The sequence below is a fragment of the Pseudomonas sp. ABC1 genome (assembly GCF_013395055.1).
GTDB lineage: Bacteria > Pseudomonadota > Gammaproteobacteria > Pseudomonadales > Pseudomonadaceae > Stutzerimonas.
The window spans coordinates 3,187,707-3,649,079 of record NZ_CP058349.1 but is presented as its reverse complement, the minus strand read 5'-3'; the positions used below and the strand labels follow the sequence as shown (position 1 = coordinate 3,649,079).

The 461,373-nt window shown below is 62.5% G+C and carries 418 protein-coding genes, 9 tRNA genes, 2 pseudogenes and 1 riboswitch (2 of these 430 running past the window's edge); of the genes and pseudogenes, 194 read left to right on the top strand and 235 right to left on the bottom strand.

Features of this window, described 5'->3' with window-relative positions; genetic code table 11:
- A protein-coding gene (locus tag HW090_RS16085; RefSeq protein WP_179114475.1) for a cupin domain-containing protein crosses the window boundary here: on the top strand, positions 1–54 show its 3' end. Its footprint begins 1,113 nt before the window's first position; 54 of the gene's 1,167 nt are visible here — the last part of the coding sequence; its start codon lies off the left edge, out of view; the stop codon is at positions 52–54.
- Positions 47–469, top strand: coding sequence for a GNAT family N-acetyltransferase (locus tag HW090_RS16080; RefSeq protein ID WP_179114474.1), 423 nt, complete (start codon positions 47–49; stop codon positions 467–469). Before HW090_RS16085 ends, HW090_RS16080 begins: the two co-directional genes overlap by 8 nt.
- A gap of 51 nt (positions 470–520) precedes the next feature.
- Here HW090_RS16080 and HW090_RS16075 read toward each other — a convergent pair whose 3' ends face one another.
- Complete coding sequence (locus HW090_RS16075; RefSeq protein ID WP_179114473.1) at positions 521–1,861, bottom strand: D-serine ammonia-lyase; 1,341 nt, start codon at positions 1,859–1,861, stop codon at positions 521–523.
- Positions 1,862–1,994: 133 nt separating this feature from the next.
- Between HW090_RS16075 and HW090_RS16070 the strand changes: the two genes are divergently transcribed.
- The 3 genes from HW090_RS16070 to HW090_RS16060 all read left to right on the top strand — a co-directional run bounded on the left by HW090_RS16070 (position 1,995) and on the right by HW090_RS16060 (position 6,158).
- Complete coding sequence (locus HW090_RS16070) at positions 1,995–2,795, top strand: secretin N-terminal domain-containing protein (RefSeq protein WP_179114472.1); 801 nt, start codon at positions 1,995–1,997, stop codon at positions 2,793–2,795.
- Positions 2,796–3,272: 477 nt separating this feature from the next.
- Positions 3,273–4,868, top strand: coding sequence for an isocitrate lyase (locus tag HW090_RS16065; protein ID WP_179114471.1), 1,596 nt, complete (start codon positions 3,273–3,275; stop codon positions 4,866–4,868).
- A gap of 237 nt (positions 4,869–5,105) precedes the next feature.
- Entirely contained in the window at positions 5,106–6,158 is a 1,053-nt protein-coding gene (locus HW090_RS16060; RefSeq protein ID WP_179114470.1) for an NAD(P)-dependent alcohol dehydrogenase, read from the top strand.
- A 78-nt stretch (positions 6,159–6,236) separates the two neighbouring features.
- On the opposite strand, the gene HW090_RS16055 is transcribed toward HW090_RS16060, so the two are convergent.
- The 22 genes from HW090_RS16055 to trmJ form a co-directional block, all read right to left on the bottom strand.
- Complete coding sequence (locus HW090_RS16055) at positions 6,237–7,031, bottom strand: amidohydrolase (protein ID WP_179114469.1); 795 nt, start codon at positions 7,029–7,031, stop codon at positions 6,237–6,239.
- A complete protein-coding gene (locus HW090_RS16050; RefSeq protein WP_179114468.1) occupies positions 7,019–8,167 on the bottom strand; it encodes a pyridoxal phosphate-dependent aminotransferase in 1,149 nt (382 codons plus the stop codon). Before HW090_RS16050 ends, HW090_RS16055 begins: the two co-directional genes overlap by 13 nt.
- Before the next feature lie 82 nt (positions 8,168–8,249).
- A complete protein-coding gene (locus HW090_RS16045; RefSeq protein ID WP_179114467.1) occupies positions 8,250–10,289 on the bottom strand; it encodes an AsmA family protein in 2,040 nt (679 codons plus the stop codon).
- Between the two features lie 214 nt (positions 10,290–10,503).
- Complete coding sequence (gene der, locus HW090_RS16040; protein WP_179114466.1) at positions 10,504–11,985, bottom strand: ribosome biogenesis GTPase Der; 1,482 nt, start codon at positions 11,983–11,985, stop codon at positions 10,504–10,506.
- 89 nt (positions 11,986–12,074) lie between these two features.
- Positions 12,075–13,223, bottom strand: a complete 1,149-nt coding sequence (gene bamB, locus HW090_RS16035) for an outer membrane protein assembly factor BamB (protein WP_179114465.1) — start codon at positions 13,221–13,223, stop codon at positions 12,075–12,077.
- Positions 13,224–13,227: 4 nt separating this feature from the next.
- Complete coding sequence (locus HW090_RS16030) at positions 13,228–13,869, bottom strand: YfgM family protein (protein ID WP_179114464.1); 642 nt, start codon at positions 13,867–13,869, stop codon at positions 13,228–13,230.
- Between the two features lie 28 nt (positions 13,870–13,897).
- Entirely contained in the window at positions 13,898–15,187 is a 1,290-nt protein-coding gene (hisS, locus tag HW090_RS16025) for a histidine--tRNA ligase (RefSeq protein ID WP_179114463.1), read from the bottom strand.
- A gap of 13 nt (positions 15,188–15,200) precedes the next feature.
- Entirely contained in the window at positions 15,201–16,313 is a 1,113-nt protein-coding gene (gene ispG, locus HW090_RS16020) for a flavodoxin-dependent (E)-4-hydroxy-3-methylbut-2-enyl-diphosphate synthase (RefSeq protein ID WP_179114462.1), read from the bottom strand.
- 2 nt (positions 16,314–16,315) lie between these two features.
- The gene (locus HW090_RS16015; RefSeq protein ID WP_179114461.1) at positions 16,316–17,263 is read right to left on the bottom strand and encodes a RodZ family helix-turn-helix domain-containing protein; all 948 of its coding nucleotides are present in this window, start codon (positions 17,261–17,263) and stop codon (positions 16,316–16,318) included.
- Positions 17,260–18,021 (bottom strand): type IV pilus biogenesis/stability protein PilW, encoded by a 762-nt coding sequence (pilW, locus tag HW090_RS16010; protein ID WP_179114460.1) that lies wholly within the window; start codon positions 18,019–18,021, stop codon positions 17,260–17,262. Before pilW ends, HW090_RS16015 begins: the two co-directional genes overlap by 4 nt.
- An 11-nt stretch (positions 18,022–18,032) precedes the next feature.
- A complete protein-coding gene (gene rlmN / locus HW090_RS16005) occupies positions 18,033–19,172 on the bottom strand; it encodes a 23S rRNA (adenine(2503)-C(2))-methyltransferase RlmN (protein WP_179114459.1) in 1,140 nt (379 codons plus the stop codon).
- A 19-nt stretch (positions 19,173–19,191) separates the two neighbouring features.
- Complete coding sequence (gene ndk, locus HW090_RS16000; RefSeq protein ID WP_131183853.1) at positions 19,192–19,623, bottom strand: nucleoside-diphosphate kinase; 432 nt, start codon at positions 19,621–19,623, stop codon at positions 19,192–19,194.
- Positions 19,624–19,720: 97 nt separating this feature from the next.
- A complete protein-coding gene (gene iscX / locus HW090_RS15995) occupies positions 19,721–19,921 on the bottom strand; it encodes a Fe-S cluster assembly protein IscX (RefSeq protein ID WP_179114458.1) in 201 nt (66 codons plus the stop codon).
- Between the two features lie 12 nt (positions 19,922–19,933).
- On the bottom strand, positions 19,934–20,272 hold the full coding sequence (fdx, locus tag HW090_RS15990) for an ISC system 2Fe-2S type ferredoxin (protein ID WP_179114457.1): 339 nt from the start codon (positions 20,270–20,272) through the stop codon (positions 19,934–19,936).
- Between the two features lie 5 nt (positions 20,273–20,277).
- Complete coding sequence (gene hscA, locus HW090_RS15985; RefSeq protein WP_179114456.1) at positions 20,278–22,140, bottom strand: Fe-S protein assembly chaperone HscA; 1,863 nt, start codon at positions 22,138–22,140, stop codon at positions 20,278–20,280.
- A 42-nt stretch (positions 22,141–22,182) separates the two neighbouring features.
- Positions 22,183–22,704 carry a co-chaperone HscB gene (gene hscB, locus HW090_RS15980; protein WP_179114938.1) on the bottom strand — a complete coding sequence of 174 codons (522 nt, stop codon included), beginning with the start codon at positions 22,702–22,704 and terminating at the stop codon, positions 22,183–22,185.
- 7 nt (positions 22,705–22,711) lie between these two features.
- Positions 22,712–23,035, bottom strand: a complete 324-nt coding sequence (iscA, locus tag HW090_RS15975) for an iron-sulfur cluster assembly protein IscA (protein ID WP_179114455.1) — start codon at positions 23,033–23,035, stop codon at positions 22,712–22,714.
- Between the two features lie 10 nt (positions 23,036–23,045).
- Entirely contained in the window at positions 23,046–23,432 is a 387-nt protein-coding gene (iscU, locus tag HW090_RS15970) for a Fe-S cluster assembly scaffold IscU (protein ID WP_179114454.1), read from the bottom strand.
- A 45-nt stretch (positions 23,433–23,477) separates the two neighbouring features.
- The gene (locus tag HW090_RS15965; RefSeq protein ID WP_179114453.1) at positions 23,478–24,692 is read right to left on the bottom strand and encodes an IscS subfamily cysteine desulfurase; all 1,215 of its coding nucleotides are present in this window, start codon (positions 24,690–24,692) and stop codon (positions 23,478–23,480) included.
- 30 nt (positions 24,693–24,722) lie between these two features.
- A complete protein-coding gene (gene iscR, locus HW090_RS15960) occupies positions 24,723–25,214 on the bottom strand; it encodes a Fe-S cluster assembly transcriptional regulator IscR (RefSeq protein ID WP_179114452.1) in 492 nt (163 codons plus the stop codon).
- Between the two features lie 293 nt (positions 25,215–25,507).
- A complete protein-coding gene (gene cysE, locus HW090_RS15955) occupies positions 25,508–26,290 on the bottom strand; it encodes a serine O-acetyltransferase (protein WP_179114451.1) in 783 nt (260 codons plus the stop codon).
- On the bottom strand, positions 26,290–27,072 hold the full coding sequence (gene trmJ / locus HW090_RS15950; RefSeq protein WP_179114937.1) for a tRNA (cytosine(32)/uridine(32)-2'-O)-methyltransferase TrmJ: 783 nt from the start codon (positions 27,070–27,072) through the stop codon (positions 26,290–26,292). The genes cysE and trmJ overlap by 1 nt, the downstream gene beginning before the upstream one ends.
- 310 nt (positions 27,073–27,382) lie before the next feature.
- Between trmJ and suhB the strand changes: the two genes are divergently transcribed.
- A complete protein-coding gene (gene suhB, locus HW090_RS15945) occupies positions 27,383–28,198 on the top strand; it encodes an inositol-phosphate phosphatase (protein ID WP_179114450.1) in 816 nt (271 codons plus the stop codon).
- Between the two features lie 60 nt (positions 28,199–28,258).
- Here the strand turns inward: suhB and HW090_RS15940 are convergent, their stop codons facing one another.
- Positions 28,259–28,516, bottom strand: coding sequence for a PepSY domain-containing protein (locus HW090_RS15940; protein WP_179114449.1), 258 nt, complete (start codon positions 28,514–28,516; stop codon positions 28,259–28,261).
- A gap of 148 nt (positions 28,517–28,664) precedes the next feature.
- Between HW090_RS15940 and HW090_RS15935 the strand changes: the two genes are divergently transcribed.
- From HW090_RS15935 to HW090_RS15845, 19 genes are all read left to right on the top strand, one after another.
- Complete coding sequence (locus tag HW090_RS15935; RefSeq protein ID WP_179114448.1) at positions 28,665–28,973, top strand: PepSY domain-containing protein; 309 nt, start codon at positions 28,665–28,667, stop codon at positions 28,971–28,973.
- 17 nt (positions 28,974–28,990) lie between these two features.
- Positions 28,991–29,296, top strand: coding sequence for a PepSY domain-containing protein (locus HW090_RS15930; RefSeq protein ID WP_179114447.1), 306 nt, complete (start codon positions 28,991–28,993; stop codon positions 29,294–29,296).
- Complete coding sequence (locus tag HW090_RS15925) at positions 29,296–29,961, top strand: response regulator transcription factor (RefSeq protein ID WP_179114446.1); 666 nt, start codon at positions 29,296–29,298, stop codon at positions 29,959–29,961. Before HW090_RS15930 ends, HW090_RS15925 begins: the two co-directional genes overlap by 1 nt.
- Positions 29,958–31,310, top strand: a complete 1,353-nt coding sequence (locus tag HW090_RS15920) for a sensor histidine kinase (protein ID WP_179114445.1) — start codon at positions 29,958–29,960, stop codon at positions 31,308–31,310. The genes HW090_RS15925 and HW090_RS15920 overlap by 4 nt, the downstream gene beginning before the upstream one ends.
- A gap of 123 nt (positions 31,311–31,433) precedes the next feature.
- On the top strand, positions 31,434–32,225 hold the full coding sequence (locus tag HW090_RS15915) for an outer membrane protein OmpK (RefSeq protein WP_179114444.1): 792 nt from the start codon (positions 31,434–31,436) through the stop codon (positions 32,223–32,225).
- Positions 32,226–32,491: 266 nt separating this feature from the next.
- A complete protein-coding gene (locus HW090_RS15910) occupies positions 32,492–32,902 on the top strand; it encodes an NADH-quinone oxidoreductase subunit A (RefSeq protein ID WP_179114443.1) in 411 nt (136 codons plus the stop codon).
- A 10-nt stretch (positions 32,903–32,912) separates the two neighbouring features.
- Positions 32,913–33,587, top strand: coding sequence for an NADH-quinone oxidoreductase subunit B family protein (locus HW090_RS15905; RefSeq protein ID WP_179114442.1), 675 nt, complete (start codon positions 32,913–32,915; stop codon positions 33,585–33,587).
- A 54-nt stretch (positions 33,588–33,641) separates the two neighbouring features.
- Positions 33,642–35,423, top strand: a complete 1,782-nt coding sequence (gene nuoC / locus HW090_RS15900) for an NADH-quinone oxidoreductase subunit C/D (RefSeq protein ID WP_179114441.1) — start codon at positions 33,642–33,644, stop codon at positions 35,421–35,423.
- Between the two features lie 2 nt (positions 35,424–35,425).
- A complete protein-coding gene (nuoE, locus tag HW090_RS15895; protein WP_179114440.1) occupies positions 35,426–35,926 on the top strand; it encodes an NADH-quinone oxidoreductase subunit NuoE in 501 nt (166 codons plus the stop codon).
- On the top strand, positions 35,923–37,272 hold the full coding sequence (gene nuoF / locus HW090_RS15890) for an NADH-quinone oxidoreductase subunit NuoF (protein WP_179114439.1): 1,350 nt from the start codon (positions 35,923–35,925) through the stop codon (positions 37,270–37,272). The genes nuoE and nuoF overlap by 4 nt, the downstream gene beginning before the upstream one ends.
- A 68-nt stretch (positions 37,273–37,340) precedes the next feature.
- On the top strand, positions 37,341–40,067 hold the full coding sequence (gene nuoG, locus HW090_RS15885) for an NADH-quinone oxidoreductase subunit NuoG (RefSeq protein ID WP_179114438.1): 2,727 nt from the start codon (positions 37,341–37,343) through the stop codon (positions 40,065–40,067).
- The gene (gene nuoH, locus HW090_RS15880) at positions 40,064–41,059 is read left to right on the top strand and encodes an NADH-quinone oxidoreductase subunit NuoH (protein WP_179114437.1); all 996 of its coding nucleotides are present in this window, start codon (positions 40,064–40,066) and stop codon (positions 41,057–41,059) included. Before nuoG ends, nuoH begins: the two co-directional genes overlap by 4 nt.
- Positions 41,060–41,071: 12 nt before the next feature.
- On the top strand, positions 41,072–41,620 hold the full coding sequence (gene nuoI / locus HW090_RS15875; protein WP_179114436.1) for an NADH-quinone oxidoreductase subunit NuoI: 549 nt from the start codon (positions 41,072–41,074) through the stop codon (positions 41,618–41,620).
- Between the two features lie 43 nt (positions 41,621–41,663).
- Positions 41,664–42,164, top strand: a complete 501-nt coding sequence (gene nuoJ / locus HW090_RS15870; protein WP_179114435.1) for an NADH-quinone oxidoreductase subunit J — start codon at positions 41,664–41,666, stop codon at positions 42,162–42,164.
- 4 nt (positions 42,165–42,168) lie between these two features.
- Positions 42,169–42,477 (top strand): NADH-quinone oxidoreductase subunit NuoK, encoded by a 309-nt coding sequence (nuoK, locus tag HW090_RS15865; protein ID WP_179114434.1) that lies wholly within the window; start codon positions 42,169–42,171, stop codon positions 42,475–42,477.
- The gene (gene nuoL / locus HW090_RS15860; RefSeq protein WP_179114433.1) at positions 42,474–44,318 is read left to right on the top strand and encodes an NADH-quinone oxidoreductase subunit L; all 1,845 of its coding nucleotides are present in this window, start codon (positions 42,474–42,476) and stop codon (positions 44,316–44,318) included. Before nuoK ends, nuoL begins: the two co-directional genes overlap by 4 nt.
- A gap of 18 nt (positions 44,319–44,336) precedes the next feature.
- Complete coding sequence (gene nuoM, locus HW090_RS15855; protein WP_179114432.1) at positions 44,337–45,866, top strand: NADH-quinone oxidoreductase subunit M; 1,530 nt, start codon at positions 44,337–44,339, stop codon at positions 45,864–45,866.
- Positions 45,867–45,873: 7 nt separating this feature from the next.
- Entirely contained in the window at positions 45,874–47,334 is a 1,461-nt protein-coding gene (gene nuoN / locus HW090_RS15850) for an NADH-quinone oxidoreductase subunit NuoN (protein ID WP_179114431.1), read from the top strand.
- Positions 47,335–47,505: 171 nt separating this feature from the next.
- On the top strand, positions 47,506–47,991 hold the full coding sequence (locus HW090_RS15845) for an anti-virulence regulator CigR family protein (RefSeq protein WP_179114430.1): 486 nt from the start codon (positions 47,506–47,508) through the stop codon (positions 47,989–47,991).
- Positions 47,992–48,040: 49 nt separating this feature from the next.
- Here HW090_RS15845 and HW090_RS15840 read toward each other — a convergent pair whose 3' ends face one another.
- The 12 genes from HW090_RS15840 to HW090_RS15785 form a co-directional block, all read right to left on the bottom strand.
- Positions 48,041–48,916, bottom strand: a complete 876-nt coding sequence (locus tag HW090_RS15840) for a Dyp-type peroxidase (RefSeq protein ID WP_179114429.1) — start codon at positions 48,914–48,916, stop codon at positions 48,041–48,043.
- Positions 48,917–49,015: 99 nt separating this feature from the next.
- Positions 49,016–49,453, bottom strand: coding sequence for a YkvA family protein (locus HW090_RS15835; RefSeq protein ID WP_179114428.1), 438 nt, complete (start codon positions 49,451–49,453; stop codon positions 49,016–49,018).
- A 399-nt stretch (positions 49,454–49,852) separates the two neighbouring features.
- The gene (locus HW090_RS15830) at positions 49,853–50,170 is read right to left on the bottom strand and encodes a helix-hairpin-helix domain-containing protein (protein ID WP_179114427.1); all 318 of its coding nucleotides are present in this window, start codon (positions 50,168–50,170) and stop codon (positions 49,853–49,855) included.
- A gap of 172 nt (positions 50,171–50,342) precedes the next feature.
- Positions 50,343–51,536: a flagellar assembly peptidoglycan hydrolase FlgJ gene (gene flgJ / locus HW090_RS15825; RefSeq protein ID WP_179114426.1), complete on the bottom strand. Its 1,194-nt coding sequence runs from the start codon at positions 51,534–51,536 to the stop codon at positions 50,343–50,345.
- Positions 51,537–51,547: 11 nt separating this feature from the next.
- Positions 51,548–52,651, bottom strand: coding sequence for a flagellar basal body P-ring protein FlgI (locus tag HW090_RS15820; protein ID WP_179114425.1), 1,104 nt, complete (start codon positions 52,649–52,651; stop codon positions 51,548–51,550).
- Positions 52,652–52,665: 14 nt separating this feature from the next.
- Entirely contained in the window at positions 52,666–53,352 is a 687-nt protein-coding gene (gene flgH / locus HW090_RS15815) for a flagellar basal body L-ring protein FlgH (protein WP_179114424.1), read from the bottom strand.
- Positions 53,353–53,367: 15 nt separating this feature from the next.
- Positions 53,368–54,153, bottom strand: coding sequence for a flagellar basal-body rod protein FlgG (gene flgG, locus HW090_RS15810; RefSeq protein ID WP_179114423.1), 786 nt, complete (start codon positions 54,151–54,153; stop codon positions 53,368–53,370).
- A gap of 42 nt (positions 54,154–54,195) precedes the next feature.
- Positions 54,196–54,939 carry a flagellar basal body rod protein FlgF gene (locus HW090_RS15805; RefSeq protein WP_179114422.1) on the bottom strand — a complete coding sequence of 248 codons (744 nt, stop codon included), beginning with the start codon at positions 54,937–54,939 and terminating at the stop codon, positions 54,196–54,198.
- Between the two features lie 233 nt (positions 54,940–55,172).
- Entirely contained in the window at positions 55,173–55,616 is a 444-nt protein-coding gene (gene flgC, locus HW090_RS15800; protein ID WP_179114421.1) for a flagellar basal body rod protein FlgC, read from the bottom strand.
- A gap of 30 nt (positions 55,617–55,646) precedes the next feature.
- Complete coding sequence (flgB, locus tag HW090_RS15795; protein WP_179114420.1) at positions 55,647–56,054, bottom strand: flagellar basal body rod protein FlgB; 408 nt, start codon at positions 56,052–56,054, stop codon at positions 55,647–55,649.
- Between the two features lie 188 nt (positions 56,055–56,242).
- Positions 56,243–57,064, bottom strand: a complete 822-nt coding sequence (locus HW090_RS15790) for a protein-glutamate O-methyltransferase CheR (RefSeq protein WP_179114419.1) — start codon at positions 57,062–57,064, stop codon at positions 56,243–56,245.
- Between the two features lie 39 nt (positions 57,065–57,103).
- Positions 57,104–58,036 carry a chemotaxis protein CheV gene (locus HW090_RS15785; RefSeq protein WP_179114418.1) on the bottom strand — a complete coding sequence of 311 codons (933 nt, stop codon included), beginning with the start codon at positions 58,034–58,036 and terminating at the stop codon, positions 57,104–57,106.
- Positions 58,037–58,116: 80 nt separating this feature from the next.
- On the opposite strand from HW090_RS15785, the gene flgA reads away from it, so the two are divergent.
- The 4 genes from flgA (at position 58,117) to HW090_RS15765 (ending at position 60,608) form a co-directional block, all read left to right on the top strand.
- Entirely contained in the window at positions 58,117–58,866 is a 750-nt protein-coding gene (flgA, locus tag HW090_RS15780; protein ID WP_179114417.1) for a flagellar basal body P-ring formation chaperone FlgA, read from the top strand.
- Between the two features lie 107 nt (positions 58,867–58,973).
- Positions 58,974–59,297 (top strand): flagellar biosynthesis anti-sigma factor FlgM, encoded by a 324-nt coding sequence (gene flgM / locus HW090_RS15775; RefSeq protein WP_179114416.1) that lies wholly within the window; start codon positions 58,974–58,976, stop codon positions 59,295–59,297.
- A gap of 40 nt (positions 59,298–59,337) precedes the next feature.
- Complete coding sequence (locus HW090_RS15770) at positions 59,338–59,814, top strand: flagella synthesis protein FlgN (protein ID WP_373416352.1); 477 nt, start codon at positions 59,338–59,340, stop codon at positions 59,812–59,814.
- A 56-nt stretch (positions 59,815–59,870) separates the two neighbouring features.
- On the top strand, positions 59,871–60,608 hold the full coding sequence (locus HW090_RS15765) for a flagellar brake protein (RefSeq protein WP_179114415.1): 738 nt from the start codon (positions 59,871–59,873) through the stop codon (positions 60,606–60,608).
- 149 nt (positions 60,609–60,757) lie between these two features.
- Here HW090_RS15765 and HW090_RS15760 read toward each other — a convergent pair.
- Both HW090_RS15760 and ltrA read right to left on the bottom strand, forming a co-directional pair.
- Positions 60,758–60,832: transfer RNA gene (locus HW090_RS15760), tRNA-Arg, on the bottom strand.
- A 124-nt stretch (positions 60,833–60,956) separates the two neighbouring features.
- Positions 60,957–62,654 carry a group II intron reverse transcriptase/maturase gene (gene ltrA, locus HW090_RS15755; protein ID WP_179114414.1) on the bottom strand — a complete coding sequence of 566 codons (1,698 nt, stop codon included), beginning with the start codon at positions 62,652–62,654 and terminating at the stop codon, positions 60,957–60,959.
- A gap of 1,329 nt (positions 62,655–63,983) precedes the next feature.
- Between ltrA and HW090_RS15750 the strand changes: the two genes are divergently transcribed.
- The 3 genes from HW090_RS15750 to HW090_RS15740 all read left to right on the top strand — a co-directional run bounded on the left by HW090_RS15750 (position 63,984) and on the right by HW090_RS15740 (position 66,008).
- The gene (locus HW090_RS15750) at positions 63,984–64,169 is read left to right on the top strand and encodes a PA3371 family protein (protein ID WP_179114413.1); all 186 of its coding nucleotides are present in this window, start codon (positions 63,984–63,986) and stop codon (positions 64,167–64,169) included.
- A 182-nt stretch (positions 64,170–64,351) separates the two neighbouring features.
- Entirely contained in the window at positions 64,352–65,785 is a 1,434-nt protein-coding gene (ccoN, locus tag HW090_RS15745) for a cytochrome-c oxidase, cbb3-type subunit I (protein WP_179114412.1), read from the top strand.
- Complete coding sequence (locus HW090_RS15740) at positions 65,775–66,008, top strand: cbb3-type cytochrome c oxidase subunit 3 (RefSeq protein ID WP_179114411.1); 234 nt, start codon at positions 65,775–65,777, stop codon at positions 66,006–66,008. Before ccoN ends, HW090_RS15740 begins: the two co-directional genes overlap by 11 nt.
- A gap of 172 nt (positions 66,009–66,180) precedes the next feature.
- On the opposite strand, the gene HW090_RS15735 is transcribed toward HW090_RS15740, so the two are convergent.
- Both HW090_RS15735 and HW090_RS15730 read right to left on the bottom strand, forming a co-directional pair.
- Positions 66,181–67,545: an ATP-binding protein gene (locus HW090_RS15735; protein WP_179114935.1), complete on the bottom strand. Its 1,365-nt coding sequence runs from the start codon at positions 67,543–67,545 to the stop codon at positions 66,181–66,183.
- Positions 67,542–68,207 (bottom strand): response regulator, encoded by a 666-nt coding sequence (locus HW090_RS15730; protein ID WP_179114410.1) that lies wholly within the window; start codon positions 68,205–68,207, stop codon positions 67,542–67,544. Before HW090_RS15730 ends, HW090_RS15735 begins: the two co-directional genes overlap by 4 nt.
- 147 nt (positions 68,208–68,354) lie before the next feature.
- Here HW090_RS15730 and HW090_RS15725 point away from each other — a divergent pair, with 147 nt between their 5' ends.
- Genes HW090_RS15725 through HW090_RS15715 form a run of 3 tightly spaced genes read left to right on the top strand, consistent with a single transcriptional unit; the run spans position 68,355 to position 70,850 of the window.
- Complete coding sequence (locus HW090_RS15725) at positions 68,355–68,621, top strand: PepSY domain-containing protein (protein WP_179114409.1); 267 nt, start codon at positions 68,355–68,357, stop codon at positions 68,619–68,621.
- Positions 68,622–68,626: 5 nt separating this feature from the next.
- Positions 68,627–69,160 carry a cytochrome b/b6 domain-containing protein gene (locus HW090_RS15720; protein ID WP_179114408.1) on the top strand — a complete coding sequence of 178 codons (534 nt, stop codon included), beginning with the start codon at positions 68,627–68,629 and terminating at the stop codon, positions 69,158–69,160.
- Between the two features lie 19 nt (positions 69,161–69,179).
- Positions 69,180–70,850, top strand: coding sequence for a phosphoethanolamine transferase (locus HW090_RS15715; protein ID WP_179114407.1), 1,671 nt, complete (start codon positions 69,180–69,182; stop codon positions 70,848–70,850).
- 212 nt (positions 70,851–71,062) lie between these two features.
- Here the strand turns inward: HW090_RS15715 and HW090_RS15710 are convergent.
- Positions 71,063–71,138: transfer RNA gene (locus HW090_RS15710), tRNA-Gly, on the bottom strand.
- 29 nt (positions 71,139–71,167) lie between these two features.
- Positions 71,168–71,243: transfer RNA gene (locus HW090_RS15705), tRNA-Glu, on the bottom strand.
- 215 nt (positions 71,244–71,458) lie between these two features.
- Here HW090_RS15705 and HW090_RS15700 point away from each other — a divergent pair.
- The gene (locus HW090_RS15700; RefSeq protein WP_179114406.1) at positions 71,459–72,223 is read left to right on the top strand and encodes a hypothetical protein; all 765 of its coding nucleotides are present in this window, start codon (positions 71,459–71,461) and stop codon (positions 72,221–72,223) included.
- Here HW090_RS15700 and HW090_RS15695 read toward each other — a convergent pair.
- Together HW090_RS15695 and msrB are read right to left on the bottom strand one after the other, a co-directional pair.
- Complete coding sequence (locus HW090_RS15695; protein ID WP_179114405.1) at positions 72,217–73,101, bottom strand: ATP-binding protein; 885 nt, start codon at positions 73,099–73,101, stop codon at positions 72,217–72,219. The two genes, HW090_RS15700 and HW090_RS15695, sit on opposite strands and share 7 nt — an antisense overlap.
- A gap of 86 nt (positions 73,102–73,187) precedes the next feature.
- Positions 73,188–73,580: a peptide-methionine (R)-S-oxide reductase MsrB gene (gene msrB / locus HW090_RS15690; protein WP_179114404.1), complete on the bottom strand. Its 393-nt coding sequence runs from the start codon at positions 73,578–73,580 to the stop codon at positions 73,188–73,190.
- A gap of 175 nt (positions 73,581–73,755) precedes the next feature.
- On the opposite strand from msrB, the gene HW090_RS15685 reads away from it, so the two are divergent.
- Positions 73,756–74,967 (top strand): pyridoxal phosphate-dependent aminotransferase, encoded by a 1,212-nt coding sequence (locus HW090_RS15685; protein WP_179114403.1) that lies wholly within the window; start codon positions 73,756–73,758, stop codon positions 74,965–74,967.
- Positions 74,968–75,189: 222 nt separating this feature from the next.
- Entirely contained in the window at positions 75,190–76,062 is an 873-nt protein-coding gene (gene htpX / locus HW090_RS15680) for a protease HtpX (protein WP_179114402.1), read from the top strand.
- A gap of 69 nt (positions 76,063–76,131) precedes the next feature.
- Here htpX and HW090_RS15675 read toward each other — a convergent pair whose 3' ends face one another.
- From HW090_RS15675 to ccmA, 14 genes are all read right to left on the bottom strand, one after another.
- Complete coding sequence (locus tag HW090_RS15675) at positions 76,132–77,487, bottom strand: sigma-54 dependent transcriptional regulator (RefSeq protein ID WP_179114401.1); 1,356 nt, start codon at positions 77,485–77,487, stop codon at positions 76,132–76,134.
- The gene (locus HW090_RS15670; RefSeq protein WP_179114400.1) at positions 77,484–78,674 is read right to left on the bottom strand and encodes a PAS domain-containing sensor histidine kinase; all 1,191 of its coding nucleotides are present in this window, start codon (positions 78,672–78,674) and stop codon (positions 77,484–77,486) included. The genes HW090_RS15675 and HW090_RS15670 overlap by 4 nt, the downstream gene beginning before the upstream one ends.
- A 115-nt stretch (positions 78,675–78,789) precedes the next feature.
- Positions 78,790–80,262, bottom strand: coding sequence for a sigma-54 dependent transcriptional regulator (locus HW090_RS15665; protein ID WP_179114399.1), 1,473 nt, complete (start codon positions 80,260–80,262; stop codon positions 78,790–78,792).
- Between the two features lie 244 nt (positions 80,263–80,506).
- Positions 80,507–80,803: a flagellar protein FliT gene (locus HW090_RS15660; protein WP_179114398.1), complete on the bottom strand. Its 297-nt coding sequence runs from the start codon at positions 80,801–80,803 to the stop codon at positions 80,507–80,509.
- 93 nt (positions 80,804–80,896) lie between these two features.
- A complete protein-coding gene (locus HW090_RS15655; protein ID WP_179114397.1) occupies positions 80,897–81,304 on the bottom strand; it encodes a hypothetical protein in 408 nt (135 codons plus the stop codon).
- Positions 81,305–81,458: 154 nt separating this feature from the next.
- Positions 81,459–82,658: a c-type cytochrome biogenesis protein CcmI gene (gene ccmI, locus HW090_RS15650; protein WP_179114396.1), complete on the bottom strand. Its 1,200-nt coding sequence runs from the start codon at positions 82,656–82,658 to the stop codon at positions 81,459–81,461.
- The gene (locus tag HW090_RS15645) at positions 82,655–83,128 is read right to left on the bottom strand and encodes a cytochrome c-type biogenesis protein (RefSeq protein ID WP_179114395.1); all 474 of its coding nucleotides are present in this window, start codon (positions 83,126–83,128) and stop codon (positions 82,655–82,657) included. The genes ccmI and HW090_RS15645 overlap by 4 nt, the downstream gene beginning before the upstream one ends.
- Positions 83,125–83,652 carry a DsbE family thiol:disulfide interchange protein gene (locus HW090_RS15640; protein ID WP_179114394.1) on the bottom strand — a complete coding sequence of 176 codons (528 nt, stop codon included), beginning with the start codon at positions 83,650–83,652 and terminating at the stop codon, positions 83,125–83,127. Before HW090_RS15640 ends, HW090_RS15645 begins: the two co-directional genes overlap by 4 nt.
- Position 83,653: 1 nt before the next feature.
- Positions 83,654–85,627: a heme lyase CcmF/NrfE family subunit gene (locus HW090_RS15635; protein WP_179114393.1), complete on the bottom strand. Its 1,974-nt coding sequence runs from the start codon at positions 85,625–85,627 to the stop codon at positions 83,654–83,656.
- Entirely contained in the window at positions 85,624–86,100 is a 477-nt protein-coding gene (gene ccmE / locus HW090_RS15630; RefSeq protein WP_179114392.1) for a cytochrome c maturation protein CcmE, read from the bottom strand. Before ccmE ends, HW090_RS15635 begins: the two co-directional genes overlap by 4 nt.
- Positions 86,097–86,273, bottom strand: a complete 177-nt coding sequence (ccmD, locus tag HW090_RS15625) for a heme exporter protein CcmD (RefSeq protein WP_179114391.1) — start codon at positions 86,271–86,273, stop codon at positions 86,097–86,099. Before ccmD ends, ccmE begins: the two co-directional genes overlap by 4 nt.
- Entirely contained in the window at positions 86,270–87,025 is a 756-nt protein-coding gene (locus tag HW090_RS15620) for a heme ABC transporter permease (RefSeq protein WP_179114390.1), read from the bottom strand. Before HW090_RS15620 ends, ccmD begins: the two co-directional genes overlap by 4 nt.
- Positions 87,026–87,112: 87 nt before the next feature.
- Entirely contained in the window at positions 87,113–87,784 is a 672-nt protein-coding gene (gene ccmB / locus HW090_RS15615) for a heme exporter protein CcmB (protein WP_179114934.1), read from the bottom strand.
- A gap of 5 nt (positions 87,785–87,789) precedes the next feature.
- Positions 87,790–88,434, bottom strand: coding sequence for a cytochrome c biogenesis heme-transporting ATPase CcmA (gene ccmA, locus HW090_RS15610; protein ID WP_179114389.1), 645 nt, complete (start codon positions 88,432–88,434; stop codon positions 87,790–87,792).
- A gap of 137 nt (positions 88,435–88,571) precedes the next feature.
- Between ccmA and HW090_RS15605 the strand changes: the two genes are divergently transcribed.
- A complete protein-coding gene (locus tag HW090_RS15605) occupies positions 88,572–90,110 on the top strand; it encodes a flagellar hook-length control protein FliK (RefSeq protein WP_179114388.1) in 1,539 nt (512 codons plus the stop codon).
- Positions 90,107–90,457, top strand: a complete 351-nt coding sequence (locus HW090_RS15600) for an EscU/YscU/HrcU family type III secretion system export apparatus switch protein (protein WP_179114387.1) — start codon at positions 90,107–90,109, stop codon at positions 90,455–90,457. The genes HW090_RS15605 and HW090_RS15600 overlap by 4 nt, the downstream gene beginning before the upstream one ends.
- A 101-nt stretch (positions 90,458–90,558) precedes the next feature.
- Here the strand turns inward: HW090_RS15600 and HW090_RS15595 are convergent, their stop codons facing one another.
- The 14 genes from HW090_RS15595 to flhA form a co-directional block, all read right to left on the bottom strand.
- On the bottom strand, positions 90,559–90,975 hold the full coding sequence (locus HW090_RS15595; RefSeq protein ID WP_179114386.1) for a DUF2802 domain-containing protein: 417 nt from the start codon (positions 90,973–90,975) through the stop codon (positions 90,559–90,561).
- A 3-nt stretch (positions 90,976–90,978) separates the two neighbouring features.
- Positions 90,979–91,458, bottom strand: coding sequence for a chemotaxis protein CheW (locus HW090_RS15590; RefSeq protein WP_179114385.1), 480 nt, complete (start codon positions 91,456–91,458; stop codon positions 90,979–90,981).
- A 173-nt stretch (positions 91,459–91,631) separates the two neighbouring features.
- Positions 91,632–92,399, bottom strand: coding sequence for a CheW domain-containing protein (locus HW090_RS15585; RefSeq protein ID WP_179114384.1), 768 nt, complete (start codon positions 92,397–92,399; stop codon positions 91,632–91,634).
- Between the two features lie 69 nt (positions 92,400–92,468).
- The gene (locus HW090_RS15580) at positions 92,469–93,257 is read right to left on the bottom strand and encodes a ParA family protein (RefSeq protein WP_179114383.1); all 789 of its coding nucleotides are present in this window, start codon (positions 93,255–93,257) and stop codon (positions 92,469–92,471) included.
- A gap of 73 nt (positions 93,258–93,330) precedes the next feature.
- Positions 93,331–94,155 (bottom strand): flagellar motor protein MotD, encoded by an 825-nt coding sequence (gene motD, locus HW090_RS15575; RefSeq protein WP_179114382.1) that lies wholly within the window; start codon positions 94,153–94,155, stop codon positions 93,331–93,333.
- Between the two features lie 6 nt (positions 94,156–94,161).
- Positions 94,162–94,902, bottom strand: a complete 741-nt coding sequence (locus HW090_RS15570) for a flagellar motor protein (protein ID WP_179114381.1) — start codon at positions 94,900–94,902, stop codon at positions 94,162–94,164.
- A 37-nt stretch (positions 94,903–94,939) separates the two neighbouring features.
- On the bottom strand, positions 94,940–96,052 hold the full coding sequence (locus HW090_RS15565; RefSeq protein WP_179114380.1) for a chemotaxis response regulator protein-glutamate methylesterase: 1,113 nt from the start codon (positions 96,050–96,052) through the stop codon (positions 94,940–94,942).
- A 39-nt stretch (positions 96,053–96,091) separates the two neighbouring features.
- Positions 96,092–98,290 (bottom strand): chemotaxis protein CheA, encoded by a 2,199-nt coding sequence (locus tag HW090_RS15560; protein WP_179114379.1) that lies wholly within the window; start codon positions 98,288–98,290, stop codon positions 96,092–96,094.
- 11 nt (positions 98,291–98,301) lie between these two features.
- Positions 98,302–99,093 carry a protein phosphatase CheZ gene (locus HW090_RS15555; RefSeq protein WP_179114378.1) on the bottom strand — a complete coding sequence of 264 codons (792 nt, stop codon included), beginning with the start codon at positions 99,091–99,093 and terminating at the stop codon, positions 98,302–98,304.
- A 19-nt stretch (positions 99,094–99,112) separates the two neighbouring features.
- Entirely contained in the window at positions 99,113–99,487 is a 375-nt protein-coding gene (locus HW090_RS15550) for a chemotaxis response regulator CheY (RefSeq protein ID WP_179114377.1), read from the bottom strand.
- 79 nt (positions 99,488–99,566) lie between these two features.
- Complete coding sequence (locus HW090_RS15545; RefSeq protein ID WP_256930687.1) at positions 99,567–100,310, bottom strand: RNA polymerase sigma factor FliA; 744 nt, start codon at positions 100,308–100,310, stop codon at positions 99,567–99,569.
- Positions 100,307–101,134, bottom strand: coding sequence for a flagellar synthesis regulator FleN (fleN, locus tag HW090_RS15540; RefSeq protein ID WP_179114375.1), 828 nt, complete (start codon positions 101,132–101,134; stop codon positions 100,307–100,309). The genes HW090_RS15545 and fleN overlap by 4 nt, the downstream gene beginning before the upstream one ends.
- Positions 101,135–101,239: 105 nt before the next feature.
- Complete coding sequence (flhF, locus tag HW090_RS15535) at positions 101,240–102,529, bottom strand: flagellar biosynthesis protein FlhF (protein WP_179114374.1); 1,290 nt, start codon at positions 102,527–102,529, stop codon at positions 101,240–101,242.
- A gap of 15 nt (positions 102,530–102,544) precedes the next feature.
- Complete coding sequence (flhA, locus tag HW090_RS15530; protein WP_179114373.1) at positions 102,545–104,665, bottom strand: flagellar biosynthesis protein FlhA; 2,121 nt, start codon at positions 104,663–104,665, stop codon at positions 102,545–102,547.
- 282 nt (positions 104,666–104,947) lie between these two features.
- Between flhA and HW090_RS15525 the strand changes: the two genes are divergently transcribed.
- Complete coding sequence (locus HW090_RS15525) at positions 104,948–106,123, top strand: IS4 family transposase (RefSeq protein WP_179114372.1); 1,176 nt, start codon at positions 104,948–104,950, stop codon at positions 106,121–106,123.
- A 284-nt stretch (positions 106,124–106,407) separates the two neighbouring features.
- Positions 106,408–106,929, top strand: a complete 522-nt coding sequence (gene sodC / locus HW090_RS15520) for a superoxide dismutase family protein (protein WP_179114371.1) — start codon at positions 106,408–106,410, stop codon at positions 106,927–106,929.
- Between the two features lie 88 nt (positions 106,930–107,017).
- Here sodC and nahK read toward each other — a convergent pair whose 3' ends face one another.
- From nahK to gltX, 3 genes are all read right to left on the bottom strand, one after another.
- Positions 107,018–109,645: a hybrid sensor histidine kinase/response regulator NahK/ErcS' gene (nahK, locus tag HW090_RS15515; RefSeq protein ID WP_179114370.1), complete on the bottom strand. Its 2,628-nt coding sequence runs from the start codon at positions 109,643–109,645 to the stop codon at positions 107,018–107,020.
- Positions 109,578–110,702, bottom strand: a complete 1,125-nt coding sequence (gene nosP, locus HW090_RS15510; RefSeq protein WP_373416402.1) for a nitric oxide-sensing protein NosP — start codon at positions 110,700–110,702, stop codon at positions 109,578–109,580. The genes nahK and nosP overlap by 68 nt, the downstream gene beginning before the upstream one ends.
- A 205-nt stretch (positions 110,703–110,907) precedes the next feature.
- Complete coding sequence (gene gltX / locus HW090_RS15505; protein WP_179114368.1) at positions 110,908–112,389, bottom strand: glutamate--tRNA ligase; 1,482 nt, start codon at positions 112,387–112,389, stop codon at positions 110,908–110,910.
- A gap of 286 nt (positions 112,390–112,675) precedes the next feature.
- On the opposite strand from gltX, the gene HW090_RS15500 reads away from it, so the two are divergent.
- The 6 genes from HW090_RS15500 to HW090_RS15475 are packed head-to-tail and all read left to right on the top strand — an operon-like array spanning position 112,676 to position 117,092.
- Positions 112,676–112,999, top strand: a complete 324-nt coding sequence (locus tag HW090_RS15500) for a hypothetical protein (protein WP_179114367.1) — start codon at positions 112,676–112,678, stop codon at positions 112,997–112,999.
- Positions 112,996–113,574 (top strand): DUF6162 family protein, encoded by a 579-nt coding sequence (locus tag HW090_RS15495; protein ID WP_179114366.1) that lies wholly within the window; start codon positions 112,996–112,998, stop codon positions 113,572–113,574. The genes HW090_RS15500 and HW090_RS15495 overlap by 4 nt, the downstream gene beginning before the upstream one ends.
- Before the next feature lie 29 nt (positions 113,575–113,603).
- A complete protein-coding gene (locus HW090_RS15490; protein ID WP_373416351.1) occupies positions 113,604–114,542 on the top strand; it encodes a metal ABC transporter substrate-binding protein in 939 nt (312 codons plus the stop codon).
- The gene (locus HW090_RS15485; RefSeq protein ID WP_179114364.1) at positions 114,539–115,285 is read left to right on the top strand and encodes a metal ABC transporter ATP-binding protein; all 747 of its coding nucleotides are present in this window, start codon (positions 114,539–114,541) and stop codon (positions 115,283–115,285) included. Before HW090_RS15490 ends, HW090_RS15485 begins: the two co-directional genes overlap by 4 nt.
- Positions 115,282–116,187, top strand: coding sequence for a metal ABC transporter permease (locus HW090_RS15480; RefSeq protein ID WP_179114363.1), 906 nt, complete (start codon positions 115,282–115,284; stop codon positions 116,185–116,187). The genes HW090_RS15485 and HW090_RS15480 overlap by 4 nt, the downstream gene beginning before the upstream one ends.
- Positions 116,184–117,092 (top strand): metal ABC transporter solute-binding protein, Zn/Mn family, encoded by a 909-nt coding sequence (locus HW090_RS15475; protein WP_179114362.1) that lies wholly within the window; start codon positions 116,184–116,186, stop codon positions 117,090–117,092. Before HW090_RS15480 ends, HW090_RS15475 begins: the two co-directional genes overlap by 4 nt.
- 43 nt (positions 117,093–117,135) lie before the next feature.
- On the opposite strand, the gene HW090_RS15470 is transcribed toward HW090_RS15475, so the two are convergent.
- Together HW090_RS15470 and ttcA are read right to left on the bottom strand one after the other, a co-directional pair.
- On the bottom strand, positions 117,136–117,807 hold the full coding sequence (locus HW090_RS15470) for a DNA-3-methyladenine glycosylase I (RefSeq protein WP_179114361.1): 672 nt from the start codon (positions 117,805–117,807) through the stop codon (positions 117,136–117,138).
- A gap of 49 nt (positions 117,808–117,856) precedes the next feature.
- On the bottom strand, positions 117,857–118,681 hold the full coding sequence (gene ttcA, locus HW090_RS15465) for a tRNA 2-thiocytidine(32) synthetase TtcA (protein ID WP_179114360.1): 825 nt from the start codon (positions 118,679–118,681) through the stop codon (positions 117,857–117,859).
- Between the two features lie 283 nt (positions 118,682–118,964).
- On the opposite strand from ttcA, the gene HW090_RS15460 reads away from it, so the two are divergent.
- A complete protein-coding gene (locus tag HW090_RS15460) occupies positions 118,965–119,564 on the top strand; it encodes a Yip1 family protein (protein WP_179114359.1) in 600 nt (199 codons plus the stop codon).
- A 292-nt stretch (positions 119,565–119,856) separates the two neighbouring features.
- Positions 119,857–120,351, top strand: coding sequence for a SprT family zinc-dependent metalloprotease (locus tag HW090_RS15455; RefSeq protein WP_179114358.1), 495 nt, complete (start codon positions 119,857–119,859; stop codon positions 120,349–120,351).
- A 4-nt stretch (positions 120,352–120,355) separates the two neighbouring features.
- Here the strand turns inward: HW090_RS15455 and HW090_RS15450 are convergent, their stop codons facing one another.
- Entirely contained in the window at positions 120,356–120,766 is a 411-nt protein-coding gene (locus tag HW090_RS15450; RefSeq protein WP_179114357.1) for a DUF6491 family protein, read from the bottom strand.
- Between the two features lie 210 nt (positions 120,767–120,976).
- Between HW090_RS15450 and cysP the strand changes: the two genes are divergently transcribed.
- From cysP to HW090_RS15430, 4 genes are all read left to right on the top strand, one after another.
- Positions 120,977–121,990, top strand: a complete 1,014-nt coding sequence (cysP, locus tag HW090_RS15445; protein WP_179114356.1) for a thiosulfate ABC transporter substrate-binding protein CysP — start codon at positions 120,977–120,979, stop codon at positions 121,988–121,990.
- Between the two features lie 327 nt (positions 121,991–122,317).
- The gene (cysT, locus tag HW090_RS15440; RefSeq protein ID WP_179114355.1) at positions 122,318–123,166 is read left to right on the top strand and encodes a sulfate ABC transporter permease subunit CysT; all 849 of its coding nucleotides are present in this window, start codon (positions 122,318–122,320) and stop codon (positions 123,164–123,166) included.
- The gene (cysW, locus tag HW090_RS15435) at positions 123,163–123,990 is read left to right on the top strand and encodes a sulfate ABC transporter permease subunit CysW (protein WP_179114354.1); all 828 of its coding nucleotides are present in this window, start codon (positions 123,163–123,165) and stop codon (positions 123,988–123,990) included. Before cysT ends, cysW begins: the two co-directional genes overlap by 4 nt.
- 38 nt (positions 123,991–124,028) lie before the next feature.
- Positions 124,029–125,480 (top strand): SulP family inorganic anion transporter, encoded by a 1,452-nt coding sequence (locus HW090_RS15430; protein ID WP_179114353.1) that lies wholly within the window; start codon positions 124,029–124,031, stop codon positions 125,478–125,480.
- A gap of 35 nt (positions 125,481–125,515) precedes the next feature.
- On the opposite strand, the gene HW090_RS15425 is transcribed toward HW090_RS15430, so the two are convergent.
- From HW090_RS15425 to lepA, 9 genes are all read right to left on the bottom strand, one after another.
- A complete protein-coding gene (locus HW090_RS15425) occupies positions 125,516–126,043 on the bottom strand; it encodes a DUF3087 domain-containing protein (RefSeq protein WP_179114352.1) in 528 nt (175 codons plus the stop codon).
- Positions 126,044–126,076: 33 nt separating this feature from the next.
- Positions 126,077–126,700, bottom strand: a complete 624-nt coding sequence (locus tag HW090_RS15420; RefSeq protein ID WP_179114351.1) for a DUF998 domain-containing protein — start codon at positions 126,698–126,700, stop codon at positions 126,077–126,079.
- Positions 126,701–126,746: 46 nt separating this feature from the next.
- Entirely contained in the window at positions 126,747–130,835 is a 4,089-nt protein-coding gene (gene hrpA / locus HW090_RS15415) for an ATP-dependent RNA helicase HrpA (RefSeq protein ID WP_179114350.1), read from the bottom strand.
- 111 nt (positions 130,836–130,946) lie between these two features.
- Positions 130,947–131,687, bottom strand: coding sequence for a pyridoxine 5'-phosphate synthase (gene pdxJ / locus HW090_RS15410; protein ID WP_179114349.1), 741 nt, complete (start codon positions 131,685–131,687; stop codon positions 130,947–130,949).
- Positions 131,680–132,378, bottom strand: coding sequence for a DNA repair protein RecO (recO, locus tag HW090_RS15405; protein ID WP_179114348.1), 699 nt, complete (start codon positions 132,376–132,378; stop codon positions 131,680–131,682). Before recO ends, pdxJ begins: the two co-directional genes overlap by 8 nt.
- A gap of 215 nt (positions 132,379–132,593) precedes the next feature.
- Positions 132,594–133,490 (bottom strand): GTPase Era, encoded by an 897-nt coding sequence (gene era, locus HW090_RS15400; RefSeq protein ID WP_179114347.1) that lies wholly within the window; start codon positions 133,488–133,490, stop codon positions 132,594–132,596.
- Positions 133,483–134,172, bottom strand: coding sequence for a ribonuclease III (gene rnc, locus HW090_RS15395; RefSeq protein WP_179114346.1), 690 nt, complete (start codon positions 134,170–134,172; stop codon positions 133,483–133,485). The genes era and rnc overlap by 8 nt, the downstream gene beginning before the upstream one ends.
- A 116-nt stretch (positions 134,173–134,288) precedes the next feature.
- Positions 134,289–135,230, bottom strand: coding sequence for a signal peptidase I (gene lepB / locus HW090_RS15390; protein ID WP_179114345.1), 942 nt, complete (start codon positions 135,228–135,230; stop codon positions 134,289–134,291).
- A gap of 1 nt (position 135,231) precedes the next feature.
- A complete protein-coding gene (lepA, locus tag HW090_RS15385; RefSeq protein WP_179114344.1) occupies positions 135,232–137,031 on the bottom strand; it encodes a translation elongation factor 4 in 1,800 nt (599 codons plus the stop codon).
- Between the two features lie 285 nt (positions 137,032–137,316).
- Between lepA and HW090_RS15380 the strand changes: the two genes are divergently transcribed.
- The gene (locus HW090_RS15380) at positions 137,317–138,705 is read left to right on the top strand and encodes a hypothetical protein (RefSeq protein ID WP_179114343.1); all 1,389 of its coding nucleotides are present in this window, start codon (positions 137,317–137,319) and stop codon (positions 138,703–138,705) included.
- A gap of 35 nt (positions 138,706–138,740) precedes the next feature.
- On the opposite strand, the gene HW090_RS15375 is transcribed toward HW090_RS15380, so the two are convergent.
- The 29 genes from HW090_RS15375 to HW090_RS15235 form a co-directional block, all read right to left on the bottom strand.
- Positions 138,741–140,738, bottom strand: a complete 1,998-nt coding sequence (locus HW090_RS15375) for a polysaccharide biosynthesis protein (RefSeq protein ID WP_373416401.1) — start codon at positions 140,736–140,738, stop codon at positions 138,741–138,743.
- Positions 140,739–140,874: 136 nt separating this feature from the next.
- Positions 140,875–141,324 (bottom strand): hypothetical protein, encoded by a 450-nt coding sequence (locus tag HW090_RS15370; RefSeq protein WP_179114341.1) that lies wholly within the window; start codon positions 141,322–141,324, stop codon positions 140,875–140,877.
- A gap of 68 nt (positions 141,325–141,392) precedes the next feature.
- Positions 141,393–141,941: a sugar transferase gene (locus HW090_RS15365; RefSeq protein WP_179114340.1), complete on the bottom strand. Its 549-nt coding sequence runs from the start codon at positions 141,939–141,941 to the stop codon at positions 141,393–141,395.
- A 3-nt stretch (positions 141,942–141,944) separates the two neighbouring features.
- Positions 141,945–142,892 (bottom strand): SDR family oxidoreductase, encoded by a 948-nt coding sequence (locus tag HW090_RS15360; protein ID WP_179114339.1) that lies wholly within the window; start codon positions 142,890–142,892, stop codon positions 141,945–141,947.
- Positions 142,893–142,942: 50 nt separating this feature from the next.
- The gene (locus tag HW090_RS15355; RefSeq protein ID WP_179114338.1) at positions 142,943–143,515 is read right to left on the bottom strand and encodes an acyltransferase; all 573 of its coding nucleotides are present in this window, start codon (positions 143,513–143,515) and stop codon (positions 142,943–142,945) included.
- Positions 143,516–143,588: 73 nt separating this feature from the next.
- A complete protein-coding gene (locus HW090_RS15350) occupies positions 143,589–144,632 on the bottom strand; it encodes a glycosyltransferase family 4 protein (RefSeq protein WP_179114337.1) in 1,044 nt (347 codons plus the stop codon).
- On the bottom strand, positions 144,610–145,821 hold the full coding sequence (locus tag HW090_RS15345; protein ID WP_179114336.1) for a glycosyltransferase: 1,212 nt from the start codon (positions 145,819–145,821) through the stop codon (positions 144,610–144,612). Before HW090_RS15345 ends, HW090_RS15350 begins: the two co-directional genes overlap by 23 nt.
- Before the next feature lie 183 nt (positions 145,822–146,004).
- Positions 146,005–147,348, bottom strand: coding sequence for an O-antigen polymerase (locus HW090_RS15340; protein ID WP_179114335.1), 1,344 nt, complete (start codon positions 147,346–147,348; stop codon positions 146,005–146,007).
- Between the two features lie 105 nt (positions 147,349–147,453).
- A complete protein-coding gene (locus tag HW090_RS15335) occupies positions 147,454–148,917 on the bottom strand; it encodes a lipopolysaccharide biosynthesis protein (RefSeq protein ID WP_179114334.1) in 1,464 nt (487 codons plus the stop codon).
- The gene (locus HW090_RS15330; RefSeq protein WP_179114333.1) at positions 148,901–149,878 is read right to left on the bottom strand and encodes an NAD-dependent epimerase; all 978 of its coding nucleotides are present in this window, start codon (positions 149,876–149,878) and stop codon (positions 148,901–148,903) included. The genes HW090_RS15335 and HW090_RS15330 overlap by 17 nt, the downstream gene beginning before the upstream one ends.
- On the bottom strand, positions 149,875–151,086 hold the full coding sequence (locus HW090_RS15325; RefSeq protein ID WP_179114332.1) for a nucleotide sugar dehydrogenase: 1,212 nt from the start codon (positions 151,084–151,086) through the stop codon (positions 149,875–149,877). The genes HW090_RS15330 and HW090_RS15325 overlap by 4 nt, the downstream gene beginning before the upstream one ends.
- Positions 151,087–151,088: 2 nt before the next feature.
- Positions 151,089–151,508: a hypothetical protein gene (locus tag HW090_RS15320; protein WP_179114331.1), complete on the bottom strand. Its 420-nt coding sequence runs from the start codon at positions 151,506–151,508 to the stop codon at positions 151,089–151,091.
- A 274-nt stretch (positions 151,509–151,782) separates the two neighbouring features.
- A complete protein-coding gene (locus HW090_RS15315) occupies positions 151,783–153,315 on the bottom strand; it encodes a hypothetical protein (protein WP_179114330.1) in 1,533 nt (510 codons plus the stop codon).
- Positions 153,316–153,835: 520 nt separating this feature from the next.
- Positions 153,836–154,390 carry a DUF2780 domain-containing protein gene (locus tag HW090_RS15310; RefSeq protein ID WP_179114329.1) on the bottom strand — a complete coding sequence of 185 codons (555 nt, stop codon included), beginning with the start codon at positions 154,388–154,390 and terminating at the stop codon, positions 153,836–153,838.
- A 185-nt stretch (positions 154,391–154,575) separates the two neighbouring features.
- Positions 154,576–156,939: an NAD-dependent DNA ligase LigA gene (ligA, locus tag HW090_RS15305; RefSeq protein WP_179114328.1), complete on the bottom strand. Its 2,364-nt coding sequence runs from the start codon at positions 156,937–156,939 to the stop codon at positions 154,576–154,578.
- A 204-nt stretch (positions 156,940–157,143) separates the two neighbouring features.
- Positions 157,144–157,218, bottom strand: a tRNA-Lys gene (locus tag HW090_RS15300).
- Between the two features lie 106 nt (positions 157,219–157,324).
- A complete protein-coding gene (gene ybgF, locus HW090_RS15295) occupies positions 157,325–158,119 on the bottom strand; it encodes a tol-pal system protein YbgF (RefSeq protein ID WP_179114327.1) in 795 nt (264 codons plus the stop codon).
- A 6-nt stretch (positions 158,120–158,125) separates the two neighbouring features.
- Entirely contained in the window at positions 158,126–158,626 is a 501-nt protein-coding gene (gene pal, locus HW090_RS15290) for a peptidoglycan-associated lipoprotein Pal (protein WP_179114326.1), read from the bottom strand.
- A 47-nt stretch (positions 158,627–158,673) separates the two neighbouring features.
- Positions 158,674–159,972 (bottom strand): Tol-Pal system beta propeller repeat protein TolB, encoded by a 1,299-nt coding sequence (gene tolB, locus HW090_RS15285; protein ID WP_179114325.1) that lies wholly within the window; start codon positions 159,970–159,972, stop codon positions 158,674–158,676.
- Positions 159,969–160,982 (bottom strand): cell envelope integrity protein TolA, encoded by a 1,014-nt coding sequence (gene tolA, locus HW090_RS15280; protein WP_179114324.1) that lies wholly within the window; start codon positions 160,980–160,982, stop codon positions 159,969–159,971. The genes tolB and tolA overlap by 4 nt, the downstream gene beginning before the upstream one ends.
- Positions 160,982–161,434: a protein TolR gene (gene tolR / locus HW090_RS15275; RefSeq protein WP_179114323.1), complete on the bottom strand. Its 453-nt coding sequence runs from the start codon at positions 161,432–161,434 to the stop codon at positions 160,982–160,984. The genes tolA and tolR overlap by 1 nt, the downstream gene beginning before the upstream one ends.
- An 11-nt stretch (positions 161,435–161,445) precedes the next feature.
- A complete protein-coding gene (gene tolQ / locus HW090_RS15270) occupies positions 161,446–162,138 on the bottom strand; it encodes a protein TolQ (protein WP_179114322.1) in 693 nt (230 codons plus the stop codon).
- A gap of 2 nt (positions 162,139–162,140) precedes the next feature.
- On the bottom strand, positions 162,141–162,581 hold the full coding sequence (gene ybgC, locus HW090_RS15265) for a tol-pal system-associated acyl-CoA thioesterase (protein ID WP_179114321.1): 441 nt from the start codon (positions 162,579–162,581) through the stop codon (positions 162,141–162,143).
- A gap of 51 nt (positions 162,582–162,632) precedes the next feature.
- On the bottom strand, positions 162,633–163,685 hold the full coding sequence (gene ruvB / locus HW090_RS15260) for a Holliday junction branch migration DNA helicase RuvB (protein WP_179114320.1): 1,053 nt from the start codon (positions 163,683–163,685) through the stop codon (positions 162,633–162,635).
- Between the two features lie 2 nt (positions 163,686–163,687).
- Positions 163,688–164,293: a Holliday junction branch migration protein RuvA gene (ruvA, locus tag HW090_RS15255; RefSeq protein ID WP_179114933.1), complete on the bottom strand. Its 606-nt coding sequence runs from the start codon at positions 164,291–164,293 to the stop codon at positions 163,688–163,690.
- A gap of 22 nt (positions 164,294–164,315) precedes the next feature.
- Entirely contained in the window at positions 164,316–164,840 is a 525-nt protein-coding gene (gene ruvC / locus HW090_RS15250) for a crossover junction endodeoxyribonuclease RuvC (protein WP_179114319.1), read from the bottom strand.
- A 183-nt stretch (positions 164,841–165,023) separates the two neighbouring features.
- A complete protein-coding gene (locus tag HW090_RS15245; RefSeq protein WP_179114318.1) occupies positions 165,024–165,770 on the bottom strand; it encodes a YebC/PmpR family DNA-binding transcriptional regulator in 747 nt (248 codons plus the stop codon).
- A 104-nt stretch (positions 165,771–165,874) separates the two neighbouring features.
- Positions 165,875–167,650 carry an aspartate--tRNA ligase gene (gene aspS / locus HW090_RS15240; RefSeq protein WP_179114317.1) on the bottom strand — a complete coding sequence of 592 codons (1,776 nt, stop codon included), beginning with the start codon at positions 167,648–167,650 and terminating at the stop codon, positions 165,875–165,877.
- Positions 167,651–167,867: 217 nt separating this feature from the next.
- Positions 167,868–168,368, bottom strand: coding sequence for a cytochrome b (locus tag HW090_RS15235; RefSeq protein ID WP_179114316.1), 501 nt, complete (start codon positions 168,366–168,368; stop codon positions 167,868–167,870).
- Between the two features lie 288 nt (positions 168,369–168,656).
- On the opposite strand from HW090_RS15235, the gene HW090_RS15230 reads away from it, so the two are divergent.
- A complete protein-coding gene (locus tag HW090_RS15230) occupies positions 168,657–169,139 on the top strand; it encodes an acyl-CoA thioesterase (protein WP_179114315.1) in 483 nt (160 codons plus the stop codon).
- A gap of 67 nt (positions 169,140–169,206) precedes the next feature.
- On the opposite strand, the gene HW090_RS15225 is transcribed toward HW090_RS15230, so the two are convergent.
- The 6 genes from HW090_RS15225 to HW090_RS15200 all read right to left on the bottom strand — a co-directional run bounded on the left by HW090_RS15225 (position 169,207) and on the right by HW090_RS15200 (position 174,936).
- Positions 169,207–170,094 (bottom strand): ZIP family metal transporter, encoded by an 888-nt coding sequence (locus tag HW090_RS15225; protein WP_179114314.1) that lies wholly within the window; start codon positions 170,092–170,094, stop codon positions 169,207–169,209.
- Between the two features lie 294 nt (positions 170,095–170,388).
- A complete protein-coding gene (locus tag HW090_RS15220) occupies positions 170,389–171,000 on the bottom strand; it encodes a superoxide dismutase (protein ID WP_179114313.1) in 612 nt (203 codons plus the stop codon).
- A 10-nt stretch (positions 171,001–171,010) separates the two neighbouring features.
- Positions 171,011–171,451, bottom strand: coding sequence for a hypothetical protein (locus HW090_RS15215; protein ID WP_179114312.1), 441 nt, complete (start codon positions 171,449–171,451; stop codon positions 171,011–171,013).
- 40 nt (positions 171,452–171,491) lie between these two features.
- Positions 171,492–172,868, bottom strand: coding sequence for a class II fumarate hydratase FumC (gene fumC / locus HW090_RS15210; protein ID WP_179114311.1), 1,377 nt, complete (start codon positions 172,866–172,868; stop codon positions 171,492–171,494).
- Positions 172,861–173,256: a FagA protein gene (locus HW090_RS15205; RefSeq protein WP_179114310.1), complete on the bottom strand. Its 396-nt coding sequence runs from the start codon at positions 173,254–173,256 to the stop codon at positions 172,861–172,863. The genes fumC and HW090_RS15205 overlap by 8 nt, the downstream gene beginning before the upstream one ends.
- Before the next feature lie 354 nt (positions 173,257–173,610).
- Positions 173,611–174,936 carry a DEAD/DEAH box helicase gene (locus HW090_RS15200; RefSeq protein ID WP_179114309.1) on the bottom strand — a complete coding sequence of 442 codons (1,326 nt, stop codon included), beginning with the start codon at positions 174,934–174,936 and terminating at the stop codon, positions 173,611–173,613.
- Positions 174,937–175,131: 195 nt separating this feature from the next.
- Between HW090_RS15200 and HW090_RS15195 the strand changes: the two genes are divergently transcribed.
- Genes HW090_RS15195 through HW090_RS15185 form a run of 3 tightly spaced genes read left to right on the top strand, consistent with a single transcriptional unit; the run spans position 175,132 to position 177,065 of the window.
- On the top strand, positions 175,132–176,034 hold the full coding sequence (locus tag HW090_RS15195) for a LysR family transcriptional regulator (RefSeq protein WP_179114308.1): 903 nt from the start codon (positions 175,132–175,134) through the stop codon (positions 176,032–176,034).
- A 27-nt stretch (positions 176,035–176,061) separates the two neighbouring features.
- A complete protein-coding gene (locus tag HW090_RS15190; protein ID WP_179114307.1) occupies positions 176,062–176,616 on the top strand; it encodes a peptidylprolyl isomerase in 555 nt (184 codons plus the stop codon).
- 38 nt (positions 176,617–176,654) lie between these two features.
- The gene (locus HW090_RS15185; protein ID WP_179114306.1) at positions 176,655–177,065 is read left to right on the top strand and encodes a DUF6306 domain-containing protein; all 411 of its coding nucleotides are present in this window, start codon (positions 176,655–176,657) and stop codon (positions 177,063–177,065) included.
- On the opposite strand, the gene HW090_RS15180 is transcribed toward HW090_RS15185, so the two are convergent.
- The 16 genes and pseudogenes from HW090_RS15180 to fliE form a co-directional block, all read right to left on the bottom strand.
- Positions 177,050–178,171, bottom strand: a complete 1,122-nt coding sequence (locus tag HW090_RS15180) for a GNAT family N-acetyltransferase (RefSeq protein WP_179114305.1) — start codon at positions 178,169–178,171, stop codon at positions 177,050–177,052. The two genes, HW090_RS15185 and HW090_RS15180, sit on opposite strands and share 16 nt — an antisense overlap.
- Positions 178,172–178,289: 118 nt before the next feature.
- Complete coding sequence (gene flhB, locus HW090_RS15175) at positions 178,290–179,420, bottom strand: flagellar biosynthesis protein FlhB (RefSeq protein WP_179114304.1); 1,131 nt, start codon at positions 179,418–179,420, stop codon at positions 178,290–178,292.
- A gap of 21 nt (positions 179,421–179,441) precedes the next feature.
- Positions 179,442–180,218 (bottom strand): flagellar biosynthetic protein FliR, encoded by a 777-nt coding sequence (gene fliR / locus HW090_RS15170; RefSeq protein WP_179114303.1) that lies wholly within the window; start codon positions 180,216–180,218, stop codon positions 179,442–179,444.
- Positions 180,219–180,222: 4 nt separating this feature from the next.
- A complete protein-coding gene (gene fliQ, locus HW090_RS15165; RefSeq protein ID WP_179114302.1) occupies positions 180,223–180,492 on the bottom strand; it encodes a flagellar biosynthesis protein FliQ in 270 nt (89 codons plus the stop codon).
- A gap of 10 nt (positions 180,493–180,502) precedes the next feature.
- Positions 180,503–181,261, bottom strand: coding sequence for a flagellar type III secretion system pore protein FliP (fliP, locus tag HW090_RS15160; protein ID WP_179114301.1), 759 nt, complete (start codon positions 181,259–181,261; stop codon positions 180,503–180,505).
- A complete protein-coding gene (fliO, locus tag HW090_RS15155; RefSeq protein WP_179114300.1) occupies positions 181,261–181,689 on the bottom strand; it encodes a flagellar biosynthetic protein FliO in 429 nt (142 codons plus the stop codon). Before fliO ends, fliP begins: the two co-directional genes overlap by 1 nt.
- A 2-nt stretch (positions 181,690–181,691) precedes the next feature.
- The gene (fliN, locus tag HW090_RS15150) at positions 181,692–182,162 is read right to left on the bottom strand and encodes a flagellar motor switch protein FliN (protein WP_179114299.1); all 471 of its coding nucleotides are present in this window, start codon (positions 182,160–182,162) and stop codon (positions 181,692–181,694) included.
- Positions 182,163–182,204: 42 nt separating this feature from the next.
- Complete coding sequence (gene fliM, locus HW090_RS15145; protein WP_179114298.1) at positions 182,205–183,176, bottom strand: flagellar motor switch protein FliM; 972 nt, start codon at positions 183,174–183,176, stop codon at positions 182,205–182,207.
- A gap of 23 nt (positions 183,177–183,199) precedes the next feature.
- A complete protein-coding gene (gene fliL, locus HW090_RS15140; protein ID WP_179114297.1) occupies positions 183,200–183,724 on the bottom strand; it encodes a flagellar basal body-associated protein FliL in 525 nt (174 codons plus the stop codon).
- A gap of 747 nt (positions 183,725–184,471) precedes the next feature.
- Positions 184,472–184,774, bottom strand: a pseudogene (locus HW090_RS18190) (flagellar hook-length control protein FliK); the annotation flags it as partial.
- Between the two features lie 831 nt (positions 184,775–185,605).
- A complete protein-coding gene (gene fliJ, locus HW090_RS15130; protein WP_179114295.1) occupies positions 185,606–186,058 on the bottom strand; it encodes a flagellar export protein FliJ in 453 nt (150 codons plus the stop codon).
- A gap of 3 nt (positions 186,059–186,061) precedes the next feature.
- Positions 186,062–187,423 (bottom strand): flagellar protein export ATPase FliI, encoded by a 1,362-nt coding sequence (fliI, locus tag HW090_RS15125; RefSeq protein ID WP_179114294.1) that lies wholly within the window; start codon positions 187,421–187,423, stop codon positions 186,062–186,064.
- Positions 187,413–188,204 (bottom strand): flagellar assembly protein FliH, encoded by a 792-nt coding sequence (gene fliH, locus HW090_RS15120; protein WP_179114293.1) that lies wholly within the window; start codon positions 188,202–188,204, stop codon positions 187,413–187,415. The genes fliI and fliH overlap by 11 nt, the downstream gene beginning before the upstream one ends.
- A 5-nt stretch (positions 188,205–188,209) precedes the next feature.
- Positions 188,210–189,226, bottom strand: coding sequence for a flagellar motor switch protein FliG (gene fliG, locus HW090_RS15115; protein ID WP_179114292.1), 1,017 nt, complete (start codon positions 189,224–189,226; stop codon positions 188,210–188,212).
- Entirely contained in the window at positions 189,219–191,000 is a 1,782-nt protein-coding gene (fliF, locus tag HW090_RS15110; protein WP_179114291.1) for a flagellar basal-body MS-ring/collar protein FliF, read from the bottom strand. Before fliF ends, fliG begins: the two co-directional genes overlap by 8 nt.
- A gap of 13 nt (positions 191,001–191,013) precedes the next feature.
- A complete protein-coding gene (gene fliE / locus HW090_RS15105; RefSeq protein WP_179114932.1) occupies positions 191,014–191,343 on the bottom strand; it encodes a flagellar hook-basal body complex protein FliE in 330 nt (109 codons plus the stop codon).
- A 205-nt stretch (positions 191,344–191,548) separates the two neighbouring features.
- Here fliE and HW090_RS15100 point away from each other — a divergent pair, with 205 nt between their 5' ends.
- Positions 191,549–192,718, top strand: coding sequence for a benzoate/H(+) symporter BenE family transporter (locus HW090_RS15100; RefSeq protein ID WP_179114290.1), 1,170 nt, complete (start codon positions 191,549–191,551; stop codon positions 192,716–192,718).
- Positions 192,719–192,787: 69 nt separating this feature from the next.
- On the opposite strand, the gene pyrF is transcribed toward HW090_RS15100, so the two are convergent.
- Positions 192,788–193,492, bottom strand: a complete 705-nt coding sequence (gene pyrF / locus HW090_RS15095; RefSeq protein ID WP_179114289.1) for an orotidine-5'-phosphate decarboxylase — start codon at positions 193,490–193,492, stop codon at positions 192,788–192,790.
- Between the two features lie 145 nt (positions 193,493–193,637).
- Here pyrF and HW090_RS15090 point away from each other — a divergent pair, with 145 nt between their 5' ends.
- From HW090_RS15090 to bfr, 3 genes are all read left to right on the top strand, one after another.
- The gene (locus HW090_RS15090; RefSeq protein WP_179114288.1) at positions 193,638–193,805 is read left to right on the top strand and encodes a DUF2897 family protein; all 168 of its coding nucleotides are present in this window, start codon (positions 193,638–193,640) and stop codon (positions 193,803–193,805) included.
- A gap of 141 nt (positions 193,806–193,946) precedes the next feature.
- Entirely contained in the window at positions 193,947–194,165 is a 219-nt protein-coding gene (locus HW090_RS15085; RefSeq protein WP_179114287.1) for a bacterioferritin-associated ferredoxin, read from the top strand.
- A gap of 194 nt (positions 194,166–194,359) precedes the next feature.
- Positions 194,360–194,830 carry a bacterioferritin gene (gene bfr / locus HW090_RS15080; protein WP_179114286.1) on the top strand — a complete coding sequence of 157 codons (471 nt, stop codon included), beginning with the start codon at positions 194,360–194,362 and terminating at the stop codon, positions 194,828–194,830.
- A gap of 101 nt (positions 194,831–194,931) precedes the next feature.
- Here the strand turns inward: bfr and grxD are convergent, their stop codons facing one another.
- Entirely contained in the window at positions 194,932–195,258 is a 327-nt protein-coding gene (gene grxD, locus HW090_RS15075; RefSeq protein WP_179114285.1) for a Grx4 family monothiol glutaredoxin, read from the bottom strand.
- A 261-nt stretch (positions 195,259–195,519) separates the two neighbouring features.
- On the opposite strand from grxD, the gene argF reads away from it, so the two are divergent.
- The gene (gene argF / locus HW090_RS15070; protein ID WP_179114284.1) at positions 195,520–196,437 is read left to right on the top strand and encodes an ornithine carbamoyltransferase; all 918 of its coding nucleotides are present in this window, start codon (positions 195,520–195,522) and stop codon (positions 196,435–196,437) included.
- Entirely contained in the window at positions 196,434–197,549 is a 1,116-nt protein-coding gene (locus HW090_RS15065; protein WP_179114283.1) for an ABC transporter ATP-binding protein, read from the top strand. Before argF ends, HW090_RS15065 begins: the two co-directional genes overlap by 4 nt.
- 60 nt (positions 197,550–197,609) lie before the next feature.
- On the opposite strand, the gene tadA is transcribed toward HW090_RS15065, so the two are convergent.
- On the bottom strand, positions 197,610–198,101 hold the full coding sequence (tadA, locus tag HW090_RS15060) for a tRNA adenosine(34) deaminase TadA (RefSeq protein ID WP_179114282.1): 492 nt from the start codon (positions 198,099–198,101) through the stop codon (positions 197,610–197,612).
- Between the two features lie 7 nt (positions 198,102–198,108).
- Complete coding sequence (locus HW090_RS15055) at positions 198,109–199,476, bottom strand: multicopper oxidase family protein (RefSeq protein WP_179114281.1); 1,368 nt, start codon at positions 199,474–199,476, stop codon at positions 198,109–198,111.
- Positions 199,477–199,884: 408 nt separating this feature from the next.
- On the opposite strand from HW090_RS15055, the gene HW090_RS15050 reads away from it, so the two are divergent.
- The 3 genes from HW090_RS15050 to HW090_RS15040 are packed head-to-tail and all read left to right on the top strand — an operon-like array spanning position 199,885 to position 201,622.
- A complete protein-coding gene (locus tag HW090_RS15050; protein WP_179114280.1) occupies positions 199,885–200,568 on the top strand; it encodes a CsgG/HfaB family protein in 684 nt (227 codons plus the stop codon).
- A gap of 26 nt (positions 200,569–200,594) precedes the next feature.
- Entirely contained in the window at positions 200,595–200,963 is a 369-nt protein-coding gene (locus tag HW090_RS15045; RefSeq protein ID WP_179114279.1) for a DUF4810 domain-containing protein, read from the top strand.
- Positions 200,960–201,622: a DUF799 domain-containing protein gene (locus HW090_RS15040; RefSeq protein WP_179114278.1), complete on the top strand. Its 663-nt coding sequence runs from the start codon at positions 200,960–200,962 to the stop codon at positions 201,620–201,622. The genes HW090_RS15045 and HW090_RS15040 overlap by 4 nt, the downstream gene beginning before the upstream one ends.
- Before the next feature lie 112 nt (positions 201,623–201,734).
- Here HW090_RS15040 and HW090_RS15035 read toward each other — a convergent pair whose 3' ends face one another.
- From HW090_RS15035 to HW090_RS15025, 3 genes are read right to left on the bottom strand one after another with little or no spacing between them, the layout of a single operon-like run.
- Positions 201,735–203,462: an aryl-sulfate sulfotransferase gene (locus HW090_RS15035; RefSeq protein ID WP_179114277.1), complete on the bottom strand. Its 1,728-nt coding sequence runs from the start codon at positions 203,460–203,462 to the stop codon at positions 201,735–201,737.
- 52 nt (positions 203,463–203,514) lie between these two features.
- The gene (locus HW090_RS15030) at positions 203,515–204,849 is read right to left on the bottom strand and encodes an aryl-sulfate sulfotransferase (RefSeq protein ID WP_179114276.1); all 1,335 of its coding nucleotides are present in this window, start codon (positions 204,847–204,849) and stop codon (positions 203,515–203,517) included.
- Between the two features lie 10 nt (positions 204,850–204,859).
- Positions 204,860–207,124, bottom strand: a complete 2,265-nt coding sequence (locus HW090_RS15025; RefSeq protein WP_373416400.1) for a TonB-dependent receptor — start codon at positions 207,122–207,124, stop codon at positions 204,860–204,862.
- 284 nt (positions 207,125–207,408) lie between these two features.
- Between HW090_RS15025 and HW090_RS15020 the strand changes: the two genes are divergently transcribed.
- Positions 207,409–208,362 (top strand): LysR family transcriptional regulator, encoded by a 954-nt coding sequence (locus tag HW090_RS15020; RefSeq protein ID WP_179114274.1) that lies wholly within the window; start codon positions 207,409–207,411, stop codon positions 208,360–208,362.
- Positions 208,363–208,491: 129 nt separating this feature from the next.
- Positions 208,492–209,550 (top strand): ABC transporter substrate-binding protein, encoded by a 1,059-nt coding sequence (locus HW090_RS15015; RefSeq protein ID WP_179114273.1) that lies wholly within the window; start codon positions 208,492–208,494, stop codon positions 209,548–209,550.
- A 6-nt stretch (positions 209,551–209,556) separates the two neighbouring features.
- On the opposite strand, the gene HW090_RS15010 is transcribed toward HW090_RS15015, so the two are convergent.
- Positions 209,557–210,180, bottom strand: a complete 624-nt coding sequence (locus tag HW090_RS15010) for a LysE family translocator (RefSeq protein WP_179114272.1) — start codon at positions 210,178–210,180, stop codon at positions 209,557–209,559.
- Between the two features lie 46 nt (positions 210,181–210,226).
- On the opposite strand from HW090_RS15010, the gene HW090_RS15005 reads away from it, so the two are divergent.
- The 3 genes from HW090_RS15005 (at position 210,227) to HW090_RS14995 (ending at position 213,094) form a co-directional block, all read left to right on the top strand.
- A complete protein-coding gene (locus HW090_RS15005; protein WP_179114271.1) occupies positions 210,227–211,189 on the top strand; it encodes a 2-hydroxyacid dehydrogenase in 963 nt (320 codons plus the stop codon).
- 75 nt (positions 211,190–211,264) lie between these two features.
- The gene (locus HW090_RS15000; protein WP_179114270.1) at positions 211,265–212,266 is read left to right on the top strand and encodes a class I SAM-dependent methyltransferase; all 1,002 of its coding nucleotides are present in this window, start codon (positions 211,265–211,267) and stop codon (positions 212,264–212,266) included.
- Positions 212,267–212,313: 47 nt separating this feature from the next.
- A riboswitch (yybP-ykoY riboswitch) is annotated at positions 212,314–212,435 on the top strand.
- 89 nt (positions 212,436–212,524) lie between these two features.
- Complete coding sequence (locus HW090_RS14995) at positions 212,525–213,094, top strand: TMEM165/GDT1 family protein (RefSeq protein WP_179114269.1); 570 nt, start codon at positions 212,525–212,527, stop codon at positions 213,092–213,094.
- 14 nt (positions 213,095–213,108) lie between these two features.
- Here the strand turns inward: HW090_RS14995 and HW090_RS14990 are convergent, their stop codons facing one another.
- Entirely contained in the window at positions 213,109–213,924 is an 816-nt protein-coding gene (locus HW090_RS14990; protein WP_179114268.1) for a M48 family metallopeptidase, read from the bottom strand.
- Positions 213,925–214,074: 150 nt separating this feature from the next.
- Positions 214,075–214,692, bottom strand: coding sequence for an SOS response-associated peptidase (locus tag HW090_RS14985; RefSeq protein ID WP_179114267.1), 618 nt, complete (start codon positions 214,690–214,692; stop codon positions 214,075–214,077).
- A gap of 287 nt (positions 214,693–214,979) precedes the next feature.
- Between HW090_RS14985 and ubiM the strand changes: the two genes are divergently transcribed.
- Positions 214,980–216,158 carry a 5-demethoxyubiquinol-8 5-hydroxylase UbiM gene (gene ubiM, locus HW090_RS14980; protein ID WP_179114266.1) on the top strand — a complete coding sequence of 393 codons (1,179 nt, stop codon included), beginning with the start codon at positions 214,980–214,982 and terminating at the stop codon, positions 216,156–216,158.
- Between the two features lie 94 nt (positions 216,159–216,252).
- A complete protein-coding gene (locus HW090_RS14975) occupies positions 216,253–216,732 on the top strand; it encodes a DUF2780 domain-containing protein (RefSeq protein ID WP_179114265.1) in 480 nt (159 codons plus the stop codon).
- A gap of 56 nt (positions 216,733–216,788) precedes the next feature.
- Here HW090_RS14975 and HW090_RS14970 read toward each other — a convergent pair whose 3' ends face one another.
- Positions 216,789–217,547, bottom strand: coding sequence for a FecR domain-containing protein (locus HW090_RS14970; RefSeq protein WP_179114264.1), 759 nt, complete (start codon positions 217,545–217,547; stop codon positions 216,789–216,791).
- 262 nt (positions 217,548–217,809) lie between these two features.
- Between HW090_RS14970 and dxs the strand changes: the two genes are divergently transcribed.
- Positions 217,810–219,708 carry a 1-deoxy-D-xylulose-5-phosphate synthase gene (dxs, locus tag HW090_RS14965; protein ID WP_179114263.1) on the top strand — a complete coding sequence of 633 codons (1,899 nt, stop codon included), beginning with the start codon at positions 217,810–217,812 and terminating at the stop codon, positions 219,706–219,708.
- Positions 219,709–219,914: 206 nt separating this feature from the next.
- Here the strand turns inward: dxs and scpB are convergent, their stop codons facing one another.
- The 4 genes from scpB to HW090_RS14945 all read right to left on the bottom strand — a co-directional run bounded on the left by scpB (position 219,915) and on the right by HW090_RS14945 (position 222,983).
- A complete protein-coding gene (scpB, locus tag HW090_RS14960) occupies positions 219,915–220,649 on the bottom strand; it encodes an SMC-Scp complex subunit ScpB (protein WP_179114262.1) in 735 nt (244 codons plus the stop codon).
- The gene (locus HW090_RS14955) at positions 220,646–221,368 is read right to left on the bottom strand and encodes a ScpA family protein (RefSeq protein ID WP_179114931.1); all 723 of its coding nucleotides are present in this window, start codon (positions 221,366–221,368) and stop codon (positions 220,646–220,648) included. The genes scpB and HW090_RS14955 overlap by 4 nt, the downstream gene beginning before the upstream one ends.
- Before the next feature lie 120 nt (positions 221,369–221,488).
- The gene (locus HW090_RS14950) at positions 221,489–222,112 is read right to left on the bottom strand and encodes an L-threonylcarbamoyladenylate synthase (protein WP_179114261.1); all 624 of its coding nucleotides are present in this window, start codon (positions 222,110–222,112) and stop codon (positions 221,489–221,491) included.
- 22 nt (positions 222,113–222,134) lie between these two features.
- Positions 222,135–222,983, bottom strand: coding sequence for a PHP domain-containing protein (locus HW090_RS14945; protein WP_179114260.1), 849 nt, complete (start codon positions 222,981–222,983; stop codon positions 222,135–222,137).
- A gap of 324 nt (positions 222,984–223,307) precedes the next feature.
- On the opposite strand from HW090_RS14945, the gene HW090_RS14940 reads away from it, so the two are divergent.
- From HW090_RS14940 to HW090_RS14930, 3 genes are read left to right on the top strand one after another with little or no spacing between them, the layout of a single operon-like run.
- Entirely contained in the window at positions 223,308–223,607 is a 300-nt protein-coding gene (locus tag HW090_RS14940; protein ID WP_179114259.1) for a YciI family protein, read from the top strand.
- Positions 223,608–223,642: 35 nt separating this feature from the next.
- Positions 223,643–223,996, top strand: a complete 354-nt coding sequence (locus HW090_RS14935) for a hypothetical protein (protein ID WP_179114258.1) — start codon at positions 223,643–223,645, stop codon at positions 223,994–223,996.
- Between the two features lie 4 nt (positions 223,997–224,000).
- Complete coding sequence (locus HW090_RS14930) at positions 224,001–224,681, top strand: response regulator transcription factor (protein ID WP_179114257.1); 681 nt, start codon at positions 224,001–224,003, stop codon at positions 224,679–224,681.
- Positions 224,682–224,763: 82 nt separating this feature from the next.
- Here the strand turns inward: HW090_RS14930 and zipA are convergent, their stop codons facing one another.
- Together zipA and smc are read right to left on the bottom strand one after the other, a co-directional pair.
- Entirely contained in the window at positions 224,764–225,597 is an 834-nt protein-coding gene (gene zipA / locus HW090_RS14925; protein WP_179114256.1) for a cell division protein ZipA, read from the bottom strand.
- A gap of 172 nt (positions 225,598–225,769) precedes the next feature.
- On the bottom strand, positions 225,770–229,258 hold the full coding sequence (gene smc, locus HW090_RS14920) for a chromosome segregation protein SMC (protein WP_179114255.1): 3,489 nt from the start codon (positions 229,256–229,258) through the stop codon (positions 225,770–225,772).
- A gap of 390 nt (positions 229,259–229,648) precedes the next feature.
- Between smc and mksB the strand changes: the two genes are divergently transcribed.
- The 19 genes from mksB to HW090_RS14825 all read left to right on the top strand — a co-directional run bounded on the left by mksB (position 229,649) and on the right by HW090_RS14825 (position 254,648).
- Positions 229,649–230,890, top strand: coding sequence for an Mks condensin complex protein MksB (gene mksB / locus HW090_RS14915; RefSeq protein WP_179114254.1), 1,242 nt, complete (start codon positions 229,649–229,651; stop codon positions 230,888–230,890).
- Positions 230,891–230,974: 84 nt separating this feature from the next.
- Complete coding sequence (gene mksE, locus HW090_RS14910) at positions 230,975–231,679, top strand: Mks condensin complex protein MksE (RefSeq protein ID WP_179114253.1); 705 nt, start codon at positions 230,975–230,977, stop codon at positions 231,677–231,679.
- A complete protein-coding gene (mksF, locus tag HW090_RS14905) occupies positions 231,676–234,486 on the top strand; it encodes an Mks condensin complex protein MksF (protein ID WP_179114252.1) in 2,811 nt (936 codons plus the stop codon). The genes mksE and mksF overlap by 4 nt, the downstream gene beginning before the upstream one ends.
- Before the next feature lie 203 nt (positions 234,487–234,689).
- A complete protein-coding gene (nhaA, locus tag HW090_RS14900) occupies positions 234,690–236,060 on the top strand; it encodes a Na+/H+ antiporter NhaA (protein ID WP_179114251.1) in 1,371 nt (456 codons plus the stop codon).
- 329 nt (positions 236,061–236,389) lie between these two features.
- Positions 236,390–236,650, top strand: coding sequence for a DUF4212 domain-containing protein (locus HW090_RS14895; RefSeq protein ID WP_179114250.1), 261 nt, complete (start codon positions 236,390–236,392; stop codon positions 236,648–236,650).
- A gap of 6 nt (positions 236,651–236,656) precedes the next feature.
- Positions 236,657–238,411, top strand: coding sequence for a sodium:solute symporter family protein (locus HW090_RS14890; protein WP_179114249.1), 1,755 nt, complete (start codon positions 236,657–236,659; stop codon positions 238,409–238,411).
- A gap of 79 nt (positions 238,412–238,490) precedes the next feature.
- Positions 238,491–238,994, top strand: a complete 504-nt coding sequence (locus HW090_RS14885) for a hypothetical protein (RefSeq protein ID WP_179114248.1) — start codon at positions 238,491–238,493, stop codon at positions 238,992–238,994.
- A 212-nt stretch (positions 238,995–239,206) separates the two neighbouring features.
- Positions 239,207–239,500 (top strand): c-type cytochrome, encoded by a 294-nt coding sequence (locus HW090_RS14880; protein ID WP_179114247.1) that lies wholly within the window; start codon positions 239,207–239,209, stop codon positions 239,498–239,500.
- 494 nt (positions 239,501–239,994) lie between these two features.
- Complete coding sequence (locus HW090_RS14875) at positions 239,995–240,171, top strand: hypothetical protein (RefSeq protein ID WP_179114246.1); 177 nt, start codon at positions 239,995–239,997, stop codon at positions 240,169–240,171.
- The gene (locus HW090_RS14870; RefSeq protein ID WP_179114245.1) at positions 240,155–243,103 is read left to right on the top strand and encodes a sensor histidine kinase; all 2,949 of its coding nucleotides are present in this window, start codon (positions 240,155–240,157) and stop codon (positions 243,101–243,103) included. Before HW090_RS14875 ends, HW090_RS14870 begins: the two co-directional genes overlap by 17 nt.
- A 21-nt stretch (positions 243,104–243,124) precedes the next feature.
- Entirely contained in the window at positions 243,125–244,540 is a 1,416-nt protein-coding gene (locus HW090_RS14865) for a sigma-54 dependent transcriptional regulator (RefSeq protein WP_179114244.1), read from the top strand.
- Positions 244,541–245,163: 623 nt separating this feature from the next.
- A complete protein-coding gene (locus HW090_RS14860) occupies positions 245,164–246,534 on the top strand; it encodes a polynucleotide adenylyltransferase PcnB (RefSeq protein ID WP_179114243.1) in 1,371 nt (456 codons plus the stop codon).
- Positions 246,534–247,034 carry a 2-amino-4-hydroxy-6-hydroxymethyldihydropteridine diphosphokinase gene (gene folK / locus HW090_RS14855; RefSeq protein WP_179114242.1) on the top strand — a complete coding sequence of 167 codons (501 nt, stop codon included), beginning with the start codon at positions 246,534–246,536 and terminating at the stop codon, positions 247,032–247,034. The genes HW090_RS14860 and folK overlap by 1 nt, the downstream gene beginning before the upstream one ends.
- Before the next feature lie 242 nt (positions 247,035–247,276).
- Positions 247,277–248,077: a 3-methyl-2-oxobutanoate hydroxymethyltransferase gene (panB, locus tag HW090_RS14850; RefSeq protein ID WP_179114241.1), complete on the top strand. Its 801-nt coding sequence runs from the start codon at positions 247,277–247,279 to the stop codon at positions 248,075–248,077.
- Positions 248,074–248,928, top strand: coding sequence for a pantoate--beta-alanine ligase (panC, locus tag HW090_RS14845; protein WP_179114240.1), 855 nt, complete (start codon positions 248,074–248,076; stop codon positions 248,926–248,928). Before panB ends, panC begins: the two co-directional genes overlap by 4 nt.
- Positions 248,929–249,018: 90 nt before the next feature.
- Complete coding sequence (gene panD / locus HW090_RS14840; protein ID WP_179114239.1) at positions 249,019–249,399, top strand: aspartate 1-decarboxylase; 381 nt, start codon at positions 249,019–249,021, stop codon at positions 249,397–249,399.
- A gap of 163 nt (positions 249,400–249,562) precedes the next feature.
- Positions 249,563–251,230, top strand: a complete 1,668-nt coding sequence (pgi, locus tag HW090_RS14835) for a glucose-6-phosphate isomerase (RefSeq protein ID WP_179114238.1) — start codon at positions 249,563–249,565, stop codon at positions 251,228–251,230.
- A gap of 126 nt (positions 251,231–251,356) precedes the next feature.
- On the top strand, positions 251,357–254,251 hold the full coding sequence (locus HW090_RS14830; protein ID WP_179114237.1) for a DUF748 domain-containing protein: 2,895 nt from the start codon (positions 251,357–251,359) through the stop codon (positions 254,249–254,251).
- Positions 254,252–254,294: 43 nt separating this feature from the next.
- Entirely contained in the window at positions 254,295–254,648 is a 354-nt protein-coding gene (locus HW090_RS14825; protein WP_179114236.1) for a DUF1304 domain-containing protein, read from the top strand.
- Between the two features lie 96 nt (positions 254,649–254,744).
- Here HW090_RS14825 and HW090_RS14820 read toward each other — a convergent pair whose 3' ends face one another.
- The 16 genes from HW090_RS14820 to rlmE form a co-directional block, all read right to left on the bottom strand.
- The gene (locus HW090_RS14820) at positions 254,745–255,119 is read right to left on the bottom strand and encodes a BON domain-containing protein (RefSeq protein ID WP_179114235.1); all 375 of its coding nucleotides are present in this window, start codon (positions 255,117–255,119) and stop codon (positions 254,745–254,747) included.
- A 310-nt stretch (positions 255,120–255,429) separates the two neighbouring features.
- Positions 255,430–257,538: a polyribonucleotide nucleotidyltransferase gene (gene pnp, locus HW090_RS14815; protein ID WP_179114234.1), complete on the bottom strand. Its 2,109-nt coding sequence runs from the start codon at positions 257,536–257,538 to the stop codon at positions 255,430–255,432.
- A 162-nt stretch (positions 257,539–257,700) separates the two neighbouring features.
- Positions 257,701–257,970: a 30S ribosomal protein S15 gene (gene rpsO, locus HW090_RS14810; RefSeq protein ID WP_179114233.1), complete on the bottom strand. Its 270-nt coding sequence runs from the start codon at positions 257,968–257,970 to the stop codon at positions 257,701–257,703.
- Positions 257,971–258,085: 115 nt separating this feature from the next.
- Positions 258,086–259,003, bottom strand: a complete 918-nt coding sequence (truB, locus tag HW090_RS14805; RefSeq protein ID WP_179114232.1) for a tRNA pseudouridine(55) synthase TruB — start codon at positions 259,001–259,003, stop codon at positions 258,086–258,088.
- 3 nt (positions 259,004–259,006) lie between these two features.
- Positions 259,007–259,405, bottom strand: coding sequence for a 30S ribosome-binding factor RbfA (rbfA, locus tag HW090_RS14800; protein ID WP_179114231.1), 399 nt, complete (start codon positions 259,403–259,405; stop codon positions 259,007–259,009).
- Positions 259,406–259,506: 101 nt separating this feature from the next.
- A complete protein-coding gene (gene infB / locus HW090_RS14795; protein WP_179114230.1) occupies positions 259,507–261,990 on the bottom strand; it encodes a translation initiation factor IF-2 in 2,484 nt (827 codons plus the stop codon).
- 28 nt (positions 261,991–262,018) lie between these two features.
- On the bottom strand, positions 262,019–263,500 hold the full coding sequence (gene nusA, locus HW090_RS14790; RefSeq protein ID WP_179114229.1) for a transcription termination factor NusA: 1,482 nt from the start codon (positions 263,498–263,500) through the stop codon (positions 262,019–262,021).
- Between the two features lie 46 nt (positions 263,501–263,546).
- Positions 263,547–264,005, bottom strand: coding sequence for a ribosome maturation factor RimP (gene rimP, locus HW090_RS14785; protein ID WP_179114228.1), 459 nt, complete (start codon positions 264,003–264,005; stop codon positions 263,547–263,549).
- A gap of 124 nt (positions 264,006–264,129) precedes the next feature.
- Positions 264,130–264,206: transfer RNA gene (locus HW090_RS14780), tRNA-Met, on the bottom strand.
- 90 nt (positions 264,207–264,296) lie between these two features.
- A tRNA-Leu gene (locus HW090_RS14775) sits at positions 264,297–264,382 on the bottom strand.
- A gap of 7 nt (positions 264,383–264,389) precedes the next feature.
- Positions 264,390–264,770, bottom strand: a complete 381-nt coding sequence (gene secG, locus HW090_RS14770) for a preprotein translocase subunit SecG (protein WP_179114227.1) — start codon at positions 264,768–264,770, stop codon at positions 264,390–264,392.
- 4 nt (positions 264,771–264,774) lie between these two features.
- Complete coding sequence (gene tpiA / locus HW090_RS14765) at positions 264,775–265,530, bottom strand: triose-phosphate isomerase (protein ID WP_179114226.1); 756 nt, start codon at positions 265,528–265,530, stop codon at positions 264,775–264,777.
- Positions 265,531–265,596: 66 nt separating this feature from the next.
- The gene (gene glmM, locus HW090_RS14760) at positions 265,597–266,934 is read right to left on the bottom strand and encodes a phosphoglucosamine mutase (protein WP_179114225.1); all 1,338 of its coding nucleotides are present in this window, start codon (positions 266,932–266,934) and stop codon (positions 265,597–265,599) included.
- 12 nt (positions 266,935–266,946) lie between these two features.
- Positions 266,947–267,798 carry a dihydropteroate synthase gene (gene folP / locus HW090_RS14755; RefSeq protein ID WP_179114224.1) on the bottom strand — a complete coding sequence of 284 codons (852 nt, stop codon included), beginning with the start codon at positions 267,796–267,798 and terminating at the stop codon, positions 266,947–266,949.
- 49 nt (positions 267,799–267,847) lie between these two features.
- Entirely contained in the window at positions 267,848–269,761 is a 1,914-nt protein-coding gene (gene ftsH / locus HW090_RS14750) for an ATP-dependent zinc metalloprotease FtsH (RefSeq protein ID WP_179114223.1), read from the bottom strand.
- 219 nt (positions 269,762–269,980) lie between these two features.
- Positions 269,981–270,604: a 23S rRNA (uridine(2552)-2'-O)-methyltransferase RlmE gene (rlmE, locus tag HW090_RS14745; RefSeq protein ID WP_179114222.1), complete on the bottom strand. Its 624-nt coding sequence runs from the start codon at positions 270,602–270,604 to the stop codon at positions 269,981–269,983.
- An 84-nt stretch (positions 270,605–270,688) separates the two neighbouring features.
- On the opposite strand from rlmE, the gene yhbY reads away from it, so the two are divergent.
- Complete coding sequence (gene yhbY, locus HW090_RS14740; protein WP_179114221.1) at positions 270,689–271,000, top strand: ribosome assembly RNA-binding protein YhbY; 312 nt, start codon at positions 270,689–270,691, stop codon at positions 270,998–271,000.
- Between the two features lie 53 nt (positions 271,001–271,053).
- On the opposite strand, the gene HW090_RS14735 is transcribed toward yhbY, so the two are convergent.
- Genes HW090_RS14735 through carA form a run of 4 tightly spaced genes read right to left on the bottom strand, consistent with a single transcriptional unit; the run spans position 271,054 to position 276,342 of the window.
- Positions 271,054–271,533 (bottom strand): DUF4149 domain-containing protein, encoded by a 480-nt coding sequence (locus HW090_RS14735; protein ID WP_256930683.1) that lies wholly within the window; start codon positions 271,531–271,533, stop codon positions 271,054–271,056.
- Positions 271,466–271,945, bottom strand: a complete 480-nt coding sequence (gene greA / locus HW090_RS14730) for a transcription elongation factor GreA (RefSeq protein WP_179114220.1) — start codon at positions 271,943–271,945, stop codon at positions 271,466–271,468. The genes HW090_RS14735 and greA overlap by 68 nt, the downstream gene beginning before the upstream one ends.
- Complete coding sequence (gene carB / locus HW090_RS14725) at positions 271,942–275,163, bottom strand: carbamoyl-phosphate synthase large subunit (RefSeq protein WP_179114219.1); 3,222 nt, start codon at positions 275,161–275,163, stop codon at positions 271,942–271,944. The genes greA and carB overlap by 4 nt, the downstream gene beginning before the upstream one ends.
- Positions 275,164–275,193: 30 nt before the next feature.
- On the bottom strand, positions 275,194–276,342 hold the full coding sequence (carA, locus tag HW090_RS14720; RefSeq protein ID WP_179114218.1) for a glutamine-hydrolyzing carbamoyl-phosphate synthase small subunit: 1,149 nt from the start codon (positions 276,340–276,342) through the stop codon (positions 275,194–275,196).
- A gap of 367 nt (positions 276,343–276,709) precedes the next feature.
- Between carA and HW090_RS14715 the strand changes: the two genes are divergently transcribed.
- From HW090_RS14715 to HW090_RS14675, 9 genes are all read left to right on the top strand, one after another.
- The gene (locus tag HW090_RS14715) at positions 276,710–278,125 is read left to right on the top strand and encodes a circularly permuted type 2 ATP-grasp protein (RefSeq protein WP_179114217.1); all 1,416 of its coding nucleotides are present in this window, start codon (positions 276,710–276,712) and stop codon (positions 278,123–278,125) included.
- Complete coding sequence (locus HW090_RS14710) at positions 278,119–279,069, top strand: alpha-E domain-containing protein (protein WP_179114216.1); 951 nt, start codon at positions 278,119–278,121, stop codon at positions 279,067–279,069. Before HW090_RS14715 ends, HW090_RS14710 begins: the two co-directional genes overlap by 7 nt.
- The gene (locus HW090_RS14705; protein ID WP_179114215.1) at positions 279,066–279,860 is read left to right on the top strand and encodes a transglutaminase family protein; all 795 of its coding nucleotides are present in this window, start codon (positions 279,066–279,068) and stop codon (positions 279,858–279,860) included. Before HW090_RS14710 ends, HW090_RS14705 begins: the two co-directional genes overlap by 4 nt.
- Before the next feature lie 95 nt (positions 279,861–279,955).
- Complete coding sequence (locus tag HW090_RS14700) at positions 279,956–280,693, top strand: proteasome-type protease (RefSeq protein WP_179114214.1); 738 nt, start codon at positions 279,956–279,958, stop codon at positions 280,691–280,693.
- A gap of 583 nt (positions 280,694–281,276) precedes the next feature.
- Positions 281,277–281,564 carry an Asp-tRNA(Asn)/Glu-tRNA(Gln) amidotransferase subunit GatC gene (gene gatC / locus HW090_RS14695; RefSeq protein ID WP_179114213.1) on the top strand — a complete coding sequence of 96 codons (288 nt, stop codon included), beginning with the start codon at positions 281,277–281,279 and terminating at the stop codon, positions 281,562–281,564.
- The gene (gene gatA / locus HW090_RS14690) at positions 281,561–283,021 is read left to right on the top strand and encodes an Asp-tRNA(Asn)/Glu-tRNA(Gln) amidotransferase subunit GatA (RefSeq protein ID WP_179114212.1); all 1,461 of its coding nucleotides are present in this window, start codon (positions 281,561–281,563) and stop codon (positions 283,019–283,021) included. The genes gatC and gatA overlap by 4 nt, the downstream gene beginning before the upstream one ends.
- A 69-nt stretch (positions 283,022–283,090) precedes the next feature.
- Entirely contained in the window at positions 283,091–284,539 is a 1,449-nt protein-coding gene (gatB, locus tag HW090_RS14685; protein WP_179114211.1) for an Asp-tRNA(Asn)/Glu-tRNA(Gln) amidotransferase subunit GatB, read from the top strand.
- Between the two features lie 71 nt (positions 284,540–284,610).
- The gene (locus tag HW090_RS14680; RefSeq protein WP_256930809.1) at positions 284,611–284,955 is read left to right on the top strand and encodes a septal ring lytic transglycosylase RlpA family protein; all 345 of its coding nucleotides are present in this window, start codon (positions 284,611–284,613) and stop codon (positions 284,953–284,955) included.
- Positions 284,956–284,966: 11 nt separating this feature from the next.
- The gene (locus HW090_RS14675; protein ID WP_179114209.1) at positions 284,967–286,031 is read left to right on the top strand and encodes a sodium:calcium antiporter; all 1,065 of its coding nucleotides are present in this window, start codon (positions 284,967–284,969) and stop codon (positions 286,029–286,031) included.
- 112 nt (positions 286,032–286,143) lie between these two features.
- Here HW090_RS14675 and HW090_RS14670 read toward each other — a convergent pair whose 3' ends face one another.
- From HW090_RS14670 to HW090_RS14660, 3 genes and pseudogenes are all read right to left on the bottom strand, one after another.
- Positions 286,144–287,085: an AEC family transporter gene (locus HW090_RS14670; protein WP_179114208.1), complete on the bottom strand. Its 942-nt coding sequence runs from the start codon at positions 287,083–287,085 to the stop codon at positions 286,144–286,146.
- A 140-nt stretch (positions 287,086–287,225) separates the two neighbouring features.
- Positions 287,226–287,758, bottom strand: a pseudogene (locus HW090_RS14665) (C40 family peptidase).
- A gap of 115 nt (positions 287,759–287,873) precedes the next feature.
- Positions 287,874–288,503, bottom strand: coding sequence for a C40 family peptidase (locus HW090_RS14660; protein ID WP_179114207.1), 630 nt, complete (start codon positions 288,501–288,503; stop codon positions 287,874–287,876).
- Positions 288,504–288,768: 265 nt separating this feature from the next.
- Between HW090_RS14660 and HW090_RS14655 the strand changes: the two genes are divergently transcribed.
- From HW090_RS14655 to HW090_RS14620, 8 genes are all read left to right on the top strand, one after another.
- Positions 288,769–289,206 carry a YbaN family protein gene (locus HW090_RS14655; RefSeq protein ID WP_179114206.1) on the top strand — a complete coding sequence of 146 codons (438 nt, stop codon included), beginning with the start codon at positions 288,769–288,771 and terminating at the stop codon, positions 289,204–289,206.
- 134 nt (positions 289,207–289,340) lie between these two features.
- Positions 289,341–291,107: a hypothetical protein gene (locus HW090_RS14650; RefSeq protein WP_218673545.1), complete on the top strand. Its 1,767-nt coding sequence runs from the start codon at positions 289,341–289,343 to the stop codon at positions 291,105–291,107.
- A gap of 56 nt (positions 291,108–291,163) precedes the next feature.
- Positions 291,164–300,682, top strand: coding sequence for a beta-propeller fold lactonase family protein (locus tag HW090_RS14645; protein WP_179114205.1), 9,519 nt, complete (start codon positions 291,164–291,166; stop codon positions 300,680–300,682).
- A 23-nt stretch (positions 300,683–300,705) separates the two neighbouring features.
- Positions 300,706–302,403 carry a TolC family protein gene (locus tag HW090_RS14640; RefSeq protein WP_179114204.1) on the top strand — a complete coding sequence of 566 codons (1,698 nt, stop codon included), beginning with the start codon at positions 300,706–300,708 and terminating at the stop codon, positions 302,401–302,403.
- Entirely contained in the window at positions 302,393–303,157 is a 765-nt protein-coding gene (locus HW090_RS14635) for an efflux RND transporter periplasmic adaptor subunit (RefSeq protein WP_218673544.1), read from the top strand. Before HW090_RS14640 ends, HW090_RS14635 begins: the two co-directional genes overlap by 11 nt.
- The gene (locus tag HW090_RS14630) at positions 303,154–304,515 is read left to right on the top strand and encodes an efflux RND transporter periplasmic adaptor subunit (protein ID WP_218673543.1); all 1,362 of its coding nucleotides are present in this window, start codon (positions 303,154–303,156) and stop codon (positions 304,513–304,515) included. Before HW090_RS14635 ends, HW090_RS14630 begins: the two co-directional genes overlap by 4 nt.
- A gap of 107 nt (positions 304,516–304,622) precedes the next feature.
- Positions 304,623–306,770 (top strand): HlyD family efflux transporter periplasmic adaptor subunit, encoded by a 2,148-nt coding sequence (locus tag HW090_RS14625; protein ID WP_179114203.1) that lies wholly within the window; start codon positions 304,623–304,625, stop codon positions 306,768–306,770.
- Between the two features lie 113 nt (positions 306,771–306,883).
- Positions 306,884–307,471 carry a biliverdin-producing heme oxygenase gene (locus tag HW090_RS14620; RefSeq protein WP_179114202.1) on the top strand — a complete coding sequence of 196 codons (588 nt, stop codon included), beginning with the start codon at positions 306,884–306,886 and terminating at the stop codon, positions 307,469–307,471.
- Positions 307,472–307,637: 166 nt separating this feature from the next.
- On the opposite strand, the gene mgtE is transcribed toward HW090_RS14620, so the two are convergent.
- From mgtE to rnd, 11 genes are all read right to left on the bottom strand, one after another.
- Complete coding sequence (gene mgtE, locus HW090_RS14615; RefSeq protein WP_179114201.1) at positions 307,638–309,080, bottom strand: magnesium transporter; 1,443 nt, start codon at positions 309,078–309,080, stop codon at positions 307,638–307,640.
- Between the two features lie 327 nt (positions 309,081–309,407).
- Positions 309,408–309,484 (bottom strand) — tRNA-Arg (locus HW090_RS14610).
- 70 nt (positions 309,485–309,554) lie between these two features.
- Positions 309,555–309,631 (bottom strand) — tRNA-Arg (locus HW090_RS14605).
- 95 nt (positions 309,632–309,726) lie between these two features.
- Positions 309,727–309,817: transfer RNA gene (locus tag HW090_RS14600), tRNA-Ser, on the bottom strand.
- Between the two features lie 62 nt (positions 309,818–309,879).
- Positions 309,880–310,065: a carbon storage regulator CsrA gene (gene csrA, locus HW090_RS14595; RefSeq protein WP_069899380.1), complete on the bottom strand. Its 186-nt coding sequence runs from the start codon at positions 310,063–310,065 to the stop codon at positions 309,880–309,882.
- A 175-nt stretch (positions 310,066–310,240) separates the two neighbouring features.
- Complete coding sequence (locus HW090_RS14590; RefSeq protein WP_179114200.1) at positions 310,241–311,476, bottom strand: aspartate kinase; 1,236 nt, start codon at positions 311,474–311,476, stop codon at positions 310,241–310,243.
- 94 nt (positions 311,477–311,570) lie between these two features.
- Complete coding sequence (gene alaS / locus HW090_RS14585) at positions 311,571–314,195, bottom strand: alanine--tRNA ligase (protein ID WP_179114199.1); 2,625 nt, start codon at positions 314,193–314,195, stop codon at positions 311,571–311,573.
- A 143-nt stretch (positions 314,196–314,338) separates the two neighbouring features.
- On the bottom strand, positions 314,339–315,565 hold the full coding sequence (locus HW090_RS14580) for a hypothetical protein (RefSeq protein WP_179114198.1): 1,227 nt from the start codon (positions 315,563–315,565) through the stop codon (positions 314,339–314,341).
- 24 nt (positions 315,566–315,589) lie between these two features.
- Positions 315,590–316,039 (bottom strand): YcgN family cysteine cluster protein, encoded by a 450-nt coding sequence (locus HW090_RS14575; RefSeq protein WP_179114197.1) that lies wholly within the window; start codon positions 316,037–316,039, stop codon positions 315,590–315,592.
- Positions 316,040–316,169: 130 nt separating this feature from the next.
- Positions 316,170–316,463 carry a YcgL domain-containing protein gene (locus HW090_RS14570; protein WP_179114196.1) on the bottom strand — a complete coding sequence of 98 codons (294 nt, stop codon included), beginning with the start codon at positions 316,461–316,463 and terminating at the stop codon, positions 316,170–316,172.
- Positions 316,460–317,584, bottom strand: coding sequence for a ribonuclease D (gene rnd / locus HW090_RS14565; protein WP_179114195.1), 1,125 nt, complete (start codon positions 317,582–317,584; stop codon positions 316,460–316,462). Before rnd ends, HW090_RS14570 begins: the two co-directional genes overlap by 4 nt.
- A 274-nt stretch (positions 317,585–317,858) precedes the next feature.
- Between rnd and HW090_RS14560 the strand changes: the two genes are divergently transcribed.
- A complete protein-coding gene (locus HW090_RS14560) occupies positions 317,859–319,151 on the top strand; it encodes an OmpP1/FadL family transporter (protein WP_179114194.1) in 1,293 nt (430 codons plus the stop codon).
- A gap of 120 nt (positions 319,152–319,271) precedes the next feature.
- On the opposite strand, the gene HW090_RS14555 is transcribed toward HW090_RS14560, so the two are convergent.
- From HW090_RS14555 to HW090_RS14540, 4 genes are all read right to left on the bottom strand, one after another.
- Complete coding sequence (locus tag HW090_RS14555) at positions 319,272–319,523, bottom strand: hypothetical protein (RefSeq protein ID WP_256930682.1); 252 nt, start codon at positions 319,521–319,523, stop codon at positions 319,272–319,274.
- 234 nt (positions 319,524–319,757) lie between these two features.
- Positions 319,758–320,342, bottom strand: a complete 585-nt coding sequence (locus tag HW090_RS14550; RefSeq protein ID WP_179114193.1) for a YajG family lipoprotein — start codon at positions 320,340–320,342, stop codon at positions 319,758–319,760.
- Positions 320,343–320,568: 226 nt separating this feature from the next.
- A complete protein-coding gene (gene mqo / locus HW090_RS14545; protein ID WP_256930681.1) occupies positions 320,569–322,056 on the bottom strand; it encodes a malate dehydrogenase (quinone) in 1,488 nt (495 codons plus the stop codon).
- A gap of 284 nt (positions 322,057–322,340) precedes the next feature.
- Positions 322,341–322,628, bottom strand: coding sequence for a PA4642 family protein (locus HW090_RS14540; RefSeq protein ID WP_179114191.1), 288 nt, complete (start codon positions 322,626–322,628; stop codon positions 322,341–322,343).
- A gap of 179 nt (positions 322,629–322,807) precedes the next feature.
- Between HW090_RS14540 and dauA the strand changes: the two genes are divergently transcribed.
- Positions 322,808–324,514, top strand: a complete 1,707-nt coding sequence (dauA, locus tag HW090_RS14535; protein ID WP_179114190.1) for a C4-dicarboxylic acid transporter DauA — start codon at positions 322,808–322,810, stop codon at positions 324,512–324,514.
- A gap of 39 nt (positions 324,515–324,553) precedes the next feature.
- Here dauA and HW090_RS14530 read toward each other — a convergent pair whose 3' ends face one another.
- Positions 324,554–325,207: an OmpA family protein gene (locus tag HW090_RS14530; protein WP_179114189.1), complete on the bottom strand. Its 654-nt coding sequence runs from the start codon at positions 325,205–325,207 to the stop codon at positions 324,554–324,556.
- 371 nt (positions 325,208–325,578) lie between these two features.
- Here HW090_RS14530 and HW090_RS14525 point away from each other — a divergent pair, with 371 nt between their 5' ends.
- The gene (locus tag HW090_RS14525; RefSeq protein WP_179114188.1) at positions 325,579–326,241 is read left to right on the top strand and encodes an alpha/beta hydrolase; all 663 of its coding nucleotides are present in this window, start codon (positions 325,579–325,581) and stop codon (positions 326,239–326,241) included.
- 99 nt (positions 326,242–326,340) lie between these two features.
- Positions 326,341–327,759, top strand: coding sequence for an ATP-dependent RNA helicase RhlB (gene rhlB, locus HW090_RS14520; protein ID WP_256930680.1), 1,419 nt, complete (start codon positions 326,341–326,343; stop codon positions 327,757–327,759).
- Between the two features lie 44 nt (positions 327,760–327,803).
- Here the strand turns inward: rhlB and HW090_RS14515 are convergent, their stop codons facing one another.
- The 3 genes from HW090_RS14515 to HW090_RS14505 are packed head-to-tail and all read right to left on the bottom strand — an operon-like array spanning position 327,804 to position 331,986.
- Positions 327,804–328,694 (bottom strand): TauD/TfdA family dioxygenase, encoded by an 891-nt coding sequence (locus tag HW090_RS14515; RefSeq protein WP_179114186.1) that lies wholly within the window; start codon positions 328,692–328,694, stop codon positions 327,804–327,806.
- Between the two features lie 15 nt (positions 328,695–328,709).
- Complete coding sequence (locus HW090_RS14510; protein WP_179114185.1) at positions 328,710–329,609, bottom strand: TauD/TfdA family dioxygenase; 900 nt, start codon at positions 329,607–329,609, stop codon at positions 328,710–328,712.
- A gap of 25 nt (positions 329,610–329,634) precedes the next feature.
- Positions 329,635–331,986, bottom strand: coding sequence for a TonB-dependent receptor (locus tag HW090_RS14505; RefSeq protein ID WP_179114184.1), 2,352 nt, complete (start codon positions 331,984–331,986; stop codon positions 329,635–329,637).
- Between the two features lie 200 nt (positions 331,987–332,186).
- Between HW090_RS14505 and HW090_RS14500 the strand changes: the two genes are divergently transcribed.
- A complete protein-coding gene (locus HW090_RS14500; protein WP_179114183.1) occupies positions 332,187–333,110 on the top strand; it encodes a LysR family transcriptional regulator in 924 nt (307 codons plus the stop codon).
- A gap of 119 nt (positions 333,111–333,229) precedes the next feature.
- Here the strand turns inward: HW090_RS14500 and HW090_RS14495 are convergent, their stop codons facing one another.
- Positions 333,230–334,318 carry an ABC transporter substrate-binding protein gene (locus HW090_RS14495; protein ID WP_179114182.1) on the bottom strand — a complete coding sequence of 363 codons (1,089 nt, stop codon included), beginning with the start codon at positions 334,316–334,318 and terminating at the stop codon, positions 333,230–333,232.
- 289 nt (positions 334,319–334,607) lie between these two features.
- Here HW090_RS14495 and HW090_RS14490 point away from each other — a divergent pair, with 289 nt between their 5' ends.
- Positions 334,608–336,185, top strand: a complete 1,578-nt coding sequence (locus tag HW090_RS14490; RefSeq protein WP_179114181.1) for an ABC transporter permease — start codon at positions 334,608–334,610, stop codon at positions 336,183–336,185.
- Positions 336,182–337,009, top strand: a complete 828-nt coding sequence (locus HW090_RS14485; RefSeq protein ID WP_179114180.1) for an ABC transporter ATP-binding protein — start codon at positions 336,182–336,184, stop codon at positions 337,007–337,009. Before HW090_RS14490 ends, HW090_RS14485 begins: the two co-directional genes overlap by 4 nt.
- On the opposite strand, the gene HW090_RS14480 is transcribed toward HW090_RS14485, so the two are convergent.
- The 6 genes from HW090_RS14480 to HW090_RS14455 all read right to left on the bottom strand — a co-directional run bounded on the left by HW090_RS14480 (position 337,003) and on the right by HW090_RS14455 (position 341,670).
- On the bottom strand, positions 337,003–337,389 hold the full coding sequence (locus tag HW090_RS14480; protein ID WP_179114179.1) for a DoxX-like family protein: 387 nt from the start codon (positions 337,387–337,389) through the stop codon (positions 337,003–337,005). The genes HW090_RS14485 and HW090_RS14480 overlap by 7 nt on opposite strands.
- A 25-nt stretch (positions 337,390–337,414) precedes the next feature.
- Positions 337,415–338,866 carry a PLP-dependent aminotransferase family protein gene (locus HW090_RS14475; protein ID WP_179114178.1) on the bottom strand — a complete coding sequence of 484 codons (1,452 nt, stop codon included), beginning with the start codon at positions 338,864–338,866 and terminating at the stop codon, positions 337,415–337,417.
- A gap of 152 nt (positions 338,867–339,018) precedes the next feature.
- The gene (locus tag HW090_RS14470; RefSeq protein ID WP_179114177.1) at positions 339,019–339,819 is read right to left on the bottom strand and encodes an OmpA family protein; all 801 of its coding nucleotides are present in this window, start codon (positions 339,817–339,819) and stop codon (positions 339,019–339,021) included.
- Positions 339,816–340,184: a DUF4398 domain-containing protein gene (locus HW090_RS14465; protein ID WP_179114176.1), complete on the bottom strand. Its 369-nt coding sequence runs from the start codon at positions 340,182–340,184 to the stop codon at positions 339,816–339,818. Before HW090_RS14465 ends, HW090_RS14470 begins: the two co-directional genes overlap by 4 nt.
- Before the next feature lie 111 nt (positions 340,185–340,295).
- Complete coding sequence (locus HW090_RS14460) at positions 340,296–341,084, bottom strand: ABC transporter substrate-binding protein (RefSeq protein ID WP_179114175.1); 789 nt, start codon at positions 341,082–341,084, stop codon at positions 340,296–340,298.
- A 118-nt stretch (positions 341,085–341,202) separates the two neighbouring features.
- Positions 341,203–341,670 (bottom strand): Lrp/AsnC family transcriptional regulator, encoded by a 468-nt coding sequence (locus HW090_RS14455; RefSeq protein ID WP_179114174.1) that lies wholly within the window; start codon positions 341,668–341,670, stop codon positions 341,203–341,205.
- Between the two features lie 213 nt (positions 341,671–341,883).
- Here HW090_RS14455 and HW090_RS14450 point away from each other — a divergent pair, with 213 nt between their 5' ends.
- The 3 genes from HW090_RS14450 to rep all read left to right on the top strand — a co-directional run bounded on the left by HW090_RS14450 (position 341,884) and on the right by rep (position 346,539).
- Complete coding sequence (locus HW090_RS14450; protein ID WP_179114173.1) at positions 341,884–343,023, top strand: cysteine desulfurase family protein; 1,140 nt, start codon at positions 341,884–341,886, stop codon at positions 343,021–343,023.
- 619 nt (positions 343,024–343,642) lie between these two features.
- A complete protein-coding gene (locus HW090_RS14445; RefSeq protein ID WP_179114172.1) occupies positions 343,643–344,401 on the top strand; it encodes a sulfite exporter TauE/SafE family protein in 759 nt (252 codons plus the stop codon).
- A 128-nt stretch (positions 344,402–344,529) separates the two neighbouring features.
- Complete coding sequence (rep, locus tag HW090_RS14440; protein ID WP_179114171.1) at positions 344,530–346,539, top strand: DNA helicase Rep; 2,010 nt, start codon at positions 344,530–344,532, stop codon at positions 346,537–346,539.
- Positions 346,540–346,608: 69 nt separating this feature from the next.
- On the opposite strand, the gene HW090_RS14435 is transcribed toward rep, so the two are convergent.
- A complete protein-coding gene (locus HW090_RS14435) occupies positions 346,609–347,622 on the bottom strand; it encodes a class 1 fructose-bisphosphatase (RefSeq protein ID WP_179114170.1) in 1,014 nt (337 codons plus the stop codon).
- Between the two features lie 296 nt (positions 347,623–347,918).
- On the opposite strand from HW090_RS14435, the gene HW090_RS14430 reads away from it, so the two are divergent.
- The 3 genes from HW090_RS14430 to HW090_RS14420 all read left to right on the top strand — a co-directional run bounded on the left by HW090_RS14430 (position 347,919) and on the right by HW090_RS14420 (position 354,286).
- Positions 347,919–348,371, top strand: a complete 453-nt coding sequence (locus HW090_RS14430; protein WP_179114169.1) for a thioesterase domain-containing protein — start codon at positions 347,919–347,921, stop codon at positions 348,369–348,371.
- A gap of 179 nt (positions 348,372–348,550) precedes the next feature.
- The gene (gene mfd / locus HW090_RS14425) at positions 348,551–351,994 is read left to right on the top strand and encodes a transcription-repair coupling factor (RefSeq protein ID WP_179114168.1); all 3,444 of its coding nucleotides are present in this window, start codon (positions 348,551–348,553) and stop codon (positions 351,992–351,994) included.
- A gap of 3 nt (positions 351,995–351,997) precedes the next feature.
- A complete protein-coding gene (locus tag HW090_RS14420) occupies positions 351,998–354,286 on the top strand; it encodes a DEAD/DEAH box helicase (protein WP_179114167.1) in 2,289 nt (762 codons plus the stop codon).
- A 115-nt stretch (positions 354,287–354,401) separates the two neighbouring features.
- Here the strand turns inward: HW090_RS14420 and HW090_RS14415 are convergent, their stop codons facing one another.
- From HW090_RS14415 to HW090_RS14395, 5 genes are all read right to left on the bottom strand, one after another.
- The gene (locus HW090_RS14415) at positions 354,402–356,351 is read right to left on the bottom strand and encodes an EAL domain-containing protein (protein WP_179114166.1); all 1,950 of its coding nucleotides are present in this window, start codon (positions 356,349–356,351) and stop codon (positions 354,402–354,404) included.
- 5 nt (positions 356,352–356,356) lie between these two features.
- The gene (gene lapG, locus HW090_RS14410) at positions 356,357–356,992 is read right to left on the bottom strand and encodes a cysteine protease LapG (RefSeq protein WP_373416399.1); all 636 of its coding nucleotides are present in this window, start codon (positions 356,990–356,992) and stop codon (positions 356,357–356,359) included.
- A 63-nt stretch (positions 356,993–357,055) separates the two neighbouring features.
- Positions 357,056–357,385, bottom strand: a complete 330-nt coding sequence (locus HW090_RS14405; protein WP_179114164.1) for a tryptophan synthase subunit beta — start codon at positions 357,383–357,385, stop codon at positions 357,056–357,058.
- 20 nt (positions 357,386–357,405) lie between these two features.
- Complete coding sequence (locus HW090_RS14400) at positions 357,406–357,747, bottom strand: tryptophan synthase subunit beta (protein ID WP_179114163.1); 342 nt, start codon at positions 357,745–357,747, stop codon at positions 357,406–357,408.
- 81 nt (positions 357,748–357,828) lie between these two features.
- Complete coding sequence (locus HW090_RS14395; protein ID WP_179114162.1) at positions 357,829–370,926, bottom strand: retention module-containing protein; 13,098 nt, start codon at positions 370,924–370,926, stop codon at positions 357,829–357,831.
- 524 nt (positions 370,927–371,450) lie between these two features.
- On the opposite strand from HW090_RS14395, the gene HW090_RS14390 reads away from it, so the two are divergent.
- From HW090_RS14390 to HW090_RS14345, 10 genes are all read left to right on the top strand, one after another.
- Entirely contained in the window at positions 371,451–372,803 is a 1,353-nt protein-coding gene (locus HW090_RS14390) for a TolC family outer membrane protein (protein ID WP_373416350.1), read from the top strand.
- Positions 372,804–372,895: 92 nt separating this feature from the next.
- Complete coding sequence (locus tag HW090_RS14385; protein WP_179114161.1) at positions 372,896–375,100, top strand: type I secretion system permease/ATPase; 2,205 nt, start codon at positions 372,896–372,898, stop codon at positions 375,098–375,100.
- The gene (locus HW090_RS14380) at positions 375,087–376,448 is read left to right on the top strand and encodes an HlyD family type I secretion periplasmic adaptor subunit (protein WP_179114160.1); all 1,362 of its coding nucleotides are present in this window, start codon (positions 375,087–375,089) and stop codon (positions 376,446–376,448) included. The genes HW090_RS14385 and HW090_RS14380 overlap by 14 nt, the downstream gene beginning before the upstream one ends.
- Before the next feature lie 259 nt (positions 376,449–376,707).
- Entirely contained in the window at positions 376,708–377,292 is a 585-nt protein-coding gene (locus HW090_RS14375) for an electron transport complex protein RnfA (RefSeq protein ID WP_179114159.1), read from the top strand.
- A 29-nt stretch (positions 377,293–377,321) separates the two neighbouring features.
- Positions 377,322–378,524 carry an electron transport complex subunit RsxB gene (gene rsxB / locus HW090_RS14370; RefSeq protein WP_256930679.1) on the top strand — a complete coding sequence of 401 codons (1,203 nt, stop codon included), beginning with the start codon at positions 377,322–377,324 and terminating at the stop codon, positions 378,522–378,524.
- A complete protein-coding gene (locus HW090_RS14365; RefSeq protein ID WP_179114157.1) occupies positions 378,521–379,495 on the top strand; it encodes an RnfABCDGE type electron transport complex subunit D in 975 nt (324 codons plus the stop codon). The genes rsxB and HW090_RS14365 overlap by 4 nt, the downstream gene beginning before the upstream one ends.
- On the top strand, positions 379,492–380,118 hold the full coding sequence (rsxG, locus tag HW090_RS14360) for an electron transport complex subunit RsxG (protein ID WP_179114156.1): 627 nt from the start codon (positions 379,492–379,494) through the stop codon (positions 380,116–380,118). Before HW090_RS14365 ends, rsxG begins: the two co-directional genes overlap by 4 nt.
- Positions 380,115–380,771: an Rnf-Nqr domain containing protein gene (locus HW090_RS14355; protein WP_179114155.1), complete on the top strand. Its 657-nt coding sequence runs from the start codon at positions 380,115–380,117 to the stop codon at positions 380,769–380,771. The genes rsxG and HW090_RS14355 overlap by 4 nt, the downstream gene beginning before the upstream one ends.
- Complete coding sequence (gene nth, locus HW090_RS14350) at positions 380,768–381,406, top strand: endonuclease III (protein ID WP_179114154.1); 639 nt, start codon at positions 380,768–380,770, stop codon at positions 381,404–381,406. Before HW090_RS14355 ends, nth begins: the two co-directional genes overlap by 4 nt.
- Positions 381,407–381,602: 196 nt before the next feature.
- Positions 381,603–381,740 (top strand): PA3496 family putative envelope integrity protein, encoded by a 138-nt coding sequence (locus tag HW090_RS14345; RefSeq protein WP_373416398.1) that lies wholly within the window; start codon positions 381,603–381,605, stop codon positions 381,738–381,740.
- Positions 381,741–381,785: 45 nt separating this feature from the next.
- Here HW090_RS14345 and gloA read toward each other — a convergent pair whose 3' ends face one another.
- The 3 genes from gloA to HW090_RS14330 form a co-directional block, all read right to left on the bottom strand.
- Positions 381,786–382,178, bottom strand: a complete 393-nt coding sequence (gloA, locus tag HW090_RS14340; RefSeq protein ID WP_179114152.1) for a lactoylglutathione lyase — start codon at positions 382,176–382,178, stop codon at positions 381,786–381,788.
- A gap of 279 nt (positions 382,179–382,457) precedes the next feature.
- The gene (locus HW090_RS14335) at positions 382,458–383,675 is read right to left on the bottom strand and encodes an argininosuccinate synthase (RefSeq protein ID WP_179114151.1); all 1,218 of its coding nucleotides are present in this window, start codon (positions 383,673–383,675) and stop codon (positions 382,458–382,460) included.
- A gap of 120 nt (positions 383,676–383,795) precedes the next feature.
- Positions 383,796–384,719: an OmpA family protein gene (locus tag HW090_RS14330; protein WP_179114150.1), complete on the bottom strand. Its 924-nt coding sequence runs from the start codon at positions 384,717–384,719 to the stop codon at positions 383,796–383,798.
- A gap of 302 nt (positions 384,720–385,021) precedes the next feature.
- Between HW090_RS14330 and pyrC the strand changes: the two genes are divergently transcribed.
- The 24 genes from pyrC (at position 385,022) to HW090_RS14210 (ending at position 405,983) form a co-directional block, all read left to right on the top strand.
- A complete protein-coding gene (gene pyrC, locus HW090_RS14325; RefSeq protein ID WP_179114149.1) occupies positions 385,022–386,065 on the top strand; it encodes a dihydroorotase in 1,044 nt (347 codons plus the stop codon).
- Complete coding sequence (gene rnt / locus HW090_RS14320) at positions 386,062–386,733, top strand: ribonuclease T (protein WP_179114148.1); 672 nt, start codon at positions 386,062–386,064, stop codon at positions 386,731–386,733. Before pyrC ends, rnt begins: the two co-directional genes overlap by 4 nt.
- A 195-nt stretch (positions 386,734–386,928) precedes the next feature.
- Entirely contained in the window at positions 386,929–387,651 is a 723-nt protein-coding gene (locus HW090_RS14315) for a beta-ketoacyl synthase chain length factor (RefSeq protein ID WP_179114147.1), read from the top strand.
- Positions 387,636–388,433 (top strand): 1-acyl-sn-glycerol-3-phosphate acyltransferase, encoded by a 798-nt coding sequence (locus HW090_RS14310; RefSeq protein WP_179114924.1) that lies wholly within the window; start codon positions 387,636–387,638, stop codon positions 388,431–388,433. The genes HW090_RS14315 and HW090_RS14310 overlap by 16 nt, the downstream gene beginning before the upstream one ends.
- Entirely contained in the window at positions 388,414–388,674 is a 261-nt protein-coding gene (locus HW090_RS14305) for a phosphopantetheine-binding protein (RefSeq protein WP_179114146.1), read from the top strand. The genes HW090_RS14310 and HW090_RS14305 overlap by 20 nt, the downstream gene beginning before the upstream one ends.
- A 10-nt stretch (positions 388,675–388,684) precedes the next feature.
- A complete protein-coding gene (locus tag HW090_RS14300; RefSeq protein ID WP_179114145.1) occupies positions 388,685–388,948 on the top strand; it encodes an acyl carrier protein in 264 nt (87 codons plus the stop codon).
- Between the two features lie 4 nt (positions 388,949–388,952).
- Positions 388,953–389,498 (top strand): hypothetical protein, encoded by a 546-nt coding sequence (locus HW090_RS14295; RefSeq protein WP_179114144.1) that lies wholly within the window; start codon positions 388,953–388,955, stop codon positions 389,496–389,498.
- Positions 389,495–391,162, top strand: a complete 1,668-nt coding sequence (locus HW090_RS14290) for an acyl-CoA synthetase family protein (RefSeq protein WP_179114143.1) — start codon at positions 389,495–389,497, stop codon at positions 391,160–391,162. The genes HW090_RS14295 and HW090_RS14290 overlap by 4 nt, the downstream gene beginning before the upstream one ends.
- Positions 391,155–391,907 (top strand): glycosyltransferase family 2 protein, encoded by a 753-nt coding sequence (locus HW090_RS14285; protein WP_179114142.1) that lies wholly within the window; start codon positions 391,155–391,157, stop codon positions 391,905–391,907. Before HW090_RS14290 ends, HW090_RS14285 begins: the two co-directional genes overlap by 8 nt.
- A gap of 53 nt (positions 391,908–391,960) precedes the next feature.
- Entirely contained in the window at positions 391,961–392,845 is an 885-nt protein-coding gene (locus tag HW090_RS14280; RefSeq protein ID WP_179114923.1) for a glycosyl transferase, read from the top strand.
- Positions 392,832–394,382 carry a histidine ammonia-lyase gene (hutH, locus tag HW090_RS14275; RefSeq protein WP_179114922.1) on the top strand — a complete coding sequence of 517 codons (1,551 nt, stop codon included), beginning with the start codon at positions 392,832–392,834 and terminating at the stop codon, positions 394,380–394,382. Before HW090_RS14280 ends, hutH begins: the two co-directional genes overlap by 14 nt.
- A gap of 83 nt (positions 394,383–394,465) precedes the next feature.
- Positions 394,466–394,891, top strand: a complete 426-nt coding sequence (locus tag HW090_RS14270) for a thioesterase family protein (protein ID WP_179114141.1) — start codon at positions 394,466–394,468, stop codon at positions 394,889–394,891.
- A complete protein-coding gene (locus HW090_RS14265) occupies positions 394,888–395,487 on the top strand; it encodes an outer membrane lipoprotein carrier protein LolA (RefSeq protein ID WP_256930678.1) in 600 nt (199 codons plus the stop codon). Before HW090_RS14270 ends, HW090_RS14265 begins: the two co-directional genes overlap by 4 nt.
- Positions 395,477–397,798, top strand: coding sequence for an MMPL family transporter (locus HW090_RS14260; RefSeq protein ID WP_179114140.1), 2,322 nt, complete (start codon positions 395,477–395,479; stop codon positions 397,796–397,798). Before HW090_RS14265 ends, HW090_RS14260 begins: the two co-directional genes overlap by 11 nt.
- Positions 397,795–398,940, top strand: a complete 1,146-nt coding sequence (locus tag HW090_RS14255) for a sodium:proton antiporter (RefSeq protein WP_179114139.1) — start codon at positions 397,795–397,797, stop codon at positions 398,938–398,940. Before HW090_RS14260 ends, HW090_RS14255 begins: the two co-directional genes overlap by 4 nt.
- A complete protein-coding gene (locus tag HW090_RS14250; RefSeq protein WP_179114138.1) occupies positions 398,927–400,171 on the top strand; it encodes an NAD(P)/FAD-dependent oxidoreductase in 1,245 nt (414 codons plus the stop codon). The genes HW090_RS14255 and HW090_RS14250 overlap by 14 nt, the downstream gene beginning before the upstream one ends.
- 28 nt (positions 400,172–400,199) lie before the next feature.
- Complete coding sequence (locus HW090_RS14245; RefSeq protein WP_179114137.1) at positions 400,200–400,925, top strand: class I SAM-dependent methyltransferase; 726 nt, start codon at positions 400,200–400,202, stop codon at positions 400,923–400,925.
- Positions 400,922–401,425 carry a DUF3261 domain-containing protein gene (locus HW090_RS14240; RefSeq protein ID WP_179114920.1) on the top strand — a complete coding sequence of 168 codons (504 nt, stop codon included), beginning with the start codon at positions 400,922–400,924 and terminating at the stop codon, positions 401,423–401,425. The genes HW090_RS14245 and HW090_RS14240 overlap by 4 nt, the downstream gene beginning before the upstream one ends.
- A complete protein-coding gene (locus HW090_RS14235; protein ID WP_179114136.1) occupies positions 401,425–402,609 on the top strand; it encodes a beta-ketoacyl-[acyl-carrier-protein] synthase family protein in 1,185 nt (394 codons plus the stop codon). The genes HW090_RS14240 and HW090_RS14235 overlap by 1 nt, the downstream gene beginning before the upstream one ends.
- Positions 402,606–403,115 carry a hotdog family protein gene (locus HW090_RS14230; RefSeq protein ID WP_179114135.1) on the top strand — a complete coding sequence of 170 codons (510 nt, stop codon included), beginning with the start codon at positions 402,606–402,608 and terminating at the stop codon, positions 403,113–403,115. The genes HW090_RS14235 and HW090_RS14230 overlap by 4 nt, the downstream gene beginning before the upstream one ends.
- Positions 403,108–403,836, top strand: coding sequence for a 3-oxoacyl-ACP reductase FabG (gene fabG / locus HW090_RS14225; protein ID WP_179114134.1), 729 nt, complete (start codon positions 403,108–403,110; stop codon positions 403,834–403,836). The genes HW090_RS14230 and fabG overlap by 8 nt, the downstream gene beginning before the upstream one ends.
- Positions 403,836–405,062, top strand: a complete 1,227-nt coding sequence (locus HW090_RS14220; RefSeq protein ID WP_179114133.1) for a beta-ketoacyl-ACP synthase — start codon at positions 403,836–403,838, stop codon at positions 405,060–405,062. The genes fabG and HW090_RS14220 overlap by 1 nt, the downstream gene beginning before the upstream one ends.
- Before the next feature lie 31 nt (positions 405,063–405,093).
- Entirely contained in the window at positions 405,094–405,513 is a 420-nt protein-coding gene (locus HW090_RS14215; protein ID WP_179114132.1) for a hypothetical protein, read from the top strand.
- Between the two features lie 32 nt (positions 405,514–405,545).
- Positions 405,546–405,983: an excinuclease gene (locus HW090_RS14210; protein WP_179114131.1), complete on the top strand. Its 438-nt coding sequence runs from the start codon at positions 405,546–405,548 to the stop codon at positions 405,981–405,983.
- A 58-nt stretch (positions 405,984–406,041) separates the two neighbouring features.
- Here the strand turns inward: HW090_RS14210 and HW090_RS14205 are convergent, their stop codons facing one another.
- Entirely contained in the window at positions 406,042–406,593 is a 552-nt protein-coding gene (locus HW090_RS14205; protein WP_179114130.1) for an isoprenylcysteine carboxylmethyltransferase family protein, read from the bottom strand.
- A 71-nt stretch (positions 406,594–406,664) separates the two neighbouring features.
- Between HW090_RS14205 and HW090_RS14200 the strand changes: the two genes are divergently transcribed.
- Genes HW090_RS14200 through HW090_RS14175 form a run of 6 tightly spaced genes read left to right on the top strand, consistent with a single transcriptional unit; the run spans position 406,665 to position 411,038 of the window.
- Positions 406,665–407,072: a beta-hydroxyacyl-ACP dehydratase gene (locus HW090_RS14200; protein WP_179114129.1), complete on the top strand. Its 408-nt coding sequence runs from the start codon at positions 406,665–406,667 to the stop codon at positions 407,070–407,072.
- Positions 407,065–407,949 (top strand): ATP-binding cassette domain-containing protein, encoded by an 885-nt coding sequence (locus tag HW090_RS14195; protein WP_179114128.1) that lies wholly within the window; start codon positions 407,065–407,067, stop codon positions 407,947–407,949. Before HW090_RS14200 ends, HW090_RS14195 begins: the two co-directional genes overlap by 8 nt.
- A complete protein-coding gene (locus HW090_RS14190; protein WP_179114127.1) occupies positions 407,946–409,136 on the top strand; it encodes an ABC transporter permease in 1,191 nt (396 codons plus the stop codon). Before HW090_RS14195 ends, HW090_RS14190 begins: the two co-directional genes overlap by 4 nt.
- Complete coding sequence (locus HW090_RS14185; protein ID WP_179114126.1) at positions 409,118–409,384, top strand: acyl carrier protein; 267 nt, start codon at positions 409,118–409,120, stop codon at positions 409,382–409,384. Before HW090_RS14190 ends, HW090_RS14185 begins: the two co-directional genes overlap by 19 nt.
- Positions 409,381–410,481 (top strand): beta-ketoacyl synthase N-terminal-like domain-containing protein, encoded by a 1,101-nt coding sequence (locus HW090_RS14180; RefSeq protein WP_179114125.1) that lies wholly within the window; start codon positions 409,381–409,383, stop codon positions 410,479–410,481. The genes HW090_RS14185 and HW090_RS14180 overlap by 4 nt, the downstream gene beginning before the upstream one ends.
- Entirely contained in the window at positions 410,478–411,038 is a 561-nt protein-coding gene (locus HW090_RS14175; RefSeq protein WP_179114124.1) for a hypothetical protein, read from the top strand. The genes HW090_RS14180 and HW090_RS14175 overlap by 4 nt, the downstream gene beginning before the upstream one ends.
- 73 nt (positions 411,039–411,111) lie before the next feature.
- Here HW090_RS14175 and HW090_RS14170 read toward each other — a convergent pair whose 3' ends face one another.
- The 4 genes from HW090_RS14170 to HW090_RS14155 are packed head-to-tail and all read right to left on the bottom strand — an operon-like array spanning position 411,112 to position 414,599.
- The gene (locus HW090_RS14170; protein ID WP_179114123.1) at positions 411,112–412,113 is read right to left on the bottom strand and encodes a BtrH N-terminal domain-containing protein; all 1,002 of its coding nucleotides are present in this window, start codon (positions 412,111–412,113) and stop codon (positions 411,112–411,114) included.
- Positions 412,110–412,517, bottom strand: coding sequence for a hypothetical protein (locus HW090_RS14165; RefSeq protein ID WP_179114122.1), 408 nt, complete (start codon positions 412,515–412,517; stop codon positions 412,110–412,112). The genes HW090_RS14170 and HW090_RS14165 overlap by 4 nt, the downstream gene beginning before the upstream one ends.
- Positions 412,507–413,664, bottom strand: a complete 1,158-nt coding sequence (locus HW090_RS14160) for a beta-ketoacyl-ACP synthase III (RefSeq protein ID WP_179114121.1) — start codon at positions 413,662–413,664, stop codon at positions 412,507–412,509. The genes HW090_RS14165 and HW090_RS14160 overlap by 11 nt, the downstream gene beginning before the upstream one ends.
- Positions 413,665–413,681: 17 nt before the next feature.
- Positions 413,682–414,599, bottom strand: coding sequence for a dialkylrecorsinol condensing enzyme (locus tag HW090_RS14155; RefSeq protein WP_179114120.1), 918 nt, complete (start codon positions 414,597–414,599; stop codon positions 413,682–413,684).
- Between the two features lie 33 nt (positions 414,600–414,632).
- On the opposite strand from HW090_RS14155, the gene HW090_RS14150 reads away from it, so the two are divergent.
- The 3 genes from HW090_RS14150 to ispA all read left to right on the top strand — a co-directional run bounded on the left by HW090_RS14150 (position 414,633) and on the right by ispA (position 416,942).
- Positions 414,633–415,058 carry a DUF2141 domain-containing protein gene (locus HW090_RS14150; RefSeq protein ID WP_179114119.1) on the top strand — a complete coding sequence of 142 codons (426 nt, stop codon included), beginning with the start codon at positions 414,633–414,635 and terminating at the stop codon, positions 415,056–415,058.
- A gap of 757 nt (positions 415,059–415,815) precedes the next feature.
- Positions 415,816–416,058 (top strand): exodeoxyribonuclease VII small subunit, encoded by a 243-nt coding sequence (locus HW090_RS14145; RefSeq protein WP_179114118.1) that lies wholly within the window; start codon positions 415,816–415,818, stop codon positions 416,056–416,058.
- The gene (gene ispA / locus HW090_RS14140) at positions 416,055–416,942 is read left to right on the top strand and encodes a (2E,6E)-farnesyl diphosphate synthase (protein WP_179114117.1); all 888 of its coding nucleotides are present in this window, start codon (positions 416,055–416,057) and stop codon (positions 416,940–416,942) included. Before HW090_RS14145 ends, ispA begins: the two co-directional genes overlap by 4 nt.
- Before the next feature lie 50 nt (positions 416,943–416,992).
- On the opposite strand, the gene waaA is transcribed toward ispA, so the two are convergent.
- Positions 416,993–418,264, bottom strand: a complete 1,272-nt coding sequence (gene waaA, locus HW090_RS14135; protein WP_179114116.1) for a lipid IV(A) 3-deoxy-D-manno-octulosonic acid transferase — start codon at positions 418,262–418,264, stop codon at positions 416,993–416,995.
- Between the two features lie 216 nt (positions 418,265–418,480).
- Between waaA and HW090_RS14130 the strand changes: the two genes are divergently transcribed.
- Positions 418,481–419,422, top strand: a complete 942-nt coding sequence (locus HW090_RS14130) for a hypothetical protein (protein ID WP_179114115.1) — start codon at positions 418,481–418,483, stop codon at positions 419,420–419,422.
- 74 nt (positions 419,423–419,496) lie between these two features.
- Here the strand turns inward: HW090_RS14130 and HW090_RS14125 are convergent, their stop codons facing one another.
- The gene (locus tag HW090_RS14125; protein ID WP_179114114.1) at positions 419,497–420,693 is read right to left on the bottom strand and encodes an MFS transporter; all 1,197 of its coding nucleotides are present in this window, start codon (positions 420,691–420,693) and stop codon (positions 419,497–419,499) included.
- A gap of 230 nt (positions 420,694–420,923) precedes the next feature.
- Here HW090_RS14125 and HW090_RS14120 point away from each other — a divergent pair, with 230 nt between their 5' ends.
- From HW090_RS14120 to HW090_RS14105, 4 genes are all read left to right on the top strand, one after another.
- Entirely contained in the window at positions 420,924–421,976 is a 1,053-nt protein-coding gene (locus HW090_RS14120; RefSeq protein ID WP_256930677.1) for an ABC transporter substrate-binding protein, read from the top strand.
- Positions 421,977–422,060: 84 nt separating this feature from the next.
- Complete coding sequence (locus HW090_RS14115) at positions 422,061–424,307, top strand: TonB-dependent receptor (RefSeq protein ID WP_179114113.1); 2,247 nt, start codon at positions 422,061–422,063, stop codon at positions 424,305–424,307.
- 93 nt (positions 424,308–424,400) lie between these two features.
- Positions 424,401–427,130 (top strand): Tat pathway signal sequence domain protein, encoded by a 2,730-nt coding sequence (locus tag HW090_RS14110; protein WP_179114112.1) that lies wholly within the window; start codon positions 424,401–424,403, stop codon positions 427,128–427,130.
- 11 nt (positions 427,131–427,141) lie between these two features.
- Positions 427,142–427,846 carry a DUF6250 domain-containing protein gene (locus HW090_RS14105; RefSeq protein ID WP_256930676.1) on the top strand — a complete coding sequence of 235 codons (705 nt, stop codon included), beginning with the start codon at positions 427,142–427,144 and terminating at the stop codon, positions 427,844–427,846.
- Here HW090_RS14105 and HW090_RS14100 read toward each other — a convergent pair.
- Positions 427,788–428,759, bottom strand: a complete 972-nt coding sequence (locus HW090_RS14100) for an alpha/beta hydrolase fold domain-containing protein (RefSeq protein WP_179114111.1) — start codon at positions 428,757–428,759, stop codon at positions 427,788–427,790. The two genes, HW090_RS14105 and HW090_RS14100, sit on opposite strands and share 59 nt — an antisense overlap.
- The gene (locus HW090_RS14095) at positions 428,752–429,690 is read right to left on the bottom strand and encodes a LysR family transcriptional regulator (RefSeq protein WP_179114110.1); all 939 of its coding nucleotides are present in this window, start codon (positions 429,688–429,690) and stop codon (positions 428,752–428,754) included. Before HW090_RS14095 ends, HW090_RS14100 begins: the two co-directional genes overlap by 8 nt.
- A 257-nt stretch (positions 429,691–429,947) precedes the next feature.
- Here HW090_RS14095 and HW090_RS14090 point away from each other — a divergent pair, with 257 nt between their 5' ends.
- The 17 genes from HW090_RS14090 (at position 429,948) to HW090_RS14010 (ending at position 449,821) form a co-directional block, all read left to right on the top strand.
- The gene (locus HW090_RS14090; RefSeq protein WP_179114109.1) at positions 429,948–431,450 is read left to right on the top strand and encodes a histidine kinase; all 1,503 of its coding nucleotides are present in this window, start codon (positions 429,948–429,950) and stop codon (positions 431,448–431,450) included.
- Positions 431,451–431,652: 202 nt separating this feature from the next.
- Positions 431,653–433,092 carry a TolC family outer membrane protein gene (locus tag HW090_RS14085; RefSeq protein ID WP_179114108.1) on the top strand — a complete coding sequence of 480 codons (1,440 nt, stop codon included), beginning with the start codon at positions 431,653–431,655 and terminating at the stop codon, positions 433,090–433,092.
- Positions 433,093–433,166: 74 nt separating this feature from the next.
- On the top strand, positions 433,167–433,958 hold the full coding sequence (locus tag HW090_RS14080; protein WP_179114107.1) for a bifunctional hydroxymethylpyrimidine kinase/phosphomethylpyrimidine kinase: 792 nt from the start codon (positions 433,167–433,169) through the stop codon (positions 433,956–433,958).
- A 27-nt stretch (positions 433,959–433,985) separates the two neighbouring features.
- Complete coding sequence (gene thiE / locus HW090_RS14075; protein ID WP_179114106.1) at positions 433,986–434,615, top strand: thiamine phosphate synthase; 630 nt, start codon at positions 433,986–433,988, stop codon at positions 434,613–434,615.
- Between the two features lie 56 nt (positions 434,616–434,671).
- Positions 434,672–435,955 (top strand): glutamate-1-semialdehyde 2,1-aminomutase, encoded by a 1,284-nt coding sequence (gene hemL / locus HW090_RS14070; protein ID WP_179114105.1) that lies wholly within the window; start codon positions 434,672–434,674, stop codon positions 435,953–435,955.
- A 138-nt stretch (positions 435,956–436,093) separates the two neighbouring features.
- Entirely contained in the window at positions 436,094–436,666 is a 573-nt protein-coding gene (locus HW090_RS14065; RefSeq protein WP_179114104.1) for a tetratricopeptide repeat protein, read from the top strand.
- Positions 436,667–437,502: 836 nt separating this feature from the next.
- On the top strand, positions 437,503–438,831 hold the full coding sequence (gene miaB / locus HW090_RS14060; protein WP_179114103.1) for a tRNA (N6-isopentenyl adenosine(37)-C2)-methylthiotransferase MiaB: 1,329 nt from the start codon (positions 437,503–437,505) through the stop codon (positions 438,829–438,831).
- Between the two features lie 129 nt (positions 438,832–438,960).
- A complete protein-coding gene (locus tag HW090_RS14055; RefSeq protein WP_179114102.1) occupies positions 438,961–439,956 on the top strand; it encodes a PhoH family protein in 996 nt (331 codons plus the stop codon).
- Positions 439,946–440,401 carry an rRNA maturation RNase YbeY gene (ybeY, locus tag HW090_RS14050; protein ID WP_179114101.1) on the top strand — a complete coding sequence of 152 codons (456 nt, stop codon included), beginning with the start codon at positions 439,946–439,948 and terminating at the stop codon, positions 440,399–440,401. Before HW090_RS14055 ends, ybeY begins: the two co-directional genes overlap by 11 nt.
- A 40-nt stretch (positions 440,402–440,441) precedes the next feature.
- Entirely contained in the window at positions 440,442–441,275 is an 834-nt protein-coding gene (locus HW090_RS14045; RefSeq protein WP_179114100.1) for an HlyC/CorC family transporter, read from the top strand.
- 295 nt (positions 441,276–441,570) lie between these two features.
- Positions 441,571–443,094, top strand: coding sequence for an apolipoprotein N-acyltransferase (gene lnt / locus HW090_RS14040; protein WP_179114099.1), 1,524 nt, complete (start codon positions 441,571–441,573; stop codon positions 443,092–443,094).
- Positions 443,095–443,408: 314 nt separating this feature from the next.
- Entirely contained in the window at positions 443,409–446,021 is a 2,613-nt protein-coding gene (leuS, locus tag HW090_RS14035; RefSeq protein WP_179114098.1) for a leucine--tRNA ligase, read from the top strand.
- Positions 446,022–446,063: 42 nt separating this feature from the next.
- On the top strand, positions 446,064–446,651 hold the full coding sequence (gene lptE, locus HW090_RS14030; RefSeq protein ID WP_179114097.1) for an LPS assembly lipoprotein LptE: 588 nt from the start codon (positions 446,064–446,066) through the stop codon (positions 446,649–446,651).
- A 39-nt stretch (positions 446,652–446,690) separates the two neighbouring features.
- Complete coding sequence (gene holA / locus HW090_RS14025; RefSeq protein ID WP_179114096.1) at positions 446,691–447,728, top strand: DNA polymerase III subunit delta; 1,038 nt, start codon at positions 446,691–446,693, stop codon at positions 447,726–447,728.
- An 87-nt stretch (positions 447,729–447,815) separates the two neighbouring features.
- A complete protein-coding gene (gene arfA, locus HW090_RS14020; protein ID WP_179114095.1) occupies positions 447,816–447,971 on the top strand; it encodes an alternative ribosome rescue factor ArfA in 156 nt (51 codons plus the stop codon).
- Between the two features lie 58 nt (positions 447,972–448,029).
- A complete protein-coding gene (locus HW090_RS14015; protein WP_179114094.1) occupies positions 448,030–449,298 on the top strand; it encodes a lytic murein transglycosylase in 1,269 nt (422 codons plus the stop codon).
- Positions 449,299–449,479: 181 nt separating this feature from the next.
- A complete protein-coding gene (locus tag HW090_RS14010) occupies positions 449,480–449,821 on the top strand; it encodes a hypothetical protein (RefSeq protein ID WP_179114093.1) in 342 nt (113 codons plus the stop codon).
- 59 nt (positions 449,822–449,880) lie between these two features.
- On the opposite strand, the gene gabD is transcribed toward HW090_RS14010, so the two are convergent.
- The 13 genes from gabD to HW090_RS13945 all read right to left on the bottom strand — a co-directional run.
- Positions 449,881–451,329 (bottom strand): NADP-dependent succinate-semialdehyde dehydrogenase, encoded by a 1,449-nt coding sequence (gene gabD / locus HW090_RS14005; protein ID WP_179114092.1) that lies wholly within the window; start codon positions 451,327–451,329, stop codon positions 449,881–449,883.
- A 263-nt stretch (positions 451,330–451,592) separates the two neighbouring features.
- Positions 451,593–452,570, bottom strand: a complete 978-nt coding sequence (gene lipA, locus HW090_RS14000; protein WP_179114091.1) for a lipoyl synthase — start codon at positions 452,568–452,570, stop codon at positions 451,593–451,595.
- Complete coding sequence (lipB, locus tag HW090_RS13995; RefSeq protein WP_179114090.1) at positions 452,567–453,223, bottom strand: lipoyl(octanoyl) transferase LipB; 657 nt, start codon at positions 453,221–453,223, stop codon at positions 452,567–452,569. The genes lipA and lipB overlap by 4 nt, the downstream gene beginning before the upstream one ends.
- Positions 453,223–453,516, bottom strand: coding sequence for a DUF493 domain-containing protein (locus tag HW090_RS13990; protein WP_179114089.1), 294 nt, complete (start codon positions 453,514–453,516; stop codon positions 453,223–453,225). Before HW090_RS13990 ends, lipB begins: the two co-directional genes overlap by 1 nt.
- Before the next feature lie 66 nt (positions 453,517–453,582).
- Complete coding sequence (locus HW090_RS13985; RefSeq protein WP_179114088.1) at positions 453,583–454,740, bottom strand: D-alanyl-D-alanine carboxypeptidase family protein; 1,158 nt, start codon at positions 454,738–454,740, stop codon at positions 453,583–453,585.
- Between the two features lie 44 nt (positions 454,741–454,784).
- The gene (locus HW090_RS13980; RefSeq protein WP_179114087.1) at positions 454,785–455,771 is read right to left on the bottom strand and encodes a septal ring lytic transglycosylase RlpA family protein; all 987 of its coding nucleotides are present in this window, start codon (positions 455,769–455,771) and stop codon (positions 454,785–454,787) included.
- On the bottom strand, positions 455,771–456,706 hold the full coding sequence (gene mltB, locus HW090_RS13975; RefSeq protein ID WP_179114086.1) for a lytic murein transglycosylase B: 936 nt from the start codon (positions 456,704–456,706) through the stop codon (positions 455,771–455,773). The genes HW090_RS13980 and mltB overlap by 1 nt, the downstream gene beginning before the upstream one ends.
- Before the next feature lie 77 nt (positions 456,707–456,783).
- Positions 456,784–457,887, bottom strand: a complete 1,104-nt coding sequence (gene rodA, locus HW090_RS13970) for a rod shape-determining protein RodA (protein WP_179114917.1) — start codon at positions 457,885–457,887, stop codon at positions 456,784–456,786.
- 38 nt (positions 457,888–457,925) lie between these two features.
- On the bottom strand, positions 457,926–459,824 hold the full coding sequence (mrdA, locus tag HW090_RS13965) for a penicillin-binding protein 2 (RefSeq protein WP_179114085.1): 1,899 nt from the start codon (positions 459,822–459,824) through the stop codon (positions 457,926–457,928).
- 20 nt (positions 459,825–459,844) lie between these two features.
- A complete protein-coding gene (gene rlmH / locus HW090_RS13960) occupies positions 459,845–460,312 on the bottom strand; it encodes a 23S rRNA (pseudouridine(1915)-N(3))-methyltransferase RlmH (RefSeq protein ID WP_179114084.1) in 468 nt (155 codons plus the stop codon).
- Positions 460,313–460,672, bottom strand: coding sequence for a ribosome silencing factor (gene rsfS, locus HW090_RS13955; RefSeq protein WP_179114083.1), 360 nt, complete (start codon positions 460,670–460,672; stop codon positions 460,313–460,315).
- A gap of 15 nt (positions 460,673–460,687) precedes the next feature.
- Complete coding sequence (gene nadD / locus HW090_RS13950) at positions 460,688–461,332, bottom strand: nicotinate-nucleotide adenylyltransferase (RefSeq protein ID WP_179114082.1); 645 nt, start codon at positions 461,330–461,332, stop codon at positions 460,688–460,690.
- Positions 461,332–461,373, bottom strand: the 3' end of a protein-coding gene (locus tag HW090_RS13945) for a glutamate-5-semialdehyde dehydrogenase (protein ID WP_179114081.1). The gene runs 1,224 nt beyond the window's last position; only the last 42 of its 1,266 coding nucleotides appear in the window; its start codon lies off the right edge, out of view; the stop codon is at positions 461,332–461,334. Before HW090_RS13945 ends, nadD begins: the two co-directional genes overlap by 1 nt.

Sequence of the window (461,373 nt, the reverse complement as noted above, 5' to 3'; positions counted from 1 at the left end):
AATCTCCTGCTGCAACTGGTCAAGCAGGGAAGTCTGGAGTTCGCAGATGAATGACTTGCAAATCCGTATCGCGGACTGGAACAGGGACAACGACGACCTGCGCCGCATCCGCGAAGCGGTGTTCGTAGCCGAACAGGCCGTGCCGCCGGAACTGGAGTGGGATGCCGAAGACGCCGAGGCTGTGCACTTCCTCGCCCTCGACGGCGATTATGCGATCGGCACCGCCCGCCTGCTGCGCGACGGCCATATCGGCCGGGTCGCCGTGCTGCGCGACTGGCGCGGCCTGAAGGTCGGCGAAGCGCTGATGCAGGCCGCTATCACCGAAGCCGAGCGCATGGGGCTCGACCGCCAGTTCCTGACGGCCCAGGTACATGCCACCCGGTTCTATGAGCGACTGGGCTTCAAGGTGGTCAGCGACGAATTCCTCGAAGCGGGCATTCCCCACGTGGACATGGTCCGCCAGGGTTGAACCCCTCCGCCTTTGCCTGAGCAGACGTCCCACCCAGGCAAAGGCGGACATTCAGAGCAGACTGCGGCCTTTTTCGAGGTAGCCCGCGAACACCGGCTCGGGCACCATGCTGCCGCCCGTTGCCCAGACCAGGTGCGTAGCCCGCTCCAGCCGCGCCTCACTGGCACCGATACGCGCCAGGTAGCCATCGTCACGCAGAACCCGCTGCATCCCCGGCACACCGGCCAGGGCCGAAGGCTCCAGCCGCACCCCCTCCAGCGCATTGGCTGTCGCCAGCAGGCGGAACAGCGTGTCATCGTCGACCGTGTAGTAGCCATCGATCAACCGCTGCATGGCCTTGCCAACGAACCCCGACGGCCTGCCCACTGCCAGCCCGTCAGCGGCCGTGACGTTATCGATACCCAGCTCCTGAACGCTGATACGGTCATGCAGCCCGGTGTATACGCCCAGCAACATGCACGGCGAATGGGTCGGCTCGGCGAAGAAGCAATGCACGGCATCACCAAACGCCAGCTTCAGCCCGAAGGCAACACCTCCAGGCCCACCGCCCACCCCGCACGGCAGATAGACGAAGAGCGGATGCTCGGCATCGACTCGCACGCCTTCCCGCTCGAATTGCCGGGCCAGCCGTTCCGCCGCGACGGCATAACCGAGGAACAGGTGCGGTGAGTTTTCATCGTCGACGAAATAACAGCGCGGATCGCTCTCGGCCTGCCGCCTCCCCTGCTCGACCGCCACGCTGTAGTCGGAATCGTATTCGACAACAGCGACACCACTGGCCCTGAGCTTGTCCTTCTTCCACTGTCGCGCATCGGACGACATATGCACCGTCGCCTGGAACCCCAGCTTCGCACTCATGATGCCGATGGAAAGCCCGAGGTTACCGGTGGAACCAACCGCAACCTTGTACTGGCCGAAGAAGCGCCGCGCCTCGTCACTGTCCAGCCGTGCATAGTCATCATCCAGAGTGATCAGCCCAGCCTGAAGGGCAAGCTCCTCGGCATGCTTGAGCACCTCGTGGATTCCTCCGCGCGCCTTGATCGAGCCAGAGATGGGCAACTCACCGTCCATCTTCAACCACATCGAACCGCCAGCCGACAGCCCGGCCTCCTGCAACAGGTGCCTGCGCAGTTCGTCTACAGGTTGCAATGGCGACTCGATGATGCCGCCTGCCTCGGCGGTCTGCGGAAAGACCTTGGCCAGATAAGGGGCGAAACGCCGTAGACGCGCACTGGCCTGTGCGACGTCTTCGGCATCCAGGCCAACATCCTCCAATGCGGTGGCAACCGGCACGCATGCGGGGTTGAACCAGTTGGTCTCCCTGAGCGCCAGCAACTCGGCCAGCAGCGGATGACTCGCCTGCCAGGCCTCGAGTGTCTTGCCGTGAATCATGTCGCTTCCTGCCCTATGTACTGAACGAGGACATCATTGTAGGCACACGCACTCGCTGGCGACATCGATGTGAATGCTGGAAAAAAGCACGAAAAACACTCAATCTCCCCACATGCATTCCGGAGCCTTTTCCATGGCCATTCTGCGCAGCATCCTCGCTGGCCTCGCCCTCATCGCCAGCCTGCCCCTCCAGGCCGCCACCGAGGTCATCACGCTGGACTTCCGCCTCGGTGAGCACTTGTTGCCGGTCGCACAGTCGGTCATCGGTAACCAGGGCACGGTCACCGCCCATGAGAACCAGTTGATCGTCAACGCCCCGCCAGAGGCCATTGCCGGGCTGCGTGATGTCTTGCGCCAACTGGACAAGGAACCCAGGCGCCTGCTGATCAGCGTCGACACCCAGGACCGCTCGGCCCGCACGCACAGCGACTATCGCACGCTGGACGATGCAACCACCGCCGACATGGGACAGGCGGACCAACCTCCCCCGACGCAGGGGCGGAGCATCCGCTACCAGACCCAGGGTAACGACGGCGGCATCCGCCGCATCCAGACCCTCGAAGGCCAGCCGGTGATGATCCAGACCGGGCAGGTCATTCCCCTGGAAAGCACCACCACGGACGCCTATGGCCGCCCTCAGCGCGAAACGCGCTATCAGCCGCTCGTGAACGGCTTCCAGGCAACCGCCCAGGTCATCGGCAATCGTGTGGAGGTCACGCTGGAAACACGTCGCGACAGCCTGGCCGGACAGCAGACCAACCGCATCGAGACCCGAGACAGCAGCACCCGGGTCAGCGGCAATCTCGGGGAGTGGATCAGCGTCGCCGAGGTCGATGAAGAGGCCGACTCAAGGCAAGTATCCGGCAGCCGCCGCTACAGCACCGAAGGCCCGCGAAACCTGAGCCTAAGACTAAAGGTGGATATACTCCAATAGGCTCTTTTGGCCTTTCCCCGCAAAATGTAGTGCACTACAAAAAACACTACAAAAAGCATTGACGAAGCATTTTGCCCGGAGCATGATGGCCTCGCTCCCGCTAACCAGGGGCCTGAAAAAGGCTCCCGGAGCGTGCTCAAGCCAACCAGCAGGGCCGCTCCGTGACTGTACTGCTCACAAGGCAGACTGACGAGGTTGCGACTGGAACGAGTCGTCCCGTGGGACGGGGAAGCGCCTGATGCATCGGTCCTGCCGGCCACCGCGACGTCGAACGATCAAGACGACGACAGAATGCTCCACACTCTGCGCGGTTCTGCCCCAAGCCCGATGAAACAGCCCCCGTCACCTTCGGATCAACGTTTCGCCCAGTCGATATTTCGACGCTCTGCCTGGTGCCGCACCGATCAATGCCAGCACGCAGGTTCTCGGCGGGAGCAGTCGGTACCCTAACCAACCCGTATCTTTGAAGGATTGACCATGTCCGCTTATCAAAACGACATCAAGGCAGTTGCCGCTCTCAAAGAAGCCGCTGGCAGCAGCTGGAGCGCTATCAACCCTGAATCCGTCGCCCGCATGCGCGCCCAGAACCGCTTCAAGACCGGCCTGGAAATCGCCCAGTACACCGCTGACATCATGCGCAAAGACATGGCCGAGTACGACGCCGACGCTTCCGTCTACACGCAGTCGCTGGGTTGCTGGCATGGCTTCATCGGACAGCAGAAGCTGATCTCGATCAAGAAGCACCTGAAGACCACCAACAAGCGCTACCTGTACCTGTCCGGCTGGATGGTTGCCGCGCTGCGTTCCGATTTCGGCCCGCTGCCCGACCAGTCCATGCACGAGAAAACCGCCGTTTCCGGCCTGATCGAAGAGCTCTACACCTTCCTGCGTCAGGCTGACTCCCGCGAACTGGACCTGCTGTTCACCGCCCTGGACGCCGCCCGCGAAGCCGGCGACAGCGCCAAGGCTGCCGACATCCAGTCGCAGATCGACAACTACGAGACCCACATCGTACCGATCATCGCCGACATCGACGCTGGTTTCGGTAACCCGGAAGCCACCTACCTGCTGGCCAAGCGCATGATCGAAGCCGGTGCCTGCTGCATCCAGATCGAGAACCAGGTTTCCGACGAGAAGCAGTGCGGCCACCAGGACGGTAAAGTGACCGTTCCTCACGCCGACTTCCTGGCCAAGATTGCCGCTGTTCGCTACGCCTTCCTCGAGCTGGGCATCGACAACGGTATCATCGTTGCGCGTACCGACTCCCTGGGTGCCGGCCTGACCAAGCAGATCGCCGTGACCAAAGAGCCAGGCGACCTGGGCGACCAGTACAACGCATTCCTGGATTGCGAAGAAGTCTCCGCTGCCGAGCTGGGCAATGGCGACGTCGTCATCAACCGCGAAGGCAAACTGCTGCGTCCGAAGCGCCTGCCGTCCAACTTGTTCCAGTTCCGTGCTGGCACTGGCGAAGCACGCTGCGTACTGGACTGCATCACCTCGCTGCAGAACGGCGCCGACCTGCTCTGGATCGAAACCGAGAAGCCGCACGTTGGCCAGATCGCTGCCATGGTTGACGAGATCCGCAAGGTGATCCCGAACGCCAAGCTGGTCTACAACAACAGCCCGTCCTTCAACTGGACCCTGAACTTCCGTCAGCAAGTGTTCGATGCATTCGTTGCCGAAGGCAAGGATGTTTCCGCCTACGACCGCGCCAAGCTGATGAGCGTCGAATACGATGCCACCGAATTGGCTCAGGTTGCCGACGAGAAGATCCGTACCTTCCAACGCGACGGTTCGGCCCACGCCGGTATCTTCCACCACCTGATCACCCTGCCGACCTACCACACCGCCGCGCTGTCCACCGACAACCTGGCCAAAGGGTACTTCGCCGACCAAGGCATGCTGGCCTACGTCAAGGGTGTACAGCGTGAAGAACTGCGCCAGGGCATCGCCTGCGTCAAGCACCAGAACATGGCTGGCTCCGACATCGGCGACAACCATAAAGAGTACTTCGCTGGTGAAGCGGCTCTGAAAGCGAGCGGTAAAGACAACACCATGAACCAGTTCCACTGATTCCGGTGTGCGGTACGCGCCCTCCAGCGCGTACCCCGTAACAAGCAAAGGCCCCGCAATGCGGGGCCTTTGCTTTTCCAGCTCCACAACCTTTCCCATCAGTGCCCCAATGGTCCCCATCGATCACTCGACCTGCATAGGCGCGAGCCTTGTTCCTGTCAGGTTCTTGGCCTGGGCCTACCATCTATGCCATGGTTTGCTCCCCTGGTACCCACGATAAGCGATGAGAAAACGACCATGATCGAAGCCAAAGGCTACGCCGCCCACACATCGGACTCGCCTCTGCAACCCTATGCCTTCCAGCGCCGCAGCCCGGGCGCCAGCGATGTACAGATTGAAATCCTCTACTGTGGCGTCTGCCACTCCGACCTGCATACCGCCCGCAACGAATGGCACAACACCCTCTATCCCTCCGTACCCGGCCACGAGATCGTTGGCCGTGTGGTTGCCGTCGGCGCCAACGTCAAGGGATTCAAGGTCGGTGAACTGGCAGGCGTCGGCTGCATGGTCGACAGTTGCCGTAGTTGCCCGTCCTGTGGCGAAGGCCTGGAGCAGTACTGCGAGAACGGCTTCACCGGCACCTACAACGGCCCGGTATTCGGCGGTGAGAACACACTGGGCGGTTATTCCGACAGCATCGTGGTGGATGAAAAGTTCGTCCTGCGCATCTCCCACAGCGACAACCTGGCCGCAGTGGCGCCGCTGCTGTGTGCTGGCATCACCACCTACTCGCCGCTGCGCCAGTGGAAAGTCGGGCCGGGCCAGAAGGTCGGCGTCGTCGGCCTTGGCGGGTTGGGCCATATGGCGGTGAAGATCGCCAAGGCCATGGGCGCCCATGTGGTGCTGTTCACTACCTCCCCCGGTAAACGCGAGGACGCCCTGCGCCTGGGCGCTGCCGAAGTGGTGGTGTCGAAGAACCCGGACGAGATGAATGCGCACCTGAACAGCTTCGACTTCATCCTCAACACGGTCGCGGCGCCACATGACCTGAACGCATTCCTCACGCTGCTCAAGCGTGACTGCACCATGACCCTGGTCGGCGCCCCGGACTCGCCCCATCCGTCGCCGGATGTCTTCGGCCTGATCTTCAAACGCCGCCGCCTGGCCGGCTCGCTGATCGGCGGTATCGCAGAAACCCAAGAAATGCTCGATTTCTGCGCCGAACACGGCATCGTCTCGGAGATCGAGATGATCGACATCCAGAACATCAACGAAGCCTACGAACGCATGCTCAAGAGCGACGTGAAGTACCGATTCGTGATCGACATGGCCTCGCTGAAAACGGCCTGATCAGAACGGGAAGCTCGACGTATAACCACCCTTACCGAGGCCTCTACGCGCTCCAATACGCGCTAGAGGCCTGGACACTCAGGACGAGAAGACGAAGGGGTCGGCATCCTGATAGGCAGGAAAACGCTCACGGAAGCGCGCCAGATCAGCGGCCTTGAGGGTGGTACGGAAGACACCGTCGGCCTCCCCCGCCGTCAGCAACGGATCACCCAGGAAATCCAGCACCTGGCTGTCGCCGCTGTAGGGATAACCCTTGCCATCGCTGCCGACGCGGTTGACAGCAGCGACATAGCACAGGTTCTCGATGGCCCGCGCCGGCAACAGGCGGTTCCAGGCATCGCGACGCGCAGCTGGCCAGTTGGCTGTGTAGAGCAGCAGATCGGTGCCATGGGGGTCTCGGCTCCATACCGGGAAGCGCAGGTCGTAGCAGATCAGCGGTCGCACCTGCCAGCCCTTGAGCTCGAACAGCGCCTGCTCCTCGCCCGCCGTGTAGTGCTTGTGCTCGCCAGCCATGCGGAACAGATGGCGCTTGTCATAATGCGACACCCGGCCATCGGGCCTTGCCCACAGCAAACGATTGCGGTAACTGCCATCGGCGGCCTGGGTGATCAGGCTACCAGTGATCACCGCACCGATACGCTGTGCCTGTTCGCGCAGCCAGACATGGCTCGGTCCCTGCTCGGGTTCGGCCAGGGCGGCGGAGTCCATCGAGAAAGCCGTGGTGAACATCTCCGGCAGCACCACCAGGTCGGCACCACGTGCCTGCTCCAGCAGCGGCTCGAAGCGACGGCGGTTGGCTTCGGCGTCCTGCCAGACCAGATCGGTCTGGATCAGCGCCAGTTCGAGGTCGGGTAATTGGCTCAGATCGCGCATAGTCGTTGCGCTGCCTGGCGCAGCGTCTCCTCCCGTTTGGCAAAGCAGAAACGCACCAGCCGCAGGTCGGACGGCGCCTCTTTATAGAATACGGAAACCGGAATGGTCGCCACGCCATGCTCGCGGGTCAGCCACTCGGCCATCTGCACATCGTTCAAATCGGGACGGATCGCCGAATAGTCGGCCACCTGGAAATAGGTACCCGGTGAGCGGGTGAAGGTGAAACGCGACCCGGCCAGCAAGTCGCAGAACAAGTCGCGCTTGGCCTGGTAGAAATCCGGCAACTCGGCGATGTGCTGCGGATAGGCTGCCATGAAGTCCGCCAGTGCCCACTGCAGCGGCGTTACCCCGCAGAAGCTGACGTACTGGTGCACCTTGCGCAGTTCGGCGGTCAGGGCCGGTGGCGCAATGGCATAGCCCGTCTTCCAGCCGGTGACGTGGTAGGTCTTGCCAAAGGAGCTGACCACCAGGGCGCGTTGGTACAGCTCTTCGTGGCGCAGCACGCTGGCATGCTCGCGTCCATCGAAGACCAGATGCTCGTACACCTCGTCACTCAGCAGGTAAATCTCGCGCTCACGGATCAGCCCAGCCAACTGGTCGAGGTCAGCCCGGGAAATCAACGCGCCACTGGGGTTGTGCGGGGTATTCAGAACGATCAGCCGCGTACGCTGGCCGATGGCCTCGGCCAGTGCCTGCCAGTCGATGGCGAAGTCGGGCCGCGTCAGTTGCAGATGGATGCAACGCCCTCCGGCCAACTCGACTGCCGGGGCGTAGCTGTCGTAGCTCGGATCGAACACGATCACCTCATCGCCCGGGCGCACCAGCGCCTGGATCGAGCAGAACAAGGCCTCGGTCGCACCGGGGGTGATGGTCACTTCCTGCTCGGCGCTCACTACACGCCCATAGAGCGCGGCGACCTTGGCCGCGACCTGCTCGCGCAAGGCCGGCAAGCCCGTCATCGGGGCGTACTGGTTATGCCCGGCCATCACATGCCGGGCCACCGCCTCGCGCAGTGCCTCCGGCCCATCGAAGTCGGGAAAGCCCTGGGAAAGGTTGATCGCCCCGGTCTGCGCCGCGAGCTGGGACATGGTGGTGAAGATGGTGGTGCCGACGCTGGGCAGCTTGCTCTGGATCATGGGAACGACCGAATGCATGGGGCATGAAAGATTGCATGCCTGCCGGGGCCCTGTCCATATGCGACAACCGAAGCAGACGCGCTCAACCACCGCCCTGTATCTGCCGCAGCAGTGGCTCGCACTGGCTCGGCTCATCGCCGGCACTGGGTGCCACCAGCGCCAGCAAACCTGCCGCTGGCGCCACGGCCACGCCAAGCGCCACCAGGCCGGCTCCGCGCAACGCCAAGGGTGTGACCTGCACACCCGCATCCGGCGTCTTGAACGTCCCGCGCACGTAGAGTGGCGAGCGCAGGGAGAAAATGCGCAGCCCCTTGGTCGCCGGCGTAATGGTGAAATCCAGCCGTTCGGTGGCGAAGTTGGCACTGCCGTCGACCTTGATCACTGCATTGTCGGTATCGATGACGAACAGGCGCGCACTCATCAGCCCCTGCTTGATGCCAAGGTCGGCGGCGGCGCAGTGAATCTTCACTTCATCGTCCCCGAACAGCCGCCCCACCAGGTAATTGCCCACGTTAAGCCCGGCGATTTCCATCAGGCCACGGCTGACCGCGCCATCGTTGATCAGCATCTTCAGCTCCCCGTCCGCGCCGCCCAGCAAGGCGGCCAAGGAGTTGCCACGACCTGCCAGGCTGGCATCACCGTTGAGCTCACCAAAACTCGTCTGCATGGGTGCGAAACCGGGAAACAGTTGCTTGAGCTTGAGATCCCGCGCACGCACGCGCATCCGCCCCTGCAACGGCGTGGATGCGCCGTCGAGGCGTATGTTCGCATCGAGCTGGCCACCCGCCAGGCCAAAGCGCAGTGGCTCCAGGGAGAGCCGGCCATCATTGAGCACCACATGGGTGTCCAGGCCGCTGAGGGGCAGTTGTTCACTGTGCACGATGCGCTTGCCAATGAAACGCACGTCGGCATCCATGGCGCGCCAGCGGTCAGTGCGAAACTCGGCAGCAGGCAGAACGCGATTCGTCGGCGGGCCTCCCGACGTGTTCTTCTCGGCAGTCGGGTTGGCGCCGATCAGCGGCGCCAGGTCGCTGAACAGCAACTGGTTGGACGTCAGTTGCCCGGACAGCTTGGGGCGGGGCTCACGGGCAACGAAGGTCAGGTCACCGTGGATATCGCTGTCGCCGATACGCCCATTGAAGCCGAGGTAGCGAAAGACGGCGCCATCGCTGTCACGCAAGTCCGCCTGCAGACGGCCATCGGTGCTGTAACGCGAGGTTTCCGGCAGGGTCACGCCAGTCAGTGGGTAGAGTTGGCCCAGGCTGCTACCGGACAGACTCAGGCGCAGATCCAGTGCACCGAGGTTCTGTGGGTCAGTCAGGCTACCTGCCAGGACGATATGGGTGGTGCCGATGCGCAGGTCCACCTGCAACGGGAAAGGCTGCGCGGCGTCGTGCAACGCCAGCAGCCCCCCGACCTTGCCGGTGCCAGTCACCGCCTGACCACGGAAACGGCCCTTGGCCTGCCAGGCAAAGGCGTAATCCTGTGCGCGGGCAGTCGTCTCGGCCAGGCGCTCGGCAACGCCCTTGCCAACGATCTCGGCGAAAGGAATGGGCTCGCCGAGCGGCTCTACCGAGGCCTCCAGGCGGGTGTCGCTGCTTTTGTCATCGAGCTTGACCTGGCCTTTGTCGAAACCGATGGTGCCAATGTCCAGCGTCCAGGGGCTGCTCGCCTCCGAGCGCTCGTTGCCCAGGTCGAACACCCAGTTGGCCCGCCCATCAGCCAGGCGCTGCAGATCGACAATCGGCCCCCCTAACTCAATACTCGGAATGCTCACGGTCTTCCACAGTAGCGGCAACGGCGACAGGCGCAAACGCACACTGTCGAGGCTGATGAAGGTATCGCCCTGCGCCCATTCGGGATTCCCCAGGCGCAGCCGCTCGGCGGAGATATGCGGCCAGGGTATCCAGGCACCCAACCGTTGCTGGCCAGCTTCGCGCTGCCAGACCACGCGCAAATCACCCTCGATGGCGAACGGTCGGTCGAGTGCTGCCGAGACCTGCTCGTTGATCAGCGGGCGCGCCCGATTCCAATCGAACAACGCCAGAAACACGATAAGCGCTGCAATCAGCAACAGGGAAACGGCGACCAGCCATACCAGCAGCTTGCGTACATAGCGCATCCATCGACCTCCTTTCGTCCTGGACCGAGCGCTACTCGCTCGCCCTGATGTCCATATGACTGAAAAGATCGACCAACGCTCCACACGCCTGACGGGAAAGGATAAATACCCGGCACCAAGAGTCCGGAGCGCGAGTCAGGCAATGCGCCTGATCGCGCCCCGGATCACGCCAGCTTTCGCTACACAGCGACCGGCCATGAGATGCCGCAGGGTGTTACTTCTTCTTGTCCCGACGCTTCTTCTCGGCCTTCTTGTGGTGCGACATAAGCCGGCGCTTCTTGTTCACCTGGCGATCGGTCAGGGTGTTCTTCTTGCCCTCGTAAGGGTTCTCGCCACCCTTGTACTCGATGCGGATCGGCGTCCCGACCAGCTTGAGCACGCGCCGGTAGGTATTTTCCAGGTAGCGCGAGTAGGACTTGGGCACCGCGTCGACCTGGTTGCCGTGGATCACGATCAGTGGCGGGTTGGCCCCCCCCAGGTGGGCATAGCGCAACTTGATACGGCGGCCGCTGACCATCGGCGGCTGGTGCTCGCGCACAGCGTCCTCGAGGATCTGCGTCAGGCGACTGGTCGGCCAGCGGGTGATGGCCGAGCGGAAGGCATTCTGTACCGACTTGTAGAGGTGCCCGACCCCCGTACCGTGCTTGGCGGAGATGAAGTGGATATCGGCGAAGTCCACGAAGAACAGCCGGCGCTCCAGCTCGGTCTTCACATAGTCACGCTCCGAGGGCTCCATGCCGTCCCACTTGTTCAGCGCGATGACCAGCGCCCGGCCGGTTTCCAGCACGAAGCCGAGCAGGTTGAGGTCATGCTCGACCACCCCTTCCCGCGCATCCATGACGAAGATCACCACGTTGGCGTCCTGGATCGCCTGCAGAGTCTTGACCACGGAGAACTTCTCCACGGCCTCGAAGATCTTGCCGCGACGACGCACACCAGCGGTGTCGATCAGGGTGTATTTCTCTTCATCGCGCTCGAACGGGATGTAGATACTGTCGCGGGTGGTACCGGCCTGGTCATAGACGATGACCCGCTCCTCGCCGAGCATGCGGTTGACCAGGGTCGACTTGCCGACGTTCGGGCGACCGATGATGGCGATCTTGATGCCGTCCTTCTCGCTCGGGCCGGGAATTCGAGCGAGTTCCTGCTCTTCGGAACCCGGTTCTCCAGCCTCATCCTCTTGCGCAACGACCTCCGGCTCTTCCTGCTTGAAGAGACCCAGTACGTCCTGCAGCAACTGGCTGATACCACGGCCATGGGCAGCGGCGATGGGCGAGGCATCACCCAGCCCCAGGGGGCTGAACTCGGCACGTGCCAGGTCCGGGTCGACCGTGTCGACCTTGTTGGCGACCAGGAAACTGCGCTTGTTCCGCTTGCGCAGATGCTCGGCGATCATCTGGTCGGCAGCGGTCAGGCCAGCGCGCGCATCCACCATGAACAGCACGGCATCGGCTTCTTCGATGGCTTGCAGGGACTGCTCGGCCATCTTCGCGTCGATACCTTCCTCGTCACCGGAGAGACCGCCGGTATCGATTACGATATAGGTCTGGCCTTGCCATTTGGCCTCGCCATACTGGCGGTCGCGGGTCAGCCCGGCGTATTCGGCCACGATGGCATCGCGGCTCTTGGTCAGTCGGTTGAACAGCGTGGACTTGCCCACGTTGGGGCGGCCCACCAGGGCGATTACGGGAACCATGCGGCTCTCCATTGTGATATTTCAGAAAACACGAAGGCCGCTGCATGGCAGCGGCCCAGCACTCACACGACAGCAGGCGTTATTGCGCCTCAGTCGTTCGACTCGATGGTCAAGGCAACCAGCTTGCCGTCGTTGCCATAGGCATACAACCAGTCACCCTCGACCACCGGGCGGCTGCGCAGTCCGGCGCTGTCGATACGGATACGCGATACGAAGCGGCCATCGATCTGGCTCAGCAGATGCAGATAACCTTCGAAATCACCCACGGCGACATAGCTGGAGAACACCGCTGGTCCCGACAGTTGGCGGCGCGTCAGCTCTTCGTTGCGCCACAGGGCGGTGGTCGAGCGCTCATCGATGGCCTCGACCGAACCGTCCGCCAGGCTCAGGTAGATGCTGCCGTAACCCTGGGCAATGCCGGAGTAGGTCGACGCATCGCGCTGCCACAGAATGCGTCCGCTCTGCAGTTCCAGTGCCGCGGCACGGCCCTGGTAGGACGCGACGTACAGGGTTCCGCCGGACAACAGCAGGCCACCGTCGATATCGACGATACGCTCCAGTTCGGAACGGCCCTGGGGAATGGCGACACGCTGTTCCCAGACAGGCAGGCCACGGCTGGTATCCAGCGCCACCACCTTGCCTGACGACAGCCCTGCAATGGCCAACTGGTTAGTCAGCAAAGGCGCGCCCGTGCCACGCAGCGTCAATACCGCTGGCGAGCTCTCGTAGCTCCAGCGTGCGCTGCCATCGTCGATGTTCAATGCGATCAGGCGGTCATCCTGGGTCTGCACCAGCACGATGTCGCCATTGATTGCAGGGGATGCCAGCACTTCGCTGCTGACCTTGCTGCGCCAGACCTGCTCGCCACTTTCGACGTCCAGGGCCAGCACTTCGCCGGTCAGGGTACCGACCACCACGATGCCGTAGCCGACACTGACGCCACCCGAAACGGGGACTTCCAGGTCTTTTTTCCACTGGACCTTGCCGGTCTCGCGGTCCATGGCAACCACCAGCCCTTCAACGTCGGCGGCATAGATATGCTCGCCGTAGAGGGCAGGCGTGAGCAGGTTGTAAGTCTTGCCCTGACCATCGCCAATGGAGCGGCTCCATTGCTTCTTCAACTTCACTTCAGCAGTGAACTTGGTCAGTTCGGCAGGCTGAGGTTCTTTCTTGTCGGTGCTGCTGCAACCCACGACCAGAACGGCCAGGGCCAGCAACGCGGTTGTCTTCCAGCGCATGGCTTCAACCCTCCTCTCGGGCCAGATCATCGAGCTTCAATTGCAGGCCACCGATGGCGGCGTCCTGGGACAGCGACTCCTTGGCCTTGCTGTAGGCCGCGAGGGCTTCGTCACCACGACCAAGTTGTACCAGCAGATCGCCACGCAGCTCTTCACGGCCAGCGGCGAACGCCTTGTCAGCCTCGCCATTCAACAGCGCAAGGGCATCCTCGGCCTTGTCCTGTGCGGCCAGCACACGGGCCAGACGCTGGCGAGCCAGCTCTTCCAGGGTGGCATCGGCAGGCTTGTCCAGCACTAGGCGCAATTCGCCGGCGGCATCGTCGAGACGCCCGGCTTCCAGGGCGACCTTGGCCACGAACAGGCTGCCGTACTGGGCATACTGGGTACCGGCAAAATCCTTCTTCAAGATGCCGCCCAGCCGCACGATCTCGGCAGGATCGACTTGCGGGGAATCGAGCGCGGCCGTCAGCAGTTGCTGATAGACGACTGATGCACCTTGCGCCTGCTTGACCTGATGGTTCTGCCAGAACTGCCAACCGAACACCAGTACCAGGGCCACCAGGCCACCGGTCACCAAGGGTTTCCCGTTGCGCTGCCACCAGTCCTTCAGTTGCTCGATTTGTTCGTCTTCGGTAGCCGTGCTCACACGTTCACTCCTTTCATTCGCGTTGATCTCAGGCCTGCTCGGCACAGGCTGCCAGATGCCCGGCCAGGGCATCCCAGGCAATATTCTGCTGTTCGTCATCGTCACGCAGCGGCTTGCAACCTACCACGCGCGCGGCCAGTTCGTCCTCGCCCAGAATCAGGGCGAAACGGGCGCCACTCTTGTCCGCTTTCTTGAACTGGCTCTTGAAACTGCCACCACCACTATTGACCAGCAAATGCAGGCCGGGGACGTTGTCCCGCAGGCGCTCGGCCAACTCCAGTGCCGCCAGCTCCGCGGCCTCGCCAAAGGCGCAGATATAGGCATGGGGCAACCGACTCAGCGCCTCAGGCACCAGTTCCAGGGTTTCCAGCAACAGCACCAGGCGCTCGACCCCCATGGCGAAGCCCACACCGGGCGTCGGCTTGCCGCCGAACTGGCTGACCAGCCCATCGTAGCGGCCACCGGCACAGACGGTTCCCTGGGTACCCAGTTTGTCGGTCACCCACTCGAACACCGTGCGACCGTAATAGTCCAGGCCACGCACCAGCTTCGGGTTGATCTGGTAGGCGATGCCGACCGCATCCAGGCGGGCCTTCAAGCCTTCGAAATGCTCGCGCGAGGCGTCGTCCAGATAATCGCTCAGGGTCGGCGCACCGATCAGCAACGCTTGGGTCTGGGCATTCTTGCTATCGAGAATGCGCAGCGGGTTGGTGGTCAGGCGGCGCTGACTGTCTTCGTCGAGCTGGTCGAAACGCTCGCGCAGGTAGGCCACCAGCGCATCACGGTACTCGGCACGTGCTTCGCTGGAACCGAGGCTGTTCAATTGCAGGGTCACGGCATCCGCCATACCCAGTTGCTTCCACAGGCGCGCGGTCAGCACGATCAGTTCGGCATCGATGTCCGGGCCCGGCTGGTTGAACACCTCAACCCCGATCTGGTGGAACTGGCGGTAGCGGCCTTTCTGCGGTTTCTCGTAGCGGAACATCGGCCCGGTGTACCAGAGCTTCTGTACCTGACCACCACCGCTCAGGCCATGCTCCAGCACTGCACGCACGCAACCGGCGGTACCTTCCGGGCGAAGGGTCAGGGACTCTTCGTTGCGGTCGAGGAAGGTGTACATCTCCTTGTCCACGACATCGGTGCCTTCGCCGATTCCTCGGGCGAACAGGTCGGTGAACTCGAGGATCGGCAGACGAATCTCGCTGTAACCGTAACTGTCGAGCAGTTGTGCGAAGGTCGTTTCCAAGTAACGCCAGGTCGGTGTCTGTCCGGGCAGGATATCGTTCATCCCACGGATGGCTTGCAGGGACTTGCTCAATGCTTTTCCTTAATCAACTGCGAATGATCAGCGCAGACTCGGCCTGGGCCTTTTCGGCGGCCTTTTCGCGGATCAGTTGTTCGAGTTCGTCGACCAGATTGTCGTTGGTCAGCTTCTGGGCCGGCTTGCCGTCGATGTAGATCAGGTTGTTCGGGCTGCCGCCGGTCAAGCCGATATGCGCCTCCTTGGCCTCCCCCGGTCCGTTCACCACGCAGCCAATCACCGCGACGTCCATCGGCACCAGCAGGTCGTCCAGGCGACCTTCCAGCTCGTTCATGGTCTTAACCACGTCGAAGTTCTGCCGCGAGCAGCTCGGGCAGGCGATGAAATTGATGCCACGTGAACGCAGGCGCAGGGATTTGAGGATATCGAAGCCGACCTTGATCTCCTCGACCGGATCAGCGGCGAGGGAAATGCGGATGGTGTCGCCAATCCCCTCGGCCAACAGCATGCCAAGGCCGACAGCGGACTTGACCGTACCCGAGCGCAAACCACCCGCTTCGGTGATCCCCAGGTGCAGCGGCTGTTCGATCTCTTTGGCGAGCAGCCGGTAAGCCGCCACGGCCATGAATACGTCGGAGGCTTTCACACTGACCTTGAAGTCATGGAAGTTCAGCCGGTCCAAGTGCTCGACATGGCGCATCGCCGACTCGAGCAGCGCTTCGGGCGTCGGCTCGCCGTACTTCTTCTGCAAATCCTTTTCCAGGGAGCCGGCATTGACGCCGATCCGGATAGGGATACCCCGGTCCCGCGCCGCCTCGACCACGGCCTTGACCCGGTCTTCGCGGCCGATGTTGCCCGGGTTGATACGCAGGCAGTCGACGCCCAGCTCCGCCACGCGCAATGCGATCTGGTAATCGAAATGGATATCGGCCACCAACGGAACCCGGACCTGCTTCTTGATCAGGCCGAACGCCTCGGCAGCTTCCATGGAAGGCACAGACACACGGACGATATCGGCGCCTGCATTTTCCAGGCGCTGGATCTGGGCGACCGTCGCAGCCACATCACAGGTTTCGCTGTTGGTCATGCTCTGCACTGCGATGGGTGCATCGCCGCCGACAGGCACATTACCGACCCAGATCTTGCGGGAAACCCGCCGCTTGATAGGAGACTCGCCGTGCATCATTACTGTCCAAGCTTGAAGCGTGCGATTTCGCCACGCATATGAGGCGCCAGATCGACCGGCTCACCGTTGTAGCGCACCTGTACAGCCGAAGCGCGGCCCAGGTGAATGGAAATGGGGGCCTTGCCCGTCAGCACCTGACTGCTGCCCGCCTTGGCCAGGGTACTGAGCAGTACTTTTCCATCAGCATCGGTCAGTTGGATCCAGCAATCACCGCTGAAGCTCAGCTCGATGCGCCCCTCACCCGCTGCCAGCGGCTGCTCCACCGGTGCCGGCGCAGTGGGGGCAGCCTGTGGCGCGGGCGCCGCATCGGTGGGCGTCGTGTCAGCCGCCGGAACAGAAGGCGCCGGTTCGACATTCTCTGATGGCGGAGTCTCATCCCCGGTGGTGGTCTGGGCGATCTCTACATCGGCGATGCCTGGCTCATCTGGCGTCGCGATTTCGCTCGGATCCAGGACATGGATCTCGGTAGTGCCGTCAACCGATTCCACCTCGATTCGCTCGAACGCGCTGCTGAGGTTGCCGATGGCATCGCCATCGGCCTGCTCCTGCCACCAGTAGAACGCCGTGACCAGCAAGACCAGCAGCAGACTGATGCTGAACAGGCGCAACACACTGCGCGCCACTCCGGAAGGCTCATCGATACGTTCCAGGCTATGCACCGTACTGCTGGCGGCACCGCTGCCTGTATGCACATCGAACTCATGCACGAGCCGGTTCTGGTCCAGCTCCAGGAACTTGGCGTAGGAGCGAACGTAACCCCGTGCGAAAGTCGCGCTCGGCAGCCGGGAGAAATCACCGCTCTCGATCTGCTGCAGGGTCTTTACGGGCAGGTTGAGCTGCAAGGCGACCGTCGCCAGCGACAGCCCTTTGCTCTCGCGCGCCAGGCGCAGGGTCTCGCCAGGGTTGGCGGAAACCGATGATGGGGATTCTGGGTACGATGCGCTCATCGTTGCTCCGACTGGTACTGCTTGTATTCAGGAGTGCCTGGGTATAGACGCTGCAGTTGCGACGCCAGGAGTGCGACCTGCTCATGCTGCTGGTGGATTTCCGCCAGGCGGATGCCCAGTAGCAAGCTGCGAGCATTCTGCCCGGACAGTTGGCCGAAGGCATCATAATAGTCTTTCGCGGGCACGTATTGTCCGGCGTCGAAAGATAACTGCGAAAGTTCGAGCAAAGCCATGGGTTGCCGGCTGTCCAGGCGCAATGCACGCTTGAAATGACCTTCGGCGCTGGCTGGCTGCCCAAGGCGCAGCGCGGTTATCCCGAGGTTCTCGAAAACCCTGGCGCGCTCGACATACAAAGTGTCTTCGGACGCTTGGCTGAAGCGTTCCATGGCTTCCTGGTAGCGCCCCTGCTCGAACAGGAAACCGCCATAGTTATTGAGGATGCGCGCATCGCCACCTGCGGCGAGCGCCGCCCGAAAGTGCTTATCCGCCATGGCAGTCTCCATCTCCCGCTGGAAAACCAGCGCAAGCGCCGCATGTGCATCGGCACTCTTCGGATCGAGTTCGAGTGCACTGGAGAGCGGAGCTTTGGCGCTTGCCGTCTCGCCCTGGGCCAGATAGCCAAGCCCCAACTGGATATAGGCATCCCGCGCCTGACTACGACCGGCCTCGCTCTTCAGCGGATCGGCGGTGCCAGAGCTCACACAGCCACCCAGCACGCCCATCATGAGGAAAAGCAGAAACGCGAGTCGCACATCCATGGGCGAGCCTCTCAGGAATGACCGGCGGCTACGGATGTATCACTCTGCAACTCACGGACAGCGATATAGCGCTCGCTCCGACGCGTCCGGTCCATCACCTGACCTACCAACTGACCGCAGGCGGCATCGATGTCCTCGCCGCGGGTGGTGCGCACCGTCACGTTGAAGCCGGCCTTGTGCAAGGCATCCTGAAAACGCCGGATGGCATTGTTGCTCGGGCGCTCGTAACCGGAGTGTGGAAACGGGTTGAACGGAATCAGATTGACCTTGCACTCGATGCCGGCCAACAGCTCGATCATTTGCCGAGCATGCTCGGGCTGATCGTTGACACCTTCCAGCAGCGTGTATTCGATAGTCAGGAAACGCTTCTCGCCGAGGTGCGAGATATAACGCTGGCAAGCCTCCAGCAGCATCTTCAGCGGATACTTGCGGTTGATCGGCACCAGCTTGTCGCGCAGTTCGTCATTGGGCGCATGCAGCGACAGCGCCAGGGACACATCGATGACCTTGGCCAACTCGTCGATCATCGGTACCACGCCCGAGGTGGAGAGCGTGACCTTGCGCTTGGAAATGCCGTAGCCCAGATCATCCATCATGATGTGCATGGCGGCGACGACATTGTCGAAATTCAGTAACGGCTCACCCATCCCCATCATCACCACGTTGGTGATGGCCCGATCGATCTTGGCCGGGACGGTTCCGAATGATTTGTTGGCGATCCACACCTGACCGATCACTTCGGCCGCGGTGAGGTTGCTATTGAAGCCCTGCTTACCGGTCGAGCAGAAGCTGCAGTCCAGTGCACAGCCGGCCTGAGACGATACACACAGCGTGCCCCGCCCCCCTTGAGGGATGTAGACGGTTTCCACGCAACTGCCCGAGGCGACACGCACCACCCACTTGCGGGTGCCATCGCTGGAAATGTCTTCGCTGACGATTTCCGGACCGCGTATCTCGGCAGAGGCCTTGAGCTTTTCACGCAAGGCCTTGCCGATGTTGCTCATGGCGTCGAAATCATCGACGCCAAAATGGTGGATCCACTTCATGACCTGACCGGCACGGAAACGCTTCTCCCCGATGGAATCGAAGAAACTCTCCAGTTGCGGCTGGGTCAGGCCCAGCAGGTTCACTTTACCGGTCGATACAGTCATGGGCTCCACCTGCGTCCGCTTAGCGGATGCGAGCGTTGATTTCGGTTTCAGCGAAGAAGTAGGCGATCTCGCGAGCGGCGGAAGCCTCGGAGTCGGAACCGTGAACGGCGTTCTCGTCGATGGAAACAGCGAAGTCAGCGCGGATGGTGCCGGCAGCGGCTTCTTTCGGGTTGGTGGCGCCCATCAGCTCACGGTTCTTGGCGATGGCGTTCTCGCCTTCCAGAACCTGGACAATGACCGGACCGGAGATCATGAAGGCAACCAGATCCTTGAAGAAACCGCGCTCGCTGTGCTCGGCGTAGAAACCGGCAGCCTGGCGCTCGGACAGTTGCAGTTGCTTGGAAGCGACGATGCGCAGGCCGGCCTTCTCGAAACGGCTGGTGATTTCACCGATGACGTTCTTGGCGACGGCGTCGGGCTTGATGATGGAGAAGGTGCGTTGCAGGGCCATTTGAGACTCCAGAATTTCAGGGTTGAAAGTAAACGAGTAAACCCGCGAATCATACGCGGGTTTGGGTAAAAGCATAAGGGGCAGGCGTGAGCCACCCCTACTCCATTTCTTCGATCCAGGCTGCCTGAATGGCTTCCAGGACTTTCTCACCACCACGCTGCGGATCGTCGGCAAACCCCGGCAGCTCCACCACCCAGCGGTGCAGTTCGACGAAATTCAGATAACGCGGATCGACGTCCGGCTTGCGTTCGGCCAGCTCGATGGCGATATCCAGCACATCAGCCCATTTCAGTTCCATATGTGCCTCGCCTCAATGCCCTTCGGAAACCTGGTTGATCGTGTATTTCGGAATTTCCACGACCAGGTCACGGTCAGCCACCACCGCCTGGCAGGAGAGCCGAGAATCAGGCTCCAGCCCCCAAGCCTTGTCCAGCATGTCGTCTTCCAGTTCGTCGGAGGGCTCGAGCGAAGCCTGCCCCTCGCGCACGACGATATGGCAGGTGGTGCAGGCACAGGATTTCTCACAGGCATGCTCAATGTCGATGCCATTGCGCAATGCGGCGTCCAGTATGGTTTCGCCGGCTTTCGCCTCGATCACCGCGCCTTCGGGGCAATGATCGGCATTGGGCAGGAAAGTAATTTGCGGCATCTCGCTCAATCCTCGATTTCATTAAGGCGTCGGCCAGCCAACGCGGCCTTGACGGTTGAATCCAGACGTCGCGCAGCGAAGGCGTCGGTCACCTGGCCAAGCTTTCTGATCTGTCGCTCCACAGCCACGCCGTCCGTGCTTTCGAGCAACTCGCGCATCCTGCTCACTTCTGCGTCGATTACCAGCCGCTCCTCGGGCTGCAACAGGCGCTCGCCATCGACCAGCAATGCGGCCTCCACTGCCTCCAGCAGACGCTGCGCCTCGACCAACTGCTCGCGCAGTGCGCGCGCCACTTTGTCTTCGCCAGCCTTGCTGAACGACTCCTCCAGCATGCGCGCGATTTCGCCATCGCTCAGCCCATAGGACGGCTTGACCTGGATGCTCGCCTCGACACCGGAGGTCAGTTCCTGCGCCGAAACGCTGAGCAACCCATCCGCATCCACCTGGAAAGCCACTCGCACCTTGGCCGCACCCGCAACCATAGGCGGAATACCACGCAGCTCGAAACGCGCCAGCGACCGGCAGCCTGAGATCAACTCGCGCTCACCCTGCAGGACATGGATCATCATGGCCGTCTGGCCGTCTTTATAGGTGGTGAACTCCTGTGCACGAGCCACCGGAATGGTGGTGTTGCGCACGATCACCTTCTCCATCAGGCCACCCATGGTTTCCAGCCCGAGGGACAGCGGGATCACATCCAGCAGCAGCAACTCGTCGCCACCACGATTGTTGCCCGCCAGGGTTTCGGCCTGAATGGCAGCGCCGATGGCAACCACTTCGTCCGGATCGATATCGGTCAGCGGTTCGCACTGAAACAGCTCGCCAACCCGCTCGCGTACCCGAGGCACCCGAGTCGACCCACCGACCATGACCACTGCGGATATTTCTTCCAGCTCGATGCCGGCATCACGCACGGCACGCCGGCAGGTCTTCAGGCTGCGCGCGATCAGCGGATCGACCAACTCGTGGAAGATCGCCCACGTCAGTTGTCCCGTCCAACCGGAATACGTCAGCTCGACGGTATCCTGCTGCGTCAGGCGTTCCTTGGCCGCACAGGCCAACTGCAGCAATGAGCGCTGCGCACCAGGCGCCAGGTCGCTGGACTGGCCGGCCTGCTCCAGGACCCAATTGGCAATGGCGAGATCGAAATCGTCGCCCCCCAGCGCCGTGTCACCCCCAGTGGCCAGAACCTCGAACACCCCCTGACTCAAGCGCAGGATGGAAATATCGAAGGTCCCGCCGCCCAGGTCATAGACCGCGATCACACCCTCAGCCTGACGGTCGAGGCCATAGGCGACAGCCGCCGCCGTAGGCTCGTTGAGCAGGCGCAACACATTGAGCCCGGCCAACCGCGCGGCATCCTTGGTCGCCTGGCGCTGGGCATCGTCGAAATAGGCCGGCACGGTGATCACCGCACCGACCAGTTCGCCACCCAGGCTCGCCTCGGCACGCTCGCGCAAGGCGCGCAGGATTTCCGAGGAAATCTGCACCGGGCTTCTCGGCCCCTGCACGGTCTCGATGAAAGGCATCTGCGAATCACCGGCAACGAAGCGGTAAGGCAATTGCCCGCCGAGGTATTTGACGTCTTCGAGCCCGCGCCCCATGAGACGCTTGACTGAAATAACCGTATTGAAGGGATCGACCACCGCGGCCTGCAAGGCTTCGCGCCCGACCACCACTCGATCGTCGAGATAGCGGACGGCGGACGGCAGAATGGCATGTCCTTCGGCATCGACCAACGGCGCGGTTACACCACTGCGCAGGGCGGCCACAAGGGAGTTGGTGGTTCCAAGATCGATGCCGACGGCCAAGCGCCGCTGGTGAGGCTGAGGGCTCTGCCCTGGCTCTGCAATCTGAAGTAAGGCCATATCTATCTGACATCAGGCACAGCGCCACGCGCTGCACGGAGGTTAATCGTCGAGGCGCTCTTCCAACTGGCGCACTTCCTGAGACAGCTTGTCGAGAAACTGCATGCGCCGCACCAACAACTCGGCATCACTGCGCCGCGCGGCGTCACGCCAACTGTCGGAGAAAAGACCCTGCAAATCCTGCTGGGCCTTGCGCAAGCGACGCTTGAAGGCATCAACGCCCTCGAGGTCTGCTTCGTCTTGCAGCTCTTCAAGCTCCTCTCGCCATTGCATCTGCTGCAACAGGAACTCCGGGTCCTGTACGGTCACCTCCAACGGCAACTCAGGACCATTCAAGGCAAGCAGATAGCGAGCGCGAGCCGAGGGGCTGCGCAGGACCTGATAGGCCTCATTGAGGTTGGCCGCCTGCTCCAGCGCCTTGCGCTGCTCGGACTCGCCCGAGTCGGCGAAACGGTCTGGATGGACCTGGCGTGCCAACTCGCGATAACGCGCCGCCAGGCCATCCAGGTCGATGTCGAATTCAGGCTGCAGGCCAAACAGTGCGTAGTGACAAGGAATACCCACGGCGGCCTCAGACATTGAAGCTTTCGCCGCAGCCACACTCGCCACGCACGTTGGGGTTATTGAACTTGAAGCCTTCGTTCAGCCCCTCGCGAGTGAAGTCGAGTTCGGTTCCATCGAGATAGACCAGGCTCTTCGGATCGATGATCACCTTGACCCCGTGATTCTCGAAGACCTTGTCTTCCGCTGCGACCTCATCGACGAACTCGAGCACATAGGCCAGCCCGGAACAACCCGTCGTACGCACGCCCAGGCGAACCCCCTCACCTTTGCCGCGCCCCGCCAGGGAGCGCCGCACATGATCGGCCGCAGCCGGCGTCATGGTGATGGCCATTGCAACCTCCTCAGAGCAGCCCGTTCTTCTCGCGGTAATCGCGCACGGCAGCCTTGATCGCATCTTCGGCCAAGACCGAGCAGTGGATCTTGACCGGCGGCAACGCCAGCTCTTCAGCCAGCTGGGTGTTCTTGATGGTCTCGGCCTCTTCCAGCGTCTTGCCCTTCATCCACTCGGTGGCGAGGGAGCTGGAAGCGATGGCGGAACCACAGCCATAGGTCTTGAACTTGGCATCTTCGATGACGCCCTGCTCATTCACCTTGATCTGCAGGCGCATGACATCGCCGCAAGCCGGGGCGCCGACCATGCCGGTGCCAATGGTGGAATCCTGCGCATCGAACTTGCCGACGTTGCGCGGGTTTTCGTAGTGGTCTATGACCTTTTCACTGTAAGCCATGGTGCAATCCTCATCTCAGTCAGGCCGGGCGGGCTCGAAAATGGATCAGTGGGCCTGCCACTCGACCTTGGAAATATCGACGCCGTCTTTGAACATGTCCCACAGGGGGGACAGTTCCCGCAGCTTGGTCACCGCCTCGCTAATCTTCTGTGCCGCATAATCCACTTCCTCCTCGGTGGTAAAACGTCCGAAGGTGAAGCGAATGGAACTGTGCGCCAACTCGTCGTTACGCCCCAATGCACGCAATACGTAGGAAGGCTCCAGGGATGCCGATGTACAGGCAGAACCGGACGACACCGCCAGGTCCTTGAGCGCCATGATCAGCGACTCACCCTCGACATAATTGAAGCTGAGGTTGAGGTTGTGCGGAACGCGCGCCGTCATGCTGCCATTGATATACAGCTCCTCCAGGCCATCGACGTGCTTGTAGAAGCGATCGCGCAAAGCCAGGATGCGAACGTTTTCGGCGGCCATTTCTTCCTTGGCGATGCGGAAAGCCTCGCCCATGCCGACGATCTGGTGCGTCGCCAGTGTGCCCGAGCGCATACCGCGCTCATGACCACCGCCGTGAGTCTGGGCTTCCAGGCGCACGCGCGGCTTGCGGCGAACGTAAAGCGCTCCGACACCTTTGGGACCGTAGGTCTTGTGCGCGGAGAAAGACATCAGGTCGACCTTCATCTTCTCCAGATCGATCTCGACCTTGCCGGTGGACTGGGCCGCGTCGACATGGAACAGGATGCCGCGGGAACGGGTCAGCTCACCGATCGCCGCGATGTCATTGATGGTCCCGATCTCGTTGTTCACATGCATGACCGAGACCAGGATGGTGTCGTCGCGCAGCGCTGCTTCGACCATCGGCACGGTGATCAGGCCATCTTCGCCGGGCTCGATGTAGGTCACTTCGAAGCCTTCGCGTTCGAGCTGCCGAGCCGTATCCAGCACCGCCTTGTGCTCGATCTTGGTGGTGACGATGTGCTTGCCCTTGGACGAATAGAAGTGCGCGACACCCTTGATCGCCAGGTTGTCGGACTCGGTCGCACCGGAGGTCCAGACGATTTCGCGCGGATCGGCCTTGACCAGATCGGCGACCTGGCGGCGCGCATTCTCCACCGCCTCTTCCGCACGCCAGCCAAATGCATGGGAACGGGAAGCCGGGTTACCGAAATTGCCCTCGACTGTCAGGCATTCGATCATCTTTTCCGCAACCCGAGGGTCTACAGGCGTCGTAGCGGAATAGTCGAGGTAGATTGGCAGTTTCATCAGTGTCTCCTAATCAGGCGGTCATCCGGCTCAGTCGATGGCGGACGCTTCGATCTTATCTTGGTGCGGCTCCTTGCTACCGGCCCGACGCATGTCCTGGCGCAGTGCCACATCCTGAACCTCCTGGCGAAGCACCAGATCGCCCAGGCTGATACCACTCAGAAATTCGTGAATACGGTCGCTCAGATCACACCAGAGGTGGTGAGTCAGGCAGATATCTCCCGAGTGGCATCCGCCAAGCCCCTGGCAGCGGGTAGCGTCGACAGATTCATTGACAGCGTCGATAACCTGAACCACTTGAATGCTGCCCATCTCACGGGAGAGGCGATAGCCTCCACCCGGACCGCGCACGCTGCTGACCAGCATATTGCGACGCAGCTTGGCGAACAGTTGCTCGAGATAGGAAAGCGAAATCCCCTGGCGCTCGGATATATCGGCGAGGGATACCGGCCCATGCTGCGCATGCAGCGCGAGATCGAGCATGGCGGTTACGGCATAGCGGCCTTTCGTGGTCAATCGCATCGACTTGCACTCGGTGTCACGTTTTGCCGCAATTATGCAATTCCCGAGTATTTAGGTCAACTATAAAACCGATCAATTCACTCAGGCATTCACGTGAAACGGCCCGTCTTGACGAGCAAGGAGTGATCAGACGATCCGGACGGGCGCGCATTCTAGCAGCAGAATGCCATCCACTTCAAAACCCGAAGGCATTCGGAAGACACACAGGAAAGGATCGAAAGCACTATTTTCAGGAATGGCGTTCGTATGGATGCCACAGGAAAATCCGACACCCCAAGAACGCCAGCAAGCCCTCACTTCCCAGTGCGCGCGCCTTCATCAGGCGGGCAAACATCCCCAAAGTCACCTTCCGACAGCGGCGGCAGCCCCGAGGAGCTGTAGCCCTTGTCGAGCGAGCCGAGCGCCCGATCCATTCGCTCCAGGCGCTCATCGACCGCCTGTACATGATCGAGCAGCTTTCCGATGGCACGCGAAACAGGGTCCGGCATATCGCCGCTCACACCGTAAGCATCGAAGCCCATCTTCTCGGCGATCTCGCGCTTTCGCGCCTCCTGCTCCGCACCATCCTTGATGATCACCCGCCCAGGAATACCCACCACCGTGGCCCCGGCCGGCACCTCCCGAGTGACCACCGCATTGGAACCGACCTTGGCCCCCGCCCCCACGGTGAAAGGCCCGAGAATCTTGGCGCCCGCACCGACGATAACGCCATCTTCCAGTGTCGGATGGCGCTTGCCTTTATTCCAACTGGTGCCGCCCAGCGTGACGCCATGGTAGAGCGTGACATCGTCACCTATCTCCGCCGTCCCTCCGATCACGACCCCCATGCCATGGTCGATGAAGAAACGTCGCCCGATCCTGGCCCCTGGATGGATCTCCACCCCAGTGAGCCAACGCCCCACATTCGAACTCATGCGCGCCAGCCATTCCAGCCCCCGACACCACAGCCAATGGGAGAAACGATGAATCCACACTGCATGCAACCCGGGGTAGCAGGTCAGCACCTCGAATGCATTTCTGGCAGCCGGATCTCGATGAAAAACGCCCTGGATATCTTCGCGCATGCGATCGAACATCAGTCTTTTCTCCGCTTGTGGGGCTCGCCGCGCACAACCTTCTGGGTTTCAGTGAGGATGCCGCGCAGGATGTTCATTTCCAATCGTTCAATACCGCAACGCCCATAGAGTCGTCGCAGCCGTGACATGAGGTGGCGCGGCCGCTGGGGATCGAGAAAACCGATATCCACCAGCGTTTCCTCCAGATGCCCGAAATAGCGCTCCAACTCATCGGATGTCACCCGCTCAGCATCGCCATCCCCCCCGACATCCCCCAGAGGCTTCTGCGACCCATCATTCGATTCCTCATGATGCAACCAGGCCATTCGTGCCTCGTAGCTCAGCACCTGGACCGCACTCGCCAGGTTCAGGGAGCTGAACCCGGGGTCCGAAGGAATGTGCACATGGAACTGACAGCGCTGCAATTCTTCGTTGGTCAAGCCTGCGTATTCACGCCCGAACACCAGCGCGACATCCCCGCCGCCCGCCACCTCCGCCAGCGCCGCCGAAGCGCACTCGCGCGGGTCGACCAGCGGCCAGGGAATGCGGCGCTCCCTGGCACTCGTACCGAACACCAGGCCGCATCCGACCAGCGCATCCTCCAGACAACCGACGACCTGGGCATTTTCAAGAATATCGGTCGCCCCCGACGCACGCGCATCGGCTTCAGGACTTGGAAAATCCTGGGGATCGACCAGCACCAGGCGCGAAAGCCCCATGTTCTTCATGGCGCGGGCCGCCCCACCGATATTGCCCGGATGACTGGTATTGACCAGAACCACACGAATATTGCGCAACGACACAATGCAACCCAGATCAGCCAGCCAAAAGAGGCCGAATACTACAGGATGCGACTTGCGCCAAGCTACGCGCCAAGCCTCCCCCGAGGAAGGCAAGGAAAAAACCGAAAGGAAACCTCTTCCCCTTTCAACCCAGGGCAATCGCGAGCTACCTGCGGGCAGCACCTTACAAACCGGATTGGCAAGTCAGTACGTGATTGCTAATCGAGCGCGACCGCCCCGTACTTCCGTACTTTGAACATGACATGCAGCCCGAGCGAACTCTTTCTGATATAATTCCCGGCTTTCTTTAAACGACCAGGTAGATCCATCGATGCAGCCCATGCTGAATATCGCGCTGCGCGCCGCCCGCAGCGCCGGCGAACTCATCATTCGTTCCACCGAGCGCCTGGATGTGGTCTCGATAAACGAAAAAGATGCCAGGGATTACGTCACTGACATCGATCGTGCCGCCGAGCAGACGATCGTCGCCGCCCTGCGCAAAGCCTTCCCCAACCACAGTATCCTGGGCGAAGAAGGCGGCCAGATAGAAGGCAAGGGTGATGGAGCGGACTATCAGTGGGTCATCGATCCACTGGATGGCACGACCAACTTCATCCACGGCGTACCCCACTACGCGGTCAGCATCGCCTGCAAATACCGCGGACGCCTGGAGCATGCCGTCGTACTGGACCCGGTTCGCCAGGAAGAATTCACCGCCAGCCGTGGACGCGGCGCAGCACTCAACGGTCGCCGCATACGCGTCGGCAGCCGCAAGAGCCTGGAAGGCGCACTGATCGGCACCGGCTTCCCTTTCCGTGACAGCCAGCTCGACGACCTCGACAACTACCTCAACATGTTCCGCAGCCTGGTCGGACAGACCGCCGGCCTGCGCCGCGCCGGCGCTGCCAGCCTGGACCTGGCCTATGTTGCGGCAGGCCGCTTCGATGCCTTCTGGGAGTTCGGTCTGTCGGAATGGGACATGGCTGCCGGCGCCTTGTTGATCCAGGAAGCGGGCGGACTGGTCAGCGACTTCTCGGGCGGCCACGAGTTTCTCGAGAAAGGCCAGGTCGTTGCCGGCAACGCCAAATGCTTCAAGGCCATCCTGACCACGATTCAGCCTCACCTCTCCACCGCGATGAAGCGCTGATCGACAGCAAAGACAGGCATTGCCTACACGGGCAATGCCTGGACACACCTCCCAGCTTTATCAATCCAGCTCTTCCTTGACCACGTCACCGCTACGAGCATCTATATGAAACTCGTACTTGCGACCGTCGGCCTTCAGCCCCTCGCCCTGCCACTTGCCATCATCCGCCTCCAGCGCATGCAACTGCGTATAGCCAGCCTGCTTCGCCTTGGCAGCAGCCTCCTCCAGCGTGATCCAGTCCGCGCCAGGAGTATCGGCAGCGAAAACAGCACCGCTCATCAGCAGCAGGCCAGCCAACATCAGGTTTCTTTTGTGCATAATCGACACCTCCATTATGGGCTCAGGGGGCTCCGGGCCCCGTATCTACGAGCAAAAGACCAATACAAGAGTTCAGCCCCGCCGTTCAGTTTCGGTTAATTGGCCATGGATAAAGTGGCAACCGTCGAAACCCACACGGAGATTCACCATGAAAACCATCACTACCCTGTTCACCGCTGCCACCCTGCTGCTGGGCACCAACCTGGCCATGGCCCGCGACCTTGGCCCGGACGAAGCACTGCGCCTGCGTGACGCTGGCACCATCCTCTCCTTCGAGAAACTGAACGAAGCGGCCCTGGCCAAACACCCCGGCGCCCGCGTCGAGGAAACAGAACTGGAAGACGAATACGGTCGCTACATCTATCAGGTCGAACTGCGCGACACCAACAACGTACAGTGGGACCTGGCACTGGATGCCAAGACCGGCGAAGTCCTGCGCAACCAGCAGGATGACTGACACACACCAGGTACCCCATGAACAAGAGCGCTCTGTTCCTGTTATCCCTGACCACTCTGCTCGTCGCCCTGCCGGCGCCGGGCAGGGACCTGGATCAGGATGAAGCCCTGAGACTGCGCGAGCGTGGATCGATCCTCCCGCTCGAGCAGTTATTGTTGCGCGCACTGGAACGCTACCCCGGCGCCCGCCTGCTCGAGGCAGAGCTGGAAGAGGAAGACGACGGCTACATCTACGAGATCGAACTGCTTACCGCAGAGGGTGTCGCCCGCGAACTGGAAATCGACGCCCGCGATGGCCGGGTCATCAAGGACGAGGAGGACTGATGCGCCTGCTACTGGTCGAAGACAACGTCTCACTGGCCGAGGAACTGCTGGCCAGCCTGGGTCGCCAGGGCTACGCCATCGACTGGCTGGCGGATGGTCGCGACGCGGACTACCAGGGCAGCAGCGAACCCTACGACCTGATCGTGCTGGACCTGGGCTTGCCGGGAAAGCCGGGGCTGGAAGTCCTGCAGAACTGGCGCAATCGCGGGGTCGCCACTCCGGTCCTGATCCTCACCGCGCGCGGCTCCTGGGCCGAACGCATTGAAGGCCTGAAAGCCGGCGCCGACGACTACCTGACCAAACCCTTTCACCCCGAAGAGTTGCTGCTGCGTATACAAGCCCTGCTACGGCGCGCCAAAGGCATGGCCAACCAGCCACTTCTGCAGTCCGGCGGACTGGAACTGGACGAAGCACGCCAGGTCTGCCGCAAGAATGACCAGGACATAGAACTCACCGCCGGCGAATTCCGCCTGCTGCGCTACTTCATGCTGCATCCAGGCCAGTTGCTGTCGAAGATGCAACTGGCCGAACACCTCTACGATGGCGAGACCGAACGCGATTCGAACGTCATCGAAGTGCTGGTCAACCGCTTGCGCGGCAAACTGGGGCGCGAACAGATCGAAACCCGTCGAGGGCAGGGCTACCGCTTCGGCGGCACGCAATGAAATCCATCCAGCGCAGCCTCGGCCTGGCACTGATTGCCGTGGTGGTCGGCGTCAGCCTGCTGCTGCTGCAAACCAGCCTGTGGCTGTTCGAGTCAGGCCTGCGCCGCAGCCTGGAAAACAACCTGCAGGAAGAGGCCGAGGGCCTGCTGACCGCCATCGTGCGCGGCCCGGACGGCATGCAACTGGACTTGCAGCGCCTCAACCCACGCTACCAGCGCGCCTTTTCCGGTCATTATTTCCGCATCACACTGCCGGACCACACCTGGCGCTCCCGCTCGCTCTGGGACGCCCTGCCTGACTGGCCAGACGAGACAGGCCTGGCCAGAGAACTGATCGAAGGCCCACAGCATCAGCAACTACTGGTCTACCGCGCCAACTATCGCCGAGCTGGCGAGACCATCAGCATCAGCGTCGCACAGGACTACACGCCGATCCTCGACAGCTTCAATCAGGTACGCCTGGGTGGCATCAGCCTGGTGCTCGTCGCCCTGCTGGTGATCCTCCTGCTGCAACGCTATGCAGTGAAGATCGCCCTGCGCCCACTCGAACAGGCACGTCGCCAGATCGTCCAGCTCCAGGAAGGACAACGCCAGCAACTGGACACCCAGGGCCCGCAGGAACTGCAACCGCTGGTGGAGCAGATCAACCACCTGCTGACCCACACCGAGTCGACCCTGCAACGCTCGCGCAACGCCCTCGGCAACCTGGGGCACGCACTGAAGACGCCGCTGGCCGTACTCACCAGCCTCAGCCGTCGCGACGAACTGTCAGCCCACCCTCACCTGCAAGCCGGCCTGCTGGAACAACTGGAACAGATGCAGCAGCGTGTCAGCCGCGAGCTGGGACGTGCACGCCTGGCCGGCGACGTATTGCCCGGCTCGCATTTCGATTGCGACCAGGAACTGCCGCCACTCTTCGACACCCTGGCGATGATCCACGACAGCCGCCTCGACCTGCGCTGGCAGGCACCGCCGGACTGCCGCCTGCCCTGGGACCGGGAGGACATGCTGGAACTGCTGGGCAACCTGCTGGACAACGCCTGCAAGTGGGCCAGCCAGCGCGTCGAACTACAGATCGAGCGCACACCCGACGGCTACCGCCTGATCATCGACGACGACGGTCCCGGCATCGCCGCGGAACAACGCGAACAGGTACTGGAGCGTGGCGCACGCCTCGACGAAGCGACCGCCGGCCACGGCCTCGGGCTGGGCATCGTGCGCGACATCATCGTCGCCTGGCACGGCGAATGGACACTGCAAGGCAGCCCCCGAGGCGGCTTGCGCGTCAATATCCTGCTGCCCCACCAGGACTCGACCAAGGCACTTCACCGCAGCCCTGCAAGCGCATAGAATCCGCCGCCGATTCTCTCCACGACACCCGCCCGACCCAGCCACCCAGCGCCCACCAGAACCGGGACGGCACCGCCTATCGGCAAGCACCCAACCTTATCCGGCACAACTCCTGGAGCCTCCATGCAGCGCCCCACAACCTCCCTGATGTTCGCAAGCTGCCTACTGGCGACCGGCCCGGTCGCGGCCGGCGATCTACTTCTGTGGCAGGACAACAGCCTGACCTACCTCAACGGCATCGACTTCAAGGTCGACCCGCCCAGGCAGCAGACCGTCACCTTCGAGCACGCCAGTGGCTGGAGCTTCGGCGACCTGTTCCTGTTCGTCGACGGCATCAAGTACAACACCGAAGCGACCAACGGCAACGGTGATGGCCATACTTTCTATGGCGAGATCACCCCGCGACTGTCATTCGGCAAGATCAGCGGCCAGGACCTGTCCCTCGGTCCGATCAAGGACGTCCTCATCTCGGCCACCTATGAATTCGGCGAAAAGGACGTGGACGCCTACCTGCTCGGCCCCGCCATCGATCTCGCCCTGCCCGGCTTCGACTATTTCCAGCTCAACACCTACCTGCGCCGCCCGGACGGAAGTCGCGATGGCCGCAACACCTGGCAGATCACACCAGTCTGGAGCTACACCCTCCCGGTCGGTCGCTCCAGCCTGGTGATCGACGGCTTCATCGACTGGGTGGTGGACAACGATGACGACTACCACGCCAACCTGCACATCAACCCGCAGATCAAGTACGACCTGGCCAAGGCCATGGGCTGGGGCGAAAAGTTCTACGTCGGCGTGGAATACGACTACTGGAAGCACAAGTACGGCATCGACAACGACAGCTACCTGGGCGACGAGATACTGGGCGGCACCCACCAGAGCGCCATCAGCCTGCTGCTCAAGGCACACTTCTAACCCCCAGAAGCACGCCAGCAATGACCGGGAGATACCCTCTCCCGGCCATTTAGAAACAAATGGATACCATTTCCAAAATACGCATGCCAGAGGCCATCAAGCTTCCTACTTTGGACGGATAGCCAGCCTTCCACAATCCTTGAAATACTTGATGGGCGCAGGTGTACTTGACTCGACAAAAGTCATACAATCGCCCGAATCAAATTTCGCGACGCTTTGCCGCAGTCGTGAGAGAAATTATAAGCCGTTCCTCCAAGGAGTCCGGCATGCCTGATGTAACCGTCCTGCCCCATCACCTGGGGTTCGCAGCCTTTCTCCTGGGTGTGGTCGCGCTCTGCGCTTTCATGCTCGGCGTTTCCAGCCTGCTCGGCAGCAAAGCCTTCGGTCGCAGCAAGAACGAACCCTTCGAGTCCGGCATCGTGCCGACCGGCGGTTCTCGCCTGCGCCTTTCAGCCAAGTTCTATCTGGTCGCGATGCTCTTCGTGATCTTCGACGTTGAAGCCCTTTATCTCTTTGCCTGGGCCGTCTCGGTGCGCGAAAGCGGCTGGGCGGGCCTCATTGAAGCTACCGTATTCATAGCAATTCTGTTGGCGGGTCTTGTTTATCTATGGCGGATTGGAGCGCTCGACTGGGCGCCCGCAAGCCGTCGCGAGCGACAGGCGAAGCTGAAACAATGAGGCTCTTCACATGCAATACAAACTCACCCGGATCGACCCGGAGGCGGCTAATGACCGCTATCCGATCGGTCAGCAGGAGACTGTCGCCGACCCGCTAGAAGGTCAGGTCAATCGCAACATCTACATGGGCAAGCTGGAAGACGTGCTGAATGGCGCGGTCAACTGGGGTCGCAAGAACTCCCTGTGGCCGTACAACTTCGGCCTGTCCTGCTGCTATGTAGAGATGACCACTGCCTTCACCGCCCCGCATGACGTCGCCCGTTTCGGCGCCGAAGTGATCCGGGCGTCGCCGCGTCAGGCGGACTTCATGGTCGTCGCAGGTACCTGCTTCATCAAGATGGCGCCTGTCATCCAGCGTCTGTACGAGCAGATGCTCGAACCCAAGTGGGTCATCTCCATGGGTTCATGCGCCAACTCCGGTGGCATGTACGACATCTACTCGGTCGTCCAGGGCGTGGACAAGTTCCTCCCTGTGGACGTTTACATCCCCGGCTGCCCGCCCCGCCCCGAAGCATTCCTGCAAGGCCTGATGCTGCTGCAGGAGTCCATCGGACAGGAGCGCCGTCCGCTTTCCTGGGTCGTTGGCGACCAAGGCATCTACCGTGCCGAAATGCCTTCGCAGAAGGAGCAGCGGCGCGCACAGCGCATACAGGTCACCAACCTGCGCAGCCCCGACGAAGTGTAAGCCGGTTCCACCCGAACCCTTGCGTTTTGACGTTGACCGAAAGCGATCGAGATCATGACTGCAGACAGCGCTCTGTACATACCGCCTTACCAGGCCGACGACCAGTCCATCGTCGGCGAACTGAACGCGCGCTTCGGCGCCGAGACCTTCACCCTGCAACCGACTCGCACCGGCATGCCGGTAGTCTGGGTGCCCCGCGAGGAACTCATCGAAGTGCTGGGTTTCCTGCGCCAGGTGAGCAAGCCCTACGTCATGCTGTACGACCTGCATGGCGTCGACGAGCGCCTGCGCACCCATCGCCAGGGACTGCCGGCCGCCGACTTCAGTGTTTTCTACCACCTGATGTCGCTGGAACGTAACAGCGACGTGATGATCAAGGTGGCGCTGCGCGAAGGCGACCTCAACCTGCCGACCGCCACCGGTATCTGGGCCAACGCCAACTGGTACGAGCGCGAAGTCTGGGACATGTACGGTATCCACTTCGCCGGCCACCCCTTCCTCACCCGCATGCTGATGCCGCCGACCTGGGAAGGCCACCCGCTGCGCAAGGACTACCCGGCCCGTGCCACCGAATTCGATCCCTACAGTCTGACCGCCGCCAAGCAGGACCTGGAGCAGGAGGCCCTGCGCTTCAAGCCCGAAGACTGGGGCATGAAGCGCCAGGGCGAGCACGAGGACTACATGTTCCTCAACCTCGGGCCCAACCACCCGTCCGCCCACGGTGCCTTCCGTATCGTGCTGCAACTGGACGGCGAGGAGATCGTCGACTGCGTTCCGGAGATCGGCTACCACCACCGTGGCGCCGAGAAGATGGCCGAGCGCCAGAGCTGGCACAGCTTCATCCCCTACACTGACCGCATCGACTACCTCGGCGGGGTGATGAACAACCTGCCCTACGTGCTGGCGGTGGAAAAACTCGCCGGCATCACCGTGCCGGACCGTGTCGACTTCATCCGCGTGATGATGGCCGAGTTCTTCCGCATCCAGAACCACCTGCTGTACCTGGGCACCTATATCCAGGACGTCGGCGCCATGACCCCGGTGTTCTTCACCTTCACCGACCGCCAGCGCGCCTACAAGGTGATCGAGGCCATCACCGGCTTCCGCATGCACCCGGCCTGGTACCGCATCGGCGGCGTCGCCCACGACCTGCCACGCGGCTGGGACCGTCTGGTACGTGAATTCCTCGACTGGATGCCCAAGCGTCTGGACGAGTACGAAAAGGCCGCACTGAAGAACAGCATCCTGCGCGGCCGTACCATCGGTGTCGCGCAGTACAACACCAAGGAAGCGCTGGAGTGGGGCGTCACCGGCGCCGGCCTGCGCGCCACCGGTCTGGACTTCGACCTGCGCAAGGCGCGCCCCTACTCCGGCTACCAGCATTTCGAGTTCGAAGTGCCCCTGGCCGCCAACGGCGACGCCTATGACCGCTGCATGGTGAAAATGGGCGAGATGCGCCAGAGCCTGCGCATCATCGAGCAGTGCCTGAAGAACATGCCGGAAGGCCCTTACAAGGCCGACCACCCGCTGACCACACCGCCGCCGAAAGAGCGCACGCTGCAGCACATCGAAACGCTGATCACGCACTTCCTGCAGGTGTCCTGGGGTCCTGTGATGCCCGCCAACGAGAGCTTCCAGATGATCGAGGCGACCAAGGGCATCAACAGCTACTACCTGACCAGCGACGGCAGCACCATGAGCTACCGCACGCGCATCCGCACCCCGAGCTTCCCGCACCTGCAACAGATTCCCTCAGTGATCAACGGCAGCATGGTGCCGGACCTGATCGCCTATCTGGGCAGTATCGACTTCGTTATGGCCGACGTGGACCGCTGATCATGAGTACAGACACTCTCATCAAGACCGACCGCTTCACCCTCAGCGACAGCGAGCGCTCGGCCATCGAACATGAAATGCACCACTACGAAGACTCGCGTGCGGCGAGCATCGAAGCGCTGAAGATCGTGCAGAAGGCCCGTGGCTGGGTGCCGGACGGCGCCGCCGATGCCATCGGCACGGTCCTCGGCATTCCCGCCAGCGACGTGGAGGGCGTGGCCACCTTCTACAGCCAGATCTTCCGCCAGCCGGTTGGCCGCCACGTGATCCGCGTGTGCGACAGCATGACCTGCTACATCGGCGGTCACGAGAGCATACTCGAAAGCATCCAGAAGCAGCTCGGCATCGCCCCCGGCCAGACCAGTGCCGACGGTCGTTTCACCCTGCTGCCCGTGTGCTGCCTGGGCAACTGCGACAAGGCTCCGGCGCTGATGATCGACGACGACACCTTCGGCGATGTGCGTGCCGATGGCGTCGCCGCCCTGCTGGAGGCCTACCCATGAGCCGCGCCCTGTCATCCATCGGCCCGATCAACCGCATCGCCCGCGCCGAAGAAAGCCACCCGCTGACCTGGCGCCTGCGCGACGACGGCCAGCCGATCTGGCTCGACGAATACCAGGCGAAGAACGGTTACGCCGCCGCGCGCAAGGCGCTGACCGAAATGGCCCAGGCCGAGATCGTCCAGCAGGTCAAGGACGCCGGCCTCAAGGGCCGTGGCGGCGCCGGCTTCCCCACGGGCGTGAAGTGGGGCCTGATGCCCCAGGACGAATCGCTGAACATCCGCTACCTGCTGTGCAACGCGGACGAAATGGAGCCGAACACCTGGAAGGACCGGCTGCTGATGGAGCAACTGCCGCACCTGCTGGTGGAAGGCATGCTGATCAGCGCCCGCGCGCTCAAGGCCTATCGCGGCTACATCTTCCTGCGTGGCGAATATGTCGACGCGGCGCGCAACCTCAACCGCGCCATCGATGAAGCCAAGGCCGCCGGCCTGCTGGGCAAGAACATCCTCGGCAGCGGCTTCGACTTCGAACTGTTCGTGCACACCGGCGCCGGCCGCTATATCTGCGGCGAAGAAACCGCGCTGATCAACTCGCTGGAAGGGCGCCGCGCCAACCCGCGCGCCAAGCCGCCCTTCCCCGCCGCCGTCGGCGTCTGGGGCAAGCCGACCTGCGTCAACAACGTCGAGACCCTGTGCAACGTGCCCGCCATCGTCGCCCACGGCGTCGACTGGTACAAATCCCTCGCCCGCGAAGGCAGCGACGACCACGGCACCAAGCTGATGGGCTTCTCCGGCAAGGTGAAGAACCCCGGCATCTGGGAGCTGCCCTTCGGTATCACCGCCCGCGAGCTGTTCGAGGACTACGCCGGCGGCATGCGCGACGGCTACCGGCTCAAGGCCTGGCAGCCCGGCGGTGCCGGCACCGGCTTCCTGCTGCCCGAACACCTGGAAGCGCAGATGTACGCCGGCGGTATCGGCAAGGTCGGCACGCGCATGGGCACCGGCCTGGCGCTGGCGGTGGACGACTCGATCAACATGGTGTCGCTGTTGCGCAACATGGAAGAGTTCTTCGCCCGCGAGTCCTGCGGCTGGTGCACGCCATGCCGCGACGGTCTGCCCTGGAGCGTGAAGATGCTGCGCGCCCTGGAGCGCAAGCAAGGCACCCGCGAGGACATCGACACCCTGCTCGGGCTGGTCAACTTCCTCGGCCCAGGCAAGACCTTCTGCGCCCACGCGCCCGGCGCGGTGGAGCCACTGGGCAGTGCGATCAAGTATTTCCGTGAAGAATTCGAGGCCGGTGTGGCAGCAGAGGCGAATACGCCCCGCACCCCGGCCATGGCGGGCTGAAGCCGCCCGTACGACAGGAATTCCCTTAGCCAAGTCCGCCTTCGGGCGGGCAAACGAAGACTGAAGAAATGGCCACTATCCATATAGACGGCAAACAATACGAAGTCGATGGGGCGGACAACCTGCTGCAAGCCTGCCTCTCCCTCGGCCTCGATGTGCCCTACTTCTGCTGGCACCCGGCGCTGGGCAGCGTCGGCGCCTGCCGCCAGTGCGCGGTCAAGCAGTACACGGACGAGAACGACACCCGCGGGCGCCTGGTCATGTCCTGCATGACCCCGGCCACCGACAAGAGCTGGATCTCCATCGAGGACGAGGAAGCCAAGGCGTTCCGCGCCAGCGTCGTCGAGTGGCTGATGACCAACCACCCGCACGACTGCCCGGTGTGCGAGGAAGGCGGCCACTGCCACCTGCAGGACATGACGGTGATGACCGGCCACAACCGCCGTCGCTACCGCTTCAGCAAGCGCACCCACCAGAACCAGGAACTCGGCCCGTTCATTTCCCACGAGATGAACCGCTGCATCGCCTGCTACCGCTGCGTGCGCTACTACAAGGACTACGCCGGCGGCACCGACCTGGGCGTCTACGGTGCCCATGACAACGTCTACTTCGGCCGCGTCGAGGATGGCGTGCTGGAGAGCGAGTTCTCCGGCAACCTGGTCGAGGTCTGCCCCACCGGGGTATTCACCGACAAGACCCACTCCGAGCGCTACAACCGCAAGTGGGACATGCAGTTCGCTCCGAGCATCTGCCATGGCTGCTCCAGCGGCTGCAACATCAGCCCCGGCGAGCGCTATGGCGAAATCCGCCGTATCGAGAACCGCTTCAACGGCTCGGTCAACCACTACTTCCTCTGCGACCGTGGCCGCTTCGGCTATGGCTACGTCAACCGCGAAGACCGTCCGCGCCAGCCGCTGCTGCAACCGAGCGGGGAAAAGATCGGCGTCGACGCCGCTCTCGACCGCGCCAACGAACTGTTCCAGGGCCGCCGCCTGATCGGCATCGGCTCGCCCCGCGCCAGCCTGGAAAGCAACTTCGCCCTGCGCGAACTGGTCGGTGCCGAGCACTTCTACTCGGGTATCGCCGCCAGCGAGCTGTCGGTGCTGAAACGCATCCGCGACGTATTGCGCGACGGCCCGCTGCCGACGCCGTCGATCCGCGAGATCGAAGCCCATGACGCGGTCTTCATCCTCGGTGAAGACCTGACCCAGACCGCCGCCCGCATCGCCCTGGCCGTGCGCCAGGCCGCCCGTGGCAAGGCCACCGAAATCGCTGCCGGGGCGAAGATCCAGGACTGGCACCAGGCCGCTGTGCAGAACGTAGCCCAAGGCGCACTCAACCCGGTATTCATTGCCAGCCTGGCCGCCACCCGCCTCGATGACATCGCCGAGCAGTCGGTACACGCTGCGCCGGACGACCTGGCCCGCCTCGGCTTCGCCGTGGCCCACGCCATCGACGCCGAAGCCCCGGCCGTGGCCGGGCTGGAAAGCGAAGCCGCCCAGCTCGCACAGCGCATCGCCGAAGCCCTGCTGGCTGGCCAGCGCCCGCTGATCGTCGCCGGTGCCTCCCTCGGCAGCCCGGCGCTGATCGAAGCGGCAAGCAACATCTCCAAGGCGCTGAAAAAACACGGCAAGCAAGGCTCCATCAGCCTGGTGGCACCGGAAGCCAACAGCCTGGGGCTGACCCTGCTGCTGGACGACGAACGCCGCGACCACTCCCTGGATGCCGCCCTCGACGCCCTCGCCAGTGCCCAGGCCGATGCCGTACTGGTGCTGGAGAACGACCTCTACCGCCGCGCGCCGCGCAGCCGGGTGGATGCCGCCCTGGACACCGCCAAGGCCGTGGTAGTCGCCGATCACCAGTACACCGAGACCAGCGCCAAGGCCGACCTGCTGCTGCCGGTGGCCAGCTTCGCCGAAGGCGACGGCACCCTGGTCAGCCAGGAAGGCCGTGCACAACGCTTCTTCCAAGTGTTCGAACCGTCCTATTACGACGGCGAAATCCTCATCCGCGAAGGCTGGCGCTGGCTGCATGCACTGCACGCCACCCGCCTCGGCCAACCGCTGGACTGGACCCTGCTCGACCAGGTCACCGAAGCCTGCGCCGCCAGCCAGCCGCTGCTGGCCGGTATCCGCGATGCCGCGCCCAAGGCCGGCTTCCGCATCAAGGGCTTGAAGCTGGCCCGCGAGCCGCACCGCTACAGCGGCCGCACCTCGATGCGCGCCAATATCAGCGTGCACGAGCCGCGCCAGCCACAGGATCAGGACTCGGCCTTCGCCTTCTCCATGGAGGGGTATGCGGGCTCGGTGGAAGACCGCCAGCAGATTCCGTTCGCCTGGTCGCCAGGCTGGAACTCGCCACAGGCCTGGAACAAGTTCCAGGACGAAGTCGGTGGACACCTGCGCGCCGGCGACCCCGGCGTGCGCCTGCTGGAAGCCGCCGACCGGCTGGACTGGTTCGCGGTGCCCGCCGCCGAGGCCAGCCTGCCCGGACAATGGCGCGCGGTGCCGCTGCACCACCTGTTCGGCAGCGAGGAAAACTCGTCGCGGGCAGCGCCGGTGCGCCAGCGTATCCCGCAGAGCTATGCCGCCCTGGGCCGCGAGGACGCCGAACGCCTGCATGTGGACGAAGGCAGCCTGCTGGAGCTGGAGATCGACGGCCAGGCGCTGCGCCTGCCGCTGCATATCCTTGATGACCTGGCACCCGGCCTGGTCGGCCTGCCCCAGGGCTTCGACGGCATTCCCGCCGCCTTCAACGGCGCGCGGGTCACACGCCTGCAGGAGGCAAGCGCATGAGCTGGCTGACACCCGAAGTGATCGACATCATCGTCGCCGTGCTCAAGGCCATCGTCATCATGCTGGTGGTGGTGGTCAGCGGCGCCCTGCTGAGCTTCGTCGAACGGCGCCTGCTGGGTCTCTGGCAGGATCGCTACGGCCCCAACCGGGTCGGCCCGTTCGGCATGTTCCAGCTCGGCGCGGACATGCTGAAGATGTTCTTCAAGGAAGACTGGACGCCGCCCTTCGCCGACAAGCTGATCTTCACCCTGGCGCCGGTGATCGCCATGAGCTCGCTGCTGATCGCCTTCGCCGTGGTGCCGATCACACCGACCTGGGGCGTCGCCGACCTGAACATCGGCCTGCTGTTCTTCTTCGCCATGGCCGGCCTGACGGTCTATGCGGTACTGTTCGCCGGCTGGGCGAGCAACAACAAGTTCGCCCTGCTCGGCAGCCTGCGCGCCTCGGCACAGACGGTGTCCTACGAAGTGTTCCTCGGACTGTCGCTGATGGGCATCGTCGCCCAGGTCGGTTCGTTCAACATGCGCGACATCGTCGAGTACCAGCAACAGAACCTGTGGTTCGTCATCCCGCAGTTCCTCGGCTTCTGCACCTTCCTGATCGCCGGCGTGGCGGTGACCCACCGTCACCCGTTCGACCAACCGGAAGCCGAGCAGGAAATCGCCGACGGCTACCACATCGAATACGCCGGGATGAAATGGGGCATGTTCTTCGTCGGTGAATACATCGGCATCGTGCTGGTGTCCTCGCTGCTGACCACGCTGTTCTTCGGCGGCTGGCACGGACCGTTCCTCGACACCCTGCCCTGGCTGTCGTTCTTCTGGTTCGCGTTGAAGACCGGCGCTTTCATCATGTTCTTCATCCTGCTGCGCGCCTCGCTGCCCAGGCCGCGCTACGACCAGGTGATGGCCTTCGGCTGGAAGTTCTGCCTGCCGCTGACCCTGCTCAACCTGCTGGTGACCGGCGCCCTGGTGCTGGCCGCGGCCCAGTAAGGAGATACGCACATGTTCAAGTACATCGGCGAGGTGCTGCACGGCACCTACACCCAAGTCCGCAGCCTGGCGATGGTGTTTAGCCACGCCTGGCGCAAGCGCGACACCCTGCAATACCCCGAGGAGCAGGTCTACCTGCCGCCGCGCTACCGTGGCCGCATCGTGCTGACCCGTGACCCCGACGGCGACGAGCGCTGCGTGGCCTGCAACCTCTGCGCGGTGGCCTGCCCGGTCGGCTGCATCAGCCTGCAGAAAGCCGAGCGCGAAGATGGCCGCTGGTACCCGGAGTTCTTCCGCATCAACTTCTCGCGCTGCATCTTCTGCGGCCTGTGCGAGGAGGCCTGCCCGACCACCGCGATCCAGCTCACGCCGGACTTCGAACTCGGCGACTACAAGCGCCAGGACCTGGTCTACGAGAAGCAGGACCTGCTGATCTCCGGCCCCGGCAAATACCCGGACTACAACTTCTACCGCGTCTCCGGCATGGCCATCGCCGGCAAGCCCAAGGGCGCCGCGCAGAACGAAGCCGAACCGATCAACGTCAAGGGACTGCTGCCATGAATGCCTTGCCTGTCCTGGCCTGCCCGGCCGCGAGGAGCTGAACATGGAATTCGCCTTCTACTTTTCCTCCGGGGTCGCCGTGGTGTCCACGCTGCGCGTGATCACTGGTACCAACCCGGTACACGCCCTGCTCTACCTGGTGATCTCGCTGCTGGCAGTGGCCATGTGCTTCTTCAGCCTCGGCGCGCCCTTTGCCGGCGCGCTGGAAGTGATCGTCTACGCCGGCGCCATCATGGTGCTGTTCGTGTTCGTGGTGATGATGCTCAACCTAGGCCCGCAGGTGGCCGAGCAGGAGCGCGCCTGGTTGGCACCCGGCGCCTGGACCGGCCCGTCGATCCTCGCCGCGACGCTGCTCGGGCAGTTGCTCTGGGCGCTGTTCGCCGAACCCACCCAGGCCCCGCTGGGGCTGGCCACGGTCGATGCCAAGGCGGTCGGCGTGTCCCTGTTCGGCCCCTACCTGCTGGCGGTGGAGCTGGCCTCGATGCTGCTGCTGGCGGCACTGGTCTCGGCCTACCACCTCGGCCGCCACGAAGCGAAGGACTGACGCCATGCACGCGATTCCAATGGAACACGGCCTCGCCGTCGCCGCCATCCTGTTCTGCCTCGGCCTGGTCGGCCTGATGGTACGGCGCAATATCCTGTTCATGCTGATGAGCCTGGAAATCATGATGAACGCCGCCGGCCTGGCGTTCGTCGTCGCCGGCAGCCGCTGGCAGCAGCCTGACGGCCAGGTGATGTTCATCCTGGTCATCACCCTGGCCGCCGCCGAGGCCGCCATCGGCCTGGCGATCCTGCTGCAACTGTATCGCCGCTTCCACACCCTCGACGTTGACGCCGCCAGCGAGATGAAAGGATGAACCTGTTATTCCTGACCCTGGTCTTTCCCCTGCTCGGCTGGGCGATCCTGGCCTTCTCGCGCGGGCGCCTGTCGGAGAACGCCAGCGCCGCGATCGGCTGTGGCAGCGTCGGCCTGAGCGCCCTGACCGCCGCCTGGGCGATCCACGCGTTCCTCGGCACGCCACCGGAGAACGGCGTGTTCTCCCAGGTGCTCTGGCAGTGGCTGGACGTCGCCGGCCTGCAAGCCACCTTCGGCCTGCACCTGGATGGCCTGTCGGTGACCATGCTCGGCGTGGTCACCGGCGTCGGCTTCCTGATCCACCTGTTCGCCAGTTGGTACATGCGCGGCGAAGCCGGTTACTCGCGCTTCTTCGCCTACACCAACCTGTTCATCTTCAGCATGTTGCTGCTGGTACTCGGCGATAACCTGCTGCTGCTGTACTTCGGCTGGGAAGGCGTGGGGCTGTGTTCCTACCTGCTGATCGGCTTCTACTTCTCCGAACGCAAGAACGGTAACGCGGCGCTCAAGGCCTTTATCGTCACCCGCGTCGGCGACGTGCTGATGGCCTTCGGCCTGTTCATCCTGTTCGTCCAGCTCGGCACCCTGAACATCCAGCAACTGCTGGCACTGGCACCGCAGAAATTCGCCAGCGGCGACCTGTGGATCACCCTGGCGGCCCTGGCGCTGCTCGGCGGCGCGGTCGGCAAGTCGGCGCAACTGCCCCTGCAGACCTGGCTGGCCGACGCCATGGCCGGCCCGACACCGGTCTCGGCACTGATTCACGCGGCGACCATGGTCACCGCCGGTGTCTACCTGATCGCCCGTACCCACGGTCTGTTCCTGCTGGCACCGGACGTGCTGGAGCTGGTTGGTATCGTCGGTGGCGTGACCCTGGTACTGGCCGGCTTCGCCGCGCTGGTACAGACCGACATCAAGCGCATCCTCGCCTACTCGACCATGAGCCAGATCGGCTACATGTTCCTCGCCCTTGGCGTCGGTGCCTGGGACGCGGCGATCTTCCACCTGATGACCCACGCCTTCTTCAAGGCGCTGCTGTTCCTCGCCTCCGGCGCGGTGATCAACGCCTGCCACCACGAGCAGAACATCTTCAAGATGGGCGGGCTGTGGAAGAAACTGCCACTGGCCTACGCCAGCTTCATCGTCGGTGGCTCGGCCCTGGCAGCACTGCCGCTGATCACCGCGGGCTTCTACTCCAAGGACGAGATTCTCTGGGAAGCCTTCGCCAGCGGCCACGCGGGCCTGCTCTACGCCGGCCTGGCGGGTGCCTTCCTGACCTCCATCTACACGTTCCGGCTGATCTTCATCGCCTTCCACGGCGAGCAGAAGACCGAGGCCCACGCCGGCCATGGCCTGGCGCACAACCTGCCGCTGGCCGTACTGATCGTGCTTTCGACCTTCATCGGCGCGTGGATCACCCCACCACTGGCCGACGTGCTGCCGCAGAGCGTTGGCCATGCCGGTGGCGAGGCCAAGCACAGCCTGGAAATCGCCTCCGGCGCCATCGCCCTGGCCGGCATCCTGCTTGCCGCGCTGCTGTTCCTCGGCAAGCGGCGCCTGGTCACGGCCATCGCGCAAAGCGCACCGGGACGCCTGCTCGGCGCCTGGTGGTTCGCCGCCTGGGGCTTCGACTGGCTCTACGACAAGCTGTTCGTACAACCCTACCTGCTGCTCTGCCGGCTGCTCGCGCGTGACCCGATCGACCGCACCATCGGACTGATCCCGCGCCTGGTGCGCGGCGGACACGAACTGAGCCGCAGCAGCGAAACCGGTCAGTTGCGCTGGTATGCCCTGTCCATCGTCGGCGGGGCGGTCTTGCTGCTCGCCATCGTCCTGATCTGACCCCGAGGAACCCAGACCGTGATTCTGCCCTGGTTAATCCTGATTCCTCTTATCGGCGGCCTGCTCTGCCTGCTCGCCGAGCGCTTCGACAACCTGCTGCCACGCTGGATCGCGCTGGCATCCATGGCCGCCCTGCTCGGCAGCAGCCTGTGGCTGTGGGCCACCGGCGACTACAGCCTGGCACCCAGCCCCGGCGATATCGCCTGGGTGGTGGAGTTCAAACGCCCCTGGATCGAACGCTTCGGCATCAACGTGCACCTGGCGCTGGACGGCCTGTCGCTACTGATGATCCTGCTCACCGGGCTGCTCGGACTGCTCTCGGTGCTCTGCTCGTGGAAGGAAATCCAGCGTCATGTGGGCTTCTTCCACCTCAACCTGATGTGGATCCTGGCCGGTGTGGTCGGTGTGTTCCTGGCGCTGGACCTGTTCCTGTTCTTCTTCTTCTGGGAAGTGATGCTGGTGCCGATGTACTTCCTCATCGCGCTCTGGGGCCACAGCTCGGACGACGGCAAGCGCACGCGCATCTACGCCGCCACCAAGTTCTTCATCTTCACCCAGGCCAGCGGCCTGATCATGCTGGTGGCCATCCTCGGCCTGGTGCTGGTCAACTACAACACCACCGGCGTGCTGACCTTCGACTACGAACTGCTGCTCAAGGCGCAGTTGCCGGCCGGTGTGGAATACCTGCTGATGCTCGGTTTCTTCATCGCCTTCGCCGTCAAGCTGCCAGTGGTGCCGGTGCACTCCTGGCTACCGGACGCCCACGCCCAGGCGCCCACCGCCGGCTCGGTGGACCTGGCCGGTATCCTGTTGAAGACCGCCGCCTACGGCCTGCTGCGCTTCGCCCTGCCGCTGTTCCCCGACGCCTCGGCTGAGTTCGCACCGATCGCCATGACGCTGGGCCTGATCGGCATCTTCTACGGCGCCATCCTGGCCTTCGCGCAGACCGACATCAAACGCCTGGTGGCCTACTCCAGCGTGTCGCACATGGGTTTCATCCTGATCGCCATCTACTCCGGCAGCGAACTGGCGCTGCAGGGCGCGGTGGTACAGATGGTCGCCCACGGCCTGTCGGCGGCAGCCCTGTTCATCCTCTGCGGCCAGCTCTACGAGCGCCTGCACACCCGCGACATGCGCGAGATGGGTGGACTCTGGTCACGCCTGCCCTGGCTGCCGGCCCTGAGCCTGTTCTTCGCCGCCGCCTCGCTGGGCCTGCCGGGCACCGGCAACTTCATCGGCGAGTTCCTGATCCTGTTCGGCACCTTCGCCAGCAACCCCTGGATCGTCGTCATCGCTACCTTCGGCCTGGTGTTCTCCTCGGTCTACTCGCTGATCATGGTGCACCGCGCCCACTTCGGCCCGGTCAAGGCCGAAGGCGCCCTGCCAGGGCTGGATGCGCGGGAGCTGAGCATGGTGCTGCTGCTGGCGGTGCTGCTGATCGGCTTGGGGCTGTACCCGCAGACCGTGCTCGACACCTCGCAGGCCGGCATGGCCGGCGTCCAGCAGTGGCTCGCCGCCGCTTTCTCCAACCTCGCCTCGGTTCGGTAGTCGCGTTATGGAATTCACTCTGCAACACTTCATCGCCCTGCTGCCCCTGCTGGTCATCTGTAGCAGCGTCGTCGTGGTCATGCTGGCCATCGCCTGGCGCCGCGACCATGACCGCACCTTCGTCCTCAGCGCCCTCGGCCTCAACCTGGCGCTACTGACCCTGCTGCCGGCGCTCGATGCGGCACCGCTGGAAGTCACGCAACTGCTGCTGATCGACCGCTTCGCGCTGTTCTACAGCGGCCTGCTGCTGGTCGCCACCCTGGCCTGCATGACCCTGGCCCACGCCTACCTAGGCGAAGGCAATGACCGCGCAGGTTTCGCCGGCAACCGCGACGAGCTCTACCTGCTCCTGCTGCTGTCCGCCGCGGGCGGTGTGGTGCTGGTTTCCAGCCAGCACCTGGCCGGGCTGTTCATCGGCCTGGAACTGCTGTCGGTACCGGTCTATGGCCTGGTCGGCTATGCCTTCTTCCACAAGCGCTCGCTGGAAGCCTCGATCAAGTACATGGTGCTGTCCGCCGCTGGCTCGGCCTTCCTGCTGTTCGGCATGGCACTGCTCTATGCCGAAGCCGGCAGCCTCGGTTTCAGCGCCATCGGCGCCAGCCTGGCTGAACGCGGCAGCAGCCCGCTGGTGCAGGCCGGTATCGGCCTGATGCTGATCGGCCTGGGCTTCAAGCTGTCGCTGGTGCCCTTCCACCTGTGGACACCGGACGTCTACGAAGGCGCCCCGGCACCGGTCGCGGCCTTCCTCGCCACCGCCAGCAAGGTCGCGGTATTCGCCGTGCTGCTGCGCCTCTACCAGATGTCGCCTGCAGTACAGGGCGGCTGGCTGAACGAAGGGCTGACGCTGATCGCCATCGCCTCGATCCTGCTCGGCAACCTGCTGGCATTGAACCAGAGCAACCTCAAGCGCCTGCTCGGCTACTCCTCCATCGCTCACCTCGGCTACCTGCTGGTGGCGCTGATCGTCGGCGACGGCCTGGCCGTGGAAACCGCCGGCGTCTATCTGGTCACCTACACCCTGACCAGCCTGGGTGCTTTCGGCGTCATCTCGCTGATGTCCAGCCCGTTCAAGGATCAGGATGCCGATGCGCTCTACACCTATCGCGGACTGTTCTGGCGTCGCCCCTACCTGACCGTGGTGCTGACGCTGATGATGCTGTCGCTGGCCGGCATCCCGCTGACCGCCGGCTTCATCGGCAAGTTCTACGTGATCGCAACCGGCGTCGAAGCCAAGCAGTGGTGGCTGCTTGGCGCACTGATCATCGGCAGCGGTATCGGCCTGTTCTACTACCTGCGGGTGATCGTGACGCTGTACCTGGTCGAACCCGGCCTGCGCCGCCACGACGCACCAATGGACTGGGGCCAGAAGGCCGGTGGCCTGATGCTGCTGGGCGTGGCCGCTCTGGTGCTGTTCATCGGCGTCTACCCGCAACCGCTGCTGTCGCTGGTGCAGGCCTCGGGGCTCTGAGCAGGTCCAGCACGACAGAAACCGAAAGGGCCGCTATGCGGCCCTTTTTCATGGTGGAGCGGATAAACCACCGAATGTATCGAGTGGGTAAAGTTGGCCCTGCCCCGCCTGCGTTTCGGTTAGGTTCTGGACACGGGTTATCCAATCCCTGTCTGCTCTGGAGAACGCACCATGCACCATCATCGAATTGCCATTGCCCTGGGACTGAGCCTGCTCAGCAGCAGCTTGCTGCTCCACGCCGCGCCACAACAGCAACAGCAACAGCAACAGCAAAAAGCCCAACATGGCCAAAACAGCCAGACACACCAACAGGGCAACAAGTCGACACAACAGCAATCAGGCGGCCACAAGCAACAGCAAGGCAAGCAGTCCCAGCAATCCAGCAGGCAAGCGCCGCCAAAGGACTTCAGCCAGGTACATCAGGCCTTCCACGAGCGGCGTACGCAAATAGGCAAAGGCCCGAGTGTCTCCAGCAACGTACAGATCCGCCAGGGCCATCCCATGCCGGCAGGCTACGGCAAGCGCCTGGACGCCAAGGCCCTGCATGGTCTGCCGCAATACGATGGATACGAATGGCGCCGTGTCGGCAGCGATGTCGTGCTGATCGCCATCACCACCGGTATCGTCTACACCATTCTGCAGGGCGTCCTGAACTGAGTGGAACCACGGGGGGCGGACGCCTTGTCAGCCCCCGTACAACGCCGTACTACCAGCCCAGCACCCGCAGGTCCAGCCGCCCATCGTGCATGGGCGGACACCAGAAATAGGCGCCAGTCAGCGGGCGAGTGAACTGGTAAAGCGCATCGACGATGCCATCTTCCTCACCGCTCATCCTGTGCAGTTGCGCCTCGAAGGCATCGAACGACTTGCCGAAGGCGACGAACATCAGGCCAGCCTGGCGTCCCTCCATCCAGGGCATCGAACGCCTCAGCACGAACGCCTCAGGCTCGAAATCCTCCTGGGCGGTACGCTTGACGTGGGCCGACTCCGGCGCATCGTCCAGCTCTTCGTTATCGCTCTTGCGCCGGCCGATGGCATTGTCCTGTTGCGCCGAAGGCATGGCATCGAACGTCGGGAAATCGTGCTGCCACTGCTGCACCGCGACGAAGCTGGAGCCATTCAGCCCTTCCCCTTCGTTCAGCACGAAGGCCGCAGCCAGCGCCGCGTCGCCTTCCGGGTTTTCCGTACCATCCTCATAACCCGTCAGGTCGTGACCATCCTTGTAGCGGAAAACATCCGTGGCGCGTGCCAGCGCCAATCCCGGGGCCAGGTCGCGCACCAGTGCCTGACTGCGTTCGAACAGATCGCCGTGATCCTCGCCACGCAACCATACCCAAAGATCACTGGGCGTCGAGGGCACACGAACCTGCCCGGCCTTGCCCTCGGGAAACACGCGCAAACCAGGCACCGTCTGCTCCAGGGCCACTGCAAGTCCCTGGCCTATGCCCAGAACAGCCTTTTCGCCATCGATATGGCTCCCCAGGCGGTCAAGTGCCTGTGCCAACGCTCCGACCTGGTCGATGCGGAAAAAAAGATGACGCCCCAACGATGGCAACGCGGCATGAATCCCTGCCTGGAACATAGCCTTAATCCCCCTATTGAAAACGGGTGAATGTTAGCGTCTATGGGATTTATCGGCCACTGGCCAAGGCCGTTGTGTGGCCCATGACGGGCATCACCTTCAGGGATCGCGCTTGTCAGGCAATGCCGCCAAATCGAGCAGAGCGGCCTGCCTGGCCTGGGATTGCACGTCGCGCCAGCGCTTGAAGGCTTCCAGCTCGCTGGCCCAGGACCGGGCGACCCACCCCAGCACAGCCAGGTCATCGAGCAGACCGACGCCTGGAATCCAGTCAGGGATGGCATCCAGTGGCGAGACGAAATACAGCAGGCCCGCCACGATGGAGATCAGCGCCTGGCTGCTGATGGCCCGGTAGTCTCCTCGCCACCAGGCGACACATAAAGCCTGCAACAACCCGAGCGTGTCCCTCACACCGGCCAGTCCTTGCCCAGGGGAAGACATCTTGCGCGAGACGGCAATCAGCAATGCCGGCAACCGCCCCGCCGCCAGAAGACGTTTGGCTCGTGGCAGGAAGCGAAGAAAATTCCAGGGTGCTTTCATCTCGAATGATCCGCAGGTCGCGTCAGCTTTGGGGTTCAAGGCTTATCCACAAAACCTGTGGATAACATTGTGAACAGATTATGGATGAGTGCCGCAATCGCCCGCCAGATGCGGCTTTCAGACAGATCGACGCCTTTTTAAACAGATCGATCATTCTCTTTTAAATCAATCACTTACGAAAAAATCAAATCCCTGACCCGTTTCATATTCCTTATACAGCCTCGGCCCTTCGTAAATGTGCATAACAACTACCTGTCAAGAGCCTGTGCAGACTTTTCGACTAGCTGCACGGAGGCATGGTTCATACCGTTCACCAGAAAGTGCCCGGTCTTGCCGGACCTGCCCATGGCGCCATGGGCAGGTCCTCTGGAGTCGTTCAAGACGCCTGTCGCCATGCCCTCACGGTGTCACGGTAAGGCGCTTCTCGTTGCGCTCGAGAATCGAGGCTCCGATGCCTTTCACCTCCAGCAACTCATCGACCGAAGTGAAAGGCCCATGGGCCTCGCGATAATCGACGATGGCCCTGGCCTTGTTCGCCCCGACACCGCTCAATTCACGCGCCAGTGTATCGGCGTCAGCACTGTTGAGGTCGATCATGCTGGCCTGTTCAGTGGCGATCACGCCGCCTGGGCTCGGAGCCGGCGGCTCAGCCTGTGCAGCCAGCGAAAAACAGAAGAGGAAAGTCAGCGCCGTAGCGCGAAGGAAGTATCCGGTCATGGTGAATCCCTGCTCATGGAAAGGTTGTGCGGTACATCCCTGCCCCGCCCCTGCCAATCTAATGAGCCTGGCTTGGCTGTCAAAAGCCTATGCCGGATTCTGTGACGTGATCGACACTATTTCACCGAAAATGGCGCCACATTTTCTATGGCAGCCACCTGAGCCAGCGTGACTAGCCTTTGGCCCGCAGGTTCTGGGAAACATCGGCAGCCGCTATCGTCTGATAGGACTGCACCTTGCGAGCGATCTGGTTGACCTTCTTCGCATAGTTGGGATCAGTCGCATAACCCGCTCGCTGCAATTCACGCATGAAGCTCTCCGAATCGCCGGTTCGGTCGGCCACGCCAACTGCATTGCTGTAGCGATCATTGTTCTGCAGCAGCGCCACGTAATCGTTGAAACTGTGCTCGAAGGAGCTGTAGGCACGGAAGCCGGCCTTTTCCTTCACCGGCGAGCCGTTGACGTACTCGGTGGTCGTCACCTGTGCAGACTCGCCCTTCCAGCCCGTTGACTTGATACCGAACAGGTTGTGGCTGTTGCTGCCATCCTTCTGGCGAATCATCGACTTGCCCCAACCGGTCTCCAGCGCGGCCTGGGCCACCAGATAGCGGGCATCCACGCCCAGTCGCTGGGCCGCCTGCTCAGCCATTGGCAGCATGGTGGCAATGAACTCTTCGGGCGAGTCGAAACGGGTCTTGCTCGGCCCGGTGACGAGCGGTGCTTCCTTGGGTGCCGCGAATGCCGTGGCACTCTCCCACTTCTCACCGGCCAGCGAAGCCTGGGCAGACTGTTGTGTCATGGCCGTGGCGTTCAGCGTACCGGAAACATTGGCGGCAATACGTTGGCTGAGCTTCCCGGGCAACGCCAGCCGACGACGATTGAGCAGATGGGAGTCATCACGGCGCTCCGTCGCAGCCGCACTGCCCGAAACGGAAGCGCTCGCCGACGGCGCCTGGACAGGCGCCGCCTTGTCCGACGCCTCGGAAACCTGTGCAGCCGAGGTCTGGGCAAATGGGTTGGTACGCTCAGCCTGGGTCTGCTTGTTCAACTGCCGTACCAGCACATCGGCGATACCGATACCGCCACCTTCCCGCGACAGGCTGACGGACAGTTGCTGGTCATACATTTCCTGATAGCGCTTGCCAGCCTGACTGTTGAGCGGGTTGTCTTCGGCGATGACATCGGTCGCGGCGCGCATCGACTTGAGCATCTCGTTGAGAAACAGCGACTCGAATTCCTGCGCGACCTTGCGAACGTTCTGCTCGCCATCGCGGTCCTGCCCCACCTTCATTTCGTTCAGGCGATTGAGGTCGGAATAGCTGCCACTGTCGATGCCACGCCCTGCGGAGCCGAATCGTGTATTCATGCTCATCTCCGTCAGATAACGATCAAGTCGGCCTGCAAGGCGCCGGCCTGCTTGAGCGCTTCGAGAATGGCCATCAGGTCGCCAGGCGCTGCGCCAACCTGATTGACCGCACGCACGATCTCATCCAGCGTGGTCCCCGGGCCGAACTTGAACATCGGCTTGGCTTCCTGGTCGGCGCTCACACGAGAATTCGGTACGACGGCCGTCTGCCCTCCGGAAAAGGCGTTTGGCTGGCTGACCTGAGGGTCTTCCGTAATGGTGACGGTCAGGCTGCCGTGGGTCACGGCGGCCGGTTGTACCCTGACGTTCTGCCCGATGACGATGGTACCCGTCCGCGAGTTGATGATGACCTTGGCCACCGCCTGGCCCACTTCGATCTCGAGGTTTTCCAGAATGGCCAGGTAGTCCACACGCTGATTGGGATCGAGCGGCGCGGATACGCTGATCGAGCCGCCGTCGAGCGCCTTGGCGACACCTGGGCCCAACAGCTCATTGATCTGATCGACAACGTTCTTGGCCGTGGTGAAATCCGGGCGATTGAGGTTCAGCGTCAGGCTGTTGCCCTGGTTGAACGCGCTCGGCACCGGCCGCTCGACCGTGGCACCGCCAGGAATACGGCCCGCCGAGGGCACGTTGACCGTGATCCGCGAGCCATCCGCCCCACCTGCATCGAACCCACCCACGACCAGGTTGCCCTGGGCCAGGGCATAGACGTTGCCATCCACCCCCTTGAGCTGGGTCATCAACAGGCTGCCGCCGCGCAGGCTCTTGGCGTTACCGATGGAGGACACCGTGATGTCGATACTCTGGCCGGGCTTGGCGAAGGCCGGCAAGTCGGCATGCACGGAAACGGCGGCGACGTTCTTCAACTGGATGTTGCCGGAGCCGGGCGGCACGATGATGCCGAACTGAGCCAGCATATTGTTGAAGGTCTGAACCGTGAACGGTGTCTGGGTGGTCTGGTCACCACTGCCATTCAAACCCACCACCAGGCCATAACCGACCAGTTGGTTGCTACGCACACCGCTGATGGTAGCGATATCCTTCAGCCGCTCGGCATGCACCGGAGCCGAAGCGAGCATCAGCGCTGCCAGCAAAAGGAAGAATCTCGGCATCTGCTTGCCCTCCATCAGAACGGCCAGAGCGGGCTGAGGAAGAAACGGTCCAGCCAGCCCGGCTGGCTCGCGTCGGCAAAGGCCCCAGTGCCCGAGTAGGTGATCCGTGCATCGGCGATGCGAGTCGAGGAAACGCTGTTGTCCGTCGCAATATCGTCAGCGCGTACAAGGCCTGCGATACGTACCAGCTCATCGCCGGTATTGAGGGTCATCCACTTTTCCCCACGCACAGCCAGGATGCCGTTGGGCAGGACCTCGGAGACAGTCACGGTGATCGAGCCGGACAGGCTGTTGCTCTGCCCCGCCTGACCGGAACCAGAGGTGTCTCGATTGGCCGAGTACTCGGCGCCGATACGGGAAGTCATCGAGTTGACTGCCGATACGTTCCCCCCGAACAGGGAGCCCAGACCTATGTTGGCACTGCTGTCCTTGGACAACTGGGAGTTGGCGTTCTTGCTGGCCTGGGTGCGCTCGTTGAGCGTGATGGTGATGATGTCTCCAACCCTGAAGGCCTTGCGATCGCCGAACAGGTTGCTTTCGAAGCCGGCCTGGTAGATGGCACCGTTGTTCTGCGCAGCCGGCAGCGGTGTACGCGGCAGCACGGGGGAATAATAGGGATCGTTGGGCCGAGGGGCCGGCGCCATGCAGCCCGCGAGCAGCACGACGGAAGACAACGATACGGCACTCAACAGACGACGCATGTTCACCTCGATCGATCAGAGCTGCTGTGTCACGAAGGACAGCATCTGGTCGGCAGTGGAGATCACCTTGGAGTTCATTTCGTAGGCGCGCTGGGTGGTGATCATGTTGACCATCTCCTCCACCACGCTGACGTTGGAGTTCTCCAGGGTGTTCTGCAGGACAGTGCCCAGGCCATTCAGGCCGGGCGTACTGATCTGCGGCGCCCCGCTGGCGGCAGTTTCGAGGAACAGGTTGTTCCCCATGGCCTGCAGGCCGGCAGGGTTGATGAAGTCGGCGGTCTGGAGATTGCCGATGATCTGCGGCTGGGCATTGCCGAGCGTCGTGACGGAAACCGTGCCGTCCTCACCGACCGTGAACGTCTGCGTCTCCGCCGGCACGACGATGGCCGGCTCCAGCGCATAGCCATTGGAGGTCACGACCTGCCCATCGGCATTCAGGTGGAAACTGCCATCGCGCGAGTAGGAAATAGTGCCGTCAGGCAGCAGGATCTGGAAGAAACCCCGGCCATTGACCGCCATGTCCAGCGGCTGCTCGGTGGTCTGCAGGCTGCCTGTGGTGAACTGCTTCTGCGTGCCCACGATACGGACACCGGTACCCAGTTGCAGGCCAGACGGCAATTCGCTGTCCTGGCTGGACTGCCCGCCGGGCTGACGACGGATCTGGTAGAGCAGGTCCTGGAATTCGGCACGGTCTTTCTTGAAGCCCGTGGTCGAGACGTTGGCCAGGTTGTTGGAGATCGTGGTCAGGTTCATGTCCTGAGCCGACAGACCGGTCTTGCTCACCCACAGTGCTGGAAGCATGGTTTCTCCTCGTACGCCGTAAAGCAGGCGCTACGCTGGTGATTAGCTGATTTGCAGGACACGCGCCATGGCGGCGGCATCGTCTTCGGCTGTGCGCATCATCTTCACGTGAAGCTCGAACTGACGCGCAAGCGCCAGCATGGATGTCATTTCGGCCACCGCATTGACGTTGCTCGTCTCAAGAAAGCCCGAGACCACCCGGACATTCGCGTCGGCCTCGACCGGCGGCAGTCCATCTTTCATGCGGATCATGCCGTCGGTGCCTTTTTCCATCTGCGCCAGTTCGGGATTGACCAGCTTCAGGCGGTCCACGACGACCACGACATTGGGATCTTCCCCAAGGGCACGCACGCTGATGGTGCCGTCCTGGCCGATCTCGACCTTCTGCTCGGGCGGAACCGCCACTGGCCCGGCATTCCCCATCACAGGCGAACCATCGGGAGTGCGCAGCATGCCAAGGGCATCGATCTTCAAGCTGCCGGTGCGCACGTAGGCTTCGCTTCCATCCGCGGCCTGAATGGCCAGCCAGCCCTCACCCTCGACGGCCACGTCCAGCTCACGACCGGTCTCTTGCAACGTGCCCGGGGTAAAGTCAGTGGCAGGCCGCTCACTCATCGCATAGACGCGCGCCGGAAAACTGTCACCGAAAACCTGCATGGAGCGGGCCTGCTCGAAATCCCGACGGAACCCCGTCGTGGAGATATTCGCCAAGTTGTTGGCATGCGCCTGCTGGGCCAGCGCATTCTGGCTAGCCCCCGTCATGGCTACATAAAGCAGTTTGTCCATCGAAACCTCCGGAACACGAGATTGACGCCAAGCGTTCGATGAGCATGACAAAGCAAGCGGCGTGCCAGCCTGATCAATTACTGAACACCGCCATAGCCCGCACATACAGCCCGGACATGACAAAGGCCCTTTCGGGCCTTCCGGTGAAACAGCGGCAACGCCTTGCCACCCATGGCAAACGATCGACCCCGGCACGGGCGCCTATGAAAGCCCCCGTGACAGACCGAGGGCAATCACTGCCCCAGCGTCAGCACCTTCTGCAACATGGTCTTGGCCGTGTTCATCAATTCGGCATTGGTCTGGAACGAGCGGCTCGCCGAAATCATGTCGGCCATTTCCTCGACCACATTGACATTCGGGTAGTAGACATAGCCATTCTCATCGGCTGCCGGATGACTCGGCTCATAACGGGCCTGGAGCTCGCCCTGATCCTCGATCACACCCAGCACCTGGACACCGACGCCCGCATCGTCCTGGTTGGCGAACAGGGACTGGTTCGGCTGCCCATTGGCCTGCTGGAACACCGTCGCGAACACCGGATGGCGCGCGCGGTAAGTCTGGTCGACGCTGGACGACACCGTCTCGGCGTTGGCGATATTGCTGGAGATGGTATTGAGGCGAGTGCTCTGGGCACTCATGCCGCTACCAGCGATATTGAAGACATTACTCAGTGACATGGATGCACTCCTTAATTCGCGCCACGCAGGTTATTCGCCACGCAGGGCGCTCATCAGCCCTTTGAACTTACTGTTCAGCAGCGTGAAGCTTGCCTGAAAGTCGATGGCGTTCTGGGCATAGTTGGACTGCTCGATCTGGACATCGACAGTGTTCTGGTCAAGAGAAGGCTGGTGAGGCGTGCGGAAACGCAGCGAAGGATCGGCGATCTCCAGCCCTTGTGCCTCGATATGGCGTTCGCTGGTGCGCGCAGCGTTGAACGCGCCCTGCCCAGCGGAAGCCTGCTGCGCCTCAAGGACACTGGAGAATTCGATATCCCGCGCCTTGTAGTTGGGCGTATCGGCGTTGGCGATATTGTTGCTCAGCACCTCTGCGCGCTGCGCGCGGAAGCCCAAAGCCTTTTCATGAAGCCCCAATGCCTTGTCGAAACTGATACTCATGACCTGCCTGCCGAATGCGAGCCTGTTTCCACAGGGCCAAGCAAAGGACATGCCACACAAGTAACAGATTGATTTTGAAAGGGTTTTATCCAGAACAGAACATAAGCAGCGTCAAGGCACCCACTTTCAACCCTGGTTCAGATGGCCAAAAACGCCCAAGGCGACAGTTTTCTGCCGCCTGCCGGGACTCAGCGCGCCTTGTAGATGATCCCCGGACTGCATTGCACCATCTGGTACAACTCCGGCAGGCCGTTGAGCGCCTCGGAAGCTCCCAGGAACAGGTAGCCGCCGGGCCTGAGCGTGGCATGAATGCGCTTGAGGATGTCCTTCTTCACATCCGCCGAGAAGTAGATCAGCACGTTCCGGCAGAACACGACATCGAACTTGCCCAGTGCGGCATAGCTGTCGAGCAGGTTCAGCACGCGGAATTCGACACGGCTGCGAACAGCCTGCTTGACCGCCCAGCGCCCCGGCGTCACCACATCGAAATAACGCTGCAAGCGCTCGGGCGAAAGCCCACGGGCGATGGCAAGGCTGTCGTACTCCGCCGCCTTGCAGGCGGCCAGCATGGTCGGCGACAGCTCCGTCGCGACGATCTGGGCCGCAACCTTCGGCTGACTGGGGTTGCTGCGTTCGTACTCATCGATGCTCATCGACAGCGAATACGGCTCCTGCCCCGACGAACAGGCCGCCGACCAGATACGCAGGCGCCCGCCCGACAGCTTGAGCATCTCCGGAAGCACCTTGCCCTTGAGCACCTCGAAGGGATAGGTATCGCGAAACCACAGGGTCTCGTTCGTGGTCATCGCATCCACGACCAGCTCGCGCAAACCACTGCGAGGCTGGCTCTGAATCGCCTTGAGCAATTCGCCCAGGCTCTTGAAACTGTGTTGCGCCATCAGCTTGTTCAGCCGACTGGACACCAGGTACTGCTTATTGCTTCCCAGGAGAATGCCGCACGACTTCTCCAGGAAAATGCGGAACTGTTCGAAATCCAGATCGCCCGACACTAATAAAGCCTCGCCAAATCAACTACCAGAGAGGTCACTTCAGTTTCCCTCAGCACCACGAATACGCTCTATGACACGCTCAGCCAGCCCATCGGGCTGGAACTTGGCAAGAAAATCATCCGCCCCCACACGCTTGACCATCGTCTGGTTGAACACACCGGAAAGCGAAGTATGCAGCAGAATATGCAGATCCTGCATACGTGGATCATGGCGGATCTCGGTCGTCAGCGTATAACCATCCATTTCCGGCATCTCGATGTCCGAGATCAGCATCAGGAACTCACTGGACGGCCTGCGCCCCTCCTCCACCATCGCCTTGAGGTAATCGAGCGCCTGGCGACCATCGTTGAGCGCCACCACTTCGAGCCCGATGTTCTGCAGGCAGCGGATGATCTGTTTGCGCGCCACCGAAGAGTCATCGACGATCAGAATGCGAAACTGCGCCGCTTTCTGCTGGTCGTCCGCCTTCACGATATCCGGCGACACCTCTTCGGACAGCGGTGCGACTTCGGCCAGGATCTTCTCCACATCGATGATCTCGACCAGTTGCCCATCGACATGGGTTACCGCCGTCAGGTAGTGATCACGCCCGGCTCCGCGCGGCGGCGGCAGGATATCCGCCCAGTTCAGATTGACGATGCGCTCGACCGAATGCACCAGGAATCCGAGCGTCTTGTTGTTGTATTCGGCGATGATGGCGAACCCCGTCTTCAGGTCCGCTTGCCTGCCACGCCCGGTGGCCAGGGAAAGATCGAGAATCGGCAGGGTATTGCCACGAATGCTCGCCACGCCGCGTACGACCGGACTGGACTTCGGCAGTATCGTCAGGTGCGGGCACTGCAGAACCTCACGCACCTTGAACACATTGATGCCATACAACTGCCCGGCATCCAGGCGAAACAGCAACAGTTCCAGGCGATTCTGCCCCACGAGCTGGGTACGCTGGTTAACCGAATCCAATACACCGGCCATGCCAGTCTTCCTCTTGAACGTGCACGATCACGAAAGGCGCCCAACCAACAGCCGGCACGCCCCTTGCTTGGCTGAGCGTCATGAACACTCTGATGACTTTTTTCCGACGCGCCACAAAAACAGTGCCTGGCGCCCTTCTTTTACCGGTTTCGCTGATGCTGAGCCAGCCTGTCGAAGCTGACTCGACGACGCGACCACAGCAGCTTATCGACGCGACCCAGGAATTTCTTGAGCAGTCCGTGACGGACTATCTGCAACAAAACCAGATCAGCGGCCGCCATGAAGTCGTCGTCAACCGACTAGACCCTCGATTGCGCCTGGCATTATGCGATATTCCGCTGAGCAGCAGACAGGAAAGTTCTCAGCCAATAGGCCGGGTCACCGTACGCGTCAGTTGTGAAGGCTCAAGCCCCTGGTCGGTCTTCGTGCCAGCACAGGTTCGCCTTTTTCGCGACGTAATCGTGACCCGCCGCCCTTTGCAGCGGGATACAATCCTCGCCGAAGCGGATGTCAGCCTGATAGAGCGGGATGTCGGCGTCCTGACCCAGGGCTACATGACCGACCTGGAGCAAGTGATCGGCACCCGACTGACACGCAACACACTGAACAACCAGGTGCTGACGCCAGCACAGATCAACCAGGTCGAGGTCATACGCAAGGGCGACCAGGTCGTGATCAACGCGAAAGGCTCGACACTCAACGTCAGGATGACGGGCGTAGCCCTCGCCGATGGCGCCCCCGGTACACAGATACGAGTAAAAAACTCGAACTCAGGCCGTACGATCAAGGCCAGAGTGACAGGACCGGGACAGGTAGAAGTGGATATGTAAGCAAGCGACATGATGAAGAGCACGTCGCTCCGGGAAATAAAAGTTAAAGTTTGCCGCAAAATTGCCGAGAAACTGGCAAGCGTCCAGATTTCATCGAGGTTTGCATCATGGTCATCGAATTCAATCGTCCAGGCGGAACACCAACGCCAGCGAGTTCCCGCAACAATAATGTCCAGGTTCAGGAGCGCACCAGCAGCGCTCAGCCCCAGGACGACAACAAGGTAGGCACGGTTGCACAGAGCAGCGGAGAAAGCGTACAACTCAGCGCTCAAGCACAACGCCTGCAACAAGCCAGCGAAAAGCTGAGCGAGCAGCCCAGCGTGGATGAGCAGCGCGTAGCCCAATTGAAGCAGGCAATCGCAGATGGCAGCTATCAGGTCGACAGCCAACGCGTAGCCAGCAAACTGATCGCATTCGAATCCCAGAGCTGATCGCAAGATTCAGCTCTGCCGGACGCCTGAGCCAGAGCCCATGATGCAAGACGCCGATCTTCTGCAACAACTTGTCGACGACACCAGCAGCGCCCAACGACTGCTTGAGTTGACGGAACGGGAATTCCTCGCCCTGTCCGAACGCGACCTGCAAACGCTCGAAAGCATACTGACCAGCAAACAACCACTGCTGGCACTGCTCACCCAACACGCCGAAGCGCGTCGCCTGCTACTGGCCAAGCACGGCCTGGAAGCCGATAAAAGCGGACTCCAGCACTTCGCCAGCAAACAGTCAGATGGCGAATCCATACTCGAGCAGGCAGCGACTCTGGAAGCCCTGCTGACCGACTGCAAGACCGCCAATCAACGCAACGGTCAACTGATCCAGGCCAATCGCTCAGCAGTCGGCGACATGCTGTCGATCCTGCGAGGCAGCAGCGCACCGACCAACCTCTATAATAGCCGTGGCGGAGCGACCCGATCCGCCGCCCAGCAGCGCCCACTCAGCCAAGCCTGACGACGCGCCCAGCAGACCAGAGGCTGGGCGCCTTTTGTGCCGGAGAGCAGTTCAACGTGTCCAACCCCTTTTTCGACGAGCAAGGCCCACAGCCACCCAAGGTTCTCAGCACCCCACTGGAAATCCATGCGCACCTTCGCTCGCTTCTGGAAAATCGCTCCCCGCTGCTGATCCGCTTCGCCAACCGCTCGACGCGCTACCAGAGTTACCTGATAGAAATAAACCGCGAGAAAGGCTGGATGGCCCTCGACGAGCTCATTCCGACAGACGCCCAGGCCCTGGTCGAAGCCGGAGAAAGCTTTCACGTCGAGAGCCTGCTGGACGGCGTGCGCACGACCTGGGAGAGCCATCCGCCGTTCTACAAGAGCGAAATGGACAACGCCCCCTGCTACTGGACCTCGATACCCAGCGAGATCAACCACCACCAGCGCCGCAATGCCTACCGGGCACAACTGATCGGCCCCTCGAACGCCAAGGCGGCACTGAGCGGCAAGCCGCTCAGCATCATCCTCGAAGGCTCACTGCTGGACATGTCCGCCACGGGCTGCAAGCTGAGTGTCAAAGGCGACATGCGCGAGCGCCTGCAGACTGGCCAGGTCTACGACCAACTGATCGCCCAGCTTCCTTTTGGCAGGGTTGAAACCGCAGTAGAACTGCGCCATGTGATATTCGACGAAAAGCTCGACACCACCTTCTGCGGACTGCGCTTCCACCAGATCAGTGGGCTGCTGCAACGCCAGATCGAACGCTTCGTCTATCAGCTGCAACGTGAATCTCGCAGAGAGAACGAATAGTCACAGCCTCCCCACGCTCAAGCCGGTATCCGGCCGGCCGCAGACGGGGCGGCCCGCCGGAGCGCTGCCACGACCAATCCACACGAAGCCACGGCGACTGAACACTGGTATCCCAGATAGCAGAACGGCTGATACGTCATAAGCGAAAGTGGCGTCCCCAACTGGATTCGAACCAGTATCTAGCCCTTAGGAGGGGCTTGTTCTATCCATTGAACTATGGAGACGCAAGGAGAAGTCCGTCACCTCGAACAGAGGCCTGGACAATGAGTCGGGTAGGAACCGGCCATTGCTGGCCGATTCCCCCCTAAGAACCGTACGTGCGTCTTTCAACGCATACGGCTCAAGCCTCTACAAAGCCCCCGAAGGGGCCGGCTTGTTCACTGTCAACCCACGAGCATGAAGCTGCTGGTGACAACCAGGGTGCAATAATACCCGGTTCTCCAAGGTGTCTCCACCGCCTTGTGAGCGATAGATGACGTGATGGTCGTGCCATCCCGTTTCCCTGGTGATCGGTTGCTTGCAAAGCAGACACAGCCCATTTTGACTACGGTACAGGCTCATGATCTGCGTCCGGTACTTCAGCTTTTTCAGCATCCGCGCCATTCGCAGGTTTTCGCCCATTTCCTCCATGGAGGGATCGAAGGGATTGTATTCCCCGCTCACCTTTCTGTGCCGCTCGATCGGCGTACTCGCCAGCGAGTACAACACGACCTCCCGTTTGCTCCCGCTTTCCCCTGCTACCGTGGTGGCAAACACCCAACTTCTTTCGCCAAGGGTCCGGAAATACTTCTTCCGGACCCATTGCAGCGATTTGTTCGGGTGCCGCCGTTTTGCCCAACGCCAGAGTTTTAGAAACACTCTGTTGTCCATACGGCTGTACGCCTGCTTGGCCACCACTGGCTGGTGATACAGCGCCCAGCCCCGCAGCATCGGGTTCAGCTTTCGGATCATGTCCTCTTGCTTGGCCGTCTTGCTGCTCTCGATGACTTCCTTGACCTTGCCATAGAACGCCTTGACGTTCTTCTTGCTCGGCTTGATCAGGAGCTTCCCTTGGTACTTGCGGAAGTTCCATCCCAGAAAGTCGAAGCCTTTGTCTATGTGGACGATCTGCGTTTTCTCGGGTGACAACCGCAGCCCGCGTGTCGCCAGGAACTGCTCTATCCAAGGCTTGACTTCATTCTCCAGCACCTCCGGGGAGGCACCCGTGATTACGAAGTCATCTGCATACCGCACCACATTGACTTTCAGCTTCTTGGCCTTGGTCACGCCCAAATACTGCTTGAGCTGCGCTTCCAGGCCATCGAGGACCATGTTTGCCAAGGTTGGCGAGATAATCCCGCCTTGTGGCGTACCAGCATCCGTTGCCTGTAGCTGACCTTTATGGATCACACCGGCTTTCAGCCATTTCCGAAGGATCACCTTGTCCGTCGGGACGTTGGCGATCAACCAGTCATGGTTGATGTGGTCGAAGCACCCTTGTATATCCGCCTCCAGCACCCATCGGGCCGAGGTCCTTTGAGACAGGCAGACGAATAACTGCGCCATCGCATCCGCCGTCGAGCGTTCGATCCTGAAGCCGTAGCTGTTCGGATCGCCCGTGGTTTCTGCGATGGGCGCCAGCGCCAGCAGGTAGAGCGCCTGCATGGCCCTGTCGGTCATGGTCGGGATACCCAGGGGGCGTTCCTTCCCATTCGACTTCGGAATGAACACACGCCGTAAAGGCCGTGGCTGGTATCTGCGCCGCTTCAAACCCTTTGCCGCTTTCCATTTGGCGTCAGGTGTATCCCAGAGCACGCGGTCGACTCCCGCCGTGCGCTTACCCTGGTTTTCAGTGACTCGTCGTACGGCTAGAAATCTGGCCGACTTCGAGCGGGTCAACATCCGTTGCAGAGCTTTCACCCTGCGCCATCTGCCTTCCCGACAAGCCTTCGCAATCCGCACCTGCATTCCCCGGACGTTCCGCTGCACTCGACACCAGTCGATGTCGTGCCACTGCTGCGGTACGCCGGAAAGCGCAGGCCCGGCCAGTTGGCTGAGCGCTATCATGCTGCTTTCCTCTCACGATGGTTGAGACCACCCCGAACGGAGGCACACGTACTCCCTGACGGGAACGTGTTCCCGCCAGAGTTGGTCAAGTTGAGGCTCACTGACGCCGAGCCTTTGGATTATTGAGTCAGGGTCAATCAGGGATCATGCGACGAAAGACCACGCAGAAGTCTGCCCGGTTTCCCGTGGGGTAATGTCCCAACCCCTATCCCGGCAATTACAGCCCGGCATTCGCTTTCTCTGCGATCCCATACCCGCACCGCCAACAGCTCGCCTTGCGGCTTGCCTGCCACATGGGCAGCGATACGGGCTTACCACGTTCCCTGCCTGTCACACGACTGGGTTAGGGCCTGCCTTTTCACCGGAGGTCCTCATGGCGACGTATTTCCAGTCCAAACGGAAATAGCCAACCTCATACCTTTTGGTTCAAGCCTGTCAGCAGTTTTGGCTTGTTAATGCTGACGGTGTTTATCAGCAGTTCACTTGCGTTACCCAATACCAGCCAGCCTAGCGCCTCGACCCGGTACTGCTCCGAGCGTCTACGGCCTGCCTCACGGCAGAACCGCACCCTGTTGGGGGCTACATTGTCGGGAAAGCTTCAAACCCCACCGTTACCAGTGACGCCTGTTTCCCTAGGCTACCGTTGGTCGCACAACGAGTCCGCTGCCACCCCATACTGGCGATGGTTGGACAATGACAGACAGAGCTTTCGCTCATGTCTCCGTTTGGAAGGAAAGACGAGGACCATTACCTGGGTACACGTCTTTATATTTGTGACCTCCTGTTTCAAAATGATGCAGGAGGCACCCCCAGCGGGGGAAGCGTCCCCGCGTGGGTGGATGTGAAGTGGGCTATCCAGAACAGTTACTGCTGGTTCTGCGGTCGCGCTTCCGATAGCTGAAACGACCTTGGGTCTGCCACCGCCGCTGCGGCAAGTCCTTGTAGGCATTGGACTTCTGGGTTGGTTTTGATTCTTGGGGATGGATACCCAAGCATTCGATTTCCTTGCGGAAATCCTCCAAGCTGACCTTACAGCTTGAAGTTTGGAGACACGCTACGCGTGTCGCACTTGGACGCGCATTCTAGCCACCCCACCAGACCTTGTCATGCCCCATCGGAAAAATTCGCCGGGGACGCATAATGCACGACCGGCAACAGCCAGATCGTGCAGAAGCCATGAAAATAAAAGCGGCCCCGCTATAAACCCTCGATTATTCAGGCCCTTCAGTCGAATCATCAACGGGCACGACACTTGCTATAACCCTTCCGGCACAAGCAAAAGCTACGAAAAGACTGACGCCCGAATACCTAACACGGGGGAGAGCAATGATGTCCAGACTCGCCATGACACTCCTGATCCTGACCGCAGGTTTTGCCCTGGCGGCAAGCTTCGCACCTGAAACATCGGGAGCCTGGAAAATCATCGGACAAATTGGCGCCGGCATAAGTGGCACAGGCTTTCTCATCGCCCTGCTCGCCGGCAGAAAAATCAAGTTCGATCCAGTTTTGCGCTGAACCATACCGGGTAAAACGCAACGCTCGACAGGGAGAGAATCCAACCTCATATAAACAGGGCAGCAGGGTCTTCTGATCCGTATCGACCGGCGCCCTCTGAGTATGTTTGTTTTTCTTCCCCCTCCCTACAGTGCAACCGTCATGCGACCCAAGTCGCCCCCATTGCCTGTAAGGTTACCTCGATGCAAAGCGCTGCTCCCCATCCAGCCTACAACTACAAGGTTGTGCGCCAGTTCATCCTGATGACGATCGTCTGGGGTGTACTGGGCATGTGTACCGGCGTTCTGATCGCCGCACAACTCGTATGGCCTGAGCTCAACTTCGATACTCCCTGGCTCAGTTTCGGTCGACTTAGACCGCTGCATACCAGCCTGGTGATATTCGGGTTTGCCGGCAGCGCCCAGTTCGCCGCCAGCTACTACGCGGTACAGCGTACCTGCCAGGCACGCCTGTTCTCTGACGGGTTGGCCGCCTTCACCTTCTGGGGCTGGCAGGCAACCATCGTGATCATGCTGGTGACCCTGCCCATGGGCCTGACCACCACCAAGGAATACGCCGAGATCGAATTCACTGGCGCCGTATGGATGGCCATCGTCTGGATAGCCTACGGTATCGTCTTCTTCACCACGGTGACACACCGGCAGACACCGCACATCTATGTCGGCAACTGGTTCTTTGGCGCCTTCATTCTGGTCATCGCCATGCTCCACGTGATCAACCACTTATCCATTCCGGTGAGCTGGTTCAAATCCTACTCGGTGTACTCCGGTGCGACCGACGCCATGGTCCAGTGGTGGTACGGCCACAATGCCGTGGGCTTCTTCCTGACCACCGGCTTCCTCGGCATGATGTATTACTTCGTGCCCAAGCAGGCTGACCGCCCGGTCTACTCCTACCGCCTCTCCATCGTGCATTTCTGGGCGCTGATCACCCTGTACATCTGGGCCGGCCCGCACCACCTGCACTACACCGCACTGCCTGACTGGGCACAGACCCTCGGCATGGTGATGTCGATCATCCTCCTGGCACCGAGCTGGGGCGGCATGATCAACGGCATGATGACCCTCTCGGGCGCCTGGCATAAGCTGCGCACCGACCCGATCCTGCGCTTCCTGGTGGTGTCCCTGGCCTTCTACGGCATGTCCACCTTCGAAGGCCCGATGATGGCGATCAAGACCGTCAACGCCCTCTCCCACTACACCGACTGGACCATCGGCCACGTGCACGCCGGCGCCCTCGGCTGGGTGGCGATGATCACCATCGGCGCCCTGTACCACCTGATTCCGAAAGTCTTCGCACGCGAGCAGATGCACAGCATCGGCCTGATCAACGCGCACTTCTGGCTGGCCACCATCGGTACCGTGCTCTACATCGCTTCGATGTGGGTCAACGGCATCACCCAGGGCCTGATGTGGCGCGCAGTCAACGACGACGGCACCCTGACCTACTCCTTTGTCGAAGCGCTGGAAGCCAGCCACCCCGGCCTGGTTGTACGCTTGATCGGAGGGCTGTGCTTTCTCGCAGGCATGCTGCTGATGGCCGTGAATACCTGGCAGACCCTGCGCAATCGCCAGGTGGATCAAACGCAACCCAGCAGCACCGCCCATGCCAGTTGATATCTGGTGGCTGGTTGCCGTTGCGATATTCTATCTCGGCGTCCAGCTTAGCCTGGGCCGCAGCAGCCAACGCGACCTCGATGAAGCCACCATGCTGCCGTTCGCAGACGACCCCGAAGTGGCTCACCGGGTAGAGCGGGAGACCGGGCGCAGCACCCGTGGCTGCCCTTGCCCAGGTCGCTGCAATAGGCAATGCCCTCACTGCAGCGACCTGGAAGCCTAGGCGAAACGAAACACTGGCGAGCAAACCGGCTCGACACGCGAACCACAACCTTGCGGTCAGTGCCCCCTCGGGTGGACAAGGTGACATCCACTCACCCGCCGCAAGAGATGGGGCACATCAATCATGTCAAGCGAGCAACCTCGACCCAACGTCAGTGATCGCATCAGGACGCTCAACTCGACGCGCTTGCAGGCAGGCTGAGCTCGACACAGAAGCCTCCCGACTCTCGGTTGCGAAAACGCATCAGGCCACCTAACTGCTGAACAATCATGCCCACTATCGCCAACCCCAAACCGGCACCTTGCGGGTTGCCTTCACTATGGAAGCGCGCACCCAGCCGGTGCAGCCGTGCCGCATCGACACCTGCCCCCTGATCCAATACTTGCAAGTGCACCTGATCGCCTGATTGGCGGATGCGCACGCTCACCTCATCGCCTGAGCGCGAAAACCTCAAGGCGTTACTGATCAGGTTTTGCATCAGGATAGTGATCAAGCCAGGCTCGCCATCCACCATGACCGACTCATCGGCATCGAGCACCAGCTCGATCTGCTGGTCCAGAGCCAGTGGTGCAAGATCCGCCAGTTCCTCGCGCACCGACACCGTCAGATCGAGGCAGTGCAAATTGCCAAAGCGCGCCTCCAGCCGTGCCATTGTCAGCAACTGGCTGGAAATACGGGTGGCACGCACAACACCCTGATGCAGAAACCCCAACGCCTCTTCACGCTCTTCGGGGTTCTTCGCCTGCTGCATGTTACGCACATGAATGTCGAGAATCGCCAGCGGAGTGCGCAGCTCATGAGCGGCATCAGCGATAAATCGGCGCTCGCGCTCAAGCAGCGCACTCAACTGGCTGAGCACATCATTGAGAGCATCCCGCATGGGCTGCAGCTCAGCCGGCAGCGGCCCAGGCGCCAAGGGTTCCAAAGCGTGTGCGGGTCGATTGCGCAGCTGCTGCGCCATGCGCTGGAGCGGTCGCAGCCCCCAGCCCAGCAGTAACCAAATGAACACGGCGAGCAACGGCAAGCAGACCAATGTGGGCAGCAAGGTGTGCTGGAGAATCTGTTGAATCAAATCCTGGCGCAAATCCTCACGTTCGCCGACCCAGATACGCAAGCCTTGCCTGCCGTCCTCGAGCAGCACACCACACCACTCCTGGCCATCGAGGAAAAATTCGTGGATACCAGGCGACGGCGGGCTATCCAAGGCAGGCGCCTGCTCGGAACGCATCAGTAAGTCACCGTCCCGGGACCAGACCTGAAACGCCAGGTTGATCTCGTAGGGATGAGAGAAAATCCCTTCTGCGGAGCGATCCATGGCGCCGTCTACCGCAGTGCGAATAAAGCGCCAGTCGATCTGCTCCAGCGGCTGCTGCTGCAGCAGTCCCTGTATAAGCCGCGCGGCCTGTACCAGTTGAGCGTCGTAGACAGCCTCGGTCTGTCGGTAACTGTCGCGCATGGCAAGCAGAACCAGAGCCAAGCTGCCAAACAGTACCAGCGCGATGGTTGGTGCAAGAATGCGTGCCCTGATCGAGTTCAACACGGCAATTCCACCCGATAACCGACTCCACGTATGGTGCGAATCTGTTCACTGCCGAGTTTCTTGCGCAGATTATGAATAAGCACTTCCAGCGTGTTACCCGAGCCGCTGTCCTGCCAGCCATATAGAGCATTGTTCAACCGCTCGCGGGTGACGACCATGCCGGGACGAATCATCAGTTGGTGAAGCAGTTGGTACTCCATGGGCGTCATGCTGACTGGTTGACCATGAAAGTGCACCTGTTGAGCCGCAGGATTCAGACTGATGCCGGCAAACTCCAGCAACGGCTGCGCCCTGCCCTGGCTACGCCGCAGCAACGCACGAATGCGCGCCTTCAGCTCATCCGGATCGAAGGGCTTGATCAGATAGTCATCGGCCCCCGCGTCCAGCCCCTGGACTCGGTCATCCATGGCATCACGGGCAGTCAGCACCAACACTGGCACCGCGTTTTCACTCTGGCTGCGTAACTCGCGCAGCAACGCCATACCGTCCAGTCGCGGCAGGCCGAGATCCAGCAGCACCAGATCGAACGACTCGCAACGCAACGCATGGGAGGCCTCAAGACCATCCTCCAACCAGTCCAGCGTATAGCCTTCGCCACGCAGGGCTACGCGAATCCCACGAGCCAAGGCTCGATCATCCTCAATCAGCAAGACACGCACGCGAAACACCTCTGCGGACTACGGCGAACACCATCATGCGCTGCCGCTGCGGCAACCAGAAACGCCAGATGTTACCGAGGTTTGCGCACTAAGACTTCCTTAAGCTTCGTGTCGCAACGTGGGCTTTCCCATCAAAGGAGATCTCTCATGCGCCGTTTCCTGTTACTCGCCTCATTACTCACCAGCCCCTATGCGCTGGCAGCCACCGAATGCACCACCGCTGACAAATCGACCTGGCAGGACCCCGAGCGTTTCCAGGCACAACTCAAGGAGCAGGGCTACCAGATCAACAAATTCAAGATAACAAAAGGTAATTGCTACGAGATCTATGGTTTCGACAAGGACAAACGCAAGGTCGAGATTTATCACGACCCCGTCAGCGGCAAAGCGGTCAAGACCAAGGTTCAGGACTGACCCAAATGGCGACGATAAAACTCTGGGACCCGTTGATCCGCCTGTTCCACCTCTCGGTTGCCGGGGTTTTCGTCGCCAACTATTTCTTTACCGAAGCGGGTGAAGACTGGCACACCTGGCTGGGCTACTACGCGGCAGCCTGGCTGAGCGTACGGCTGATATGGGGCTTTATCGGCCCACGCAGTGCGCGTTGGAGCGATTTCTGGCCAACACCAGCACGCCTACGTACGCACGCGTCCGCTCTATTGCACAAGCGCCCTTTTCACCGACCGGGTCACTCGCCACTGGGGGCTCTGGTGATGACACTGATGATGGTCTGCATGGCGATCCTTGCCCTGAGCGGTTTCCTGATGCAGGAAGTGGACGCGCTGTGGGGGGCGGACTGGCCGCTCTGGATTCATACGTGGACGTCTGAAGGCCTCATGGTCCTGGTGGCGATCCACGTCAGTGCAGCACTGCTCGAAAGCTGGCGCTTGAGTGAGAACCTGCCGCTATCGATGATCACTGGCAAACGCCGACAACACCCCGAACAACACTGATACCTCCCCAGGAAAAACCATGTTGCGCGATCTTGCATATCTCCCCGCAGAGTCGGCGTTCCGCCCCTGGCTGAACCTGTTGGTCCTGACCAGCCTCAGTTGTCTGTTGCTGCTGGTCGACGACTTTCTGCAGCAACTCTACACCTCGAACAACCGGGCCGAAGTCGAGCTGGGGTACGTCCTGGTCCTCTGGTTGTTCAGTGCAGCACTATGGCTTTGCAACCTGCGCTGGCTAAGCGCAACGGTTCTGCTCCTGTTCGCGGGCATGCAATTGATGCAACTGGCCAATATCAGCTTCTTCGGCGAGCCACTGACAGCCATCGACATCCAATCCCTGATCAACGATCAGGCCGAAGTACGCCTGGCCGTATTTGCCAGCTTTTCACAGCACTGGCAGAGCCTGCTTTGTGTCGCACTACCCTACACCCTGCTGCTGGCGTTGCACTTATATATGCCCAGGCATATCACGCTGCCGCAAAGCCGCTGGGCACTGCTGCTGATTGCCGTAGTGCTGCTCGCCAAACCCTATCGAGCGACCTATCGCAATATCGACTCATTCGCCGTCAGTCCCAGCCGAAGCGCCTTGCACAACAGCCTCAATGCTTTCTCTGCCTGGTCGGTGCGCCTCGCCTTCACGCCAGACATCGAACTGCCAGCATCGCCTTTCCAGCCTTACCAGCTCTCCAGCATTCCCAGTAATGCCAGGCATGTCTGGCTAGTGGTAGCCGATTCGCTGCGCAGCGACCGCATGGGCGTATTTGGCTACGAGCGTGATACCACACCACGTCTGGATCAGTATCTGGACGGGCACCCCAGCGCCTTCGCGCGCCCTGGAATTGCCGCTGGCGTAGCGACGGACGTCAGCCTGCCTTACCTGATCAATCCGATTCGCGAGCCCGGCATGGATCACCTATTACGGACCGGCCATATCAACCTGTTCCGCTTCGCCAAAGAAGCAGGCTTTCGCACACATTGGATTTCATCTCAGGAGTCCAAGTTGCTCGCTAACCTGGGCAGCCGCTACATGGACATATCCATTACGCGAGAAGATCATCCGGTGCGCTTTCTCAAGCGCCAGGATCGTGCAGTACTGGATATTCTCGACCAGCAACAATGGGCCGAACGCAACTTCGTAGTGCTGAATCTACGCACCGCACACCTGCCCTATGCCGACAACTACCGGCATGAGCCAAACATGGAACAATGGAATGCCAGTGGACCGAACGGCCAAAGCAACGCCTATGACAATTCAGTTCGCTACCTGGACAGTTTGCTGGAAGAGGTAGTCGCGGACTTCGATAAGCTGGAGGGTGAGCGCTACTTGATCATCACTGGCGACCACGGGCAGCGCCTTGGCGAAAATGGTCGCTGGGGGCACAACGACCTAGTGCCAGAAGTCAGTGACATTCCTTTTATCGTCATCGGCCGCGATGCCCGCGCCAGCACGCTGGAGGCCTTGTCTGCCGAACGCTGGATCAGCCATTACGAGGCTGGCAAATGGCTGGCGGCACGGCTAGGCACCCGGATCGAAAACCCCAACCTTAGACCCGACGAACACTTCTTTCACGGCAAACTACTCTTCACCGACAACTTCATCCAACGCATCTGCGAAACGCCAGTCGGGCTGGTACACCAGGCGCCACAGCAACTGAGCATATTGATGAAAGAGGCTGATACGCCTGCTTGTTGAGTACGCGGGCGTATGTTCATGTCACTCACGGATGAGGTCGGCTCAGCAACCAATGCGCACTGACGACCACCCGGATTTCGTGTACTGATTTATGTACTGATCCGGCGTGGTTGGCAGTGGATTTCAGCAGATTTCGCTGGATGCTCCACAAGGAGAAAACCCTGTGGAATCAAGGCACTGTAGACGTTGGTGGCTGTCTGCAGCTTAAGAATTGGAGCGGGAAACGAGACTCGAACTCGCGACCCCGACCTTGGCAAGGTCGTGCTCTACCAACTGAGCTATTCCCGCTTGACGACATGCTTTCCATAACTGGAAAGTGGCGTCCCCTAGGGGACTCGAACCCCTGTTACCGCCGTGAAAGGGCGGTGTCCTAGGCCACTAGACGAAGGGGACATTACCCTGGAAAACTTAATTTCCGCACTCTTCAGCTTGATCGCCTTAGGCTTCATGCTGCGAGTGGCGCGCATTCTAGGGGGGCATCGGAAGCTCGTCAAGCGCCAATGTGATTTTTTTATCAACCACCCTCAAGCGCACTCAGCGAGCTATCAGCTTGCAACTCAAGACACTACACTCCATCAGGATAAACACACTATCAACGGTACTCCGCAGTGTCCCCACTTCTCATTGCCGGCCTGGTGTTAGCAGCCCTGTTCCTCCTGATCCTGATTGGCTATGCCAGTCAACTCATGGAAAAGCGCAGCCTCGAGAAAGCAAGGCTCCGCGCCGATCTCAAGGAGCGGATGAAACGCTGCTCCGAACTGAATGCCAGCCTTCCAGGCCAACTCATGAGCCCGGCACTGAAGCGGCTTCTATACAAGATCGAGCTGAACGCTGGCGAACGCATGCAAGCGCTGGAGAAACCTCAACGCCAGCCGAGCGAACGCCTCCAGGCACTGCATGAAATACTTCGACAAGGTGAAGAGGTGCCGGTGGAAAACCCACCCGCTCACCTGGTGACCGAAGAGCAGACCAAGGCAGCCCGAGAAATGCTCGAGAGCGTGCACGCCCAGATCATCCATGCCACCAAGGAAAACACCATCACGCGCGATGAGGCACGGCACTGGACGAAAGAAATCAAGAAGATGCTGGTCATGCTCTATATCGACTACTTCAACGCCATGGGTGCGCAAGCACTTCAACAAAGGCAATTCCAGAAGGCACGCCTGGCCTTCGAACGTGGCGTGCAGTACATCCGCAAGCAACCTGACGCAGCCCAGTACAGCACCCAACTCCGGCAGCTACAGGAAAGGATCGCGCTGGCCGACAGCCAGGCACAAGGACAGCAGCCCACCGAACCCGAGGTCAGTGAGCTGAGCGAAGGAATGAAAAGCTTCAGTGATGACGATCTTTGGAAGAAAAAGAATATCTACTGAGGCAACAACCGCTGCCCAACCCATTGCCGGGCGTACTGGTAAGCGCAACGCCCGTTGCGATTGCCGCGCGCGGTTGCCCAGCGGATCGCATCCTTTTCCAGCTCTTCGTTCCAATCCCAGTCGAGCGCTGATTGCCGGGCGAGTATGCCGACCCAATGCCGCACGACATCCAGGTAATGCTCCTGGCTGAACGGGTAGAAGGAAAGCCAGAGACCAAAGCGATCCGACAACGCGATCTTGTCCTCCACTGCCTCGTTCGGGTGCAACTCGCCATCCACCATCTGCCAGTTGTCGTTGTCGCTCTGCTTTTCCGGCACGAGGTGTCGACGGTTGGAGGTGGCATACAGCAGCACATTGTCCGGCGCTCGCTCCAGTGAGCCATCCAGAACGCTTTTCAACACCCGGTAGTCGCCCTCTCCCGCTTCGAAGGAGAGATCGTCACAAAACACGACGAAACGGTACGGCAACGTGACCAGGTGCTCGACCATGCGCGGCAGGTCGGCCAGGTGATCCCTTTCGATCTCGATCAGGCGCAGCCCGCGGGGCGCATATTCACCGAGCAACGCACGAATCAGCGACGACTTGCCCGTTCCCCGTGCGCCCCACAGCAAGGCGTGGTTCGCCGGCAATCCATCGACGAATTGCCGCGTGTTGTGCCCCAGCAGCAGGCGCTGCCGATCGATACCCAGCAGATCATCCAGTTTCAGGTCCAACTGGACATCCAGTCCGAGCAGATAGCCACCCGAGGAATCCCGCAGCCAGCGCGCGGCCATGCTGCGCTCCCAATCCACCGGCTCACGCCGGACCGGCAGCAACGGCTCCAGACGCTCCAGCAGGACATCCACGCGTTTAATGAAAGCTTTCAGCTCGGCATCCATCGACTACCCCACAAGCGTACAAGTTCGTGACGAAACATTTCACAGGCCCGCCTTTGTACAGAGCGACCCGTGGCAATGCAATTCGATCAGGAGGGTTCGAGCACCAGCGCAACGGAATTGATGCAATAACGCAACCCTGTCGGCTCCGGGCCATCGGGGAACACATGTCCGAGGTGCGCATCGCAACCCGAGCACTTGATCTCGATGCGAAACATGCCATGGCTGAAGTCGTCCTTGCGCACCAGCGCGCTTTCGTCGACCGGCTGAAAATAACTCGGCCAGCCACAGCCGGAATCGAACTTGGCCTGGGAGGAGAACAGCGCCTGCCCACAGCAGACGCAATGGTAGACACCCTCGGTCTTGCAGCCATTGTAGCGACCGCTGAAGGCACGCTCGGTGGCCCCCAGTCGGCAGACCTGAAACTGTGCCTCGTCAAGCTCGTCACGCCACGCCTCGAGGCTCTTCTCTAACTTGTCCATGGATACACCCATCAAAGGAAAAAAGCCTTATCTGTACCTTTCCCGGCTACAAGGCCGGACGTATGATGCGTTCCTTCTTCGACGCCTAGTCTGGCAGCGGTTGCACGTCACTGCCAAGGCGCCTGGTTTGCCAGCGTTGCCAGCGCAACGCCTCCACGTCGGGACACTCAGGATCATGCAGGTCACCAAATCTAACAAACTCGCCAACGTCTGCTACGACATCCGCGGGCCAGTCCTCAAACATGCCAAGCGCCTGGAAGAGGAAGGACATCGCATCCTCAAGCTGAATATCGGCAACCCGGCGCCGTTCGGCTTCGAGGCACCCGAGGAAATCCTGCAGGACGTGATCCGCAACCTGCCGACGGCGCAAGGCTACAGCGACTCGAAAGGCCTGTTCAGCGCCCGCAAGGCGATCATGCAGTATTGCCAGCAGAAGCAGATCGAAGGCGTCGGCATCGAGGACATCTACCTCGGCAACGGCGTATCCGAGCTGATCGTCATGTCCATGCAGGCCCTGCTCAACAATGGCGATGAAGTACTGATCCCGGCGCCGGATTACCCCCTATGGACGGCCGCCGTCAGCCTTTCCGGTGGCAAGCCGGTGCATTACCTGTGCGACGAACAAGCCAACTGGTGGCCTGACCTGCAGGACATCAAGTCCAAGATCACGCCCAACACCAAGGCGCTGGTGCTGATCAACCCGAACAACCCCACCGGTGCGGTCTACCCGAAAGAAGTGCTGGAAGGCATCGTCGAACTGGCCCGCCAGCACAATCTGGTGCTGTTCTCCGACGAGATCTACGACAAGATCCTCTATGACGGCGCCACCCACATTTCCACCGCGTCGCTGGCGCCGGACGTGCTCTGCCTGACCTTCAACGGCCTGTCGAAGTCCTACCGGGTGGCCGGATTCCGCTCGGGCTGGTTGATCATCTCCGGTCCAAAACACAAGGCCCGCAGCTATATCGAAGGGCTGGATATCCTTTCCAACATGCGCCTGTGCGCCAACGTGCCGGCCCAGCATGCCATCCAGACCGCCCTCGGCGGCTACCAGAGCATCAACGACCTGGTACTGCCACCGGGCCGCCTGCTGGAGCAGCGCAACCGCACCTGGGAACTGCTGAACGACATCCCCGGTGTCAGTTGCGTCAAGCCAATGGGCGCGCTCTATGCGTTCCCACGGATCGACCCGAAAATCTGTCCGATCCACAACGACGAGAAATTCGTGCTCGACCTGCTGCTGTCGGAAAAACTGCTAATCGTCCAGGGCACCGCCTTCAACTGGCCGTGGCCGGATCACTTCCGCGTCGTCACCCTGCCCCGCGTGGATGATCTTGAACAGGCCATCAAGCGCATCGGCAGCTTCCTGAAAGGCTACCGCCAGTAAAACCGGCCAGGGCACCCGCATACCGGCCCTGCAAGCAGGGAAACGTCATTCGGCGTTTCCCTGCCGTCTCCGACACTCGCCCCGAAAGCGCTGCAGCCACCCTGTAGCCGAGCGTCCGGACACAAACGACATAGCTTGAAATAGTCGCCAGGTTGAAAGGCCCAAGGACGCACCTTATATAGCCTATCGTTGTTCACTCTTCCCTCTGGAGCCTGCCGCACCATGATGCGCATATTCTTGTTTCTGGCCACCAACCTTGCCGTCCTGGTCATTGCCAGCATCACCCTGAGACTGCTCGGAGTGGATCGCTACACAGGCACCAACTACGGCAGCCTGCTGGTCTTCTGTGCCGTGTTCGGCTTCGCAGGCTCGCTGGTCTCGCTGTTCATTTCCAAGTGGATGGCCAAGATGAGCACCCGCACGGAAGTGATCAGCCAGCCCCGCACACGCCATGAGCAATGGCTGCTGCAGACCGTCGAAGAGCTGTCCCGCGAGGCCGGCATCAAGATGCCCGAGGTCGGTATCTTCCCCGCCTACGAAGCCAACGCCTTCGCCACCGGCTGGAACCGCAACGACGCCCTGGTCGCCGTCAGCCAGGGCCTGCTCGAGCGCTTCTCACCGGATGAGGTGAAGGCCGTGCTGGCCCACGAGATCGGCCACGTGGCCAATGGCGACATGGTGACCCTGGCACTGATCCAGGGCGTGGTGAACACCTTCGTCATGTTCTTCGCGCGCATCTTCGGCAACTTCGTCGACAAGGCGATCCTCAAGAACGAAGACGGCCACGGTATCGGCTATTTCGTCGCGACCATTTTCGCCGAACTGGTCCTGGGCATCCTCGCGAGCATCATCGTCATGTGGTTCTCGCGCAAGCGCGAATTCAAGGCAGACGAGGCCGGCGCCCAACTGGCCGGCACCAGCGCCATGATCGGCGCCCTGCAGCGCCTGCGCAGCGAACAGGAAGTACCCGTGCAGATGCCCGACTCGCTGACCGCATTCGGCATCAACGGCGGCCTGAAGAACGGCCTGGCCGGACTGCTGATGAGCCACCCGCCGCTGGAAGAGCGTATCGAGGCCCTGCGCCGCAGAGGCTAAAGAAACGGCAGACGCAAAAAGGGCGACCCAGGTCGCCCTTTTTCATTTCAATCCGCCAGCAGCCAGGCCTCAGCTCGAAGCGTACACACTCGCCTCGATATCCATCCCGGCATCGCGCATCTGCGCCAGCTTGTAGCGCAGGGTCCTGGCACTGATACCCAGACGGTCAGCCGCCTCCTTGCGACGCCCGCGCTCGGCCCGCAGGGTATCGATGATCAACTGGAATTCTCGCTGCCGCAGGTCGTCCTCAAGCACTCCCGATACCACCTCCGCCACCGGTGCCTCCACGACAATCTGCGCAATGTTCATGTCCAGGCACAGGTCAGCCGGCTGGATGATGCCGTTCTGCTGAAGAATCAGCGCACGCTGGATCGAGTTATCCAGCTCTCGCACATTTCCCGGCCAGGCATGCGCACAAAGGCAGGCACGCGCCTCGGCGGACAACCTGGGTACGGGCTGGTGCATTCTCGCCGCATGGACGCTCAGCAGGCGCTCTGCCAGCGGCAGGATGTCAGCCGGACGCTCACGCAGGGACGGCCAGGCCAGGGGGAAGACCGACAGCCGATAGAACAGGTCCTCACGAAAACGCCCTTCCCGCACCTCGTCGATCAGGTTGCGGTTGGTCGTGGCCAGGATGCGGATGTCCAGCGGCGTGGGACGTCGGGCACCGACACGCTCCACCTCACGCTCCTGCAGGACACGCAGCAACTTGGCCTGGAGGCCGAGGGGCATCTCGGAGATCTCATCGAGCAGTAGCGTCCCACCGTCGGCCAGTTCGAACTTGCCAGGCTGCGAGGCGATGGCTCCGGTGAAAGCACCCTTCTCGTGACCGAACAGTGTGGCCTCGAGCATGTTGTCCGGAATCGCGGCGCAATTGATCGCAATGAAGGGTTTCTGCGCCCGGGCGGACTGCTCATGGATATAGCGCGCCAGCACCTCCTTGCCGGTGCCTGACTCCCCCGAGATCAAGACGGTGGAATCGCTTTTCGCTACCCGCGCGGCCAGCGCCAGCAACTGCCGACTGGAGGCTTCGCAAGCCACCGGGCCTTCCGTTTCATGCACGATGCCGCAGGCATGGCGTGCAATTAGTTCCAGCAGCGTCTTCGCCTCGAATGGCTTGACCAGATAATCGACCGCTCCCTGGCGCATCGCATCCACGGCCCGCTCGACCGCCGCATACGCTGTCATCAACAGCACCGGCAGGTGCGGGTAGCGCTGGCGGATCAATGACAGCAGCGCATGGCCATCCATGCCCGGCATATTCACGTCACTGATGACCAGGGCGAAGTGCTCTTCGGCCAGCAACGACAGCGCCTGCTCGGCGCTTCCCACCGCACGATAGGCATAGCCTGCCAGCTCCAGCGTATCCGCCAGCGCCTCGCGCAAGGCACGATCATCCTCTACCAGCAGAATCCTGACCGTCATTCGTCACTCCGTCCGGGTGGGTTGCCAGGCAGCAAGGGCAGGACCAGCGTCACGCAGGTACCACGCCCAGGCCGCGAAGCAATCGATAGTTGGCCGTGGTGCGCGCGCACTACGGTCTTGGCGACGGCAAGACCGAGCCCGGTCCCCGTCGTGCGTGTCGTAAAGAACGGCTCGCCCAGGCGCGCCAGATGCTCCCGGTCCAGGCCGGGACCGTTATCGCTGACGCTCAGGCGCAGATCATCTGCGCGCCGGTAGGCGTGCACCTTGATCAGTGCACCGCTCCCCGCCGCCTGGCGCGCATTCTCCAGCAGGTTCAGCAAGACACCAACCAGGGTGTCGCGGTTGCACAGCAACTCACCCTCGACAGCGTCGCATTGCCAACGCACCTGCACATCCTGCAACAGGCACTCGGATGCCTCGCGCATCGCATCGAACAGCCCCCTCACCGGAATGCGATCATTCAGCGGCAGGTCACCCCGAGCGAAGACCAGCATGTCCCGCACCTGCCGCTCCAGCTCGTGCAGACGTTCTTTGAGACGGCCGCTGAAACGCTGGCGCTGCTCCTCTGCAAGCCCACCGTCGTGCAGGTGGCTGGCATACAGCAGGGCCGAGGACAGGGGTGTACGAATCTGGTGCGCCAGGGAAGCGACCATCCGTCCCAGCGCAGAAAGCCGCTCGTTGTGCGCCAGACGCGCCTGCAAGCGACGAGTTTCGGTCAGGTCGGTCAGCAGCACCAACTGCCCCGGCTCGCCGCCCAGCGAACGAGTCGCGATGGACACTCGTCGGCCGTCGCGCAGGGAAATCTCATGGCCGTCGTCCTTGCGCGGCGCGAAGCTGCGGGCGATGACGTCACGCCAGAACAGCCCCTGCAAGGGCGCACCCAGCAGCTCGATGGCCACCGGATTGGCCTCGCGCACCCGCCCATGGCCGTCGATCACGATGACCCCACCGGGCAAAGCATCCAGCACGCACTGCAAGCGATTGGCCAGGCGCTCGGTTTCCGCCAGCTCACCGATACGCTGGGTATTGGCGTGCTCCAGTTGCCCCTGGAGTTCGGCGACACGCGCATCCAGCAACGCCTGGGAGACATTCAACTGGCTGGAAACCTCACGCACGCGCTCAATCGACACCCCTGGGGTGTTCTCGCTCGTTTCTGGAAGATGAACACTGCTCACACGATGGCCCATATCCGTCAAAAAGATGGTCGTCGAGTCAGAGGGAGCAATGTTCGTGCCCGCTTGTCAGCGGGCACGGTACGTAGGGAATGGGGAGGAAATACTGAAGCGGCGGGAAACCGAGGAATCAGCCTTCGCCGCCCTCGTCGTCACGGCGATTCATGCCGTACTTGCGCATTTTCTCGACCAGCGTGGTACGCCGGATACGCAAGCGTTCAGCCGCACGCGCAACCACGCCACCGGCATCGTCGAGGGCCTGGTTGATCAAGCCCTGCTCCAGATTGCCCAGGTATTCCTTGAGGTCCAACCCCTCCACCGGCAGCATCGCGGGAGCCGTCGTGGCCACCAACGGCGCGGTGATCGCTGCACGCTCTTCCATCTCGTCATGCAGGCTGGAGGCGTACTGCTCATCGTCATCGTCGACATGGCGAAACTTCTTCGGCAGCTCCATGACACCGATCACGCCATAGGGATGCATGATGGCCATGCGCTCGACCAGATTGGCCAGTTCGCGGACGTTGCCCGGCCAGTCATGCCGGCAGAGCGACATGATGGCTGCCGAGTTGAAACGAATGGAGCCACGCTTTTCGTTTTCCATCCGCGAGATCAGTTCGTTGATCAGCAGCGGAATGTCTTCGACGCGCTCGCGCAACGGCGCCATCTCGATGGGGAATACGTTGAGCCGGTAGTAGAGGTCTTCGCGGAAGGTCCCTTCCTCGATCATCTTCTCGAGGTTCTTGTGGGTCGCCGCGATGATGCGGACATCGGCGTTCTGCGTGCGATTGCTGCCGACACGCTCGAAGGTGCGCTCCTGGAGTACGCGCAGCAACTTGACCTGCATGGGCAGTGGCATGTCGCCGATTTCGTCGAGGAACAGCGTGCCACCCTCGGCCAGTTCGAAACGCCCGGCACGCGCAGTGATGGCACCAGTGAAAGCGCCTTTCTCATGACCGAAGAGTTCGCTTTCCAACAGTTCTGCGGGAATGGCGCCACAGTTGACCGGAACGAAGGGCGCCTGACGACGCTTGGAGTGGTAATGCAAGTTGCGAGCAACCACTTCCTTGCCCGTTCCCGACTCACCCAGGATCAGCACGCTCGCCTCGGTATCGGCGACCTGCTGCATCATCTGCCGAACATGGTGTACGGCGCGGCTGGTGCCCACCAGGCTGCGGAAGAGATTCGGTTCGCGCTGGCGACCACGCGCACGCGCCTGATCGGACATCTCGCGGTAGACCTGGGCGCGATGCAGGGAATCGAGCAGCTTGTTGTAGCTAGGGGGCATTTCCAGGCTGGTGAGGATGCGACGGCGCAGGTCTTCCGGCCAGTCGGCCGGTATGGGCTCGTCGATCAGCATCAACGGCACATGCTCATCCCATTTGCCCAAGTCCTTCAGCAGCCCCAGCACCCCTCCGGCACACGCAACGGAGCCGAGCAGAACGCTATTCACGCTGCGCTCGTTTTCCAGGGCGGAAACCTGCTCTCGCCAGTCCCGGCTGCTACAGGAGAGGTGATCTTCACTGAGAAAACTCAGGATGACAGCCAGATCGCGACGACGCTCAGCATCGTCATCTATCAACAAAATCTTGGTTTCACGCCACATCTTGTTTATAGGGCTCTATTCAGGCTGGAGAAATGACCCGCGCGTTTCCAGGAATGAACACGCCCTGTCCCGGCAGATGGCCATTAGTTAATTAAAAAAAACAGGCCTAGTCAAATTTATGGCGTGATTTAAAGACAAAAAATCAAAATAAAGCTGCTTCCAAATATTTTCCCCATGAACAGAAAAAAACATGAGGAATCAACACCCTCCGGAAGCAGCAAAAGGTGCGCTGGATCAATAAAAATCAGCCAAACATCTGGTAGACCTTTACACCCTGCTTCGACTGGTTCACTTGCGTCAGTTCCGCCGCCAGGCGCTGGCGCTCGGATTGGCAGCGACTGACCAGTTCACGATAAAGCGCCTGGAGCTGCTGCAGATATTCGCGCGTGAGTGGGTCGTCACGTTGCGGCTCGCGCATGGCTTCCTCGACGACCTGCCGGCACTGCAAGTCGAGCGTGCCGATGGCTTCCCAGTCCTCATGTTCCAGCGCATGTCGCAATGCACTGTTGGTTTGCTCCAGACGTTTCACGGCGGCATTCATGACATTACTCCAGAGAAGAACTTCGATTGTCGCGCCCGACAATGACATTATGACTGCCATTATATCGGCGTTCGACAAACGGACTTTACAAACTCAGTGACGGTCTCGCAGGCCAGTTGGAACGCTGGGCATATCGACGGACTCCCATGGCCCGTCGAGCCGGCCGGAACAATACCAGCCATCGCTCCAGCGATAATAGAGGCGTTCGCGATAGTACACCTCCCCTTCCAGCACGTAGACACCCAGGTTGTTATCCCAGTGCGCCCGCCCCTGCGGAGGTGGTGCATAACGCGGATGGGCTTTCTGCACCGAGGGCACACGTGGAACTGACGGGACCGTATCAGGCCGCGACTCGGACGGGCGCGGCCTGGCCGGCGCGTCGGGCTCCACCGGCGGTGGCGGTGTGTAAGGGTTGCTGCCACAGGCCGCCAGCACCGGCAGAACCAGTACCAGCAGGGTACTCCTGAACGTGCGCAGACCTGTCATCGTCAAAAACCTCATGGAACGCTACCTTTCAGGGGCTCTGCCTGGACACTTTTTAGTAACCGGGCTGGGCACATGCGCTCGATGGGTATCGCTGCGCTCAACCCATCCTACGTATTCGCCCGGAGCTTGAGCGAGCACGTGTTCCATCAGCTCAAGTGACAAGAAACCGCTACTTGGTATCCGGTTGATCGATCAGCAGCTTGAATATCTTGCCATCCGCATCGGCCGTCTTTAACGGCTCGCCCTGGCCGACCCACTCGCCCTGCATCGCATTGCCGTCCCTGGAAATACGGGCAACCAGCTGCACTTCATCGAAGTTCGACAGCTTCAGCTGCGGCATCATGGCATCTTCATCGCCCAGCGTCAGGCTCGCCGGCAGGTCCGCTGCGGTCAGGCGCTTGGCGGCCAGAGGAATGGCCGGCCCCTGGGCTGCCCGGGCAAAGACGAACAGGCTATCGCCCGGCTGTACGTTTGCACGCAGCGACTCGGACAGGCTGACCTCGATCCGAAGGCTCAGCGTCACCGCAGGCGCTTGCGCCTCGACCGGCTCGCCCATTTCCTGACGTGCGCGGGCGATACCGCCCTCGATGGCAAGGCGGGATGGATCGTCGGCAGGCAATACCGCGACCAGGCGCTGCCAGAAACCGACGGCATCGGCATAGCGCTTCTCTTCATAGGCCGCGATACCCAGCAGGCCCAGCGTCGTCACTTCGTTCGCATCGCCCTGCAGGGCCTCATCCGCCAACGCCTGCAACCCGGGTGTCCAGGTTCGCTCGCTGGCAAAGTATTGCGCCTGCGCCCACTGGCCAAGCAGTTGCGGATCACGTCCTGCCAGCTCAACGGCCTTGCCGAAAGCCGGCACCGCATCCACCGCACGCTCCTGGCTCATATAGGTACGCCCGAGGAAGTACCAGGCTTCGGCGGAATCCGGCTGCACCTTCACGGCGGCTTCCAGGCGCTCCAGCATCTCCGCGGCAGTGCGTGGCGGCTCGGCGAACTGTCGAGTCAGTTGCAGTCGGTCGCTAGCACCCCAGTGCAGGTAGAGCCCCAGGCCCAGCAGCGGTACCAGCAAGGCCGCGAGCAGCGGCGCCGCCTTGCCCAACGTGGCGGAGCGCGGGCCGCTCGTCTGTTCGGTGTCACCCAGCAACTCGCGGGCGGCATCGGCACGTCCGGCTTCCGATTGCGCATCGCTCAGGGTTCCGGCCGAACGCTGGGCCTCCAGCTCAGCCAGACGCTCCTGATACAAGGCGACATTCAGGGCAGTGCGGTCTTCCTCCGTCTGGGCACGGCGCCCGCGCAGGATAGGCAGCAGCAGAAAAGCCAGGGCCAGTAGCAGCAGCAGACCCGCGAATATCCAGAAATCGATCATGGTTCTTTCTTGTCCAGCAGCGAGGCGAGGCGTTCACGCTCGGCCTCGGAAAGCGTATGGGCCGCCACATCCGTGGCGGCACGGCGACGGCGCACGAGGATCACCGCCAGCACTGCGAACCCGCCCAGCAGGAGAATGCCCGGGCCGTACCAGAGCAGCAGGGTCTTGTCGTTGAGCGGCGGACGGTAGAGCACGAAGTCGCCGTAGCGCGCGACCAGGAAGTCGACGATCTCCTCGTTGCTCTTGCCTTCTTCCAGCATGCGGAAGATCTCCTGGCGCAAGTCCATGGCAATCGGCGCATTGGAGTCGGCGATGTTCTGGTTCTGGCATTTCGGGCAGCGCAGCTCCTCGACCAGAATGCGGTAACGCGCGCGCTCGGCCTCGTCACGGAACTCATAGGCATCGATGGCGGCCTGGGCCGCGCTTGCCATGGAAAGCCCCAGCAGCAGGGAAGTGATGAACTTTTTCATTCGTCTACCAGCTCCTGATAGAGCGGCGCCAGTTGCTCGCGCCAGACGCGGTCGTCGATGACACCAACGAACTTGTGCCGAATGATGCCCTGACGGTCGATCAGGAAGGTTTCCGGCGCCCCATAGACACCCAGGTCGACGCCCAGACCGCCACTCTCGTCGCGCACATTGAGCTGATAGGGGTCATGGAATTCGCGCAGCCACTTGATCGCGTCAGCGTTGATGTCTTTGTAGTTGACGCCGTAGATGGTCACGCCCTGCTCTGCCAGGCGATTGAGTACCGGGTGCTCGACCTTGCAGGCCACGCACCAGGTGGCCCAGACATTCACCAGCGCCGGCCCCTTGAGGTCGGTGCGAGTGATGACACGCTGCTCGTCCTCGACGGACGGCAGGGAGAACTCCGGCAGCGGCTTGCCGATCAGCGCCGAAGGCAAAGCCGACGGGTCGAGGAACAGGCCGCGATAGAGGAATACCGCCACGACCAGGAACAGCACCAGCGGCAACAGCAATAGCAGGCGTCTCATGTCAGGCTCCCTGAGCGGCGAGGCCCAGCGCCTCGCGTACACGCGTCTTCACCTTGACCCGGTAACGGCGGTCGCTGGCGGCCAAGGCACCACCCAGCGCCATCATCAGGCCACCCAGCCAGATCCAGCGCACGAACGGCTTGATGTGCACGCGCACGGCCCAGGCGCCGTTTTCCAGCGGCTCGCCCAGGGCGACATAGAGGTCACGGGTGAAGCCCGCATCGATACCGGCTTCGGTCATCGGCATCTGCTGCACGGTGTAGAGGCGTTTCTCCGGGTGCAACACAGCGATCTCTCGCGCGCCGTCGAGAACGCGGATGGTCGCCTTGTCGGAGGTGAAGTTAGGCCCCTCATGGTGTTGCGCACCCTCGAAGACGAAGCGGTAGCCACCCAGCTCCAGAGACTCTCCCGGAGCCAGACGCAGGTCGCGCTCAGAGCTTTGCTGACTGGTCAGTACGATGCCGATGGCACAGACCGCAATCCCCAGGTGCGCCAGTTGCATGCCCCAATAACTGGGCGACAGGCTGCGCACGCCCTTGAGCAGACCCTTGTGGCGAGTCTTGTCGAGCAGGTCACGCAGGCAAGCCAACACCACCCAGGCCGACAGCAGGCAGACCGCCAGCACCGCCCAATGGAAATCGCCCAGCAGCAGCGAGCCAAGGAAGCCCAGCACGGCACTGCCAACAAGGACCGGCGCCAGCATGCCCAGCAGCCACTTCATCGGCGTGTCCTTCCAGCGCACCAGCACACCGACCGCCAGCGCCAGCATCACCGCCGCCATCAGCGGCAGGAACATCGCATTGAAATACGGCGGGCCGACCGACAGCTTGGCGCCGGACAAGGCATCCAGCAGCAACGGATAGAGCGTGCCCAGCAGGATCATCGCAGTGGCGACCACCAGCAGCAGGTTGTTCACCAGCAGTAGGGTTTCCCGCGACCAGAGACCGAAGCCCACCTGGCTCTTGACCACCGGCGCACGCAACGCGAACAACGCCAGCGAACCACCCACCACCAGCAACAGGAAGCCGAGGATGAACACACCTCGCTCAGGGTCGGTGGCGAAGGCATGCACCGACGTCAGCACGCCGGAACGTACCAGGAAGGTGCCCAGCAGACTCAGGGAGAACGCGGCGATGGCCAGCAGTACCGTCCAGCTCTTGAACACACCGCGCTTTTCCGTGACCGCCAGCGAGTGGATCAATGCGGTGCCGACCAGCCAGGGCATGAAGGAAGCGTTTTCCACCGGGTCCCAGAACCACCAGCCGCCCCAGCCCAGCTCGTAATAGGCCCACCAGGAGCCAAGCGCGATACCCAGGCCGAGGAACGCCCAGGCCACCAGCGTCCAGGGCCGCGACCAGCGCGCCCAGGCCGCATCCAGGCGGCCACCGAGCAGCGCAGCGATAGCGAAGGCGAACGCCACGGAGAAGCCCACGTAGCCCATGTAGAGCATCGGCGGGTGAACGATCAGGCCGAAGTCCTGCAACAGTGGATTGAGGTCGCGCCCGTCCGCTGGGACGTTGGGAAGCAAGCGCTCGAACGGGTTGGACGTCATGATCAGGAACAGCAGGAAGCCAATGCTGATCAGCCCCATGACACCCAGCACCCGCGCCAGCATGTCTTCCGGCAACTGCCGCGAGAAGATCGCCACGGCGAAGGTCCAGCCCGCCAGGATGAACGCCCACAGCAGCAAGGAGCCCTCATGGGCGCCCCAGACGGCGCTGAACTTGTAGTACCAGGGCAAGGCGCTGTTGGAGTTGCCGGCCACATAGGCGACGGAGAAGTCGTCGGTCATGAAGGCGTAGGTCAGGCAGACGAAGGAAAACCCCAGGAACGCGAACTGCCCCCAGGCTGCCGGCTGCGCCAGCCCCATCCACAGCCGGTCGCCACGCCAGGCACCGATCAACGGGAAGACCGCCTGCACCACCGCCAGGCACAGGGCGAGGATCATCGCCAGATGGCCGAGTTCGGGAATCATTGCCCGGCCTCCTTGCGGTTGGCGGTGGCAGCGTCGTGTTGTTGCTTCATGCCGCTTTTCTCCAGCGCCTGCATCACTTCCGGCGGCATGTAGTTTTCATCGTGTTTGGCCAGCACTTCGTCGGCAACCAGTACGCCCTGCTCGTCCACACGACCCAGGGCGACGATGCCCTGCCCCTCGCGGAACAGGTCGGGCAGGATGCCCTGGTAGCGGATACCCACCGAGGCCGCACCATCGGTGACCCGGAAATCGACCGTCAGCGAGTCGGAACTGCGCTTGAGCGAGCCCTCCTCGACCAGCCCACCGGCACGAATCCGCGTGCCCACGGGCGCTTCGCCATGGGCGATCTGCGTCGGGGTATAGAACAGGTTGATGTTCTGTTGCAGCGCCGTCAGGGCCAGGGCCACGGCGATGGACACGCCGGCGAGTATCGCCAGCACGATGAACAGGCGCTTCTTGCGTACCGGATTCACTTCATTTCCTCCCGGCGCAGACGGCGCGCCTCATCCTGCAGGTAACGCCTGCGCGCCAGCAGCGGCAGGATCACATTCAGGGCCAGCACGGCCAGGCTGACGCCATAAGCCGCCCACACATACACACCATGGGTTCCCATGGCGACGAACTCGGCAAACGACGAAAAATTCATCCGCGCTTCTCCACCTGTGCCTCGACTTCTGCCCTGGCCCAACTGCTGCGCGCCTCGCGCCGCAGCACCTCGAGACGCATGCGCACAAGCAATACGGCACCGAAGAACAGGTAGAAACCGAGCACCATGATCAGCAGCGGCAGCCACATCTCGACGGGCATGGCCGGTTTTTCCGTCACGGTGAAGGTGGCGGGCTGGTGCAGGGTGTTCCACCACTCCACCGAGTACTTGATGATCGGTATATTCACCACGCCGACGATGGCCAGCACCGCACAGGCGCGCGCGGCGCTATCGCGGTTACTGATGGCCTGGCCCAGGGCGATGACACCGAAATACAGGAACAGCAGGATGAGCATCGAGGTCAGGCGTGCATCCCACACCCACCAGGCACCCCAGGTCGGCTTGCCCCAGACCGCCCCGGTGAACAGCGCGATGAAGGTCATCCAGGCGCCGATGGGGGCCGCCTGTTGCAGGGCAACATCGGCCAGTTTCATCTTCCACACCAGCCCGACCAGGCCGGCGACCGCCAGCATGACGTAGATCGACTGGGCCAGGAACGCCGCCGGCACGTGGATATAGATGATGCGGAAACTGTTGCCCTGCTGGTAATCCTGCGGCGCGAACGCCAGCCCCCAGACCGTACCGACGACGATCAGCAGCGCGGCGCTCCAGGCCAGCCAGGGCAGCCAGCGCCCACTGATCCCATAGAACCACTTAGGCGAACCCAGTTTGTGAAACCATGTCCAGTTCATCGGATGACTCATCATTGTCGTGAGGCCCGCACGGACGGACCCCGGCTAATCGCATGGTCGGGCCGAGCATGACCCGACCTCATTCTTTTATTCGCCGATGCTGATCTTCAGCCCGGCGGCTATCGCAAACGGTGTCAGGGTAACCGCAAGCGCGGTCAGGCTGGCCAGCCATAACAGATGACCGGCTACCGGCAATCCTTGCAGGGCCGCCTGCAATGCCCCGCTGCCAAGGATCAGCACCGGGATGTAGAGCGGCAGGATCAGCAGCGCCAGCAACAGGCCGCCACGCTTGAGGCCGACCGTCAGGGCGGCTCCCACCGCTCCCAGCAGGCTCAGAATCGGCGTTCCGAGCAGCAATGACAGCAACAGCACCGGGATGACCGGCAGCGGCAATCCCAGCATGAGCCCAAGCAACGGCGCCAGCAATACCAGCGCCATGCCGGAAAACGCCCAGTGTGCCAGCACCTTGGCGAGCACCAGAAGCGCCAGCGGGTGCGGCGAAACGACCCACTGCTCCAGCGAGCCATCCTCGAAATCACTGCGGAAAAGCCCGTCCAGCGAGAGCAGCACGGCCAATAGCGCTGCCACCCAGAGCAGCCCCGGGGAAATCGTTTGCAACAGTTGCGACTCCGGCCCGACCGCCAGCGGGAACAGTGCGATGACGATGGCGAAGAACACCAGCGGATTGGCCAGCTCCGCGGGGCGCCGGCACAACAGGCGTGCCTCGCGTACCAGCAGTCGATAGAACACGGAAGACAGTGACATCACGCCCTCCCTCCCTGGCCACGTCCCAGTTCAAGCTCCCGATACCCCGCCGGACGCAGTGACAGCGTGTGGTGAGTGGTCAGCAGGACCATGCCACCGGCCTCGCAATGGGCCGCCAGATGCGCTTCCAGTTGTTCGACGCCCTGGCGGTCGAGGGCCGTGAAGGGCTCGTCGAGCACCCACAGCGGCGGCGGGCTCAGATAAAGCCGCGCCAACGCCACTCGGCGCTGCTGCCCCGCCGACAGGCTGTAGCAGGGCACATCCTCGAAACCGCGCAAGCCCACTGCGGCCAGCGCATCCCAGATCGCCTCGCGGCTGGCGGGCTGGTGCAACGCGGCCAGCCAGGCCAGGTTTTCCTCGGCGCTGAGCAAGCCCTTGATGCCTGGCGCATGGCCGATCCACAGCAGGTTGCGCGCCAGATCGCCGCGCTGGCTCTGCAACGGCACCCCCTTGAGGCGCACTTCGCCAGCGGTCGGAGACATCAGCCCGCAGAGCAGGCGCAGCAGGCTGGTCTTGCCGCTGCCATTGGGGCCGGCGATCTGCAACATATCGCCAGGCGACACATTCAATTCGAGCCCGTCGAACAAAAGGCGCCAATCCCGCTCACAAGAGAGCGCTACAGCTTCGAGAAAGGGACTGGACACGACTGATCGGGCTCCTCAAGACGGGGAAGACCCTGCCGCTATAAACTGCGACAAGCCCCGGGCGGGCGGATTATACATGGCATCATTGGCCGCCGAATCCCATGCCCCCAAAAGGTTGTAAGAGCGTTTAAGCAAAGATGACCGAGATCAACACTATCCCGACCACCGCGACCAGCCAGGTCGCTCGCAGCGCCTCCGTCGCGCCTGAAACGGCTCTGCGCCTGCTACAGACGCAGGCACTTCTGGCAGCCGGGGAAAGCGCCGAGGCGGAAGTGATTTCGGTCAGACAGTCGCAGACGACGACACAGGCGCAGAACTTCGAGATGACCCTGCGCCTGACCCTGCCCAACGGCCAGCAGACGACCCTGGATGCCAGCAGCAACAAACAGGCCTCCCTGGGGAGCGCGTTCACCGTCACCGCCCTCGCCACCGATCGCCTGCAAGCCACGGCGCTGCCGGACAGCCGCCAACCGGCCAGCAGCATCGACCTCAGTCGCTTGCCCGTGGGCAGCTCGGTACAGGCCCGGGTGATCGCCAGCCAGGCGCAGCAAAGCAATGGCCAGGTGACCTACAAGGCCGTGATCAGCCTGCAGGAATCCCCCGCCATCGGTCAGAAGCTGACCATCGAATCGACCACCCCGCTATCGCCCGGCAGCCTGCTGACCGTACAGGTCCAGGGGAGCCAATCCCTCTCGCTGGTTCCTCTCAGCGGGCGTATCGAGCAATGGCTGCTCAACCAGCAACTGGATGCCCAGGGCTCGCGCCAGGCGCAGCCTCAGGAGTTGCTCAAGACCCTGCAGAACCTGGCGGGCAACCTGCCCGGCAATCTGCAAGCCGCCACCGAAAAGCTGTTGGCATTGCTGCCCGACATGCAGCAACTGAGCGACCCCAAGCTGCTGGCCCAGGCCTTGGCCAAAAGCGGTGTCTTCCTCGAGGCGAGGCTGCTGTCCGGGCAGACCCAGGGACTGGCGGACGATATGAAAGCCGCCCTGCTGCGTCTGATTGCACAACTGCCCGGTGCGCCGGGCAGCACGCCGATGGCAGCAGCTCAGATCGGAGCCGCACTGGGCCAGGCCCTGCCCGCCTTTGCCCGCTCCGCGCTGGGCGCGCTTGGCCAGGCGGGAAACCGTCAACTGGCACTGGATTTCCCGCTGAAAGGCCGGCTGCAAATGAACGCCGATGGCGAGGCCGACCTGGAGGTATTGCTGAAACTGGCCGCCGCCGCCATCTCCCGGCTACAGACCCATCAACTGTCCAGCCTGGCCCAGACCAGCACCGGTCCCGACGGCACCCAGCTCACTACCTGGCAACTGGAACTGCCCATGCGGGACCAGCGCGATATCGTACCGTTGCAGATCAAGCTGCAACGAGAAGAGAAGAACAACCAGGAAAAACAGGAAAAGAGCGACCCGCTATGGAAGGTGGAACTGGCCTTCGACATCGCCCCGCTCGGTCCCTTGCAGGTACAGGCCCAATTGTCTCGCGGCAGCATTTCCAGCCAGATATGGGCCGAGCAGGCAGAGACTGCCCGACTGGTCGACGGCGAGCTGGAACATTTGCGCGAACGCCTGGTAGCGAGCGGCCTGGCCGTCGGCGAACTCAGTTGCCGCCGTGGCACGCCCCCCCAAGGGCCACGTACCACCCTCGAACAACGCTTCGTGGACGAACGAGCATGAACACACCCCGCCAGGCGATAGCGCTGAGCTACGACGGAATCCAGACACCAACCCTCACGGCCAAGGGCGATGACCAGCTCGCGGAAGAAATCCTCGCGATCGCTCGCGAACACGAAGTGCCTATCTACGAAAACGCGGAGCTGGTAAAGCTGCTGGCCCGCATGGAACTGGGGGATGCGATCCCGGAGGCGCTGTACCGCACCATCGCGGAAATCATTGCCTTCGCCTGGTACCTGAAGGGCAAACACCCGGAAGGTTTCGGCGCGGCGACAGAGTCAGAACCCTTGTTACAGTTGGAAGGGCCCAGCGAGAAGCCAGGGGCCGCAAACGGCAAATCGAGCCGTTGATAGCGCTTGCGGCGCTATTTCTGCAGAAGTGATTTGAGACTGGATTGGCAATATCCCATGCCCAACGCGGCTAACCCGTCACCACGCGACGTACAAACAGCCTAGTCCCGCTTACCCCGGGCCTGATGCAGCTTGCTCATCAGCTCAGCCTCGGAGTGGGAGAGTCCGCACGACTGGGTCAGGTCTTCGACCGTGGCGCCCATGCCGACCAGCTTGGCGGCCTGGCTGAAGGAGAAGTTATTGGGATCACGCAGTTCAAGCTGGCCGATCTTGTCCGGCAGCGGCTCGATCAACCGACGCAGCTCGCTCAACTCGTCGCCCATGCGGACATTACCGTCCAGATAGGTGTCCAGCAGGCTGCCCAGCTCGCGGATTCGCCGGTCACGCACGGCATCGCGCTCGCCCTGACGCTGGACCTGTATCCGCTGCATTCTCAGCAGCCACAGGCACAGCCCCAGCAATCCGCAACAGCAGACGGCCAGCGCAATCACCGCTCCGACCAGCGAGGCGATCAACATCGATCAGATGCTCTCCAGTTCAGCCCACTCTTCGTCGCTCATCATTTTTTCCAGCTCGACCAGGATCAGCAACTCGTTGTTCTTGTTGCAGACGCCCTGGATGAACTTAGCCGACTCGTCGTTACCGACATTCGGCGCCGTCTCGATTTCCGACTGACGCAGGTAGACCACTTCGGCGACGCTGTCGACGAGGATACCGACAACCTGGCGGTCGGCCTCGATGATCACGATGCGGGTATTGTCGGAAACCGGCGCAGAATCCAGGCCGAAACGCTGGCGGGTGTCGATCACCGTCACCACGTTGCCGCGCAGGTTGATGATGCCCAGCACATAGTTCGGCGCACCGGGAACCGGTGCGATTTCGGTGTAACGCAGGACTTCCTGCACCTGCATGACATTGATGCCATAGGTTTCGTTGTCCAGTCGGAACGTCACCCATTGCAACACTGGATCATCAGCGCCCTGTGCCGTAGTCAGTTTCATAAGCTACCCCTCCAAGAAAACATCTGTGACGTTCTGTCTCATAGCGGCCGGTGAACCGGCCTGCAAATCCGTAACCGCCAATACCGCAATCCGCTCGCCACCACCTGAAAGGGTCAGTGCGTACCTGCCGCAGTATTGCCGATCGAAACCTTTTTTCAATACACACCGACGATTCAGCGAGCTTGCCGAGTCGCTCCGCTGATGATCATGCCAGCCAGGGAAGACACATCGAGCAAGGCACACATGTGCTCGATCACCGTGCCCGCCAGCCAGGGCCGCTGGGTACGCTGGGAGCGCCACTTGACGGCCTTCGGGTCGAGCTGGATCGAACGGCTCACCTGATGCACAGCCAGTCCCCATTCGTAGCCCTGCACGGAAATCACATACTGCAACCCACTGCGAAACTCGTCCCGGTAACGCTCCCCCATCACCCAGCGTGCGGTATCCAGCACCTTGAGGTTACCGCTGTTGCTCGGCAGGATGCCAAGGAACCAGTCAGGCTGGCCGAACAACGGGGTCAACTCCTCGCCAGCGAGGGAATGAATGCTACCCAGGCTGATCAGGGGCACGGCCAGTGTAAGGCCTGCCACGTCGAACAACAGGCACTCGAAAGGCGTCTGCCCCCACTCTGGTGCCCCACCCTCGATCAGTGGCGGCACACCCGCAGGCGGCGTGACCGGTGCAACCTGCACGGCAGGTTCGTCCAGAACGATCTGCTCGGCCACGACCGGAACAGGCTCAGCAACTGCGGCGACCGCCGTGGGCACCGTAACAGCCACTTCGACCTGAGCCACAGGCGTATCGCGCAAGCGCTCTTCCAGCACCGCCGCCTCGAACTCATCCTGGCTGATGGAATCGACGGATTCCGTCAGCAATGCGTCCAGATAGGATTGCAGTGCCTGCTGTGGGCTGGGCCGGGTCAGGACAGTCGTGCGGCTCATGGCGTCGTTCCCTGGTCGTCGGTCATCGATGCGAAGGTGCAGACGGAGAGCATCATCGGAAATGGCATATCAGGCCACCTGCGCAGCGTTGCTCAAGGTGAGCAGATGCTTGAGCAGAACCTTGTAGGCCAGCACAGCCCGACTGCTCGGGTCGAACTGGGAGGGCGTCAGGCCGGCACGGCTGGCGTCGCGCAAACGGGTGTCGATGGGGATCATCGCCTGGCAGAGATTGGCCTCGTAATCGCTGCGCAAGAGTTTCAGCGCGCTCAGAGAGGCTTGGGTACGGCGGTCGAACATCGTCGGCACGATCGTATAGGGCAGTGCCTGGCGGCGGGAGCGGTTGATCATCGCCAGGGTGCTGACCATGCGTTCGAGCCCCTTCATCGCCAGGAACTCGGTCTGCACCGGTATCACCAGTTGCTGGCTGGCGGCCAGCGCATTGACCATCAGCACACCCAGCAATGGCGGGCTGTCGATGATCGCGTAGTCGAAATCCTGCCAGAGCTGCGACAGGCTCTTGGCCACCACCAGTCCCAGGCCATTCTGGCCGCTCGACTGGCGCTCCAGCGTCGCCAGCACGGTACTCGACGGCAACAGGGAAATGCGCTCATGGCTGGTCGACAGCAGCAATTGCCAGGGCAGCCCTTCGGGCACGTTCCCTTCATGCTGGAACAGATCGAAAATGCTGCGCTCCAGGCTGTCCGGATCGTAGCCGAAATAGCTGGTCATGGACCCGTGGGGGTCGAGATCGAGCACCACGACACGCTTGCCGGCATCGGCCAGCAGGCCAGCGAGGGCAATGGACGTGGTGGTCTTGCCCACACCACCTTTTTGATTGGCGACTGCCCAGACTCTCATGCGCTTCCTTCCATCCCGGCCCACCAACTCCACCTGCGCGGTGCAACCTTGGCCGACTGTGTTTTGACAACCTTCAACGAGTCGAACCCGGTGCAGTTTGTGTGCCAGTGCGGCGCAAGGCCGCATCCGGCTTCGCATTGCTGCTGCCGACGCCACTGACACTACGGCGCACATCCAGATTGCGTGAAACGACCAGAATGACCCGGCGATTGCTCGCACGCCCTTCCGCTGTCGCATTGTCAGCCACCGGCTGGTACTCGCCATAGCCAACCGACGCCAACCGTGAGGGATTGACACCATTTCCCGCCAGGATACGCACCACACTGCTGGCGCGCGCCGCGGAAAGCTCCCAGTTGGTCGGATAGATGCTGGTGCTGATCGGCTGGTTGTCAGTGAAACCTTCGACATGCACGGGGTTTTCGAAAGGCGCCAGAATACTGGCGACCTTCTCGATCAGCTCGAAGGCATTGTCATTGGGCACTGCATCGCCACTGGGAAAGAGCAAGTTGGAACTCAGCTCGATCTCGATCCACAGCTCATTGCCACGTACTTTCAACTGCTCGCTGCCGATCAGCTCGGAAAAGGCTTCACGCACGCTGTCGGCGATGCTCTCCAGCGGGTCCTGCTCACCGGTGGATTGCGGCTCGTCGACCTGGGACACCGCTGGCGTGGTCGTCCGCGCCCGATCCTCGCCAACCGGAATCGGCTTGACCGCTTTATCGACCTGGTTGAACACCCCGACCAGAGACTCGCTGAGAATCTTGTACTTGCCCTCGTTGATCGAGGAAATCGAGTACATCACCACGAAGAAGGCGAACAGCAGCGTAATGAAATCCGCGTAGGAGACCAGCCACCGTTCGTGGTTCTCGGGCTCCTCCTGGCGTCTGCGTCGGGCCATGGTGGGTCAGTCCACGAAGCCTTGCAGCTTCAGTTCGATCGAGCGCGGGTTCTCGCCCTCGGCAATAGACAGGATGCCTTCCAGCAGCATCTCGCGGTACACCGTCTGGCGCTGCACGACGCTCTTGAGCTTGTTGCCCACCGGCAACAGCAGCAGGTTGGCCATGCCCACGCCATAGATAGTCGCCACGAATGCCACGGCGATACCACTGCCAAGCTGGCCCGGATCGGCCAGGTTGCCCATGACGTGGATCAGCCCCATCACGGCACCGATGATACCGATGGTCGGCGAATAGCCGCCCATGCTCTCGAACACCTTGGCAGCCCGCAGGTCACGGGTTTCCTGGGTGTACATGTCGACTTCCATGATGCTGCGGATGACTTCCGGCTCGGACCCATCGACCAGCAGTTGCAAGCCCTTGCGGGCATACGGATCGCGCTCGCTCTCGGCCACGGGCTCAAGGCCCAGCAGGCCTTCCTTGCGGGCGGCATTGCTCCAGCCGGTCACCTGGTTGATGCCACGCTGCAGGTCGATGGTGGGCGGGAACAGGATCCACTTGCCGATGGACAGCGCGCGCATGAACACCGCGATCGGCGTCTGCAGCAGGACCGCGCCCAACGTCCCGCCCACCACGATCAGCGCAGCCGGGCCATTGAGCAACGCGGAAATCTGGCCGCCTTCGAGGAAGTTGCCACCGACGATGGCAATGAATGCCAGGACGAGCCCGATCAGGCTGAGTACATCCATCAGCGATCACCTACCGTTTCGTTCAGGGTCGGATGCATCACAGGCAAGCCTCGGTCAGGTGCCGGCCGATGTCGTCGAGGCTGTAGACGGCGTCTTCCAGCTCGGCCTTGACGATCGCCATGGGCATGCCATAGATCACGCAGCTGGCCTCGTCCTGCGCCCAGACCTGGCTGCCCGCCTGCTTGAGCAGACGCGCGCCTTCACGCCCGTCCGCGCCCATGCCGGTCAGGACCACGGCCAGCACCTTGTCCGAGAAGGACTTGGCGGCGGAACCGAAGGTGATGTCCACGCAAGGCTTGTAATTGAGTCGCTCATCGCCCGGCAGGATGCGTACGCTGCCGCGCCCGTCGATCATCATCTGCTTGCCGCCCGGCGCCAGCAGTGCGAGACCGGGACGCAGCAGGTCGCCATCCTCGGCTTCCTTGACATTGATGCGGCACAGCTTGTCCAGGCGGTCGGCGAAGGCCTTGGTGAAGGCTGCCGGCATGTGTTGGATCAGCACGATCGGTGCCGGGAAATTGGCAGGCAACTGGGTCAGCACACGTTGCAGGGCAACCGGACCGCCCGTCGACGTGCCGATGGCCACCAGCTTGTAGGCCTTGCGCTTGGGCGCGGCCGAAGTGGCCGGCGCGGGAGTCGGCGCCGCAGGCTGAGGACGAGCACTGCCAATGGGCGAACCGGCCAGCGGTCGCGTGGCAGGTCGTGGTGCCGGCGCTGCGCTGCTGGAGCTCGAAAAACCGCTGTAGCGGCGGTTGCTGCGCGAAACGGTGTGCACCTTCTCGCAGAGCATCTGCTTGACCTTGTCCGGGTTGCGCGAAATGTCCTCGAAATTCTTCGGCAGATAATCGACCGCGCCGGCATCCAGCGCATCCAGCGTCACCCTGGCGCCTTCATGGGTCAGGGAGGAAAACATCAACACCGGCGTCGGGCAGAGCTGCATGATCTGCCGCACTGCCGTGATGCCGTCCATCATCGGCATCTCGTAGTCCATGGTGATGACATCAGGCTTCAGCGCCTGGGTGCGTTCCACGGCTTCACGGCCATTACTGGCCGTGCCAACGACCTGAATCTGCGGGTCGGATGAAAGGATTTCGGTAACGCGCCGGCGGAAAAAACCGGAATCGTCGACTACCAGCACCTTGACTACCATAAAAACTCCTAACAGCCGCCTGCGCGGCCACCCTGCAGGTCAGCCCCGGCGCGCGTAGCGCTTGAGCATGCTTGGAACATCCAGAATCAGAGCGATCCGGCCATCCCCGGTGATGGTCGCGCCAGACATGCCGGGCGTTCCTTGCAACATCTTGCCGAGCGGCTTGATGACCACTTCTTCCTGGCCGATCAACTGGTCGACGACAAAACCGATGCTCTGGTTGCCGACGCTGAGGATCACCACATGCCCCTCGCGCTGCACTTCGTGCTCGGAACCGCGCACCAGCCAGCGCTTGAGGTAGAAGAGCGGCAAGGCCTTGTCGCGCACGATCACCACTTCCTGGCCGTCGACCACGTTGGTGCGCGACAGGTCCAGGTGGAAGATCTCGTTGACGTTGACCAGCGGGAAGGCGAAGGCCTGCTGCCCCAGCATCACCATCAGGGTCGGCATGATCGCCAGCGTCAGTGGCACCTTGATGACCACACGCGTGCCCACGCCCTTGGTGGAGAACACGTTGACCGTGCCGTTGAGCTGGGAAATCTTGGTCTTGACCACGTCCATGCCGACGCCACGCCCCGACACATCGGAGATTTCCGTCTTGGTGGAAAAGCCCGGCGCGAAGATCAGGTTGTAGCACTCCAGCTCGCTCAGGCGATCGGCGGCATCCTTGTCCAGCATGCCCTTCTCGACCGCCTTGGCACGCAGGACGTTGGCATCCATCCCTTTGCCGTCGTCCGTGATCAGCAGCAGGATATGGTCACCCTCCTGTTCCGCCGACAGCACGACACGCCCGACGCGCGGCTTACCTGCCGCCTCGCGTTCTTCGGGCAGTTCGATGCCGTGGTCCGCCGAGTTGCGCACCAAGTGCACCAGCGGGTCGGCCAGGGCCTCGACCAGGTTCTTGTCCAGGTCGGTTTCTTCGCCGACCAGTTCAAGGTTGATTTCTTTCTTCAGGTTGCGTGCGATGTCGCGCACCAGCCGCGGGAAACGCCCGAAGACCTTCTTGATCGGCTGCATGCGGGTCTTCATCACCGCACTCTGCAGGTCGGCTGTCACCACATCGAGGTTTGAAACGGCCTTGGACATGGCCTCGTCGCCACTGTTGGCGCCCAGGCGTACCAGGCGGTTACGCACCAGCACCAGTTCGCCCACCATGTTCATGATGTCGTCGAGGCGCGCCGTGTCGACACGGACGGTCGTCTCGGTTTCCGGCGCACCTTTCTCGGCGGCAGGAGCCGCTGCGGCACGCTTGGGCGCCTCCGGCTTGGCGGCTGCCGGGCTGGCAGCAGGTGCTGCAGCCGGCTTGGCTGGCGCTGGCTTGCTCTCGGCAACCGGTTGGCTGGCAGGCTTTGCCGCAGCAGGTGCGGGCGCCTCGTCCGTGACGGGCGAAAACTGGCCCTTGCCATGCAACTGGTCCAGCAGGGCCTCGAACTCATCATCGGTGATGTGTTCGCCCGGCGCGGCTTCGGGCTCGACCGGAGCCGCCGGCGCCACGGCGGCTACCGCATCATTCTTCACGCTGAACTGGCCCTTGCCATGCAACTGGTCCAGAAGCGACTCGAATTCGTCATCGGTGATTTCGTCGCTGCCAGATGGCGCAGCAGCATGCACCTCCGGTGCAGCCTGCGAAATCGCGGCGGCATTGAACTGACCGTCGCCATGCAGTTGGTCCAGCAGGGACTCGAACTCCGCGTCGGTGATCTCGTCCATGCTCGTGCTGGCAGTCGGCTCGGCCACGGCATCGAGCAATTGCTCGAACTCGGTATCGGCAGTGACAGCCTCGGGCTCTGGTGGTGGGGGCGTCGGCTCGACAACGGCCTCGACGACCGGTGCCGGCGCGTCGTTCGCAGCCGGCGTGGCCAGGCGTGTCAGCGCCGCCAACAGCTCCGGCGAAGCCGGCGTCAGCTCGGTACGCTCGCGTACCTGATCGAACATCGCATTGATGGCATCCAGTGCCTGCAATACCACGTCCATCAGCTCGGAATCGACGCGGCGCTCGCCCTTGCGCATGATGTCGAAGACGTTTTCCGCGATATGGCAACACTCGACCAACTCATGCAACTGCAGGAAGCCAGCGCCCCCTTTTACCGTATGAAAGCCGCGAAAAATCGCATTGAGCAACGCCATGTCATCGGGGCTGCTCTCCAGCTCCACCAGTTGCTCTGACAATAGTTCGAGAATCTCGCCGGCCTCAACCAGAAAGTCCTGGAGGATTTCCTCGTCGGCGTCGAAGCTCATATGCACATCCCCTAAAAGCCCAGGCTCGAAAGCAGATCGTCAACATCATCCTGACCGGACACGACATCCTTACGCATATCGGCATTCATTTGCGGACCTTCACCTTTGGAAGGTTCTTTTTGTTCTTTGAGTTGCTGCTGCTCGGCCAGCATGGCATCGCGGTCATGCTGGATACCGGCGAACTGGTCGACCTGCCCGGCCATCAGCACCAGCTTGAGCAGATTGCTTTCAAGCTCGGTGATCAGGCTGGTGACACGTTTGATCACCTGGCCAGTCAGGTCCTGAAAATCCTGGGCCAGCATGATCTCGCGCAGGTTGCTCGACAGCTGCTCGCTGTCGCCCATCCCACGCTTGAGAAACTCGTCGATGCGCCGCGCCAGTTCACGGAACTGCTCGGCATTCATTTCCCGGCGCATGAAACGCTGCCAGTCGGCGGTCAGGCTTTGGGATTCATAGCTGATGTAGTTGACCAGCGGCGCGCTTTCCTCGACCAGGTCCATGGTCCGGTTGGCAGCCTTCTCGGTCATCTGCACCACATAGGAGAGCCGGTTGGTGGCATCGGTGATCTGGGAGGCTTCGGCCTCGCCACGGGTGTCGATCTCCAGCTTGACGATGGCGCTGTGCAGCTCACGCGTCAATTTACCGACTTCCTGGTACAAACCCCGGTCGCGCGTCTGGTTGAGTTTATGGATCAGCTGAACCGCGTCGTCGAAACGGCCCGCGTCGAGGCTGTCGACCAGCTCATGGGCTTCCTTGCGAAGCTCGCGCTGGAACTCGCTGATGTTTTCTTCTGCCTGCGTCATATTGCCCTCACAGCACCGATCAGCCGTTGACGCGTTCGAAAATCTTCTCGATCTTGTCCTTGAGCACCTGCGCGGTGAAAGGCTTGACCACGTAACCGTTCACCCCGGCCTGCGCCGCTTCGATGATCTGGTCGCGCTTGGCTTCGGCGGTCACCATCAGCACCGGCAGGTGCTTGAGGCGTTCGTCCGCACGCACAACACGCAGCAGATCGATGCCGCTCATGCCCGGCATGTTCCAGTCGGTGACAAGAAAATCGAAACTGCCGCTCTTGAGCATCGGCAGCGCCGTGGTGCCGTCATCGGCCTCGGCGGTGTTGGTGAACCCCAGGTCACGCAGCAGGTTCTTGATGATCCGTCGCATCGTCGAGAAGTCATCGACGATGAGGATTTTCATGTTCTTGTCCAAGTCGACCTCCATAGATCGCAAAACGCAGTCACCGCCAGGAGCGCATCCACCCCGCGAAGATAACCCATCAATTCGAACGCCATTCACTGAGGCGCGCACGCAAACGCGCGGCACACTGGCTATGCAACTGGCTGACCCTCGACTCGCTGACGCCGAGTACCTGCCCGATCTCTTTCAAGTTCAATTCTTCGTCGTAATACAAGGAGAGCACAAGCTTCTCGCGCTCGGGCAGGTTGGCGATCGCTTCGGCCAGCGAACGCTGGAAGCGCTCATCCTCGAGATCACGAAAGGGCTCAGGATGGGCGCTGTCGGCATCCTCGCCGAACTCGCCGTGTTCTCCCTGGAGCAGATCGTCGAAACTGAACAACCGGCTGCCCAGGGTATCGCCCAGCATGCCGTAGTAGTCGTCCAGGCTGACCTCAAGCTCGGCAGCGACCTCCTGGTCACGCGCATCGCGCCCGGTGCGCGCCTCGACGGCACGGATCGCCTCGCTGACCATACGGGAGTTGCGATGCACCGAACGGGGCGCCCAATCGCCCTTGCGTATCTCATCGAGCATCGCCCCGCGGATACGGATACCGGCATAGGTCTCGAAGCTCGCCCCTTTGCCCATGTCGTACTTTTTCGCAGCTTCCAGAAGGCCGATCATCCCGGCCTGCATCAGGTCGTCGACCTGGACGCTGGCGGGCAAACGCGCCAACAGGTGATAGGCAATACGCTTGACCAATGGCGCATATTGCTCGACCAACCGGTATTGTTCGTCCCTGCCCTGGCTCTTGCTGTAATACATGCCCAATCCAGCCGCTGTCATTCGTGGGGGTCTACCGCGGGGGAAATCAAGCGCTCGACAAAGAACTCCAGATGACCGCGCGGCGTGCTGGGCAGCGGCCAGGTATCGACCTTCTGGGCGATACTCTTGAACGCCAGCGCGCACTTGGAACGCGGATAGGCTTCATAGACTGCTCGCTGCTTCTGCACGGCCTTGCGCGTCGTCTCGTCGTAAGGCACCGCGCCGACGTATTGTAAAGCCACATCGAGAAAGCGTTCGGTGACCTTGGTCAGTTTGGAGAACAGATTACGGCCTTCCTGAGGGGAGTGAGCCATGTTCGCCAGCACGCGGAAGCGGTTGACGCCGTAGTCGCGGTTGAGCAGCTTGATCAGCGCATAGGCATCGGTGATCGAGGTGGGCTCGTCGGTGACCACCAGCAGCACTTCCTGGGCGGCACGCACGAAGCTGATCACGGCATCGCCAATACCGGCAGCGGTGTCGATGATGAGAACGTCCAGGTCATCGCTGATCTCGCTGAACGCCTGGATCAGCCCTGCATGCTGCAGCGAGGTCAGTTGCACCATGCTCTGGGTGCCGGAAGCGGCCGGCACGATACGGATGCCGCCCGGTCCCTGCACCAGTACGTCACGCAGGTCACAGTCACCGGCGACGACGTCCGCCAGCGTGCGCTTGGTCGTCAGCCCCAGCAGGACATCCACATTGGCCAGGCCGAGATCGGCGTCGAGCAAGACGACGCGACGACCAAGGTCCGCCAGCGCAAGCGCCAGGTTGACCGACACATTGGTCTTGCCGACACCACCTTTGCCGCCGGTCACCGCAATAACCTGTACGGGATGCATACCCATCTTCAAACGCCTATATCCTGCTTGGGCCACGGGGCCGGAGACGCGCTCCCGAGAAGCGCTTCTTTATTGTCTTTTTGCCACATCGTCTATCTGCCGCGCCAGCGTTCAACCAACCTGCCGCGAGCCTTCGTTGTAAAGGCCGGTGAACATGTCGGCCATGGTGTCCTCGCTGGGGTCCTCCTCCGACTGCAGACTCACCGCCCGGCTGATCAGTGCATGGCTACGCGGTAAATGCAGGTCTTCCGGGATTCTCGGCCCATCGGCCAAATAAGCTATCGGCAGATGCTGGCTGATCGTTAGCCCCAGCACGTCACCCAGGCTACCGGCCTCGTCCAGCTTGGTCAGGATGCAGCCGGCCAGGCCGCAACGACGGTAGTTGTGCCAGGCTGCCTTGAGCACCTGGCTCTGGCTGGTCGCTGCCAGTACCAGATAATTCTTCGACTTGATGCCGCGATCGGAGAGCGCCTGCAACTGCATGCGCAACATCGGGTCGCTGGCCGGCAGGCCGGCGGTGTCGATCAGGATCACACGCTTGCGCGCCAGCGGGGCCAGGGTCTTGGCCAGCGGCTGCGACGGGTCGACCTGGATCACCGGGACATCGAGGATGCGCCCCAGGGTCTTGAGCTGTTCCTGGGCGCCGATGCGGTAATTGTCCATGCTCGCCAGGGCAATGTTCTGCGGACCGTACTTGAGCACATAACGCGCCGCCAGCTTGGCCAGGGTGGTGGTCTTGCCGACACCGGCAGAGCCCACCAGGGCGATGACGCCGCCCTCTTCGAGCGGCTCGACCTTGCTGACCTTGATCGACTGCGACAGATGCCCCAGCAGCATGCGCCAGGCCTGGCGCGGCTCGGTGATGGCGGCGACTTTCTCCAGCAGGCTGCGCGACAGGTCGGCTGGCAGACCAACCCGCTGCAAACGCCGCCACAGGCTGACCTGTTGCGGCCGACGGCTCTTTTCCTGTCCCCAGGCGATGGAACCCAACTGGACTTCGATCAGTTCGCGCAGGCCATGCAGTTCGGAGCGCATGGCCTCGATGACTTGCGGGGCAGCGGCCGGCGCCTTGGCGACTGCCGGCTGAGGGCGCGCGGCGGCGGCCGGGGCTGCGGTCTTTTTCTTCTCGTCGCTGACCTGGCGCGGCTGGCGTGGCGCAGCGCTCTTCAGCTCGGCATGAGCAGTGGCGATGCGCGTCTGGGTCTTGCGCAGTTCGTCTTCGAGCGCAGGGCTGGGCTGTTTGGCCGAGGAAGCGTTCATCGGGTAATCGAGCACGGCCGTCAGCTCAACGCCGCCTGCGACCCGGCGATTGCCGATGATCACTGCATCCGCGCCCAGCTCGTCACGCACCATTTTCATGGCGATGCGCATATCGGCAGCGAAGAAACGTTTGACCTGCATGGCCTTTACCCTCGGTTAATTCTGCCCCACCGTCGCAACGATGGTGACTTGCTTGTTGTCCGGTATTTCCTGATATGCCAGTACGTGCATATTCGGAACCGACAGCCGTGCGAAACGTGACAACATGGCCCGGATCGGCCCGGCCACCAACAGGATGACCGGCTTACCGAGCATTTCCTGGCGTTGCGCGGCATTCACCAGGGAACGCTGCAGCTTTTCCGCCATACCCGGCTCTAGCAAAACGCCATCATCCGCGCCCTGCCCAGCCTTCTGCAAGCTACTCAGCAAAATCTGTTCCAACCTTGGCTCAAGGGTTATCACAGGCAGCTCTGGCTCAAGCCCCACAAGGTTTTGCACGATTGCCCGGGACAGCGCGACCCTGACCACGGCCACCATAGCGGCGGGATCTTGACTCTTTGCCCCCGAGTTGGCGATGGCTTCGGCGATGGTGCGGATATCGCGCACCGGTACCTGCTCCTGCAGCAGCGCCTGCAACACCTTGAGCAGCGTCGACAGCGACACCATGCCGGGAACCAGTTCCTCGGCCAGCTTGGGCGAGTTCTTCGCCAGCAATTGCATCAGTTGCTGGACTTCTTCGTGACCGATCAGCTCGTGGGCATGCTTGTAGAGCACCTGATTGAGGTGCGTGGCGACCACGGTGCTGGCATCCACCACCGTATAACCCAGCGATTGCGCCTGCTCACGCTGGCTGACCTCGATCCAGACGGCCTCCAGGCCGAAAGCCGGGTCCTTGGCACTGATGCCATTGAGCGGCCCGAACACCTGCCCCGGATTGATCGCCAACTCTCGATCAGGATAGACCTCGGCCTCAGCCAGGCTCACCCCCATCAGCGTCAGGCGATAGGCATTGGGCAGCAGGTCGAGGTTGTCGCGGATATGCACGGACGGCATCAGGAAACCCAGGTCCTGGGATAGCTTCTTGCGTACGCCCTTGATGCGCGTCAGCAACTGCCCGCCCTGGTTGCGATCCACCAATGGAATCAGGCGGTAACCCACTTCGAGTCCGACCATGTCCACCGGCGTGACATCATCCCAGCCCAACTCCTTGGTCTCGGCGGTACGCTGGGCCGGCAGCATTTCCAGTTGCTTCTGCTCTTCCTCGACCTTGACCTTCTTCGCCTCGGTGGTCTTTTTCCAGATCAGCCAGGCAGCCAGGGCCGCCAGCGACCCGAGCCCGACAAAGGGCACGTGCGGCATGCCCGGCACCAACCCCATGGCAATAAGGATCGTAGCGGCGATACCCAATGCCTTGGGCGAAGCGAACATCTGCCGACTGACCTGCTGCCCCATATCTTCGGAGCTTGATACACGAGTCACCATGATCGCCGCGGAGGTCGACAGCAGCAGAGAGGGAATCTGCGCAACCAACCCGTCACCGATCACCAGCAGGCAGTAGATCTTTCCCGCATCACCAAATGACAGTCCATGTTGCAGCACGCCGATGGCGATACCACCGAGCAGCGTCACGAACATGATCAGCAGGCCGGCGACCGCATCACCGCGCACGAACTTGCTGGCACCGTCCATGGAACCGTAGAAGTCGGCTTCCTGGGCCACCTCGGCACGGCGGATCTTGGCTTCGGCCTGGTCGATGATGCCGGCATTCAGGTCGGCGTCGATCGCCATCTGCTTGCCCGGCATGGCATCCAGGGTGAAACGCGCACTGACCTCGGAAATCCGCCCGGCGCCCTTGGTCACCACGACGAAGTTGATGATCACCAGGATCGCGAACACCACCGCACCGACCACATAGTTGCCTCCGATCACCACCTCACCGAAGGCCTGGATCACCTTGCCCGCAGCGTCATGCCCCTCCTGGCCATGCAGCAGCACGACACGGGTCGAAGCGATGTTCAGCGACAGGCGCAGCAGCGTGGCCACCAGCAGGATGGTCGGGAAGACCGCAAAGTCCAGGGGACGCAAGGCATACACACTGACCAGCAGAACCACGATGGACAGTGCGATGTTGAAGGTGAACAGCACATCCAGCAGGAACGGCGGGACAGGCAGGGTCATCATGGCCAACATGGCCAGCACCAACAACGGTACCCCGAGGTTGCCGCGACCGGCCCCCAGCATGTTGTTGCGCATATTGATCAGTTGCGCGCGATCCAACGTGACCCCCAGACATAGACAAACTATTGACGCAGAACGTCTTACCGCCGGGATATAGCAAGAAGGGGTCCAACTTTGCGGCACCTGGGAAGGTGTCCATCCATCCGCAGCGTCGCGAACCCTGCCAATACGCAGTGAACATGAGAAAAATATAACTCGTCGTTCCCGCGCAGGCGCACTACTGTCCGGTACGAATTTTGCGGTCGATGTTGAAAGGCTTGTGAAACCTGGGAGTACGGCTTAAACCGTAGAGCGCCAACTCAATCTCGCAGGTTTCACAAGGTGTTCAGAATAAGCCGGTTCCACGATCTACTCAAAGCCCTCCCACGTGGTGTATTTGATCGCGCTGTCGTTCAGCAAGACGCGGACAGTCACAGCCGACGCTTTACAAGCTGGGATCACCTAGTTGCGATGCTATACGCCCACCTGTCTGGGGCCGGCAGCCTGCGTGAGCTCGAGTCCAGCTTCAATAGCCAGCCCAATCACCACTATCACTTGGGAACGTCTGCGATCAGACGTTCAACACTGGCCGAAGCCAATGGGAGACGCTGTCCAGAGGTTTTCGCCCAAGCGGCGCAGTACCTGATGGCGTGCACCAGTCGGCAACAACGCAGGGACACAAAAGAGCTGCTGTACCTATTGGACTCGACCTCCATCACCCTGAAGGGCTCAGGCTTTGACGACTGGACGTTATCGGATCGAACACGCCGAACTCAGGGGGTCAAAGTCCATGTGCAGTACGCCAACCACTGCGCAGCCCCTGTGGATTGCCGTTTCAGTGCCGCCAATGTCAACGATATCGAAGTCGGCAAGAGCCTGGAGATTGAGCCTTACGCCACCTATGTATTCGACAAAGGCTATTGCGATTACAACTGGTGGGCCCGCCTGGAGGAGAACAAGGCTCGCTTCGTGACACGGTTCAAGTACAACGCGGGGCTCAAGGTTCTTTCCTCGCGCGAGGTTGCCGACGGGGAACAGGGCGTGATTTTGCAGGATGAGCACGTCAGGTTTGCCCATCGACATCCGGGTGGGAAACGCATCAATCACTACGAAAAACCGTTACGTCGCATCGTCGTTCACCGCCCGGAGCATGATCGTCCGCTGATCCTGGCGACCAACGACCTAGAGAGCCCAGCGGCGGATATTGCTGAGCTTTACCGCCGTCGCTGGCGAATCGAATTGTTCTTCAAATGGATCAAGCAGCACTTGAAGATCAAGCAGTTTCTGGGGCGTAGCGAAAATGCGGTACGCATTCAGATTCTCTGCGCCTTGATCAGCTACCTGCTGCTGAGCCTTCACCGGATGCTGACAGGTGAAAAGAAGAGTCTGTGGATGTTTATGGTGGAGGTGCGCTCAACACTGCTACAGCGTCCAGAGATAGAGGTTGAGCGTTATCGAAAGCGACAGGCGCAAAAACAAGAAATCGAGCAACGACAGGGACAGCTATTCCTTGCATAAGGAGTGCCGGACAGCAGTGCGCGCAGGCGGGAACCCAGGTGCCACGGTCGTATGCTCACCCACTCCCTGCTGTCACCGCCGAAAACGGCTGTGCGGTTTCCAGGTAGCGGCAAGGCATTTCAACACCAGCACATCACCAGGAAACAAAAGCTAACGAGTTATATTCTCGAATAGACTCGACTTCCATGCTATCAATCCACGCCGTCCCTCCGACCGGCGAACCTGTTCAGCATCACGCAGTCGGAAACAAGTCACCCTTCCCCTACCAAGACAAGGAGTTCTCGATGAAACCCTGGATCATCGCCCTACTGACCGGCTGTACCGCACTTGGCGCCCATGCCAGCACCCTGACCATTCCGGTCAGCACCGTCGATGCCAAGGGCGTCGGCCAGTCGCTGGGCAACGTCAGCGTGGAAAGCAGCGCCTACGGCCTGGTATTTCGCCCGAACCTGAGCGGACTCGAACCCGGCATTCATGGCTTCCATATCCACGCCAAGGGTAACTGCGATACCGCCGAAATCGACGGCAAGGTCACACCAGCGGGCGCCGCGGGCGGCCACTGGGACCCGAAGAACACCGGCAAGCACGGTGAACCCTGGGGTGACGGCCACCAAGGCGACCTGCCAGCTCTGCTGGTGACCGCCGACGGCAAGGCCAGCCAGCCGGTCCTGGCACCGCGCCTGAAAAACCTCGACGAGATCAAGGGCCTGGCGCTGATGGTGCACCAGGGCGGCGACAACCACTCCGACCACCCTGCCCCGCTGGGCGGTGGCGGCGCGCGCATCGCCTGTGGCGTGATCAAGTAACTCCGCGAAGAAGCGAGGCCGGTGGCGAAGCCTTCACCACCGGCTCAGCAGTTGGCCTCGGAACCTGTCCAGCGTTTCGAACCCGTGCTCAGCCCTGCTGGCCCTTCTCCAGAATGTGGCACATGGCGGTCTTGAGCTTCATCGGCCGCACAGGCTTGTGCATCAGCATATGCCCCAGCTCCCGCACCTGCTGCTTGAGGTCGTTGCTGTAGTTGGCGGTGATCATCAGCGCCGGCAACGGCGTAGAGCGGCGCGCGTTGACCGTGGTCACCACATCGATGCCCGTATGGCCGTTGTCCAGGTGATAGTCCGCGATGATCATGTCGGCCTCGTCATGGAAGTTGTCCACCTGCCGCGCCAGATCGCTTTCCGAGAGCGCCGTGATGACCCGGCAACCCCAGCCTTCCAGCAAAGTGCGCATACCGGCACAGATCGCCGTGTCGTTATCCAGCACCCAGACCCGCGCACCCTGCAAATGCTCCACCAGCAGCGTGGAGGTACAGGTTTCGCTGCGCACCCGTGACGCCCGCCGCGCCAGCGGCACCTCGACGGAAAAACACGACCCCCGCCCAGGCTGTGAACGCACCTGGATACGATGCCCGAGCATGCGCGCGATCTTCTCGACGATGGCCAGGCCGAGGCCAAGCCCCCGGTCCTGCCCTGGCAAGGCCGTGTCGCCGCGCTTGAACTCCTGGAATATCTCCTCGAGCTTGTCTTCGGCGATGCCCATGCCGGTGTCCCAGACTTCGATGGACAGGCTCTGCCGGCGCCGACGGCAACCCAGCAGGATACGCCCCGTCGAGGTGTAGCGAATGGCGTTGGTCAACAGGTTGCGCAGAATACGCGCAAGCAACTGGATGTCGGTGCGCACCAGCGCCGAGCAGCCGACGAAATCCAGCGCCAGCCCTTCGGTTCCGGCCAGTTGGCGGAATTCCAGGGCCAGGTTCTCCAGCAACTCGCTGACCGCGAACGAGGCGATATCGGGCTTGATCACCCCGGCATCCAGCTTGGAAATATCCACCAGGGTGCCCAGCAGATTCTCCACGTCCTCCAGCGAATTGCTGATATTGCGGATCAGTCCGCCGCTCGGCCCGGTATCCCGGTCCAGCAAGGCGCTGGTGAACAGCCGCGCCGCGTTCAACGGCTGCAACAGGTCATGGCTGACCGCCGCGAGGAACTTGGTCTTCGACAGGTTGGCCAGTTCCGCCTCGCGCTTGGCCTCTCGCAGGCGCGCCTCGACGTGGGTGCGCTCGTCGATCTCGCACAGCAGTTGCTCATTGAGGCTGGTCAGTTCCGCCGTGCGCTCGCGCACGCGCTGCTCCAGGTTCTGGTAGGCCTGGTGCAGCGCCTCGGCCGTGCGGCGGCGGTCGGTGATGTCCTGGATCAGCACGAAAATACCGGCCACGTCGCCGCTGGCCAGCCGGTTCGGCACATAGGAGCGCAGCATGTAGCGCTGCTGCCCGGCATGGTTGTACTCGGCAATCTCGAAACTGACACTCTCGCCCGACAGCGCCCGCTCGATATAAGGCTCCAGTTGGTGCCAGTGCTCACCGCTGTGGATTTCGCGCAGGCTCTGGCCCAGCATGCCGTCGCTGGGCCAGCGGTACCATTCCTCGTAGACCTTGTTGGTGAACTCGTAGGTGAGATCAGCGGACACATAGGCGATCAGCGCCGGCACATGGTCGGTGATCAGGCGAATCCAGCGCTCGCTTTCGCGCAGGGCTTCGGCATGCTGGTAACGCTCGGTGATGTCGGTGAAGGTGTTCACATAACCGCCGGTGGGCAGCGGATGCGTGCGAATCTCCAGCATGCGGCCATCGAACAGGCGCTGCTCCACTTCCTCGACCGGGTGCCCGTCGGCGTCCAGCGTCAGCGGCGTCAGCAGCTCCAGTTCGCTCTCGGCCATGACCTCCTCGAACGGGCGGTGCGCTTCAATCGGCGCCAGCCCCGAAAGCTCGAGAAAACGCCGGTTCCACAGCTCCAGCGCCCCTTCCGCACCGACCATTGCCACACCCTGGGACAGGTTGTCCACGGCCCGCTGCAGCAACCGCGACTTTTGCGCCAGCGCCTGTTCACGGCGCATTGTTTCGCTGACCTTGACCTCGGTGATGTCGGTGTAGAGGATCACCAGCCCGCCTTCACGGGTCGGACGCTCGCTCACCTGCATCCAGCGCCCGCTGTTCAGTCGGTAGACCGTCGGCTCATTGCCCTTGCCACGGTGTTCCTCGGCCACCAGCCCGGTGCTGTCGACCAGGCGCCGCACTTCGGCCAGGCGCATGCCACTGCCGATACGCGCGCCGGTACGGTGCCAGAGTGCCTTGAAGCGCTTGTTGAACAGCACGATGCGCTGCTCGCGGTCATACAGGACGAACGCATCGGAAATGCTCTCGATGGCATCGACCAGGTGCTGGTGCGCCGTCTCCGCGCGCAGGCGGGCATCGCTGAGCAATTTGTTGCTGGCCTTCAGTTCGGCCATCGCCTGGTTCAGCGCATCGGTGCGCTCACGCACCTGTTCGGCCAGTTCCACCGAATGCTGGAAGGCGGCGTAGGACGCATCGCGCCCGGAGGCGCCGGTTTCGATCCGCTCGATCAGCGCGGCATTGATACGCCGCAGCTTGTGGTTTTCCCGCTCAAGAACAGCCAGCCGCTCATGCAGCGCGTCCTCCGGGACGTCCAATGGCGACACCGGTGAACGTCTGGTTGATGTGCGTGCCATTGAACTGTTCTCCGTAGGTGTTGAAACCGATCACCCGCTGGCGTCGGAGGAAAGCAGACACTTCATCGCCACCACCCTGGCTCTCGACCTCCAGGCGCCGCAGGAAACAGTCACAGCCGATGGTCAGCAAGGGCGGCCCGAGGCGCTGCTCCAGGCGCTGGAACAGTGTCTCCAGGTTCGGCATCAGCGGCCCGGGGTGCATGGCGGTCAGCACGATGCCGTTTTCCACGGCGCAGTAGAACGTCAGGCTCAGGTCGTCGTTGACCTTCTGGATCGCTCGCACGTAGTACTGCTCATTGATGCGAACGGCCAGCGGATGGGCGGCAAACAGGCGATGGTCCAGCTCGCTGACGGAAACACCGATCAGCCGCGCATACTCCTCCGCGGCCGGCTCGGCGTTCAGCTCGAAAACCTGGCGCATCTGACTATCGGCACGGGTGACCACCAGCTTTTCATGCCGGGGCAGGATGTGGTGGGTGGTGAACACCTCGAAATCCAGCCAGGTATTCACCAGCACCACGATGGCCGCGCCCGAATGGAAGCGCCCTTCGTAGTAGACGTGGGTGTCAGCCAGGTGGTTGTCGTCCCCGGCCGAGCCACCGAAATGCGGGATGCTGCCGAAGGCCGCGCTCAATGCCGCCAGCACCACTTCTTCGCGGCTGGAAAGGCCATCGAGCAGGGTCAGGGCGAAGCTGTGATCCTTGAGCGGTGCCAGGGAATTGCTGCGGCAGGTGCTGCCCAGGCGCTCCACCAGTTGCTGGGCATCCACCAGGCTGAAGCGCTCCATCTCGTCGATCAGCTCACAAGCGATGGAGAAACTGCGGTGGTCGAAACCGATGGCGCTGACGCAACTGCGGTTATAGCCCTGGGCGGTGATCTCCCCGGCGGACGTGCAGCCCACCAGGCGAACGCCGCCGAAGTAGTTCTGCAATGCATCGCCCAAGGCGGCCAGGTCGTACTCGGCCGAACAGAAGAAGAGCACGAACCCCAGGTGCGGGTGCATAAGCTGCCGGGCCAGGTCCTGCGCGACGGTTTCGGCCAGGCGCGCCTCCGACATGGCGGTGCGTATCACGTCGTTCTGCGTTTCTGTCACGCGCCATACTCCCGGCCCAATCCCATGCCCCCATTTTATAGAGGGCATTAGGCCGGAGAATGCTACTTGAGTACCGAGCGAGGGCTGCCGAAAGTAGCAGAAGGCGGAATGAAGGGCGGCAGATGCCGCCCCATCAGGCGCGCGCAGCGCACCCTACTGCAGCCTGGATTCAGGCGATTGCGGCCAGCAGCTTTTCCCACTCCTTGGCTTCTTTCTTCGAGGCACCGCCCAGCAGTTCCAGCGCCTGGCGCAGGCGATAGCGGGTGAGGTCCGGCCCGAGGATTTCCATCGCGTCGAGCACCGACACGGAGCTGGCCTGCCCGGTGATGGAAGCGAACATCAACGGCATGACGTCGCGCAGTTTCAGCTCCAGATAATCGGCCACGGCCTGGATGCAGCCGGTGATGGCGTCCTTCTCCCAACGGCGCAGGGCCTCCAGCTTCCACAGCACCAGTTGCAGCACCTGGCGCACCTGCACCGCATCCAGCCGCTTGTGTTCGAACAGCTTCGGATCGAGGTTCAGCGCGCCACTGAAGAAGAACGCCGCCAGCGGGGCGATCTGGCTGAAGGTTTCCACGCGTCCCTGCACATGCGGCGCGATCTTCATCAGGTACTCGGGGTTGAGCGCCCACTTCTGCACTTCACTGGCGAAGGTTTCCACCGGCAACTCGCGCAGCCACTGGCCATTGAGCCAGGACAGCTTCTCCAGATCGAAGATCGGCCCACCAAGCGATACGCGCTGAACATCGAAGTGTTCGATCATTTCGTCCAGGGTGAACTTCTCGCGCTCGTCCGGCATGGACCAGCCCATGCGCCCCAGGTAGTTGAGCATGGCCTGCGGCAGATAACCCATGCGCTCGTAGAAGGTGATCGAGGTCGGGTTCTTGCGCTTGGACAGCTTGCTCTTGTCCGGATTGCGCAGCAGCGGCATGTAGCACAGCTGCGGCTGCTCCCAGCCGAAGTACTCGTAGAGCTTGATCAGCTTGGGCGCCGACGGCAGCCATTCCTCGCCACGCAGCACATGGGTGATGCCCATCAAGTGGTCGTCGACCACGTTGGCCAGGAAGTAGGTCGGCAGTCCATCGGTCTTCATCAGCACCTGCATGTCCATGCGATCCCACGGGATCTCGACCTCGCCACGCAGCATGTCGGGCACCACACAGACACCCTCGCTCGGCACCTTCATGCGGATGACGTGCGGCTCGCCGGCCGCCAGGCGACGCTGGACTTCCTCTGCCGACAGTTGCAGCGCACGACCGTCATAACGCGGCGTCTCGCCACGGGCGGTCTGCTCGGCACGCATCTGGTCGAGTTCCTCGGCGGTGCAGAAGCAATAGAAGGCATGCCCCTTCTCCACCAGTTCCAGCGCGTACTTGCGATAGATATCGCCCCGCTCGCTCTGCCGGTACGGGCCGTGCGGACCACCGACATCCGGCCCCTCGTCCCACTCGATACCCAGCCAGCGCAGCGCATCGTAGATCTGCTGTTCGGACTCACGGGTCGAACGCAACTGGTCGGTGTCCTCGATACGCAGGATGAACTGTCCGCCGTGCTGGCGCGCGAAGCAAAGGTTGAACAATGCGATATAGGCGGTGCCGACGTGCGGATCGCCCGTCGGCGAAGGCGCGATACGGGTGCGAACGGTGGTCATGTGGACTCTCGAAAGGCAGGTGTTCGGGGAAAATCAGGGGGCGGATATTAGCAGGCGAGCGGCGACAGCCCCAAACGCTCTCGTCATCGGCGATCGGCATTAACCCCTATCAATTATCATTTCAACCCCCAAAGCATTAAGATGCCTTCACATCTCGCGTCGGCGAGTAATATTTTTTTTCAAATGCAGGTGCGGGTTTTTCCTGTCTCATCCGTCTTTAACCTGTAAAGGCGACGATGCAAGCCAGGTTGCTGCAGGCCTGAGAAAAGACCGAGGAGAACAAACGATGAACAAATCCAACCTGGCCGCAGGCGCATTGGCCCTGCTGCTGTGCGCCACGGCGGGCAGCGCCTTCGCCCACAACCCGGTGTGCCAGTGCTCCGAAGAAGGCGATGACATCGTCTGTACTGGCGGTTTCTCGGATGGCAGCGGCGCACCGGGCGTGACCATGGACGTCATCGACTATGACGAGAACATCCTGGTCCCCGGCAAACTGAGCGACGACTCGACGCTGCGCTTCAAACGCCCGGACGGCGAATTCTACGTACTGTTCGACGCAGGCCCCGGCCACGTGGTCGAGATCGACCACACCGATATCTCAGTACAATGACGGTCCAGGTCGTACGCCCTGCCGGGGCAGGGCATGAAACCTTGTATGTGCTGCTGTTCTGCCTGTGCATTCTTGTCCTGGCCGGGCTTTTCATCGGTTGGCAGGCCAGCGATGAAACGAATGAAACGCTTGCCGCCCACCAGGTCGATGCGCGCCGCGACCTGACCTCCGCCGAGCAGGGCATCTACACCGACCTGCGCGTGGCCCACGAAGAAATCCTTATCCGCCAGGAAGAAGAAGGCCTGCTGCCACAGCCCGACACCCTCGCCGACGAGGGTTTTCCACCGTTCACCCAGGACACCAGCCACCAGACGCGCGGCGCCCACCACTGGCAACTCGCTGAAGTCGACGGCCAGTTGGCCTACCTGGGGCGCAGCGAATCCGTCGATGTCGCCGGCTCGTTCCTGATGCTCACCGATGAGGTTTCCGCAACGGAATCCGATATCTGGCTCAACCGCGCCAACACCCCCGAACTGCCACCGCACCTGTCGAGCGACACCCTGATCGCCACGGGCTGGAAACAGATCGCGACACGCTTCGACGCGGGTGTCACCCGGAAACAGCACGCCCATTGAGCACCCCATTCCTTTACACAAGGCTCACGATGTCCATGTCTTTCACATCCGTACTACCTCGCCGACATTTCGTTCGCGTGCTGCTGCTCGGCCTGCTGGCCTCGCTGCTCACACCCGCCGTGCATGCCGAGGGCAAGCGCCTGCGCATCGGCATCACCCTGCACCCCTATTACAGCTACGTGAGCAATATCGTCGGCGACAAGGCGGACGTGATCCCGCTGATCCCGGCCGGCTTCAACCCGCACGCCTACGAGCCGCGCGCCGAAGACATCAAGCGCATCGGCACACTGGACGTGGTGGTGCTCAACGGTGTAGGCCATGACGATTTCGCCGACCGCATGATCGAAGTCAGCGAGCGTCCGGACATCCCGGTGATCGAAGCCAATGCCAACGTGCCGCTGCTGGCGGCGACCGGCCAGGCCGCACGCGGTGCCGGCAAGGTGGTCAACCCGCACACCTTCCTGTCGATCAGCGCCACCATCGCCCAGGTCAACAACATCGCCCGTGAACTGGGCAAGCTCGACCCGGCCAATGCCAAGCTCTACACCAGCAACGCCCGTGCCTACGCCAAGCGCCTGCGCAGCATGCGCGCCCAGGCCCTGGCCAAACTCGATGCCGCGCCCAACGCCGACTTCCGCGTCGCGACCATCCACGGCGCCTACGACTACCTGCTGCGCGACTTCGGCCTGGAAGTCACCGCCGTGGTGGAACCTGCCCACGGCATCGAGCCCAGTCCCAGCCAGTTGAAGAAGACCATCGACCAGTTGAAGAACCTCGACGTGAAGGTGATCTTCTCGGAAATGGACTTCCCGTCCACCTACGTGGAAACCATCCAGCGTGAGTCCGGCGTCAAGCTCTATTCCCTGACGCACATCTCGTATGGCGACTACAGCGCCGACAAATACGAGCAGGAGATGACCCGCAACCTCGACACCGTGGTCAAGGCCATCCAGGAAGCCGGGGCATGACATCGGAGCGAAAGGACTCGGCCGGCCCAGGCATAGACTTCGACAGCATTGGCCTCACCCTTGGCGGCACGCGCATTCTCGAACAGGTGACCTTCAAGGTGCAGCCCGGCCATGCGCACGCCCTGGTCGGCCCCAATGGCGGCGGCAAGAGCTCCCTGGTCAAGACGCTGCTGGGGCAAATGCCCCACAGCGGCAAACTGAGCCTCGACTGGTCGGGCGAGCCGGGCACCATCGGCTACGTCCCGCAGGCCCTGGAGTTCGACCGTGGCCTGCCGATGACCGTCGATGACTTCATGGCCTGCATGTGCCAGAAACGCCCGGCGTTCCTCGGCCTGTCCCGCCACCACACCCAGTCCATCGAACAGGCGCTGGTGCGCGTCGGCATGCAGGACAAGCGCAAGCGCCGCATGGGTGCGCTCTCCGGCGGTGAGCGCCAGCGCGTCCTGCTGGCACAGGGCCTGATCCCGGCCCCGCAACTGCTGATCCTCGATGAACCGATGTCGGCGCTGGACGAGGCCGGCATACAGGTCTTCGAACGCCTGATCGGCGATTGGCGTGCCGACGGCATCACCATCCTCTGGATCGAGCACGACCTGGAGGCCGTCGGCCGCCTGGCCGACCGGGTGACCGGCCTGAACCGGCGCGTCCTCTTCGATGCGCCACCTGCCCAGGCACTGACGCCGGAGCGCCTGCTCGGGCTGTTCTCGACCCAGCCTCGCGTCACCGGGAGCACACCGGCATGAGCTTCGACTATGAACACTTCCGCCTGCTGATCCAGGGCTGGGCGACGGCGGGCTACCTGCCTCAGGCACTGGCCTACGGCTTCGTCGTCAACGCACTGCTGGCCGGCCTGATGATCGGCCCGGTGCTTGGCGGGCTGGGCACGCTGGTGGTGGTCAAGCGCTTCGCGTTCTTCTCCGAAGCGGTGGGCCATGCGGCCCTGACCGGCGTCGCCATCGGCATCCTGCTCGGCGAGCCCTACACCAGCCCCTATGGCAGCCTGTTCGCCTACTGCCTGCTGTTCGGCATCCTGCTCAACTACCTGCGCAACCGCACCGGGCTGGCGCCGGACACGCTGATCGGCGTCTTCCTCTCGGTCTCGCTGGCACTCGGTGCCAGTCTGCTGCTGGTGCTGGCGGGCAAGATCAACGTGCACATTCTGGAAAACGTGCTGTTCGGCTCCGTACTGACGGTCAACGCCACCGACCTGCTGGTACTGGCCGTGGTCGGCAGCCTGGTGCTGGCCCTCGCGCTGCCCCTGTACAACCGCATCATGCTGGCCAGCTTCAATCCGCAACTGGCGACCGTGCGCGGCGTGGCGGTGAAGACGCTGGACTACCTGTTCGTGATCCTGGTCACCCTTATCACGGTCGCCGCAGTCAAGGTCATCGGCGCCATCCTGGTCGGCGCACTGCTGGTGATCCCGGCGGCAGCGGCACGCCTGCTCAGCCAGTCGCTCAAGGGCTTCTTCTGGCTGTCGGTACTCATCGCGACCCTGAGTACGCTGGCCGGCATCCTGCTGCCCATCACCCTCGACCTGCCCGTACCTTCCGGCGCCGCGATCATCCTGGTCGCCGGTATCGCCTTCGCGCTGGCCGCCATTGCCCGCGGCATCCTCCCAAGCTTGAAAGGAAACCTTGGATGAACCTGAAACTTCACCACCTCGGCCTCGCACTGATCCTGGCCAGCCTGCCTATGCACACGTTGCAGGCTGCCAGCGCCCCGGCCAGCACCGAGAAGGTCCGTGTACTCGCCGCCCTGCCGATCACCCACGGGCTGGCCGAACAATTGCTGGCCGGCAGCCAGGTCGAGTTGCAGCGCGCCGCGCCGGCCAATATCCCCGGCCCACGGCAGATTTCCTACTTCGGCGGACGCGGCGCGGCCAGCCTGGACAAGCTCGCCCGGCAGGCCGATGCGGTGATCGCCCTGCGCTCGATCTGGGCGGAAGACCCGCTCTACCCGATGGCCCGCCGCAGCAATATCCGCGTCGTGGAAATCGACGCGGCCCGCCCCGTCGATGGCGCACTGCCCGGTATCGCCACCCAGCAGGCCGGTTCGGATGACGAACTGAGCGGCCAACCCTGGCTGTCGATCAGCAACATGGGCCGCATGGCCGATGTGATCGCCGCTGATCTGGTACGCCTGGCACCCGCGGACGCACAACGCATCGAAAGCAACCTCGCCACCCTCAAGCAACGCCTGCTGAAACTCAATGCCGGCAGCGAACAGGCCCTGGCCAAGGTCGACAACGTCACCGTGGGCAGCCTGTCGGAACGACTGGACTACCTGCTGACCGGCCTCAACCTCGACCTGCTGCCGCTGGAAATCCCCGAGGCCCGCCAGTGGCCGAGCGATGCCCTGCAAGCGCTGAGCACGACCCTCGAGGAAAACGACGTGGCCCTGGTCCTGCACCATACCCAGCCGCCGAAGGAAGTCGTCGACGCCATCAAGGCGGGCGGCAGCCAATTGCTGGTGATCGACGAACAGAATCAGGACCCGGTCGCGGCCCTGGAGCGGGATGTGCAGTTGATCGTCAAGGCTCTGCAATAACGAGCACGCCCCATGTGCCGGTGCACATGCGGTACCGGCACCTTCAGTGATTGACGGTAAAGGCCAGCATCGCGGAGAGCTGGCACAGCGGACGGCCACTCTGCTCGTGCAACCGATTGAAGGCGGCTTGCAGGGTGGCCTGGTCGCGCTGGCTGGTCGGCGCCTTGTCCAGCACGCCCTGGGCCTTGAGCGCAGCGACCACGTCATCCGAAGGTACGAAGGTATCCTTGCCGGCCATGCGCAGGAAGCGCGGCGCTGACAACCCGCCCAACTGGTTGCCATGGCGTGACAGGTAGCGCCACAGCCCGACGATATCCTCTCCCGGCCAGTCTGCCAGCAGATTGCCGAAGCGCCCCTTCTCCCTGACGACATCCAGCACCATCTGGGCATTGCGCGGCACGCTGGCGAGCTTGCCCAGGTGCCGGATCAGGCGCGTGTCCTGCATCAGGCGCTCCAGATGCTCGGCGCCCATCAGCACGACCTTCTGTGGATCGAAGCCATGGAAGACCTCCTCGAACGCCGGCCATTTGGCATCCACCACACTGTGCTTCAATCCGGCACGGAAGACGCGCAGCGCGATCAGCGACAGGTAGCGGTCGTCCGGCACTGCACGCAAATGCTCGGCGCTCGCCGGCACAGGCAGCCGCGACTCCAGTTCGGCACTGGAGCCGAAGCGATTCAGGCAGTATTCGTGAAGCCAGCGATAATCGTGCATTACTCCCTCCAGACGGCGCCAGTGAGCCTTCGTTTCAAGCGTGTGGCGGCTACAGACTCATCACATCGACGAAGCGCGGCGTGGCGTTATCGTCGATACGCAGGCTGCGGAAGTCGAACAGGTTGCGGTCGGCTAGTTGCGAGGGCACCACGTTCTGCAAGGCGCGGAACATGATTTCGGTCCGCCCCGGCGACTTGCGCTCCCACTCCTGCAGCATCTCCTTGACCACCTGGCGCTGCAGGTTCTCCTGCGAGCCGCACAGGTTGCACGGGATGATGGGGAACTCACGGATGCGTGAATAAGCCTCGATATCCGCCTCGTTGCAGTAGGCCAGCGGACGGATCACCACGTTGCGACCGTCGTCGGACAGCAGCTTGGGCGGCATCGCCTTGAGGGTGCCGCCATAGAACATATTGAGGAAGAAGGTTTCCAGGATGTCGTCGCGGTGATGCCCGAGGGCCATCTTGGTCGCGCCGATCTCGTCGGCGAAGGTGTAGAGCGTACCCCGGCGCAGGCGCGAACACAGCGAGCAGGTGGTCTTGCCCTCGGGGATCTTCTCCTTGACCACCGAGTAGGTGTCCTTCTCGATGATGTGGTACTCGATACCCAGGCCCTTGAGGTATTCAGGCAGCACATGCTCGGGAAAACCCGGCTGCTTCTGGTCCATGTTGACCGCCACCACCTCGAAGCGGATCGGCGCGACCTTCTGCAGGTACAGCAGCACGTCGAGCATGGTGTAGCTGTCCTTGCCGCCAGACAGGCAGACCATCACCTTGTCGCCCTCCTCGATCATGTTGAAATCGGTGACGGCCTCTCCCGCGAGGCGGCGCAGGCGTTTTTGCAGTTTGTTCTGGTTGACCGAGAGGCTGCCCATGTCGAGGAATCCGGATAATTGCCAAAGCCGCGCATTTTACGCGCAAAGCGCGGGCAGCAGGCAGAGCAATCGCATGATGCTTTTCTACCCTCTCCCCGGCCCTCTCCCGCAGGCGGGAGAGGGGGAAAAGCGCGGTCTTCGCAATATCAGGCAACAGCTTTGCAGCCGTCTGCCGCGCCCTTCCTGGCGAACTCAACGTGCGCGCCTAGACTCTGAACTAAAGTCGTAAACAAGTTGAACCAACGTATCGAGCCCCGCGCTTCACCACAGAGGAGAGACTGACATGATCAATCACGTATGGGGTCTGTTCGCACATCCGGGCCAGGCATGGCGTGACATCAGCAACGAAAGGCAGACCGTCAGCCGTCTGTACCTCAGCCATATCCTGCTGCTCGCCGCCATTCCTCCCCTCTCCGCCTACATCGGCACCACACAACTCGGCTGGAGCATCGCCGGTGGCGATCCGGTGCGGCTGACCCAGGCCAGCGCCCTGCCATTGGCCTTGCTGTCCTACCTGACCATGCTGATCGGCATCGCCGTGATGGGTCGCTTCATCCACTGGATGGCGCGCACCTACAGTGCCAGTCCGTCCCTGGGCCAATGCATCGTCTTCGCCGGCTACACCGCGACGCCGCTGTTCATCGGTGGCCTGGCGGCGCTCTACCCACACCTGTGGCTGGGCCTGCTGGCGGGCACGGCGGCAGTCAGCTACACCGCTTACCTGCTGTATGTCGGGCTGCCGACCTTCATGGGTATTCCCCGCGACGAAGGCTTCCTGTTCTCCAGCTCGGTACTGGCGGCGGGGCTGGTGGTGCTGGTCAGCATCATTGCCGCCTCGGTCATCATCTGGAGCCTGGGCGTAGGCCCGGTCTACACCAGTTGATCCTCTTGCCGAAGCCAGGCCTTCCTGGCTTAGAACCTGCTCACGATCTCGCGAGCTAGAGGACTGCAAGGCAAAAACAGGCGAGAAACGTAGCGTAGCGGAGTAACAGCCGCAGGCTGGCCCACAAGGTGAGCAAAGCGAATCAAGCGGAGTTTACGAGTTGTAAATGAGCATTCCGAGCCTGTTTTTAACGCAGCAGGACCGACGCGTAGCAGATCGTGAACAGGTTCTTCGGCTTTTCCTCCATAGCCTGACAGTGGCTGGCATAATCGCCCCTCAGTCGGAGGGAAACATGCCGGAACAGATTCAAGCCCGCGTCGAGAGCTGCTACAAGCTGGCGGAAGACTTCTTCGCAAGGTGCTTCACCCGCCCGGAGGTGAGCCTCAAGCTGCGTGGACAAAAAGCGGGAGTCGCTCACCTGCATGACAACCTGCTGCGCTTCAACCGGCAGTTGTACCTGGAAAACAGTGAGCACTTTCTCCGGCAGACCGTGCCCCACGAGGTCGCCCACCTGATCGCCCATCAACTGTTCGGTCCTGGCATCAAGCCCCACGGCGAGGAGTGGCAGCAGATCATGCTGGGTGTCTACGAACTGCCGCCAGACCGCTGCCACTCCTATGCTGTCAAGCGCACTCCGGCGACCTGCTACATCTATAACTGCAACTGCCCCTCACGGGACTTCGCCTTCACCGCGCAACGCCACGCCCTGGTGGCGAAGGGACGGCGCTACCTGTGCCGCACCTGCAAGGCGCAATTGCTGTTCAGCGGGCTACAGCGCCTGGAGTAAGGCATCACTCCCTGGACTTCTTGTCGATACGCTCCAGGCGATAGATGTTGCCAATCAGGCAGTGTTCGGGAAAACCGCTGCCATCGCTGGAGACGATGCGGTCCAACCGGCTCAGCGCGCCGACCGTGGTGCTGTAGCCGATCCGATTGCTGAACGCCAGATTGCGGCAAGGACTGGAGAACTCGATCAGGTAGGCACCACGCGGTCCACCCCCCAGAATCAGGTGCGACTTGTCCAGGTACTGCCAGCCGTCGATGTCATAACGCTGGATCGAGTCGAGCACCTTGCCCTGCCGGTAGTCCAGCCTGGCCAGTCGCTCCTCCAGCGGCAACGACTCATCGCGAATCACCGACGTACCGCATGCGCCCAGCAGCGCGAACAATGCAAAGAACACTACCGATCCCGGACCACGCATCTTCAACCTCCCGTGGCGAACCAGATGCCGCCGCTAGACTGTTTACATCGAGGGTTAAATTCAAAAAAGCATAAAAATATGAAAAAACAATTCTTTTAAAGAATAAGCAATCTGAGCAGACTGCACACACCGATACATGCACGGGGGTTATATCCATTCCCCATATCGGCTAGGGTCCGATCCGCTCAATCATCAAGGAAAGCCAATACCATGCTCAAGAAACTCCTTCTGGCATCCGCCGTTGCCACTGCCTTGTTCAGCAGCGCTGCCACGCTTGCAGCGGAAAAGCCGATCCTGAATGCCTCGTATGACATCGCCCGCGAGCTTTTCGCCGAGATCAACCCGAAATTCGTCGCCCACTGGAAAGCACAGACCGGCAAGGAACAGAAGATCGACCAGTCGTTCGCCGGCACCTCGCGCCAGGCCCAGGACATCATCCAGGGCAAGAAGGTCGACACCGTGACCTTCAACCAGGTCACCGACGTGGACATCCTCGCCAAGCGTGGCCTGGTGCGCGCCGACTGGGCCAAGCAGTTCGACAACAACAGCTCGCCCTACTACAGCACCACCGCCTTCCTGGTGCGCAAAGGCAATCCCAAGGGCATCAAGAACTGGGACGACCTGGCCCGTTCGGACGTGAAGCTAGTCTTCCCCAACCCGAAAACCTCCGGCAACGCCCGCTACAGCTACCTGGGCGCCTGGCTCTACGCCAACGAAGCCTTCAAGGGTGACGAAGGCAAGATCAAGGAATTCGTCGGCAAGGTCCTGCACAACGTCGAGAACTTCCCCACCGGCGGCCGTGGCGCCACCGTGGCCTTCGCCCAGAACGGCCAGGGCGACGTGCTGCTGACCTTCGAATCGGAAGTGGTCAACATCGCCAACGGCGAGGAATTCAAGTCTGGCGAGTTCGAAGTCGTGGTGCCGCCGGTCAGCGTACTGGCCGAGTTCCCGGTCGCCGTGGTGGACAAGGTGGTCGACGAGAAAGGCACCCGAGAAGTGGCGACCGAATACCTGAAGTTCCAGTACAGCAAGGACATCCAGCAACTGCTGACGACCTACAACTACCGTGTGCACCACCCGGAAGTGGTCGCGGCGACCAAGGCGCAGTTCCCCGCGATCCGCCTGATCAACCCGACCGAAGTGCTGGGTAGCTGGGACGATATCACTGCCAAGCATTTCGACGGCAATGGTATCCTTGACCAGTTGCTGGCCAGCGGCCGCTGATCCGGCAGAAAAACCTTAGGGTCTGTTGACGTTTCGACGCAAGCCGCGTTGTCGCGAGAAATAGCCCCCGATTAGGCGCAGGACTTGGCAATGGTCACTCCCTTGCCAAGTCCTGCAACGACAGCGGGGGCTATTTCTCGCACAACCCGAAGGGCCGAGCCTGTTTTTACACGAGGCTGCTTTACTCGATGGCTCATTTGGCCCACCAAACTTCGCATCTCGCGCCTTGCCTCGTGTAAAAACAGGCGCCGGCGCGGTCGCGGCGAAACGTCAACAGACCCTAAACTGCCGCCTCGCGCGGCGGTCTGCGTTTTCAAGGACTGGCGTGTGAGCAAAACCCCTTCTTTCTTCCTGCAGAACCCGCTTCTGCCGGGATTCGGCCTGAGCTTCGGCTTCAGTGTCTTCTACCTGTCGCTGGTGATCCTGTTCCCGCTGTCGGCGTTGTTGCTGTATGTCAGCGACATGAGCTGGGCGCAATACTGGCAGGCCATCAGCGACCCTCGGGTGGTGCAGAGCTACAAGGTGACGGTCAGCGGCGCCTTCTACTCCACCATCGCCGCCGTGCTGATCGGCCTGTTGATCGCCTGGATCATCAGCCGCTATGACTTCCCCGGCCGCCGCCTGGTGGACGCACTGGTGGACCTGCCGTTCGCCCTGCCCACCTCGGTCGCCGGCCTGACCCTGGCGACCCTGCTGGTGCCCGGCGGCTGGCTCGGCCAGTGGTTCGACGGGCTGGGCATCAAGATCGCCTACGCCTACCCCGGCATCCTCATCGCCATGGTCTTCACCAGCCTGCCATTCGTGGTGCGCACCGTGCAGCCAGTGCTGGAAAGCCTGGGCAGCGAATACGAAGAAGCGGCCAGCACCCTGGGCGCCAACAAGTTGCAGACGTTCTTCTACGTGGTGCTGCCGAGCCTGGCGCCAGCGCTGATCACCGGCGCGTCGCAATCCTTCATCCGCAGCCTGGGCGAGTTCGGCGCGGTGATCATGATCGCCGGCAATATCCCGTTCAAGACCGAAGTCTCGTCCCTGATGATTTTCGTCCGCCTGCAGGAGTTCAACTACCCGGCGGCGGCAGCTATCGCATCGGTGATCCTGCTGGCCTCGTTGTTCATGCTCTTCAGCCTGCAAGTGTTGCAGGGACGTATCTTCAAATGGCAGCGGCAAGGCAAATGAAAAAACCCGACTCCTGGCACCAGTGGTTGCTGATCACCCTCGGCCTCGGCCTGGTCGCGCTGCTGCTGGTGACCCCGCTGGCACTGATCTTCAGCAAGGCCCTCAGCGGCGGCTGGGCGCTGCTGGCGGACAACCTCGCGCAGGACTACATGCTGCACGCCATCGGCCTGACCCTGCTGGTGGCGGCGCTGACCGTGCCGCTCAACCTGGTGTTCGGTATCCTGCTGGCCTGGTGCGTGACCCACTACGACTTTCGCGGACGCAAGCTGCTGACCACCCTGGTGGACATTCCCTACGCCGTGTCGCCAGTGGTCGCCGGCCTCTGCTACCTGGTCGTGTACGGGCTGGAAAGCGCCATCGGACGCTGGTTCTACGATAACGGCATGCAACTGATGTTCGCCTGGCCGGGCATCGTCATGGTCACCGTATTCGTCACCGCGCCTTACGTGGCGCGCATCCTGATCCCGGTCATGCAATCCCAGGGCGACGCCGAGGAAGTCTCGGCGCTGTGCCTGGGCGCCAACGGCTGGCAGATCTTCCGCCACGTCACCCTGCCCAATATCAAGTGGGCGCTGCTGTATGGCGTGGTGGTGAGCAATGCACGGGCGGTCGGCGAGTTCGGCGCGGTGTCGGTGGTGTCCGGCACCATCCTCAACCAGACCCTGACCCTGCCGCTGCTGGTGGACCAGTTGAACAACGACTACAAGCCTGCCGCCGCCTTCACCGCCGCCGCGCTGCTGGCCTGCATGGCGCTGTTCACGCTGCTGCTGAAGACCTGGATGGAATGGCGCCAGCGCGTCAACATGAGTCGCGCCGAGGGCTGATCCCTCCGCGCGCGCTGCACGAACCCCTCGGAATTCCCATGACTATCGCCCGCCTGCGTACCGATGCACTGGCCGGACTCACCACGTCCTTCGCCCTGGTGCCCGAGTGCATCGCCTTCGCCCTGGTCGCCCAGGTCAACCCGCTGATGGGGCTGTATGGGGCGATCATCATCTGCACCCTGACCGCGCTGTTCGGCGGCCGTCCCGGAATGGTGTCAGGCGCGGCCGGCTCGATGGCGGTGGTGATCGTCGCCCTCGTCGTACAGCACGGCGCACAGTACCTGCTGGCCACGGTGCTGCTCGGCGGCGCGCTGATGCTGCTGTTCGGCGCGCTGCGCCTGGGCAAGCTGGTGCGCATGGTGCCGCACCCGGTGATGCTCGGGTTCGTCAACGGCCTGGCCATCGTCATCGCGTTGTCGCAGCTGGAGCACTTCAAGGCGCAACATCACTGGCTCGACGGCACGGCCTTGCAGACCATGCTGGCCCTGGTGGCGCTGACCATGGCCATCGTCTACCTGCTGCCCCGGCTGACCCGTGCCATTCCCTCCGCCCTGGCCGCCATCGTCAGTGTCGGCCTGCTGACCTACGCCCTCGACCTGCCGACGCGCACCCTCGGCGACATGGCGCAGATCGCCGGCGGCCTGCCACGCCCGCAACTGCCGGACATTCCCTGGAACCTGCAGACCCTGGCCATCATCGCCCCCTACGCCACGCTGATGGCACTGGTCGGGCTGCTGGAAACCCTGCTGACCCTCAACCTCACCGACGAAATCACCGAAAGCCGTGGCCACCCCAACCGCGAGTGCCTGGCCCTCGGCGCCGCCAACATCACCTCGGGGCTGTTCGGAGGCATGGGGGGCTGCGCGATGATCGGCCAGACCATGATCAACCTGGAGTCAGGCGGACGCGGGCGGCTTTCGGGCGCTGTCGCCGGCCTGATGATCCTTGCCTTCGTGCTGTTTCTGTCGCCACTGATCGAGGCCATACCACTGGCGGCGCTGGTCGGCGTGATGCTCGTGGTGGCCCAGCGCACCTTCGCCTGGGCCTCGCTGAATGCCCTGCGCAAGGTGCCGGCCCAGGATGGCCTGGTGATCATCGCCGTCACCCTGATCACCGTTTTCACCGACCTGGCCACCGCCGTGCTCTGCGGCATCGTCATCGCGGCGCTCAACTTCGCCTGGCAGCAGGCCCGCGACCTCTATGCCGACGCCCATCAGGAGGCCGATGGCTGCAAGGTCTACACGGTGCACGGCACGCTGTTCTTCGCCTCGACCACCCAGTTCCTCAGCCTGTTCGACAGCCATGCCGACCCGCAACAGGTCACGCTGGACTGCCGCCACCTGAGCTTCGTCGATTATTCGGCCATCGCCGCCTTGAAGACCCTGCGCGAGCGCTATGCCAAGGCGGGCAAGCAACTGCGAGTCATCCACCTCTCGGAGCGCTGCCGCCAGTTGCTGCGCCGTGCAGGCGTCAAGGCCGGGGAGTCGTAGGGTGCGCCATGCGCACCAAGCTCGCACGAGGCGCCTTACATCCCCTTGAGCGCTTCCAGCCATTCGCCTTCGAGCCGATTCTGCTCCGGCTCCAGCCCAAGGCGCAGCATGTGCTCAAGGTGGCGGTCGATCTCGTGCACCATGTTGTCCAGGCCATTGGGGTTGCCGTCCAGGCTGCACATCTGGATCACCCCGAGGTGGTAGAAACGCAGCAGTTTCATCGCCGAGGGATCATCCGCGGCCACCGCCTGCCGGACAAGGTGCATCCGGTTGGTGACGCGCATCAGGCTGCGCTTGAGGCGCCAGCCATACACGGCGGGCGCCATCCACGGACGCGGCCAGAATACGAAGCGGATCAACAGGATGCTCGCCAGTAGCCCGACCAGCACGCCAGCCACATTCAAGCGGAAGTTATCGCCCTCCGGCGTACCGAACAGTTGCACCGCCAGGGTCGACAAACCCAGCCCCAGGGCAGCGAAGATGACAACCACCAGCAAGGTGATGCGGCGTGTCTGTTGCCGGTAGCGCTGTGGCTCCATCGGCTGGATTTCGAAAAGCGTCACGGCAGTTGTCTCCTCGCAGACGATCAGTACGGTTCAGGCCGGCACAGGCCGGGAATGCGTCCAGGCGCACAGCGCCAGGGCGGCCACCCACAGCACCTGTGCGCCATAGTTGAGCCGCTGGTACAACCCGAAGCCCTCTCCGGCCTCGACGGCCTGAGCCATCAGCGGCATGGTCAGCACCGCCAGCATCACCGCCGCCACCGACAGCAGGCTCAACACCCGGCTGCCGAGCAGTTTCTGCGCCAGGAAGATCCAGATGAAACTCGCCAGCAGCAGGCTCAGGAACATCACGAAACCGGCCAGGTTGTGCAGGTTCTGGCTGCTCGACGGCTGCTCCAGCGAGCACCCGACATCACATGCGTAATAGCCCGTGGCCAAGCTGGCCAGCCCGTGCAGCATGACGAGCACGGCCGTCGTACGCGCCAGGAGATTGCCGAACTGCAACCACAGCGCCACGCCGAAGAGGACGAACAACACGCCGAGGGGGTAGTTGTTGATCAGCGGAGAAAAGCCATGGGTGGGCGCGCCCAACGCACCCAGTTCGCTCATGGCCTGGTTCACATGGCTGTAACCGGGGTACAGCGCACCGGCCAGCATGACCCCGAGCGCCAGCCAGAATGGAATCAGAATCCCCGCGATAAAACCGTATCTGCGCATGCATCCCCCTCGTTATCGTTCATGCATCGAATGGCCACCTGGCCTGTCACGCCTCGACGCTTGCCCATTGTTTGCTCAGGCGTTTCTCGGATACCGGCATCTTCGTGCCCAATTGCTGCGCGAACAGCGAGACACGGTACTCCTCCAGCATCCAGCGGTACTGATACAGCTCAGCATCGCGTCGACCTTCCTTCGCCTGTTTTTCCAGGCGCGTCTGGTATTGCTGCCAGCAGGCGCTCAACTCACCTGCCCAGACACGGTCCCGCTGCACCTGCGAACCGACCTTTTCCAGGCGTTGCTCGATGGCCTTGAGGTAGCGCGGAAACTCCTTCAGCCACTCGATCGGCGTATCGCGCACAAAGCCCGGATAGACCAGGTTCGCCAGTTGCTGCTTGATATCGTTCAACGCCACCGCCTGGGCCAGGTCGATGCGGCCCTTGAAGTGCTTCTGCAGGCCATGCCACAGCTTGAGCGTCTCCAGCACCAGTCGTGCCAGTTGCCCGGCCTGCTCACTCCAGTCACCACGCCGGCGTTCGGCGATGGCGGCCAGTGCACCACCGTCGCGGGGCAGTTCATCAAGGTCGCTGAGGATACAAGTGTCCAGGCTGGCCAGCAGGATGTCCTCGACCAGCGCCTCCACCCGACCCAGTTCGCGATGGAGCAGGCCAAGCTCGGTCAATCCGGGCAGCCGGCTGCGCAGGTACTTGGCCGGCTCGGCCAGTTGCTGCAACAGCAGGCGCTGCAAGGCACGGCGGTGCTGGTAATCAGCCTCGGCACGGGTCGGGAAGCGTCCCTGATGGACCTCGCCCTTCTCTTCCACCAGAGCCGGATAGACCGTCATCGACAGCCCAGCGACCTTGTGTTGCGCCTGCTGCTGCACAGGCGCGAAGGCCTCGGCCTGCACCCGCTCCTCGCTGGTGCGCTTGCCGGGCGTGGCCAACGCAATGCGGCCATCGGCGGCGAAACGCGCCGTCAGCTCGGACAGTTCGCGTCCCTCTCCCAAGCCTTTGCCGTCACCGTCGACCACCTCGATATTCATCCGCAGGTGGCTGTCGAGCTGCCGCTCGGCCTCCTGCCAGGCGTCATCCGGCACCCGCGCCCCGGTCATGCGCAACAGCTCCTGGCCCAATGCCTGGGTCAGCGAACCATTGCCGAAGCTCACCCGCTCCAGGGCCGCCTGGACGAAATCCGGCACCGGCACGAAATTCTTGCGCAAAGCCTTGGGCAGGTTGCGCACCAATGCCACGCACTTGGCCTCCAGCAAACCCGGCACCAGCCAGGCCAGGCGCTCGGCGGGCAACTGCGGCAACAGCGGTGCCGGTACACGAATCGTCACCCCGTCGCGCGGGTGGTTCGGCTCGAAGTGATAGCTCAGCGGCAGTTGCAGTTCACCGAGCTGCAACTGGTCAGGATACTGCGCCGCCGTCACTTCCCTGGCGTCGCGGGCCAATACATCAGCCTCGGTCATCATCAGCAACTGCGGGTTGTGGGCGCTTTCACGCTTGTACCAGCTCTCGAAACGGGCGACCTGGCAAATGTCGTCCGGCAGGCGCGCCGCGTAGTAGGCGTAGAGGGTTTCCTCGTCGGCGAGGATGTCGCGGCGGCGGGCCTTGGCTTCCAGTTCGTCAAGACGCTCCAGCAGGGCACGGTTGGCGCTCAGCGCCTTGGCCTGGCTGCGCATCTCGCCACGCACCAGTCCTTCGCGGATGAACAGTTCGCGGGAGACCACCGGGTCGACCGCACCGTAGTGCACCGGACGCCGACCGACGATGATCAGGCCGTAGAGGGTGATCTGTTCGTAGGCCACCACCTGGCCGCGCTTCTTCTCCCAGTGCGGCTCGAAGTGGTTTTTCTTGATCAGGTGGCCGGCCAGCGGCTCGATCCATTCCGGTTCGATACGGGCGACGATGCGCGCGAACAGCTGGGTGGTCTCCACCAGTTCCGCCGCCATGATCCACTGAGGCTTCTTGCGCCCGAGCACACTGGACGGATGCACACGGAAGCGTCGCTGGCGAGCGCCGAGGTAGTCACCCTCCTCGGTCTTCTGGCCGATCTGACTGAGCAACCCGGAGAGAATCGCCTGGTGCACGGCGGCATAGCTGCGCGCACGCTGCGCCGCTTCGCCGGCCTCGGCCTGCTGGCGGGCAATGGCGTTGACCCTGGTGTCTTTGCTGTCCTGGGTCGGTTGACGGGCTGCATGGGTATCACTGCGCTCAACCCGTCCTACCGACGGCGCGGCGCCTTGGCGCTGCCCATCGCGCGCGGGGGCACCGCCCAACCTCAACTCACGGGCGATCAGCACCAGTTGCCGGTGTGCATCGCGCCATTCGCGCAGGCGCAGGTAGTTGAGGAAGTTCTTGCGGCACCAACTGCGCAGAGCGTTGCTGCCGAGTACCTGGCGCTGCTCTTCGAAGCCACGCCAGATATTGATCAGCGCGGCGAAATCGGAGTCCGGATCCTTCCACTGCGCATGGGCCTGGTCGGCGGCCTGCTGGCGCTCCAGCGGCCGCTCGCGCACGTCCTGCACGGACAGCGCACTGGCGATGATCAGCAACTCGTCCAGGCTGCCCAGGCGCACGCCTTCCAGCAGCATGCGACCCAACCGAGGGTCGATCGGCAGGCGCGCCAGTTGTCGGCCAAGGGCGGTCAGTTCGCCCTCGCGGGTGACCGCCGAGAGCTCCTGCAACAGGTTGAAGCCATCGCTGATGGCGCGACCATCCGGCGGCTCGATAAAGGGGAAATCCTCGATGCGGCCCAGGCGCAGGTGCAACATCTGCAGGATCACCGCCGCCAGGTTGGTGCGCAGGATCTCAGGATCGGTGAACGCCGGACGTCCGAGGAAATCCTCCTCGCTGTAGAGGCGGATGCAGATACCCGGCTCTACCCGCCCGCAGCGGCCCTTGCGCTGGTTGGCGCTGGCCTGGGCAATCGCCTCAACCGGCAGGCGCTGCACCTTGGCGCGGTAGCTGTAGCGACTGATGCGCGCCGTGCCGCTGTCGATCACATAGCGAATGCCCGGCACCGTCAGCGAGGTCTCGGCGACGTTGGTCGCCAGCACGATCTTGCGCGCCGGCAGCGGCTTGAAGATCTTTTGCTGCTCCGCCGGGGTCAGCCGCGCATACAGCGGCAGCACCTCGGTAAAGCGCAGGTTGGCCTTGCGCAGCACCTCGGCGGCATCACGAATCTCGCGCTCGCCGGGCAGGAACACCAGCACGTCCCCCGGGCGCTGGCCGACGCTGCGCTCGTGGGCGGCGATCTCCTCCAGCGCGGCGAGGATGCCCTGGTCCACGGTCAGGTCGTCCTCGACGCGGTTGCCCTCCTCGTCCACTTCCTGCGACAGCGGGCGATACCAGGTGTCCACCGGGTAGGTACGGCCGGACACCTCGATGATCGGCGCATCGCCGAAATGCCGGCTGAAACGCTCGAGGTCGATGGTCGCCGAGGTGATGATCAGCTTGAGGTCCGGGCGGCGCGGCAGCAGGGTTTTCAGGTAGCCGAGCAGGAAGTCGATGTTCAGGCTGCGCTCGTGGGCTTCGTCGACGATGATCGTGTCGTAGCGTTCCAGATAGCGGTCATGCTGGGTCTCGGCGAGCAGGATGCCGTCGGTCATCAGCTTGACCAGGGTGCTGTCCTTGCTCTGGTCCTCGAAACGCACCTGATAGCCCACCAGCTCGCCCAGTGGCGTACCGATTTCCTCGGCCACACGGGTTGCCACGCTGCGCGCCGCCAGGCGGCGCGGCTGGGTATGGCCGATCAGCCCATGCACGCCGCGCCCGAGTTCCAGGCAGATCTTCGGCAACTGGGTGGTCTTGCCCGAGCCGGTTTCCCCGGCGATCACCAGCACCTGATGCTCACGAAGTGCAGCCTTGATCTCTTCACGCTTGGCAGCGATCGGCAGGCTGTCGTCGTAACGCATCGGCGGCACACTCTGGCGCCGCGCCTCGACCTTGGCCCGCGAGCGCTCGAAGCGCTCCAGCCACTGCGCCAGACGCACCGGGTCCGGCTTCTTGCGCAGTTCCAGCAACTGGCGGCGCAGGCGATGACGGTCGCCGCTCGACACCTGGAGCAGGTTGTTCAGCAGGCTGTCGATCTGAGTGTCGAGCGGGGCCTCGTTGGCGGGTGTGGCTTCAGTCATGGTGATCCGCGGGGAAATACACAATCAACAGGTTGCCGCATTCCGCTTTCCCCCTCTCCCCTCGGGGAGAGGGTCAGGGGAGAGGGGCCATACGGCGAAATAAGCGATACGTCAGGCGCGGGCGGCGATGATCAGCGCCTTCATCTCGCGCACCGCCTGGGAGAAACCGACGAACAGCGCATGGGCGACGATGGCGTGGCCGATGTTCAGTTCGTTGATGCCCTCCAGTGCGGCGATGGCCTGGGTGTTGTGGTAATGCAGGCCATGACCGGCATTGACCACCAGCCCCAGTTCACGCCCCAGTGCCACGCCCTGGCGAATCCGCTCCAGTTCAGCGGCCTGTGCCTGCGGCGTTTCGGCGTCGGCGTAGCGCCCGGTGTGCAGTTCGATGGCCGGAGCGCCCAGGCGCCGCGCCGCTTCGATCTGCGCCGGTTCGGGGTCGATGAACAGCGAGACTTCGCAGTCCAGCCGCGCCAGGCGCTCGATCGCCGCAGCCACGCGTGTCTCCTGCGCCAGCACATCCAGGCCGCCCTCGGTGGTCAGCTCCTGGCGGGTCTCGGGGACGAAGCAGGCATGTTGCGGGCGAATCTGCTCGGCGAACGCCAGCATCGCCTCGGTGATGCCCATCTCGAAATTCATCCGCGTCTGCAGCACTTCGCGCAGCACCCGCACGTCGCGGTCCTGGATATGCCGGCGGTCTTCGCGCAGGTGCACGGTGATGCCGTCGGCGCCCGCCTGTTCGGCATCCAGCGCGGCCTTGACCGGGTCCGGGTAACGCGTGCCACGCGCCTGGCGCAGGGTGGCGACGTGATCGATATTGACACCGAGCAGGATGGTTCTGGCTTCAGCCACGGGGTGACTCCTTGATAGACATGAACAGTTCGCGGCTGACCAGTGGCCGTCCGCCAAGATGGGGCGCCAGCGCCTGGCGCATCAGGCGCTTGGCCGCGCCCAGGGCGCCCTCGCTGGACCAGTCCGCCTCGGCCATCGAGAGTAACAGAGCGCCCTTGAACAGACCCGGCTGGAACTGGAAAACCGCCTCGAAACCCGCCTCTGGCTGCAAGCGGTAGAAGGTTTCCGCCTCGACGGGTTGGCCGTGGATATCCTGGTCCAGCGCGAAACCGTAGCCCAGCTCGCACAGCAGACGCCACTCGAACGCCCGCAGCAACGGCTCCAGCGGTCGCCGCGCCGCCAACGCCAGCAGGCTGTCACGGTACAGGTCGAACAGCTCGGGGTGGGCATCTTCCGCCGGCAGCAGGCGTGTCAGCAGTTCGTTGAGGTAAAGCCCGCTGAACAGCGTGTCGCCTTCCAGCCAGTGGGCGACACCCGCAGGCTCCATACGGGCGACGTTCTTCAGTTCGTGGCGCCCGCGAAACTCGACCTCCAGGCCAATGAAGGGACGGGCCAGGGTTCCCGCCTTGCCTCGCGCACCGCGCAGGACTGCACGCAAGCGGCCCTGTGGCGTGAGGAAGTCCACCAGCGCGCTACTTTCGCGGTAGGGCCGGCTATGCAGGACGAAGGCAGGGACGAGCGCTGTGTTCATTGAGCCGCCTGGAATGCCGCCCTACGCCATGCGGGCGGGTATACCGATGGAAAACCGCACGATCCGATACCGCTGCTGGGTCCCCGCTTACTAGCTTTTCTCCCCTCTCCCATTTATGGGAGAAGGGGGCGGGGGAGAGGGTTGTGCGTCTTTTTACCCTCTCCCCAGCCCTCTCCCGCACGCGGGAGAGGGAGCAAAAGCGGGAGCATTCTGCGTCAGTTGTAACCCAGCGAATGCAGTGCGCGTTCGTCGTCGGACCAGCCGCCCTTGACCTTGACCCAGAGGTTGAGCATGACCTTGGAGTCGAACAGCACCTCCATGTCCTTGCGCGCTTCCTGGCCAATGCGCTTGATGCGCTCGCCCTTGTCGCCAATGATGATTTTCTTCTGCCCGTCGCGCTCCACCAAGATCAGCGCATGGATATGCAGCACATGGCCCTGCTGCTTGAAATCCTCGATCTCCACGGTGATCTGGTAAGGCACCTCGGCCCCCAGTTGGCGCATGACCTTTTCCCGAACCAGTTCGGCAGCCAGGAAGCGGCTGCTGCGGTCGGTGATCTGGTCTTCCGGAAAGAAATGCTCGCTCTCCGGCAGGCGCTCGGCCACCAGTTGCTCCAGCACTTCCAGATTCTGCCCGTGCTGGGCAGAAACCGGCACGATCTCGGCCTTGGGCAGTTGCGTGGCCAGCCATTCCAGGTGCGGCAGCAGATCACCCTTCTCGTCGAGGCGATCGACCTTGTTGACTGCCACGATCAGCGGCCCTTCGACGTACTGCACACGCTCAAGCACCAATTGGTCCTCGTCGGTCCAGCGGTTGCGGTCGACCACGAAGATCACCACGTCCACGTCCTTCAGGGCCGAGGACGCCGTGCGGTTCATGTAGCGATTGAGCGCGGTCTCGCCATTCTTGTGCAGCCCTGGAGTGTCGACGTAGACCGCCTGCACATCGCCCTCGGTCTTGATGCCGAGCATGTTGTGCCGCGTGGTCTGCGGCTTGCGCGAGGTGATCGCGAGCTTCTGCCCGAGGATATGGTTGAGCAGCGTCGACTTGCCGACGTTCGGCCGGCCCACGATGGCGACATAGCCACAACGGCTCACGGGTGCATCAGTCATTGGTGTTCTCCACGCCGAGGGCAACCAGTGCGGCTGCCGCGGAAACCTGTTCGGCGATGCGCCGACTGGCGCCCTGCCCCTGTGTCTTATCGTTCAGCAATACCACCTGGCACTCGACGAAGAACGTCCGGCAATGTGGCTCACCCTGGATATCCACCACCTCGTACTTGGGCAACTCGCCACCGCGCGATTGCAGGAACTCTTGCAAACGGGTCTTCGGGTCCTTGTTGGTGTCCACCAGCGTCAGCCCCTGCAACTCGTTGGCCAGCCAGGCCAGCACGCGGTCTCGCGCGGCCTCCATGCCAGCGTCCAGGTAGATGGCGCCGATCAGGGCTTCCAGCGTATCGGCCAGGATCGACTCGCGGCGAAAACCACCGCTCTTCAGCTCACCAGAGCCGAGTCGCAGGTAGTCGCCCAGTTCGAAGCCTCGCGCCAGCACGGCCAGCGTCTCGCCCTTGACCAGCCGGGCACGCAGGCGCGACAACTGCCCTTCGCGCGCTTGCGGGAAGTGCTTGAACAAAGCTTCGCCGGCGACGAAATTGAGAATGGCATCGCCGAGAAACTCCAGCCGCTCATTGTTGCGGCCAGCGTAACTGCGATGGGTCAGGGCCAGGAGCATCAGTTCCTGATCCTTGAAGTGATAGCCGAGCTTGCGCTCGAGACGGCTCAACGAATTGCTCACGGCATCCTTAGGCGATAATTCCGATCAAAACATGCCTCCGGCCGGGATTGCCGGTCGGAGGTCCTCGCGTTTCTCATCACTCGGGTAAAGCGACGACCTGCGACAACGCATCGGGATCAGTGGATCAGCCCGACGCGGGAGAAGGACGGCAGAGTGCTCAACTTGGGCGACTCCCAACTCATCCACACCGCGAACGCCTTACCGACGATATTGTGATCCGGCACCATGCCGGCCATTTCCGGCTCACCGGTCACACTCTCCCAGTAGCGGCTATCGTTGGAGTTGTCGCGGTTGTCACCCATCATGAAATAGTGCCCGGCAGGTACTGTCCACTGCCGCTCGGCCTCGATCCGGTAACGCTTCATTTCCTTGCGGATCAAGTGCTCGGCCTGGCCCAGGCGTTCCTGGTAAAGCTGCGCACTGCCCAGGCTGCCCGGCTCCTCGCCGACCAGTGTCTCGGCCACCAACTGGTCATTGACGTACAAACGCTTGTCGCTGGTGTAACGCACCACATCCCCCGGCAGCCCGACCACACGCTTGATGTAGTTGACGCTCGGGTCGACCGGATAGCGGAACACCATGACATCGCCGCGTGCCGGGTCGCTGACCTCGATGACCTTGGTATCCACCACCGGCAGGCGGATGCCATAGGCGAACTTGTTGACCAGGATGAAATCGCCGACCTCAAGAGTCGGAATCATCGAACCGGATGGAATCTGGAACGGCTCGACCAGGAAGGAGCGCAGCACCAGCACGATCGCCAGTACCGGGAAAAAGGACTTGCCGAACTCGATCAGCGTCGGCTCGCGATTGAGCACCGCCAGCGCCTGTGCCTGGGACTCGGCCCTGGCAGCGGCTTCAGCTTCCAGAACGAGGGCATCCTTTTCCGGGGCATCGGCGGCAGCCTGAGCGGCCTTGGCCTCCACCTCGGCGATCTCGCGCTCGAACTGCTCGACCGCCACGCGTCGACGAGGCGCGAAGAACAACAGGTCGAGCAGCGCCAGGGCGCCACAGACGGCAACGAGGATGACCAGAATGAGCGGGAAATTGAACGACATATCAGCTATCCACCTTCAGGACCGCGAGGAAGGCTTCCTGTGGAATTTCCACACTGCCGACCTGCTTCATGCGCTTCTTGCCCGCCTTCTGTTTCTCGAGCAGCTTGCGTTTACGGCTTACGTCACCGCCATAGCATTTGGCCAGGACGTTCTTGCGCAGTGCCTTGACCGTGGTGCGTGCGACCACCTGCCCACCAATGGCCGCCTGGATCGCGACATCGAACATCTGGCGAGGGATCAGTTCCTTCATTTTCTCGGTCAGGGCACGACCTTTGTAGTGCGAGTTGTCACGGTGCACGATCAGCGCCAGGGCATCGACCTTCTCACCGTTGATCAGCACGTCCAGCTTGACCAGGTTGGCTGACTGGAAGCGCTCGAAGCTGTAGTCCAGCGACGCATAGCCACGGCTGACCGACTTCAGGCGGTCGAAGAAGTCCAGCACCACCTCGCTCATCGGCAGGTCGTAGCTGACCTGTACCTGCGAACCAAGGAACTGCATGTCGCGCTGCACACCGCGCTTCTCGATGCAGAGGGTGATGACGTTGCCCAGGTGGTCCTGCGGCACGAGGATATTGGCGCGCACGATCGGCTCGCGCATGTCCTCGATGGAGGACAGGTCCGGCAGCTTGGACGGGTTATCGACGTAGATCGTCTCGCCGTTCTTCAGCTTCAGCTCATAGACGACGGTCGGCGCAGTGGTGATCAGGTCGAGGTTGTACTCGCGCTCCAGACGCTCCTGGATGATCTCCATGTGCAACATGCCGAGGAAGCCGATACGGAAACCGAAGCCAAGGGCATCGGAGCTTTCCGGCTCGTATTGCAGGGCGGCGTCATTGAGAGTCAGCTTCTGCAGCGCCTCGCGGAAGTCCTCGAAGTCGTCCGAGCTGACCGGGAACAGGCCGGCATAGACCTGCGGCTGAATACGCTTGAAACCCGGCAGGACTTCGACGTTCGGCGTGCTGGAGAGCGTCAGGGTGTCGCCCACCGGCGCACCGTGGATGTCCTTGATACCGGCGATGACGAAGCCGACTTCACCAGCTTTCAGATCGGCGGTTTCCGTGTGCTTCGGCGTAAAGACACCGACGCTGTCGACCTGATGCAGCTTGCCGGTGGACTTGACGAGAATCTTGTCGCCCTTCTTCACCCGACCATGCTTGACCCTTACCAGCGAGACCACACCCAGGTAGTTATCGAACCAGGAATCGATGATCAGCGCCTGCAGCGGCGCATCAATCTCGCCTTCGGGGGCCGGGATGACCTTGACCAGGTGCTCCAGCACGTCAAGCACACCCATGCCGCTCTTGGCGCTGCACGCCACTGCGTCGGTAGCGTCGATGCCGATGATGTGTTCGATCTCTTCCTTGACCCGCTCCGGCTCGGCCTGGGGCAGGTCCATCTTGTTCAGCACGGGCATGACCTCCAGCCCCTGCTCGATGGCGGTGTAGCAGTTGGCTACCGACTGCGCCTCGACACCTTGCCCGGCATCCACCACCAGGATCGCACCTTCGCAGGCGGCCAGGGAGCGGCTCACCTCGTAGGTGAAGTCGACGTGACCGGGAGTGTCGATGAAGTTGAGCTGATAGGTCCTGCCGTCCTGGGCAGGGTAGTGCAGCGTGACGCTGTGGGCCTTGATGGTGATGCCTCGCTCGCGTTCGAGGTCCATCGAGTCCAGTACCTGCGCGGCCATCTCACGTTCGCTCAGGCCCCCGCATATCTGGATGAAACGGTCGGCCAGGGTCGATTTGCCATGATCGATATGGGCAATGATGGAGAAATTGCGGATATGACTCAGGTCACTCACAGCTCTAGCACTCGAAAAGGTCACAGGCAGAATGCCCGCCGAAAATAGCCGGGGAGTTTAACTGATCGCCTTTTACCGCGCCACGCCCGCCGCAGCCTCATCAGGCTGCCAACCACGCCTGGGCGATAGCCATCGGAGGAACCCCTGCCCCGGCCGGCCATGGCCTTACTTGCACAATGGCATAGAGCCACTAACCTGAAGATCGCCCGCTCAGCTACCCGGGGTAGAGCGCCTTGAACACCCCGTGAGCAGGCACAGGACAAAAGAAAAGACATGGAGAGAAAAATGAACGTCATGGTACGACTTGGAATATACGCGGGCTGCATTGCACTATCCGGCTGTGGTGCAACCAAGTTTGGCAATACCTTCGAAGGCGCGGGTGACTACAGCGTCATCACACAGCCCCCTGGGGCGGAATCAACAACGTTCAGTGGAAAATACCTGAAGAAAGCCACCGGTAGCACTTTCGAGTCTCAGGACTTCATATCCATCAGCCTGAAAAGCGCCTATATACACTGGTTCTCCAGCAGTTGGTTCGAGAGAGCAGAAAACAACCTGGCCTCCATCACCGATCCACGGTCTTATCCACGTGGCCAGATCGCCATTGTCGCCAATGTATACGAAGGGAAAAACACGGCAACCAATGTAAATGCAGGCACGAACGGCCGACTGATCTATTACTCCGATGATGTATATGCGGGGCAGATGCTCAACTTTTCATTCAATCCAATCTATGGCCCGATACGCTGGAATGGCAACCCTTTGACCATAGAGCTTACGGTGATAGAGCTGGACCAAGAGGAAAACAAACGCTTCAAAGGCATGCTACAGACGGTCGCGAGCCTAGGTTCAGAACTTCCCGTCACGGGCGCGAGCAGGCTTCTAAATAGCCTGAACCGGATTGGCGATGCCCTGATCGGCTCCAATGCAGACGATGTAATTGGCCGCTATCAAGCAACATTCGTCCCCTCGGACGGTACAAAAAACTATGCATTACCTGTCCTGATGGAAGGCGACCTTGTATTCAGCAGGCACGCGGACAGAAGTACGCCCATTAACTGGGAAAATTACCAATACAACGAAAAAGAAGGTCGCCTGAAAAAGAAAAAACAGAAAGGCCAAGACGGGCAGGACGAGCAACCGGACTTTAATTATTTCATCGTCACCATAGGCAAAAACCTTGGCACGATCGATATGACCCCAGACCTGGACCTCAACGCCTTGCAAGAGAAAATAGCAAATGCAAAATCCCCGCAGGACGTACAGGACATTTCGAAACGCATGGCCACCGAGATATCACGCGAAGCAAGCTTTCTCAAAGTTCTGAAATCAATAAGCGGGCTGACCAGAGCCGACACACCCGAGGCAGTGAAAAGCCTTGAAGCCCGGACCATCGCAGAGTCCCTGCAGTGCGCCTATCTGGCAAGCCAGAAATCCGGGAGTAGCCAGGAAAAACAAGCCATAGTCCAAGTCTGCGGACAGGACTATCAAGACACCGCTCTGAATCAAGAGGCTTTCAGCTATTTCGCCAGGAAGCTGGTGGCCCTCAAAGGCTGCGGAGAACTACCCATAAGCAAACAGAGCCTAGCCCTGAATGAAACGACGGTAGCGACGCTTGAGTCGGCTCAGGAACAACTGGCCAAGGCACTCACGACCTGCTCAAAACCAGACTAAGCCACCCGGCCCCTTCCGCAGGGGCCGGGTTATGCTCACTCTAGCTTTGTAACACTACGATGCTGCTGGTAAACCCAGTCGACGATCTCCCCTTCCGGCGTATAACCGCTGACCACCTCGCGCAGCAGCAGTCGTACCTTCGGGTAATCATCATCCTTGAGCGCTGCGAGCAATCCACTGATAACGTCCTTGAGCGTATCCCACGAGTAGTGTTCCTCGCTGGCACGCATGATCATCGGGTGATCGGTCGGGCTGACGTTGTCGCCGATCAGCAGCTCTTCATAGAGTTTCTCGCCAGGACGCAATCCGGTGAACTCGATGGCGATATCGCCGCGCGGGTTCTGCTCCGAACGAACGCTCATGCCGGACAGGTGCACCAGCTTCTCCGCCAGGTCGGCGATAAGGACCGGTTGCCCCATGTCCAACACGAAGACATCCCCGCCCTGCCCCATGGAACCTGCCTGGATGACCAACTGCGCCGCTTCGGGAATGGTCATGAAATAACGGGTGATCTTCGGGTGTGTCACCGTCACCGGCCCACCGCGCCGAATCTGCTGGTAGAAACGCGGGATCACCGACCCCGATGAACCCAGCACATTGCCGAAACGCACCATGGTGAAACGGGTCTTGTTGACGTGATGCACCGAATCATCCGCACCGAACAGCACCGGTACCGGCTCATGGCTCAACGCCTGCAGGATCATCTCGGCAACACGCTTGGTACTGCCCATCACATTGGTCGGGCGCACCGCCTTGTCGGTGGAAATCAGCACGAAGTTGGCGACACCGGCCTGCAAGGCAGCCTGGGCCGTATGCAGGGTGCCAAGGATATTGTTCAGTACACCTTCGGCTACGTTGTGCTCGACCATGGGCACATGCTTGTAGGCCGCCGCATGGTAGATCGTCTCGACCGCCCAACTGCCCATCACGTCCAGCAGCCGCTGAGGATTGCGGATAGACCCCAGGATCGGCACCAGGCGCACCGCCAGGGACTCCCGGGCAATACGCCGCTCGAGCTCCATCTGGATGCTGTAGAGGTTGTATTCACTGTGTTCGAACAGCAGCAGCGTACGAGGCTTGTTCAACAGAATCTGCCGGCAAAGCTCCGAACCGATGGAGCCGCCCGCCCCCGTGACCATCACCACTTTGCCACGTATGCAACCCTCAAACAGCGCCTGCTGAGGCGGCACGGGCTCACGCCCGAGCAGGTCGCCGATATCCACTTCCTGAATATCCTCGACCTTGACCCGGCCACTGGCCAGGTCCATGAAGCCGGGCACGCTACGTACATGCAGCGGGAAAGGCTCCAGCGTCTCCAGCACCTCACGCCGCCGCGCGCGGGTTGCCGACGGGATCGCCAGCAAGATCTCGTCGGCACCGCTTTCGTCGATCATCTGCTGGATATGCTTGGCTGAATACACCCGCAGCCCGGCGATGGCACGGTTGTAAAGGCCCGGGTCATCATCGATAAAGGCAACCGGTCGCATCAGACGCCCCAAGCGCAGCGCCGCCACCAACTGATTGCCCGCGGCCCCCGCACCATAGATCGCTACCCGAGGCAGGCGCGCCTCTTTACCCTTGAACCTCAGCACCGACTCAGGATCGAACCAATCCCCCATGAAGTACTGACGCATGGCCAGGCGCAGGCCACCGATCAAAAAGATGCTCAGCCACCAGTAATTGAAGACCATCGAGCGCGGCATCGGCTTGGGCGCGTCGTCGCCATACCAGTAGATGGCCAATGCGAGCAGCAGCGCGGAAATAGACACCGCCTTGACGATGGCCAGCAGGGCATCGTTGCCCAGGTAGCGCATCACCGCCCGGTACATGCCAAAGCGTACGAACAAAGGGATCGCGATCACCGGAGCAATCGCGAACAGCCAGATGTGAGTGCCGAAGACATCAATATCCTTCGCATCACCGAGACGTACGACGAACGCTAGCCAGAGCGCGGCCCATACGAGGAAAATATCCACGAACACCTGGAGTATTCGCTTGTAGCGGCGCGGCAGCTTGATCAGTCGCTCACGCAGCTTCTCGGCAAGTCTCAACAAAACAGAACCCTCAAGAAAACCCTGAAAAATCGCTGACGCCCGCACGTAGGGTGCGCCGTGCGCACCAGAAATCACAACGCCGAGCGTTCAGACGCACGTCCTATGCAAGCAAGCGCTAGCCTGCGATCTTCCAACTCAATACGACACGTGAACGCGCCGCATCGGCTTTGCCCGGCAATTCGTGAAACGCTCCGTGGATGGTCACATCGCCAGACTTGATGTACTCGACCACGAACACACCCGCCCCCTCACTGACGACCCGGCGGCTGTAGCCACCCTTGACCAACAGAGCGAACAGATCAGCCTCGACCAGCATCCGCCCAGCGCGGGACTCAACGGTGACCTGCTCGTAGGTCGCGCCCTCCTTTTGCTGCGTCCCCTGGTCGACCACCGCGCCAACGAACGGCGCCTCCCCCACACGCCCGGCCTCGGCATACTGCTTGACCACACCCGTCCCCCAACTCTGGAAAGGCGCAGCCTTCCAGACGATCGGACGTTTCGCCTGCGGCTCCTGCTCGCAGCCCAGGAGCGTGAAAGCGGCCAGCGCCATGACAATGATTTTCATCGAACGATCCAAACCACTGAGTATAGGAATTGAATTTCAGCACAACGTTATGTAACTGCAATGAGCACTCACTTAACCCTGTCACCAGCCCCTCTGCCGACAACTGTCATCAAGATGTACTTGAAATAATCAGCTACCGTCAGGCTCTGGATCATCTTCTGGTCCGTCTCAGCGAGCAACGCTGGCGTCGACATATCTATATTGCTTACCTGAGCCAGCCCTGTAATTCCGGGACGTACATCAAAAACCCCACGGGCACTGCGCTCTCGCGTCAACTCGTCCTGGTTGAACAAACCAGGACGCGGCCCTACCAGGCTCATCTCCCCTTTGAGTACGTTCCACAGTTGTGGCAGCTCATCCAGCTTGGTCTTGCGCAGAAAACCACCCAACCGGGTAATAGATGAGGTGGATGCAAGATGGCTGGCAACCGAAGCCGTATCGACCTTCATCGTGCGGAACTTCACCAATGTGAAGGGTTTCTGATGACGACCGACACGCTCTTGCCGGAACAAGGGAGACCCCGTATCAAACAGACCGACAACATAAATAATCAGAAATATCGGAAAGCCAAAAACCAGTCCGAGTATAGAGAAGGAAATATCAAATAAACGGATCACAAGTCAGTCCTTTCCAGTTGTAAAACAGCGCTGCAGCCCCTCTTGCACCGTATAGGGTGGTTTCCACTCTAGTAGCTCGCAGGCTTTGCTAATGTCCACCTGCAATGAGCCCAGCAGCCGTTGGGCTATCGCCCCCTTACCCAGCAAGGTCGCGCCAAAGTGCAGCAGGCCAGCCGGCACTGGAATAAGCCGCGCAGGTTTACCCATCGCCAGGCCTACGCCACGCAGCAGTTCGCTGGTGGACAGGTCCTCACCATCACCTGCCAGGAATACTTGATTAGCGGCGGCAGGATGATCGATGCAACGGATGATCAAATCAACCAAGTTGTCGATGCCGACCAGCGAACGCTTGTTGTAAATGGCGCCGAAAGGTAACGGCAACCCCTTTTCGACCAGCTTGATCATGCTGGCAAAATTACCCTTGACTCCCGGACCATATACCAGCGGGGGACGAATAATCACCACCTCCATACCAGTTCCGCTAGCCAACTGCATCAAGCCCTGCTCGGCTTCCAGCTTGGATTGTCCATAAGCATCCTTAGGGGCAGGTGCATCGCTGGCATCATAGGGTGATCCTAAAAGCGTACCCTCGCCATTGACCTTGATCGAACTGATAAAGATAAAGCGTTTAACGCCAGCAGCGACTGCCTGGCGCGCCAAGTTCAAGGTGCCGTCAACATTTACACAGCGATACTCGGCCAAGGGATCGGCCCCTTCGCCCTTCATGATATGGGCGCGGGCGGCGGCGTGGATCAGCACATTCACTCCAGGAAGCAGGGCAGAGAGATCAGCCTGCTGCAAATCCCCCACAGGGTAGAGCCCCAGTTCGTTCGCACCTTGCGGCAAACGACGGCACAACCCGACAACTTGGAAACTGGCGACGCGCTTGAGTTCGAAAAACAATTGCGAGCCAACGAAACCGTTTGCTCCGGTCAGTATGATTTCGGCCATTGAAAATTTTATAGTCCTGTTAACGCTCCGTTAATGTGAGCATCGTTTAATCAGCCAGCTTGGTGCTTATTTATTATATGAGAAGGGTTATCTAATCGCTCCTTAACAAGCTTCCCTGGAACGCCTGCAATTACAGAGTTTTTAGCAGTATCCCTTACCACAACCGAATTTGCTGCAATGAGGTTACCTTCACCTATCGTTACACCTGCAGCAACAACAGCATGAGCCGCCACCCAAGAACCTTTACCAATAACTATTGGTGCCGGATGGCCACCACCAAATCTTACCGATCCGTCTTTAAAACCATGATTATTTGAAGACATGACCACATAAGGAGCTATAACAACCTCATCACCAAAACTTACTCCACCGATACCATTTACCCAAACTCCTTTCGCAATAAAAACATCCTTACCAATAATAATTTTATTAGCCGCAAGAAATGTAACATCTCTAGCCAAAGACAGCCTCTTCGGAAACCCAGGCAAAAAAATAGATATTAGCCCTCCCCTAAACTTCATTACTGGACCAACATCAGGAAGCCACGATGTAATCAATGTAAAAAACCAGATAGGCAGACCATACCTAATCTGATATCTTAATTCAGCAACAATGTTCTTCATAGCTCCCCCAAACCATATAGCTCAAGATGCCTCTTTATATTAGAGCTCAACGAGTAATAGCTATGGGCTCGATTTATATTTTTTTCGGAGATAATGGATGCATTTTTTTATCTCGCGATATAGTCAAAATTTTTTCCACAAGCACCTCAATATCTTTAAAAACAAAATATGGGTCTCCAATAACCTCCGGAGGCCCTCCGCCCTCCGTAACAAAAACAACACAACCGGAACTCATCGCCTCCACCACAGTCCGCCCAAATGACTCTGTTCCCGGCCAAGATGTCAAAATAAAGAAATCTATATTCTTATAGAAATCTATCATTCCGGAAGAGGGCATATTAATAACGCCATTAAACTTATCCCCCATTGAGGCCTTAAGCCTGGAAAACATCGCCTGCGTGGAGTCAAGGGAAAATTGATCTAGGCATCCAACAGCCATATTAGCCTGAAGCTCAGGTATCTTAGCAGAAAGACTGTAAAGTACCTCTTCAGCAAGAGGCCAGTTTTTCCAATCACAATACCTACCTGCAAAACCTAACGTTAGCACACCATCAAACATCTTCTCGCCAATTGAAATGTAATTTGCGCCTGCCGTATTGTGTATAACACTAATATCAATATCGTGATTGAACTTAGAAAGAGCCTCTGTCCACATGCCTTTATTGGCCTCAGTTGTGCACACAAGGGAATTTAGCTCTCGCATGAAAAACATAAAAGCAAATCTAAAAAATGCATTATATTTAGTGTAAATACCTCTCTCAGTATGAATAAACACTATATCCCTAGAAATCAGCCTCAACATCCGACCTAAAGAAACAATAAAAAAACTAACTTGCGCCTGAGTATGAATGACTCTTGGGGCAAATGACCGAACGCATCCAAAGACACGAAAAAAATAATAGAAAAAGAGAAGCGGTTTTTTAAAAACCTTTTTAAGCCTGTCATCTTTAACAAGGTAAACCTGAGCAGATTTCGGGATGCCCTCATCATGAATTCCCGGCTGCACGACAGATACATCTACGCCATTTTCTATCATGCCTTTGACTATTATTTTTGTAGACTCCTGCTCACCCCCAACAGTCCCCAGATTATTATCAACAAAGTACATTATTTTCATATACTCTCCCAGCAAACGCAGCCCAAAATTCCGACCTCCTATTTTCTAACAAAGGAGAAGAATATTCTTTGGACTTAGTAAAATTATCTCTTGCCGCCTGAGCAAGATCACAAGAATCAGAAAGAACAAACAACACCTTTTCTAATAGTTCTTTTTTGCTCTTGGGCTTTACAAGGAACTTGTTCGAAAGCAATTCTGGTGTCCCGGCTACGGAGGTTGCGACTACGGGGCAGCCCCGCGACATGGCTTCAATTACCCCCCTTGGAAGCCCCTCTTTTAGGCTAGGATGCACATACAAATCGATATTATCTAGCCAATTCAGAACTGGCTCACCCGAAGGAACTGTTCCACAAAACTCAACGTGATCTGAAATCCCGAGAGCCTCAGCTCTTAATAGAAATGGTTTAGGGTCGCCTGCGCCTAAAACCTTATATTTCAAACCGGGGTAGGTTTTTATCAGTTCCGGAATGACTTCCAGCATGACCTGAATACCTTTAAACCTCCCTGTCAAGCTCGCTATCTGGCCGATAACTGGAGAATCCTTAACAATCTGCTCTCTAGATAGAATTCTCTCTAGTCTTCCGGTCAAAGTACTTTCATCTATACCTTTCAAATTCACATTCGAACATGCGGTTGTTAACGCGCCGCGCCGGCACGGATACCGATTTTGTAAGAACGCCTGAGTGACATAAAGTACGCCATCAGCCTGTTTTACTGCACTTCTGACTCGTCTCGTTATAAGAGGCGCATAGAGCTTCGCAGCCAATCCACCATAATTCCAATATGAGTCCCACGGACAGTCAACTAGCTCAACCGCAACTTTCTTATTTAGAGCCACTGCATGTCTTAATGCTAACAACCCTAACTCGCTACTTAATCTAACCACTACAGCATCATGACTAGCCACTAACTCCCTAAGTTCCCTTCCGGCATCCCCTCCACCAGTGACGAGGTCTTGCAAGGTTGAAATATTTTCAAGAAATCGAAATTCAACTCCCTCTCTCTCACTTCGATCAATCCTGAGAGCGCTGACATCTCCTGAGTATTTTTTTGATCGTGCAGCAACCGTAACACTAGAAAAGTCAGTCAGGTACCTATTCCAAGCCCAACTTGGAAATGCGCCAGAAGAATAGACATCGTCGCCAACTAAAGTAAATGTATGGTCATGAACAAATAATAGTTTGCTCAATTTTCCTCCTAGCACTTTTATTAATTCGGTCATCTACACTGACCAATTCACAATAATGATTTCGCGGCCGCCCATATTACAGACTTGCGTTTTCTATGTGCTCGGCGGCAAGGAAGCTTTTGGCTTCATGGTAAAGCCCCACAAATTAACTTCGAGAACCCCGCCAAAGTCAAATATCACTTTTCAGATTGGCCGCTTTTTTAATTTAGAAAAAAGATAATGCGTAAAATATACACCAACCACTGCTAGACCACCAATTTTGAAAACCTGAGACAATAAATTAGCAAAATCAGCTCTTATAATATAAACATAAGTAGTCAGCGCCATTAAATAAAAAATATACCAATACTCACCATCATAACTTCGGCGATAAAGTAGTGATAAGATGGAAGCAGCAATAGCCATGATTAAAAAAACACCAAAGTACCCAGAGACCAAATATCCCTGAGCCATAATTGAAAACCCCCACCCTGAAGTACCTTGGAATCCATTCTCCACTCTATAAACAGAGTCAAACCACGAACTCGTGCTCTGAATCTCCGCACCAGAGAGAAAAAAAGATGGCACGAAAGCTCTTAATACATCATTGAAAATAAATGAAAAGCTATTATCTACACCATAATACATTAAGGAGTATAAATTGCGGCCCGCACTGATAAACTCATTAGAGAACACAAGACTTAAGTCGAGACCTGCAAAATCAATGTCACCAGAAAGAAAAACTGCCTTAAGCCCTTGAGACAATGGAACAATAGTTACCGCGAGGATAACAACAAATAACACACTTAAAAAGGCCGGCATGTTTTTCTTATCAACAAACAGCAGGAACATCAAAATTGCCGCCCTAAAGAAAATATCGCGCTCTCCTAGCAACAACAAATAACCAAGCCCTACAAAAACAACAATTACAGCTTTGTAGGTAACCAACCGTTTACCTCTCCTTAAAGCACCTAACATTACGAGCACTAGCAGAATATAAAAAAACAACTCAGCAACACTCTTTAAAACAGACCCCGAATCAAGAATTTCTCTTTTTGTTGTATGCCCTCCCCCAGCAGTTACTACCAAGGCAAATAATACAAATAACAAAACCGGCCAAAAAATAGCTTTTTCACTGAGGTATTCTTTTCTTGCTACAGACAGGCCATCAAAGAATGCTCTTCTTGACAAGGAAACACTACTCTCATCAATCATCACCATACATACTAAAACAAATACAACAATTCCAAACATCTGCAGCCTTATAGAACTCAACAAAATATCACTATCGATAGTAAGCGGCCCTTCATAACCAAAAATAATAACCTGAAGTGAGAACCAAGTAGAATAAACAGCAAGCATAATTAAAAACAGTGATCTAGGGTCAAGTATTGACTCCCTAGAAAATAGAAAACTAATCAACAGCGAGTAAATGATAACCAAGCTTACAGCCACTAAATGGCTCTCTAAAGAAAAACCCAAAAAAAGAACTAAAAGACTTATAAAGCCAACAGTAATTTTTTTAAAATAAAAACTTTTAGCTCTCATGAAGTGCCTAAAATCCCCACTTTAAAATAATTTTCATTTTCGAAACCACCACCTACCCAAGCATCAATAAGTCTTCCCGATTATTCCAGGAAATCACTTTGATTATTAGCTAAAAACCCGCCCCAAAATAAATTTACAAATCTCGAGTTCCCTCTTCATTATTCTTGAAAAAACAAACCAAAGAAAAAGTGTTATTGAAACAAAAAACAAACCCGACAAAAACAAAAGCAATAGCTCACTTTTCACCCCATCAAAAATATAACGCTTAGAGATATAAGTGAATACAATTATAAGCACAGCCATCCACAGCTGTTTTAAATGCATTAGCGCAACATCCCTCCAAGAGAATCCAATCAATACCTGACTTAATTGCAGCATAATTATATAATTTAATGTGATTGCCAGCCCAACACCTACAGCAACGCCCTCCGCACCAAAGAAGTGCCCTAGATATGCCCCTAAAACAACAGCAAACGCATAGATCAACTGCCTTATTGCCCGACGATAAACAGCCCCTAAAGCAGCCGCCAGCAAGTCACTAAACTTATAATTAAGCCTAAAGGCAAGGGAAATTATTAGCAATTGAAAAACAAAAACAGCGCCTCCCCACTGCGAACCCAGCACCAACATAATAATTTCATTCGCAAAAAAATATAAATAAATCGACATAGGCACTAGCAACATTGTTGCTAGCGATAATATATCAACATAGACTTTGGAAATCCTATCCTTATCATTTTGAATATTGGACAAAATAGGAAACAAAACCTTATCTATTACCCCCCCTATTAGTGAGGCTGGGAAAAGCATTAGCCGGTATGCATTACTATAGACCCCTAAAGCGCCGGCACCAAGAAACTTCCCAACTATTAGATTATCACCCTCACCAGCTATAAAATTTGAAACTTTCGCCAATGAGTAACCTGCTCCATAGCCTAACAGCTCTTTGGCGCTCTCCATGTTAAACGCGTAGTAATTTGCCTCCTTTACAACAAAGTGAACGATCAAGTTTATAGCTACTATCTGTCCAAGCTGGGAAAAAACCAAAGACCAAACACCGCATCCTAAAAGCGCCATAGGTATTGAAATACAGGCATATCCAACAACGTAACTTAACAAGTTATATATGGCTATTTGCCTAAACTTTAAATTACGCTGCAGCAGTGACTGGCCAACGACAGCAAGAGAAGAAGCTGGCAACATCAAGGAAAGCACTCTTACTACATTTTCCAACTCTGGCATGTCAAAGAAAAAAGAAATTTTACTTGCACTCAAATACAAAGCAAAAGAGACAGCTACTCCCAGAACAACTGCCATCGTGTTAGCAGTCCCAATGTGGGACTTTGTTAGCTCTAGTCTTTGCACCACAGCTGGCCCGACACCAAGCTCAGTGAAAATTTTCAGGAAACCAACAATTACCAGAGCTATGCTAACCACCCCAAACTCATCTGGTGTAAGTAGCCTAGCTAGAATTATTAAACTTAGAAATTGAAGAAAATTTTGCCCAAGTGTACCTGCAAAAATCCAACCAAAGCCTTTTAGTACTTTACTTTTAAGATTTGTAGTCATTATTACTGTATGCCTTAAACCACTTCACAAATCTAGCTATCCCGTCTTCAATTTCCATTTGCGGCTTATAGCCCACCTTCTCTCCCAGCCTGCTGGTGTCAGCATAGGTACGCTCCACATCCCCTGGCTGCATGGGTAGCATCACCTTTTCAGCCTGTCTACCGCAGGCGGTTTCTATGGCCTGGATAAAGCGCGACAGCTGAATAGGCTGGTTGTTACCGATATTGAACAAGCTGTAGGGGATTTCCCCCTGAGGCGGCTGCTGGTTGATGCGCAGTATGCCTTCCACGATGTCGTCGATGTAGGTGAAGTCGCGCTGCATTTTGCCGTGATTGAATACCTTGATCGGCTCGCCTTTGAGGATGGCTTCGGTGAACAGCCAGGGGGCCATATCCGGCCGGCCGGCGGGGCCGTAGACGGTGAAAAAACGCAGCCCGGTGGTGGGGATCTTGTAGAGCTTGGAGTAGCTGTGCGCCATCAGCTCGTTGGACTTTTTGGTAGCCGCGTATAGGGAAACGGGGTTGTCCACCTGGTCGGTTTCGCTGAACGGAATCTTAGCGTTCATGCCGTAGACCGAACTGGAGGAGGCATACAGCAGGTGCTGTACCGGGTTATGGCGACAGCCTTCGAGGATACACAGGGTACCCACCAAGTTGCTGTCCACGTAGGCAAAGGGGTTTTCCAGCGAGTAACGCACCCCCGCCTGGGCGGCCAGGTGGATGACGTGGGTGAACTGTTCGCTCTTGAACAGCTGCGCCATGCCGTCGCGGTCGGCCAGATCCATTTTTACAAAACGGAAATTTGGGTGCGGTGCCAGTTGAGCTAAACGGTACTCCTTGAGGACCGGGTCGTAGTAATCATTCAAATTATCCAGCCCGACCACTTCTTCGCCTTGCTCCAGCAGGCGCTTGGCTGTGTACATGCCGATAAAGCCGGCAGCGCCGGTTACAAGGTATTTCATGCATCATTCCCAAACAAATCGCGGGTGTAGATTTTGGCTGCTACATCCTGCAGGTCATCCGAGGCGCGATTGGCGACGATCACGTCGCTTATATTCTTGAATTCATTCAAGTCGCTGATCACCCGGGACTGGAAGAAGCTGCCCTCTTGCAACGCGGGCTCGTATACCACCACTTCGATCCCTTTGGCCTTGATACGTTTCATCACGCCCTGAATGGCCGAGGCGCGGAAGTTGTCGGAGCCGGACTTCATGACCAAGCGGTAGATGCCAACCACTTTCGGATTGCGAGCCAGGATGCTGTCAGCTATGAAATCCTTGCGGGTACGGTTGGCATCGACGATGGCCTTGATCAGGTTGTTGGGTACCTGATCGTAGTTGGCCAGCAGTTGCTTGGTATCCTTGGGCAGGCAATAGCCGCCGTAGCCAAAGGACGGGTTGTTGTAATGGCTGCCGATGCGCGGATCCAGCCCTACCCCTTCGATAATCTGCTTGGTATCCAGACCATGCACCTGGGCGTAGCTGTCCAATTCGTTGAAATAGGCGACGCGCATGGCCAGGTAGGTGTTGGAGAACAGCTTGATGGCTTCGGCTTCGGTTGAGTCGGTAAACAGCACCTCCACACCCTGCCTGATAGCGCCCTGTTGCAGCAGTTCGGCAAACGCCTCGGCGCGCTCGCTCTGCTCGCCGACAATGATCCGCGAGGGATAGAGGTTATCGTGCAGGGCCTTGCCTTCGCGCAGGAACTCCGGCGAGAAGATGATGTTCTCGGTGTTGTACTTCTCGCGGACGCTCTTGGTGTAACCAACCGGTACAGTGGACTTGATCACCATCACCGCATCGGGATTGATCGCCAGTACGTCCTCGATTACCGCCTCGACGCTGCGGGTGTTGAAAAAATTGCTTTGCGGATCGTAGTCGGTAGGCGTAGCGATAATCACGAATGCAGCGTTGCGGTATGCCTCCTCCTTGTCGAGAGTTGCCTTCAGATCGAGTTTTTTTTCGGCCAGAAATTGCTGAATTTCTCTGTCTTCGATAGGCGACTGGTGGTCATTGACTAGGCCCACTCTGGCTTGATCAATGTCCAGCGCAATAACCTTGTTGTGCTGCGCAAGGAGCACGGCATTGGAAAGCCCTACATAGCCAAGGCCAACGACGCCTATAAGTGAATCTCGAGTTTTAATTTTATCCAAAGTATTATCAATCTTCATATTCAAATCCGCCAGGAAACGTACAGTCGGATATTTTTCACAAGACCCTCAGAGACTTGTTCCTTATAACGAAAAGAAATCGTACCGGAAGAATTACGGTATTTAACACTCAGGTCATTGGTTCCCTTAGGAGCCTCTATCCTTTCATACCCTTCCGACTGAAGAATAGCAAAAACGCCCGAGTCAATATTTTTAATATCCGAATCAAGGTGATAAGTTACAACACGAAGTTTACGCCCCTTATCATCGATAACTCTATCCATTACTGGAGAAGCACCGAAATCTATCCCCACGCCATCACGAAAGTAAATGGCAGTCAAACTTTTTGGCATATCGCCGGTCACCTTGACTGGCTCCCCCGTCTCACCACAGGCCGACAAAAATACAGCACAGAAAAAAAATATAGCTAGCTTATTATTCATACACATCCTTAAACATCTCAGGCCACCCACTATCATCAGTATATTGATAATATCAATACACATTTAGTATTCTCCGACACCACTTTAATGAGGCCAGAAAATATATTGGTTGCACATTCAACCCAAACCTTAACACAACGACTAAAGTTTCTATGGACAGCTAAACTAGCCTAATGCTCTCTGACTACTTCAGCAGCATCCTTAGCCAGGATCATTTAATCGCCTCCAGCCTTAATGAGCGCCGAAAAACCTTGAAATCAAACGTAGTAAAGCATTAACTATTACGCCGACGAACCATATCCAAAAACAAGCTCATAAACACACTGACGACACCCAGCAAGAGCAGCAGAATCATCAGCACTTTTATATTTTCATCAGAAATAAAAATTGGGCTCTTTCTCTCGAACGAACCGCCCACCCCGTCCAACAACTGGCTAGTATTCCCTGCCACCTGCCGCCCCTGTTTTTCATACAGACGCACAACAACCTGCGTATAACCACGCAATGTATCCAACACCTTTGGCAAGACCTCGGCCACTTCCTTCAGATAAATATCACGCAGCTCCTGGGCATCTCCCCTGCCACCTTCCAGCGCCAAGAGGGTCTTTTCGATATCTGCGATGGCCCGTTCCTTATCGATGGCCTTGTTCTCAAACTCCAGCACTTCCGCCATCAACTTTTGACGGAACTCCAGATCGCTACCCTGGCGAGAAACTTCCAGCAGGCGATCGAGAAAGGCATCACCCAATTGAGGCACAAGGTTATTCTGATTACTGGCTACAGCACTTGAACCATCGCTCTGGATTTCTCGAGAATAGTCACGCAATACACTACGAATGGCCTTGGCACGCTCAAGCAATATGCGCTTTTCGTCACGCAGGTCTTCCAATCTGCGGGTGTAGTGCAGGGTAACTACCTGTTTGTTACGCGAGATACCCAACTGCCTTATCGGGTCGACAATCTGGCGAATATCATAATCAGCAACATCCTGAATGGCTTTGTCCAAGTCAGCCAAGGTAAAACCGGTCTCCTCATCCACTAGGTTGGTGGCATTGGGTTCTTTCTTCAAGGCACTGATATTTCCGCGCACCAGCTCGATGCTATTGAGCAACAGGTCCATACTCATCAGGTAGTCGATATTCTCGAAACGTTCCTGATCGAAGATACGCTCGGAGTAAACAGGCAATGACGGTTTGAGAACGCCTAATTCATCGATTGCACGCTTGCCCCAAACACTGCCGATATCCATCAACACCTTGCTGGCCACTGTGTCGGGCAGTGTCTTGCCGTCGGGTAGTTGCAGAGTGATGCGGAAACTTCCGCTGGAAGCGGCCTTGAGGTCGGCATTCATCTGGCGTTGCAGTTCGGCAATATCACTGGCACCCAGTTTTTTGTCTGCCAGTTGGCGCTCATAGCGCTCCTTGATCAATAAATAATCAGGGGCATAAGGCTGGATATTGACACTACGGCGGAAGTCATCGACGGGCAGGTCGTAACCTTCCAGTTCATTACTGCGGTATACGCGGTTGAGGACGGTGGGACTGATCACATCGCTCAGCAGAAAGCGTGAACCATTTGGAAACTTACCGTTCTGCAGCCCTTCGAAGGCAAGGTCGAATACGTAGCTGTAGCGCGTGGGCTTGGGACTGGTGAAGTAGCTTACGGCCAGGTAAACGCAGAAGATGGCAGTGACTGCCAGCAGGGAGAGCGCAACCCTGCCACGCGTGGCCCAGATGTTCATCATCAGTTGCCCCAGGTCGATCTCATCGTTCTCTCTGGGTGGCGGTGTGTTCGCATGAGTTTGCATCTACTGCATATCCCTTTTGCAAATTAATGAGAATTAATCTCTAAAACACCCCGAAGAGCGTAAATTCAAATCGGTAATTTTACATGCTTGGTCCATGGATAGCGCTTTTTTAAGCATCCAAATTTGCCGGTTTTTTGACTCTAATCCCCACAAGATGATAGCAATTAGCCACAGCTCGACCTAAACAAACCCAGTCAAGACGTGTTCGGACCTGTTCTGGACCACTTCGCGCATGACTGGTTCCGTTTCGATACATTTATTGAACTTGCCTTGCGTGGAAAGCGCGGGCTAGAGCATTCATTGAGGGCAAGCAATACGGCCTGGCCGGACACATATGGCAAAAGCAGGAGTGACTACTGGCATGGATGAGCCCATTACGGACTATGCCGTAAAGACAGGAACTGGGGCTTCACACATCCAGCAGTATCGGGACCAGCACAGTAGGTTGTGCCGTAGGTGGAAAGGACATGAACGAGAGCGTGCAGGGAGAGACAACACTCCCCCTGCAGTGATGCTTGTATCAGGAACCGCTTACGCCCCAGATACCCGACAGGTTTTGCAGCAGCGAGTTGGAAAGCCCCTGCTTGCCGAGGTATTGCAGGATGATCGGGCTGAACTGACCTACCAGGGAGCTATCCATACCAAGCGCCGAGAAGGCTTTGTTGACGTCCTGCATGGTCTGCACACTGCCCAGGGCGCTGGTGACTGCGTTGGACGAGCTGTCTTTCTTGCCGAGCAGGCTACCGCCCAGCGAGCTCAGTTGCCCGAGCGTGCCATTGGCGCCCAGGTGCTCCAGGCCAGGAACTTCCGAGGCCAGTTGCGCGTAATCGGTAGCGCTCAGTTTGTTTTCGGCCAACTTCAGCAAAGCAGTGGTGCCGCCAGCAGCCTGCTGCGGGGAAACGTTCAGGTTCGAGAGCGTGTTGAGCAGCTCGAGGGTTTCCGTGTTTTCCGCGATGGTTTGGTTGCCAGTGACTGTCGAGGCCAGCTTGGCTGCTTCGCCCAGGTTGAAAGCCGAAGCCGAGCCAGCCGCAATGGCCAGGGCCGCACCAATAGTGATGGCAAGGGAGTTTTTCATAGACAGATCTCTAGTCGTATATGACAGCCATGGAGGCCATGAGAAAGCGCGGCCACTGCGGGCCGCGCGACCGGCACGAACGATAGGCGGCACGGTAGTGGATGTCCAGACTTAGTACGCCGATGACGCGCCAGCAAACCTTTCAGGGTGAGCGTGCATCTGACCGTGGCACCGAAGTGCGGCGCTTACGGTGCCAATCGGGCGAGCTCGGCCAGAAAGGCTTCTTCATCCAATATATTGACGCCCAGCTCCCTGGCCTTTCCCAGTTTGGAACCAGCGCCCGGCCCGGCAACGACCACGCTGGTCTTGGCGGACACAGAGCCCGCAACCTTCGCACCCAAAGCCTCCAGGCGCTGCTTGGCCACATCGCGACTCAAGCTTTCCAGGGTGCCCGTCAACACCCAGGTCTGCCCCACCAGCGGCAGCCCCTGCGCCACCTTCTTCTCGCTCTGCCAATGCATACCGAACTCAAGCAACTGGGCCTCTATGGCCTTGGCTCGTGCGGTATTGGCCGCGTCACTGAAAAAGTCGCGCAGGGAATTCGCGGCCTTTTCGTTGAGTCGTTCGACCTGGCGCAGGTCGAGCCAATCCGCCGTGACCACGGCATCCAGGCTACCGAAACGCTCGGCCAGGCGTTGCGCCCCCGTACTGGCAATAAAGGGAATGCCCAGCTTGTCTAGCAGTTCGGCCAGGGTCGTGGACGCGGCGAACTCCGGGTGCAGCTCTCCTTCGTCTTGCAACGTGAGATGCCCCATCAGCGCAGCAATAACACCGCTGTTGTGTTCATCCTCGAAGAAGCTATGGATCTCGTGCGCCACTTCCAGACCGACATCGGGCAAGTAAGTCAGCACTTGAGGGAGCGCTTTGCCGATACGCTCCAGCGTACCCAGCGCCCTGGCCAGCAGTTTGGCGGTTTCCTCGCCGACATCGGGAATGCCAAGGGCATAGATGAAGCGCGCCAGGGTCGGGGTTCTGCTCGCATCGATAGCCGCCAGCAGGTTGCGTGAAGACAGTTCGGCAAAGCCATCGAGTACGACCAGTTGCTCGAAGTACAGCGCATAGAGATCGGCAGGAGATGCGACGAGGCCCGTGTCGACCAACTGCTCGACGATCTTGTCGCCCAGGCCATCGATATCCATCGCCCGGCGCGATACGAAGTGGATGATCGCCTGCTTCAACTGCGCCTGGCAGGCCAGCCGCCCCACACAGCGATAAATGGAGCCGTCACTGGTCGAGGAACGCCCTTTGCTGCGCTTGACCAACTGCGTGCGCTCGACCGCCGAACCACAAACCGGGCAGCACTCTGGCACCTGGATCGCCACGGCATTTTCCGGCCGGCGCTCGGCGACGACCCCCAGGATCTGTGGGATCACGTCCCCGGCACGGCGCACGATCACACTGTCGCCGATCATCACACCAAGCCGCACCACTTCATCCATATTGTGCAGACTGGCATTGGACACCGTTACGCCCGCCACCTGCACCGGCCTCAGCCGCGCAACCGGCGTAATAGCCCCGGTGCGTCCCACCTGGAACTCCACGCCGAGCAGCTCGGTGATTTCTTCTCGTGCCGGGAATTTGTGTGCGATCGCCCAGCGCGGCTCCCGGGCACGAAAGCCCAACTCACGCTGCTGAGGCACTGAGTCGACCTTGAACACCACGCCATCGATTTCATAGGGCAATGCATCGCGGCGCTCGCCGATATCACGGTAGTAGGCCTGGCACTCGGCAACACCCGTCGCGCGCCTCAGCTCACGGCTGATCGGCAATCCCCAGCCACGCAGTGCCTGGAGAATATCGAAGTGAGTCGACGGTAACTCGCCATCGCTACGGCCCACACCATAGGCACATAGTTCCAGCGGACGATCAGCGGTGATCTTAGGGTTCAACTGCCGCAGACTGCCGGCGGCGGCATTACGCGGGTTGGCGAAAGGCTTACCCCCGCCCTCCAGTTGACGCACATTCAGCGCCTCGAAGCCGTCCTTGGGCATGTAGATTTCGCCACGCACCTCCAGAACCGTCGGCCAGCCGCTGCCCTGCAGCTTCAATGGAATGTTGCGCACGGTGCGTACGTTGCTGGTGATGTCTTCGCCGGTCGTACCGTCGCCACGGGTGGCGCCGCGTACCAGTTGACCGTTCTCGTATAGCAGACTGACCGCAAGGCCATCGAGCTTCGGCTCACAGCTGTAGATAACTGCAACACCATCGCCGAACAGGTCACCGCCTGGCAGGTCCAGCCCTTCGCGCACACGACGGTCGAAGTCCTGCAGGTCCTGCTCCTCGAAGGCATTACCAAGGCTGAGCATCGGCACTTCATGCCGAACCTGGCCGAAGGCCTCCAGTGCCTGACCGCCGACCCGCTGGGTCGGCGACTCCGGAGTGACCAGCTCGGGATGCTCGGCCTCCAAGGCCTTGAGCTCGTTGAACAGCCGATCGTATTCGGCGTCCGGCACTGCTGGATCATCGAGCACGTAGTAGCGATAGTTGTGCGCATCCAGTTCACTGCGCAACTGGGCGATACGTTCGGCGGCGGCCTGGGCTGAAGACATAGGGAAACGGATGCTTATCGAAATCTCGGGCCGGAGATTCTAGCCTCCTCGGTCAGCGCAGAACACCCAGAGCGACCCATGGCTATCACTACGATCACTGAGCAGCAGACAGCGGCGTATCGAAGCCCTGTGCTCAGCACAGCATCGAGAGCATTTCCTGCCACCAGAAATGCAAAAACCCTCACGAGGAGGGCTTTGCGTATATGGTGGGTCGTGTAGGGGTCGAACCTACGACCAATTGGTTAAAAGCCAACTGCTCTACCACTGAGCTAACGACCCAACGCGGGGCGCATCATACTGATTTCGCTGGAGAATTGAAACTTTTTTCTGAAATTTATTGCATCACCAGAGTCGCCCTGCTGTCAGCCGGGCAGACGCACAAACCTCAACGGTTCAGTTGACGCTGGGAAAGCTGGGCCGCCGAACTCTTGGGGTACTGTGCAATGACCTGGCGAAAAATCCCCTGGGCCTTTTCACGATTGCCCAGGCGCATCTCGACATCTGCCAGCTTGTAGAGCGCATCGGGCACCTTGCCGTGTTGCGGATAGGTCTCGCCGACTTTGGCGAAAGCCTGTGCAGCACCTTGCAGATCGCCATTGGCCAAGGTCACCTCACCCAGCCAGTATTGAGCGTTACCCGCATACTGACTGTCTGGATAACGGCGCAGGAATGCCGAAAATGCCTGACTGGCCTTTTCGAAGTCCTTGGCTTTGATGAGGTCGAAAGCGGCATCGTAGAACAGCTTTTCCTTCTCGGGATCCCCCGGAGCGGACGAAGCATTTTGTGCCGTAGAAGCGCTAGCGCCCTGGGCGCTACCACTCGATGAATTCTGGTCGGTCGAGGATGAAGCTGGAGCCCCACTCGATACGCGACGGTCCAGATCCTGATAACGCTCCAGGCCTTCCTGTTGCAAGCGTTGGATCTGGTTCTGCTGTTCTTCCAGCAGACCGCGCAATTGCGCTATCTCCTGCTGCATCTGCTGCAGTTGCATGAACAGCATGCCTTGCGCGGAAGATGGGGCCGTTGCCCCACCCCCCGCATAAGCACCGCCCACATCTGTATTGGTCACCGGGTAGCTGCCATAGGCAGCACTCGAATCACTCTCGGAAACCGGCACAGCCAGCGCATGAAGCGGCAGGCTGAGCGCGATCAGAGACAGAGCATGACGGCACTTACGCATGGCAAATTACTTGCGCAGTTCTACGCGGCGGTTCTGAGCCCAGGACTGCTCGTCGCTGCCCAGAGCAACCGGACGCTCTTCGCCGTAGGAAACCAGTTCCAGTTGAGCCGGGGAAACGCCCTGCAGAACCAGATAGCGTTGTACGGCCTGGGAACGACGCTCGCCCAGAGCCATGTTGTACTCGCGGGTGCCGCGCTCGTCAGTGTGGCCTTCCAAAACGACGCGAGCGCCGTTGCCTTTCAGGTCCTTGGCGTGAACGTCCAGAGCGCGCAGGGCCTCAGGCTTCAGCTCGGAGCTGTCGAACTCGAAGTAGAAAGTGGTGATGGCGCGCAGGGCGGCTTCTTCGCTCAGGCTACCGTCAACGGCGCCACGGTCAGCACCGTAGCCAGCGTTCGGGTCGATGGCAGCGCCTTCGCCAGAATCGTCGCCGCCTTTGGAGGAGCAACCAACTGCAACAGCCATGGCCAGAGCCAGAGCAGTGAACTTACCGAATTTCAGCATTTCCATGTGTAACAACCCCAGGTGTGTTTTGGTTAAAAGCGTTGATTACCGCATCAGTTCAGGTAAGGGGACCATGACGGCTCTCGGACTTCGCCTTGAGCGGTAGGAAGTGGGAGCCTCACTCGACCATTGATGGACGCGAGCATCAAGACTCCCCGACCCTGCTGGCGGGTTGCATAGATTAGCATGGTGCCATTGGGCGCAACAGTGGGCGACTCATCCAAAGTGCTATCGGAAAGCAACCGAAGGTTTCCACGCTGGAGGTCCTGTGCAGCCACCTTGAAATTGGTGTAACCGTCCTGGCGATGGATCATCACCAGGGTCTTCTCATCGGCGGACAATTTCGGGTTGGCATTGTAGTTACCGACGAACGTCACACGCTCCGCATTGTTGCTGCCAAGGCGCTGCTTGTAGATCTGTGGTTTGCCAGCGCGGTCGGAAGTGAAGTAGATGGTCTGCCCATCAGCGCCCCAGAACGGCTCGGTATCGATGCCGTAATGGTTGGTCAGGCGCTGCATGTTGCGTGTTCCGAGGTCCATCACGTAGATCTCCGGGTTTCCGTCCTTGGACAGCACGAAAGCGAGGCGATTGCCATCGGGCGAGAACGCCGGGGCACCGTTGAGGCCTTCGAAATTTGTGATCTGCTCACGGCGTCCGGTATCGATATGCTGGATGAAGATACGCGGGCGCTTCTGTTCGAAGGACACATAGGCGATGCGACGGCCATCCGGCGAATAGCGCGGCGAGAGGATCGGCTCACGCGACTGCAACAGGGTTACGGCACGAGCGCCATCGTAATCCGAGCGCTGCAGCGTGTAGCGCGTGTTATTGGAGCCCAGTCGCTCAGCCGTCACATAGAGCAGACGCGTGGAAAAGGCACCCTTGACACCCGTCAGCTTCTCGAAAATCTGGTCCGAAGCATAGTGAGCCATGTCGCGCAGTTGATCAGCCGAACCGCCAACGCTACCCGTCATCACCTGCTGTTCGGTGGTCACGTTGAACACAGCGAACTGGATCTGCAGACGGCCAGCGGCAGGCTGGATGTTGCCGACGACCAGGTATTGCGCGCCCAGTGCTTTCCAGTCGCGGTAGATGACTTCGCTGGCCTGGGTCGGCAAGCTGATCATGTTCTGCCGCGGGATGGGCTCGAAACTGCCGGAGTTGCGCAGGTCATTGCCGATGATGGTCGACATGTCCTCAGGCAGCACATTACCGCCCTGCCAGCCGAACGGCACGACGGCGATGGGTACCGCACGGTCGTTGCCACCGGAAATGATCAGCGGATCCGCGGCCTGGGCACTGCCCGCCAACATGATCAGGCCCATCAGGGCGATACGAATCAGGGTATTCACAGACTCAAGTCCTCGGGTTTGAAGATGACACGACGTTTGCGATACATCTGATCGAACGTCGAGCGGTCCAATTGCTGCATTTCCGCGATGCGGCCCACATTACGCACTGCCGCCACAGCCGAGCTGTCGAATGGAGAGTCACCGCTTGAGCGCGTGACACTGGCATTGGTGATGGTGCCATCCGGCAGCATCTCGATCAGCACCTCCACGGTCATGCCATTACGCGCGGACGGTGGACGACGCCACTGTTCACTGACCAGGCGCACGATCAGGTCGTCGAGATTCCCGGCAACCTTGTCACCCCGCTCATCAGCCAGCGCCTGCTGGTAGCCGGTATCTTCCGACAGCAGCTCCGCCAGCGCCTGTGCCTTACGGTCTTCGTTAGCCTTGCGCCGCGCCTCTTCAGCGGCTTTTTTCTTCGCTGCCTCGGCTGCCGCCTTCTTCTTGGCTTCTTCAGCCGCAGCCTTCTTCTTCGCCTCTTCAGCAGCCTTTTTCTTGGCGGCCTCGGCAGCGGCTTTTTTCTTGGATTCTTCTTCAGCTTTCTTCTTGGCAGCTTCTTGCTCGGCCTTCTTCTTGGCGATGTCGGCCTGCTTCAGCTCTTCCTGTTTTTTCGCTTCCGCCGCTTTCTTTGCTGCGGCAACCTTTTGCTCTTCCGCTGCCTTGCTGGCCTCGGCTGCTTTCTGTTGCTCTTGCTGGGCCTTTCGAGCCTCCTCGGCACGTTTTTGTTCCGCAGCCTGCTCAGCCTTGCGCTGCTCCATCTGCTCGGTTTCGTGCAGGGGCGCTGAGGTTTTCTGCTTTTCGCCAGCAATCTTCTGGTTGGTCTGGGTCGTGGCCTGGCTTTGCGACTTCAACTGATAAAGCGTGGCCTGGATAACCGGGCGCGAAGGCGGCAGCTCGGGCGTTCGCGAGAAGCTGATAAACAGCATGCCAAAGATCAGCACATGCAGCGCCACCGCCACGATGGTGGGCCAGAAATAGCTTTCCGATGGTGAACGCGGTGTGTAAGGCATCAGGGGGCCTCGGTAATCAGGCCGACATTGCCGACGCCCGCTTCCTGCAATCCACCCATGGCACTCATCACCGCGCCGTAATCGACCGCCTTGTCGCCGCGCACGAAGACCTGCACGGCCTTACCCTGGCTGCGGTTCTGGTTCATGATCGCCGTGACTGCCCGGGTCATTTCATCCAGGGTCAGTGCCTTGTCCTGCACGGTATCGGTATCGACCTCACTGCCCATGTTCCAGTAGTAGGTCTTGTCGGCCTTGATGGAAATGGTCAGCACGCGGGAGTCGTTGTCCTGAGGCAAGGTCTCGCTGCTGACCTTGGGCAGGTCGACCTTGACGCCCTGGTTGAGCATCGGCGCGGTCACCATGAAGATCACCAGCAGCACGAGCATGACGTCGATATAGGGCACGACGTTCATCTCGGCGACGGGCTTGCGTCTGTTGCGAATTCGAGCCATTGCGTCGGACCTCAGTCTTCGGAGGTATGGACTTTGCGGTGCAGGATCGCCTGGAACTCGTCGGCGAACATGTAGTAACGAGCGATCAGCGTTTCCGAGCGGGCGGAGAAGCGGTTGTAGGCGATGACCGCCGGGATCGCCGCGAACAGGCCGATGGCGGTCGCGATCAAGGCCTCGGCGATGCCAGGCGCCACCGTTGCCAGGGTCGCCTGCTGTACCTGGGCCAGACCACGGAACGAGTTCATGATCCCCCAGACGGTGCCGAACAGACCGATATAAGGACTGGTGGAGCCGACGGTCGCGAGGAACGGCAGGCTCTGCTCCAGCTTCTCTTCCTCGCGGGAGATCGCAACGCGCATCGCACGGCTGACACCATCCATGACCGCATCGGGATCGACGCCGTGCTGCTGGCGCAGGCGGGAGAACTCTTTGAAGCCGGCACGGAAAATCTGCTCGACACCGCAATCGGGGTCAGGGTTGGCGCCGGCCTGGCGATAGAGCTTGGACAGGTCGATACCCGACCAGAAGCGCTCCTCGAATTCCAGCAACGAACGCTTGGCCGCACGCAACAGATTGCCGCGCTGAAAGATGAGTATCCACGAAACGACCGAGGCGCCGACGAGGATCAGCATAACCAGCTGAACCACGAAGCTGGCATTGCTGATCAGGCTCCACATGGACATATGATCGACGTTGGCTTCCACGCTTACTCTCCTGCTGGGAATGGACCCTGGCTCACGAGGGCTTCACGTAGCGCCTCTGGTATAGCCCGGGGTTTCAAACTGTCGGCGTGCACGCAGGCCACCACGAATTGCCCTTCGCAGAGCAACGTATCATCAGTGACCCGCCTGACCTGCTGGCAAAAACGCAGGCTGGCTCGCTTCATCTCCACGACTTCGGCCGTTACCAGCAACTCGTCATCCAGGTGTGCCGGTGAACGGTAACGGGCCTCGCTGGAATGCACGACGAACAGCAGCCCTTCCGCTGCCAGGCGCGACTGGAAGAAACCCAGCCCACGCAAGCGTTCGGTCCGCGCGCGTTCCATGAATTTGAGGTAGTTGACGTAGTAGACGATGCCACCCGCATCGGTGTCCTCGTAGTAGACACGGCAGCGGTGATGAAAAGCTTCCTGAGTGTGCGCGCGCATACTAGTGCCAGCCCTGATAATTGCCAATTGGGTAAGTGAACAATTTTTCAATCATTCTGCTACGGGATCGAAAAGGTCGGGCGTCTGCGGGTCGAGCAGGCGCTTGGGCAGGTTCAGGCCGAAGTGCAGATAGGCGTGACGGGTGACCACGCGGCCACGCGGCGTACGCATGATGTAGCCCTGCTGGATCAGGTAGGGCTCGAGTACATCCTCGATGGTGTGCCGTTCCTCGCTGATCGCCGCCGCGAGGTTATCCAGCCCGACCGGCCCGCCGTCGAATTTCTCGATGAGCGTCAACAACAGTCGGCGATCCTGGTGATCGAAGCCGCGCTCGTCGACGTCCAGCATGTTCAGCGCACGGTCAGCGGTCGAACGGCTGATCTCGCCATTGCCCAGTACTTCGGCAAAGTCGCGCACCCGGCGCAACAGGCGATTGGCGATACGCGGCGTCCCTCGTGCGCGACGCGCGATCTCGAAAGCCCCTTCTGCCTCGATGGTCAGGCCCAGGATATTCGCCGAGCGACTGACAATCGTGGCCAGGTCTTCGCTGGAATAGAACTCCAGGCGCTGCACGATACCGAAGCGATCCCGCAAGGGATTGGTCAGCATGCCCGCACGGGTGGTGGCACCAACCAGCGTAAACGGCGGCAGATCGAGCTTGATGGAGCGTGCCGCCGGCCCTTCGCCGATCATGATATCGAGCTGGAAGTCTTCCATCGCCGGATACAGCACCTCCTCGACCACGGGCGACAGACGATGGATTTCATCGATGAACAGGACGTCACCCGCTTCCAGGTTGGTCAGCAGCGCCGCCAGGTCGCCCGGACGTTCCAGAACGGGCCCGGACGTGCTCTTGATCGAGACGTTCATTTCCTGGGCGATGATGTTGGCCAGGGTCGTCTTGCCCAGTCCGGGCGGACCGAAGATCAGGGTATGGTCGAGGGATTCGCGACGCGCGGTGGCGGCACGGATGAACAGGTCCATCTGCTCGCGCACGACCGGCTGGCCGATGTATTCGGCCAGCTTCAACGGGCGAATGGCGCGGTCCAGTTGCTCGTCGCGGTCGCGCCCCGTGGCGGTCACCAGCCGATCGGCTTCTATCATGGCTACACCATGCCTTTGAGGGCGCGACGGATCAATTCTTCACTGCTCAAGTCTTTTTCCTGAATGGCCGAAACGGCGCGACTGGCCTCCTGAGGCTTGAAGCCCAGCGCGATCAGTGCGCTGACCGCATCGCTCTCGGCGCTTGAGACTGCCGCACCTGCGCGAGGTTCAACCACCAATCCAGAAATGGCCGGAATGCTTTCCCATGCCTTGAAACGATCCTTGAGCTCGACCAGCAGCCGCTCGGCGGTCTTCTTGCCGACGCCGGGGATCTTCACCAGAACCGAAGTATCCTGGGCCTGCACACAGCGGACCAGCTCATCGACCTCCAACCCCGACATCAACGCCAGGGCCAGCTTCGGCCCGACGCCATTGAGGCGGATCAACTCGCGGAACAGCTCTCGCTCGCGCTTTTCAGCGAAACCGTAGAGCAGGTGAGCATCCTCACGCACGACAAGATGGGTATGCAAGGTCACCGTCTCACCCAATGCCGGCAAACGGTAGAGCGTGGTCATCGGCACCTCGACCTCATAACCGACGCCATTCACATCCAGAATCAAATGAGGCGGCTGCTTTTCAGCCAGGTTGCCACGCAAACGTCCAATCACTGCTGTCTTCCTGTCGAACGGTTCACAAACGGAGGCGCCCGCCGCGCCGCTTGGCGCCAGCCAGGCCATGGGGGATCAGGCTCTGTCGATGGTGCGCATGGCACAGGGCGATGGCCAGCGCATCGGAGGCGTCGATCTGCGGTTTCTGCACCAGCTTGAGCAACTGCATGACCATCATCTGCACCTGCTCCTTCTTGGCCGCACCCGTGCCGACGATGGCCTGCTTGACCTGGGTGGCGGTGTACTCGGAAATCTCCAGCCCCGCCTCGGCCCCCGCGACGATGGCCGCACCACGCGCCTGACCGAGTTTGAGGGCCGAATCGGCATTGCGCGCCATGAACACCTGCTCGATGCCCATCGTCACAGGTCCATAGGTTTCGATGACCTGGGCGACGCCCCGAAAGACCAGTTGCAAGCGCTCGGCCAGGGCGCCATCCCCAGTGCGAATACAACCGGATGCCACGTATTCGCAATGCCGCCCCGTATCGCGCACCACGCCATAGCCGGTGATACGCGAGCCCGGGTCGATGCCAAGAATCAGGGTCATGCCACTCCATATGCCGGTGCCACGCATGGCACATCGAACTGTCTATTTATCCAGTTGGCGAGTATAGGCGCCCCGCCCCGGCACGTCATCCTCCACATCACACCCTCGCGAGAACAACACCTGTAAATGAAAAAGCCGGAAACCCTCTCCCGAAAGGTTTCCGGCTTTCTGCCACACCTGGACTCAGCCCAACTGCTCCATGATCTCGTCGGCGATCTCGGCATTGTGGTAGACGTTCTGCACGTCATCGAGGTCTTCCAGCATGTCGATCAGCTTGAAGATCTTCTGAGCGGTTTCCAGGTCAACAATCGGCGCACTGATCGAAGGGATCATCGCGATATCCGCTTCCTCGCCCTTGAAGTCCGCGGCACTCAGCGCCTCGTTGACCGCATGGAAATCCGCGAAGCTGGTGGACACCAGTGCCGATCCATCATCGCCCATCTCCACATCGTCAGCGCCCGACTCCAGCGCCGCTTCCATCAAGGCATCTTCATCGACCCCGGGCGCAAAGCTGATCTGCCCCTTGCGCTCGAACATATAGGCCACCGAGCCGTCAGTACCCAGGTTGCCACCGCATTTGCTGAATGCGTGACGCACCTCGGCAGCGGTGCGATTACGGTTATCGGTCATGGCCTCGACGATGATCGCCACGCCGCTGGGCGCATAGCCTTCGTAGCTCAGTTCGGCCATGTTGTCGGCGTCATTGGTGCCGGCACCACGGGCGATGGCGCGGTCGATGACGTCACGCGACATATTGGCAGTCAGCGCCTTGTCCACGGCCAGGCGCAGACGCGGATTGTCCGCCGGGATGCCACCACCCTTGGCCGCGACCGTCAGTTCACGAATGATCTTGGTGAAGATCTTGCCCCGCTTGGCATCCTGGCGACCCTTGCGGTGCTTGATATTGGCCCATTTGGAATGACCAGCCATAACTCACTCCATTCTTTTCGACTTAGGTTCAACGGGCGCGAAACCCTGCGTCTCGACGCCCCATAACGAAGGAGCCTGGCAAATCCAGGCTCCTTGTGTGTCACTCATTCAGCCTTGGGCTGCTCGCGCAAGCGAATGTGCAGTTCGCGCAGTGCCTTGCCATCCACCTCGCCCGGCGCCTGGGTCATGACGCAAGCCGCGCTCTGGGTTTTCGGGAAGGCGATCACTTCACGGATCGACTGGGCACCGGTCATCAGCATCACCAGGCGATCCAGGCCGAATGCCAGACCACCGTGAGGCGGCGCACCGAACTTCAGCGCGTCGAGCAGGAAGCCGAACTTCTCCTGCTGCTCTTCTTCGCTGATACCGAGTACACGGAAGACCGTCTGCTGCATGGACTTGTCATGGATACGGATCGAACCACCGCCCAGTTCGGTACCGTTCAGCACCATGTCATAGGCACGCGACAGCGCGGCGGCAGGACTGGCTGCCAGCTCTTCGGGCGTGCATTTCGGCGACGTGAAGGGATGGTGCAGCGACGTCAGGCTGCCATCGTCGTTCTCCTCGAACATCGGGAAATCGACTACCCACATCGGCGCCCACTCGCAGGTCAGCAGGTCCAGGTCGTGACCCAGCTTGATACGCAGGGCGCCCAGCGCATCACTGACCACCTTGAACTTGTCGGCACCGAAGAAAACGATATCGCCATCCACCGCACCGACGCGGTCGAGAATCACGTTCAGGTTTTCTTCCGGGATGAATTTTACGATCGGCGACTGCAGGCCTTCGACGCCCTTGGCACGCTCGTTGACCTTGATATAAGCCAGGCCTCGCGCACCATAGTTGCCGACGAACTTGGTGTAGTCGTCGATCTGGCTGCGCGGCATGTTCGCCGCACCCGGTACGCGCAGCGCGGCCACACGGCCTTTCGGATCATTGGCCGGACCGCTGAAGACCTTGAACTCGACGCCCTGAAGCTGATCCGCCACATCGACCAGTTCCAGCGGGATGCGCAGGTCGGGCTTGTCCGAGCCATAACGGCGCATGGCTTCCTCGAACGGCATGTGCGGGAACTCGCCGAACTCGACCCCCAGCACTTCCTTGAACAGCTGGCGAATCATGGTTTCGGTGATACCGATGATGTCGCTCTCGTCGAGGAAGCTGGTCTCGATGTCGATCTGGGTGAATTCCGGCTGGCGGTCGGCACGCAGGTCTTCGTCACGGAAGCACTTGGCGATCTGGTAGTAACGGTCGAAGCCGGCCACCATCAACAGTTGCTTGAACAGCTGCGGCGATTGCGGCAGCGCGAAGAAGCTACCGGCATGGGTGCGGCTCGGCACCAGGTAATCGCGGGCACCTTCCGGCGTGGCGCGGGTCAGGATCGGCGTTTCCACATCGAGGAAGCCGTTTTCATCCAGGTAGCGACGGATGCTGGACGTGATGCGCGAACGCAACTTGAGCTTTTCAGCCATCTCCGGACGGCGCAGGTCGATGAAGCGATAGCGCAGGCGGGTTTCCTCGCCGACGTCGGTGTATTCGTTGAGCGGGAATGGCGGCGTCTCGGCATCGTTCAGCACTTCCAGCTCATAGCCCAGTACTTCGATGGCACCCGAAGCCATGTTCGGGTTGCGCGCGCCCTCGGGACGCAGGCGCACCTTGCCGCGCACCTTGATCACATACTCGCTGCGCACACGGTCCGCCGTGGCGAAGGTTTCCGCACGGTCCGGATCGAACACCACCTGCGCCAGCCCTTCACGGTCACGCACGTCGAGGAAGATCACCCCGCCATGGTCGCGGCGACGATGAACCCAACCGCAAAGAGTGATTTCCTGGCCGTCCAGGCTTTCGTTCAACTGGCCGCAATAGTGACTGCGCATCATGATGGTGTTCGCTTCTCGTATCTTGAATTCGTTGGGTCGCTCGGGTGCGACAAGGCAGACGGCAGCGCTTCGGCGCGCCTGGCGGCGCCTTCTCAAGGGAAAGGCCTCCGCGCCCAGGCAAAAGGCCTGACAGCCCTCCGGGCACAAGCGCGGGATTATATCCGCTTAATAGGCCTGCCGCACAGGCCCACGCCACCGAGGCCTGTGAGCCAGAACCTCAGCGCGCCAACGGCAACATGTTCTTCAAGGTATTGTCACGGCGCACATAATGGTGCCAGAGCGCCATGGCGGCATGCCCCAGAATCATTATGAAGAGCAGGTACTGGGCATAGAGATGTACGCCATGGACCACATCGCGCACGCCTTCGGAAAACCCGAGCGGACCGATATCGACCAGCCAGAACAGGCTGACCGGGCGACTGCCGAAAACCAGCCCGGTGATCGGCATAAGCAGGAGCAAGGCATAAAGCAGGCCATGCCCGAGGCGAACAGCCAGTTCCACATTTTGTTCACGGCGACGAACCAACAGGCGCAGCAGCGTCAACAACAGAACCGCGATACCCAGCGATTTGTGCAGCGTATAAACGTTGCCCTTGCCGCCCAGCAACGCCTCGAAGAACAGGTCATTACCATAGGGCAATGCGATGATCAGCAGGACCAGAATGGCGGATAGCCAGTGCAAGGCAATCTGCAAAGGCGAAAATCGAGAGGTCGTCATATTTTTTCCTATCATCAGGTTATGGCGCGGGAGCGCTTGCAGTCATCACGGCAAGCCATTCTCCCTCTCTGGCGCCACATCCTGAACGGTCACCTTTTACAGAATGTGACGACCCACACCTGCAAACCCCTGCTCCAGAGCCACTCCCGCCAGCCCGAAACATCTGCGCGCGCATGCCGCATTGACCTGGCAGAAAAAACAGGAGTGAAAAATCACAAGCACACAGACAAACACACTTCATTAGACTAAAGTAGCAACCCCAAACAGAACTCAAGAGCTGCCCCTTGCATGCAAGACAACACTGCTGAACTGGCCATGACTGTCCTGATGACGCCGGACAAAGCGAATTTTTCCGGCAATGTGCATGGCGGAACCCTGCTCAAATACCTCGATGAAGTCGCCTACGCCTGCGCCAGCCGCTATGCAGGCCACTACGTCGTCACGCTCTCTGTGGACCAGGTGATATTCCGCCAGCCCGTGCATGTCGGCGAACTGGTCACCTTCCTGGCCTCGGTCAACTACACCGGCACCACATCGATGGAAATCGGCATCAAGGTCGTGACCGAGGACATTCGCAGCAAGTCCGTACGACACACCAACAGTTGCTTCTTCACCATGGTTGCGGTCGGGGAAGAGGGTCGCCCCGTCACCATTCCGGAACTCACGCCCGTGACGACCGAACAGAAGCGACGCTTCGCCCAGGCCCAGCAACGCCGGCAGATCCGCCGGGAGCTGGAAGAGCGCTACAAGGCGATCAAAGCAGAAAACTGAGAGGAAGGTGCCTACATGGCAACCTCACCGTTGCCATGTAGAGAAGCTGCGACTTTGTGCAGGCCGCTCAGACCAGCGCAGTGTCCAGCGCCATCATCAGGCAGAAACCCACCGCCAACGCCAGGCTTGCCTCGGTGGCATGTCCGTTACGATGGGATTCGGGAATAATCTCATGGGCGACGGCGAACAGCATCGCACCGGCCGCCAATGCCAACCCCCACGGCAGCAACTGTGCGGACACGCCTACGAGCCAGGCACACAGCACAGCGAAGACAGGCTCGACCAGGCCCGAGGCCACACCGATCATCAGGGCCTTCCATCTGGAAACACCAACGCCAGCCAGCAGCAAGGCGACGATCAGCCCCTCCGGCACATCCTGCAAGGCAATGCCCAAGGCCAGGCTATCCGCCCCATCCAACCCAGCACCTGCCGCCACACCAACTGCCATCCCTTCCGGAATGTTGTGCGCCACGATGGCGATCACGAACAAGGAAACACGCCCACCGAGCACCTGGTCAGGCGCACCCTGGGCCATCGGCAACAGACGCCCGAACCCAAGCAGTGCCGAAGCACCGATAAGCAGGCCGATGCTGGCCATGGCTGCCGCGCCCCAAGGGGTATAGCCCTGCTCTCCAGCCACGTCCAAGGCGGGTATCAGCAAGGAAAAAACCGTCGCGGCGAGCATGATCCCACCACCGAGCCCCAGCAGAACGTCGGACATGCGAGCAGAGATATTACGAATAAAGAGCACCGGCAAAGCGCCCAGTGCGGTGCCGAGCGCGCACAGCATCCCCGCGCGTAATGCACGCCATATCTGCGGTTCGATACTTTCCGGAACAAGGCTGGCGGCTTGTGCCAGCAGAACGCCAACACCGCCGAGAACAAGCGAAAAACCCACCATGTAGCGGAAGATCCGCACATTGGAAGCCGTCAGGGTTTGCCACACCGTTCGCATGATTTTCTTATCCTGGACTCGCCGATCACGGGGCCTGCCAAACATGACACCACGCGGATGAGATAGAGCGAACGCAGCAAGCACCAAGAGTCATCACATACTCCACAACGGCGGCAGCGCCCGACACTACAACGGCACAGGGGTGTTACAGACTTCGACAGCAAGGTGGAACGAAGCGTTCTCGGGCCCGTCAGGCCTTCAATACGACTGGACTCGGGAATACCACAGACAGCCATCGCAGGCCTCACCCAGGGCGGATTCATGGCCTGCGACGACTCAAGGAGCTACGAAGGCTCAGGCAAGCGCTTCGCGGTAACGCCTGGCGACTTCATTCCAGTCGATGACGTTGTAGAACGCACCAATGTATTCAGGGCGACGATTCTGGTAACGCAGGTAGTAGGCATGCTCCCAGACATCCAGCCCCAGGATCGGTGTATTGCCCTGCATGAGCGGGCTGTCCTGGTTGGCGCTGCTCTCGACCACCAGACGCTTCTGCGGCGTGACGCTCAGCCAGGCCCAGCCACTGCCGAAACGGGTAAGGGCTGCCTTGGTGAACGCATCCTTGAAGGCCTCGAAACCACCGATTTGCTTGTCTATCGCCTCAGCCAGGGCACCCTCGGGAGCACCGCCGCCCGTCGGTGACATGACACTCCAGAACAGGCTGTGGTTGGCATGGCCACCACCATGGTTGATGACGGCACCACGCAGTTCACCTGGCACTTCGGCCACGCGCGACAGCAGCTCTTCCACCGGAAGATCGGCCAGGGCATTGCCCTCCAGCGCTGCATTCAGGCCATTGACATAAGTCTGGTGGTGCTTGGTGTAGTGGATTTCCATGGTCTGAGCATCGATATGAGGCTCCAGGGCATCGTAGGCATAGGGCAAGGCAGGTAGAACGTAAGTCATTTCTTTTTCCTCAATGTGACTGTCGACTGACAGGTATACAGGCCGGGTTCGGTGGCGTGGAGACTGCCAGTGACAGTTCTCCATCGGTGGTTCCATGGCCGTGTTGCGCCATGAATTGCATCAGGGCGAGGTAAGTATGGTTGCTGTGCCGCAACGCAGCCTCGCGCAACGCGGCACCAGTACGCCCACTCTGTGCGGTATCGAGCAGACGCTCATGGGCATTACGCAGGCAGCGACCGGCTTCCTGGACCTGGCCAAGCCGCAGATGCAGGTCGGCCAGGTTATGCAGGGAGACGACCAGCGCCGCCACCGCTTCATCGGCATCATGCCAGCGATCGAATAGCACCTGGGCCATGGCCAGCGCCTGCAGGTAGCCTTCTCGAGCCTCGATCATCTGGCCCGCCTCGAAACAGCGGTTGGCACTTTCTATGGTCTTTTTCCAAAGTTCCATGTCGTCGCCTCCTGACCCTCAACGCGGGTAGCGGTACGAATCAGATACCGCCTTCAGTGAGTTTTTCCGGGTTGAGCAGGCGCTCCAGCTCTTCACGCCCCAGGTCCGTCTGCTCAAGCGCGACATCGATGATCGGGCGCCCTTCCTTGTAGGCCTGCTTGGCGATTTCTGCCGCTTTCAGGTAGCCGATCAGCGGGTTGAGCGCGGTCACCAGGATCGGGTTGCGGTCGAGCGCTTCCTTGAGTTTTGGCTCGTTGACCTTGAAGCTGGCAATCGCCTTGTCAGCCAGCAGGTGACTGACGTTGCTCAGCAACTGGATGCTGTGCAGCAGGTTCTGTGCAATTACAGGCAGCATCACGTTCAGTTCGAAGTTACCCGACTGACCGGCAACGGTAATCGCAGCATCGTTACCGATCACTTGCGCAGCCACCATCGCCGTCGCTTCCGGAATCACAGGATTGACCTTGCCCGGCATGATCGAGGAACCCGGCTGCAGGGCTTCCAGCTCGATTTCGGCAAGGCCGGCCAGCGGACCGGAGTTCATCCAGCGCAGGTCATTGGCGATTTTCATCAGCGAAACGGCCGTGGTCTTCAACTGACCGGACAGGGCAACGGCTGTGTCCTGGGAACCGATCAGCGCGAAGAAGTTGTCGCCACGGGTGAACGGCAGGCCGGTCAGGCTCTTCAACTCGGCGCAGAAGGTATCGGCGAAGCGCGGGTGGGCATTGATGCCGGTCCCGACAGCCGTACCACCCTGGGCCAGGGCCTGTACGCTTGGCAGCAAGGCGCGCAGGTGCTCGATGTTGGACTGGACCTGCTGGCCCCAGCCGTCGAGCACCTGGCTCATGCGCACAGGCATGGCATCCATCAGGTGAGTGCGCCCGGTCTTGATGTAGGGGTGCACTTCCAGCGATTTCTCGCAGAGCACTTTCAGCAGGTGCCCCAACGCAGGCAGCAGGCGCTCGCTGACTTCGATGGCGGCGCTGACGTGAATGGTGGTGGGGATGATGTCATTGCTGCTCTGGCCGCAGTTGACGTGGTCGTTCGGATTGACCTTGTCGCCCAGCACGCGACTGGCCAGGGTGGCGATCACCTCATTGGCGTTCATGTTGGTGCTGGTGCCGGAGCCGGTCTGGAAGATATCCACCGGGAAATGCTGCATGAAATCACCCGCCAGCAGTTCCTTGCAGGCGGTGACGATGGCCTCGCCCTGGGCCTGGCTGATCTGGCCCAGCTCGATGTTGGCCTGTGCGGCAGCGGCCTTGGCCAGGATCAGAGCACGGACGAAAGACTCGGGCATACGCTGCCCAGAGACCGGGAAATTGTTGACCGCACGCTGGGTCTGCGCGCCATACAGGGCATCTGCCGGGACAGCCAGCTCACCCATGCTGTCGCGTTCTATACGGGTGTCACTCATAGGGGTTTCCTTCTGCCAGTTCAGCGGTTGTGAGGGAGGGTTGCAACCGCAGTGTTGCCAGGCGGTTGCGCAGGCGATTCAGTGTCTGGTGTTGCTCGCGACGATCGGCCAGGCCTTGCAGTATCTGCAGCGAACGGTACGACTGGTCCAGGCAGACGGCCCGCCAGTGCCAGGGCAGTGCCGGGTCGCAGGCGCTGTCGAGCAGCAGGTTCAGGGTCGTGGCGGCCATGCGCCAGGGGGCAATGCGGCCGTGCTCGACCAGTTGCAGACCCTGTGCCCAATGAGCATCCAGCAAACGCGGCTCATCAGGCAGAAGCGCGCAGCGAATGCGGAAGCCCTGCCAGTACCAGCAGTCGAGACAAGGCGCATTGCGGGAGCGGAATGACATCGGAGATCCTCCAGAAGCAGAACGATATTAATTCGCATAAGCGATGAATAATCAACTACTTTTGTGAGTCGCTCGTTTATCTGCAGCCACTGAGAGGCCACGACGCAGGCATCGCCGCCTCAACCTTCAGCTGGCAGGTGTCTGGAGAACTATCGAGGTTGTCAACGCAGCAATGGATGTATTGCTGGCAAAGCGATGAATGAGACCTTGGACAGCGCCCCGGATTGCCCGGGGCGGCGTTGATTGAATACTCGAAGCAATATCCCCGAACGAGCGCAGCATAAAGGCGCGAGCTATCGACAGCTCACGCCCGCCCTGCCGCTACGCTCGAATCAACGATCGTGGGGAATGTGCTCAGGCCTCTGGTTTCTTGCGGCGCAGCGGCGCCATACCGTCCTGGCTGACGACTTGCGATGCTTGCGGCTTGCTGGCGCGTGGACGCTTGGCGGACGGTTTGGCCTTCTTGTCCGCAGGCTTTTTCTTGTCGTCCTTTTTCTTCTTGCTGCCTGCTGCTTTGCCAGAGGCTTTCAGGTTCTTCGGCCCCTGATAGGTGCCTTTCAGCCCCGGAATGACCCGACGCTCGAAACGCTGCTTGAGATAGCGCTCGATGCTGGACATCAGATTCCAGTCGTTATGGCAGATCAGCGAGATGGCCACGCCCTCTCCGCCCGCACGGCCAGTCCGCCCGGTCCGATGGACGTACTCATCGCCCGAGCGCGGCATGTCGAAGTTGATGACCAGGTCCAAACCGTCGATATCCAGGCCGCGCGCTGCCACATCGGTGGCGACCAGCACCTTGACGCCGCCTTGCTTGAGCCGCTCGATGGCCAGCTTGCGCTCCTTCTGGTCCTTCTCGCCATGCAGGATGAAGGCCTTGACCTCGTTGGCGATCAATCGCCCATAAAGACGGTCGGCCTGGGCGCGGGTGTTGGTGAAGATCACCGCTTTCTGGTAGGTCTCATTGGCCAGCAGCCAGTGCACCAGACGCTCTTTATGCGCAGGATCGTCAGCCGTGATGATCTGCTGGCGAATACCCTCGCTCAGTTCGCTGACCAGGTTGAGCTTGAGGTGCAGCGGCTCCTTGAGCACTTGCGCGACCATCTCACGCAGACCGTTGCCACCACTGGTCGCGGAGAACAGCAGGGTCTGGTGCTTGTCACCGCAGGTGGTGACCAGGCGCTGCACGTCTTCGGAGAAGCCCATGTCGAGCATGCGATCCGCTTCGTCGAGCACCACCACTTCCACGTCGCCGAGCACCAGGGTGCCGGCATTCAGGTGCTCGATCAGGCGCCCCGGCGTACCGATGAGGATGTCAGGCACCTTGCGCAGCATGGCGGCCTGCACCTTGAAATCCTCGCCACCGGTGACGATGCCGGACTTGATGAACGTGAACTGCGAAAAACGCTCCACTTCCTTGAGGGTCTGCTGTGCCAGTTCGCGGGTCGGCAGCAGGATCAGCGCCCGCACATCGACACGCGGCTGGGCATCACCGATCAGGCGGTTGAGCAACGGCAGGACGAAGGCGGCGGTCTTGCCACTGCCGGTCTGGGCGATCACGCGCAAATCGCGCCCCTCGATGGCAGGTGGAATGGCCGCGACCTGCACCGGGGTCGGCTCGGTGAACCCGAGTTCGGCTACAGCCTTGAGCAGGCGCTCATGCAGGGCGAATTGGTCGAACAAGGGCAAATACCTCAAGCAATCTGGGAAAGCTGCATAGGTTACCCGGTCCGCTGCAAGAAAGCCGCACTCATATGTACGGAGCCCCGACCGAGAAAAGGCATAATGGCGCAAGTCCTGGTTCATCCCCAGGCTCGCTGTACGCCAGGAAAACGGCCAGCCGCATGGCCCGCATGACTCGCAGAGGTCCGCCGACACATGAAGACACCCCGCGTCACCCTGGAACAATGGCGCACCCTGCAAGCCGTCATCGATCATGGCGGCTTCGCCCAGGCCGCCGAAGCGCTGCATCGCTCCCAGTCGTCGGTCAGCTATACCGTGGCCCGCATGCAGGAGCAGTTGGGTGTGCCGCTGCTGCGCATCGAAGGGCGCAAGGCCGTATTGACCGAGGCCGGCGAGGTGCTGCTGCGGCGCTCGCGTCAACTGGTCAGCCAGGCCGGCCAACTGGAGGAGCTTGCCCAGCACATGGAACAGGGCTGGGAGGCCGAAGTCCGGCTCGTGGTGGATGCCGCCTACCCTTACGCCAGCCTGCTCAATGCCCTCACCGAGTTCATGCCGCGCAGCCGTGGCTGCCGGGTGCGCCTGCGCGAGGAGGTTCTGTCCGGCGTGGAGGACGTGCTCAAGGACGGCACCGCCGACCTGGCCGTGAGCGGCCTGAATATCACCGGCTACCTGGGCAACGAGCTCTGCTCGGTGGAGTTCGTGGCGGTCGCCCGGCACGATCATCCCTTGCACCAGTTGCAGCGCAAACTGAGCGTGCAGGATTTGCAGAGCCACATGCAGGTGGTGGTCCGCGACTCCGGCCATCGCCAGCCACGCGACGCCGGCTGGCTGGGCGCGGAACAGCGCTGGACCGTCGGCAGCCTGGCGACCTCGGTCGCCTTCGTCAGCAGTGGCCTGGGCTTCGCCTGGTTGCCACGGCACATGATCGAAAGGGAGCTGACCGAAGGTACTCTCAAACCCCTGCCCTTGGTCCAAGGCAGTATTCGCCGGATCCTCTTCCATCTTTACACTAACCACGCCAAGCCCCTCGGGCCGGCCACGCAGATTCTGATAGAGCTGCTCAAGGCGTCGGTACAAGCCGACCGTGCAACGCTCTGATGCCCACCCTTCCAAGGAAACGCCAAGATGCTGAAACGCCTGACACTCGCAGCCTGTGCCCTGTTGTTCACCAGCCACCTGCTGGCCGCGGATAATCCTCGCGTCCTGCTCAGCACCAGCCTCGGTGAGATAGAAATCGAACTGGAAGCGGAGAAAGCCCCCATCAGCGTGAAGAACTTCCTCGAATACGTGGACAGCGGCTTCTATGACAACACGGTCTTCCACCGCGTCATCCCGGGCTTCATGATCCAGGGCGGCGGCTTCAACGACAGCCTGCAGGAAAAGCCCACCCGCGACCCGATCAAGAACGAAGCGGACAATGGCCTGCACAACGTCCGTGGCACCCTGGCCATGGCGCGTACCCAGCGCGTCGACTCGGCGACCAGCCAGTTCTTCATCAACCACCGCGACAACGCATTCATCGACCATGGCGTGCGCGACTTCGGCTACGCAGTGTTCGGTCGCGTGGTCACCGGTATGAACGTCGTCGACCAGATCGCCCAGATCCCGACCGGTCGCAGCGGCATGATGCAGAACGTACCCCTGCAACCCGTAACGATCCTCAAGGCCAGCCGGCTGTAACCACTGGCCCGAGGCGCCTGCTAAAGGGGGAAACCCGCATGAACAGCCCACTCAACAGCCCCGACGGTGAAGCCGCGTTTCTACAGACGTTGCTCAGCGCCGAACGCGCCGGCGCCAAAGTGGCCGGCGACAGCCTGCAAGGGCCGCTCACGGAGGCGCAGCGCAGCCTTCTGGAGCAGGTGCGCCAGGGCGAGATCGAAAGTTGCGGGCATGTACTCAACTGTTTGCGACGGCTGCAACTGACGCCCAACCGCGAGATCGGTGACTTCTATCGCAAGGCGATGGCTATCGAGTCAGTCGAGGAGCGCCTGCGCTTCGTCGACAAGGGCCAGCAGTGGGTCATCCGCAAGTTGCGCGAGTACCTGCCCGGTTGCGGCGACCCGGTGATTCGCGATGAACTGGAGCAGATGCTGCTGATCCACGAGCGGAACAGTCACCCCTCGGCCTGACGGTAGGGCAGCGCCTGCCGGGCGGCCTCGGCATAGGCCTGCACCTCGCGGCGTTCCTGCCGCAGAAATTCATCCACGGCATCGCGCAGGCCGGGATGCTGCAAGTAGTGCCATGAGCGCGTGATCCGGGGTTCGAAGCCCCGGATCAACTTGTGTTCACCCTGCGCCCCCGCATCGAAGTGCTGCAAACCTGCCGCGATCGCCTGCTCGATACCCTGGTAGAAGCAGGTCTCGAAATGCAGCCGGTCGAAGTCGCCCAGGCATCCCCAGTAGCGCCCATACAGGTTGTCAGCATCCTGCAAGCTGAAGGCCATCGCCTTCGGCTGGCCGGCCTGACGGGCGAAGACCACACGAATGGCCTCGGGCATGCGTTCGGCCAGCAGGCTGAAGAAATCCCGCGACAGGTAGGGCGAACGGCCCCGCACATGGTAGGTATTGGCATAACAGGCATGGACAAAGTCCCATTCGCCCTCGCTCAGTTCGCCCCCCGAGCGCCAGTCGAAAGCGATGCCCTGTGCCATCACCTGCTCACGCTCCTTGCGCACCTGCTTGCGTTTGCGCGACGTCAGGCTGTCGAGAAAATCCTGGAAATCCCGATAGCCCCGGTTATGCCAGAGGTACTGGCAGCCCAGGCGCGGCAACCAGCCCGGACGCCCGCTCAGCAGTTCATCGCTTTGCGCATCGGTAAAGTTCACATGCACGCCGGAAACGCCCATCTCAGGCAACTCGGCCAGCAAATGGTCGAGCAAAGGTTCCGCCGCGCCCAGCAGACGCGACCCCGTGACCGGCGTAAAAGGCACGGCGCACAGAAGTTTCGGGTAATAGGCGATACCGGCACGCTGGCAGGCATCCGCCCAGGCCCAATCGAACACGTACTCGCCGTAGGAGTGCTGCTTCAGGTACAGCGGCATCGCCGCCAGCAGTTCGCCTTGCTCGTCATGCAGTACGCGATGCCGGGCTTGCCAGCCACTGCCTGCGCCGACACTGCCACTCTCTTCCAGTGCGCTCAGGAAGCCATGGCGCAGGAATGGCTGAGTGGCGCCCGGCAAGGCATCCCAGGCCGCGGCGGGGAGATCGGCAATTCGTGACAGTGTGAGTATCGGCATGGGCGACAGTCTGCCATGGCATGTCGGGAGAAAGAATCGACCGAAGGCCCCGAAGTCGAGACCTTGCAGGCCATGGGGTCAAGGGACGCGCGGCGCCCCCTGTATCAGAAGGCCGCTCTCACTTGCGCAGATCCGGCGGGATGGGCAGGTCGCCCAAGGCATCAGGGCGACGCCCTTTGCCGCTGCGGTGCTGGCGCAACTGATAGACATAGGCCAGGACCTGGGCGACGGCCAGGTACAGGCCGGCGGGAATTTCCTGATCCAGTTCGGTCGAGTAATAGACCGCACGCGCCAGGGCCGGGGACTCCAGAATCGTCACCTTATGCTCCTGCGCCACCTCGCGAATCTTCAGCGCCAGATGGTCACCGCCCTTCGCCAGCAGCTTCGGTGCCCCGCCGCCATTGGCGTCGTACTTGAGCGCCACGGCAAAGTGGGTCGGGTTGGTGATGACCACATCCGCTTCCGGAACGGCCTGCATCATGCGCCGCTCGGCCGCCGCACGCTGCATCTGACGGATCTTCGACTTGACCTCGGGCTTGCCTTCGCTGTCCTTGTACTCGTCGCGGACTTCCTGCTTGGTCATCATCAGCTTTTTCTTGTGGTCCCAAAGCTGGAACGGGACGTCCACCGCCGCGATCAGGATCAGCCCGCACGCCATCCACAGGGCGCACCAGCCGACCGTCTGCACGCTGTGGATGATGGCCAGGTCCAGCGGCTGCTTGGTGATCGACAGAAGGTCATCCTGATAGCTCCTGAGAACGAGCAGTGCCACGGTCAGGACCACGAGGAACTTGCCCAGTGCCTTGAGCAGTTCCACCAATGACTTGGCGGAAAACATCCGCTTGATACCGGACAACGGGTTCATGCGGCTGAACTTGGGCGCCATGGCTTTCGTGGAAAACAGCCAGCCGCCCAGGGAAATCGGGCCAACGATGGAGACGATCAGCAGCACGATCAGCAATGGCAGGGTGGCTTCCAGCGCGATCATGCCGTTGTGCAGCAACAGCATGCTCATGGTGCTTTCGTCCAGCACGGCCTCCCGGCTCAGCTCGAAGCTGTCGCGCATCAGCGCCATGATGCTGTGCGCCATACCTCCGCCCGTGGCCAGCAGGCCGCCGATTCCGCCCAGGGTCACAGCGACGGTATTCAGCTCACGCGAGCGCGCCAACTGCCCCTTGTCACGGGATTCGCGCAGGCGCTTGTCCGTGGGCTGTTCGCTCTTGTCCGCCCCACTCTCGCTCTCAGCCATCTCGGCCCTCCCATGCGCTCATCAGGGCGACCCCGCCAACTCACGCAGCATCTGCAAGGCTTCGGTGGCAAGCACCTGGTATTGCGCAAGGATATCGGCCATGCCGATCCAGACGATCACCAGGCCCAGCACAAGCGTCAACGGAAAGCCGATGCTGAAGATGTTCAACTGCGGTGCGGCACGGGTCATCAGGCCGAAGGCCAGGTTGATCACCAGCAGTGCGGTGATCGCCGGCAGCACCAGCAACAGCCCCGCGCCCAGTACCCAGCCCAGCTTGCTCGCCACTTCCCAGTAATGCCCGGTGGTCAGCCCCCCGCCCACTGGCAGGGTGGTGAAACTCTCCACCAGCACCTCGAACACCACCAGATGGCCGTTCATCGCCAGGAACAGCAGCACTACCAGCATATTGAAGAACTGGCCGAACACCGGCACGGAGACGCCATTGGCCGGATCGACCATCGAGGCGAAGCCCAGGCCCATCTGCATCGCCAGCAGTTGCCCGGAGACGATGAAGACATGGAAGAAAAGCTGCAGCACGAAGCCGAGCATCACACCGATCAGTACCTGCTCAATGACCAGGAACATGGCCGGCAGGGTCAACGCATCCACCGCCGGCATGGCGGGCAGTGCCGGCACCAGCGCCACGGTCATGGCCACTGCCAGATACAGGCGGATACGCACGGGCACCAGTTGTGTACCGATGATGGGCATGGTCATCAGCAACGCGGCGATGCGAAAGAGCGGCAGCATGAACTGCCCCACCCAACCACCGATCTGCGCATCGCTCAGTTCCAGCATGGCGCTAACCGATCAGTAACGGGATGTTCTGGAACAGTTCCTGGGTGTACTCCATCAGTTGTCGCACCATCCACGGCCCGGCCCAGATCAGCGTCAGCAGCATCACCAACAAGCGCGGTAGAAAGCTCAGGGTCTGTTCGTTGATCTGCGTCGCAGCCTGGAACATGGCCACCAGCAGGCCGATCAGCAGGCTGGGCATCACCAGGATGCCAACCATCATGGCAGTCATCCACAGGCCGCCCCGGAACAGATCGACAGCGACTTCAGGCGTCATGGCGAGCCTCCTAGAGTGTGCCGAAACTGCCGGCCAGGGTGCCGATGATCAACCCCCAGCCGTCGACCAGCACGAACAGCATGATCTTGAACGGCAGGGAAATGATCAGTGGCGACAACATCATCATGCCCATGGCCATCAGCACGCTGGCCACCACCATATCGATGATCAGGAACGGGATGAAGATCATGAAGCCGATCTGGAAGGCCGTCTTCAACTCCGAGGTGACGAAGGCCGGGATCAGAATGGTCAGCGGCGCGGTGTCCGGACTCTGGATATCGGTGCGCCGGGACAGTCGCACAAACAGTTCCAGGTCGCTTTCCCGGGTCTGCGCCAGCATGAAATCGCGAATCGGCCCCTCTGCGCGAACGATCGCCTCCTGGGCGGTCAGCTCTTCCTTCAGGTAGGGCTGCAGTGCCTGCTCGTTCATGCGCTCGAATACCGGCGCCATGATGAAGATCGTCAGGAACATCGCCAACCCCAGCAGTATCTGGTTCGACGGCGTCTGCTGCAGGCCCATCGCCTGGCGCAGGATGGAAAAGACGATGATGATGCGGGTAAAACTGGTCATCAGCATGACGAACGCCGGGATGAACCCCAGCGCCGTCATGATCATCAGGATCTGCAGGCTGACCGAATACTCCTGCTGCCCCTCAGCATTGGTGCTCAGGGTGATCGCCGAAATAGACAGCGGATCGTTGGGCGCCGCCAGCGCCAGCGGGGCCAGCAGCAACAGCGACAAGGCGAGCGAAGAACGCCAGAGAGACATCAGGGCTTGTCCTTTTGGTCCTTGCCCAGCAGCTCCATGAGGCGCTTGGCGAATTCGGTATTGGCCGGTGCTGCGGTGGGCGCAACCGCCACCGGCTCCTTGAGCACATGCAGGGGTGTGATGCGTCCTGCGGTCAGGCCAAGCAGCACTTGCTCGTTACCGACCTGCACCAGCACCAAGCGCTCGCGGGCACCAAGCGTCTGCGAGGAAACGATCTGGATGGTCTGGTTGCCACGCGGCGTCAGGCGCTGCACCCGGCGCAGCACCCAGGCCAGCAGAAAGATCAGGCCGACCACCAGCAACAGCGCGCCCAGCAGACGCCCCAACTGGGCACCCATCTCGGCACCGTTCATGGCGCCAGCCGGCTCCGCGGCCAGGAGCGGCAGCGGTAGGCAGCACAGGGCCGCCAGCGACCATCGCAGAGACATGCTCAACGCAGCTTCTTGATACGTTCGGTGGGGCTGATCACGTCGGTCAGGCGGATACCGAACTTCTCGTTCACCACCACCACCTCACCGTGTGCGATCAGCGTACCGTTGACCAGTACGTCCAGCGGCTCACCGGCCAGGCGATCCAGCTCCACCACCGACCCTTGGTTGAGTTGCAGCAGGTTGCGGATGCTGATCTCGGTGCTACCGACTTCCATGGAAATGGACACCGGGATATCCAGGATCACGTCCAGATTCGGGCCGTCCAGGCCGACCGGCTGGCCATTGTGCCGTGGCGCCTGGCCGAACTCTTCGAGCGGGGCCTTGGGTGCCGCGGGCGCTGAAGGCACACCCTGGTTCAGCAATGCGTCGATATCGTCCTGGCTGGAGTCGCCCGCCTCGGCCAGCGCCGCCGCCCACTCATCGGCCAGCGCCTGGTCATCGGGGGATACGTTTTCTTTCTCATCGGCCATCGGTAATCCTCGGCGAGCTCGAATAGGGTTGAAAGCGCTGGATCAGCGCGAACGGGTGACAGGTTCGAGAACCTGCAGCGCCAGGTTGCCCTTGTGGGAACCCATCTTGACCTTGAATGCCGGCATGCCGTTGGCACGCATGATCATGTCTTCCGGCATGTCCACCGGGATCACATCGCCCGGCTTCATGTTGAGGATGTCGCGCAACTTCAATTGGCGCCGCACCACGGTGGAACTCAGGGGCACGCTGACATCCAGCATGTCCTCGCGCAGGGCCTTGACCCAACGCTCGTCCTGGTCGCTGACGTCCGACTGGAAACCGGCATCGAGCATCTCGCGGATCGGCTCGATCATCGAATAGGGCATGGTCACGTGCAGATCGCCACCACCGCTGTCCAGCTCGATATGGAAGGTCGACACCACCACCACTTCGCTGGGGCTGACGATATTCGCCAGTGCCGGGTTGACCTCGGAGTTGAGGTACTCGAAGTTCACGTCGAGAATCGCATGCCAGGCTTCACGCAGGTCGACGAAAGCCTGGTCCAGCACCATGCGCACCACGCGCAGTTCGGTCGGCGTGAACTCGCGCCCCTCGATCTTGGCGTGCCGTCCATCGCCCCCGAAGAAGTTGTCCACCAGCTTGAACACCAGCTTGGCATCGAGGATGAACAGCGAGGTGCCGCGCAGCGGCTTCACCTTTACCAGGTTGAGGCTGGTCGGCACATAGAGCGAGTGGACGTACTCGCCGAACTTCATCAGTTGCACGCCACCCACCGAAACGTCGGCGGTACGCCGCAACAAGTTGAACATGCTGATGCGCGTGTAGCGGGCGAAGCGCTCGTTGATCATTTCCAGCGTGGGCATGCGCCCGCGCACGATGCGGTCCTGGCTGGTCAGGTCGTAGCTTTTGATACTGCCCGGTTCGGCGTCGTTCTCGGTGTCGACCAACCCGTCATCGACCCCATGCAGGAGCGCATCGATCTCGTCTTGCGACAGCAGGTCTTGAACAGCCATCTGCGGAGCCTTCTATATAAGCGTTATTGCAATACGAAATTGGTGAACAGCACTTGTTCCACCACGAGCTTGCCGGTCTCTTTCTGCGCCAGTTCCTGCACGCTGGCGGTGGCCTGCTGACGCAGGGCCTCCTTGCCATCCGGCGAGGCCAGAGTGGCGAAGTCCTGGCTGGAAAACAACATGACCAGGCGATTGCGCAGCAACGGCATATGTACTTTCAACTCATCCAGCGCCAACTGGTCACGCGACATCAACGACAGGGTGACCTGCATATAGCGCTGGCGCCCATTATGGTTGAAGTTGACGACAAAGGCAGGCGCCAGTTCCTGATAGATGGCCGGCTGGCGCACCGGAGCTGCCGCGACCGCCTCGGCCGGCGGCGCTTCGTCGCCCCCCTTGTTGAGGAACATCAGGGTGCCGCCAACGGAAAGGCCTATGGCCAGAACAAGTGCGACCACAATGATGATGATCAGCTTGCCTTTGCCCTTACCCGCCGCGCCATCCGCTTCGGCGCCAGGTATTCCGGGCGGTAACTCGTTCTTTGCCATGCCAATTATCCGTCGTTTCAAACACAGGGGCGCTCGCCCGGAAATACCGGAGCAACTGCTGTGCCAATACGGCGACAGCGCCGGAAGGTCGGCATCCTATGGTCTGTTGCCATTTCGTCGCAACGGAAAATGCACCGTATTGGAGGATCGAGCAGACACCGCTCGCGGGACAAAGGCGTTTCAGGCACGCAGACTCGCGCCTTCACGCATGTCTGCTCGGTGCATATCAGGCTTGTGAAGCCTGCATATACGGCTCGAGTCCTGTCCGCCAACGCGATCTCGCCGGACTGTGCCTTCATCACGAACGCGTTTTGCGAACCCGAAGTGACCCTGAGAAAAGCACAGCACGAGAGCAACACAACTCGTCGTTCCCGCGAAGGCGGGAACCCAGGTGCGCAGGGTCATGACCGACGAATTTCTTCCTACAGTCACCACCGAAGACGGCTGTGCGGATGCCAGGTGGCGGGACGGGGCCTTCGCCGCCAGGGATGGCGGCGAAGAGCTACAGGGATGTATTCACGCGTGCCCCGTCCGGCCACCTGGCATTCGCAAGGAGCACTGAACCAGAGGCCATGGCCTCACAGCCCGGGCAAAAAGATCAGGCACAGGCTCTCAGGCGTAATAATCCACCAGCCCACGACCACCGCCAGCACGGTCGGCACTGATCTCACTGACACCCAGAATCTGCTCGTCCTCGGCCGATGAAGTCGCCAGGGAACCACGCCCAGTGCCGGCCTGTTGCTGGTCGCGCGCCTGGGACTGGTCGGAGACATTCGCCTCCAGCAGGTTCATGCCCTGCTGGGAAAACATGTCGCGCAACCTCGGCATCTGCCCTTCCAGCGCATCGCGCACGACCGCATGCGGGCTCATGAAGGTGACCTGCGCCTGGTCCTTGTTCATGTCGATACGGACCTCCAGACGCCCCAGCTCAGCCGGGTCCAACTGGATTTCCGCCGACTTCAGGTTCTGGCTGGACAGCCACATCACGCGATCGACCACCGCATCGATACTGCCAGCCTGCTGGATCGCCACCGGCTGGCCCGGCACCACGACCGCGCGAGCGGCAGCGGCCTGGACGGCGGCATAAGGCGTATTGAGTACCGGACGCTCCTGGGCTTCCTGGCTCGCCGAGGACTCTTCGACGCGTTGAGACGCCAGCAGGTCGTTATCGCTGTCAGAAGGCGCTTCCTCGAAGACAGAGGAAAGCAGCTCGGGCAGTTCGTCCTGCTCGGCCTCGACTTCCGGCTCGTCGTTCACCTGAACCTGCACCTGCTGCGCCTGGGCCGCCATGGCGATGACCGGAACCTCCGGCGTCAGATCAAGCTCCGGCTCGACCGACAACGGCTGCGCCGTTTCAGGTGCCGGGGCCTGCTCGCCCAGCAGCGCCTGGCTGACCTGCAGTTCCGGCTCCACGTCGGTGACGTCTGGCTGTTCCACACTCAGCCCCACCGAGGGCAGCTCGACCGTTTCATCGAACGCAACCTGGTTGGCCACCGGCAATCCGAGGAAAGCCAGCGGATCGATGCTGTCCTCCGGCCCGGCCAGCTTTACCTCTTCGACAGGCAAGTCCTTGCCGCTTTCGGCAACGGCCGGCTGCTTGCCATCGTTCGCAGCCGCCTCCCTGGGACGATTAGTTTCGGGGGCCGAGCGCTCGCGAGGGGCGCTCGAACGTGCCTGGCGCTCCTGCGCGTAAACCTGGGAAAAGCGCGCAGAGTCCTGGCCCGCACTCTTTTCCGTGCTCTGCGAACGCTCGCTGGAGCGCGTCTCTGTCGTTCGGGTATTGAGCAGCAGGTCTGGTGAAACAGCCATGGTCATTCCATCCGGAGTCATCGGTTACAGGCATATAAGCAAGGTCCAGGCCAACCGGCGGCGCTGACGGGATCACTCTTGGCGAGGGCGGCTGGCCAGGCGCTGGGCGAACTCATCGAGCAGCTTCTGCTCGCGCTTGTCGGCAATCGCACGGGCTTCCTGCTGATAACGCTCCACCAGCCGGCTGAGCCCCTGCAACCGGGCGTTGCACTCGCGCCAGCGCTCGCGCAGCTTTTCGATATTGTCCCGATGCCAGCTCACCGAGCGCTGCTGCTGGCCGATGGCAGTCTCGAGCTGGGCGAGGAAATTCTGGTAATTGAGCATCCACTGCACGGAAACACCCTGGCGCCCCTGCTCGATATATTGCTGCTGGTAATCGCCGTTGTAGCGCTGCAGGTCGGCCAGTTGCGCCTCCACCTGCCGGAGCTGGCCCTGCGCTTGCCCGAGCATCCGCGCCGCCTCCTGCTCAGCACGCTCGGCCATCTCGATGACCGGCGCCAAGCGCGCCGCACGACGTGCCGGCAAGGATTACGCCCCCGGCGCCCGAGGTGCGAAGACCTGGCCAAGCAGCTCGGCGCTGTGGATCAGGTTATCGCTCTCGTCCAGCCCCTGGCGCAGGTAGCGCATCATGTCGGCCTGCCGGGCGATGGCCAGGTCGGTCTCGGCATCGCCACCCGCCACATAGGCGCCCACGCTGACCAGGTCACGGCTCTGCTGGTAGCGCGACCAGAGCTGCTTGAAGCGCTGCGCGTTGCGCACATGCTCGATGCCCACGACCTGGGGCATGACACGGCTGATCGAGGCCTCGATGTCGATGGCCGGGTAATGCCCCTCCTCCGCCAACCGGCGCGACAGCACGATATGCCCGTCCAGCACACCACGTGCCGCATCGGCGATGGGGTCCTGCTGGTCATCGCCCTCGGACAACACGGTATAGAACGCTGTGATGGAACCGCCCCCTGCCTCGGCATTACCCGCTCGCTCGACCAGGCTCGGCAGCTTGGCGAAGACCGAGGGCGGATAGCCCTTGGTCGCCGGCGGCTCGCCAATGGCCAGGGCGATCTCGCGCTGCGCCTGGGCGAAACGGGTCAGGGAATCCATCAGCAGCAGGACGTTCTTGCCCTGATCACGGAAATACTCGGCAATGCGCGTGCAGTACATGGCCGCACGCAGGCGCATCAGCGGTGCTTCATCCGCCGGGGATGCAACCACCACGGAGCGCTTGATGCTCTCTTCACCGAGGATGTTCTCGATGAACTCCTTGACCTCGCGCCCCCGCTCGCCGATCAGTCCGACGATGATGATGTCGGCCTCGGTGAAGCGCGTCATCATGCCCAGCAACACCGACTTACCGACACCGGTACCGGCGAACAGGCCCAGGCGCTGGCCTCGGCCGACGGTCAGCAGGCCGTTGATACTGCGGATACCGACATCCAGCGGCTCGCTGATCGGATGGCGCTTGAGCGGATTGATCTGCGGCCCGTCCATCGGCACCCAGTCATCGGCACGAACCGCACCCTTGCCATCGAGCGGTCGGCCGGCACCATCCAGCACACGCCCGAGCATGGCGGTGCCCATGGGCAAGCGCCCATTGTCGGACAAGGGTACGACCCGCGCGCCCGGTGCAATGCCATTGAGGCTGCCTACCGGCATCAGGAAGATCTTGCCGGCGGAAAAGCCCATGACCTCGGCCTCGACCTGGCAAGGCTGGTAGCTGTCGTCGTTGATCACCAGGCAGCGACTGCCAATGGCGGCGCGCAGCCCCTCGGCTTCCAGTGTCAGGCCGACCATGCGCAGCAAGCGCCCTTCCAGCACCGGCTGCCTGGGCAGCTCCAGCCCCTCGGCATAGCCTTCCAGGCGCCGGGCGAAACTGATCCGCTCAAGGCGCATCAGGCGACTCCAGGTCGATACTCACATCCGCCTCGGGTGGGTGAGCAGCGCTTTCACGCTCTCGCTCGTAGAGTTGCCGGATGACTTGCTCAAGGCGAGTCTCGACACTGGCGTCGATGCGACTCTGCTCGGTCTCGACACGGCAACCGCCCGGCAGCAGGCTGTCATCCTCGATAATCCGCCACTTTTCCTCATGGCGCTCGCGCAGTGATTTGATCGCTTCGAAATCCTGTGGATTGACGTGAATACGCACGTTCTGCGCGCCCATCGGCAGCAGCTTCAAGGCCCCATTGAGCACCTCGCGCAACTGGCTGGAGTCGCCACGCAACTCACGCTGGACCACCTCGCGCACCATATGCTCGATCACCTTGACCATGCCCTGCTCGAGCGCCTGGTCCTGCTCGGCGATCGGATCGAGCAGCTGCTCCATCACCTGTTCCAGGCTCGCCAGTTTTTTCTGCAGTGCGGCTTCGGCTTCCTGGCGCGCGCGCAACTGACCGGCATGAAAGCCATCCTTCTCGCCCGTGGCGAAGCCTTCGTTGTAGGCCTCCTGGCGGATCGCCTCCAACTCCTCGAGCGTCAAGGGTTTGACTTCCTCGATCGCGACTTCTTCGCTGTGCCCCTGCTCCTCGACCTCTTCAGCCGGCTGTACGTCTTCGGCTTCTGGCTCAGGGACCGGCGGTGCGTCGACATGCGGATCGAAACTCGGCAGCGCCCAGCGGTCGAAGAGGCTGACGTCCTCGGCGCGGATCACATCGCTCGGGTGATGTTCCTTGGCCATGGCGATCAGACCATTTCCTCGCCGCCCTTGCCGCCCAGCACGATTTCACCGGCATCCGCCATGCGCCGTGCCACCGCGAGAATCTCTTTCTGCGCCGCCTCGACTTCGCTGATACGCACCGGCCCCTTGGCTTCGAGGTCGTCGCGCAGCAGTTCGCCGGCACGTTTGGACATGTTCTTGAAGACCTTCTCCTTGATCGCCTCGTCGGCGCCCTTGAGAGCCACCACCAGTACCTCGGAGGACACCTCGCGCAGCAGCATCTGGATACCACGGTCGTCGATATCGGCCAGGTTGTCGAAGACGAACATCAGGTCTTCGATCTGGCTGGACAGATCCTCGTCGACATCGCGGATGGCGTCCATGAGCTGGCCTTCGATGGAGCTGTCCAGGTAGTTCATGATGTCGGCGGCACGTTTCACACCGCCCAGGCTGGTACGGCTGGTGTTGGTGCTGCCGGAGAACTGCTTCTCGAGAATCTGGTTGAGTTCCTTGAGCGCCGCGGGCTGCACGGTGTTGAGCGAGGAAACCCGCAGCACGATGTCCAGCCGCACCTTGTGATCGAAGTGCGACAGCACCTCGCCGGCCTGGTCCGGGTCCAGGTAAGCCACGACGATGGCCTGGATCTGCGGGTGTTCGTAGCGAATGACATCGGCCACCGCCCGCGCTTCCATCCATTTCAGGCTGTCCAGACCACTTGTGTTGCCGCCCAGCAGGATACGGTCGATGAGACCGCCAGCCTTGTCCTCGCCAAGTGCCTGGGTCAGCATCTTGCGGATATAGCCGTCCGAGCCGACGCCAAGGCTGGTCTGGTCGCCGACGATCTCGACGAACTCGCTCATGACCTGTTCGACCTGGTCGCGCTGGACGTTGCGCATCTGCGCCATCGCCGTACCGACCCGCTGCACTTCCTTGGGACCGAGGTGGCGCAGCACCTGCGCGGCATCCGCTTCGCCCAGGGAAAGCAACAGAATGGCGGCCTTGTCGACCTTGTTGAGTTTGGCTGGAACGCGCGTCTCATTCATCGGAATTGATCCACTCTCTGACTACCTGCGCCACACGGCCCGGATCTTCCGCCACCAACCCCTTGACGGCGTTGAGCTGCGCCTCGAAGCCCTCGCTGGGCCCAGGCAGCAGGATGCTTTGCGGGCCGTTCAGGCTCACGCGATCATCACTCAACGAAGCATCCAGGCGCCCCATGTCGCCCAGTTCGATATCGCCATCGGCCTCTTCCAGTTGCTTGCTCTTGCCGGCATTGGTCAGGTTGTTCAACACCGGACGCAACACACCGAAGACCAGCACCAGAATGAACAGGACGCCGAGGATCTGCTTGACCACATCCCAGAACCAGGGCTGTGAATAGAACGGAATGTCCAGGCCGGCATCGTCGAAGGTATCCGGGGCGAACGGCGCGTTGATCACGCTGACGCTGTCGCCACGGCTGGCATCGAAGCCCACGGCGTCCTGTACCAACCGCGTGAAACGCGCCAGGTCCTCGGCATTCCAGGCAGCACGAGTCGTTTCGCCAGAGGCGTTGACGGACACCTGGTCATCGACCACCACCGCCACTGACAAACGGCGCAGGCGTCCTTGCTGCTGGCGGGTATAGCTGATGGAGCGGTCCAGTTCGTAGTTGCGCGTGGCCTGCTCACGCTTGTCCGCCGGATACGGCGCCAGCATCGGCTGGCCGGTGGCGGGGTCCATGATCTGCTGTCCATTGACGTCCACCAGCGGCTGGCCCGGTGGTACCGCTGCCGTGCCGACGCCACCCTGGCCAGTCTGCTCCGGCGCGGTGGCCGCGCCAGGCGGCTGGTTGCTCAGGGCACCCGGCACGCCCTGCGGCGGCAGGCTGCTCTGGCGCTGCTCATTGATGCTCTGCTCGCTTCGCAACGCTGGCTGGTCCGGGTTGAAGGTCTCGGAGGTGGACTCGACCGCGCTGAAATCGACATCCGCCGAGACTTCCGCCTTGTAGCGCCCCGCGCCGAGGACCGGCTGCAGGATATTGTGTACCCGCTGGGTGTAGAGCCCTTCCATGCGACGGCTGTAGTCGAACTGTTTGCCGGCCACACTCAGTTCGGTCATGTTCTGCTGGTCGGAGAGCAGGTTGCCCTTCTGGTCGACCACGGTGATCTGGGACTTGCTCAGTTCAGGCACGCTGGTGGCAACCAGGTTGATGATCGCCATCACCTGGCTCGGCTCCAGCATCCGCCCCGGATACAGCTCGACCAGTACCGAGGCACTGGGCTTGCGCTCGTCGCGCACGAATACCGAGCTTTTCGGAATAGCCAGGTGCACCCGCGCCGCCTTGACGTTGTTCAGGCTGGCCACGGTACGCCCCAGTTCACCTTCGAGACCACGACGATAGCGGGTCGCCTCCATGAACTGGCTGGTTCCCAGGCCCTGGTCCTTGTCGAGGATTTCAAAGCCGATATTGCTGTCCGCCGGGCCGATACCCGCGCCAGCCAGTTGCAGCCTGGCACGCGCCAGGTCTTCGGACTTGACCAGGAGCGCGCCGGAATTCGGCTCGACGGTGTAGGAGATATTGGCTGCCGAGAGCGTCTCGACCACCTGGCTGGCGTCCATCCCGGCCAAACTGCCCAGCAAGGGACGGTAATCCGGCTGCTGCGACCAGAGCACCACGGCGAAGCCGACCGCCACGCTGGCAGCCAACCCGACCAACAGGCCGACCTGGCGCAACATGGACATGTCGGAGAGGTTTTCCAGCACGGAAAGACCGAACAACGGTTTCTTGGCTTCGCCCTCAGCCGGTACCGGGACGTTACTCACGCCATCAGCCATGATTCAACCCGCCTCAAACCGGCATCTGCATGATGTCTTGATAGGCCTGGACCACTTTATTGCGCACCTGGGTCAATGCCTGAAAGGAAACACTGGCTTTCTGCGAGGCGATCATCACATCGGTCAGGTCGACACCTCCCTGCCCCATTTCGAACGCCGACGCCAATTGATTGGAGGCCTGCTGGGTCTCATGCACCTTGTTCACCGCCTGGCCGAGCAGCTCGGAAAAGCTGGGCGCATTGGCCATCTCTGGCTCGGCGACCGGCTTGGCTTGCGCCATCGCCTCGGTCTGCATCGCGCGCATTTCCAGCATCAAACGATTGAATTGAACACCTTGAGTCATCATTCCTCCAACAGTCGCGGTTTTTTGACGCTTCGCGACAAGCAGAGTCTGAATAGCAACAAGGGTGCCAGAATTCCACATTTGCGCACCGGTACCCGGCAGGACCGGCAAAAACTGTAATGCCTTTTACAACAATGGCTGTATCAGGACAGCACGACAGCCAGGACATAAGCTGACGCGCTTCGCACAGACAGGCACCCGGACAATGCGTGTATTCACCCGTTTCCTGAGCGACAGCGCTCCTTCCAGCGTGGTCGCCGGCTTCATCGCCATGCTGACCGGCTATACCAGCTCGCTGATCCTGATGTTCCAGGCCGGCCAGGCCGCCGGCCTCAGCAGCCAGGAAATCTCGTCCTGGATATGGGCACTGTCGATCGGCATGGCGTTCTGCAGCATCTTCCTGTCATTGCGCTACCGGGCGCCGGTCGTCATCGCCTGGTCCACCCCAGGCGCCGCCCTGCTGATCGGCAGCCTGCCAGGCGTTCCCTACGCCGAGGCGATTGGTGCCTTTATCTTTTCTTCGGTGCTGATCGCCCTGTGCGGGCTGACCGGCAGTTTCGACCGTCTGATGCGCCGGGTTCCCGCATCCCTGGCTGCGGCACTGCTGGCCGGCGTGCTGTTCAATATCGGCAGCGAAATCTTCCGTGCCGCGGAAATCCAGCCGCTGCTGGTCCTGTCCATGTTCTTCAGCTATCTATTAGGCAAGCGGCTGCTACCGCGCTATGCCGTACTGGTCGCCCTGCTGGTCGGCTGCCTGGTCGCCGGGATTTCCGGCCTGCTGGACTTCGAGCACTTCGCCCTGGAAGTGGCCGTTCCGGTCTGGACCACTCCGTCCTTCTCATTCGCAGCCCTGTTCAGCATCGGCATTCCGCTGTTCGTCATCGCCATGGCGTCGCAGAACATGCCTGGGCTGGCCGTTCTGCGCGCCGAAGGCTACCAGACGCCCGCCTCACCGCTGATTTCCTGCACGGGTATCGTTTCCGCGTTGACCGCGCCCTTCGGCTCCCACGGCATCCATCTGGCGGCCATCACCATGGCGATCTGCGCCGGGCCGGAAGCCCATGCACAAAAGGAAAAGCGCTACAGCGCGGCAGTCTGGTGCGGGGTGTTCTACGGCATCGCCGGTATCTTCGGCGCGACATTGGCGGCATTGTTCGCCGCCTTCCCCAGCGCCCTGGTGCTGTCCATCGCGGCACTGGCGCTGCTCGGCTCCATCGGCAACGGCCTGACCCAGGCCATGCTGCAACCCCAGGAGCGGGAGGCGGCACTCGTCACCTTCATGGTCACAGCGTCGGGACTGAGCCTTCTGGGTATCGGCTCGGCTTTATGGGGGCTGGTGGCAGGCGTGCTAACGCTGCTGATATTGCGACGCTGAGAGCCGGAAGTGATCGGCGTGCCGGGCGGGAGCAATATCCTGCCCGGTTTTCTCCTGCAGCACCCAGCGTCAGGCTTGTGGCTGTAGCGTTTCGACAATCGCCGCCAACGCCTGGGCCGGGTCTGCGGCTTGACTGATCGGGCGACCGATGACCAGGTAATCGGAACCCGCCGCCAGCGCCTGGGCCGGCGTGAGAATCCGCCGCTGGTCGTCCTGCGCACTCCCCGCCGGACGAATCCCCGGCGTGACCAGTTGCAGCGAGGCATAACGCTGCTTGAGCTCTACGGCTTCCTGGGCAGAACAGACCAGACCATCCAGCCCAGCCTGCTGCGCCAACCCGGCCAGGCGCAGCACCTGCTCCCGAGGCTCCATGTCCAGCCCCAGACCCGCCAGGTCATCGCGTTCCATACTGGTCAGCACCGTGACACCGATCAGCAGCGGCTTTGCGCCCTCCACCTGCTCAAGGACTTCACGGCAAGCCGCCATCATGCGCAAGCCACCGGAGCAATGCACATTGACCATCCACACGCCCAGCTCCGCCGCGGCCTTGACCGCCATGGCCGTGGTGTTGGGAATGTCATGGAACTTGAGGTCCAGGAACACCTCGAACCCCCGCCCACGCAGCGTCTCGACAATGACCGGCCCGCTGCGGGTGAACAGCTCCTTGCCCACCTTGACCCGGCACAGGCGCGGATCGAGCTGTTCCGCCAGCGCCAGCGCGGCATCTGCGGAAGGGAAGTCCAGGGCAACGATAATCGGCGTAGTGCAACTCATGGCGGGGCCTCTATGAAAATTCGCCGCGCATTGTCGCAGAAAACCGCTGCTGCGGACGATCACGCGAACCGCTCGCGGTGGTCACGGCACTTACCCGACGCGTAAGCTGTCCAGAACAGACAAGACTATAAAAGGAGGCACGCACATGCCCTGGTATGTATGGCTGGTCATGTTCATCGTTCTTGGCTCCATCGTCGGCAGCCTGCTGATGTTGCGCTCGGGCGCCAGGAAGATCCCCCTCACCCCGGAACAGAAACAGCGCATCGCCCAGCGCAATGCCGAGGCGGACGCAGAAGACGCTCGCAACCGCTGACGGCACTCCCGGTGAGCCTGCCACCCGCAGGCTCACCGGGCAGGCACACCTCTCCCGCAACACGCTGATGAAATCAACCTTTTACAATCATTCTCATTAAGATTAATATCGCCGCCATCCACAGGTCCGACGAGTATTCTCATGTACGTCTGTCTTTGCCAGGGTGTCACCGATGGGCACATACGCGATGCCATCTACGAAGGCTGCTGCAGCTATCGTGAAGTCCGTGTAGCCACCGGCGTTGCATCGCAGTGCGGAAAATGCGCCTGTGTCGCCAAGCAGATCGTCCGCGAAACCATCAGCGACCTGCAGAATGCGCAATCATCCTCATCCTGTACCGCCAGCTTCTACCCCGCCTGAAAAATATTTTCCAACGAACCGGACGCTGTCCGGTTTTTTTATGCCCGGAAAATCAACACGTTACCCGGAAGAGCCTGAAAACAAACATTTCTCGTTCACTTTAAACGTTTAAATTCAATGACTTAGGTTTGACAGCCCGAAGTCCTGTGGCCAGAATTCGCCCATCGAAGAACCTTCCCAGGCAGGGCAATGACATGAAAGGCGACAAACTGGTTATCCAGCATCTGAACAGAGTCCTAGGCAATGAGCTGATTGCGATCAACCAGTATTTCCTGCATGCCCGCATGTACGAGGACTGGGGCCTGGAGAAGATCGGCAAGGTCGAATACAAGGAATCGATCCGCGAGATGAAGAACGCGGACAAGCTGATCAAGCGGATTCTGTTCCTCGAAGGCCTGCCCAACCTGCAAGAGCTGGGCAAGCTGCTGATCGGCGAGAACACCCGGGAAATGCTCGACTGCGACCTCAAGCTGGCCCACAAGTCGCACGCCGACCTGAAGATCGCCATCGCCCAGACCGAAACCAGCGGCGACTACGCCAGCCGTGAACTGCTGGAAGACATCCTCGAGTCCGAGGAAGAGCACATCGACTGGCTGGAAACCCAGTTCGGCCTGCTCGACAAGGTCGGCTCCGAGAACTACCTGCAGTCGCAGATCGAAGACTGATAGCCTGCAACGAAAACGGCCCGCTCCCCAATCGGGGGGCGGGCCGTTTTCATGTGTATCCATCGCAATGACCGACGCCAATGCGCCGGTCATCAGGCGCTTCAGGCCTCGCTGTTGCCTGCGGCAGCCTTGACCAGTTGTTGCAGCTCACCCTTCTCGAACAGTTCGAGGATGATGTCGCTGCCGCCGACCAGCTCGCCACTGACCCAGAGCTGCGGGAACGTCGGCCAGTTGGCGTAGACCGGCAGGTTGGCGCGGATTTCGGGATTCTGCAGGATATCGACGAAGGCGAATTTCTCGCCGCAACCCATCAGCGCCTGGCTGGCCCGGGCGGAGAAACCGCACTGCGGGGCGTTGGGCGAGCCTTTCATATAAAGCAGGATCGGGTTCTTGGCGATCTGATCTTTGATGGTATCGATAATATCCACGATGTACCTCGGCTAGACACGTTATGCGGCGCATTGTAGCGCAAAGCGACAGGCAAGGCCGAGTGCCAGGCTGGGATTTATCCAGCCTGGTGCACCATCCTGGCGCCATATAGCCGAATTTGCGCCCTTCGACGCTTTCTGGATAAGATCGCGCCTTTCCCCGTTTCGTCGCCCTCCCGGAATGCGACCTCTGTCGCCGGGATTCGTGTTCCCAGAAGGAGCCGCCCAGACAACGGAAACAGGCAATTTAAAGGTATCGATATGAGCGTAAGGCATTTTCTCTCACTGATGGATTGCACGCCCCAGGAGCTGTCCGGCCTGGTCCGTCGCGGCATCGAGCTGAAGGATCTGCGTAAGCGCGGCGTACCCTTCGAGCCCTTGAAGAACCGCGTCCTGGGCATGATTTTCGAGAAAGCCTCGACCCGCACCCGCCTGTCCTTCGAAGCCGGCATGATCCAGTTGGGCGGCCAGGCGATCTTCCTCTCGCCACGCGATACCCAGCTCGGCCGTGGCGAACCGATCGGCGACTCGGCCATCGTCATGTCGCGCATGCTCGATGCGGTGATGATCCGCACCTTCGCCCACTCGACCCTGACCGAATTCGCCGCGCATTCGAGCGTCCCGCTGATCAACGGCCTGTCCGATGACCTGCACCCCTGCCAGGTACTGGCCGACATGCAGACCTTCCAGGAACATCGTGGCAGCATCGCCGGCAAGACCGTCGCCTGGATCGGCGATGGCAACAACATGTGCAACACCTATATGGAAGCCGCCACCCAGTTCGATTTCCAATTGCGCATCGCCTGCCCACAAGGCTACGAGCCGGATGCCGAACTGCTGGCCCGCAGTGCCGGTCGCGTGACGCTGCTGCGCGACCCTCGCGAAGCGGTTGCCGGAGCGCACCTGGTCAGCACCGACGTCTGGGCCTCCATGGGCCAGGAAGACGAAGCAGCCGACCGACTCGAACTGTTCCGTCCCTATCAGGTGGACCGTGCCCTGCTCGACGCCGCAGCCGACGACGTGGTCTTCATGCACTGCCTGCCTGCGCACCGGGGCGAGGAAATCAGCCATGACCTGCTGGACGACCCACGCTCCCTCGCCTGGGACCAGGCGGAGAACCGCCTGCACGCACAGAAGGCCCTGCTCGAATTCCTGATCCTGCCGAACAGCCGCCCATGAGCGATGCCGCACCGCTGCTGGACCTGCGCAACCTGGCCTGCGGTTACGGCGGCCAACGTATCGTCGAGGGGCTGAACCTGCAGCTCGAACGCGGCGACATCGGTTGCCTGCTCGGCCCCTCCGGTTGCGGCAAGACCACCACCCTGCGCGCCATCGCCGGCTTCGAGCCGGTGCATGAGGGCGAGATCGTCCTCGCCGACCGCACCATTTCCAGCGCCGGATACACCCTCGCGACGGAAAAGCGCCACATCGGCATGGTCTTCCAGGACTACGCACTGTTCCCGCACCTGACCGTCGCCGAGAATGTCGCCTTCGGCATTCGCAAACACCCCGAGGCCAAGCGAATCGTCGAGGAAATGCTGGCGCTGGTACACCTGTCGGCACTGCACAAACGCTATCCCCACGAGCTGTCCGGCGGCCAGCAGCAGCGTGTCGCACTGGCCCGCGCACTGGCGCCCGAACCTGAACTGCTGCTGCTCGACGAGCCTTTCTCCAACCTCGACGTGGAACTGCGCCGGCGCCTGAGCCATGAGGTGCGGGAGATTCTGAAATCCCGGGGCACCAGCGCCATCCTGGTCACCCACGACCAGGAAGAAGCCTTCGCCGTCAGCGACAAGGTCGGCGTCTTCAAGGACGGCCACCTGCAACAGTGGGATACGCCTTTCAACCTCTACCATGAACCGCAGACGCCTTTCGTCGCCAGCTTCATCGGCCAGGGCTATTTCATTCGCGGGCAGTCCCTCGTCGCGCAGGGCGTGCAGACCGAGCTGGGCGACATTCGCGGACAGCGCACCTGCATCGGCTCATGCGATGCCCCGGACGGCAGCCCCGTGGACGTGCTGCTGCGCCCGGACGATATCGTCCCGGCCGCCGAGAGTCCCTTGCGCGCACGGGTCGTCGGCAAGACCTTCCAGGGCGCCTCGACCCTCTACCGACTGGAGCTGCCGACCGGCACCCAACTGGAAGGCCTGTTCCCCAGCCATGCCGACCATATGCTGGGCCAGGAGGTCGGTATCGCCATCGCCGCCGATCATCTGGTGGTGTTCCCCGCCCAGGGCAGCATCGCCACCCACGAGAATATCAACGGCGTACGCCGCTATAGCGATAGCTGAAGGCGCGCTTTTGCCCCCTCTCCCGCCTGCGGGAGAGGGCTGGGGAGAGGGGAAAAAGCGTCATGGCCGTGCAGCTTTGCCTCGGCGCTCGGCAAAGAACTCGCGCAACAGGTTCCCGCACGCATCCATCAACACCCCGCCCTCGACCTGCACCCGGTGGTTGAGCCAGGGCTGCTCGAAGAAGCGCCCCTGGCTGAGCACCGCACCTGCCCGTGGCTCGGGCGTGCCGTAGACAACACGCTCGATGCGCGAGTGCACGATCAGCCCGGCGCACATGCTGCACGGCTCCAGGGTGACGTAGAGCGTCGTACCCGGCAGGCGGTAGTTCTGCTGGGCCTGGGCCGCCGCACGGATGGCGACCATTTCGGCATGGGCGCTCGGGTCATGGCTGGAGATCGGCTGATTGAAGCCGCTGCCGATCACCTCGCCGTCGCGCACCAGCACGGCCCCCACGGGCACTTCGCCCAATTGCGCGCCCTGGCGAGCCAGCTGCAACGCTTCGTGCATGAAGTGCTCGTCCCGGCTGCGGTCGATTACACGCAGTATTTTCATCGCTCGCCTACACCACTTCTATCGCAGCCATCAGACCGGTTTCCATATGGTCGATGACATGGCAATGGAACATCCAGACACCCGGATTATCCGCCACCAGCGCAACCTGGGCCGTCTCGTTTCGCCCCAGCAGATAGGTGTCGGTAAAGTAGGGCTCGATGCGCTTGCGATTCGACGACAGCACCTTGAACGCCATCCCATGCAGGTGGATCGGGTGCTGGTACTGGCTGACATTGCGCAGCTCGAAAATGTAGTGACCATTCTTTTTCAGGGTCGCAATGGGACGCTCGACGCAGGATTTGTCGTTGATGTCCCAGGCTTCTCCATTGATCTGCCAGAAGGTCGGCGTGGCCCCTGCGGCATCGCTGGACAGGGCGCCAGACCACTCGAAATTGAAACGCAGCTTTTCCGCCCGTGCCAGGTCCGGCTCAGCCACCGGGTTGGCCGGCAGCGGTGCAGGCCAGTCTCCGGGCGTTTCGCTGCTGGGCACAGCGCGTAAGGTGCCAAGTCGAAGCGGGCCGTTGCGCAATGACAGTTCACGCCCCGCCTCAGGTACGCGCAGGCCCAGGTCGATACGCATCCCCGGCCCCAACCAGTACTCCTTGCCCAGCGGCCTTGGCTGGATCGGATGCCCATCCAGCGCATAGATGCGCGCCTCGGCATCCGGCAGGTTCAACCGGTAGGTCAGGGTGTTGTCCAGGTTGAGGATACGCAGACGCACTACCTGCCCCGCAGGCAGGTCGAGGGTCGGCGCATGCGCGCCATTGAGGCTGGAATACACCCCGGGCGTGCCACCGCGCGCCGCTTCGCGCGGGACACTGAACGCGGTGAAGACGCCCTGGCGATCCAGGTGCCAGTGCTTGAGGTTCAGCGTTCGCTCATGGCGAAAGCCACTGCCCTCACGCTCTTCCACGATAAGCGGCCCCACCAGGCCGCGCCCGAGTTGCTCGCCACTGGCGGTATGCGGGTGGTACCAGAAGGTGCCGGCATCTTCCACGCGGAAGCGGTAATCGAAATATTCCCCCGGCAGCACCGGCAACTGGGACAGATAAGGCACGCCATCCATCTCCAGCGGCAGGCGAATGCCATGCCAGTGGATAGTGGTCGCTTCCGGCAGGTGGTTGATGAAGCGCACCCGCAGCCAGTCGCCCTGACGGGCACGCAACTCCAGGCCTGGGGCCTGGCCGCCATAGGCCCATACCTGGGTGGTGTAGCCCGGCACCAGTTCCACGTCCAGCGGGGCGGCGATCAGTTCGTAATCATGGCTGTCGGCATTGGCCGGACGGCCCAGCCAGTAACGGGCACCTCCCGCACCAAGGCCGACCACCGCCACACCAGCCAGGCCGGCGAGGATTTGTCTGCGGGTAAATGACATGGGGTGTAGTTCCTGGGAAACGAATTCGGTCGGGGCCAGCGAGCCGGCCATGGCAGCAGGCGATCATTCTGGCACAGCCACCCGGAACAGCGACACCGCCCTGGCGCCGCACCGTCACGCCGGCACTGCATGCTTCACAAGTAGAGTAATCACATGGAAATCGTCTCTTTGCCCCCTCTCCCGCCTGCGGGAGAGGGCCGGGGAGAGGGCCAAACCCTCATGCAATCCCCCTCTCCCCCACAAGCGATAAGCACTCATTCACAAACGCACAGTGATATTATCCGCGCGCTTTTTCGGTGCATGTCCACACGGCCTTACAAGACCAGACGACCCTCGCCCGCTGCGCCCATGCATGGCATGGCGGCGCCAGCCACTTGCGTGTCCCTATTCAACAAGGAGCCCCACCCCATGAGAATCATCGCAAGAAATGCAGCCCTGCCTCTTCTGGCGGCCATGACACTGACAGGCCTTGCCGGTTGTGCCACCGAGACCTCGCGCTCGGTGCAGGTCGAGCAAGTCGAAAGCGTCAATCGTCCCTATGCCGGTCCGCGCGCGCCCATCGCCGTCGGGAAGTTCGATAACCGCTCCAGCTATATGCGCGGCATTTTCTCCGATGGCGTGGACCGTCTGGGTGGACAGGCCAAGACCATCCTCATCACCCACCTGCAACAGACCAACCGCTTCAATGTGCTCGATCGCGACAACATGAGCGAAATCCAGCAGGAAGCCGCGATCAAGGGCCAGGCCCAACGCCTGAAAGGTGCCGACTATGTGGTGACCGGCGATGTCACCGAGTTCGGCCGCAAGGAAGTCGGCGACCGCCAGTTGTTCGGCATCCTCGGTCGCGGCAAGACCCAGGTGGCCTACGCCAAGGTCGCACTGAACATCGTCAACATCTCCACCTCCGAAGTCGTCTACTCGACCCAGGGCGCCGGTGAGTACGCGCTGTCCAACCGCGAGGTGATCGGCTTCGGCGGCACCGCCAGCTACGACTCCACGCTGAACGGCAAAGTCCTCGACCTGGCCATGCGCGAAGCGGTGAACAAACTGGTCAACGCCGTGGAAGGCGGCGCCTGGAACCCGCAGCAGTAAGCATCGCGCACAAGGAAAACCGACAGATGAACGATACAACCGCATTTCCCCGCGCGGGCCTGGCCTTGTTGCTCGGCAGCCTGACCCTGGCGGGCTGCGCCGAAGCGCCCAAGACGCTGTACCAGTGGGAAGGCTACCAGCCCCAGCTCAACGAATACTTCAAGGGCGAGTCCCCCGAAGCACAGCTGGAGGCCCTGGAGGCCGGGCTGGAGAAGATCAAGGCGAAGAACGGCGCCGTCCCACCGGGCTATCACGCCCAGCTGGGGCTGCTCTACTCGGGCATCGGCAAGGATGACCAGATGATCCGCGAGTTCGAAACCGAGAAAGCCCTCTTTCCCGAGTCCGCCACCTACATGGACTTTCTGATGGACAACGCCAAGGGAGAACACAAATGACCGGCCGTTTGCACAGGCTCTGCGCCTGCCTGGGTGTCCTGCTGGGACTGGCAGGTTGCGCCCCGACTCAGAGTGTCGACTACTCGGCCTACAAACAGGCACAACCACGCTCGATCCTGGTGCTGCCGCCGTTGAACGAGTCGCCTGACGTCAAGGCCACCTACAGCATGCTCGCCCAGGTGACCTTCCCGCTCGCTGAAGCCGGCTATTACGTGGTGCCGGTGGGCCTGATGGCCGAAACCTTCCGCCAGAACGGCCTGAGCAACGCAGGCGACATCCACCAGGTTTCGCCAGCCAAGCTGCGCGAAATCTACGGGGCGGACACCGCGCTCTATGTGACGGTCAGCCAGTACGGCACCCAGTACATGGTGCTCAGCAGTGCCAACATCGTCACCGCCAGCGCCAAGCTGGTGGACCTGCGCAACGGCACCACCCTGTGGACCGGCTCGGCCACCGCCTCCAGCGAAGAAGGCAAGAGCAGCAACAGTGGCGGGCTGATCGGCATGCTGATCACCGCCGCGGTGAACCAGATCATCAACAGTTCGGTCGAGGATGCCTCCTACCCCATCGCCGGCATCACCAGCGCCCGCCTGTTCTCGGCAGGCCGTCCCGCCGGCCTGCTGTATGGTCCTCGCTCACCGCGATACGGCACAGACTGAGCAGCTTGCAGGGGCCTCGCAACGAGGCTCCTTTTCGTTCGATCGGGCTGCACGTTCCCGATCTCAACCTGATCGAGATCGCCGAGCCGCTACGCGACTGAGCGGCATCTGATCAGAACGCACGCTCCAGGTCGATCACCAGCGCCCGGTAGCCGACGTTGCCGGGTTGCAGGCTGGTCACGCGGAACTCGCTGAGCACCTCCTGGGTGCCGTACTTCACCTCGCTGAGCACGGGGTTGGTGAGTTTGCGCGGGGTGAGGAAGTCCACCGAGGCCGAGTAGATCAGTTGCGTGTCGCTATCCGGGCGGTACTCCACCACCGAGGTGATCGGGCTGTACCAGGCGTCGCCGCGTTCCTTGCCGTATTCCCAGACCTGCTGCACGGTGCCCCTGGCCTCGTCGATGCGGTATTCGACGGCGCGGCTGTAGTTGCCTTCCAGCCTGGTCGGTGCGAAGTCGCGGCCCCAGCCATTGTCGAACACGGTCAGCGTGCCCTTGCCGCTCAGCCAGGCGGTGTGCTGGGTCCAGCCCCAGTCGAAGCCACCTTCATAGCGGCCGTCTGCATCACGCGCCAGCGGTGTGCCCTGGGCGTCTACGGGGGTAAGCAGCTTCTCGCGCAGTGCCGCGTTCCAGCCTTGCTCGGCGGCCAGGATCCACTTCACCTGCTTGTCGCGACCGATCTTCGCCACACCCTGGTGGCGGGCCGAGATGATGATGCTGTCGTCGCTCGGGTCGTAGTCGATGGAGTTGACGTGCGCCCAGTTGCGTCCACGGCCAACCCCCGGCACATCGCCGAAGGGCAGGCTATCGCCTTCCAACTGCTCGTTGGCGGCCAGTTCGTCGCCCTTGGCCGACTCGTCGGGCAACAGCACCGCGACCTTGCCCAGGGTATGCAGCAGTTCCGCACGATAGGGATCGAGGATGCGCCCCAGGTCCCAGAAGTCAACCACTTCGCCGGCTGCATCCACCTCCAGAATATGGTCGCGTACGGTGCGCACCTGCTTGCCATCGTCACGCCGGGTGTCGCTGCTGCCGACCCGCAGCAGGTAGGTGCCTCGGGTGGTCTCGCGGATTTCGTGGGAGAAGTCAGCGAACTTGGCTGGCAGGCGGCGATCCCACAGCGGGCGTCCGAGCAGATCGTGCTTGTAGTAGCGCTGGCCCTGGCCCCAGATCAGCTTGCCATCGGCGGTCTGCTGGAAGCCCATGCTGGCACCCAGGCCATCCACATGGCTGGAGTCGTGCAGACGCTCGATGTCCAGGTACCAGCGCACCTCGCCCTGGGTATCGGCAATCCAGTTGACGCCCACCGAGTCCCACTCGGCGGCGCCACCCTGGGCATTCCACTTGAGCTGGCGGTTGCCGGGAATCTCGGTCAGCAGGTGGTTGAACAGGTACAGGCGCTTCTTCAGCGCCGGGTCGACCTTGACCGGCTCGACCTGCGGCAAGGCGCCGGTCTGGCAGGCGATCGTCGGCAGGCGCACGGCGGGGGCGTAGATCTGATAGCGCTCGCGCACCCGCTCGCCATCCAGGGTGTAGGCCACTTCCACCTGGTTGATGTGGTCCGGGTAGAGGCCGAACACCGGAATACCGCCATGTTGCCAGAGGGTCGTGTCGCGCACTTCGTAGTAGATATCGACGCCCTGCTCGCCGCGCCCCAGCACGCGCACACGCGCCTGGCGCAAGGTCTGCCCGCCGTCGCGGATAACAGCGGTCAGCGGCGCGATACGGTAGGGATTGACCACCACCGAGCCCAGTCGGGTGGTGGTGCTGTCGGGGATCTTCGCGGTCAGGCAGGCGCCTTCCGGGAGGGCCGTGGTGTTCTGTTCGGTCATGGCAATCATCCAGCTATTCGAAAAGCCTGGCGACGCGCCGGGGCGCCGCCAGAAACAAGGGTCAGTGGGGGGTGGGGACGCGGAAGTCGGACAGTGCCGGTGGCGTCACCGCCTTCTCGCTGCGCGGCGTGCCGGCGGGTACCCAGTCATAGGGCACGGGCTGGGCGCGGTAGAGCCAGTTGCTGGTGGCGTTGCCATAGGGGAACTTGCCGAAATAGGGGCTCACGTATTCCCAGACGATCTCGCCGGCCGGCGTCACCTGGAAGATGCGGCCGAACATGCCCTCGTCGATCAACGTGTTGCCATTGGGCAGACGTCGCGCGCTGCTGATAAAGGTGCTGTTGAATTGCCACAACGGCTGGGCCGAGTTCGTTGCGTTGTACTGCCAGACGATCTGCTTGCTGACCGGGTCGATCTCGACCACCCGCGAACCGCTGATGATACTGGCCGCTACCGCCGGGTAGCCGGAGCCGCCCTGGTTATCGAAGATCAGGATATTGCCTTCGCCCGGATAGCCCTTGGGGATCAGGTTGGCGTCGTGCAGGCCGGCCAGTTGGTCCACCGGGCGCGGCAACTTGGCATTCACCGGCGCCAGGGCCGGGTAGTTCGGCCCCAGGTTCCACACCACCTTGCCGCTGCGCTTGTCGATGATGGCGACGAAGTTGGCCTCCCGTGAATCGACGATCAGGTTGTCCGGGTGGAAGCGCTGGTCGCCCTGGTCGTACCACTTGTTCGGACCGAGGGTCTTGAGGTCGTTGAAGTGCAGGTAATCGGCCTTGTCGGTATTGCGCACCAGTTCCAGTTGTTCGGGAGTGAAACCGAACTCCTCAAGATGCTCGGAGGCCAGCCACTGCCAGACCACCCGCCCCTTCGGGTCGACCTCATAGATCGCGTCGTCGATGGTCTCGTCCAGCTTGAAGCCGTCGATCTTGTGCAGCTTGTTGGCCAGCAGCAGGGTGTTGCCGTTGGCTAGGCGCTGCCAGTCGTGGTGCTGGCGTGCCGAACCGCCTGGCGCCTGGTCGCCCCACTTCCAGACCAGCTTGCCGTTCCAATCCAGCTCGCCAATGGAATGGGTGTTGAGGCCATTGCCGAAGCCACGCGGGTCCAGCTCCTTGCGCTTCTCCAGGCGCACCAGGACATGGCCACGCTGACCGCCGTTGACCGCCGGATCGATCAACCCGGAGGGCGAGCCGACATGCTCCCATCGACGAATCTCGTTGCCGTTGGCGTCGATCAGGTAGGTCTTCTCGTCGGCGGCGCCGAACAGTACATAGCCGTTCCAGGCCTTTTCCGGGTCATAACGGGTCACACCGGTCGGATAGACGCTCGGCGCAGCCTGGGCGACGCCCGCCAGCAGGGAGGCGGCCAGCGCCAGGGAATGCAGTTGCAGTTTCATGCAAGGCTCCTCAGAAATCGTAACGGGCGGTCAGGCCCAGGGTGCGTGGTGTACCGAGCACACCGGCATAACCGCCGTTGGCGCTGTTCCACAGGCTGGTGAAGTAGGTCTTGTCACCGGCGTTCTTCAGCCACAGCGAGACATCCCACTGCCCTTCGCCAAGGTCACCGCGCAGGCCGGCGGACAGGTTGACCAGCGCATAGCTGGGGATCTGGCCGTATTCGGAGTCGTCGATGGTGCCCACGGCACGGGAACGGAACGCATAGCTGGCATTGACGTAGGGTTGCAGGCCACTGTCCAGCGTCCACTGGTAGCTGCCGTTGAGGTTGGCGATGTACTTGGAGGCGCCGACCACCTGGTGCCCCGTCAGGTCGCAGGAGGCCGGAGCGCCAGTCTGGAAGGACACTTCCGGCGGGCAAGGCGCATCCTCGTAGTCGGTGTAGCGCACGTCGTTCCAGGAGCCGTTGGCGTTCAGCGTCAGGCCGCGCACGGGTTTCCAGGTGCTTTCCAGCTCCAGCCCACGGGAGCGGACTTCACCGGCATTGGTCAGGTACTGGGTGCGGGTCCCGTGGTCGTAGGCGTTGGCCTGGTAGCCGCTGACCTCGGTCCAGAACAGGTTGGCGTTGAACAGCAGGCTGTTGTCCAGCCAGGTGCTCTTGAAGCCCAGTTCGGCGTTGTTGGAACGCTCGGTGCCCACCAGCAGCGAATCGGCACCCGCAGTCGGCGCAGCGCCTACGGTCAGGTTGACCCCACCGGACTTCTCGCCGTGGGCCAGGGAACCGTAGCCCAGCAGCGTGGGCGTGAACTGGTAGCTCAGACTGAGCAAACCGGACGGGCTGAAACTGTGCTGGCTCAGGTCACCCGAGTCATAGGCGCCATGACGGCCCTGACGCTGGTTCGCGGCCGCACCACTGACCGCCGCACCGCCAATCGGCGCATCACGGGTGACCCAGGCATCCTTCTCTTCATAGGTGCCCCGAATGCCCGCGGTGAAATCCAGCTTCTGCGTGAGGTGCCAGGTGCCCTGGGCGAACAGCGCATAGCTGTCGGTATCGATATGCCCATAGCCGAAGCTGGTGACGTTGGCCAGTGCGCCAGTGGCCGTGCCGTTCCAGATGTCGGCCTGCGGGCCGTAGAAATTGTGCTGGCGGTTGTCCAGGTCCTGCTTGAACCAATAGGCGCCCAGTACGTAGTCGAAGGCCCCGCCGGTCGGTGACGCCAGGCGGATCTCCTGGGAATACTGCTTGTCGCGAACCCGTACACCGGCGTTGATCGAGGCGGAAACATCCAGGCCGTCATCGTTGCGCGGGGTGAAATCCCACCAGCGGTAGGCGGTGATGGAGGTCAGGGTGAAGTCATTGGGCAGGGTCCAGTTGGCCTCCACCGAAGTGCCGCCCTGGAATACCGTGACCTGCTGGTCCGAGTCGAAATTGACCTTGCGGTCCTTGCCGTACACCAGGGTCGCGCCCGCCGCTGTCGCGCGCTGTTCGTAGCGGTTGACGCCGTTGATGGTCGGTCCGGTGCTGTACAGGGTGAGGATGCCGTTGTTGGAGTCCTCCTCGTTGTACTCGCCTATCCAGCGCAGGTTGAAGGTTTCGCTCGGCTGCCACAGCAGTTGCCCACGGAAGCCCTGGCGCGCGCCGCCATTCAGGTCGTCGCCGTTGTAGACGTTCTTCACATAACCGTCGTCGCGCGTGCGATAGGCCGACAGGCGCCCAGCCAGCGTCTCGCTGAGCGGGCCGGAGATGCTGCCTTTGGTCTGGAAGTAGCCGTCCTCACCAACCGACGTCTCGATGCTGCGCTCCGGCGTGAAGGTCGGCTTGCGCGTGTTGATGTTGAGCACGCCGGCGGTGGTGTTCTTGCCGAACAGCGTGCCCTGCGGACCGCGCAGTACGTCGATCTGCTCGACATCCAGCAGGTCGAACACGGCCATGCCTGGGCGGCCCAGGTAGACGTTGTCCAGGTACACGCCGACGCTGCCTTCCAGGCCATCGCTGGCCGGGTTGTTGCCCAGGCCACGGATGGCGATGCTCGACTGGCGCGCATGCACATAGGCGACACTGGTGCTGGGCACCAGTTGCTGGATGTCCTGCACACGGTAGATGCGCTGGTTTTCCAGTACTTCCCCACCGAGCACACTGATCGGCGTCGGCACGTCCTGGGCGCTTTCCTCGCGGCGACGGGCATTGACGGTCACCGTGCCCAGCGCGGTATCGGCGTTCGCACGCGCCAGCGCCGGGCCTTCGGCCTCGGCCCCATGGGCCTGCAGCGCCATGCTCAAGGTTCCCAGCAGTACGGCCCCGGCCAGCGGCTTCAAGGCCCGGTTCAGAGGGGTTGGCCTGTTCACCGGCCAGGTATCGATAACGTTCATGCAATGTTCCTGAATAGTCGCAGCGAGCGTTTCCGTATGGCGGAGGCGAATCGGCGTAGCGGGTTGGCTTTATTTCCCAGACGAATATCCATATTCGATAACTGAGCTTTTAGTCATATGAGATTGCATTTATAAATAGCCCATCCCCGTGCAGCAATTGCATTCGATCGAAAGTTGTCATGTAGAAAATGCATATAGACCTCCGCCAGCTCCGCCACTTCGTCGCCCTGATCGAGCACCGCAGCTTCGTCGCCGCGGCCGACGCGGTGAACCTCTCGCAATCGGCCTTCAGCCGCAGCATCCAGGCCCTGGAGCACAGTGCCGGCTACCAGTTGGTGGACCGCGCCAGCAAGGAACTGCCACCGACCAAACAAGGCCTGGTGGTGCTGGAACACGCCCGACGCCTGCTGCGCAACGCCCACGACCTGAGCCTGGAGATCGACCGCTTCAACGGCGAGGAAAGCGGTGAGCTGCTGTTCGGTTGCGGACCGGCCCCCGCCGCGCAATTGATCCCGCGCGCCATCGCCCGCTTTATCGGCGATTACCCGAAGGCCCATGTGCGCTTTCTGGTGGATAACTGGCAGGAGCTGGACAAGCGCCTGACCAACGAGGAGATCGAATTCTTCGTCGCCGACACCCGGCATTTCGAGGCCAACCCCGACTACCGGATCATTCGCCTCAGGCCACAGAAGTGGTACTTCTGCTGCCGCAGCGGGCATCCCCTGGCCGCCGTGGAAGACGTCAGTTGCGAGCAGGTGTTCAGCTATCCGCTGGCCACTACCTTCCGCCCGCCGAACATCCGCAAGGTGCTGATGGACTACAGCCGCCGTCGCGACTTCACCCCTGCGGTGGAGTGCGAGCATGGCCATGCCCTGCTCAATGTGGTGCGCCATTCCGACGCCATCGGCATCGCCAACCCGATCAACCTGGAGGAATACCTACTCAAGGATGAGTTGAAGATCCTCCAGGTCCACGACCTGCCGGAGCACTTGGAAGAACTCAATACCCGCTACGGCATCGTCAGCCGGGTCAGCCGCAGCCTGTCGCCGCTGGCCCGCGCCATGGCCGAACAGATCGAACGCAGCGATGCCCAGCTCGCCGACCAGCTCGCCGGGCTTTCGCTCAGCCGGCTCGGCATCTGAGAAGCGGCTCACGATCGGCTGCACGGCTTCCGATTGCACGCCATGCATATCGGCCATGCCTGTATTGCGCTTGCCGAATACCCTGCCGCTGCCTGAAATAGGCGCCCTGCCCCTGACCCGGAGTCCACCATGCCACGCCTATTGAAACTGCTGGCCAGCGCCATGCTGGTCGTCACCTCCAGCCTCTCGCTGGCAGCCGAGCAACCGGCCAGCATCCGCATCGGCAGCCCCGACCAGAGCGCCGGCAACCAGCCGTTCATCGCCGGTCCGCTGGGGCTCGCACATATCCGCCAGCAACTGGAACAGGCGTTCGCCGCGGATGGCGTGAAGATCGAGTGGCACTTCTTCAAGGGCGCCGGCCCGGCGGTCAACGAAGCCTTCGCCAACCGCCAGCTCGACATCGCCTACCTCGGCGACCTGGCCGCCATCATCGGTCGTGCCAGCGGCCTGGAGACCCGAGTGCTGCTCGGCTCGCGCGGCGCAAACATGTACCTGGCAGCCACCCCGGAGGCCTCGATCAAGACGCTGGAAGACCTCAAGGGCAAGCGTGTTTCCGTCTACCGCGGCACCGCCGACCAGTTGTCCTTCGCCCGCGTACTGGCCGCCGCCGGCCTCAAGGAGCGCGACCTGCGTATCGTCAGCCTGGACTGGAGCGCAGCACGCGCCGCCCTCGCCGCGCGCCAGATCGATGCCGCCTGGTCCGGCATGGGTATCCTCGCCCTCGAAGCCCAGGGCATCGAATTCCCCGTCAGCACCAAGCAGTTGCCCGTCACCTCCACCACCCAGGGCGCCTTGCTGGGCAGTGCCGATTTCATCCAGCGTTATCCCCAGGCCACGCAGAAGCTGGTGGATGTGCTGGTGGCCAACGCCGCCTGGATCGGCGACACGCAGCACCAGGCCGAATACATCGACCTGCTGGCACGGCAGAGCAGCATTCCTGCCTCGCTGTTCAAGGGCGAGTACCAGGGCGACGACCTGGTTTTCCGCAACTCGCCCCGGCTCGATGGTTTCCTGCACGCCAGCCTTAAGGACAGTGCCGAGCAGGCCCGCAGCCTGGGCCTGACCCGGCGTCCGGTGGACGTCGAGGCCTGGCTCGAACCGCACTTCGTCGAGGATGCCATCGAGCGCCTGGGGCTGCAGGCACACTGGCCACGCTATGACCGCGACGGTAAACCAGTCGCGGATTAGAGCGTTCTAACGCAACTCGGTGAACGCCAGGCGAATACCAAGCCCCACCAGTACCGCACCGGTCAGGCGGTCGAACCAGTGCCCCATGCGGGCGAAACCGGCACGGACGCCGGGACGGCTGAACAGCCAGGCCACCAGGCAGAACCACAGCCCCGTCGCGATTGCCAGGTACAGGCCATAACCAACCTGGATCGCCATCGGCGTATGCGGGTCGATCACCACGGTGAACAGCGACAGGAAGAACAACGTCGCCTTCGGGTTCAGACCGTTGGTCATGAAACCGGTGACGAATGCCTTGCGCGACGATGGTTGCGCCACCGAGTGTTCGTCGATCTGCAGGCTCCGTGGACGGGCGCGCAAGGCACAGACGCCCAGGTACAACAGATAGGCCGCCGCCAACCACTTGAACAGGTTGAACAGCACGATCGACTGCGACACGATCAGGCCAATGCCCAGCAGTGAATACGTGACGTGCACCAGAATCCCGCAGCCCAGCCCGAACGCGACCCAGGTGCCGGTGCGGCGCCCATGGTTCACGCTATCGCGCACCACCACGGCAAAATCCGGCCCTGGGCTGGCCACTGCCAGCAGATGAACCAGTGCCACCGTGAGAAACTCCATCCAGTACATTGCACACTCCCCTTCGACCCGTCGTATGAATTGCCAGAGACCCGCCATGAGCAGACGCCGCGCCGTATTTCTCGACCTGGAACCCCTCGACCAGCAGGACCTCGACCTCGCGCCCCTGCGCACACTGTTCGATGAATTCGAAAGCCACCCAGGCAGCACTGCCGCAGAGGTCGCCACCCGCCTGCAAGGCGCCCAGGTGGCCATCAGCAACAAGGTGCCGCTGGACGCCGCAACCCTGGCGCGCTGCCCCGAGCTGGAACTGATCCTGGTGTCCGCCACCGGCGTCAACAACATCGACCTTGCCGCCGCGCGAGCGCAGGGCATCGTCGTCTGCAACTGCCAGGGTTACGGCACCGCCACCGTCGCCCAGCACACCCTGGCCCTGTTGCTGGCGCTGGCCACGCGCCTGGTCGACTACGACGCGGCAGTGCGCGCCGGGCACTGGCAGCGCAGCGCGCAATTCTGCCTGCTGGACTACCCCATCGTCGAGTTGGAAGGCAAGGTGCTAGGCCTGCTCGGCCACGGCGAACTGGGCAGTGCCGTGGCGCGCCTGGCCGAAGCCCTGGGCATGCGCGTGTTGCTCGGCAACCTGCCCGGGCGCCCGGAGCGCGCCGACCGCCTGGCGCTGCATGAACTGCTGCCGCAGGTCGATGCGCTAACCCTGCACTGCCCGCTCACCGAACGAACACGCACTATGATCGGCACCAAGGAACTGGGCCTGATGAAACCCGGCGCCTTCCTTGTCAACGCCGCGCGCGGCGGCCTGGTCGACGAGCAGGCCCTGGCCGATGCCCTGCGCAGCGGCCACCTGGGCGGTGCCGCCACCGACGTCCTCACCCAGGAACCACCGGTCGATGGCAACCCGCTGCTGGCGGCGGACATCCCCCGGCTGCTGATCACCCCGCACAGCGCCTGGGGCAGCCGCGAGGCGCGACAGCGGATCGTCATGCAACTGGTGGAGAACGCCGAGGCCTACTTCGCCGGTACGCCGCGCCGCCAGGTCGCCTGACTACCTGAGGGCGGGAACGGGGCTTGCGACGCGACCGCAACAGCCCCTAAGCTCCGCGCTTTTTGAGGAAGCTCCATGGACCCGCGAAGCGAAGTCCTGCTGCGCCAGGCCGAACTGTTCACCGGCGACCTGCTGCTGGCCGGCCTGCCCGCCGACGACCTTCTCGCCCGACTGCCCCAGGCCGCTGGCTGGAGCTGGCACGCCGGAGAGCACCGGCTGTTGCGGGAGCGTTTCGGCGAGCGTTGCAGCTTCGATGTACAGCCGCCTTCAGCCGCCTTCGACAGCGCCGTGCTGTTCCTGCCCAAGTCCCGCGAGCTGACCGACTACCTGTTGCATGCACTCGCCAGCCGTCTACCCGGCAAGCACCTGTACCTGGTGGGCGAGAAACGCGCCGGCGTCGAACGTGCGGCCAGGCAACTCGAACCCTTCGGCAAGCCGCGCAAACTCGACAGCGCCCGCCATTGCCAACTCTGGCAGGTGGACGTGCTGACGCCACCCGCCGCGCCGGTGCTGAACGACCTGGCCCGTCACTTCACCTTGGACCTCGCGGATGGCCCGTTACAGGTCGTCAGCCTGCCGGGCGTGTTCAGTCATGGCCGCCTCGATGTCGGCAGCGCCCTGCTGCTGGAGCACCTGGTGGGCTTACCCGCCGGTCCCCTGCTGGACTTCGGCTGCGGCGCCGGAGTGATCGGGGCGAGCCTCAAGCGACGCTACCCCGACAGCCCGGTGCATATGCTCGACGTCGATGCCTTCGCCCTCGCCAGCAGCCGCCTGACCCTGGCGGCCAACGGCCTCGAAGCCGAGCTGATCGCGGCGGACAGCATCCATGCCGCCCCTGGCGACCTGGCGGCCATCGTCAGCAACCCGCCCTTCCATCAAGGCGTGCACACCCACTACCAGGCCAGCGAGACCTTGCTGCGACATGCCGCCGAACACCTGAAGCGCGATGGCGAGATACGCCTGGTAGCCAACAGCTTCCTGCGCTACCCACCACTGATCGAGCAGCACCTGGGGCCTTGCCAGACACTGGCCAGCGGCCAGGGCTTCAACATCTACCGCGCGGCCATACGCCAATGACCCCTCCCTGGCAAGACTTGCACCCGGCACAGTGCTTGGGCACACTCGCCGACGTCCTGGGGGAGTAGTTTCCGGTGAGCCCGCCTCACCGGGCATGCGTCAACACACTTGGTCCGCAGACCATGGCGCATGCAACCGGTACCGGCCAGATTCCAGCCCGTACCCGGTCAGACAAGACCCATGACATGCACGACTGACCCGGGGTGGGCAGGCGTCCATGTCATGGTGAGCAGTCGACCCGCCCTCTAGGAAAGCCGTTTGGAATCATTCTTCATACCCACACTGATCGTTGCCCTCGCCGAAATCGGCGACAAGACCCAACTATTGGCCTTGTTGCTGGCCGCCCGTTATCGCAGACCCTGGCCCATCATCTGGAGCATCGTGGTGGCGACGCTGGCCAATCATTTCGCCGCGGGCGCAATCGGCAACTGGGTATCCGGCGCGCTCTCCCCCGTCACCCTGCGCTGGCTGCTGGCCGGCGCATTCGTGATGGTGGCGCTGTGGACACTGATACCGGACACACTGGACGAGGACGAGACACCGGCCACGCGCTATGGCCCGTTCCTGACGACCCTGGTGGCGTTCTTCCTGGCGGAAATGGGTGACAAGACACAGATCGCCACCGTGATGCTGGCGGCGCAGTACCCGGACTTCGTGCTGGTGATCCTGGGCACCACCGTCGGCATGCTGCTGGCCAACGTGCCGGTGGTACTGGCCGGCAACTTCGCCGCCGAGCGCCTGCCATTGGCGCTGATCCGGCGGCTGGCCGCCACTGCCTTCCTGGCCCTGGCGGCCTATGCGGCCTATGAAGCGCTCAGCCTTGGCTGAGCATTCTGGTCGTACTAGCGCTTCTTGCTCGCGTCATACAGCGGCATGACTTTCGGAATCGTCGCCTGCAAGGTTTCGGTGCGATTGGCCGGAGAGGGGTGGGTACTCATGAACTCGGGCGTGGAACCACCGCCCGCCGCCGCCATCTTCTGCCACAGCGTCACCGCCGCATTCGGGTTGTAGCCCGCACGCGCGGACAGTTCCAGGCCGATCAGGTCGGCCTCGTTCTCGTTGCTCCGGCTGTTGGGCAGCGTCATCAGGTACTGCACGCCCATGTTCGCCAGTTGCAGGCTGCCATCGCCGACACCGAAGGCCGCACCCAACTGGTTGGCCATCTGCAGGCCATAGGCCTTGCTCATGGCTTCGCGCCCGTGCTCGCGCAAGGCGTGGGCGATCTCGTGCCCCATGACGGCGGCGATCTCGTCGTCGGTCAGCTTCAACTGCTCGATCAGGCCGCTATAGAAAATGATCTTGCCGCCAGGGCCGCAGTTGGCGTTCAGCTCAGGGCTGTCGATGACATTGACCTGCCAGTCCCACTGGCTGGCGTCGGCACGGAAGGCCGGCACTTCAGCGATCAGGCGCTTGGCGATGGCGTTCACACGCTTGGTCAGGGCATCGTTCTTCTTCAGGATGCCCTTCTTGGAGGCCTCGTCCAGGGTTTCCTGATAGGACTCGGCGTACATCTGGTTGACCTGCTCGGTCGACACCATGCTGAACATGTACTGCTTGCGTTCCACGCCAACCGAACCACCCGACGTGGTGTTGACCGCCTGGCAACCCAGCAGCAGCGAGGCACCGACCACAAGGTGCAGGGAGCGAAGTTTATACATGGCACATCTCCAGGAAAATCTGCGCGATATCTTAGCAGCCTGCCAGGCACAGTGCTGCTATGAGGGGAAGGTAACAGGGTAATTGCGTGGTGCTCTCAGGCCCTCTCCCGCAAGTGTGAGAGGGGGCGGCAGCGAGCGGCATGACGATCTTTATGCCGGGGTCAGGCACTCGGGCGCGTCCAGGGCAGGATCATTGACCAGCGTCGCCAGCGCCCGTTCACGCAGGGGTGGCAACGGGCCGGCGAGCAGCGCCTGCAGCGCTTCCTCGGAGGCATCAGGCTGTAGCCAGAGGCGTTGCTGCGCTTCGTCGAGGATCAGCGGCCTGCGCTGCCCCGCCACCGGCAAGGTGACCACCGCGGCACTCAGGTACTCGCGCCCCTCCACCGGATAAGCCTCCCACAGGGCGGCGAAATACAGGATCGACCCTTCGCCGGTCATCCAATAGGGGCGCTTGCGCACACTCCCACGCCATTCATAGAAGCCATTGGCCGGCAACAAACCGCGCCGAAGCCGGAACGCCTCGCGAAACATCGGTTGTTCGGTCAGCGTTTCCGCCCGCGCCTGGGCCGGCGTGCGGGAAAAGTCGGTGAACCAGGCCGGCGTCAGCCCCCAGCGCACCGCGTCCAACCGCAGCCCCTCACCCTCGGCCCGCGCCAGCAACACGGAAGCACCAGGGGCCAGGCTCCAGTGCGGCGCCTGGCCCTGGGGGAAGCCGGGCAGACGGGCAAACTCAGGCCCCCAACGGAACAACGCATAACGACCGCACATGCACACCTACCAAAAACAGAACAGGACTCGACCGGAGCGCCCGGTAGCGCATTGTACCCACGAAGGATTCGCCCTGGCCCTCTCGCTGCCGCGCCGCTTGCGACGAAACGTCAGCGTCCCCTGGAGGCTTGGGCGCCTTATCATCGGCATCTCATCAGTCGATGGCGCGCAGGGTGGTCGCCATCAAAGGCGGGCCACACTATGATCCTGCGCAATGCCGCACGGGCGCACAGGGCCTACACTGCCGCGCTCACACCTGTTTTCTGACGCCAGAGGAGTCGCCGCGCATGAACGTGGATATCGCCATCATCGGTGCAGGCCCAGCCGGGCTCTGCCTGGCACGCGCGTTGTCCGGGCATGGCCTGGACATCGTCCTGATCGAACGCCAGGCCGAGGAAAGCCTCGCCAACCCGGCCTTCGACGGGCGCGAAATCGCGCTCAGCCATGCCTCGCACCATGAATTGCAACGCCTCGGACTCTGGCAGCGCTTCGAGCAGGACGACATCTCCATCCTGCGCGATGCCCAGGTGCACAATGGCCCGTCGCTGTTCGCCCTGCGCATTGAAGCCAGCCAGGCCGGCAGCGAGCGCCTGGGCCACCTGATACCGAACCAAGCGATTCGCCGTGCGGCCTACACCGCCGCCAGCGAATGCCCGGACGTGCGCATCCTCGCCAACAGCGCCCTGACCGGACTGACACGCGATGAGCGCGGTGTCGACCTGACGCTCGCCGATGGCCGCCGACTGCGCGCCCGCCTGCTGGTGGCCGCCGACAGCCGCTTTTCGGAAACCCGGCGCATGCTGGGCATCGGCGCCCGTATGAAGGACTTCGGCAAGAGCATGCTGGTCTGCCGCATGAAGCACGAGAAGTCCCACGAACAGGTCGCCTGGGAGTGGTTCGGCTACGGCCAGACCCTCGCCCTGCTCCCCCTCAACGGCAACCAGTCGTCCACCGTCCTGACCCTGCCGCAGAACGAGATGGCCCGCCTGCAGGAACTGGACGAAACCCTGTTCGCCCGCGAAATGGAGCGACGCATCGGCCACCGTCTCGGCGAGATGGAGCTGGTCAGCAGCCGCCATGTCTATCCGCTGGTGGGCGTCTTCGCTGACCGCCTGTCCAGCACCCGCGCCGCACTGGTCGGTGATGCCGCCGTTGGCATGCACCCGGTCACCGCCCATGGTTTCAACTTCGGCCTGCAGAGCCAGCGACGCCTGGCCGACACCCTGATCCAGGCTCACCAGCACGACCTCGATATCGGTGCGGATGCCGTCCTGCAGCGTTATGCCCGTGCCCAGCGCCTGGCCAGTTGGCCGCTCTACCAGGCCACCAACCTGCTGGTCGACCTCTACACCAACGACCGCGCCCCAGTGAAACTGCTGCGCAATGCCGGCCTGCGCCTGGCCCAGGGCATGCGCCCGCTGCGCTGGGCCATCGCCCGGCACCTGACGCAACCGGACCACGTCTGAAAACCCGTTCGACCAGAAGCACGCGCGGGCTCTTGCACGGAGCCCACGATGCCCCTAGGCTCGGGCTTTTCACCGTCCAAGAAGACAGACAGCCATGAATGCGATCATCGAACAACTGGCCAGCCAGCTCGACATCCAGCCGCAACAGGCAGAGAGCGCCGCAGGAAGCATCTTCAAACTCATCCAGGAACAGGCCGCCAGCGGTGATTTCCAGCAGCTGCTCTCGGCCCTACCTCAGGTCGGCGACTGGATCGCCAAGGCCGGTAACGTCGAAGCGGCACCCTCGGCCAGCGGCGGGCTGCTCGGCTCCCTCGGCGGCCTGCTCGGCAACCTGGGTGGCGAAGCCGTGCAAGGCGGTATCGCCGGCGCACTGGGCGAACTGGCGCGCACCGGCCTGAACGCCGATACGCTGACCAAATTCGTCCCGACGCTGCTGGACCTGCTGCGCAACCACATCGACCCGGCCCTGGTGGAAAAACTGCTGCAAAGCGTACCGGCCCTGGCGCAACTGACCGGCGCCAAATCCCCGGGAGGTCTTGGCGGGCTGCTTGGTGGTTTCCTCAACGGAAATTGATACACCGTGCGGTGTGCCAGTCGCCGGGCATACCGCACAACCGTTGCGAGCGACCGTTACGTTGCATTTAATGGTGCAGGCTCCAGGCTGACCCAGTAACGGGTAAAGCGCCGTATCCGCACCGGCAACTGCTGTTCGATGGCAATCAGGACGCCCTCTCCGTCCGCGTCGTCATCCAGACGCCAGACACCGGAGAGACGCAAATCGGCAACAGCCGGAGCGCAACGCAGGATGCCAGGGCGGTAGCGTCCCAACTCCACCACCAGCTCGGCCAGGCGCATGCCTTCGACATGGAATACCCCGTCGACCCAGCTCCGCGTACTCTCCTGCAACTGTCGCACGCTTCCCGCACCAACCGCATCGAAACGCAGCTGCTGCCCAGCCTGCAGCGTCACGGCAGGCTCCCGCTGCCTCCTGGCACAAACCACCTGGACAACCCCCTCACTGACGGCCACGCAGGTGTGCGCGTCATGCAGGCGTACCGAAAGACATGCGCCAAGCGGTGCCAGGCTTCCATGTCGGGTCACGATACGCAGCGGCCGACCGGGCACGTCCGCCGCGCAGGTCAGCATGAGTTCGCCGCGCAGCAGTTCGATGCGCCGCTCGGCAGCCTCGAAATGGATATCCACGGCCGTGTCGGTGTTCAGTTGCAACAGACTGCCATCGGCCAGTCTCAGGCTGCGCCGCTCGCCAATCGACGTGCGTTGGTCGGCCAGACGCGCCCCCAGGGGCACGGCGTTTCCGGCCACGAACCCGACCGTTCCGCCACCGACGAACCACAACATGCAGCGCAGCGCACGCCGGCGGCTTGTCACGGCCAGGCTCTCAGGCGCTTGCGCGGGGTCCTCGCGGTCACCGGGGGAATGCCATCGTCGCTCATGTCATGGATACAGCGGAGGGCTTGCAGGTCGGGGCTGGAGAGGTCATGGGGAACGGCAGTTAATGAAAATAAATCGCATTATTATCCATTCACTTTCATCCCACAAGATCAGCCTGAATCTGCGACCACCTGAACTTAGAGCTTGTTTACGCTTTAAGGTAAACTGCCGCTCTTTTTCCAATAAAACGATTCGCCTGATGCCCAAGACGTTCCATGAGATCCCTCGGGTCCGCCCGGATACTCCCGTGCTCGATCGCGCGACCATGCCCGAACAACTGCGCCGTCTGGGCGAGGCCGAGCTGGAAATCCTGGCCGATGAGTTGCGCCAGGAACTGTTGTTCGCCGTCGGCCAGACTGGCGGGCATTTCGGTGCAGGACTGGGTGTCATCGAACTGACCATCGCCCTGCACTACGTCTTCGACACGCCAGACGACCGCCTGGTCTGGGATGTCGGCCATCAGGCCTATCCACACAAGATTCTCACCGGCCGCCGCGAGCGCATGGCCAGCCTGCGCCAGAAGGACGGCCTGGCCGCCTTCCCGCGCCGCAGCGAAAGCGAGTACGACACCTTCGGCGTCGGCCACTCCAGCACCAGCATCGGCGCGGCCCTGGGCATGGCCGTCGCCAGTCGCCTGCAGGGCAACTCGCGCAAGGCCGTGGCGGTGATCGGCGACGGCGCCCTGACGGCAGGCATGGCGTTCGAAGCGCTCAACCATGCGCCGGAAGTCGGCGCCGACATGCTGGTGGTGCTCAACGACAACGATATGTCGATCTCGCACAACGTCGGCGGCATGTCCAACTACCTGGCGCGCATCCTCTCCAGCCGCACCTACAGCAGCATGCGCGAAGGCAGCAAGAAGGTGCTGTCGCGCCTGCCCGGCGCCTGGGAAATCGCCCGCCGCACCGAAGAATACGCCAAGGGCATGCTGGTGCCCGGCACCCTGTTCGAGGAACTGGGCTGGAACTATATCGGCCCGATCGACGGCCATGACCTGCCGACCCTGATCGCCACCCTGCGCAACATGCGCGACCTGTCGGGGCCGCAGTTCCTGCACGTGGTGACCAAGAAGGGCAAGGGCTTCGCACCCGCCGAAGCCGACCCCATCACCTGGCACGCGATCAACAAGCTGGAGCCGCTGGACGCGCCGAAAACGCCCAAGGCGCCCGCCGGCCCTCGCTACTCGAATATCTTCGGCCAGTGGCTGTGCGACATGGCCGAGGCCGACCCGCGCCTGGCCGGTATCACCCCGGCGATGAAGGAAGGTTCCGACCTGGTGGCCTTCGCCGAACGCTTTCCGGAACGCTACTTCGACGTCGCCATCGCCGAGCAGCACGCGGTCACACTGGCGGCCGGCATGGCCTGCGAAGGCGCCAAGCCGGTGGTGGCGATCTACTCCACCTTCCTGCAACGCGCCTATGACCAGTTGATCCATGACGTGGCGGTGCAGAACCTTGATGTGCTGTTCGCCATCGACCGCGCCGGACTGGTTGGCGAGGACGGCCCGACCCACGCCGGCAGCTTCGACCTCTCTTACCTGCGTTGCATCCCCGGCATGCTGGTGATGACACCCAGCGACGAAAACGAGCTGCGCCGCATGCTTACCACCGGGCACCTGTTCGACGGCCCGGCAGCGGTGCGCTACCCACGCGGCAGCGGCCCCAATGCCGTGATCGAGGCAGGCCTGGAGCCGCTGGAAATCGGCAAGGGCGTGGTGCGCCGCCAGGGTAGCGGTCGTGTCGCCATGCTGGTGTTCGGCGTGCAGCTCGCCGAGGCCCTGCAGGCAGCGGAAGCGTTCGATGCCACGGTGATCGACATGCGCTTCGTCAAGCCGCTGGACGAAACGCTGCTGCGCCAGACCGCCGACAGCCACCAGTTGCTGGTGACCATCGAGGAGAACAGCGTCATGGGCGGCGCCGGCAGTGCCGTCGGCGAGTTCCTCAATGCCGAAGGCGTGCTCAAGCCGCTGCTGCACCTCGGGCTGCCGGATCGCTACGTCGAGCACGCCAAACCGGCACAGATGCTCGCAGAGTGCGGCCTCGACCGTCAGGGCATCACAGCGTCGATCCAGACCAGGCTGGAGCTGCTGGGGCTCTGACGCAAGCGCTCAGCCCATGTCTTTCAAGGTGTTGGATAGCGTTTGCCGTCAAGACAGGAGGCGCTAGCGCAATTGTATGGATTCCCGCCTTCGCGGGAATGACAGAGGAGGAGCGAAACCAGGGAGGAACACGTCGTCCCCGCGAAGGCGGGGACCTAGGTACGCAGATATCCAGGCCACCCTGTAATCGCCATCGTACACAGGCGTCAGGCCTCGCCGGACGTCTCCTCGCGCAGGTCGTCGAAATCGGTCTTGAGCCCCTGCTCCATATCGTCCAGCTCGGCCAGCAAGCTGCGGAAGCTGGTCTTTTCCGGCGCGTCCGCCGCCTGTACCGTCTCTTCCTCGTCCATGGTGACAGGCAGCGCAACCGCCTCTTCCGCCTCCAGCACCGACAGAGGCTCCGGCTCCATTTCCCGCAGAACGGCCAGCGGCGGTAGCTCGCCCAGGCCTTTCAGATTGAAGTGGTCGAGGAATGCCTTGGTGGTGGCGAACATCGCCGGACGTCCCGGCACCTCCCGGTGGCCGACCACACGAACCCACTCGCGCTCCAGCAGGGTCTTGATGATCTGGCTGTTGACCGCCACGCCACGCACATCCTCGATCTCGCCACGGGTGATGGGCTGGCGGTAGGCGATCAGTGCCAGGGTCTCCAGCAGGGCACGTGAATAACGCTGCGGACGCTCCTCCCACAGCCGGCCGACCCAGGGCGAAAAGCGCTCGCGCACCTGCAAGCGATAGCCGCTGGCGACTTCCTTGAGCTCGAAGGCGCGCCCCTTGCACGAACGCCCGAGGACCTCCAGCGCCTTCTTCAACAAGGCCGGCTCCGGACGCTCGGCTTCATCGAACAACTCGCCCAGGCGGTCCAGCGACAACGGCTTGCCGGACGTCAGCAGGAAGGCTTCGAGCAACGAGGCCAGGTCTTTGGGTTCAGACAGGTTCACAGCGCTTGTACCTCGGTCTCTTCATCCACACGAAGTCTGACGTGGATCGGCGCAAAAGGCTCGTTCTGCACCAGTTCGACCAGCGACTCCTTGATCAGCTCCAGCACCGCCATAAAGGTCACGACTACCCCCAGGCGCCCCTCCTCCAGCGTGAACAGGCTGACGAAGGCAATGAATCCGCCGCCCTTGAGTCGCTCCAGCACCTCGCTCATGCGCTCGCGGGTGGACAGCGTCTCGCGACTGACCTGGTGGTTCTCGAACATATCGGCGCGGCGCAGCACCTCGGCCATCGATAGCAGCAACTCTTCCAGGGCGACATCGGGCAACAGCTTGCGCACCCGGGCATGTGGCGCCTCGAGGTGTGGCAGATACAGCTCGCGTCCGACCCGAGGCAACTCGTCGATCCCCTCCGCCGCCGCCTTGAAACGCTCGTACTCCTGCAAGCGACGGATCAGTTCGGCACGCGGGTCATGCTCTTCTTCCTCGGCCTCGCTCGAGCGCGGCAGCAGCATGCGCGACTTGACCTCCGCCAGCAGTGCGGCCATCACCAGGTACTCGGCGGCCAGCTCCAGGCGTGTCGCTTTCATCAGCTCGACGTAGCCCATGTACTGGCGGGTGATTTCCGCCACCGGAATGTCGAGGATGTCGATGTTCTGTTTGCGGATCAGGTAGAGCAGCAGGTCGAGCGGCCCCTCGAAAGCTTCGAGAAACACTTCCAGGGCATCCGGCGGGATGTACAGGTCCTGCGGCAGCGTCTCCAGGGCTTCACCGTAGACCAGCGCCAGGCGCAACTGCTCCGGCTGGGCGATATCGCTTTCACTCACTCGCAAGGCGCCCCATCAGGTCATGAACGGCGCAGGGTCGCCGCAACCGACGCGCACCACGACCGGCTCGTCGTCGACCAGGCTGATCACCGTGGACGCCTCGATGCCGCCGTAACCGCCGTCGATGATCAGGTCGACGTGATGCTCCAGCGCATCGCGGATTTCATAGGGATCGCTCATCGGCAGCGTCTCGCCCGGCAGCAGCAGGCTGACGCTCATCAGCGGTTCACCCAGCTCGGCCAGCAACGCCTGGGCGATCGGTAGCGCCGGCACACGCAGCCCGATGGTGCGGCGCTTGGGGTGCAGCAGCATGCGCGGCACTTCGCGGGTGGCCGCCAGGATGATGGTGTAAGGCCCGGGCAGGTGGGTCTTGAGCAGGCGGAACGCCTTGGTGTCCACCTTGGCGAAGGAACCCAGTTGCGACAGGTCCTGGCAGGCCAGGGTGAAGTTGTGCTTGTCGTCGAGCTGGCGCAGGCGGCGAATCCGCTCGATGCCGCTCTTGTTGCCAATGGCACAACCGAGGGCGTACGAGGAGTCGGTGGGGTACACCACCACACCACCGTCGCGGATGATCTCCACCGCCTGGCGGATCAGCCGCGCCTGCGGATTTTCCGGGTGAATCTGAAAGAACTGGCTCATGGTGCCTCCCTATACCTCATCGTCATGCCCCTTGCTCGAAACGCTCCCAGAGCGGCGTCAGGCCGGCTGGCAGTTCACGGTACAAGCCGAGGTCGGACCATTCGCCCGGTGCGTGGAAATCGCTGCCGACACTGGCCATCAACCCGAACTCGCGCGCCAGGATCGACAGCCCGCCGATCTGCTCATGCGGTTGCAGGCCATTGACCACTTCCAGCGCCTGGCCGCCGGCCTGGACGAAATCGCTCACCAGTCTACGCCGTTTGCTGCGCGTCAGGTCATATTGCCAGGGGTGTGCCAGGCTCACCCAGGCACCGGCCTGGCGCAGGGTCGTCACGGTCTGTTCGAGGCTCGGCCAGTGCTGTTTGACATCCCCCAGCTTGCCCGAGCCCAGCCACTTGCGGAACGCTTCGGCACGGTCGCGCACATGCCCGGCGCGCACCAGGAACTCCGCAAAGTGGGGGCGCGCCGGCGCATTGCCACTGTCGCCCAGCTCCATTTGCACCGCCCGCGCGCCGTCCATCGCACCCGGCATGCCCTTGGCGGCCAGGCGCTGGGAAATCAGCTCGGCACGCTGCCAGCGCCCGTCGTGCAACGCGGCGATGGCTTCGCACAGGGTCGGCGCCTGTACGGAAAAGCCGTAGCCCAGCACATGGATGGTGGCGCCCGCCCACAGGCACGACAGCTCGATACCATTCACCAGTTGCATGCCCAGCGCCTCGGCCGTTTCGCGTGCCTCCAGCAGCCCTTCGACGGTGTCGTGGTCAGTCAGCGCCAGCAGCGTCACGCCACGCTCATGGGCACGGCGCACCAGCGACGCAGGCGCCAGCACACCATCGGATGCAGTGCTGTGGCAATGCAGGTCTACAGTCATTCAGGAAATCTCCAGGGCAACGATGCCCATGCACACAGGACGCGAGCCGAGCCGCCGGCCCAGGCAATTGACCACGCCAACGCACGACCGTGCCTCCAGGCATCCGCGTCATCGAACGGCAGATAAATCAATGGAACTTGTCAATGGCATTCCGATCAAAGCGCGGTTTGCTATTATGCAGGCCATGTGACACTTCTGGCTTGCCTCCCGCCTTTCCCGGCACAGGGTATTACCTCCCTGCCAGGTCTCGGTGCCAGCCAGCCGCCAGGCGCACACACTACACCCATCCAGGCCCTGGCACGCCATCGACTGCAAGGAATGATCATGCTCTACGCCATCATCGCGACCGACGCCCCCGATTCATTGCCCAAGCGCAAGGCCACCCGTCCCGCGCACCTCGAACGCCTCCAGGTATTGCAGAACGAGGGCCGCCTGGTCCTCGCCGGTCCACACCCGGCCATCGACAGCGAAGACCCGGGCGATGCCGGCTTCAGCGGCAGCCTGGTGGTCGCCCAGTTCGAGTCCCAGCAGGCCGCCGAAGCCTGGGCGAAAGACGACCCCTATGCCAGCGCCGGCGTCTATGCCAGCGTCCAGGTAAAACCCTTCAAGCAAGTATTTCCCTGAGACATCATTCAGGCCTACCGCCTTCAGGAGTTCCGATGCGCAAAGGTTCGCTGTTCCTAGTGTTCGCCCTGTCATTCGCACCCATGCTCCATGCCGAAGAAGCATCCACCGCAACGACGCCTGTCGAGCCCGTTGCCGAAGCCTCCGCCGAGCTGAATGCTCGCCTGGCCACCGTCGAAGCGCAAAACACCAAGGCGCAGTTGACCAGGCTGCAGCAGGAGAACCAGCAACTCCGCCAACAGTTGCAGGAACAACAGGAGCAGAGCCTCTTCCCAACCCTCACCGCAGAACAGCAGTGGTTCGCCGTGGGTGGCGGGGTTGGCGCACTGGCCTTCATGTTCGGTGCGCTGATATCGCGTGGACGCCGCCGTCGCCAATGGCTGAACTGAAACCATGAGCGAACTGTTACTGATCGACGACGACCAGGAGCTCTGCGAGCTGCTGGTGCGCTGGCTGACGCAGGAAGGCTACAGCGTCCGTGCCTGCCATGACGGTCAGAGTGCCCGGGATGCGCTGGCACAAGAGCAACCATCGGCGGTGATACTCGATGTGATGCTGCCGGACGGCAGCGGCCTGGAACTGCTCAAGCAACTGCGCAGCGACCACCCCGGCCTGCCCGTCCTGATGCTCTCGGCACGGGGCGAACCGCTGGATCGCATCCTGGGCCTGGAGCTGGGCGCCGACGACTACCTGGCCAAGCCTTGCGACCCTCGCGAACTGACCGCCCGCCTGCGCGCCGTACTGCGCCGCAGCCTGCCCAGCAGCGTACCGAGCCAACTGGAACAGGGCGACCTGTGCTACAGCCCGGCCCGTGGCGTTGCCACCATCGGCAATCTCGAGATCAGCCTGACACTCTCCGAAGGACGCATCCTCGAAGCGCTGATCGCCCAGCCTGGCGAGCCACTGGACAAACAGGCCCTGGCGCAACTGGCCCTGGGGCGCAAGCTGACGCTCTACGACCGCAGCCTGGACATGCACGTCAGCAACCTGCGACGCAAACTCGGCCCCCACGGCGATGGCCGCCCACGTATCGTTGCGCTGCGCAGCCGTGGCTATCTCTATGCTGCCGACTGAGCAGCGCTAATACGCCGCCCAAACAAAAACGCCACCGGTCCTGTCGACGGTGGCGTTTTGCATTGGAGCCGGAGCAGTGCGATCAGCGCGGCTTGAGCGTCATCCGACGGCGCTCGTATTCGACGATACGCTGGCGGTAGTGCTCGATGGTCTGCGCAGTCAACACGCTGCGCTGGTCGTCCTTGAGCTCGCCATTGAGTTCCTGGGACAGCTTGCGCGCCGCCGCGACCATCACGTCGAACGCCTGCTTGGGATGCCGCGGCCCCGGCAAGCCCAGGAAGAAACTCACGGCGGGCGTGGTGAAATGGTCGATGTCGTCCAGGTCGAAAGTGCCCGGCTTGACCGCATTGGCCATGGAGAACAGCACCTCGCCATTGCCAGCCATGCTTTCGTGGCGATGGAAGATGTCCATCTCGCCGAAGCGCAAGCCACTTTCGAGAATGTTCTGCAACAGGGCCGGGCCACGGAAACCCGTGCTGTCCCGGCAGATCACATTGATCACCAGCACTTCCTCGACGGGCGCCAGCTCTTTGCGCGGCTCCTGTTCGTCATCGAGGTCTTCATCATCCAGCACAGGGTCGATCAGGCTCTGCTGCCTGGGCTCGTCGGCACTCAGGCTCAGGTGCAGGTCGCCCTGGTGGGGCTCCTCACGGCGGCTACGCGCGGGTTCACGGGCGCTCAACGACGGCAGGCTCTCTTCATCCAGTTGCGGTTCCTGGTTGCGTTTGACCACCCGCGCCGGACTGAGTACGTCGTTCTCGCCTTCGTCCTCATCAGGCAGGTTTGCCAGGCTGCGATCGAGCTTGAACTTCAACTTGCCCTTGCCACCGCGCATCCGCCGCCAGCCATCGAAAAGAATCCCGGCGATAACAATGATGCCGATGACAATCAGCCACTCGCGCAGACCGATATCCATTAATACCCTGACCTCTGATGACAATGATAAATAAAGCGAAAAGACGGTAAAGAAGTCCGTATTCGCATACTGCAATAATTGGCCGCTAAATTAGCACGCCACACGTGGGTTTGGCACCGCTGGTCCGTTGTCTTTTATATGTCCTTTTGCATATCGGCGAAAAAATCCCCCGCTACACCTCTACCATCGCCACGGCCTGTTCGACATCCACAGCCACCAGTCGCGAGCAACCCGGCTCGTGCATGGTCACGCCCATCAATTGCTCGGCCATTTCCATGGCGATCTTGTTGTGGGTGATATAGATGAACTGCACGGTCGCCGACATCTCTTTCACCAGGCGCGCATAGCGACCCACGTTGGCATCGTCCAGCGGCGCATCCACCTCGTCGAGCATGCAGAACGGCGCCGGATTCAACTGGAATATGGCAAAGACCAGCGCCAGTGCGGTGAGTGCCTTTTCCCCGCCGGACAACAGATGGATGGTGCTGTTCTTCTTGCCCGGCGGCCGCGCCATGATCGCTACCCCGGTATCGAGTAAATCTTCCCCGGTTAGTTCCAGATAGGCACTGCCACCCCCGAACACTTTCGGAAAGAGCGCCTGCAAGCCAGCGTTGATCTGATCGAAGGTTTCCTTGAAGCGATTACGGGTTTCCCGGTCGATCTTGCGAATGACGTTTTCCAGGGTATCCAGCGCTTCGACCAGGTCGTCATTCTGCGCATCCAGGTAACGCTTGCGTTCGGACTGCTGCTGGTACTCGTCGATGGCCGCCAGGTTGATCGGCCCCAGGCGCTGAATGCGCGCCGCCAGTTGCTCCAGTTCGCCCTCCCAAGCGGCCTCGGCGGCCTCCTCCGGCAGTGTCGCCAGCACGCCATGCAGGTCGTAGCCGTCCTCGTGCAACTGTTCCTGCAAGGCTTTGCGCCGTACATTCAGGGCCTGCCAGTCGAGGCGCTGCTGCTCCATCTGGCCGCGCAACAACTGCGCCTGCTGCTCGGCCTGGGTACGCCGACGCTCCATGTCGCGTAATTCGCGATCGGCATCTTCGACGGCAAGGCGCGCCTGTTTCAGCTCATCCTCGACCGCCATGCGCCGCTCCAGCAGTTCCTCCAGGCGCATGCGCAGTTCTTCCAGGGGCGCCTCGCCCATTTCCATGTTCAGGCTCAACTGCTCGCGCCGCTCCTGGCTACGCTCGAACTGCTGTTCCAGACGCTCCAGCGCCTGGCGGATGGACGTCTGCTGCGCCCTAAGCGAACCCAGGCGAACGGCCATCTGGTGCGCTTGTTCCTTGTGCTGCCGAGCCTCCTGGCGAATGCCATCCAGTGCCTCGCGGAGGCTTTCGCGCCGCGCCAGCAATTGCTCGCGACGCTCGCTGTCCTGCTCCATGGAGTCCAGTGCGTCCTGCAACGACAGGCGCGATTCACCCAGTTGCTCCAGCTCCAGGGCACGTTGTTCATCCAGCTCACGCAACTCGTCATCGAGCCGCTGACGCCGCAGTGCGCGTTGCTCCAGCCGGGCCTGTCCAGCCGACAGCAGCGCCTTCAACTCTCCTTGCTGGCGGGCGCTTTCCTGCGAACGCAGGCGCAATGCGTCGAGCGCCTGCTCCTGCTCGGCCTGCTGCCCACGCAGCAGCGCCAGCCGCTCGTGCAGCAACGCCAGTGCCTGCTCGCGCTCATCGCGTTCGGCCTGCAAAGCAAGCAGCTCCTGGGCACGCGCCAACACGCCGGATCGGGCATCGCTGCCTTTGCTGACGCGCAGGAAGTGCCGCCCCAGCCAATAACCGTCGCGGCTGACCAGGCTTTCGTCCTCGGCGAGCCCGGCGCGCAGGGCCAGGCCCTGGTCAAGGGTTTCCACCGTGCGTACACGGGCCAGCCAGGGCGAGAGGTCGTGCGCCGATGTCACCTTGTCCAGCAGCGAGCCTGGGATTGCCGCGCTAGACCGGCCCAGTTGCAGCAGTCGCAGGTCGCCCTGCTCCAGTTCATTCAGATGCAAGCCGTCGAAGTCATCCAACAGCAGCGCCTGCAGATCGGCGCCCAGCACCGTCTCCAGCGCCAGCTCCCAGCCCGGCTCGACCCGCAGGCCATCGGCCAGGCACGGTGTCGCCGCCAGCCCCTGCGCCTGCAACCACGCCTGCGTGCCCTGTCCTGGGTCCAGCGCGGCCTGCTGCAAAGCCTCCAGCGAGGCGATACGGCCATGCAGGCGCTGCAATTCGCCCTGAACCTGTTGCTCGCCACGGACACTTTCCTGCAACTGCGTACGCACCTGCTCCAGGCGTTCGCCGAGCAGCGCCTGCTGCTCGCTCACTTCCTCGGCGGCCAACTCGCCCATCGCCAGTTGTTCCGCCAGTTCCTGCTGGGCGTCTTCCTCAGGGTCGGCGCACAGGCCCTCGCGCTCGTCGACCAGACGCCGCTGGCGTTCATGCAGCCGCTCCAACGCCTGCTCCAGTTGCTGGATGCGCGACTGCTGCACCTCGGCCACCTTGCGTGGCTCGGCGCTGTGCAGGTTGAAGGTGTCCCACTGCTCCTGCCAGTCCTGCATGGCCTGCTCGGACTGCTCCAGCATCGCCGAGGCCTCCTCGGACGCAGCTTCGCTCAACGCCTGCTCCGGTTCGAGCATCGCCAGTTCTTCATCGAGATTGGCCAGCACCGCACGGTCATGCCCCAGATGACGCTCCGCTTCCTGCCGGGCCTGCTCGGCTTCACGCAAGTCGTCCTGCAGTTGCCGCACGCGCTGCTGGCCATGCTGGATGCTCTGCTCGACCCGGGCGATATCACCGCCAACGGAGTAGAAACGCCCCTGCACCTGATTGAAGTGCTCGGATAGTTCGTGGTGCCCGTCTCGCAGGCGCTCGATCCCGGCGTCTGCGTTGCGCTGCTCGGCCACCAGCGCTTCGAAAGACACCTCCTGATCGCCAATGACCTGCTCGCGCTGCCCGACCTGCTGGTTCAGCGCCTGCCAGCGCAGCGCCATCAACTGGGCCTTCAGTTGCCGTTCGCGGGTCTTGTATTCCTGGTATTTCTCGGCGGACTGTGACTGGCGCTGCAACCGCTCCAGTTGCCGCTCCAGCTCATCACGCAGGTCGCTCAGGCGCGCGAGGTTTTCCTGGGTGCGACGTATGCGGCTTTCGGTCTCGCGCCGACGCTCCTTGTACTTGGAGATACCGGCGGCTTCTTCGATGAAATTGCGCAAGTCCTCGGGCTTGGCCTCGATCAGCTTGCTGATCATGCCCTGCTCGATGATCGAGTAGCTGCGCGGACCCAGACCGGTGCCGAGGAAGATATCGGTAATGTCGCGGCGCCGGCATTTCACCCCGTTGAGGAAGTAGGTGTTCTGCCCGTCACGGGTGACCCGACGGCGAATGGAGATCTCGGCGAACCCGGCGTACTCGCCGGTCAGGGTGCTGTCGCTGTTGTCGAAGATCAGCTCGATGCTGGCCTGGGTGACCGGTTTACGCGTATTGGAGCCGTTGAAGATGACGTCGGTCATCGACTCGCCCCGGAGGTTCTTCGCCGAACTCTCGCCCATCACCCAGCGCACCGCGTCGATGATATTGGACTTGCCGCAACCGTTTGGCCCGACCACCGCCGCCATGTTGCTGGGGAAGCTGACCGTGGTCGGGTCGACGAAGGATTTGAAGCCCGCCAGCTTGATACTTTTCAGACGCATGAAGGGCGCTCCGTGTCGATCGGCGCGCGCGGCGCCGGCAAGGCTGGACAATCCCGCGAGAATTGCGCCACAGCGTGCAAAATCAGGCGATTCTAGGGAGTGTCGTGGCCTTGTCGCAAGGAGCGCTTCCTTTAAGCGAGGATCACGTCATAACAGACCACACGGATATTCATGGGCAGAACACGCATCTACCCCCTCTCCCGCCTGCGGGAGAGGGCCGGGGAGAGGGCAGAAGGAGCAAAACCCCTCTCCCCGGCCCCGCCCCCACGAACGAGAGCAAGGAGAAACGCTCTATACGATCGCCCGGCCCAAACACCTCCACACCGCCAGCCAGCGACTTTTTACGCTAGAATCCGCCCTTTTTAGCCCAGCAGAGCGACCGCCCCCGCGATGATCGACCCCAAGCGCGTACTGCGTGCCCTCGCCGAACACTGGCTCCTGCTCGAGCCCCTGTGCGAGCGCTTCGACAGCGGCACCCTGAGCCTGGTGGAACTGCGCTACCAGCTTGCCGCACAACTGCCGGCCGGCACGCCGACCGACATCACCGCCCTGCTCGACCAGTGGATTCGCCTGGACATCCTGGTGCCGGTGGCCAAGAGCCCCAACCGCTTCGAGCTGAACGCCCAGATCCACGACTTCCTCGCCTACCTGCGCCGCGAACACCGCTTGGGCCTGTGCCTGGAGATCGAAGCCTACCTGCGTCACCTGGAACGCCTGGCCGGGCATATCCAGGATGCCTTCGATATCCGCGACGGCAACGACCTGGCGCGCCAGTTGCGCCTGCTCGACATGCGTGTGCGCGACGTACTGAAGAAGCTCGACAACGACGAACAGGCACTGGTGGCGGTGGCCGAACGCGCCAAGACCAGCGATCGGCAGATCCCGCTGCGCCAGCGCTACGCCGAGGTACTGGCGACCTGGGACGAATACGTCGAACCGATGATCCAGCTGGTCGCCGCCGACGGCGCCTTCGAGCAGGGCGTGCACCGTGTCGAACAGGTGCTGCTGCACCTGCTGGGCGAGCAGCAACGCCTCGGCCAACTGGTAGACGACGACCTGTTGCTGCGCACCCACGCACGCATCCTGGAGATGCAGACCAGCGCCCAGCTCACCCTGCGCCGTGCCCGCGAACTGCTGCTGCCGCTGCGTGAGGAAGCGCGTCGCCACAACGCGGTTACCCGTGGCGCCGCGCTGGCGCTGGCGACCATCCGCAAGAAAGGCCTGGATGCCGTGCCGCAAGCGTCCCTGGCGCTGTTCACCCGTCCGCAGAGTACCTTCCTCGGCAGCGCCTCCCAAGTCGAGGCGTATGTCTATGCCCTGGCGCGCTTCCAGCCCAAGCCGGCGCGCTTTCCGAAAGGCACCGGCAAGCGACGCAGCGACGCGCCACAGGCGCCGCGCACCGCCCGTGAAATGCTCGAACGCTGCGAGCAGGCCCTGCCCTTGCCTGACCTGATGGCCTGGCTGCTGGAGCAGGAGCCAGAGGGGGACACCGATGAACTGCTGTACTGGTTTTCGCGCCTGTCGCGGGACAGTCGCTTCCAGCGCGAACGCCTGCAACGCGGCGACTACCTGACCCGCGAGCACCACGTCAGCCTCAGTTCCTATGCCCTGGCAGGCCGCCCCAGTGCCTGACCTGCCCGCAGGGTGTGCCATGCGCACCGCAAACGACGACACGGTGCGCACGGCGCACCCTACGACTGCCTGTGAGCATTACGTATGAACATCGACCTTAAAGAAATGACCCAGCTCGCACCGATCTTCCGCGAGCTGTTCAAGGGCTACCACCTGTCGCGCAGCGAGCCGGAGTGCTATGCCCAACTGTCCACCCTGCAGGACCAGTACCGCACCCTGTTCAAGGCGCTCGGCTTCGAACTGGTGTGCGACCCGCGCGGTTTCTACTACTTCGTGCCCGAACAGGCCGGCGCCCAGGTCAACAAGACCGCCCAGCGCCTGGCGCTGTTCACCTTCATCCTGGTCGAGCACCTGGCCGACCAGGGCCGCGACCCGCTCGCCGTCCTCGATGGTGGCAGCCTCGGGCGTGACGAACTGCCGGCGCTGCTGGAGAAATACCGCGACCTGTTCGTCCAGGCCGAAGTCACCACCCGCGACGAACTGGAGGAAAAGGTCATCCGCCGCCTGACCCAGCTCGGCTTCGCCGAAGACAGCAACGGCGTCTACCGCTTCCTGCCGCCGATGCACCGCTTCCTCGACGTCTGCCTCTCGGTGCAGCAGGACCGCGACCTGGCAGCGAGCCTGCACAGCGGCGACCTGTCCCTGCCGACACCCGAGCTGATCGCCGACGAAGAACAGGACGACATCATCCTGATCGAAACCCTGCCCACATCCAGCGAGCCTGTAGCGGAATCCGAAGACGACGCCCTCGCCCGTGCCATCGCCGAAGAACGGGAGCTTGACGCATGACCCAGGAACGCTACGGCATCCGCCGCTTCGCCCTGCTCAACACCGCCGGCTACAGCCTGGGCGTGTTTCCGCTGGAAACCCCATTGTCGGTCTACGGCGCCAACAACCTGGGCAAGTCCGCCTCGATCAACGCCCTGCAGTTCCCCATCCTGGCGCGCATGTCGGACATGAGCTTCGGCAAGTACAGCCTGGAGCAATCGCGCAAGTTCTACTTCGCCAGCGACACCAGCTACATCCTCATCGAGATCGAACTGCCACACGGCTCCCACGTGATCGGCGTGGCCGGACGCGGGCCGGGCGGCGGCTTCGGCCACCAGTTCTTCGTCTACGCCGGCTCGCTGGAGCTGGAGCACTACCAGAAGGATGGCATCTGCCTGCGCCAGCGCGAGCTGTTCGCCAACCTCGAGCGCGCCGGCCTCAAGGCCTATGAGGTCAAGCCGGACGAACTGCGGCGCCTGCTGGTCGGCGGGCACACGTCGATCCCACTGGACCTGACCATGATCCCGCTGCGCTCGACCAGCGAGCAGAGCCTGAAGACCTTCCGCGCGTTGTTCATCAACCTGCTGCACATGCGCGAGATTACCGCCGCGAAGCTCAAGCAACTGTTCCTCGACGCCTTCGAGCACAGCCTGCGTTCGGGCAGCGTCGACTACATCGCCGCGACGGAAGAGGCCTTCCGCGACGTGCGCCGCATGGAGCAGGACTACCAGGCCCTGGTCACCGCCGGACCACTGGTCGAGGCGCTGGCTTCGGGCGTGGCGCAACGCGACCTGCTGCGTGGCAAGCTGCATCGCCTGTCACCCTTGCTCGACTCACTGCTGGGCACCTGGCAGGACTATGCCGAGGCACGCCGCGAAGAGCTGCTGATCCAGATCGAGCACTACCAGCGCGAACAGGATGGCCTGCAGCACGAACAGCGTGACGGCACCTCTGAACTCATGCGCCTGGAGCGGGAAATCAGCGAGACCCAGCGCTGGCTCGGCGAACTCAGTGTCCTGAAGAATCGCTTTGCACTGGTCGAGGACGCCAAGGTACTGGAAGAACAGTTGCTGGCGGCCAAGGACGCCCACGACGAACTGGCCGGCGCCCTGGCGCAGTCGCGGCAGTTCTCCTCGGAAGACCTGGATGAGCGCCTGCGTGAGCTGGAAAAACGCCTGAAAAGCGTCAAGCAGCAGCTCGAACATGCCGACAACAACAGCTACTCGCGCCTGCGCGAAGAGTTCTCCCAGGCCGACGTCGACCGCCTGATGCGCCTGTTCAACGGCCAGTTGTTCAGCTTGCCGCTGGGCGAGAAAGGCATCCAGCTCGATGATGGCGAGCAATGGGTCAAGGCCGTCGAGAGCGTGCTGGAGCGCTTCAAGGGCGAGCGTTTCGAACTGCCGGGACTGTCCATCGACCTGTCGCATATCGAGCCGCCAGCCCTGCAGGCGCTGGCCGACCGCGCCGCCCTGCGCGACCAGAAGGACCGCCTGGAGCGCGAACTCAAGCAGCTCAAGACGCAGCACGCGGTCGCCGTCGACCGTGCGGCAAGCAAGGCCCGCGCCGATGCCTACTACCAGCAGGTACTGGATGCGCAGAAGGCGCTGGAAGACTTCCGCCGCAGCCAGACCCTGGCCGTCGAGGAAGGCGACAAGCTGGAGCGCCTGGCTCAGGCCGAAGCGGCTCAGGACGAACTCAAGCGCGCCAGCGATGCCTTCACCGAGCGCGTGCAACAGCTCAATGCCAAGCAACAGTTGATCAGTCGCCAACTCGCCGACCTGGAAGCCAAGCAGCGCACCCTGGAGGACGCCCTGCGCCGTCGCCAGTTGCTGCCGGCCGACCTGCCGTTCGGCACGCCCTTCATGGAACCGGTGGACGATTCACTGGACAACCTGCTGCCGCTGCTCAACGACTACCAGGACAGCTGGCAGGCGCTGCAACGCATCGATGGCCAGATCGAGGCGCTGTACGCCCAGGTACGCCTCAAGGGCGTGGCCAAGTTCGACAGCGAGGAAGACCCGGAGCGACGCCTGCAACTGCTGGTCAACGCCTATGCGCACCGCCAGGATGAGGCCATGACCCTGGCCAAGGCACGCCGCGCTGCCGTGACCGACATCGCGCGCACGCTGCGCAATATCCGCAACGACTACGACAGCCTCGAACACCAATTGGCGCTGTTCAACCGCGAGATCAACAAGCGCCAGGTGTCGAACCTGGCAAGCTTCCGTATCACCCTCGCCCCGCACAAGGAAGCCCTGCGCCATATCGACCAGATCATCCACAGCGCGGGCCAGTACGAGGAAGGCGAGACGCTGTCGGTGTTCGACCTGTCGCAGAGCGCCGAGCAGGATGCGAAGAACGAGGAAGCCAAGGACTACCTGTCGCGCCTGGTCGCCGCCAACGGCAACCAGCTGGGTCTGAAGGACCTGTTCGAACTGGCTTTCGAGATCACCAAGGTTGGTGGCCAGCCGGTGATCCATACCGACATCGACGGGGCGGCCTCCAACGGCACCACCATGACCATCAAAGCGCTGACCAACATGTACCTGTTGCTGCACCTGATGGACCGCGAGCAGGCCGGCAAGGTGCGCCTGCCCTACTACCTCGACGAGGCGGCGGATATCGACGAACGCAACCAGCAAGCCCTGATCGAAACCAGCCTGCAACTGGGCTTCGTGCCGATCCTGGCCTCGGTCAAGCCGCAAGTTTCAGCCCATGTCGCCATCGACCTGGAAGGAGGCAGCAGCCCGAGCGGTATCTATATCGACGAGGCGGACTGGAAGTTCATCAAGCCACGCACTGCGCAGGAACACAGCGAGGCGGACTGATCGAACCCTGTATCGCCAGGGAGGGCGAATCGATGTTCGCCCTCCATTGTCCCCAAGCGAAGCGCCTGCATATATCCACTGAAAGTAGGGCTTTGAGAGAAAACACGCCTTCGGGTAGAGTTCATGCCGGGTGTCGTTACCGCATGGTGCGGTAAGGCAGGTTCATAGCGTTGGTCGGGCCGCCACGCGGAGTGCCCCTGGCCATGAACCAGCCCCAAGCGCGGCAGCCTTTGCCGCGAGCCCAGTTTTATACCGAACGCGCCCTGTTTGCCCTCGAGCGCTTCTTTCATATCGAAGCCGTCAGCGGCATCGTCCTCATCCTTGCCGCGATTGCCGCCCTGCTCTGGGCCAATGTGCCAACCGAATCGAACTACTACGCGTTCTGGCATACGCCCCTGTCTATCGGACTGGGAGACAGGCTGTACTCCCAATCCCTGCATTTCTGGATCAACGATGCGTTGATGACCGTGTTCTTTCTCGTGGTCGGGATGGAAATCCGTCGTGAAATCCATGAAGGGGCACTGGCCACTCTGAAACTGGCGGCGTTACCCATGGCCGCAGCGCTCGGCGGCATTGCCGTGCCGGCGATGATCTACCTCGCACTCAACCACGAGCCATCCCTGAACCATGGCTGGGCCGTTCCCACGGCCACGGATATCGCCTTCGCAGTCGGCGTTCTGGCCTTGCTCGGACGCTCCATACCCGGCAACGTGCGCATTTTCCTGCTGGCCCTTGCGATCATCGACGACATTGCCGCCGTCCTGATCATCGCGTTCTTTTATTCCGGCGGGCTGGACTATACGGGCCTGCTCATTGCCGCACTTGGCATCATGATGGTGCTGTGCCTGCAAAGAGCCGGAATCGGCAGTGCATACGCCTATGTCATCCCCGGCGCCATCCTGTGGCTGGGCGTGCTGCAGACCGGCGCCCATCCAACGCTTGCCGGAGTCGTACTGGGCCTGATGACACCCGTCCTCCCCGGACGCCTGCACGATAAGCCACTGACACTGGCAAGCGATGCCATTGCAACGATCGCCCGACATGCCACCCAGGCCACATCGCACCCTGATGACCTTGTGACGCCGCTCCGGCAGCTACGCCGCGCACAGCGGGAGCTGCTCGCGCCAGTCACCCGGATACAGATGGCGCTACACCCCTGGGTGGCCTATGGCGTGATGCCGTTGTTCGCACTGGCCAATGCGGGGGTCAGCCTCAAAGGTGCCGACCTGTCCTCCAGCGCCCCGCTGTCGGTCATGCTGGGCGTTACCCTGGCACTGGTACTGGGTAAACCGCTCGGCATCCTCACGACCAGCTGGCTCATGGTGCGCCTGGGCTGGTGCCGCCTGCCCCAGGGAGTCGACTGGGCAGGCATAACGCTTATCGGCTTGTTGGCCGGGATCGGCTTCACCATGTCGATATTCATTGCAACGCTGGGATTCGATAACGAGGACTTGTTATCTGCCGCCAAACTTGGCGTTCTCATGGCTTCGCTGCTGGCCACACTTGGCGGCCTGTGCTGGGGGCTTTTCTATATAAAAAGAAACGCTCACTACGCCAAAGAACCGCACAGTTGATTCAATCGGGCGCCCCCCCCAAAGTCGCCCGATTCATTTCCAGATGTTACATGCCGACCGCACCCCGGATGCAGCATTGCCGCGGGGTATAGCCTGCTGCCCTGGTGAAACACTCCGGGCTTGAGCGGCAGTTCCTAACTTATTAGGCACGCGATATCGCAGCCAGCAGCTCGCGAAATGGGCGCAAGCACCATCATGAACAGACGCCATATAATTCGAGATGTAACAGAGGCAATTATTTAAGACTAAGGTCGGGGCTTCTCTGCATCGGCATATTCAGCAGAATGAAAACGCTAGAAATCCAATAACAACAAGCGGAGAGCACAATTATGGCAGATGAAAAATCCAATGCGGCGGCGTACTGGTCAGCCAACCTGAGGCTGATCACATGGAGCCTGGTGATATGGGCTCTGTGCTCGTATGGCTTTGGCATCCTGTTGCGCCCACTGGTCGCCGGCATTCCAGTCGGCGGCGCAGACCTCGGGTTCTGGTTCGCCCAGCAGGGCTCCATCCTCACCTTTATCGTCTTGATCTTCCATTACCGCTGGAAGATGAACAAGCTCGATAAAGAATTCGGCCTCGAGGAGTAACGAACAATGAGCCAGTTCGCAATCAACATATTGTTCGTGGGTGCTTCGTTCCTTCTCTACATTGGCATTGCCATATGGGCCAGGGCGGGCTCCACCAAAGAGTTCTATGTCGCAGGCGGCGGCGTTGGCCCAGTCGCAAACGGCATGGCAACGGCCGCTGACTGGATGTCGGCAGCGTCCTTCATCTCCATGGCGGGTCTTATCTCGGTCGGCTACGTCAACTCGTCCTTCCTGATGGGCTGGACCGGTGGCTACGTTCTGCTGGCCATGCTGCTCGCGCCCTACCTGCGCAAGTTCGGCAAATTCACCGTACCCGACTTCGTCGGTGATCGCTTCTACAGCAAAGGTGCGCGCCTGGTAGCGATCATCGCCTTGCTGCTGACCTCCATCACCTATGTGATCGGCCAGATGAGCGGTGCAGGCGTTGCCTTCTCGCGCTTCCTGGAAGTCAGCAACTCGGCAGGCATCTGGATCGCCTCCACCGTCGTGTTCTTCTATGCGGTACTCGGCGGAATGAAGGGCATTACCTATACCCAGGTTGCTCAATACGTCGTTCTGATCGTGGCCTACACCATCCCGGCCGTCTTCATTTCCCTGCACCTGACCGGCAATCCAGTGCCACAGCTCGGCATGTTCGGTACTCATACCGAATCCGGCATGCCACTGCTGCAGAAGCTGAACGAAGTGGTGCGTGAACTGGGCTTCCAGGACTACACCGCCGACGTCTCCAACAAACTGAACATGACCCTGTTCACGCTGTCGCTGATGATCGGTACCGCCGGGCTGCCGCACGTCATCATCCGCTTCTTCACCGTACCCAAGGTTTCGGATGCCCGCTCTTCCGCAGGCTGGGCCCTGGTGTTCATCGCACTGCTCTACACCACCGCTCCGGCTGTCGCCTCGATGGCACGCCTGAACCTGATCACTACCGTCTACCCCAACGGCGTAGAACAACCGGCCCTTGAATACGAAGAGCGTCCGCAATGGGTCAAGACCTGGGAAGACACTGGCCTGATCAAGTTCGAGGACAAGAACGCTGACGGTCGCATCCAGTATTACAACCCAACTGCCGACTTCTCTGATCGCGGCTGGAACGGTAACGAGCTGGACATCAACTCCGACATCCTGGTACTGGCCAACCCAGAGATTGCCAATCTCCCTGGGTGGGTAATCGGGCTGATCGCGGCGGGCGCCATTGCGGCGGCACTGTCGACAGCTGCGGGCTTGTTGCTGGCGATATCCTCGGCAATCAGTCATGACCTGATCAAGACCATCATCAATCCGAATATCAGCGAAAAAAGCGAAATGCTGGCCGCGCGGATATCCATGGCAGTCGCAATCACACTCGCGACCTTCCTAGGCCTGAATCCACCAGGGTTCGCGGCTCAGGTCGTAGCGCTTGCCTTCGGAATCGCGGCCTCGTCGATCTTCCCAGTACTGATGATGGGGATCTTCTCCAAGCGCATCAATAGCAAGGGCGCCATCGCCGGTATGGTCACTGGCCTGCTGTTCACGGTGGTCTACATCTTCATCTACCTGGGATGGTTCTTCATTCCTGGCACCAACAACCTGCCTAACACTCCAGAAAACTGGCTGTTCGGTATCTCTCCGCTCTCCATTGGTAGCGTAGGTGCCATCATCAACTTCATCGTCGCGTTCGCCGTGTCCTATGCGACCGAAGAACCGCCACAAGAAGTTCAGGATCTGGTAGAAAGCGTTCGCTACCCGAAAGGCGCCGGTGCAGCGATGGCAGATCACTGATCGGCTAGTCTGAAACCACCGTTCCAACCTTCACCAACGGGCTTCCATCAGGAAGCCCGTCTTATTTCACGGGGACATCATGATCTGGCATTTGGTTGCACTCTTTTCGGCAGGCCTTGGGGCCGCCGGCATCGCCCTGCTGCTGCGCATGGTCACTAGAAAGAAACTGCCGAAGTGGTTCGTTCCGGCTTTTGCCGGCATCGGCATGCTGAGTTACCAGATCTACTACGAGTACTCCTGGATCGACCATAAGCGCACACAATTGCCTGACGGGGCCTCTATCGTGAGAACCGAGCAGGTACCCAGCATCTGGCGCCCCTGGACATTCGCCATCCCAATGACAACCGGCTTTACCGTGGTGGATACCGCGAAAATGGTCAGAACCGAACAGGAAGGACAGTTACTGGCACAGTTTTTCCTCTATCGGTTTGAAAAGGCCCACGTCGACCTCGTCACTTCGCAAGCCTACCTGCTCAACTGTTCGAGCAGGGAGCAGGTCCTGCTGAATGATGCCGGCGAGGTACAAGGACAGGTATCACAACTCTCCAATGACGACCCGGTATACAACGCCGTCTGCCAATAAAATCCCGGAACAAGCTTGCCTGCGGATCTCTCAGCACAGCAGTGCTCATCCCGCAGGCAGGCCTGTCCACCCAGCCTGCCTGAACCATCGAAACCAGCATCTGAACACTCCATTGACGATCATCAACGCGGGAAAATCCGCGATGGCTAAGCTGTACTGGCATATAGCCCCATAGCCATCAACCGGGCGAAGACCCGGCCAAGGAATGACCGATGAAAAAGCTGATGACGATCCCCTTACTGCTGCTCTGCCTGCCGGCGAATGCCGACCAGGCGCTGTTCCAGGCCAAGGCTTGCGTAGCCTGCCACACCCTCGAAAACCGACTGGTCGGCCCCGCACTGAAAGATGTCGCCGCCCGCTACGCAGGTAAGGAAGGCGCGGCAGCGACCCTGGCCAGCAACATCAAGAACGGCAGCGCCGGCACCTGGGGCGACCTGCCCATGCCGCCCAGCGCCGTCAGCGATGCCGAGGCCAGTGCACTGGCGGAGTGGATTCTGAGCCTCTGATCACAGCGCAGGGTAATTGCCATATGCAGTGTCGCGGGCTTTGCGACCGAATTGGCATTTTGTATCAGGGGCCAATGGAGCGCACTGAGTGATCTCAGGTACAGCGCCTCTGTGCGAATGCCAGGTGGCGGGACGGAGCCTTCCGAGGCGACTGTGGAAAAAGCGCGCTGGCCATATATCGGTGTTTTTCTTCTGGTCACTTCGGTATTGACTGCGATCCCGGTCAACCCCTCGGAGAAACCTTCGTCGGCAGGGACGCCGACGAAGAGCCCCATGGATGGGTTCATGCGTGTTTCGTAGAGGGGTTGGCCGGGTTCGCAACGCCACGAACATCAGGACAACGCAATTGCTTTTGTGCTCAAGTGGCCACTTAACTTGCCAATCCAGTTTCAAGGCACGCCACCCCAGCCTGCAACGTCCGGCTTGCCGCTCGTAGCTGCCTTCTTGCTACTATCCGCGCCCGGGCCTGTCACCGCCCGCCATCGGGGAGCCGCATGTATATCTATCGACTGGTGCTGCTACTGGTAGTGGGCATCTACCTCTTTTCGCCCGCCATCATGGACTGGTGGATCGACCCGAGTGGCGCCTGGTATCGCCCTTACCTGCTGTGGCTGATCCTTATCGTCGTAACCTTCATCCTGCAGAGCCGACGTGATGCCGACGAGCTTTAGTCTCAGCCACCTGTTGCTGCTCAGCACCCTGTACCTGCTGGTGCTGTTCGGCGTCGCCTGGCTCAGCGAGCGCGGGCACATTCCCCGCTCGGTGATCCGTCACCCGCTGACCTACACCCTGTCGCTGGGGGTCTACGCCAGCGCCTGGGCGTTCTACAGCACAGTCGGCCTGGCCTACCAGTACGGCTACGGCTTCCTCGCCACCTACCTGGGCGTCAGCGGCGCCTTCATGCTGGCACCGGTGCTGCTCTATCCGGTATTGCGCATCACGCGTACCTATCAGTTGGCCTCGCTGGCCGACCTGTTCGCCTTCCGCTTTCGCAGCACCTGGAGTGGCGCCCTCACCACCCTGGTGATGCTGACCGGCATGCTGCCGCTCCTGGCATTGCAGATCCAGGCCGTGGCCGACACCGTCGGCCTGCTGACCGATACCTCTCAGCAGAAAGCCGTGGCGCTGGGCTACTGCCTGCTGATCATGCTCTTCACCATCCTCTTTGGCGCTCGCCACATCGCCACCCGCGAGAAGCACGAAGGCCTGGTGTTCGCCATCGCCTTCGAATCGCTGGTCAAGCTGCTGTGCTTCGGCGGCATCGGCCTCTACGCACTGCTGGTGGTGTTCGGCGGCCCCGGGCAACTGGATATCTGGCTGCTGCAGAACAAGAGCGCACTGGCCGCCCTGCACGCACCGTTGCAGGAAGGCCCCTGGCGCACCCTGCTGCTGGTGTTCTTCGCCTCAGCCATCGTCATGCCACACATGTACCACATGACCTTCACCGAGAACCTCTCGCCACGCGCACTGGTCAGCGCCAGCTGGGGCCTGCCGCTGTACCTGCTGCTGATGAGCCTGGCGGTGCCCTTGATCCTCTGGGCCGGCCTCAAGCTGGGCGTCGAGACCAAGCCCGAGTATTTCAGCCTGGGCATCGGCATCGCCACGCAGAACGACTGGCTCGCCCTGGCGGCCTTCATCGGCGGCCTGTCGGCCTCCAGCGGACTGATCATCGTCAGCACCCTGGCGCTCTCGGGGATGGCCCTCAACCACCTGGTGCTGCCGCTCTACCAGCCCCCGACCGAAGGCAATATCTACCGCTGGCTGAAGTGGACGCGGCGCAGCCTGATCCTTGCCATCATCATGGCGGGTTACGGCTTCTACCTGCTGCTCGGCGGCGAGAAGGACCTGTCCAACCTGGGCATCGTCGCCTTCGTCGCCACCCTGCAATTCCTGCCGGGCGTGTTGTCCGTGCTGTACTGGCCGACGGCCAACCGCAAGGGCTACATCGCCGGCCTGCTGGCCGGCATCGGCGTCTGGTTCGTCGGCATGCTGCTACCACTGATCGGCAACCTGGACGGTTTCTATATTCCGCAGCTCAACCTGGTCTATGTGCTGGACGACACCAGTTGGCACCTGGCGGCCATCGCGGCGCTGACGGCCAACGTGCTGACCTTCGCCCTGGTCTCGCTGTTCACCGAGGCCAGCCCCGAGGAAAACAGCGCCGCCGAGGCCTGCGCGGTGGAAAACCTGCGCCGGCCACAGCGGCGCGAACTGATCGTCGCCTCGCCCCAGGAATTCGCCGCACAACTGACCAAGCCCCTCGGCGCCCGTACCGCGCAACGCGAGGTCGAACAGGCCCTGCGCGACCTCAAGCTGCCCTTCGACGAGCACCGCCCCTATGCCCTGCGGCGTCTGCGCGACCGTATCGAGGCCAACCTGTCCGGCCTGATGGGCCCCAGTGTGGCCCAGGACATCATGGAAAACTTCCTGCCCTACAAGGACAGCAACCCCGGCTATGTCACCGAGGATATCCACTTCATCGAGAACCGCCTGGAGGAGTACCACTCGCGCCTGACCGGCCTGGCCGCCGAACTCGACGCCCTGCGCCGTTACCACCGCCAGACCCTGCAGGAACTGCCGATGGGCGTCTGTTCCCTGGCCGAAGACCAGGAAATCCTCATGTGGAACCGTGCCCTCGAAGAGTTCACCAGCCTGCCCGCACGCCAGGCGCTCGGCTCGCGCCTTTCGACCATCGCCCAGCCCTGGCGCGACCTGCTGGTCGGGTTCGTGCAGCAACCGGATGAACACCTCTACAAGAAAAAGCTGTCCCTGGACGGCGATACCCGCTGGCTCAACCTGCACAAAGCCGTCATCGATGCGCCCCTGGCCCCTGGCAACAGCGGGCTGGTGCTGCTGATCGAAGACCTGACCGAGACCCAGACCCTGGAAGACCGGCTGGTGCACGCCGAGCGCCTGGCCAGCATCGGTCGCCTGGCCGCCGGGGTCGCCCACGAGATCGGCAACCCGGTCACCGGCATAGCCTGCCTCGCGCAGAATCTGCGGGAAGAGCACGAGCACGATGAGGAAATCACCGAAACCAGCAGCCAGATCATCGAGCAGACCAAGCGCATCTCGCGCATCGTCCAGTCCCTGATGAGCTTCGCCCATGCCGGCAACCGCCAGCAGGCCCTGTACCCGGTCAACCTGTCGCAGATCACCCAGGATGCCATCGCCCTACTGTCGCTCAATCGCCAGGGCGCCGACGTGCACTACCTCAACCTGTGCGACCCCGACCACCAGGTCGAAGGCGACCCGCAACGCCTGGCGCAAGTGCTGATCAACCTGCTGTCCAATGCCCGCGCCGCGTCCAGCGACGGCGACAGCATCCGCATCTCCAGCGAAGTCTCGGAGCAGATCGTCTACCTGATCGTCGAGGACGAAGGCAGCGGCATTCCCCGCGCGATACAGGACCGCCTGTTCGAGCCCTTCTTCACCACCAAAGACCCCGGCCAGGGCACTGGCCTGGGCCTCGCGCTGGTCTATTCGATCGTGGAAGAGCATTATGGCCAGATCGATATCGACAGCCCGGCCAACCTCGAAACCCAGCGTGGCACCCGTTTCCGTATCACGCTACCGCGCCATGTCGACGCTGCTGTGCACTAGCGTCCCGCCGAGAGAGTACCCATGCCACATATTCTTATCGTCGAAGACGAAACCATCATTCGCTCCGCCCTGCGCCGCCTGCTCGAACGCAACCAGTACGACGTCAGCGAAGCCGGTTCGGTACAGGAAGCCAGGGAGCGCTACAGCTTTGCCTCGTTCGACCTGATCGTCAGCGACCTGCGCCTGCCCGGTGCGCCCGGCACTGAACTGATCCAGTTGGCCGAAGGCACGCCCGTGCTGATCATGACCAGCTATGCCAGCCTGCGCTCGGCGGTGGATTCCATGAAGCTGGGCGCGGTGGACTACATCGCCAAGCCGTTCGACCACGACGAAATGCTGCAGACCATTGCCCGCATCCTGCACGATCGCCAGCAGGCGGCCTCGACGCCCGCACGCCCCTCTGCCGCCACCGGTAACACCCGTGGCGACAGCGACGCAGACGGTGATATCGGTATCATCGGACGCTGCGAAGCCATGCAGGATCTCTACGGCAAGATCCGCAAGGTCGCCCCCACCGACTCCAACGTGCTGATCCTCGGCGAGTCGGGTACCGGCAAGGAACTGGTGGCGCGCGCCCTGCATAACCTCTCGCGGCGCACCAAAGCCCCGATGATCTCCGTCAACTGCGCCGCCATCCCGGAGACGCTGATCGAATCCGAGTTGTTCGGCCATGAGAAAGGCGCCTTCACCGGCGCCAGCGCCAGCCGCGCCGGTCTGGTGGAAGCCGCCGACGGCGGCACGCTGTTTCTCGATGAAATCGGCGAACTGCCACTGGAGGCACAGGCGCGCCTGCTGCGCGTCCTGCAGGAAGGCGAGATACGCCGGGTCGGCTCGGTGCAATCGCACAAGGTCAACGTGCGCCTGATCGCCGCGACCCACCGGGACCTGAAAACCCTGTCCAAATCCGGGCAGTTCCGCGAAGACCTCTATTACCGGCTGCACGTCATCGCCCTCAAGCTCCCGCCCCTTCGCGAACGCGGCACCGACGTCCTGGCCATCGCCGATGCCTTTCTCGCCCGCCAGCGCGAACGGCAGGGGCTGGACTCGCTGAGCTTCTCCCCGGAGGCCCGCCAGGCCATGCTGTACTACAGTTGGCCGGGCAACGTGCGTGAACTGGAGAACGCCATCGAGCGGGCGGCCATCCTCAGCGAAGCCCCGGAGATCAAGGCGGAACTGCTCGGCATCGACATCGAACTCGACGCACTGGAAGAAGATGATTTCGACGAACTCGCCTTCGCCTCTGGCACCCCGAACAGCAACGAGCCGACCGAAGACCTGTCACTGGAAGACTACTTCCAGCATTTCGTGCTGGAACATCAGGACCACATGACCGAGACGGAACTGGCGCGCAAACTGGGTATCAGCCGCAAATGCCTCTGGGAGCGCCGCCAGCGCCTGGGTATCCCCCGCAGAAAGACCGGTACCACCACGACCTGAAGGGTTGTTACCTGTCATCAAGTCGTAACAGAAAAACGGGGCGTTCGGTAACGAACGCTTCGCACGCCTTAGAAAAAAACTTCCAAAAAAATCTCAATGCATTGATTTATAAGGTTTTTTATAAATTGGCACGGCAAATGCTCTATATTCCGTACAACAACAATAACAAGCACATCCAGAATAAGAACAAAACGTACCGGCTCCAGCAAAACAACGATAAAAAGGCGGAGGCGTAGCTAACTGATTCTTTTGGAGAGGACTTGCCATCGGGGTTCGCCCCACGACCAGGCCGAGAACAACAAGACTGCCAAAGCAGTGCCTGAACTGGTTGGATCGACGATCACCGGCAACTCAGCGACCAAAGCAATCCGTTTGCTCTTTGCTCCCATTCAGTAGGGGCATTTCCGAAGGCGATAGCCTGAGGAAACGGGTAACAACAAGAACAATCTGCCCGGGACCAACAATAACAAAGCACGTCACACTCTTCGGGGGAGCTTCGGCTCCCCTTGTGCTTTCCGCGCTTTATCCACCATCCCCCCGCGCCCGGTGCTAGAATCCCCTTCGATTCGTACCTGCCGGCATTGGCCGGACCGTCCGCCATTTTTCCAATACAGTGCCTGTATATGCTGAAAAAGCTGTTCCAGTCCCTACGTTCTCCCCTACGCCGTTTCCCGCTCTCTCGCTCGACACCGGCGATCCTGTCCAGCCGGCAGCACGCGCTGAAACGCAGCGAGATCAGCCGTAATGCAGTCAACGTGGTGGAGCGCCTGCAACAGGCCGGCTACCAGGCTTATGTCGTCGGCGGCTGCGTCCGCGACCTGTTGCTGAACATGGCGCCCAAGGACTATGACGTCGCCACCAGCGCCACCCCCGAACAGGTCCGCGCGCAATTTCGCAATGCCAGGGTGATCGGTCGCCGCTTCAAGCTGGTGCATGTGCATTTCGGTCGGGAAATCATCGAGGTTGCCACCTTCCGCGCCAATCATCCGGAGGATGACGAGGAAAGCTCCGTGTCTTCGCGCAACGAAAGCGGACGCATCCTGCGCGACAACGTCTATGGCACGCTGGAGGACGACGCCCAGCGCCGCGACTTTACGATCAATGCCCTGTACTACGACCCGAGCAACGAACGCATTCTCGACCACACCCATGGCGTGCATGACATCCGCAACCGCCAGGTACGTCTGATCGGCACGCCACGCCAGCGCTACCAGGAAGACCCGGTGCGTATGCTGCGCGCGGTACGCTTCGCCGCCAAGCTGGACTTCGAGATCGAACACCACAGCGCCGAGCCCATCGCCGAATTATCCGACCTGCTGCTCGACGTTCCCGCAGCGCGTCTGTACGACGAAGTGCTCAAGCTGTTCCTGGCCGGTAAGGCCGAGCAGACCTTCGACCTGCTACTCGAACACGATCTGTTCGCCCCACTGTTCCCGGCCACCGCCGAAGCCCTGGAGCATGAGCCGGACTACACCGAGACACTGATCCGCAACGCCCTGGCCAATACCGACCTGCGTATCGCCCAGGGCAAACCGGTCACGCCGGCCTTCCTGTTCGCCGCACTGCTCTGGCCGGCGCTTCCGGCACGCGCGCTGGAGCTGCAGGGGCGCGGCATCCCGCCCATTCCCGCCCTGCAGGAAGCCGCCCACGACATCATCTGGGAACAGTGCCAGCGCATTGCCATTCCCAAACGCTTCACCCTGCCCATGCGGGAAATCTGGGACATGCAGGAGCGCCTGCCCCGCCGCCATGGACGCCGCGCCGACCAACTGCTGGAAAACCCCCGCTTTCGTGCCGGCTACGACTTCCTGCTGCTGCGCGAAAGCGCCGGCGAGCGAACCGACGGCCTGGGCGACTGGTGGACCGAGTACCAGGAAGTCAACGACAGCGAACGCCGCAGCATGATCCGTGCGCTCAGCTCACGCGAGGAAAACACTGGCGCACCGCGCAAACGCAAGCGTACCGGTCGACGCAAGCGCACGGGCGAGCAGTGATGGAACGGGTCTATATCGGCCTGGGCAGCAATCTGGCGACGCCACAAGCCCAGCTCGATAACGCCCTGGCGGCCCTGGACCGATTGCCTCAGAGCCGCCGAGTCGCCACCTCGGCCTTCTATGGCAGCGCCCCGCTCGGCCCCGCCGACCAGCCTCGCTACGTCAACGCGGTCGTCGCACTCGACACCCGCCTCGCCCCTCTAGAACTGCTCGATGCCCTGCAAGCGATCGAGTTGGCACAGGGCCGGGTACGCAAGGATGAGCGCTGGGGGCCACGCACCCTGGACCTGGACATCCTGCTGTTCGGCGAGCGACTGATCGACGAGCCGCGCCTGCAGGTTCCGCATTACCACATGCATGCCCGTCCCTTCGTGCTCTACCCGCTGGCAGAGATCGCCCCCGAGCGGCTGCGCCTGGCCGACGGCCGCCTGCTCGGCGAACTGCTGGCCGCCTGCCCTCCCGAAGGACTCGAGCGCCTCGACCGAGCGCAACCGACATAATCGCCAAAAGAACAATGAAAACAGCGATACGGCAATAAAAAGCCGCCATCTGTCATTTTCCTCATCATCACCGACAGTACTTTCGGATTGACTTGGCAAGCCTCCATCCGGACTATAAGCGCCCCGACCGGCAACCCGGCAGGGGGCCGGAAATCCGTTCATGAAACGGACCAACCGTGATCCACAAAGCCTGCCCGCCACCTCACGCGAGCCAGCGGGCAAGCCCAATGAGGACGGCACAGATGCCAGACGTAACCTTGACCACCCTGCAAGGTATGAAGCGCAAGGGCGAGAAAATCGCCATGCTCACCTGCTATGACGCGACCTTCGCCAAGACCAGCAGCGAAGCGGGCGTCGAGATGCTGCTGATTGGCGACTCCCTCGGCATGGTCCTGCAAGGTCACGACAGTACGCTCCCTGTCAGCGTCGCCGACATGGCCTACCACACCGCCAGCGTGAAACGCGGCAACCGTGGCGCGATGATCGTCGCCGACCTGCCTTTCATGGCCAATGCCACCCCCGAACAGACCCTGAACAACTCGGCCGAACTGATGCGCGCCGGTGCGCACATGGTCAAGCTGGAGGGTGCCGCCTGGCTGGCCGAGGCCATCGAGCGCCTGGCAGAGCGCGGCATTCCCGTGTGCGTGCACATGGGCCTGACCCCGCAAGCAGTCAACCTGTTCGGCGGCTACAAGGTCCAGGGACGCCAGGAAGCGGCCGCGCGCAAAATGGTGGAAGACGCCAGGGCACTGGAAATGGCTGGCGCCGCCATGCTGCTGCTGGAATGCGTACCCAGCGAACTCGCCACACGCATCAGCAAGGCTGTCGAGATTCCGGTGATCGGCATTGGCGCCGGCAGCGGCACCGACGGCCAGGTACTGGTGCTGCATGACCTGCTTGGCCTGTCGCTCAGCGGTCGCACGCCCAAGTTCGTGAAGAACTTCATGCAAGGGCAGCCGGATATCCAGTCGGCCATCAGCGCATACGTCAAGGCCGTCAAGACCACCGAATTCCCGGCAGAGGAACATGGGTTCTCCGCATGAACATCGTCAAAACCGTCGCCGACCTGCGTGCAGCCGTAGCGCGCGCCCGCAGTGAAGGCAAGCGTATCGGCCTCGTGCCGACCATGGGCAACCTGCACGACGGCCATATCGCCCTGGTGAAGAAGGCCGGCCAGCGGGCCGACTTCGTGGTCGCCAGCATCTTCGTCAATCCACTGCAATTCGGTGCCAACGAAGACCTGGACAGCTACCCTCGCACGCTCGCCGACGACCAGGCCAAACTGGTGGAAGCCAACTGCCATTTGCTGTTCACCCCTGGCGTCGAGGAAATGTACCCCGGCGGCATGCAATACCAGACCCAGGTCAGGGTGCCTGGCGTATCCGAAGGCCTGTGCGGCCAGAGCCGACCCGGACACTTCGATGGCGTCTCCACCGTCGTCACCAAGCTGTTCAATATGGTGCAGCCCGATATCGCCGTGTTCGGCGAGAAGGACTTCCAGCAACTGGCCGTGATCCGCAACATGGTGCGCGACCTGAACATGCCCGTGCAGATCATCGGCGAACCCATCGTCCGCCGGGCGGATGGCCTGGCGCTCTCCTCGCGCAACGGCTACCTGACACCCGACGAACTGCAGAAGGCCCCTGTTCTGCAACAGACCCTGCGCACGCTGGCCAATGCCATCGAGCAAGGTCGCCGCGACTATCCAGCGCTACTCGCCGAAGGCAACGCGGCACTGAGTGCTGCGGGCTTCCGACCGGATTACCTGGAAATACGCGAAGCCTCGACACTGCGTCCGGCAGATGCACAGGCAACCGAGCTGGTCATCCTGGCCGCCGCCTACCTGGGCAAGACGCGCCTGATCGACAACCTGGCCTTCAGCCTGCACGGCTGAAACGACCGCCCCATCAACGCCCGACGCCTTGCCTAGCATCCCAGGCATCGGGCAAACTCTGCGCCGCTTGCGCACCCGGAGGACCCCGCCATGCATGCCATCATGCTCAAGGCAAAACTGCACCGCGCCCTGGTCACACACTCGGTACTCGACTACGAAGGCTCCTGCGCCATCGACGGCGACTGGCTGGACTTGGCCGGCATCCGTGAATACGAGCAGATCCAGCTCTACAACGTCGACAACGGCGAGCGCTTCACCACCTACGCCATTCGCGGCGAACCAGGCTCGCGCATCATCTCGGTCAACGGCGCAGCGGCACACAAGGCCGACAAGGGCCATCGCCTGATCATCTGCGCCTATGCGCACTACAGCGAAGCCGAACTGGCCAGCTTCAAACCCCATGTCCTTTATATGGGTGCCGATGGCGAGCTGAGCCATACCAGCAACGCCATCCCGGTTCAGGTGGCCTGATCCCACCCTGCCCGGAAGGACCCGGGCCATCCATCGTCGGCAAGAACCCGTTCACAACCTCGCCCCACGGGGCCTGGTAATCGGTATCGTCAAGAAACCAGAAGCAATCTGCCCGGAACTGCCGTAAAAGATCACGAACAGGTTCAAAGGAAAGCCGCCCACGATGAGCCACTACCTGCACCCCATCGACGTCACCAGTCTCCCATCCTGGCAAGCACTCCAGGAGCATCGCCTGCTCATGCAGGACTTCAACATGCGCGAAGCCTTCAAGGCTGATCCGCAGCGCTTCGAGTGCTTCTCGACGGAGAACAGCGGCCTGTTCCTCGACTACTCGAAGAACCTCATCACCGCCACCACACGTGAACTGCTGGTCAACCTCGCGCGCGAGGCGGGCGTGGAGCAGGCGGCGCACGCGATGTTCAATGGCGAGCAGGTCAATGCCTCCGAACGTCGCCCCGCGCTGCACACGGCCCTGCGCCGGCCGATGGGTGACAGCCTGATCGTCGACGGGCGCAACCTCATGCGCGACGTGCATGGCGCCCTGGCACAGATGACCGATATCGTCGGGCGCATCCATAACAACCTCTGGCGTGGCTACAGCGACAAACCGATCACCGATGTCGTCAACATCGGCATCGGCGGTTCCTTCCTCGGGCCACAACTGGTCTCCGAGGCCCTGCTGCCCTTTACCCAGCAGTCCGGCGTCCGCTGCCATTACCTGGCCAATATCGACGGCAGCGAATTCCGCGAGGTGATGGCCAACCTGAACGCGGAAACCACGCTGTTCATCGTCTCCAGCAAGTCCTTCGGCACCCTGGAAACCCTCAAGAACGCCCAGGCCGCACGGAACTGGTACCTGTCGCGCGGCGGCAGCGAGGAAAAGCTCTATCGTCACTTCATCGCGGTAACCAGCAATATCCAGGCGGCCATCGAGTTCGGCATCCGCGAGCGGAACATCTTCCCGATGTGGGACTGGGTTGGCGGGCGTTACTCGCTGTGGTCGGCCATCGGCCTGCCCATCGCCCTGGCCATCGGCATGTCCAACTTCAAGGACCTGCTCTCGGGCGCCTATGGCATGGACCAGCACTTTCTCAACGAGCCCTTCGAAAGCAACATGCCAGTGCTGCTGGCGATGCTCGGCATCTGGTACCACAACTTCTGGGGCGCCCAGAGCTATGCGTTCCTGCCGTATGACCATTACCTGAGAAACTTCGTCAAGCACCTGCAGCAGATGGACATGGAGTCCAACGGCAAGAACGTCCGCCAGGATGGCAGCCCGGTCGCGACGAGCACCGGCCCGGTGATCTGGGGGGGTGTTGGCTGCAATGGCCAGCACGCCTACCACCAGTTGCTGCACCAGGGCACGCCGCTGATTCCGGCGGACTTCATCGTCCCGGTGGTCAGCCACAACCCGGTCGCCGATCACCATGCCTGGCTGTATGCCAACTGCCTGTCGCAAAGCCAGGCGCTGATGCTCGGCAAGACCCTCGAGCAAGCGCAAGCCGAACTGCGCGACAAGGGCCTGCCCGAGCAGGATGTGCAGCGCCTGGCACCGCACAAGGTGATTCCCGGCAACCGCCCGAGTAACACCCTGGTCATGGAAAGCCTCAGCCCAGGCAGGCTCGGCGCCCTGATCGCGCTCTACGAGCACAAGGTCTTCGTGCAGAGCGTGATCTGGGGCACCAACGCCTTCGACCAATGGGGTGTAGAACTGGGCAAGGACCTGGGCAAAAGCGTCTATCAACGGCTGACCAGCTACGACAGCGACACGGCGGAAGACGCCTCGACCCAGGGTCTGGTCGATTACTTCCGTGGCCGTCATCGCGGCTGATCGCTGTCATCACGGGAAACCGAAGGCCATCGGAAGTGTCCGACGTGACATACTTCGACAACGCTCGGAGTCATGTCACGACCGTCAGCGCGGCATCGCCAGTCAGAACCAGAAGGAATGAGATCCATGCCAAAAGGAATGAAACGAACCCTCACGGCCCTGGCGACTTTCATTGTCTTCTATGCCCTGCTGGGGTTCCTGATCGTGCCCGGGGTCGGGCAGCGCATCGCCAACCAGCAACTGGCCCTCTACAGCAACGTCCCGGCGCAACTCGAACGCCTGGAGTTCAACCCGTTCACGCTTGACCTCACCCTCTTCAACCTGCGCCTGGGCCAGGTCGGCGATGAGCAGGTGGCCTTCCAGCGCCTGCGGGCCAACCTGAACTGGAGCAGCCTCTGGCAGCGGCGCCTGCACTTGAGTGCACTGGAGCTGGACAATCCACGTGTGCAGGTCGTATTCGACAAGGACGGCGGGCTCAACCTGGTACAGATGCTGAATCTGCCCGAGAGCACCGATGAAACGCCTCCGCCCGAGGAGAAAGGCATCTTCCCGGTCGTCATCGACGAACTGCGCCTGAATGCCGGCAGCCTGCGTTTCAACGACCAGCGACCGGGAGAAGGCGTCGACCTGAACTACCAGCCGCTGGACATCGTCCTGCATGACTTGAGTACCCTGCCCGAACGCAATGGCCAGGCCAGCCTCACGGCCATGGACGCGAATGGCGGGCAGATCGAATGGCAGGGGCAACTGAGCATTTCCCCACTGGCTTCCAGCGGGCAACTGAAGATCAGCCAACTGGCGCTGCAGCCGTTCTGGCCTTATGTCCGCAATGCCGTGCCACTCGACCTGAAGCAAGGCGTGGCGCAACTCAGCACCGCATACAGCTTCTCCCTCGCCGAAGAGCTCGACCTGAAGCTGAGCGATATTGCCATCGCCCTTGCGCCCCTGGCCATCGACACGGATGCCGGGCGCCCATTGCTGCGCCTGGAAAGCATCGAACTGGGCGATAGCAGCCTCGACCTGGCCAAGCGCCAGTTGGTCATCGGAACCCTGCGCAGCAGCAAACTGGAAACCTGGGCGGCCCGTGAAGCCAATGGGCAACTGGACTGGCAGACGCTGCTGAAAACACCGGACACGCCGGCGAAGGAACCAGAGCCGACACAAGCCCCCGAAGCAGAACCTGGCCCCGCCTGGCAGGTCCTGCTGCATGACGCCCAGTTGCGCGGCTACCAGATTCACCTGGCAGACCGGCAACCCGCGCGGAAGGTCGATCTGCTGGTCGGCCCCCTCGATCTCGACCTGCAAGCCTTCGACAGCCAGGGAACCTCGCCTTTCAAACTGGCACTCGATACCGGCATCGGCAAACAGGGCAAGCTGAAGGCGAAGGGCCAGGTGCAATTGCAGCCCATGAGCGGAGCCTTCTCGGTCACCAGCAAGGACATCGACCTGCGCATCGCACAGGCCTATCTGGAGCCCTTCATTCGCCTGGAGCTGCGCAGCGGCCTGCTGGACAGCGCACTGGACATCGACCTGCAGAACATCGAGCCGCTGGCATTCAAGATCAGCGGTAACGCTGATATCCGGCAATTGCATACGCTGGACACCTTGAAGGACCGCGACTTCGTCAAATGGCAGCGCCTGCAGCTCGAAGGACTCGACTACCGCCACGAGGACCTGCTGAGCATCGGCAGCATCAAGCTCACCCAGCCTTATGCCCGTTTCGTGGTCAACGAAGACCTCACCACCAACATCAACGAACTGCTGATCGACACGCCCTCATCCGCCCCCAAGCAACCGGCCGCGACCACGTCCAGCAAGCCTCTGGGCATCCATATCGGCGAAGTGTCACTGGCCGACGGCTCGGCCAATTTCGCCGATTTCAGCCTGCCCCAGCCATTCGCGACCGCCATACAACAGCTCAACGGCCGCATCGGCACCATCGACAACCGCCAGGCCAAGGCCGCCACGATCTCCATCGATGGCAAGGTCGACCGCTATGCGCCGGTCAGCATCAAGGGCAGCCTGACGCCCTTCGATCCACTGCAAAGCCTCGACATCGCCACACGCTTCAAACAGGTCGAACTGACCACGCTGACGCCCTACTCGGGCAAGTTCGCCGGCTACCGCATCCGCAAGGGCCGTCTCAACCTCGACCTGCACTACCGGATACAAGGCCGGCAATTGAGTGCGGAAAACAAAGTGGTACTGGAACAGCTGCAACTCGGGGAAAAGGTCGACAGCCCCAACGCCGTGGACCTGCCCATCAAACTCGCAGTGGCACTGCTCAAGGACACCAAGGGCACCATCTCGCTGGAGCTTCCGCTGCGCGGCAACCTCGATGACCCGCAGTTCAGCGTCATGCCGATCGTCTGGCAGACCTTGCGCAACCTCGTACTGCGCGCGGCGCAGGCGCCCTTCAAGTTCATCGGTGGGCTGGTCGCGGGCGACCATGGCGATCTCAGCCAGGTCCTGTTCACCCCCGGCAGCAGCGAGCTGGACAGCACGGCCAAGCAATCCCTGGATACCCTGGCCAAGGGCCTGCAACAGCGCCCCGCCCTGCGCCTGGAAGTCGAAGGCATGAGCGCGGCCAGCAGCGATGGTCCATTGATCGCGGAGGAGCGCCTGGAGCGCGAATACCGCAGCATTCTCTACAAGATGCAGCAACGCCGTGGCGACGCCGTACCGGCCAGCGCGGATACGTTGCGTGTGGAAGACAGCGACAGGGGCGCACTGCTGGAAGGCATCTATCGCACACGCTTGAAACAGCAGCCCCCAGCCGAATGGCGCGAACTCTCCCGGGACGAACGCACAGCCAAGATGAAACAGGCCGTCATCGACTCATGGAGCGACAACACCGCCCTGCTGCGCCGTTTGAGCCAGGAACGCTCAGCCAGCATCAAGGCGTATCTGGTCGACCAGGCCGGCTTGCAGGACGAGCGTGTCTACCTGCTGGACAGCGGCCTTACCGATGCGCAGGAGAACGGCAAGGTCGCCACGGCACTGCACCTCGGCAGTGAATGAACAACACGACGCAAAGGCCAACTGACTCAAAGGAGCAGACCGCATGATTGCCAATAGCCTGATCGTCCTCGTGATCATCATCCATGCCTATATCGTCGTGCTGGAGATGTTCCTGTGGCAGAAGCCCAGCGGAAGACGCACCTTCGGCCTGAGCCAGGAATTCGCCCATCAGTCTGCGACACTGGCAGCCAACCAGGGGCTGTATAACGGCTTCCTGGCTGCGGGCCTGATCTATGGCCTGCTCAAGGGAAACGATGGCAATGAGTTCACGCTGTTTTTCCTTTCCTGCGTTCTGCTGGCCGGCATCTTTGGCGGCCTGACTGCCAGCCGCAAGATCCTCCTGATCCAGGCACTGCCCGCAGCCGCTGCGCTGCTCTGCCTGTTCTTCGGCCTCTGAATTCGGACACAGACCTGTTGGGCTCACTCACCATGACGACAGCCCATAAAACAAAAAGCCCCATGCAATGCATGGGGCTTTTCTCAACCGATCGACTTAGTCGACGAACTTCAGGCCATCAGCGGAGACATCCCGTACACCCTTGATCGCTTTGGTTTTCTCGATGGCCAGCTTGCGCTCGGCCTCGCTTGCCACAGTGCCGGACAACGAAACGATGCCGTCCTTGGTCTCGACCTTGATATCGGTGCCCGACGTTGCACTTTCAGCCAACAGGGACGACTTGACCTTGGTGGTGATCCAGGTATCCGAGACGACTTCTCCAGCCTCGTGAGCTTTCTCACCGGCCTTGTGCAGCACTTCCTCGGACTTGCTCTGCCCCGCATGACTGTCAGCCAGGGCAACACCGGCCAGTGGCAAGCTCATTACAGCGGCGATAGCGGCGGCGGTCAGAGGTTTCTTGACGTTGTACATGGTGGCACTCCTGTTCTTCGTTATTCCTGCAATAGGTCTTCATGTGCAGGTTGCCCAATGAATATCGCAAGCGACGTGCCAACCAGGATTAAAAAATTAATCCTTTAATATCAACAAGTTAAAATAACAAACAGGTACATGAAACATGCACTCTGCATGTTCTGGCCACTCGTCGCCATGCAACTTGCAATGATACGAGCGACTCAAGAAAGAACCTCCGGCATTGCGCCGACTGACTCCAGCGGGCGATCCAGAAACCTGCAGGCAAAAGAAAAGGCCCCGCAGGGCCTTTTCTTCACTCAGGCAGGATTCAGGCGCCGGATGCCTTGGCGGCAGCGACGTCCTTGATCGACAGCTTGATGCGACCGCGGTTGTCCACGTCCAGCACCAGCACTTCGACTTCCTGGCCTTCCTTGAGGATATCGGTGACTTTCTCGACACGCTGATCGCTCAGCATCGAGATGTGCACCAGACCATCCTTGCCCGGCAGGATGTTGACGAAGGCACCGAAGTCAACGATGCGCTCGACCTTGCCGACGTAGATCTTGCCAACTTCGGCCTCGGCGGTAATGGACAGCACGCGCTGCCTGGCAGCCTCGGCCGCTTCCTTGGTTTCGCCGAAGATCTTGATCGAACCGTCGTCCTCGATGTCGATCGAGGCCTTGGTTTCTTCGCAGATAGAGCGAATGGTCGCGCCGCCCTTGCCGATGACGTCGCGGATCTTGTCCTGATCGATCTTCATCGAAATCATGGTCGGGGCATTGGCCGACAGTTCGCTACGCGACTCGGCAATGACCTGGTTCATCTGACCCAGAATGTTCAGGCGCGCTTCCAGCGCCTGGTTCAGGGCGATCTCCATGATTTCTTCGGTGATGCCCTGGATCTTGATGTCCATCTGCAGCGCGGTAACACCTTTGGCGGTACCGGCCACTTTGAAGTCCATGTCGCCCAGGTGATCTTCGTCACCGAGGATGTCGGTCAGAACGGCGAACTTCTCGCCTTCCTTGACCAGGCCCATGGCGATACCGGCCACCGGCGCCTTCAGCGGTACGCCTGCGTCCATCAGCGCCAGGGAAGCGCCACAGACCGAGGCCATCGAGCTGGAACCGTTGGATTCGGTGATTTCCGATACCACGCGAATGGTATAGGGGAACTGGTCGGCGCTCGGCAGCATGGCAGCAACGCCACGACGGGCCAGACGACCATGGCCGATTTCGCGACGGCCGGTGGCACCCATGCGACCACACTCGCCCACCGAGTAAGGCGGGAAGTTGTAGTGCAGCAGGAAGGGATCTTTCTTCTCGCCTTCCAGGGTGTCGAGCAGTTGCGCATCGCGGGCGGTACCGAGGGTGGCAACGACCAGAGCCTGGGTTTCGCCACGGGTGAACAGCGCGGAACCGTGGGTACGGTCCAGCACGCCGACTTCGATGGCCAGCGGGCGCACGGTACGGGTGTCACGGCCGTCGATACGCGGCTTGCCGTTGACGATGTTCTCGCGAACGGTGCGGTATTCGATCTCGCCAAAGGCAGCCTTGACCGCATCGGCAGCGAACTGGCCTTCACCTTCGCCCCCCAGTGCCGCGACCACCTGGTCGCGCAGTTCGCCCAGACGGTTGTAGCGATCCTGCTTGATGGTGATGGTATAGGCCTGGCTGATCGCTTCGCCGAACTGGCTGCGAATGGCATCCAGCAGGACGGTGTTGGCTTGCGGTGCCTGCCAGTTCCAGGCGGGTTTGCCAGCCTCGGCGGCGAACTCCTTGACGGCCTGGATCACGACCTGGAACTCCTGGTGGGCGAACAGTACGGCGCCCAGCATCTGGTCTTCGGTCAGCTCTTTGGCTTCCGACTCGACCATCAGCACGGCGTCCTGAGTACCGGCCACGACCATGTCCAGGCTGGAAGCCTTGAGCTGCTCGTAGTTAGGGTTCAGCAGGTAGCCGCTTTCCGGATGGAAGGCTACACGGGCGGCGCCCAGCGGGCCATCGAACGGAATGCCGGAGACGGCCAGGGCAGCGGACGTACCGATCATCGCAGCGACGTCGGGGTCGGTCTTCTTGCTGGTGGAGACCACGGTGCAGATGACCTGCACTTCGTTCTGGAAGCCTTCCGGGAACAGCGGACGGATCGGACGATCGATCAGACGCGACGTCAGGGTTTCTTTCTCGGAGGGACGCGCCTCACGCTTGAAGAAACCACCAGGGATCTTGCCAGCGGCGTAGGTCTTTTCCTGGTAGTGGACCGACAGCGGGAAAAAACCCTTGCTCGGGTCAGCGCTCTTGGCAGCTACGACGGTGACCAGGACAGTGACGTCATTGTCGATGCTGACGAGGACGGCACCGGAGGCCTGGCGAGCGACACGGCCCGTTTCGAGGGTAACGGTCGACTGACCGAACTGGAATTTCTTGATTACCGGATTCACGGATTTTCCTTCTCTCTGTTGCCTTTGGGGAAATTGCCGGAAATGTCGGGAGTCGGACCCGTTGCCATTCCCAGAAAGCCGGAAGCTGGAAGCCAGAAACCGGAAGCGAGGTCTATGCCCTGCTTCCAGCGTCCAACTTCCAGCTTCCGACTCACCTGCGTCTTAGCGACGCAGACCCAGACGACCGATCAGGGTGCTGTAGCGAGTGGTGTCTTTACCCTTCAGGTAATCCAGCAGCTTGCGGCGCTGGTTGACCATACGGATCAGACCACGACGGGAGTGGTGATCCTTGCCGTTGGCCTTGAAGTGGTCTTGCAGCTTGTTGATGTTGGCAGTCAGCAGTGCAACTTGCACTTCCGGGCTACCGGTATCAACTTCAGCTTGCTTGTACTCGCTAACGATCTGGGCTTTTTCTTGAGCGCTCAGTGCCATGTCATGGACTCCTAAGTGAACAGGCCGGGCCATTGCCCGTGTTGAGTAAGAGGTATGACCGTGCCTGTTGACAGCCACCCTCATGACGCACCGCTGTATCAGCGTTACGCTTCGGTCATTCCGACCGAATCAGTCGACGCGGCTCGATACGCCCGTCGTCCCCCACCTCACCGATACCGATGAAGCGTCCATTCTGATCTTGCACACGCAACATGCCGAACGCTGGCGAATCAGGTGCCCGTACAGGTTGCCCATGGAGCCAGTAGAAGGCGCTGTGCTCGGACAACTGCAACACCGGCCAATCCTCCAGGCCACTGTCGACCGGCTTGAGAAAACCGTCCAGCGCCTCGGCACCCGACTCGCCATGCAGGTGCTCCAGCTCTTCGAGACTGACAGTCTGGCTCAGGTCGAACGGCCCGGCCTGTGTCCTGCGCAGCTCCGCGACATGTGCACCACATCCCAGCACGTGCCCGATATCTTCAACCAGTGTGCGGATATAAGTGCCTTTGCTACAGGAAACGGCAAGACGAGCCTTGTCTCCCTCCAGCGCCAGCACTTCGAGCCGGGCAATAGTAACAGAACGCGGCTCGCGCTCCACTACTTCACCCGCCCTGGCCAGCTTGTAGAGGGGTTGCCCATCGCGTTTGAGCGCCGAATACATCGGCGGCACCTGCTGGATGTCGCCACGGAAGCCAGACAGCGCAGCCTCCAGTTGCTCACGTGTAACGCCTACCGGGCGGCGCTCCAGCACCTCACCCTCGGCATCCGCCGTGGTGGTGGTCACCCCCAACTGCATGACCGTCTCGTAGGCCTTGTCGGCATCGAGCAGGTACTGGGAGAACTTGGTGGCCTCGCCGAAGCACAACGGCAACACGCCAGTGGCCAGCGGGTCGAGACTACCGGTATGCCCGGCCTTCTCGGCATTGAGCAACCAACGTACCTTCTGCAGCGCTGCGTTGGAAGTGAAGCCACGCGGCTTGTCCAGCAGGATGACACCGTCGACCTTGCGACGAATACGCTTGACCTGGGCCACCCGTCACTCCTTACCGTCGTCGTTGCGGCCTTCATGCTTGCGGTCTTCCGCCAGCGCCCGCTCGATCAACGAGTACATCTGGGCACCGTTACGAATGCTGGCATCGTAGTGGAAGTGCAACTGTGGAACGCTGCGCAGCTTCATCACCTTGCCGATCTGCATACGCAGGAAGCCATTGGCATCGTTGAGGATGCGCAAGTTGCCCTTGATCGCGGCCTCGTCTTCATCCTGCCCCATGAGCGTGATGAACACCTTGGCGTGGGACAGGTCGCGGCTGACCTCCACAGCGGTGATGGTGACAAGGCCCAGGCGTGGGTCCTTGATTTCCCGCTGGATCAGTTGCGCCAGTTCACGCTGCATCTGGTCGCCGATCCGCTGGGTTCGACTGTATTCTTTGGCCATTGAATCGCCCTCACTAAAAAGCCGAAAGCTGGAAGCTCGAAACCGGAAACGCTTTGGAGCGGCTTCCGATTCCTGGCTTCCAGCTTTCGGCTGGCATTCGCTTAGAGCGAACGCGCCACTTCGACTTTCTCGAAGACCTCGATCTTGTCGCCGACCTTGACGTCGTTGTAGCTCTTCACGCCGATACCGCACTCCATGCCGGCACGCACTTCAGCGACATCGTCCTTGAAGCGACGCAGCGACTCGAGTTCGCCTTCGAAGATGACCACGTCGTCGCGCAGTACACGGATCGGACGATTGCGGTGCACCATGCCCTCGAGCACCATGCAACCAGCGACCGCACCAAACTTCGGCGAGCGGAACACATCGCGGACTTCGGCGATACCGAGAATGTTCTCGCGAACATCGCTGCCAAGCATGCCCGACAGGGCCTTCTTGACGTCTTCGATGATGTCGTAGATCACATTGTAGTAGCGCAGGTCCAGGCCTTCCTGCTCGACGATCTTGCGCGCACCGGCATCGGCACGCACGTTGAAGCCGAACAGCACGGCATTGGAAGCCAGCGCCAGGTTGGCGTCGCTTTCGGTGATACCACCGACGCCACCACCAATGACCCGCACCTGGACCTCGTCGTTGCCCAGGTCGCTGAGCGAGCCTTGCAGCGCTTCGAGGGAACCGCGCACATCGGACTTGAGCACGATGTTGAGGGTCTTCTTCTCGTCCTGGCCCATGGTCTCGAAAATATTCTCGAGCTTGCCGGCATGCGCGCGGGCCAGCTTGACCTCGCGGAACTTGCCCTGGCGGAACAGTGCGATCTCACGCGCTTTCTTCTCGTCAGCGACGACGATCAGCTCATCACCGGCGTCCGGCGTACCGTCGAGACCCAGGATCTCCACCGGAATGGAAGGGCCAGCCGCCTTGATCGGCTTGCCGTTCTCGTCGAGCATGGCGCGCACGCGGCCATAGTTGACGCCTACCAGCACCATGTCGCCCTGGTTCAGCGTACCGTCCTGTACCAGCACGGTGGCCACCGGACCACGGCCCTTGTCCAGACGCGACTCGACCACGACACCACGGCCCGGGGCGGAAGGCGTTGCCTTCAGCTCAAGAACCTCGGCCTGCAGCAGTACGGCTTCGAGCAGTTCGTCGACGCCCGTACCGACCTTGGCCGATACGTGGACGAACGGCGCTTCACCGCCCCACTCTTCCGGAATCACATCCAGCGCGGCCAGGCCGTTCTTGATGTTGTCCGGATTGGCGTCCGGCTTGTCGATCTTGTTCACCGCGACCACGATCGGCACGCCAGCTGCTTTCGCATGCTGCACGGCTTCCTGGGTCTGCGGCATCACACCGTCGTCAGCTGCAACGACCAGGATGACGATGTCGGTCGCCTTGGCACCACGGGCACGCATCGCGGTGAACGCGGCGTGACCGGGGGTGTCGAGGAAGGTGACCATGCCGCGCTCGGTCTCTACGTGGTAGGCACCGATATGCTGCGTGATCCCGCCCGCTTCGCCGGAAGCCACCTTGGCACGGCGAATGTAGTCGAGCAGGGAGGTCTTGCCGTGGTCGACGTGGCCCATGACGGTCACGACCGGAGCACGGGAAAGCGCCTCGCCTTCGAACTTCAGGGACTCGGCCAGTTGCTCTTCCAGCGCGTTGTCGCTGACCAGCTTGACCTTGTGCCCCAGCTCTTCGGCAACCAACTGTGCGGTCTCGCGATCCAGCACCTGGTTGATCGTTACCGGCGAACCGAGCTTGAACATGAACTTGATGACTTCAGCAGCCTTGACCGACATCTGCTGCGACAGCTCGCCGACGGTGATGGTCTCGCCAATGGAAACCTCACGCACCACCGGCCCGGTCGGGCTCTGGAAGCCATGCTGGTTACGCTTCTTGCCAGACTTGGACTTGCCACCACGGCCACGACGGAAACCATCGGCATCGTCGTCGCCCGAGCGGACAGTACGGGCCAGCGGAGCCTTGGTCTTGAGCGCAGGACGATGTTGCGCCTGCTTGCGATCACGGCGCTCATCATCGTCGTTGCGCGCTTTCTCGACGCGGCGCGGCTCTTCCTTCTTACGGTCGTCGACAGCCACGACGGGCTCTGCCGGTGCGGCGGCAATCGTTTCGATGACCGATGCGACGTCAGCGGTTGCAGCGGCCGGCTGCGGCTTGTTACGTGCGGCTTCCTCGGCGCGCAGGCGGGCTTCTTCTTCAGCTTTCTGCCGCGCAGCATCTTCGAGTGCGCGCTGGGCTTCCAGCTCGCGCTGCTTCTCGGCTTCGATTTCTTCCGGAGCACGATTGACGAAGGTTTTCTTCTTGCGCACTTCCACGCTGATGGTCTTGCTACCAGCGACCTTCAGTTTGGTGGTGGTCTTGCGCTGCAAGGTGATCTTGCCAGGCTCGCTCGCCTTGGCGCCATGTCCACCCTTGAGGTGGGCCAGCAGCGCTTGTTTCTCACTATCGGTCACTACTTGCTCGGCGCTGGTGTGCGACAGTCCTGCCTCACGCATCTGCAGCAGCAGTCGCTCGACCGGTGTGTCGACCACCTGGGCCAGTTCTTTCACCGTGACTTGCGTCATGCATCTCTCTCCTCAGGCCGCTAAGTGCTTACTCGAACCAGTGGGCTCGGGCGGCCATGATCAGCTTGCCGGCACGTTCTTCGTCGATGCCGTCTATATCGAGCAAATCGTCGATCGACTGCTCGGCCAGGTCCTCACGAGTGATGACCCCCCGCACTGCCAGTTCGACGGCCAGTTCCTTGTCGATACCTTCCAGCGCGAGCAAATCTTCGGCTGGCTGGGCATCGGCCAGCTTCTCTTCGGTCGCGATAGCCTTGGTCAGCAAACGATCCTTGGCCCGCGTACGCAGTTCGTTGACGATATCCTCATCGAAACCATCGATGCCGAGCATTTCCTCCAGGGGCACATAGGCGATTTCTTCCAGCGAGGTGAAACCCTCTTCGACCAGCACCTGGGCCAGTTCTTCGTCGACATCCAGCTCTTCGATGAAGCTGCGGAGGATGTCACCGGTTTCTTCCTGCTGCTTGGCCTGGATATCGGCCTCGGTCATTACATTGAGCGTCCAGCCGGTTAGTTGGCTGGCCAACCGCACGTTCTGGCCACCACGACCGATGGCCTGGGCCAGGTTGTCTTCTGCCACCGCGATATCCATCGCATTGGCATCCTCGTCGACGATGATCGCTGCAACTTCGGCAGGCGCCATGGCATTGATGACGAACTGGGCCGGGTTCTCGTCCCACAGCACGATGTCGACACGCTCGCCGCCGATCTCACCCGAGACGGCCTGCACGCGCGAACCGCGCATGCCGATGCAGGCGCCCTGCGGATCGATGCGTTTGTCCTTGGAACGGACGGCAATCTTGGCGCGCGAACCGGGATCACGGGAAGCGCCCTTGACCTCGATCAGCCCTTCGGCGATCTCCGGCACCTCGATGCGGAACAGCTCGATCAGCATCTCGGGGGCCGTGCGCGAAAGCACGAGTTGAGGGCCGCGGTTCTCGGTGCGGATCTCCTTCAACAGTGCACGCATACGTGCGCCAACGCGGAAAGTCTCGCGGGCAATGATGTCTTCACGGGCGAGAACGGCCTCGGCGTTATTGCCCAGGTCGACGATCACGCTGTCGCGTGTCACCTTCTTGACTGTGCCGGAGATGATCTCGCCCAGTCGATCACGATAGGCTTCGACCACCTGGGCCCGCTCGGCTTCGCGCACTTTCTGCACGATGACCTGCTTGGCGGTCTGGGCGGCAATGCGTCCGAATTCGATCGACTCGATCTTCTCTTCGATGGCATCGCCGATGGCAGCATCGGCCTTGCGCTCACGCGCTTGCTCGAGGGTCAGTTCGGCGGAAGGATTCTCCAGCGCCTCGTCCTCGACCACCGTCCAGCGACGGAAACTGTCGTAGTTGCCGGTCTGGCGGTTGATCTCCACCCGCAACTCGACTTCGTCGTCATAACGCTTCTTTGTAGCAGTCGCCAGAGCCAGCTCCAGTGCTTCGAAAATAACACCGGCCGGCACGCCCTTTTCATTGGACACCGACTCCACAACCAGCAGTACTTCTTTGCTCATCGTACGCCTCGCCTTTCGCAATCCATTGGGGTCTGCGGATACCGCTTCACTCGAAACGGGGAATGATATTGCCCTTGTCGATCAGGTCGAGCGGTAGCAGGTACTCATGCTCATCGACCTGGACGACAACGTCCTGCTCTTCCACACCGCGCAGAAGACCCTGGAAGTTACGCCGCCCTTCGAAGGGCGAGCGCAGTTTGATCTTGACCTGTTCACCGACATGCAATGCATATTGCTCCAGCGTGAACAGAGGCCTGTCCATACCCGGAGAAGAAACCTCCAGGGTGTAATCGGTACTGATCGGGTCCTCGACATCCAGAACCCCGCTTACCTGACGACTGACCTTTTCACAGTCATCCACCAGGATGCCGTTTTCATGATCGATATAGACCCGTAGCAGAGAATGCCGGCCCTGGGAGATGAACTCCACGCCCCAGCACTGAAAGCCAAGCGCCTCGACCACCGGAGCCAACAAGGCCTGCAACTGTTCTAGCTTGCTCGACATCGAAGTCCCTCGTGCATGCCGTATAAATGAAAAATGGGCGAAACGCCCATCCATGGAGTCGCCTGTAAATGCCGGCGACCTGGCTCAAGCCAATAAAAAACCCCTCAAGGGGGCCATTATCAACTGGTTGCGGGGGCTGGATTTGAACCAACGACCTTCGGGTTATGAGCCCGACGAGCTACCAGACTGCTCCACCCCGCGACAAACTGGGCGCAGATAGTACAACCAAAGCCTTAAAAAATCAATAAAGCCCATATACAAGAAAGCCCGCACTAGGCGGGCCTGCTTGTTTGGTACCGAGGAGGGGACTCGAACCCCTACAGCCTATGGCCACTACCACCTCAAGGTAGCGTGTCTACCAATTCCACCACCTCGGCAAAAACCTTACTTCACCTCATCCACTTGAGGAACATCCTGCTCCGCAGCACCCTTGCCACCTTCCAGAACAGGTACATCACCTGCTACAGGAGCAACAGCGGGAACCTCCAGAGCGGCCGGATCAGGCAAGCCCGCCTGAGACAACCGATCAGCCTGCTCGCTTGCGAAGAAAGCCAGGCCCAGACTGGTCACGAAAAAAACGGCGGCCAGTATAGCAGTAAACCGACTCAGAAAGGTAGTGGAACCTTGGCTTCCGAATACAGTACCAGAGGCACCAGCACCGAACGAGGCACCAGCATCAGCACCCTTGCCCTGCTGCAGCAGCACCAATGCGACCACACCAATGGCAACCAGCAGATGCACTACGATAACGACAGTCTGCAACATCTGATCAGTTCCCTGCAGCGCGACAGATCGCGCCAAATTCATCCGCTTTCAGAGAGGCACCACCTACGAGCCCCCCATCGATATCCGCCATCGCAAAAAGCTCGGCGGCATTCTCGGCCTTTACGCTACCGCCGTAAAGAAGCCTTGTAATCTCTGCCACGGCCGCATCTTCATTCGCCAGACACCGACGAATTGCAGCATGGACTTCCTGAGCCTCTTCAGGTGTCGCGGTCAGGCCGCTTCCGATTGCCCAGACAGGCTCGTAGGCGATCACTGCATTATTGAAGACCGAAACACCATGATCCTCAATCACACGACACAACTGACCCAGCACGACATCCAGCGTTTTCCCGGAACGCCGCTGCTCAAGCGTTTCACCGAGACACAGAACCGGCTTCAAACCACCCGCCAGCGCCGCCGCGAACTTCCGACTGACCACCCCATCATCTTCGCCAACAATCAATCGACGCTCGGAGTGCCCAACCAGAACCCATTCACAACCAAGCTCGTACAATTGCCCAGAACTGACTTCGCCTGTAAGCGCACCAGCTTCCGACTCCTGCGCGCAATCCTGCGCACCAACGGAGACCCGAGCACCAGCCAGAGCACTCCTGACCAGATCGACATGGATGAATGACGGAAACACCGCAATATCCACAGACTCGGGCAATACCTGCCGAACCAGACCTTGAGTCAGCTCTGCGACGCTCGAGCGGGTACCGTTCATCTTCCAGTTACCAGCTACCAGTGGGCGACGCATGCTTTACCTCGTCGGTCAAAGTGGGCGCAGATGGTACTCAAGCGGAACACGGCTGGCAAGCGGCAATCACGAACAAATTTCTCGAACGATATCAGCCAGATGCTCGGCGTGGGCTCGCACCACCGCTTCATCATCGCCCTCGACCATCACCCGCACCAACGGCTCCGTACCCGACTTGCGCAACAGCACGCGACCGCGCCCAGCCATGCTCCGCGTCACCTCAGCGCAGGCCGCCTGCACATCCGAATGATTGACCGGGTCGACATCGCCAGAAAAGCGCACATTTATCAGCACTTGCGGACACTTGTGCCATGCCAGACGCTCCTGCGCCAAGGTCTGCCCACGACGCCGCAACGCCAGGATGACCTGTAGCGCAGCAATGATCGCGTCCCCCGTCGTCGTATGCTGTGCACAAATGACATGCCCGGAGTTTTCCCCGCCGAGCACCCACTCCCGCTCCAGCATTTCAGCCATCACATAGCGATCGCCAACGCCTGCGCGAGCAAAGGGGATATCACGTGCCTTGAGCGCCAATTCCAACCCGAGGTTGCTCATCAGCGTGCCAACCACACCACCAGGCAGCCGATCGCGCTCCTGCAGGTCCGTGGCGATGATATAGAGCAACTCGTCGCCATCGACCACCGCACCGGTATGATCGACCATCAGCACTCGATCCCCGTCGCCATCGAAGGCGATGCCCAGGTCAGCCCCCTGCTCCACGACCACCTTCTGCAGATGCCCCATGTGAGTGGAACCGACACCGGCATTGATATTCAGGCCATCGGGCTCGGCCGCCGTGACCACAACCTCGGCGCCCAACTCACGAAATACGCTGGGCGCAACCTTGTAGGTCGCACCATGGGCACAATCCAGCACCACCTTGAGCCCGGAGAAATCCGTACTGGTGGGCACACTGCTCTTGCAGAACTCGATATAGCGACCAGCGGCATCGTTGATGCGCGAAGCCTTGCCAAGGTGCGCCGAATCGACCACGGTCATGGGCGCATCCAGAAGCTCCTCGATCATCCGTTCCACTTCATCGGGCAACTTGGTGCCCTTGCCCGAGAAGAACTTGATGCCATTGTCATGATGCGGATTGTGCGACGCACTGATGACGATCCCGGCGTCGGCATGGAAGGTGCGCGCCAGGTAGGCAATGGCCGGGGTCGGCATCGGCCCCAGCAGCAGCACATCCGCCCCTGCAGCCGACAGACCGGCCTGCAGGGCCGACTCGAACATATAGCCCGATATCCGCGTGTCCTTGCCGATCAGGATGCGGCTCTTGCCCTGTTTGCGAAAGGCCATGCCCGCCGCCCAACCCAGCCTGAGCATGAAATCAGGAGTAATGGGGAAATGGCCGACATGACCACGAATGCCGTCGGTACCAAAGTATTTTCTCGTCATGGGGAAGCTTTCCTATTCCGCCGCCATTACTGCGGCAATCATGCGAACCACATCGATCGTTTCGGGCACATCGTGCACACGCACGATACTCGCCCCTTTCGCGACCGCCAGCGCTGCCAGCGCAAGGCTGCCCGGTAAACGCTCATGCACTTCTCGCCCAAGGGCGCGCCCGATCATGCTCTTGCGCGACACCCCCACCAGGAGAGGCCGCGCCAACTCACCCAGCGATTCCAGGTGTTTGAAAAGGCTCAGGTTATGTTCGAGGGTCTTAGCGAAGCCGAAGCCAGGATCGAGCAGAATCCTGTCTGCCGGAATGCCTGCCGCCTCACATGCCAGCATGCGCTCGCACAGGAACGACTTCACCTCGGCAGTGACATCCAGATAAGCGGGGTCGTCCTGCATATCGCCCGGCTCACCGAGCATATGCATCAGGCAAACGGGCAGACCGGTGGCAGCAGCAGCGTCCAGCGCACCATCACGCCGCAGCGAACGCACATCATTGAGCAACCCAGCGCCAAGCCGAGCACTTTCACGCATGACCGCTGGCGTGGAAGTATCGACCGACACCACCACGTCCAACTCACGCACGATAGCCTCGACCACAGGCGCCACCCTTTCCAGCTCTTCCGTAGGCGAGACCGGACGCGCGCCCGGCCTGGTCGACTCGCCACCGACATCGATGAAGGTCGCACCTGCCTCGACCATCGAGCGAGCATGCAGCAGCGCCGCATCACGGACAGCGAAGCGGCCACCATCGGAAAAGGAGTCAGGGGTTATATTGAGGATACCCATCACATGCGGATGAGATAAATCGATGACCCGATTGCCGAAGGCAAACCGGGTCGAACGCACTACTTCCGTCATTTACAGACCTTGCGAACGGCCAGCCGGATGAACCGACTGGCCGATGGTATCAATGCTCGCCTGCAGGCCCGCCAATCGGAGCATCCGGGCGAGGCTCCTGCGGCTGGACAGGCGGAGTACCCGACGCACCGGCATCGTCGTCCCAGTCGCGCGGCTCACGCACTTCGCGGCCAGCCATGATGTCGTCGATCTGGGCAGAGTCGATCGTTTCATACTTCATCAGAGCCTCGGCCATGACGTCCAGCTTGTCGCGGTTATCCACCAGAATCTGCTTGGCCGTGGCATAGCACTGGTCGATGATGCTGCGAACTTCCTCGTCGATCAGCTTGGCCGTTTCACCCGAAACATTGGTCGACTGGCTACCGGCGCTACGCCCAAGGAAGACTTCGCCTTCCTCTTCCGCATACATCAACGGGCCGAGCTTCTCCGAGAGCCCCCACTTGGTCACCATGTTCCGCGCCAGTTGAGTGGCACGCATGATGTCGTTGGAAGCCCCCGTGGTGACCCCTTCGAAGCCCAAGGTCATTTCCTCGGCGATACGGCCACCGAACAACGAGCAAATCTGGCTGATCAGCGCGCGCTTGGACAGGCTGTAGCGATCTTCCTCGGGCAGGAACATGGTCACGCCCAGGGCACGGCCACGCGGAATGATGGAAACCTTGTAGACCGGATCGTGCTCGGGCACCAGGCGGCCGACGATGGCATGGCCAGCCTCGTGGAATGCGGTGTTGAGCTTCTCTTTCTCGGACATGACCATGGTCTTGCGCTCGGCGCCCATCATGATCTTGTCCTTGGCCAGCTCGAACTCCTTCATTTCCACCAGGCGCTTGCCAGCCCGAGCGGCGAACAGTGAGGCTTCGTTGACCAGGTTGGCCAGGTCGGCACCGGAAAAGCCCGGTGTACCGCGCGCAATGACGGCGGGATCGACGTTTTCACCGACCGGCACCTTGCGCATATGTACCTTGAGAATCTGCTCACGCCCACGGATGTCCGGCAGACCGACCACCACCTGGCGGTCGAAACGACCAGGGCGCAGCAGCGCCGGGTCCAGCACGTCCGGACGGTTGGTAGCGGCGATGACGATGATGCCATCGTTCATCTCGAAGCCGTCCATCTCTACCAGCAACTGGTTGAGGGTCTGCTCGCGCTCGTCATGACCACCGCCCAGGCCAGCGCCACGATGACGACCGACTGCGTCGATCTCATCGATGAAGATGATGCAAGGAGCATGTTTCTTGGCCTGGTCGAACATGTCGCGTACACGGCTGGCACCGACACCGACGAACATTTCAACGAAGTCAGAACCGGAAATGGTGAAGAACGGCACCTTGGCCTCGCCCGCAACGGCCTTGGCCAACAGCGTCTTGCCGGTACCCGGAGAGCCGACCATCAGCACGCCACGCGGGATGCGCCCACCCAGGCGCTGGAACTTGCCCGGATCGCGCAGGAACTCGACCAGCTCACTGACCTCTTCCTTGGCCTCGTCGCAACCGGCGACGTCGGCGAAGGTGGTCTTGACCTGATCTTCGGAGAGCAGACGTGCCTTGGACTTGCCGAAGCTCATCGGCCCACCTTTGCCACCCGCGCCGCCCTGCATCTGGCGCATGAAGAACATGAACACGGCGATGATCACCAGAATCGGGAAGCTGGCCACCAGCAACTGTGTCCAGATGCTCTGCTGCTCGGGCTGCTTACCCTCGATCACCACATTGTTGTTGATCAGATCGCCAATCAGGCCGTTGTCCTGAATGGCCGGACGTATGGTCCTGAAGGTATCGCCATCGGCACGACGGCCGACGATCACATAGCCATCGACCGTCACACGGTCGACACGCCCTTCCTTGACCTGCGAGATGAAGTCCGAATAGTTGAGCGTCTGCGGCTCGTTCGGGCTGGAGAAATTGTTCATCACCGTGACCAGTACGGCGGCGATGATCAGCCACAGGATCAGGTTTTTTGCCATGTCGTTCAAATTAACTACCCTCTGGAGCGCTCTGCCTAGACGGCGCGCATGACGGCCAACAGCTTGCCCGGCCTAACTTACTACACAACGAGCATCCGTAGGCACAAGTCGTCTGTAACCCTATATGAAGATCCTGCCCCGGCATATATCCACGAAAAGCCTCTCCGCGAACCTTGCCTGACGCCCCTGGAACATAGAGTCGATCAGCAGCGCCTGGTTCTATTCAGCCTTGAAACCACGCCCGAGCAGATACTGCTCGCGGGAGCGATCACGAGACGACAACGGCTTGCGCATCAGCACCTTGTCGAAGCTTTGCCGTACATCCTTGAGGTAGGTATCGAACCCTTCCCCCTGGAATATCTTGATCAGGAAATCCCCGCCCGGGCGCAGGACTCGCGTCGCAAGATCGAGCGCCAGCTCGCAGAGAAACATCGCCTTGGCCTGATCGACGGCACGCACTCCACTCATATTGGGGGCCATATCGGAAATCACAAGGTCCACGCGGTTATCGCCGATGGCCTCGAGTATCTGCGCGAAAACCGCATCCTCGGTGAAATCCCCCTGGATGAAGGTGACATCGGCAATGCTGTCCATCTCCAGGATATCCGAGGCGATCAGCCGCCCCTTGTCACCGATGACGCGACTGGTCACCTGCGACCAGCCACCCGGAGCCGCGCCAAGATCGACCACGGTCATGCCTGGCCTCAGCAAGCGATCCCGCTCCTGCAACTCCAGGAGCTTGTAGCTGGCACGCGAACGATAGCCGTCGCGCTGAGCCATCTTCACATAAGGATCATCGAAATGTTCTTTCAGCCAACGCGGGCTGGTCTTGGAACGTGCCAAGCTGTTACCTCATCTCTGTGCGGCCCGGAGTGTCTCGGTTACACTAGCCGACTATTCAAGGGTTCCGACGTGAAGGGTCGAATTATGCCGCTCAACAACGAGCAGAAGAAACAGTACAAATCCATTGGCCATCACCTCAAGCCTGTCCTGACCGTTGCCGAGAACGGCCTGAGCGAAGGTGTACTGGCTGAACTGGAACGCGCCCTGAACGATCACGAACTGATCAAGATCCAGTTGCGCCTGAGTGAGCGAGAAGAGCGCCAGGCCATTGTCGAAGAGCTGTGTGCCGCCGCCCGCTGCGAACTGGTGCAGAGCATTGGCAAGGTCGCACTGGTCTATCGCCGCAATCCCAAGGCCAACCGGCAACTGTCCAATATCAGCCGTTTCCAGGGCTGAGGGTTCAGGTTGCGGCTTCGGGCTTTCCAGCATGAAGCCACAGCCTTCGGATGTCACCCGCCACGACGCGCCTTCGGCGCTGGCTGCAGCAATAGCAACAAGCCGCAGCCACCTACCGCCAGATAACTGAACAACAATCCTTGCTCGCTCGGCCAGACGGCACGCTGCACAAAATGAAGCACGGTCAGCAGCAGAGCCAAGGACAGCAACTGCCCTCGCAGATCACGCAGCAGCGCTGAAAGACCCAGAACTTGCACCAGAATCAACATCTGCAGCAGGACACAAAAGGCCGCGAAGCTCAACAGCAAGGGCCTTAGCGCAGCCGCGACCTCATCGATCAACAGAGGCGCGAAGCCGAGCTCATGCAGGGAAGGCAGCACCACAAACTGCAGCAGCCATACCCCGCAGCCCCAGAGCGCCTGGGCAAGCTGCCAACTGGCGACGGCAGCCTGCCCTTTCAGCCACTCAGATATGGCGAACCTCGACGATCTCGTACTCGACAAGACCGCTCGGGGTTTTGACCGTGGCCACATCCCCCTCGGTCTTGCCGATCAGGGCACGAGCGATGGGCGAGCCCACCGAAAGCTTGCCTTGCTTGATATCGGCTTCGTCCTCGCCAACGATCTGGTAGACCACGCTTTCGTCAGTCTCGACATTGGCGATCTCGACCGTAGTGCCGAAAATCACCTTGCCGGTGTGCTCAATGGTGGTGACATCGATCACCACCGAATGCTGCAAACGGCCTTCGATATCACGGATACGCGCCTCGACCATGCCTTGCTGCTCGCGGGCGGCATGGTACTCGGCGTTCTCCTTGAGATCACCCAGTTCGCGGGCGGTGCCGATATCCTGACTGAGCTTCGGACGCACCACCTTGGTCAGGTGGGCCAGTTCTTCTTCCAGGGCGCGAGCGCCCTGAACGGTCATCGGGAACTTGGTAGTCATGCCTTGATTCCTGCATGGAGATCCTGCAAGCGGCGCACAGTCTTCTCGGGACCGAACTTGAGCGCCTCACAGATCGCCTGGCCACCCGCAATGGTGGTAGTGATGCAGATCTTGTGCTGCAGGGCGTTGCGACGGATGGAGTAAGAGTCCGCAATGGACTGGCGACCGGCCGTGGTGTTGATGATCAGGCTGACTTCGTCGTTCTTGATCATGTCGACGACATGCGGACGGCCCTCGGTGACCTTGTTGACACGACGCACCGGCAGGCCGGCGTCTTCGATCAAGCGAGCGGTACCGGCGGTGGCCACGACCTCGAAGCCAAGGCCGATCAGATCGCGCGCGACCTGCTCGACGAAGGGCTTGTCGTCCTCGCGCACGCTGATGAAGGCACAGCCGGAAGTCGGCAGAATCTCGCTGGCACCCAACTGGGCCTTGGCGAAGGCCTCGGCGAAGCTGTCACCAACCCCCATCACCTCGCCGGTGGACTTCATTTCCGGACCGAGGATGGTGTCCACGCCCGGGAACTTGGCGAACGGGAACACCGCTTCCTTGACGCTGAAGAACGGCGGGATGATTTCCTCGGTGAAGCCCACTTCGGCCAGGCTCTTGCCAGCCATCACGCGTGCGGCGACCTTGGCCAGCGAGGTACCGATGCACTTGGAGACGAAAGGCACGGTACGCGAGGCGCGCGGATTGACTTCGAGAACGTAGATATCTTCGCCCTGCACCGCCATCTGCACGTTCATCAGGCCGACCACGTCCAGCTCCAGCGCCATGCGCCGTACCTGGTCGCGAATCTCGTCCTGTATCGACTGCGGCAGCGAATAGACCGGCAGCGAGCACGCGGAGTCGCCCGAGTGGATACCGGCCTGCTCGATGTGCTGCATGATCGCGCCGATGACCACGTTCTCACCGTCGCACACGGCGTCGATATCGATCTCGATGGCACAGTTGAGGAAGTGGTCGAGCAGCACCGGGCTGTCGTTCGACACCTGCACCGCTTCACGCATATAGCGCTTGAGCTCTTCTTCCTCGTAGACGATTTCCATCGCCCGGCCGCCCAGCACATAGGACGGACGCACCACCAGCGGATAGCCGATGACCTTGGAGGCAGCAATGGCTTCCTCTTCGCTGCGCGCCGTGGCGTTCTGCGGCTGACGCAGGTTCAGGCGCTGCACCATCTGCTGGAAGCGCTCGCGATCTTCGGCGCGATCGATGGCGTCCGGGCTGGTGCCGATGATAGGCACACCAGCCTCTTCCAAGGCACGGCAGATTTTCAGCGGCGTCTGGCCGCCATACTGCACGATGACGCCCTTGGGCTGCTCGACACGGACGATTTCCAGTACGTCCTCAAGCGTCACCGGCTCGAAATACAGGCGGTCGGAGGTATCGTAGTCGGTGGAAACGGTTTCCGGGTTGCAGTTGACCATGATGGTTTCATAGCCGTCTTCGCGCATGGCGAGGGCGGCGTGCACGCAGCAATAGTCGAACTCGATACCCTGGCCGATACGGTTCGGACCGCCGCCGAGGATCATGATCTTGTCGCGACCCGACGGATTGGCCTCGCACTCTTCCTCGTAGGTCGAATACATGTAGGCGGTGTCGGTGGCGAACTCGGCCGCACAGGTGTCGACGCGCTTGTAGACCGGCAGCACCTTCAGCTTGTGGCGATGGCTGCGCAGGTTTTTCTCGGTGACACCCAGCAGCTTGGCCAGGCGCGCATCGGAAAAGCCCTTGCGCTTGAGCTTGTACATCAGGTCGCGGTCGATGGAGGACAGGCCGAGGGTCTTGATCAGCGCCTCGTCCTTGATCAGGTCTTCGATCTGCACCAGGAACCAGGGGTCGATACTGGTCAGCGCGAACACATCCTCGACGCTCTTGCCGGCACGGAAGGCATCGCCCACATACCAGATGCGCTCGGCGCCCGGCACGGTCAGCTCACGCTTGAGGGTGCTCTCGGCCTCGGCATCGCCCAGGTTCAGCTTGGGATCGAAGCCACTGGCACCGACTTCCAGGCCACGCAGGGCTTTCTGCAAGGACTCCTGGAAGGTACGGCCGATGGCCATGACTTCGCCCACGGATTTCATCTGGGTGGTCAGGCGGGCGTCGGCCTTGGGGAATTTCTCGAAGGCGAAACGCGGCACCTTGGTGACCACGTAGTCGATGGCCGGCTCGAAGGACGCCGGCGTACGACCGCCAGTGATGTCGTTCTGCAACTCATCGAGGGTGTAGCCGACCGCCAGCTTGGCGGCGATCTTGGCGATCGGGAAGCCGGTGGCCTTGGAGGCCAGCGCCGAAGAACGCGACACGCGCGGGTTCATCTCGATCACCACCATGCGACCGGTGTTCGGGCAAATGCCGAACTGCACGTTGGAGCCGCCGGTTTCCACGCCGATCTCACGCAGCACCGCCAGCGAGGCGTTGCGCAGGATCTGGTATTCCTTGTCGGTCAGGGTCTGGGCCGGCGCGACGGTGATGGAGTCGCCGGTGTGCACGCCCATCGGGTCGAAGTTCTCGATGGAGCAGACGATGATGCAGTTGTCCTTCTTGTCGCGGACCACCTCCATCTCGTATTCCTTCCAGCCGATCAGCGATTCGTCGATCAGCAGTTCCTTGGTCGGCGACAGGTCCAGGCCACGGGTGCAGATTTCCTCGAACTCTTCACGGTTGTAGGCGATACCGCCGCCGGTGCCACCCATGGTGAAGGACGGACGGATGATGCAGGGGAAGCCGACCTTGTCGAGTACGCCGTAGGCTTCTTCCATGCTATGGGCGATGCCCGAGACCGGGCAGGCCAGGCCGATGTCCTTCATCGCCTTGTCGAAGCGCGAACGGTCTTCGGCCTTGTCGATGGTGTCGGCATTGGCACCGATCATTTCGACGCCGAACTTCTCCAGCACGCCATTGCGCTCCAGCTCCAGGGCGCAGTTCAGCGCGGTCTGGCCGCCCATGGTCGGCAGCAGCGCGTCGGGGCGCTCCTTCTCGATGATCTTGGCCACCGTCTGCCACTTGATCGGCTCGATGTAGGTGGCATCGGCCATGGCCGGGTCGGTCATGATGGTGGCCGGGTTGGAGTTCACCAGGATGACGCGGAAACCCTCTTCCTTCAGCGCCTTGCAGGCCTGGGCGCCGGAGTAGTCGAACTCGCAGGCCTGGCCGATGACGATGGGGCCGGCGCCGAGGATCAGGACACTTTTGATATCTGTACGTTTTGGCATAGGTCTTACTCGAATCCTTCGCTCAGCGGATCAACGGCGGGCAGCCATGGCGGAGATGAAACGGTCGAACAGCGGCGCGACGTCGTGCGGCCCCGGGCTCGCCTCGGGGTGGCCCTGGAAGCTGAACGCAGACTTGTCGGTGCGTTCGATACCCTGCAGGGTGCCGTCGAACAGCGACTTGTGGGTCGCGCGCAGGTTGCCCGGCAGGCTCTCGTGGTCCACCGCGAAGCCGTGGTTCTGGCTGGTGATCATCACCACGCCGCTGTCCAGGTCCTGCACAGGGTGGTTGGCACCATGGTGCCCGTTGGGCATCTTCACGGTCTTCGCACCAGAGGCCAGCGCCAGCAACTGGTGGCCCAGGCAGATACCGAATACCGGGATATCGGTCTCGAGAACCTGTTGGATCGCCTCGATGGCGTAGTCGCACGGCTCGGGGTCGCCAGGGCCGTTGGACAGGAAGACGCCATCCGGCTTCAGCGCCAGGGCTTCGCTGGCCGGCGCCTGGGCTGGCAGCACGGTGACGCGGCAACCGCGCTCGACCAGCATGCGCAGGATATTCAGCTTGACGCCGAAGTCGTAGGCCACCACGTGGTAAGGCAACGCTTCAGCAGCAATTTCGGGATGACTGTCGTCCTTCAGGTTCCAGACACTGGAGCGCCACTCGTAGCGCTCACGGGTGCTGACTTCCTTGGCAAGGTCCATGCCTTTCAGGCCTGGGAAGCTGCGCGCCAGCTCAAGGGCCTTTTCTTCGGTCGCGTCGGCACCCGCCAGGATGCAGCCGTTCTGCGCACCTTTCTCTCGCAGGATGCGGGTCAGGCGACGGGTATCGATACCGGCGATGGCGACAGTGCCACGCTCCTTCAGGTACTCGTCCAGCGGCTGGCGGTTGCGCCAGTTGCTGGCGACCAACGGCAGGTCGCGGATCACCAGGCCAGCAGCCCAGACCTGCGAAGCCTCGGCGTCTTCCGGCGTGGTGCCGGTATTGCCGACATGCGGATAGGTCAGGGTGACGATCTGACGGGCATAGGACGGATCGGTGAGGATTTCCTGATAGCCGGTCATGGCGGTGTTGAAGACCACTTCACCTATGGTCTGGCCATCGGCCCCGATGGATTCGCCGCGGAAGATGCTGCCATCGGCGAGGGCCAGAATGGCAGGTTGAAGGGCTGGCTTAGTCAAGAGACCTCCCGAAGATCTGGCTGAAGCGCACGCAGATTGTAAAAAAGCGGGATGACGTGTGAAGGTCATCCCGCTTTTTATATGAATTCATTCTGCGCAACTTTTACTTTTAGTGGACACACTAAAGTAGGAATCATACAGAAAGGCTGCCAATCGGTCCACCCGAGACACCGGATCCGGCACAAAGCACAGGCGATTGGCATGGACGCCCCGAAATCGCCCACCTCGTCGGACCGCACGCCTCCCCGGCGCACCAAAAATGCGCAGCACAGTCGAAGGGAAAAACCAACTCGCTGATTTTGATAGGGAAATCTTTATGGCTCGCACCTTGCTTGAGGCTTTGCATACAGGGCAAAAGGAGCGATGCATGCAAGCCTTCTACGATGAAATGATCGATGCCAACGGAGAGTGCCGCCCGCACTACAAGGCATTCGCCAAGTGGCTGGCCGACACACCAGAGGAGTTGCTGCAACAGCGCCGGCGCGAAGCCGACCTGCTGTTCCACCGCGCCGGCATTACCTTCACCCTCTACGGCGACGAGCAGGGAACCGAGCGCCTGATCCCTTTCGACACCATCCCCCGCGCCATCCCCGCCAGCGAATGGCGCCAGGTGGAGCGCGGCTGCATCCAGCGCGTCCAGGCGCTGAACATGTTCCTCGATGACATCTACCACGACCAGCGCATCCTCAAGGCCGGCATCGTTCCGGCCGAGCAGGTGCTGGTCAACGATCACTACCAGTTGGCGATGTGCGGCCTGGATCTGCACCGCAACCTCTATGCGCACATCTCCGGCGTCGACCTGGTGCGCGATGGCGACGGCAGTTACTACGTCCTCGAAGACAACCTGCGCACCCCCAGCGGCGTCAGCTACATGCTGGAAGACCGCAAGATGATGATGCGCCTGTTCCCCGAACTGTTCGCCAGCCAGCGCATCGCACCGATCAACCACTACCCGAGCCTGCTGCTGGACACCCTGCGCAGCTCCAGTCCGCTAGACAACCCCAGCGTGGTGGTGATGACACCCGGCCGCTTCAACAGCGCTTATTTCGAACACGCCTTCCTCGCCCGGGAAATGGGCGTGGAACTGGTGGAAGGCGCCGACCTGTTCGTGCGCGACGACAAGGTCTTCATGCGCACCACCTACGGCGCCAAGCCGGTGGATGTGATCTACCGCCGCCTGGACGACGCCTACCTCGACCCGCTGGCGTTCAACCCGCACTCGGCACTCGGCGTACCGGGGCTGCTGTCGGCCTACCGCCGCGGCAACCTGGTACTGGCCAACGCCATCGGCACCGGTGTCGCCGACGACAAGGCCATCTACCCCTACGTCCCGGACATGATTCGCTTCTACCTGAGCGAAGAGCCGATCCTCAAGAACGTGCCAACCTGGCAATGCCGCAAGCCCGAGGAACTGTCCCACGTCCTGGCCAACCTGCCGCAACTGGTGGTCAAGGAAACCCAGGGTTCCGGTGGCTACGGCATGCTGGTCGGCCCCGCCGCCAGCCAGGCCGAGATCGAGGACTTCCGCCAGCGCCTCAAGGCCAACCCCGCCAACTACATCGCCCAGCCGACCCTCAGCCTGTCGACCTGCCCGACCTTCGTCGACAGCGGCATCGCACCGCGCCACATCGACCTGCGCCCCTTCGTCCTCAGTGGCCAGGATACCCGCCTGGTGCCCGGCGGCCTGACCCGCGTGGCATTGCGCGAAGGCTCACTGGTGGTCAACTCATCCCAGGGCGGTGGCACCAAGGACACCTGGATCGTGGAGGACTGCCCATGCTGAGCCGTACCGCTGCCGACCTCTACTGGATGTCCCGCTACCTGGAACGTGCGGAAAACCTCGCCCGCATGATGGAAGTCAGCTATTCGCTGTCGCTGATGCCGCAAGCCGGCCAGGGCAACGGCCTGGAAGAACTGGGCATGCCACTGCTGATCACCGGCACCCTGGAAGCCTACCAGCAGCGCCATGGCGAGCTGCATGGCGAACGCATGCTGCACTTCTTTGCCCTGGACGAGCAGAACCCGGCCAGCATCTACAACTGCCTGGCCAGTGCCCGCGCCAACGCCCACGCCGTGCGTGGCCGCATCACGGCGGACATGTGGGAAAACATCAACACCTCCTGGCTGGACATGCGCGGCATCGCCGAACAAGGGCTCGGGCGCTACGGCATCAGCCGCTTCTGCGACTGGGTCAAGGAGCGCTCGCACCTGTTCCGTGGCGCCACCGTCGGCACCATCATGCGTGGCGACGCCTACCGTTTCATCCGCCTGGGCACCTTCATCGAGTGCGCCGACAACACCCTGCGCCTGCTGGATGCACGCTACGAACTGCTGGGCGAGGAAGCTGACTCGATCGAAGACCGCTCGGCACACGCCTACTACCAGTGGAGCGCACTGCTGCGCGCGCTCTCGTCGTTCGAAGCCTTCGCCGACATCTACCGTGGCTCGCCACGGGCCGGCAAGGTCGCCGAGTTGCTGTTGTTGCGCGCGGAAGTCCCGCGCTCGCTGCGCACCTGCCTGGACGAGATCGACCGGATCCTGTCCAGCCTGCCTGGCGACAACGGGCGTCCCGCCCAACGCCTGGCCGCCGAACTGGTGGCCGGCATGCGCTACACCACCATCGAGGAAATCCTGCAACAGGGCCTGCATGACTCGATCACCCGCCACATCGAGCACCTGCAATCATTGAGCAACGCCATCCACAGCGCTTACCTGGAGGCCGCATGAAGCTTTCCATCGACCATGACACCACCTACAGCTACGACGACCAGGTGCGCGCCAGCATCCAGTACCTGCGCCTGACGCCCCAGCAAAGCCGGCGCCAGCGCATCCTCAGTTGGAACCTGGAACTGCCGCGCCCGGCTTCGGCGCAGATCGATCCGTACGGCAATATCCTGCACGTGCTGACCCTCGACGAACCCCACGACTCGATCCTGATCCGCGCCCGCGGCCAGGTGGAGATCGATATCGACGTAGACACCGGACAGGAGCCCGGTTCGCCACTGCCCTTCCTGCGCAGCACGCCGCTGTCCCAGGCCGACCAGGCTCTGCGCGACTTCGCCTGGCAGCACACCGACGGCCAGCGCAACCACCAGGCGCTGAGCCAGTTGATGGAAGCCCTGGCCGAACACATCGAATACGTGCCCGGCGCCACCCACGTCGACAGCAGCGCCAGCACGGCCTTCGCCGGGCGTGCCGGGGTCTGTCAGGACCACACCCACGCCTTCCTCGCCTGCGCTCGCAGCATCGGCGTGCCGGCCCGCTACGTTTCCGGCTACCTCTACACCGAGGACAGCGGCCACCTGGCCAGCCACGCCTGGGCCGAGGTCTGGCTCGACGGCGCCTGGTACAGCTTCGACGTGACCAACCGCCTGACACGCCCGGAACGTCACCTGAAACTGGCCGTCGGCCTCGACTACCTGGACGCCTGCCCGGTGCGCGGCATGCGTCGGGGCGGCGGCGACGAACGTATGCACGCCAAGGTGCTGGTTGCGCCCATGCAGATGAGCCAGCAGTGATGCGGCGGCACGCTTCAAGTCGTCGGCTTGAAGCGTGCCCTCAGGCTATACTCCGCACCCCGCCACTTTCCGATGTCCAGTAGAGCCGCCCGATCATGACCTACTGTGTTGCCATGCACCTGGCCGACGGCCTGGTGTTCGTCTCAGATTCACGCACCAATGCCGGTATCGACCACATCGCCACCTTCCGCAAACTGCATGTCTTCGGCATTCCCGGAGAGCGCCTGATCGTGCTGCAAACGGCGGGCAACCTGGCCACCTCGCAATCGGTCGTCAGCCTGCTGCGCCAGCGCCTGCTGGGTGACGGCCCGCACCTGCACAACGTCCCGACGCTGTTCGACGCCGCCCGCCTGGTCGGCCAGACCCTGCGCGAAGTGGTCGAACACGACAGCGCCCCGAGCATGACTGCCGGCGTCGACATGAGCAGTTCGTTCCTGGTCGGCGGGCAGATCGCGGGATCGGCACCCGCTCTCTACAACCTGTACCCGCAAGGCAACTTCATCGCCGCCACGGCCGACACGCCCTACTTCCAGATCGGCGAGAGCAAGTACGGCAAGCCGATCCTCGACCGCGCACTGCAAAACGACACCAGCCTGGAATACGCCCTGCGCTGTGCACTGATTTCCTTCGACTCGACCATCCGCAGCAACCTCTCGGTCGGCCTGCCGCTGGACGTGCTGGTCTATCGCCGCGACAGCCTGGAAGTGCCGCACGGCTATCGGGTAGAGGAAGGCGACCCCTACTTCGAAACGGTCAGGCAGCAATGGGGCAACGGCCTTCGGCAACTGCTGCAGGAACTGCCCAGCACACCGGGCAGCTATCTGGGCGAATAGGCTCGTCAGCACAGCGGCTCCTGCGACCAGCCATGACGGCTGGGGAGTGGGTGCCTGGCGGCTGGATTGGCAATTTTGTCTTTGACCGATAGAGCGTATCGCGTGACTTTTAGGTCAGCGCTTCTGTGCGAATGCCAGGCGGTGACTGTAGGAAGAAACCCGCTGGCCTTAGCCTTGCGCACCTAGGCTCCCGCCTGCGCGGGAGCGACGGAGTTGGGGCTTTTCCCGTGGTCACCTCGGTATTTGCCGCGAGCCCGGCCAGCCCCTCGGAGCAACCTTCGCCGACAGGGATGTCGGCGTAGAGCCTCAGGGATGAGTTCATGCGTGTTGCGTAGAGGGGCTGGCCGGGTTCGCAACACCACGGACGCCAGGACAGCGCAAACGATCCATGCTCAACCACGGACTTACCTGCCAATCCGGTCTCGGCCCTTATATAGCGCGATTACCCTAGCGGTCTGCGCCCCTCCCTACCGGGATGCAGCGGGTGAATGTAAGATGCACGGTTTTCACGGCTTGTCCGTGGACGCCCAAGAACCATCGCACAGCGTCCGCAGCCCGCCCGCCTTCCACTGGAGAATCCCCGATGGCGCTTGAACGCTCCGAGGTGGAAAAGATCGCTCACCTGGCCCGCCTGGGCCTTGATGAAAGCGAACTTCCCCGCACCACCGAAACCCTCAACAGCATCCTCGGCCTGGTCGATCGCATGCAGGCCGTGGACACCAACGGCATCGAGCCCCTGGCCCACCCACTGGAAGCGACCCAGCGCCTGCGCGCCGACGCGGTTACCGAAGTCGACCGGCACGAGGACTACCAGGCCATCGCACCGGCCGTGCAGGATGGTCTCTACCTGGTTCCACGGGTGATCGAATGAACGACATACACCAATTGACCCTGGCCGGCATCGCCCGCGCCCTCGCTGACAAGCAGTTCTCCGCCGAGGAGCTGACCCGCGACCTGCTGGCACGCATTGCCCGCATCGATCCGCAACTCAACAGCTTCATCACCATCACCGAAGCGACCGCCATCGAGCAGGCGAAAGCCGCCGACGCACGCCGCGCCGCAGGTGAAAACAGCGCCCTGCTCGGCGCACCGATCGGCCACAAGGACCTGTTCTGCACCCAGGGCGTGCTGACCACCTGCGCCTCGAAAATCCTGCACAACTTCGAAGCGCCCTACGATGCCACCGTGGTCGAGAAGCTCGCCGCCGCCGGCGCCGTCAGCCTCGGCAAGCTGAACATGGATGAGTTCGCCATGGGTTCGGCCAACGAATCCAGCCACTACGGCGCGGTAAAGAATCCCTGGGACACGAGCCGCGTACCCGGCGGCTCCAGCGGCGGCTCGGCTGCCGCCGTAGCCGCACGCTTGCTGCCGGCCGCCACCGGCACCGACACCGGCGGTTCGATCCGCCAGCCTGCCGCGCTGACCAACCTCACCGGCATCAAGCCGACCTATGGCCGTGTCTCGCGCTGGGGCATGATCGCCTACGCCTCCAGCCTCGACCAGGGTGGCCCGCTGGCGCGCACCGCCGAGGATTGCGCACTGCTGCTGCAGGCCATGGCCGGATTCGATGCGAAGGACTCCACCAGCGTCGACGTGCCGGTGGACGACTACCTGGCGGCGCTGAGCCAACCGCTGGCCGGCCTGCGCATCGGCCTGCCGAAGGAATACTTCGGCAACGGCCTGGACGCCCGCATCGGCGAGAAAGTGCTGGCAGTGGTCGAGGAGCTGAAAAAGCTCGGCGCCACGGTCAAGGACATCAGCCTGCCCAACCTGCAACACGCCATCCCGGCCTACTACGTGATCGCCCCCGCCGAAGCCAGCTCCAACCTGTCGCGCTTCGACGGCGTACGTTTCGGCTACCGTTGCGAAAGCCCGGTCAACCTCGAAGACCTCTACAAACGCTCGCGTGGCGAGGGCTTCGGCGCCGAGGTCAAGCGGCGCATCATGGTCGGCACCTACGCACTGTCCGCCGGCTATTACGACGCCTACTACATCAAGGCCCAGCAGATTCGCCGGCTGATCAAGAACGACTTCGTCGCCGCCTTCGCGGACGTCGACGTGATCCTCGGCCCAACCACGCCGAACCTGGCCTGGAAGCTCGGCGAGAAGAACGCCGATCCGGTTTCCGCCTACCTGGAAGACATCTACACCATCACCGCCAACCTGGCCGGCATTCCCGGCCTGTCGATGCCGGCCGGCTTCGTCGATGGCCTGCCGGTGGGCGTGCAGTTGCTCGGCAACTACTTCCAGGAAAGCCGCCTGCTCAACGTGGCGCACCAGTACCAGCAGGTCACCGACTGGCACAAACAAGCACCCACCGGGTTCTGAGGCATACCCTCCCCTCTCCCATTCATGGGAGAGGGGAGCAGGCCGCAACGCATTCGAGGAGCATCAAAGATGCAATGGGAAACCGTAATCGGGCTGGAAATCCATGCCCAGCTCAGCACCCAGTCGAAGATTTTCTCCGGCAGCGCCACCACCTTCGGTGCCGCGCCCAACACCCAGGCCAGCCTGGTCGACCTCGGCATGCCCGGCACCCTGCCAGTGCTGAATGCCGAAGCCGTACGCATGGCCTGCCAGTTCGGCCTGGCCATCGACGCCGAGATCGGTGAGCGCAACGTCTTCGCGCGCAAGAACTACTTCTACCCGGACCTGCCCAAGGGCTACCAGACCAGCCAGATGGACCACCCCATCGTCGGCAAGGGCTTCCTCGACATCACCCTGGAAGACGGCACGGTCAAACGCATCGGCATCACCCGCGCGCACCTGGAAGAAGACGCCGGCAAGAGCCTGCACGAAGACTTCCACGGCATGAGCGGCATCGACCTGAACCGCGCCGGCACGCCACTGCTGGAGATCGTCTCGGAGCCGGACATCCGCTCGGCAAAAGAAGCGGTGGCTTATGTGAAAGCCATCCATGCCCTGGTGCGCTACCTCGGCATCTGCGACGGCAACATGGCCGAAGGCTCGCTGCGCTGCGACTGCAACGTTTCGGTACGCCCCAAGGGCCAGGCCGAGTTCGGTACACGCGCCGAGATCAAGAACGTCAACTCGTTCCGTTTCATCGAAAAAGCCATCAACCATGAAGTGCAGCGCCAGATCGAACTGATCGAAGACGGCGGCAAGGTGGTGCAGGAAACCCGCCTGTACGACCCGAACAAGGACCAGACCCGCTCCATGCGCAGCAAGGAAGAAGCCAACGACTACCGTTACTTCCCCTGCCCCGACCTGCTGCCGGTGGTGATCGAGCGCAGTTACCTGGATGCCTTGCGCGCCGAACTGCCGGAGCTGCCGCCCCAGAAGCGCGAACGCTTCGAACGCCAGTTCGGCCTGTCCACCTATGACGCCAGCGTGCTCTCGGCAAGCCGCGAACTGGCCGACTACTTCGAGGCGGTCGAGAAGACCTGCGGCGATGCCAAGCTGGCGGCCAACTGGGTCATGGGCGAGCTGTCCAGCCTGCTCAACAAGGACAATCTGGAGATCGAGCAGTCGCCGGTGTCCGCCGAGCAATTGGGCGGTCTGATCCTGCGTATCAAGGACAACACCATCAGCGGCAAGATCGCCAAGGTAGTGCTGGAAGCGCTGGCCAACGGCGAAGGCGAAAGCGCAGACCAGGTCATCGAACAGAAAGGCCTCAAGCAGGTCACAGACAGCGGCGCCATCGAAAGCATGCTCGACGAAGTACTGGCGGCCAACGCGGCCCAGGTCGAACAGTACCGTGCCAGCGACGAAGCCAAGCGCGGCAAGATGTTCGGCTTCTTCGTCGGCCAGGCGATGAAAGCCTCGAAAGGCAAGGCCAATCCGGGCCAGGTCAACGAACTGCTGAAGAAGAAACTGGAAGGATGAAACAACAGCGGCACGCTTCAAGCGGCAAGCCTCGAGCAGGCCACCAGGGCCTGCCGCTTTCCGCCTGGAGCATGCTGCTGGTCGCGACCCTGCTGACCGGCTGTTCGACCTTCGGGGGCGGTGACTCGCAGACAGGCAAGGCCTCCTGGTACGGCAGCGCCCACCATGGCAAGAAGACCGCCAGCGGTGAGCGCTTCGACCAGCACGCACTGACCGCCGCACACCGCACGCTGCCTTTCGGCACCCAGGTACGGGTCACCAACCTGGACAATGGCCGCGAAGTCACGGTCCGCGTCAACGACCGAGGCCCCTTCAAACGGGGTCGTATCATCGACCTTTCCCGCGCCGCAGCCCAACGCCTCGACATGCTCCGCTCGGGCGTGGCGCCTGTTCGCATCCAGCCACTGGGACGCTGAACGTGCCCGAGATGGACCTGATCGTACTGCTGCACCTGGCGCTGGGCCTGACGTTGCTCATGGTCGGCAACGAGATGAGCATGGCGGCACTCGCCCGCCTGTCTTCCGCCATGGGCCAGGCATGGCTGGCCAACTCGGGGGCCCTGGCGACCATTGGCAACGCGCTGCCGGCAGCCATCGTCAGCATCCTCGCTGCGGTGCAAGGCCATGGCGACCTGGCACTCGGCAACGTGCTTGGCGGGCATATCGCCGGCCTGCTGCCCGTACTGGGTTGCAGTGCATTGCTCGCGCCCCTGCTACTGCCTGCACGCCTGCTGCGCGTGGAACTGCCCATCCTGCTTGGCGCCCTGCTGCTGGCGTTCCTCCTGGCCCAGGACAGTACACTGGACCGCCTGGATGCCAGCCTTCTGCTGCTGGGCGCCCTCGCTTACGCTTTGTGGCACTGGCGTGCAATGAAAGCTTCAGCGGTGGTGAACGAAGACAGCAGCACAAACACCAGGCGCCGTCGGCGCACCTGGGTACTGGCGCCACTCCAACTGCTACTGGGCATTGCGCTTCTGTACAGCGGAGCCGTCCGTCTGCTCGACGGCACACGGGACATGGCACTGGCGCTGGGCCTCTCGGACCTGCTCGCCGGGCTGACGCTGCTGGCACTGCTCACCAGCATACCGCTGCTGTTCAGTGTCGTTGGCAGGCTCCTGCACGGTGAGCGCGAACGGGCGGCTAGCCATATCGTTGCCGCCTGCATCATCAACCTGCTGCTCGTACTGGGGCTGGCGGCGCTGCTTTCACCACATTCTCTGTCGGTCTCCCCCAACGCGCTGGATATCGACTTCCCGGTCATGCTGATGGCGACCCTGGCCTGCCTGATGATCGCCTGTGCCGGTCGAATGCCGCGCTGGCAAGGGGTGTTGCTGCTCGGCCACTACGCCGCTTATGTGCTGTATCTCGCCCTGTTCGCCACCGGACGGCCGCAGCTCGAGCGTCTCGACCACATCCTGTTCGCGTATGCGCTGCCACTGACGATCCTGGCGCTGTCCATCCCCATCTGGCTACAGAGAAAGACCCGGAGCTGAGCAAACGCCATTCGCCCACGCGTCGTAGGGTCGAGCGCAGCGACACCCAGGATATGCGCTCGGCGGGTATCGCTGCGCTCAACCCACCCTACACGCGATGCACCGCAGGCTTTCAGATCCAGCCGCCCCATTGCAGGACGAACAACCCCAGGTTGGTGTTGATGACAGCCATCAACGTGGTGATGGCAATGATCGCCGCCGCCAACTGGTGATTGGAGCCAATGGCCTTGGCCATGACGAAGCTGGCCGCGGCAGTCGGGCTGGCGAAATACAGAAAGAGAATGCCCAGCTCTGCCCCCCGGAAGCCCAGCAGCCAGGCACCCAGCGTCAGCAGCAGCGGCAAGCTGACCATCTTCATCAGGCTGCAACTCAGTGCGACCTTTCCGCTGTCGCGCAAGCCGCTGAGAGACAGCGTTCCGCCAATGCAGATCAACGCCAGCGGCAAGGTCATCTGCGCAAAATAATCCCCCGACTTGAGCAACCACTCCGGCAAGGGAACCTGCCAATAGGCGAATGGAATGGCCAGCACGATGCCGAGAATCAGCGGATTACTGGCGATATTGCGCAGGATACTGCGTACATCCGAGCGCGCCGCCGGGCTATAGAGCGCAAGAATTACCGACGACAGCGTGTTGTAGCAAAGGATCGCGGCCCCGGCGAGCACACTGCCGAGGGAAAGCCCCAGGTGCCCATAGAGGCTGGCCGCCAGGGCCAGCCCGATGATGCCGTTGTTCCCACGAAAGGCGCCCTGCACATAGACACCGCGGTCGATGTGCGGGCAACGCCAGAGCGCCCACCCCCAGGCCATCAGGAAGCTCGCGATGGTCGCCAGGCAGAAATACCCCAGCAGCGCAGGCGCCAGGGCCGTCGACAGGTCCGCCCGTAGGATGGAAAGGAAAAGCAGCGTAGGCATGGTGCCACGAAACACCAGGATCGAGGCCGTACTGATGAACGTGCTATCGATCCAACCCAGGCGACGCAACAGCAAACCGAGGAACATCATGGCGAATACCGGCGCCGTGACGTTCAGGGTCTGAATGAAAAGATCGAGCATGGAACCGGAAAACCTCAAGGCCTGTTCGACAGCTCACGAGCAGGCCTGCGTAGGGTGCGCCATGCGCACCGACTTCATTCGGATATGACACCTGGTCTCTCCCTGCCAGGGTCACTTGAGCGCGCTGGCGCCCGGAACGCTCAGGGATTGCGAGCCAGGCTATCGGAGCCCAGAACCCGCTTGGCCGCGATGTAGTTCTTGTGCCAATAGCTGTTGGAGAGGCTGTCCAAGCGCACCGTGCCGCCACTGGAGGGCGCATGCACGAAACGACCTTCACCGACGTAGATGCCCGCGTGACTGACCCGTCGGCCACCGTTGGTCGCGAAGAACACCAGGTCACCCGAGCGCAGGGCATCGCGCCCTACCTTGGCACCACTGGCGCCCATCATTTCCTGGGTCGTACGCGGCAGCGCCACACCGGCTGCGCCACGGTAGACATAACCGATCAGGCCACTGCAATCGAAGCCGCTTTCAGGGGTATTCCCCCCCAGCGATAAGGCGTGCCCACCAGCCCGAGGGCGCTGAACAGCACGTCTTCGGCCGTGCCGGAAACGGCCATGGGCAAAACGCTATCTGGACGGGAGCGTTCCTGGGGAACAGGGGTAGGAGCGCTGGAACATGCGGCCAGCAAGGCACAGCAGAAGAGAAGAGCGAATCTGGCCGGCACGATCATACGGAACGGCTCCCAACGAATGAGCGGTCACTGTGCATGGGCCGCAGGTAAAACACAATCTGGAGCCGCTTGCGCGCAGGCCACCGTAAGCCGGCCTGGGCGCAGATCGACACCATCAGCGGTGGACGGTAGCCCCGTCCACGGAAGCCAGCGCCAGGACGCGTTTGGCTTTCATGTAGCTGGCGCGCCAGTACTTGTCATCCAGGCTGTCCACCCGCACACCGCCGCTGCGGCTGCTGGAGGAATGAATGAACTGGTCGTCGCCGATATAGATGCCGGCATGGGTGACACGACCGCGCCCACGGTCGTTGAAGAACACCACGTCGCCCGGCTCGAGGTCGGAGCGCTTAACCAGCGGTGCATCCAGGTTGATCATTTCGCGGGTGGAGCGTGGCAGCTCTATGCCCGCTTCCTTGCGAAAGAGGAAGCCGACGAAACCACTGCAATCGAAGCCAGTCTTGGTGGAGGCTCCGCCGTAACGATAAGGCGTTCCCACCAGTTTGAAACCGCGTTCCAAGATGCTGTCCGCCAGCACAGGCATTTCATAGCCTTGTGCGCTGGAGAAATCATGAGTCGGCTCGGCAGGCTGCTCGACTTCGACCGGTGTTTCGGTCGTCTGCAGCACCAGTGGCTGCAAGCGAGGCTGGGGCTGCTGCACGATTTCCGGCTGCGTCGGCTGGGCGGCGCAGGCAGCCAACAAGGCTGTCAGTGCGAAGGGCACGAGGGGTGCGAAGCGCTTTAGCATGGGCACGACCGTGTCGATAGAAAAATAATGAAGGCGCGACTATGCCCTTTATCGCCTCGATGATCAAATTTTATCGCCGTCGATGTGACGAATCCGCTGCGACGAAACGTCTGGCCCCAGCGCAGCCATACAGACGACACGCCGCCTGACAAACATGAAGTTTTATTAACTGGCGCCGACCCTTTCCTTGAATTTAACTGCGCCAACGAGATGCGTTGCGTCTGCACGCATGCACCCTGCCTTCACCCGCCACACCTGCCTTGCCATGTCTTTATATAAGAAACCTCCACCGACTCCCGCCACCGGCCTCAAGAAGGTGGCGTTCATAGTCCTGGCCTACCTCAGCCTGGGCTGCGCTATCCTCGGGCTCTTCATACCGGGCTTGCCGAGCACGGAGTTCGTCCTGCTCAGCGCCTGGGCGGCAGCCCGCAGTTCGCCACGCCTGAGCAACTGGCTGGAGAATCACAGGGTCTTCGGTCCTTTGCTGCACAACTGGCGCAATGGCGGGGTCATCACCCGCAAGAGCAAAGCCTTTGCCAGCCTCTCCATGCTCGCCTGCCTGGGCCTGCTGATCTGGCATAGCCCACCCCTCTGGCTGATGGCGCTCGCCGCAGGCGGCATGGCCATCGGCGCCGCCTGGATCTGGTCACGCCCCGAGCACATTGGCTGCGACGAGGAACTGCCCGCACTGGGCGACAAGTGATCGCCATGAGGCGCAAGCGCATTCGTTAAGCATTCTTAATGATGCTTAACTTGCCGATATTGGGAAGTATTCTTATTTTGCCCACCCAGCCGTTCACTCGACGAACGGCTGCAGGCTCAGGAATGCATACCCCCATGAAGCACCCCGCCCTATTTCGCCACTGGCTGGAGCGACTGCTGGAAGCCGCTGCAAACCGCGCCGGGCTGACGGCCATGATCGCTGTCGCCGGGCTGGCACATGAAGGCCTCTCAAGCCCCTCGGCTGCTCGCCTCCCCTCCCGTTTCCTCGCTCGTCGCCGCAACCCTTTCAGCGCCTTCATGCGCAAACAGGATGGCGGTATCGCGCCCTTCATGGTCCTGGCCCTGGGCGGCGCACTGCTGGCGACCGCCTACTCCATCGAAACCAGCCGCATGACCAACAGTGCGGCACAGGTGAAACGTGCGACCGATGCGGCCGCCATGGCAGTGGGCAAGGAACGACTTGGAAAAGGGGGGCAGCCCCTTGAAAGCCTGCAGATTTTGGCCTCTCGCTATGTTCTCAATAACCTGGGTATGGACAGCGAACTCGGCAGACAGCTCGACAGCGACGACATTGTCCTGACCGAAGAAAGAAGTGAACAGGCGCGTATCCGCTACAGGGTTGCCGTGAACTTCCAGGCAGACGCCGAACTACTGGGTAGCGCTCCTGAAAAGATCCGAGTCCACTCCACGGTGGAAGTACAGCCCAGCGCACTGGAAGTGGTACTGACGCTGCCCAACTCGGGCGCGGAAAGCGCCGGTAACCTGGCAGTGCTGCGCCGTCTAGGCAAGCGTTTTGCCAATCAACTGATACAAGACCGGGAAGATGCATGGCTGGCACTGGTGCCCTACAGCCAGGCCGTCAATGTCTCGCCCGACTATACCAATCCCGAGTCACGCACTCCTGCTGGCCCCAGTTCCCGGCATATGCTGCGGCTGAGTAGCTGGGCCATTCCTGCCGCATTGCGCCCGGTCGAACTCACGTCACTCTTCCGTTCCGGCTACAGCGGCCTGCATGACCGCCGTATTCCGGATCGCCGCGCCAACCTTCTATGCATGTACCGGGGCCTGAACATAGGCGAGAACTACCGTTGGGATCAGGCGCCAACCGGCCAGTTCCGCATCTACTATCGACACGACCTGCCGGAAAACGGCAGCCCTGGTGCCACAGCGATCAACTGGATAGGCCCCAACCCCATGTTCGGCCAAGCAAATGGCACCAATGACACACGCTGGATGGTTGCCGACAAAGGCTGTCCTTCCGCGCCACTGCTGCCATTGACCAACGACATGGACAAGATCGAAGAGCGCCTCGACCAGATGTCCACGCGTTTTAACACCAACTACGCCATCGCCATGGGCTGGAGTGCCATGGCACTGTCACCCGCCTTCCGTGGCAGCAATGGCTGGGGCTTGCCGGATGGACTGCCGCTGGACTTCAAAGAAGATGGTGGCGACAGCTACAAGGCGATCGTCATGCTAGTCAACACGACAGATCAGCGCTGGTTCGACAGTGACGCCTACAACACTTATGTCGCACAGCCGCTCAGCGGCTCGAATGGCACCGACAGCCTTATCACCCAGCGCTTCGCCAGCCTGTGCGACAGCTTCCGCAGACACCAATTACGTTTCTACATGATTGCCATCGGCCAGGACGAGATCCCCAACAATGACCTCGGCTCCGAAGGAACCGTGGTGAACGGCGCATCAGATTTCCGCCGGATCGCCGGGCCGGGACTGGCCCGCTGCACGGAAACAGGCAACGAAATCACCTACCTCCCCGGTTTCGACTTCGTCGCGGCAGAGGGCCAGATACAGGCCAGGCTCGACAAGATTCTCGAAGAGATACGCCAGCAGGGCTCCTATGTGCGGCTAGTCGAATGACGCACTGAGCCAACGCCCTCTCCACCCTTATTCCTTTAGCGCCCCGGAAGACTGTCATGACCACACGCAAGCACTCGCAACGTTATTTTCGCGCCCTGGCCCTGGAGCCGCGCATTCTGCTCGATGCCGCCGCAGTCGCAACAGCCGATGCCGTGGCGGAACAACAAGAGACACAGGACACCGCACCCGATACGGCGCCCTCTCTCAGTGTCATCCGGGATGACCTGAGCTACCTCGGGACCAGCACCGGCACCTTCGACTCCAGCCTCTATATCACTCCACCAGGTGATGTCAGCGCATTCGTCAACAGTGAAGACGGCAACCGCGTCTACACCCTCAGTACCCTCAGCACATGGTCCGGTACCACCTACACCTTCGTCAGTGTCTGGGGCCGTAACGACGATGGGACCCTGACATTCATCAAGGGCACCAACAGCAGCAACCAGGACGTACTCAACGGTGCCACGCAGATCGCACTCGCCGACGATGGCGATCTCTACATCGTGTCCGACAAGGGGCTGAGTCTCTTCAGCGTCGACAACACCACCGGCACACTCACACTCGTCAGCACCCTCGACGACACCACACTCGCCAGCATGACCCTCACAGGCGACATCGCCGTCAGTGGCAACCATGTCCTGCTCAGCGGCCTTGACGAAGATGGCAGCAGCGCTATCAAGGTATTCCTGCGCGACGGCGACACGCTCTCCCTGCTCGCCACCTACACCGGCGACGACGACACCATACTCACTGGTGCGAACGACATCGCTCGCTCCCAGGACGGCAAGTTCCTCTTCGTCGCCACCTCCGGGGCCACCACCCAGGTCAGCGTATTCTCCATCGCGGACAACGGTTCACTGGCCTATGTCGGTGCCTATGGCAGTGATGATGGCACCGAACACTTCACCAGCGCACTCGCCCTCTCCGCAGACGGCAAGAACCTCTATGCCCTCGAATACGATGGCCAGAACACGACGCTCACCACCTTCGACATCACCAGCTCCGGCGCACTCACCGCGACCGACACCCTGAGTGTCACGGGGCGTTCGCTCGCACTCGCCATCTCCGGCGACGACAACACCCTCTACGTCACAGGCGCTGCCAACGACAACGCGCTCAGGCTCTTCAGCCGGGCCAGCGACGGCACCCTCGCGCTCACCCACACTTACAGTTCCAGCAGCGTAAACGGCTTCTCCAACCTCTCCAGCATTCACCTCAGCGCAGATGGCCTGACGGCTTATGTCGCAGGCACCAAATGGAGCGAAGGCAGCCTCCTGGTCCTCCGTGCCACGCCAAGCACGACCACCTACACCGAAGGCTCCACTCCCGTACTCCTGTTGCCCGGCGCACAACTGAACGATGACGACTACACCGATGCGGTGGTTTCCATCGAGCGCAAGGATGGTGCCTCCACCGACGACATCTATGGCTTCGCCAACGGCAACGGCCTCACGCTCGATGCCGACAGCGGAGAAATACGCCTTGACGATGGCACCCTGGTCGCGACATTCGCCCAGCTCGATGGCACGCTCACCATCCAGTTCAGCGAAGACGCCGACCAGGCCACCGCACAGAGCATCCTGCGCCAGATCAACTACACCAACAGCAGCCAGGACCCGACCGCGCAAACCAGCACGCCGACCTTCACCATCAGCTACACCGACGCAACAGACCAGCAAGCAGTCTACGAACGCGTCATCGAACTGATCGGTGTCAACGACGCTCCAGTCCTCACATCCCAACCGCTCAACCCGGACTTCGAAGAACAGGGCGACCCCGCCCCCCTGTTCTCCAACACCGAAATCGACACCATCGAGCAGGGGCAGACCCTGTGGCAGGTGCAACTGGAGCTGGAGAACGCGACACAGAACGACGTCATCGTCACCAATGGCCTGCAGATCGCTCTGGGCAAAGCCACCAGCGGCACCGTCACCGTCAACGGACAGACCTATATGATCCGCGTCGACGGCACCAAGACCACACTGATCCTGTACGTCACCGGAAAATCTGCCGAAGAGACCAGCACCCTCATCGACGGCCTGGCCTACCTCAATACCGCCAACGACATCACCGGCGAGCGGACCATTGCCCTCAAGGTGCTGGAGCAGTACGAGAGCAGCAACAACTACACCAGCCTCTCCGTCAGCACCACCGTCTCCCTGCAGGAGCCGTCGGCACCCAATACCGCGCCGAGCCTGGAGGGTGTCGACGACAGCACCAGCTACACCGAGAAGTCCGGTCCTATTCTCCTGATCGGCGACCAGGTCTCGGTCAGCGATGAGCAGATGGACGCCCTCGACGGCGGCAACGGCAACTATGATCGCAGCGCCATCGTCATCCAGCTCGGCGACGGCTATGACAGCCGTTATGACGCCCTGGGGTTCCAGGGAGATGACGACTACAGCCTCAGCAATGGCACCGTGAAACACGACGGCACAACCATCGCAACCTGGAGCATCGACCAGCAGCAAGGCACCCTGACTATCACATTCACGGCTGCCTATGGCACCAAGCCGACCTCGGCCGACGTAGAGGCAGTGCTACAACGCATCACCTACCAGAACACCAGCGTCGACCCGACCGATAGCCTGCACGTCAGCGTGACGTTCAAAGACCAGACCGGACTCGCTTCCGAAACAGCAGCTCTAACCATTGAGCTGATACCGGTCAACGACCTGCCAGAGCTCAGTGTCGATCCGATCCTGTCGCTCGAAGAGCTCACCCGCCTGCAGACCCTCGATGACATCGACGGCCTGAGCTCGCCCGTGTATGTCACCAGTTCGGCGGATGGCAGCCGTGTCTACATCGCCAACGCCAGCGGTGCCATCGCACTGTTCACACGTGATACGCAAAGCGGCGAACTCACCTTTGTCAGCAGCATCGAAGGCGCGGGCAGCATCAACCAACTGGCTATCGCCAGCGACGGCAAAGACCTCTACGCCGTACGCTCCAACAGCATCCTTCACTTCAGTGTCGCCGAAGACGGTGCACTCACTCTGGTCAGCGAGTTCTCGGACAACATCTGGTCGATGAAAGACATCGCCATCTCCGAAGATGGCAAGAACATCTACCTCATCGACAACTACACCGTCATTGTCCTCACCCGAGATACCGAGACGGGCGCGCTCAGCAAGCTGGCCGAACTGCCTCGCGACATGAATACCGAGCCCTACCTGTGGAGCCCGTCCGAGATCGTTTCCCGTGGTGACTACGTCTATGTCGTCACCAACACCAGCAGTGGCTCCACGCTGATCGCCTTCCTGCGCGATGAACAAGGCAACCTCACGGCCATCAGCAACAGCCGCAGCGACACCTCGACAAGCCTGCAATACGCTCAGCACATCGCCGTCAGCGCCGATGGCCTGACCATCTTCGTTGCCAACAGCAGGACCTCAGAAACCAACGGCTGGACGGGCCAGACCACCGTATACAACCACGCTCAGCGCGTCGACGGCTTCACCCTCGACCCGGCGACCGGCAAGCTGACGCACACCGTCACCATCACCGGTACCGCCACCGTCGAAGACCTCGCCATCAGTGCAGACGGCAAATCCGTACTGGTCACGCTCTCCGACGGCACCCTGAACCACTACGCCATCAATGGCGAACTGGCCACCACCGAGCAGATCACTGGCGCCAAGTACGTCGCCACGACCGACGACGGTGGTGTGATCGTGATCGGCACCCAGGTATCGGTGCTCGAGCTGGCCGCACTGGAAACGCCGACCTTCATCATCGATGGAGACGCCGTGCTGCCCGTCGGGGCCATCACCCTCAGCGATGCCGAGCTGGACCTGCGTGATGACTACAATGGCGCCAAGGTCACCTTCAGCAGCGACACCCGAGCCACGGCCATCTTCGGCTTCAGTGACAGCGACACCTTCAAGCTCGTGGGCAACACCATCCAGAAAGACGGCGTGGCCGTTGCCACCCTGGTCGATGGCGTGCTGACCTTTACCAGCAGCATCAGCCGCACCGATGCCCAGGCCATCGTGCGTCAGGTCAACTACCGTGAAAGTGGCACCGTACCCGTCGGCACACGCACCATCAGCGCTGTACTCAATGATGGCGAGGATGACTCCAATAGCTATGTGGCCTCTCTGATCGTGCCGGCTGTACCAGGCACAGAGCCAACGCTTGGGATCATCCGAGATGACCTGAGCTACCTCGGGACCAGCACTGGCACCTTCGACTCCAGTCTCTATATCACTCCACCAGGGGATGTCAGCGCATTCGTCAACAGTGAAGACGGCAACCGCGTCTACACCCTCAGTACCCTCAGCACATGGTCCGGTACCACCTACACCTTCGTCAGTGTCTGGGGCCGTAACGACGATGGGACCCTGACATTCATCAAGGGCACCAACAGCAGCAACCAGGACGTACTCAACGGTGCCACGCAGATCGCACTCGCCGACGATGGCGATCTCTACATCGTGTCCGACAAGGGGCTGAGTCTCTTCAGCGTCGACAACACCACCGGCACACTCACACTCGTCAGCACCCTCGACGACACCACACTCGCCAGCATGACCCTCACAGGCGACATCGCCGTCAGTGGCAACCATGTCCTGCTCAGCGGCCTTGACGAAGATGGCAGCAGCGCTATCAAGGTATTCCTGCGCGACGGCGACACGCTCTCCCTGCTCGCCACCTACACCGGCGACGACGACACCATACTCACTGGTGCGAACGACATCGCTCGCTCCCAGGACGGCAAGTTCCTCTTCGTCGCCACCTCCGGGGCCACCACCCAGGTCAGCGTATTCTCCATCGCGGACAACGGTTCACTGGCCTATGTCGGTGCCTATGGCAGTGATGATGGCACCGAACACTTCACCAGCGCACTCGCCCTCTCCGCAGACGGCAAGAACCTCTATGCCCTCGAATACGATGGCCAGAACACGACGCTCACCACCTTCGACATCACCAGCTCCGGCGCACTCACCGCGACCGACACCCTGAGTGTCACGGGGCGTTCGCTCGCACTCGCCATCTCCGGCGACGACAACACCCTCTACGTCACAGGCGCTGCCAACGACAACGCGCTCAGGCTCTTCAGCCGGGCCAGCGACGGCACCCTCGCGCTCACCCACACTTACAGTTCCAGCAGCGTAAACGGCTTCTCCAACCTCTCCAGCATTCACCTCAGCGCAGATGGCCTGACGGCTTATGTCGCAGGCACCAAATGGAGCGAAGGCAGCCTCCTGGTCCTCCGTGCCACGCCAAGCACGACCACCTACACCGAAGGCTCCACTCCCGTACTCCTGTTGCCCGGCGCACAACTGAACGATGACGACTACACCGATGCGGTGGTTTCCATCGAGCGCAAGGATGGTGCCTCCACCGACGACATCTATGGCTTCGCCAACGGCAACGGCCTCACGCTCGATGCCGACAGCGGAGAAATACGCCTTGACGATGGCACCCTGGTCGCGACATTCGCCCAGCTCGATGGCACGCTCACCATCCAGTTCAGCGAAGACGCCGACCAGGCCACCGCACAGAGCATCCTGCGCCAGATCAACTACACCAACAGCAGCCAGGACCCGACCGCGCAAACCAGCACGCCGACCTTCACCATCAGCTACACCGACGCAACAGACCAGCAAGCAGTCTACGAACGCGTCATCGAACTGATCGGTGTCAACGACGCTCCAGTCCTCACATCCCAACCGCTCAACCCGGACTTCGAAGAACAGGGCGACCCCGCCCCCCTGTTCTCCAACACCGAAATCGACACCATCGAGCAGGGGCAGACCCTGTGGCAGGTGCAACTGGAGCTGGAGAACGCGACACAGAACGACGTCATCGTCACCAATGGCCTGCAGATCGCTCTGGGCAAAGCCACCAGCGGCACCGTCACCGTCAACGGACAGACCTATATGATCCGCGTCGACGGCACCAAGACCACACTGATCCTGTACGTCACCGGAAAATCTGCCGAAGAGACCAGCACCCTCATCGACGGCCTGGCCTACCTCAATACCGCCAACGACATCACCGGCGAGCGGACCATTGCCCTCAAGGTGCTGGAGCAGTACGAGAGCAGCAACAACTACACCAGCCTCTCCGTCAGCACCACCGTCTCCCTGCAGGAGCCGTCGGCACCCAATACCGCGCCGAGCCTGGAGGGTGTCGACGACAGCACCAGCTACACCGAGAAGTCCGGTCCTATTCTCCTGATCGGCGACCAGGTCTCGGTCAGCGATGAGCAGATGGACGCCCTCGACGGCGGCAACGGCAACTATGATCGCAGCGCCATCGTCATCCAGCTCGGCGACGGCTATGACAGCCGTTATGACGCCCTGGGGTTCCAAGGAGATGACGACTACAGCCTCAGCAATGGCACCGTGAAACACGACGGCACAACCATCGCAACCTGGAGCATCGACCAGCAGCAAGGCACCCTGACTATCACATTCACGGCTGCCTATGGCACCAAGCCGACCTCGGCCGACGTAGAGGCAGTGCTACAACGCATCACCTACCAGAACACCAGCGTCGACCCGACCGATAGCCTGCACGTCAGCGTGACGTTCAAAGACCAGACCGGACTCGCTTCCGAAACAGCAGCTCTAACCATTGAGCTGATACCGGTCAACGACCTGCCAGGGCTCAGTGTCGATCCGATCCTGTCGCTCGAAGAGCTCACCCGCCTGCAGACCCTCGATGACATCGACGGCCTGAGCTCGCCCGTGTATGTCACCAGTTCGGCGGATGGCAGCCGTGTCTACATCGCCAACGCCAGCGGTGCCATCGCACTGTTCACACGTGATACGCAAAGCGGCGAACTCACCTTTGTCAGCAGCATCGAAGGCGCGGGCAGCATCAACCAACTGGCTATCGCCAGCGACGGCAAAGACCTCTACGCCGTACGCTCCAACAGCATCCTTCACTTCAGTGTCGCCGAAGACGGTGCACTCACTCTGGTCAGCGAGTTCTCGGACAACATCTGGTCGATGAAAGACATCGCCATCTCCGAAGATGGCAAGAACATCTACCTCATCGACAACTACACCGTCATTGTCCTCACCCGAGATACCGAGACGGGCGCGCTCAGCAAGCTGGCCGAACTGCCTCGCGACATGAATACCGAGCCCTACCTGTGGAGCCCGTCCGAGATCGTTTCCCGTGGTGACTACGTCTATGTCGTCACCAACACCAGCAGTGGCTCCACGCTGATCGCCTTCCTGCGCGATGAACAAGGCAACCTCACGGCCATCAGCAACAGCCGCAGCGACACCTCGACAAGCCTGCAATACGCTCAGCACATCGCCGTCAGCGCCGATGGCCTGACCATCTTCGTTGCCAACAGCAGGACCTCAGAAACCAACGGCTGGACGGGCCAGACCACCGTATACAACCACGCTCAGCGCGTCGACGGCTTCACCCTCGACCCGGCGACCGGCAAGCTGACGCACACCGTCACCATCACCGGTACCGCCACCGTCGAAGACCTCGCCATCAGTGCAGACGGCAAATCCGTACTGGTCACGCTCTCCGACGGCACCCTGAACCACTACGCCATCAATGGCGAACTGGCCACCACCGAGCAGATCACTGGCGCCAAGTACGTCGCCACGACCGACGACGGTGGTGTGATCGTGATCGGCACCCAGGTATCGGTGCTCGAGCTGGCCGCACTGGAAACGCCGACCTTCATCATCGATGGAGACGCCGTGCTGCCCGTCGGGGCCATCACCCTCAGCGATGCCGAGCTGGACCTGCGTGATGACTACAATGGCGCCAAGGTCACCTTCAGCAGCGACACCCGAGCCACGGCCATCTTCGGCTTCAGTGACAGCGACACCTTCAAGCTCGTGGGCAACACCATCCAGAAAGACGGCGTGGCCGTTGCCACCCTGGTCGATGGCGTGCTGACCTTTACCAGCAGCATCAGCCGCACCGATGCCCAGGCCATCGTGCGTCAGGTCAACTACCGTGAAAGCGGCACCGTACCCGTCGGCACACGCACCATCAGTGCGGTACTCAATGATGGCGAGGATGACTCCAACAGCTATGTGGCCTCTCTGGCAGTCATCGAAATCAACATTGCCCCGACACTGACGGCAGGACCGCTCAACCCGTCCTATACCGCCGATGAAGATGCGGTAGCGTTGTTCGGCAATGCCGAAGTCTCCACTGGAGGCTCCAACCAGGACCAATCGATCATCGAACTGACACTGCGCGTCGATGGCGTGGGTAGTCGAGGAGACGAGTGGCTCGTACTGGACGGGCAGCAAGTACAGCTCAAAGTTGGACAGTCGGGCGAACTGGACAATGGCCTGAGCTACACCGTCACCCGATCCGGCAATACACTGATCATCAGCTTGAAGAGCGGCACGGGCGTCGACACTGCCAGCATCCGCACACTGGTCGAAGGTATGCGCTATGGCAGCGACGACTATGCAACCGCCGGCACACGCAGCATCAACATCAGCCTGATCCGGGACGATGGCGGTACCTACGAGGATGGCGTGGACACGGGCTATCCGGCTATTTCCAGTACGGTCGAAGTCACAGCCGTCAACCATGCGCCGACACCGGCCGACAGCGACTTCAACCTGGTAAACGCCGAAGCCGGTTCGACCTATCGGGTGGAGTTGCCTGCCAGCCTATTCATTGACTCTGATGGCGACAGCCTGAGCTGGAGCGTGACCGGACTGCCTGCCGGATTTGGCTTTGATCCGGCTACACGCGTCATTTCCGGCAATACGGCAGAACTGGGCGAATACGAAATAACGGTCACGGCTCAGGATCAGCATGGCGCCAGCGCATCTCTGACACTGGCACTCAACGTGGCCGAAGCCCCGGCCGTCAATGAGGTCACCCCAGAAGTGCGCTCCGATACGCCAGTATCGTCTGGTACTCCCCTGCCTCTAGGCTTCAGCACGCAACCGTTCGAAAGGACGAGTACAGAACTACGCGAGGCAGCCAACCGCATAGCGTCTGTAAGCCGTGACTCACATACGCCATCGACTTCATTGGTAACGGGCCAGTCTGGTTTCGACAGTAGAACGACGATTGCCCAACAGCTCGCTCAGGCTGACCTGATACTGCGTGATGCACCCGCACCGGCCAACTCCGGCAGCTTCTATCTGGATGGCAACACCCTGCGTACCAGCCTGGTCCTTCCGACCGGAGGCGAACGCCAGATCACCCTGAGCCTGCCAACCGAATTGCCGGACAACAGCGCCGTACAGCGCGTCACCCTGGCCAATGGCATGCCTGTACCAAATGGCCTGGTGTCCCTGGACACCCGCACCGGCCAACTGAACATCGACCGCGAATGGCTCAAGCGCAATGGCGGCGTGCGCCTGACGCTGATCAGCCAGGACGCCGACGGTAACGAGCGCAAGACCCCGGTGGTGATCCAGGTGACGAACGACGGCTCGGCCAGCAATGGTCGCGAGCCAGCGGCGCAGCAATCGACCGAGACGGCCGAGAGCCTGCCGCAACAGTTGCGCCAGGAAACCTCCAGCGCCCTGCTCAGCGAAGCCCTCGAACTGCTTGACCAATTGAGTGGGCTGAACGACGAGTCGGCCCCCCAGACAACCCGACACACTGCCTGAACACTTTCAAGGACCCTTATAAAATGACCCGTAACCCTTTCAACCCGACCTCCCTGCGCATGGCCATCGTCTGCGCCGCCCTGGGCCTGTCCGCTTGCGCCGTCACGCCTGAAGCGCTGACGCCGGAACAGCAACTGGCCGAGGCCAACGCTGACCGCCGCAGCATGTTCGAGGCCCAGGAGCCGGTGAGCGGCGCCATCAGCCTGGAAGAAGCCATGGCGCGGGCGGTCAAGTACAACCTGCAACAGCGCCTGGGCCTGATGCAGCGCGCCCTGGAAGACAACACCCTGAGCGTCAGCAACCTCAACCTGCTGCCGCAACTGGCCGCCAGTGCCGGTTGGAAAGGCCGCGACAACGTCTCCGGCTCGTCCAGCGAATCGGTCACCACCGGTCGCCAGTCCCTGGAGCCTTCGACCAGCAGCGACCGCGCCACGCGGGACGCCAATCTGCGCCTGTCGTGGAACGTGCTGGACTTCGGTGTCAGCTACTTCAGCGCCAAGGCCCAGGCCAACAAGGTGCTGGCCGCCGAGGAAGCCCGCCGCAAGGTGGTCGCGGACATCATCCAGCAGGTCCGCGAGGCCTACTGGCAGGCCGCCAGCGCCGAGCGCCTGCAACCAGAAGTCCAGCGTGCCCTGAGCGAGGCCCGCGACGCACTGCAACAGGCCCGCCAGACCGAGCAGCAACGCCTGATCGCGCCGCTGGAATCCCTGCGCTACCAGAAAGGCCTGCTGGAAATGGTGCGCCAACTGGAAGTCGTGGAAGGCGAACTGGCCGTGGCCAAGTCACGCCTGGCCAGCCTGATGAACCTGCCGCCCGCCACCGAATACAGCCTGGTGCTGCCGGGTGAGTCGAGCTACACCCAACCGGCCCTGGCCTACAACCTGGCCGACCTGGAAGCCACCTCCATGGTGCAGCGTCCGGAGATTCGCAGCGAGAGCTACGAAGCCCGCAACGCCGTACTGGAAACCCGCGCCGCGATGCTCAAACTGCTGCCGGGCGCCAACCTGTTCGTCGGCACCAACTACGACAGCAATAGCTACCTGGTCAACGACAACTGGGCCGACGCCGGTATGCAGGTCAGCTGGAACCTGTTCAACGTCCTGGCCTACCCGCAGGTGAAAAAGACTGGCGAAGCGCGCCAGCAACTCGCCGAACTGCGCCGCCAGGCCATGCGCATGGCTGTGCTGACCCAGGTCAACGTGGCCTGGCGTGAATTCCAGCGCTCCAGCCAGGTCTTCGCCCGCTCCAACGAACTGCAGCAGGTGCAGAGCAGCATCCTGCGCCAGAGCGAGAGCGCCTACGCCAGCCAGGCACAGAGCCGACTGGAACGCGTCCGCACCGCGACCGAGACCGTACTCGCCACCCGCACCCGCGACCGCGCCTTCGCCGAACTGCAAGTCGCCCACGGCGCCGTCTACCAGGCCGCCGGTCTCGACCCGCTGCCCGAGCAGATCGCCGGTAACAGCATCGCCGAGCTGAGCCGCACCATCGCCAGCAACGCGGTACGCCTCGACCAGGGCCAGGGCACGATCCCCGCCGGTATCGCCGCAGCCCAGCAGAACCCCCATGGCGGCGCCCAGACCGTTGCGGCACCTGCCGTTCCGCTGGTCGCCCAGGCGGCTCCGCAACAACGTCGCGAACTGCACCTGGATATGTGGGAAAGCCTGGGCTCGCTGCGTGGTGCCCGCCTGGTCCCCGTGGAGCGAGTCAATGATCGCTGAGCGGCGTCCCGCCTATCTGTTCCGTTGCTCCGTGCTGGCGGTCATCGCCGCCAGCCTGCCGGACATGGCCCATGCCGAAGAAACGGGCGAGCTGCGCGTGCAGCTCAGCCCGGTTCGCCAGACGGTGCTGTCCAGCGAGATCAGCGGCAAGCTCACCGAGCTGTCGGTCAAGGAAGGTGAGCGCTTCAAGCAGGGCCAGCGCCTGGCCGCCTTCGACTGCTCGGTGCAGCGTGCCCAACTGGCCCGCAGCGAAGCCGCCCAGCGCGGCGCACAGAAAAAGCTCGACGTGGCCAAGCGCCTCGACGCCCTGGGCTCCATCAGCCAGGCCGAGGTCGCCCAGACCCAGGCCGACCTCGCCGTGGCCCAGGCGGAAAGCGGTGTGGGTCGCGCCATGCTCAAGCGCTGCAACCTAGACGCCCCCTTTGCCGGGCGTGTTTCGCAGCGTATGGCACAGCGTTACCAACACGTCGCTGAAGGCACCGAATTGCTGGCCATCTACGATGACAGCGCCTACCAACTGGAACTCATCGTCCCTTCCGCCTGGCTCACCTGGCTGAAGGCCGGTCTGGACTTCGAGGTGGCGCTGGACGAAACCGGGCAGCGCTATGCCGCCCAGGTCGAACGCCTGGGCGCGGCCATCGACCCGCTCAGCCAGTCGATCAAGGTCTTCGCCCGCATCACCGGAGACACCGCCGGCCTGCTGCCAGGCATGAGCGGCGTGGCCATGCTGCAACCACCCGGAGCGGATTCGTGAATGGCAATGTGACCAACCTGCGCGACAAGCGCAGCGAGCGCATGGCACTGCTGCTGCAACTGGAGCGCCGTGCCAGGGCCCAGGAAGACCGGCTCGGACTGGGCTTCCTGATGGTCAACGACAGCCGCCAGTTGCTCGACTACCGCGAAGCCCTGCTGTGGCAGGCCGACAGCGGGCGCATCACGGCCTGCTCGGGCCTGGCGCAGATCGAGGCCAATGCGCCCTTCATGCTCTACCTCGCCCGCCTCTGCCAGGACTGGCGTACCCAGCCCTGGGCTGGCGAATTGCAAGAACTGAACGTGGCACAGGCTCCCGGTAACCTACAGACCGAATGGCCGGAATACCTTGCCCCTCACCTGCTCTGGATTCCCCTGAAAGGCCGCAATGGTGAATTGCAGGCCAGCCTGCTGCTCAGTTGCGATAAACCCCTGGCGCGCGCGGAGCGGGCCTTGCTGGAGCTGATGCAGGATGCCTACGCCCATGCCTGGGACAGCCTGGCCCCTCGGCGCAGCAGCCCGGCAGCGCGCCTGAGCCTGCTGCGCCACCGTCCGCGCAAAGTCGTCATGGCGGCCGTTGCCGCCCTGCTGCTACTGGCGCTGCTGCCGGTACGGCAAACCGTTCTGGCACCTGCCGAGATCGTCCCGCGTGAGCCCGCCGTATTGCGCGCGCCCTTGCAGGCGGTGGTCGAACGCATCCTCGTGCAGCCCAACCAGGTGGTCGCGGCGAACGAGCCGCTGGTGCAACTCGACCGTCGTGAGCTGGAAAGCCGCCTGGAAACCGCACGGCAGAGCCTGGCCGCCGCCGAAGCACAATTGCGCCAGACCCGCCAGCAGGCGCTTTTCGACGAACGCGCCAAGGCCGCCCTGGCGGAGCTGAGCAGCCGTCGCGACCAGGCCCGCGCCGATGTCGACTACCTGAGCGAAAACCTGGAGCGGGCACTGATCCTGGCGCCCCGCGACGGCGTCGCGATCTTCGACGACCCCAGTGACTGGATTGGCCGCCCGGTGGCCCTGGGCGAACGCATCATGCAGGTGGCCGACCCGCATGACGTGCGCCTGGAAATCAATCTGCCCGTAGGCGATGCCATCGAGCTGGAAAACGGCAGCGACGTGCGCCTGTTCCTCAACAGCCAGCCCGGCAGCCCGCTATTGGCGACCCTCGACCGCCAGGGCTACCGCGCCTCGCCGGTACTGGATGGCAGCATGGCCTACCGCCTGATGGCGACCTTCGCCGACGACGACCCGCGCCTGCGTGTCGGTCTCAAGGGCACAGCCAAGCTGTACGGCCAGCGCACCCTGCTGTTCAACTACCTGATGCGCCGGCCGCTGGCGGCCCTGCGCGTCTACCTGGGCTGGTAGATGATGTCACTCATCGCCCACGGTGCGCACGGCGCACCCTACCCGAGACTCGCCACACCGCGTAGGGTGCGCCGCGCGCACCATCTCGTTATCGGGCAACGCCAGTCATGACCTTCGCCGCCGACCTGCCCGGCCAACCCCGGCAACAACCGCTCCCGGCACTGCGCCAGACCCTGCGCCTGCACCCGGGGCCACAGGCACACGATGGCTCGCCGAGCTGGACGCTGGAAGACAGCGCCCGTGGCCGCTTCTACCGCATAGGCTGGGCCGAAGCGGAGATCCTCGCCCGCTGGGAACTGGGCACCCCGGCAGCGGTGGCGCAGGCGATCAGCCAGGAGACCACGCTGGAGCTGGACAGCGAAGATGTGTCGGGCTTCGTGACCTTCCTGAGCAACATGCAGTTGATCGAAGTCAGTGGCGACGCGGCGCTGGCCGACCTGAGACGACGCTCCACGGCAGGCAAGAAGAGCGGCTGGGGCAGTTGGCTGCTGAGCAACTACTTGTCGATCCGCATTCCCCTGTTACGCCCGGATGCCTTCCTGTCGCGCACCTACCCGCGCGTAGCGCCGCTGTTCAGTCGCGGCTTCGCCCTGGCCACGCTGTGCGCGGCCTTGCTCGGGTTGTTCCTGGCGGCACGCCAGTGGGACAGCTTCGTGCACACCTTCCTGCACTTTTTCAGCCTGGAAGGTGCGGCACTGGCGGCGATCACCCTGAGCCTGACCAAGGTGCTGCACGAGTTCGGCCACGCCTACACCTGCAAACGCTATGGCTGTCGCGTACCGACCATGGGCGTGGCCTTTCTGGTGCTGTGGCCGGTGCTCTACACCGACGCCAGCGGTGCCTGGAGGCTGACGCGGCGACGCCAGCGCCTGGCCATCGGCGCTGCGGGCATGGGGGTGGAGCTCTGCCTGGCCGCCTGGGCGACCCTGGCCTGGAGTTTCCTGCCCGACGGCATGCTGCGCAGCGCCGCCTTCATGCTCGCCAGCACCACCTGGATTCTCACCCTGGCGGTCAACCTCAACCCGCTGATGCGCTTCGATGGCTACTTCCTGTTCTCCGACCTGATCGACGTGCCCAACCTGCAGGAGCGTGCCTTCGAACTGGCGCGCTGGCACATGCGCGAAACCCTGTTCGGCTTCGGTGACGAACGCCCGGAGTACTTCGAGCCCTGGCGCCACCGGGTCATGCTGGGCTATGCCTTCGCCACCTGGATCTACCGTTTCTTCCTGTTCCTCGGCATCGCATTGCTGGTCTACCACTTCGCCTTCAAGCTGCTCGGCCTGTTCCTGTTCGCGGTGGAGATCGTCCACTTCATCCTCAGGCCGATCTGGAACGAACTGCGTCACTGGCACTCCCGCCGCAAGGATTACCGTATGAACCGCAACACCCTGATCACCTTCGGCCTGCTCGCCGGCGCACTGCTGCTGGCCGTCCTGCCCTGGCGCAGCCGTATCGAAGCCCCGGCGCTGCTGCGTGCGGAGCAGCAGGCGATCCTGCTGGCACCCGCTGGTGCACGCCTGACGAGTATCGAGGCCGGGGCCGGTCAACACGTTCATGCGGGGCAGTTGCTGTTCGATCTGCACTCCCCCGACCTGACCCATGAGCTGGCCAGCCTGGAGCGTGAGATCGACCTGCTGCGCAAGCAGGGCAGTTTTCAGGTTCGCGGCAGCGACGACAGCTCGCGCCAGGCCGTGGCACGGGAAGAATTGCGCGTGGCCCTCAGTCGCCGTGCGGCGGTCGGCGAGCGGATCGTACAGTTGCAGGTGCGCGCACCGTTCGATGGCACGCTCGCCGACCTGGCCCAGCCCCTGGAACCCGGGGAATGGCTGCCGGCGGGCGAATGGCTGGGGACCGTGACGGGCCATGCCAGCGAACTGGTCGAGGCCTTCGTCGGCGAAAGTGACAGGGAGCGCCTGCTGGCAGGCGCAGAAGCCTGGTTCATCCCCGAAGACCCAGGCCGGCCACGTCGGCGCCTGGTACTCGAAGCCATCGGCCAGACCGCCGTGCGCAAACTCACCTCGGCGCCGGAACTGGCCTCGGTCTACCAGGGCGGCATTGCCACCCAGTTGGACAACGAGCGGGTTCCGGTTCCCGAGCAGGCACTCTACCGTGTCCTGCTGCGTCCACTGGACGAACAACCGGCACCGCCACAGGCCTTGCGCGGCACCGCCAGCATAGAAGGCGAGGCACGCAGCCCGCTGCTGCAGGCCGGCCAGCGGGTACTGGCGCTGCTGATCCGCGAATCGGCGTTCTAGCAGGCTGCCTTGCCACCCATTCGTTAAGCATTCTTAACGGTCCCGACATTGTTCGATGAGCGAGGTCTGACCATCATCTTCACCATCGTTTTCATCATTCAGGACACCACCCGATGAATGCCATCGTCAAGAACGCGCCCGAACTCCCGCTGACAAAACGCCTGAAATCCGGCACCACCAGCGACCACGACAGTGTCGATAACCTGGTGATGGGTTCGCGCCCCTTCGAAAGCCTGGAGCGCTATGGCTACTTCCTGCGCCTGCAACACCGCTTCCACGGCAGCATCAATGCCCTGTATCAGGATGCCGAACTCAACGCCCTGCTGCCTGGCCTGAACGAACTGCCACGTTTCGAAGCGGTAGAGCAGGACCTGCGTGACATCGGCCACGACGTGCCGAGCACCCCTGCTGCCATCACGCCTGCCACGCCCTATGCGGCCCTAGGCTGGCTGTATTGCAGCGAAGGCTCCAACCTCGGCGCAGCCTTCCTCTACAAGGAAACCCAACAGATCGGCCTGGATGGCGAACGCGGTGCCCGTCATCTGGCGGCCCACCCGGATGGACGCGGCCTGCACTGGCGTCAGTTCGTAGCCCTGCTCGACGGTCTGGAACTGACCGAAGAACAGCGCCAGCAAGCGGTCCAGGGTGCTGTCGATGCCTTCGCGTTCTACAAGCAGGCCCTGCGCGAGATATTCCCGTAGCCTGGGTTGAGCGCAGCGATACCCAGGGAATGCGTTCGATGGGTGTCGCTACGCTCGACCCATCCTACCCATACGAGGGTGCGGGGAAGACCCCGAAATGAAAAGAGGCCCATGGATTCCATGGGCCTCTTCTTTTTGGCACCGCCAGTGATCGTGGTGGCGACCGCTACAGCAGGAAGATGGTCGCCAAGCCAAGGAAGATGAAAAAGCCGCCGCTGTCGGTCATCGCGGTGATCATCACGCTGGCACCCATCGCAGGATCGCGCCCCATGCGCGCCAGCGTCATCGGGATCAACACCCCCATCAAGGCGGCCAGTAGCAGGTTCAGGGTCATCGCGGCCGTCATCACCAGGCCCAGTGACCAGCTGTCATACAGCCAATAGGCCACCGCACCGATCACCCCGCCCCAGACCAGGCCATTGAGCAACCCCACACCCAGTTCCTTGCGCAACAGGCGCATGGTATTGCCGGTACTGACCTGATCCAGCGCCATCGCCCGCACGATCATGGTGATGGTCTGGTTGCCCGAGTTACCGCCGATACCGGCGACGATCGGCATCAGCGCCGCCAGCGCCACCAGCTTCTCGATGGAGCCATCGAACAGGCCGATCACCCGCGACGCGATAAAGGCCGTCACCAGGTTGACTGCGAGCCAGGACCAGCGGTTACGCACGGATTTCCAGACCGAGGCGAAGATGTCCTCTTCCTCGCGCAGACCCGCCATATTGAGCACTTCGCTCTCGCTCTCCTCGCGGATCAGGTCGACCATCTCGTCGATGGTCAGGCGGCCGATCAGCTTGCCGCTCTTGTCCACCACCGGCGAGGAAATCAGGTCGTAACGCTCGAAGGCCTGGGCCGCCTCGTAGGCGTCCTCGTCGGGGTGGAAGGTCACCGGGTCATCCGCCATGACCTCGGCCACCTGCTTGTCCGGGTCGTTGACCAGCAAGCGCTTAATCGGCAGGACACCCTTGAGGATGCCGTCGTAGTCCACCACGAACAGCTTGTCGGTATGCCCCGGCAGCTCCTTCAGGCGGCGCAGGTAGCGCAGGACCACTTCCAGGCTGACGTCTTCGCGGATGGTGACCATCTCGAAGTCCATCAGGGCGCCAATCTGGTCTTCCTCGTAGGACAGCGCGGAGCGAACACGCTCGCGTTGCTGGGCGTCCAGGCTCTCCATCAACTCGTGGACGACGTCCCGGGGCAGCTCGGGCGCCAGGTCGGCCAGTTCGTCGGCGTCCATCTCCTTGGCGGCGGCGAGCAGTTCCTGATCATCCATGTCGGCGATCAGGGTTTCACGAACGGAATCGGAGACTTCGAGCAGGATGTCGCCATCGCGCTCGGCCTTGACCAGTTGCCAGACCGTCAGGCGGTCGTCGAGGGGCAACGCTTCGAGAATATGGGCGACGTCGGCAGGGTGCAGCTCATCGAGCTTGCGTTGCAGCTCGTTCAGGTTCTGGCGATGCACCAGACCTTCGACCAGATCCTTGTTCTGGCCTTCCTGGCGATGCGCCAGGTCTTCGACAAGCCGGTGCCGCTGCAACAGTTCGACCACCTGGGCCAGGCGGTCCTGCAGGCTTTCTTGCGGCTTTTTGGTTTCTACTTCATTCATGACGCACTCCACCCCCAGCGGAGGAGCACGCCGGGGCAATCAATCGATTACAGCCTGATTGGCACAAGAGAAAATTGAACGACTACTGGGTAAGTCCATGGGAAAGATTCCGAATGCCCTGTGGGGCGGACCGCGCGATTATAACACTGACAACTGACACTGCCGCAGCGAAATACAGGCAATACAAGCGCTTGCGGATGCTGCTGCCTAGTATGGACAGCGCCAGGTTACAGAAAGTCACTCACTGGCGGTTTTATCTGGGGCGAGCCTGATGGTTCCAGGCGGCGGAAATGAAAAAGGCCTGCATCGTTGCAGGCCTTTTCAATATGGCGGACTCAGGAGGATTCGAACCTCCGACCGCTCGGTTCGTAGCCGAGTACTCTATCCAGCTGAGCTATGAGTCCATGAGTGTTTTTATACCAGATCACCACTGGTTCTGATTTCAACCACTTTACAGTGATTGCCATCGAGAGATGGCGGACTCAGGAGGATTCGAACCTCCGACCGCTCGGTTCGTAGCCGAGTACTCTATCCAGCTGAGCTATGAGTCCGCGAAGCGTTGCGCATTATAGATTCAAAATCTTCGTTATCAAGTTTTTTCGTTCATTTACAACGACTTGCTAACGTTTTTCTATATTGCTTTATATGGCGGAGAAGGGGGGATTCGAACCCCCGACACCCTTTTGAGGTGTACTCCCTTAGCAGGGGAGCGCCTTCGGCCACTCGGCCACCTCTCCGCAACACGGGGCGCATCATACCTGCCTTTACCCCGTTTGCAAAGCCAAAAATCGGATAAAAATTAATGGCTTGGTTCGTCATCCTTTTCTTTCTGGATGCGCTGGTAAATCTCCTCACGGTGTACGGCAACCTCTTTTGGCGCGTTCACGCCAATGCGTACCTGATTACCCTTCACACCCAGCACAGTGACGGTCACCTCGTCACCCACCATCAAGGTCTCCCCGACCCGGCGAGTCAGAATCAGCATTCCTTTCTCCTTAAAACGGATTCAGTCAGAAAATAGTCTGCAAGATAAAACGGACGGTACTCCGTGAACCCAAGCCTGGCACTCTCACAAGGTATGTGACCTGCCAGTGCGCGCTCAAAGTTCCCTTCGCTCCACCCCAAACGACGGAAGGCGCAATGCGCCTTTCCTGCTCTGCTCACTCCCCCTTACTGGCCGGAGCATCCAGTTCGAAGGCGGTATGCAGCGCACGCACTGCAAGCTCGAGGTATTTCTCCTCGATCACCACCGACACCTTGATCTCGGAGGTCGAGATCATCTGAATATTGATGTTTTCCCTGGCCAGCGCCTCGAACATGCAGCTGGCGACGCCCGCGTGGGAGCGCATGCCAACCCCTACAATGGATACCTTGGCGATCTCCGTGTCGCCAACGACTTCACGCGCCTTGAGCTCACCCGCCGCCTTCTGCAGCACTTGCAGGGCATTGTTGTAGTCATTGCGGTGCACGGTGAAGGTGAAGTCCGTGGTGTTATCGTGCGCGACGTTCTGCACGATCATGTCCACCTCGACGTTCGCGGCGCTGATGGGGCCGAGAATCCTGAACGCCACGCCGGGAGTGTCCGGAACGCCGCGAATGGTCAGCTTGGCTTCGTCACGGTTGAAAGCGATGCCGGAGATAATGGGCTGTTCCATGGGTTCCTCTTCGTCAAGGGTGATGAGGGTACCGGGCCCCTCCTGGAAACTGTGCAAGACACGCAACGGCACGCTGTATTTGCCGGCGAACTCGACGGCGCGAATCTGCAACACCTTGGAGCCCAGGCTGGCCATCTCCAGCATTTCCTCGAAGGTGATGCGGTCGAGGCGACGCGCCTTGGCGACCACACGCGGATCGGTGGTGTAGACGCCGTCCACGTCGGTGTAGATCTGGCACTCGTCCGCCTTCAGCGCAGCGGCCAGGGCGACGCCGGTGGTATCGGAACCACCACGGCCCAAGGTGGAGATGTTGCCCTGCTCGTCCACGCCCTGGAACCCGGCGACCACCACCACGCGCCCCGCCGAGAGCTCGTCGCGAATCTTCTGTGCGTCGATGCTGAGGATGCGTGCCTTGGTGTGCACGCTGTCGGTGACGATACCGGCCTGGCTGCCCGTGTAGGAAATGGCGGGCACGCCACGCTCGATCAGGGCCATGGCCAACAGCGCGATGGTCACCTGCTCGCCGGTGGAAACCATCACGTCCAGTTCGCGCGGCACCGGTTGTTGGCTGATTTGCCGGGCCAGGTCGATCAGGCGGTTGGTTTCCCCGCTCATGGCCGAGACCACCACCACAATGTCATCGCCGCGCTCGCGGAAACGCTGGACCTTCTCGGCCACCTGCTGGATGCGCTCGACCGTGCCGACCGAGGTGCCACCGAACTTCTGTACGATCAATGCCATTCTTATCGCCTACACCGCCCCGAAGGGCATCCAGTGAATTCCTGCATTCGCTGCGTCAGCGGCACAAGGGCCATTCGGCCCCTTGCCGAAGCACTCAGACGCGCTGTTCGACGAAAGCCACGGCCTGGGCCAGGGTCTCGTCCAGCCGGGACGGCTCAGTGCCGCCACCCTGGGCCATGTCGGGACGACCGCCGCCTTTACCGCCGACACCCGCAGCGGCCTGCTTCATCAGGTCGCCCGCCTTGAGCTTGGCAGTCAGGTCCTGGGTCACACCAGCGACCAGTACCACCTTGCCGTCCAGCTCGCTGCCCAGCAGTATCAACGCGCTGCCCAGCTTGTTCTTCAATTGGTCGACCAGGGCCAGCAAGGCCTTGCCATCCAGACCATCCAGGCGCGCGGCCAGCACCTTGACGCCTTTCACGTCCACGGCGGAACCCACCAGGTCATCGCCCGTGGCACTGGTGGCCTTGGCCTTCAACTGTTCCAGTTCCTTTTCCAACTGGCGATTGCGCTCCAGCAGGCCGCCGAGCTTCTCCAGCAGGTTGTCGCGGCTGCCCTTGACCAGGGTGGCGGCGTCCTTGAGCTGCTCCTCGGCACCGTTCAGGTAGGCCAGGGCGCCAGCACCGGTAACCGCTTCCAACCGACGGACGCCTGCCGCGACGCCGCCTTCGCTGGTGATCTTGAACACGCCGATATCGCCCGTGCGGGCAGCATGGGTACCGCCACACAGTTCAACCGAAAAGCCTGCGCCCATGGTCAGGACACGGACCCGGTCGCCGTACTTTTCGCCGAACAGGGCCATGGCGCCCTTGCGCTTGGCGGTCTCGATGTCGGTCTCTTCGGTTTCCACGGGCGTGTTGCGGCGGATCTCAGCGTTGACGCGATCCTCCAGCGCCTTCAACTGAGCGGGAGTGATGGCTTCGAAGTGGCTGAAATCGAAACGCAGGCGCTGGCTGTCCACCAACGAGCCTTTCTGGCTGACATGCTCGCCAAGGATTTCCCGCAGCGCCGCATGCAACAGGTGGGTCGCCGAGTGGTTCAGGGCCGTGGCCTGGCGCACCGAGGCATCCACCACGGCATCGACCTGCTCGCCCACGGCCAGGCTGCCAGCAGCCAGCACGCCATGGTGCAGGAACGCCGCGCCCGCCTTGTTGGTGTCCTGCACGTCAAAGCGGGCATCGCCAACCTGCAGATAGCCGCTGTCGCCGACCTGACCACCAGACTCGGCATAGAACGGTGTCCGGTCGAGCACCACCACGCCCGCCTCGCCAGCCTGCAGGCGTTCGACCGCCACGCCGTCGCGGAACAGCGCCAGCACACGGCCCTGGTCGCGGGTCACGGCATAACCGGTAAAGCGGGTTTCGCCCTCGACCTTGACCAGGCTGTTGTAGTCCATACCAAAGGCGCTGGCCGAACGAGCACGCTCGCGCTGGGCCTGCATCTCGCGTTCGAAGCCGTCCTCGTCGAGGCTCAGGCCGCGCTCGCGGGCAATATCGCCGGTCAGGTCGACCGGGAAGCCGTAGGTGTCATAGAGCTTGAACACTACGTCACCAGGAATCACCTTGCCTTGCAGGCCGGCCAGATCCTGTTCGAGGATTTTCAGCCCTTGCTCCAGGGTCTTGGCGAACTGCTCTTCCTCGTTCTTCAACACGCGCTCGATATGCGCCTGCTGTTGCTTGAGTTCGGGAAAGGCATCGCCCATCTCGGCCACCAGCGCGGCGACGATACGATGGAAGAAAGTGCCCTTGGCGCCCAGCTTGTTACCGTGCCGGCTGGCCCGGCGAATGATGCGCCGCAGCACATAGCCACGCCCTTCGTTGGACGGCGTGACGCCATCGGCGATCAGGAAGCCGCAGGAACGGATATGGTCGGCCACCACCTTCAGCGAAGCCTGGCCTTCGTTGGCGCAACCGATGGCATCGGCGGCGGCATTCAGCAGGCTCTGGAACAGGTCGATCTCGTAGTTCGAGTTGACGTGCTGCAACACCGCGCTGATGCGCTCCAACCCCATGCCGGTGTCCACGCTCGGCGCCGGCAGCGGGTGCAGCACGCCGTCAGCAGTACGGTTGAACTGCATGAAGACGTTGTTCCAGATCTCGATGTAGCGATCGCCGTCTTCCTCCGGCGAGCCGGGCGGGCCTCCCCAGATATGCGCGCCGTGGTCGAAGAAGATTTCCGTGCAGGGACCGCAAGGGCCGGTATCGCCCATGGCCCAGAAGTTGTCCGATGCGTACGGCGCACCTTTGTTGTCACCGATGCGGATCAGTCGCTCGGCCGGCACGCCGACGTCCTTGTTCCAGATGTCGTAGGCCTCGTCATCGCTGGCGTAGACGGTGACCCAGAGTTTTTCCTGCGGCAGGTTCAGCCACTGCTCGCTGGTCAGGAACTCCCAGGCGAAAGTGATGGCATCGCGCTTGAAGTAGTCGCCGAAGCTGAAGTTACCGAGCATCTCGAAGAAGGTATGGTGGCGCGCGGTGTAGCCGACGTTCTCCAGGTCGTTGTGCTTGCCGCCGGCACGCACGCACTTCTGGCTGGTGGTGGCACGGGTATAGGCGCGCTTTTCCAGGCCGAGGAAGCAGTCCTTGAACTGGTTCATCCCTGCGTTGGTGAACAGCAGGGTCGGATCGTTCGCCGGGATCAGCGAACTGGAGGCGACGCGGGTATGCCCCTTCGCTTCGAAGAAGCGGAGGAAGGCTTCACGGATTTCAGCGCTTTTCATAGATTCTTCCAGGAAACGACGGCCCGGCGACCGCACAGGGAATGGCATCGAAACCCTGTTGCAGCGAGCGACTAATAGCCGGCAAAGGGCCGCATTATATCGGCGTTATCCGCCGGGTATATAGAAAATGACCAATTGCCCGGTCAGCGCAATAACTTGCTGTCGAGCACTTTCGAACCGGCGCCGAGCAGGGTCTCGGTAATGTCGACAAAATCCTCGGTACTGACTTTGTCCAGGCGCATCAGGCCACGGCTGACATCATCCAGCGAGTGCCGGCTCTTGCTGCGCTGGCGGATCTCTTTGTCCAGGTCCTGGAGCAGCAGAACGGCCCTGGCGGTCACCGGCCCGCTGGCACGGTCAGTGCGCAGACTGTCGACACTTTTGCTCCATTTGATCAGATGCGCCCGCACGGCCTGATAGCGTTCTTCGCTCATGCCGCCGGCACGACGCATCAGTTCGATGGCGTAATACTCGGCGATGCCTTCGGTGATCCAGTCACTTCGGTCACGGGCACGGATGCGACTGAAGACATGCACCAACTCATGCACCAGCGAACTGGTGCCGTTTTCGCTGACCAGCGGACGGTCGGCGTGCATGAACAGCGAATTGGGCCCGGAAAGGCCGCCACGCCACATCGGATCGCCAGCGCCGACCACCAGCAGCTTGGCCGGGTCACGCGGGAACACCTGCTGCACCTGCGGCCAGACGAAGGTGAGCAGGGTCAGGATATCCATGCGTCGCACGCCCTCGCCCACCGGTGCGGAAACGCTGACATCGGTTTCCCCCAGGCGAGTGCGGCGCGTACCCAGCTTGCCGGCCACCATCCAGCCGGTGGGCCGGTCGAACAGGCGCTCGGGGTTGTCGATACGGAAGCGGTTCTTGCCGATGCGCGGCCAGCCGGTCTCGACGCTTTTCCAGCCGTCCGGCAGCTCGAAGGCCAGGCGGGCGGTCAGCCGGGTGCCCTCTCGCTCGTCGAGCCTGGCGGACGGGATCAGGTCATCACCACGAAACAGCGCCCAGTCATCCGTCATGCGGGCATCGTAACGGCCATTGTCGCGGACACTGCTCAAGCGTACCCGATAGCTGAGCACTGCCTTGCCACTGGCCGGACGCCAGACGCCACGACCTGGCTGCGCCTCGCTCCATTCACCATCGGCCTGGAAATCGCTGTAGCGACCGTCGTCGCCCAGGTTGAAGTCGAAAGAGCGGATGACCTCGCCCTTCTCCAGGATCACGCGTACCAGCGCCTGCCCATCCTCGGGCAGAAGGCTGACCTGATAATCCAGGTCGGATTTGGGCGCAGCGACAGCGGTCATGCTGCCGAGGGACAGGAGCGGCACAACGAGCAGCGGCAGCAAACGAACGGGCATGACGGAACTCCTCAAGGGAACGGATCAACCAGCACGGAAAATCAGGTATTGCTCCCAATCATCCTCATCCACACTGTCTTCGGCAATCATGCGACCCGCCTGGGAAATGCGCTCGTCATGTACCGCCTGCCGGTCACCGCAGACCAGGTGATGCCATAGCGGCAGGTCCTTGCCTTCGGCCACCAGCCGATAACCGCAGGTTGGCGGCAACCATTTGAAATCCACCGCATCGGCGGCGGTCAGCTGGATGCAATCAGGCACGCTCGCGCGTCGGGCGGGATAGTCACTGCACTGGCAGGTCTGCAGGTCCAGCAGCTTGCAGGCCACGCGGGTGTAGTAGACGGCGCCATCTTCCTCGTCTTCCAGTTTCTGCAGGCAGCACAGGCCGCAGCCATCGCACAGCGACTCCCACTCGTCACGATCGAGCTGGGAGAGCGTCTTGCGTATCCAGAAGGGTTCGACTTTGGCAGCCATGAAAGCGGGCAGTCACACAGGGTAAAAGGCCGGCAAGTCTAGGGTCTGCCGCACCGCGCTTCAAGCGCCAGGCATGGCCGAACAGGACGAACGGAAAGCGGCAGAAACCCGCCGCCGTACCGGCCAGCCGTCAGACCGGGTCGTTGCGCGTCAGCAGCTCTTCCGGCAGGTGCTGGATATAGTCGTCCTCGGGCGGCGGCATCTGCAGGTGATAGCCCTGCTGGTCGAGGTTGGCCAGCACCTGAGCGATATCTTCCCGGGCCAGTTGGCGCTCGGGGCTCAGGACCATATCGAACGCATGGATGGGCGCGCCGAACGCCGCCAGCAAGGCCTCAGGCACACGTGCCAGGGCATCCTGCTTCAATACATACAGGTACATCTCGTTCTTGCGCCGACTCTTGTAGATCGAGCAGATACGTTTCATGGCTGACGCTCCAGAATATCCAGCAGGGCCTGTCCCATCAGTTCGCGACGCCAGCCGCGCAGGGAGTCGGGCAAATGGTAGGGACCGTTGGGGTAGCCGGTCTTGAGCAGGGCTTCGAGCACCTTCTTGCGCAACATCAGCTCGGGCACGATCTCCAGGCGCTCCGCCTCACGCTGGCCGACCACGCGCAGCTTCTTGAGCAGGCTCGACACCTCCAGCGGCAGCGGTTCGGGCAGGGCTGCAGGCCAGTCCTGCTCGGGAAGCGAGGCCGACTGGCGGATGATCTCCAGCAGGGTCTCGCCATCCTGGCGCACGGTGCGCGGGTGCATGTCCTCGATACGCGCCAGGCTGACCAGGTCCTGCGGCTGGGTACGCGCCAGCGGCCACAGGCTGTTCTCGCGCACGACGCGGTTGCGCGGCACATCGCGCTCACGGGCCTCACGCTCACGCCAGGCCGCCAGCTCACGCATGACGGCCAGTTGCTGCGGCCGCAAGCGCCAGGCCTGCTTGATGTCGCGGTAGACCTCTCGCGGATCGACCACACGGCGAAGTTGGCTGACCTGTTCTGCACCGTCATCCAGTATCCAGGCCAACTTGTCGGCAGACAGACGGGCGCTCAAGGCCAGGTAAAGCTCGGCCAGGTACTGCACGTCCTCGGCGGCATAGCGCACCTGGGTATCACTGAGCGGGCGCTGCAACCAGTCGGAACGCGTCTCGCCCTTGGGCAGCTCGATATCCAGCACCTGGTGGACCAGGCGCGAATAACCCATGGAGAAACCGATATTCAGGTAGCCCGCCGCCACTTGCGTATCGAACAGCGGCACCGGCAGGGCACCGGCAAGGTGCAGGAAGACCTCCAGGTCCTCGCTGCCGGCATGCAGCACCTTGACCACGCCGGGATGCTCCAGCAGCGCGGCGAACGCACGCCAGTCCGAGATCGACAGCGGATCGATCAGCCAGACTTCATGGCCATCGCAGACCTGCAACAGGCCGGCGATCGGATAAAAGGTATCGACCCGCATGAACTCGGTATCCAGCGCCACATAAGGCTGCTGGCTCCAGCGTTCGCAAAGCCGGGCAAGTTGCTCGTCGTCGAGCACCCATTGGATTTCCTGGGACAAAGGTGACTCCTTGAGTTCCCGTTCGAAGCCCATGTCACACCAGGCCGAAAGGCGCGCAGTATACCCGCCCCGACCGGCCCTCGCGATGAAACATCCACATACCCGGTGCCTCGTCCATACGGTCACGAACGGTCCCAACGGTCACGCCGCGGCTTGCTATACACTCCCCCGCGAACGGACCGCAAACCGCGAAATAGAGCCTGCCCGGCACCATTCAGGATGAACCCGGTCCAACACGGCAGGTGTAAACCGTCCACTGGAGTGATAGCCAAGAATGAAAACAATAGGGTTGAAAACCGCACTGGCCATGACCGTCGGTGCACTCACTGGCCAGGCCCTTGCGGCAGGTTACGCGCTCAACGAACAAAGCATCAGCGGCATGGGCACCTCCTACGCCGGCCGCTCGTCGGCGGCGGACGACGCCTCGACCCTGTTCGGCAACCCCGCCGGCATGGCCCGCCTGAAACGTGAAGAAGCCAGCTTCGGCATCGCCGCCCTCCACGCCAAGACGGACATCAGCGACACCAGCAGCCCGTCCTATGTCAGCGGCAGCAACGACGGCGACATGGTGCCATTCACTGCCGTCCCCATGGGTTACTACGTCAAGCCACTGGACGAAAAATGGGCGATCGGTGTCGGCGTCTACGTCCCCTTCGGCATGATCACCGACTATGAGAGCGGATTCGAAGGCCGCTACTTCGGTAACTACAGCGAAGTACGGGTCATCACCCTGCAACCCACCGTCAGTTATCGCTTCAACGAGCAGTTGTCGATCGGCTTCGGACCGACCATCAACCGTATCGACGGCCAGTTGGAAAGCGCTTCCCTGAGCCGCTTCACTCCCGGCAGCAACGACGGACAAGTGAAGGTCAAAGGCAACGACACGGCACTCGGTTTCAATCTGGGCGTTCTTTATGAATTCACACCGCACACCCGTGCAGGCCTGACCTACCACTCCAAAGTCGAGTACCGGCTCAAGGGCGACACCCGCCTGTCAGGCCCGGCGTTCGATCAACTGGCCTCGGCCGGCATACCCGCCCCAGGCAAGTACAAGGCCTCACTCGACCTCGACAGCCCCGAGTCGCTCGACTTCTCCATCACCCACGAGCTGAACGACCAGTGGACCCTCTACGCCGGTGCCACCTGGACGCGCTGGAGCCGCTTCGAAGCATTGGTCATCGAGAACAAGGGCATACCCGCCCAGTTGCAACCGACCCTCGCCCCCATCGTCGAAGAACAGCACTGGCATGACACCTGGGCCTATGCCCTCGGCGCCGCCTACAAGCTCAGCCCGCAATGGACACTGCGCAGCGGCCTGGCCTTCGACCAGAGCCCGACCAACAACGTCGACCGCTCGCCACGGGTTCCTTCCGGCGACCGTACCGCCGTAAGCCTGGGCCTGGCCTGGAACCCCAGCGACGACGTGACCCTGGACTTCGCTTACAGCTACCTGTGGGAAGAAGACATCAAGGTCAATCGCAGCCGTAACAACGCCTCCCAAACTTATTCAGCCAAGTACGAGAACAGCGCACACGGCTTCGGCGCGGGACTGACCTACCGCTTCTGATTCATTGACGGGAATGCACAGCGCTCACCGGGGGAGGTGAAACGAGCCGCCGGTGCGCACGGCGTCACCCTGGCGGCTGCGGACCTACTCCAGCAGCGCTTGCGACGGTTCGCCCGTCGCTCAAAACATCCGGCTCAGCCAGGATATCGCCAGCCCCAGCCCAAGCCCCGCAAAACCAGCCGCGTAGAACACGAAGTCGACGCGTGCTTCGCGCTGGTCCTCTTCCTGGCGCTCACGCTGGGCACGCTTCGACGCATCGACCTGGGGCCGCCGCATGGCCGCCACGACACGTTGACGCCGGCGTGTGGTCACCAGCACCCAGGAACCAGTGAGACTGATGATAAGCGCAAGACAATTGAGCACCAGGGACACGGGAATACATTCACTCTAAGGCTGGCCCGGATACGATCCAGGCGGTTGAAGACAAAACCTGCCGGCGGAGGCGCTGACGGCCTGGGCAACCCGAAAGGGTATCAAGGGTTGAACCAGACTCGCCCCATGGAAAGACGAAATGCACAGGCCTGACTTTTCAGGAAGCTATTGAGACCCACAGACACCGAATAACCGGAACGACAGGACGCCGGCGAATGCCGGCGTCCATGGAGGTCACTGGGCCAGGGTCTGGCCTATGCGCTGGTCACGGAAGACCCGGGTCAACGCATCGCTCATCACTTCACTGATCAGCTTGGTGTTGGTCTGCTCGTTGGGCGCCATGCCGAAGCGCTGATTGAGGGACGCGCCATAACGGCCACTGTAGCTGCGTCCGGCATTCTGCACTTCGACGCGGTAGGTCGCGCTGATATCGGCCTCGGTCACATACAGCCCTTCCTTCGGCGACTGGTACTTCAGTTCGGCCAGGGTCAGGGTCAACTGCGGCGCGTTATAGGCGTTCGGCGTAGGGGTGAAACCCAGCAGACGCACGGCGGCCTCGACCTGGGTCTGCAGCCTGGGCAGGACCTTCGCACTGGGCACGATGATGGAGCTGGTTTCCGGATAGAGCCCGCCACGGGTGCCGAGGGACTGCGACGCACGACCATCGACGACCCGCACGACCACCGGCTGGCCACGACCGAGTGCCGCAATGCTTTCGTTGAGCTTTGGCTGAGGATCCAGTTGCTGCGGGCTATGGGCGCAACCAGCAAGCACCAGAACGGATGCGGCAATGAAACCCGACACAAGACGCTGAAGCATGCTGCTTTCTCCCGGTAATGAATCCAAGGGGCGCAGTATATCCAGAGCCGCCATGGCCGCACAGCCATAACAAAAAATGGCTGGAGCCCCTTTCAGTGGCGGATGACCGTGGCCAAGCGGAGGAAGTGACATCAATAAAAAACCGCCCGACAGCCGAAGCTGCGGGTGGTTCTTATGTGCACTGGCCAAACGCGTCAGGGCAGGAAAACTGCCCTGGTGATTCGTCTCAGACGAGCTCCAGACGCTGGTTGGACTGCGCACTGACTTCGCGATAGACATCGGCGCTGTCACGCAGAGCCGCCTCACGCGCCGGGAAGATCTCGGCCAGCTTGGCCGACCAGGCCTCGCTGCGTGCCTGCTCGGGGAAGCAGCGCTCGATCAGATCGAGCATGATCGATACGGTGACCGATGCACCCGGCGAAGCCCCCAGCAGGGCAGCGATGCTGCCATCGCCGGCGGCGACCAGTTCGGTACCGAACTGCAGCACACCACCTTTCTTCTCGTCCTTCTTGATGATCTGCACGCGCTGGCCTGCGATCTCCAGGCGCCAGTCCTCATCCTTCGCCTCAGGATAGAAGGCGCGCAGCGACTCCAGGCGCTCGGCCATGGTCTGGCGCACTTCCTTGATCAGGTAGCGGGTCAGGTCCATGTTGTCGCGCGCGACGGCCAGCATGGGTCCGATATTGCCCGGACGGATGGACAGCGGCAGGTCGAGGATCGAACCTTGTTTGAGGAACTTGGTGGTGAAGCCGGCGTAAGGCCCGAACAGCAGGGACTTCTTGCCGTCGACGACGCGGGTGTCGAGGTGCGGCACGGACATCGGCGGCGCACCGACGGCGGCCTGGCTGTAGACCTTGGCCTGATGCTGGCTGACCACGTCGGGGTTGTCGCAACGCAGCCACTGGCCGCTCACCGGGAAGCCGCCGTAGCCCTTGCCTTCCTCGATACCGGAGAGTTGCAGCAGTTGCAGCGCGGCACCACCCGCACCCAGGAACACGAAACCGGCATTCAGTCGGCGTACGGCGCCACTGCGGGCATCACGCGCCTCGACCTGCCAGCCATCGGCCTTGCGCTCGAGGCCTGTCACCTTGTGGCTATAGGAGATACGCACACCGTCGCGCTTCGACAGATAGTCGAGCAATTGCAGGGTCAGTGCGCCGAAGTTGACGTCGGTACCGTTCAGGGCACGGGTGGCGGCGATCGGCTCATCCTCGGCACGGCCCGGCAGCACCAGCGGCATCCATTCGGCCAGGGTCTGACGCTCTTCCGAATAGACCATGTCGGCGAAGGCATGGTGCTGGGTCAGCGCGTCGAAGCGCTTCTTCAGGAAACCGATGTCTTTGCTGCCACGCACGAAGCTCAGGTGCGGCACAGGATTGATGAACGAACGTGGAGAGCCGAAACCCGACTGGGTGGTCAGGTAGGACCAGAACTGCTTGGACACTTCGAACTGGGTGTTGATGTGCACCGCTTTCTTGATGTCGATCGAGCCGTCCTTGCCCTGGGGCGTGTAGTTCAGCTCGCAGAGACCGGCGTGGCCGGTACCGGCATTGTTCCAGGGGTTGGAGCTTTCGGATGCGCCAGCCTCCCGCAACTCGACGATTTCCAGCCGGACGTCGGGGTTCAGTTCCTTGAGCAGCACAGCCAGGGTTGCGCTCATGATGCCGGCCCCAACCAACACCACATCCACTGCTTCGCTTTCGTGTTGCGTCATTAACGCGTTCTCCAGAATCACAGCATTAACTGTCATGACCGCAGTACGCGGGCACGTGAAACCCACCAGCCAGACGACCTCGACGCAGACGCGCCCTGGTCACTGCTCGGGATGTTGCACCCGAGGGCCGGTTGGAAACTCCGGCCAACTATGGAAGGGCGGCTTTTGGCCTCCTTCCTTCCGTTACCTGCTGCCTGGAGCGCACCTGGCGGCTCTGGACGGACAGCCCGCAACGGGTGAATCCGGTGTGCGGCGCCTGCGCCGCAACGAACGAGGCGCTACGCTCAGGCGCGAGCCGCCTCGATCACTTCGATATACGGCTGTGCCAGTGGCTGATCGGCCACCAGGGCGACGAAATCATTGCCTTCGGCATCCCGTGCGCCGAGGTCATGACCCGCTTCGACGAAGAACGCGACGAAGCGCTCGAAGTCGTTCACTCGCAGTCCACGGTAGGCCTTGATCAACTTGTGCAGAGAAGGCGGCGTGTCATCGGCAGGCTCGGGTTCCAGGAAAAGCTTGACCCACTCGTCCGAGATTTCATCACCGATCACCTGTTTCTTGTCTTTGCGCATGCTGTCACCAGACCTACGGACACTTACGGGGGCGGCAGTTTACTCTTCGCAGGCAGCATGCTCAACGCACCAGACCGGCTTGCGACCAAGGTCGTACTCCGGGGACACGACAATGGACGTATGAAAACAAAAGGCGGACAGTTGGGCGCTCCATTGTCTACCGACCCGGGAGGGCCAGCATGAAGTTGCCGCCTCTGTTCGCCGCATGGCGCCAGACCCTGAGCATGGGCTACAACGCCCAGTCACTACGCGGCGACATCAGCGCCGGTCTGACGGTCGGCATCATCGCCATCCCCCTGGCCATGGCGCTGGCCATCGCGGTCGGCGTCCCGCCGCAGCACGGCCTCTATACGATCCTGGTCGCAGCGCCTCTCATCGCCTTCACTGGCGGATCGCGCTTCAACGTCTCCGGGCCGACCGCCGCGTTCGTCGTCATCCTGCTGCCCATCACCCAGCAATACGGCCTTGGCGGCCTGCTGCTGTGCACCATGATGGCCGGCATGATCCTGATCCTGCTCGGCCTGCTGCGGGCCGGGCGGTTGATCGGTTTCATCCCCTACCCGGTCACGCTGGGCTTCACTGCCGGGATCGGTATCGTCATCGCCACCCTGCAGATCAAGGACGCCCTCGGCCTGCAACTGGACGGGCAGCCGCAGAACTATGTGGAAAGCATCTCCATGCTGGCCAGTGCCCTGCCCACCGCCCACCTGGGCGATGCCCTGGTCGCCATCGCCTGCCTGGCGATCCTGATCGTCTGGCCTCGCTGGGTACCGAAGGTGCCCGGCCATCTGGTAGCCCTGGCAGCGGGCGCGCTGCTCGGCTGGCTGCTGGAAAGCAATGGACTGGAAGTGGCAACCCTTGGCGAGCGTTTCAGCTACGACGTCGATGGCGTTTCCCATCCCGGCATTCCACCCTTCCTGCCGGACTTCGTCTGGCCCTGGCAGTTGCCCGGTGCCGACGGCCAGCCATTGCAACTGTCCTATGAACTGCTGCATCAACTGATGGGCCCGGCCTTCGCCATCGCCATGCTCGGCGCCATCGAATCACTGTTGTGCGCGGTGGTCGCCGACGGCATGACCGGTGGCAGCCACGACCCCAACGCCGAGCTGCTCGGCCAGGGACTCGGCAACCTGGTGGCGCCTCTGTTCGGCGGCATCACCGCCACTGCAGCCATCGCCCGTAGCGCTGCCAACGTGCGCGCAGGGGCCTTTTCACCGCTGGCGGCGATCATCCATGCCGGGGTGGTGTTGCTGGCCATGCTCTGGCTAGCGCCGTTGTTCAGCTACCTGCCGATGGCGGCACTGGCGGCGCTGTTGCTGATGGTTGCCTGGAACATGAGCGAAGCGCCGCATGTGCTGCGCACACTGCGCATCGCGCCGCGCAACGATGTGCTGGTGCTGCTGACCTGCCTGTCGCTGACCGTATTGTTCGACATGGTATTGGCGGTGGGCGTCGGCCTGTTGCTGGCGGCGGGGCTGTTCATCAAGCGCATGAGCGACCTGACCGGCACCTCGGGCCTGTCACGCATCCAGGCCCGGCAGATGCAGGCGCTGCCGGAGCACGTCGCCGCCTATGCGATACGCGGCCCGCTGTTCTTCGGCGCTGCGGAAAAGGCACTGGGCGTGCTGCGCCGTTTCAATCCGGACGTGAAGGTGGTGATCGTCGACATGAGCGCGGTGCCGATGCTGGACATGACCGCCCTGGCGGCCTTCGAGAGCGTCCTGCATGACTACCAGCGCCAAGGGGTTGCGCTGATCCTGTCGGGCTGCAATGCCCAGATACGCCTGAAACTGCGCCATGCCCTCGGGCAAGGCCATCGCCCGCACCATGCACGGGACCTCAATCAGGCGCGCAGCAAGGCCATGGGGCTGCTCGAACATGCGTGACGCCGGCAAGGCCGGCGTCACGGTAACCGCGTCGGCTAATTACAGCGGACGCAGGTTGATTTCCACACGGCGGTTCTGCGCACGCCCTTCCGCCGAAGCATTGTTGCCGATCGGCTGGCTGGAGGCGGCACCGTAGGACGAAATGCGGCTGGCCGCTACGCCGTTGGCGGCCAGGTAGGACGCCACGCTCTGGGCGCGACGGGTGGACAGGTCCTGGTTCAACTGCGCGGAGCCCGTGCTGTCGGTATGGCCGACGATGTCCACGCCGTTCTTGTTGAACTCCTTGAACACCAGCACCAGGGAGTTCAGGGTCGGGTAGAAGCTGCTGGAAATATCCGCCGAGTTACTGGCGAAGGTGATATTGCCCGGCATGATCAGCGTCAGGTTGTCGCCATTGCGCTGCACCTGTACACCAGTGCCCTGCAACGTCTGGCGCAGCTTGGCTTCCTGGGTGTCGACGTAGTAGCCGTAGCCACCCGCGGCCGCCCCGGCGACAGCGGCACCGATCAGCGCGCCCTTGGCACGGTCCTTCTTGCTCGAAGTCGCCGCGCCGATCACTGCCCCCGTGGCGGCGCCGATCCCGCCGTAGACCCCAGCCTTGCCAGCCTGCTGTTCACCGGTATAGGGATTGTTGGTACAGCCCGCGAGCAACGCGACACTGACAGCCAGGGCAGTCAAGCTCAGCTTCTTCATATGGTCTTCCTTCATCTACGTTCTGTTGGCAGGCGTGCCCTTCGTCACGCCTGCAAGGCGTCTCAAGACTAACACCGGAGCGCCACGGGAAAAGCCGCTGACCGGAAACACGCTGTCCGAAAGACCATGGCTGAAACAACGAGTTCAATCAGGCCGCAGGGGTGTTTCTCCCCTCTCCCGCAAGCGGGAGAGGGGGCAACTGTGGGCGCTACCCATGGAAACCCATGTGATCTGCACCATATGAACAAGTATGTCGGCCTTCATACAATCACCCCGCCCATACCACCGCGCCCGCTTTCGCTTGCAACCAGTCGCCTGCTGCTTATAGCCTGCCGCCCAATATCCTCCAGCCCTCCAGGGAGCCCTTCGCCATGACCGAACCACTCGTTATCGACCCCAGCCACAAAGCCGATGCCTGTGTGATCTGGCTGCATGGCCTGGGTGCCGACCGCTACGACTTCCAGCCCGTCGCCAGCGCCCTGCAACAGCGCCTGGACTCGACCCGGTTCATCCTGCCGCAGGCGCCGACGCGCGCGGTCACCATCAATGGCGGCTGGAGCATGCCAAGCTGGTACGACATCATCGCCCTGTCTCCCGCCCGCGCCATCGACCGCGACCAGATGGAAGCCTCCGCCCAGGCCCTTATCGAACTCGCCGAGGCCCAGCGCAACAGCGGCATCGACCCTGCCCGCATCTTCTTCGCCGGTTTCTCCCAGGGCGGTGCCGTCGCCCTGCACACGGCCTTCCTGCGCTGGCAGGGACCGCTGGGCGGTGTCATCGCCCTCTCCACCTATGCGCCGACCTTTCCAGAGGCCCTGCAACTGTCAGCCGACGCTCGCCAACGCCCCACCCTCTGCCTGCACGGCACCCGCGACGACGTGGTGCTGACCGCCATGGGCCGCGCCGCGCACGACGGCCTGCTGGCCGCTGGCGTCGACGTGCAATGGCGTGACTACCCGATGGGGCACGAAGTGCTGCCCGAAGAGGTACTCGATATCGGCGACTGGCTTGCCGAACGCCTGCAACGCGACTGAATCGCCGCAGATACCGGCACGGCGGGCAATGCTTCGCCCTGCTGGCGTCTTGCATTACACTGGCGCCGGACTTTCCCAGAATCAGATGATGAGATGACCGTGCTCAAAGCACTCAAGAAGATTTTCGGCCAGGACGCGGCACCACAGCCCGCCGTAGCGCCACAGCCCGAGCCAGCCCCCGCGCCCACCGCACAACGCCAGGACAAGCCGGCCAAACCCGCCCGCACCGGCGAGAAACCTGCGGGCAATGCAGAACGTACCCGACGGGCACGCCCAAAGAAGCCTGAAACACCGGCACGCCCCGCCTGGAAGCGCGAAGACTTCCAGGTCGAACCCGCCGAAGGCAAGACACGCTTCCACGACTTCGCACTCTCCGACAGCCTGATGCATGCCATCCAGGACCTCGGCTTCCCCTATTGCACGCCGATCCAGGCACAAGTGCTGGGCTACACCCTGAAGGGCCGCGACGCCATCGGCCGCGCCCAGACCGGCACCGGCAAGACCGCCGCCTTCCTCATTTCCACCATCACCCAGTTGCAGCAGACGCCCCCTCCGGCGGAGCGCTACATGGGCGAGCCGCGCGCACTGATCATCGCGCCGACCCGCGAACTGGTGGTGCAGATCGCCAAGGATGCCGAGGCGCTGACCAAGTACAGCGGCCTGAGCGTGATGAGCTTCGTTGGCGGCATGGACTTCGACAAGCAACTCAAGAGCCTCGAATCACGCTTCTGCGACATCCTGGTGGCCACGCCGGGCCGCCTGCTGGACTTTAACCAGCGCGGCGAAGTGCACCTGGACATGGTCGAGGTGATGGTGCTGGACGAAGCCGATCGCATGCTCGACATGGGCTTCATCCCGCAAGTGCGGCAGATCATCCGCCAGACCCCACCGAAATCCGAACGCCAGACCCTGCTGTTCTCCGCCACCTTCACCGACGACGTGATGAACCTGGCTCAGCAGTGGACCACCGACCCGGCCATCGTCGAGATCGAACCGGAGAACGTCGCCAGCGACACGGTCGAGCAGCACGTCTATGCCGTCGCCTCCAGCGACAAATACAAGCTGCTGTACAACCTGATCGCCCAGAACGACTGGACCCGCGTGATGGTCTTCGCCAACCGCAAGGACGAGGTACGCCGCATCGAGGAGCGCCTGACCCGTGACGGCATCAGTGCCGCGCAGATGTCCGGCGACGTACCGCAGCACAAGCGCATCAAGGTGCTGGAAGGCTTCCGCGAAGGCAAGATCCGCGTGCTGGTGGCCACCGATGTCGCCGGACGTGGCATCCACGTCGACGGCATCAGCCATGTGATCAACTTCACCCTGCCGGAAGACCCGGACGACTACGTGCACCGCATCGGTCGTACCGGCCGTGCCGGCACCAGCGGTACCTCGATCAGCTTCGCCGGCGAGGACGACGCCTTCGCCCTGCCGCCAATCGAGGAACTGATCGGCCGCAAGATCCACTGCGAAATGCCGCCCACCGAGTTGCTCACCGCCGTACCACGCCGCTCCTGACGACAGCCATTACCGGGCGCCATGCGCGCCCGGTAACACCCTGCTCAGAACGGCCGCCCGCCACCAATACTGATGCGCTGCAAGCGTCGCGTCTGCTCCTCCGGGAAACCGTTGCGTGCATGCAACGTCGCCTGGTTGTCCCACCAGAGAATGTCACCCACCTGCCAGCGGTGCGTATAGGTCAGCTCCGGCCGCGCCAGGTGTTCGCGCAGGCGGGCGATCAGCGCCGCACCCCGTTCGGGATCGTAGCCGGGGATTTCCACCTCGGTACGTGCACTGAGGAACAACAGCCGCCGTCCACTCTCTGGATGAGTGCGCACCAGCGGGTGCTCGCTGCCCTGTACCGGCTCGATATCCGGGGTGCGATAGGCATGGAAGGTGCCGCCATAACCGCCGTTCTGGCGTATCCGCACGAAGGGGTTGTAGGTGATCAGACGCAACCCATCGACTTCATCGCGGGTCGCCGCGTCGAGGCGCTCGTAGGCCAGCGCCAGGTTGGTGAACAGCGTTTCCCCACCACTCGATGGCACTGCCAGCGCTTGCAGAAAGGAGCTGGCCGAAGGCGCTGGCGTCCATTGATGGTCGATATGCGCCGCCAGCGGTGCATTGCCCAGTTCGCCATCCTCGGCATTGGCCACCTTGACGATCACCGGCGCCTTGCCGTCGGCCCCCGACGACAGCACCGGCACATCGGTCGGCGGCTGGAACACCGGGCCGAACAGTGTGACGAAATCCTGGTACTGACGGTCCGTCAGCGACTGATTGCGAAACAGCAGGACATGGTGGTCGCGCAACCCCTGGCGCAGCGCCAGCACCTGATGGGGCGACGGTGCCTGGCGCAGGTCCAGGCCATGCACCTCGGCGCCCAGCGGCGCATCCAGGGCGGTGATACGGAACTCATCGGCCACGGCAGTGGCCCTTGCGGTCTGGCTCATGGGAAGGCTCCGGTTTCATTGATGACGCAGTGTCTGGCTGCGACGACCGTCGATGGCGACCGGCACCTCACCGGCCAGGGTCACGCGACGGACCACGCGGGGCTGGTCACCGTAGTCGTCCACGGCGTAGTGCTGGGTGGCACGGTTGTCCCAGATCGCCACGTCGCCGACCTGCCAGCGCCAGCGCACGCTGTTTTCCAGACGGGTGACATAGCCCTGCAACAGGTCGAAGAGCGCCTGCGAGTCGCTCTTCGACAGCCCCTTGAAGCGTTTGACGAAATGCCCTAGGAGCAGGCTGCGCTCGCCGCTGACCGGGTGCACCCGCACCACCGGATGCTCGGTCTCATACACCGAGGCGGCGAACACCTTGCGAAACTCGGCCAGGCGCGCGGGATCGACATTGGGCTTGTGGCCGGCGTAGTCGTATTCGTTGCTGTGGATGGCCCAGAGGTTGTCGGCCAGTTCGCGCAGTTCCACCGGCAGGTCACTGTAGGCCGTGGCGGCGTTGGCCCATACGGTGTCGCCACCCGCAGCGGGCGCCACCACACTGCGCAGGATCGAAGCCTTGGGATAGGCGTCGACGAAGGTCACGTCGGTGTGCCAGGAATTGGCACGGCGTTCGCCGTCCAGCTCCAGCAGGTAGCGGGTGCCCTCGCGCACCGGCACCGTCGGGTGCGCCACCGGCTCGCCGAGCAGTTTGGCGAAAGCCTCCTGGCCCTGGTCGTCGAGGTGCGATTGCCCGCGGAAGAACACCACCTTGTGATCCAGCAGCGCCTGCTGGATGGCCTCGACCGTGGCGGCATCGAGCTGGCCGGACAGGCGCACGCCTCGGATTTCGGCACCGATGCGACCGGAGATGGGATGGATGTCCAGCACGGCGGGCTGGACCGAAGCAGCGACAGCGGATTGGCTCATGGCAGTTTCCTCAAGGGTCAGGGGTTCAGAAGTCATAGCGCAGGGTCACCCCGGCGGTGCGTGGTGCGCCCACCGAGGCGGTGTAGGCGCCGTTGGTCCAGGCGAAGCTGGTCAGGTAGTAGTCCTCGTCGGTGGCGTTCTTCAGCCACAACGAGAGATCCGCCTGCCCCTCGCCGATATCGGCGCGCACACCGGCGGAGAGGTTGAGCAGGCCGTAACCGTCGATCCGCGATAGTTCGGAGTTGTCCAGGGTGCCGACCGCCTTGGAGCGGTACGAATAGCCCAGCCCCAGGTAGGGTTGCAGGCCGTTGTCGAGCTGCCACTGATACTGGCCGTTGAAGTTGCCGATCCATTTCGACGCGCCGACCACCCGTTCGCCGCTCAGGTCGCAACTGGCCGGTGGGTTGGGTTGCAGGCTGATCTCGCTAGGGCACGGCGCGTCCTTGAACGACAGGTAGGTGACGTCGTTGAAGGAGCCGTTGAAGTTCAGCACCAGCCCGCGCAGCGGCAGCCACGAGGCTTCGAACTCCACACCACGCGAGCGCACGCTGCCGGCATTGGCCAATACCTGGGCCGCCGTCAGCGAGCCGGGCACCTGGGCCAGGGTGGTGGCCTGGTAGCCGTGGATACCGGTCAAGAACAGGTTGGCGTTGAGTTGCAGGCGGCGCTCCAGCAACGTGCTCTTGAAGCCCAGTTCGGCATCGTTGGCACGCTCCGGGCCGACCACCAGCGAGTCACTGCCCAGCCCCGCCACCGGCGCGCTCAGGTTGATCCCTCCGGACTTCTCGCCATGGGCCAGGCTGGCATAGCCGAGCAGGTCATCGTCGAAGCGATAGCTCAGGCTGAGCAAGCCGGACGGCGATGCGTTGTGCAGGCCGAACTCGCCGGTGTCCAGCGCGCCCATCTGGCGCTGGCGGATCGCCTCCTGGCCGGCTGGCAGGCTGGCGCCGCCGAACGGTGCAAAGCGATGCAGGCGCGCACGTTTCTCCTCGTAGGTGCCGCGCACACCGGCGGTCAGGTCCAGGCGGTCGCTGAGGTGCCAGGTGCCCTGGGCGAACAGCGCCAGGCTGTCGGTCTCGATCTTGCCGTTGGTCTGGGTGCGCACATCGTTGAAGATGCCAGTGGGGCTGCCCAGCACGAACAGGTCGGCGGCCGGGCCGTACTGGGTCACCGTCTTGTTGCCCAGGTTCTGGTGGAAGGCATAGGCACCGAGGACATAGTCGAAGGCACCACCGCTGGGCGAAGCCAGGCGGATTTCCTGGGAGAACTGGCGGTCATGCACCTCCACGCCGGAGTGGATGATGGCCGGGACTTCGGTCAGGTCGGCGTCGTTGCGCGGGATGAAATGCCAGTAGCGGTAGCCGGTCACCGAGGTCAGGGTATGGCCGCTGCCCAGGGTCCAGTTGGCCTCCAGCGAGGTGCCGCCCTGCCAGACGTTCACCGACTGCTCGCTGTCGATGTTCACCTCGCGCTTGCCGATGTCGTACTGCGACTGGGCGCCGATCAGTGCGGCGCGCTCGCGAAAGCGCTCGGACACGCCATACAGCGCCCATACGCCGTTGCCGGAGTTTTCCTGGTTGTAGTCGGCGATCCAGCGCAGGCTGAAATCCTCGTGCGGCTGGAACAGCAACTGCCCCCTCGCCCCCTCGCGCTCGCCGCCGATGAAGGTGCGACTGTCATGGCGGTTGTCGATATAGCCATCCTCGCGCGTGCGGTAGGCCGACAGGCGCCCGGCAAGGGTCTCCGTCAACGGCCCGGAAACCGAACCCTTGGCCTGGAAGTGGCCGTACTCCGCACCGCTGACATCCAGGCTGCGCTCCGGCGTGAAGGTAGGCTTGCGCGTACTGATGTTGAGTACCCCGGCGGTGGTGTTCTTGCCGAACAACGTGCCCTGCGGACCGCGCAGCAGTTCGAGCTGTTCGACGTCCAGCAGGTCGAACACCGCCATGCCGGGGCGGCCCAGGTAGATATTGTCGAGGTAGATGCCAGCGCTGCCCTCCAGGCCGTCGCTGGCCGGGTTGTTGCCGATGCCGCGCACCGCCACGCTGGACTGGCGTGCATGGATATAGGCGACGTTGACACTGGGCAGGACCTGCTGCAGGTCCTGCACCTTGTACACCCGCTGCCGCTCCAGGGTGGCGCCATCGAGCACGGTGATCGGCGTAGGCACATCCTGGGCGTTTTCTTCCCGGCGGCGCGCACTGACCGTCACGGTCGCCAGGGTGTCGTCCACCTCGGCCCTTGGCAGCGTTGCCGATGGGCGCACCGCCTCATCCGCCAGAAGCGCCAGCGGGCAACTCAGTAACAAAGAAGCAAGGGCATAGCGTGAGCGTTTGGCCACCTGCAGACGCAGGGCGTCCGTTCCATCACTCGGCATGGCGTATTCCTCATCGTTTCAGGGCATCGGGGCGCCCCGGCAAGGCAGGGCCCCGGTCATTCCGGGGCGATATTATTTATTCGATAAAGAACTATTAAAATTACAAATAATTCTTTTACCGAATAAGAGACTGCATTTAAAACCAGGCCTTCACATGCATCCAATGCATTCGCCTAATATTTTTCATGCCGGTTTTCTATATGGATCTGAAACAGCTGCGCTACCTGCTGGCTCTGAACGAACACCGCAGTTTCGTGCGGGGCGCCGACGCCATGAACATCACGCAGCCGGCCTTCAGCCGCAGCATCCAGAACCTGGAACAGGAACTGGGCTGCCAGTTGGTGGATCGTCGCCAGAAGGAGCTGCCCCCTACGCCGGAAGGGCAAGTGGTGCTGCAACATGCGCGCTTGCTGGTGCAGGGAGCCCGCAATCTGGTCAACGAAGTGACCCAACTGAAACGCCTGGATGCCGGAGAACTGCACTTCGGCTGCGGCCCGGCGCCTTTGCAGAGCCTGGTGCCGGACGCGGTGGCCGCCTTCAGCACCGCGCACCCGGGCATCCTCGTCAGGCTGCAGGTGGACAACTGGGAGCGCCTGGGGCGCAGCCTGATACGCGAAGAGCTGGAGTTCGCCGTAGCCGACAGCCGTCATTTCAGCAATGACCCGACATTCAATATCCAGCCACTGAAGCGACGCGACGGGGTGTTCTTCTGCCGTGCCGGACACCCCTTGCTGAGCAAGGAAAGCCTGTCGACCAACGACCTGTTCGCCTATCCGCTGGCCACGCCGCTACTGCCGCCAGCGACCCGCAAGCAGTTGGCCAGCCTCAGTGGGCTGGTGGACTTCAGCAGTACGGTGCAATGCGAGGACCAGGCGGCCCTGGTGCGCATCGTGCGGCAGACCGACATGCTCGGCATCGCCGGCGAGGAAGGCATCCGCGAGCACTTGCAGCAGGGCCTGCTGCAGGCCCTGACCTTCCGCAACATGCCCAGCAACCTGGAAACCCGCGGCGCCCACTGCGCGATCATCAGCCGCAACGGCTACCGGCTGGCACCCGCCGCCCAGGAGATGATCACCACCTTGCTCAGGATCGACCAGACCGGCACCTCGCCACTGATCGGCTAGCAGAGCTTTCTCCCCTCTCCCATTCATGGGAGAGGGGCCGGGGGAGAGGGTTTGTGCGCCTGCAGCCCTCTCCCCAGCCCTCTCCCGCAAGCGGGAGAGGGGGTATATCGGCCCCGGAATCAGTGGGCAAAGGCACCTGCCAGCAACCCAAGGTCGACCACCAGCGGCGGCGCGCTGCTGGCCGCCTGCACCGGGCTGTCAGCCAGCCACTCACGCACATCGAAATCCTTGCGGATCAAGCGCTGCTGCGCGGCGAAATCGACGCTGTTCTGCAAACGGTCGAGAAAGCCGGCATCCAGCCGGGGATCGAAGATGACCGAGAAGTCCTGCGCCTGCAGGTCTCGCTCCAGCAACGCGCGGGGATACCCGGAAAGCCCCGCCACCAGGTCGATGTAATCCTGCCGATGCTGCGCCTGACGCAGCCAATCGCTGGCCTTCTGCTGCACGCTCAACAGGCGCTGGATCAGTTGCGGGTAACGCTCGACGAATTCCCCCCGGCCGACCAGCACACCCTGCAGATCGCCGGCGCCACCGAGGTCACGGGTGCTCACGGGCAGTTCGGCCAGACCACGCAGTTGCAGCGCCAGCAGGTTGGTACTGCCCCAGGCAGCGTCGATCTGCCGCGCCGCCAGGGCGGCGGTCGCCGCGTTGAAATCCAGGCTGACCGACTTCACGTCACGCTCCCCGAGCCCCTGGCTGGCCAGGGCCTGGGCGAATGACAACTGGTTGGCGGTGCCCTTGAACACCGCGACCCGTTTACCGCGCAAGTCTTGCAGCGACCCGATCGGAGACCCACTGGGCACGCCCAGGTAGTGCTGGATATTGCGCGCCGTGGCACTCAGCAGACGGGTGTCGAGGCCGCTGGCCTTGCCGATGATGGCGGCGAAATCGCCCAGGTAGGCCAGGTCGACCTGGCCATTGGCGAAGGCTTCGTTGATCACCGGCCCCGCGCCCTTGAAGAACAGCCAGCGCACCTTGACGCCCTCGGCGGCGAACGCCTCCTCGAAGATACGCTGGCTGCGCAATACGTCGACGACACCGCCGCCACTGTGCTCGCTACCGGCGCTCAGGTCCGGCACGGCGATACGGATTTCCTCGGGCCAACGTCGCTGGCCTGTAACGTCGCTGGCCTGTGCGGTGGCATAGACACCCAGCCCGAGGGCGGCGGGCAGGATCTTCTCAAGCAGGAATCGGGAGAGGCGTTTCATAATGGGCTCCGTGGCGATGACGAAAGCGTGCTACCGGGAACATCACCATAGGCCAGGGCTTTGGATATAAATAAATAATATTAAATTCTTTTTTTAAATCTCTTGGATATAAGAAAATCCGCAACGCCCACCCTTGGGGAGGATGCAGCGAGGGCATCGAAAATATTCGAAAAATGCATTGGCTGCCGGGCACCGCCCTTCCTTCTAATGCCCGACTTATCACACAAAAGAATTGAATTTCTCTTTTATATATCCATAAGAATTTTCTCTCTTTCACCGGAAACCTGCGATGTCCACCGCCCAGCCCCCATCCCTGTCCACGCCAACCGGCGCCGCGCGCTGGCTGCCACAGGTACTGCCCTGGCTGCTGCCGGTGGGGCTGTTCGTCCTGTGGTCACTGGCCAGCCGCTTCGGCTGGATGAGCGAGCAGATTCTCCCCGCGCCGTCACTGGTCTGGCAGACCCTGCTGGAGTTCGGTGCGGGCGAGCTCTGGGAACACCTGGGCATCAGCCTGCAACGACTCGCCTGGGGGCTGCTCGGCGGGGTCGCCAGCGGCATCCTGCTCGGTGCACTGCTCGGCGCCAGCCCACGTGCCGAACGCCTGGTCTGGCCAACCTTCGCCAGCCTGGCGCAGGTACCGACGCTGGCCTGGATTCCCTTGTTCATGCTGTTCTTCGGCATCGGCGAAGCCCTGAAGCTGGTGGTGCTGATCAAGGCCATCATCGTCCCCATCACGGTGCACACGCTGGTCGGCGTGCGCGATGCCCAACCGCGCCTGCGCGAAGCCGCCGCCGTGCTACGACTGCCCCTGCACCTGCGGCTCTGGCGCCTGACCATCCCGGCGGCCTTGCCCTCGTTCATGGCCGGCCTGCGCCTGGCGCTGGCCACCGGCTGGTCGGCGCTGCTGGCAGTGGAACTGCTGGCCTCCAGCGAAGGCATCGGCTACCTGATGGTCTGGGGCCGACAGCTGTTCATGCTGGACATCGTCTTCGTCTGCATCCTGGTCATCGGCCTGATCGGCATCGGCATGGACAAGGGCATCGCCCTCCTCGACCACCGCCTGATCCACTGGCCCCACCCGCCCACCGCGGAGTTTCGCCGTGGCAGTACGACCCGTGGCTGGCAGCGCCTGCAATCGCTGCTGCTACCGTTGGCGCTGCTGGCACTCTGGCAACTGGCCTGTGAACGGCACTGGGTCGACGCCAATATCCTCGTCACACCGCTGGCCGTATTGCAGGCCACCTGGCAAGGACTGCTCGACGCCACCCTGATCGATGCCATGCTGCGCAGCCTCGGACGCGCCGTCGGTGGCCTGCTGCTCGGCGGCAGCCTGGGCATCCTGCTGGGCCTGCTGCTCGGGCTGTGGCAGCCCGCCGAACGGCTGTTCGGCCCCACCTTCAGCGTCTTGCGGCATGTGGCGATCTTCGCCTGGGTGCCGCTGCTCACCGCCTGGTTCGGCCTCGGCGAACCGGCCAAACTGGTGTTCGTCGGCCTGGCGACCTTCTTCCCATTGCTCATCGCCACCCAGCGCGGCATCGCCAACCTGTCGCCACAACTCGACGAAGCCGCCCGCGTGCTGCGCCTGAACCCACTGCTGCGACTGCGCAAGCTGATCCTGCCAGGCGCCGCGCCGGCGATCTTCGCCGGCCTGCGCCTGGCACTGATCTTCGCCTGGCTCGGCACCATCGGTGCCGAATACTTCATGCCATCCAACGGCGGCATCGGCAGCCTGATGATCAGTGCCCAGCAACTCTTCCGCATGGACCAGGTGATGGCCGGCATGCTGCTGGTGGGCATCACCGGCGCCCTGCTCAACGCCCTCGGACAACAGCTCGAAACACGCGCCACGCGCTGGAGACACGCATGAACAGCCTCACCTCACCGCAGCCGATCGTCAGCTTTTCCGGCATCGGCAAACGCTTCGCCGTGGCCGGAGGCGAACTGGAGGCCATCCGCGAATTCAACCTGGACATCGCCGACGGCGAATCCATCGCCCTGCTCGGCTCCAGTGGCTGCGGCAAGTCCACCCTGCTGCGCCTGCTGATCGGCCTGGACACTGCGTTCGACGGCGAAATCCGCATCGACGGCAAGGCCGTGCGCGGCATCGGCAGCGAACGTGGCATCGTCTTCCAGGAGCACCGGTTGTTTCCCTGGCTGACCGTCGCGCAAAACATCGACCTCGGCCAGGTCAACGAAAAACTCACCAGCACGGAACGGGCGCGGCGCATCGAGCAACTGGTCCAACTGGTCGGCCTGGACGGCTTCCAGCAGGCCTACCCGCACCAGCTCTCCGGCGGCATGGCACAACGGGTAGCCATCGCCCGAGGCCTGGTGGCGAGCCCGCGCATCCTGCTGCTGGACGAGCCTTTCGGCGCGCTGGACGCGCTGACCCGCCAACAGATGCAGGAAGAATTGCTGGCCATCCGCGCCCGCGCTGGCATCACCAGCCTGCTGGTCACCCATGATGTCGAGGAAGCCATCTTCGTCGCCGACCGCGTGGTGGTCATGGCGCCCCGCCCCGGGCGCATCAAGCGCGTCGTCACCATCGACCTGCCCCATCCGCGCAACCGCAACAGCTACGAATTCAATCGCCTGCGCGAGGAGTTGCTGTTCGAACTGACCGGCGACGGTGACTACCAGGCACCTCCGCCGCGTATCGAGAACCTGCCGCTGAGCCAACTGGCCTACTGAGAACCCGCCACGACCTGCTGCCGTAACAGATAGACACCCAGCACGATCAACGGAACATTGGTGGTGACCGGGTTGAATGCTTCGAGCAATACGAAGGGTGTCATCACGGCAGCGAACAACAGCAGCCCGACCAGCCCGGCGATGCTGGCCAACTGTGCCCAGCGCATGCGATAGCAGCAGATGAACAGGACGCCGAAGATGACTTCGGCCAGCCCACCCGCCTTGATCAGCCACAAGGTCTGCTCCGGGGGAAAACCCAGGCTGGAGGTCATCGCCAGTTCCAGTGACGCGACCTGGAGCAGCTTGGGGAAAATACCGTGATAGACCCAGCTCAGGCCGATCACATAACGCGCCAACTGCACCATAGCCTCTCCTTTCATACCCATCCTTCAACCCCTGCCGGGGCTAGCGCAGTGCCTCGGGCCACTCGGTGGCCTGCCGGCACAGTTGCACAGCCAGCTCGCCGAGGGTCTGCAACGCCCGGTCGACGCTGGGACTCCAGGGAATCCCGCAGTTCAGGCGGATACAGTGGTTGAACTGCTCGGTGTTGCTGAAGATCAGCCCCGGCGCGATGCTGATGCCCCGCTCCAGCGCCCAGGCATGCAGCGTCTTGGTGTTGACCCTGGCCGGCAGGCTGACCCAGAGGATGAAGTTGCCCTTGGGCCGGGTCATCTGCGTGCCGTCCGGGAAGTAGCGCTGCACCGCCAACTGGTAGGCCGAGATATTGCTGCAATACTCCTGGCGGATATGCCGCAAATGACGGTCGTAACCACCATTCTCCAGGTAAGCCGCCACCCCCAGTTGCGTCACGCTGCACGCCGAATAGGTGCTGAAGGTCTGCAGGCGTTGAACCGCATCCTGATAACGCCCGGCGATCACCCAGCCGATGCGCACGCCGGGGGACAGGGTCTTGGAGAAGCTGGAGCAATAGAGCACGCGGTCGTTACGGTCATGCGACTTGAGCGCCTTGAACACGCCCTGCTCGAACACCAGCTCACCGTAGATATCGTCCTCGATGATCTGGAAATCGAAACGCTCGGCGACATCCATCAACTGTTTCTGTCGACTGTCGCTCATGGCGCCGCCGAGCGGATTGCTCAGGCGCGCGGTCATCACCAGGGTCTTGATCGGCCATTGGGCGGCGGCCAGTTGCAGGGCCTCGACACTGATGCCGGTGTCCGGATCACTGGGAATCTCGATGACCTTGAGACCCAGCAGATCGGCCAGTTGCAGCAGGCCGTAGTAGCTCGGCGACTCCACGGCGATCAGATCGCCCGGCGCGGTCAGCACGCGCAGGGCCATCTGCAAGGCATCGACGCAGCCATGGGTAATGATCACTTCGCTGGGATCGACCACCACACCGGCGTCGCGCATACGGATCGCCACCTGCCGGCGCAACGGTTCGTAGCCGGGGCTGAACACGTAGCTGAAAGCCTGCGCGCTCTGGAAGCGAGTGACCCGCGACAGGTACTGGCGCAGCACGCGAATCGGCAGGTAATCGGGATGGGGCACGGCGGCACCCAGCGGGATCACGCCTTCGCGCCGCGACTCGCTGAGTACCTGATTGATGATGCTGCTGCGCGTGACCAGGTGCGGCCGCTCCACCTGCGCGATGTCCGGCGTGGGCGCCGTCAGTGCCGGGGTCTGGTGTACATAGAAGCCTGATTGCGGACGGGCACGGATCATGCCCTGGTCTTCCAGGTTGGCGTAGGCCTGCAGCACGGTCGCGTGGCTGACGTTCAGCCGCAGGCTCATCTTGCGCACCGACGGCACGCGCTCACCGGGACGGTAGACACCACGGCGGATATCTTCGGCCAGTTGCTGGGCAATGCGCTGGTAAAGCAACAGATTGGTCATGACGCACGCTCTTTGGCAACTGAACCGTAACAGTAGCCTATCCCGTCACGAAATAACCGGTACAGTTTGCATCAAACAGATACATCTGCGGCCAATCCAGAGGCTTTCGACACGGACGGGGCGCTACACGCACCCCGCGCAAAACGACCGTATCAGCGCAGCGGCGCCAGTTGGCCCTGATCGTCCGAGAAGAGGATTTCCACCCGGCGATTCTGTGCCCGGCCCCGTGCCGAGGCATTTTCCGCCAAGGGGTAGAGATGCCCATAGCCAACCACAGCGATACGCGAAGCATCGATGCCCAGGCTGTTCAGCAAGTCGGCCACCACCTGTGCGCGTGCCTGGGAAAGACGCTGGTTCTCGCCTTCATCGCCACGGTTATCGGTGTAGCCCTCCACCCGCACCGAACGCTTCGGGTTCAACTGCAGGAACTGCACGAGCCTGAGCAACGTGCGATTGGCCGCAGGACTCAGTTCGGTCGAGTTGGCGGTAAACAGCACATCGCCCAGGGTCATCAGCAAACCACGGTCGGTTTCGGTGGCGGCCAGGCTGATCAGTTGATCCTGCGGGTCCTGCTGTCCGGGTGTCGCACTCGCCATCCTGGCGCCTTCCAGCGCCAGTTGCATGCGCTCGCGCTGACGTTGCAGATGCCCCAGGCGCTCGCGTCCCTGCACCAGATCGGCATGTTCGCGTGCGATCTGGCTGTAGCGCTGGCTCAGGTAACTGTAGTGAAGGACATCCTCGCGGCTGCCGAGGTAGCCGCCGAAACGCTGCGCACGCTCCAGCGTTTCACCGGCCCGCAGCACATCCTTGGGCGCATGGCGAACGATCGACTCGTCATTCTGCACCGCCTGGTAGGACGCCTGTGCCTCGTCCAGCACGCGCGCCTGCTCATCCAGGGCACACCCCGTCAGAAGCAGCCCCAGCACAGCCGCCAGCGGCATCGACAGGTTCATTTCAACGCTCCCACGTCTTTGCGCAACTGCTCGATCTGGCGCCCCAGTTCGGCTTGCTGCGCCTTGCTCTTCTCGCCCAGCACCCGCGCCTCGGCCAGGCGTGCATCCAGCTCGGCCTGCTCGGCCAGCAGGCGTGCCTGCTTGTAGCGACGATGCACCATCTCGGCATGCGCCAGCCCGAGCTTCTGCTGGGCCGTCTTCAACTCAGGGGTTTCCTCCGTGGCACCCACGGCGCGCGCCTGCACGATCACCTGTTCACTCAGGCGCAATTGTTCGGTGGGCAACGGGTCACGGGCACAGCCATACAGCAGCGCCAGCGGCACGAATGCCAGGGGGAAAAAGGCATGGCTGCCAGTCTTTCTCATGAAATAGCGATCCTCGAAAAAACGCCGGGGCCATGGCTGCCGGCAAAGACCTTGCGCGGGGCGACCCGGCTTGAACGCAGCACGCCTCGACGCCTGTCGAACAGGGGCGTGTCAGCGGGCGGTGGCCTGTTGCTCACGCCAGCGCTTCAGGTTGTCCAGCAGTAGCTTCCGGGTCTCGCCGGAGGCCTGCAATTCTCTCATCTTCTTTTCCAGCTGCGCGCGCAGGTCCGGATCGTTGCAGGACGAATCATGGCCGATGGCAAGGTGCATACTCTGTTGCGCCACGGGCGGTTCGAGGCGTTGCACGGCGTCCAGCTCACCCAGCGCACCCAACCGCGCCACCGCGCCATAGCGCTCGTACAGCAGGTAATCGGCCTGGTCGCCCAGGACCTGTTGCAGACCACGGGTGAAGCCGCTCACACCCTGCGCCTGCAAGTGTTCGAACAGGGATGTGTCCGGGTTCGCCCCCTTGCTGAACAAGCCCCGGTGCCCAACCAGATGCCCTGGCTCGGCATAGACCAACGGCTGGTCCTTGCGCACCCAGGCGGTGGTGTCCAGCACGGCAATCGGCGGCTCGATAAAGTCCATGGCCGCGGCCTGGGCTGGCTGGCGGGCATCGGCCAGGATGTCCATGCGCCCGCTCTCGACTTCCTGCCAGGCCGCCCGGGCGTCACCGCTACGCAGTACATCGATGGTCAGGCCAAGGCCATCGCCGATGCGTTTGAGCAGGTCCGCATTGGCACCGATCAGGCGCTTGGCGTCTTGCGGGTCGCGCCACAGGAAGGGCGGGTTGTCTCCCGCGCCAGTGGCCACCAGGTAATCGCACTTGCCCACGGAGGCAGCGGCCCATGGGGGCAGCACCGCGAGAGCACTCAGCAGAATGGAACAGACAAGACGCATGGGCCGACAGCCTCCTTCGAATCCATGACCGGCCGACAGGGCGCGCATAGTAGCATCCGCCGGGCCCAGAACCTGCTCGCGATATCGCGAGCCAAAGCCACAGGTCGTGAACAGATGCTCATGACGCGGCCAGGTAATGCAGGGGCAGGCGGGTGGTGGACTTGATCTGCTCCATGGCGAAGCTGGAGCTGACGTCAGTGATGCCGGGAATCCCGATCAGGCGTTTGTAGACCGCGTCATAACCGGAGATATCCGGAATCACGATGCGCAGCAGGTAGTCGGTGTCGCCGGCCATGCGATAGCAGTCGACCACCTCCTCCATGGTGCTGATACTGGCATGGAACTGCTCGAGCCAGTCGGCATTGTGCTGGTTGGTGCGGATCGCCGCGAACACTGTGACCGCGACATTCAACTGACGCGGATCGAGCAGCGCCACGCGCCCTCGGATCACCCCCAACTCTTCCAGCCGCTGGATACGCCGCCAGCAGGCGGTATTGCCCAGGCCGATCCGCTCGGCGATCTGCGCCACGGAGCGCACGCAGTCGTCCTGCAGCAGATCCAGAATCCCCCGGTCGAATTTGTCCATGACTGTGCACCCGTGCCAAAGGCCATTTATTCCAGTGTGGAATAAACAAATTCTCGTGGAGTTTATCCATGAAAATATCTATCGAAATAAACGGCATTAATGGAAAAATATTCTTCATTAATACAAAAACAGGGATCGATAATCAAAAAAATTCTCCGGGCGCGTCAGTAGCATTTCCTGCCATTCATCCACCGAAATCGCCTGCCAGAGACCATGACCACACTACCGCTGTATTTCGATTACGCCGCCACCACCCCAGTCGATGACCGTGTCATCCAGGCCATGCTCGCCTGCCTGGGCAATACCGGCACATTCGGCAACCCTGCATCCAGTTCCCATGCCTTCGGCCAGCATGCTCGCGCCGCCGTGGAACTGGCTCGGCAACAAGTGGGTGATCTGGTCGGCGCCAGCGCGGACGACCTGGTCTGGACCTCCGGTGCCACCGAGTCGAACAACCTGGCGATCAAGGGGGTCGCCCAGGGCGGTGATGGTGCGCGTCGACATATCGTCACCAGCCGTCTGGAACACAAGGCAGTGCTGGATACGGTCCTGCAACTGGAACAGCAAGGGTTCCCGGTGACCTGGCTGGAACCCGACACTGAAGGCCTGATCCAGCCCAAAGCCGTGCGCGCTGCGCTGCGCGACGACACCCTGCTGGTGTCGCTGATGCTGGTCAACAACGAACTGGGCACCCTGACCGATATCGCCGCCATCGGTGCGCTGGTTCGCGAGCAAGGTGCGCTGTTCCACGTTGACGCCGCCCAGGCGACCGGCAAGGTGGATATCGACCTGGCCCGCCTGGCGGTGGACCTGATGTCCTTCTCCGCACACAAGACCTATGGCCCGAAAGGCATCGGCATGCTCTATGTCGGCGAACGCGCGCGGGAGTCGCTGCGCGCGCAGATCCACGGCGGCGGGCATGAACAGGGGCTGCGCTCCGGCACCCTGGCCACCCACCAGATCGTCGGTATGGGCAGCGCCTTCGCCCTCGCCCAGGCGGAAATGGCGCAAGAGCGCCAGCGCATCGACGAACTCTCCGCGCTGCTGCGCGATGCCCTGCTGGCCTTGCCCGGCGTACGCCTCAACGGCAGCGCCAGCCAGCGCATCCCGCACACGCTCAACCTGCTGATCGAACGCCCCGGCTTCGAACCCGGCGACCTTGGCGAAGAGCTGGCCCTGTCCACCACCTCCGCCTGCAACTCGGCCAGCGGCGGCCCGTCCCATGTACTGCTGGCCCTTGGCCTGAGCCCGGCGCAGGCCTACAGCAGCCTGCGCCTGAGCCTGGGCCGGCATACCCGCCGCGAAGACGTGCAACGGGCCGTAGAAGTGATCCGCCAGGCGCTGGCGGGCTGAGCTTCGCCACCGGAGCCACAAGGCCCGTGGTGTCGCAACTACCGAATGGATTCCCGCCTTCGCGCACTGCTGTCCGGTACGGGTTTTGCCCCTGAGGGCTGCAAGGCTTATGAAGCCTGGATGTGCGGTTTGAGGCTTGCTCTGCCGACTCAATATCGCGTCCTAGGCTGTTCGTTCTCATGACCGCGTATCGCGAGCCCGACCAGCCCCTCTACGCAACACGCATGCACTCATCCCTGAGGCTCTACGCCGACATCCCTGTCGGCGAAGGTTGCTCCGAGGGGCTGGCCGGGCTCGCAGTCAATACCGAAGTGACCCAGGGGAAAAGCTCACCCCGTCGCTCCCGCGCAGGCGGGAGCCTAGGTGCGCAAGGCTAAGGCCAGCGGGCTTCTTCCTACAGTCACCGCCGCAGACGGCTGTGCGGATGCCAGGAGCGATGAGCGCAAGGCCACCGTATCGTGGGCCAGGCAAAACCCGTACCGGACAGCAGTGCGCCTGCGCGGGAATGGCAGTAGTGGGGACCGCGTCCAGTAGCTTGTAGCTTGTAGCTTGTAGCTTGTAGCTTGCTTATCATCCCGCTCCGCAACGGTTCCAAGAACAACAATCGACGGAGCAGCCCATGTCCCTCAGCGATATCCTTCTGCTGGTGCTCGCCGGCTTTGCCGCAGGCGGTATGAATGCACTGGCCGGTGGCGGTACGTTCTTCTCTTTCCCGGCACTGCTGGCCATCGGCTTGCCGCCGGTCACAGCCAACGCCACCAATGCCGTCGCGCTCTGGCCCGCCAGCCTGTCCGGTGCCTGGGCGGCCCGCTCCAGCCTGCAACCCCTCGGGCGCTACCTGGTGCCACTGCTGCTGGCAGGCCTGGCCGGTGGACTCCTGGGCGGCCTCTTGCTGCTGGTCGGCGGCGACGCGGTCTTCAGCAAGATGATCCCCTGGCTGCTGCTGCTCGCGACGCTGTTGTTCGCCTTCAGCCCCTTGCTGGGGCGCCTGCTGGCCGCCTGTCGCAAGGAAGCCGAACGCCCGCCACACACGCCGATCTCCCTCGCCGCCCACGGGCTGGTCTCGGTCTACGGTGGCTACTTCGGTGCCGGCATGGGCATCCTGCAACTGGCGGCCTTCTCCATCGAAGGCCATCCGCTGGTCCGTTCGAACGCCTTGAAGAACCTGATCTCGGCGGTGATCTACAGCGTCGCCAGCCTGACCTTCATCATCGCCGGGCGCGTCAGTTGGCTTGAATTGCTGGTGCTGCTGGTCGGCACCACCCTGGGCGGCTATGCGGGAGGCGCCCTGAGCCAGAAACTGCCAGCAAGCTGGCTGCGCGTACTGGTCATTAGCGTCGGTGGCGGGATGACGCTCTACTATTTCTGGATCACCTGAACCGCAGGGTGCGCCATGCGCACCGCCTGCACTGCCGCGCATGATCCCGGTGCGCGCGGCGCACCCTACGGCAGCGGAGGCCGAGCTGCTAGAATACCCGGCCCTTCGTACAACAGCCGATCACCGCCATGTCCCGCCTCAATCCCCGCCAGCAGGAAGCCGTCAACTACATCGGTGGGCCGATGCTGGTGCTGGCCGGCGCCGGCTCCGGCAAGACCAGCGTGATCACCCGCAAGATCGCCTACCTGATCCAGCAATGCGGTATCCGCGCCCAGTACATCGTCGCCGTGACCTTCACCAACAAGGCCGCCCGCGAGATGAAGGAGCGCGTCAGCAGCCTGCTGCGCCCCGGAGAAGGCAAGGGGCTGACCGTCTCCACCTTTCACAACCTGGGCCTGAACATCATCCGCAAGGAGTACGCCCGCCTGGGCTACAAGCCCGGTTTCTCGATCTTCGACGAAGGCGATATCAAATCGCTGCTGTCCGACATCATGCAGAAGGAATATTCCGGCGACGACGGCGTGGACGAGATCAAGGGCTACATCGGCAACTGGAAGAACGACCTGATACTGCCGGAACAGGCCCTGGCCGAGGCGCGCAACCCACGGGAGCAGACCGCCGCCATCGTCTACACCCACTACCAGCGCACCCTCAAGGCCTACAACGCGGTGGACTTCGACGACCTGATCCTGCAGCCGGTGAAGCTGTTCCAGGATCACCCCGAGGTGCTGGAGAAGTGGCGCAACCGCGTGCGCTACATGCTGGTGGACGAATACCAGGACACCAACGCCAGCCAGTACCTGCTGGTCAAGCTGCTGGTGGAGGAGCGCGCGCACTTCACCGTGGTCGGTGACGACGATCAGTCGATCTACGCCTGGCGTGGCGCGCGGCCCGAGAACCTGATGCAGCTCAAGGAAGACTTCCCGTCGCTGAAGGTGGTGATGCTGGAGCAGAACTACCGCTCCACCAGCCGCATCCTCAAGTGCGCCAACGTGCTGATCGCCAACAACCCCCACGCCTTCGAGAAGCAGCTGTGGAGCGAGATGGGCCACGGCGACCCGATCCGCGTGATCCGCTGCCGCAACGAGGAGGCCGAGGCCGAGCGCGTGGCACTGGAAATCCTCACCCTGCACATGCGCCACCAGCGGCCCTACAGCGATTTCGCCATCCTCTACCGGGGCAACCACCAGGCCAAGCTGATCGAGCTGAAGCTGCAACACCACCAGATCCCCTACCGGCTGTCCGGCGGCACCAGCTTCTTCGCCCGCCAGGAAGTGAAGGACCTGATGAGCTACTTCCGCCTGCTGGTCAACCCGGACGACGACAACGCCTTCCTGCGGGTGATCAACGTACCGCGCCGGGAAATCGGCTCGACCACCCTGGAGAAGCTCGGCAACTACGCCACCGAGCGCCAGACCTCGATGTACGCCGCCTGCGACGAGATCGGCCTCGCCGCGCACCTAGACAGCCGCTACATCGACCGCCTGCAACGCTTCAAGCACTACATGGACCGCCTGCGCCAGCAATGCGCCCAGGACGACCCGATCGCCGCCCTGCGCAGCATGGTGGCGGACATCGACTACGAGAACTGGATACGCCAGCACACCTCAAGCGACAAGGCCGCCGACTTCCGCATGGGCAACGTCTGGTTCCTTATCGAGGCGCTGAAGAACACTCTGGAAAAGGACGAAGATGGCGACATGACCATCGAGCAGGCCATCGCCAAGCTGGTCCTGCGCGACATGCTGGAGCGCCAGCAGGAAGAGGAAGATGGCGCCGAGGGTGTGCAGATGATGACCCTGCACGCCTCCAAGGGGCTGGAGTTTCCCTATGTGTTCGTCATCGGCATGGAGGAGGAAATCCTCCCGCACCGCTCCAGCATCGAGGCCGACACCATCGAAGAAGAACGCCGCCTGGCCTACGTCGGCATCACCCGCGCGCGCCAGACGCTGGCCTTCACCTTCGCCGCCAAACGCAAGCAGTACGGCGAGGTAATCGATTGCCTGCCCAGCCGCTTCCTCGACGAACTGCCGCCCGAGGATCTGGAGTGGGAAGGCCAGGAAGAGGCGCCGGTGGAGGTCAAGGCCGCCCGAGGCAACACCGCCCTGGCGGATATCCGGGCGATGTTGAAGCGCTGAAGCGGCTGCACGAAGGCCGTAGGGTGCGCCACGCGCACCTGTGCGATCAACACCGCACGCCTACGCCCATCAGCTTTTCTGGTGATACCCGGTGATGCGCTCGACCTCGTCCTTGGAGCCAAGGAAGACCGCCACACGCTGGTGCAGGGACTCGGGTTGCAGGTCGAGGATGCGCTGGTAGCCGTTGGTCGAGGCGCCGCCCGCCTGCTCGATGATGAACGACATCGGGTTGGCCTCGTACATCAGCCGCAGCTTGCCGGGCTTCTCCGGCTCGCGGGCATCGCGTGGGTACATGAAGACGCCGCCACGGGTCAGGATGCGGTGCACGTCCGCCACCATCGAGGCGATCCAGCGCATGTTGTAGTTCTTCTCCAGCGGCCCGGTCTCGCCCGCCAGCAGTTCCTCGACATAACGCTGCACCGGGGCTTCCCAGTGGCGCTGGTTGGACATGTTGATGGCGAACTCGGCGGTGGCCTGCGGCACGCGGATATCGTCGTGGGTCAGGACGAAGCTGCCCAGCTCGCGGTCCAGGGTGAAGCCCTTGACGCCATTGCCCAGTGTCAGCATCAGCATGGTCTGCGGACCATAGATCGCATAACCGGCGGCCACCTGCTGGGTACCGGGTTGCAGGAAGGCTTCCTCGCCCAGGGCATCGTTCTGGCTGAAACACTCACCTGGGCAGCGCAGGACCGAGAAGATGGTGCCGACCGAGACGTTGACGTCGATGTTGCTGGAGCCGTCCAGCGGGTCGAAGACCAGCAGGTAGGCGCCCTTGGGGTATTTGCCGGGGATCTGGTAGGCATTGTCCATTTCTTCGGAAGCCATGCCGGCCAGGTGACCGCCCCACTCGTTGGCTTCCAGCAGGATTTCGTTGGACAGTACGTCCAGCTTCTTCTGCACCTCGCCCTGCACGTTCTCGGTGCCCATGCTGCCCAGCACGCCGCCCAGCGCACCCTTGGAAACCGCATGGCTGATTTCCTTGCACGCACGCGCCACCACTTCGATAAGGAAACGCAGATCCGCAGGCGTGTTATTGCTGCGGGTCTGTTCGATCAGGTAGCGGCTCAGGGTTACGCGGGACATGGAGAGGCTCCGGGGGCTGGAAAATGCGCGCAGTTTAACGCGACTCGGCGCGCAATGGCAGAAAGCGGGTAAAAGCAGCCGAACGCGCGAAGTCGTCGTGTGCCACACCCTATGCACGCCCCGATCCTGGCCGCCAGGAGGCCGCCGTTTTTCCGCTGCGGCGCCTATCAGCCCAAGGTTACCAATTGACTGCAACCACGCTAAAAGATCGTTTGTTACTGGTAAAACCGTGACTCAGCCGTCATGCTTGCCGTCTGCCTGTATCCGCAACGTTCTGTTTTAGGAATCTCCCCGGCATGAGCCGCGATAGCAGTTACCTGGAAGCCATCCTTCATCACGACATCCCGCTGACACGCGCCATGGGCCTGCGTGTCGAGCAATGGGAGAACCATGAGCTGCGCCTGCGTGCGCCGCTGCAGGAAAACATCAACCACAAGAGCAGCATGTTCGGCGGCAGCCTGTACTGCGTGTCGGTCCTGGCCGGCTGGGGCTGGATGCACCTGCGCCTGCGCGAAGCAGGCATCGAGGATGGCCATATCGTCATCCACGAAGGGCAGATCGCCTATCCGCTCCCCGTGCTCGACGATGCCATCGCCGTCTGCCCGCCACCCTCGGATGAGGCCTGGGAACGCTTCGAGACCATCTACCGCCGCCGTGGTCGCTCGCGGATCGCCCTCGACAGCCACATCCTGACCGCCGACGGTCGGGAAGCCGTGCGCTTCAGCGGCCAGTTCGTCCTGCACAAGTAAGAACGGCAGCACACCTGAAACCCTGACACCGCCCCGCCACCCGTGACGGGGTGGTGCGGCGTCATGCCCTCCACGTCAGCGCGCCCCCTCTCCCCGACAGCCTGTTTGAAGCTTGCAGCTTGCAACGGCTTCTAGCGTTACAATCCCCGGCTTCCATCATTTCCGGAGCCACGTACGCCGTGTCCGTATTGCGCCTTCCGTCCATGCCTGCCGCGAGCGGCAAGCAACACTGGGGCAACCTGCCCGGTGCCGCGCTGAGCCTGGCCATCGCCGAGGCCGCCAGCAGTGCCAAACGCTTCACCCTGCTGCTCACCGCCGACAGCCGTAGCGCCGACCGCTTGCAGGAAGAACTGGCGTTCTTCGCGCCCAACTTGCCAGTGCTGCACTTCCCCGACTGGGAAACCCTGCCCTACGACCTGTTCTCGCCGCACCAGGACATCATTTCCCAGCGTATCTCCGCGCTCTACCAGTTGCCGCAACTGGAGCACGGCGTGCTGGTGGTGCCGATCAGCACCGCCCTGCACCGCCTGGCGCCCAAGCGCTTCCTGCTGGGTTCCAGCCTGGTGCTGGATGTCGGCCAGAAGCTGAACGTGGAACAGATGCGGCTCAACCTGGAAGGGGCCGGCTACCGTTGCGTGGAAACCGTCTACGAACATGGCGAGTTCGCCGTGCGCGGCGCACTGATCGACCTGTTCCCGATGGGCAGCCCGCAGCCGTTCCGCATCGACCTGTTCGACGACGAAATCGAGACGCTGCGCACCTTCGACCCGGAGAACCAGCGCTCCATCGACAAGGTGGAGTCCATCCGCCTGCTGCCAGCCCGCGAATTCCCGCTGCAAAAGGCCTCGGTAACCGGCTTCCGTGCACGCTTCCGCGAGCGCTTCGACGTGGACTTCCGCCGCTGCCCGATCTACCAAGACCTCTCCACCGGCATCACCCCGGCCGGTATCGAGTACTACCTGCCGCTGTTCTTCGATGAAACCGCCACGCTGTTCGACTACATCCCCGCCGACACCCAGGTGTTCTCGCTGCCGGGCATCGAACAGGCTGCCGAGCAGTTCTGGAAGGACGTGCGCAACCGCTACGAAGAGCGCCATGTCGACCCGGAGCGGCCGTTGCTGCCGCCGAACGAACTGTTCCTGCCGGTGGAAGACTGCTTCGCACGCCTGAAACAGTGGCCGCGGGTGGTCGCCGACGCACAGGACATCGAACCCGGTATCGGCCGCGAGCGCCTGCCCGCCAAGGTGTTGCCGGAGCTGGCGATCGAGGCCCGGGCCAGCGAGCCGCTGGGCGCCCTGCGGCGCTTCCTGGAAGAATTCCCCGGTCGGGTGCTGTTCACCGCCGAGTCGGCAGGCCGCCGCGAAGTGCTGCTGGAACTGCTGGCGCGCCTCAAACTGAGGCCACAGAGCGTCGACGGCTGGCCGGGCTTCATTGCCAGCGACGAGCGCCTGGCGATCACCATCGCACCGCTGGACGACGGCCTGCTGCTGGAGCAACCGGAACTGGCGCTGATCGCCGAGAGCCCGCTGTTCGGCCAGCGCATCATGCAGCGTCGTCGCCGCGAGAAGAGTCGCGACGGCGGCGACAACGTGATCAAGAACCTCACCGAACTGCGCGAAGGTTCGCCGGTGGTGCATATCGACCACGGCGTCGGCCGCTACCTGGGGCTGATCACCCTGGAGATCGAGGACCAGCCCGCCGAGTTCCTCGCCCTGCAATACGCCGACGAGGCCAAGCTCTACGTGCCGGTCGCCAGCCTGCACCTGATCGCCCGCTACACCGGCAGCGACGATGCCCTGGCCCCGCTGCACCGGCTCGGTTCGGAGCAATGGCAGAAGGCGCGCAGCAAGGCGGCAGAACAGGTGCGCGACGTCGCCGCCGAACTGCTCGACATCTATGCCCGCCGCGCCGCCCGCGAAGGCTACGCCTTCCGCGACCCGCAACTGGACTACGAAACCTTCAGTGCCGGCTTCCCCTTCGAGGAAACCCCCGACCAGCAGGCCGCCATCGACGCCGTGCGCGCCGACATGCTGGCGCCACGACCGATGGACCGCCTGATCTGCGGCGACGTCGGCTTCGGCAAGACCGAAGTGGCCATGCGCGCCGCCTTCATCGCCGTCCATAGTGGCAGGCAGGTCGCCGTACTGGTGCCCACCACCCTGCTCGCCCAGCAGCACTACAACAGCTTTCGCGACCGCTTCGCCGACTGGCCGGTGAAAGTCGAGGTGATGAGCCGCTTCAAGAGCGCCAAGGATGTGGAAGGCGCGGTACAGCAACTGGCCGAGGGCAAGCTGGACATCGTCATCGGCACCCACAAACTGCTGCAGGACGACGTGAAGTTCGCCAACCTGGGGCTGGTCATCATCGACGAGGAACACCGTTTCGGTGTACGCCAGAAGGAACAGCTCAAGGCGCTGCGCAGCGAGGTGGACATCCTCACCCTGACCGCCACGCCGATCCCACGCACCCTGAACATGGCGGTGGCCGGCATGCGCGACCTGTCGATCATCGCCACCCCGCCGGCGCGGCGGCTGTCGGTGCGCACCTTCGTCATGGAGGCGAACAAGCCGACCATCAAGGAAGCGCTGCTGCGTGAGCTGCTGCGCGGCGGCCAGGTCTACTATCTGCACAACGATGTGAAAACCATCGAAAAATGCGCCGCCGACCTTGCCGAGCTGGTGCCCGAGGCGCGCATCGGCATCGGCCACGGGCAGATGCGCGAGCGTGAGCTGGAACAGGTGATGGGCGACTTCTACCACAAGCGCTTCAATGTGCTGGTGGCCTCGACCATCATCGAGACCGGCATCGACGTGCCCAGCGCCAACACCATCATCATCGAGCGCGCGGACAAGTTCGGCCTGGCACAGCTGCACCAATTGCGTGGCCGCGTCGGCCGCAGCCACCACCAGGCCTACGCCTACCTGCTGACACCACCGCGCAAGCAGATGACCGAAGACGCCAGCCGGCGTCTGGAAGCCATCGCCAACGCCCAGGACCTCGGCGCCGGCTTCGTGCTGGCCACACACGACCTGGAGATACGCGGCGCCGGCGAACTGCTCGGCGACGGCCAGAGCGGGCAGATCCAGGCAGTCGGCTTCACCCTCTACATGGAAATGCTCGAGCGCGCGGTCAAGGCCATCCAGAAAGGCGAGCAGCCGAACCTGGAGCAGCCGCTGGGCAACGGCCCCGAGATCAACCTGCGCGTACCGGCGCTGATCCCCGAGGACTACCTGCCAGACGTGCATGCGCGACTGATCCTCTACAAGCGCATTTCCAACGCCAACGACGAGGACGGCCTGAAAGAGTTGCAAGTGGAGATGATCGACCGCTTCGGCCTGCTGCCGGAGCCGGCCAAACACCTGATGCGCCTGACCCTGCTCAAGTTGCAGGCGGCCAGCCTGGGTATCCGCAAGATCGACGCCGGCCCGCAGGGTGGACGCATCGAGTTCGACGCCCAGACCAGCGTCGACCCGATGGTGCTGATCAAGCTGATCCAGAGCCAGCCCAAGCGCTACCGCTTCGACGGTGCAACCTCGTTCCGCTTCCAGGTGCCGATGGAGCGCGCGGAGGAACGCTTCAACGTCCTCGAAGCGCTGCTCGAACGCCTGCAGGCCAGTGCCTGAGCCATGCAGCCGCCAGCCGGACAGGCACACCCGCAACAGGGCGTGCCACCCACCCTGCGCCTGAGCCTGGCCAGCCACCTGGCGCTGACCTACCGCACGGGCAAGCAGCGCATGGTGCGCGAGTACCAGCACCGTGCCGGCCTGGTGTTCGTCTATGACGGCATCAGCGTGCATGGCAAACGCGACAGCGAGCCGATCCGTATCCGCCTGGCCGAAGGCGAACGGCTGATCGCCCGTCAGCCGGCCCTGGAGCAGGCAGCGCGGCAACGGCTGCGCGAGCTGGGCCTGAGCCCGGCGTTGCGCCAGAGCCAGGCGTTGCCCAACGACTCGGCGGAAATGTTCCAGGCCGCCAACGAGGAAGGCTGGCTGCACTTCGTCCAGCACGGCCTGCCCGAACTGCGCCGCGAAGGCTGGCAGATCGAGATACTGCCGGGCTTCCTCTACGACTTCAGCCCAGTGGACGACTGGTACCTGGAGCTTCAACCCTGTGATGGCAGCCCGGTCCATGTCGAACTGGAACTGGGCATCGTCATCGACGGCAAACGCAGCAACCTGCTGCCGCTGCTGATGCGCCTGCTGCAACAGGCGCCAGACCTGCTCAACAGCCGCACCCACAAGAGCAGCGGCGGTCTGCGCCTGCGCCTGGATTCGGGTGCGAACGTGATACTGCCCTTCGCCCGCCTCAACGCCCTGCTGGGCACGCTGGGCGAGCTGTACCTGCCCAACCCGTCGGACAGCAGCAGTCTCAGGCTGCACCGCATCGACCTGCCGCGCATCGCCCAGCTCACCCAGAACGGCCTGCACTGGCAGGGCGAACAACAGGTTCAGGCACGGCTACCGGCCACCTCCAGTAGCAGCGCCCCCAGCGACCTCAATACTGACCTGCGCCCCTACCAGTTGCAGGGCCTGGCCTGGATGAACCGGCTGCGCGAACTGGGCGCGTCGGGCATCCTTGGCGACGACATGGGCCTGGGCAAGACCTTGCAGAGCCTCGCCTACCTGCTGCAGGAAAAGCAGGCTGGCCGCCTGTGCCACCCGGCCCTGGCGATCATGCCCACCAGCCTGATCCCCAACTGGCAGGACGAAGCCCGGCGTTTCACCCCGCAACTGCGTGTGCTCGCCCTGCATGGCAGCGACCGACACCGACACCGCCAGGCACTGGCCGACTACGACCTGCTGCTGAGCACCTACGCGCTGCTCCCGCGTGACATCGACTACCTGCGCGAACAACCGCTGCACCTGCTGATCTTCGACGAAGCGCAGAACCTGAAGAACCCCAGGAGCAAGGCCGCCCTGGCCGCCCAGCAGTTGCAGGCCAACCAGCGCCTGTGCCTGTCGGGCACGCCGGTGGAAAACCACCTGGGCGAACTCTGGTCGCTGTTCCATATCCTCATGCCGGGCTGGCTGGGCGACCTGCGCACCTTCACCCGCAACTACCGCACGCCCATCGAGAAGCAGGGCGATACGTTGCGCCTGGAACAACTGCGCCAGCGCATCGCGCCCTTCCTGCTGCGCCGGCGCAAGGAAGACGTGGTCCACGAACTACCGGCCAAGACCGAGATCGTCCACTGGGTAGAACTCAACGAAGCCCAGCGCGAACGCTACGAACAGGTGCGCGAGGCGATGCAGCAGAAAATCCGCGCCCAGATCGAGCAGAACGGCCTGGCGCGCAGCCAGATCGTCATCCTCGACGCCCTGCTGCGCCTGCGCCAGGTCTGCTGCGACCTGCGCCTGCTCGGCCCCGAGGCGGCAGCTCGGGGCAGCAGCTCGGGAAAACTCGACAGCCTGCTGGAGATGCTCGACGAACTGCTGGCGGAAGGGCACCGGGTGCTGCTGTTCTCACAGTTCACCTCGATGCTGGAACTGGTCGAACAGGCGTTGCACAAACGCGGTATCGACTACCTGAAACTGACCGGCGCGACCCTCGACCGGCGCACACCGGTGGAGCGCTTCCAGGCCGGCGAAGTGCCGCTGTTCCTGATCAGCCTCAAGGCCGGCGGCACCGGCCTCAACCTGACCGCCGCCGACACCGTGATCCACTACGACCCCTGGTGGAACCCGGCAGCGGAGAACCAGGCCAGCGACCGCGCCTACCGCATCGGCCAGGACAAGCCTGTGTTCGTCTACCGGCTGATCACTCGCGGCACCGTCGAGGAACGCATCCGTCAGATGCAACTGGAGAAATCCCGCCTGGCCCAGGCGCTGCTGGGCAACGACGCCGAAGGCAACTGGGCACTGGACGAACAGGAACTGGATGCCCTGTTCGCGCCCCTGTCCAGGCCAATTGCATAAAGCTTTTCAACGTCTTTGCCCGTAGCCTGGTTAAGCGCAGCGAAACCCAGGACATGCGCTCGATGGGTATCGCTGCGCTCCACCCATCCTGCGTGCGGCCCAGGCCGGACGCCTGCTAGCCGATAACGGTAGCGCTGGGCTGCGGCTCGCCGAACAGGCGCCCCGCCACACCGTGGACGCCCATGTCCGCCAGCACCTTCAACTCGCCTTCGGTTTCGACCCGCTCCGCGATCAACGGCAGGTCGATGCTGTTCGCCGCGCGCTGCAAGGCCTCGATGAACAGGCACTTGTCCTGCTCCTGGTCGATCTGGCGGATAAAGCTGCCGTCCACCTTGAGGTAGGCCAGGCCGAGTCGCGACAGGTTGCCGATCATGCTGAAGCGCCCACCGAAGTGCTGCACCCCAAGCTGGCAACCGTGGCCGGCCAACAGTCCGGCCAGCGCGTCGAGGTCGACGTTGGCCTGCAACTGGCTTTCCTCGACTTCCAGGATCAGCTTGCCAGCGGCATTGGAGAGCGGTTGCAACAAGGCGCCAACCAGCTCCAGGTTGCGCAGGGTGCCGGTGGACAGGTTGAGTGCCAGTGGCACGTCGCTGTGTGGCAGCAGTTCGAGTACCTTCTGCACCATCAGCCGATCCAGGCGCTCGCTCCAGCCGAAGCGATTGAGCCACGGCAGGAACTGCCCAGCAGCGATAGGCTCACCACCGGCCCCAAGCAGGCGCGCCAGGACCTTGTGGTGCAACACGGCCGAGGTGTTGCGGGCATCATGGGTCGATTGCAGGTAGAGCGCGACCTGATCCTTCGACAGCGCCTGGTCCAGTCGCTCGAACCAGATATGACGGTCATCGGCCAGCACCTGTCCGCGTTGCCACTCGGCCAGGCTGTAGCGCCCGAGCCCCTGGTTTTCCGCAGAGCACAACGCCTGGTCACCCAGGCGCATCAAGGCCGGCAGCGAATCACCACGCTGGAACGGCACCAGGCCAAGGTGAGCCACGGGCCGTGCAGGCGCTTCGCCGATGGTGTGCAGGTTCTCGATGGCCAGGGCCAGTTCCTCGGCCATCTTCTCCGCTTCGAGTCGCAACAGCCCCGGCATGAACAACGCGAACTCACCGCCACGTACACGCGCCGCCGACAGGCTGCTGTCGTCCTCGGTAGAGGGGCAGACATGCCGCATCTGCTCTGCCAGCGCCGCCAGCAGCCGGTCGGTACGCTCGCCACCGATCTTCTGGTTCAGGCCCGCCAGGTCGCAGATACGGATCAGCAGCAGATAGCCATTGGGCATGTCCGCATCGTCCAGGTGATTCTGCACGTGCATATCGAACGCCCGCCGGTTGGACAGGCCGGTCAAGCCATCCTGATAGGCCTGCACACGCAGTTCCTCGGTGCGCTTGGCCTCTTCCGCGAACAGCGCCTTGAGCTTCTCGACCATCAGGTTCATCGCCTCCACCACCCGGCGAAACTCCGGCGTGGACGGCAGGTCGGGCAGGCTGATGAACTCGCGGCGGGTGATCGCCTGGGACTGCTCGACCATATAGTTCAGCGGGCGCAGTTGGCGGCGCAGCAACCAGGCGCCGAGCAACAGGCTGGAGGCGCTGCACAGCAGCAGCCACAACAGGCTGCCCAGGGTGCTCTTCCACAACCGTGCCAGGGCGAACTGCGGGTGGCTGACCACCTCGACCCGTGCCGCCTGCTCCCAGCCCCGCATCACCACCGCCTCGCCCAGTCCGGGTTGCAGCCGCACCAGGCCGGCGAACCATTCCGGCGCACTGCTCTGCTGGAGATTGGAGACGCGTTCGTCCAGCACCTGGCCGTTCTTCTGATCGATCAGGCGGATGCTGGAGTAATAGCCGCTGTCGAAGATCGAATTGAGCAGCAGCTCGATCATCACCGGATCGTCGATATGAGGCGTCAGCGAAACACCCAGAGCCGTTGCCGCATCCTGAGCATGGGAGCTCAACTGGTTGTTCAACTGCTCGCGAGAACTCTCCAGGTTGACCACGAAGCTGCCGGTGAAAATCAGCAGTGTGAACAGCATGATCCCGACGAGCAGTTGCTTAAATAGAGACATAGTCCTCAATCCTCGATCACGAAACCTTCAGCCCGCATTTTTGTCAGTAGGTCCTGCCAGCGGGACAGGCGCTTGCTATCCCCCACCCGTCGATTGCCTGCCGCACCGGGCAACCACATGCCATCGGCATTGAACGAATACACCGGGACCAGATCGGTGCGCTCGGTGGCCGGCAGGATGTCATCGGTCAGGTTGTCCAGCACCAGGGGCACGCTGCCCGGCGTGGGGTAATACGTCAGGACCATATGCGCCTGGTTGAGGCGGATGGCCTTGACGTAGGTGATCTGCAACTTGCTGCTCGGAATGCCCAACTGGCGCAAGGTGAAGTACTTGGCGATGGCGTAGTCCTCGCAGTCCGCCGCCCCCTTGCGCAGGGCCTCGACGGGCGTCGCCCAGTAATCCGTCTGGCGCCAGATCACCCGGTCATCCTGGAAATCCAGCGTCTTGTTGAAGAACAGGTTGGCACGCTCCAGCGTCGCCTGCTCGGTCTGCGCCTGCCCCTGGCGCAACAGCGCCTGCCAGTCCTCGATCCGCTGCCGTGCCTGTGCCGAAGCAGGGCCATACAGTTGGTCGCTCTGGCGCAGGATGCGGCTGAAGTCCCAGCCAAAGGAAAAACCGACGCACGCGAACAGGACCAGCAGGCAAAGGCACCTGCCAACGAACGTCGTCTTGCCGTACCGTCGCTTCAAGAGCGCGGTACCCGATCAGGGCAACAGGCTGTCATCGTCACCCTGCGGCTCGACCGACTCGCTGAGCGCACGACGCGCCGCCATGCGGCTGTAGAGTTTTTCCTGGGCACCGGAAGGCAGGTCGGTAATGCTGAAAGCGGCTTTGCCCAGCAAGGCGTCGATGACGTCTTCCTGAACCCGCACCATCGACAGATCCTGATCGGCCAGAGAGCGAATGCCCTCATGCCGTGACAGCCACAGGTCGATTTCCGGCGTGGAGGTTTCCACGACTTCGGTCGCCTGCTCGAAAGGCTGTGAAGCGACATGCGCGATCAAGCCTTCGTCATCTCGCTGGATATAAAACATGGCTCTCGCGCCTCGACATGTCAGACCAGACGCACATCCTCGTCCTCGGCAATCAGATTGCCCAGCTCGCTCAGGCTCGCCCGTGTTTCGAAACGGCTGTTCAGCTTCGCCTGGGCCGCTTCCGGCAAGTCGGTGATGCTGATGACGCCCTTGCTGATGAGCACCTGGATAAGGTCCTCCAGCACACGAATCATGTCCAGATCGCTCTGGCGCAAATGCTGAAGACTCTGTTGAATCGCCTTCTGCTGCTGCCAGGCCTGGAGCTCGAAAGTTTTCGCCGTCATTTCCCCGTTCATCTCCGGAAAGGGTTGTTCTTCGACCCGCAGTAGATTGCCCGCGCTATCGCGTTGAACATAAAGCATGGCCGTGTCCTCGATTACAGACGTCCTGACGGAAGAGAGTGCCCCCTGCGGGGCACTCAATTAAACCATCCGGACGAATGGTTAGTCGTCGACTTTCAGGACCTTGCTGTCGATGAGCCCGGAAATGATGTCAGCCGAAGCACTGCCATAACTCGACAGGTCGACATCTACACCTCCGTGTTCCAGCTTGATGCTGGCCACTTCCTGACCCGACTGGTTCTTCACGCTCAGTGTCGAACCACTCACGCTGATCAGGCTGCTCAAGTCGAGCGTAGCACCACCGCTCAGTTCCGCCAGCAGCCCACTGAGGTCGATGGTGTCTCCCTCACTGGCATCGAAGTCGGTGATCCTGTCGTTGCCAGTATCGCCAGCCAGCCACTTGAAGGTATCGGCTCCCGACCCACCGGTCAGGATGTTGTCACCCGAACCACCGATGAGGATGTCGTCGCCGTCACCCCCGATCAGGATGTCGTTGCCCGCACCGCCGATGAGGGTGTCGTCACCGGCGCCACCGCGCAGGATGTCGTCACCATCACCACCGGTCAGCACATCATTGCCCGCGCCGCCGATCAGGTTGTTCAGGCTGTTACCGGAACCATCCAGCACGACGCCTGCGCCACTCTGCTCGAACAGTGTCAGGTCGAAGGTGCCCGAAATCTCCGTGCTCTCGCTGCTGCCGTCTACCGTCTTGGCAGTGAAGCCGATCTGTACGCCGCTCTTGCTGGCGTCCTGATCGATAAGCGAGTCCTTCGCCTGGATGAAGCCCAGGTTGTCCAGGTCGTTCTGACTCAGGCCTGTCAGCGTATAGGTGCCGTTATCGTAGCTCACCTTGTCCGCCGCCACGGCGACGCCATCGATGAAGAAGCTCGCGTAGGTCCCCAATCCGACCAAGGTCAGCACGACCGTTTCGACTGACGCATCGGTGGCATTGGCCGCCTGCCGGTCACGCATGGCCAGGTTCAGGTTCAGGCTGATAATGTCGCCTTCACGCCCGAAGGATTGCTCCACCACTGGCGTATCGGACTCGAAGCCATCGGCCAGCGGCGCCACTTCCAGCGAGAAGGTCGTGCTGTCGACGCGTTGGTTCTCGGCATCCGACTTCTCGCCGCTGAGGACGCTCAGCTTCAGGTCATCCACCGTACCGCTCCAGTTCTGCGGCGCCTGGATGCTGATAGCGGGCAGACCCAGCCCATCCACCGGAATGCTCCAGCTCGTACCGGTGTTGGTCGCCTGGACTTCCTGCCCCGCCGCATCCGTGTAGAACACGATGAAACCATTGGGCAGGTTTTCGATGATGGCCGTATGCACTTGCTCCGAACCGTCCGCATCCAGCAGCTTGCCGGTGATATTCAGGGCGATATGGCTCGTACCGTCCTGGTTCTCATCGCCGGTCACGACACCTTTATTCCCAGGGTTATATGGGTTGGTGTTATCCCCGACGATCGTGAACTCGAAGCCGTTGTTGACCTTTTCCAGTACCACGGCGCCGCTGTCACCCTCGCTGGAAGCCCAACCCTCGGATGTATTCCACTTCGGCGAGCCTTCTTCCTGGCTCTGCACGGCGACTTCGACCTTGAGGCTACCGCTGACATACTGCTGGCCAGCGGCCGGCTTGTACGTCAGGCCGGGAATGGACGTGCTGGTACCGGTCATCAGGGCATCCTGGGTCGCCTGATCCAGCGGCAGGATGTAGCTGCCGTCGGCTTCGGCCACCAAGGCGACACCGTTGTGGTACAGCGTGCCGCCACTGAAGCCGTCACCCTCGGTCAGCTTGATGGTAATGCTGTCGCCCAGCACGGACGGACCGTCCACGCCCCGACCGATATTGATGCTGATGGCCACGTCGGAACCTTCCACCGGTTTGCCGGACGTCGGTGCACCAGCGGCATCGGCAGCCGACAGGGCAACAGTCACGGCAACGCCGTCGGTTTCAGGCGTGATCGGCAGGTTGGCCGGCACTTTCACCACGGTCTGCTCGCCCGTCGACGGCACATTGCCGGCGAAGGTCGCATCGACATCCAGGCCACCGAAGTGGTCGTTCAGGTTCTGCGGCGGCGTGACTTCGACCAGTTTCAGCAACGCTTCCAGCTCTTCGGTGCTCTTCGCGGTTCCGGAGATCAGCCACAGTTCCTCGGCGCCGTCACCGATCTTGGTCGCTGTCAGTGCGTTGCCATCCTGGGTGATGACCGCGCCCGCCGGCAGCTTCAGGCTGAGGGTGAAGTTGACGTCCAGCCCCGCTGGGTTGTTACCGATCTCTGCGTTGAACAGTTGGTCCAGGGTGAACGGCTTGTCTTCCGATGCAGTGAAGGTCTTGTCCTGTTCGAACGTCAGGCTGATATCCGAGCCGACCCCACCACCGACATAGTTCGGCCCCGTCTTGAACTGGAACTGTGCAGTGTCGCTTTCCAGGCCAGAAGCACCGGTATCGCGGCTGAACACTTCGATGCTGACAGTCCCGCTGACATCAGCGACCAACTCGGAGCCTGCAGTGAAGGACACCTGCGCATTGATGGCACCACCATCCACGGTGCTCACGAAGTGCGACAGTTGCGACTGCGTCACTTCGATCAGCCATTTGCCATCATCCAGTTGCCGGGCGACCCCGACGTCCTGGCCATCGATGGTCAGGCCATTGACCAGCAGGCCATCCGGTACGCCAGTAATGATGACCTGGGTAAAGGCCTCGCTACCGTCGATATCCGCGGTGCTCAACTCGATACCGACATTGAACTTGCCCGTGCTCTCCAACGTGACCGTCGGAACAGCAGCCCCCAGGTCCGCAACCAGAGTCGCGCCGTCGGACGTGAAGGCTTCGAGGCTGACCTCGACTGGGTCGGTGACAGGTGCAACCGTGAGCGTATATTCCTGCGCATCGCCGAGCTTGGTCACGGCAGCCACAGTACCGTCACTGGAGACATCGGTGACTTCGTATTTGACCGTGAACGTGAGATCAGGCGCGTCCGATTGGTTGTTGGCCTTGTGCTCCGTAGTCGCCAGCGCCGTCAGCGTGTCAGCCTGCGCAGCATCCAGCACATACCACGCGTCACCATTGGCGTCCGTGGTGGTGGCTACGCCCGACGCAGGGTCATTCAAATCGACACCATTGAGGTACAGCTCAAAGCCCTTGGCGGCGAAGTCTTCCACCTTGATATGCACAGCCGTCAGCGATTCGCTGCTGTCCGGACCACTGACGGACAAGGTGACCTTGGACACCTGGTCCTCGACCAACGTCGCGGCCAGGTTCCCGACCGCTTCGGGAGACGGCGTCACGGTGGCGCTCAGGACGGTCGACGGGCTGGCTTTCCAGTCGCCATCGTTCTCCGTGGTCACCGGCGTTACGGTGATCGACACCGTGCCACTGAAATGCTCCGGCACCTTGATGGTCAAGGCCTTGAGGGCGGCCTCGGAATCTACTTCCCAGACACGGTCAGCACCGGTTCCACCCAGGTAGCGTGCACCTTGAAGACTGAACTCGGCATCCAGGCCGGTGATCTTGAAGGTCAGTTTTTCCGAACCGTCCTGGTCGTTCTGAGTGACCTTTTCGATCAGATCAACCAGCTTGATACGGTCCCCGCCATCCAGATCAGCCTCTGTGTAGGTATGAGCCTGGCCTTTGACGTGGGCATCGTCCGCCACACCGACCACCTTGACCGGCAGCTTCTGCACCGCGCTCCAGCTACCAATGCTGGTAGCGAAACCAGGCAGCGCATCGACCGTCTGGGTTTTCACGTCCAGCGTGAAGTCGACGTTGCTGTTCAGCGGCGGCAGCACGGTCAGCGGAGTGCTCTGCTGGAAGTCATCGATCACCACGGACCAGGTATTGCCACTCTTGGTCACGGTGATGCCCGGAACATTCGTGGTATCGATGGTGATTTCCTGGCCACCGTAGTTCAGCTTGGCACCTGCCGGAATCTTGTCGATGCTGACGTTGAAGGTTTCCGAACTGTCCGAGGTGGACGGACGAATCGACAGGGCGATATCCGTGTCTTCCTTGCCCTGCGCCGGACTGACCGACAACGAGGCGAGGTCGGCATCCGGTGCGATCAGGATACCTTTCAGGTAGCCGGCATCGGAAACGGCCGTGTCCGGCGTTCCCTGGCCTTCGCTGTCGTCATCCCAGTCGTAGGTCTTGGCCTGCACCTTGATATTGAACGTGCCGGCATCGTTCAGCGGAGCCTGGAAGGTCAGGCTGGACAGCTTGTCCAGCGGCACTTCGATCGGCGTGCCGTTGAATACGGCGGAGCCGCCATCCCAGGTCAGGGTGGAGCCGATTGCCAACGTACCGCCCTCGCCTTCGCCTTTGTACGGCGTCAGCAGCGCAGTCGTGACCTCATCGCCATCCTCGTTGACCCATTGGCTCTTGTCCAACAGCCCAACGGTCCCCTGCTTCAATGCAAACGGCTTGTCCTCGGTGCCGATCAGCGTAGCGGCGTAGGTATGGCTGCCTGGCAGGCTCAGGTCTGGCGTGCTGTTGCCATCGGTGTCCGTGCCCGTACGCTCTGCCACCGGGGTAACGGTGATCTCGACCTCCAGTTCGACTGTCTTGGTATCGCTCTTCAAACCCTGGGTCACATCAGGGTTGGTATCCGTCGTGGTGACGAACACCTTGACCGTCGCATCCTTGCTGCTATGGGCTGGTGGCGTGATGGTGAAAGCATCCAGCACGGCCTCGCGCTCCTCCTGAGTCAGCACTTTGCCATTGGCCGCAACATCATTGAACGTGATGGTATAAGTGCTGCCCGTGCCACTGCCCGCGACCGAGTAGCCATTATCCGACACCGTCGGGTTGTCCACAGGAGCCTTGACGACCCAGGTGCTGCCGTTGGCATTGCCTTCGGTCGGAACGGTGAAGGAAACGGAGTCGATCACCTCGCTGCCCGTTCCCTTGTCCGTCACCTCGATGTGCTTCAGGAAGTCGACCGGAGTGTCCTCACGGGTCTCCACATCCCCGGCCGTCACATCGCCAGCGACAGGCGTGACATGCAGGCTCAGGGAAACGGACTTCTGCTCTACCACGGGAGAAGCATTAGAGTCGTTATCACGGTCCTGGACATTCAGGGTGATCTTCACATTCGACATGTCACCGCTGTAGTCCGCCGGAGCCTTGATGGTGAAGGTCGGGTTCTTGTCAGCGGCATTGATTGTGATCTTGTCAGTGCTGCCGATCTTGCCCTCGGCGTTCGCCGTGTAGGTCGCGCCATCGATGGTCACCACAGTGCCTGGAACCAGCCCTTCGAGGCTGTACCAGAACTGCTCGGAGCCATCGACGTCGGTGAATGCCTCCTTCAGTTCATCGGTCAGGTCGAGCACGGTGTCTTCGGCGAAGATGTAGCTGGATTTCTCCAGCGTAAAGGTGAAGTCGGTTTCCGTGACCGCACGCACATCGATCTGCACCGTCTGACTGTTGCTCGCAGGGGTGACACCCGACAGCGGCTTGCCGGTGTCGTCCACCTCGTAGCTCTTGACCTCGACGGACAGCTGGAGGTTTTCGTGACGGTTATCGGCAGGCGTCACCGTGATCGCCTGGTACTCGGCCTCGGTCAGGTAATAGACACCAGGCGTCCCGACAGCAGGGACGTCACTGTGGTGATAGTCAGCGTTGGCTGTCACACCGTTATCGGAAATGACGATGATGATCGTACCGCTGGCGTTACCAGCAGCTTTCAACACGATTTCATCGCCGTTGGCGTCTTTCGTGCTGACCTTGGCACCGTCCAGTTGGGTCATGCTCTTGCCACCGGCGGCGGCCAGGGTCAGGGTAATGGCGCCCAGCAGTTCCGGGTTGTCCGCAACGCCCGCGTGCCGGTCCTCGGTGTCCGCGGATGTCGGCAACTTCAAACCGACGACGACCGCGGTGTCCTCTGGCGTAGAGACGTTAGCGACCGCCTCCAGGTTCGGCGTATCCGCCACAGCCTCGACCTTGACTGTCACCACACCCGAGATGCTATCGCCATTGTCCTTGATGATCTGGTACTTCAGTTGATCGGCGGCAAAACCACCGCCCTGAACCTGGTTGCTGTAGTTGGGTGTCGGCACATAGGTGATGCTGCCATCGGCATGAACCGTGACAGTACCTTGCAGGCCATGCCCCGAAGCGTACACCGTACTTCCATTGCTGCCAGAAGCCCCGGTGAGTGGATCACCGTTCGAATCAAGAATAATGATTTCGCTGGCTGCCACGTCGGCACCGAGTGAGAACGTATTGCCGCCTACGGCAGCGGTACTGTCCTCGACCACCTGGAGCGAGTAGGCCGCCAGTTCGATATCGTCGCCGACACTGACCTTGAATTTGCTGCTTTCCGTGTCGCCATCGCTGTCGCGCGCGGTGAAATCGAAGTTCAGATCGATCGGCAGGAAACGATCGGTATCACTCGGGTCGATCGCGGTATGGTCCAGTGCCCCTTGCAGGGTGAAGGTATAGCGCCCGGTGACCTGATCGATAGTGACGGTGAAGATCGTCTTCCCGCCTGCCGTGGCCGTCAGCGTGTAGCCCTTGCCGCTGGCGATCTCATTAGAAATGCTGTACGTGAGGACAGCACCATTGGACTTCAGCGTCGGCAAGCCCGCCAGGGTATCTGCCGTGAAGTAGGTCGCCTTGCTGGCTCCGGCATCGGCGCCATAGTGGACCCCCAGAGAACCGCTCACAGCCAGTTTGCTGCTGTCTGGCGAAGTACCCGTGGCCAGCGAGGACTCACTCACCGAACTGTCTTCCGGTGCCGTAATGGTCGGGCCGTCATCGAGGAAGGTGAACTTGTCGCCGATCTTCAATGCGTCCGAACGCGCGATATCACCATCGCTGTCTTTCGCGACCGCAGTCAGGGTGATCGCGGAGGAATCGAACGGGGCGCTTTCATCATTGGGGTCCTCGGCATCGCTGTGCTCGACGGCACGCAACTGGGTCAGCGTGACCTTGCCGCTGCTGTCCACGGAAATGGTGAATACAGTCAGGCTACCCGCCTTGCCCTCGACCACACCGTTATTGAGCGACAGCGTGATGTCCGTCTTGCTCAGGCTGTCGACCAGGCCGGTCACGGCACCACTGGCAACGCCCAGCTCATAACCGATGATGCTGGCACCATCCGCACCCTCGATCAGCTCGAAAGCAGACTTGAAGTCTCCCGTCGTGGACGCGCCGGCTACTGTTCCCAGGTCGGTTTCATCGACGGTCAGATCGTTGAGCGCAGCACCCGTGAGTTTGACTTCCGGCACATCATCGACAACCAGGACGCCAAGCTTGCCTGTGGCTGACGAGCTTCCAGTACTGCCGGGCAAAGCACCGGCCTTGAGCTCCAGTGCAAGCTCCCGGAGCAGATCGTTAATACCCGCACCATCGGCATGGGTCTGTTTGCTCGTCAGCTCATAGGTATAGGCAATGTTGCCATTGACCACGACGCCGCCCTGGGTCACAGGGCTGAAGCCCGTCAGGGTCAGGGTGCCATGCCCGGCCACGGTGATGGTGACAGGTGTTCCCGGCAGGCCCTGCAACTGGGCAAGGGTGACTTCCGTCCCGGCGATAGTCACGCTCTGCAGCCCGGTGCTGGACTCGAACTGCAGCGTCCCGCTGGCCTTTTCGCTATCGCCGTCCTTCTCACTGCCACCGTTATCTAGGCCTTTTTCGTAGACCGTGATCTGCCCGTCAACATTGGCACCGTTCTGATCGACCGCCTTGATGCTCGGCTTGTCATAAATCCTGGAGGTCGCAGTATTTTCGCTTCCGACAACGAGGTTCTCGAAACCATTGGCACTGCTGCCATTGACTCCACTGATCGTCACGGTCAGCGGCTCCGACACCTCGACGAGGGTGTCGGTTTTGCTCGTCACCTTAAACGTCTTGACGGACTCACCACCTGTGAAACTGACTGTTGCAGGCAATACGTTGACATCATTGAGGTTCGCCGCATCGCCCGTCCAGACCAGATTGACCACGGCAGTCTTGCCGGTCAGCACAGTGACTGGGTCGCCGTTAGCATCGACCAGACTGACCGTATACGTCAGAGCACCGCCCTCGAAAACGGCTGATTTATCCACGGAGATCTTTGCATACACAGTGTCGATGGTGTCATTGATCGTCGTGCTGACGCCGGTGCTGTCGTAATCCAGCTTCTCGAAGCTGCCAGGAGTGCCCGCATTCGCTTCGCTGATACCTGTGATCGCGTTGGACACCACCTCGTTGTCCACATAGACGTCATCGCCCTGCACCGGCACCGACAGCGTGCCGCTGCTCGCGCCAACCGCGATGGTCACCGTGCCCAGCGTCGTCGTCACCGTCACCGTATTGTTCGCCGTCACCGGATTGCCGCTGGCATCCTTCAGCGTCACGGTGTAGACCAGATCACCCGTGCCTTCATCCGTTACCGTGCGGTCGACGCTCAGTTCCGCCTTCACCGTGTCGACGGTGTCATTGATCGTCGTGCTGACGCCGGTGCTGTCGTAATCCAGCTTCTCGAAGCTGCCAGGAGCGCCCGCATTCGCTTCGCTGATACCTGTGATCGCGTTGGACACCACCTCGTTGTCCACATAGACGTCATCGCCCTGCACCGGCACCGACAGCGTGCCGCTGCTCGCGCCAACCGCGATGGTCACCGTGCCCAGCGTCGTCGTCACCGTCACCGTGTTGTTCGCCGTCACCGGATTGCCGCTGGCATCCTTCAGCGTCACGGTGTAGACCAGGTCACCCGTGCCTTCATTCGTTACCGTGCGGTCGACGCTCAGTTCCGCCTTCACCGTGTCGACGGTGTCATTGATCGTCGTGCTGACGCCGGTGCTGTCGTAATCCAGCTTCTCGAAGCTGCCAGGAGCGCCCGCATTCGCTTCGCTGATACCTGTGATCGCGTTGGACACCACCTCGTTGTCCACATAGACGTCATCGCCCTGCACCGGCACCGACAGCGTGCCGCTGCTCGCGCCAACCGCGATGGTCACCGTACCCAGCGTCGTCGTCACCGTCACCGGATTGTTCGCCGTCACCGGATTGCCGCTGGCATCCTTCAGCGTCACGGTGTAGACCAGGTCACCCGTGCCTTCATTCGTTACCGTGCGGTCGACGCTCAGTTCCGCCTTCACCGTGTCGACGGTGTCATTGATCGTCGTGCTGACGCCGGTGCTGTCGTAATCCAGCTTCTCGAAGCTGCCAGGAGTGCCCGCATTCGCTTCGCTGATACCTGTGATCGCGTTGGACACCACCTCGTTGTCCACATAGACGTCATCGCCCTGCACCGGCACCGACAGCGTGCCGCTGCTCGCGCCAACCGCGATGGTCACCGTGCCCAGCGTCGTCGTCACCGTCACCGTATTGTTCGCCGTCACCGGATTGCCGCTGGCATCCTTCAGCGTCACGGTGTAGACCAGATCACCCGTGCCTTCATCCGTTACCGTGCGGTCGACGCTCAGTTCCGCCTTCACCGTGTCGACGGTGTCATTGATCGTCGTGCTGACGCCGGTGCTGTCGTAATCCAGCTCCTCGAAGCTGCCAGGAGCGCCCGCATTCGCTTCGCTGATACCTGTGATCGCGTTGGACACCACCTCGTTGTCCACATAGACGTCATCGCCCTGCACCGGCACCGACAGCGTGCCGCTGCTCGCGCCAACCGCGATGGTCACCGTGCCCAGCGTCGTCGTCACCGTCACCGTGTTGTTCGCCGTCACCGGATTGCCGCTGGCATCCTTCAGCGTCACGGTGTAGACCAGGTCACCCGTGCCTTCATTCGTTACCGTGCGGTCGACGCTCAGTTCCGCCTTCACCGTGTCGACGGTGTCATTGATCGTCGTGCTGACGCCGGTGCTGTCGTAATCCAGCTTCTCGAAGCTGCCAGGAGCGCCCGCATTCGCTTCGCTGATACCTGTGATCGCGTTGGACACCACCTCGTTGTCCACATAGACGTCATCGCCCTGCACCGGCACCGACAGCGTGCCGCTGCTCGCGCCAACCGCGATGGTCACCGTACCCAGCGTCGTCGTCACCGTCACCGGATTGTTCGCCGTCACCGGATTGCCGCTGGCATCCTTCAGCGTCACGGTGTAGACCAGGTCACCCGTGCCTTCATTCGTTACCGTGCGGTCGACGCTCAGTTCCGCCTTCACCGTGTCGACGGTGTCATTGATCGTCGTGCTGACGCCGGTGCTGTCGTAATCCAGCTTCTCGAAGCTGCCAGGAGCGCCCGCATTCGCTTCGCTGATACCTGTGATCGCGTTGGACACCACCTCGTTGTCCACATAGACGTCATCGCCCTGCACCGGCACCGACAGCGTGCCGCTGCTCGCGCCAACCGCGATGGTCACCGTGCCCAGCGTCGTCGTCACCGTCACCGGATTGTTCGCCGTCACCGGATTGCCGCTGGCATCCTTCAGCGTCACGGTGTAGACCAGGTCACCCGTGCCTTCATCCGTTACCGTGCGGTCGACGCTCAGTTCCGCCGTAACCGTGTCGACGGTGTCATTGATCGTCGTGCTGACGCCGGTGCTGTCGTAATCCAGCTTCTCGAAGCTGCCAGGAGCGCCCGCATTCGCTTCGCTGATACCTGTGATCGCGTTGGACACCACCTCGTTGTCCACATAGACGTCATCGCCCTGCACCGGCACCGACAGCGTGCCGCTGCTCGCGCCAACCGCGATGGTCACCGTACCCAGCGTCGTCGTCACCGTCACCGGATTGTTCGCCGTCACCGGATTGCCGCTGGCATCCTTCAGCGTCACGGTGTAGACCAGGTCACCCGTGCCTTCATTCGTTACCGTGCGGTCGACGCTCAGTTCCGCCTTCACCGTGTCGACGGTGTCATTGATCGTCGTGCTGACGCCGGTGCTGTCGTAATCCAGCTTCTCGAAGCTGCCAGGAGTGCCCGCATTCGCTTCGCTGATACCTGTGATCGCGTTGGACACCACCTCGTTGTCCACATAGACGTCATCGCCCTGCACCGGCACCGACAGCGTGCCGCTGCTCGCGCCAACCGCGATGGTCACCGTGCCCAGCGTCGTCGTCACCGTCACCGTGTTGTTCGCCGTCACCGGATTGCCGCTGGCATCCTTCAGCGTCACGGTGTAGACCAGGTCACCCGTGCCTTCATCCGTTACCGTGCGGTCGACGCTCAGTTCCGCCGTAACCGTGTCGACGGTGTCATTGATCGTCGTGCTGACGCCGGTGCTGTCGTAATCCAGCTTCTCGAAGCTGCCAGGAGCGCCCGCATTCGCTTCGCTGATACCTGTGATCGCGTTGGACACCACCTCGTTGTCCACATAGACGTCATCGCCCTGCACCGGCACCGACAGCGTGCCGCTGCTCGCGCCAACCGCGATGGTCACCGTACCCAGCGTCGTCGTCACCGTCACCGGATTGTTCGCCGTCACCGGATTGCCGCTAGCATCCTTCAGCGTCACGGTGTAGACCAGGTCACCCGTGCCTTCATCCGTTACCGTGCGGTCGACGCTCAGTTCCGCCGTAACCGTGTCGACGGTGTCATTGATCGTCGTGCTGACGCCGGTGCTGTCGTAATCCAGCTTCTCGAAGCTGCCAGGTGCACCCGCATTCGCTTCGCTGATACCTGTGATCGCGTTGGACACCACCTCGTTGTCCACATAGACGTCATCGCCCTGCACCGGCACCGACAGCGTACCGCTGCTCGCGCCAACCGCGATGGTCACCGTGCCCAGCGTCGTCGTCACCGTCACCGGATTGTTCGCCGTCACCGGATTGCCGCTGGCATCCTTCAGCGTCACGGTGTAGACCAGGTCACCCGTGCCTTCATCCGTTACCGTGCGGTCGACGCTCAGTTCCGCCGTCACCGTGTCGATGGTGTCGGTGACCGTCACGGTCGAGGTGTCGCTGGTGTCCAGGCTTTCGAAGTTGTGATTGCCTGGGTCAGTCACGCTGACCACATAGCTCTCGCCATCCACATAAGGGTCGTCCCCTTGAACCGTGAACGGCGTCGAGACGCCCGTGCTGCTGCCCGCCGTGAAGGTGATGGTCGCACCGTTGCTCAGGGTAACGGTGAAGTCGCGATCGGTCGGGTTGCTCAGCGTCGCGCTGATGGTCGCGGTGCCGCTGCCTTCGGCAACGGTGACATCACCCAGCGTCAAGGTCGTGGTGTCTACCGTGTCGTCGACCACGGTATTGGCTGGCGTGCCATCGATGACCAGGCTCTCGAAATTGCCACCTGTCGCATTAGTGATGGTGACGGAGAGGTCTGGCGCGCCATTGTAGATGTCGTTGCCCGTGACATAGTCCACCGTGCCGGTGGTGGCGCCATCAGGAATGGTGATGGTCTGGCCATTGCTCAGGGTAACGGTGACATCGCCCTGGGCCGGATTGGTCAAGGTGGCGGTGTAGGTCACCGTGCCGTTTTCATTGACGTTCGGGGTAGCCGTCAGGGAAACGGTGGTTTCGTCGTTATCATCCACCACAGTGGTGGTCGTGGTACTGGAGGTATCCAGCGAGCTGTAGCTGCCGCCGGTAGTGCCGCCGATACCGACGGTCAGGACTTCGTCACCTTGTATATAGCTGTCGTCGGGCCGGCTGGGGATGGTCACGCTGCCACTGGTTCCACCCACCGGAATCGTCACGACCAGCCCGTTGGTCAGGGTCACCACCAGCGGGCTGCCGACGACCGGACTATTGACCACGACGGTATAGGTGATGGGCTCACCTTCGATGATGCGGTCAGGGGCGATGAGCGTGAGGATGGCGGCGAAGGACGAACCGTTGGTGTCAGGCTCCCCGAGCGTCTCCCGCGCATTGTTGAAGGCGACGGAGATACCTTCCGTCGGGTAACCCGGATCAGCAGCGACACGTTCGCCCGTCAGGTCGAGGACCACGGCCGTGTGGCTACCGCCACCTTCGCCCGCCTCGCCGGTGCCCGTTGCACCCGCCGCGGTGGCCTCAAGGCCTGCGGTCGGATCAGTCGGGTCAGCACCGTCGGCGATGGCCTGCTGCAAGGCTTCGATATCATCTGCCGGCGTACCGGCAGGCTGATCGTCGGAAATACCCGCCACTTCGCCCCAGCGACTGTCGCGCCCGACGTCAAGGGTGCGCCCATCCGGCAATTCAATGGTGATGGCGCCAGTCGAACCAGTCAGGACCTCCTCGCCGGTAAAGAGCCGATCCCCTTCCACCAGCAAGCGGCGGGCACCGTCTGCGGCGACGGCAAAGACTTGTCCTACAACACCTTTAACAACACCAATGATAGCCATGGGTTTCTCCTTGATAACACTCTTAATCTGTAAAGTGCAGCCAGGCCTATATAGCTTTTCTTCAAGAACAGCCAGCACATATCTAGCACAACTATACCCATTCACATCATCTGTATATATGCGCTTTTTTACAACTCACCATCCAGATTTCAGCATCCGTTGCCGCCGCCATTTTGGCCCGTTTTGGCATTTTTCTGACGCCAGAATCACAGCACACCACCTCGGACGCAAAGCCCCGTGGCGACTGGCTTGACGTCATACTTTTGTCACGATCGATACGCATCAAAAATCACCCATGACGCACGCCTGACAACCCAATAACGGCAGGACTAACCCATGCGAACCGAAGAAAGAACATCATTTTAAGCAACACTACTTTTTATAATCTTCAATCCGGAAACGCTATGCAGGATTAGCCACGAGACCTACCATAATGAAGAGTATTCCCTCGCCAGCATTTCATTGCCGGGAAATAGCGATATAAAACCGGAAGTTATCTGTAACATCCAAAAGGAACTCCTCACATGAAATTCCAGCGCCGCCTTGCAGCCGCCTCCATCATGCTCGCCATGTCAGGCATCACGTCAGCGGAAGACCTGCCCAGCGCCATTCAGCAGGCTCTCAACTATCACCCTGAAGTGAGCCGCTCTATAAACAGTCGCTACGTCGCAGAAAAAGAACTGCGCGCAGTGAAAGGCGGCTACCTGCCATCCGTCACGTTGAGCGCGGGCACAGGTCGCGAGGGCACCGACAGCCCTTCTACCCGCAGTGGCGGGAATCACTGGAGAAACCTGCATCGCAGCGAAGGCAGCATCAACCTGAACCAGATGCTCTTCGACGGCTTCGCGACGCCGAATGAAGTCGGCCGCATGAAGGCCACCGTCAATTCGCGCGCCTGGTCGGTACTGGGCACCAGCGAAAACACCGCCCTGCGCGCCGTCGAGGTCTATCTGGACGTGCTGCAGCGCCAGGAATTCGTACGGCTCGCCAGCGACAACCTCAAGAGCCACGAGCGCATCTTCGACCAGATCCGCCTGCGCACCGAACGCGGCGTAGGCCGCCTGGCCGACCTTGACCAGGCCGAAGCCCGACTGGCACAAGCCCGCAACAACCTGTTGACGGAAGAAACCAACCTGACCGATGCCAAAACCAACTACTTCAGCGTGACCGGCTCGCTGCCCGACGCCCTGGCCACCCCGGCACCGCTGAGCGCGCACCTGCCAGACAACCTGGTTGATGCCCAGCGCATCATGGTCACCACCAACCCGCTTCTGAAATCTGCCGAAGCGGACATCGAAGCCACCGAGCGTCAGTACGCCACGGCCAAGTCCACCTACTACCCGCGCTTCGACGCGCAACTGTCGCGTTCCGCTGATAACAACCTCGACGGCACCGAAGGCCACGTCAACGAGTGGCAAGCGATGGTCCGCATGAACTACACCCTGTTCCAGGGGGGTTCCAACAAGGCGACCCTGGAAGCGCGCTCCTACCAGATCAACGAAGCGCTGGATGTACGCAACAACGCCCTGCGCCAGCTCAACGAAGAACTGGCCCTGGGTTACTCCGCACTGGACAACGCACGCCGCCAACTGCCGATCGCCAAGGACTACGCCGACCGCTCGCTGAAAGTCCGCGACGCCTACCAGAAGCAGTTCGCCCTCGGCGAGCGTACCCTGCTGGACTTGCTGGACAGCGAGAACGAGCTGTTCACCGCACAGCGTCGCTATACCGAAGTGAAGTACATCGAACTCTTCACTCAGTACCGTATCCTGGGCACCACGGGTGAGCTGCTGAAGAGCCAGTCGGTCGTGGCACCGATGGCCAGCACCGCGCTCAGCGACAGCAAGACCAGAGTCGATCTGCCCGGTCTGAACTGATCGCCCCAGTGCTATGATGGAAAAAACGGGGGACTCCGAAGCCGGAGTCCCCCGTTGTTCATGCTAGATACCTCGCGGAAGAAGCCCTACCCATGAGTGATACCGCTGATCAGACCGTTCCTCCCCTGCCAGACGATAACTCTGCTCAGCCACCCCACAGACAGGAACGTCGTGACCCTCGCGAGCTGCACGACGACCCGCTGCTGGATGGCCTGCTGATCCTCTGCTCACTGCACGACCGCCCGGCCAGCCGCGCCACACTGACTGCCGGACTGCCGCTCAAGAACCAGCGCCTGAATGACGACCTGCTGCCCAGGGCTGCCGCCCGTGCGGGCCTGCAGGCACGCCTGATGCGCCGACCGCTGAACCGCATACCGGCCATGTCCCTACCGGCCATGCTGTTCCTGCGGGACGAGCGTACCGCCATCCTGCTGGGCTATGACGAGAACGGCCTGGCGCGCCTGATGCCCTGCGAGACAGAAGGCGGCGAGATCTCCCTGCCAGTCGAGACACTGCGCGAGCAATACAGTGGCCGCGTGCTCTTCGCACAACCGCGCCACCAGCACGACCTGCACCACGAGCAACTCGTGCCACGCACACGCTCCTGGTTCCGCGACACCCTCAAGCTCTCACGCTTCCTTTATATGGATGCGATTGCCGCCAGCTTCTTCATCAACCTGATCGCCATCGCCACCCCGCTGTTCGTCATGAACGTCTACGACCGGGTCGTGCCCAACCAGGCGGAAGCCACGCTCTGGGTCCTAGCCATCGGTATCAGCGGTGCCTTCCTGTTCGACCTGATCCTCAAGACCCTGCGCGGCCTGTGTCTGGATATCGCCGGGAAGAAGACCGACCTGATCATTTCCGCCACTCTGTTCGAGCGCATCACCGGCATGTCGATGAAGGCGCGCCCGGCGCGGATCGGCAGCTTTGCCCAGAACATCCATGAGTTCCAGTCACTGCGGGACTTCCTTTCGTCCCTGACCCTGACTGCTCTGATCGACCTGCCCTTCACCCTGCTGATCCTGCTAGTCATCGGCCTGCTGGGCGGACCGCTGGTCTTCGTTCCGTTGCTGGCCTTCCCGATTGCCCTGCTGACCAGCTGGGCCCTACAGAAGCCCCTGGTGGCGACCATCGAGCGCTCACTGAAACTGTCCAGCGAGCGCCAGTCGACCCTGATCGAGACCCTTGGCGGCCTGGATGCCATCAAGATCAACAACGCCGAAAGCGAGCGCCAGTACCACTGGGAACACACCATCGGCACCCTGAGCAAACTGGAACTGCGCGCCAAGGTCCTGTCGTCCCTGGCCGTCAACCTGACCCAGTGGATCCAGCAGCTTGCCGGCGTCGTGATGATCGTGGCCGGTGTCTACCTGATCATGTCCGGCAACCTGAGCATGGGCGGCCTGATCGCCAGCTACATGCTCAACAGCCGTGCCCTGGCGCCGCTGGGGCAGCTCTCCGGCCTGATCACGCGCTACCAGCAGGCGCGCCTGACCATGTCCTCCACCGACCAGATGATGGACCTGCCACAAGAGCGCCAGAGTACGGAAAGACCGCTGCAACGCCCGTCCCTGCAAGGCGAGATCGAACTGCGCCAGGTGGACTTCGCCTATCCGGGGCAGCAAACGCTGTCGCTGGAAGGCATCAACATCCACATCAAGGCAGGAGAAAAGGTCGGCATCATCGGCCGTACCGGTTCGGGCAAGAGCTCGCTGGAAAAACTCATCCTCGGCCTCTACGCCCCGAGCGCCGGCAGCCTGCTGATGGACGGCATGGACATCCGCCAACTGGATGTCAGCGAAATACGCCACAACATCGGCTACGTTCCCCAGGATATCCAGCTGTTCAGCGGCACCTTGCGCGACAACCTGGTGATGGGCGCCCGCTACGTGGAAGACGAAGCGATACTGCGCGCCGCCGAGCTGGCAGGCGTGCACGACTTCGCCCGCCTGCACCCGGACGGCTACAACCTGCAGGTCGGCGAACGCGGCCTGAACCTCTCGGGCGGTCAGCGCCAGGCCGTTTCGATCGCACGCGCCCTGCTGCTCGACCCGCCGATCCTGGTCATGGACGAACCCAGCAGTGCCATGGACAACAGCAGTGAAGAGCGCCTGAAGAGCCTGCTGACACCGATCGTCGAGCACAAGACCCTGATACTCGTCACCCACCGCGCCTCCATGCTGTCCCTGGTTGACCGCCTGATCATCATCGAGAAAGGCAAGGTCATCGCGGACGGGCCGAAAGCGACCGTCATGACCGCCTTGAAGAAGGGGCAGATCAATGTCTCTCGCTAATTTCAGAAAAACCCTCGGCAGCTACTTCCGTCCACAGGACGACGATGGCTTGCAGGCGGTACCCGAAGTCAATCGCGCCCTGGTCGAAGACGCCCCACGCATCGTGCGCCTGACCATCTGGGGCATCGTGGCCTTCCTGCTGTTCATGCTGGTCTGGGCCGGTTTCGCCAGGATCGAGGAAGTGACCAAGGGCGACGGCAAGGCCATTCCCTCCTCGCGCCTGCAGAAAATCCAGAACCTGGAGGGCGGGATCGTCTCCGAGATATTCGTCCACGACGGCCAGATCGTCGAAGCCGGCGCACCACTGCTGCGCCTGGACGACACGCGCTTTTCCTCCAATGTGGGAGAAACCGAAGCGGATCGTCTGTCGCTGACCGCACGCATCACTCGCCTGCAAGCGGAAATAGCCAACGAAGCCCTGGAACTGCCCAACGACATCGTCACCCTCGCCCCCGGCGTCGCCCGAGGCGAACAGGCGCTTTACGACAGCCGCCGCCAGCAGTTGGAAGAGGAAATCTCCGGGCTGTCCGAGCAACTGGTCCAGCGCCAGCAGGAGTTGCGTGAATTCCAGTCCAACGCCAACCAGTTCAGCAACAGCCTGAAACTGCTGCGGCAGGAAATCAGCATGTCGGAGCCGCTGATCGAGGCCGGTGCCATTTCCCAGGTCGAAGTGCTGCGCCTGCGACGCGCCGAGGTGGAAACACGCGGCCAACTGGCCGCCATCAACCTGTCGATCCCCAAGGCCGGGGCCGCGATCAAGGAAGTGGAGAACAAGATCAAGGAAACCCGCAGCCGCTACAAGAGCGATGCGTTGCAGCAGCTCAGCGAAGCGCAGGCGGAACTGAACAAGATCACCGCCACCGGCAAGGCGCTGGAAGACCGGGTCAACCGCACCCTGGTCACTTCGCCAGTGCGCGGGATCGTGCAGCAGATCCTGGTCAACACCATCGGCGGCGTGATACAGCCGGGCGACATTCTGGTGGAGATCGTACCGCTGGACGACTCGCTGCTGGTCGAAGCCAAGATCCGCCCGCAGGACATTGCCTTCCTGCATCCGGGCCAGGAAGCCATCGTCAAGTTCACCGCCTATGACTTCACCATATACGGCGGCCTGCAGGCCAAGCTGGAGCAGATCAGCCCCGACAGCATCACCGACGAAGAAGGCAACAGCTTCTACCTGATTCGCTTGCGCACCGACAAGAACCACCTCGGCAGCGAGGAGAAACCCCTGGTGATCATCCCTGGCATGGTGGCCTCGGTGGACATCATCACCGGACGCAAGACGATCCTCAGTTACCTGCTGAAGCCCATCATCCGCGCCCGGGCGGATGCCCTGCGCGAGCGCTGACCGGCCTTTGCGCCGATCGCTCGGCGCAAGGAGCCTCATCATCATGCGTTAGCCCTGGTGTCCCCGCCTTCGCGGGGACACCAGGGGGGGTCATGGCGCTTCTTGCCGACGTCCCCGCCATGCAAAGCCCCTCGCACCCGACGCCGGCAACTGTCGTCGCACATACCACAACCGACCTCCGCGCTTGTACCGGCACAAGCCCTTCCCGATAATAGCGGGCCTTTCAGCCACGCCTTGCTGCGCGCGACGGAACCCCGCGATGACCGAACTCGCCCTGATCATGGTTAGCGCCACCTTGGTCAACAATCTCGTGCTGGCCCACTTCGTTGGCCTGTCGTCACTGCCTGGCGCACCACGCAAACTGGAAACCGCCCTGTGGCTGGGCCTGATCAGTGCCGCCGTGACGGCACTTTCCGTGCTGGGCAACCACGTGCTGCTGCAACAGGTCCTGTCACCCCTCGGCCTCATGCACCTGCGCCTGCCCGCCTTCGCCCTGCTTATCCTCGCCATTGCCCAGATTGCCGTGCACCTGGGCCGCAATCATGTGCCTCAGATCGGATTGAAGCCGGCCGCACTGTTGCCACTGCTCGCCGGCAACGCCATTGTCCTGGGCAGTGTCCTGCACAATGCCGCGCCCCCGGAAACCACCGCGATCATCGCCCTGTTCCAGGGTCTGGCGGCAGGGCTGGGCTTTACCTTGGTGCTGGTCCTCTTCACGGCGCTGCGCGAACGCCTGACGCGTGCCGATATCCCAGTGCCATTTCGAGGCGCGGCCATCGAAATTATCAGCCTCGGCCTGATGTCGCTGGCCTTCATGGGCTTCAACGGGTTGGTCAAGGCATGACCCTGGCCACCTCACCCCTGCGGACGGCCATGAATGATCCGCTGAAACAGCGACTGGTCGAACGCATCGACGCGCTGCTGCCCCAGACTCAGTGCCGCGAATGTGGCTACCCTGGCTGCATGCCCTACGCACGCGCCATCGTAGAGGGCGAGCGCATCGGCAAATGCCCGCCCGGCGGCCAGGCGACCGTGCACGCCCTGGCGGCATTGCTCGATGTGCAGGAAGTACCGGTGGAATCAGGCATCGCCGAACCGCCCACGCTGCTTGCCCGCATCCGCGAGGAAGAATGCATCGGCTGCACCAAGTGCATCCAGGCCTGCCCGGTGGATGCCATTGTCGGCGCCGCCAAACTGATGCACACCGTCATTGCCGACGAATGCACCGGCTGCAACCTCTGCGTACCACCCTGCCCGGTCGATTGCATCGACATGGTCGAGGTCGACTTCTCTCTGAGCCGCCAGACGGACCCGACGACAATCGCCCTCGCCCGGCAGCACAAGGCCAATCACTCCCGACAGCGCTTCCTGCAACGCCAGGAGCGGCTGCAACGGACCGAACAGCGCGATCGTCAGGAGCGGCAGGCGCGCCTGGAGCAGCAGTCCAGGGAGACACAGCCCAGACCGGGGCACTCGCAGGCATCCGATGGCGGTGAACAGGCCGCCGAGCAGAAGAAGTTGCGGGTGGCCGCCAACATGGCCCAGGTCGCATTGAATAAAGCACGGCAACAGATGGCCAGCCGGCCGAACCCGCAACTGGCCGCCCAAGTGGAGCAGTTGCGGATCGCCAGCGAAAAGGCCCAGGCGGCACTGACACAGGCCGCTCCACGCCCCGACCTGGCCGTCACCCCACGCCCGGCAGGGGTAGAAGCCCTGCGACGCGCCAAGGTCCATCTGGTCAGTTGCCGCAGCGCCTTGAAAAAAGCCCAGCAGGAAGGCGCCGAAGCGAACCAGTTGCAGCGCCTGGGCGAAGCACTGGCCGAAGCCGAACGGCAATTGCACACCGCCGAAGACGCCTCGGGCAAGACACCGCCAGACCTGCAACGCACCTACACGCGGCCGGTTACCCCGGCCAGCCAGGCCATCAAGACCGAACTGGCCTTCGCCAGGGCCGAACTGCGCAAGTTGCAGCGCGACACCCAGGCGAGCGCGGAACGACTGGGTGCCGCGCAAGAGCGCCTGCGCCAGGCCGAACAACGCTTGCAGGAACTGGAAAAGCCTGCGGAGCCGATATGAACGCCGCGCTGCGAGCGCGCCCCGCTACCTGGCGCGTCATGATCGCGGCCCTGCCCGGCCTCTGCATCATGGTCTGGCTTTACGGCGCCGGGCCGCTGTCCAACCTGCTCTGGGCGAGCCTGACGGCGCTGGCCTGCGAAGCCTGGATGATCCGCTTGCGCGGGCGCGCCATACGACAGGCACTGGCAGACGGCAGCGCCCTGCTGACCGCCTTGCTGCTGGCCCTCGCGCTGCCGCCCTACAGCCCCTGGTGGCTGGTCGTGCTGGCCGCCACCAGCGCCATCGTTCTTGGCAAACAGCTCTATGGCGGTGTTGGCCAGAACCCGTTCAACCCGGCCATGGTCGGTTACGCGGTGGCACTCGTCGCGTTTCCCATGGAGATGAGCCATTGGTCGCTGCCCCACGCCCAGCACATCGCCAGCGGGCTGGAGCGGGTCTTCGGCATGGCCGAACTGGCCGATGGCTGGAGCCAGGCCACGGCACTCAATGCCCTCCAGCACAATGACCGCCTGACCCTGGAAGAACTCTGGCAGGCACCGATCTTCGGCCAGTTCGCTGCCGCCGGCAGCGAGTGGGTCAACCTCGCCTTTCTGGCGGGCGGACTGTGGCTGCTGCGCCAGCGCCTCTATTCCTGGCATGCCCCGCTCGGGATGCTGGCCGCCCTGGGCGTGATGAGCCTGCTGTTCTGGAACGGCAGTGGCTCCGATGGCAACGGTTCACCGCTGTTCCACCTGCTCAGCGGGGCCACCATGCTCGGCGCCTTCTTTATCGTGACCGACCCCATCAGCGGCGCAGGGAGCCCTCGCGGCAGACTGCTGTTCGGCATCGGTGTCGGCGTACTGGTCTACGTCATCCGGGCCTGGGGCGGATACCCGGACGGCCTGGCCTTCGCGGTCCTGCTGATGAACCTCGCGGCACCGACCATCGACCATTGCCTGCGAGCGGCGGCCCTGCCGAAGGACCGCGCATGAAAACCACTCGCTCATGGGTTGGCAATGGCCTTGTCCTGCTGGGTATAGCGCTGCTGGGCATCGTCATACTGGGCGCCCTTCAGCGTGTCAGTGCCGAGCGCATCGAGCAGGCCGAACGTGACGTACAGAATCGCCAACTGAACCAGTTGCTGCCCCCCGAACTGCGCGACGACGCCCTGCTGGACAGCCGCCAATATATCCAGCACCCGCTGCTGGGCGACACGCAACCACGCCCCGCCTATGCCGCCCGCAAGCACGGCAAGGTCGTCGCGGTGATCCTGCCCGCGACTGCTGCCGACGGCTACAACGGCAGCATCCGCCTGCAGGTCGCGATCCTCGCCGATGGCCGTATCAGTGCAGTAGCGGTTGTCGAACACCGGGAAACACCCGGCATGGGCGACCGGATAGAAGCTGGCCACAGCGACTGGCTGATGGGCTTCCACGGCAAGTCCCTGAATGACCCGACCGCCCGGGGCTGGACCGTGAAGAAGCAGCAGGGCGAATTCGACCAGTTCGCCGGTGCCACCATCACGCCGCGCGCGGTCGTGCACGCCGTGCAGCGAGCCCTGCAATACTTCTCGAGCCACGAGCGGCAATGGCTCGATGGAGAAGGCCAGCCATGACGCCACGCTCCCTGGACAACCTCTGGCGCAACAACCCGGTGCTGGCAAGACTGCTCGGGCTTTGCCCCCTGCTGGCCGTCAGCGATTCACTGGTCAAGGCGCTCGGCCTGGGCCTGGCACTGCTGTTCGTGCTGCCACTGAGCGGTCTTGGCAGCGCGCTGGCCACGCGACTGGGCGGCATCTCCATGCGCCTGCCGGTACTGCTGGTTATCGCTGCCACTCTGGTCGGCAGCGCCGATATCCTGATGCAGGCCTACACCTACGAACTGCACCAGCGACTCGGTATCTTCCTCCCGCTGCTGGCCAGCAGCAGCCTGTTGCTGGCCAGCCAGCCAGCCCCGCAACGGCCTTTTGCGGCCTGTATCGACGCGACACTGACGGCCCTTGGCTTCCTGCTGGTACTGTTGCCCATGGCGGCCCTGCGCGAACTGCTCGGTAGCGGTCGACTGCTGGACGATGCACGCTTGCTGTTCGGGCCACGGGCCGAAGGCTGGAACCTGTTGCAACTGGACGGCTACCCTGGCTTTCCACTGCCCCTGCTGGCCACTGGCGCCTTCACCCTGCTGGGCCTGCTGATAGCTTTGTACAACCGCCTGGGACACGCGCCATCAAGAGCGCCCACCGATACGACACCGGACACGCCTGCCCCATGAACGCCGAAAAACGCCGCGAGATATTCCGCCGCCTCCACGAAGACGATCCCAACCCGACCACCGAGCTGGCCTACAGCAATGCCTTCGAACTGCTGATCGCGGTCATCCTCTCGGCCCAGGCCACCGATGTCGGTGTCAACAAGGCCACCGCCCGGCTCTACCCGGTGGCCAACACCCCCGAAGCGATCTACGCGCTGGGCGTGGACGGGTTGTCCGAGTACATCAAGACCATCGGGCTCTACAACAGCAAGGCGAAGAACGTCATCGAGACCTGCCGCCTCCTTATCGAGCGACACGGCAGCCAGGTGCCGGACAACCGCGAAGCCCTGGAAGCCCTGCCCGGCGTTGGTCGCAAGACCGCCAACGTGGTGCTCAACACCGCTTTCCGCCAACCGACCATGGCGGTGGACACGCATATCTTCCGGGTCAGCAACCGCACGCGCATCGCCCCCGGCAAGAACGTGCTGGAGGTGGAACGCAAGCTGCTCAAGTTCGTGCCCAAGGAGTATCTGCTGGACGCCCACCACTGGCTGATCCTGCACGGGCGCTACGTTTGCAAGGCACGCAAACCGCAGTGTGGCAGCTGCCGTATAGAAGATTTGTGCGAATACCCGCAGAAGACTTCTGACGATTGATGAATAGCGTCAAAAACCCTCACTCCGATTGAAAAAATCTTTTTTACCAGGCCCTGGTTTGCCGTTATAAGGTGCGGCCAGACAAGGCGTGTGAAAGCCTGTGGTGAAGGCGCTCACGCCACCCTGCAGAAGTTGCCTTTGCTTCGGAGTGCTCTCAGTGTCAGAAAAAGACGATAGCCAGCTGGAAGATGACTTCATCGCCGACGATGAAGACGATGCCGATCCCCCGGTCGAAGTCGCCAAGACCAACCTGACCAAACGCCGCATCATCGACAATCTGCTCGAAGAGCGCCGCCTGCAGAAGCAACTGAACGAATACGACTTCGATCTGTAGGGCAGCGGCAAGCCAGACGCTCTCTGGCCTGGCTTGCGCTGGCACTCAGTCCCCGCGTTGCGGCGACAGCAGTTCGATCTTGTAGCCATCCGGGTCTTCGACGAAGGCCAGGATGCTGCTTCCATGCATCATCGGCCCCGGCTCGCGGGTGATGCGCCCGCCACGGGCGCGGATATCCTCGCAAGCCTTGTAGACATCCGCGACTTCCAGGGCGATATGGCCGTAGCCATTACCCAGCTCGTACCCCTCCACGCCCCAGTTATGGGTCAGCTCGATCACGCTGTTGTGGGCCTCGTCGCCATAGCCGACGAACGCCAGGGTGAACTTCCCTTCGGGATAATCCTTGCGCCGTAGCAGGGTCATGCCCAGCACTTCGGTATAGAAGGCGATGGATTTATCCAGGTCGCCGACTCGCAGCATCGTATGCAAAAGGCGCATCTGATCTTCCTCAGAACCTGTTCACGATCTCGCGAGCTAGAGCCATGCAAGGCGCAACGACCAGCGGGAGTAACAGCCAAAGGCTGGCCCGAAGGGCGAGCGCCAGCGAGTCAAGCAGGCGAAAAAGCGCAGTTTACAGGTGGTAAATGAGCATTTTGAGCCTGTTTTTAACGCAGCAGGGCCGACGCGCAGCAGATCGTGAACAGGTTCTCACGGTTGAAATGAAAACCCCGGCAACATGGGCCGGGGTTTCTTATAACGGTAACGCCTGCCTCAGTCTCAGAGCGGCGAACGCCCTTTGCCAGCCGCAATGCGCATGCGCAGTGCATTCAGCTTGATGAAGCCGGCCGCGTCCTGTTGGTCGTAGGCGCCGCCATCTTCCTCGAAGGTCGCTATATTGGCGTCGAACAGCGAATCGTCGGACTTGCGACCGACCACGATGACGTTGCCCTTGTACAGCTTCAGGCGTACCACGCCATTCACCGTCGCCTGGGAAGCATCGATCATCTGTTGCAGCATCAGACGCTCCGGGCTCCACCAGTAGCCGTTGTAGATCAGGCTGGCGTACTTGGGCATCAGCTCGTCTTTCAGGTGTGCCACTTCACGGTCGAGGGTGATCGACTCAATGGCACGGTGCGCCTTGAGCATGATGGTGCCGCCGGGGGTCTCGTAGCAGCCGCGCGACTTCATGCCGACGTAGCGGTTCTCGACGATGTCCAGGCGACCGATACCGTTGGCGCCGCCGACACGGTTCAGCTCCGTGAGCACCTGGGCCGGGCTCAGCTCCTTGCCGTCGATAGCGACGATGTCGCCGTTGCGGTAGGTCAGCTCGATATAGGTGGCGGCGTCCGGGGCCTTCTCCGGGGAGACCGTCCAGCGCCACATGTCTTCTTCGTGCTCGGTCCAGGTGTCTTCCAGCACGCCACCTTCATAGGAGATGTGCAGCAGGTTGGCGTCCATGGAGTACGGCGACTTCTTCTTGCCGTGGCGCTCGATCGGGATGCCGTGCTTCTCGGCATAGTCCATCAGCTTCTCGCGGGACAGCAGGTCCCACTCGCGCCAGGGCGCGATCACCTTCACGCCCGGCTTCAGCGCATAGGCGCCCAGCTCGAAACGCACCTGGTCGTTGCCCTTGCCGGTGGCGCCGTGGGAAATGGCATCGCCGCCGGTTTCGTTGGCGATCTCGATCAGGCGCTTGGCGATCAGCGGGCGGGCGATGGAAGTACCCAGCAGGTACTCGCCTTCGTAGACGGTGTTGGCACGGAACATCGGGAACACGAAGTCGCGTACGAATTCTTCGCGCAGGTCGTCGATGTAGATTTCCTTGACGCCCATGGCCTGTGCCTTGGCGCGTGCGGGTTCGACTTCCTCGCCCTGCCCCAGATCGGCGGTGAAGGTCACCACTTCACATGCATAGGTATCCTGCAGCCACTTGAGGATCACCGAAGTGTCCAGGCCACCGGAATAAGCCAGGACCACCTTCTTTACATCGGCCATTGCCATCCACTCCCGGGATTGTACGGAAAACGGTGATTCTACTGGTCGAGGCCGGCGATTTACAGGGGGAAATCAGCGGGCGGGCGCCGAGGTGAAACCCGTGGCAGGCAAACGGTGGGCTCAGGAGGATGTGGTGGGCGCCTTGGCCGGTGCCGACTCCGCCGCCGGAGCGGTCGCCTGCTCCGTAGGGGCGACGTCCACACGGTCCAGGCGCACGGTGACACGGCGATTCTTCGCACGATTGGCCGCGGTGCTGTTGGGTACCAGCGGATAGCGCTCGCCATGGAAACGCACCACGATCTGCTCGTCCGCAATGCCCTTGGAGATCAGGTACTCCTTGACCGCCAACGCCCGCCGACGGGAAAGGTCGCGATTGAGCAAGCGATTACCGCCGCTGTCGGAGTGCCCGTCCAGCTCGATATGGTTCACGCTGGGGTCGGCGGCCATGTAACCGAGGATCACATCCAGCCTGGCCTTTCCCTTTTCATCGAGAATGACATCACCGCCCGGAAAGCCGACCTGTGACGTCCTGACCTGGTCATAGTTGAACGGCAGCAGCTTGGCGGTACACAGCCGGAAGTCTTCATACGCCTTGCCGAAACGCACCGGCAGCAGGCGCACTTCGAGTTTGTCGCCACCGTGCCAGGTACGATGCCGCACCACCGGGCTGCGCCCTTCGAGCAGACCACTCAACAGCCGCCCGGCCTGCACCTGGGAACTGCTGAACGGAATCTCGCCATCGCCAATCGTCAGCGCCCCGAGGTTGACGTCTCCGCGCCCCGGCTGCCACGGCGCGGCGGCGGCCAACAGCGTCGCCGAGCCGCCACCGAACCAGCGTTCCGGCACCTTCAAGCGAAACACCGCCTGCTCACCGGCACGGCGCACGAACTCACCAGCACCGAAATCGGCGACGGGCTGGATCAGCCGACACTCGAATTGATCGCCTTCCACATGCCATTGCACCCGTTCCAGACGAGTCTGGAAGGTGATGGCGTGAACCGGCGAGGTCACGAGGCAGAAAAACAGAACGGGGCGCAGGCGCACGGCAGGCTCCACGGAAAACGGCATTCAATGGGAGTATCGGTGCGACGGGGAGAAACTTGAGGGGCGTATTTCTTCGCCGCCTTCCCGCAAGTCGGGCACGGCATGCATGACAGCGGCACATACCGACCGAAAGGGCAACTGCGCTGTGCTCGCGGGGAGCGTATGCAAAAAGCCAGACAACATTGCCAATCCGGCCTCAACCTTCATAGACACAATAGCCTCACCTCAAAACCGAGCGCGTGCAGCCGCGCACCCCATTTTCCGGTAGCATTCGCCCACGCTCCATGGCCTGGAAACTCCCGATGCAAGACCGAATCACCCTGGTACGCCCCGACGACTGGCATATCCACCTGCGCGACGGCGCAGCCCTGGCCCATACTGTGGCCGATGCCGCGAAGCAGTTCGCCCGCGCGATCGTCATGCCCAACCTGCTGCCGCCGGTGCGCAACCGGGACGAAGCCACCGCCTACCGGGAACGCATCCTCGCCGCGCGCCCACAGGGCAGCCGCTTCGAACCACTGATGGTGCTCTACCTGACCGACGCCACCAGCCCCGAAGACGTCCGCCAGGCGAAGGCCAGTGGCTTCGTCCACGCTGCCAAGCTCTATCCGGCGGGCGCCACCACCAACTCGTCGTCGGGCGTGACCCGCCTGGAAAACATCTTCCCGACCCTGGAAGCCATGGCCGAAGTCGGCCTGCCGCTGCTGGTGCACGGCGAAGTGACACGCAACGAGATCGACATCTTCGACCGCGAGAAGCACTTCATCGACGAGCAACTGACCCAGGTCGTGCAGCGCTTCCCCGGCCTGAAGATCGTCTTCGAGCACATCACCACCGGGGACGCCGCGCAGTTCGTCAAGGAGGCTCCGGCCAATGTCGGCGCCACCATCACTGCGCACCACTTGCTCTACAACCGCAACCACCTGCTGGTCGGCGGCATTCGCCCGCACTTCTATTGCCTGCCAGTACTCAAGCGCAACACCCATCAGGAAGCCCTGCTCGACGCTGCCACCAGCGGCAACCCGAAGTTCTTCCTCGGCACCGACTCGGCCCCCCACGCCCAGCATGCCAAGGAAAGTGCCTGCGGCTGCGCCGGTTGCTACACCGCCTACAGCGCGATCGAGCTGTACGCCCAGGCCTTCGAGCAGCGCAACGCACTGGAGCGTCTGGAGGCCTTCGCCAGTTTCCATGGCCCGGACTTCTACGGCCTGCCACGCAACACCGAGCACGTCACCCTGCGTCGCGAGGAATGGACACTGCCGGACAGCCTGCCCTTCGGCGAGCAACGCATCATCCCGCTGCGCGCGGGCGAAACCCTGCACTGGCGCCTGGAGGCCCAAGCATGAGCGGCGATCAGTTCGAGGACGAATTCGAAGGGCACTCGGGCAAGCCCCGTTCGCCCATGGCGCAACGCTTCCGCGGCTTCCTGCCGGTGGTGGTGGATGTCGAGACCGGCGGCTTCAACTGCGCCACCGACGCGTTGCTGGAAATCGCCGCCGTGCCTATCGGCATGGATGAGCAAGGCCTGCTCTACCCGCAGGAAACCCTGTTCTTCCGCGTGGAACCCTTCGCCGGCGCCAATATCGAGCAAGCTGCGCTGGAGTTCACCGGCATCAAGCTCGACCACCCGTTGCGCATGGCGGTTTCCGAAGAACATGCCCTCGGGGAGATCTTCCGTAGCGTGCGCAAGGCCGTGAAGTCCAGCGGCTGCAAACGGGCCGTACTGGTCGGGCACAACAGCAGCTTCGACCTGGGCTTCCTCAACGCGGCCATCGCCCGCTGCGACATCAAGCGCAACCCCTTCCATCCGTTCTCCAGCTTCGACACCGCCACCCTCGGCGGCCTGGCCTACGGTCAGACGGTGCTGGCCAAGGCCTGCCAGGCGGCAGGCATGGACTTCGACGGACGCGAAGCCCACTCGGCCCGCTATGACACGGAAAAGACCGCCGAGCTGTTCTGCGGCATCGTCAATCGCTGGAAGGAAATGGGCGGCTGGGAAGAGTTCGACGAATAGCACGTGACCGCCAGGGCCGCCCCGCCCTGCGCGGCCTGAATGCGAAGCGATATTCAAGTGCACTACAGGCTATGGTGAAACATTCTGTGCGGATATAATGCGCAGTTCGCAATGACAGCATGTTTCCACCGTTCGATTCGATTTCCATCATTTGGGGCCGGATCATCACGCCCAGGGGGCGGGGCTCTTCACGTGATGAATTTCAGCATAGATCAATGGAACGCCTGGGCGCCCGGCCTGGACAGCGCCGATGCGTGGGCCGACTGGTGCGCCTCGCCCCAGCCCATTGTCGATGACGAGCAGCAGCAACCCGCCGTGAGCTTCCTGCCCGCCATGCAACGCCGCCGCCTCAGTCGACTGGCGCGCATGGTCTGCCATATCGCCTGGCCCCTGGCCGAATCCTATCCGGCCCTGCCGCTGGTATTCGCCTCGCGCCACGGGGAGACCCCACGCACCCTCGAACTGATCCAGGAACTGGCACGGGGCGAAGCCCTCTCCCCGACCCAGTTCAGCCTCTCGGTGCATAACGCCATCATCGGACTGTGGTCGATCCTGCGGGGCGACAGCAGCGAGATGACCGCCATGGCCGCCGAGGGCGACGGGCTGGAACAAGCCATGCTGGAAGCCACCGGCCTGCTGGCCGAAGGCGCGCCAGCCGTGCTGCTGGTGATCGCCGAGGAAACGCCGCCCGCGCTGTACCGCCCCTATATAGACGACGTGCCCTTTTCCTATGCCCTCGCCCTGCTGTTGAAACCGGGCGATCAGTGGAGCCTGCAACTCGAACCGGGCAACGACACCCCATCCGTGTCGCAATGGCCCCACGCCATAAACCTGCTGCGCGCCCTGCACGGAAGGCAGTCGCGCCTCGAACATCACTGGAAACACCGTAAATGGGTCTGGTCATGCAGCAAGGGCTGAGCGACTACAATCCGCCCTTCCTGTGGCGCCTGCTCACCACGGCAGTCAGCTTCACCCTGTTCGGCGTGGGCGGCTTTCTCCTGCGCGTGATCATATTCCCCCTGCTCGCCTTGTTGCCCGGCGATGCCCTGGCGCACCGGCGCCGCGCACGCGCGACCGTGAGCCGGGTGTTCCTGCTGTTCGCCCGCTTCATGTACCACAGCGGCACCTTCACCTACGAAGTGCAAGGCATCGAGCGCCTTGGCCGACCGGGCCAACTGGTGATCGCCAACCATCCCTCGCTGATCGACGTGGTGATGCTGATCGCCTTCATCCGCGACTCCAATTGCGTGGTCAAGCAGAGCCTGTGGGACAACCCCTGCATGCGCGGCCCGATCCGCGCCGCCGGCTACATCAGCAACGACGGCAGCCTGGACATGCTCGACAAGGCCGCAGGCGCCCTGCAGGACGGCGAAACCCTGGTGGTATTCCCCGAGGGTACCCGCACCACGCCCGGCCAGAACCCCGAGTTCCATCGCGGCGCAGCAGCCATCGCCGTGCGTGGCGCCAGGGTGGTGACACCCGTGGTCATCACGGTCACCCCCACCACACTGACCAAGGCCGAGCCCTGGTACAGCATCCCCGCCAGGCGTTTCCATTTCCGCCTGCGCGTCGGCGAAGACATCGACCCGAGCCGCTTCACCGAGCAGGCTCCCTTGCCCATCGCCTCGCGCCGTCTCAATGAACACCTGCACAACCACTTCATAAAGGAGCTCGCAACAGATGAGCGATCTGCAGCTTGAAATCAAGAACCTGATCATCGACGCCCTCGGCCTGGAAGACATGACCGCCGAGGACATCGCCGCCGACCTCACCCTGTTCGGCGAAGGCCTCGGCCTGGACTCGGTGGACGCCCTGGAACTGGGCCTCGCCATCCAGAAGCGTTTCGGCATCAAGATCGACGCCGAAGCCAAGGACACCCGCAAGCATTTCGCCAACGTGAGCAGCCTGGCAGCCTTCGTTGCCGAGCGTCAGAACGCCTGAGGAGCCCCCGATGCAGAGCCGTGAAGAGATTTTCGCCACGCTGCAAGGCGCACTGGTGCAGTTGTTCGAGCTGCCTCCCGAGCGCGTGACCCTGGACGCCAACCTGTACCAGGACCTGGAGATCGACAGCATCGACGCGGTCGACCTGATCGACCACATCAAGCGCCAGACCGGTCGCAAGCTGGCCGCCGAAGAGTTCAAGGCCGTGCGGACCGTGTCCGACGTGGTCGAAGCGGTGTATCGCCTGGTCAACACCGACACGACGTCGAACTGAACCGATGCCACGCCTGCTCGTCCTGCTGCTGGCCCTGGTCGGTGTGCTCTACCCCTTCGCCGTGTACTTCGGCATGGAGCACCTGTCGCCGCGCCTGTTCGCCCTGCTGCTCGGTGGCCTGTGGCTGGTACGCAGCCTGAGTAGCCTGGGCAAGCCGGGCAATCGCTGGATGAGCCTCTGCGCACTGGCCTTCTGCCTGCTCCTCGGGCTGCTGGACGAACCGGCCCTGCTGCGCTGGTACCCGGTGCTGGTCAGTGGCCTGCTGCTGGCACTGTTCAGCCTGTCGCTGCGCTTCGGGCCGCCACTGGTCGAGCGCATGGCCCGCCTGAGCGAGCCGGAACTGCCCGAGGTCGCCGTGCGCTACACGCGCCGGGTGACACAGGTCTGGGCGCTGTTCTTCCTGCTCAACGGCATGGCCGTGATCGCCCTGGCCCTGTGGGCGCCACTGAGCTGGTGGACGCTGTACACCGGGCTGATTTCCTATGCCCTGATGGGGCTGCTGTTCGCTGTCGAGTGGCTGGTACGCCAACGTGTAAGGAGATTCGCATGAACTGGCTCGCCCCCGCCGAGCTACTGCTGCAAGGCGACCCCGAGCGCGTCGTGGCACTGGCCCCGCGCCTCACCCACGCAGACTGGCAGGCCCGCTCGCTGGCGCTGGCCGGTGCCTTGCAAGCACGAGGCGTACAACGCCTGGCACTGTACCTGGACGATGGCGCGGAGCTGGCCACGGCACTGTTCGGCGCCTGGCGCGCCGGTGTCCAGGTGCTGTTGCCGGGCGATGCCCAGCCCAGCACGCGCCAGCGCCTGGACAGCCAGGTCGACCTGTGGCTGGACACGCTGGACGGCCTGGAGGGCGGAACGCCCCTGGAAGCCGCGCAGCTGGACCTCGACACCTGTCGACTGACCCTGTGCACCTCCGGCTCCAGCGGCGAAGCCAAGCTGATCGAGAAGACCCTGCGCCAACTGCACAACGAGGTGCAGGCCCTGGAAAACCTGTGGGGCGCAGAACTTGGCCAGTCGATCCTGCTCGGCAGCGTGGCCGCCCAGCATATCTATGGCCTGCTGTTCCGCATCCTCTGGCCGCTGAGCGCCGGCCGTGGCATCTGGCGCAAGGCACTGCCGTTCCCCGAAGACCTGCAACGCGAAAGCCTCGGCCTGGCGGACTTCGCCTGGATCACCAGCCCGGCCCTGCTCAAGCGCATGGGCGACAACCTCGACTGGCCGGCGCTGGCCCGGGTGCGCAAGGTGTTCTCCTCCGGCGGCGCCTTACCGACAGCGGTCGCGCAAACCCTGGCCCGCCGCCTGGGCCAGTGGCCCAGCGAGATCTACGGCAGTTCCGAGACCGGCGGCATCGGATGGCGCCAGGGCAGCGCGAGCTGGCAACCCTTCGCCGACATCGAACTGAGCCTGGATGACCAGGGCGCCCTGCGCATCGCCTCGCCCTACCTGCCCAGCGGCCATGTCGAACAGAGCATGGATGCCGCCGAACTGCTCGACGATGGACGCTTCCTCCTGCACGGGCGGCTGGACCGCATCGTCAAACTGGAAGAAAAACGCATCTCGCTGCCCATGCTGGAGCAAGCGCTGTGCAGCCATGCCTGGGTGAGCGATGCGCGCCTCGGCGTCGTGCAGGAAGGCCGTGCCTTCCTCGGGGCGCTGCTGGCCCTGAGCCCAACCGGCGTGCACGCCCTGCGCAACCAGGGTCGGCGCACCGTCACCGACACCCTGCGCCGCCACCTGGCCGAGTACTGCGAGCCCATCGCCCTGCCACGCCGCTGGCGCCTGCTGGATGAACTGCCGGGCAACAGCCAGGGCAAGCTGCCGCAGGCGCAGATCGAGGCGCTGCTCGCAGCCCCGCGCCCACGGCACAGCGAACCGCTGACGGTCGAAGAAGTGGACGGCGAATGGCGCCTGGAGCTGCCCATACCGCTGGACCTCGCGCACTTCTCCGGGCACTTTCCGCACACCCCGGTACTGCCCGGCGTGGTGCAGATCGACTGGGCGCAGCGCCTGGCCCGACGCCTGATCGCAGACCTGCCGCCGCGCTTCGGTGGCATGGAAGTGCTCAAGTTCCAGCAACTGGTGCGCCCTGGCGATCGCCTGCAACTGACGCTGCGTTTCGACGCCACGCGCGGCAAGCTCTACTTCGCCTACCGCAATGGCGAAGCCGCCTGCTCCTCAGGACGCATCCTGCTGGAGCCGGCGCATGACTGATGGCCTGGCGGCGTTCCGGCCCTGTGCGGTGATCCCGGTCTACAACCACGAGCAGCCGTTGCCCGGCGTGGTCGAGCGCCTGCGCGGCTACGGCCTGCCCTGCATCCTGGTGGACGACGCGTCACAGGCCAGTTGTGCGGCGGTCATCGACCAGTTGGCCGAACGGACGGACGTCAGCGCCGTGCGCCTGCCCCATAACCAGGGCAAGGGTGCGGCGGTCATGGCCGGTATGCGCGAGGCGGCACGCCAGGGCTTCAGCCATGCGCTGCAAGTGGATGCCGACGGCCAGCACGACCTCGACAACATCGCGCTGTTCCTCGACAGCGCCAGGGCACAGCCCGAGGCACTGGTCTGCGGCTACCCCGAGTACGACCGGAGCGTCCCGCGCCTGCGCTTCTACGCCCGCTACCTGACCCACGTCTGGGTATGGATCAACAGCCTGTCGTTGCAGATCCGCGACTCCATGTGCGGCCTGCGCCTCTACCCGCTGGCCCCGACCCTGGCGCTCGCCGACAGCGTCCGCCTGGGCTGCCGGATGGATTTCGACACCGATATCCTGGTGCGCCTGGCCTGGCGCGAGCAGCCCATGCTCTGGCTGCCGGTGCGCGTGCGCTACCCCGAGGACGGCCTGTCGCACTTCCGCCCCTGGCACGACAACCTGCTAATCTCGAAGATGCACGCCACCCTGTTCTTCGGCATGTTGCCGCGCGCGCCGCGGATTCTCTGGCGCAGGTGGCGCGCGTGAGCGCACCGTCGCGGCACTGGGCCCGCCAGGGCGAGCGCGGCAGCTTCCTGCTGATGAAGCTCAGCGCCAGCGCCGTACGCCTGTTGGGACGCCGCCTGCTGAGCCCGCTGCTGTACCTGATCGTGCTGTATTTCTTCCTCTTCGGTCGCCGCGCCCGCGCCAGCATTCGCCAGTACCAGCACAACCTGGCCGCCTGGAGCGGACGCCGCGAACTGCGCCCCGACAGGCGCACGGTGCTGCGCCAGTTCACCAGCTTCGCCGATATCCTGCTGGACAAGCTGGATGTCTGGAATGGCCGGCTCGGCCTCGAACGCATTGCCCTGGTCGACCCCGATGGCTTGCGCGAACGCCTGCACGCAGGCGCGCGCGGGCAGATGCTGGTGGGCGCGCACCTGGGCAACCTGGAAGTCTGCCGCGCCCTGGCCGAACTGGGCGAACAGGTGCGCATGAATGTCCTGGTGCACACCAAGCACGCGCAGCACTTCAACCGCCTGCTGGGCGAAGCCGGCGCCAGTCACCTGCGCCTGATCCAGGTCAGCGAGCTGGACCCGGCGACCATGCTGCAACTCTCCGAGCGCCTCGACCGCGGCGAGTGGCTGGCCATCGCCGGCGACCGCATCCCCTTGCATGGCGGGCGGTGCGCCGAGGTCGAGTTTCTCGGCCAGCCCGCCGACTTCCCCCAGGGCCCCTGGCTACTGGCTGGCTTGCTGCAATGCCGGGTCGGCCTGATGCACTGCCTGAAGATCGACGGGCAGTACCAGGTGCGCCTGGAGGATTTCGCCGAGCGCGTGCAGTGGAATCGCCGCGAACGCGACGACGTCATCCGCGACTGGGTGCAGCGCTATGCCCGGCGCCTCGGCGAGCAGTGCCTGGATGCCCCTTACCAATGGTTCAACTTCTACCCCTTCTGGAAGAAACATGACGATGCTTCCATCTGAAACACGCGCACCTGAACACGTGACCTTCGGCGAACGGCCCCTGAGCATCGAGGACGTCGTGGCGCTGGCCGAGCGCCAGGCCAGCCCCCGCCTGCAGGACGACCCGGCCTACCAGGAAAAGATCGCCAAGGGCGCACGCTTCCTCGACACCCTGCTGGACAAGGAAGGCGTGATCTACGGCGTCACCACCGGCTATGGCGATTCCTGCGTGGTGGCGGTGCCGCTGCATCAGGTCGAGGCGCTGCCGCGTCACCTGTACACCTTCCACGGCTGCGGCCTGGGCAAGCTGCTGGACGCGGCCAGCACCCGCGCGGTCCTGGCGGCCCGCTTGCAGTCGCTGTGCCACGGGGTTTCCGGCGTGCGCGTCGAGCTGCTGCAACGCCTGCACGCGTTCCTCGAACATGACGTGCTGCCGTTGATCCCGGAAGAAGGCTCGGTGGGCGCCAGCGGCGACCTGACGCCGCTGTCCTACATCGCCGCGACCCTCAGCGGCGAACGCGAAGTGCTGTACCGGGGCGAGCGCTGCAGTGCCGCGCAGGTCCATGCGGAACTGGGCTGGACACCACTGACCCTGCGCCCGAAGGAAGCCCTGGCGTTGATGAACGGCACCGCCGTGATGACCGCCCTGGCCTGCCTGGCCTACTCGCGCGCCGACTACCTGCTGAAGCTGGCCAGCCGCATCACCGCCCTCAACGTGGTGGCGCTGGAAGGCAACCCGGAGCATTTCGACGAGCGCCTGTTCGCCGCCAAGCCGCACCCCGGCCAGAGCCAGGTTGCCGCCTGGCTACGCCAGGACCTGGCCATCGACGCGCCTACCGCGCCACTGCACCGCTTGCAGGACCGCTACTCGCTGCGCTGCGCACCGCATGTGCTCGGCGTGCTGGCCGACAGCCTGGGCCTGTTGCGCCAATTCATCGAGACCGAACTGAACAGCGCCAACGACAACCCACTGATCGACGGCGACGCCGAACGGGTGCTGCACGGCGGGCACTTCTATGGCGGCCATATCGCCTTCGCCATGGACAGCCTGAAGAACCTGGTGGGCAACGTCGCCGACCTGCTCGACCGCCAGCTCGCGCTGCTGGTGGACACCCGCTACAACCACGGCCTGCCGAGCAACCTGTCCGGCGCTCCGGCCGAGACGGCGATGATCAACCACGGCTTCAAGGCCGTGCAGATCGGCGCCAGCGCCTGGACCGCCGAGGCGTTGAAGAACACCCTGCCGGCCAGCGTGTTCTCGCGCTCCACCGAGTGCCACAACCAGGACAAGGTGAGCATGGGCACCATCGCCGCCCGCGATGCCCTGCGCAGCCTGGAGCTGACCGAACAGGTCGCCGCCGCCACCCTGCTGGCGGCCAACCAGGGTATCTGGCTGCGCCAGCGGGCCGGCAAGGACGGTATTCCCGCGCCGCTGGCGGACATGCGCCAGGCACTGGCGGAAGACTTCCCACCGGTCATCGAAGACCGCGCCCTGGAAGGCGAACTGCGCCTGTGCCTGGAACGTATCCGGGCCCGGCACTGGAGGCTGTATGCCTGAATCTGCCCTGGTGCGCATGGCGCACCCTACGGACCTCCACCACGTAGGGTGCGCCGCGCGCACCGCTCGTAAAGGAGCGATCCATGCGTAAGTCCGGCGTATTGCAGGCACACATCGAACTGCAGGTGCAGTTCTACGATGTCGACATGATGGAAGTGGTCTGGCACGGCCACTACGTCAAGTACTTCGAACAGGCACGCTGCGCCCTGCTGGACAAGCTCCAGCACAACTACCTGCAGATGCGCGAGTCGGGCTATGCCTGGCCGGTGATCGACCTGCAGGTGCGCTACGTGCGCGGGGCGACCTTTGGCCAGCGTATCCGCGTCTGCGCCGACCTGGTGGAGTGGGAGAACCGCTTGAAGATCAACTACCTCATCGTCGACGCCGAAACCGGCGAACGCATGACCCGAGGCAGCAGCGTACAGGTAGCGGTCGACATCGCCACCCGGGAGATGCAGTTCGGCTCGCCGCAAGTCTTCATCGACGCCGTCGAGCGGGCCCTGTCGTGAAGCCTGTCCTGTATATGCTCGCGTTGCTGGGCCTGCTCGGCAGCGGCCAGGTCCAGGCGTTCGAACTGGACGAACTGGCCGCGCAACTGAGCGAGCACGCCGTGGTACGCGGCCCGTTCATCCAGGAAAAACACCTGCGCGCACTGCCACAACCGCTGAGCAGTCAGGGCGACTTCGTCCTCAGCGCTGAGCGCGGGCTGCTCTGGCAATTGCGCAGCCCCATGCGCCAGGACTACCGCATCGACACCCAGGGCATCGCCCGGCACACGCCCGACGGCTGGCAGATGCAACCCGGACAGGACGTCGCCGCCCAGCAGAGCCGCCTGTTCCTGGCCGTACTAAAGGGTGACCACAGCGGCCTGGCACATGACTTCGAACTGCAACTGAGCGGCACCCAGGATGCCTGGCAGTTGCTGCTGACCCCGCGTTCGGTGCTGTTGCGGCAGATCTTCGACAGTATCCGCATCAGCGGCGGCGCGCTGGTGGAACGCATCGAACTGAACGAGACCCAAGGCGACCGCAGCGTCTTGCGCATGCCGCAAAGCCAGGCCGGCAGCGCCCTGAGCGAGCAGGAGCGCAACGCCTTTGAACACTGAACGGCTGCTGCCCAGGGCCTTCGTACTGGCGTTACTGGCACTGCTGGCGCTGGCCGCCTGGCAATGGCGGGACGGGCCACCGATCGCCGCGGACATGCTCGCGCTGCTGCCGGAAAGCGCCAACGACGCCGTGGCTCGCCAAGCCGAGCAGCGCATGCAGGAACCCCTCAGCCGCGACCTGCTGATCCTGGTCGGCCATCCACGGGAAGAACAGGCCCTCGCCCTGACCCGCAGGATCGCCGATGACTGGCAGCGCAGCGGTCTGTTCCAGGGGCTGCGCTGGAACCTGGACAGCGACCTGAACGACCTGCGTCAGCAATTGCTGACCGGTCGCCTGGCGCTGCTACCGCCAGCGGAGCGCCAACTGCTCGAAGAACAGCCCGAACAATTCATTGCACAGCGCGCCGCCGAGCTGTTCGACCCCTTCGCCGCCAACCTGCTGCCGCTGCAACAGGACTGGCTGGGCCTTGCCGCCCAATTGCAACAGAACGGCCGTCTGCACCTCGACCTCACCAGCGCCACCCTGCAAGTCACCGAACAGGGCCAGACCTGGATCGCCCTGCATGCGCGCAGCCAGGGCGCGGCCTTCGACATGCAGGCCGCGCCACTGATCGCCGACGAAGTCGAAGAAGCCCGCCTGATGGTGGAAGCCGAGGGCGGCCAGTTGCTCGCCGTCGGCGGCTTGCTGTTCGCCGCGGCTGGCCAGGAACAGGCCATCCGTGAAAGCGTCTGGATCGGCGGCGGCTCCACCCTCGGTATCCTCCTGCTGCTCCTGTATGCCTGGCGCCAGCCACGGGCACTGCTGGCCCTGCTGCCTATCGGCGTGGCACTGGTCAGTGGCGTGACGGTCTGCGTGCTGGTGTTCGCCCAGATCAACGCCCTGACCCTGGTGCTCGGCGCCAGCCTGGTCGGTGTCGCCAGCGACTACCCGCTGCACTACCTGAGCAAGAGCTGGAGCCAGGGCCCCTGGCACAGCTGGCAGCGCCTGTTCGAAGTCCTGCCCGGCCTGAGCCTGAGCCTGGGCACCAACCTGATCGGCTACCTGGCGCTGGCCTTCACGCCCTTCCCGGCGTTGACGCAGATCGCCCTGTTCTCCGCCGCCGGCCTGGTCGCCGCCTACCTGTGCGCCATCTGCCTGCTGCCGGCCTGCTTCGCCAATGTCCAGCCGCGCCCGGCCAAGGGCCTGCTGCAACTGAGCCAGCGCCTGCTCGCCGGTCGCGCCCGGCTGCTGCGCCGTATCGGCAGCAAGCCGTTGCTGGGCCTGTTGCTGCTGTTCTGTGCCGGCGGCCTGTGGCAACTGCACACGCAGAACGACCTGCGCCAGTGGCTGGGCCAGGCACCGGAACTGCTCGGCGACGCGCGCCGTGTCGCCGAACTGACCGGGCAACAGCCCACCAGCCAGTTCTTCCTGGTGCAGGGCAACGACGAAGCGCAACTGCTGGAGCGCCAGGGCGCATTGGCGCAACGCCTGGACACCCTGGTCGGCAACGGCCAGTTGCAGGGCTACCGCGCCCTGAGCCAGTTGCTCTCCAGCGTCCCGGAACAACAGCGCCTGCGCCAGGCCCTGGCGCAGCTTGCGCAACACTGGCAACCCCTGCTGGCCCTGGGCGTGCCCGAGGCGGCACTGCGCGGCGAACTGGCACAACTGCAGGCCTTGCCGCCGCTGGATATCGAACAGGTGTTGGGCGGGCCACTGGCCGAAGCCTGGCGACCCCTCTGGCTTGGTCGACAGGCTGATGGCCGTGTGGCAGCCCTGGTCAGCCTGCAAGGCCAGCCGACCAGTCCGGCCCTGGAAGACACCGCACACGGCCTCGACGGCGTGCAACTGATCGACCGGCCCGGCGAACTGAACCGCCTGTTCAGCGCCACCCAGTTGAGTGCCGCCGAACTCAAGCTGCTGTCCTGCGCCGCCATCCTGCTCCTGCTGTGGCTGCCCTTCGGGCTTTCCGGGGCACTGCGCCTGGTCGGCCTGCCGCTGCTGGCGGCAATGACCGCGCTGGCCTGCCTCGGCTGGCTGGGGCAGCCGCTGACGCTGTTCAGCCTGTTCGGCCTGCTGCTGATCACGGCGATCGGCGTCGACTACAGCATCCTCATGCGTGAAGCCATCGGCGGTGCCGCCGTCAGCCTGATCGGCGTGCTGCTGGCGGGTGTCACCAGTTGGCTGGCGTTCGGCCTGCTGCTGCTCAGCGGCACCCCCGCCATCGCCAACTTCGGCCTGGCGGTCAGCCTCGGCCTGCTGTTCTGCTGCCTGCTCTCGCCCTGGGCGGCGAAGGCCGAACGCAGCCCTCACACGACGGAACCCCTGCAATGACTGTACTGCTGTTCTGGTGCCTGGCACTGGCCCTCTATGCCCTGGTCGGCCTGCTCGGGGGCAAGCGCCTGGTGCCCATCGTCGGCCAACTGCTGGTGGCCAGTCTGGCGATCCCGGCCCTGCTGCTGGGCTGGGTAGAACCCCACTGGCAGCTCGGCACCAGCGACCTGCTCGCACCACAATGGCTGGACCTGCTCTACGGCCTGTGCTTCGCGCTGCTGCTGGGCTACATACTCAGCGACGTGATCGACCTCGACCTCAACACAGCTTGCCTGAAGATCGCCCTGCCGAGTTTTCTCGTGCCGCTGCTGGCGGGTCTGGCCTGCGCCTTCTGGCTGCTGCCCGGCGACTACGACTGGCTCAGCGCCCTGGGCATCGGCCTGCTGTTCTCAATCACCGCCATCCCGGTGCTCTACCTGTTCCTGCACAGCATCGACTACCCGCCGGCGGCCACCAAGCGCCTGCTGCATGCCGCCATCCTGATGGACTTCATGTGCTGGAGCCTGTTCGGCCTGGCGCAAGGCTCCAGCAACCCGGCCAGCCTGCTATGGCCGCTGCTGGCCGCCAGCCTGCCACTGCTGCTGGCGCGGCTGGGCCTGCGCAACGACCTGTTCTACAGCCTGCCGTTCTTCGCCCTGATGGTGCTGTTCCATGCGCTCGGGCTGAATGCCCTAGTGTTCGGCATCGCCTACATGCTGTGCCTGGCCTGGAGCGGCAAGCCCCTGCGCCTGCCCTTGCCGGAGCGTGGCTGGAAGCTGCTGATGAACGGCCTGGCAGTGCCGCTGATCCTCACCTGCGGCGTTCTGCGCGTGGACTTCCACGGCATTGGCGAACACTATTCCTGGCTGGTCATCGGCATCCTGCTGGTCGCGCCGGTGGCCAGCAAGGTCGCCGGCAGTTGGCTCGGCCTGCACTGGGCCGCACCGGCCGCCGCCGCGCGGATCAAGTGGCAGGAAAGCCTGCTGCTGAATATCCGGGGCCTGACCGAGATCGTCTTCCTCAACCTGCTCCTGCAGCAACAACTGATCGATTCACTGGTCTACTTCGGCCTGTTGCTGATGAGCCTGTTTTCCACCCTTCTGCCGGCCTTCCTCGGCAGGCACGTCAAAGTCGAAGCAAGAAGCCATCATGAATACAGCTGAAATCGAAAAACGCCAGGTCGTCGTCATCGGTGCCGGTCCCTCGGGTTCCATCGCCAGCGCACTGCTCAAGCGCAAGGGGCATGACGTCCTGGTGCTGGAGCGCCAGCGCTTTCCCCGCTTCTCGATTGGCGAGAGCCTGCTGTCGCACTGCCTGGACTTCATCGAAGAAGCCGGCATGCTCGACGCGGTCCGTGCCGCCGGCTACCAGATCAAGCACGGCGCGGCCTTCGCCTGGGGCGAGCGCCGCAGCGAGTTCGACTTCCGCGACACCTTCACCGAAGGCCAGGGTTCCACCTACCAGGTGGTGCGCGCCGACTTCGACAAGCTGCTGGCCGATGAAGCCGAGCGCCAGGGCGTGGAAATCCGCTACGAAGAGGAAATCATCGCCGCCGACTTCGACGGAGCGACGCCAAGCCTGACCGTCCGCCGCCTGGCCGACGGCCACGAATACCGCATCGCCTGCGACTTCGTGCTCGACGGCAGCGGCTATGGCCGCGTGCTGCCGCGCCTGCTCGACCTCGACATCCCGTCGGACCTGCCGGTGCGCCAGGCCATCTTCACCCACGTCGAGGACCGCAGTGCCGGCACCGGTTTCGACCGCGAGAAAATCCTCATCACGACCCACCCGACCCTGCGCGACGTATGGTTCTGGAGCATCCCGTTCAGCAATGGCCGCTGCTCGGTCGGCGTGGTCGCCGAAGCCACGCGCTACGAAGGCCGCCCGCTGGACCTGGACGCCTGCCTGCGGCAGTTCGTCGAGGAAACCCCCTCGCTGTCCGGCGTGCTGAAGAACGCCGTGTGGGATACTCCGGCGCGCAAGCTGGTCGGCTACTCGGCCAACGTCAAGCGCCTGCACGGCCCGGGCTTCGCCCTGCTCGGCAACGCGGCCGAGTTCCTCGACCCGGTGTTCTCCTCCGGCGTGACCATCGCCATGCGCTCGTCGAGCATGGCCGCCAACCTGCTGCACCGCCAGCTCAGCGGCGAGACGGTGGACTGGGAAGAGGACTTCGCCATCCCGCTCAAGCGGGGTGTGGACACTTTCCGCGTCTACGTCGAAGGCTGGTACGACGGCGCCTTCCAGGACGTCATCTACTACGAGAAGGCGTCCCCGGAGATCCGCCGCATGATCAGCTCGATCCTCGCCGGCTATGCCTGGGACGAGCGCAACCCCTACGTCGCCGAGCCGGCCCGCCGACTGCGCGTACTCGCCGAACTCTGTGCCCAGGGCTGAGCCCCGGCCCCGCCAACAAGGAGAGCAGATGCCATCCGTCGCCCCAACCTACGTCGAGGAAACCCGCTTCGGCTTCTGGTTCCTGCAGAGCCATGTCTGGCAGCACCATGTCTTGCGCGTCGCGATCAATGACCTGCAGCGCCTGATCAATGGTCCGCTGCCCGAAGAGCGGGTGCTGCTGGATGCCGGCTGTGGCCAGGGGCGCTCCTTCGCGCTGCTCGCCGAGGCCTTCCAGCCCACCCGCATGATCGGCCTGGATGCCGACCAGCACAGCCTCGACTGCTCGCGGGCACAAGCCACGCGCCTGGGCCTGGATATCGAACTGGTCGCCAGCGACTGCGCGAACATCGAACTGCCCGACGCCAGCGTCGACGTGCTGTTCTGCCACCAGACCTTCCACCACCTGGTGGAACAGGAAAAGGCCCTGGCCGAGTTCTGGCGCATCCTCAAGCCGGGTGGCCTGCTGCTGTTCGCGGAGTCGACCAAGTACTACATCGACACCTGGGTGATCCGCTGGCTGTTCCGCCACCCCATGCACGTGCAGAAGAGCGCCGAGCAATACCTGGCCATGCTGCGCGACCAGGGCTTCCAGTTCGACGAGAAGAACGTGTCCTACCCTTATCTGTGGTGGAGCCGCTCGGAGGACTTCGGCCTGCTGGAACGCTGGGGCCTGGCGAAGCCGAAGCCGTTCGGCCAACGCAATGAAACGCTGGTCAACGTCGCCGCGCGCAAGCCGCTGGAGGCAGCCTGCTGATGCGTTACCTGCTGGTCCTGATGGCGCTGCTGCTCACCGCATGCGCCAACCATACGCCCCTGCCGGAAAGAGTCCCGTCGCTGGTCGCGGCCCTGCCACTGACGTTGCAAATCGAACACACCGCGCCCCAGCAGACCGTGCAGCAATGGCTGCTGGTACTGCAACGGGAGGACGACGCCCTGCGCTACACGCTGCTCGACCCGTTGGGCACGCCACTGGCACGGCAGCGGCTGCGCGACGGCAGCTGGCACAATGACGGGTTGCTGCCGCCCAACCCCAGGGCCCGCGAGCTGTTCGGCGCCCTGCTGTTCGCCCTGACGCCGGATGCAGCGCTGGCCGGCAGCTACCCGACCGGCGCCTGGAGCCGCCACGGCGACGGACAACGCCAACTCGCGCCAGGCTGGCGGATCGATTACCGTGCGCCGCTGGATTTCACCCTGCGCACGAACGATGACCTGCGCTACCACGTCCGCCCGATGACCCACCAGGAGAGCCATTGATGCCCAGCTACCTGAACGCCCTGGGCCTGCTCTGCGCCCTGGGCCAGGGCCGGCAGGCCGTGGCCAGTGCACTGCTGGCCGGCGACACCCGTGGCATGCGCAGCGAGGACGGCTGGGTCGATGACCGCAGCCTGACCGTCGGCGCGGTGCCCGGAGAACTGCCGGCGTTGCCCTTCGCCACACCGGCGGCCAGCCGCAACCTGCAACTGCTGCTGGCCGCCGCACAACAGATCGAACCGCAGATACGCAGCGCCATCACTCGCTACGGCGCACACCGTATCGGCGTCCTCCTCGGCACCAGCACCTCGGGCATCGACGAGGCCAGCCAGGGTATCGCCACGTTCGTCCGCCAGGGCGAATTGCCCGCCAGCTACCACTATGCCCAGCAGGAAATGGCCGCCCCGGCGATCTTCCTCGCCGACTGGCTGGGCCTGGCCGGGCCGGCCTACTGCCAGTCCACCGCCTGCACCTCCAGTGCGCGCGCCCTGCTCAGCGCCCATCGCCTGCTCGAACAGGGCGTGTGCGATGCCGTGCTCTGCGGCGGAGTGGACAGCCTGTGCCGGCTGACCCTGAATGGTTTCTCGGCACTGGAAGCCGTGACCGCCGAGCGCTGCAACCCGTTCTCGGCCAACCGCAACGGCATCAACATCGGCGAAGGCGCGGCGCTGTTCCTGATGACTCGCGAAGAAGCCCCCATCGCCCTGTTCGGCGGCGGCGCCAGCTCGGATGCCCACCACATCTCGGCGCCCCATCCCGAAGGACGCGGCGCCCTGCTGGCCATGCGCAAAGCCCTGGCCAGCGCCGGGGTGGAAGCCGGGCAGATCGACTACCTCAACCTCCACGGCACCGCGACACGGCACAACGACGCCATGGAAAGCCTGGCGGTGCATGCGCTGTTCCCGAACGGCGTGGCCTGCTCGTCGAGCAAACCCATGACCGGCCACACCCTCGGCGCGGCCGGAGCGCTGGAGGCGGCCTTCTGCTGGCTGACCCTCAGCGAAGACAACGCCGAAGGCCGCCTGCCCCCCCACCTGTGGGACGGCCAGGCCGACCCTGAGTTACCGGCACTCGACCTGGTGCGCCCGGACACGCGGCTGCGCCGCAGCAGCGGGCGACGGCTGATGAGCAACTCCTTCGCCTTCGGTGGCAGCAACCTGTCGCTGATTATCGGAGACGCGCCATGACCCCCTGGAAGATCGCCGAGCTCATTCCCCATTCCGGCGACATGATCCTGATCGACGAAGTGCTGCGCTTCGGCGACGAGGACATCGAGACACGTCTGCGCGTGCGCCCCGACACCCTGTTCAGCACCGAGGACGGCAGCCTGCCGGCCTGGGTCGCGGTCGAGCTGATGGCGCAGAGCGTGGCGGCCTATGCCGGCTGCCATGCGCGCCAGGCCAGCGAGCCAGTGGAGCTGGGCTTCCTGCTCGGCACGCGCAGTTTCCAGTGCAATGTCGAAGGCTTCCCGGCCGGCAGCGAGCTGCGCATCAGCGCCCAGCGTTCGTTGCAGGACGACAATGGCATGGGCGTATTCGACTGCCTGTTGCAGGGCCAGGGCATCGAGGCCCATGCCCGCCTCAACGTGTTTCGCCCACCGAACGTTGCGAGCTACCTCCAGGAGCCGCAAGAACAGCAAGAACAGCAAGAACAGCAAGAACAGCAAGCACGACAAGAGAACGCACATGACTGACAGCATTCTGGTCACGGGTTCGAGCCGAGGCATCGGCCGTGCCATCGCACTGCGCCTGGCGCGCAGTGGCTACGACATCATCCTGCACTGCCGCTCGCGCCGCGAGGAAGCAGAAGCGGTACGCGAGCAGATCGAAGCCCAGGGCCAGCAGGCGCGTATCCTGCAATTCGACGTGTCCGACCGCGCGGCCTGCCGTGCCGCCCTCGAAACCGATATCGAACAGCACGGCGCCTACTATGGCGTGGTCTGCAATGCCGGCCTGACCCGCGACGGCGCCTTCCCGGCCCTCTCCGACGACGACTGGGACCAGGTGCTGCGCACCAACCTCGATGGCTTCTACAATGTGCTGCAGCCGCTGACCATGCCGATGATCCGGCGCCGGGCGCCAGGGCGAATCGTCTGCATCACCTCGGTCTCGGGACTGATCGGTAACCGTGGCCAGGTCAACTACAGCGCCTCCAAGGCCGGCGTGATCGGCGCGGCCAAGGCCCTCGCCATCGAGCTGGGCAAGCGCCGCATCACGGTCAACTGCGTGGCGCCGGGGCTTATCGACACTGATATCCTCGACGACCTGGTGCCGGTGGAAGAGATCCTCAAGATGGTCCCGGCCGGGCGCATGGGCAGCCCGGAGGAAGTCGCGGCGGCAGTGAATTTTCTGATGAGCGAGGACGCGGGCTATATCACCCGCCAGGTCCTCGCCGTGAACGGTGGTTTGTGTTGATGAAGCGTGTAGTCGTTACCGGCATGTCCGGGATCACGTCGCTGGGCAGTGACTGGCCAAGCATTTCGGCCGCCTTCGAGGCGGGCCGCAGCGGTATCCGGCGCATGGATGAGTGGGACCGCTACACCGAGCTGAACACTCGCCTGGGCGGGCCGGTGGACGATTTCGTCGCGCCCCGCCACTGGTCGCGCAAGCAGACCCGCAGCATGGGCCGGGTGTCCAAGCTGGCGGTGTTCGCCGCCGAGCGCGCCCTGGAGCAGGCCGGCCTGCTCGGCGACCCGATCATCCAGGATGGCCGCATGGGCGTCGCCTGTGGCTCGTCGACCGGCAGCACCGAGGAGGTGAAAGCTTTCGGCAACATGCTGCTGAACGCGGTCGCCGACGGCCTCAACGCCAACTCCTACATCCGCATGATGCCGCACACCACGGCGGCCAACATCAGTATCTTCTTCGGCCTCAAGGGCCGGCTGATCCCCACCTCCAGCGCCTGCACCAGCGGCAGCCAGGGCATCGGCTACGCCTACGAGGCGATCAAGTTCGGCCGTCTGAAGATGATGCTCGCCGGCGGCGCCGAGGAACTCTGCCCGACCGAGGCCATGGTGTTCGATGCGCTCTATGCCACCAGCCTGAAGAACGACGCCCCGCACACCTCGCCGCGCCCCTACGACAGCGGCCGCGACGGCCTGGTGATCGGCGAAGGCGCCGGCATCCTGGTGCTCGAAGAACTGGAACACGCCCTGGCGCGTGGCGCGACCGTCCACGCCGAGATCGTCGGCTTCGGTTGCAACTCCGACGGCCAGCACGCGACCAAGCCCGTCCAGGAAACCATGCGTGGCGCCATGCAACTGGCCCTCGACGATGCCGGCCTCGAACCGTCCGCCATCGGCTACGTCAACGGCCACGGCACGGCCACCGAGCAGGGCGACGTCGCCGAGACGCTGGCGACCCATGCGCTGTTCGGGCCACGCATGCCGATCAGCTCGCAGAAGAGCTTCCTCGGCCACACCCTGGGTGCCTGCGGCGCACTGGAGTCCTGGTTCAGCATCGAGATGATGAACCAAGACCGCTACGTGCCCACGCTGAACCTGGACCAGATCGACCCGGCCTGCGGCGAACTGGACTACCTGCGCGGCGAGTGCCGCCAGATGCACCACCAGTACGTCATGAGCAACAACTTCGCGTTCGGCGGCGTCAACACGTCGCTGATCTTCAAGCGCTGGAACTGAATAATTTCTCAACAAGGATGGAACACCCGCTATGCCCCGCTACCTGCCTCACCTGCTGCTGATCCTGGCACTCTTCGCCACGGGCGCCTGCAGCCGCCAGCAACCGATCCTGACCATAGAGCAGCCGCTGCGCACGGACAGCGCGTCCTTCCTGGACGAGCAGACCATGCAGCAGGCACTGGGGCGCGCCCTGACCCGCAACCGCTGGACCATCGGTGAAGGCCAGCCCGGCCTGTTGGCCGCCAACATGGACTTCCGTGGCCGCCACAAGATCTGGATCAGCGTCGAGTACGCGCCGGACCACTACAGCATCCTCTATCGCAACAGCGAGAACCTCGGCTATGCCGATGGCAAGATTCACAAACGCTACAATGCGCTGGTAAAAAAGCTCCATCGCACTATTCGTCAGGAACTGCAGATGGCGCGTAACCTCAAAGCCCTACAGCAATGACCCCCATCCCTTGCCGCAAAGGAAAGAGCACCATGAACAAGAAATACTGGATCGCGAGCGCACTCTGCCTGGGCCTGCTACCCGGCCTCAGCCAGGCCCGTGACACCACTCACTACCTGCCGTTCGATGCGGCCGTACAGGAAGCCACCAACGCTGGGCGTCTCGACGGCAGTGTGAAGTTCTACCTGGGCAACACCCCAGCCGGCGCCAAGGTCGTGCGTGCCAGCGTGACCACCAGCAAGAAGACCAACGCCTTCAACAAGACTGACGAAGCAGCCTGCTCCTGGGCCCTGCAATCGGCCCTGATCCACCTGCAGAACGCCGCCAAGCAGGCCGGCGCCAATGCCGTGACCAACCTCGTCAGCAACTACCAGCACAAGGTCTATTCCGACCGCCAGAAATTCGAATGCCACGCCGGCGCCGTCATGGCGGGCGTCGCGCTGAAAGGCGACCTGGCCAAGGTTCGCTGATCACGCGGGTTTGCTTGTTCAGGGAAGGGGCGGCGCTCAGCGTGGCGCCGCTCCTTCCTTAGAAGACGAAGGGAATGAACATCCGACTACGTGCCATGTAGTCCCGGTACGGCTCACCGAAATAGTCGATGCACTCGGCCTCGTCGCGCCGTGCGGTGAGTAGCAGCAACAGACTGGCCAGCAGCGCCAGCCCCAGGGTCAGGCCGTCCAGGTTCTTCCAGGCGATACCCCAAGCCAGTAACAGCAGCGAGCAGTACAGCGGATGGCGGATATAGCGGAAGATGCCGCTGGTCACCAGTCGCGAGGTGCGCTCGAAGGCGAACAGCTCATCATCCTGCCGCCCTTGCGTGGCCCGTCCGAAACGGCGCATCTGGTACACCCCGGCGAACAGCACCGCCAGCGACAGCGTCAGCAGCACCCATGAAATGCGCTGGTGGAGCGCCCCGCGATCCTCGAACCAGTAAGGCGCATTCAACACCAGCAACACCAGCATCACTTCCCAGGCCAGGAAACGATAGAAACCATGGCTGCGAGGATTCCCCAGCGCCCGCCAGGAAACACCGACCAGCAGCGCACTGAGCACGACGAAAGCCACCACCTGAAACACCACCCGTCCAATCCTCCCTGCCCTGTCGGGCACCTGTTAAACTCTGCCGCCTTCATGCGCCCAGACCCTACGCCATGGATCGCACCCAACTGCACACGCTCTTGCCACACCAGGGCCCGGCACTCTGGCTGGACGCCCTGCTCGCACACGACGCCACACATATTCGCGGCCTCAGCGCCTGGCATTACCTCGACAGCCTTGGCGAGGATGCATCGCCCTGCCTGCTGTTCGAAGCCGCCGCCCAACTGTGCGCGGCGCATGGTGCCCTATATGGCGGGGATGCGGCCATCGAAATGGCGCTGGTCGGCAAGCTCTCACAGTTGAGGCTGCATACCCAGCCGGAGTTCCGCCAGGAGCCACTGCAACTGGCCGCGACCCAGGAGGCACTGAGCCCGGCCGGAGCAGCCTATGCCTTCAGCATCCACAACGGCGACCAACTGCTGCTCGACGGCAAACTGCTGCTGGTGCTGAGCCATGCTTGAACTGAACAACCTCGGCTTCCGCTACCCGGGCGCCGACAGCCAGGCCCTGCAAGGCATCAACCTGCGCCTGGAGCCCGGCCAGTGCCTGGGCCTGCTCGGCGGCAATGGCGCCGGCAAGACCACCCTGCTCTCCCTGCTCAGCGGCACCCTGCCACCACAGCAGGGGGAAATCCGCTGGGACGGGCCGCGCAGCCTGGGCCTGGTGCCCCAGCAACTGGCGTTCTACGCCGGCCTCACGGTCACCGAAAACCTCGAACTGTTCGCCGATCTCTACCGCCTGCGCGGCCCCCTGCGGCGCCAGCGCATGCAGTGGTGCATCGCCAGCGGCGCCCTGGAAGACAAACTGCAACGCCGCGCCAGCCAGCTTTCCGGCGGCGAGCAGCGCCGTCTCAACTTCGCCATCGGCCTGTTGCAACCGGCGCGCCTGTACCTGCTCGACGAAGCCACGGTGGGCGTCGATGCGGCGAATCGCCAGCGCCTGCTGGAGACCGTCGAACAGCTCAGTGCGGATGGCCATGCCGTGATCTACACCAGCCACTACCTGGATGAAATGGAGCGCGTGGCCCAGCGCATCCTGCTGTTGCACGAAGGGCAGGTGCGCCTCGACCTGGACACCTCGCAACTGCTCGAAAACGGCCACGGCCTGTTGCTGGAATGGCCGTCGGCCATACCGGACGCACTGCCGCCCTTGCTGGAACGGCTCGGCTTGAGCGCCCAGCGCCTGCCGCGTGGCCTGCGCATCGAACACATCGATGCGCCACGGTTGCTGGCCATCACCGAGTTCATCGCGTGCCAGCCGGTATTACCCAGCCTGCTGCGCTTCGGCCGTCCGTCCCTGGAGCAGCTCTACCTCAGCCTGAACGGGGGGCGCCTATGAGCGCACTGCTGGCCTTGAGCCGCAAGGAAGTCGCCCTGCTGCTGCGCGACCCGCATGCCCTGGCGGTGCTGTTCATCATGCCGGTGCTGTTCTTGCTGGTGATGGCGGCGGCCCTCTCCAGCTATATGCAGGAAGAAGCGCCAACCCTGCGCCTGGTGCTGGAGGTGCCCCATGCCGACGATGCCAGCGATTTCCTGCGCACGGCCCTGCAAGCACAACTGCCTGGCAGCGACCTGCTGGAGCACTCGGACGAAGCGCTGCCACGGATCAGCCTGCCCGAGGACTTCTCGCAAACCCTGCTGGAAACCCCGCACCAGGGACCGCAACTGAGCTTCCCGGCGCGTCTGGACAACCAGAGCCGCCAGCACCTGCGTGCGGCCCTGACCATCGCCCTGGCGCAGACGCGCCTGCTGGCCTACCTGCAGGACAGCGATGCGCTGCCGCCCGACATCGACGCGGACGAGCGCCTGCTGCTGATCCAGCAACGCACCCAGAGCGACATCCCAGAACGGCAACTGCTCGCCAGCGGCGAACTCAGCGGCCAGGCCAACGGCAGCCAGTTGAGCGTGCCGGCCTGGCTGATCTTCGGCATGTTCTTCATCGCCCTGCCGATGGCGGGCGGCTTCCAGCGCGAACAGCAGAACGGTACCCTGCTGCGCTTCCGCGCCCTGGGCCTCGGCACGGGAACGCTGATCCTGAGCAAGCTGTTGCCTTACCTGGCCCTCAACCTGCTGCAATTCGCCGTGCTGCTGAGCATCGGCCTGTACGGCCTGCCGCTGCTGGGCCTGAGCGGCCTGAGCCTGCCGGGCAGCGCCCTGGCCTATCCACTGCTGGCGCTCTGCCTGAGCCTCGCCGCCTGCAGCCTCGGCCTGTTCCTCGCAGCCCTGGCGCGCAGCGGCGAACAGGCATTGCTGCTCGGCGGCGGGATCAATATCATCCTCGCCGCCATCGGCGGCATCATGGTGCCCAAGAGCGTCATGCCCGAAGCCATGAGCCGACTGGCCGAGATTTCACCGATGAGCTGGGCGCTGGATGCCTTTCTCACGCTACTGGTCGGCCAGGGTGACCTGGCCGACATCCTTCCCTACTGTATCCGCCTCGCGCTGTTCGCCGCACTGTTCGGCACGGGTGGGCTGCTCCTGTTTCGCAAACGAGTACGGCAAACGCAATGGACAACCAGCAACTAGAACAACAGCTCAAGCAACTGCTGATTCGTGAATGCGACAAGGAAGACGACATCGACTGGCAAAGCATCAGCGATGACGAACCCCTGTTCGGACAGCACAGCCGCATCCAGATGGACAGCCTGGACGCCCTGCAAGTCTCGCTGGCCCTGCAACAGCACTATGGCGTGCGCATCGAGGGCGCCAAGGACGGGCGGCGCATACTCAACAGCATCGCCAGCATCGCCGCCTTCATCCGCGAACCTTCATGACGCCGGTCTACCTGCAACGCAGCGCACTGCTGAGCGCCCTCGGCGCGGACCTGGAGAGCGCAGCCCAGGCCTTGCACGAAGACCGCAAGCCCACGGCAAAGCCGTTCACCCTGCATGAACGGGGCGAGCCGCGCAGCTACCTGAACGTCCGGGCCGATGCCGACGACCTGGAGCGACGGCTGGACCGTCTGCTGGCCGAGACGCTGGGCAATGACTCCGCCGCCGACTGCCTGCTGCTGATCGCCAGCACCAGCCTGGACATCAACGAGCTGGAAGCCCGTGCCACGCGCGAGCAGGGCTTCCGCCGCGAGCACTCGACGCCCCTCGACCTGCTGGCCGAGCGCCTGGGCCAGCGCTGGGGCTTTCTCGATGCCTTCACCCTCAACACCGCCTGCACCAGCGCCGCCAACGGGCTGCTCTACGGTGCCCGCCTGCTGGCGGCCGGGCATTGCCGGCGCGTACTGGTATTAGCCTTCGAGACACCCAGCGTGCTGGCCATGCAAGGTTTCGGCGCCCTCGACCTGAGCAGCCCCAGCGGCCAGTATCGCCCCTTCCATCCCCAGCGCGATGGGCTGGTGCTGGGTGAGGCCTATGCCGCCACCCTGCTCGGCCTGGAGCCCGGACCCGCACCGCTGGCGCGTCTGCTCGGCGGCTTCAGCGCCTGCGACACCAGCAGCCTGACCAGCACCCGCGAGGACGGCAGCCATATCGACTGGGTCATGCAACGCGCCCTGCACAGCGCTGGCCGGCAGGTCGAGGACATTGCCCTGGTCAAACTGCATGGCACCGCTACCGGGGCCAACGACCTGGCGGAGAGCAACGGTATCCGCCGCCTGTTCGGCGATACACCGCCACCCCTGAGCGTACTCAAGCCCTGGCTCGGGCATACCCTCGGCGCCTGCGGGCTGAGCGAACCGCTGCTGCTGCTCAGCGCCTTGCGCCTGGGGCAGTTACCGCCACTCGACTACGCGCGCGAAGCCCTTTTGCCGCTGCCGACGGCCGCCTTCGGCATGCCGACGGATGGCCTGCTGATGGCCAACTTCTTCGGCTTCGGCGGCAACAATGCCAGCCTGGTCTTGCAGGGAATGAGAACATGAAGGTGATCGCCGCCCATGAACTGCACGGCAACGCCCAGTGCGACGACAAGGCACTGAAATCAGCCCTCGTCGAATGGCTGCCCAACCCTCCACGGCGTATCGACCGGCTGATCCTGCTGGCCTTGCTCGGCGCAGCACCACTGAAAGGCCAGGTACGCAGCGACTGCGGCCTCTACCTCGCCTCGCGCCACCCGGCGCGCAGCACCATGGGCGCCCTGCTCGACGCTGTCTGCGTGCAGCAGCGACAGCCCAAGCCGTTCGAATTCGTCAACAGCGTCAGCAATGCCGCCGGCTTCCACGTGGCCCAGCAACTCGGCCTGGAAGGCCCCAACCTGTTCATCGGCGCCGGGCCGCGCGTCTGGCGCCAGCTACAACAGCTGGCCACCCTCGACCTGGCCGACGGCAGTGTCAGCCAGGCGCTGTTGCTGGTGGTGGACGAACAGGCAGACTTCACCGTGCAGGCCGCCCTGCTGGAAAACGGCCCTCACAACAGGCTCGCGGAAGGCTTTGCCGAACTGAGCGCTTCTCTCAAGATCACCCGCACAAGCCTGCCGTAGGGTGCGCCATGCGCACCGAGAGATACCGTAGCGCTGGCCCGGTGCGCATGGCGCACCCTACGAAAACCTAAGCCTATTGTTTACGGCGAGACCAGGCTGACAGTTCCTTCATCAACTCACGCTCCTGCCGGGCGATGGCGCGCAAGCTCTCTGCGATGGGGCGAAAGTCCGGCGCTTCACCCTTGGCACGACTGGCCCGCACACAACCCGAAGCGAACTGACGCCAGTCGTCGCCGATGGCGGTCAGGCGCCGCGATGCCTCGCGCAGTTCGGGCGCTCCGATCTTCTCGCCAGCCTCTTCGAGGAAAGACGCGTACATGAAACGGAAACCGGCGCCCCCGGTACCGATCTCCTCCTGCATGCGCACGATGTGCGTGAGGTACAGGCGGTTGTACTTGGCCTGCGTCGGATCGAGGCGTTCAACCTGGCTGGCCAGGTGGTCAATGCCACGGATACCGATCCAGGGCAGCGGCATGCCATCGAGAATGCGCGTGGTCGACAGCACGCTCTTGCGCACCAGGCGCGACCAGTCCTGCTCCAGCGGCACATCGTCCAGCCAGTACATCAGCCCCTTGGCCGCCAGCGCGCCCTTGGCGAAGCGCGCTTTCTGCAAATCCGCTCCGGCGCAGCGCACCGGCTCTTCGAACACCGGATCGCTGATCAGGTATTCGTCACCCTCGCGGCCATAGGCCAGCAGGTTGTGGGCATTGAAGTGAAAGCGCATCTCCGGCGGGAAATACGGCAACCAGAACACCGAACTCTGCAGGCCGGCCAGGCGGCCGCTGTCGAGCAGCGTATCCAGCGCCTGGCGGCCCCGCTCCGGCGAGTTGAAGGTCTGGCTGTGCAGACGTGCGCCCAGGCGTTTGCTCAAGGTCTTGATCAGGTGCCGGGGCGGCATGCGGTAGGCGATCAGCGGCATGCCGCTGAGCTTGACGATCGGCAGGTAGGCGAACGCCAGGCCGGAAGCCAGGCCGAACGCCATCGGCTCGCTCATGGGCAACCCGGCGTGGGTCAGCAGGCTGGCCATGACACCACTCTCGCAGTGGGCGCTCTGTCTGTGCTGGAAAGCCGTCATGCCGCATCCTTCTGGTAATCGATCAATTGCTCGACGGGCAAACCGAAGGCCTCGGCATAGCGCGCCAGTAGCGCAGCGCCGAGGCGGCGGTAGACCTGCGGGCGAAAATGCCGGCGAATGCGCCAGCGCCACAGCCCGGTCACCTGGGCCAGGGCCGGCTCATCCAGGCGATAGCGGTACATCAGGCATTGCAATGGCGAGGCTTCACCACGCCGCCAAGCGGCTTCGGCCTCCGCCTCCAGGTGCTGCAACTCGGCCAGGGCCTGGCGCGTGGAATAGGCTTCGGCGTCCCAGCCCGTGCTCTGCGCGCCCTGGTAGTGGCCTTTCTCGTCCACCGCGTAGAGCAACTTGCTGTGTCCGCCATAGATGGAATTGGCGTCCTGGGGCACTTCGTCAAGCTTCATCGCCAACCACCGTCAGATGCATGAAGGCACTGGAAAAACGACCGCTCTCGGGGATGTAGCAGAGCAATGTCTCTCCACTGCGCAGGCGCCCGCTGTTGAACAGCTCTTCGAGGATCAGGTAGATCGAGGCCGAGCCGACGTTGCCCTTGCGGGTCAGGTTGGTGAACCAGCGCTCCTGGGGAATCGCCAGGCCAACCCGCTGCAAGCCTTCGGCCAGCAGGTCGCGGAAATACTCCGAGGAATAATGCGGCAGGAAGTGATCGATCGCCTCGGCACGCAGTTCACGGCGTTGCAGGATGCGCGCAAGGGTCTCTTCGACGGTGTAGCGCACGATGTTCTCATTGAGCAACCGCACGTCCTGCTTGACCGCCATCAGCGACAGCCGGCTGCGCTGCTCGCTGTCGAACAGGGCCCAGCCGCGCAGTTGCCCATCCACCTTCTCCGCGCCGGCATACATGCAGGCGGGCAGGCGGTCGGCGAAGGACAGGATGTCGATCCAGTCGACGCGCAGACTCAGGCCCCGGGCGTTGGGACGGTCCTGCAACCAGACGGCGCCAGCGCCGTCTGAAAGCATCCAGCGCAGGAAATCCTTCTCGAAGGCGATCTCCGGATGCTGTTCAAGCTCATCGACGCGGCTCTCGTACTCGCCGTCGAAATTGCGCGCATGCATCATCCCCGAGGCCACTTCCGAGCCGCAGGCGACGGCATTGCGACTCTCGCCACTGGCCACGCTGAGCCAGGCGTACTTCATCGCGGTCACACCACACAGGCAGATACCCGCGGTGGTGACCACCTCGCAGGACGGATTGCCCAGCTCGCCATGCACCATCACGGCATGGCCCGGCATCAGTTGGTCCGGCGACGAAGTGCCCGCCACCAGGCAGTCCAGGCTGTCCAGTTCGAAGCCAGGGCCAGCCAGGCCGCGCACCGCCTGGGCACTGAGCTGGGCGTTGTTCATGGCGGGTTCGCCGGTGGCCGGGTCGATCACATAATGGCGCTGGCGGATGCCATTGCGCCGCAGCACCAGCTTGCGGGCCCGTGACGGGCGGCCACCGACCTGGCCGAGGCGTTGTTCCATATGCTCGTTGTCGACGGCGTCGAAAGGCAGGCAGGCGCTGATGCGGTTGATGAAAACGGGCTGTACCACTGTCACTCCTTTACGGGCTACTCGCCGGAAGGCTGAGCGAAATAGGCTCTTTCACGCTGTGTGCGCTCCCGCGACAACGGGGCCAGCAGTTTTTTCAACAGGGCACCCAGCGGCACCACGGTCAGGATCAGGCAAATCAGGAAAGCGATATAGAACACCAGGCCGATACCCCGGCGCAGGCTGTCCTGCGGACCCAGGGCGGACAACAGGCGCCCCCATACCTGGAAACTCCGGTTGCCGACCCGCTCGCTGGCGATCAGCTTCTCATCGACCCGCACCGCGCCCAGGCCTTGCAGCATGGGCTGGCACACCGGGCGCTCATCGGCCCGCAAACGCACGCGCATGGCCTCGCCAAAGCGTTGCGCCGCCGTGATCTCTTCATCGGCGATACCGGCACGGGGCACCCAGGACCAGGCCTTGCGCCGGCCGGTGAACAGCCACAATGGCGTCGCCAGGAAGCTCGCGGCAGTACCGCAAGCGTCGGTCAGGGCGATATTATCCACCAGTCGCGCGCCCAGCTGTGCCAGTCGCGCCTTGACCTTCTCCTGCGCCATCAGCCACATGTTGCGGCAACCGATCAGCGTCACCACCGGCGTGTCGCGCAGCAGCCTGACCGCCTCGGGCGAGGCCAGGAAGCTGGTCAGCGGCAGCGACGGCGACAGGAACCAGACCTGATAGGCGAGGATCACCAGATCGTAGTCCTTGTCCGTGTCGATCTCGAACGGCAGCAAAGGCTGCGGGCGCATCAGCACGGTTTCCGGGAAGACGCGGAAGAACTTCAGGAATGGCCAGGGAAAGGGAAAGGGCTGCGCGGGGTGTAACGCCAGGAAATCGACCTGGATACCCTCGTCGGCCTGCAATGGTGCGCAGACCGAACGGACCAGCCGATCCAACTGGCCGGTCTGGGAAAAATGGACGACTAGAACCTGCCGCATGCCAAGAGGATCCCCTGCAAAATGGGCCGGATTATGCCACAGAGAATTCTTCGAACTGTAATAGGCCTGCTGCTATTGCCCGGCACGGCATTGGCGGGCGATCTGCTGGTGCGGGTCGAGGGCAGGCAGGCCGAGGGCAGCGTCCACCTGGCGCTGGTGCCCGCCACGCAGAAAACCTGGGAGCCCGCCCTCTATCAGGCACAGAGCGATTCAACGCTGGTGCGCCTGCCCCGACTGCCGCCCGGCGAATACGCCATCCAGTTGTTCCAGGACAGCAACGGCAACGGGCACCTCGACCTGAGCCCGCGAGGTATTCCATTGGAGCCGGTCGGCTTCTCCAACGACCCGTCGCTGTTCAACGGCAAGCCACGTCCGGGCAAGAGCCGCTTTATCCATGGCGATGCCGATAGCGAGATTGTCATTCGTCTGCATGGGCCGGGGCGGTCGCGTAGCGAGTAATCAGGCGCAGGGAGGTGGAGGAATCGGGGTGGAGGCTAAACAATATTGGCTGGGCTTTTTGCGTACACCCGCAGCATTTGTGGTGACTGGGCCACCGGTTGCGCCCTTACGGCGCCTCCCTTTCTTTGCTCGTGCAAAGAAAGGAAGCAAAGAAACACGCCCCCAGTCATACGGCCCCTGCGCTTCGCTACGGGGTTCCTTCACTCCGGCATCGCTCCGGGGGCCGGCGTTCAGCCTTCTGAAAGGGGGGGGATGCTGCGTCTATAACATCCCTTGCAGACAAGACCTAAAGACAAACTTCAATCAAGTCTGTTTAATTCGATCTTCCAGTCACCGCACGCTTCACCACCCCCATCAGGAGGCCGAGCGGAATCGTCGTGTAAGGGGTTGAGCGGCAGGGATGCCGCGAGAGGCGCGATGGGCCATGGATGGCCCTTCGCGGCGTGCCCCTGGAACGGCGATGGAGCGAGGGAACCCCGTAGCGAAGCGCAGGGGCCGTATGCTGGGGGCGCATTCTCTTTGGTCACTTTCTCTTGTGCGAACAAGAGAAAGTGACTCGGCGTAAGGCCGAAACCGGTGGCTCAGCCACCACAAGGCTGACGGGTGTACGCCAAAATACCAAGACAACACTGCCCATCCAGTTTCACCCTTCATACAGCACTTGCCCTGAGCACTAGGCCGACGTGGTGGCCCGAAGTGGCCTTTCTTGCTAATGTCGCGCCACCTTCAGATACCGCCTTGAACCACAGGTTTGCCAATGGCCCGCAAGAAAGCCACCCTCGATTTTGAAAAATCCCTCGCCGACCTGCAACAACTGGTCGAGCGCCTGGAAAGCGGCGAGCTGTCGCTGGAAGACTCGCTCGCCTGCTTCGAGCAAGGCATCGGCCTGACCCGTGAATGCCAGGCCGCCCTAGACCAGGCCGAACAGAAAGTGAAAATCCTGCTGCAACAGGACGGCGACTTGCGCGAGCAGCCATTCGAGGCGGACCCGCAGGCATGATCGGAGACTACCAGCGCCACTGCCAGGAACGTGTCGACCACTGCCTGGACAGCCTATTCACACCGCCCCTGCCCCAGCTCGAACGCCTCTACCAGGCCATGCGCTACAGCGTGATGAACGGCGGCAAACGGGTGCGCCCGCTGCTCGTTTATGCCGCCAGCGACGCCCTGCGCGGCGACCGCGCCCAGGCAGATGGCGCCGCCTGCGCGGTGGAACTGATCCACGCCTACTCGCTGGTGCATGACGATCTGCCGGCCATGGACGACGACGACCTGCGCCGTGGCCAGCCGACCACCCACAAGGCCTTCGACGAAGCCTGCGCGATCCTCGCGGGCGATGGCCTGCAAAGCCTGGCCTTTGAGACCCTGGCCGAAGCACGCTTCAACCCCGCCGACCCGGCCTTGCGCCTGCGCATGTTCAGCACCCTGGCACGGGCGGCAGGCTCCGCCGGCATGGTAGGCGGACAGGCCATCGACCTGGGCTCGGTCGGACAGCGCCTGGATCAGGCCGACCTGATGCGCATGCACCGGCACAAGACCGGCGCACTGATCGAGGCCAGCGTGCGCCTTGGCGCACTGGCCAGCGGCAATGCCGACCCGGCCAGCCTTGACGCCCTGCACCGTTATGCCGAAGCCGTCGGCTTGGCCTTCCAGGTGCAGGACGACGTGCTCGATGTGGAAAGCGACACCGCCACCCTCGGCAAGACCCAGGGCAAGGACCAGGCCCACGACAAACCCACCTACCCGGCCCTGCTCGGCCTGCAAGCCGCCAAGGACTATGCCCGCGGACTCTGCGCCGAGGCACAGCAGGCCTTGCAGCCGTTCGGCGAACACGCCCAGGCGCTATCGGAGCTGGCGCGCTATATCGTCGAAAGGAAGCACTGAAAGCAGCCGCCAATTTTTACGCTCAGGGATCCGAGCGCAAGGCCAGAACGTCAAGCCTTGAACAGCTTTCCAACCGCTTCCAGCACCCGCGCCAGCGCCCCCTGGTTGCGGCGTAGCACGCGCAAGCCGGCCCGGCTCATCGCTGCGCGGCGGCCGGGCTCCTGCTCCAGCGTTTGCAATGCCTGGGCCAGGCCCTCGTCATCGGCGACCTCCAGCAAGGCCCCTTCTTCGCGCAGCTGTGCGGAAATATCGAGGAAATTGAACAGGTGCGGGCCGCTGAGCACTGGTTTACCCAACGCGGCCGGCTCCAGCAGGTTGTGCCCGCCATTGGGCACCAGACTGCCGCCGACGAAGGCGATATCCGCCAGTGCATAAAGAAACAGCAACTCGCCCATGGTGTCGCCGAGCATGACCTGGGTGTGCAATTGCACCGGCTCCCCACTGGAGCGCCGCACGGTATCCATCCCCTCGCGCCGGCAGAGTTCGAACACGCTCTCGAAACGCTCCGGATGACGCGGCACCAGGATCAGCAGCGCCTGCGGGGAATAGGTCAGCAGGCGCCGATGCGCCGCCAACACGATTTCGTCCTCACCGGCATGGGTACTGGCGGCGATCCAGACCGGCCTTGCACCGGCTTGCCAGCTCTCGCGCAGCGCATCGGCACGGGTTGATAGCAGGGCATCGAGTTGCAGGTCGAACTTGATCGACCCCGTCACATTGACCGCTGCGGCCCGCGCGCCCAGCGAACGAAAGCGCTCGGCTTCGGCCTCGGTCTGCACCGCGATCAGCGACAGCTCGGCCAGCATTGGCGCGGTCAACCGGGCAAAACGGGCATACCCCCGCGCCGAACGCTCGGAGAGCCGCGCGTTGATCAGCGCCACCGGAATCCCGCGTCGATGGCACTGATGGATATGGTTCGGCCAGAGTTCGGTTTCCATCACCAGCGCCAGTTTCGGCCGTACACGGTCGAGAAAACGGGCCGCCGCCCAGGGCAGGTCATAGGGCAGGTAGCAGTGCTGCACATGGTCACCGAACAGTGCACGGATGCGCTCGGAGCCGGTCGGCGTCATGCAGGTCAGGGTGATCGGCAGGTGTGGGTAACGCGCCATCAACTCACGTACCAACGGTGCGGCGGCGATACTTTCCCCCACCGAGACCGCGTGCAACCAGATACCACCTGGCTGGACATCCGACAGCCCGATGGCGAAGCGTTCGCCGATACGCTGCGCATAGGCCGGCGCACGCCTGGCACGCCAGAACAGCCGCCCCAGGATCAAGGGCAGCACGAGGTGGAACAGCAGGGTATAGAGAGTCCTATTCATGGGCGGGGAGCTTATAAGCGGCCAGCGGCAAACGCCAGAGCGGCGCCGCCGCTGGGAACGTATCCGCCTGGATTGAGTTCGCAATACGTGATGCACCTCACAAAACAGAGCACGGTCATGTGACCGGCTCCACACTTTCCGCCGCCAGCCCTTGAGCCCCGCGCAATCCAGCCACAACCTGCCGACCACACGGACAGCAGCGGCTAAAAATGCACCATGAGCGAAGACCACGACTCCCCCTGGAAAGAAGCACTGGAAGTGTTCTTCCGGCCATTCCTGCAACTGCTGTTCGCGGATATCGAAGCCATGATCGACTGGCGACAGGCACCGGTTTTCCTCGACAAGGAGCTGCAAAAGATCACCGGTGCCGCCGAAAACGGCAGGCGCCACGTCGACAAACTGGCCAGGGTTCGCCTACAAGATGGTGTAGAACACTGGCTTTTGATCCACACCGAAGTGCAGGGGGAGCCGCAACGCGATTTCGCCGAGCGGATGTACCGCTACTACAGCCGTATCCGCGAACGCTACCGAGGGTCAGTGATAAGCCTGGCCGTACTGACCGATACCGATCCGACCTTTCGCCCCGGGCACTTTTCCAGCCATATAGCCGGCAGTGGCATTACCTTCTACTTTCGCACCTGCAAACTGCTGGATTTCCAGGCGGATATGGACAATCTGCTGCACAGCGACAACCCCTTCGCACTACTGGTGGCGGCACAACTGACGGCCAAGCTGATCCGTGATGGCAGGCAGCGCGCCGACAACCTGATCGGTTTCTATCGCCTGGCCATTGAGCAACGCCTGGATCGACAACTGATCGGTCGCCTGGTGATCTTCCTGGAATGGATGGTGGCCTTGCCGGTCGAGGCCGGTGGCTACTACGATGCACAAATCACCCAGCTACAGCAGGAGGCCATCATGCCTTATGTCAGTTCATTCGAGCGCAAGGCCCAGGCCAAGGGGTTCGAGCAAGGCATCGATAAAGGGCGCATCAGCGCACTACAGGAAACCCTGCATAAACAGCTATTTCTCAAATTCGGAAATGTGCCTGCCGATATAGAACAGCGCCTGGAAACCGCTACGGAGTCCGAGTTGAAACGATGGGCGGAGCGGATTCTGTTCGCAGGGCAGTTGCCTGAGGTTTTCGCGGAAACCTGAAGCCTCTGCATCTGGCACCCTTTCGCCGCACGCTGCGCGGCTGCGTATGACGCGTCCAAGGCATTCAAACCCTGTCATGGCTTGCCGCTGACTACCGCCTTTATCTCGAGAGGCACAGTCGGCTCGCTACGCGGCAGCCATAGCGCCAGCACACCCAGCAGCGGCAGGTAGGCGCAGACCTCGAAGAGGTAGACGATCCCCTTCCAGTCCGCCAACAGCCCCAGCACCGCGGCGGCAATGCCGCTGATGCCGAAGGTCAGGCCGAAGAAGAAGCCGGCGATCAGGCCAATGCGCTGCGGCATCAATCGCTGTGCATAGACGATGATGATCGGGAAGGCCGATGCCATGGTCACGCCGATGGCCACCGACAGCAGGATCGCCCCGTCCAGCCCGACCCGCGGCAGCAGCAGGGTGAACGGGCAACTGCCGAGGATCGACAGCAGGATCACCGGACGCTGGCCGAAGCGGTCGCTGAGCGGGCCGCCGACCAGGGTGCCCACGGCCACGGCGGCGAGAAAGACGAACAACTGCAATTGCGCCTGGGCCGCGTTCAGTTCGAAACGCTCGATCAGGTAGAAACTGTAGTAGTTGGCCATGGCTGCCAGGTAGACGTACTTGGAGAGGATCAGCACGCTCAGCAGCAGCATCGCCCTGCCATGCACACACCCCTGGGCTGGCCGATAAGCCTGTACGGGCGCGGCCAGGTAGACAGCCAGGCGCGGCCGCAGCCAGAGCAACAAGCCACCGCCACACACGGCGAGCAGCGGCAACCATCCCAGCAGGTCCAGCCCTAACGGCGAGATCAGCAATGCGATCAGCAAGGGTGCCAGCGCCGAACCGATATTGCCGCCCAACTGGAACACCGACTGTGCCAGCCCATGTCGCCCGGCAGAGACCTGCCGCGCCGCGCGCGATCCCTCCGGGTGGAACAGTGAAGAACCCAGCCCCAGCAGCCCGGCCACCAGCAGCAGCCCGGCGAAAGACTCGGCGAAAGCCAGCAACACCAATGCCAGCCCGCTGAACAGCATCGCCAGAGGCAACACGCCAGTGCGAGGCCTGCGATCGCCCCAGGCACCGACCAGGGGCTGGCACACCGAGCCGACCAGGTGAAAGACGAAGGTAATCGCGCCCAGTTGCCCATAGCTCAGACCATGGGCCTCGCGCAGTTGCGGATAGAGCATCGGCAGCAACGCCTGCAGCATATCGTTGAACAGGTGCGCGGCACTGATCACCAGCAGCAGCGACCATGCCAGTGGGCGGGTTGTCGGCATCTGAAGGAAAGGCTTCGGAGGGATTTGGGCCGCTATTCAACGGTGACTATTCATCCGGCGCCAATGCGTTTTCATCATAGTTTTTTTGCCATTCCGACATAATCGCGCGGAGCGGCACCAGCCCTCACTCATGCATTAAAAATATAAGCAAATCATTTTTTATTATTTAAATCTTCAATCATTTTCCCCGAATGTGCGGCCGCCGAGCAGTCGAATCGACGGAGTCCCACATGAGCATCACCTACCCAGCCTTCCTGGCCCGAGCCTTTTACCCTGTGGCGAAGCAGGGCCTCGCCCTGCTGGCCATGCTCTGGATGGTCCAGGCAGCCTGGGGCGCGGGAGAAATCCGCATCGCCGTCTCGGATATCGGCGCCACAACACGCCACAGTGGCGGCGGCCTGGTGGACGTGCTCTACGCACAACAGTTGCTGGAACGGGAGTTCGCCGAAGACGGTATCCAGGTGCGCTGGGTCTTCATCAAAGGCGCCGGCCCACTGATCAACGAAGCCTTCGCCAACGGCCAGGTCGACCTCGCCTACCTGGGCGACCTGGCCAGCATCATCGGCAGGTCCGGTGGACTCGACACCCGCGTGGTCGCGGCTGCGGCGCGTGGCGTCAACCATTACCTCGCCGTGCGCCCGGACTCCAGCATCGAGACCTTCGCCGACCTCAAGGGCAAGCGGGTCGGCCTGTTCCGAGGCACCGCCGCGCAGCTTTCCTTTATCGACGCCCTGCGTACGGCCGGGTTGTCCGAGCGCGACCTGCGTGTGATCAACCTGGACTTCGCCGCCGCCAGCGCGGCCCTGGCCGCCGGCCATATCGACGCCACCTGGGGCGGCAACAATGCCCTGGCACTGGCTGAACGCGGCCTTGCCCGACTGCCCCTGTCGACCAAACAGACCGAGGACGGCGCAGGCCAACTGAGCGGGCTGGTACTGGCCACCCAGGCCTTCGCCGAAACCCACCCGGACTGGCTGCGCCGACTGCTGGAGGTGCATCGCCAGGCAGCGGCCTGGGCCAGCGACCCGGCCAACCTCGACGCCTACCTCGCACTGCAATCCCACCAGAGTGGCTATCCGCAGAGCCTGCTGCGCGCCGAACTGGACGGTGCGCCCCCCCTGAGCGAACTGCTGTCGCCGGAACTGGACGACGGTTTCGTCAAGAAACTACAGGCATCCGTCACCAGCGCCCGCCAGGCCGGACTGATCCGCCGCGACATCGACCTGCAGCACTGGCTGGCCCCCGAATTCCTCGAGCAGACCCGCGCCACAGCCACCCCCTGAGCACGCGGTCGCCCCACCCCTGCTTGCCCCACCGCCCGGCCCTACCGGCGGCGGGCGCTACACGAACGCAATAAAGGAAAGACCATGAAATACCTGCCCTCACTGATCTACCTGGCCGGCGCCCTCGCCTCGACCCAGGGCTTCGCCGCAACGACACCCGCGCAAGGGAAAACCGCCAGTGACAGCGCTCCGCGCCTGAAGACTGTGCGTGTCGAAGGCCAGCGCCAGCAACAGGACCCGCAACGCACCCCCAGCGCCGCCACCGTGATCGACGGCGAAGAATTGCAGCGCCAGGGTATCCAGTCCCTGGAGGACCTGCCGCAACTGGCGCCCGGCCTGGACGTGGCAGTGGTCGACCCCTTCGACACGCGCCTGACCATCCGCGGCATCGGCGACGGCGGCGGCACCGAGATCAACATCGGCATGCCCAGCAGCGTCGGCCTGTTCCTCGACAACGTCTACCTGAGCCGCCCCGGCATGCTCTCCAACGACCTGCTGGATATCGAAAGCGCCACCGTGCTGGCCGGCCCGCAGGGCACGCTGTACGGCTACAGCACCACCGGCGGCGCCATCGACATCCAGACCCGCAAGCCGACCTTCGAACCGGAAGGGTCGATCCGCCAGTCCTTCGGCCAGCGTGGGCACACGCAGACCCAGGCGATGTTCTCCGGCCCGCTGAGCGAAACCCTGGCCGGTCGTATCAACCTCTCCCACAGCGAGCGGGGCGGCTACGTCAAGAACCACTACAGCGGCCATGAACTGGGCGGCAGCCTCAAGGACGGCGTGCGCGGCCAATTGCTCTGGGTACCGGCCGACGACTTCAGCCTGCGCCTGATCGCCGACTGGAACGACGCACGCAACGCACCGGTGGCCGTACTGCACTCCACCAACCTGACCAATGGCCGCGACCTGTTCCTCGAACGTGCCGCTCGCGCCGGCGCCAGCCCGGTGGTCGGTGGCGTCAACACCGATGACGAGAACCACACCCGCCTGCAACAGAGCGGCCTTTCCGCCGAGGCCAACTGGCTGCTGGACGGTGGCTACAACCTGCGCTCGACCACCGCCTTCCGCTACTTCGGCTACAAGCCGAGCACCACCGACACCCTGGACATCCCGCTGTACTCGGACAGCGGCGCCGATGTGCGCGACCGCATCTGGTCCCAGGAAATCCGCCTGGATTCGCCGCGCGGCGAGCATTTCGACTACGCCCTCGGCGCCCTCTACTTCGGCGAGAACCTCGACACCTACGCCCACGACAACTACGCCGACAACGACCAGGCGGCCACCTGGTACGGCAACCGCAACCTCAACGGCAAGCTGGTACAGCGCTGGGGCGAGATCGACGAGCGCATCTTCTCGCTGTTCACCCAGGGCACCTGGCACGTCACCGAGCGCTTCGACATCACCGCCGGCGTGCGCGGCACCCACCAGCGCAAGGCCGGCTCCTTCGTGCGGGTCAACCGCAACGACTTCAACTCCGGCGACCTGGTGCAGCGCAAGTTCCTGCCTTCGGGCCTGCTCAACTTCAGCTACTGGTTCCAGCCGGACGTCCAGGGCTACCTGACCCTGGGCTACGGCGAGAAAGCCGGCGGCCTGAACATTTCATCCGGTGCAGCAGGCCGAGCCGGCACCGAGAGCCTGTTCATCCTGCCCGAATCCACCCGTGGCGCCGAACTGGGCCTCAAGAGCAAATGGTTCGACCAGCGCCTGAGTGCCGACGTGGCACTGTTCTGGTCCCGCGTGAAGGACTTCCAGACCAACGCCTACGACGAGGAATTCCAGACCTCCTACCTGATCAACGCCGGCAGCATCCGCTCCCGTGGGATCGCCGCCGCCATCGGCCTGTACCCGGTCGACGGCCTGAGCCTGAACCTGGACGGCACCCTGCTCGACGCCAGCTACATGGAGTTCGACAACGCCCGCTGCCCGGCGGAAGTGACCCTCAGGGGCAATGCGCCCGCTACCTGCGACCTGTCCGGCGAGCAGGTATTCCGCTCGCCCAAGGTCACCTACAACCTGACCAGCCGCTACGACTGGCGTGCCAGCGACGACCTCGACGCCTTCCTGCAGGCACGCTGGAGCTACCGCTCCTGGGCCTATGGCACCGTCGACAACTCGCGCTACACACGCATCCCCGGCTATGGCCTGCTCAACCTCTCGGCCGGTCTCGGCGGGCAATACGGCGACGGTCGCTGGAACGCCTCGGTGTGGCTGAACAACGCCCTCGACAAAACCTACTACCGCACCCTCAGCGCCGGTAGCTACGGCGAGGTGTACGGCAACCGTGGCGAGCCGCGCACCCTCGGCGTCACCCTGGGATATGACTTCTAGGCCGTGGGATGGGGCAAGTCGCCCAGCGACGACCCCCATCCTGCGAGAACGCCTCTTGAAAGACTCGTGAAACACGTCGGAACGGATCTCGCCATGCCCAAGACCTTCTCCCGCCGCACCTTCGTCAAGGGCAGCAGCCTCGCGGCGCTGGCCACACCGCTGCTGGCAGGCGCCACACTGGCCAGCCCGCGCAATGCAACCGGCACGTCCACCACAGGCGTCGCCCTGCACTGGCTGTCCGGCAAACCGCCTGCGGCCCTTGCCGGCGTCACCTGGGGCACGCCCTGGCCACGCGGCCAGGTGGCGGCCGGCAGCGGCTTCGAACTGAGCGACAGCCGTGGACGAACCTTCGACCTGCAGAGCTGGCCGCTGGCGTACTGGCCGGACGGCTCGCTGAAATGGACGGGGCACGCCCTCGCCGCGCAGGACGTGCCGGATGTCCAGTATGTGCTGCAACCCGTGGCCCGCCCCGCCGCACCCGGCAAGCCCCTGGTCACGGAAAGCGCCACAGCCTTCGTGCTCGATACCGGCCCGCTGCGCTGCGTGATTCCACGCCAGGGCAGCCAGTTGATCAGCGAGATCCAGCGCCAGGGCCAGCCGGCCCTGCAGGGAGGCGAACTGGTGCTGCGGGTGCAGGGCGACCCGGACCAGCCCGCGCGGGAAACCCGGCATTACCGCAGCGAGATACGCGAAGCCATCGTCGAGCAACAGGGGCCGGTACGCGCGGTGATCGCCCTGCACGGCGTGCACCGCGCCGGCGATGGGCGCAGCCTGCTGCCCTTTACCGTGCGCCTGTATGCCTACGCCGGCTCCAGCGCCCTGCGCCTGCTGCACAGCATCGTCTACGACGGCAACGAGCGGCAGGACTTCATCCAGGGCCTGGGCCTGAGCTTCCAGGTGCCGTTGCAGGCGCCGCTGCATGATCGTCATGTACGCTTCGTCGGCGCCAATGGCGGTCTGTTCAGCGAGGCAGTGCGTGGCCTGTCCGGGCTGCGTCGCGACCCCGGTGCGGGCGTGATCGACGCACAACGGGCCGGGCGCACGACGCCGCCGCTGAGCGAGCCGGTGGCCAGCGGCCTCGGCTATATCCCCGCCTTTGGCAGCTACCGGCTGCTGCAAGCGCACCCGGATGGCTTCTCCATCGCCAAGCGCACCGCCAGCGGCCAGGGCTGGATAGCGGCAGCCAGTGGCGAGCGTGCGGCGGGTGTCGGCTACCTCGGCGCCGCCGACGGGGGCGTGGTATTCGGTATTCGCAACTTCTGGCAGAGCTACCCTGGCCAACTGGATATCGAGGACGCCCACACCGACCAGGCCAGGGTCACCCTCTGGCTATGGGCACCGCAGGCACAGCCGATGGACCTGCGCTTCTACCATGACGGCCTCGGCCAGGACAGCCACGCCAGGCAGCGCGAAGCGCTGGACATCACCTACGAAGACTACGAACCCGGCTTCGGCTCGCCACTGGGCGTGGCCCGCACCAGCGAACTGGAGCTGGAGTTCGTCGATGCCACGCCCTCCAGCGAGCGGCTGCTGGCCATCGCCGAGCGTATCCAGGAACCGCCGCTGTTACTGGCCAGCCCCGAGCGCCTGCACGCCGCTGGCGTGTTCGGCCCGGCCTGGTCGCCACGCCGGCCCGGCGAGGTGCCCCTGGAAAGCCAGTTGTCCTGGTACTTCGAGTTCTACCGCGACGAGGTCGAGCAGCGCCGCTGGTACGGCTTCTGGGACTATGGCGACGTCATGCACACCTACGATGGCGACCGCCATGTCTGGCGCTACGACGTCGGCGGCTATGCCTGGGACAACTCCGAACTCTCCACCGACCTCTGGCTCTGGTACTACTTCCTGCGCAGCGGCCGGCGCGATGTGTTCCGTATGGCCGAGGCAATGACCCGGCATACCGGTGAGGTGGACGTGCACCATATCGGCCCGTTCGCCCCGCTGGGTTCGCGGCACAACGTGCGCCACTGGGGCGACAGTGCCAAACAGTTGCGTGTCTCCACCGCCGCCAACCGGCGCTTCCTCTATTACCTGACCGCCGACGAGCGCACCGGCGACCTGCTGCGCGCGCAGAACGAAGCGCTGCGCACCCTGCAACGGGTGGTGCCCGCACGCAAGATCGGCCAGCGGGCCGCGGCGGACCCACAACAGGTCAATCTGTTCTTCGGTATCGACTGGGGCGCGGTCGCCGCCGCCTGGCTGACCGAGTGGGAGCGCACCGGCGACGACAGCGTCCGCCAGCGCCTGCTGAACAGCATGCGCAGCATCGCCGCCCAGCCCCATGGCTTCTTCAGCGGTTCGGCGGACATGCACATCGACAGCGGCACCTTCCAGCGCAACGACAGCGGGCAACTCTACGTCCTGCACCTGAGCGCAGTGTTCGGCCTGGCGGAAATCTGCGGCGAACTGCTGCAACTGTTGCCGGAGCCCAGCTTCGAACAGGCCTGGCTGGACTATTGCCGGCTCTATAACGCCACACCGGATGAACAACGCCAGGCGCTGGGCCAGCCCCTGCAAAAAGCCAATCTCAAGCAGGCCCACGCACGCCTCAGTGCCTTCGCCGGTTACTGGCGCCATGACACGGAGCTGCAAGCGCGCGCCTGGGCCGAGTTCCACACGGGCGAAGGCGGTATTCCTCGCCCCAACCAGCGCCTGCGGGAGATCGCCCTGCCTGCCTACCTGCACCCCGTGCGCGAGGCCGAGCCGGTGTCCGTCATCGACCAGAACTCCGGCAGCACCCATGACGCCAACCTGTCCACCAACGCCGTCGCGCAATGGGGCCTGACCGCCATCGCACTGTTGGCCCTGGCGAGGCCGGCGCGTTGAACCACCCCTTCATGACAGAGAACAATCGCATGCCCACCCGCGTGACCACGGCACAGCCACTCGACCACGAAGCCTGCGCCCCCGAAATCCTCATCGAGGATGATTTCCAGCGTTTCTCCAGCCAGCGCTGGCGCGTGGAAGCCCAACACCCGGACACCCGGGTCGACGTCATCGACGGGCACCTGATGATCGACAGCCCGCAGGGCGTCACCGTCTGGCTCGACCAGCCGCTGGAGGGTGCCTACCGCATCGAGTTCCAGCGCCAGGTGCTGCTGGGCGACGGGCCGAACGACCGCCTGTCCGACCTCAACCAGTTCTGGGCCGCCCGCGACCCGCGTCGCGACACGCTGTTCACCCGCAACGGCATCCTGGAGGAGTACGACGAACTGGACCTGTACTACGTCGGCATGGGTGGCAACGGCAACGCCACCACACGCTTCCGTCACTACGACGGTTCCAGCGAACGGCCGCTGCTGGGGGAGTACAGCGACCCCGAACACCTGCTGCAAGCCAACCGGCGCTACCACATCGCCATTGAGGTGGATGCCAGCGGCACACGCTTTCTGGTCGACGGGCAGCCCTTCTTCGCAGCACGCCACCAGGGCACCGACGGTAGTGGCCATTTCGGCTTCCGTTCGGTCTGGTCGCGCCAGCTCATCAGTCACTTCCGGGTGTTGCGCCTTCCCCAAGCCAATGCGCCAGGAAGTCACGGGTAAGCGCCAGGGCGCGACGGTTGCTGTCGCGCGTGAGTGACGGCGCCTCGCCGACCAGGCTGTGCCCCACACCCGCCATCAGCTCCAGTTGCACCGGGGCGCCCTGGCGGCGCAGGGCCTCGGCCATGGCCTGCGATTGGGCATGGGGCACGACCCGGTCGCTGTCGCCATGGATCAGCAGGCTCGCCGGTGGCCGCTGGCCGACCTGTGCGCTCGGGCTGGCCTGGCGCAGAAGCGGCCCAGGACACTGCCCTGGCACACAACCCAGCAGCCTGCCCGCCGCTGCCGCGATGGCCGGATAGTCCGGGTCGGCCAGCAACGCCGGCAAGTCGTAGGCGCCGAACCAGCCCACCAGCACCAGCACCGGCAGCGGCCCCTCCAGTGCCGCCAGGCTCGCCAGGTGCGCCCCGGCCGAGGCGCCCCACAGCGCCACCCGCGTACGGTCGATGCCATAGTGCCCGGCCTGGCCGTCAAGCCAGCCCATGGCGGCCCGGATATCCTCCAGTTGCGCAGGGAAACCGGCCTCGCCACTCAGGCGGTACTCCACCGATGCCACCACATAGCCCTGCGCCGCCAGGCCGGCCAGCACCTGCGGAAAATCCTCCAGCGCCCCCAGGGCACGCGAATGCCCGCCAGACCAACCGCCGCCGTGCACGAACAGCACCAGTGGCCTGGGCTTTGCCGAGGTCGGCGGCAGGTACAGGTCCAGGGTCAACGGACGGAAACTCTCGGGCCGCGCATAGACCACCGCCGGATAGCCCCGCACCCCCTCGGCGAATGCGACTGCCGTGCGGGGATAGGGATCGGCCTGCACCGGACGCGCAGCCACCGACGCCGTGGCAGTGAAATCGTCGGCCAATACCGACTGCCAGCAGAGCAATCCGGCCAACAGCCAGGGAAGCCGCCGGTCAGGCATCGTCCGCACCGGCCTCGCGCGCCTGCAACTCGTTGTCAGCAGTGAGAAAGCTTTCGATCAACGCCTGCGCCGGGTACGACAGCCGATAACCGGCGCGGCTGATGATGCCGTAGTGGGTGAAGAACTCATCGGTCTGCATATCCAGCCCGGCGACCTTCAACAAACGCAAGCCGCCCTCGCCCAGGTAGGGATTGCTGGCGCTGATATTTGTGGTGCCGATGGCGTCGGAGTGCTGCACCACAGCGATCAGGCTGTAGCCGTTCTCGCACTCGATACTGGTCTGGAAATCCGGCTTGCCGCTCAGCTCCACCAGCGCCTTGCGCAGGTTCGGCGGGCGGACCGTGCCGGCGATCGGATAACTCAGTAACTGCTCCACCGTCACTTCCTCGAACGCGGCCAGCGGGTGTCCGGCGCGGCAGCAGAAACCCCAGCGGTGGCGGCTGAGGGGCTGCACCTGATAATCCGGGTCGACTTCGAAATTGCGGCAGTCGGCGACGATGAACTCGAACTCCTCGGCCAGCAGGCGCTGGCTGAGCACCTGCCAGTTGTCAACCTGGAAACGCAGGCGCACCTTGGGCAGACGCGCCGTGAACAGGCCGATGGCCTGGGGCATCAGCCAGGCGGCCGGGGCCGGTCCGCAGGCAAAGCGCAACTCGCCGGCCTCCTGCTCGTTGAACTGCTGCACATCGTTGATCAGCTCGTGCACGTCGCCCATCAGCCGCCGGGCATGCTCCAGTACCACCAGCCCCTTGCGTGTCGGTTCGAGGTTACGGTTGCGGTCCACCAGGCGTGCGCCAAAGCCCTGCTCCAGCGCCTGGATGCTGCGACTGAAGGCCGACTGGGAAATGTTCACGGCCTGGGCCGCCAGGGTGAAGTTGCGGTGTTCTACCAGGGCGATGAAGTGCCGCAACTGGCGAAGATCGATATGCATGGAACGTGGACCGCGGAAGAATGACGGCGGCCTACTCTGCACATCTATCAGTTCTTTTAGAAGTAACTAAAGGGCATAAGCTGAAAGCCAGGGCATCGAGACGACGCAAGCCAAAATCCTGTCGAAATTGCACCAGAGCGTCAGATTTCCACTCTCCAGTGACTTTCCGGCCCCAGTTTCCGATTACCAGACCTTCTGAGTCAGTCTTGCATCTCGTATACTGCCGGCAATTTCCCCACCGAGAAGAGCCGAGCGCTGTGAAGCGGCCATCGTCAGTCAAACCCGATAATTTCTTCCTGCTGCTCTACCGTGCCCTGTTCCAGCGCCGTGTGCCGCTGGTTCTGCGTATCGTCAGCCATACGCTACTACTGGTCGCGCTGGCCCTGGCGATCTATGCCTGGGTCATGGGCATGCAGTTCAAGAGCGCCATGGAGCAGCACGCCAATGCACTGGGGCAGAGCCTGGTTTCGCAGACCGCCGCGTCGGCCACGCAATCGCTGGTGGCCAATGACATCCTCAGCCTCAACGTGCAGTTGAACAACCTGGTGAAGAACCCGCTGGTCGCCCATGCGGCCATCTACAGCGTCGACAATCGCGTCCTCGCCGAAGCCGGCAATCGCCCGGCCCAGGGTTTGCTCGGAGAAGAACCGGGGCTCTACTCCTCGCCCATCAGTTTTCAGGAAGTGATCGCGGGGCACCTGCGCCTCAGCCTGGACATGCGCCAGTTCCAGCAGCCGATGACCATCAGCCTGCAGAGCATGGGGCTGCTGGCGCTGATCCTGCTGGCCCTCAGCCTGATCCTGAGCATGCGCCTGGGTCGGCAGTTGTCCCTGCCCTTGTTGCAACTGCGCCAGTGGCTGCGCGACCCGGACGAGCACGCGCCCGGCGCCGGGCGCCAGGATGAAATCGGCGACCTCGCACGCCAGCTCCAGGCCCGTCTGGTCCCGGAGAAGCCTGCGCCCGAATACGAACTGGACGATGCGCTGGAAGATATCCTCGACGCCCCCGTACAGCCGGCACCTCCACTGCCAGCCAGCACCCAGGCGAGCGGGCTGTATGCCGAGACCGAAGCCTCCGGCCCGCATTTCAGCGAAGACATCGACGATTTCGACGACGACCCACCGTTCGAAGCCGCACGCCGCCAGCCCTCCGACAGTTTCAGCGCACCGCCGCCAGCTCCACGCCCGGTCAAGAGCGCGGTACTGGCCATCCAGCTCGGCGGCCAGGAGCAACTGCGGCGTTTGCCACGCGAGCGCCTGACCGACCTGCTGCAGCATTACCGCGACAGCCTGCAACAGGCCGCCTCGCTCTATCAGGGCCACCTGCACACCCTCACCGACGGAAGCAGCCTGATCATCTTCCATGCCCAGGACAATCCGCAGGAGTACCTGGTCCAGGCGCTGTGTTGCGGCGAACTGATGCGCGCACTCGGCCATGCCTTGCAGATCGAAGTGCTCGACAGCGGCATCACCCTGCAACTGCAACTGGCCCTGACCCAGGGCGAAAACCTCTACGGCCTGAGCCAGGGCGACCTGTTGCTCAGCCAGTCGGCCCAGGACGCCCTGGCCATGTCGCTGCACAGCCGCAACCTGCTGTTGCTGGAAAACGCCGTCGGCAAGGACCCGTTGCTGGGCAGCCGCGCCCGGATCCGCGCCATTGCCAGCCCGGAGAATGCCTACTGCGTCGAACGCCTGCTCGACCCTTACCCAGCCCTGCTGGAGCGCCAGTTGGCGCGCATGCACGAACAACGTTCGCACTGACCCCCGGCGCCCGCCCACGACGATCGAGCGTCGGACTGGCGGGCGGCTATTCACGTAGGGTGCGCCACGCGCACCTGAATGAACGACGCTGCCATCCCCTACCCGCCCCGGGTGGCCCTGCGTATTTCTCCGGAAACTTTTGACCACGCCGCCTGACGCCGTTTAGTCTCAGCGCCTGCTTTCGTTCATCAGGATCCTCGACATGCTGCGCAGACTCCCCGTGGCCATCGCCACCGCCCTGTTGCTCGGCGGTAACAGCTGGGCGGAAAACGCCCTTCCCCCCGCGAGCAAGAGCGACCTGCTCAGCGTCTACCGCGAAGCCTTGAACAACAACGCCGACCTGGCCGCGGCCAAGTCGCAGTTCCAGGCCAGCCAGGAAGCAGTGCCACAGGCACGCGCCGGCCTGTTGCCCAACCTCAGCGCCTCGGCCGAAGTCGGCGACAGCCGCACCACCATAGACACCCAGCAGGGCTCGCAGTCCTTCTCGCGCAGCGGCAACGCCTACCAGGCCAACCTGAGCCAGCCGCTGTTCCGTGCCGACCGCTGGTATCAGTTGAAAGCCGCCAAGGCCAGCAGCGAGCAGGCTGCCCTGGAATACTCGCTGACCGAGCAGAACCTGATCCTGCAAAGCGCCCAGGCCTATTTCGCAGTGCTGCGCGCCCAGGACAACCTGGCCGCGGTAAAGGCCGAGGAAGCCGCCTTCAAGCGTCAGCTCGACCAGGCCAACGAACGCTTCGAGGTCGGTCTTTCCGACCGCACCGACGTCCTCGAAGCCCAGGCCGGCCACGACACCGCCCGCGCCAACCGGATGATCGCCCAGCGCCAGGTCGACGACGCCTTCCAGGCACTCGCCACGCTGACCAACCGCCAGTACCTGGCCCTGGAAGGCATCCTGCACAGCCTGCCGGTCCTGCCGCCACTGCCCAACGATGCCCAGGCCTGGGTGGAAACCGCCGCCCGCCAGAACCTTTCGCTGCAAGCCAGCGACCAGGCGGTGGTCGCCGCCGAGCAGACCCTGCGCCAGCGCCGCTCCGGCCACGCACCGACCCTGGACGCGGTGGCCTCCTACCGCAAGGGCGACAACGACACCCTCGGCTTCAGCAACAGCGCCGCCGTGGCCACCCGCTACCGGGGCGACGCCGAGCAAGGCAGCATCGGCCTGCAGTTGAACATCCCGCTCTACAGCGGCGGCCTGACCAGCTCGCAGACGCGCCAGGCCGGCTACCAACTCGACCAGAGCGAACAGCTGCGCGAGAGCCTGCGCCGGCAGATCGTCGAGAGCACGCGCAACCTGCACCGGGCGGTGAACACCGATATCGAACAGGTCCAGGCACGCCGGCAGTCGATCGTATCCAACCAGAGCGCCCTGGAAGCCACGGAGATCGGCTACCAGGTCGGCACCCGCAATATCGTCGACGTGCTCGATACACAACGTCGCCTGTTCGCCGCCGTTCGTGACTACAACAACGCTCGCTATGACTACATCCTCGACAACCTGCGCCTGAAGCAGGCCGCCGGCACGCTCAACCCGGGCGACCTGCAGGAACTGGCCAGCTACCTCAAGCCGGACTACAACCCCGACAGCGACTTCCTGCCACCGGACCTGTCCGACAGCGTTGGCCGTCCGGTTCGCCTGGATTGAGCGACGGCGAAGCAGGCAAGGCATCCTGCTTCGCGGCTTGCGACGAAGGCCGTGCAGCCCTAAGCTCGCACGCCATGAACAGACATAACCATCGCCCCGTTGTACTTTGCCTGTCCGGCCACGACCCCAGCGGGGGCGCCGGCCTGCAGGCGGATATCGAAGCCCTCATCGCCCAGGACTGCCACGCCGCCCCCTGCATCACCGCGCTGACCGTGCAGGACACCGTCGACGTGCAGGACTTCCGTGTTCTCGACCGCGACTGGGTACTCGCCCAGGCCGCCGCCGTGAGCAACGACCTGCCCGTCGCCGCCGTCAAGCTGGGCATGCTCGGCTCGGTGGAAATGGTCGACACGGTACTCGACATCATGGGCCGCCTGCCCGGCACGCCGCTGGTCTGCGACCCGGTCCTGCGGGCAGGCGGCGGTGGTGCGCTGGGCAAGGACGAAGTCGGCTTCGCCATGCGCGAGCGCCTGTTCCCCATCGCCACCATCGCCACGCCGAACCTGCCCGAAGCCCGCATCCTCGCCGAACTGCCCGAAGGCAGTGCGGATGAATGCGCAGCCCGGTTGTTGCCGCATATCCGACACCTGTTGATCACCGGCGGGCATGGCGACGAAACGCAAGTGCATAATCGCCTCTACTCGCGCAACGGCAGCCCACGCACCTTCATCTGCCCGCGCCTGCCCGGCAGCTACCACGGTTCCGGCTGCACCCTGGCCAGTGCCCTGGCGGGCCGGCTGGCGCTGGGCGAAGGGCTCGAAAGCGCAGTAGAACGCGCACTCGACTACACCTGGCGAACCCTGCGCGATGCCGAAGCACCGGGCCGTGGGCAATACATCCCCCGGCGCCTGCCCCTGGACAGTTGAAGCGCCACCACCCGAAGGAGAACAGATTTGAAGCTGCGCGGCCTTTACGCCATCACCGACAGCCAGTTGCTGGCCGGTGGTCGGTTGCTGCCCTACGTCGAAGCGGCACTGCGCGGCGGTGCCCGCCTGCTGCAATACCGTGACAAATCGGACGATGACGCCCGGCGCCTGCGCGAAGCCCAGGCGCTGCTCGAACTCTGCACCCAGTACGGCGCCAGCCTGCTGATCAACGACGACCTCGAACTGGCCGCGCGCCTCGGCGTCGGCGTCCACCTCGGCCTGGCCGATGGCTCGCTGTCGGCGGCCCGGGCGCTGCTCGGCCCCCAGGCGATCATCGGCGCCTCCTGCTATGCCAGCCTGGCGCTGGCCGAACAGGCCCGTGCCGAGGGCGCCAGCTATGCCGCCTTCGGACGCTTCTTCAACTCCCACACCAAACCCGGCGAGCCCGCCGCGACGCGGGAGCTGCTGGAGCAGGCGCGCACGCAAGTGCGGCTGCCGCTGGTGGCCATCGGCGGCATCACCCTCGAGCGCGCCCCCGACCTGATCGCCAGCGGCGCCAGCCTGGTGGCGGTGATCCATGCCCTGTTCTCGGCCGAAGATGCCGACGAAGTGGAACACCGCGCCCGCGCTTTCAGCCAACTGTTCGCCACACACTGAATTCAGCGGCCGATGGCCATGCCGTCGGCCCATCCCACCTTTGCATGAGGTCATCCATGTCCCGTTCAGAACACCTTTTCGCCAGCGCCCAGACCCACATCCCCGGCGGCGTCAACTCGCCGGTACGCGCCTTTCGCAGCGTCGGCGGCACGCCCCTGTTCTTCAAGCATGCCGAAGGCGCCTACGTCACCGACGAGGATGACAAGCGCTACGTCGACTACGTCGGCTCCTGGGGACCGATGATCCTCGGCCACAGCCACCCACAGGTGCTCGATGCCGTGCGGCGCCAGCTCGAACACGGCCTGTCCTATGGCGCGCCCACCGCCATGGAAACCGAGATGGCCGAGCGCGTCTGCCGCCTGGTGCCGTCCATGGAGATGGTGCGCATGGTCAGCTCCGGCACCGAGGCGACCATGAGCGCCATCCGCCTGGCGCGGGGCTACACCGGCCGCGACGACATCATCAAGTTCGAAGGCTGCTACCACGGGCACTCCGACAGCCTGCTGGTCAAGGCCGGCTCCGGCGCCCTGACCCAGGGCGTGCCCAGTTCTGCGGGCGTACCCGCCGACTTCGCCCGCCACACCCTGACACTGCCCTACAACGACCTGCCGGCCGTGCGCGAACGCCTGGCAGAAGTCGGCTCTCAGGTGGCGTGCATCATCGTCGAGCCGGTGGCCGGCAACATGAACTGCGTACCGCCAGCGCCCGGCTTCCTCGAAGGGCTGCGCAGTCTGTGCGACGAATACGGCATCGTGCTGATCTTCGATGAAGTGATGACCGGCTTCCGCGTCGCCCTGGGCGGTGCCCAGGCGCACTTCGGCATCACCCCCGACCTGTCCACCTTCGGCAAGATCATCGGCGGCGGCATGCCGGTCGGCTGCTTCGGCGGCAAACGCGCCATCATGGAATGCGTCGCCCCGCTGGGCCCGGTCTACCAGGCCGGCACCCTCTCGGGCAACCCGCTGGCCATGGCCGCCGGCCTGACCACCCTGGAACTGATCAGTCGTCCGGGCTTCCATGACGAACTGACCACCTACACCCGCCGGCTGCTGCAAGGCCTGCAGGCACGCGCCGACGCCGCCGGCATTCCGTTCGTGACCACCCAGGTCGGCGGCATGTTCGGCCTTTACTTCAGCGACGCCGACGACATCGTGACCTTCGAAGACGTGATGGCCAGCGATGCCGAGCGCTTCAAGCGCTTCTTCCACCTGATGCTGGAAGGCGGCGTCTACCTGGCACCGAGCGCGTTCGAGGCCGGCTTCACCTCCATCGCCCATGGCGACAAGGAACTGGAGATCACCCTGGAAGCTGCCGAAAAGGCTTTTGCGCGCTTGAAATGACTTTATGGCGGGCAATGACATATCCATTCGCCCGCTTTTTCTCCCGTCCGGCTCAAAGCCTTTGTAAGGCGGCGGCGGCTTATCCATAATGTGACCCTCACATTTCAATACGCCCAGCCATCAGAGGCGCACCGATTCATGAACCGCACCGCGCGCACCCTGCTACTGGGTTGCCTGCTGCTCGTTTCCCCCCTCCCCGCACTCGCAGACGGCAATTCCCTGCTGGTACCTGCCGACTTCCGTTGCGCGCTGGATGCCGTGCCTGACGCCTTGTCCGACGCCCTGCGCCTTTGCGAACAGGCTGCCCTTGGCGGCGACCTGCAGGCCGCCTTCGAACTGGGTGAGTTCTACCACGATGGCCGGCGCGCTCCACGGGACCTGCCCAAGGCCCTGAAGTGGTTCGAACTGGCCTCGCTCCATGGCCACGCAGCCGCCCAACATCGCCTCGGTGTCATGTTCTTCCGCGGCGAAGGCGTGCCGGCCAGCAACGTGCAGGCCTATATCGTGTTGAAGATGGCCGCGGTCAATGGCGACGAAAGCGCACTGGATACCGCCGATCGGGTATCCACCCAGATGCGCCGCGACGAACTGGAAATCGCCACCCAGGTGCTCGGCCAGGTATTTCGCAACTACCTGCTGGACTTGCAGGTGCCGGACCCGGCAGCGCCTGTAACGCCCTTGGTGAGTCCAGGCAGCACTCAGACGCCCTGACAGCAGGGTTTGCAGTCATGTATCCAGGCAATCGCGCGATATAAAGACTGTATTGGCATATTGTCTGGGCTTTCTGCGTACACCCGTCAGCCTTGTGGTGGCTGAGCCACCGGTTGCGCCCTTACGGCGCCTCCCTTTCTTTGCTCGTGCAAAGAAAGGAAGCAAAGAAACACGCCCCCAGTCATACGGCCCCTGCGCTGCGCTCCGGGGTTCCTTCACTCCGGCATCGCTCCGGGGGCCGGCGTACAAGGGCCATCCATGGCCCTCTACGCCTCTCGTGGCATCCATGCCACTCGCTCCCCTACGCAATGCCTGCGTTCAGCCTTCTGAAAGGGGGTGGATGCTGCGTCTGTGACAGACTCTATCGATCAGATCTAAATATAAACTTCAATCAAGTTTGTTTAATTCGGTCTTCCAGTCACCGCCCGCTTCACCACCCCCATCAGGAGGCCGAGCGGAATCGTCGTGTAAGGGGTTGAGCGGCAGGGATGCCGCGAGAGTCGCGATGGGCCATAGATGGCCCTTCGCGGCGTGCACCTGGAACGGCGATGGAGCGAGGGAACCCCGGAGCGCAGCGCAGGGGCCGTATGCTGGGGGCGCATTCTCTTTGGTCACTTTCTCTTGTGCGAACAAGAGAAAGTGACTCGGCGTAAGGCCGAAACCGGTAGTTCGGCCACTACACCAGCTGCGGGTGTACGCCAAAAGCCAAAATTGCCAATCCAGTCTCAATCTCCACATAGCCCGCTCGCCCCGAGCCATACATACGAACGGTAGCCGCATCCACCATTGGCGCTTATAATTCGCGGTCATTTTTTGCACAACGCCGGCCCCGTCACATGACCCGCAAGCTTTACATCGAAACCCACGGTTGCCAGATGAACGAGTACGACAGCTCGCGCATGATCGACCTGCTGGGTGAACAGCAGCCCCTGGAGATCACCAACGACCCGGCACAAGCCGACGTGATCCTGCTCAACACCTGTTCAATTCGCGAAAAGGCCCAGGAAAAAGTCTTCTCGCAACTGGGCCGCTGGCGTGAGCTGAAGCTGGAGAACCCGCAACTGGTGATCGGCGTCGGCGGCTGCGTGGCCAGCCAGGAAGGCGCGGCGATCCGTGACCGTGCGCCCTATGTCGACGTGGTCTTCGGTCCGCAGACCCTGCACCGCCTGCCGGAAATGATCGACGCCGCCCGGGCCACGCAAACACCGCAGGTGGATATCTCCTTCCCCGAGATCGAGAAGTTCGACCACCTGCCGGAGCCGCGCATCGACGGCCCCAGTGCCTTCGTCTCGGTCATGGAAGGTTGCAGCAAGTACTGCAGCTTCTGCGTAGTGCCCTATACCCGTGGCGAGGAAGTCAGCCGCCCGTTCGACGACGTGCTGGCCGAGGTCATCCACCTGGCGGAAAACGGCGTGCGCGAAGTCACCCTGCTCGGCCAGAACGTCAACGGCTACCGGGGCGCCACCCACGACGGGCGTATCGCCGACCTCGCCGAACTGATCCGCGTGATCGCCGAAGTCGACGGCATCGACCGTATCCGCTACACCACCTCGCACCCCCTGGAGTTCTCCGACGCGCTGATCCAGGCCCACGCCGAAGTACCGGAACTGGTGAAATACCTGCACCTGCCGGTGCAGTCCGGCTCCGACCGCATCCTCGCGGCGATGAAGCGCAACCACACGGCGCTGGAATACAAGTCGCGCATCCGCAAGCTGAAAGCAGCGGTGCCGGACATCATGATCAGCTCCGACTTCATCGTCGGCTTCCCCGGCGAGACCGAGAAAGACTTCGAGCAGACCATGAAGCTGATCGAGGACGTCGGCTTCGACTTCTCCTTCTCCTTCATCTACAGCCCGCGCCCCGGCACCCCGGCCTCGGACCTGCCGGACGACACCCCTGACGAAGTGAAGAAACAGCGTCTGTCGATCCTCCAGCAGCGCATCAACCAGCAGGGCTTCGAGAACAGCCGCCGCCTGGTCGGTACCACCCAGCGTATCCTCGTCAGCGATTACTCGAAGAAGGACCCTGGCATGCTGCAGGGCCGCACCGAACACAACCGCATCGTCAACTTCCGCAGCAACAATCCGTTGCTGATCGGCCAGTTCATCGACGTGCACATCGACGATGCCCTGCCGCACTCGCTGCGCGGCACGCTGCTGGACTGACGACAACGCCCCCGAACGGCAGGCACCCATCACAACCTGGTGCCTGTCTCGTTCTTGTAGCTTTGCGCTTTTACGCTGTGGCGCTATCCTCACCCCATCTTTCTGTCGATCACGGTCAAACAAAAGCTCTTGAACACCCCCATAGAACCCCATCGCTTTACCCTGGAACCCTTCGAAGCCGATCGCTTCGCCAATCTCTGCGGCCAGTTCGACGAAAACCTGCGACTGATCGAACAGCGTCTGGACCTGGAAATCCGCAATCGCGGCAACCAGTTCGAACTGGTCGGCGCCCCCGAAGTGACCCATGCCGCGGAAAAGCTGCTGCGACGCCTGTACCGTGAGGCCAAGGGCGCCGAACTGCCTCCCGATACCGTGCACCTGTATTTGCAGGAATCCGCCATGGAGGAAATCGGGACGGGCCACGCCAGCCAGCTCGTCAGCCTGCGCACACGCAAGGGCAGCATCACACCACGCGGTGCCAACCAGCAGCGCTACGTCAAGGCGATCCTGGAAAACGACATCAACTTCGGCGTCGGCCCCGCCGGCACCGGCAAGACCTACCTGGCCGTCGCCTGCGCGGTGGATGCGCTGGAGCGCGAACAGGTGCGACGCATCCTTCTGGTGCGCCCGGCGGTCGAAGCGGGCGAAAAACTGGGCTTCCTGCCCGGCGACCTGGCACAGAAGATCGACCCTTACCTGCGCCCGCTGTACGACGCCCTGTACGAAATGCTCGGTTTCGAGCAAGTGGCGCGGCTGATCGAAAAGCAGGTGATCGAGATCGCACCGCTGGCCTACATGCGCGGGCGCACGCTGAACAACAGCTTCATCATCCTCGACGAGAGCCAGAACACCACCCAGGAACAGATGAAGATGTTCCTCACCCGGATCGGCTTCGGCTCCACCGCAGTGATCACCGGCGACATCACCCAGGTCGACCTGCCACGCGGCACCAAGTCCGGCCTGGCCCACGTCATCGAGGTGCTGGACAAGGTCAACGGCATCAGCTTCACCCACTTCCAGCCCAAGGACGTGGTACGCCATCCCTTGGTGCAACGCATCGTCGAAGCCTACGAGCGTTTCGAGGGCCGCCAGGGCTCGAAGGCGGGAGACCGCAGTGCGGATTGAACTGGACCTGCAGAACGCCTCGGCAGGCCAGGTGCCTGCCACCAGCGACTTCCAGGCCTGGTGCGCCCTGGCCCTGCGCCAGCGCAGCGCCGACTCCGAGCTGACCATTCGCCTGGTCGACGAAGCCGAAGGCCGCGAGCTGAACCACACCTGGCGGCACAAGGACTATGCGACCAATGTCCTCTCCTTTCCTGCCGAGGTACCGGACGAATATCTGGATATCCCGCTGCTGGGGGACATGGTGATCTGCGTCCCGGTGGTCGAACGCGAGGCCACCGAACAGGGCAAGGTTCTTGCAGCGCACTGGGCGCACCTGGTCATCCACGGCTGCCTGCATCTGCTCGGCTACGACCACATCGAAGAGGACGAAGCCGAGGAAATGGAACAACTGGAACGCCAACTACTGGCCGAACTGGGTCATCCCGACCCTTATGCGGCCGAATAGCCCGACAGGGCCTACATCAAGGGACTCTTGAGTCACAGACATGAGCGAAGATCGATCGAGCAACGGGAAAAAGTCCTGGCTGGAAAACATCACCAAGGCCTTTTCCCATGAGCCGAAAAACCGCCAGGACCTGCTGGAAATCCTGCGCGGCGCACACCAGAACAACCTACTCGACAACGAGGCCCTGGCCATCGTCGAAGGCGCCATCCAGGTCGCGGACCTACAAGTGCGCGACATCATGGTGCCGCGCTCCCAGGTCATCACCATCCGCGCGGGCCAGGCACCGGAGGAGTTCCTGCCGGAAATCATCGCCGCGGCCCACTCCCGCTACCCGGTGATCGGCGAGAGCCTGGACGATATCGTCGGCGTCCTGCTGGCCAAGGACCTGCTGCCGCTGATCCTGCGCGACCCTCACCATGCGTTCGACCTGCGCCAGTTGCTGCGCCCGGCCACCTTCGTACCCGAGTCCAAGCGACTCAACGTGCTGTTGCGCGAGTTCCGCGCCAACCACAACCACATGGCCATCGTCATCGACGAATACGGCGGCGTGGCCGGCCTGGTGACCATCGAGGACGTACTGGAGCAGATCGTCGGCGACATCGAGGACGAGCACGACGTCGAAGAAGACAGCTACATCCGTCCGCTGCCCAGCGGCGACTTCCTGGTCAAGGCACTGACGCCCATCGAGCGCTTCAACGCGTTCTTCGACAGCGAATTCCCCGACAACGAGTACGAAACCGTGGCCGGCCTGGTAATGAGCGCATTCGGCCACCTGCCCAAACGCAACGAAACCACCGAGATCGACGGCTTCCGTTTCCGCGTACTCAGCGCAGACAGCCGCCGCGTGCATATGCTGCGCCTGACGAAGCAGTGAACGGCACGCGAGCGTAATCCGCGTGGGTACTGCCCTTGGGCGGCCGGACAGGGCAGCCGCATGAAGATGGTGATGCCTATTCATATGGACAAGCCATACGGATAGGCATGGGCAGAGCCCACTTTTGCCCCCTCTCCCGCGTGCGGGAGAGGGCTGGGGAGAGGGTTCTTGCGCTTGCCCCAGCCCACCGGACGACACCGACACTGGACTCCAACCTCCGCGGGAAGGACTATTCACCCTTCCCGCACCGGGTGCCTGCACCTGATCGCCCCCACCCTTGATCCGAGAGATTTCCATGCTGACACGGCTGTTCAATCCCGGCTGGCCAGGCAACCTGCTGGCATTGCTGGCCGGCACGCTCACCACCCTCGGCCTGGCCCCCTTCGATCTCTGGCCACTGCCCCTGCTCTCCGCAGCCCTGCTCTACCTGGGCCTGCGCAACCTGTCACGGAAACAGGCCGCGGGACGGGGCTGGTGCTATGGCTTCGGCCTGTTCGCGTCGGGAGTCAGTTGGGTCTACGTCAGCATCCACGACTTCGGTGCTGCCTCCCCCGCCCTCGCGGGCTTGCTGACACTGGGTTTCGTCGCCGGGCTGGCACTGTTCTTCGCCCTGCTCGGCTGGCTCTGGAGCGGCTGGCTACGCCGTACTAACGCGCCCCTGGCCGACGCCCTGGCCTTCGCCGCCCTCTGGCTGGCCCTGGACGCCTTGCGCGGCTGGATACTGACCGGATTTCCCTGGCTATACGCGGGCTACAGCCAACTGGACGGTCCCCTCGCCGGCCTCGCGCCGCTGGGCGGTGTCTGGCTGTTGAGCTTCACCATCGTCCTGAGCGCCGCCCTGCTGAGCAATCTGCCGGCGCTCTTCAAACACAAACAGCAAGCGCTGCTGGCCGTGGTACTGGTCGGCTCGCTCTGGCTGCTGGGCATGACGCTTGGCCAACATGACTGGACCCAGGCGAAAGGCCAGGCGCTGAGCGTCACGGCGGTGCAGGGCAATATCGAACAGAGCATGAAATGGGACCCGCAGAAGCTGGAGCGGCAACTGATCCTGTACCGTGACCTGACCCTGGAGAGCCCGCGCAGCGACCTGGTGGTCTGGCCAGAAACGGCAATCCCGGTCTTCCAGGAGCAGGTCACCGGCTACCTGGCCATGCTCGACGACACGTCCAACCAGCGTGACTCAGCGTTGATCGCAGGCATTCCCGTACGCCGTCCCAATGCCGCCGGGGAAAACCGCTACTACAACGGCCTGACCGTACTCGGCCAGGGCGGCGATACCTACTTCAAGCAGCGACTGGTGCCCTTCGGCGAATACGTACCGCTGCAGGACATGCTGCGTGGGCTGATCGCCTTCTTCGACCTGCCGATGTCGGACTTCGCCCGTGGCGAGCCCGACCAACCCCCCTTGCAGGCCAAGGGCTACAGGATCGCGCCTTATATCTGCTACGAAGTGGTCTACCCGGACTTCGCGGCAGCCCTGGCAGCGCAGAGCGATATCCTGCTGACGGTCAGCAACGATGCCTGGTTCGGGCGCTCGATCGGCCCGCTGCAACACCTGCAAATGGCGCAGATGCGTGCATTGGAGGCCGGACGCTGGATGATCCGCGCCACCAACAACGGCATCACGGTCCTGATCGACCCCTACGGCCGTATCCAGGCCCAGGCGCCACAGTTCGAACAGGCCGTGCTCAGGGGTGAAGTCACGCCCATGCAAGGGCTGACGCCCTTCCTGCAATGGCGCTCCTGGCCACTGGGGCTTGCATGCCTGCTGATCCTCGCCTGGGCAACCTTCGCCAGGCGCAAGAAAGGGCAACCCTGAGGCGGCCAACTAGTCCCGACAAGGTGCGTCATGCCGGCTGTCGCACCGCCATCGGACAGCGGGATAGCCATGTGCTGTCATGGTGCGGGTAGGCGTCAGCCAGGGTTGATGGCCTCCTGCCCTCTCCGCTGCGCAGGCAAGGCATCGCCCGGACTTGCGGTGTGCAGGACGGGGAGGCCGGAGCAAATCACGTTCCCCAGCCTGTCGGGCGTCATGTATGCTACCGCGTTTACGAAGCTCCGCTGCCTGCCAGCCTCCACGGGTTGCCGGCCATACAGTCGGAGAAGCCAGTCTTCCTGCCTAAAACAGTAGCCATGCACGAACAGTATCAGCCCCGCGAAATCGAAGCCGCCGCGCAGTCCTTCTGGAACGCCAACCAATCATTCCAGGCCGTCATGAAGCCGGGGCAGGAGAAGTTCTACTGCCTGTCGATGTTCCCCTACCCCAGCGGCAAGCTACACATGGGGCACGTGCGCAACTACACCATCGGCGACGTGATCGCACGCTACCAGCGCATGCAGGGCAAGAACGTGCTGCAACCCATGGGTTGGGACGCCTTCGGCATGCCGGCGGAAAACGCGGCGATGAACAACAATGTTCCCCCTGCCGAGTGGACCTACTCCAACATCGACTACATGAAGACCCAGCTCAAGAGCCTGGGCCTGGCCATCGACTGGTCGCGTGAAGTCACTACCTGCAAGCCGGACTACTACCGCTGGGAGCAGTGGCTGTTCACCGAGCTGTTCCGCAAGGGCATCATCTACCGCAAGAACGGCACCGTGAACTGGGACCCGGTCGACCAGACCGTCCTGGCCAACGAGCAGGTCATCGACGGGTGCGGCTGGCGTTCGGGTGCGCTGATCGAGAAGCGCGAAATCCCGATGTACTACTTCCGCATCACCGCCTATGCCGAAGAACTGCTGAACAGCCTGGACGACCTGCCGGGCTGGCCCGAGCAGGTCAAGACCATGCAGCGCAACTGGATCGGCAAGAGCTTCGGCGCCGACATCGTCTTCGACTATGACGCCGACAGTATCGGCAGCGAAGGCCAGTTGAAGGTCTACTCCACGCGCCCCGACACCCTGATGGGCGCGACCTACGTCGCGGTCGCCGCCGAACACCCGCTGGCCCAGCGTGCGGCAGAGCACAACGCCGACCTGCAAGCCTTCATCGCCGAATGCAAGGCGGGCTCCGTGGCCGAGGCCGACATGGCCACCATGGAGAAGAAAGGCCTGGCCACCGGCCAGTTCGTCATCCATCCGCTGACCGGCGACAAACTGCCGGTGTTCGTCGCCAACTACGTGCTGTGGGGCTACGGCGAAGGCGCGGTGATGGCCGTGCCGGCGCATGACGAGCGCGACTTCGAATTCGCCAACAAATACGACCTGCCGATCCGCCAGGTCTATGCCGGCGAGGGCAAGGACTTCTCAGCCAGCGAGTGGCAAGCCTGGTATGGCGACAAGGATGGCCTGACCACCATCAACTCCGGCACCTTCGACGGCAAGTCCTTCAACGAGGCCTTCGACGCCATCGTCGCCGCCCTCGAGGCCAGTGCCCACGGTACCCGCAAGACCCAGTTCCGCCTGCGCGACTGGGGTATCAGCCGCCAGCGCTACTGGGGCTGCCCGATCCCGATCATCCACGGTGAAGACGGCGACGACATCCCGGTCCCGGCCGAACTGCTGCCCGTGGTGCTGCCCGAAGACGTGGTGCCGGACGGCGCCGGCTCGCCGCTGGCGCGCCTGCCCTCCTTCTACGAAACCACCGACCCGCGCACCGGCAAGCCGGCACGGCGCGAAACCGACACCATGGACACCTTCGTCGAGAGCTCCTGGTACTTCGCCCGCTATGCCTCGCCGAACTTCGAAGGCGGCATGCTGGACAAGGAAGAAGCCAACTACTGGCTGCCGGTCGACCAGTACATCGGCGGCATCGAGCACGCCATCCTGCACCTGCTGTATGCGCGTTTCTTCCACAAGCTGATGCGCGACCAGGGCCTGATCGACTCCGACGAACCGTTCGCCAACCTGCTGACACAAGGCATGGTGATTGCCGAGACCTACTATCGCCTGCGCGAAAACGGCGGCAAGGAGTGGTTCAACCCCGCCGACGTCGAGATCGAACGCGACGCCAAGGGCAAGATCATCGCCGCCAAGCTCAAGAGTGACGGCCAGCCGGTGGAAATCGGCGGCACCGAGAAGATGTCCAAGTCGAAGAACAACGGCGTCGACCCGCAGACCATGATCGACACCTACGGCGCCGACACCTGCCGCCTGTTCATGATGTTCGCCTCGCCGCCCGACATGAGCCTGGAATGGTCCGACGCAGGCGTCGAAGGTGCCAACCGCTTCCTGCGCCGCGTCTGGCGCCTGGCCCATGCCCACGTCAGTGCCGGCCTGCCGGGCACGCTGGACATCGCCAGCCTGGACGACGGGCAGAAGGCCATTCGCCGCGCCATTCACCTGGCCATCCGCCAGGCCAGCCAGGATATCGGCCAGCACCACAAGTTCAACACGGCCATCGCCCAGGTCATGACCCTGATGAACGTGCTGGAAAAGGCTCCCACCGCCAGCGAGCAGGATCGTGCCCTGCTGCACAATGGCCTGGAGACCGTTGCCCTGCTGCTGGCCCCGATCACACCGCACATCAGCCATGAACTGTGGGAACGCCTGGGTCACAGCAATGCCGTGATCAGCGCACCCTGGCCACAGGTGGACGAGTCCGCCCTGGTTCAGGACAGCCTGACCCTGGTGGTACAGGTCAATGGCAAACTGCGCGGCCAGATCGAAGTGCCGGCACAGGCCAGCCGCGAAGAAGTCGAAAGCGCTGCGCGCAGCAACGAAAACGTCCTGCGCTTCACCGAAGGCCTGGCGATCCGCAAGGTCATCGTGGTGCCGGGCAAACTGGTCAATATCGTCGCAAACTGAGTCCTGCCGGCGCCCCGCGCCGGCATCGATGGGGATAACACAATGCTCAAACGCAACCTGATGATGCTTGGCCTCGCATTGCTGCTGGCTGGCTGTGGTTTCCAACTGCGTGGCACCGGCAGCGCCGACTTCGCCCTGACCGAGATCGACCTGCAAGCCCGCAACAGCTATGGCGACACCGTCAAGCAGCTCGAACAGCTGCTCAGCAGCAATGGCGTCCAGGTACACCCGGGCGCTCGCTACACGCTGAACCTGCTGAACGAGCAGGAGCACCGCCGCACCGCCAGCTACAGCGGTTCGGCACGCACGGCCGAGTACGAGTTGTCCAGCCAGCTCGACTACGAGTTCCGTGGCCCTCAAGGCCTGCTGCTGCTGAACGACAGCGTCGACGTGCGCAAGGTCTACGTCCATGACGAAAACAACCTGATCGGTACCTCGCAGGAAGCCAACCAGCTGCGTGAAGAAATTCGTCGCGACCTGCTGCAACAACTGGTCATGCGCCTGCAACGCATCACCCCGGCCCAGCTCGACCGCCTGCAGCGGGACGCGGAAGACAAGCTGCGTGCGGAGCAGCAGGCACTGGAAGCGGCCGAACAGCCAAGCGCCCCCCAGCACTCGCCTGTGGAATGATCCCTGCGGGGCCGGCGACGGCCCCCGGAATCCCCTCCGATGAAACTGCCTCCAGCCCAACTCGGCAAACACCTGCAAGGTGCCCTCGCCCCCGTCTATGTCGTGTGCGGCGACGAACACCTGCTCTGCCAGGAAGCCTGCGACAGCATCCGCCATGCGGCACGCCAGCAAGGCTACGATGAACGCCAGGTCTTCAATGCCGAAGCCGGGTTCGACTGGGGGCAACTGATCGAGGCTGGCGCCAGCCTCTCATTGTTCTCCCAGAAGCGCCTGCTGGAACTGCGCATTCCCAATGGCAAACCCGGCGACAAGGGTGCCAGCGCCCTGCTCGAATACATCGCTCGCCCTGCCGAGGATACGATCCTGCTGATCAGCCTGCCCAAGCTCGACGGCAGTGCGCAGAAGACCAAGTGGGCCAAGGCGCTGATCGACGGCAAGGAAGCACAGTTCATCCAGATCTGGCCCGTGGATGCCCAGCAACTTCCCCAGTGGATACGCCAGCGCCTTTCCCAATCGGGCCTGAGTGCCAGCCAGGAGGCAGTGGAACTGATCGCCGCGCGGGTCGAAGGCAACCTGCTGGCGGCCTCGCAAGAGATAGAGAAACTCAAGCTGCTGGCCGAACAGGGGCAGATCACCGCGGATACCGTCCAGGCGGCGGTTGCCGACAGCGCACGCTACGATGTCTTCGGGCTGATCGACGCAGCCCTGCATGGCCAGGCCCAGCACAGCCTGCATATGTTGCAGGGATTGCGCGGCGAAGGCGTGGAAGCGCCAGTGATTCTCTGGGCACTGTCCAGGGAAATCCGCTTGCTGGCCAACCTGGCGCACCAATACGCCCAGGGCACGCCCCTGGAGCGCGCCTTCAGCCAAGCACGCCCACCGGTATGGGACAAACGGCGTCCGCTGTTGTCCAAGGCGCTGCAACGCCACAGCAGCGCACGCTGGAACCAGATGCTGCAGGAAGCCCAGCAGATCGACGAGCAGATCAAGGGGCAAGCCCCTGGCGATGCCTGGATCGGCCTGGCCAATCTAAGCCTGCAACTGGCGGGACAGCGGCTGTTCAAGAAAGAACACTGAAGCAGCGCTTGCAACGAAACCGTCACCACACTATTTCCCTGGCACCTTTTATCGTATCGTTCGCGGCACCACCGCAGGAGGAGCCCCATGGCCAAGAAAAGCAAACGCCCCAACCGGGCCAAATCCACCGTCGCCCAGCCTCTGTTCCGCTGTCGCCAGGAACAACCCGCCAAAGGCAAAGGCAGCTACCGCCGCGAAGCCTCCCAGCAAAACTGGGAGGCTTCGCTCTTTCTGGCGGCCTGAAAGCCAATCGATCCAAAGCGTGCTAAGGTCGCATCTCGTCGAACCAACGAGAGCGAGCATGCCTTTTCCTGTGATTCCCGCCGCCCTTCTTCGCACCCTCATCGCCGTTTCGGGGCTGAGCCTGGTGGTCGCCTGCGCCGCCGAAACCCGAACACCCACTGACCAGCCCAGCCCCACGGCGCCGCTGTCCAGCCCGGAGTCGCCCGTGTTGCAAAGCTTCGCGGACTGGCGCGCAACCTTTCGTGAAGAAGCCCTGGCCAAGGGTATTTCGCCACTCGTCTTCGACCGCGCCTTCAGCGCTATCGAGCCTGACGCCAGCGTGATCGATGCGGACCGTAGCCAGCCCGAATTCACTCGTCCGGTCTGGCAGTACCTGGAAGGCGCCATCTCGCCGCAACGGGTCTCCAAGGGCCGTGCCCTGCTGCGAAAACATTCGGCCACCCTCGACGCCATCGAGGCACGCTATGCCGTGGACCGGAATGTCCTGGTGGCCATCTGGGGCCTGGAAAGCAGCTTCGGCCAGATCATGGGCAACAAGTCCGTGATTCGCTCCCTGGCCACCCTGGCCCACGAAGGACGGCGCCCGGCCTTCGCCCGAGCCCAACTGCTGGCGGCGCTGGAAATCCTCCAGCATGGCGATGTCCAGCCGGAGCGCATGCGCGGTTCCTGGGCGGGTGCCATGGGGCAGACCCAGTTCATTCCGACGACCTACAACACCCATGCGGTGGACTTCGACGGTGATGGCCGCCGGGACATCTGGGACAGCGAGGCCGACGCACTCGCCTCCGCAGCTCATTACCTGCAAGCCTCGGGCTGGAAGCTTGGGCAGCCCTGGGGCAAGGAAGTCCGCCTGCCCGCCAACTTCGACTACGCCCTGGCCGACATGGACACACGCAAAGCGCTGGCGCAATGGCGGCAACTGGGGGTCAGTGGCCTGACAGGGCTGGATGAGCAGACCCAGGCCAGCCTGCTGCTGCCCGCCGGGCATCGCGGGCCGGCGTTCCTGGTACTGGATAACTTCCGCAGCATCCTGCGCTACAACAACTCAAGCGCCTACGCCCTGGCCATTGGCCTGCTGTCCGAACGCTTCGATGGCCGCGGCCTGATCCAGGCCGACTGGCCCGAGGATGAAAAGCCCCTGAGCCGCTCCCAGCGCCTGGAATTGCAGGAGCGTCTGCAAAACCTCGGCTTCGCTCCTGGCACTCCCGACGGCATCATCGGTGCGAATACGCGCCGTGCCATTCGCCAGTACCAGCAGCAACTCGGCTGGCCAGCGGATGGCTACGCCAGCCTTGCCCTGCTGGAACGCCTGCGCCAGAGCCGTTGAGAGCAAAAATCCCCGGCATTGCCGGGGATTTTTATAGTTGCCGCTCATAGCTGCGACACATTGACTCATAAGAAATAAGTATAAGAAAGTTGCCCGGAGAGGCCGTTCCGCAGGTGCAAGCTCATTAGACTTTAGTCTAAAATGCGCACCATCAACGAAACGTCCACCGAGGACAGCAGCCATGACCGAACCCCAGTTAAAAAACCTTCTCGATGATCTGGATACCCGCCAAGCCGATGCTGATGCCATCAGCCGCCTCGTAGTGACCCGCCTGGCCAAGCAACACATTCCTTATCGTGCGATGCTCGGAAAACTGGAACTCGATGGCAAGATCGTCTCCCCCCATTTCTGGGTAGAAGCCGATGGCTGCGTGATCGACTACCGTGGCCGCCAGCGCCTGAACAACGACAGTCGCGCCCCGCATGGTGTCTTCGCCCGCGAGAAAGCCAGCGCACGCTACCAGGGCCAACAGATCGTTATCGATCCGCTGCCCGACTACATGCTGGCCGCGATCAAGCACTGATCCGCGTCGCAACGAAAAACGGCTGAAGAGCGATCTCCAGCCGTTTTTTTATGTCCGCATCAAAGTCCCAGGCACAGGTATTTTATTTCCAGGTAGTCCTCGATACCGTACTTCGAACCTTCACGCCCCAGGCCGGATGCCTTGATACCGCCAAACGGCGCCACCTCGTTGGAGATCAGACCGGTATTGATCCCGACCATACCGTACTCCAGCGCTTCGGCAACACGGAAAACACGCGACAGGTCGCGGGCATAGAAGTACGACGCCAAACCGAACTCGGTGTCGTTGGCCTGGGCAATCACCTCATCCTCGTCATTGAAACGAAATAGCGGCGCCAGCGGACCAAAGGTCTCCTCCCGTGCCACCAGGGCATCGCTCGGGACATCCGCGAGGATGGTCGGTTCGAAGAAACCGCCACCCAAGGCATGGGACTTGCCACCGCTGACCACCCGCGCCCCCCGGGTGACGGCGTCGTCGATATGCTCGCGGACCTTGGCCACAGCCTTCTCGTCGATCAACGGACCAGTGGTCACACCTGCTTCCAGGCCGTTGCCAACCCTCAGTTTGGCAACGGCAACCCGCAGCTTTTCGACGAAGGCGTCGTAGACCCCCGCCTGCACATACAGACGGTTGGCGCAGACACAGGTCTGCCCGTTGTTGCGGTACTTGGAGACGATAGCCCCTTCGACCGCCGCATCCAGGTCGGCATCGTCGAAAACGATGAAGGGCGCATTGCCGCCCAACTCCAGCGAAACCTTCTTGATATCCCGCGCGCACTCGGCCATCAGTTGGCGACCGATCTCGGTGGAGCCAGTGAAGGACAGCTTGCGCACGACCGGGTTACGGGTCAGCTCACTGCCGATATCCCCCGCCGAGCCTGTCACCACGTTCAGCACGCCCGCTGGAATACCCGCCTCCTCGGCCAGCACCGCCAGCGCCAGCGCGGAAAACGGCGTCTGTGAAGCAGGCTTGAGCACCATGGTGCAGCCGGCAGCCAGCGCCGGGCCAGCCTTGCGCGTGATCATCGCAGCGGGAAAGTTCCAGGGCGTGATCGCCGCGGTGACGCCGATCGGCTGCTTGATCACGATCAGTCGCTTGTCGGCCTGGTGGCCGGGAATGGTGTCGCCATAGACGCGCTTGGCCTCCTCGGCGAACCATTCGATGAAGGACGCGGCATAGGCGATCTCGCCCTTGGCCTCGGCCAGGGGTTTGCCTTGCTCCAGGGTCATCAGCCGCGCCAGTTCGTCCTGATTCGCCATGACCAGTTCGAACCAGCGGCGCAGCTTGGTGGAGCGCTCCTTGGCGGTCAGCGCCCGCCAGGCTGGCAGGGCCCGCTCGGCGGCCTCGATGGCGCGACGCGTTTCGCTGACGCCCATCTTCGGCACCGAACCGATGATGGCTCCCGTAGCCGGATCGTTGACCTCGAGCCGGGCGCCATCGTCGGCGTCCTGCCAGGTACCATCGATATAGGCTTGCTCGCGCAATAGCTGGGGTTTGCTCGCTTGCATGGCTATCCACACTCCCGGCCCGCCCGCTGGCAGGCTCTGTCGTTGAACCTGTGCATCGCATGGCAGGGATGAGCCGGATATGGGCTGCCCACACTCCATGGAGCATTCGTGGACCAGCATGAAGGTTGTATCGCCCCGTGTGCAACTGATTGCAGACAGGTCGCATAAGGCACGCGCCTGAGGGCAATGGCCACCCTGCAGGGGCCAAAACGCAAACCGCCCTTCGAAGAAGGGCGGTCGTAGGCGTCAGAACGGCGTGAGCGTTACTCGCCCTTGCCGGCCTTGGCCTGCTCGTCCGCATGGTAGGAGGAGCGCACCAGTGGTCCGGAGGCGACGTTCTTGAAGCCCAGTCGCGCACCTTCCTCGGCGAACCAGGCGAAGGTGTCCGGGTGGACGAAGCGCTGCACCGGCAAGTGGTTACGCGAAGGCTGCAAATACTGGCCCAGGGTCAGCATGTCGATGTCGTGCTCGCGCATACGGTGCATGACCTCGACCACTTCATCGTCCGTCTCGCCGAGCCCCAGCATCAGACCCGACTTGGTCGGCACATGGGGCACGAGTTGCTTGAACTTCTGCAGCAGATCGAGGGACCACTCGAAATCCGAGCCAGGACGCGAGGAGCGGTACAGGCGCGGTACCGTTTCCAGGTTGTGGTTGAACACATCCGGCGGCTCGGCCGCAGTGATCTCCAGCGCGATGTCCATCCGGCCACGGTAGTCAGGCACCAGGGTTTCCAACTGCACGTTCGGCGACAGCTTGCGGATTTCCCGCAGGCAATCGGCGAAGTGCTGGGCTCCGCCGTCACGCAGGTCGTCGCGGTCCACCGAGGTGATGACGACGTACTTCAGGCGCAGGTCGGCAATGGCCAGGGCCAGGTTCATCGGCTCATCGGTGTCCAGCGGCTTCGGACGACCATGGCCAACGTCGCAGAACGGGCAACGCCGCGTGCAGATATCGCCCATGATCATGAACGTCGCGGTACCGCCCGAGAAACACTCGCCCAGGTTCGGGCAGGACGCTTCTTCGCAGACGCTGTGCAGCTTGTGCTTGCGCAGCAGTTGCTTGATCCGGTCGACCTCGGGTGAAACGGGGATACGCACACGAATCCAGTCCGGCTTCGCGGGCAGTTCCACCGTCGGGATGATTTTCACCGGGATCCGTGCGACTTTCTCGGCACCGCGCAACTTGACACCGGCTTCTATCTTCGCAGGACGTGCCGCCTGGGTTTCAACAGTGCTCATAAATCCTCGATTCCGCCCGTAAGGGTCTTCTGTTCTACATGGCCGAGGCGCTGCACGAGTTGCGCACGCAGACGGCCAGCTACTGCGGAGAAGTCCACCGGCCCGACCAGGTCACGTAACTGTGTCATTTTAAGGCCGGCATAGCCACAGGGGTTGATCCTGCTGAACGGTTCCATGTCCATGTCGATGTTCAAGGCAAGGCCATGAAACGAACAGCCGCGCCGTATCCGCAGCCCGAGGGAAGCGATCTTCGCCCCGTCGACATAGACGCCTGGCGCGTCGGGCTTGGCGGCGGCATCCACACCATACTCCGCCAGCAGCGCAACCAAACTGTCTTCCATCAAGTTTACCAGCTCGCGAACACCCAGCCCCAGTCGACGCACGTCGAGCAGCAGGTAGACGATCAGTTGGCCGGGGCCGTGGTAGGTGACCTGTCCGCCCCTGTCGGCCTGCACGACGGGAATGTCGCCCGGCAACAGCAGATGCTCGGCCTTGCCAGCCTGTCCTTGGGTGAACACGGGCCGATGCTGCAACAACCAGAGTTCGTCCGGAGTGTCCGGACCGCGCTGCTGGGTCAGACACTGCATGGCCTGCCAGGCCGGCAGGTAGTCGACCAGCCCGAGCTCGCGGACGCAGAGCGCCTGCAGCTCCATCACAACACCATATGGACGCGCCCGGTGGCACGCAGGTCGAGGTTGATCGCCTGCAATTGCTCGATGCCCGTGGCCGTGATGTACACCTGTACGGAGAGGAAACGCCCGGTTCGGCTGTCGCGGGTGACCAGCGTGGTTTCGTCGAAGTCCGGCGCGTGACGACGGATCACGTCGATCACCAGTTGGTGGAAGCCTTCCGCACCCTCGCCAATCACCTTGATCGGGTAATTCTCGCAAGGAAAGTCGATTTTCGGAGCTTGGATATCCTGCGGGTCTTGCGTGTTGTTTGTCATGGAAACGGACTCGTGATCCGCAAACGCGGCGCGACCGGCTGGGTCACGCCGCGCGGGCAGTATCTATCAGTTGAACAGGCCGAAGAAGAACAGACGGATGCTATCCCAGAAGCGACGGAAAAAGCCGCCTTCCTCGATATTTTCGAGGGCGATCAGGTTGGCTGTCTCCAGCACCTCGTCACCCATGCGCACTTCGACCTGGCCGATCACGTCGCCCTGTTTGATAGGCGCCATCAACTGAGGCTTGAGGCTGATGCTGGCATCCAGCTTCTCTGCCTGGCCACGCGGCAGCGTCAGGGTCAGGTCGTCCGCCAGGCCGGCCTTGAGCGTGGCGCTCTTGCCTTTCCAGACTTGTGCCTGCGCCAGCTCGACGCCTTTGCGCCGCAGCGTGCGGGTCTCGAAGAAACGGAAGCCGTAGGTCAGCAGCTTTTGCGTCTCGGCCGCGCGGGCCTGCTCGCTGTTGGTACCGAACACCACGGTGATCAGGCGCATGCCATCACGTACGGCGGACGCCACCAGGCAGAAGCCGGCTTCCTCGGTGTGGCCGGTCTTGAGGCCATCGACGGTCTTGTCGCGCCACAGCAGCAGGTTGCGGTTGGGCTGCTTGATGTTGTTCCAGAGGAATTCCTTCTGCGCATAGATGGCGTAGTGCGCCGGGTCCTCATAGATGATCGCACGAGCCAGCTTGGCCATGTCGCCCGCCGAGGAATAGTGCTCAGGGTCCGGCAGGCCGGTGGCATTCATGAAGTGCGAATTGGCCATGCCCAGGCGCTGGGCCGTGCTGTTCATCAGGTCGGCGAAAGCCTCTTCGCTACCCGCGATGTGCTCGGCCAGGGCAACACTGGCGTCGTTGCCGGACTGGATGATCACGCCATGCAGCAGGTCATCGACGGACACCTGCGTGTTGACCTGCACGAACATGCGCGAGCCGCCGGTGCGCCAGGCCTTCTCGCTGATGGTGACCATGTCGTTGTCGCTGATCTGGCCCTTCTGGATCTCCAGGGTGGCGATATAGGCCGTCATCAGCTTGGTCAGGCTGGCCGGGGGCAGGCGCTCGTCGCCATTGCTCTCGATCAGCACCTTGCCGCTGTCGGCGTCCATCAGCACATAGGACTTGGCCGCCAGTTGCGGCGCGGAAGGCATGGCGGGTGCGGCCGAGAGTATCGGCGAGGCCACAAACAGAGCCAGCAGGCTCATACGTTGCAAGACAGTGGTTATGTTCATCGTATCTCGAAAAGGCAGTTTGACGACGTGAGTGAGAAGCCGGCTCAATCGGCCCGGACTTGTCTGGGTTGTCCCAGGTTGGCCTGGAGCACGCTCTGTTCCAGGCGTGCTGCTTCATCCGCGGAGGCGATGGGCCCCAGGCGGACACGGTGCAGCACCTGTTCATTGAGTACCACGGAGCTGACGAAGACCGGTGTGGAGACCATGGTAGTCAGCTTGTCCTTGAGCAGTTCCGCCGCATCCGGGTTGGCGAATGCACCGACCTGCAGGAACAGGCCGGCAGCCGAATGGTTCGCCGCCTGCCGCTCGAGCTGGACCGGCACCACCGCTGCCGCATGCTGGGCGGCGGGCGGCGTGTACTGCTCCACGGGTTGTGCGGCAGTCCTGGCCAGGGAAGTGGTAGCGACCTGTTGCGGTTGCGCCAGCACCTTGGGCACCGGCTGGCCGCGTTGCGCCCACCACTGCTCGGGGTCGATGCCTTCGACGCGAACCTGAGCCGTGCCGCTTTCGGCATAGCCGAGCTTCTTCGCCGCCGCGAAGGACAAGTCGATGACACGGTCGGAATAGAACGGCCCACGGTCATTGACCCGCAGGACCACGCTCTTGTTGTTCGCCAGGTTGGTCACCTTGACGTAGCTCGGCAACGGCAGCGTCTTATGCGCGGCACTCATGCCGTACAAGTCGTATTTCTCGCCATTGGCGGTCAGTTGCCCATGGAACTTGGTGCCGTACCAGGACGCCGTGCCGTTCGCCCGGTAGCTGCGGCCATCACCAATCGGGTAGTAGGTCTTGCCCAGCACCGTGTAGGGGCTGGCCTTGACCGGGCCGTAGTGAGGCATGGGAATGGCATCGGGAATCTGCGAGACATCCACTTCCCACCAGGGCGCGCCATCCCTATCGGGGCGCGAGAAGTTGCCCGGCCCGCTGATACCACTCGGCTTCTGCGCAACGCTGCCAGAAGGCGTGGAAGGCGACGAGGAACAGCCCGCGAGCACCACGGCGGCAATCGCCAGTGTCAGTACATGCCTCATCACTGCTGCCCCCGCGCCTTGGCCAGGGCATCGGCGAGCTGGTTGACCGCCAGGGCATACATGACACTGCGGTTGTAGCGCGTGATCACATAGAAATTCGGCAGGCCGATCCAGAACTCATCGCCATCGGCGCCCTCCAGGCGGAAGGCCGTGACCTTGGTGTCGTCTGCGATAGGCGTGGCCGGCTTCCAGCCCAGCTCGCGCAGTTGCGCGGCATTCAGGCTCGGCTCCAGGCCCTGGGTCAGGCCTTCCTCGAAACGCTTGCCGCCGACCGTGGCGCGCACCGCGACACCGCTACCGGCCACCCAGCCATGGCGCTTGAAGTAGTTGGCTGCGCTACCGATGGCATCGGTGGGGTTGTTCCAGATATCGATATGGCCATCGGCATCGAAGTCCACGGCGTAGGCGCGGAAACTGCTCGGCATGAACTGCGGCAATCCCATCGCACCGGCGTAGGAGCCCTTGAGACTCAGCGGGTCGACCTGCTCCTCGCGAGTCAGCAGCAGGAACTCCTTGAGCTCCTTGCGGAAAAAGGGCTGTCGCGGCGGATAGTCGAAACCGAGGGTGGCCAGGGCATCGATCACACGGTAATTGCCAGTATTGCGGCCATAGAAGGTTTCCACACCGATGATCGCCACGATGAACTGGGCAGGTACACCGTATTCGGTCTCGATCCGCGCCAGCGCATCCTGGTTCTGGCGCCAGAAATCGACGCCCTGGGCGATCCGCGCATCGGTGATGAAGATCGGCCGGTACTCGCTCCACGGGCGCACCCGCTCGGCCGGACGTGAAATGGCATCGAGGATGGCCTGCTTGCGCTCGGCCTGGGCCAGCAGCTCAGCCAGTTGCTCGCTGGCAAAGCCGTATTCGCTGGCCATCTCGGAGATGAAACCCGCCACTTTCTCACCCTGGTAGTCACTCGCCTGTACGCCCATGGCGCCAACCAGACCAAGCCCACAGAGCACTCGCGCCAACTGCCTACAGCCTAAGGAAATCAAGAAATAGTCTCTCGTCAAACCTGCGCGATCCACTTGCGATGGGTGTGGATCGACATCAAAACCCCGAACCCTGACAGCAGGGTCACCAGTGAAGTTCCGCCATAGCTGATGAAGGGCAGAGGCACCCCCACCACAGGCAGAAGCCCGCTCACCATCCCGATGTTGACGAAGACGTAGACGAAGAAGGTCATCGTCAACGCCCCGGCCAGCAACTTGCCGAACAGTGTCTGGGCCTGCACCGTAATCACCAGCCCGCGGGCGATCAACAGCAGATACACCAGCAGTAACAAACAGACGCCGACCAGGCCGAACTCCTCCGCCAGGACGGCAATGATAAAGTCCGTGTGGCTTTCCGGCAAAAAATCCAGATGAGACTGGGTGCCCTGCAACCAGCCCTTGCCGAACACGCCGCCCGAACCTATCGCAGCCTTGGACTGGATGATGTTCCAGCCCGTTCCGAGCGGATCGCTCTCAGGGTCGAGAAAGGTCAGCACACGCTGCTTCTGGTAGTCGTGCATGACGAAGTACCACATGCCGACAGCCACCGGCACCACCGCCGTCACGGCCATGCAGATCCAGCTCCAGCGCAGCCCGGCGATGAACAGTACGAACGCGCCCGAAGCCAGGATCAGCAGGGCGGTGCCCAGGTCGGGCTGCTTGACGATCAGCGCGAAAGGCACGGCAATCAGCACCAGGCTTATGACGGTGTGCTTGAAACTGGGCGGCAGGCTGCGGGTCGAGAAGTACCAGGCGATGGTCATCGGCATGATGATCTTCATGAACTCCGACGGCTGGAAGCGAATCACGCCCGGGATGTTGATCCAGCGTGTCGCCCCCATCGCGGTATGCCCCATGAACTCCACCGCCAGCAGCAACCCGACCACCCCCAGGTAGCCCAGTGGTGCCCAGCGGGCCATGAAACGCGGCTCCAGTTGGGCAATGACCAGCATCGCCAGCAACCCCAGGCCGAAGGAGCTGGACTGCTTGAGCAGCATGTCCCAGTGCTTGCCGCTGGCCGAATAGAGGATGAACAGGCTGCCGGCCGCCAGAATCAGCAACAACAGCAACAGCGGTCCATCGAGGTGCGCCCGCTGCAACAGGCTGGCGCGGCGGCGCAGGACATCCTGGTTCGACAGCGTACGATCGAAATTGCCACTCATGGCGTCACCACCTCGGGCTGGGACTGGGGCTGCGCCGGGTCGTACTCGGCTTTCAGTTTGCCATCCTTGTCCAGCAGCCAGGCATCCATCACAGCCTTGACCACCGGCGCGGCGACGCCGGAACCGGACTCGCCGTTCTCCACCATCACTGCCACCACGATCTCGGGTTTCTCGATGGGGGCGAAGCCGACGAACAGGGCATGGTCGCGGTGCCGCTCGGCCAGGCGACCGCTGTCATAGCGCTCGCCCTGCTTGATCGCCACCACCTGGGCCGTACCGCTCTTGCCGGCGATGCGGTAAGGCGAGCCTTCGCCGATCTTGCGGGCCGTTCCGCGCGCCCCATGCACCACCTGCTCCATACCGTGGATGGCGTATTCCCAGTAGCGCGGATCACGCAGCTCGATATCCGCCGGCGCATCCGGATCGACCACTGGCGTGCCATCGAGGCTGCGCGCCAGGTGCGGGCGAATCCACTTGCCACGGGTCGCCATCAGCGCCGTGGCCTGCGCCAGTTGCAGCGGCGTGGCCTGCATATAGCCCTGGCCGATGCCGAGGATCACGGTTTCCCCCGGGTACCAGGCCTGGCGGTAACGTGCGCGCTTCCACTCGCGCGACGGCATCAACCCGGCAGTCTCTTCCTGCATGTCCAGCGCGACGCGCTGGCCCAGGCCGAAGCGGGTCATGTAGTCATGCATGCGGTCGACGCCCATCTTGTGCGCCATGTCGTAGAAGTAGGTATCGTTGGAACGCATGATGGCCAGCGTCAGGTCGACCCAGCCATCACCGCTGCGGTTCCAGTTGCGGTACTTGTGCTGGACATTGGGCAACTGGAAGTAGCCAGGGTCGAAAACGCGGCTGGTCGGCGTGATGACGCCGGCATCCAGCCCGGCCACCGCCATCATCGGCTTGATGGTCGAACCGGGCGGATAGAGCCCGCGCAGCACACGGTTGTATAGCGGGCGGTCGATGGAATCGCGCAGTTCGCCATAGTCCTTGAAACTGATGCCAGTGACGAACAGGTTCGGGTTGAAGCTCGGCTGGCTGACCATCGCCAGCACTTCGCCGGTCTGCGGCTGTAACGCCACGATGGCACCGCGACGCCCAGCCAGCGCCGCTTCGGCGGCTTCCTGCAGGTCCAGGTCGAGGGTCAGCACCAGATCCTGGCCAGGCGTAGGATCGGTGCGCTTGAGTACGCGCAGGACTCGCCCTCGGGCGTTGGTCTCGACTTCCTCATAGCCCACCTGGCCATGCAGCACGTCTTCGTAGAACTTCTCGATACCGGTCTTGCCGATATGGTGCGTGCCGCTGTAGTTGACCGGATCGAGGTTTTTCAGCTCGGTCTCGTTGATACGCCCGACATAGCCGACCGAGTGGGCGAAGTGCTTGTCCTGTGGGTAATGACGCACCAGTTGCGCCGCCACGTCGACGCCCGGCAGGCGGAACTGATTGACCGCAACCCGGGCGATCTGCTCTTCGTTCAGCTCGTACATGATCGGCACCGGCTCGAATGGCCGACGCCCTTGCAGCACGCGCCGTTCGAACAGCTCACGCTCTTCGGCGGACAGCTCCAGCACCTCGACCACCACATCCAGCACCGCCCGCCAGTCTCCCGCTCGCTCGCGCGTCACGGTCAGGCTGAAACTCGGCCGGTTATCGGCAATGACCCGCCCGTTGCGGTCGAAGATCAACCCGCGATTGGGTGGAATCGGCTGCACATGGACGCGATTGTTCTCCGACAGCGTCGAGTGGTAGTCGTACTGGATCACCTGCAGGTAGTACATGCGGGCGATCAGCACGCCCATCATCAACAGCACCACCGAAATACCCACGATCACACGACGACGCACCAGTCCGGCGTCCTTCTCATGGTCTTTCAGGTGGATGGGCTGGGGCATGGCGAAGGGAGTTCCAAGCGCTATTTGTGATACGGATGGCCGGACAACAGCGTCCAAGCACGATAAATCTGCTCACCGACCAGAATCCGCACCAACGGATGCGGCAAGGTCAGCGGCGACAGCGACCAGCGCTGCTCGCTACGCGCACAGACCTGCGGCGCCAGCCCTTCCGGACCGCCCACCATCAGGTTGACGGGACGCGCATCGAGCCGCCAGCGGTCAAGCTCGGCAGCCAGTTGCTCGGTGCTCCAGGGGCGCCCGGTCACCTCGAGGGTGACGATGCGTTCGCCCGGCAACACCTTGCTCAGCATCGCATCGCCTTCCTGGCGAATCAGCCGTGTGACATCGGCATTCTTGCCGCGGGTGTGCAGGCCGATCTCCACCAGTTCCAGCGACAGCTCGCCCGGCAGGCGCTTGGCGTACTCCTGCCAGCCGTCCTCGACCCAGCGCGGCATCTTCGAGCCAACGGCGATCAGCTTGAGCTTCACTTATTCGGCTTCACCGGCATGTTGCGCACGGCTCTGCTCGGCGCCCTGCCACAACCGTTCCAGGTCGTAGAACTGGCGAGTCGGCACCTGCATCACATGCACCACCACATCGCCCAGGTCGAGCAGCGCCCACTCCCCGCCGTCCAGCCCTTCGCTGCCGATGGGACGTACACCCTGCTCCTTGACCTTCTCCAGCACGTTGTCGGCCATGGACTTCACATGGCGGCTGGACGTGCCGCTGGCGATCACCATGAAATCGGTGACGCTGGTCTTGCCTTGCACGTCGATGATGACGATGTCCTGCCCCTTGAGTTCTTCCAGGGCTTCGACCGCCACTTTGACCAGAGCTTCATTCTGCATAACGTAAGTACAACCTCAGTTCGACGCCCGGTACAGACCGTGCGCATTGATATAAGCCAGTACGGCATCCGGGACGAGAAAACGGACCGTTCTGCCGCTGGCGAGAAACCTGCGAATCTGTGTAGCGGATATTTCCAGTGGCATCTGCCAGACGAAGGCGATCTGCCCCGCGCCGCCACTCATTGCCTGTACATTCGAGACACTGCGCGCCGCCAGCAGGTTACGCAGCGCATCCGGCGTCTCGTTACCGGTATCCGGCCGTTGCAGCACCAGGATGTGACACAGCTCCAGCAACTCCTGCCAACGGTGCCAGCCGGGCAAGCCACAAAAGGCATCCCAGCCCAGCAACAGGAACAACTGGTCATCGTCCGCCAGTTCCTGGCGCAGCGACTCCAGCGTCTCCACCGTATAGGAAGGCCGCTCACGCTCCAGTTCACGCGCATCGACCATCAGCGGCGGCAAATCCGCCACCGCCAGTTGCACCATGGCCAGACGGTCCTCGGCACTGCTGTTCGGCGTCTCCCGGTGTGGCGGCCTGGCGCATGGCACCAGGCGCAGCTCATCGAGCCCCGCCAGCTCCGCGACCTCCAGCGCACCGCGCAGATGCCCGATGTGCACAGGGTCGAAGGTTCCACCGAAAACGCCGATACGACGGCCCATCAAGTACGGACGTGACCGTCGCCGAACACCACGTACTTCTC

Excerpts from the sequence above, each read along its gene's own strand:
- dauA (WP_179114190.1), top strand. The coding sequence starts at position 322,808 with ATGAAGTTGCCGCCTCTGTTCGCCGCATGGCGCCAGACCCTGAGCATG.
- gloA (WP_179114152.1), bottom strand. The coding sequence starts at position 382,178 with ATGCGCCTTTTGCATACGATGCTGCGAGTCGGCGACCTGGATAAATCC.
- HW090_RS15620 (WP_179114390.1), bottom strand. The coding sequence starts at position 87,025 with ATGAACTGGACATGGTTTCACAAACTGGGTTCGCCTAAGTGGTTCTAT.
- gatA (WP_179114212.1), top strand. The coding sequence starts at position 281,561 with ATGAACGACATACACCAATTGACCCTGGCCGGCATCGCCCGCGCCCTC.
- HW090_RS15050 (WP_179114280.1), top strand. The coding sequence starts at position 199,885 with ATGAGAATCATCGCAAGAAATGCAGCCCTGCCTCTTCTGGCGGCCATG.
- HW090_RS15645 (WP_179114395.1), bottom strand. The coding sequence starts at position 83,128 with ATGAAAAAGTTCATCACTTCCCTGCTGCTGGGGCTTTCCATGGCAAGC.
- HW090_RS14860 (WP_179114243.1), top strand. The coding sequence starts at position 245,164 with ATGCTGAAAAAGCTGTTCCAGTCCCTACGTTCTCCCCTACGCCGTTTC.
- HW090_RS14200 (WP_179114129.1), top strand. The coding sequence starts at position 406,665 with ATGGATCGCACCCAACTGCACACGCTCTTGCCACACCAGGGCCCGGCA.
- gltX (WP_179114368.1), bottom strand. The coding sequence starts at position 112,389 with ATGACCACCGTTCGCACCCGTATCGCGCCTTCGCCGACGGGCGATCCG.
- msrB (WP_179114404.1), bottom strand. The coding sequence starts at position 73,580 with ATGGACAAGTTAGAGAAGAGCCTCGAGGCGTGGCGTGACGAGCTTGAC.
- rimP (WP_179114228.1), bottom strand. The coding sequence starts at position 264,005 with ATGTCGAGCAAGCTAGAACAGTTGCAGGCCTTGTTGGCTCCGGTGGTC.
- fdx (WP_179114457.1), bottom strand. The coding sequence starts at position 20,272 with ATGCCGCAAATTACTTTCCTGCCCAATGCCGATCATTGCCCCGAAGGC.
- HW090_RS14890 (WP_179114249.1), top strand. The coding sequence starts at position 236,657 with ATGAGCCAGTTCGCAATCAACATATTGTTCGTGGGTGCTTCGTTCCTT.
- HW090_RS15640 (WP_179114394.1), bottom strand. The coding sequence starts at position 83,652 with ATGAGACGCCTGCTATTGCTGTTGCCGCTGGTGCTGTTCCTGGTCGTG.
- ttcA (WP_179114360.1), bottom strand. The coding sequence starts at position 118,681 with ATGGGCAGCCTCTCGGTCAACCAGAACAAACTGCAAAAACGCCTGCGC.
- HW090_RS15655 (WP_179114397.1), bottom strand. The coding sequence starts at position 81,304 with ATGAGGTTTTTGACGATGACAGGTCTGCGCACGTTCAGGAGTACCCTG.
- HW090_RS14455 (WP_179114174.1), bottom strand. The coding sequence starts at position 341,670 with ATGGACAAATTCGACCGGGGGATTCTGGATCTGCTGCAGGACGACTGC.
- pyrC (WP_179114149.1), top strand. The coding sequence starts at position 385,022 with ATGCAAGACCGAATCACCCTGGTACGCCCCGACGACTGGCATATCCAC.
- yhbY (WP_179114221.1), top strand. The coding sequence starts at position 270,689 with ATGCCGCTCAACAACGAGCAGAAGAAACAGTACAAATCCATTGGCCAT.
- HW090_RS15380 (WP_179114343.1), top strand. The coding sequence starts at position 137,317 with ATGAACGTCATGGTACGACTTGGAATATACGCGGGCTGCATTGCACTA.
- ccoN (WP_179114412.1), top strand. The coding sequence starts at position 64,352 with ATGCAAAGCGCTGCTCCCCATCCAGCCTACAACTACAAGGTTGTGCGC.
- smc (WP_179114255.1), bottom strand. The coding sequence starts at position 229,258 with ATGCGTCTGAAAAGTATCAAGCTGGCGGGCTTCAAATCCTTCGTCGAC.
- HW090_RS15495 (WP_179114366.1), top strand. The coding sequence starts at position 112,996 with ATGACGGTCCAGGTCGTACGCCCTGCCGGGGCAGGGCATGAAACCTTG.
- HW090_RS14490 (WP_179114181.1), top strand. The coding sequence starts at position 334,608 with ATGTCCACCGCCCAGCCCCCATCCCTGTCCACGCCAACCGGCGCCGCG.
- fliQ (WP_179114302.1), bottom strand. The coding sequence starts at position 180,492 with ATGACGCCTGAAGTCGCTGTCGATCTGTTCCGGGGCGGCCTGTGGATG.
- HW090_RS15595 (WP_179114386.1), bottom strand. The coding sequence starts at position 90,975 with ATGTTGATCGCCTCGCTGGTCGGAGCGGTGATTGCGCTGGCCGTCTGC.
- HW090_RS15925 (WP_179114446.1), top strand. The coding sequence starts at position 29,296 with ATGCGCCTGCTACTGGTCGAAGACAACGTCTCACTGGCCGAGGAACTG.
- HW090_RS14680 (WP_256930809.1), top strand. The coding sequence starts at position 284,611 with ATGCTGCTGGTCGCGACCCTGCTGACCGGCTGTTCGACCTTCGGGGGC.
- HW090_RS15910 (WP_179114443.1), top strand. The coding sequence starts at position 32,492 with ATGCCTGATGTAACCGTCCTGCCCCATCACCTGGGGTTCGCAGCCTTT.
- HW090_RS14150 (WP_179114119.1), top strand. The coding sequence starts at position 414,633 with ATGCCACAGAGAATTCTTCGAACTGTAATAGGCCTGCTGCTATTGCCC.
- nuoG (WP_179114438.1), top strand. The coding sequence starts at position 37,341 with ATGGCCACTATCCATATAGACGGCAAACAATACGAAGTCGATGGGGCG.
- HW090_RS14820 (WP_179114235.1), bottom strand. The coding sequence starts at position 255,119 with ATGTACAACGTCAAGAAACCTCTGACCGCCGCCGCTATCGCCGCTGTA.
- HW090_RS14130 (WP_179114115.1), top strand. The coding sequence starts at position 418,481 with ATGAGCGAAGACCACGACTCCCCCTGGAAAGAAGCACTGGAAGTGTTC.
- rsxG (WP_179114156.1), top strand. The coding sequence starts at position 379,492 with ATGAAAACCACTCGCTCATGGGTTGGCAATGGCCTTGTCCTGCTGGGT.
- HW090_RS15585 (WP_179114384.1), bottom strand. The coding sequence starts at position 92,399 with ATGAGCCGCACGACTGTCCTGACCCGGCCCAGCCCACAGCAGGCACTG.
- era (WP_179114347.1), bottom strand. The coding sequence starts at position 133,490 with ATGACTGATGCACCCGTGAGCCGTTGTGGCTATGTCGCCATCGTGGGC.
- HW090_RS16065 (WP_179114471.1), top strand. The coding sequence starts at position 3,273 with ATGTCCGCTTATCAAAACGACATCAAGGCAGTTGCCGCTCTCAAAGAA.
- HW090_RS16045 (WP_179114467.1), bottom strand. The coding sequence starts at position 10,289 with ATGCGCTATGTACGCAAGCTGCTGGTATGGCTGGTCGCCGTTTCCCTG.
- HW090_RS14480 (WP_179114179.1), bottom strand. The coding sequence starts at position 337,389 with ATGAAAGGAGAGGCTATGGTGCAGTTGGCGCGTTATGTGATCGGCCTG.
- ltrA (WP_179114414.1), bottom strand. The coding sequence starts at position 62,654 with ATGATAGCGCTCAGCCAACTGGCCGGGCCTGCGCTTTCCGGCGTACCG.
- HW090_RS15000 (WP_179114270.1), top strand. The coding sequence starts at position 211,265 with ATGGACCCGCGAAGCGAAGTCCTGCTGCGCCAGGCCGAACTGTTCACC.
- gabD (WP_179114092.1), bottom strand. The coding sequence starts at position 451,329 with ATGCAAGCGAGCAAACCCCAGCTATTGCGCGAGCAAGCCTATATCGAT.
- HW090_RS14170 (WP_179114123.1), bottom strand. The coding sequence starts at position 412,113 with ATGACGGCTTTCCAGCACAGACAGAGCGCCCACTGCGAGAGTGGTGTC.
- HW090_RS15635 (WP_179114393.1), bottom strand. The coding sequence starts at position 85,627 with ATGATTCCCGAACTCGGCCATCTGGCGATGATCCTCGCCCTGTGCCTG.
- ndk (WP_131183853.1), bottom strand. The coding sequence starts at position 19,623 with ATGGCCCTGCAACGCACCTTCTCCATCATCAAGCCCGACGCCGTCGCC.
- HW090_RS15570 (WP_179114381.1), bottom strand. The coding sequence starts at position 94,902 with ATGGATGTACTCAGCCTGATCGGGCTCGTCCTGGCATTCATTGCCATC.
- ruvC (WP_179114319.1), bottom strand. The coding sequence starts at position 164,840 with ATGACCCTGATTCTTGGCATCGACCCGGGCTCGCGTATCACCGGCTAT.
- HW090_RS14315 (WP_179114147.1), top strand. The coding sequence starts at position 386,929 with ATGAATTTCAGCATAGATCAATGGAACGCCTGGGCGCCCGGCCTGGAC.
- HW090_RS14560 (WP_179114194.1), top strand. The coding sequence starts at position 317,859 with ATGAAAACAATAGGGTTGAAAACCGCACTGGCCATGACCGTCGGTGCA.
- HW090_RS14575 (WP_179114197.1), bottom strand. The coding sequence starts at position 316,039 with ATGGCTGCCAAAGTCGAACCCTTCTGGATACGCAAGACGCTCTCCCAG.
- pgi (WP_179114238.1), top strand. The coding sequence starts at position 249,563 with ATGAGCCACTACCTGCACCCCATCGACGTCACCAGTCTCCCATCCTGG.
- HW090_RS15725 (WP_179114409.1), top strand. The coding sequence starts at position 68,355 with ATGCGCCGTTTCCTGTTACTCGCCTCATTACTCACCAGCCCCTATGCG.
- HW090_RS15010 (WP_179114272.1), bottom strand. The coding sequence starts at position 210,180 with ATGTACTGGATGGAGTTTCTCACGGTGGCACTGGTTCATCTGCTGGCA.
- HW090_RS14445 (WP_179114172.1), top strand. The coding sequence starts at position 343,643 with ATGTCCCTCAGCGATATCCTTCTGCTGGTGCTCGCCGGCTTTGCCGCA.
- infB (WP_179114230.1), bottom strand. The coding sequence starts at position 261,990 with ATGACGCAAGTCACGGTGAAAGAACTGGCCCAGGTGGTCGACACACCG.
- rnt (WP_179114148.1), top strand. The coding sequence starts at position 386,062 with ATGAGCGGCGATCAGTTCGAGGACGAATTCGAAGGGCACTCGGGCAAG.
- HW090_RS14145 (WP_179114118.1), top strand. The coding sequence starts at position 415,816 with ATGGCCCGCAAGAAAGCCACCCTCGATTTTGAAAAATCCCTCGCCGAC.
- panD (WP_179114239.1), top strand. The coding sequence starts at position 249,019 with ATGCATGCCATCATGCTCAAGGCAAAACTGCACCGCGCCCTGGTCACA.
- glmM (WP_179114225.1), bottom strand. The coding sequence starts at position 266,934 with ATGACGAGAAAATACTTTGGTACCGACGGCATTCGTGGTCATGTCGGC.
- HW090_RS15770 (WP_373416352.1), top strand. The coding sequence starts at position 59,338 with ATGATGCAAGACGCCGATCTTCTGCAACAACTTGTCGACGACACCAGC.
- HW090_RS15040 (WP_179114278.1), top strand. The coding sequence starts at position 200,960 with ATGACCGGCCGTTTGCACAGGCTCTGCGCCTGCCTGGGTGTCCTGCTG.
- HW090_RS15235 (WP_179114316.1), bottom strand. The coding sequence starts at position 168,368 with ATGACGACCTCTCGATTTTCGCCTTTGCAGATTGCCTTGCACTGGCTA.
- HW090_RS16050 (WP_179114468.1), bottom strand. The coding sequence starts at position 8,167 with ATGATCCAGAGCAAGCTGCCCAGCGTCGGCACCACCATCTTCACCACC.
- mgtE (WP_179114201.1), bottom strand. The coding sequence starts at position 309,080 with ATGAATGAAGTAGAAACCAAAAAGCCGCAAGAAAGCCTGCAGGACCGC.
- fliE (WP_179114932.1), bottom strand. The coding sequence starts at position 191,343 with ATGACTCAAGGTGTTCAATTCAATCGTTTGATGCTGGAAATGCGCGCG.
- rpsO (WP_179114233.1), bottom strand. The coding sequence starts at position 257,970 with ATGGCACTGAGCGCTCAAGAAAAAGCCCAGATCGTTAGCGAGTACAAG.
- HW090_RS14525 (WP_179114188.1), top strand. The coding sequence starts at position 325,579 with ATGACCGAACCACTCGTTATCGACCCCAGCCACAAAGCCGATGCCTGT.
- pal (WP_179114326.1), bottom strand. The coding sequence starts at position 158,626 with ATGGAAATGCTGAAATTCGGTAAGTTCACTGCTCTGGCTCTGGCCATG.
- HW090_RS14380 (WP_179114160.1), top strand. The coding sequence starts at position 375,087 with ATGTCTCTCGCTAATTTCAGAAAAACCCTCGGCAGCTACTTCCGTCCA.
- HW090_RS14065 (WP_179114104.1), top strand. The coding sequence starts at position 436,094 with ATGAACCGCACCGCGCGCACCCTGCTACTGGGTTGCCTGCTGCTCGTT.
- HW090_RS14210 (WP_179114131.1), top strand. The coding sequence starts at position 405,546 with ATGAACAAGAAATACTGGATCGCGAGCGCACTCTGCCTGGGCCTGCTA.
- HW090_RS14375 (WP_179114159.1), top strand. The coding sequence starts at position 376,708 with ATGACCGAACTCGCCCTGATCATGGTTAGCGCCACCTTGGTCAACAAT.
- HW090_RS14875 (WP_179114246.1), top strand. The coding sequence starts at position 239,995 with ATGTATATCTATCGACTGGTGCTGCTACTGGTAGTGGGCATCTACCTC.
- HW090_RS14185 (WP_179114126.1), top strand. The coding sequence starts at position 409,118 with ATGGACAACCAGCAACTAGAACAACAGCTCAAGCAACTGCTGATTCGT.
- csrA (WP_069899380.1), bottom strand. The coding sequence starts at position 310,065 with ATGCTGATTCTGACTCGCCGGGTCGGGGAGACCTTGATGGTGGGTGAC.
- HW090_RS15915 (WP_179114444.1), top strand. The coding sequence starts at position 31,434 with ATGCAGCGCCCCACAACCTCCCTGATGTTCGCAAGCTGCCTACTGGCG.
- hemL (WP_179114105.1), top strand. The coding sequence starts at position 434,672 with ATGTCCCGTTCAGAACACCTTTTCGCCAGCGCCCAGACCCACATCCCC.
- cysW (WP_179114354.1), top strand. The coding sequence starts at position 123,163 with ATGAAAAAACCCGACTCCTGGCACCAGTGGTTGCTGATCACCCTCGGC.
- HW090_RS14510 (WP_179114185.1), bottom strand. The coding sequence starts at position 329,609 with ATGAGCCAATCCGCTGTCGCTGCTTCGGTCCAGCCCGCCGTGCTGGAC.
- HW090_RS14570 (WP_179114196.1), bottom strand. The coding sequence starts at position 316,463 with ATGAAACGTATCTGCTCGATCTACAAGAGTCGGCGCAAGAACGAGATG.
- nuoL (WP_179114433.1), top strand. The coding sequence starts at position 42,474 with ATGAACCTGTTATTCCTGACCCTGGTCTTTCCCCTGCTCGGCTGGGCG.
- bamB (WP_179114465.1), bottom strand. The coding sequence starts at position 13,223 with ATGCGCTGGAAGACAACCGCGTTGCTGGCCCTGGCCGTTCTGGTCGTG.
- HW090_RS14015 (WP_179114094.1), top strand. The coding sequence starts at position 448,030 with ATGCCTTTTCCTGTGATTCCCGCCGCCCTTCTTCGCACCCTCATCGCC.
- HW090_RS14705 (WP_179114215.1), top strand. The coding sequence starts at position 279,066 with ATGAAGCTTTCCATCGACCATGACACCACCTACAGCTACGACGACCAG.
- cysE (WP_179114451.1), bottom strand. The coding sequence starts at position 26,290 with ATGTTCGATCGCATGCGCGAAGATATCCAGGGCGTTTTTCATCGAGAT.
- iscX (WP_179114458.1), bottom strand. The coding sequence starts at position 19,921 with ATGGAACTGAAATGGGCTGATGTGCTGGATATCGCCATCGAGCTGGCC.
- HW090_RS14530 (WP_179114189.1), bottom strand. The coding sequence starts at position 325,207 with ATGAAGAAGCTGAGCTTGACTGCCCTGGCTGTCAGTGTCGCGTTGCTC.
- nuoI (WP_179114436.1), top strand. The coding sequence starts at position 41,072 with ATGTTCAAGTACATCGGCGAGGTGCTGCACGGCACCTACACCCAAGTC.
- HW090_RS15025 (WP_373416400.1), bottom strand. The coding sequence starts at position 207,124 with ATGGCGCTGCAGGCCCATGGGGCCGAGGCCGAAGGCCCGGCGCTGGCG.
- HW090_RS15840 (WP_179114429.1), bottom strand. The coding sequence starts at position 48,916 with ATGTTCCAGGCAGGGATTCATGCCGCGTTGCCATCGTTGGGGCGTCAT.
- HW090_RS16080 (WP_179114474.1), top strand. The coding sequence starts at position 47 with ATGAATGACTTGCAAATCCGTATCGCGGACTGGAACAGGGACAACGAC.
- HW090_RS15470 (WP_179114361.1), bottom strand. The coding sequence starts at position 117,807 with ATGCACGATTATCGCTGGCTTCACGAATACTGCCTGAATCGCTTCGGC.
- HW090_RS14110 (WP_179114112.1), top strand. The coding sequence starts at position 424,401 with ATGCCCAAGACCTTCTCCCGCCGCACCTTCGTCAAGGGCAGCAGCCTC.
- HW090_RS15195 (WP_179114308.1), top strand. The coding sequence starts at position 175,132 with ATGAAGACACCCCGCGTCACCCTGGAACAATGGCGCACCCTGCAAGCC.
- lipA (WP_179114091.1), bottom strand. The coding sequence starts at position 452,570 with ATGAGCACTGTTGAAACCCAGGCGGCACGTCCTGCGAAGATAGAAGCC.
- HW090_RS14155 (WP_179114120.1), bottom strand. The coding sequence starts at position 414,599 with ATGCGGCAGGTTCTAGTCGTCCATTTTTCCCAGACCGGCCAGTTGGAT.
- rsfS (WP_179114083.1), bottom strand. The coding sequence starts at position 460,672 with ATGCAGAATGAAGCTCTGGTCAAAGTGGCGGTCGAAGCCCTGGAAGAA.
- tolA (WP_179114324.1), bottom strand. The coding sequence starts at position 160,982 with ATGCCTTACACACCGCGTTCACCATCGGAAAGCTATTTCTGGCCCACC.
- HW090_RS14540 (WP_179114191.1), bottom strand. The coding sequence starts at position 322,628 with ATGCGCAAAGACAAGAAACAGGTGATCGGTGATGAAATCTCGGACGAG.
- nosP (WP_373416402.1), bottom strand. The coding sequence starts at position 110,702 with ATGTCGGAGGCGCGCCTGGCCGAAACCGTCGCGCAGGACCTGGCCCGG.
- ispG (WP_179114462.1), bottom strand. The coding sequence starts at position 16,313 with ATGCACGGCGAGTCTCCTATCAAGCGGCGGGTTTCCCGCAAGATCTGG.
- panB (WP_179114241.1), top strand. The coding sequence starts at position 247,277 with ATGCCAGACGTAACCTTGACCACCCTGCAAGGTATGAAGCGCAAGGGC.
- bfr (WP_179114286.1), top strand. The coding sequence starts at position 194,360 with ATGAAAGGCGACAAACTGGTTATCCAGCATCTGAACAGAGTCCTAGGC.
- ispA (WP_179114117.1), top strand. The coding sequence starts at position 416,055 with ATGATCGGAGACTACCAGCGCCACTGCCAGGAACGTGTCGACCACTGC.
- HW090_RS14420 (WP_179114167.1), top strand. The coding sequence starts at position 351,998 with ATGCAGCCGCCAGCCGGACAGGCACACCCGCAACAGGGCGTGCCACCC.
- nuoH (WP_179114437.1), top strand. The coding sequence starts at position 40,064 with ATGAGCTGGCTGACACCCGAAGTGATCGACATCATCGTCGCCGTGCTC.
- flgH (WP_179114424.1), bottom strand. The coding sequence starts at position 53,352 with ATGCGTCGTCTGTTGAGTGCCGTATCGTTGTCTTCCGTCGTGCTGCTC.
- holA (WP_179114096.1), top strand. The coding sequence starts at position 446,691 with ATGAAACTGCCTCCAGCCCAACTCGGCAAACACCTGCAAGGTGCCCTC.
- HW090_RS15225 (WP_179114314.1), bottom strand. The coding sequence starts at position 170,094 with ATGCGAACGGTGTGGCAAACCCTGACGGCTTCCAATGTGCGGATCTTC.
- HW090_RS15480 (WP_179114363.1), top strand. The coding sequence starts at position 115,282 with ATGAGCTTCGACTATGAACACTTCCGCCTGCTGATCCAGGGCTGGGCG.
- ftsH (WP_179114223.1), bottom strand. The coding sequence starts at position 269,761 with ATGGCAAAAAACCTGATCCTGTGGCTGATCATCGCCGCCGTACTGGTC.
- HW090_RS14100 (WP_179114111.1), bottom strand. The coding sequence starts at position 428,759 with ATGCCTGACCGGCGGCTTCCCTGGCTGTTGGCCGGATTGCTCTGCTGG.
- HW090_RS15715 (WP_179114407.1), top strand. The coding sequence starts at position 69,180 with ATGTTGCGCGATCTTGCATATCTCCCCGCAGAGTCGGCGTTCCGCCCC.
- HW090_RS14660 (WP_179114207.1), bottom strand. The coding sequence starts at position 288,503 with ATGCTAAAGCGCTTCGCACCCCTCGTGCCCTTCGCACTGACAGCCTTG.
- HW090_RS14235 (WP_179114136.1), top strand. The coding sequence starts at position 401,425 with ATGCCCAGCTACCTGAACGCCCTGGGCCTGCTCTGCGCCCTGGGCCAG.
- fliI (WP_179114294.1), bottom strand. The coding sequence starts at position 187,423 with ATGCGCCTTGAGCGGATCAGTTTCGCCCGGCGCCTGGAAGGCTATGCC.
- HW090_RS14080 (WP_179114107.1), top strand. The coding sequence starts at position 433,167 with ATGAACAGACATAACCATCGCCCCGTTGTACTTTGCCTGTCCGGCCAC.
- HW090_RS14715 (WP_179114217.1), top strand. The coding sequence starts at position 276,710 with ATGCAAGCCTTCTACGATGAAATGATCGATGCCAACGGAGAGTGCCGC.
- HW090_RS15055 (WP_179114281.1), bottom strand. The coding sequence starts at position 199,476 with ATGTCATTTACCCGCAGACAAATCCTCGCCGGCCTGGCTGGTGTGGCG.
- HW090_RS14245 (WP_179114137.1), top strand. The coding sequence starts at position 400,200 with ATGCCATCCGTCGCCCCAACCTACGTCGAGGAAACCCGCTTCGGCTTC.
- HW090_RS14165 (WP_179114122.1), bottom strand. The coding sequence starts at position 412,517 with ATGAAGCTTGACGAAGTGCCCCAGGACGCCAATTCCATCTATGGCGGA.
- HW090_RS14650 (WP_218673545.1), top strand. The coding sequence starts at position 289,341 with ATGAAGCACCCCGCCCTATTTCGCCACTGGCTGGAGCGACTGCTGGAA.
- aspS (WP_179114317.1), bottom strand. The coding sequence starts at position 167,650 with ATGATGCGCAGTCACTATTGCGGCCAGTTGAACGAAAGCCTGGACGGC.
- HW090_RS14120 (WP_256930677.1), top strand. The coding sequence starts at position 420,924 with ATGAGCATCACCTACCCAGCCTTCCTGGCCCGAGCCTTTTACCCTGTG.
- greA (WP_179114220.1), bottom strand. The coding sequence starts at position 271,945 with ATGACTACCAAGTTCCCGATGACCGTTCAGGGCGCTCGCGCCCTGGAA.
- HW090_RS14870 (WP_179114245.1), top strand. The coding sequence starts at position 240,155 with ATGCCGACGAGCTTTAGTCTCAGCCACCTGTTGCTGCTCAGCACCCTG.
- fliP (WP_179114301.1), bottom strand. The coding sequence starts at position 181,261 with ATGTCTCTCTGGCGTTCTTCGCTCGCCTTGTCGCTGTTGCTGCTGGCC.
- fumC (WP_179114311.1), bottom strand. The coding sequence starts at position 172,868 with ATGAGTGACACCCGTATAGAACGCGACAGCATGGGTGAGCTGGCTGTC.
- flgM (WP_179114416.1), top strand. The coding sequence starts at position 58,974 with ATGGTCATCGAATTCAATCGTCCAGGCGGAACACCAACGCCAGCGAGT.
- flgC (WP_179114421.1), bottom strand. The coding sequence starts at position 55,616 with ATGTCACTGAGTAATGTCTTCAATATCGCTGGTAGCGGCATGAGTGCC.
- HW090_RS15545 (WP_256930687.1), bottom strand. The coding sequence starts at position 100,310 with ATGACAGCGGCTGGATTGGGCATGTATTACAGCAAGAGCCAGGGCAGG.
- HW090_RS15020 (WP_179114274.1), top strand. The coding sequence starts at position 207,409 with ATGCATATAGACCTCCGCCAGCTCCGCCACTTCGTCGCCCTGATCGAG.
- HW090_RS14405 (WP_179114164.1), bottom strand. The coding sequence starts at position 357,385 with ATGTTTTATATCCAGCGAGATGACGAAGGCTTGATCGCGCATGTCGCT.
- HW090_RS15750 (WP_179114413.1), top strand. The coding sequence starts at position 63,984 with ATGTCCAGACTCGCCATGACACTCCTGATCCTGACCGCAGGTTTTGCC.
- HW090_RS15965 (WP_179114453.1), bottom strand. The coding sequence starts at position 24,692 with ATGAAACTGCCAATCTACCTCGACTATTCCGCTACGACGCCTGTAGAC.
- HW090_RS14470 (WP_179114177.1), bottom strand. The coding sequence starts at position 339,819 with ATGAACCTGTCGATGCCGCTGGCGGCTGTGCTGGGGCTGCTTCTGACG.
- miaB (WP_179114103.1), top strand. The coding sequence starts at position 437,503 with ATGACCCGCAAGCTTTACATCGAAACCCACGGTTGCCAGATGAACGAG.
- lipB (WP_179114090.1), bottom strand. The coding sequence starts at position 453,223 with ATGGAGCTGCAGGCGCTCTGCGTCCGCGAGCTCGGGCTGGTCGACTAC.
- HW090_RS14975 (WP_179114265.1), top strand. The coding sequence starts at position 216,253 with ATGAATGCGATCATCGAACAACTGGCCAGCCAGCTCGACATCCAGCCG.
- lnt (WP_179114099.1), top strand. The coding sequence starts at position 441,571 with ATGCTGACACGGCTGTTCAATCCCGGCTGGCCAGGCAACCTGCTGGCA.
- HW090_RS15245 (WP_179114318.1), bottom strand. The coding sequence starts at position 165,770 with ATGGCTGGTCATTCCAAATGGGCCAATATCAAGCACCGCAAGGGTCGC.
- HW090_RS15420 (WP_179114351.1), bottom strand. The coding sequence starts at position 126,700 with ATGCGCAGATACGGTTTTATCGCGGGGATTCTGATTCCATTCTGGCTG.
- HW090_RS15905 (WP_179114442.1), top strand. The coding sequence starts at position 32,913 with ATGCAATACAAACTCACCCGGATCGACCCGGAGGCGGCTAATGACCGC.
- HW090_RS15785 (WP_179114418.1), bottom strand. The coding sequence starts at position 58,036 with ATGGCCGGTGTATTGGATTCGGTTAACCAGCGTACCCAGCTCGTGGGG.
- HW090_RS14180 (WP_179114125.1), top strand. The coding sequence starts at position 409,381 with ATGACGCCGGTCTACCTGCAACGCAGCGCACTGCTGAGCGCCCTCGGC.
- HW090_RS15580 (WP_179114383.1), bottom strand. The coding sequence starts at position 93,257 with ATGAGAGTCTGGGCAGTCGCCAATCAAAAAGGTGGTGTGGGCAAGACC.
- hscA (WP_179114456.1), bottom strand. The coding sequence starts at position 22,140 with ATGGCCTTACTTCAGATTGCAGAGCCAGGGCAGAGCCCTCAGCCTCAC.
- HW090_RS15940 (WP_179114449.1), bottom strand. The coding sequence starts at position 28,516 with ATGCACAAAAGAAACCTGATGTTGGCTGGCCTGCTGCTGATGAGCGGT.
- HW090_RS14700 (WP_179114214.1), top strand. The coding sequence starts at position 279,956 with ATGACCTACTGTGTTGCCATGCACCTGGCCGACGGCCTGGTGTTCGTC.
- HW090_RS14415 (WP_179114166.1), bottom strand. The coding sequence starts at position 356,351 with ATGTCTCTATTTAAGCAACTGCTCGTCGGGATCATGCTGTTCACACTG.
- HW090_RS14930 (WP_179114257.1), top strand. The coding sequence starts at position 224,001 with ATGAGCGAACTGTTACTGATCGACGACGACCAGGAGCTCTGCGAGCTG.
- HW090_RS15845 (WP_179114430.1), top strand. The coding sequence starts at position 47,506 with ATGCACCATCATCGAATTGCCATTGCCCTGGGACTGAGCCTGCTCAGC.
- HW090_RS14940 (WP_179114259.1), top strand. The coding sequence starts at position 223,308 with ATGCTCTACGCCATCATCGCGACCGACGCCCCCGATTCATTGCCCAAG.
- folP (WP_179114224.1), bottom strand. The coding sequence starts at position 267,798 with ATGACGGAAGTAGTGCGTTCGACCCGGTTTGCCTTCGGCAATCGGGTC.
- folK (WP_179114242.1), top strand. The coding sequence starts at position 246,534 with ATGGAACGGGTCTATATCGGCCTGGGCAGCAATCTGGCGACGCCACAA.
- HW090_RS14125 (WP_179114114.1), bottom strand. The coding sequence starts at position 420,693 with ATGCCGACAACCCGCCCACTGGCATGGTCGCTGCTGCTGGTGATCAGT.
- HW090_RS14045 (WP_179114100.1), top strand. The coding sequence starts at position 440,442 with ATGAGCGAAGATCGATCGAGCAACGGGAAAAAGTCCTGGCTGGAAAAC.
- HW090_RS14010 (WP_179114093.1), top strand. The coding sequence starts at position 449,480 with ATGACCGAACCCCAGTTAAAAAACCTTCTCGATGATCTGGATACCCGC.
- HW090_RS14645 (WP_179114205.1), top strand. The coding sequence starts at position 291,164 with ATGACCACACGCAAGCACTCGCAACGTTATTTTCGCGCCCTGGCCCTG.
- HW090_RS15450 (WP_179114357.1), bottom strand. The coding sequence starts at position 120,766 with ATGCGTGGTCCGGGATCGGTAGTGTTCTTTGCATTGTTCGCGCTGCTG.
- HW090_RS15935 (WP_179114448.1), top strand. The coding sequence starts at position 28,665 with ATGAAAACCATCACTACCCTGTTCACCGCTGCCACCCTGCTGCTGGGC.
- HW090_RS14475 (WP_179114178.1), bottom strand. The coding sequence starts at position 338,866 with ATGACCAATCTGTTGCTTTACCAGCGCATTGCCCAGCAACTGGCCGAA.
- HW090_RS14460 (WP_179114175.1), bottom strand. The coding sequence starts at position 341,084 with ATGCGTCTTGTCTGTTCCATTCTGCTGAGTGCTCTCGCGGTGCTGCCC.
- tadA (WP_179114282.1), bottom strand. The coding sequence starts at position 198,101 with ATGAAAATACTGCGTGTAATCGACCGCAGCCGGGACGAGCACTTCATG.
- HW090_RS14625 (WP_179114203.1), top strand. The coding sequence starts at position 304,623 with ATGACCTTCGCCGCCGACCTGCCCGGCCAACCCCGGCAACAACCGCTC.
- gatB (WP_179114211.1), top strand. The coding sequence starts at position 283,091 with ATGCAATGGGAAACCGTAATCGGGCTGGAAATCCATGCCCAGCTCAGC.
- HW090_RS14825 (WP_179114236.1), top strand. The coding sequence starts at position 254,295 with ATGATTGCCAATAGCCTGATCGTCCTCGTGATCATCATCCATGCCTAT.
- HW090_RS15805 (WP_179114422.1), bottom strand. The coding sequence starts at position 54,939 with ATGGACAAACTGCTTTATGTAGCCATGACGGGGGCTAGCCAGAATGCG.
- fliG (WP_179114292.1), bottom strand. The coding sequence starts at position 189,226 with ATGAATGAGACGCGCGTTCCAGCCAAACTCAACAAGGTCGACAAGGCC.
- HW090_RS15555 (WP_179114378.1), bottom strand. The coding sequence starts at position 99,093 with ATGACGCAGGCAGAAGAAAACATCAGCGAGTTCCAGCGCGAGCTTCGC.
- flhB (WP_179114304.1), bottom strand. The coding sequence starts at position 179,420 with ATGGCTGAGAGCGAGAGTGGGGCGGACAAGAGCGAACAGCCCACGGAC.
- HW090_RS15045 (WP_179114279.1), top strand. The coding sequence starts at position 200,595 with ATGAACGATACAACCGCATTTCCCCGCGCGGGCCTGGCCTTGTTGCTC.
- HW090_RS16015 (WP_179114461.1), bottom strand. The coding sequence starts at position 17,263 with ATGAGCGCATCGTACCCAGAATCCCCATCATCGGTTTCCGCCAACCCT.
- HW090_RS14175 (WP_179114124.1), top strand. The coding sequence starts at position 410,478 with ATGAAGGTGATCGCCGCCCATGAACTGCACGGCAACGCCCAGTGCGAC.
- HW090_RS15930 (WP_179114447.1), top strand. The coding sequence starts at position 28,991 with ATGAACAAGAGCGCTCTGTTCCTGTTATCCCTGACCACTCTGCTCGTC.
- HW090_RS14450 (WP_179114173.1), top strand. The coding sequence starts at position 341,884 with ATGACCACACTACCGCTGTATTTCGATTACGCCGCCACCACCCCAGTC.
- HW090_RS14550 (WP_179114193.1), bottom strand. The coding sequence starts at position 320,342 with ATGCTTCAGCGTCTTGTGTCGGGTTTCATTGCCGCATCCGTTCTGGTG.
- sodC (WP_179114371.1), top strand. The coding sequence starts at position 106,408 with ATGAAACCCTGGATCATCGCCCTACTGACCGGCTGTACCGCACTTGGC.
- HW090_RS15325 (WP_179114332.1), bottom strand. The coding sequence starts at position 151,086 with ATGAAGATTGATAATACTTTGGATAAAATTAAAACTCGAGATTCACTT.
- leuS (WP_179114098.1), top strand. The coding sequence starts at position 443,409 with ATGCACGAACAGTATCAGCCCCGCGAAATCGAAGCCGCCGCGCAGTCC.
- HW090_RS13980 (WP_179114087.1), bottom strand. The coding sequence starts at position 455,771 with ATGAGGCATGTACTGACACTGGCGATTGCCGCCGTGGTGCTCGCGGGC.
- motD (WP_179114382.1), bottom strand. The coding sequence starts at position 94,155 with ATGGCCCGACGCAGACGCCAGGAGGAGCCCGAGAACCACGAACGGTGG.
- HW090_RS14365 (WP_179114157.1), top strand. The coding sequence starts at position 378,521 with ATGAACGCCGCGCTGCGAGCGCGCCCCGCTACCTGGCGCGTCATGATC.
- HW090_RS15065 (WP_179114283.1), top strand. The coding sequence starts at position 196,434 with ATGAGCGATGCCGCACCGCTGCTGGACCTGCGCAACCTGGCCTGCGGT.
- flhF (WP_179114374.1), bottom strand. The coding sequence starts at position 102,529 with ATGCAGGTCAAACGTTTCTTCGCTGCCGATATGCGCATCGCCATGAAA.
- HW090_RS14305 (WP_179114146.1), top strand. The coding sequence starts at position 388,414 with ATGAGCGATCTGCAGCTTGAAATCAAGAACCTGATCATCGACGCCCTC.
- HW090_RS15460 (WP_179114359.1), top strand. The coding sequence starts at position 118,965 with ATGATCAATCACGTATGGGGTCTGTTCGCACATCCGGGCCAGGCATGG.
- rlmN (WP_179114459.1), bottom strand. The coding sequence starts at position 19,172 with ATGACTGTATCGACCGGTAAAGTGAACCTGCTGGGCCTGACCCAGCCG.
- HW090_RS16075 (WP_179114473.1), bottom strand. The coding sequence starts at position 1,861 with ATGATTCACGGCAAGACACTCGAGGCCTGGCAGGCGAGTCATCCGCTG.
- suhB (WP_179114450.1), top strand. The coding sequence starts at position 27,383 with ATGCAGCCCATGCTGAATATCGCGCTGCGCGCCGCCCGCAGCGCCGGC.
- flgG (WP_179114423.1), bottom strand. The coding sequence starts at position 54,153 with ATGCTTCCAGCACTGTGGGTGAGCAAGACCGGTCTGTCGGCTCAGGAC.
- HW090_RS14950 (WP_179114261.1), bottom strand. The coding sequence starts at position 222,112 with ATGAGCCAGTTCTTTCAGATTCACCCGGAAAATCCGCAGGCGCGGCTG.
- HW090_RS15185 (WP_179114306.1), top strand. The coding sequence starts at position 176,655 with ATGAACAGCCCACTCAACAGCCCCGACGGTGAAGCCGCGTTTCTACAG.
- nuoC (WP_179114441.1), top strand. The coding sequence starts at position 33,642 with ATGACTGCAGACAGCGCTCTGTACATACCGCCTTACCAGGCCGACGAC.
- HW090_RS14230 (WP_179114135.1), top strand. The coding sequence starts at position 402,606 with ATGACCCCCTGGAAGATCGCCGAGCTCATTCCCCATTCCGGCGACATG.
- HW090_RS15485 (WP_179114364.1), top strand. The coding sequence starts at position 114,539 with ATGACATCGGAGCGAAAGGACTCGGCCGGCCCAGGCATAGACTTCGAC.
- HW090_RS14095 (WP_179114110.1), bottom strand. The coding sequence starts at position 429,690 with ATGCATATCGATCTTCGCCAGTTGCGGCACTTCATCGCCCTGGTAGAA.
- HW090_RS14485 (WP_179114180.1), top strand. The coding sequence starts at position 336,182 with ATGAACAGCCTCACCTCACCGCAGCCGATCGTCAGCTTTTCCGGCATC.
- HW090_RS15205 (WP_179114310.1), bottom strand. The coding sequence starts at position 173,256 with ATGTCATTCCGCTCCCGCAATGCGCCTTGTCTCGACTGCTGGTACTGG.
- HW090_RS15695 (WP_179114405.1), bottom strand. The coding sequence starts at position 73,101 with ATGGATGCCGAGCTGAAAGCTTTCATTAAACGCGTGGATGTCCTGCTG.
- iscA (WP_179114455.1), bottom strand. The coding sequence starts at position 23,035 with ATGGCCATCACCATGACGCCGGCTGCGGCCGATCATGTGCGGCGCTCC.
- HW090_RS14590 (WP_179114200.1), bottom strand. The coding sequence starts at position 311,476 with ATGGCATTGATCGTACAGAAGTTCGGTGGCACCTCGGTCGGCACGGTC.
- fliL (WP_179114297.1), bottom strand. The coding sequence starts at position 183,724 with ATGGCAAAGAACGAGTTACCGCCCGGAATACCTGGCGCCGAAGCGGAT.
- HW090_RS14945 (WP_179114260.1), bottom strand. The coding sequence starts at position 222,983 with ATGACTGTAGACCTGCATTGCCACAGCACTGCATCCGATGGTGTGCTG.
- mltB (WP_179114086.1), bottom strand. The coding sequence starts at position 456,706 with ATGGGCGTACAGGCGAGTGACTACCAGGGTGAGAAAGTGGCGGGTTTC.
- HW090_RS16070 (WP_179114472.1), top strand. The coding sequence starts at position 1,995 with ATGGCCATTCTGCGCAGCATCCTCGCTGGCCTCGCCCTCATCGCCAGC.
- fabG (WP_179114134.1), top strand. The coding sequence starts at position 403,108 with ATGACTGACAGCATTCTGGTCACGGGTTCGAGCCGAGGCATCGGCCGT.
- HW090_RS14985 (WP_179114267.1), bottom strand. The coding sequence starts at position 214,692 with ATGTGCGGTCGTTATGCGTTGTTCCGTTGGGGGCCTGAGTTTGCCCGT.
- HW090_RS14640 (WP_179114204.1), top strand. The coding sequence starts at position 300,706 with ATGACCCGTAACCCTTTCAACCCGACCTCCCTGCGCATGGCCATCGTC.
- HW090_RS15665 (WP_179114399.1), bottom strand. The coding sequence starts at position 80,262 with ATGTGGCGTGAAACCAAGATTTTGTTGATAGATGACGATGCTGAGCGT.
- lepB (WP_179114345.1), bottom strand. The coding sequence starts at position 135,230 with ATGTCGTTCAATTTCCCGCTCATTCTGGTCATCCTCGTTGCCGTCTGT.
- rsxB (WP_256930679.1), top strand. The coding sequence starts at position 377,322 with ATGAATGATCCGCTGAAACAGCGACTGGTCGAACGCATCGACGCGCTG.
- iscU (WP_179114454.1), bottom strand. The coding sequence starts at position 23,432 with ATGGCTTACAGTGAAAAGGTCATAGACCACTACGAAAACCCGCGCAAC.
- HW090_RS14515 (WP_179114186.1), bottom strand. The coding sequence starts at position 328,694 with ATGAGCCAGACCGCAAGGGCCACTGCCGTGGCCGATGAGTTCCGTATC.
- HW090_RS14105 (WP_256930676.1), top strand. The coding sequence starts at position 427,142 with ATGACAGAGAACAATCGCATGCCCACCCGCGTGACCACGGCACAGCCA.
- HW090_RS15820 (WP_179114425.1), bottom strand. The coding sequence starts at position 52,651 with ATGCCGAGATTCTTCCTTTTGCTGGCAGCGCTGATGCTCGCTTCGGCT.
- ccmD (WP_179114391.1), bottom strand. The coding sequence starts at position 86,273 with ATGAATTTTTCGTCGTTTGCCGAGTTCGTCGCCATGGGAACCCATGGT.
- HW090_RS15090 (WP_179114288.1), top strand. The coding sequence starts at position 193,638 with ATGCCCTGGTATGTATGGCTGGTCATGTTCATCGTTCTTGGCTCCATC.
- HW090_RS15220 (WP_179114313.1), bottom strand. The coding sequence starts at position 171,000 with ATGACTTACGTTCTACCTGCCTTGCCCTATGCCTACGATGCCCTGGAG.
- rbfA (WP_179114231.1), bottom strand. The coding sequence starts at position 259,405 with ATGGCCAAAGAATACAGTCGAACCCAGCGGATCGGCGACCAGATGCAG.
- HW090_RS15180 (WP_179114305.1), bottom strand. The coding sequence starts at position 178,171 with ATGCCGATACTCACACTGTCACGAATTGCCGATCTCCCCGCCGCGGCC.
- HW090_RS15475 (WP_179114362.1), top strand. The coding sequence starts at position 116,184 with ATGAACCTGAAACTTCACCACCTCGGCCTCGCACTGATCCTGGCCAGC.
- HW090_RS14865 (WP_179114244.1), top strand. The coding sequence starts at position 243,125 with ATGCCACATATTCTTATCGTCGAAGACGAAACCATCATTCGCTCCGCC.
- HW090_RS15035 (WP_179114277.1), bottom strand. The coding sequence starts at position 203,462 with ATGATTGCCATGACCGAACAGAACACCACGGCCCTCCCGGAAGGCGCC.
- HW090_RS15500 (WP_179114367.1), top strand. The coding sequence starts at position 112,676 with ATGAACAAATCCAACCTGGCCGCAGGCGCATTGGCCCTGCTGCTGTGC.
- nth (WP_179114154.1), top strand. The coding sequence starts at position 380,768 with ATGAACGCCGAAAAACGCCGCGAGATATTCCGCCGCCTCCACGAAGAC.
- HW090_RS14400 (WP_179114163.1), bottom strand. The coding sequence starts at position 357,747 with ATGCTTTATGTTCAACGCGATAGCGCGGGCAATCTACTGCGGGTCGAA.
- HW090_RS15005 (WP_179114271.1), top strand. The coding sequence starts at position 210,227 with ATGAGCAGACGCCGCGCCGTATTTCTCGACCTGGAACCCCTCGACCAG.
- HW090_RS14620 (WP_179114202.1), top strand. The coding sequence starts at position 306,884 with ATGAATGCCATCGTCAAGAACGCGCCCGAACTCCCGCTGACAAAACGC.
- HW090_RS14670 (WP_179114208.1), bottom strand. The coding sequence starts at position 287,085 with ATGCTCGATCTTTTCATTCAGACCCTGAACGTCACGGCGCCGGTATTC.
- nusA (WP_179114229.1), bottom strand. The coding sequence starts at position 263,500 with ATGAGCAAAGAAGTACTGCTGGTTGTGGAGTCGGTGTCCAATGAAAAG.
- tpiA (WP_179114226.1), bottom strand. The coding sequence starts at position 265,530 with ATGCGTCGCCCACTGGTAGCTGGTAACTGGAAGATGAACGGTACCCGC.
- HW090_RS14295 (WP_179114144.1), top strand. The coding sequence starts at position 388,953 with ATGCCACGCCTGCTCGTCCTGCTGCTGGCCCTGGTCGGTGTGCTCTAC.
- HW090_RS15740 (WP_179114411.1), top strand. The coding sequence starts at position 65,775 with ATGCCAGTTGATATCTGGTGGCTGGTTGCCGTTGCGATATTCTATCTC.
- HW090_RS13985 (WP_179114088.1), bottom strand. The coding sequence starts at position 454,740 with ATGAACATAACCACTGTCTTGCAACGTATGAGCCTGCTGGCTCTGTTT.
- htpX (WP_179114402.1), top strand. The coding sequence starts at position 75,190 with ATGATGCGCATATTCTTGTTTCTGGCCACCAACCTTGCCGTCCTGGTC.
- HW090_RS14990 (WP_179114268.1), bottom strand. The coding sequence starts at position 213,924 with ATGTATAAACTTCGCTCCCTGCACCTTGTGGTCGGTGCCTCGCTGCTG.
- argF (WP_179114284.1), top strand. The coding sequence starts at position 195,520 with ATGAGCGTAAGGCATTTTCTCTCACTGATGGATTGCACGCCCCAGGAG.
- HW090_RS15015 (WP_179114273.1), top strand. The coding sequence starts at position 208,492 with ATGCCACGCCTATTGAAACTGCTGGCCAGCGCCATGCTGGTCGTCACC.
- HW090_RS14395 (WP_179114162.1), bottom strand. The coding sequence starts at position 370,926 with ATGGCTATCATTGGTGTTGTTAAAGGTGTTGTAGGACAAGTCTTTGCC.
- hrpA (WP_179114350.1), bottom strand. The coding sequence starts at position 130,835 with ATGACTGAAGCCACACCCGCCAACGAGGCCCCGCTCGACACTCAGATC.
- fleN (WP_179114375.1), bottom strand. The coding sequence starts at position 101,134 with ATGGGTATGCATCCCGTACAGGTTATTGCGGTGACCGGCGGCAAAGGT.
- tolR (WP_179114323.1), bottom strand. The coding sequence starts at position 161,434 with ATGGCTCGAATTCGCAACAGACGCAAGCCCGTCGCCGAGATGAACGTC.
- HW090_RS15100 (WP_179114290.1), top strand. The coding sequence starts at position 191,549 with ATGCGTGTATTCACCCGTTTCCTGAGCGACAGCGCTCCTTCCAGCGTG.
- HW090_RS15320 (WP_179114331.1), bottom strand. The coding sequence starts at position 151,508 with ATGAATAATAAGCTAGCTATATTTTTTTTCTGTGCTGTATTTTTGTCG.
- HW090_RS15920 (WP_179114445.1), top strand. The coding sequence starts at position 29,958 with ATGAAATCCATCCAGCGCAGCCTCGGCCTGGCACTGATTGCCGTGGTG.
- dxs (WP_179114263.1), top strand. The coding sequence starts at position 217,810 with ATGCCCAAGACGTTCCATGAGATCCCTCGGGTCCGCCCGGATACTCCC.
- HW090_RS14085 (WP_179114108.1), top strand. The coding sequence starts at position 431,653 with ATGCTGCGCAGACTCCCCGTGGCCATCGCCACCGCCCTGTTGCTCGGC.
- waaA (WP_179114116.1), bottom strand. The coding sequence starts at position 418,264 with ATGAATAGGACTCTCTATACCCTGCTGTTCCACCTCGTGCTGCCCTTG.
- HW090_RS14655 (WP_179114206.1), top strand. The coding sequence starts at position 288,769 with ATGTCTTTATATAAGAAACCTCCACCGACTCCCGCCACCGGCCTCAAG.
- HW090_RS14270 (WP_179114141.1), top strand. The coding sequence starts at position 394,466 with ATGCGTAAGTCCGGCGTATTGCAGGCACACATCGAACTGCAGGTGCAG.
- HW090_RS15340 (WP_179114335.1), bottom strand. The coding sequence starts at position 147,348 with ATGAGAGCTAAAAGTTTTTATTTTAAAAAAATTACTGTTGGCTTTATA.
- HW090_RS14710 (WP_179114216.1), top strand. The coding sequence starts at position 278,119 with ATGCTGAGCCGTACCGCTGCCGACCTCTACTGGATGTCCCGCTACCTG.
- HW090_RS16055 (WP_179114469.1), bottom strand. The coding sequence starts at position 7,031 with ATGCGCGATCTGAGCCAATTACCCGACCTCGAACTGGCGCTGATCCAG.
- nuoE (WP_179114440.1), top strand. The coding sequence starts at position 35,426 with ATGAGTACAGACACTCTCATCAAGACCGACCGCTTCACCCTCAGCGAC.
- carB (WP_179114219.1), bottom strand. The coding sequence starts at position 275,163 with ATGCCAAAACGTACAGATATCAAAAGTGTCCTGATCCTCGGCGCCGGC.
- HW090_RS14500 (WP_179114183.1), top strand. The coding sequence starts at position 332,187 with ATGGATCTGAAACAGCTGCGCTACCTGCTGGCTCTGAACGAACACCGC.
- HW090_RS15590 (WP_179114385.1), bottom strand. The coding sequence starts at position 91,458 with ATGAAACTGACTACGGCACAGGGCGCTGATGATCCAGTGTTGCAATGG.
- mksF (WP_179114252.1), top strand. The coding sequence starts at position 231,676 with ATGACCCAGGAACGCTACGGCATCCGCCGCTTCGCCCTGCTCAACACC.
- HW090_RS14355 (WP_179114155.1), top strand. The coding sequence starts at position 380,115 with ATGACGCCACGCTCCCTGGACAACCTCTGGCGCAACAACCCGGTGCTG.
- recO (WP_179114348.1), bottom strand. The coding sequence starts at position 132,378 with ATGAACACAGCGCTCGTCCCTGCCTTCGTCCTGCATAGCCGGCCCTAC.
- HW090_RS15215 (WP_179114312.1), bottom strand. The coding sequence starts at position 171,451 with ATGGAACTTTGGAAAAAGACCATAGAAAGTGCCAACCGCTGTTTCGAG.
- HW090_RS15310 (WP_179114329.1), bottom strand. The coding sequence starts at position 154,390 with ATGAAAAACTCCCTTGCCATCACTATTGGTGCGGCCCTGGCCATTGCG.
- HW090_RS15085 (WP_179114287.1), top strand. The coding sequence starts at position 193,947 with ATGTACGTCTGTCTTTGCCAGGGTGTCACCGATGGGCACATACGCGAT.
- HW090_RS15830 (WP_179114427.1), bottom strand. The coding sequence starts at position 50,170 with ATGACCGGATACTTCCTTCGCGCTACGGCGCTGACTTTCCTCTTCTGT.
- nuoJ (WP_179114435.1), top strand. The coding sequence starts at position 41,664 with ATGGAATTCGCCTTCTACTTTTCCTCCGGGGTCGCCGTGGTGTCCACG.
- HW090_RS15360 (WP_179114339.1), bottom strand. The coding sequence starts at position 142,892 with ATGGCCGAAATCATACTGACCGGAGCAAACGGTTTCGTTGGCTCGCAA.
- alaS (WP_179114199.1), bottom strand. The coding sequence starts at position 314,195 with ATGAAAAGCGCTGAAATCCGTGAAGCCTTCCTCCGCTTCTTCGAAGCG.
- ybgF (WP_179114327.1), bottom strand. The coding sequence starts at position 158,119 with ATGCGTAAGTGCCGTCATGCTCTGTCTCTGATCGCGCTCAGCCTGCCG.
- ccmI (WP_179114396.1), bottom strand. The coding sequence starts at position 82,658 with ATGATCGATTTCTGGATATTCGCGGGTCTGCTGCTGCTACTGGCCCTG.
- lptE (WP_179114097.1), top strand. The coding sequence starts at position 446,064 with ATGCTCAAACGCAACCTGATGATGCTTGGCCTCGCATTGCTGCTGGCT.
- HW090_RS14220 (WP_179114133.1), top strand. The coding sequence starts at position 403,836 with ATGAAGCGTGTAGTCGTTACCGGCATGTCCGGGATCACGTCGCTGGGC.
- iscR (WP_179114452.1), bottom strand. The coding sequence starts at position 25,214 with ATGCGATTGACCACGAAAGGCCGCTATGCCGTAACCGCCATGCTCGAT.
- mksB (WP_179114254.1), top strand. The coding sequence starts at position 229,649 with ATGATCGACCCCAAGCGCGTACTGCGTGCCCTCGCCGAACACTGGCTC.
- mksE (WP_179114253.1), top strand. The coding sequence starts at position 230,975 with ATGAACATCGACCTTAAAGAAATGACCCAGCTCGCACCGATCTTCCGC.
- HW090_RS14635 (WP_218673544.1), top strand. The coding sequence starts at position 302,393 with ATGATCGCTGAGCGGCGTCCCGCCTATCTGTTCCGTTGCTCCGTGCTG.
- HW090_RS14250 (WP_179114138.1), top strand. The coding sequence starts at position 398,927 with ATGAATACAGCTGAAATCGAAAAACGCCAGGTCGTCGTCATCGGTGCC.
- mrdA (WP_179114085.1), bottom strand. The coding sequence starts at position 459,824 with ATGCCCCAGCCCATCCACCTGAAAGACCATGAGAAGGACGCCGGACTG.
- HW090_RS14190 (WP_179114127.1), top strand. The coding sequence starts at position 407,946 with ATGAGCGCACTGCTGGCCTTGAGCCGCAAGGAAGTCGCCCTGCTGCTG.
- HW090_RS14290 (WP_179114143.1), top strand. The coding sequence starts at position 389,495 with ATGAACTGGCTCGCCCCCGCCGAGCTACTGCTGCAAGGCGACCCCGAG.
- HW090_RS15720 (WP_179114408.1), top strand. The coding sequence starts at position 68,627 with ATGGCGACGATAAAACTCTGGGACCCGTTGATCCGCCTGTTCCACCTC.
- HW090_RS15560 (WP_179114379.1), bottom strand. The coding sequence starts at position 98,290 with ATGAGCTTCGACGCCGACGAGGAAATCCTCCAGGACTTTCTGGTTGAG.
- HW090_RS14215 (WP_179114132.1), top strand. The coding sequence starts at position 405,094 with ATGCCCCGCTACCTGCCTCACCTGCTGCTGATCCTGGCACTCTTCGCC.
- pyrF (WP_179114289.1), bottom strand. The coding sequence starts at position 193,492 with ATGAGTTGCACTACGCCGATTATCGTTGCCCTGGACTTCCCTTCCGCA.
- HW090_RS14830 (WP_179114237.1), top strand. The coding sequence starts at position 251,357 with ATGCCAAAAGGAATGAAACGAACCCTCACGGCCCTGGCGACTTTCATT.
- HW090_RS14385 (WP_179114161.1), top strand. The coding sequence starts at position 372,896 with ATGAGTGATACCGCTGATCAGACCGTTCCTCCCCTGCCAGACGATAAC.
- fliM (WP_179114298.1), bottom strand. The coding sequence starts at position 183,176 with ATGGCTGTTCAAGACCTGCTGTCGCAAGACGAGATCGATGCGCTCCTG.
- secG (WP_179114227.1), bottom strand. The coding sequence starts at position 264,770 with ATGTTGCAGACTGTCGTTATCGTAGTGCATCTGCTGGTTGCCATTGGT.
- HW090_RS15190 (WP_179114307.1), top strand. The coding sequence starts at position 176,062 with ATGCTGAAACGCCTGACACTCGCAGCCTGTGCCCTGTTGTTCACCAGC.
- HW090_RS14195 (WP_179114128.1), top strand. The coding sequence starts at position 407,065 with ATGCTTGAACTGAACAACCTCGGCTTCCGCTACCCGGGCGCCGACAGC.
- HW090_RS14430 (WP_179114169.1), top strand. The coding sequence starts at position 347,919 with ATGAGCCGCGATAGCAGTTACCTGGAAGCCATCCTTCATCACGACATC.
- HW090_RS14885 (WP_179114248.1), top strand. The coding sequence starts at position 238,491 with ATGATCTGGCATTTGGTTGCACTCTTTTCGGCAGGCCTTGGGGCCGCC.
- fliH (WP_179114293.1), bottom strand. The coding sequence starts at position 188,204 with ATGGCCAAGGAACATCACCCGAGCGATGTGATCCGCGCCGAGGACGTC.
- HW090_RS14280 (WP_179114923.1), top strand. The coding sequence starts at position 391,961 with ATGAAGCTCAGCGCCAGCGCCGTACGCCTGTTGGGACGCCGCCTGCTG.
- HW090_RS16060 (WP_179114470.1), top strand. The coding sequence starts at position 5,106 with ATGATCGAAGCCAAAGGCTACGCCGCCCACACATCGGACTCGCCTCTG.
- nuoK (WP_179114434.1), top strand. The coding sequence starts at position 42,169 with ATGCACGCGATTCCAATGGAACACGGCCTCGCCGTCGCCGCCATCCTG.
- HW090_RS15230 (WP_179114315.1), top strand. The coding sequence starts at position 168,657 with ATGCAAGACAACACTGCTGAACTGGCCATGACTGTCCTGATGACGCCG.
- HW090_RS15350 (WP_179114337.1), bottom strand. The coding sequence starts at position 144,632 with ATGAAAATAATGTACTTTGTTGATAATAATCTGGGGACTGTTGGGGGT.
- HW090_RS14935 (WP_179114258.1), top strand. The coding sequence starts at position 223,643 with ATGCGCAAAGGTTCGCTGTTCCTAGTGTTCGCCCTGTCATTCGCACCC.
- nahK (WP_179114370.1), bottom strand. The coding sequence starts at position 109,645 with ATGGCACGCACATCAACCAGACGTTCACCGGTGTCGCCATTGGACGTC.
- zipA (WP_179114256.1), bottom strand. The coding sequence starts at position 225,597 with ATGGATATCGGTCTGCGCGAGTGGCTGATTGTCATCGGCATCATTGTT.
- hutH (WP_179114922.1), top strand. The coding sequence starts at position 392,832 with ATGCTTCCATCTGAAACACGCGCACCTGAACACGTGACCTTCGGCGAA.
- HW090_RS15490 (WP_373416351.1), top strand. The coding sequence starts at position 113,604 with ATGTCCATGTCTTTCACATCCGTACTACCTCGCCGACATTTCGTTCGC.
- HW090_RS15370 (WP_179114341.1), bottom strand. The coding sequence starts at position 141,324 with ATGAAAATCATTGTCATGGCGCTGGCCGCTTTCACGCTCCTGGGCTGC.
- der (WP_179114466.1), bottom strand. The coding sequence starts at position 11,985 with ATGGTTCCCGTAATCGCCCTGGTGGGCCGCCCCAACGTGGGCAAGTCC.
- HW090_RS14255 (WP_179114139.1), top strand. The coding sequence starts at position 397,795 with ATGACTGTACTGCTGTTCTGGTGCCTGGCACTGGCCCTCTATGCCCTG.
- nuoF (WP_179114439.1), top strand. The coding sequence starts at position 35,923 with ATGAGCCGCGCCCTGTCATCCATCGGCCCGATCAACCGCATCGCCCGC.
- HW090_RS14735 (WP_256930683.1), bottom strand. The coding sequence starts at position 271,533 with ATGTGGCCACGGTCAAAACCCCGAGCGGTCTTGTCGAGTACGAGATCG.
- HW090_RS14580 (WP_179114198.1), bottom strand. The coding sequence starts at position 315,565 with ATGCCCGTTCGTTTGCTGCCGCTGCTCGTTGTGCCGCTCCTGTCCCTC.
- flgB (WP_179114420.1), bottom strand. The coding sequence starts at position 56,054 with ATGAGTATCAGTTTCGACAAGGCATTGGGGCTTCATGAAAAGGCTTTG.
- HW090_RS14300 (WP_179114145.1), top strand. The coding sequence starts at position 388,685 with ATGCAGAGCCGTGAAGAGATTTTCGCCACGCTGCAAGGCGCACTGGTG.
- arfA (WP_179114095.1), top strand. The coding sequence starts at position 447,816 with ATGGCCAAGAAAAGCAAACGCCCCAACCGGGCCAAATCCACCGTCGCC.
- fliR (WP_179114303.1), bottom strand. The coding sequence starts at position 180,218 with ATGCTGGAACTGAGCGATGCGCAGATCGGTGGTTGGGTGGGGCAGTTC.
- HW090_RS15355 (WP_179114338.1), bottom strand. The coding sequence starts at position 143,515 with ATGAAGAACATTGTTGCTGAATTAAGATATCAGATTAGGTATGGTCTG.
- HW090_RS14285 (WP_179114142.1), top strand. The coding sequence starts at position 391,155 with ATGACTGATGGCCTGGCGGCGTTCCGGCCCTGTGCGGTGATCCCGGTC.
- fliN (WP_179114299.1), bottom strand. The coding sequence starts at position 182,162 with ATGGCCGATGAGAAAGAAAACGTATCCCCCGATGACCAGGCGCTGGCC.
- HW090_RS15565 (WP_179114380.1), bottom strand. The coding sequence starts at position 96,052 with ATGGTAGTCAAGGTGCTGGTAGTCGACGATTCCGGTTTTTTCCGCCGG.
- HW090_RS14505 (WP_179114184.1), bottom strand. The coding sequence starts at position 331,986 with ATGCCGAGTGATGGAACGGACGCCCTGCGTCTGCAGGTGGCCAAACGC.
- HW090_RS14495 (WP_179114182.1), bottom strand. The coding sequence starts at position 334,318 with ATGAAACGCCTCTCCCGATTCCTGCTTGAGAAGATCCTGCCCGCCGCC.
- ybgC (WP_179114321.1), bottom strand. The coding sequence starts at position 162,581 with ATGCGCGCGCACACTCAGGAAGCTTTTCATCACCGCTGCCGTGTCTAC.
- mqo (WP_256930681.1), bottom strand. The coding sequence starts at position 322,056 with ATGACGCAACACGAAAGCGAAGCAGTGGATGTGGTGTTGGTTGGGGCC.
- flgA (WP_179114417.1), top strand. The coding sequence starts at position 58,117 with ATGAACACTCTGATGACTTTTTTCCGACGCGCCACAAAAACAGTGCCT.
- HW090_RS15605 (WP_179114388.1), top strand. The coding sequence starts at position 88,572 with ATGACCGAGATCAACACTATCCCGACCACCGCGACCAGCCAGGTCGCT.
- HW090_RS15330 (WP_179114333.1), bottom strand. The coding sequence starts at position 149,878 with ATGAAATACCTTGTAACCGGCGCTGCCGGCTTTATCGGCATGTACACA.
- HW090_RS14390 (WP_373416350.1), top strand. The coding sequence starts at position 371,451 with ATGAAATTCCAGCGCCGCCTTGCAGCCGCCTCCATCATGCTCGCCATG.
- HW090_RS14895 (WP_179114250.1), top strand. The coding sequence starts at position 236,390 with ATGGCAGATGAAAAATCCAATGCGGCGGCGTACTGGTCAGCCAACCTG.
- flgJ (WP_179114426.1), bottom strand. The coding sequence starts at position 51,536 with ATGAATACACGATTCGGCTCCGCAGGGCGTGGCATCGACAGTGGCAGC.
- ubiM (WP_179114266.1), top strand. The coding sequence starts at position 214,980 with ATGAACGTGGATATCGCCATCATCGGTGCAGGCCCAGCCGGGCTCTGC.
- HW090_RS15600 (WP_179114387.1), top strand. The coding sequence starts at position 90,107 with ATGAACACACCCCGCCAGGCGATAGCGCTGAGCTACGACGGAATCCAG.
- HW090_RS15660 (WP_179114398.1), bottom strand. The coding sequence starts at position 80,803 with ATGAATGCCGCCGTGAAACGTCTGGAGCAAACCAACAGTGCATTGCGA.
- fliO (WP_179114300.1), bottom strand. The coding sequence starts at position 181,689 with ATGTCTCTGCGATGGTCGCTGGCGGCCCTGTGCTGCCTACCGCTGCCG.
- HW090_RS15455 (WP_179114358.1), top strand. The coding sequence starts at position 119,857 with ATGCCGGAACAGATTCAAGCCCGCGTCGAGAGCTGCTACAAGCTGGCG.
- ligA (WP_179114328.1), bottom strand. The coding sequence starts at position 156,939 with ATGTCTTCAGCCCAGGCCGCCGCCGAACGTATCGCCCAGTTGCGCAGT.
- HW090_RS15430 (WP_179114353.1), top strand. The coding sequence starts at position 124,029 with ATGACTATCGCCCGCCTGCGTACCGATGCACTGGCCGGACTCACCACG.
- HW090_RS14435 (WP_179114170.1), bottom strand. The coding sequence starts at position 347,622 with ATGTCCCGCGTAACCCTGAGCCGCTACCTGATCGAACAGACCCGCAGC.
- HW090_RS14675 (WP_179114209.1), top strand. The coding sequence starts at position 284,967 with ATGGACCTGATCGTACTGCTGCACCTGGCGCTGGGCCTGACGTTGCTC.
- panC (WP_179114240.1), top strand. The coding sequence starts at position 248,074 with ATGAACATCGTCAAAACCGTCGCCGACCTGCGTGCAGCCGTAGCGCGC.
- HW090_RS13990 (WP_179114089.1), bottom strand. The coding sequence starts at position 453,516 with ATGACAAACAACACGCAAGACCCGCAGGATATCCAAGCTCCGAAAATC.
- HW090_RS14880 (WP_179114247.1), top strand. The coding sequence starts at position 239,207 with ATGAAAAAGCTGATGACGATCCCCTTACTGCTGCTCTGCCTGCCGGCG.
- rep (WP_179114171.1), top strand. The coding sequence starts at position 344,530 with ATGTCCCGCCTCAATCCCCGCCAGCAGGAAGCCGTCAACTACATCGGT.
- pilW (WP_179114460.1), bottom strand. The coding sequence starts at position 18,021 with ATGGATGTGCGACTCGCGTTTCTGCTTTTCCTCATGATGGGCGTGCTG.
- HW090_RS15335 (WP_179114334.1), bottom strand. The coding sequence starts at position 148,917 with ATGACTACAAATCTTAAAAGTAAAGTACTAAAAGGCTTTGGTTGGATT.
- cysP (WP_179114356.1), top strand. The coding sequence starts at position 120,977 with ATGCTCAAGAAACTCCTTCTGGCATCCGCCGTTGCCACTGCCTTGTTC.
- HW090_RS15685 (WP_179114403.1), top strand. The coding sequence starts at position 73,756 with ATGCAGGTCACCAAATCTAACAAACTCGCCAACGTCTGCTACGACATC.
- nhaA (WP_179114251.1), top strand. The coding sequence starts at position 234,690 with ATGAACCAGCCCCAAGCGCGGCAGCCTTTGCCGCGAGCCCAGTTTTAT.
- HW090_RS14310 (WP_179114924.1), top strand. The coding sequence starts at position 387,636 with ATGCAGCAAGGGCTGAGCGACTACAATCCGCCCTTCCTGTGGCGCCTG.
- HW090_RS15550 (WP_179114377.1), bottom strand. The coding sequence starts at position 99,487 with ATGAAAATCCTCATCGTCGATGACTTCTCGACGATGCGACGGATCATC.
- HW090_RS14335 (WP_179114151.1), bottom strand. The coding sequence starts at position 383,675 with ATGGCCGATGTAAAGAAGGTGGTCCTGGCTTATTCCGGTGGCCTGGAC.
- nuoN (WP_179114431.1), top strand. The coding sequence starts at position 45,874 with ATGGAATTCACTCTGCAACACTTCATCGCCCTGCTGCCCCTGCTGGTC.
- HW090_RS14115 (WP_179114113.1), top strand. The coding sequence starts at position 422,061 with ATGAAATACCTGCCCTCACTGATCTACCTGGCCGGCGCCCTCGCCTCG.
- HW090_RS14465 (WP_179114176.1), bottom strand. The coding sequence starts at position 340,184 with ATGAGAAAGACTGGCAGCCATGCCTTTTTCCCCCTGGCATTCGTGCCG.
- HW090_RS15835 (WP_179114428.1), bottom strand. The coding sequence starts at position 49,453 with ATGAAAGCACCCTGGAATTTTCTTCGCTTCCTGCCACGAGCCAAACGT.
- ruvB (WP_179114320.1), bottom strand. The coding sequence starts at position 163,685 with ATGATAGAAGCCGATCGGCTGGTGACCGCCACGGGGCGCGACCGCGAC.
- gatC (WP_179114213.1), top strand. The coding sequence starts at position 281,277 with ATGGCGCTTGAACGCTCCGAGGTGGAAAAGATCGCTCACCTGGCCCGC.
- HW090_RS15315 (WP_179114330.1), bottom strand. The coding sequence starts at position 153,315 with ATGCAAACTCATGCGAACACACCGCCACCCAGAGAGAACGATGAGATC.
- HW090_RS15030 (WP_179114276.1), bottom strand. The coding sequence starts at position 204,849 with ATGAAACTGCAACTGCATTCCCTGGCGCTGGCCGCCTCCCTGCTGGCG.
- nadD (WP_179114082.1), bottom strand. The coding sequence starts at position 461,332 with ATGGGCCGTCGTATCGGCGTTTTCGGTGGAACCTTCGACCCTGTGCAC.
- HW090_RS15675 (WP_179114401.1), bottom strand. The coding sequence starts at position 77,487 with ATGACGGTCAGGATTCTGCTGGTAGAGGATGATCGTGCCTTGCGCGAG.
- HW090_RS15670 (WP_179114400.1), bottom strand. The coding sequence starts at position 78,674 with ATGGGCCATCGTGTGAGCAGTGTTCATCTTCCAGAAACGAGCGAGAAC.
- fliF (WP_179114291.1), bottom strand. The coding sequence starts at position 191,000 with ATGGCTGATGGCGTGAGTAACGTCCCGGTACCGGCTGAGGGCGAAGCC.